This window comes from Microbacterium sp. S1037 (genome assembly GCF_048381605.1).
Classification (GTDB): domain Bacteria; phylum Actinomycetota; class Actinomycetes; order Actinomycetales; family Microbacteriaceae; genus Microbacterium; species Microbacterium testaceum_B.
Window position 1 is genome coordinate 2,014,748 of sequence record NZ_JBLWIG010000001.1, and the last position, 348,663, is coordinate 2,363,410.

Here is a 348,663-nt window from a genome sequence, read left to right on the forward strand (position 1 = left end):
CCTGTCGCTCCGCGACGGCTCCACGATCCCTCAGCTCGGCATCGGCACCTACAAGGTGCCCGCGGATCTCACCGCGGGCCTCGTCGAGGGCGCGCTCGCCGCCGGCTACCGCCACGTCGACACGGCCGCCCTGTACGGCAACGAGACCGAGGTGGGGGAGGGCCTGCGCGCTTCGGGTCTCGATCGCGACGAGGTCTTCGTGACGACGAAGGTGTGGAACGACGACCAGGGCTTCGACGAGACGTTGCGCGCGTTCGACGAGAGCGCCGCCCGCCTCGGCCTGGACCGGGTCGACCTGTACCTCATCCACTGGCCGATCCCCAGTGCCGACCGCTACGTCGAGACGTGGAAGGCGCTGGTGCGCCTGCAGCAGGAAGGACGCGCGATCTCGATCGGCGTGAGCAATTTCGCGATCCCGCATCTCGAGCGCCTGCGCGACGAGACCGGGCTGCTGCCGTCGGTCAACCAGGTCGAGCTGCACCCCCGGTTCCCGCAGAACGAGCTGGTGGATTGGGATGCCGAGAACGGGATCGTCACCGAATCCTGGGCCCCTCTCGCCCGTGGCGGACTACTCGACGAGCCCGTGCTCGCGCGGATCGCCGCGCGCTACGGCAAGACCCCCGCGCAGGTCGTCGTGCGCTGGCACCTCGACCGCGGACTCGTGGTGTTCCCGAAGTCGGTGTCGCTCGGCCGCATCCGCGAGAACGGTGAGGTGTTCGACTTCACCCTCGACGCCGACGACCACGCCGCGATCGCGACGCTGGAGACGGGCGAGCGCACCGGGCGCGACCCCTCGCTCGACTGAGCCCGCTCAGGTGTCGAGCCGCGCGTAGCGGGCGCGGAAGATCGTGAAGATGCCGTAGGCGAGGAAGCCCAGGCCCACGAGGACCGCGAGCAGCGGCCCCGCGGGCAGTGCCATGAGAACCGACACGGCGCCGTCCAGGCCCCCCGCCGTATCGGGTTCCACGCGGATGGCAGCGATCGTCACCAGCACGCCGACCACGCCGAGCGCGACGCCCTTGGCGACGAATCCCACGGCGCCCAGGGCGCTGAGGGCGTGTCCCGCCGCGCCGTCGGGGATCCTCACCTTGTCGTGGAACGAGCGTCGGACGCCCATCCACACGAAGCCGACACCGACTCCGGCGACGATGAGCCCGGCCGTCCCGAGCACGAATCCGCCGATCGGCAGCGTGAGGACGCTCTGACTCAGATCTTCGGTGGTCTGTTCCGCGCGGGGTCGGGCGCCGAGCGCGACCGCCGCTGAGATCACCCCGATCACCACGAAGACGATGCCCTGCGGTGCCTCCGCCGCGATCCGCGCGACCCGCTTGCGGCCGGACAGCCCGCGCGGCGCGACGGCCTGCAGCAGGTGCCAGCCGCCCAGCGCGACCAGTCCGACGGCGAGGCCCCAGAGGGTTACGGCGCCGAGCGGCAGAGCGGCCACCGCCCGGAAAGCCCCCGTCTGGTCGGTGTCCTCGGCCGCGCCGAAGCCGACGGCGAGCACGAGCCCGCCGACGAGGAGGTGCAGGATGCCATTGGCCACATAGCCCGCGCGGGCGGCGATGCGCAGTGCGGGGTTCGCCTCGGCCTCGCGAGCGGCGGATCGGGCGGAAGACGGCATCCCGGAACCGTATGCGCTCCGGCGTCGGAATGACAGCCGGTTGCGCACGACTCTCCTGCGCTGTGTCCGAGGGGTGGGGGCGCGATCGGGTCCGGGGCGCTGTTTATCATGGCCTGATGCCCGCTTCCCGCCGACCGCTCGTGCGCCGGTGGAACGCCCTCCCCGCGCTCACGCGCAACGCACCTCCGCGCGTTCTCCTCATCGTCGGAGCCGTGGTGGTGCTGCTCGGCGCGCTCATCGTCTCGCGGCCCCTCACCTCGATCGTGCTGCTCGGGGTCTACGTCGGCGCGAGCGCCGTGGTCATGGGCGTGTTCGAACTGTTCGGCCGGTCGACGAGGTGGTGGGCGCGGGCCGTCGCCGTGGCCTGGATCGTGGCGGGCGTCGCCGTCCTGGTGTGGTTGGGGCGTAGTCTCGAGCTGTTGCCGTCGGTCCTCGCCGTCCTCCTGGTGATCGGTGGGTTGGCCTCGGTCGGCCGCGCCGTCACGGGCGGTGCCGTCAGCGTCCGGGTGCTGTCGCTCGCGTGGGGGATCGCGCAGATCGCTTTCGGGGTGCTGTCGTTCACGTGGCCGGATGTGACCGTGCTGGTGCTCGCCGTCGTGTTCGGTGTGCGCACCATCGTGTTCGGTGTCGGGGTCTTCGCGCGTGGGGTGGGTGGCATCCGTCGTCGTCGTCCGCGAGCGACGCCGTTCGACGCCGACCGGGCCGTCCGTCGGCGGCGGCGGCGCGCCCGCTGGACCGCCGTCGGACGCTACGCGCTCTCGCTCGTCCTCGTCGCGACAGCCGCGGGCGGGTGGTGGCTCAACGACTGGCTGCACGAGGGCGCCCCCGTGGTCGACGCGTTCTACAACCCGCCCGCCGAGGTGCCGAGCGGCCACGGGCGGTTGATCCGTTCCGCCGCTTCGCCCTGGCGTGCCCCGCAGAACGGCGACGTCACGCGGATCCTGTACACGACCCGGGATGCCGTGAGCCGCCCCGCCGTGGCGAGCGCCATGGTCATCACCCCCAAGGACCCTCCGCCGGGGCCGCGTCCCGTCATCATCTGGAACCACGGCACGACGGGGGTCGCGCAGGGGTGCGCACCGAGCCTCCGTGACTCGACGGCCACCCGCTGGGCGATCCCCGCTCTCGAGCAGGCGTTGAAGGCCGGATGGGTCGTTGTCGCCTCGGACTTCTCGGGCCAGGGCGCCCCCGGCGCCTATCCGTACCTCATCGGCAAGGGCGAGGCCCGCTCGTCGCTCGACGCGGTGCTGGCTGCGGCCGAGCTCCGCAGCGACCTCACCCTCTCGCCCGACACGGTCGTGTGGGGACACTCCCAGGGCGGGCACGCGGCCCTGTGGACCACCGCGATCGCCGACGATTACGCGCCCGGCATCGACGTCCTCGGGACGGCGGTCGTCGCACCGGTCGCCGACCCGCCCGCTCTCGCGCGCGAACTGCTCTCCGGACCGCCGAACGCGATGCTCTCGGTCATCACGTCCTGGGTGCTGGTGCCGTACTCCGAGACCTACGCCGACGTCCACCTCGACGACTACATCGCCGAGGGTTCGCGTTCGATCGTCCTCGAGATGACGCAGCGGTGCCCGACGGAGCCCGGTGTGGTCGTGTCGGTCCTGACGGCCCTGGGCGTCTCGGAGGACCGCCCGCTGTACAGCGCCGACCTCACCGACGGCGCCCTCGGACGGCGCCTCGAAGAGAACGCGATGACCGAACCGCTCGGCACGCCGATGCTCGTGGCGTGGGGCGCCGACGACGAGGTCATCCCACCGAAGCTCCAGCGCGAGTACATCGACAAGCTCTGCGCCGAGGGGCAGCCCGTGCGGTGGGCGAGTTACGCGGGCTACGACCACCTGCGTCCGATCCTGCCGAAGTCGCGCTTCCTGCCCGTGCTCTACGACTGGACCAAGAACCTCATCGAACGCAAGCCCCAGGTCGTCGACGGGTGCGGGCTGCGGTGACCCGCAATACGGCGTGCGGGTGAAGATCATGTGTCGGGGCCATTGCCGTCTTGGCAGGGTGGCGCAGGACTGATTACGGTCGTTAGGTGCCCGACAAAAGCTCAGAGCTCCGCCCGACTCACCCGCTCGCCGTCGCGCCCGTCGTCGCCCCCGCGGCGTCGGTGGACGGCTTCACGAAGCAGTTCCTCCAGAATCTGAACTTCGACCAGGGCGTGACACTGTCGACCTCCGACGTCAACGATCAGTACCTCGCCCTCGCCTACACGGTGCGCGACTACCTGATGGCGCGCTGGTTCGACGACCGGGCGAAGCAGAAGACCCAGCAGGCGAAGACCGTCTGCTACCTGTCGGCGGAGTACCTGCTCGGGCGCCAGCTCGACAACAACCTCCTCGCCGCACGCCTCACCGACATCGCGACCGAGGCGCTCGCGCAGTGCGGGATCGACATCGACGCCGTGCGCGCCGTCGAGATCGAGCCGGGTCTCGGCAACGGCGGCCTGGGCCGCCTCGCCGCCTGCTTCATCGACTCTCTCGCGACCATGAGCGTTCCCACCATCGGGTACGGCATCCGCTACGAGTACGGCATCTTCCGCCAGAGCTTCGCGGACGGCCAGCAGATCGAGCAGCCCGACGCATGGACGCGTATGGGTTCGCCGTGGGACTTCGCCCACCCCGAAGCCGCGCAGACCATCTCGTTCGCCGGTCACACCGAGACCTACGACGACGAGGGCGTCACGCGCAGCCGGTGGATTCCCGAGTGGAACGTGCTCGCCGTGCCGTACAACATGATGGTCCCCGGCTACCACAACGGCCGCGTGAACACCCTGCGCCTGTGGCGCGCGGTCGCCACGAACGCCTTCGACCTCCACACCTTCAACTCGGGCGACTACGTCGAGTCCGTGCGCGCGCAGACCTTCGCCGAGAACATCTCCAAGGTGCTCTACCCCGAGGACTCCACGCCCCAGGGGAAGGAGCTGCGTCTGCAGCAGCAGTACTTCTTCGTCGCGGCATCCATCGCCGACTTCATCGAGAACGTCCTGCCCGACGACTTCGACCTCGAGAAGCTCCCCGAGCGCGTGATCTTCCAGCTCAACGACACCCACCCCGTGATCGGTGTGCCCGAGCTCATGCGCGTGCTCGTCGACGAGAAGAAGCTCGAGTGGGATGCCGCGTGGGCCATCACCCAGAAGTGCTTCGCCTACACGTGCCACACGCTGCTGCCCGAGGCCCTCGAGGTCTGGCCGGTCGACCTGCTCGGGCGTCTGCTGCCCCGGCATCTCGAAATCATCTACCGCATCAACGACGACTTCCTGCTCGAGGTGCGCGAGCGTTTCGGCGACGACGAGATGCTCATCCGCAACATGTCGATCATCGGCGAGCACCCCTCGCGCTCTGTCCGCATGGCGTACCTCGCCACGGTGGCGGGGTCCAAGGTCAACGGCGTCGCCGAGCTGCACTCGCAGCTGCTTCGCGACAACGTGCTCAAGGACTTCGCCCAGATGTGGCCCGACAAGTTCACCAACGTCACCAACGGCGTCACGCCCCGCCGCTTCCTGCGTCTCGCGAATCCCGAGCTGTCGGCGCTCATCACCGAGGCGCTCGGCGCCGGCTGGACCGTCGACCTCGAGCGCCTGCGGGGCCTGGAGGCCCTCGCCGACGACGCCGACTTCCGCGAGCGCTTCGCGGCCGTGAAGGCGTCGAACAAGCGGCGCCTGAGCCGTGTGCTCGAGGCGCGCGGCGAAGCCCCGCTCGACGACGGTCACCTGCTCGACGTCATGATCAAGCGCCTGCACGAGTACAAGCGTCAGACGCTGAAGGTGCTGCACATCGTCAGCACCTACGAGGGCATCGTCTCGGGGCGCCTGGATGTGGATGCCGTGCAGCCGCGCACCTTCCTCTTCGGCGCCAAGGCGGCTCCCGGCTACGGCATGGCCAAGCGCATCATCCACCTCATCAACGCCGTCGGTGACGTCGTGAGCGCCGACGAACGCGTGCAGGGCAAGCTGAAGGTGCTGTACCCGGCGAACTACAACGTGACCCTCGCCGAGAGCATCATCCCGGCCGCCGACCTGTCGGAGCAGATCTCGCTCGCCGGCAAGGAGGCATCGGGCACCGGCAACATGAAGCTCGCCCTCAACGGCGCGCTCACCATCGGCACCGACGACGGTGCGAACGTCGAGATCCGCAAGCTGGTCGGCGACGACAACTTCTTCCTCTTCGGCATGAGCGAGCCCGAGGTCGAGGCGCTGTGGGCCGAGGGGTATCGTCCCGCCGACTTCTATCAGGAAGACGGCGAGCTCCGCCGTGCGATCGACCTGATCGCCTCGGGCGCGTTCTCGGACGGCGACCGGTCGGTGTTCGAGCCGCTCGTGTCGAACCTCCTGTACGACGACCGGTTCATGGCGCTCGCCGACTTCCGCTCGTACCTCGACGCGCAGGACCGGGTCGACGCGGCCTACGCCGACCAGGACGCGTGGGTCCGCTCCGCGATCCTCAACGTCGCGCGCAGCGGATACTTCTCGTCCGACCGGGCGATGCGCGACTACCTCGACCGCATCTGGCACGCGACGCCGATCAGCTGAGGGGTTCCGGATGCCGGTTCTGGACGCCGGTTCCGGCGAGCGGCATCCGTTCTCTGGCAGGAAGCGGGCGGTCTCTGACCGTCGCGCGCCTGCCCTCGATCGCGCGGGCGCGGCAGAGTGGGGGTCCACCCGAACCCGGAGGCCCCGTGCACCTCGTCGACATCCCCGTGCCCGACACCCTCGCCGCTCGCGGGGCTCTCGCCCTGGCGGAGCAGTACCAGACACCCGCGATCACCGCCCATGCGCTGCGCTCGTGGCTGTGGGCCGAGGCGTTCGCCCGAATCGACGGGATCACCGGGATCGACCATGAGCTGCTCTACGTCGCCGCGGTGCTGCACGACATCGGCACGGTGACGGAGTTCGACAACCACACGATCTCGTACGAGCACGCGGGCGGCCACGTCGGCGTCGCCCTCACCGCCGGGGCCGGCTGGCCGCGGGAGCGCCGACAGCGCGTTCTCGACGTCGTCGTGCGGCACAACTGGCCGAGCGTGGATCCGTCGATGGATGCCGAGGGCTACCTCCTCGAGACGGCGACCGCGCTCGACATTTCAGGCGCGCGGCCGGATGCTCTTCCCGCCGCGTTCATCGCCGAGGTGCTCGTCGCCTACCCGCGGGGTGCCCTCGCCGAGGAGTTCGGCGCGTGCGTGCTCGATCAGGCGACGCGCAAGCCCGACACGGCGGCTCGGCGCCTGGTCGACGGGGGAGTGGTGGCCAAGCTCGCGGCGAATCCGCTCGAACGGCTGGGGGAGGCGGCCGAGGCCGAGCGAAATTCCTGAGAAAACGAGCGTCCGTGGCGGCTCGCGGCCTGTTTCCGCGACCCGCCGGACGTTCGGCGTCAGAATCTCAGGAGTTTCGCACCGTGCCGCGTGGCGTGCCGCGCGCCGCACCCGGGAAACGCCTGTGCAACCTGCGGGCGATCGTGCTCGGGTCGCCGAGTCGGTGGCATCCCGGGTATCGTAGGGGGGTTGTCGGCGCCGGTCGTGCCGACGAAAGCTGAACAACGGAGGGCCTTGTGGACATCGATCTCGCACTTCTGAAGACGATCGAACGCGAGAAGGAGATCCCCTTCGACGAACTCGCGCGCATCATCGAGCAGGCGATCCTCACCGCCTACGCCAAGCACATCTCGCCCAGCGGCGAGATCCCCGCGGGCGCGCGCGCCTCGCTCGACCGCAAGACCGGTCACGTGGGCATCTTCACGCCCGTCACCGACGACGAGGGCGCCGTCATCGGCGAAGAGGAGCAGGCTCCCGACGACTTCGGCCGCATCGCCGCCTTCGCCGCGAAGCAGGTCATCAGCCAGCGTCTGCGCGACATCGCCGACGACGCCGTTCTGGGTGAGTTCCGCGGCAAAGAGGGCGACATCGTCGCGGGTGTCGTGCAGCAGGGCCCCAACCCCCGCATGGTGCACGTCGATCTCGGCACGGTCGAGGCGATCCTCCCGCCCGAGGAGCAGGTGCCCGGTGAGACCTACGCGCACGGTTCGCGGCTGCGCGTCTACGTGACGAGCGTCGCCAAGGGCAACAAGGGTCCGCAGATCACGGTCTCGCGCACCCACCCCGGGCTGGTCCGCAAGCTCTTCGCCCTCGAAGTGCCCGAGATCGCCGCCGGCCTGGTCGAGATCGTGTCGCTGGCCCGCGAAGCCGGTCACCGCTCGAAGATCGCCGTCAAGGCGAACGACCCCACGGTCAACGCCAAGGGCGCCTGCATCGGCGAGCTCGGCCGCCGTGTGCGCGCGGTCACCGAAGAGCTCGCCGGCGAGAAGATCGACATCATCGACTACGACGCCGAGCTCCCTCGCTTCGTCGCGAACGCGCTGTCGCCGGCCAAGGTCACCTCGTCGTTCGTCCTCGACGCGTCGACCAAGGCCGTACGCGCGCTCGTTCCCGACTACCAGCTGTCGCTGGCGATCGGCAAGGAAGGGCAGAACGCGCGTCTCGCCGCCAAGCTCACCGGCGCCAAGATCGACATCCAGCCCGACAGCATCCTCGAAGACAACTGAGCCGCCGTCGCTGCGCTGACGGCGAGGTGTACGATGGAACCTGTACGAACGTGCGTCGGATGCCGCGCACGCGCCCCCCGATCTTCGCTTCTGCGTGTGGTCGCGGACGGGTCGGTCCTCGTCAGAGACGAGCGAGCGGTCCTGCCCGGGCGGGGAGCGTGGGTGCACGAGACGGACGACTGCGTGGGAAAAGCTCTCACACGTCGCGCCTTCGTACGAGCATTGCGTGTGTCAGGCCCGCTTGACACGCAGACCTTCGAATCAACCCTCCAGCGAAAAGGCTGAACGGCTATGGACACGAAGTGAACGGCTCGAAATGAGACCCGTCCGCAACTAACGGTCTGCCCTGTCCGGGGTAGGCCCCAGACAGGAGAATTGTGGCAAAACCACGCGTGCACGAGATCGCTTCCGAGCTCGGCGTCGACAGCAAGGTCGCGCTTGCGAAGCTGAAGGAGCTCGGCGAGTTCGTCAAGAGCCCTTCATCCACCATCGAGCCCCCCGTGGCTCGTAAGCTCCGCGCCGCCCTGGCGGCCGAGGGCTCTTCCGGCTCCGCGGATGCCAAGCCCGCCGCTCCCGCGGCGCGCCCCGGCTCCGGCGCTCGCCCCGGCCCCGCGCGTCCCGCGGCGACCCCCGGCGCGCGTCCCTCGGGCCCCACCCCCGGACCCGCGAAGCCCGCAGCTCCGGCCGCTCCCGCGGCATCGGCTCCCGCTGCGTCCGCCCCCGCGGCATCCACTCCCGCGCCCTCGGCCCCGGCCGAGAAGACCGCGGCTCCCGCAGCGAAGACGCCGTCCTCGCCGCCGAGCCCCGGCTCCACCGCGCCGAAGCCCGGCCCCGCCGGCAACACCCCCCAGGCTCCGCGCCCGGGTGGCGGTGCCCCGCGCCCCGGCAACAACCCCTTCGCCTCCTCGCAGGGCATGGGCCAGCGTCCCGCCGGCCCCCGTCCGGGCAACAACCCCTTCGCCTCGGCGCAGGGCATGGGCCAGCGCCCGACCCCGGGCAACATCCCGCGTCCGCAGGCTCCGCGTCCCGGTGCCCCGCGTCCCGGCGCTCCGCGTCCCGGTGGCGCCGGTCGCCCCGGTGGCGGCGGTCGTCCCGGCGCTCCGTTCCAGCAGCGTCCCGGCGGCCCCGGCCGTCCCGGCGGTGCCGGCGGCGGCTTCCAGCGCCCCGGTGGCGGTGCTCCCGCCGGTGGGTTCGCCGGTCGTCCCGGTGGCGGCGGTGGCCGTGGCCGTGGTCCCGGCGGTGGCACCGCGGGTGCCTTCGGCAAGGGCGGCGGTAAGTCCAAGCAGCGTAAGTCGCGTCGGGCGAAGCGGCAGGAATTCGAGATGCGGTCGGCGCCGGTCGTCGGCGGCGTCAACGTCTCGAAGGGTAACGGCGAGATCATCCGCCTGCGTCGCGGTGCGTCCATCGCCGACTTCGCGGACAAGCTCGAGGCTCTGCGCGGCTACACCGTGCAGCCCGGCACGCTCGTGACCATCCTGTTCAACCTGGGCGAGATGGCCACCGCGACCGAGTCGCTCGACGAGGCCACCTTCGAGGTCCTCGGTGCCGAGCTCGGCTACAAGATCCAGATGGTCTCGCCCGAGGACGAAGACAAAGAGCTCCTCGAGGGCTTCGGTCTCGACCTCGACGCCGAACTGGAGGCCGAGAGCGAGGACGACCTCGAGATCCGTCCTCCCGTGGTCACCGTCATGGGCCACGTCGACCACGGTAAGACGCGACTGCTCGACGCCATTCGCCAGACCAACGTGGTCGCGGGCGAGGCCGGCGGCATCACGCAGCACATCGGTGCGTACCAGATCTGGACCGAGCACGAGGGCATCGAGCGCGCGATCACCTTCATCGACACCCCGGGTCACGAGGCGTTCACCGCCATGCGTGCCCGTGGTGCGCAGGTGACCGACATCGCGATCCTCGTGGTCGCCGCCGACGACGGCATCATGCCCCAGACGGTCGAGGCGCTGAACCACGCCCAGGCGGCGAACGTGCCGATCGTGGTCGCGGTCAACAAGGTCGACAAGCCGGATGCCAACCCCGCCAAGGTGCGCCAGCAGCTCACCGAGTACGGCCTGGTCGCCGAGGAGTACGGCGGCGACGTCATGTTCGTCGACGTGTCGGCCCGACAGGGCACGAACATCCAGGAGCTCCTGGACGCCGTGCTGCTCACCGCCGACGCCGGGCTCGACCTCACGGCCAACCCGAACAAGGCGGCCCGCGGTGTCGCGATCGAAGCGAAGCTCGACAAGGGCCGCGGTTCGGTCGCCACGGTGCTCATCCAGTCCGGAACGCTGCGCGTCGGCGACGCGATCGTCGCCGGCACGGCCTATGGCCGCGTCCGCGCGATGATGGACGAGAACGGCGAAGCGGTCGAAGAGGCCTACCCGTCGCGTCCCGTGCAGGTGCAGGGTCTCAACTCGGTTCCCCGCGCCGGCGACGTCTTCATCGTCACCGAGGAAGACCGCACCGCGCGCCAGATCGCCGAGAAGCGCGAAGCCGCCGAGCGCAACGCCCAGCTGGCCAAGGCCCGCAAGCGCATCTCGCTCGAGGACTTCACCCGTGCTCTCGAAGAGGGCAAGGTCGAGTCGCTCAACCTCATCATCAAGGGTGACGTGTCGGGTGCCGTCGAGGCCCTCGAAGAGTCGCTGCTCAAGATCGAGGTCGACGACAGCGTCCAGCTGCGCATCATCCACCGCGGTGTGGGTGCGATCACCGAGTCGGACATCAACCTGGCCACGATCGACAACGCGATCGTGATCGGCTTCAACGTCCGTCCCGACACGAAGGCCCGTGAGCGTGCCGCCCGCGAGGGTGTCGACGTGCGGTTCTACTCCGTCATCTACAACGCGATCGACGACGTCGAGCAGTCGCTCAAGGGCCTGCTCAAGCCGGAGTTCGAAGAGGTGCAGTCGGGTGTCGCCGAGATCCGCGAGGTGTTCCGCTCCTCGAAGTTCGGCAACATCGCCGGTGTCATCGTGCGGTCGGGAACGATCACGCGCAACGCCAAGGCTCGTGTCATCCGCGACGGTGTCGTGCTGGCCGACGGCCTGCAGATCGAGTCGCTGCGTCGCTTCAAGGACGACGTCACCGAGGTGCGCACGGACTTCGAGGCCGGTATCGGTCTGGGCAAGTTCAACGACATCCAGGTCGGTGACGAGATCGAAACGACGGAACTCGTCGAGAAGCCGCGAGGCTGATTCGCTGGGCGGGCGTCGCGTCTTCGGGCGCGGCTCCCGCTTCGGCCTGCGGGGGGTGTGTGCTTCCCCGAGCAGAGCGGGGCCCCTACCCGATGCTCGGGGAAGCACACACCCCCTCCGGCCTACGCTGGGTGCGGCTCCCTCCGCGGGAGGCCCACCCGGCGGATGAGCCGCGGGGCGCTCGACTCGCGGCGGTACAGGGAAAGAAGGAGAAGGACGTGGCAGGGGAACGACAGGCCCGGGTGGCCGACCGCATCCGCGTGGTGCTCGCGGAGCGCCTCGAGAAGGGGCTGCGCGACCCGCGGCTCGGATTCGTGACGATCACCGACGTGCGCGTCACGGGCGATCTCCAGCACGCGTCGGTGTTCTACACCGTCATGGGCGACGAGGCGCACCGCAACGACACCGCGGCGGCGCTGAAGTCGGCGACCGGCATGCTGCGCAGCGAGGTCGGCAAGAACCTCAACACGCGACTCACCCCGACGCTCGAGTTCATCCTCGATGCGATCCCCGAGAACGCCGACCACATCTCCGCGCTGCTGCGCGAGGCGCGCGAGCGTGACGAGTCCGTCGCGGGCCTGGCCGCATCCGCCAGCTACGCCGGGGAAGCCGACCCATACGTGAAGCCGCGCGAGCACGACGACCTCGACGACGAGGATGAGGACGACGAGCAGGACGAGGAAGACCGCGACGACGGGGCCTGAACCCGCTGAGACGACGGCCGGATGTCACACCCCGAGGGGGTGGCATCCGGCCGTCGTCGTTCGAGGGGTGACCTCCGTCTCACGGGGGAGGTGTCGGGAGAGCCCTCGTCCTACGGTCGAGGTATGCACGTACAGAATCGACCCGATTGGCCGGCGATCGCCGTGTTCGCGGTGACCTCGCTGGTTCTGTCCTGGCTGGTCGCCCTTCCCCTCTGGTTGGGAGGGCGGGGGCTTCACGATCTTTTCTTCGGGCTGGTCGCGGCGGCGATGATGTTCACTCCCGCGCTGGCCACGGTCGCTGCCCTCCTCGTGCAGCGGCGCACGCGCGGGCGCCGAGGGGCGCGCGTGGTCCTGCGCGAACTCGGCATGTGGCCGCTGCGCCCGGCGGCACGGACGATCTGGATGTGCGTGGCGGTCATCTTCGCTGCTCCCGTCCTCGTGGCGCTCGGGCTCTTCGTGATGTCGGTGACCGGCATCCTGACTCTCGATCTGGTGGGCTTCTCGGGGTTCGCCCAGACGCTCCAGGAAGCCGTCCCGGCGGGGACGCCCCTCCCGCCGATGGGCGTGCTGGTCGTGGTGCAGCTGGCGATGATCCCGCTCGGGGCGCTGTTCAACGCCCCGCTGGCCTTCGGCGAGGAACTCGGCTGGCGCGGCTGGCTGCTGCCCGCCCTGCGCCCGCTCGGAACCTGGCCCGCGCTTCTGATCTCGGGGGCGTTCTGGGGACTGTGGCACGCGCCGCTGATCCTGCTCGGCTACAACTTCGCCGAGCCGAACGCCTTCGGCGTGCTGCTGATGATCGTCGGCTGCGTCTTGTTCGGGGTCCTGCTCGGGTGGACGCGTCTGCGCACCGCATCGGTGTGGCCGGCGGTGTTCGCGCACGGGGCCTTCAACGCCTCGGCGGGAATGGTGGCGCTGTTCCTCGCCGCGGGCGCGCCCACGCCCCCGTTGATGGTGATGTCGCCCCTCGGCGTGGTCATGTGGGGTGTCTTCGCCGTCGTCATCGCCGTCCTGGTGGTGTTGGGGCAGTTCCGTCCCGCGCGCCTGGCAGCCGAGCTGGGTCCCGACCGCCGGCGGGCGCCGGCGGAGGTTCCGTCGACGGCATCCTGAGTCGCCGGGTCGTGCAGGGCCGTGCCATGCCGTGCCGTCAGGCGGAGTCGGGAGACGACACGCCGCGGGGCGGGGCCCGGTCACGGCGTGTCGGCGACGGACTCCGCGCGACGGTACAGCGGGGCCGCGGCCCTGCCCCCGCGGCTGTGGTCGGACATTCGGGCAGAGCGGCCGGACGTCAGCGCGGCCGGACGTCAGCGCGGCAGGTGGAGCAGGTCGTCCTCGGCCTCGACGAGACCGTCCGAGATCAGCGAGTCGATCGCGCGGTCGCGTTGGGTCGCGTCCGGCCAGTCGGGCAGCACCGCGAACAGCGGCACGGGAGTCGGCGCCGCCTCCCGCAGGGTCTTGAGCACCGCTCCGCGCGCCTGCCGGTCGCTGCCCTCGTAGGTGGCCTGCTTACGGCGGCGGTCCTCGGACGCGGGGTAGCCGGCCGCGCGCCACGCGCACTGCGCGGCCAGCGGGCAGGCATCGCACTTCGGCGATCGGGCCGTGCAGATGATCGCCCCGAGCTCCATCGCGGCGGCGTTCACGATCGCCGCTTCCGCGATGTCGGCGGGGAGTTCGGCATCCATGCGCTCGAGATCGCGCCGGTGCGGCGGGCCCGGTTGCGCGCGACCTTCGACGGCGCGGGCGAGCACACGCCGGGTGTTGGTGTCGACGACCGGATGCCGATCGCCGTAGGCGAAGACCGCGACAGCGCGCGCGGTGTAATCGCCGATTCCGGTCAGCGCGAGGAGCGCGTCGACGTCGCGCGGAACGACGCCGTCATGGCGATCGCGGATCTCGACGGCCGCGCGGTGCAGCCACAGCGCACGCCGGGGGTAGCCGAGGTTCGACCACCGGGTCACCGCTTCCGCGGGCGGGGAGGCGGCGAGATCGGACGGCGTGGGCCACCGCTCGAGCCACGCCTCGAGGTGCGGGATGACGCGGTTCACCGGTGTCTGCTGCAGCATGAACTCGCTGACGAGGGTGCCCCACGCGCCGAACCCCTCGCGGCGCCACGGGAGGTCGCGCGCCGCGTCGCGGTACCACGCGATGAGCGGGGCGGCGAGTCCTGGCATCCGTCCAGCCTACGGGCGCGCGTGCGTCTCGGTCGGTGCGCATAAACGGCATCCACGCACAGAAACACGGGGAGAGCGCGTTTCTGTGCGCGGATCGCGTTTATGCGTGCGATCCCGGCGGCCGGGCGGATCGGTGTCGGTGGTCGAAAGTAGGCTGGGAGCATGTCGTCGCCCGAGAATCCCGTCCAGACTCTGCAGCGGAGCCTGCGCGACCTGATGCGGCAGAACGCCCGCGCGGGCCGCGTCGTGGTGGCCGTCGACGGACTGGATGCCGACCAGACGCGGGCTTTCGCCGACGGGTTCGCCGCGGTGCTCGGCGAAGACGGCACACCCGTCGAGCGTGCGAGCGTCGGGGACTCCGAGCCCGACGTCCGCGAGAGCATCGTCGCGCCGTTCCGCGCGGGCGAGGGCGACGCCGCCCTCGTGGTCGACGGACGTTTCCTCCACGCGCCCGAGCGCCGGGGACTGTGGAACTACTCGGTCTGGCTCGAGAGCAACCCGCCGATCGGCTCGCCGCGCCCCGAGCTCCCCGACGCCGAGAAGCACTACCTCGCGACCGCGCGGCCGAAGGCGGCCGCGTCGGCGATCGTCGAGAACTCCGACCCCGCTCACCCCGTGCAGGTCTTCGGGGACTTCTGCTGATGGTGCGTCCCGGCATCCTCCTGGTCGACAAACCCGGGGGCATCACCAGCCATGACGTCGTGTCGCGCGCCCGACGCGCGCTCGGCACTCGCAAGATCGGGCACGCCGGCACCCTCGACCCCATGGCGACGGGGCTGCTCGTGCTCGGTGTCGAGGGCGCGACCCGGCTGCTGAGGTACATCGTCGGCGCCGACAAGACGTACGAGGCGACGATCCTGCTGGGTGTTTCGACCGACAGCGACGACGCCGACGGGGTCGAGACGTCACGGACGGATGCCACGACCGTCACCGACGACGCGATCGCCGCGGGCATCGCCGACCTCACCGGCGACATCGAGCAGGTGCCGAGCACCGTGTCGGCGATCAAGGTGGCGGGGCGCCGTGCCTACGACCTCGCCCGCGCGGGGGAGGAGGTCGAGCTGAAGGCGCGTCGCGTGACCGTGTCGCGCTTCGACGTCCATGCCGTTCGCCGGGGCGAGGGGGCCGTCGAGCTCGACGTCGTCGTCGACTGCACGAGCGGGACCTACATCCGCGCTCTCGCCCGCGACCTCGGCCGAGCCCTCGGCGTGGGTGGGCACCTCACCATGTTGCGCCGCACGCGCATCGGCGCGTTCGACGTCGCCGCCGCGGCATCCGTCGACGACATCGCCGAGGAGCGGCTCGTCAACCCGGCGACGGCCGCCTCGGTCGTCGTGGGCGCGATCGCCGTCGGCGAAGACGAGGCCCGCGACCTGCGTCACGGTAAGCGCATCGACGGCGGCGGTCGCCTGACGGGGGCCGTGGCCGCCGCGATCGACCCCGACGGGCGGCTCGTCGGCATCGTGGAGAAGCGGGGCGCGCAGCTGAAGAGCGTCATGAACATGCCCGAGGAGGTCGCCCGATGATCCTGTGGTTCACGCTCGCGCAGGTGGGTATCGCCGTCCTCGCCGGGATCGTCGCGATCGTCGCGGGGCTCATCGGCCGCCGCCCGGGCGACGTCACCGTCGGCTCGCTCGCTCTCATCGAACTGCTGCTCATCGTGCAGATCGTGGTCGCGATCATCGCGCCGTTGGCGGGAAACCCACCGTCCGGCAGCCTGCTCGAGTTCTGGACGTACCTCGTCTCGGCCGCCCTCGTGCCGGTTGCGGGCGCCGCGTGGGCGCTCATCGAACGCAGTCGGTGGAGCACCGTGATCATGGGCGTCGCCGCCCTGGCGGTCGCCGTGATGGTCTGGCGCATGCACGTGATCTGGACGGTGCAGCTGGCCTGAGGGGTGGATGCCGTGGCGAGCGGCTGCGCGCCGGTCCCTCTTCTTTCGACAGACTCAGGGGCCTGCGTCGAGGTGGCGGAGCTCGTCGAAGCCACCGAGTGCCCGGTGTCAGGGTGTCCGGCGGAGGCCACGCCGGGCGGCGACCGCGCGCGCCAACTAGAATCGTTGAGTCATGGCATCCACCACTCCCACCCGCACCCGGGGGATGACCGGCATCGGCCGTGTCCTCGTCGTCGTCTACGGCATCATGGCGCTCGCCGCCACCGGCCGTTCTTTCGTGCAGATCGTGCGCGAGTTCGATGACGCCCCGCTGGCGTACTCACTGTCGGCCCTTGCGGCGGTCGTGTACATCCTCGCGACGCTCGCGCTCATCTTCTCGGCGCGGCCGGCGTGGTACCGCGTGGCGTGGATCGCGATCGGCTTCGAACTTGTCGGCGTGCTCGTCGTGGGCACGCTGAGCCTCGTCGACCCCGCGCTGTTCCAGCATCCGACCGTGTGGTCGGTCTACGGCTACGGATACCTCTTCATTCCGCTCGTCCTGCCCTTCCTCGGGCTCTGGTGGCTGATGCGCCACCGCCGGACGGCGTCGTGATCGTCTTCCGCGACGCGGCCGAGGTCCCCGCGGATTTCGGACCGTCGGTCGTCGCGATCGGCAAGTTCGACGGCGTGCACACCGGTCACCGCGCGGTGATCGACCGCGCCCGCGTCGACGCCTCCGACGGCGCGAAGGTCGTCGCGGTGACGTTCGACCGCAATCCGCTCAGCGTGCTTCGGCCCGACCGCTGCCCGCCGGACGTGATCGGCCCGCACCAGAAGCTCGATCTGCTCGACCGGGCCGGAGTGGATGCCACGCTCCTGCTGACCTTCGACGAAGCCCTCGCCGCGATCCCCGCCGAGGAGTTCGCGCGCCGCGTGATCGTCGACGCCCTGCAGGCGCGGACGGTGCTCGTCGGGCGCGACTTCCGCTTCGGCGCGGGCGGTGCGGGCGACCCCGACCTCCTGACCCGCATGGGAGCGGAGCACGGCTTCCGCGTCGACGTGGTCGACGATGTGCGCGCGGTGCACGCCGATCGGCGCGTGTCGTCGACGTGGATTCGTGAGGCCCTCTCGGCGGGCGACGTCACGACGGCCGCGCGCCTGCTCGGCCGTGCCCCCTCCGTCTGGGGCGAGGTCGTGCACGGGCTCAAGCGCGGACGCGAACTCGGCTACCCGACGGCGAACCTCTCACCCGACCTCGAGGGGTTCGTCCCCGCCGACGGCGTCTACGCCGGGTGGCTCGTCGACGTCGAGGGCGGACGCCGCATCAGCTATCCCGCCGCCATCAGCGTCGGCACCAATCCCACCTTCGACGACGTGCATGCGCGCCAGGTCGAGGCGTACGTCCTCGACGAGACAGGCCTCGACCTCTACGGCCATCACGTCGAGGTGCGCTTCGTGGAGCGCGTCCGCGGGATGGTCGCGTTCGACGGCATCGACGCCCTGCTGGTGCAGATGGCCGACGACGTGGAGCGCACGCGGGCGATCCTGCGCTGACGCGGGGACGCGGGCGCGGGCAGGGCCGCGCGGGCGCAAGCGCGTCAGTCGCGACGCGACAGGTGATTCCGGATGCCGAGAAACGACGACGCGGCCCCGAGCAGCATCAGCACGGCGGTGAACACCGCGGCCCGGTGGAATCCGTCGAGATCGAGCGAGCCGCCGACGACGGCCGAGACCGCGGCGATCGCGAGCAGTCCCGCGACGCGCGACACGGCGTTGTTCACCGCGGAGGCGATACCGGAGCGCTCGGTCTCGATCGCGCCGAGGACCGCGGCGGTGAGCGGTGACACGGTCGCGGTGAGACCGAGACCGAACACGACGATGCCCGGAAGCACCTGCGTCCAGTAGTCGAAGTCCGTGCGCACGTTCAGCAGCAGGAGCGCTCCCGCCGCCATCACGAGCGGCCCGAACGTCATGAAGAGGCGCGGGCCGTACTTCCCGGCGAGGGCGCCCATCCGTGAGCTCAGCAGGATCATCAGAAGCGTGCTCGGGAGGGACGCGAGACCGGCGAGCGTCGCGGGCAGCCCCGCCCCCTGCTGCAGGTACACGCTGACGACGAAGCCGTTGAGCGACAGGGCGGCGTACACGAAGACTGTCGCGAGGTTCCCCGCCCAGAAATTGCGGGAGCGGAACAGGCCCAGCGGCATCATCGGCTGTCGAGCGAAGCGCTGGCGCACGAGGAACCCCGAGAACGACAGGATGCCGAGGGCGCCCGGCATCCAGATCACGGGGGAGGACCACCCGAGGTTCGGCTGCTCGATGAGCGCGAAGACGATCCCGCCCAGGCCTGCGGCGCAGAGCACCGCGCCGAGGATGTCGACGCGTGCGTCCGGGCGCCGGTGGTCGGCGTGACCGAGACGAAGGAGCAACCACAGCGTGACCGCGATCGGCACCACGTTCACGAGGAACACCAGCCGCCACGACAGCGTGTCGACGAAGAGACCGCCGATGAGGGGACCCGCGAGCATCGCGATCGTCGTGGCACCGGTCCAGATGCCGATCGCCCGGGCTTGTGCGGTGCCGCGGAACGTCGAGGTGATGAGCGCGAGAGAACTCGGCACGAGGAGAGCGCCGGCGACCCCCTGCAGGGCGCGCGCGACGATGAGGAACTCGGCGGTCGGTGCGGCCGCGATCGCGACGGAGGTGATACCGAACCCGATCAGGCCGATCCGCAGGACGACCACACGCCCCAGGACGTCGCTGAGCGAACCGGCGACCAGGATGAAGGCGCCGAGGGTCACGAGGTACGCGTCCACGACCCACTGCTGGGTGCTCAGCCCACCGCCGAGGTCGCGGGCGATCGCGGGGAGGGCGACGTTGACGACGGTGCCGTCGAGGAACGACACGAACGACGCGAGCACCGCGATCGTCAGAACGACCCGTTGCTGCTTCGTCATCGTGTCGCTCATCCGTCCAGCGTAGGGTCGCGCGCCGCGGGGGCGTCCGATTTTCGTCCCGATCCCGGAATACCCCCAGGGGGTATCCTGTTGTGTGGGTGAGAACCCCGGGAGGAACCATGGACGGATCGAGGGATGCCGCGACGTCGGGCACCGATGTCGCGGAGGCGGTGCTCGACATCGAGGGCATGACCTGTGCGAGCTGCGTCGCGCGGGTCGAGAAGCGTCTCGGACGCGTCGAGGGAGTGCGAGCGGCGGTCAATCTCGCGACGGAGACGGCGCGGGTGCAGTACCCGGCCGGGCTCGACACCACGGCGCTCGTCGAGGCCGTGCGCGCCGCGGGGTACGACGCCACCGTGCGGACGCGGGCCGCCTCCCGCGCGACCGTCGAGCCCGTGGCATCCGTTCCGGTGCCCGCGCCCGGCGGAGAGATCGACGCCGTGACGGCGCAGAGCCTCGATGCACCCGACCACGGCACCGGCGCGCTCCCGCACGATGCCCACGGCGCCGACGGCGCTGGTCCCGTCCACCACCACGGCCCGCACGACCACGGCGCGCCTGACCACGGCGCGCGTGACCACGGCGCCCTCGACCACGGCTCCGATCACGGGGGCCACGTCCACGACACCTCCGACGCGCCCGGGTCCACACCGCTGCGGACGCGTCTGCTCGCGTCGGCGGCGATGGCGATCCCGGTGGTCGCGCTGGGCATGGTGCCGGCGTGGCAGTTCCCCGGCTGGCAGTGGGTATCGCTCGTGTTGACCACGCCGGTGGTGCTGTGGGGCGGGTGGCCGTTCCACCGCGCGACCCTGCGGAATGCCCGCCACGCTGCCGCCACGATGGACACCCTCATCACGCTCGGTACCTTCGCCGCGTACCTGTGGAGCGTGTGGGCGCTCTTCTTCGGAAACGCCGGGCGGATCGGCATCCGTCACGAGGTCATGCTCTTCGGGCCGGTGCACGACGCCAGTGCGGTCGTCTACTTCGAGGTCGCCGCCGCGGTGACCGTGCTCCTGCTGCTCGGGCGCTTCATCGAGCAGCGCTCGACCCGCCGCGCGGGCGCGGCGCTGCGCTCCCTCCTCGACCTCGGCGCGCGCGAGGCCGAGCTGGTCGACGGACGCCGCGTGCCGATCGACGAGCTGCGCGTGGGTGACGTGTTCGTCGTACGCCCGGGTGCGGTGATCGCCACCGACGGAGTCGTCGTCGACGGCCGTGCCTCGGTCGACGAGAGCATGCTCACCGGTGAGTCGATGCCGGTCGAGGCGACCGCGGGATCCGCGGTGACCGGTGGCACGATCACCGCGGGCGGTCGACTGACGGTCCGGGCGACCGGGGTCGGCGAAGAGACACGGCTCGCCCGCATCGCGCGACTCGTCGAGGACGCGCAGCTCGGAAAGAGTCGCGTGCAGCGTCTGGCCGATCGCATCTCGGGCGTGTTCGTGCCGGTCGTCATCGTGCTCGCCGTGCTGACTCTCGTCGCCTGGATCATCGCGGGGCAGCCGCTCGCCGCCGGGTTCACGGCGGCCGTGGCCGTTCTCATCATCGCCTGCCCGTGCGCGCTGGGTCTCGCCACTCCCATCGCGATCCTCGTCGGCACGGGGCGGGGGGCGCAGCTGGGCGTCCTCGTCACCGGACCCGAGGCCCTCGAATCCGCCGAGCGCATCGACACGATCGTGCTCGACAAGACCGGCACGCTGACGAGCGGCCGGATGAGCGTCGCGAACGTCGTCGCCGCGGAGGGGGAGGATGCCACGGACGCGATCGCCCGCGCAGCCGCCGTCGAACGCGGCTCGGAGCACCCGGTGGCGGCGGCCATCGTCGCGGCCGCGGGAGCGGGGCAGACCGCGACCGATCTCGAGGCGATCGCCGGACGCGGTGTGATCGGCACGGTCGATGGTCTCCGCGTCTTCGCGGGGCGTGCCGCCTGGATCGTGGAACGCGGAGGGGCGCTGACCCCCGAGTTGGAGGCGGCGGTCGACGCGGCCGAGGAGCGGGGCACGGTCGTGGTCGTGGGGTGGGCGGGTGCCGACGGCGCCCTCCGTGCTCGCGCCGTGATCGAGATCGCCGACACCGTGCGTGCCGAGAGCGCCGAGGCGATCGCCCGTCTGCGCGAGATGGGTCTCGAGCCCGTGCTGCTGACGGGTGACAACGCGCGCATCGCGGCGTCCGTGGCGGCGGAGCTCGGGATCGAGCGTGTCCGCGCCGGAGTCCTCCCCGAGGGCAAGGTCGACGAGATCGCGGCTCTACGGGCCGAGGGGCGCACCGTTGCCATGGTGGGTGACGGGGTCAACGACGCCGCCGCCCTGGCATCCGCGGATCTCGGGATCGCCATGGGCGGCGGGACGGATGCCGCGCTCCACGCGAGCGACATCGCGCTGATGCGCGACGATCCGCGCGGGATCGTCACGGCGGTCGCGCTGAGTCGTCGCACGATGCGGATCATTCGCGGCAACCTGTTCTGGGCGTTCGCGTACAACGTCGCGGCGCTGCCGCTCGCCGCCCTGGGGCTCCTGAATCCGATGATCGCGGGAGCGGCGATGGCGTTCTCGAGCGTGTTCGTGGTGCTGAACAGCCTGCGGCTGCGTCGGGCGTCCTAGGGCGTGTCGCGGCCGGTCTCCTGCGGGTTCGGGGCGTGTTCTGCCGTTCGGGGCGGAGTATTTCGCGCCCCGAACGGCAGAACGCGCCCCAAACCAGGTCGCGGCCGGTACAGCTCACGCGAACGGCCGCTGCGGGCGCTAGAATGGTTTGGACCCCGTCACCCGCTGTCTCGCGAGCCGTTCCGGTGTAGACGCGTCGCGGGTCGCCGGTACCGCCGCTCAGGCGGCGTGCCGAGCGACGTTCCCCGGGGTCACCGATCCGCCGGCCTCGCGCCGGAACGTCCCGGACAGGTGTCCGGACGACACGCTCAGGAGGAGCATGCCGACCACGGCAACCGCGTCCCGAGGCTCGAGCCAGCGGCGCAGGAAGACCACGTCCTCGCGACGCGACGACGAAGCCCCCGTCATCCCGATCCTGGCGCGCAAGGTGCGCGAGGTCGAAGCGAAGGCCCAGCGGGGCAAGCTCGGCCCGACCAACCGGGTGAAGTTCCAGGTGATCGCCTTCCTCGTCCGCGAGGAACGCGCCCGCGTCAAGGCCGACACCGAGATCACCGACGCAGCCCGTGCCGAGCTGCTCAAGCGCCTCGACGGGGTCGCGACGATTCTCGCGAAGACCGCCGCGCGCGACACCTCGCTCATCCAGCTGCTCGAGGTCGATGCGGCCACCTCGCCCGTCGCCCGACGCATGCGCCGCGACTGGCTGCTGGAGTCCGGTGCGGAGCTGCCGCCCGATGAGCTGATCATCACCGACACCGCGCCCCAGGTGGCGCCCGTCGTGCCCGCGGCTCTCGCCGAGAAGCAGGTCATCCCGCCGTCCATCGAGGCGCGCCAGATGGCCAATCCCTTCCTCGCGCCCGACCTCACCCCGCGCTCGAACGGTGACGCCCCGCGTCGCCGGCTCGACGGCTGGGAGCTCATGGGTCCGCTCTACAAGGCCTTCGAGACCGGCGCCGGTGGGTCGGCCGCCAGCATGGACCTGCCGCCCGTCCCCGAGTTCGATCGCGTCTCTCCTCGCGGGCTCGAGGTCATGCCGCACCAGTCGCGCTTCCTCGAGGCCGTGCGCCTGGGACATCGTTCCTTCCTGCTCGCCGACGAGCCGGGCCTCGGCAAGACCGCCGAGTCGGTGCTCGCGGCATCCGTGGCCGACGCGTACCCGCTGCTGGTCGTGGTGCCCAACGTCGTGAAGATGAACTGGGCCCGCGAGGTGCAGCGCTGGACGCCCCAGCGTCGGGCGACCGTCATCTCGGGCGGCGGCGCCGACATCGACGCCTTCGCCGACGTCTTCATCGTCAACTACGAGATCCTCGACCGGCACCTTTCGTGGCTGTCGTCGATCGGCCTCAAGGGCGTCGTGGTCGACGAAGCGCACTTCATCAAGAACCTCACGTCGCAGCGCTCGCAGAACGTCCTGGCCCTGGCATCCCGTGTCCGTCAGCAGACACGTGACCCGCTGATGCTCGCCCTCACCGGTACGCCGCTCATCAACGACGTCGAGGACTTCGACGCGATCTGGCGCTTCCTCGGGTGGACCAACGGCGAGAAGCCCGGTCCCGAGCTGATGGAGAAACTGGATGCCACGGGTCTGACGCCCGCCGACAAGGCGTTCTACCCCGAGGCGCGCGAGGCCGTGATCTCGATGGGGATCGTCCGGCGCAAGAAGAAGGACGTCGCCGCCGACCTGCCCGACAAGCTCGTCGCGGACCTCCCCGTCGAGCTCGACGACGAGTACGGCCGTTCGATCCGACAGGCCGAGCGCGAACTCGGGGCCCGCCTCGCGGCGAAGTACCGCCGCATCCTCGAGGCGCGCGGTGACCGGGGCCTCGCTCCCGGCGAGATCGACGACGACATCGTCCGTCTCGTGGCGCACGGCGAACTCGAAGAGAGCAAGGCCGCCGGCTCCGGCAGCGAGAACGTCTTCACGATGGTCCGCCGCATCGGTCAGGCCAAGGCGCACCTCGCGGCCGACTACGCCGTGCAGCTGCAGCGCTCGGTCGGTAAGGTCGTGTTCTTCGCCAAGCACATCGACGTGATGGATGCCGCGGAGGCCCACTTCAAGGCATCCGGGTTGAAGGCGGTGTCGGTGCGGGGCGAGCAGACCTCGACCGCGCGCCAGGCAGCGATCGACGCGTTCAACAGCGACCCCGATGTCGGGATCGCGGTGTGTTCGCTGACCGCCGCCGGCGTCGGCCTGAACATGCAGGCAGCGTCCAACGTGGTGCTCGCCGAGCTGTCGTGGACCGCCGCCGAGCAGACGCAGGCGATCGACCGCGTGCACCGCATCGGCCAGGAGGAGCCCGTCACCGCGTGGCGCATCATCGCCGCCCACACGATCGACACCAAGATCGCCGAGCTCATCGATTCGAAGGAGGGCCTCGCGGCGCGCGCCCTCGACGGCCAGGCGATCGAGCCCGGTTCGAGCGATTCGGTTCAGCTGTCGGCGCTCATGCACTTGCTGCGTCAGGCGCTCGGCGCGGCCTGAGCCCGCTTCGACGGACGCCCCGGGGTTTCGGCTCCGGGGCGTTCGCTTGTTCGGCGTGGCCCGCAATCGCGCGGCTGACCACGCGTGCGGGTCCATCGAAGCCCGCCTCGCTCTCCGACACCCTCGCTAAGGTCGGCGGATGACCCTCAGTATCGACACCCTGCTCGCGGGACCACGCGGACGCCGGCTGTGTCTGGAAGTTCTGCGGCTCGTCCCCGACGGGCCGGAGGCACGCGATGCGGCCTGGGCCGTTTCGTGGGCCGCGCAGGCGCTCGACGAGAACTCGGGAAGGATGGTCTCGATAGCGGGAGACGCCGCGTCGTTCACCGAACCGGAGGTGTCACCCGCCGAAGCCGCCGCCGCACTGGCGCGGGTCCCGATCCCCGAGCTCAGCGAGGCGTTCCTTTTCACGGCCCTGTCTCTCGCTGTCGACCTCGCCACGTACTGGCAGCCGCCCTTCGGCGAGGACGTCCTGGCGGCGACCGAGGACCTGCGGCCGGTGCTCGAGCGGGTCGCATCGGCGGTCGCCGGAGCGCCCGTGATCGAGTGGTGGGGGAGCGGGGTCGAGCTAGACACGCAGGCGATGGTGCGCTGGGAGAACTCTCCCGCCTCGACGAGGTCGCCCGAAGAGTTGTCGGCCCAGTGGCGAAACGAGCAGGTCGCAGAAGAGACCTCCTTCGCCCGACAGATCGGCGACGTCCGTCTCTCGGGGTCGTGGTGGTCGACGCCCTCGTTCGCTCTTCCACGTTCCACACGTGCGCGCGGGACAGCGGGGCCGGTCGGTCTCACGCTCGTCGAAGACTCCTGGGGGTGGACCTCCGCACGCGTTCGACCCATCGCCGCACCGGACGGTGATGTCATCGAGATAGACGGCCCCGAGTCGTGGGCGGCGCTGTGTCGGCGGCATCCGTTCCCGGTCACCGCGAGCCGGCGCAATGTGTGGGGATGGGCGACCGGGCGCGAGGGGATGTGGGTGCAGCCCGACTGGGCCGCGGTCGCCGGTGAAGCCGCGGGGGTGCACCTGAGCGTGAACGGGTACCTCTCCACGGCCGGTCGGGTCATCGACCTCGGTGACCTCGGCGCGAGCACCGTTGCCGGGTGGGGGCCCGACGAGACGTTCTGGTTCTCACCGGTCGAGCACTCGGCGCCGGAGCAGGAGTGGGTTCGCGATGGTGACACCTGGACCCGCGCGTGACGTTGGCCCTGGGCCGGCTCGAACAGGTCGGTCGGGTCGGGGTGTCGGCATCCGGACCGCCGTGTGGCACCGTTCCCGCCCGCGGCGATAGGGTCGAAGACGGCAATGGCGCCTCCCTCCACCCGAACCACAGCACCAGAGGACTCTGCCCATGAAGATCGGCATCCTGACCAGCGGCGGCGACTGCCCCGGTCTCAACGCGGTCATCCGTGGCGTCGTGCTGAAGGGCACGACCAACTACGACATCGAGTTCGTCGGTATCCGTGACGGATGGCGAGGCGTGGTCGACGGCGACTTCTTCCCGCTGACCCGTCACGAGGTGAAGGGTCTGTCCAAGGTCGGCGGCACGATCCTCGGCACGAGCCGCACCAACCCGTACGAGGGCGTGCGCGGCGGTGCCGAGAACATCTCCAAGACGATGTACGGGCACCGGCTCGACGGCATCCTGGCCATCGGTGGCGAGGGGACCCTCGCCGCGGCCGACCGCCTGTCGAAGGACGGCATCAACGTCCTCGGCGTGCCGAAGACGATCGACAACGACCTGCGCGCGACCGACTACTCGTTCGGTTTCGACACCGCCGTCAACATCGCGACGGATGCCATGGACCGCCTCCGCACCACCGGCGACTCGCACCAGCGGTGCATGGTGGCCGAGGTCATGGGGCGCCACGTCGGCTGGATCGCGCTGCACGCCGGTATCGCGGCGGGCGCCCACGTGATCTGCATCCCCGAGGTGCCGATGTCGATCGAAGAGATCGTCGAACAGGTCACCCGCGCGCAGGACCGCGGCCGCGCGCCGCTCGTCGTCGTGTCGGAGGGCTTCAAGCTCAAGGGAATGGACGAGGCGTTCAGCGACAAGGGGCTCGACGCCTTCAACCGCCCGCGCCTCGGCGGCATCGGCGAGCTGCTCGCCCCCGAGATCGAGCGTCTCACCGGAATCGAGACCCGCTCGACGGTGCTCGGCCACATTCAGCGCGGCGGCTCGCCCTCGGCGTTCGACCGCGTGCTCGCGACGCGCCTCGGCCTGCACGCCGCCGACGCCCTGCACGAAGGCGCCTGGGGCCAGATGGTCGCGATGCGCGGCACCGACATCGTGCGCGTGCCCTTCGCCGACGCGCTCGGCGAGCTCAACAGCGTCCCGCTCTACCGCTACGAAGAGGCCGCGGCGCTGTTCGGCTGAGCCTTTCGTCTCGACGCCCCGTCCCGCTTCGCGCGGGGCGGGGCGTCGTCGTTGGTGCTGGATGCGCGCCGCGGTAGGTGTGCGTGGCGGGCCGCGTTAGGTGTGCGTGGCGGTGTGCAGGTGCGGCGTTGGGTAAGCGTGAGGAGGCGCAGCGGGCACGCGCGGCGTCCCTATGACCCTCGTCCCACTTATGACGGTGTCTGTCCCACTTGTGGTCGGTCAGTGCGCCTCCAACCGGCAATAAGTGGGACACGCTTGGTTCGGCCTAAGAGGGGCGCCTCCTTCACAAGAGCGGATCAGGCGAGCGGGCTGTGGAGAACGCCGCCGCGCGGCTCGACGGCCGGGAATATGGAGCATGACTCGACGCAGCCCCCTACCGGACGGTCTGCCCGATCGATTCCACGTCGCGGAAGCACTCGGAAAGGGGGCGAGCAGGACCCGCCTCCGCGCCTCCGATCTCGTGACCCCCTTCCACGGTGTGCGTTCGCGGTCCCTCGGCGACGACGACAGCATCCTCGAGCGGTGCCGGGCGTACGCGCCCCGACTCGGAGAGGGGCAGTTCTTCAGCCACGAAACGGTGTTCGTCCTCCGGGGTCTGAGCACACCCGAGTGGCCGTATACGCCGCGGCTGCATGTATCAGCGCATCGCCCCGCGCGCGAGCCTCGCACCCGCGGTGTCGTGGGTCACAGGTTGCAGACACGGGAACCTGCCATCGAAGCGGGACCCGAGGGGATCCCTATCGAGAACGCCGTGCGCGCGTGGCGGCAGTGCGGTCGACTCTGGCCGCTCGACGACTTGGTCGCGGGCGCTGACGCACTCCTGGCCGGCCGTCAGCCGCTCGCCTCTGCCGCCGACCTGGATGCCGAGATCACTCTCATGGGAGATGTCCGGGGCGGCATCTTGCGGCGGGCGCTGAATCTGGCTCGCCCGGGCGTGAGGTCACCCCGCGAGACCCGCCTGCGCCTGGTCCTCGTGCGCCACGGATTGCCGGAACCGAACGTCAACATCGACATCTTTTCGACACGCGGGGATTTCGTCGCGGAGATCGACCTTGCCTACGAGTTGTGGCGTGTCGCCGTCGAGTACGACGGGCGGGTGCATGCCGAGGATCCACGGCAGTTCGCTCGCGACGCGGACCGCTGGGCAGCGATCCGAGATGCGGGTTGGGATCATGTGCGCGTCCTGAGCCATCACCTGCGCGGGGACGGTTCCGCCGCCGTCGATCTCGTGCGCGCCGCGTTGCTCCGGGCGGGGTGGCGTCCCGGCCAGTGACCCCTTGTCCCACTTATGGCTGGTTGAGACGTCGATAACCAGCCATAAGTGGGACATGCACCGACAAAAGTGGGACACACAACCCGCCAGCCGCCGCCGCGGCTGCCCGTCGTCGACCTAATCCGCGAGCCCCAGCACGTCCAGCAGCCACGCCAGCTCGAACGCGCGCTCGCGCCACGCGTTGTAGCGGCCGCTGACGCCGCCGTGGCCGGCGACCATCTCGCACTTCAGCAGGGCGTCGGCGCCGACCTCGCGCAGGCGCTGCACCCACTTCGCGGGCTCGACGTACAGCACGCGCGTGTCGTTGAGCGACGTGACGGCGAGGATCCGCGGGTACTCGACCCCCTCGCGCACGTTCTCGTACGGCGAGTACGACTTCATGTAGGCGTACACGTCGGCGTCGTGCAGGGGGTCGCCCCACTCGTCCCACTCGATGACCGTGAGGGGGAGCGACGGGTCGAGGATCGTGGTCAGCGCATCCACGAACGGCACGTCGGCGAGGATCCCGGCGAAGAGCTCCGGCGCGAGGTTCGCGACGGCACCCATGAGCAGACCGCCGGCGCTGCCGCCCTCGGCGACGATGCGGTCGGGGCTCGTGTACCCCTCGGACACCAGATGGCGCCCCGCGGCCACGAAGTCGGTGAACGTGTTGCGCTTGGCGAGGAGCTTGCCGTCCTCGTACCACTGGCGCCCCATCTCTCCGCCGCCGCGCACGTGCGCGACCGCGAAGATCACGCCACGGTCGAGCAGCGACAGGCGCGGCACCGAGAAGCCGGGCTCGATCGAGTGCTCGTACGAGCCGTAGCCGTAGAGGTGCACCGGTCGTGGTGCCGAGCCGGGCTCGCCGAACGAGCGCTTCCAGACGAGCGACACGGGCACTCGCGTGCCGTCCTCCGCAGGCGCCCAGACGCGAGCCTGCCCGTAGTCGGCGGGGTCGAAGCCGCCGAGGACCGGCTGCCGCTTGCGCAGGAGCAGCTCGCCGGTCGCGATGACGTAGTCGTACACGGTGCCGGGGGTCACGAACGAGCCGTAGCCCAGCCGCAGGACGGGCGGTGCCCACTCGGGGTTGCCGCCGGTTCCGACGCTGTAGAGCGGTTCGTCGAACGCGATCTCGTCGACGGCTCCGTCGGCGTACGAGAGCAGGCCGAGGCGGGCGAGACCGTCGCGCCGGTAGGCGATGACCCCCCAGTCGCGGAAGGTGTCGACACCGAGCAGGCGCTGGCCCACGCGATGCGGGACCACGATCTCGCGCGCTCCCTCGGGATCGGATGCCGAGACCCGGACCAGCTCGAAATCGAGAGCTCCATCGTTGTGGAGGATGTAGAGCACGTCCTCGCCGTCGACGACCGCGTGGTCGACCGAGTACTCGACGCCCTCGCGCCGCGGCCAGACGACACGGGCCTCGCCGCGCAGGTCGTCGGCGTCGATCAGGCGGTCCTCCGAGGTGATCGACGAGCCGACGCCGATGACGAGGTACCGGTCGCTGCGCGTGAAGTCGGCGCCGACCCAGTACCGCTCGTCGGGCTCGTGGAACAGCTTCGCGTCGGTTTCCACCGCCGTGCCGATCTCGTGCAGCCAGACGGTGTCGGGGCGCCACGCGTCGTCGACGGTGGTGTAGACGATGAAGCGGCCGTCGGGGGAGAAGGTGGCCCCCGAGAAGGTGCCGGGGATCTCGTCGGGGAGCGTCTCGCCCGTCGTCAGATCGCGCACGCGCACGGTGTACCGCTCGTCGCCGGCGACGTCGATGCCGTACAGCATGCGCGTTCCGTCGTTCGAGATCTCGAAACTGCCGAGCGAGAAGAAGTCGGTTCCCTCGGCCTCGACGTTGCCGTCGAAGAGCACCTGCTCGCCGGGTACGGGCTCGTCGGGCGAGAGCTGCGGCGGGGTCCAGTCGTCGGGCGAGGTCAGGGGAGCGCGGCACTGGATGCCGTACTGGGCACCCGCCACGGTGCGTCCGTAGTACCACCAGTCGCCGCGGCGCACCGGGACGGACAGGTCGGTTTCGAGCGTACGCCCCTTGATCTCACCGAAGATCTCGTCGCGGAGGGATGCCAGGTGCGCGGTGCGAGCGTCGGTGTAGGCGTTCTCGGCCTCGAGGTGGGCCACGACCTCGGCGTCGTCTTTCGCGCGCAGCCACTCGTAGGGATCGTCGAACGTGTCACCATGGTGCGAGCGGGGGACGGGACGACGGGCGGCGACGGGCGGAACGGACGAAACGTCGATATCGGTCACCCCTTTACGGTAGTCGGCCGTGCCGACACTCCGGCTGGGCGTTCCCCAGCCGGGAAGAACCTGCGGATGCCACGGCCTCGGGCCACCCGGTTTGACCGTCGTGGTCGCCGGTGACATGATTTCCACGCGACCTCGGTGAACGGGTGTCGAACTCCAGGTGAACTCTTCGTTCGTCGCGCCGATCCCGTCGGCATCCCTTCTTCCTCCTCACGGAAAGCGAACGGTGGAGAGCGCAGCCCTCGTCATCGTGCTGGTCATCGGCCTGGCACTGTTCTTCGATTTCACCAACGGATTCCACGACACCGCGAACGCGATGGCCACGCCCATCGCCACCGGTGCGCTGAAGCCGAAGGTCGCCGTGCTCCTCGCGGCCTGTCTGAACCTGGTCGGAGCGTTCCTCTCGACCGAGGTGGCCAAGACCATCTCCGGAGGCATGATCCGCGAGGATCAACTCTCGCCCGAGATCTTCCCGCCGATCATCTTCGCGGGGCTCATCGGCGCGATCACCTGGAACATGCTGACGTGGCTGCTGGGCTTGCCGTCCAGCTCGTCGCACGCGCTGTTCGGCGGCCTCATCGGCGCGACCCTCGTGGGCGTCGGCGTCTCGGCCATCGACACCGGCGTCGTGCTCAGCAAGGTCATCCTCCCCGCCCTCATCGCGCCGTTGACGGCGGGCATCATCGCCTTCACGGTCACGAAGATCGCCTACGGCGTCACCCGGCGGTACGACACGAAGGCCGACGGTCGCGACGGCTTCCGCTGGGGTCAGATCTTCACGTCATCGCTCGTGGCGCTCGCGCACGGCACCAACGACGCGCAGAAGACGATGGGTGTGATCACGCTCGCGCTCATCACCGTGGGGTGGCAGTCGGCATCCGATCCCGATCCGCACATCTGGGTCGTGTTCGCGTGCGCCATCACGATCGCCCTCGGCACGTACATGGGCGGCTGGCGCATCATCCGAACCCTGGGCAAGGGACTCACCGACGTCAAGCCGGCCCAGGGCTTCTCGGCAGAGACGTCGACGGCGGCGACCATCCTGGCGTCCAGTGCCCTCGGCTTCGCCCTCTCGACCACGCAGGTCGCGTCCGGCTCGGTCATCGGCTCGGGCCTCGGGCGCCGGGGATCGACGGTGCGCTGGAACACCGTCGGCCGCATCATGATCGGCTGGGTCCTGACGCTCCCCGCCGCGGGTGCCGTGGGCGCCGCGGCCGCGCTCATCGTGGTGTGGCTGGGTGGCTGGGGTGTCGCGGTCGACGCGGTGATCGCCGTCGCGATCATCCTCGGCGTCTTCCTTCGCTCGCGCCGCGACTCGGTCACCTCGGCCAACGCGATGAGCGAGGTCGCCGACTCGGGCGCCGCCGTCAAGGTGCCGCGCAAGCCCGGCCCGACGCGTCGCCAACGCCGTCTCGAGCGCTCCGGGAAGGACGACGCGTGACCATCGACTGGGAAGCCTTCCTCCACGTCTTCGTCGCCGCCATCATCGGCGCCTCGATCGTCGTGACCTTCTACGCCCTCGGGCTGCGCCTGCTCGTGCGCGGCGGGCGCCCGCCCCTGGTCGCGCCGGTCGAGTTCACGGATGCCATCACCGTCCTCACCGACAAGCAGCGGCGCCGCGCCGAGAAGGCGGCGGCCAAGGCGGCGGCGCGCAATCCGCTCAGCGACGGGCAGAAGCGGGTCGCGCTCATCGGTGCGTACCTGTGCTTCGGGGTGTGCGCGGTGGCCGTCCTCGGTGCCCTTCTGCTGATCCTCTTCAACCACTGACGGTGCGCGCGCGGATCGCGTGTCGGAGGCCTCTTCTAGGCTGAGCCCATGGCATCCGTGCAGTTCGGTCAGCACGCGCCCGCGCGGCGTGTGATCCTCCACCTCAGCGACACCCATCTGCTGGGCGGCGATCGCCTGCTCGGCGAGCGGTACGACACCGCCGCGAACCTGCGACGGACCCTGGATGCCGCCGAGGCCACCGGCGTCCGTCCCGATGCCGTCGTGTTCACGGGTGACCTCACCGACCTCGGCGAGCCGGAGGCGTATCGGGCGCTGCGCGCGGCGGTCGAGCCGTGGGCCGAGCGCCTCGGAGCGCCGGTCATCTGGGTCGCGGGAAACCACGATGAGCGCCCCGCGCTGCGCGCCGGTCTCCTCGACGGAGAGCCGTCCCTCGATCCGGTGACCGGTGTGTGGGACCTCGACGGACTCCGCATCATCGCGCTGGACTCGACCGTGCCGGGCTGGCACCACGGCGATCTCGATGCCGCGCAGCTCGAGTGGCTGCGCGAGGAGCTCGCGACGCCCGCACCCCTCGGCACGATCCTCGCCCTGCACCACCCGCCGCTGCCGACGCACATCCCCTTCTTCGACATCCTGGAGCTCCGCGACCAACCCCGACTCGCGGCGGCGATCGCGGGCAGCGACGTCCGCGCGATCCTCGCGGGGCACCTGCACTACTCGACGTCGGGGACGTTCGCGGGCGTGCCCGTGAGCGTCGCGGCCGCGTCCTGCTACACGATGGATCTCGCCCGCCCGGCCGACGAGGTCAACGGCATGGACGCCGGTCAGTCCTTCCACCTCGTGCACGTCTGGGACGACACGATCACCCACGCCGTCGTCCCGGTGGTCGACGCCGACACGTCGGGCTACTTCACCCCCGCGTGGGTCGACGAGATGGCGGCTCTCACGCCCGAGGGGCGGCTCGAGGCCTTCTCGCGCAAGCGCTGAGCGCCGCGCCCGCCGCCACGCCGCGCGGGCATCGCCGAGCGCCGCGCCCTGCCACCGCTGTCCACCGAGCCGACCGCTTCGCCCGCCGCGGCCGAGCGCCGCCCCCGCAACCGACACCGCGGACGGTTCGAGGATGCCGACAGGCCGCCGTGTCCACGGGCGCTCCTGGTCGTGGTGGTTAGGCTCGTGGCATCCCCTTTCACGTGACCCCACAAGGACGACACATGACTCTGGACGCAAAGACGCGTACCCGCACCGAGACCGACTCCCTGGGAACCCTCGAGATCCCCCTCGACGCGTACTGGGGCATCCACACCGCCCGCGCGCTGGAGAACTTCCCGATCGCCAAGCGGCCGATCTCGGTGTACCCCGACCTGGTCCGCGCCCTCGCGATGGTCAAGCAGGCCTCGGCCCGCGCCAACCGCGAGATCGGTGTGCTCGACCCGGCGAAGGCCGACCTCATCGATCGCGCCGCGCAGCGGGTGATCGACGGCGAGTTCCACGACGAGTTCGCGGTGGGCGTCATCCAGGGCGGTGCCGGCACCTCGACGAACATGAACGCGAACGAGGTCATCACCAACATCGCGCTCGAGATGGCGGGCCGTGAGAAGGGCGACTACGCGTTCCTCTCGCCGATCGACGACACCAACCGCAGTCAGTCGACGAACGACGTGTACCCGACCGCGATCAAGATCGGGCTCGCCCTGACCTTGAAGAGCCTGCTCGAGGAGCTCGCGCTCCTCCGCCAGTCGTTCCTCGCCAAGGCCGACGAGTTCCACGACGTTCTCAAGGTCGGTCGCACCCAGCTCCAGGATGCCGTGCCGATGACGCTGGGGCAGGAGTTCCACGGCTTCGCCACGACGCTCGGCGAGGACTACAGCCGCCTGACCGAGAACGCCTACCTGCTCTACGAGATCAACATGGGGGCCACGGCCATCGGCACGGGCATCACCGCTCACGCCGGCTACGGCAAGGCCGTCCTCCGGCACCTGCGCGAGATCACGGGCCTCGATCTCGAGACCGCGACCGACCTCGTCGAGTCGACGAGCGACACGGGCGCGTTCATGTCGTTCTCGTCGTCGCTGAAGCGCAACGCGATCAAGCTGTCGAAGATCTGCAACGACCTGCGCCTGCTCTCGAGCGGTCCGCAGGCCGGCCTCGCCGAGATCAACCTCCCGCCGCGCCAGGCGGGCTCGAGCATCATGCCCGGCAAGGTCAACCCCGTCATCCCCGAGGTCGTCAACCAGGTCGCCTTCTCGGTTGTCGGTGCCGACATGACCGTGACGATGGCGGTCGAGGGCGGTCAGCTGCAGCTCAACGCCTTCGAGCCGGTCATCGCGCACTCGATCTACCAGTCGATCACGTGGATGCGCCAGGCGATGTGGACGCTCCGCGTCAACTGCGTCGACGGCATCACGGCGAACCGCGAGCGCTTGGGTGCGATGGTCGGCTCCTCGGTCGGCGTCGTCACCGCCCTCACGCCGTTCATCGGTTACGCGGCGGCCGCGGCCCTGGCCAAGACGGCGCTGCTCACGCACCGCAACGTCGCCGACCTCGTCGTCGAGGCGGGGCTCATGTCGCGCGAGGAAGTCACCAAGCAGCTCTCGCCCGCGCGCTTGTCAGGCCTGCACCCGATCACGCAGGCGATCCCGGTCCAGCGCGCCGCGGACAGCGTCGTCGAGGAGTGAGCGAACGCGAGAGGGGCGGGACCGCCAGGTCCCGCCCCTCTCGCGTTCGGTGTCGTCAGTCGAGGATGCGGCAGTGCGTCGTCAGCTCGCCGATCCCGTCGATGCCGACCGTGACGGTCGAGCGGTCGCGGAGGAAGATCTGCGGGTCGCGCGAGTAGCCCGCGCCCCCGGGGCTGCCGGTGGAGATAAGGGTTCCGGGTAGGAGCGTCGCCGACTCCGACAGCTTGTGGATGAGCGTCGCGACCGACCGCACCATCTGGCCGGTGCTGGCATCCTGAACCGTGTGGCCGTCGACGACGGTCCAGATGTGCAGGTCCTGCGGGTCGGGGATCTCGTCGGCGGTGACGACGAACGGCCCCGTCGGGGTGAAACCGTCGAACGACTTGCAGCGCGACCACTGGGCTTCCGAGAACTGGATGTTGCGCGCCGTGATGTCGTTGACCACGGTGTAGCCCCACACGTGATCGAGGGCGTCGGCCTCGGCGACGTCGCGGCCCGGGCGTCCGATGATCACGCCGAGCTCGGCCTCGTAGTCGACCGCCTCGCTGAGTGCGCGGGGCCACGACGTCGTCGCCTCGTGCGCGGTGAGCGAGTTCGGCCACAGCACGAAGACCGTCGGGCCGGCGTCGGTCTTGAGCCCCAGCTCGCCCGAGTGCGCGGCGTAGTTCAGGCCGACCGCGAGGATCGACGGGGGAGCGAGGACCGCCGACGCGAAGGAGACGCCGGACAGCGGATGCCGCGGCGCCGAGGTCGCGGCATCCCGAACCGCATCGAGAAGCTCGTCGCCGCCCGCGATGAGCTCCTCAAGGGTGCGGGGAGCACCGTCGAAGAACTCGTCGACGAAGGAGAACTCTTCGGCGTGGACGCTGACCAGTCGAGGGGACTCCGCCCCTTCCGGGGAACGGACGTGGGCGAAACGCATGCCTCCACGCTACCGGGCGCCTCGCGTCGACCGGCTCCACAACCCTCGGATCGTGCGAGCGGGTGGCCCCTAGGCTGTGTCGCATGAGCTACCCCTCGCCGCTCTCCCAGCCCTCGCCCGGGCAACCGGCCCGCATTTCGACGACCCCGCCCGTCGCCGTCTCGGCTGCTCCGCCGCGGGTGCGGGGAGGGGGAGTGGCGCTGTGGATCGTGGCGGCGCTGCTCGTCCCGGTGCTGGCCCTCCTGGTGCTGTACTTCACACGGTTCCTCGGGCCCGCGGCATCCTTCATCGGGCTCGTTCTCGCCGTCATCCCCTTCGTCGTCGTGTGGTTCGTCGTGCGCTACATCGACCGGTGGGAGCCCGAGCCGCGGCGCCTGCTGATCTTCGCCGTCGCGTGGGGTGCGGTGGCGTCGGTGGCGATCGCGCTGGGTGTCGACCTGCTGGTGACGCTGGTCACGGGGGGACTACCGGATGCCGTCAGCTCGGTCGTTCAGGCGCCGATCGTCGAAGAGGTCGCCAAGGGCCTCGGCCTGCTGCTCCTGTACGCCTTCGCGCGCCGTTTCTTCGACGGCCCCGTCGACGGGATCGTGTACGGCGCCCTCATCGGCGCGGGATTCGCCCTGACCGAGAACGTGCAGTATTTCGCCATCGGCTACCTCGAGGGCGGGCCGGGGGAGGTCGCGACGACGTTCTTCCTCCGCGCGGTCCTGTCGCCGTTCGCCCACGTCATGTTCACCAGCCTCACGGGCTTCGCCTTCGGGCTGGCTGCGCGGCGGTCGCTGCGGACGGGCCAGGCGCTCGGCTACGCCGTCCCCGGGCTGATCGGGGCGATCGTCCTGCACGCGGTGTGGAACGGATCGGCGACGTTCTTCAACTTCTTCGAGGTGTACGCCACGCTGCAGGTTCCCCTGTTCGTGGCGTTCATCGTCGGCATCCTGCTGCTCCGTCGCGAAGAATCCCGGCTCACCCGCGTCCGGCTCGGCGAGTACGCCGACGCGGGATGGTTCACCCCGCAAGAGGTCGAGATGCTCGCCACGGCTCCCGGTCGCCGCTCGGCGGTGGCCTGGGCGCGCACGCTGCGCGGCGACCGCTCCGGCATCATGAAGAATTTCATCGTGGATGCCACGGCGCTCGCCGCCGCGCGACAGCGGGCGCTCTCGGGCCGCGACCCGCACGCCGTCGCGACCGAGCGTCAGTTGCTGGAGCGCACGACGGCGGCGCGCGCGGCGTTGCTCGCGCCGTGACTCTCGGGGCGTCGCTCGCGCCGTGACGCGCGCGGTGTCGCTCGCGCCGGGATCGCGCGGCGTCGCTCGCGCCGTGGCGCCGGCCGCGTTGCTCCCGCCGCGACGCGCGCGGGGTCTTGACAGCGCCTCGACGCCGGAGCACCATCGATGTAGGCCAACTCAGCGCCCGGGAGACACGCAGGCATCGCCGCGGCACCGGGCGCTGAGTCTTTGTCCAGGGGCTTTTCGAAGGGGCCGGGCGTGCTTGGATGGACCCATGACTGATCGCACCAAGCCGGAGTTCGACGCTCCCAGCGGCCCCGCCCCCTCCGACCTCGTCATCCGCGACATCATCGTCGGCGACGGCGACGAGGCCAAGCCCGGCGACACCGTCACCGTGCACTACGCCGGTGTCGAGTACGAGTCGGGCGAAGAGTTCGACTCGTCGTGGGGCCGGGGCGAAAGCATCCAGTTCCCCCTCCGCGGCCTGATTCAGGGCTGGCAGGACGGCATCCCGGGCATGAAGGTCGGCGGACGCCGCGAGCTCGTGATCCCCCCGCACCTCGCCTACGGTCCCGCCGGCGGCCACTTCCTCGGTGGCAAGACCCTCATCTTCATCATCGACCTCCTCAAGGTCGGCTGACGACATCCGATGTTCACGAACCCGAGGGGGCTGCGGCACTCTCGGGTTCGTCTTTTTTCACGATCGTGGAATACATTCTTGTGAATGGGAGTTTGACCTCCCCAGGACGCCGATTCGGCTCCCCAGACCTCTAGGAGTGACATGACCGACACCACCACGCTCGAGATCCCCGGTTACAAGGCGGGCACCTGGGTGCTCGACCCCTCGCACAGCGAGGTGACCTTCACCGTCCGTCACATGATGATCTCCAAGGTGCGCGGCACCTTCGGCATGAAGAGCGCCACCCTCGTCGCCCCCGAGAACCCGCTCGAGGCCACCGTCGAGGCGTCCGTCGACGTCACCTCGGTCGACACCAAGGACGAGGGCCGCGACCAGCACCTGCGTTCGGCCGAGTTCTTCGACACCGAGACCTACCCGACGATGGACTTCCGCTCCACCGGCGTCCGCGTCGAGGACGGCGATTTCCTCGTCGACGGTGAGCTCACCATCCGCGGCGTCAGCAAGCCCGCCACCTTCTCCATCGACTTCGGCGGCTTCGGCACCGACCCGTGGGGCAACTACAAGGCCGGCGCGACCGCCAAGACGGTCATCAACCGTGAGGACTTCGGCCTCACCTGGAACGCCGCCCTCGAGACCGGCGGTGTCCTCGTCGGCAAGGACGTCACCATCGAGCTCGACCTGCAGTTCGCCCTGCAGGCGTGATCTCCTCGAAGGTCCCGGATGCCATGGCATCCGGGACCTTCGTCGTTTCCGGCCGCGCCGGGTGAGTCACACTTCGGAGCGGCGCGAGAGGCGCAGCCGCTGCTGCACGAGCAGGATGCCGAGGAACACGACCGCCGCGCCCACCGGCTCGTTCCACGAGATGCGCTCGCCGAGGATCAGGATGCCGAGCGCCACCCCGACCACCGGGGTGATGTACGTGACGGTCGAGGCGCGGGTCGGACCCCACGCCCGCAGGGTGTTCTGGTTCCAGACGTAGGCGATTCCCGTGCCGAGCACGCCGAGAGCGATGATGCTGCCCACGACCGGGAGCGTGAGCTGCATCGGTTCGGCGAGGATCAGAGGCGACAACAGCACCATGAACGCCGCTGCGGGCCCGATGTAGCCGAACGCGAACGCGATGCCCGAGAGGCCGGTGTCGCCGAGGAAGCGGCGCATGTACGCCAGGCTGAAGCCGTAGCAGGCCGTCGCGCCGAGGAGGGCGAGCTGTGCGATCGTGCTGCCGCCCACATCGGCGATCGCTCCGGGCGCGATGATGACGACGACGCCGAGGATACCGATCGCGATCCCGACGAGTTGGCCGACCTTGAGGCTTTCGACGCGGAACACCGCCCACGCCATGATCGCGGTCATGATCGGCGTGGTCGCGTTGAAGATACTGGCCAGTCCGGACGACACGTGCTGCTCCGCCCACGCGAACAGCAGGAACGGCACGACGCAGAAGCTGAGCGAGAGCACGCTCAGGTGGCCCCAGATGCGGCGGTCCCGCGGGAGGCGCTCACGACGGATCGCGACGATCGCCGCCAGCGCCAGGGCGCCGAAGAGCAGGCGACCGCCCGCGACCTGCGCCGGGGTCATACCGGTGAGAGCGATCGCGATGAAGAGGAAGCTCGAGCCCCACACGATGCCGGTGAGCACGAACTGCACCGCGATCGATACGGGGGACGGGGAGGAAGAGGATGCCACGATCCCGACGATAGGGCCGAGGTGCGACACCGCGCGGCGTGGGGGAGTGCGACGGCGGAAATCCGCCGAGGTTCGGCAGCCGTGACGTCGGGTGCGGGCGCCGGGTGCCGGGCCTCGCTGGTCCCATCCATAAACGCGATCAGCGCACAGAAACACGAGCACACCGTGTTTCCGCGCGCGGATGGCGTTTATGCGGGGTCAGGCGGGCTCAGGGCTGGGGGTCGAGCGCGTCGTACTGCCGGAACCGCGGTGAGAAGCGGACGAGCGTGCCGACGAGCGCGAGGATCAGGATGCCGCCGAACAGCGGCGGCACCCAGAGAGCGGTCAGGGTCGCGAGGGTCCCGGCGTAGAGCGCTCCGACGCGGGGGCCACCGGCCACCACGACGATGAAGATGCCCTGGAGGCGTCCGCGCATGGCATCCGGGACCGCCGCCTGCATCATCGTCGAGCGGTAGATCGCGCTGACGTTGTCGGCCGCGCCCGAGATGGCGAGCGTGACCGCCGCAAGAACGATCAGCGCGACCGCGGCGTGGGTCTCGTCGACGACATCGGGACGGAGCCATCCGAGGCTCGCGGCGACGAGAACCAGGCCGAAGAGTCCGATGGACAGGCCGTAGACCTGGATGGCCCGCTCGATCCCGAGGCCCTGGCGGCGCACGCGCCCGATAGGGCCGGAGAAGAGACTGGAGAGGAAGGCGCCCGCGGCGACCGCCGCGGTGAGGACTCCGGTGGTGATGGCTCCGCCGCCGAGGAGCACGGCACCGATCGCGGGGAAGAGGGTGACGGGCTGGCCGAACGTCATCGCCGTGATGTCGAGGATGTACTGCAGGCGGATGTTCGGGGCGCGGCGGAGGAAGCGGGCGCCGTCGCGGAGCGACTCGAGCCCCGGTCGAACCACCTCGCCTTCGGGGCGCAGACGTGGCAACGACCACAGTCCGAGAAACAGCGACGTCATCAGCAGCACGTCGAGCGAGTAGGTCCAGGCATAACCCGCGACCGCGACGAGCACACCGGCCAGCGCGGGGCCGGCCATGACCATGATCCCGACGGTGACGCCCTGAAGGGCTGCAGCCGCCGGTAGCAGCTCGCGGGGGATCAGCCGTGGGGTGATCGCCGACTTGGTCGCCATGACGATGGAGTTCGCCGCGGAGTTCACGACGCTCAGGACGAACAGCCACCCGACCGTCTCGAGGCCCGTCCAGGCGAGGGCCGCCAGCAGCGCGGTCGAGACGAACGTGACCACGGCCGCGAGGAGCGCCACGGCGCGCCGGTCGAACGCGTCGGCGAGCATGCCGCCGTAAAGTCCGGCGAGGATCATCGGGAGCAGCCCCGCCACAGCGATCATCGACACGGCGAAGGTGCTCTGCGTCAGCTCGAAGACGTGCAGCATGACCGCCACGACCGTGAGCTGCCCGCCGAGGCCGGCGAGGGTCGATCCGATCCACAGGCGCGCGAACGCGGGTGACGTCGTCAGCGGGCGCAGGTCGATGAACGCGCTGCGGCGCGCGGTCACGCGTCGACCTCGACACGTTTGATGCGCGCCGTGTGTCCTCGCAGGATCTCGATGTCGCGGGGAGCGACGCCGAAGTGCGCGGCGAGCACCTTCACAACACCCGCGTTCGCTGCCCCGTCGACCGCGCGCTCGCGAACGTGCACCACGAGACCCTCGGCGGTGTCTTCGACGAGAGGGCCGCGTCGACTGCCGGGCTTGACGCGGACCGTGAGCTGCACGGATCGAGGCTACGCCAGGCCGCGGACATCGGGATGCCGGTGCCTAGCGAGCGCGGTGCGGTTCATTCGCATGACCCGTGGGGCAGGTGGTGAACCCGGGGCGTTTCCAGGCGACATCAGCCGCGGCTGTCATGCAGATGAACCACGCTGGTCCGCCGCGGTGGCCGAGTGTTCGTGCCGAATCCGGATGCTGGTAGACTCATGCGGTTGCCGTTCGATCGGCCGCGGATAAAGAGAGCCCACGCATCAGGCGTCGGGCGCCGCGCAACGAAGAGGAAGGGGATCACCTATGGCACTGGAAGCAGACGTCAAGAAGGCGATCATCGAAGAGTACGCGACGCACCCCGGTGACACCGGATCCCCCGAGGTGCAGGTCGCGATGCTGACGCAGCGCATCAAGGACCTCACCGAGCACCTCAAGGCACACAAGCACGACCACCACTCGCGCCGTGGCCTGTTCCTGCTCGTCGGTCAGCGCCGCCGCCTGCTGGGTTACCTGCAGGAGGTCGACATCAACCGTTACCGCTCGCTCATCGAGCGTCTCGGTCTGCGTCGCTAATCGCACCAGCGTTCAATCGCGCAAAACATTCTTGGAAGGCCGCCCCACGGTGTGGGGCGGCCTTCGTCATTCCCGGATGCCGTGGGGTAGCTCCCCGTCACGCATAAACGCGATCCGCTCGCATAAACGCGCTGTGCACGTGTTTCTGTGAGTGGATCGCGTTTATGCGTGCGTCCGGGGCCGGGGCCGGGGCCGGGGCCGGGGCCGGGGCCGGAGTCGGTCCGGACCGCGGCGCGACGGGCGGCGGGGCCGAGTGCCGGGCGCCGCAGCGGCGCGCCGGACGTCGGCGCCGCGGGCTCAGGACGCGGCGCGAGCGGCCAACAGATCCGCGTGCCAGCGCTCGGCCACGTCCGGGTGCGCGCGCAGGCGCGACTTGAGGGCGTTTTCGCCGTACGTCGCGTGGATGGGGTTCGTCGGGTCGTCCGTGACGCCGCGGACCTCGGATGCCAACTCCTCGGGCAGCTCGATGATCGGCAGGCGCGCATCGAGCGCCGGGTTGAAGAAGAACGGCACCGAGATGCGCTCGTCCGGGAACTTCGGTGAGATCACGCGGTGGTTCGTCGCCGTCAGATAGCCCTGGGTGGCGTACTCGAGCAGCTCGCCGATGTTGACAACGAAGGCGCCGGGAACCGGGGGAGCGTCGACCCACTCACCGTCGCGCTCGACCTGGAGGCCACCCTTGCCGGGCTCGACCCAGAGCAGGGTCAGCACGCCCGAATCCTTGTGGGCGCCGACGCCTTGCTGGGGGGTCGGGTCGTCCTTGCCGGGGTAGCGGACGATCTTGATCAGGGTCTGCGGGTCGCCGAAGTGGCGGTCGAAGTACTGCTCCTCCGCGCCCAGGGCCAGCGCCCACGCCCGAAGGAGCTTGCGGGCGACGCCGGTGAGGTGGTCGTGCCATTCGGTGACGACCTCCTTGAGCTCGGGCTGCGCCGCGGGCCAGAGGTTCGGGCCGATCAGGCGGTTGTAACCGGGCCCGTCGGGGTCGTCGATCGCATCACGCTCGGGACCGATGTCGATCTGCTCGCGCCAGTCGACGCGACCCTGCGTGCGCTCGCCGCCGACCCGCGTGTAGCCGCGGAAGTGGGGGCTCGTGACGTTCTCGATCGCGAGCTTCTCGGCCTCGGGCAGGTTGAAGAAGTCCTTCGCCGCCTGCAGGAGCTTCGCCTCCAGCTCGGGGCTGACTCCGGTGCCCGTCAGGTAGAAGAACCCGACGTCGTGGGTCGCGGCACGCAGCTCATCCCGGAAGCGGGCGGCGGCATCCGGTCCCTGGTCGAGGAGCGAGAGGTCGAGCACGGGGAGATTCAGGTCGGACATGCGACGAGGCTAGGTCGATCCGCGCGGCGTCGGGCGAATGTTGCCGATGGTTACCGTTCGCACCGGATGCGACACCCACGGGGATCGCCGAACAGGATGCCGCCCCCTCGGTGCCGTGAAAAGACGGGCGTGGAGCGTATGTGACGTCCGCCATCGCAAACCCCGCCGATCGGCGGGGTGCGAACGGGCCGTCGTATTGCGTATCGTGTCCAGGTCAGGTGAGGCTGCCCTTACCTTCCCGCAGTGCCGCGGCGCCCACCCCGAAACCGAAAGTCGGAATCCCGCCCGTGCTCGCAAGCTTCTTCGCCACGTTCCTCATCGGCCTCCGTGAAGGCCTCGAAGCGGCACTCGTCGTCGGCATCCTCGTCGCGTACCTCACTCGCCTGGACCGTCGTGACGCTCTGCCCAAGCTGTGGACTGGTGTCGGCCTCGCGATCGCCCTGGCGCTCACCGTCGGCGCGATCTTCACCTTCGGTGCGTACATGCTCACTTTCGAGGCCCAGGAGCTCCTCGGCGGGGGGCTGTCGTTGCTCGCCGTCGCGATGGTCACCTGGATGATCTTCTGGATGCAGAAAGCCGGGCGCACGCTGAAGGCGGGCCTCGAGGGTGGCGTCGACAAGGCCCTGCGCGGCGGGGTGTGGGCGCTCGTCGCCATCGGATTCGTCTCGGTCGCTCGCGAGGGGGTCGAGACGACGCTGCTGCTGTGGTCGATGGTCCAGTCGTTCGGCGACACGCCCTTCGCCCTGCTCGGCGCGCTGCTCGGACTGGTCGCCGCGGTCGTCCTCGGCTGGCTCATCGCGCGCGGCATGCTCCGGCTCGACCTCGGTCGCTTCTTCACCTGGACCGGCGGCTTCCTCGTCGTCGTCGCGGCGGGAGTGCTCGCTTACGCGTTCCACGACCTGCAGGAGGCGGGGGCCCTCCCGGGCCCGTTCGGCGCGGGCGCCCCGATCGACCCCGCGACCGGGCTCGTCGCCACCGGTTGGGCCGGCTTCCCGTTCGGCTGGGCGTTCGACGTCTCGGATGCCATCTCCCCGGGCGGTCCGCTCGCCGCGCTGCTGCAGGCCACCGTCGGCTTCATGCCCGCGATGACGTGGCTGCAGGTGATCGCCTGGGTGGTCTACATCGCCGTGGTCGTGCCCCTCTTCGTGCGCGGCGTGCGAGCCAACCGGCGCCCGAAGGCGACCGCGAGCCCGGTAGCCGCAACCCCCGCGTCGCACTCCGCCGACGCCCCCGCGGCCCACGCCGCCCCGCAGCTCTCCGACGCCGCTCGCGTGCCCGACGCCGCGGCATCCGTCACCCATCCGAATGGAGCATCATGACCCCGACTCGCCTCCTCGCGGCTGCGGCCGTGGCCGGCGCGGCCGCCCTCGTCCTCTCCGGCTGCGTCGCCAAGACCGACGCGGCCGCCTCCGGAGCCCTCACGGTCACCTCGACCGACGACGGCTGCGCGGTCTCGTCCGCCTCGGCGCCCAGCGGCACCGTCGCGTTCGACGTGAGCAACAAGAGCGACCAGGTCACGGAGTTCTACCTGCTGGCATCCGACGGTCTCCGCATCGTGGGTGAGGTCGAGAACATCGCCCCCGGCGCGTCGCGCAATCTCACCGTCGTCGCTCAGCCCGGCGACTACTACACGCTGTGCAAGCCCGGCATGGTCGGCGACGGCGTCGGCAAGGCGAGCTTCTCCGTCACGGGCGACGCCGTCGCCGTCGAGGGCCCGGATGCCGAGCAGAAGCAGCAGGCGGTCGACCTCTACGCCGCGTTCGTCAAGGACCAGGTCGGTCAGCTGCTCCCCGCCGTGAAGACCTTCACGGCCGCGTACGAGTCGGGAGACGACGCCGCGGCGAAGGAGCAGTTCCCCCGCGTGCGCGCGTACTACGAGCGCATCGAGCCGATCGCCGAGGCGCTCGGCGACCTCGACCCGCGCATCGACTACCGCGAGGTCGACGCGGTGGCCGAGGGGCTGGATTGGACCGGGTTCCACCGCATCGAGAAGGACCTCTGGGTCCCCGCGCAGGACGCGTTGAACGCCGACGGTGCGACGCCCGCCTGGAAGGACTGGACCCCGTCGACCCCCGACGAGCGCAAGACGCACGGCGACAAGCTCGTCTCGGACGTCCAGGAGCTGTACGACTACGTCCACGGCGACGAGTTCACGCAGGCCCTCGACGCGCAGGGCGTCGCGGGCATCTCGAACGGCGCGATCGCGCTGCTCGACGAGGTCGCGAGCGGCAAGATCAGCGGTGAAGAGGACTGGTGGTCGGGGACCGACCTCTACGACTTCGCGGCGAACGTCGAGGGGTCGAAGATGGCCTTCTCGCTCGTGCGCGACTTCGCCGAGTCGAAGGGCGACAAGGGCGCTGAGCTCGTCGCCCGCATCGACAAGGGATACGCCGACCTCGAGGCTGCTCTCGCGGCACACGGTTCGGCCGACGCGGGCTTCGTCCCTTACTCGCAGCTGACCGAGGCGGACAAGCGCCAGTTCACCGACCTCATCAACGCCCTGGCCGAGCCGCTCTCGCAGCTGACGGTCACGGTGCTGGAGTGAGCGTGAGCGACGAAGAACAGAACACGGCTGCCGTCGGACCTTCGGGTCCGGCGGCGTCCGCGCGTCCGGCGGCCGCGGACGCCGCCGCGGAGCCGGAAAAGGGTGTGTCCCGCCGCGACCTGATCGGCCTCGCCATCGGGGCGAGCGCGACCAGCCTCGTCGTCGGCGCGGGCGCGGGCCTCGTCGGGGGTGCGGCGTACGGCCAGGACCAGGCGCGACGGATCATGGATGCCGCGGCCCCGGCGTCCGGCATTCATCAGCCGGGAATCACCACCCCGGTGCAGGAGCACCTGCACTTCGCGGCCTACGACATGATGGCGCGCACCACGCGCGACGATCTGGCCGAGCTGCTGTCGGACTGGACGTATGCCGCGAACCGCATGATGCAGGGCCTCGACGTGAGCGCCACCGGCGCGCTCGGGGGATCGCCCGACGCGCCGCCGGACGACACGGGCGAGGCCGTCGGGCTGCCGGCGAGCAACCTCACCATCACCTTCGGGTTCGGACCCTCGCTCTTCGACGCCCGGTTCGGGCTGGAGGGGCAACGGCCGGCAGGGCTCGAACGGCTGCCTGCGTTCTTGAACGACGACCTCGACCCGCTGCGCTCGGACGGCGACCTGTGCATCCAGGCGTGCGCGGACGACCCGCAGGTCGCCGTCCACGCGATCCGAAACCTGAGCCGCATCGCTTTCGGTCGCGCGACGATCCGCTGGTCGCAGCTGGGGTTCGGGCGGACGTCGAAGACCACGGCGTCCCAGACGACCCCGCGAAACCTCTTCGGTTTCAAGGACGGCACGGCGAACATCCTCGCCGACGACACGGCCGCGCTGGAGGAGAACGTCTGGGTCTCGGCATCCGAGGGTCCGGCGTGGCTCGCGGGCGGGTCGTACCTCGTCGCGCGACGCATCGCGATGCTGATCGAGACGTGGGACCGCACGCGTCTGGCGGAGCAGGATCGCGTGGTCGGTCGCGACAAGGGCGCGGGTGCACCGCTCTCGGGCGGCGACGAGTTCACCGCTCCCGACTTCTCGGCGGTCGGTCCGACCGGGAAACCGGCGATCGACCCCCGCAGCCACGTCAGCCTCGCGCACCCCGACAACAACGGGGGCATCCGGATCCTGCGCCGCGGCTACAACTTCGTCGACGGCACGACCGATCTCGGTCGGCTCAACGCCGGGCTGTTCTTCCTGTCGTTCCAGAAGAGCCCCGATCGGTTCGTCACGCTGCAGAAGGCCCTGTCGACGGATGCCATGGGCGAGTACATCCGCCACGTCGGCTCGGGGCTGTGGGCCGTGCCCCCGGCTCCGGCCGCGGGCGCGTCGATCGGGGCGGGGCTGCTCGGCGCCTGACCTCACCGTGCGGCCGTCCGACCTCACGCGCGGAGGTGGCTGAGCGTGTCGAAGCCACCGGTGCCGGCGTCGGGGGTCGCTACCCCGACGCGCGCCCCGCGCCGAGCTCGCGGTCGCGGAAGAGCCATGGCATCCGAGGCTCCACCAGGGGGCGCGTGAGACGCCGGACCGGGCGGCTCGACAGGGCCACCGCGATGACCACGCTCGCGACGGCGATCACCACGATCCACAGCCACGACGGCTCGAGTCCCCGCAGCACGCCCGACTGGCGGAACGGATAGAGCACGAACGTGTGCAGCAGGTAGACGTACATCGTGTGGCGACCGAGGTGCGTCCACCGGGTCTCGCCTCGCGGGACGAGCAGCAGGAACGCCGTCATCAGGATGAGCGCCAGGGCGATGATCGCCAGCCGGATGCCGCCGGCCCACCACTGGGGGGCGTCGAGGTCGACATACGGGTCGACGAAGAAGAACCACGTGCCCAGACGCACGTCGCGCCACGTGTCGACGAACACGAGAGCGAGCACACCGGCGCCGGCGAGCACCGCGCCGGCGGCGACGCGCAGCCAGACAGGTCGGGTGGCGAGCAGCCCCGCGCGCGCGACGACGTCGTGCTCGCGCAGCCACCACCCGAGGGTGAAGAACGGCAGGAGGCCGAGGAGGCGCGACATCGAGAACGTCGAGTCGATGCTCGGCAGGTATCCGGCGACGACCGAGATCGCCAGCGCCCACACGACCGGCGCGCGGAGTAGGGCGAGGTACGGCAGGACGAGCCGGAACAGCGCGAGGGCGAGCAGGAACCAGAGCGTCCACGACGGCTGCGCGGGGTCGAGGTTCGTTCTCCCCGTCACGAGGAACTGCGTGATCGTCCACAGCGTCTCGAAGATCAGGTACGGCGCGATCAGGTCGGTGAACAGTCGCGCCATCCGCGCACGGCTCGGCTCGGCCGACGACGAGAAGTAGCCCGCGACGAGCGCGAACAGTGGCATGTGGAACGCGTAGACGAGCAGGTACAGCGCCTCCGCGGCATCCGAGTCGTAAGTCAGGCGTTGGATCGCGTGGCCGAACACGACCAGCACGATCGCGGCGAATCGGGCGTTGTCCCAGAACGGGGTGCGGGTCTTCGCGTGAGGTCGTGTCATGGCATCCGTCATCCCCGGCGACGATAATCGCGACGTGATCGAGGGTCCACGGGGGTGGATGCGGGATGCCGATGAGGTACGGCGGAATAAACCTGGGCGTGGTGCGTTCCACAATGTATATTCAGATGCATACAAATAGGAGGCGCATCATGAGTGCGAGCAGCAACTGGCCCGGCATGCAGTTCGGTGTCATGACGGTGAGCGACATCACCCAGGACCCCACCACGGGCAAGACGCCGAGCGAGGCTCAGCGCATCAAGGACACCCTCACGATCGCCAAGCACACCGAAGAGGTGGGCCTTGACGTCTTCGCCCTCGGCGAGCACCACAACCCGCCGTTCTGGTCGTCGTCGCCGACCACGACGCTCGCGTACATCGCCGCCCAGACCGAGCGCCTCATCCTCACGACCTCGACGACGCTCATCACCACGAACGACCCGGTGAAGATCGCCGAGGACTTCGCGATGCTGCAGCACGTGTCGGGCGGCCGCGCCGACCTCATGCTCGGCCGCGGCAACACCGGCCCGGTCTACCCCTGGTTCGGTAAGGACATCCGTCAGGGCCTGCCGCTGACCATCGAGAACTACGACCTGCTGCACAAGCTGTGGCGCGAAGACGTCGTCGACTGGGAGGGCAAGTTCCGCACGCCGCTGCAGGGCTTCACCTCGACGCCGCGCCCGCTCGACGGCGTGCCCCCCTTCGTCTGGCACGGCTCGATCCGCACGCCCGAGATTGCCGAGCAGGCCGCGTACTACGGCAACGGCTTCTTCGCGAACAACATCTTCTGGCCCAAGGAGCACTACCAGCGCCTCATCACGCTGTACCGCGAGCGCTTCGCCCACTACGGTCACGGCACGCCGCAGCAGGCGATCGTCGGCCTCGGTGGTCAGGTGTTCATGCGCGCGAACTCGCAGGACGCGGTGCGGGAGTTCCGTCCGTACTTCGACAACGCGCCGGTCTACGGCCACGGTCCGAGCCTCGAAGACTTCAGCGAGATGACCCCGCTGACCGTCGGCTCGCCGCAGCAGGTCATCGACCGCTACGCCGCGATGCGTGAGACCTTCGGCGACTACCAGCGCCAGCTGTTCCTCATCGACCACGCGGGTCTTCCCACGAAGACGGTGCTCGAGCAGCTCGACATCCTCGGTTCCGAGGTCGTGCCCGTGCTGCGCAAGGAGCTGCAGAAGAACCGTCCCGCCGAGGTGCCCGACGCCCCCACGCACGCGAACCAGGTTGAGAAGATCTACGCCGGTGCCGCCCCGCGCCAGGCCGTGCCCGGTGCGAACCGGGGCGACAACCTCACCGCGGGCAGCCCGTACCAGGACGCCCCGGCCAAGGCGGGCAGCGCCTTCGGCGCCGCCGCGACGAAGGTCGGTGCCTGACATGGCCGCCCGCCGCATCGCGGTCGTGACCGCGGGACTGTCGACCCCGTCGTCGACGCGCATGCTCGGTGACCGGCTTGCGCATGCCGCCCTGGCGGAGCTGCGCGAGCGCGGGATCGACGCCACCAGCGACGTGTTCGAGCTGCGCGACTACGCGCACGACCTCACCGACAACCTGCTCACCGGCTTCGCTCCGGCGCCGCTCGAGCAGATGATCAACACGGTCGTGTCGGCCGACGGCATCATCGCCGTCACGCCCATCTTCTCGACGAGCTACTCGGGCCTGTTCAAGTCGTTCATCGACGTGCTCGACCCGCAGGCGCTCACCGGCACCCCGGTGCTGATCGGTGCGAACGCGGGCACCGCGCGGCACTCGCTCGCGATCGACTACGCGATCCGCCCGCTGTTCACCTACCTGCACGCCAACCCCGTGCCGACCGGGGTGTTCGCGGCTTCCAGCGACTGGGGTGCGAACGCCGACGAGGTCGCCCCGCTCGGTTCGCGCGTCGAGCGCGGCGCGCGCGAATTCGCGGACGCCATCGCCGCGCGCGAGCCGGTCCGCGACGCCGACCCGTTCGATCCCTCGTCGTACCTCGGCGCCGGCAAGTCGTTCGGTCACCTGCTGGGTGGTCTGTCGGGGGAGTGACCCCGTTTCGACGCCCCGCCGCCCCTTCGGGTGACGGGGCGTCGTGCTGTGCGTGCGTGGCGGTGCCGACGTGCGACGGAATCGGACCGGTGCAACGGAATCGGAGCGCTGGGGCGCTGGCATCCGATTCCAAAGCGGGTGTCCGAATCCGCGGTGCCTAGCCCGGCGCCTCTAAGGTGGGGGGCGACGAGAGGGAGCCGAATGGATGCCGCGCAGTGGGACGAGCGTTATCGCGCCTCCGCCGGGGGAGTCTGGGCGGCCGAGCCTCCCGCCGCCGTGCGGGAGATCCTCGCGGACCTTGCGCCCGCGACGGCGATCGACGTGGCAACGGGTGACGGACGCACCGCCGTGTGGCTCGCCGAGCGAGGCTGGAGCTGCACCGGCATCGATTTCTCGGGCGAGGGGCTCGCGCTCGCCGCGGCCCGCCCCGGTGGCGACGCCGTGACCTGGGTGCGCGCCGACGTGCACGAGTGGGAGCCCGCGGCCTCCGTTGATCTCGTCGTGTCGTGCTACCTGCACCTGGCTGACAGCGCGGCCGCTGTCGCGCGAATGGCGGGGTGGGTGAAGCCCGGGGGAGCACTCGTGGTCATCGGGCACGACGTCGAGAACATCGCCGCGGGCGGCCACGGACCGTCGGACCCCGCGATCCTGTACACACCCGAGCTGCTGAGTGGCGCACTCGACGAGGGGTTCCGCATCGAACGGTGCGAGCGCATCACCCGGACGAGTGCGGATGCCGAGCTGCGCGGCGGGCACGCGGCCGCCGCGATCGACACGCTTCTGCACGCGGTGCGCGTGCGCTGATCGCTCGCGCCGCGCGCGGCGCCCGCGCTCACAGCACGATGTCGTCGAGGCTCCGGAGCTCCCGCGCGGCCACCGGGCTCAGGCCGCGCCGCACGAATGTATCGGCCCCCGCGAGCGGGCCCACGTCGATCCGCGCCTCGGCCGCAATGTCGGCAATCGGTGCCTGGAACGTGCGGAAGGCTCCGAGCGGCGGCACCGTGAGACCCCGCCGCGTGTCGACGAGCTCGGTCTGATCGAGGACGAATCCCGCCGCGGCGAGAGAGCCTCGATTGCGCCACGCGGCGATCTTCCAGAACCGCAGCGGAACACGGATGCCGCGATACGGCGGGTCCGTCTCGCCGAGGACCGGGGCGGTGAACACCGCGAGGCGTTGGTCGGTCGTCTCCGCGTAGGAGAGCACGTGGTCCTCGAGCCCCAGCCACAGCTCCTTCGACTGGTTGAAGCCGGCCGCCTGCGGGGCGGCGTTCGTGTAGAAGAACGTGGCCTCGGTGGCATCCCGAGCCTCGTCCGCCGAGCCCCAGCCGGGATCGCGACGACGCACGAGGTGCCCGCGGTCGAGATCGTTGCGGCTGTAGATCTCGGGGCCGGCCTGCGCGTCGGCGGCCACGCGCGGATCGAGGCGCCACTCGCCCGTGCGCGGCTGCTCGCGGAGGGAAGCGCCGTCGATCACCACCCCGGTGACGGCCGCGAAGCGGCGCGCCTCGTCGAGCAGCACCGAGAAGCGCGGATAGTCGAGTCGCGTCGTCGGCGCGACCGGCACAGGCAGGGGGAGAGGGATGCCGAGGAAGTCCGGGTCGTAGCCGTCGCTCATGGTTCCATCGTGCCGGGGACCTCCGACATCGCGACAGACTGACATCGCGACAGACTGGTGCGATGGAACAGCTCGTGAAGACCCGCGCCGACGCTCCCGCAGGCTTCTTCGCCGCGGAGGCCGCGGGACTCCGGTGGCTCGCCGCGGCCGAGGGCGCGCGCATCGCGCGGGTTCTCGACGTCGGTGACGACCGCATCGCCCTCGAGCGCATCGCGGAGGCCGCGCCCGCCGCTGAAGCCGCCGAGGCCTTCGGCGCGGCGCTCGCCGCGACGCACGCGGCCGGAGCCGACGCGTTCGGCTCACCGCCGCCCGGGTGCGAGGGCGACATCTTCATCGGTCGGCGTTCGCAGCCCGCGCGTCCGACGGCGACCTGGGGTGCGTTCTACGCGCGCCAGCGCGTCGAGCCGTTCGTGCCGATCGCGGTCGCGGCCGGGAACCTCTCGGCATCCGGAGCCGAGGTCGTCCGCCGCGCGTGCGAGGCGATCGCGGCGGGCGCCTTCGACGACGACGAGCCGCCCGCGCGCCTGCACGGCGACCTGTGGGCGGGAAACGTGCTGTGGTCGCCCGAGGGTGTCGTGCTCATCGACCCGGCGGCGCATGGCGGCCACCGCGAGACCGACCTGGCGATGCTCGCGCTGTTCGGCTGCCCGTTCCTCGAGCGGATCCTCGGGGCCTACGACGCCGCTCGACCGCTGCGCGACGGGTGGCGCGAGCGCGTCCCCCTCCACCAGCTCCACCCGCTCGCCGTGCACGCGGCGGGTCACGGTCCGTCGTACGGTCGCGCGCTGGTCGAGGCGGCGGAGCAGACGCTCGCCCTCGTGTGAGGCGTCGGGTTCCCGGCATCCGGCTTCTCGCGTGGAGTACACAGAATCGGACGGATGCCACGGAATCGGCCCGACGGCCAACAGCGCTCCGAATCCGTAGCGTCGATCCGATTCCGTGAAGCGGTCAGCCCCGGCGCCCGCGCGTCACGCCCGCGCCGCGGCCCGCCTCTTCGCCCGCCGCGCCAGCACGAAATCGATGCCCACGCCGATCCCTACCGCCACGACGATCGAGACGATGACCGCGACGACCGGTCCGCCCGGCACGACCGTCGCGACCACCGCACCGATCACCGCCTGATACGCCGCCCACGCCAGGGCGGCCAGCGCCGCGACCCCGAGGTACCGCACCGGGTTCACCCGCGCTGCGCCGGCCGCGAGGTTGACGGCGAGACGGGCGAACGGCACGAATCGCGCGGTGAACAGCACCACGGCGGCGTTTCGTTCCAGCCGCGCCCGCGCCCAGTCGAGGGCGGCTCCCACGCGGGGTCCGCGCATCCACGCCCAGCGTTCCACCCCGACCGTCCGCCCCACGAGGTAGCACCCGGCGTCCCCGGCGAACGCGGCCGCTCCCGCGACCAGGATCACGCCGGCCAGCGGGGGCGTCCCGTGCGAGACGGCCAGAGCGCCGAAGGCGGTGACCGCCGCCTCACCCGGGATCACCACCAGGAACGCGTCGGCGAACACGAGAGCCGCCATGCCGAGCAGGGCCCAGGGGCTCGCCGCGATCGCCTGCAACCAGCCGTCGATCCCATCCATTCGGTCACTCTCCGCCGTCGATCAAGACGCCCCGCCCACGCGCCGGTGACTCGCTGCGGAGCATTCGGTGAACATCGCGAACGTCGGGCGCGAAGCGCTCCCGCGACGCCGCGATGCGCCTCACCCTGGTCTCGTGAGAGTCGCGCTGCTGGCCGAGTCCTTCCTTCCGCACATGAACGGGGTCACCGGTTCCGTTCTGCACGTCCTCCGCCATCTCTCCGAGACGGGGCACGAGACGCTGGTGATCGCTCCGAAGTCCGGCGACGTCACCGCTGATCTGCACGGCGCCCGCACCGAGCTCCTGCGGTCCGTCCCGCTGCCGTCGTATCCCGAGGTCCGCGTGGTGTTCGCGCGCGCGGCTCGCCTGGGCGCGCTGCTGCGTGACTTCGAGCCCGACGTCGTGCACCTGGCATCCCCGTTCGTCCTCGGGTGGCAGGGGCTCGCCGCGGCCGACGCGCTGCGCATCCCCACCGTCGCCGTCTACCAGACCGACGTCGTGGCCTACGCGCAGAAGTACGGCCTCCCGCAGGCCACGGCGCTCGTCGAGGGGCACGTCACGCGCCTGCACCGCCGCGCGACGCTCACGCTCGCTCCGTCTTCGGCGTCGATGCGACAGCTCGAGAGTCTCGGCGTCGACCGCCTGCGGCGATGGGGCAGGGGAGTGGATGCCGCGCGCTTCGCGCCCACCCACCGCGACGACGCGTGGCGGACCGAGGTCGCACCGAACGGCGAACGCATCATCGGGTACGTCGGTCGTCTCGCGCCCGAGAAGCAGGTCGACGATCTGAGGGCTCTCGCCGACCTGCCGAACACGCGCCTGGTGATCGTCGGCGACGGCCCCGCGCGATCTTCGCTGCGCGAGGCGATTCCGGATGCCGTCTTCACCGGTCACCTGTCGGGCGAGATGCTCGCACGGGTGATGGCGGGCTTCGACGTGTTCGTCCACCCGGGGGAGAGCGAGACGTTCGGGCAGACGATCCAGGAGGCTCTCGCGAGCGGCGTCCCCGTGGTGGCGACGGGCGTCGGCGGGCCTCTGGACCTCGTCCGCTCGAGCGTCGACGGGTGGCTGTACCGCCCGGGGGATCTCGACGATCTCCGCGCGCGCGTGTCCGATCTCGTCGGCGACGACGCGAAGCGCCAAGCGTTCGCGCGCGCGGCGCGGGAGGCGGTCGCGGGGCGCACCTGGTCGGCTCTGACGAAGGACCTCGTCGGGCACTACCGCGAAGCGCGCGAGCTCCGCGCGATCGACGACAACCTGCTCGTGCGCGGAGCCCGACGACCGGCTGCGGCCGTGGCATCCCGAACCAGGGGTCGGTGGACGCGCTTCGTCGCCTTGGGGGACTCGTTGACCGAGGGGCTCTGCGACCAGTCGCGGATGCCGTCGGGGGAGTACCGCGGATGGGCGGACCGGCTCGCCGAACTGCTCGCCGGGACGAGCGAGGACGGACCGTTCCGCTACGCCAACCTCGCCGTGCGCAGTCGTCGCGTCCGGCACCTGATCGACGAGCAGGTGCCCGCGGCTCTGGCGATGAAGCCCGACCTGGTGTCGATCCTGATCGGGGCGAACGATCTCGTCGGCCCGCACCCGGTGATCCCCGCGATCGTCGCCGAGGTCGAGTCGGCCGTCCGCGCCGTGCGGCGAACGGGCGCGGACGTCCTCCTGGTCACGACCTTCCTGCCGCATCGCGCGGCCGCGCGGTTGTTCGCTCGGCGCTTCTCGACCTACAACGTCGAGCTCCGCCGCATCGCCACCGAGCAGGGGGCGATCCTGCTCGATCTCGAGGCCGTGGCCGAACTCGGCGAGCTTCCGCTCTGGGCCGATGACCTCGTGCACCTGCGGTCGGCGGGGCACCGCCTCGTGGCCTACCGCGCGGCCGAGGCGCTCGGAGTGCCGGACGCGCGCGCCCTGCTCGGCCTCGACGAGGCCCTCCACGCCGACGACGAGCCCGCGCGCGGAGGGTGGGTCACGCGCGATGCCCTGCCCTGGGTGTGGCGGCGCGTTCGCGGGCGCACGGCCGGTGACGGCCTGTCGGCGAAGCACTCCGGATACGTCGAGCTCCCGACGCGGGGCGACCGGGAGCGCGCGCGGACGTCGTAGGACGTTCGGTGGCTCCGATGGGCTTCAGTACCAGCCGGTCTGCTCGGAGTGCCCCCACGCCCCGCACGGCGTCCCGTACCGAGCGCTGATGTACGACAGGCCCCACGCGATCTGGGTCGCCGCGTTCGTCCGCCAATCGGGGCCCGCGGACGCCATCTTCTCGCCCGGGAGGGCCTGAGGGATGCCATAGGCACCGCTCCACGGATTCAGGGCGTCGGCGCGCCAACCGGACTCGCGATTCCACAGCGACACGAGGCAGGAGAACTGGTCGTCTCCCCAGCCGTAGCCGTTGATCACTCCTCGCGCGTAGTCACGTGCTTGGCCGGGGCTCATGATCGGGCCGGCCGGGGCCGTCGGGGGAGGAGTGGTGCCGCCGCCGCTTCCGCCGCCGTTGTTCCCACCGCCTCCGCTTCCGCCGCCGGTGTTGCCGCCGCTTCCGCTTCCGCCGCCGCCGTTCCCACCGCCGCCGCTACCGCCGCCATTGTTGTTGCCGCCCCCGCCGGTGCTGCCGCCGCCATTGTTGTTGCCGCCCCCGCCGGTGTTGCCACCGCTTCCGCTCCCGCCACCGGTGCTGCCGCCGCCGTTCCCGCCGGGCTCCTGCGCGTCCTTCTCGGCTTTCTCGCGCAGCCGCGCTTGGCGTTCCTGTTCGGCCGTTGTCCTGCGCAGCTCCGCGAGTCGTGCGTAGAGGGCATCCAGCTGTGCCTGCGTCGCCGTGACCGTCTGCGCCTCGGCGTCGGCCTGCGTCTGTGCGGCTGCCGCTTCGGTGGCGGACTGCGCCGCGAGGCGCGCGGCCTCGGCCTGCGCCGCCTCCGCCTGCGCGCGTAGCGAGGTCGCGACATCGGCCGCGCTCCGCGCTTCTCCCGCGTCGCGCGTGGTCAGCGTCGTGACGCGATCGAGGATGCCCAGGCGATCCAACAGCGAATCCGGGTCCGCGCTCGTGAGCAGCTGCGCGACCAGCGGGCCGTTGCCCGTGGTGCGGTACAGGCGTGAGGCGCTGGCTCCGGCGCGGGCGTGGGCCGAGGCCATCGCGGCGTCGGCGGCCGAGCTCTGCGCCGCGAGGGCGGCGGCGCGCTCGGCGGTGGACTGCGCGAGCAGGCGCGTGCGCTCTGCTTCGGCGGAGGCGTCCAGCGCGCGACGGGATGCCTCCGCGGCGGACGCCTCGGCGGCGTCGAGCTCTTTCTTCACTTCGATGACGGCGGGGTCGCTGTCGTCGGCCGCGGCGGCCAGAACCCGCGCGGAGGACGGTGAGACCGCCCAGGCCGGCATCGGGGTGATCGCCGCGCCGATCAGCGCGCACGCGAGGAGCGTGTGACTGGTGCGACGGATGAGGCCCATGAGGCCACTGTATTCGCCGCACCGTGTCGGAACCACCTGGAGTCCTGCGGCGCTGCTAGGCTCTTTTGGGGTGCCGTCTTGGCATCCGCTCAATTCCATATGAGCACACGGAGCAGGCCGGCAGACGCTGGTCCCCTGTGGTGGACTCCCCGTCGCGATCGCCGGGTGGTTTTCTACTGGTGGCCAGTCGCCGGGAATTCCGGGCCGATGAGTCGGCGCGCCCTTTCTGCCTGTTCCTGCTCCTTCGCATGTCAGCTCGTCGCCCACACGGGGCGGCGAGCCTAAACAAAGAAGGAGGGACCTCTTGGAAGGTCCAGAAATCACCGCCGCCGAAGCCGTTCTCGATAACGGCCGGTTCGGCACCCGCACCATTCGCTTCGAGACCGGTCGCCTCGCTCAGCAGGCCCAGGGCGCCGTCGCCGCCTACCTCGACGAAGAGACCATGCTCCTGTCGGCCACCAGCGCCGGCAAGCACCCGCGTGAAGGCTTCGACTTCTTCCCGCTGACCGTCGACGTGGAAGAGCGTTCGTACGCCGCGGGCAAGATCCCCGGCTCGTTCTTCCGTCGCGAGGGTCGCCCCTCGACCGAGGCCATCCTCGTGTGCCGCCTCATCGACCGCCCGCTGCGTCCGTCGTTCGTCGACGGCCTCCGCAACGAGGTCCAGATCGTCGTCACCGTGCTCTCGATCGCACCGGGCGAGTTCTACGACGCCCTCGCCATCAACGCGGCATCCATGTCGACCCAGATCTCGGGTCTGCCGTTCTCCGGCCCCATCGCCGGTGTGCGCCTCGCGCTCATCCCCGGCCACGGCGAGCACGCCGACCAGTGGGTCGCGTTCCCCAAGGCCGAGCAGCTCGAGGACGCCGTCTTCGACCTCATCGTCGCGGGCCGTGTGCTCGACGACGGCGACGTCGCCATCATGATGGTGGAGGCCGAGGCCACCGAGGGCAGCTGGAACCTCATCAAGGGCGGCGCGACCAAGCCGAACGAGCAGGTCGTCGCCGAGGGCCTCGAGGCCGCGAAGCCGTTCCTGCGTCAGCTCGTCGACGCGCAGAACGAGGTCGCGCGCACCGCTGCCAAGGAGATCCAGGCCTACCCGGTCTTCCCCGCGTACAGCTCCGAGGTCTACGACTTCGTCGCCGGCCGCTCGTACGACGACCTCGTGGGCGTCTACCAGATCGCCGACAAGCAGGAGCGTCAGAACGCCGACGACGCCGTCAAGGACCGCGTCAAGGGCGAGCTCATCGCCGCCGTCGAGGCGGGCGAGCTTCCCGCCGGTGCGCCGCTGGAGTTCTCGGCCGCGTACAAGTCGGTCACCAAGAAGATCGTGCGCGGTCGCATCCTCAGCGAGGGCGTCCGCATCGACGGCCGTGGCCTCGCCGACATCCGTCCGCTCGACGCCGAGGTGCAGGTCATCCCGCGCGTCCACGGCTCGGCGATCTTCCAGCGCGGCGAGACCCAGATCCTGGGTGTCACGACGCTCAACATGCTGAAGATGGAGCAGCAGATCGACTCGCTCTCGCCCATCACGAGCAAGCGCTACCTGCACCACTACAACTTCCCGCCTTACTCGACCGGTGAGACCGGCCGCGTCGGCAGCCCGAAGCGTCGCGAGATCGGCCACGGCTTCCTGGCCGAGCGCGCGCTCGTTCCGGTGCTCCCCAGCCGCGAGGAGTTCCCCTACGCGATCCGTCAGGTGTCCGAGGCCCTCGGCTCCAACGGCTCGACGTCGATGGGCTCGGTCTGCGCCTCGACCCTGTCGCTGCTGAACGCGGGTGTGCCCCTTCGCGCCCCCGTCGCCGGTATCGCCATGGGCCTGGTCACCGACGAGGTCGATGGCCAGACGCGCTACGCCGCCCTGACCGACATCCTCGGTGCCGAAGACGCCCTCGGCGACATGGACTTCAAGGTCGCGGGCACCTCCGAGTTCATCACCGCGATCCAGCTCGACACCAAGCTCGACGGCATCCCGTCGTCGGTGCTGGCGGCCGCGCTCACCCAGGCCAAGGAGGCTCGTCTGACGATCCTCAACGTCCTGAACGCCGCGATCGACGCGCCCGACGAGATGGCGCCCACCGCGCCCCGCGTCATCAGCGTGCAGATCCCGGTCGACAAGATCGGTGAGCTCATCGGGCCCAAGGGCAAGACGATCAACTCCATCCAGGACGAGACCGGCGCCCAAATCTCGATCGAGGACGACGGCACCGTGTACATCGGCGCGACCGACGGCCCGTCGGCCGAGGCTGCTCGCGCCCAGGTGAACGCGATCGCCAACCCGACCAACCCCGAGGTGGGCGAGCAGTTCCTCGGAACCGTCGTGAAGATCGCGACCTTCGGTGCGTTCGTCTCGCTGCTTCCCGGCAAGGACGGCCTGCTGCACGTCAGCGAGGTCCGCAAGCTCGCCGGCGGCAAGCGCGTCGAGAACGTCGAGGACGTGCTCTCGGTCGGTCGCAAGATCCTCGTGCGCATCACGAAGATCGACGACCGCGGCAAGCTCTCGCTCGAGCCCGTGCTCGACGAGGAGGCCACCACGCCCGAGCCTGCCGACACGCAGAGCTCGGCCGCGGCGAGCGAGGGCCCCGAGGCTCCCGCCGAAGGCTGATCGACTCCTCTGACGGATGCCCGTCCCGCTTTCGCGGGGCGGGCATCCGCGCGTTCTGGCGAAGCGTTACCCAATGTTTATCGGAGCGGCGGGTGAATACGCGGCCTCCTCCTGGTGAGGCTTTACCCTCGAAGTACGCGTCGGGGGGCGTGGACGCCGTCGTACGGCGATCCCCCGACGCTTCGAGGGGGATCCCATCATGAGCGGCTCGGGCGTAGAGAACGTCCCGTCCGCGCGCCTTCGGCGCGACCGGCCGCCGCACCCCTCCGCTCCGGTCACCCTTCAGGGTCCGGGCCTCGGCTCGCACGTGCGGGTTCCGCTCGGCGAAACCGGCTTCGAGGTGTTCCCGCTGTTCCTGGGTGGCGGCGAGTTCGGGTGGAACGTCGACGCGAAGGCCAGCCACGACATCCTCGACGCGTATGCCGAGCTGGGCGGAAACGCCCTGCACACGGCCGACAGCTACGCCGCCGGGCGGAGCGAGTTCATCATCGGTGAATGGATGCGCACCCGTCGCATGCGCGACGACGTCGTCCTCTCGGTGCGCGTCGGCCGCCACCCCGACAACCCCGGGCTGGACTCGGTCAACCTCGTGCGAGCCGTCGAGGGTTCGCTGCAGCGCCTCGGCACCGATCGCATCGATGTCCTCTCGCTCGACGCTGCCCGCGGCGACGCCGCAATGCTCGAGGACACGCTCGCCACGAGTGAATGGTTGGTCGAGTCCGGCAAGGTGCGGGCGATCGGCGCGCACGGCTACACGGCCGCGCAGCTCGTCGAGGCGCGCATCCTCTCGTCGGCCGGGTATCCCCGCATCACGGTCCTCGACGTGCCGTACAACGTGCTGCGCCGCGACCAGTTCGACGGTGATCTCCGCCTCATCGCCGCCGCGCAGGGGATCGCCGTCACCCCCTCTCATCCCCTCGCGCACGGCTTCCTCGCGGGAGAGACGCGCACGCGCGACCAGCAGTCCCGGTCGGTCCGCGGGTCCCAGCTCGCGATGCACCTCAACCGCCGAGGCTCGAAAGTGCTTCGAGCTCTGGATGCCGTGGGCACCGAGCTCGGCATCCCCGATGCCGCGGTGGCCCTCGCCTGGCTCCTCGCGCAGAAGATCGTGGTCGCCCCGATCGTGAACGCCTTCGCCACGCGCCACGTCGTGGAGTGCATGCGCGCGGTGGGCGTGCGCCTCAGTCGCGCGCAGCTGTCCGACATCGCCCGCGCCGCCGAGTGACCGGCGCCCGATCGGGCGCACCTTCCGGGGCGTGACGTAGGGTGGAAGGTGTGCGGCGGGGGGCCGTAGGACTGACGACGAGGTGAGCTGAGTGACGCACTACATCTACCTGGTGCGCCACGGCGAGCATCAGGATGCCGAGCACGGCCTCGCCGACGGACCCCTGTCCCCGCGTGGTCAGCGTCAGGCTGCTCTGATCGCGGATCGTCTGTCGGGGCTCCCTCTCGACGCCGTGTGGCACTCGCCCCTGGAGCGCGCCGCGCAGACCGCGCACGCCGTGGCCGAACGTCTCCCGTCCGTCTCGCCTGAGCCGTCGGCTCTGCTCTTCGACTGCGTGCCCACGGGCATGACGCCCGAAACCCCGGCCGCCTACGAGCCGTTCTTCGGTTCCGTCACCGAGGCCGAGATCGAGGCCGGTCGCGCGCAGATGGCCGATGCCACGGCCGAGTTCCTGGCCCGCAGGACCGGCGAGGTGCACGAGTTGCTCATCACGCACAATTTCGTGATCTCGTGGTTCGTGCGCGAGGTGCTGCAGGCGCCCGATTGGCGATGGATGACCATCAACCAGGCGAACTGCGGTCTCACGGTGATCGCGCAGAAGAAGGGCCGTCCGTGGACGCTCCTCTCGCACAACGACCTGGCGCACCTGCCGGTCGAGCTTCGCACCGGACTCGTCGACCCGCTCCCGGTCTGACCCGCTCCCGGTCTGACCTCGACCTCAGGGGCGCCGCGCGAGGACGAAGCCCTGGGCGTGCTTCTCGCTGCCTCTCGCCGCGCGTTCGGCCACCGCGGTGACCTCGAACCCCGCCGCCGTCAAGGCGTCGGCGATCGCCGTCGGCTCGTGCAGGATCGCGGTCAGCGCGATGTCGTGGCCGTACGCGCGCTCGACCCGTCGTTCCCCGGTGCCGGACTGGAAGCCGACGAGAAGGACACCGCCCGGACCCAGTACGCGACGGGCCTCCCCGAAGATCCTCGCGACGTCGTCGGCGTCGCTGTGGATGATGGCGTACCAGCACAGGATGCCGCGGACACCGGCATCCGGAAACGGCAGAGCCGTCAGCTCGGCGACCTCGATCGGCACGGTGGGGTGCGCCGCGCGCGTGTGCGACACCATGGCGGGGGAGAGGTCGACGCCCGCCAGCGGCGACACGCCGAGCGCCGCGAGGTGGGTGAGCATTCGCCCGGTCCCGCACCCCGCGTCCACGACGACTCCCTCACCGGTCGGGAGGTCGGCGACGAACTGGGTGATGATTCCGAGATCGAGGGCTGCTTCCGCGCGGGTGTCGGGGAGAAGGTCGGCGTAGCTGTCGGCGATGACGTCGTAGAAGCGTCGGGTGCGGTCGGTGTCGCTCACTCGGCCATCATGCCGGGTCCCGGGCGTGGGACCGCGGTCCTGGGATGCGCCCTTGCGGTACCGGGCGCCAGGAGTGTGGGTGTCGAGCACCTGAGCGCGCGGCGCGCCTGTGGACAACGCGGCGACCTGGTCCGCCGCGCCGCCTAGGGTGGAACCATGACGACGCGCGTGGCCATCGTGGGCGGAACCGGCAAGCTGGGCGGGGTGATCCGCGAGGTCGTGGACGCCGAGGACGGGTACGAGGTGTCGGCCGTGCTCACGTCGAAGTCCGACATGAGCGAGCTCGACGGAGCCGACCTCGTCATCGACGCATCGACCCCCGCGGTGTCGATCGACATCGTCCGCGCGGCGATCGAGCGCGGCATCAACGTGCTCGTGGGCACCTCGGGTTGGTCGAACGAGCGCATCGCCCTCGTCCGCCCTCTCGTGGATGCCAGTGGCACCGGAGTCGTCTTCATCCCCAACTTCTCGCTGGGTTCGGTCATCGGAACAGCGTTGGCCGCTGCCGCTGCGCCGTTCTTCCCCTCGATCGAGATCATCGAAGCCCACCGCGAGACGAAGGTGGATTCCCCCAGCGGCACCGCGGTGCGCACCGCCGAGCTCATCGCGGCGGCCCGCGCCGAGGTCGGCCCCGTCGAGTCCCCGCACGTCGACCAGCGTGCTCGCGGTCAGCGGGTGGCATCCGTCCCCATCCACTCGCTGCGTCGCCCGGGAGTGATCGCCCGTCAAGAGACGGTGCTGTCCGGCCCCGGTGAGTCGCTCACGATCGTGCACGACACGATCGACCCGGCAACCGCCTACGCTCCGGGTATCCGCATCGCGCTCGCCGCGGCCCGTGAGGCGACGGGCGTCGTGATCGGTCTCGACAGCTTCATCGACATCGGCGTGCGCACGCGACCTGTTCCCGCCGAGGCGCCCATCGCCGACGGCGACGTCTCGGGCCAGGTGGCGGGCGCGACGAGCGCATGAGGGTTCGCCTCGCCGTCGCCCTGATGACGGTGTTGCTCCTGCTCTACGTCTTCCTCGCCGGGCAGCGCGCGATCGTCCTGCTGGTAAGCGGAGAGCCGATCGGCGTGACGATGGGCGTGGCTCTGATCGTGCTGCCGCTCCTCGCCCTGTGGGCCATCGGCCGTGAGCTGTGGTTCGGCGTGCGAGCGCAACGGCTGGGGGAGCGGTTGGATGCCGAGGGCGGACTCCCCGACGAAGACCTTCCGGTGCGCCCCAGCGGGCGCATCGAGCGCGAAGACGGCGACGCGCTCTTCCCGCGGTATCGCGCCGATGTGGAAGCGCATCCCGACGACTGGCGAGCGCGATACCGTCTCGGCCTCGCTTACGACGCCGCGGGTGACCGTCGTCGGGCCCGTGAGGCGATCCGCACGGCGATCCGGCTCGAGAGCGCGGAGCGCCGCGCGGTCTGAGGCACGTCGATCAGTTCGGCGCCGGAACGGCGGAGGCCACGGCCTCTTCGACCGTGCGGTGCGTGAAGGTGAAGCCGCTGTCCTCGAGGACCCGAGGACGCACGTCGGCGTCGGTCAGGAGCAGCGCCTCCGTCGCGTCCGAGCCCAGCGCGAGCCTGACGCCCCAGATCGGGGCGCGCAGCACGTAGGGGCGGTTCATACGGCGTGCCAGAGCGAAGCCCAGGTCGTTCGCCGTCGCCCGTGTCGGCCCCGTGAGATTGACCGGTCCGTCGATGTCGGAGTCGATGACGTGCCGGATGGCGCGCACCTCGTCGTCGAGCGTGATCCAGGGCCACACCTGAGTTCCGCGGCCGATGGGGCCCGCCGCGCCGAGCTTCGTCAGAAGCAGCAACGGCTTGAGGACACCCTGCTCATGGACGATCGGAGCCGTGCGGAGCAGGGCGACCCGTGCGCGGCTGCCGGCGTCGCGCGCGGCGGCCTCCCAGTCGATGCAGATGTCGACGAGGAAGCCCTCTCCGCGCGGGGACTCCTCGGTGAGAAGTGCTCCCGGCTGCGACCCGTAGAAGCCCGTCGCACTCGCGTTGATGAGGGCGGGAGCGTCGTCGCCGAGCGCACGGATCGCCGTGGCGAGGGTGCGCGTCGGGGTGATGCGCGACCACAGCAGCGTGCTCTTGTAGGACGGCGTCCAGGGGAAATGACCGATCGAGGCGCCGTTGAGGCAGACCACGGCATCGGATCCGGCGAGGACATCGGGGTCCAGGGGAGCGGAATCCTGCAACCACTGAACCTCGTGTGCGGCGCGGGGCTCGTGCCGGACGAGCGAGGTCACCTCGACGCCGTCAGCGCGGAGAGAGTCCGCGAGAGCGTTGCCGATGAGGCCCGACGCGCCGGTGAGGACGACGCGTCGGGCCGGAGTCTCAGGCAAGCGTCGCCTCGAGGGTGATGTCGATGCCGGCGAGCGCCTGCGACACGGGGCAGTTCGCCTTGGCGTCGTTGGCGATCTTCTCGAACGTCGCGGCGTCGAGGCCGGGGACGACGGCGTTCACGTTCAGGTGGCTGCCGGTGATGCCGGTGCCCGGCTTGAAGGTGACGGACGCGGTCGCGTCGACCGACTCCGGCGGGGTGCCGTTCTCGGCCAGCGCGTTCGACAGCGCCATGCTGAAGCACGCGGAGTGCGCTCCGGCGAGGAGTTCTTCGGGCGTGGTGACCGAGTTCGAACCCTCGCTGCGCGCCTTCCAGTTGACGTCGAACGTGCCGATGCCCGACGAGGTGAAGGTGACCTCACCCGATCCCTCGAACAGGCTGCCCTTCCAGGCGGTGGCGGCTTCGCTCGTGACGGCCATGGGAACCTCCGTGGTGTCTGCGCGGTTCGCGACCGCGACATGATGCCCGCGGTCAGGGTGACCGCGACGCGGCCAGCCTAACGAGGGCGACCGACACCGTTCAGGTCTTGACAGCCCATCCCTAGCGAACCGATCACGCGGATGCCGGACCCCGACGCCCCACGAGCCCCGCCCTCTGCAGCACGAGGTAGAGCTGGCATCCGAGGCACAGTCCGAAGACGGCGTTGAGGAAGGCGGCGACGAAAGCCATAGCGGCGGCGATCGGGAGCGCCCACGGCACGCCCGCGAGGTGGAGGATCAGTCCGACCGCCGTGACGAAGAGGCCGACCCCCTGCGCGAAGCGCGGCGGTCGAGGGTCTTCGAACTCGGTGGGCGGCGCGAGTCGCGGCTGCACGACCTTGCGGTAGAGGACGCCCCACGGCGCGGTCCGCGGCGAGGCCACGCCCCAGACGAAGAGGAGCGCGACGACGAGGATCAGGAGGAAGCCCGGATCGGTGGCGCGGATCACGGGCGAGACCTGCGGCAGAGCCCAGCCTCCGGGCGTGAAAGTCTCTCCCGCGAGAGGCTGATAGGCGAACCACCCGAAGCTCGCTTCGCGCGACGTCGAGACGCCGAGCAGACTCAGCAGCGTGCCGACGAGGAGGAGCACGGCGGTGATGGATGCCGCGAAGCGCGGTCCTCGGGCATCGATGCGGGCGGGTTCAGCCATGGGCGTTTTCCTTGGTGAGGAGGTCGAGTTCGCGTTCGACGTCGGCGCGTGCCGGCGGACCCCCGAAACGGCGGACGGTCTGCCCCGACGCGTCGACGAGGAGGGTCGTCGGTGTCTGCAGGACGCGGAACCGCTTCGCGAGATCCGGGCGGTGGGTCAGATCGACGTCGATGTGGCGCACTCCCGACCGATCGTCCGCCACAGCGGAGAGCATGCGGTGCACACCGGGGCAGCGGGTGCACATCTCGGTGCTGAACTGCACCAGGGTGGCCGCCTCGCCGAGGGGGCCCGCCTCGAGCACGCGAGGATCGATCGTTTCGCCCGAGTCCACCGTGCGCGCACGCCCCTGCCCACGACGCCACACAAGGCCCAGCACGACGGTAGCCGCGAGCAGAGCGGCGACGATCACGAGAGCGAGAGTGAGGTCCACGAGCGACAACGCTAGCCGCCGTATCCGACGTCGGGGCCGATGAGTCGCAACGTGACGCCGCCACCTCTCGTTCCCAGCCGAAGCGGGCCGCGAACCGTCCACACGACCGCCCCGTCGACGCCGGTAGGGAACGCATCGCGGGTATCGTGAGGGCCGTGACCGCCGACATCCCCACCCCGTACGAAGACCTGCTGCGCGACGTGCTCGAGACGGGCACGCACAAGTCGGATCGCACCGGCACCGGCACCACGAGCGTCTTCGGTCGTCAGATCCGATTCGACCTCGCCGAGGGTTTCCCGCTCATCACGACAAAGCGCGTCCACCTCAAGTCGATCGTGTATGAGCTGCTGTGGTTCCTGCGCGGAGAATCCAACGTCGGGTGGCTGAAAGACAACGGCGTCACCATCTGGGACGAGTGGGCCGACGCCGACGGGGAGCTCGGACCGGTCTACGGGGTGCAGTGGCGTTCCTGGCCGACCGCCGACGGGGGGACGATCGACCAGATCGCCCAGGTGATCGAGCAGATCCGCCGCGATCCCGACTCGCGGCGCCTGATCGTCTCGGCGTGGAACCCCGCCGACATCCCCGAGATGGCGCTCGCCCCGTGCCACGCGCTCTTCCAGTTCTACGTCGCCGACGGCAAGCTGTCGTGCCAGCTCTACCAGCGCAGCGCCGACATGTTCCTCGGCGTCCCCTTCAACATCGCCTCCTACGCGCTCCTGACGCTGATGGTCGCGCAGCAGACCGGTCTCGAGCCCGGGGAGTTCGTCTGGACCGGGGGCGATTGCCACGTGTACGACAACCATCGGGAGCAGGTCCGGGAGCAGCTCACGCGCGAGCCGTACCCGTACCCGACGCTGCGCTTCGGCCGGACCCCCGAGTCGATCTTCGACTACACCTACGACGACATCGTCGTCGACGACTACCAGCACCACCCGGCCATCCGCGGGGCCGTCGCGGTATGACCTCCGTCGGGCTCGTCTGGGCCGAGGCCCACGGCGGTGTCATCGGTGCCGACGGCGGAATGCCCTGGCACGTCCCCGAAGACCTCGCACACTTCCGCACCGTGACCGGGTCGTCCGACGTCATCATGGGACGGCGCACGTGGGAGTCGCTCCCACCGCGCTTCCGCCCCCTGCCCGGACGACGCAACATCGTCGTGACGCGATCCGACACCTGGGGCGCCGAAGAGGCTGAGAAGGCGTCCTCCCTCGACGAGGCGCTCGCCCTCGCCGGGAGCGACGAGGTCTGGGTCATCGGCGGCGGGCGACTCTACGCCGAGGCCATCGATCGCGCCGACGTCGTCGAGGTGACCCGTCTCGACGTCTCCGTCGACGGTGACACCTTTGCGCCGTCGATCGGGGGCTGGCGTCGCGCCGCCGCGGACCCCGAAGACGGGTGGCACCTCTCGCAGGGCGGCATCCGCTATCGCTTCGAGACGTATCGTCGACCGGAGGCCTGACATGCCCACCGCCCTCATCACGGGAGCTAGCTCCGGACTCGGGGCGGAGTTCGCCCGCCAGCTCGCGGGGCGCGGAGCGGACCTGGTTCTCGTGGCGCGCGACCGGACCGCTCTGGAGGAGATCGCGGCCGAGATCAGCGGCCGTCTCGACGTCCGCGTCGAGGTTCTCGTCGCCGACCTCCTCGACGCCGACGCGCTCGCCGCGGTCGGGGACCGCCTGGCCGACGGCGTCGACGTGCTCGTCAACAACGCGGGTTTCGGCCTCGACCTCGCTTTCGAGGAGAACCCCGTCGACGACGAGGTGCGGCATCTACGCCTTCACGTCGAGGCTGCGTTGCGTCTCACGCACGCGGCTCTCGGCCCCATGCTGGCGCGGGGGAGGGGGCGCATCGTCAACGTCGCGTCGGTCGCCGGCTTCGTACCGCGCGGAACCTACGGCGCGGTGAAGGGATGGCTCATCTCGTTCAGCCGGTGGGCGAACGTCGTGTACCGGCCGCGGGGCGTCACGGTCACCGCCGTGTGCCCGGGCTTCGTCCACACGAACTTCCACGAGCGACTCGGCCTGCCGCCGGGACAAGAAGGGGTCGCCCCCGGCCTCTGGCTCGATGCTCAGACGGTCGTGCGCGAGGGGTTGCGAGGCGTGGCCCGCGGTCGCGCGGTGTCGATTCCCTCCTGGCGCTACAAGGTCATCGTCGCGGCGTCACGACTGCTGCCCGACTCGGTGGTCGTGCGCGCGGCGGCCCGCGGCCGCTGACTGCACGTCAGCGGAAGCGCCCCAGCCGAATGCCGGCGAAAGCGAGCGCCGCGATCGTCTCGCCGTCCGTGATCTCGCCGTCGGCGACGAGCGTCAGCGCCTCCGCGAACGGAACCCATCGCACCGCGTCGATGCCTTCCTCGTGCTGCGAGGCAGCGGCATCCGTCATCGAGAGCCCCCGCGCGAGGTAGACGTGCTCGAGCGCGTCCGCGATGCCGTTGAGCGCGTTCATCCGCCCCAGATACTGCCAGTCGGATGCCGTGACCCCGGTCTCTTCGAGCAGTTCACGCTGAGCGGCGACGAGCGGATCCTCTCCGTCGGACCCTCCCGCCGGCACCTCGATCGAACGGCCCGTCGTGTAACGCTCGAGCTCCACCAGGCAGATCCGATCCTCGTCGTCGAGCGCGATGACGAAGACGGCGGGGTGCTGCATCCGGACCACGCCGTAGATGCCGTCGCCGTGCGGGCCGGTGACCTGGTCTTCGCGCACGTGGATCCAGGGGTTCTCGTAGACGGTGCGCGTCGCGCGGGTGGTCCAGCTCATCCCGCCACCCTAGGCTCCGGGGCCGTCACACATTGTTCACCGGTGCCACGAGGCGGACCCCGTCGAACCGATACCCTGGGAGCATGACGCACTCCGGCAATCCCTTCGGTCAGGTGCTCGTCGCGCTCATCACCCCGATGACCGCCGACGGCGAAGTCGATTGGCCCGCCACCGAGAAGCACATCGACGACGTCATCAACGCGGGAGCCGACGGCATTGTCGTCACCGGCACCACGGGTGAGACCTCGACCCTCACCGATCCCGAGAAGCTGCGTCTGGTGGAGGTCGGCAAGAGCGTCTCGGCCGGCCGCGCGAAGATCATCACCGGCGGCGGCTCGAACGAGACAGCGCACGCGATCGAGCTCTACAAGGCCAGCGAGAAGGCCGGCGCCGACGGGATCATGATCGTCACGCCGTACTACAACAAGCCCACGCAGGCCGGCATCCTGACGCACTTCCGCCTCGTCGCCGATGCGACCGACCTGCCGGTCATCCTCTACGACATCCCCGGCCGCACGGGTGTGCCCATCAAGTACGAGACGATCCTCCGCCTCGCGAAGCACCCGAACATCCTCGCCATCAAAGACGCCAAGGGCGACTTCAGCGAGGTCAGCCGTGTGCTGAATCAGACCGACCTCATGTACTTCTCGGGTGACGATGCCAACGTCCTCCCGCACCTCGCGATCGGGGCGAGCGGCCTCATCGGCGTGACGGCGAACATCACCGCGACGCCCTACCGGACGATCGTGGATGCGGTGAACGCCGGCGATCTGGCATCCGCCACCGCCGCCCATCAGAGCCTCGAACCGCTCGTCCGCGCCGTCATGACGCACGTGCCCGGAACGGTCGCGGCGAAGTACATCCTGCACGGTCTCGGTCGGATCGGCAGCCCCCGCGTCCGCCTGCCCCTCGTCGGGCCGGAAGAGTGGGAGGCCGCGGTCATCGAAGACGAGCTGGCGCTCGTGAAGAACGTGGCCGGCGCCGACTTCTCCAACTTCCGCCCCGACCGCAACGCGGCCGCCGGCGGTGCCCTGCCGAAGGTGCACGGCACGACGCGATAGACATCGGCGTCCGCCGATCCGCGGCTGGGGACGTGACAAGAAGGATGCCGCCGGCCGGCATCCGAAAAGAAGAGGGATGCCACGCGGTGGCATCCGAGGAGGCACATATGCCCACGACCGTTTACGACCCGCCGGCGCTCGCGCCCGGCACACTCCGCGTCTTCCCCCTCGGCGGCCTCGGCGAGGTCGGACGAAACATGACGGTGTTCGAATACGAGGGCAAACTCCTCGTCGTCGACTGCGGCGTGCTGTTCCCCGAGGAGCACCAGCCCGGCGTCGACCTGATCCTGCCGGATTTCGAGCCCATCAAGCACCGACTGGACGACGTCGTCGGCGTCGTGCTCACGCACGGCCACGAAGACCACATCGGCGCGGTCCCGTACCTGCTGAAGCTGAAGGCCGACATCCCCCTCATCGGCTCGGGACTCACGCTCGCCCTAATCGAGGCGAAGCTCAAGGAGCACCGCATCCGCCCGTTCACGCTGACGGTGGAGGAGGGCCAGCGCGAACAGGTGGGTCCCTTCGACCTCGAATTCATCGCGGTGAACCACTCGATCCCGGATGCCTTGGCCGTCGCGATTCGCACGCCCGCGGGCCTCGTGCTGGCGACCGGCGACTTCAAGATGGACCAGCTGCCGCTCGACGGCCGTATCACCGACCTGCGCGCGTTCGCCCGCCTGGGTGAGGAAGGAGTCGACCTCTTCCTGGTCGACTCCACCAATGCCGACGTGCCCGGGTTCACTCCCACCGAGCGCGGCATCGGCCCCGTGCTCGACCAGGTGATCGCCAAGGCTCCCCGGCGCGTCGTCGTGGCCAGCTTCTCGAGCCACGTGCACCGTGTGCAGCAGGTGCTCGACGCCGCGCACGCCAACGGGCGTCGCGTGGCGCTCCTCGGGCGCAGCATGGTGCGCAACATGGGCATCGCCGCCGATCTGGGATATCTGAACGTGCCCGACGGCGTGCTGATCGACTACAAGAAGGCGCGCGACCTTCCCGACGACAGGATCGTCTACATGTCGACCGGTTCGCAGGGCGAGCCGATGGCGGTGCTCAGCCGCATGGCCAACCTCGACCACGCGATCGAACCGGGCGAGGGCGACACGATCATCCTGGCATCCAGTCAGATCCCCGGAAACGAGAACGCGATCTACCGCGTGATCGACGGCCTCACCAAGCTCGGTGCGACCGTGGTGCACAAGGGCAACGCCAAGGTGCACGTGTCGGGTCACGCCGCCGCGGGCGAGCTGCTGTACTGCTACAACATCCTTCAGCCCAAGAACGTGCTGCCCGTGCACGGCGAGTACCGGCACCTGATGGCCAACGCGAAGCTGGCCCAGGAGACCGGGATCCCCGAGCAGAACACGATCCTCGGCGAGAACGGGACGGTCGTCGACCTGCGCGACGGCGTCGCGACGGTCGTCGGACAACTCGACATCGGTTTCGTCTACGTGGACGGGTCGTCGGTGGGTGCCATCACGGATGCCGACCTCAAGGACCGTCGCATCCTCGGTGAAGAGGGCTTCATCTCGGTGATCGTCGTCGTCGACTCGGCAACGGGCAAGATCGTGTCCGGACCCGACATCCACGCGCGCGGCGTCGCCGAGAACGACTCGGTTTTCGAGAGTGTCAAGCCCAAGATCGCGGCGGCCCTCACCGAGGCCGCGCAGTCGGGCGTGCGCGACAATCACGCCCTGTCGCAGGTCGTGCGCCGCACCATCGGTCGTTGGGTGAACCAGTCGTTGCGTCGGCGCCCCATGATCGTGCCGCTCGTCATCGAGGCCTGATCCCCTCCGGAGCGTCACGGGTTCGCCCGTGGCGCTCCGTCGTTCCCCGCTATCATGCGGGCATGCCCGCTCTCCCGATCCGCGCGGCGCTCCCGTCCGATGGCGCCTTCCTCGCCGACATGACGGTCGAGGCTGCGACCTGGCGCGCCGGCGCGGTGCGCCCGCGCCACGAGATCCTGAGCAGCGCCGAGCACCGCCGGTATATCGCGGGGTGGCTACGACCCGGCGATGCCGGTTTCGTCGCCGAATCACCGGGAGGCGAACCCATCGGAGCCGCGTGGTACCGCATGCTGCCGCGCGACGAGCCCGGGTTCGGCTGGGTCGGAACCGGTGTGCCCGAGCTCATCATCGGCGTGCGCCCGGTCTGGCGCGCGCACGGGGTCGGACGCGCTCTCCTCCAGCGGCTCGTCGACTACGCGCGAGCGCAGGGGTACGCCCGCATCAGCCTCAGCGTCGAGCGCGACAACTACGCCGTCTCGCTGTATCGGTCCGAGGGATTCGCCGTGGTGCGCAAAGGAATCGGGCGTGACGTCATGGTGAAGCGACTGCGCTGAAGCCCGCGTCGGTACGCCCGAATGTCGGTGGTCCCGCCTACCGTGGAACCATGGCTCGTACCTCGTCCCCCTCCGGCGGTCGCGCCCCCGCGAAAGGGACGCCGCGATCCAAAGCCGCGGCGCCCGCGGCCAAGCGATCGGCGCCCGCGCCGAAACGCTATGTCGATGAGCCCGAGAAGCCGTCCATCGTCGTGCGCGCCTGGATGGCGGTCGCCCACGGCGTGGGAGGGATGTTCCGCGCCTTCGGCCTCGAGAACCTCGAGCGCGATCAGCGGCGCGATGGTTTCCCGTTCTTCCTGGTGGTGCTCGCCGCGCTGGGCGCGGTGGTCGAGTGGTTCTTCATCGGCAACGACATCGCCGCGCTCGTCAGCGCCTACAGCTTCGGGGCGCTGGTCGGTCGGGTGGCGTTCGTCCTGCCCGTGCTGCTCCTGCTTCTGGCCGGGTGGCTGTTCCGCCATCCCGCGTCCGTCCACGACAACGGACGCGTCGGGATCGGCTGGGCTCTGTTCATCATCACCGTCGCCGGCTTCTGCCACGTCGCGGGCGGGCGACCGGCCCCGAACGAGGGGCTGCCCGTGCTCAGCCTCGCGGGCGGGCTCGCGGGATGGATCGTGGGAGAGCCGCTCGCGCTCCTCCTGACCGACGTCGGCGCGTACATCGCCCTGTCGCTGCTCGCGATCCTCAGCACCCTGATCCTCACGAAGACCCCGCCGAACCGGATCGGTCGTCGCCTGGGCGACCTCTATGCCTGGATGTTCGGGGTCGAGCGCGTCGAGGAGTCCGACGCCACGACCAAGGTCATGCCCGCGAGCGACGACGTCGACGAAGAGCCGGTCGAGAAGTCGCTGCCCTGGTGGCGTCGGAACAAGTCCGGTCGCGAAGAAGACGTCGACGGCTCGCTCGGGTCCGACGACCTCACCGAGCTGCTCACCCCCGGAACGCCGCAGGGGGGCTTTGAGTCTCCCGTCGTCGCGCCCGAGCAGGTCACCGCACCCGTGCGCCCCCTGTCGCCGCCGGTTCCCGCTCCCGATGCGCTCACCGAGGTCTTCGACGCCGCCGCTCTCGCGAAGGCGGCGAGCGGTCGTGGGCTCCACGACGATTCGCCCATCGACGACGTCCCCGACGACGACATGCCCGGCATCTCGGGACTCGGGGGCGACAACGCCGGTGCCCCACCGTCGGCCAACTACCGACTCCCTGCCGTCACCGCCCTTGCTACCGGAACGCCCCCCAAGGCCCGTTCCGCTGCCAACGACGCCGTCGTGAAGGCGATCGAGAGCGTCATGGAGCAGTTCAAGGTCGACGCGCGGGTGACCGGCTTCTCGCGTGGTCCGACCGTGACGCAGTACGAGATCGAGGTCGGTCCGGGTGTCAAGGTCGAACGCATCACGGCGCTGACCAACAACATCGCCTACGCGGTCGCCTCCAACGAGGTGCGCATCCTCGCGCCGATCCCCGGCAAGAGCGCGATCGGTGTCGAGATCCCCAACGCGGATCGCGAGATCGTGACGCTCGGCGACATCCTGCGCTCCGATGCGGCGACCTCGTCGACCCACCCCATGACGATCGGCGTCGGCAAGGACGTCGGTGGTGGCTTCGTCGTCGCGAACCTCGCGAAGATGCCCCACCTTCTCGTCGCGGGCTCCACCGGCTCGGGAAAGTCGAGCTTCGTCAACTCGATGATCACGAGCCTGCTCATGCGGGCGAAGCCGTCGGACGTGCGCATGGTGCTCATCGACCCGAAGCGCGTTGAGCTCACCTCCTACGCCGGTGTTCCGCACCTCATCACCCCGATCATCACGAACCCCAAGAAGGCCGCCGAGGCTCTCCAGTGGGTCGTGAAAGAGATGGACATGCGGTACGACGACCTCGCGTCGTTCGGATTCCGCCACATCGACGACTTCAACAAGGCGGTCGTCGCCGGCGAGATCCAGCTGCCCGCGGGGAGCGAGCGCGTTCTCAAGCCCTACCCCTACCTGCTGGTCGTCGTCGACGAGCTCGCCGACCTCATGATGGTCGCGCCGCGCGACGTCGAGGACTCGATCGTCCGCATCACCCAGCTCGCCCGAGCCAGCGGCATCCACCTCGTCCTCGCGACCCAGCGTCCCTCCGTCGACGTCGTGACGGGCCTCATCAAGGCCAACGTGCCCTCGCGACTCGCGTTCGCGGTGACCAGCGTCACCGACTCCCGCGTCATCCTCGATCAGCCCGGCGCGGATCGTCTCATCGGTCAGGGTGACGGACTCTTCCTGCCGATGGGGGCGTCGAAGGCGCTGCGCGTGCAGGGAGCGTGGGTCAGCGAGCAGGAGATCGAGAAGGTCGTCGCTCACGTCACCCAGCAGGCTCGCCCCGAGTATCGCTCCGACGTCCAGGCGGCGGCCGAGAAGAAGGAGATCGACGCCGATATCGGCGACGACCTCGAACTCCTGCTCGCGGCGGCCGAACTCGTCGTCTCGACCCAGTTCGGCTCGACGTCGATGCTCCAACGAAAGCTCCGCGTCGGATTCGCGAAAGCGGGTCGACTGATGGACCTTCTCGAGTCGCGCGAGATCGTCGGGCCGTCCGAAGGATCGAAGGCCCGCGACGTCCTCGTGACGAACGAGCAGCTCCCCGCGGTTCTCGCGCGTCTGCGAGGCGACGAGGCCCCCGAACCCGCGGCCTCCGACGATCGCTACGGATCCGACCCGATCGAAGCCCAGTTCGAGGGCGTCCCGGTGGCCGACGACGATGAGGGGTCGGAAGACGCCTGGCAGCTGACGGGCCGCGACTGATGGCCGTTCACCCGCAGCTGCCGAACGCGATCACGATCGCGCGCATCCTGTGCGCACCGGTCTTCCTGTGGATGCTTCTCGCCGACGGCGGGGCGGGCGGAGCGCTGCGCTGGGCGGCCGGCATCGTCTTCATCGTCGCGATCGCCACGGACGGGATCGACGGGTACATCGCCCGCAAGTACGACATCGTCAGCGACCTCGGCAAGCTCCTCGACCCGATCGCCGACAAGGCGCTGACGGGCGTGGCGTTCGTGGGACTCTCGATCCTCGGAGAGCTGGACTGGTGGGTCACCATCGTCGTCCTCGTTCGCGAGGTGGGAATCACCGTCTACCGGTTCATGGTGGTCAGCGACCACGTGCTCGCCGCCGCCTGGATGGGCAAGCTCAAGACCGTCGCGCAGGCCGTCGCGCTCTCGATCGCTCTCCTTCCCTTCGCCGGCCTCTCGGATGCCGCAGCCTGGCAGTCCACTGTCTGGTGGGCCGGAGTGGTGACGATGACGGTCGCGGTGATCCTGACGATCGCCTCCGGGATCGACTACGTCGTGACGGAGGTTCGAGCAGCGCGCACAGCACGGAGGTCGCGATGAGCCACGGCATCCCCGAGGACTTCGACGAGACGCTGATCACGGATCCGCGGGAGAGCGCTGCGTTGCTGCTCGAGCGTCTCGCCGAGCTCGGCTGGACCATCGCGGTCGCCGAGTCACTCACGGGTGGGCTCGTCGTGTCGTCACTCGTCGACGTCCCTGGGGCGTCGCGTGTGGTGCGCGGGGGAGTCGTGGCGTACGCGACTGACGTGAAGCAGAGCGTTCTCGGGGTCGATGCGGCGCTTCTCGACGCGCACGGCGCCGTGCATCCTCGCGTCGCCCGGCAGATGGCGCGCGGCGTCCGAGACGTCCTGGGGCGCGACGGGGTGCCGGCCGACGTCGGCGTGGCGACGACCGGAGTGGCAGGTCCCGATACTCAGGACGGCCACGTGGTGGGCACGGTTCACATCGGCGTCTCGACCCCGCTGGGGACCAGCGTCGACTCCCTCGTCATCGCGGGGGATCGGGATCGGATCCGTCGAGAAGCCGCCCGAATCGCGGTGCGGCGGACGCTCGCGGCCCTCTGACCGCGCCGAGCGGGAACAAATAATGACAGAGATGGGTTTTGATGAGCGATTCCCATCCACTGCCCAGCGCGCGGCATTAGGGTGACCACATGGTGTTGTACGGTTGTCCACTCCGGACAGCGTCGGAATCAGCAGTGAGGAGGGGCCCGAAATGATCCTGGTTCGTCAAGAGATCGGCGAAGTCCTGCGTGACCTCCGCCAGCAGAAGGGGCGTACCCTCCGCCAGGTCGCCAGCCGCGCGAGCGTGGCCCTCGGCTACCTCAGCGAGGTGGAGCGCGGCCAGAAGGAAGCATCGAGCGAGATCCTCGCGTCGGTCGCCGAAGCACTCGATGTTCCCATCTCGTCGATCATGCGCGAGGTCGGCGACCGTCTCTCGGTGCTCGAGGGCCTTCAGACCTTCCCCGACATCGTTCCCGACGACCTCGTGGCCGAGGTCGAGCCCGAGCTGTCGCTGCGCTGACCGGCTTCGGCCGACCGCATGCGTCGTAGCGAATTTGACCGCGCCGTCGCCGATGAGTTCGGCGCGCGCGGTGGCCCCCTGATGACCGATCTCGTGCTGTCTGCGGTCGGCGGCCGCACGCCCGCGGAGGCGCTCGCAGCGGGCGTCGACCCGCGTGAGGTGTGGCTCGCCCTCTGCGCCGAGACGGACGTGCCGCCTGAGCGGAGATACGGCGTCGGTCGTCTCGACCCCCGTCGACGTTAGTGGCGAGGGTCGGGCGGCCGCGGGGCGCGCCTGCCGCGAGAGTGCAGCCGCTTCCGCCGGCGGGGGCGGTTTCGGTACTCGCGTTCCGCGTTTCGGCGTGTCATCGAATTTTCGTTCGATAGGAGCGTAGGCTCCTTCACATCGGAGTGATCGGCCGATCCATCCCCATCGAGGGGTTCTCGCGACACCAATGTCGGAGGCCCTCTCTAACGTGGACGACGTCGAACGACACTCTGAACGCCTTGTCGGGCATCCTCACCGTCGGTGCGGAGCGCGACAGCCTATAGGCGACGGAACGCGAGCAGAAAGAAGACGTCATGCCCTCACCCGCAGAGCGCGAAAAGGCCCTCGAGTCGGCCCTTGCGCAGATCGACCGGCAGTTCGGAAAGGGCTCGGTCATGCGACTGGGCAGCGACGACCGCGCCCCGATCGAGACCATCCCCACCGGTTCCGTCGCCCTCGACGTGGCCCTCGGCATCGGCGGTCTTCCCCGCGGCCGCATCATCGAGATCTACGGACCCGAGTCGTCCGGTAAGACCACCCTCACCCTTCACGCCATCGCCAACGCTCAGCGCGCCGGCGGTATCGCCGCGTTCATCGACGCCGAGCACGCCCTCGACCCCGAGTACGCGAAGAAGCTCGGTGTCGACATCGACGCCCTGCTCGTGTCGCAGCCCGACACCGGTGAGCAAGCGCTCGAGATCGCCGACATGCTGATCCGGTCGGGCGCGATCGACCTCGTCGTGATCGACTCGGTCGCCGCCCTCGTGCCCGAGGCCGAGATCAAAGGCGAGATGGGTGACTCGCACGTCGGTCTGCAGGCGCGTCTGATGTCGCAGGCGCTGCGCAAGCTGACCGGTGGGCTCAACACGACCAAGACCACGGCCATCTTCATCAACCAGCTGCGCGAGAAGATCGGTGTTTTCTTCGGTTCTCCCGAGACGACGGCCGGAGGTAAGGCGCTCAAGTTCTACGCGTCGGTCCGACTCGACATCCGTCGTATCGAGACGCTGAAGGACGGCACGGAAGCTGTGGGTAACCGCACGCGCGTCAAGGTTGTGAAGAACAAGATGGCGCCGCCGTTCAAGCAGGCGGAGTTCGACATCCTGTACGGCGTGGGAATCTCGCGCGAGGGCAGCCTGATCGACTTCGGTGTCGAGCACGGCATCGTGAAGAAGTCGGGTGCTTGGTACACCTACGAGGGCGAGCAGCTCGGCCAGGGTAAAGAGAACGCGCGCAACTTCCTCATCAAGAACGCCGACGTCGCGGCCGAGATCGAGTCGAAGATCAAGAACAAGCTCGGCATCGGCGGCGCCCCGGCGGCGTCGGCGGAGCCCGCAGCCGACGAGCTCGCGGCCCGCCGCCCGGCCTGATGGTCGACGGTCAGCGCCCGGGTCGCCGCGGCGGACTCTCGTCCGTCGACGGTGGCCCGGGCCCGACGGCCGGTGGTTCCAGCTCGGACGGCGCGGCCTACGCGGCCGGCGGCCTTGGTGCCCCTGAGGATCACGGGGACGAGTCTCTCGCGCCCGTGATCCCGCTCTTCGGGGGCAGCCGTTCAGCCGCTCACCCGGCGGGAGGCCACGCGAGTTCGAGCTCCGCTCCCGCGCGGGACACCGATTCGCGATTCGGTCGTCGTTTTGCGGGCCATCCGATCGAGCCCGACGTCGACCGTGTCGACAGCGGAGGACGCGACGATCCGCAGGACGATGACGTACGCGACCGGGCCGAGGCGCTCCTCCTGCGCAAACTGCGATCTCGGTCGCTGTCGATCTCGGAGGCCCGGACCGCCATCCGTGAAGTACCGGGCACCGACGAGGTCGTGATCACCGAGCTGATCGAGCGTTTCATCGACCTCGGCTACCTCAACGACGCGGTGTTCGCCGAGCAGCTCGTGCTCTCGGCTGTCGAGCGTCGAGGCGAGGGCCGTCGGGCGGTGGCGACCACGCTGATGAAGCGCGGAATCCCTCGTGACATCGCGGACGCTGCCATCGCGGAGATGCCCGACGACGACGCGGAGCGCGCTCTCGACTTCGCGCGGAGCAAGGCGCGAAGCGTCGGCGGCAAAGACGATGATGCCGCGCTCCGTCGGCTCGCCGGCCAGCTCGCGCGCCGAGGTTACCCGTCATCGGTGGCGCTGAGCGCGGCGCGCCAAGCGCTGCGCGAAGTCGGTGTGGGGCGTTCGCGATCGTCTCGACCGACCTCGGGGGTTCGCTTCACTCCCGACGAGTAGGCGCCCCGCGGCGCCGCTCACCCACGGTTCTTCCGGCAACGGGAGCCGGGACGAGGAGTTGTGAGGTGGAGCCGAGACGGGAACCCGGACGGAGAGCCAAGACGGGGAGCCGCGAAGGACGCGGCAACCAGCTCGGGTCCACGAGAGGTCGACCGCGCCGTCTCACGCGCGGGACTGCTGGTTCTCCCACTGCGCCACGAGACGCCCCAGCTCGCCGCGGGTGGCGGCGCCGATCTTCGTCCGCGCTTGGTACACGTGCGATTCGATTGTTCGCACCGACAGGTAGAGAATCGCGGCGATCTCGCGGTTCGTGTGCCCCTGCTCGACGAGCAGAGCGATCTCGCGCTCTCGCCGCGTCAAGTCGCGAAGCGGCGAGGGGGCCGCGGACAGGGCCGGGACGGGGAACCTCGAGATCGTCCCGAGCGCGGCGCCGTGGCCGCCCTCCTCCGCGGACCAGAAGCGGTGCAGGCGCAGCCCTTCCGTGACGTCGTGCACCTCTCCGCTCTCCCACGCGTCGAGCCGACGGGTCAGGTCGATGGCGAGGGGGAGATCCGTCGTCGTCACGAGCGTTCGAAGCTCAGTGCTCTCCGACGTCGTGATGTCGCCCAGCACGAGCAGTCGGAACAGATCGCGCATCCGGACCGGCGGCACCTCGCGCGCGGCCGACAAGCCCGCCGCGACTCGTGCGGGGGTACGCGCATCGTCCGCGCGCCCTTCGGCCATGAGCACCGTGGTCTCCACTGCCGCGCGAGCGTGGCGCACGTGCAGCTCGTCGCCCGTCTCGATCCGTGACAGCAGCGCGCGCCCCTCACTGACGCGTCCGCTCGCGGCGAGGGCCTCAGCGAGACCGAGCTCGGCGAGATCTGCGTCGGGTCCCGAGAGTGAGCCGGCGGACTTCGTGCGAACCGACTCCCATTCACGCAGGCCGTCGGCCGGTCGGCCGAAGTTCGTATCGGCGATGGATGCCGCGACCCCGGCGATCAGGAGGGCGGCGACGTCGTGTTCCCGTGCGGCTTCCGTCCGTTCACCGGCCAGACGGGCGTAGACCGGCCCGCCGTCGGCTCCGGCGAGCTGATGGCTCGCAAGCATGACGAGGATCGCGCTGAGCCGATGCGTCGCGCTCACATCCGAGGGTCGCTGGCGCGCGTCGAGAATGCGCAGGACGTCGTCGAAGTGCTGTCGCGCTCGACGCCATCGGCCGCGGAACGTCTCCGCCATGCCGGCGCTCAGCAGCGCTCGCAGGTGGGTGGCGCTCCGTTCGGGCGACAGAGCGAGGGCCTTCTCGGCGGAGTGCGCGGCGCGAGACCACTCGAAGTCCGCTCCCGCGCGCGATGAGTCGTCGAGGTACCGTTCGATCTCGGCATCCGCATCGCCCCTCGTCGCGGCGTACAGCGGCACCGCGAGTCCCCGGTCCGCGACGACGATCCGGAGGCGCGCGAGACGTCCCCGCCCCTCCTCATCGAGATCGTCGGGATCGATGTCGTCGATCGCGTCCGCATCCGTTCCCGTTCCGAGCAGGGCGACGGCGAAGGCGGCCTCCAAGCGCAGCTCGGGGGAGTCGAGCGATCGGAGTCCCCGTGCCGCGTGCGCGGCGGCGTGTGCGGCGTCACCGCGATCGTTCGCGTCGCGCGCGGCATCGAGCGCGATCCGCGCGCGTAGCGCGGGCGATCGCGTCACCTCCGTCACGGCGGCGTCGTCACCGCGGTGCCAGCGTTCGGCGATCGACACGGCCAGGGGGGCGCACCACCATTCGGCCTCGTCATCGAGCATGCGGGATCCGGCTGCCGCGACGAGCGCATCGATGCGCCCTGTACCCAGTTGTCGCTCCGCTTCGCGCGCGATCGCCTCATTCGCGGTCAATCGTCGGGCCGGACTCCGGTCCGAGTGCACCAGTCCTGCGGTGATGAGAGCTTCGAGCCTCGTCGGGGACACGAACCGCGTGGCGACCGAGAACTCGACGTGAGGCAGCCGATTGAGGAATGCGAGGCACTCCTGGTCGCCCTCGGCGAGATCTCCGGTGTGAAGCTTCAGGGCGACGGACAGACGGCTGTGAGGCGGGGTGTCGCGGATGGCGGCGAAGGGGTCCCGACCCCCGGCGACCGCGCCCACCGCTTCGGCGACGAGTTCGCGGAGCAGCGTTCGAGACCCGTCCGCGCGCCAGAGGATGGCGCCGCAGATCGTGGCATCCAGAGTCGAGGCTCCCGGCAGCACCGCGAGCAGCTGCTCGCTGTCGGTCGGGGTGAGTTCCGAGAGGTCCAGACGCTCGGCGAGCCCGTCGAGCCACAGACTCAGCATGGTCTGACCGACACCCGTGGCATCGAGGTCGACACGTCGAGCCCGGGCGCGGGGGATGAGGAGCGTCGCGAGCAGGGTGACACGACCGTCCGCTACGCAGCGGGCGAGGAATCGCGCGGAGTCGACGTCGAGAGTGTGCACATCGTCCACGAGGACGACGACGCCGCCGTCCGGCACACGCCCACGTCTCAGCTCGACGATGCGTGGGTCGCCGACGGCGTCGAGCGCGCCGAAGGGCACGTCCGAGAGCACGGTCGAGGGGCGGACGACGGCGGCGGCGACTCCGTGCGCGGCGAGGTCGCCGGCGACCGCACGCAAGAGGTGGCTGCGGCCGCTTCCGCGCGCACCGGCCACGATGACCGACGTCCCCGCGAGCAGAGATCCAGCCAGGGCCGTCGCGTCGCGGTCAGCCCCGATGAGGGGCTCGGACCACGTCCACGATCGGCCTTCCCGCACGACTTCTCCTTCAGGGCGCGTCCGCGCACACGCGGACGGACGCGAGGCGACCCGCGTCGAGCCCACGCTATCGAGGCACCGTTTTCCCGTCCGTCCCGCGAACGCAGAGTTGCGCCCGATTCGCGAGGCAGGCGGTCACGGCTGTGGGGGAGTCGCGGCGCTTAGACTTGCTCCCATCATGACCACCCCCGTTTCGACCCCGACGCTGATCGCGCCGTCCCCCGCCGCGCAGGGCAGCGACGGACCGCGCACTTACGAAGTCCGCACCTTCGGCTGCCAGATGAACGTGCACGACTCCGAGCGCCTCTCCGGCTCGCTCGAGAGCGCCGGCTACGTCAGGGCCGAAGCCGGATCAGAAGCCGACGTGGTCGTCATCAACACCTGCGCCGTTCGTGACAACGCGGCGGGCAAGCTGTACGGCACGCTGGGCCATTTGAAGTCGCGCAAGGACGCCCACGCGGGCATGCAGATCGCCGTCGGCGGGTGCCTCGCTCAGATGGACAAGGACGCCGTGCAGCAGAAGGCCCCCTGGGTCGACGTCGTGTTCGGCACCCACAACATGGGGTCGCTCCCCGGCATGCTCGAGCGTGCACGTCACAACGGCGAAGCCGAGCTCGAGATCCTCGAGTCCCTCGAGATCTTCCCCTCCACCCTCCCCACCAAGCGCGACTCCGTCCACAGCGGCTGGGTCTCGATCTCGGTCGGGTGCAACAACACCTGCACGTTCTGCATCGTGCCGAGCCTGCGCGGCAAAGAGAAGGACCGCCGCCCCGGTGACATCCTGAACGAGATCCGCCTGCTCGTCGACGACGGTGCGATCGAGGTCACGCTGCTCGGCCAGAACGTGAACTCCTACGGCGTCGAATTCGGCGACCGCCTCGCGTTCGGCAAGCTCTTGCGCGCAGCGGGCGAGATCGCGGGGCTCGAGCGCATCCGCTTCACGAGCCCTCACCCGGCTGCCTTCACCGACGACGTCATCGCCGCGATGGCCGAGACCCCGGCGGTGATGCCGCAGCTGCACATGCCCCTGCAGTCCGGTTCCGACCGCATCCTCAAAGCGATGCGCCGGTCGTACCGCAGCGAGAAATTCCTCGGCATCCTGGACCGCGTGCGGGAGCGCATCCCGCACGCCGCGATCACCACCGACATCATCGTGGGTTTCCCCGGCGAGACCGAAGAAGACTTCCAAGAGACCCTGCGGGTCGTCGAGGCGGCGCGCTTCTCCAGCGCATTCACCTTCCAGTACTCGATCCGCGAGGGCACACCGGCGGCGACCATGGCCGACCAGGTGCCGAAGGCCGTCGTGCAGGAGCGCTACGAGCGTCTCATCGCCCTGCAGGATCGCATCAGCGCCGAAGAGAACCAGAAGCAGCTCGGCCGCACCCTCGAGGTGCTCGTCTCGACGGGCGAGGGGAAGAAGGACGCCGAGACGCACCGCCTGACCGGCCGCGCCGAAGACAATCGGCTCGTGCACTTCGAGCTGCCCGCGGGCTCGCCCGTTCCTCGTCCCGGCGACGTCGTGTCGGTCACGGTGACGCACGCCGCGCCCTTCCACCTCCTCGCCGACGCACCCGACGGCGCCCCGCTGATGATCCGTCGCACGCGTGCCGGCGATGCGTGGGACCGTTCGCAGGCCGAGTCGTGCGGGGTGCCGACGCCCGCGGGCGAAAGCGGAGCCCCGCGCGCGGTGTCACTGGGTCTTCCCACCCTTCGCGTCGGCGTGTGACCGCCCCGGCCCTGTGGGCCGTCGTCGGTGCCACAGGGACCGGCAAGACGGGGCTCTCTCTCGATCTCGCGGAGGCGCTCGCGGCCCGCGGCCGTCCGGCCGAGATCGTCAACGCCGACGCGATGCAGCTGTATCGCGGCATGGACATCGGTACCGCGAAGCTTCCGCAGGCGGAGCGCCGTGGCATCCCGCATCATCTCTTCGACGCTCTCGCGGTGACCGACGAGGCCGCGGTGGCGTGGTACCAGGATGCCGCGCGCGCGGCGGTCCGCGAGATTCACGCCCGTGGTGCCGACGCGATCCTCGTGGGGGGATCGGGCCTGTACGTCTCGGGGGTGCTGTGGGACTTCCGCTTCCCCCCGCGCGACGAGGCCCTCCGCGCCGCGCTCGAGGACGAGCTGGAACGTCACGGCTCCGGAGCCCTCTATGCGCGCTTGCGCGAAGCGGATCCGGTCGCCGCCGAGCGCATCGATCCCCGCAACGGACGCCGTGTCGTGCGTGCGCTCGAGGTCCTCGCGCAGGGCGGCGAGACGCACGGCGGCGCCCTCCCCGAGGCACCGGAGTTCTGGCATCCGGAGACCCGCATCGTCGCCACGTCGATCGACCGCGAGGAACTCGTCCCGCTTCTCGACGCCCGTGTCGAGCAGATGTGGGCTGCGGGTCTCGTCGACGAGGTCGAGGCCTTGCGGGCGGAAGGCCTCGAGCGGGGAGTCACCGCCGGGCGCGCGATCGGTTATGCCCAGGCCCTCGCTCAGCTGCGCGGTGACCTCACCCGCGACGAGGCGATCGCCGAGACGCAGGCGCTCACCCGCCGATATGCCCGACGCCAGGTCTCGTGGTTCCGCCGGTACGCCGACGCGCGGTGGGTCGACGCCCGAACCGTTGATGCCACGGCCTTGGCCGCTGAACGAGAGGAACGATCGTGACCGTCGAGATCCGGGTGTTCGACATCGCCGACGAGGACGCCGTCGTCGCGCTGTGGGAGGAAGCCGGTCTGACCCGGCCGTGGAACGATCCGCGCGCCGACATCCGGCGCAAGCTCACCGTCCAGCCCGAGCTCTTCCTCGTCGCGGTCGACGGGGACTCCGTCGTGGGGAGCGTCATGGCCGGGTACGACGGGCATCGCGGATGGCTGTACTACCTCGCCACGGCCGGCACGCACCGGGGTCAGGGCCTCGGGGCGGCGCTGGTCGCCGAGGCGGAGCGTCTGCTGGAGGCGATGGGGTGCCCGAAGGTGCAGCTCATGGTGCGGCCCGACAACACCGGAGCCCGGGGGTTCTACGACGCCCTCGGGTACGAGCCCTTCGACACCTGGGCCACGGGCAAACGGCTCATCGTCGATGGCCCGGGCGGTCCGCCCGCGCCGACGGCGTGACTCTGCCGCGTCCCAGAGAGCCGCGTCCCTAGACTGGAGTCATGTCGACCATCGCGTTCACCAAGGGCCACGGCACGGGCAACGACTTCGTGATCATCTCCGACCCCGACGGCGAACTCGAGCTGCGCGACGAGCAGGTCGCGGTACTGTGCGACCGCCACTTCGGCATCGGAGCCGACGGTTTGCTGCGTGTCGTCCGCGCGGCAGCGATCGACGAGGGCGCCGAGGCGGTGGTATCCGGAGTCGAGTGGTTCATGGACTACCGCAACGCGGACGGGTCCAAGGCAGAGATGTGCGGCAACGGCACGCGCGTCTTCGCCCGGTACTTGAGCGACACGGGGCTCGCGAGCCTCGACGGGGGACTGCGCATCGGCACCCGCGCGGGGGTCAAGACCCTCACGCGCAGCGAACGCGGTTACGAGGTCGACCTCGGCGCCTTCGCGATCGAGGCCGACGACACCCTCGTCCGTGCGAAGGGACTTCCCGTCGCGCGTCCGGGTGTCGGCATCGATGTCGGCAACCCGCACGTGGTGGTGGCGGTGGCATCTGATGCCGAGCTCGAAGCGTTGGACCTCACCTACCAGCCCGTCCTCGACCCCGCACCGCGCCACGGAGCGAACGTCGAGTTCGTCGTTCCGGCCGATCCGCTCGTTCAGGAGGGCGTCGGAGCGATCCGCCTTCGCGTGTTCGAGCGAGGAGTGGGCGAGACGCTGAGCTGCGGCACCGGGGTCGCCGCGGCCGCGCTCGCCGTGCGGCACTGGGCAGGCGCTGCCGCGCCCGATGTCTGGACGGTCGACACTCCGGGCGGCACCCTGGGCGTTCGGGTGGCCGGGGGGCACGTGTTCCTCTCGGGCCCCGCGTCACTGGTGTTCACGGGTGAGGTCGCGCTGGCCTGAGCGCAGCGTGCGGGCGTTCCGCGCTCGCGGAGACCACGTGGCGGCACCGCGTTGCGGCACCGCGTCGCGAGACCGCGTCGCGAGACCGCGCGAGGTCTCGGGCCGTGGCCGATCGCCTCGGCATCCGGTCGCGCCGACAGACGCCGTGTCAGGCGATGACGTCGATCGGCTCGCTCGGCGGCGAACCGTGGCGACGCACGCGCAGCACGCGGAAGCCACGTCCGGTGGCCGCGCGGTGCACGCTGTAGCCCGGCGCGAAGGTCGCGGCGAGCCAGCGCTGCAGCGAGTCCGAGCCCAGGTTGCGCTGCACGACGAACCACCCGTCCGACCGCTCGGACAGGCGCGGAATCCAGTGTTCGAGCATGTTGTGCAGCTCGCTCTTGCCCACGCGGATCGGCGGATTCGAGCGGATGGTGCGGAACGAGACGTCCTCGGGAACATCCTCGGGACGCACGGCGTTGACGTTCGTGAGGCCGAGTGACTCGGCATTACGCCTCACGAGATCGAGAGCACGCTCGTTGACGTCGACCGCCCACACGGTCGCGTGCGGTGACGCGAGCGCGAGCGACAGCGAGATCGGACCCCACCCGCACCCCAGGTCGAGGAAGTGCCCACCGGCGGGAGGGGGCGGCGTGTTGGCGAGGAGCACCGAGGTCCCGGCATCCACATGGTCGGGACTGAAGACTCCGCCTGCCGTGACGACCTCGAGGTCACGACCGGCAAGCGTCACACGGAGGCGGCGGAGCTGTTCGGGACTCGACGGCGACGCGCTGAAATAGTGCTCGCTGCCCATTCTGACAGAGTAACGGACCCGGCTCCCCGACGCCGGGGACGACTAAAGTGCGAGAACGAGCGGGAGAGCCCGCCCACGAAAGGAACACATGACCGAACAGACCACACCCCCGAACACGGACGCGGCCCCGGTGGACCCGGTGGACCGCGTGCTGTCGCGCGCCGAAGCGCACCGCGGGGTCCGGGTCTTCGGTGCAGCACAGGCCCTCCAGGACGCCGCAACGGCGTACGGGGGCAACACCGACGGCGATCAATGGGATCGCGAGGAGCGCGCCGCGCTGCGTCGCGTTCCCGGTCTGTCGACCGAGCTCGAGGACGTCACCGAGGTCGAGTACCGCCAGTTGCGGCTCGAGAACGTCGTCCTCGTCGGTGTGCACCCGCAGGGGTATCAGGCGGATGCCGAGAACTCCCTCCGCGAACTGGCCGCGCTCGCCGAGACGGCCGGCGCGGTCGTGCTCGACGGTGTGCTCCAGCGTCGACCGCATCCCGATCCGGCGACGTACGTCGGTCGGGGAAAGGCCGAGGAGCTGCGCGACATCGTCGCCGCGGTGGGCGCCGACACCGTCATCGCCGACACCGAACTGGCGCCCAGTCAGCGCCGTGCGCTCGAAGACGTGGTGAAGGTCAAGGTCATCGACCGAACGACGGTGATCCTCGACATCTTCAGCCAGCACGCGAAGAGCCGCGAGGGTAAGGCCCAGGTCGAGCTCGCTCAGCTCGAGTACCTGCTTCCGCGTCTGCGCGGATGGGGTGAGTCGATGTCGCGGCAGGCCGGTGGACAGGTCGGCGCGGGCGGCGCGGGCATGGGATCGCGCGGTCCGGGTGAGACGAAGATCGAGCTCGATCGCCGTCGCATCCGCACCAAGATGGCGCTGCTGCGCAAGCAACTGCGCGACTTCGCCCCCGCGCGGGCAGCCAAGCGTGCCGAGCGCAAGCGCCACACGATTCCGTCCGTCGCCATCGCCGGGTACACCAACGCCGGCAAGTCGAGCCTGCTCAACCGCCTCACGAGCGCCGGCGTCCTCGTCGAGAACGCGCTGTTCGCCACCCTGGATGCCACGGTCCGCCGCTCCGAGACGACCGACGGTCGCGTGTACACGCTGACCGACACGGTCGGTTTCGTGCGCAACCTGCCGCACCAGCTCGTCGAGGCCTTCCGCTCGACGCTGGAGGAGGTGGGCGACGCCGACGTGATCCTGCATGTCGTGGACGCGTCACACCCCGACCCGGCCGCGCAGCTCGCGACGGTCCGTGACGTGATGGGCGACGTCGAGGCCGACTTCGGCCACGAGATCGTCGTGTTCAACAAGGCCGACCTCGTCAGCGACGATGATCGCCTCGTGCTGCGCGGGCTCGCCCCGAGAGCGCACTTCGTCTCGTCGCGCACGGGAGAGGGCATCGATGAGCTTCGCGCCGCGATCGAGGAGGCGCTTCCGCTTCCCGCCGTCGAGGTGCAGGCCGTCGTTCCGTACGACCGCGGCGACCTCGTGTCGGCGGTCCACGAGAGCGGCTTGATCGTGGCGCAGGAGCACCGTGAGACCGGAACCTTCCTGCACGCGCACGTGGGTGCGCGACTGGCGGCCGAACTCGAGCCGTACGCGGCGTGATCCCGGGACCCCCGCGCTTCGGCGCGGGGGTCCCGGCCCTCACGGGGCCTCTCGACGGTGGAGCATCGGCGCAGCGCGCGCTCGCGGGACGTGCCACGCTTCGAAGGTGTCATCGCCCGACCCGCTGCTCTTCGCGGTCGAGTCGCGCGCGCGTGAGGAGGGCTTCGAGCTCGCCCCGGCGCAACGCGCGGTTCTCGGACAGATGGCGCGCGCTCTCGCCGGGGGCGCCGCGCGCGGGGTCTACGTGTACGGCCCCCCGGGTCGAGGAAAGTCCTGGCTCGCCGACGCGCTCTTCGCCGCTCTCCCGGACGGCCGCGCCACGCGGGTGCACTTCCACGGCTTCTTCGACGACCTTCACCGCCGGATCCAGGCGCACCGGAGCGAGCCGGATGCCACGACCCGGGCGCTCGATGACGTCATCGGCGGGAGTCGAGCGGTGTTCTTCGATGAGCTCCACGTCCACGATCCGGGCGATGCCCGTCTGCTCACGCGTCTCCTCGAGCGCATCGCGGAGCGCGGCTGCGCGCTCGTAGCGACGTCGAACTACGCGCCGCGAGACCTGCTGCCCGACCCCGTCTGGCATCACCTCTTCGTTCCCGGCATCGCCCTTCTCGAGGCTCATCTCGACGTGGTGCGTCTCGACGGGGCCGTGGACTATCGCACGCGAGAGTCGGACCACACGTCAGGATTTCGAGCCGGCGTGTGGTCCACGGCTTCGCCCCCGGTTGCTCTGACCGCCCCGAAGCGGCTGTCGGTGCGCGATCGCGTGTTCACCGTCACGTCGGCCGCTGAGCGCTCGTTGATCGCGACGTTCCCCCAGCTGTGCGACTCGCCCGTGACACCCGCGGAGTATCGGCACTGGAGCGCGGTCCATCGGCACTGGACGCTCACCGACGTGCCACCGTTGGACGAGGTCGGCCCCGCCGCCCAGCAGCGGTTCATGAACCTCATCGACGTCCTCGTGGACGCCGACGTGCGCCTCGACGTGCACTCCGCGGTCGACCTCGAGGCGTTCCTGTCGCGTGCCGCGGGACGACCCGACGCGTTCCGCATGGCCAGTCGCCTGCGCCTACTGCGCCGCGGCTGAACCTCGCCGCCACGTCGAGGTGCGGTGCCTGGCGGGGATGCCGGCAAGTTCCGGTGGCTTCAGCCGAGATCGAGTACGGGGACCCCCGGTGTCTCGAAACCGAACACGGCGCCCAGGAACCCGAGTTCGCGCTCGAGCGAGTCGATCACGGTCTCCGCGCGGCGGAAACCGTGTCCCTCGCCCTCGTAGAGCACGTAGGCGTGCGGCACGCCGTGGGCCGCCAGGGCGTCACGGATCGCCTCGGCCTGCGAGGGAGGGACGACCCGGTCTTCCGAGCCCTGCAGGATGAGCAGGGGAACGCGGAACCGCTCGGGATGAGTGAGCGGGGATCGTTCGATGTAGACGTGCTCGGCGTCGGGGAGGGCGCCGATGAGCCCGTCGAGGTAGCGCGCCTCGAAATCGTGGGTGTCTTCCGCCAGCGCGCGTGCGTCGCCCACGCCGTAGCGGGAGATGCCGGCCGAGAACACATCGGTGTTCGTCACCGCGGCGAGCACGGTCCAGCCCCCCGCCGAGCCTCCGGCGATCGCGAGGCGATCGGGGTCGGCGAGTCCCGCGTCGGCGAGAGCGGACGCTGCGGCCGCGACGTCATCGACATCGACGACGCCCCACTGCCCCTTCAGTCGATCCCGGTAGGCGCGGCCGTAGCCGGTGGAACCGCCGTAGTTCACGTCGAGGACGCCGATCCCACGGCTGGTGAAGAACGCCGTCTTCGCCGAAGGGGCCGGTCCGACGTGCGAGGTGGGACCACCATGGACGAGAACGACGTACGGCGGCCGCTCGTCGTCCGGGGCGGTGACCTGGGGATTGGTCGGCGCGTAGGCGAAGGCGTGCACGGTGCCGTGCGGCCCCTCGGTTTCGAGGGCGCGGGCCGTCGGCATCCATTCGTCTCCCCATGAGCCTGCTCCGCCCGTGACGAGGTCGACGCTGCCGGCGGCGAGGTCGACGAGCCAGAGGCCCGAGCGGCCGCCCGCGTCGGCTCCCGACACCAGCACCCGCGTACCGCGTGCGTCGTCGACCGCGGCGCCCGCGACGGCGGGGACCTCCAGCGGACGGACCCCGGACGGGGCGATCTCGACGACCTCGTCGCCGCCGTCGGTCCGCACGGCGACGATGCGTCCGTCGTCGGTGACGCCGAACCAGCGCGTCCCGAGCACCCAGAGCCCACCGCCGGTGTCGGCGTCGGCGGGGGCGACCGCCTGCGCGTCGCCGTCGAGGGGGTGGCGGAACAGGTTCCACCGACCGTCGGGGTCGTCGGCGTAGAGCAGCTCGTCGTCGCCGATCCAGACCGGTTGCAGGGGAGCGCGATTCGCGCCGCCGGCGATGTCGCGCACCGTGCCCGTATCGAGGTCGGCGACGCGGATGATCGTGGCGTCCCACGGCATGTCGGGGTGGTTCCACGCGACCCAGGCGAGGTGTCGTCCGTCGGGCGACAGCGCGGGCTGGGCGAGGAAGTCGCTCCCGGCGGCGAGGACCTCGCCGGAACCCTCGCCGTCGACGGCGATGCGGACGATCGCCCGCGCGGGGACGCGGTCGGAACCGTGGGTCTCGCGGACGGCGAGGAGGACGCCGTGCTCGAACCCGAGGCCGCCGTGACGCACGGCCTCGTCGGCGGGGGTGAGGGGGCGCGCCGTGCCGCCTGGTCGGAGCGCGTAGACGCGCTGGTCGGTCTTCTCGACGTAGAACAGCTCACCGTCGTCGGACGCCGTCCACGCGCCTCCGCCGTATTCGTGCACCGCGGAGCGGGCGTTGGCGGGAGCGGGGAGCACGGTCTCGACGGTTCCGTCGACGCGACGCCGTTTCACCGCGACGCGACCCGCTTCGGCGGGCACGGACTCACCCCACCACACCTCGTCGCCCACGAGCCGTGCGCCGTCGATACGCGGCGAGGACTGCGCCACCGACTCGGGTGTGATCGGTGAGGGCCAGGAACCGTAGGGGAGGGTGTCTGCCATGGATCCACTCTAAGGAGGGGCGCCGACACCCGCCTCGCCCGTGCTCACTGCGAGACGGTGCGCTTCTGCACGCCCAGACTTCCCACCCAGTCACGGATGACCTGGCGTTGCGCATCGTCGCACGTGTAGCCGTAGCCCACGCTCACCTCCCAGTAGGAGGAGCTGTCGATGGGCACCACGTGGTCCAACGTCCACCCGTCGAGGAAGGTCAGCGCGTAGCAGTCCGCCATCGTCTCCGCATTGCCGCCGAAGGCGGTGAGTGCGGATGCCGTGGCCTCGGGGTTGGTGAACTGCAGCACGTGCGAGTACTCGTGGTACGCGACTCCGGTGCGCATCCAGTCCGTCAGTGTCGAGGTGTCGCGGGTGTCGCTGCTGACGTGGACGACGAAGGGATCCGCGCTCGAGACGCAGGCCATCGCCTCGAGGCCGCACGGGCGGTTGCTCTCGTCATATGTCATGGTCACCCACCCGTGACCGAGCGAGTCGAGCGCGGCTTCCCACGGGCTCCCCGTCGCGTTCGTGGAGGCCATGGAGCGCGCGGCCTCCACGCGGTTGGCCAGCTTCGTCGTGAACATCTTGACGTCGGTGATGTCACGTTCCATCGTCACGACACTTTCCCGGTGCACCCAGGCGCTGTGGGCGAACCCCTCGACCTCGCTCCAGGGCACGAGCGACGCGTACGGGAGGCCCACGAGCGGATCGATTGTCGCATAGAGCTCCTGCATGGCCGCGCCGAACTGCTCCTTGCGATCGAGCTGCGCCCGCTGCTCCTCGAGCTCACGCTGCTGGTCGGTTATCTGCTGCTGTTGATCCATGATCTGCTTTTGGGATGCAGCGAGTTGCGCGCTGAGCCAGAAGAACCCCGCACTTGCGGCGACGACGAGCAGTGCGAGGCCCGAACCGAGGATGACGGTGCTGCGGCGGGGCCGCGATCGCGGGGCGGGCGCGTGGTCATCGCCGGGAGCGCGCGTCTCGGTGGGTGCCGGCTCGGCGGGGCCGAGGGCGGTGGGTGCCGCGGTGTCGCCCTCGGCGGAAGAAGGATCGCCAGGGGCGGGGTTGGTAGACACGGGGCTCGCTTCCGATTGCGCTTTCGGTCATGGTAACGGCCGGATGCGGCCATCCGTGGTCGTCGCAAGATCGCCGGGCGTCGACGTCGGATGCTCAGCTGCTCGGCCCGGCCGGGCTCAACGGGGCGCCCGTCCGGTTCGTGCGCCGTGCGACGATGACGCCGACCGCGAGGAGGAGGACCCCCGCGGCGAAGACCACGCCAGACGACCCGACGAGTGACGTCAACAGTTGGCGGACGATGGCGGCGACGCCCGCGGGATCGAGACCGCTGGCGGCGGCGGTGCGGGCGACGACGTCGGGCGCCGCAGCCGCACCGATCAGAAGGATTCCGGAACCGACGGCGATCGCCAGTCCGGTGCCGATGATCGCACGTCCTCTTCGCTGTCCGACGAGGGCTCCGCCCGCGAGGAGGACCACCGCCAAGGCGGGTAGCAGCACGCCCGCCGCGGTGGCGATGACGTAGCCGGCGCGCAACACGCGCAACGGCGCGCCGTCGCCGACGATGACCACGCGATCGACACTCGGGATGAGAGCCGCCACGGGGGAGCCCTGCAGACTCAGTTCGTCGGTGATCGCCGACACCACCCCGCCGACCTGTATCCCGAGGCCGTCCGGAGTCAGCACGATGATGCCGCCGCCGTCCGACGTCGCTCCGAACACGAGAGCGCGGTGGGAGGTGCGCACCACCGCGGCCCAGACGCTCGAGAAGCGGTCCGAGCGGACCACTTCCGTCACGGCGCGCTCCGTGAGCGAACGCGCCGCCGCCGCGGTCGGGCGGCCGAGAAGCTCCAGCGCCCGCGCCGCGGTCGGTGGCACCGCGGCGTCTGACGCGGACGCGTCCAGTGATCCGGTGATGGCGCTCGTCGCTTCGTCGATCACGAGGCTCTGCACTCGTGGGTCGGCGGCAAGGGGGGTGAGCGTCGCCGCGAAGGCATCCTCGTCGACGAGCTGAAGTCGCGCCCACGCCGCGACGAGGGCCAGGGGCACCGCGAGGACCGCGAAAGCCAGCAGAACGACGGATGCCACGGCACGGATCCTCAGCCGGGCCTTCGGCGTGGCGCTGCCGAGGCTCGGCGCGAGGGAGAGGTGTCCGTCAGGCATGGCGTCATTGTCGTGGGTCGGGCCGTGCCACGGAGACATCACGGCGCGCCGGACTCGCCACCGGGCCGCGCCGCCAGAGGGCGTCAGACCGCGCGCAGCACCGCCACGACGCGGCCGAGGACGACGGCTTCGTCGCCCAGGATCGGCTCGAACGCGCTGTTGCGGGGGAGCAGCCAGGTGTGACCGTCGCGGCGGCGGAAGGTCTTGACCGTCGCCTCGCCGTCGAGCATCGCCGCGACGATCTCGCCGTTCTCGGCGGTCGCCTGAGAGCGCACGACCACCCAGTCGCCGTCGCAGATCGCGGCATCGATCATCGAGTCGCCCGACACCTTGAGCATGAACAGCTCGCCCTTGCCGACGAGCTGGCGGGGGAGGGGGAAGATCTCCTCGACCTGCTGGTCGGCCGTGATCGGGACCCCGGCGGCGATGCGTCCGACGAGGGGGACGAGGGCCGCGTCACCCAGCGCCGGGGCGGTGTCGGCCGGGTTCTCGGCGGCGGCGCCCGGCAGGTCGATGAGCACCTCCATCGCGCGCGTCTTGCCCGGATCGCGGCGCAGGTAGCCGCTGAGTTCGAGCTGATTCAGCTGGTGGGTGACGCTCGAGAGCGACTTCAGTCCGACCGCGTCGCCGATCTCGCGCATGCTCGGCGGGTAGCCGTGCCGCGCGATGGAGCGCTGGATCACCTCGAGGATCGCGAGCTGCTTGTCGCTGAGGTTCTTGCGCCGCCGGGTCTGCGGTCGTTCGCGGCCGGCGGCGGTCGTCGCGTCGGTCATCTGAGCTCCCCTCGCGCCGCGCGTTCTGCGGCGGAAATTCGAATGTCGGAGGTTGGTGATGAGGTCTCCGTGTCGAAACCGTATCCGGTTGACGACCCGAATGACACGGAGCCTCACGCGTGTCGCGTTCGATTCGTCTCCGATCACAGCCGGTGTTGACACTCGAAAGTATCGAAGATAGATTCGGAATACAGATTCGCACCACCGCCCTCCCGGCCGAGGGTGGGGTGCGAATCTCTCCCCACCAAGGAGCACACCATGAGCAGCATCACCCCCACCGCCCCCACCACTCGCCTGCGTCTGACCGCACGTGGTCGTCGCGTCGTGGCGTTCCTCGCCGCGCTGCCCGTGGTGGTCGCTCTCGCCATCGCCGTCGTCGGCGGCGGGTCCGCGCTCGCGTCGAGCGAGAGCGGCGCTCCGAGCGGCTCGTTCGCCGAGATCACCGTGATGAGCGGCGAGACCCTCTGGTCGATCGCCGAAGACGTGGCTCCCCAGGCGGATCCCCGCGACGTCGTGGCGCAGATCTCGCGCCTGAACGCCCTCGACGGCGGAGCGGTCTCGGCGGGCCAGCGCATCGCCATCCCCACCGAATACCTCGCCGCGCCCTGAGGCGTCGGCTGATCGTCGCGGCGGCCTACCATTGGTGAGGTGACTGTGCGCCTCGACGACCTCCCTCTCCGCGATGACCTCCGCGGGATGACGCCCTACGGCGCTCCGCAAGCCGCTCTGCCTGTGGCCCTCAACGTGAACGAGAACACGCACCCCGTTCCGGCGGAAGTGGCCGACGACATCCTGGATGCCGTCGCCCGGGCGCTGCGCGACGTCAACCGGTATCCCGACCGGGAGTTCACCGGCCTCCGTGAGGCTTTCGCCGGCTACCTCGGTCACGGCCTGACGCCCGAACAGATCTGGGCGGCCAACGGATCGAACGAGGTGCTTCAACACATCCTGCAGGCGTTCGGCGGGCCCGGACGGACGGCCATGGGCTTCGCGCCGACCTACTCGATGTACCCGATCCTCACGCGCGCAACCGGGGCGCGCTGGATCGCGGGAGACCGCGCGCACGACTTCACGCTCAGCCCCGAGTCGGCCGCAGCCCAGGTGCGAGAGCAGCGTCCCGACATCGTGTTCCTGTGCGCGCCGAACAACCCCACGGGGACGCCGCTTCGACTCGACGTCGTCGAGGCGGTCTACGACGCGACCGACGGGATCGTCATCGTCGATGAGGCCTACCAGGAGTTCGCGCCCCGCGACGAGCCGTCCGCTGTCACCCTGCTGCCCGGTCGTCCTCGACTCGTCATCTCGCGCACCATGAGCAAGGCCTTCGCCTTCGCCGGTGCGCGAGTGGGCTACCTCGCCGCCGACCCGGCGTTCGTCGACGCCCTGCGCCTCGTGCGGCTCCCGTACCACCTGAGTGCTCTCACCCAGGCTGCGGCGACTGCGGCGCTCGGCCACGCCGACACCATGCTGTCGATGGTCGACGAGATCGTCGCTCAACGCGATCGGATCTCGGCCACGGTGTCGGCTCTCGGCTACTCGGCGCACGAGTCGTGGACCAACTTCGTGCTCTTCGGGGGTGTCGCCGACCCCGCCGCCACCTGGAAGGCGTTGTACGACCGCGGCGTCCTCATCCGCGACGTCGGTATCGCGCACCACCTGCGCGTGACGGCGGGCACGGCCGACGAGACGACCGCGTTCCTCGATGCCCTCGCCTCGGTAGGATCGCGGTCATGACCGGCCCCGCCACGCCCCGCACCGCTTCTCTCACGCGAGAGACGAGCGAGTCGCACATCGAGCTCGAGCTCGACCTCGACGGACGCGGTGCCAGTGACATCCAGACCACGGTTCCGTTCTTCGATCACATGCTGACGGCGTTCGCCAAGCACTCGCTGACCGACCTCCGCGTGCGCGCCACCGGCGACACGCACATCGACGCACACCACACCGTCGAAGACACCTCGATCGTGCTCGGGCAGGCGATCCGTCAGGCGCTCGGCGACAAGTCGGGCATCGCACGCTACGGCGACGCCTTGGTCCCCCTGGACGAGGCGCTCGCCCAGGCGGTCGTCGACATCAGTGGCCGCCCCTACCTCGTGCACACGGGCGAGCCCGCGGGCTTCGAGCACCACCTGATCGGTGGTCACTTCACCGGCTCGCTCGTTCGGCACTCGTTCGAGGCGATCTCGATCCACGCGGGTCTGACGGTGCACGTGCGCGTCCTCGGGGGGCGCGACCCGCACCACATCGCCGAGGCCGAGTACAAGGCGCTCGCGCGGGCGTTCCGCCAGGCGAAGGCGCTCGACCCGCTGGTCGACGGCATTCCGAGCACCAAGGGCGCACTGTGACGTCCAGGCCGCTCGTCGCTGTCCTCGACTACGGTTCCGGCAACGTCCACTCCGCTGTCAAAGCGCTGATCGAGGCCGGTGCCGATGCGCGACTGACCTCCGACCGCTCGCTGTTGCTCGACGCCGACGGCTTGCTCGTCCCGGGTGTCGGCGCGTACAGCGCGGTGATGGGTGCCCTGAACGAGAGCCGCGGCGGAGAGATCATCGACCGGCGTCTCGCCGGCGGTCGGCCGGTTCTCGGCATCTGCGTGGGCATGCAGGTCATGTTCGAGCGCGGCATCGAGCGCGGGGCCGACACGGAGGGTCTGGGGGAGTGGCCCGGTACCGTCGCCGAGCTCGAGGCTCCGGTGCTCCCGCACATGGGCTGGAACACCGTGGCATCCGGAGCCGGTTCGCGCCTGTTCGACGGGATCGAGAACGAGCGCTTCTACTTCGTGCACTCCTACGCGGCGCAGGAGTGGTCGCTCGAGGTCACCCCGCCGTTCCCCGAGCCCGTCCTGACCTGGTGCACCTACGGGGCGCCGTTCCTCGCGGCGGTCGAGAACGGGCCGCTGTCGGCGACGCAGTTCCATCCCGAGAAGTCGGGCGAAGCCGGCATCCGGCTCCTCGCCAATTGGATCGACGGGCTGCGCACGACTACTGTGTGACCTCGTGCCCAGGCTCGGCGAGATGCGCCGACGGGTCCGAGGAGCCATGAACGATTTCGCGTCCACGCCCGAACTTGTGCTGCTTCCGGCGGTCGATGTCGCCGACGGAAAGGCCGTCCGCCTCACCCAGGGAGAGGCCGGCACCGAGACCAGTTACGGCGACCCCGTCGACGCCGCGGCGGACTTCGCTCGCCAGGGCGCGCAGTGGATCCACCTCGTCGACCTCGACGCGGCTTTCGGTCGAGGCAGCAACGCGAACGTGATGCGCAAGGTCATCAAGCAGGTCAAGGGCGTGCAGGTCGAGCTCTCCGGCGGCATCCGCGACGACCGCTCGCTCGAGGCGGCACTCGAGAGCGGCGCGAGCCGCATCAACCTCGGCACCGCGGCGCTCGAGAACCCCGAGTGGGCAGCCGACGTCATCAACCGCTACGGCGAAGCGATCGCCGTCGGTCTCGACGTCCGCGGGACCACGCTCGCGGCGCGCGGGTGGACCCGCGACGGCGGCGACCTCTGGACCGTCCTCGACCGCCTCGAGGACGCCGGCTGCAGCCGCTACGTGGTCACCGACGTCACCAAGGACGGCACGCTCCGCGGCCCCAACATCGAGCTGCTGCGCGAGATGACGCAGCGCACGCCGAAGCCGATCGTCGCTTCGGGCGGCGTATCGAGCCTCGACGACATCGCGGCGCTCCGCGAACTCGTGCCGCTGGGCGTCGAGGGTGCGATCGTCGGCAAGGCGCTCTACGCGGGCCAGTTCACGCTGGCCGAGGCACTGGATGTCGCCGGACACTGACGATCCGCACGGCGCCCACGCGCACGGTTCTCAGGCGCACGGCGCGCACGGTGCCCACGCGGACTCGGCCGGCGTCCCCTGGGAGGGGCGCAGCTTTCAGGCCAACCCCCACTCGGGCGACGACGGCTCCGCCGATCCCGCGTTGCTGGCGGCCCTGCTCGCGTTCCGCACGGGGGACGGCGATGCACGCGCGGTGGTCGACGCGTACCGCGAAGCGCGCCTCCTGATCCCCCTCGTCGCTGAGAAGGGCGATCACGGCGTCGGGCCGCACGGACTCGAGGTCGACAAGACCCAAGAGCTGTCGATCGTGACGGTGGCCGCCCCCGACGGTCGCAAAGTGCTGCCCGTGTTCACGTCCGTCGCGGCTCTTCAGGCATGGGATGCCACGGCCCGCCCCGTCCCCGCGGACGGCCGCCGCACGGCCCTGGCCGCGGCGTCCGAGGACACCGAGCTCATCGTGATCGACCCGGCCTCCGAGACGGAGTTCGTCCTGCGCCGCCCCGCGGTCTGGGCCATCGCCCAGGGCGAGCCGTGGGAGCCGGCGCACACGTCGCCGACGATCTTCACCGGGCTGCAGGAGAGCATCTCGGGGGAGCTCGCCGTGCTCGATCTCGCGGTCGAGTCGGGCGATCCGACGGGCCGCCTGCGCGGGCCCGAGCTGGTCGTGCACCTGCAGTTGATGTCGGGCCTCGAGCAGGAAGAGCTGGACGCCGTGCTGGCGCGCATCGCGCGCCGCTGGTCCGCCGACGATCGCATCGCCGTGCTCGTCGATTCTTTGACGGTGAAGCTGCACCGCAGCTCCGACGCCTGACCCGCACAGCACTCCGACGGCGTGGGGGTCGCCCTCAGCGGTCCCGGTCCCTTCGACAGGCTCAGGGACCTCGGCTCCGGCAGACCACCCCACGGTCCACCGAGCCGCCCCTCCTCCCGCGGGTGTCAGGGAGGAGGTGCCCCGCGGTGCCTTAGGGCGAAGGGGTGCTCCCCTATACCCTCGCGGGTGTCACGGAGGAACTGTCCTGCGGTGGCGCAGAGCGAAGGGATGCCATTCCGTACCTCGCGGGTGTCACGGAGGAGTCGTCCTGCGGCACAGGCGAAGGGCTGCCCCCCTATACCCCCCGCGGGTGTCACGGAGGAACTGTCCTGCGGTGGCGCAGGGCGAAGGGATGCCATTCTCCCGAGGCAATCGGGGTAGGGGCCCTGCTCTTGCCTCGGGAGGATGGCATCCCGGAGTCCGGTACCTCCGCAGAACGAGCGACCTACGTGACGGGACCTGTCCACTTCTCGCCCGGCCCCTTACCGATCGGGTCCTGAATGGTCGACGCCTCGCGGAACGCGAGCTGCAGCGACCGCAGCCCGTCGCGCAGGGAGCGCGCGTGCATGTCGCTGATCTCGGGGGCGCCGGCGGTGATGAGGCCGGCGAGGGCGTTGATGAGCTTGCGGGCCTCGTCGAGGTCGAGCTGCTGCTTCGGATCGTCGGCCAGGCCGGTCTTCACGGCGGCGGCACTCATGAGGTGGACGGCGGCGGTCGTGATGACCTCGACGGCGGGGACGTCGGCGATGTCGCGGGTGGCCGAGGATGCGGCGCGCTCCTGTTCCTCCCAGCGGGCGAGACGCTCGTCCTCGGCTCCGTGGCGGTGCGCGGAGTGGTCGTCGGCGAGCTGGTCGGAGGGGATCGTGTCCACGTGAATCTCTCTGCTAGACTATGGCGGGCTTCGGAGTGTCTCACTCCGTACGAAAGAGGATCACATCCCACCCGCGCTTGCCGCTCCAGGCTACCGGGTTCCCGCACTCCGCTCCGTTTCGCACGGGGTCGTCTGGGTGCAGAAGCCGGTGCTGACAGCACCGTGCCGGGTGGCGTGTGTACTCCTCTTCGCCCGCGATTCGATCGGATCGCGGCGGCCACCACCCGCACACAAGAGGAGTTCCGCATCAGCGATCCCCGCACCAACGAGCGCATCCGAGTCCCGGAGGTCCGTCTCGTCGGACCCAACGGCGAGCAGGTCGGCATCGTCCGAATCGAAGCTGCGCTGCGCCTGGCCCAGGAAGCGGACCTCGACCTGGTCGAGGTTGCGCCGAGCTCGAAGCCTCCCGTGGTCAAGATCATGGATTACGGCAAGTTCAAGTACGAGGCCGCGCAGAAGGCCAAGGAAACGCGTCGTAACCAGGCCAACACGGTCCTCAAAGAGGTCCGGTTCCGCCTCAAGATCGAGGCTCACGACTACATCACCAAGCTCAAGCGCGCCGAGGGCTTCCTCCAGGCGGGCGACAAGGTGAAGGCGATGATCCTGTTCCGCGGTCGCGAGCAGTCGCGTCCCGAGCAGGGTGTGCGCCTGCTCCGCAAGTTCGCGGAAGATGTCGCCGAGTTCGGCACCGTCGAGTCCAACCCCACGATCGACGGCCGCAACATGGTGATGGTGGTCGCCCCGCACAAGAACAAGTCCGAGGTCAAGACCGAGCAGAACGCGCAGCGCGCGGCGAACCGCGAGGCGGCGCGCAGCGCTTCCCGTGGCGAGGCGGCCCCGGAAGAAACGCCCAGCTCGGCCCCCGCCGAGTAAAGCTCCCCAGACTCCCGCTCCGTCGGGAACACCAACGAAGGAAGACAGATGCCGAAGCAGAAGACCCACTCGGGCGCCAAGAAGCGCTTCAAGCTGACCGGTAGCGGCAAGCTCATGAAGCAGCAGGCCGGCATGCGCCACAACCTCGAAGGCAAGGCCTCGAAGCGCACCCGCCGCCTGAACCAGGAGCAGGTCCTGGCCGCCGGTGACTCGAAGGTCGCCAAGAAGCTCCTCGGTCTCTGAGCGCCGACGCACGTTAGGAAGAAACAGAAATGGCTAGAGTCAAGCGGGCAGTAAACGCCCACAAGAAGCGTCGCGTCATCCTCGAGCGCGCCTCCGGTTACCGCGGTCAGCGTTCGCGCCTGTACCGCAAGGCCAAGGAGCAGGTCACCCACTCCCTGGTCTACGCGTACCGTGACCGTCGCAAGCGCAAGGGCGACTTCCGTCGCCTGTGGATCCAGCGCATCAACGCTGCGTCGCGCCAGAACGGCCTCACGTACAACCGCTTCATCCAGGGCCTCGGCCTCGCGGGTGTCCAGGTCGACCGTCGTATGCTCGCCGAGCTCGCCGTGAACGAGCCCGCCGTGTTCGCCTCGCTGGTCCAGACCGCGAAGGCGGCGCTGCCCAGTGACGTCAACGCTCCGAAGACCGCGTAAGACGCGTCCTCGTACCGAACGGGCGTCCTCTCCGGAGGGCGCCCGTTCGTCGTTTCCGCGCGGCTTCCGGGGTCTATGCCGCCCACGCCATACACTGAGGACGTGCTCGAGAACCCCCGTTCGCCGCGGGTGCGCGCCGTGGCCAAGCTCAGCAAGCGCGCCGCCCGTCAAGAGACCGGCCTCTTCCTCCTCGAGGGTCCGCAGGCCGCGCGCGAAGCCCTCGCGTGGGCGCCCGAGACGGTGCTCGAGCTCTACGCGACCCCGACGGCTCTCGAGAAGCACACGGATGTGCGCGATGCCGCCGAGCGAGCGGGCGTCGACCTGCAGTACACGACCGAGGCGGTCCTGGATGCCATGGCCGACACGGTCACGCCCCAGGGCATCGTCGCGGTGGCTCGGCAGACTCCGACGGCCCTGAGGGACGTGCTCGCGGGCAACCCGCGCCTCATCGCGATCTGCGAGGAGGTGCGCGACCCCGGCAACCTCGGCACGATCATCCGTGCCGCCGACGCCGCGGGTGCCGACGCCGTCGTCCTCACCGGGCGCACGGTCGATCCGTACAACCCGAAGGTCGTGCGCTCGACCACCGGGTCGCTGTTCCACCTTCCTGTCGCGGTCGACCTCGATCTCGCCGACGTCGTCGCGCGAGCGCACGAGGCCGGGTTGCGCGTGGTCGCCGCCGATGTCGACGGCGACGATTTCCTGGCATCCCGAGACCTCCTGTCGGAGCCGACGGCCTGGCTCTTCGGCAACGAGGCGCGGGGGCTGGACGAGACGGCGCTCGCTCATGCCGACCTGTCGTTGCGCCTGCCGATCTACGGCCGCGCCGAGTCGCTGAACCTCGCGACGGCCGCGAGCGTGTGTCTGTACGAGACGGCTTTCGCGCAGCGCGCGCGGTGAGGCCGCTGTTACAGAACGGTTAAGGCGCGCGTTCCGAGGTGGTCGCCGGCTCGTCGCTCTCATAGGGTGAACGCATGGCATCCGTTCCCCCGGCGGGCTCCGAGCCCCTCGTCGTCGTCTCCGATGTGCAGAAGCACTACGGCCAGTTCCAGGCGCTGAAAGACATCAATCTCACCGTCGACCGCGGTGAGGTCGTCGTCGTCATCGGTCCGTCCGGATCGGGCAAGTCGACGCTCTGCCGCACGATCAACCGCCTCGAGACGATCACGAGCGGGTCCATCACCATCGACGGCGCGCGCCTGCCCGAGGAGGGCAAGGGGCTCGCGAAGCTGCGTGCCGATGTCGGCATGGTGTTCCAGTCATTCAACCTGTTCGCCCACCTGACGATCCTCGAGAACGTCACTCTCGGCCCCATCAAGGTCCGCAAGCTCAAGAAGGCGGATGCCGAGAAAGAGGCGCGCGCGCTGCTGGAGCGCGTGGGCGTCGGTCACCAGGCGGACAAGCTCCCGGCCCAGCTCTCCGGTGGACAGCAGCAGCGCGTCGCGATCGCCCGTGCGCTCGCGATGAAGCCGAAGGTCATGCTGTTCGACGAGCCGACCTCGGCCCTCGACCCCGAGATGATCAACGAGGTGCTCGACGTCATGGTCGGTCTCGCCAAGGAGGGCATGACCATGATCGTGGTCACGCACGAGATGGGGTTCGCGCGCAAGGCCGCGAACCGCGTCGTCTTCATGGCCGACGGGCAGATCGTGGAGCAGGCGGCTCCCGAGCAGTTCTTCACGAACCCGCAGTCCGATCGCGCGAAGGACTTCCTCTCGAAGCTCATCACGCACTGATCGGAAGAGGCGACGAACAAGGAGGTTCTCTCGCCCCACTCGTGTCCCATTCCCCCCGGCCGACCCGAACGCGCCGTCACCGACCCCTTTCCGCACAGCACACGTAACCAAGGAGACATCACATGCGTAAAACTCGTACTCTCACAGGCCTCGGCGTCCTCGCCGCGAGCCTGCTGGCCCTGACGGCTTGCAACAGCGGCACCCCCGGCTCGCCCGATGCGGGATCCGACGGCGGCAGCAGCGACGCCCCGGTCTACGGCGCGGTCGCCACCGACGTCACCATCGAGAACAGCCCGACGTTCGACAAGATCAAGGCGGCCGACAAGGTCGTCATCGGCGTCAAGGAAGACCAGCCCGGCCTCGGCTACCTTGACCCCGTCACGGGCGAGCGCAAGGGCTTCGACGTCGACATCGCGCGGTGGATCGCTGCGTCGCTCGGCTACGACCCCGCTGACAGCTCCAAGGTCGAGTACAAGGCCATCGCCTCGGCGAACCGCGAGCAGGCGATCATCAACGGCGACATCGACTACTACGTCGGCACCTACTCGATCACCGACAAGCGCAAGGAGCAGATCGCGTTCGCCGGTCCCTACTTCCTGACCGGACAGGGCCTGCTCGTCGCCGCCGACAACGACACCATCACCGGCAAGGACTCGCTGACCGCCGACACCACGGTCTGCTCGGTCACCGGTTCGACGCCGATCCAGCGCATCCGCGAAGAGACACCCGCCAAGGTCGTCGAGTTCGACACGTACTCGCAGTGCGTCGAGAAGCTGAAGAACGGCGAGGTCGACGCGGTGACGACCGACGAGGCCATCCTCCTCGGCTACGCCGCTCAGGACCCCGACAACCTCAAGATCGCGGGCGAGCCCTTCAGCGAGGAGCGCTACGGCGTCGGCCTCGCCAAGGGCGACACCGCTTTCCAGGAGTTCGTGAACACCATGTTCACCGACGGCGGCTCCACCTGGGAGGCCATCTTCGAGAAGAACCTCGGCGCCTCGGGCGTCAAGGGCGAGCAGCCGGCGGTCGACCCCGTCAGCTGAGCCCCTCGTGCGGGCGGCGAGCGATCGCCGCCCGCACCCCCTCCGCTCGATCGAACGACGAAAGAACAGAACGGACACCCTTCGGTGAATCAGATCTTCGACTACCCCGACCTGTGGGCGCAGGCGCTGTGGGGGACCGTCGTGCTCTTCCTGGGCGGCGGTCTGATCGCTCTCGTCTTGGGCTTCATCGTCGGGGCGATGCGCGTGTCGCCGATTCCGATCGCGCGCGCGGTGGGTGCGGTCTACGTGAATTGGATCCGCAACACCCCGCTGACGCTCGTCCTGTTCTTCTTCGCGTTCTGCGTCCCGCTGCTCATCGACGTCCCGCGCGGGAGCTTCCTCACTCTCGCCGTCTGCGGCCTCGGCATCTACACGGCGACGTACGTCGCCGAGACGATCCGCTCCGGCATCAACACCGTCCCCGTCGGACAGGCCGAAGCCGCCCGCGCCCTCGGCCTGGGCTTCGGCCAGGTCATGTCGCTCGTCGTCCTCCCGCAGGCGACGCGCTCGGTCATCCCGCCGATGATGAGCGTCTTCATCGCCCTGTTGAAGAACACCACCGTCGCCTCGGGCTTCTCGGTGGTCAACCTCGGCAACATCCGCGCGGTCATGAGTGAGAACGGTGAGAACCAGCTCATGACGATCATCCTGGTGATGGCGGTGTTCGTCCTCCTGGTGCTCGTGCTCTCGGCCCTGCAGCGCGCCGCCGAGAAGAAGTGGAAGGTCGCCCGATGAGCTCCTCCGTCCTCTACGACCTGCCGGGCCCTCGTGCCCGAATGCGCAATCGCATCCTCGGCGCGGTCACGCTTCTGCTCGTCGTCGCCGTCATCGGCTTCGTCGTCTGGCGCTTCCTCGACACCGGCCAGTTCTCGGCCACCAAGTGGAACGTCTTCACCTATACGGCCATCTGGGTGCGTTTCGGCGAGGCGACGCTCGCGACCCTCGCGGCCTTCGCGGCTGCGGCCGTCGGCGCCGTCGTCCTCGGGTTCATTCTGGCGATCGGCCGCATGTCGGACCACGCATGGGTGCGGATGCCGGTCGGTTGGATCGTCGAGTTGCTCCGCGCCGTCCCGGTGCTGATCTTCATGCTCCTGCTGTACTACGGCCTGCCGGTGATCGGCCTGAAGGTATCGCCGTACTGGGCCGTCGTCATCGCGCTCATCGCCTACAACGGCTCGGTGCTCTCCGAGGTCATTCGCGCGGGCGTCGAGTCCCTCCCGCGCGGACAGAGCGAGGCCGGTTATGCCATCGGTCTGCGCAAGGCCGGGGTCATGCGCCTCGTCCTGCTGCCCCAGGCCATTCGCGCGATGCTGCCCGTGATCATCGCTCAGCTGGTCGTGACGTTGAAGGACACCGCTCTCGGCTTCATCATCACCTACCCCGAGCTCCTCTATTTCGCGCGCCAGCTGGGGTCGAACGGTGAGTACGGATCGCCGCTGATCCCCGCAGCGATGGTCGCGAGCGTCATCTACGTCGCCATGTGCCTCGCGCTGTCGTACATCGCCCACCGCGTCGAGATCGGTCTGCGTCGTTCGCCCAAGGCGTCTCAGGTCGCGGGTGCGGAGCCTCCCGGACAGACCGGAACCGACACCGAGTTGATCGTCGCCCAGCGCGGCCTCGGCAAGTACGACGCCTCCGGCCTCTGATCGCGGCGGGGCTCGGCGCGTAGTCGGGCTCTGATCGCGGCCGGGTTCGGCGCGTAGCCGGGTTCGGTGCGCGCAGTCGGGTTCCGAGCACGGCCGAGGCCTGCGCGCAGCCGGGCTGTGATCCCGACGGGCGGGGGAGTGTCCCCGCCCGTCGGTAGACTCTCATCTCGTGTCCGACGCACCCGAGATCACCCCCGAGGCCGTCGCCTCCGCCGTCGATGCCGCGCTCGCGGCCATCGCCGCGGCCGCGACCACGGCCGACCTGAAAACCGCCCGCGCAGCTCACACCGGTGAGCAGTCCGCCCTCGCGCGGCTGAACGCCCAGATGCGCCACGTCGCCCCCGACCAGAAGGCCGCGTTCGGCAAGCTCGTCGGCCAGGCCCGCGGCCAGGTCAACCAGGCGCTCGCCGCCCGCGAGACCGCGCTCGCCGAGGCCGAGACGGCCGCGAAGCTCGAGGCCGAGCGCATCGACGTCACGGCCCTGCCGCAGCGCGCGCGCGTCGGTGCTCGGCATCCGATCTCGCTCCTGCAGGAGCAGGTCTCCGACATCTTCGTCGGCATGGGGTGGGAGATCGCCGAGGGTCCCGAGCTCGAGCACGAGTGGTTCAACTTCGACGCGCTGAACGTCGACCCCGACCACCCAGCCCGCACGATGCAGGACACCTTCTACGTCGACCCCGTTGCGCGACACCTCGTCTTGCGCACCCAGACGTCACCCGTGCAGATGCGCTCGATGCTGGAGCGCGAGATTCCGATCTACGTGCTGTCCCCGGGCCGCGTCTACCGCACCGACGAGTTCGACGCGACGCACCTGCCGGTGTTCACGCAGTTCGAGGGGCTCGTCATCGACAAGGGCATCACGATGGCCCACCTCAAGGGCACCCTCGACCACGCCGCGCGCGTGCTGTTCGGGCCCGAGGCCAAGACGCGCTTCCGCGCGAACTTCTTCCCCTTCACCGAGCCGAGCGCCGAGCTCGACCTGTGGCATCCCACCTTCAAGGGCGGGGCGCGCTGGATCGAGTGGGGCGGCTGCGGCATGGTGAACCCCAACGTCCTGCGCGCCGCGGGGATCGACCCCGAGGAGTACTCGGGCTTCGCCTTCGGCATGGGCATCGAGCGCACGCTCATGTTCCGCAGCGACGTGCAAGACATGCGCGACATGGCCGAGGGCGATGTCCGCTTCAGCGAGCAGTTCGGAATGGTGGTCTGATGCGCGTCCCGCTCTCCTGGTTGCGCGAGTACGTCGACGTGCCCGCGGACGCCACGGCCGACGATGTCCTCGCGGCTCTGGTGTCCGTCGGCTTCGAAGAAGAAGACGTTCACCGCTTCGAGCTCTCCGGCCCGATCGTCGTCGGCGAGGTGATCGAGTTCACGCCCGAGCCGCAGTCGAACGGCAAGACCATCCGCTGGTGCCAGGTCGACGTGGGCGACGAGCACGGCGGGGTGCGCGGCATCGTCTGCGGCGCCGGCAACTTCTTCCCCGGCGACAAGGTCGTGGTGACCCTTCCCGGCTCGGTGCTGCCCGGGCCGTTCCCGATCGCCGCCCGCAAGACGTACGGCCACGTGTCCGACGGCATGATCGCCTCGGCGAAGGAGCTGGGGCTCGGCAGCGAGCACAGCGGCATCCTGCGTCTGGTCGACCTCGGGATCGACGCGCCGGTGGGGACGGATGCCATCGCCCTGCTGGGTCTGGACGATATTGCCGTCGAGATCAATGTGACGCCCGACCGCGGGTACGCGCTGTCGCTGCGCGGGGTGGCGCGCGAGTACTCGCACGCCACCGGCGCGGACTTCCGCGACCCGGGTACGGGGCACGACGACGCCGTCGCGCGGACGCCCTCGGGCTTCCCGATCGCGGTGGACGACCGCGCGCCGATCCGCGGACGTCAGGGCGCGACCGAGTTCGTCGCCCGCATCGTGCGCGATGTCGACCCCTCGCGTCCGACGCCGCCGTGGATGATCACGCGCCTGTCGCTCGCCGGCATCCGCTCGCTCGGTGTGCTGATCGACATCACGAACTACGTCATGCTCGAGCTCGGCCAGCCGATCCACGGCTACGACCTCGACCGTCTGCAGGGCGGCATCACGGTGCGCCGCGCTGAGGAGGGCGAGAAGCTCGAGACGCTCGACGGGCAGGTGCGCACCCTCAGCGCGGAAGACCTCCTCATCACCGACGAGTCGGGACCGATCGGTCTCGCCGGCGTCATGGGTGGCGGCCCGACCGAGATGAGCGACGCGACCCGCAACGTGCTCATCGAGGCGGCGACGTTCGACCAGGTCTCGATCGCCCGGACCGCGCGTCGGCACAAGCTGCCCTCGGAGGCCTCGCGCCGCTTCGAGCGCGGTGTCGACCCGCTGGTCCCGTACGTCGCGGCCGAGCGCGTGGCGTCGCTGATGGTCGAGCTCGCCGGCGGCACGCTCGACACCGAGCTCGGGGGAGCGCTCGGCGCGCCCTACCGCCGTGACCCGATCACCCTTCCCGCGGGCTTCGTGTCGGGCCTGATCGGTGTCGAGTACACCGACGACGAGATCGTGTCGGCCCTGCGTCTCATCGGATGCACCGTCGACGAGCGCGACGGCGGCTGGTCGGTGACCGCCCCCTCGTGGCGCCACGACCTCTCCGACAAGTGGACGCTCGCTGAGGAGGTGGCGCGCATCGAGGGGTACGACCGCATCCCCTCGGTGCTGCCCACGCCGCCCTCGGGTCGCGGCCTGACGTCCGCGCAGCAGGGGCGCCGCCGCGTGGCGAACGCCCTCGCGGCCGCCGGCTTCGTCGAGACGCCGTCGTTCCCCTTCACGACCGAGGATCAGAACGCCCTGCACGGCTCGCCCTCGGGCGAGAAGCTGCCGAGCGTCAAGCTCGCGAACCCGCTCGACGGCCTCGCGCCGTTCCTGCGCCGTTCGCTCGTCCCGGCGATGCTGCAGGTCGCGCACCGCAACGTCTCGCGCGGCATCGTCGACCTGGCACTGTTCGAGATCGGCACGGTGTTCCTCCCGAAGCCCGGGGTGCAGTACGGCACCCCGTCGGTCCCGCCGCTCGCGGTTCGTCCGGACGCCGCCACACTGACGGCTCTGGATGCCTCGATCCCGCCGCAGCGTCGGCACGTCGCCGTCCTGCTCACGGGACACACCGTCGCGAAGCAGCCCGGCCAGGTGGCCGTCGCTGCCGACCTCGCCGACGCCGTCGACGCCGTCCGCGTGCTGGCGGGTGCGGCCGGGCTCGACATCGAGCTGGTCCAGGCGCAGCGCGCGGCCCTGCACCCCGGGCGCACCGCGCGCGTGCTCGCCGGCGGTGTCGACATCGGCTACGTCGGAGAGGTCCTGCCCGCGGTCTCGGCTGACGCCGACCTGCCGGGACGTGTGCTCGTCGCCGAGCTCGACCTCGACGCGATGCTCGACCTCGCTCAGTCGCGTGTCGTGGCGGCCTCCCTGTCGGGCTTCCCGGCGGCGACGCAGGACGTGTCGCTCGTGGTCCCCGTCGACGTCGCGGCCGGCGCCGTCCGTGCCGCGCTGCTCGAGGGGGGCGCTCCGCTCCTCGAGGGCACGCGTCTCGTCGACGACTACCGCGGTCCCGGCCTGGCCGAGGGGACGAAGAGTCTGACCTTCGCTCTGCGTTTCCGTGCTGACGATCGCACCCTCACCGCGGCGGAGGCCACCGAGGCCAAGCTCGCGGGGGTCGCGGTGGCCGCTGAGCGTTTCGGGGCGACGATCCGCGACTGACAGACGTCGAGAACGACGACGGGGGCGGGGTGACCGCGGCGGAGGCCGTGGCATCCCGCCTCTCGCGTCGGCGCCCGTCTTTTCGGGCGTCGAGGCGCGCTTATGCTGAACGGTGCGCAGGTCCGCCTGCGACGTGGGCCTGCCCTCACCGCCGGTATAAGGGGGCAGTCGGAAGCAACCAGCGATGAGGGCAGGACTCACAGCATATCCCCCTCTTGTCCCCCAAATGGGGGACAAGAGGGGGATTGCATGCCGTTCTCCCAGCCGAGCCCGCGCAGACCCGCGTCCGGACGTGATTTGCCCTGGCCCCGACCGGGCCGATACCCTCGCCAGATGTCGTCGATCGCCGCGTTCAGCTCGGAGCTCTCCGTGAGCACCGCTGCGCTGCGCCGACGTCGGGTCGCACGCCGAGTTTCGGCGACCTCGTAGTCCGCCGGTTGTCGGGCTTGCGGGCGTCGCCGCCCCGGTACGCGCTGAATTTCAGCACCCGCCCCGACTCCTAAGGTAGATACATGACCCTCTCGGTCGCCGTCTCCGGCGCTTCCGGCTATGCGGGCGGCGAGATCCTCCGCCTCCTCGCCGATCATCCCGATGTCGAGATCCGCACCGTCACCGCGCACTCCAGCGCGGGTCAGCCGCTTCTCGCCCACCAGCCCCACCTCCGGTCGCTCGCGCACCTCGAGCTGCAGGCGACGACCCCCGAGATCCTCGCGGGCCATGACGTCGTCTTCCTCGCGCTGCCGCACGGCCAGTCCGCGCAGTACACCGACGCCCTCGCGGACACCCCGCTCGTGATCGACGCGGGGGCCGACCACCGCCTCACCTCGTCGGACGATTGGGCCGCGTTCTACGGCGGCACGCACGCCGAGCCCTGGGCGTACGGCGTGCCGGAGCTGCCCGTCGAGGGCGGTAAGCAGCGCGACAACCTGCGCGGCGTGACGCGTATCGCGGCCCCGGGCTGCAACGCGTCCACCGTGGCGCTCTCGCTCGCGCCGGGCGTCGCCGCGGGTGTCATCGACCCGGGCGACATCGTCTCGGTCCTCGCCGTCGGGCCGAGCGGAGCGGGCAAGGCGGCGAAGACGAACCTCCTCGCGAGCGAGATCCTCGGCACCGCCAACCCCTATGCGGTGGGCGGGACGCACCGGCACATCCCCGAGATCCGGCAGGCGCTGGCGGCGGCCGGGGCGCCGGCCGACGGCATCCGGATCTCGTTCACCCCCGTGCTCGTGCCGATGGCGCGGGGCATCCTCGCGACCTCTTCGGCGCCGATCCGGGAGGGGGCGACGGATGCCGAGATCCGCACGGCCTGGGAGGAGGCGTACGCCGACGAGCCCTTCGTCGAGCTCCTCCCCGCCGGCGTCTTCCCACGGACGGCCGACGTGCTCGGCGCCAACGTCGCCTCGATCGGTCTCGCGATCGATCGTGCGGCGAACCGCGTGATCTCGGTCGCCGCGGTCGACAATCTCGTCAAGGGCACGGCCGGAGCCGCCGTCCAGTCCATGAACATCGCCCTGGGTCTCGCCGAGACCACCGCCCTTCCCCTGAACGGAGTCGCCCCGTGAGCGTGACCGTCCCCGCCGGATTCGAGGCGGCCGGAGTCGCCGTCGGCCTGAAGTCGACGCACGCGCGCGACGTCGCCGTCGTGGTCAACCGCGGCCCCCTCAAGGTGGGCGCCGCCGTCTTCACCTCGAACCGGGCGAAGGCGAACCCCATCCTGTGGTCCGAGCAGGTGGTGAAGGACGGCGTCGTCGAGGCCATCGTGCTCAACTCGGGCGGGGCGAACTGCTTCACCGGGTCGTTCGGCTTCCAGACCACGCACCAGACCGCCGAGCGCGCGGCCGAGCTGCTCGGTGTCGGCGCGGGCGATGTGCTCGTGTGCTCGACCGGCCTCATCGGCACGGGCGACGAGGTCTTCCGCGCGAAGGTGCTCGCGGGAGTCGACCAGGGGATCGCGACGCTGTCGCCCGAGGGCGGCGAGGACGCGTCGCTCGCGATCATGACCACCGACTCGAAGCCCAAGCGGGCCGTGCACGTGGGCGCGGGATGGTCGATCGGCGCGATGGCGAAGGGCGCCGGGATGCTGGCGCCGGGCCTGGCGACCATGCTCGTCGTGATCACGACCGACGTCGTCCTCGACGCGGCCGAGGCGGACGCGGCGCTGCGCGCCGCGACGCGCGTGAGTTTCGATCGGCTCGACTCGGACGGCTGCATGTCGACCAACGACCAGGTCACCCTGATGGCGAGCGGGGCCAGTGGCATCCGGGTTCCCGCCGAGGAGTTCGCCGAGGCGCTCACCGCGGTGTGCGACGATCTCGCGGCACAGCTGCAGGGCGACGCCGAGGGCGCCAGCCATGACATCACCATCCGGGTCGTGAACGCCGCGAGCGAGGACGACGCCGTCGTGGTGGGTCGCTCGATCGCCCGGAACAACCTCTTCAAGGCCGCGATCTTCGGCAACGACCCGAACTGGGGTCGGGTGCTCGCCGCGATCGGGACGACCGACGCCGCCTTCGACCCGTACGACGTCGACGTCTGGATGAACGGCGTGCGCGTGTGCACCGCCGGTGGTCCGGACCGTCCGCGTGAGGACGTCGACCTGACACCCCGCGCGACCGACCTCGTCGTCGACCTGCGCGTCGGCGAGGCCGCGGCCACGATCCGCACCAACGACCTCACGCACGATTACGTCCACGAGAACAGCGCCTACTCCTCATGACCCACGTCGACCTCCAAGACACCGATCCCGCCGAAGCCAGCGACCGGGCGGTCACGCTCGTCGAATCGCTGCCGTGGGTGCGCAAGTACCGCGACCAGGTCGTGGTGGTGAAGTACGGCGGCAACGCGATGGTGAGCGACGAGCTGCAGGACGCCTTCGCCGCCGACATCGCGTACCTGCGCTACGTGGGCGTCAAGCCCGTCGTCGTGCACGGTGGTGGCCCGCAGATCTCGTCGATGCTGAACCGTCTCGAGATCCCGAGCGAGTTCCGCGGCGGTTACCGCGTGACCTCGACCGAGGCCATCGGCGTCGTGCGGATGGTGCTCACCGGGCAGATCAATCCGCAGCTCGTGGCGAAGGTCAACGCGCACGGACCTCTCGCGACCGGTCTCAGCGGAGAGGACGCCGGCCTGTTCGGCGGTCGTCGCCGCGGCGTGGTCGTGGACGGGGTCGAGCACGACCTGGGTCGCGTCGGCGACGTCGTCACGGTCGACCCGCAGCCCGTGCTCGACCACCTGGCCGCGGGCCGCGTGCCGATCGTCTCGAGCATCGCGCCCGATCTCGACCACCCCGGCAACTCGCTGAACGTGAACGCGGATGCCGCGGCCGCGGCGCTCGCGGTCGCGTTGAACGCGAAGAAGCTCGTCGTCCTCACCGACGTGCCCGGGCTCTACGCCGACTGGCCGAACCGCGACTCGCTCGTGTCGCACCTCACCTCGACGGAGCTGCGCGCGATGGTGCCGAAGCTCGAGTCGGGCATGATCCCGAAGATGCAGGCGTGCCTCGACGCCGTCGACGGGGGAGTGCCCACCGCGGCCATCATCGACGGACGCGTGCCGCACTCGGTGCTCGTCGAACTGTTCACCAGCAAGGGAATCGGAACGGAGGTGGTCGCATGACCACGGCAACCTGGCAGGAAGACGCCGGACGCGACCTCGTCCGGAGCTTCGGCGACCGCATGGCGATGTTCGTGCGCGGCGAGGGCGCCTACCTCTGGGACGCCGACGGGACGAAGTACCTCGACTTCCTCGCCGGTATCGCGGTCAACGCCCTCGGGCACGCGCACCCGGTGTTCGTCGAGGCGATCACCGCGCAGGCGTCGACCCTCGCGCACGTCTCGAACTACTTCGCCACGCCGCCGCAGCTCGCGATGGCCGCGCGCCTGAAGCGGCTCGCCGGCACGGGGGAGTCGGGCCGCGTGTACTTCGGCAACTCCGGTGCCGAGGCCAACGAGGCGGCGTTCAAGCTCGCGCGTCTGCACGGCCGCGGCACCGACCGCACGCGCATCCTGACGCTCAAGGGCGGCTTCCACGGCCGCACGATGGGCTCGCTCGCCCTCACTGGCAAGCCCGCCCTGCAGGCCGACTTCCTGCCGATGGTCCCCGGCGTCGAGCACATCGACGCCACGATCGAGGCCCTCGAGGCCGCGGTCGACGAGCGCGTCGCCGCCCTGCTGGTCGAGCCGATCCAGGGCGAAGCCGGCGTCGTCGAGCTCCCCGAGGGGTACCTGCAGGCCGCGCGCGAGATCACCGCGCGCCACGGCGCGCTGCTGATCATCGACGAGATCCAGACCGGTGCCGGGCGCACCGGCGCCTGGTTCGGGTTCCAGCACGCCGGCATCGTGCCCGACGCGATCACCGTCGCGAAGGGCATCGGCGGCGGTTTCCCGATCGGGGCGCTCATCACGTTCGGTGCGGCCAGCGACCTGTTCTTCCCCGGCACGCACGGCTCGACCTTCGGCGGCAACGCCCTGGGCACCGCGGTCGGGGGAGCGGTGCTGCAGGAGATCGAGGCATCCGGTCTCGTCGAGAACGCCGCCCGCCGCGAGGGAGAGATCCGCGACGGTATCGCCGCGCTCGGCTCGCCGCTCGTCGCGGGCGTCCGCGGCCGGGGCCTGCTGCTCGGCATCGGCCTCACGAGCCCCGTCGCCAAGGCCGTGGTCGCCGCAGCCCAGCAGCACGGGCTGGTCGTGAACGCCGCCAACGACGACACCATCCGCATCGCGCCGCCCCTCACGATCGGGGATGCCGAGATCGCGCAGTTCCTCGAGCTGTTCGCGGCCGCGCTCTCCACCGTGTCCGATGCCCTGATCCTCGAAGGAGCCTCCGCGTGACCCGCCACCTGCTGCGCGACGACGACCTGACCCCGGCCGAACAGGCCGAGATCCTCGACCTCGCGATCGAGCTGAAGAACGACCGCTGGGCGCAGAAGCCGCTCGCGGGCCCGCAGACCGTCGCGGTGATCTTCGACAAGTCCTCGACCCGCACCCGCGTCTCGTTCGCCGTCGGCATCGCCGACCTCGGCGGGTCGCCGCTGATCATCTCGACCGCGAACAGCCAGCTCGGCGGCAAGGAGACGCCCTCCGACACGGCCCGGGTGCTGGAGCGTCAGGTCGCCGCGATCGTGTGGCGCACCTACGCGCAGTCGGGGCTCGAAGAGATGGCGCGCGGGACGCGCGTTCCGGTCGTCAACGCGCTCAGCGACGACTTCCACCCCTGCCAGCTCCTCGCCGACCTGCTCACGATCCGCGAGCACAAGGGCGAGCTGAAGGGGCTGACGCTGTCGTTCTTCGGCGACGGGCAGAGCAACATGGCCCACTCGTACGTGCTCGCGGGCGTCACCGCCGGCATGCACGTCCGCGTCGCGGCTCCCGCGGACTACGCGCCGCGCGCCGACGTGATCGCGGATGCCGAGCGGATCGCCGCCGAGACCGGCGGATCGATCACCCTCAGCGACGACCCCGAGGCCGCGGCATCCGGGGCCGACGTCATCGTCACCGACACGTGGGTGTCGATGGGCAAGGAAGAGGAGAAGCTCGCACGCATCCGCGACCTGGGCGGATTCAAGGTCACGAGCGAGCTCATGGCCCTCGCCGACGACGAGGCGATCTTCATCCACTGCCTTCCCGCCGACCGCGGCTACGAGGTCGACGCCGAGGTCATCGACGGCCCCCAGAGCGTCGTGTGGGACGAGGCCGAGAACCGGCTCCACGCCCAGAAGGCGCTGTTGGTGTGGCTTCTGCGCCAGAACTGACGTCCCGGCCACGCCGGCTCTGGACCCGCTTCGACGGGCCGGGCCGGCTGGCCGGCGTCGACCTCGCCCGGGGCCTCGCGGTCGTGGGCATGCTGGCCGCGCATCTGCTCGACACTGAGGACTTCGTCGCCGGAGACCCCTCGTCGTGGCTCGACATCGTCAACGGGCGCTCCTCGATCCTGTTCGCGGTCCTCGCGGGCGTGTCGATCTCGCTCGTCACCGGCGGGACGAAGCCGGTCGAGGGCTATCGCCGCACGCGCGCCTCGGCGCGGCTGGCGATGCGGGGCGCGCTGCTGTGGGTCATCGGCATCCTGCTCGTGATGACCGGCGTGCCGGTCTACGTGATCCTGCCCGCGTACGCCCTGCTGTTCGTGCTGTCACTGCCGTTCCTCGGGATGCGCTCTCGGGCGCTCTTCCTCACCGCGGGAGCGCTGGCGCTCGTGATGCCGTGGATCCAGCCGGTGCTCGACGCCGCGCCGATCTGGTCGGGTCGCGGGGGTGACGAGCTGGCTGCCGCTCTCGGGTGGCACTACCCCTTCCCCGTGTGGATCGCCTTCCTGCTCGCCGGGATGGGCCTCGGGCGCCTCGATCTCCGGCTGCTGCCCGAGCAGGCGCTGATCGTGCTCGCGGGCTCCGCGCTCACGCTGGCGGGATACGGGCTCGCCCTCGCGACGGCGCCCCTCGTGGCGGGGAACGCCTATCTCTCGACGGTCCTGACCACCGAGGACCACTCGGCGGGGCTCGGCGAGGTCATCGGCTCGGGCGGCTTCGCGATCGCGGCGATCGGCCTTTGCCTGCTGCTGTGCCGCACGCCGCTGCGCTGGGTCGCGGTCCCGCTCCGCGCCGTCGGCTCGATGCCGCTGACCGCCTACGTCGTGCAGCTGCTGGTGTGGGCCGTCGTCGCTCTGGCCGTGCTCGGCGACACCTCGGATCTGTGGGGGATCCGCGCGCTCGAGCTCTTCGGGCCGTTGACCCTCGGTCTGATCGTCGGGTGCACCGTGTGGGTGGTGACCGTCGGCCGAGGACCGCTCGAGGCACTCGTCGACGCGATCGTGCGTCTCGTCGTGGGACGGGATGCCGCGGTGCCGAGCGAGCGCTGAGAGTCGGGCCTCGCTGGGCGGGGTCGGTGCTGTCGGGTGTCGGGGAGGCGCGGGGCGTGCCGTGGGCCGGTGGCCGGTGGCGGTGGCGGTGCCGAACTCCGGAGAATTTGGGGGTTCGGCCGGTTTTCCGGCTCCGAGGCGGCGGCAACCGCTGGTTGTTCCGGAGTTCGGCACGCGCGGCGGGCCGCCCCACGTCACGGCGACGGCGCTGTCGGCCGCCGTCGGTAGGCTGGGGGCATGAGCAGCGAGACCGGGCAGGCGACGAACGAGGGAGCCCTCTGGGGCGCCCGTTTCTCGGGCGGACCCTCTCCCGAGCTGGCGGCACTCAGCCGTTCGACGCACTTCGACTGGGACCTCGCCCTCTACGACATCGCCGGCTCGCACGCGCACGCCGCGGCCCTGGAGGCCGCCGGATACCTCGACGCGGCCGAGGCCGCGGCCATGCACGCGGGACTCGACGAACTCGCCGCGCGCGTGAAGGACGGCACGCTGGTCGCCGCTCCCGGCGACGAAGACGTCCACGGCGCTCTCGAGCGCGTGCTCATCGAGACCGTGGGGCCCGCGCTCGGCGGCAAGCTGCGCGCCGGCCGCAGCCGCAACGACCAGATCGCGACGCTCGTGCGTCTCTATCTGCTCGACCACGCGCGCACCCTGACCCGCGAGGTTCTGCGCCTGATCGACGCGCTCGTCGCCCAGGCCGAGGCGAACGCCGGAGCCATCATGCCCGGGCGCACACACCTCCAGCACGCGCAGCCCGTCCTCCTCGCGCACCACCTGCAGGCCTACGGCTGGGCGTTCACGCGCGGCATCGAACGCCTGCGCGACTGGTCGGTGCGGGCCTCGGTCTCGCCCTACGGCGGGGGAGCGCTCGCCGGAGCGACCCTGGGGCTCGACCCCCAGCTCGTCGCCGATCGCCTCGGTCTCGCGCGTCCGGCCGAGAACTCGCTCGACGGCACCGCCTCGCGCGACGTCGTGGCCGAGTTCGCGTTCGTCACCGCGATGATCGGCGTCGACCTCTCGCGTCTGGCCGAAGACGTGATCCTCTGGAACACCCGCGAGTTCGGCTTCGTCACGCTCGACGACTCCTACTCCACGGGCTCGAGCATCATGCCGCAGAAGAAGAACCCCGACATCGCCGAGCTCGCGCGCGGCAAGGCCGGCCGTCTGATCGGCAACCTCTCCGGTCTGCTCGCCACGCTGAAGGGTCTGCCGCTGGCGTACAACCGCGACCTGCAGGAAGACAAAGAGCCGGTCTTCGACTCGGTGCGCACGCTCGAGCTCGTGCTGCCGGCGTTCTCGGGCATGATCGCGACGCTCCGCTTCCACACCGACCGCATGGCGCAGCTCGCCCCGCAGGGCTTCTCACTCGCCACCGACGTGGCCGAGTGGCTCGTCCGTCAGGGCGTGGCGTTCCGCGACGCGCACGAGATCTCGGGCGCACTGGTGCGCGCGTGCGAGGAGCGCGAGATCGGTCTCGAAGACGCCGACGACGCCCTGTTGGCATCCGTCTCTCCGTCGCTCACGCCCGCGGTGCGCGAGGTACTGACCATCGAGGGATCGGTCTCGAGCCGGACCGGTGTCGGCGGCACGGCCCCCGAGCGGGTGCGCGAGCAGCGCGAGGAGCTGGTGTCGCGGGCTCAGTCGGCCGCGCGCACGCTGATCGGCTGATATCAGTAATTTGCTTATCAAATTAGTTTGATAAGCGATAGGCTTATGGCATGACCATCGCCGTCATCGCCGACATCGTCGCTTCTCGACAGCTCGCCGACCGGGCCGCCGCCCAGAAGCGCCTCGCCGAGACCGTCGACCGCGTGCAGCGAGACCATGCCGTGGCCGCCGTTCCGCTCTCGGCGGTCGTCGGCGACGAACTGCAGGGGGAGTTCTCCACGCTGCCCGCCGCGATGAGCTGGCTCCTGCTGTTCCGGCTCGCCCTGCCCGACGAGGTCGACTGCCGCTTCGGGATCGGTATCGGGGAGGTGCGGCCCATCGCGCTCGACGATCGCACGATCCCCGAGGGGCCCGCATGGTGGGCGGCGCGAGCCGCGATCGAACACGTCGAGCATCTGCAACAGCGCGCCGCGCCGCTCGCGCGCACGTGGATCGAGCTCGGCGAGGAGGAGGATGCCTCCATGGCCGACGCCCTCGCCCTCGCCAACGCGTACGCCCTCAGTCGCGATCAGCTCGTCTCGGCCATGAGCGAGCGGGCGCGCCGGCTCACGTACGGCCGCTGTCTCGGCCGGTCGCAGCGCCGGCTCGCCGAGAGCGAGGGCATCACGCAATCGGCGGTGTCGCAGACTCTCAGCACCGCGGGTTCCGCCGCGATCGTCGAGGGGTTCGCGGCTCTGTCGTCGGGGGTGCGCGCGTGATCGCGGCGGGGCTCCTCCTGCTCGCCGTCGGTGCGGTCGACCTGCTGCGCCAGATGGTCCGCACGCGGCGTTGGCTCGCGTTCACGCTCGCGGCGGTCGCACTGGTGGTGGTGTCGGCGGGACTGGATGCCGTGATCGCGGGGCTCCTCGCCGTCGCGGTCGCCGCCATCTGGACGTGGGTCATGCCCGAACGCGGTCCCGCTCGCGCGGGGTTGTGGCCCGTCGCCCTGCTCGGGCTGACGGCGGCGGCGTGCGTCGTGATCGCCCGTGGTCGCCCGCGCCCGGGGCCCCTCGGGGAGCTCTGGGCCACCTATCGACCGACCGACACCGTGTCGGTCGACGTCATCCTGCTCGTGATCGGCTGCCTCGTCTTCTTGCTCGAGTCGGGCAACGCCGTGGTGCGCATCGCGCTGCGCTCCGAGATGGGGGAGCGCGAAGCCGTGCAGACCCCTCCGTCGGACGCCGCGGGGTCGCCGTCGGTCGCCGACGGCGCCGCGAACGCGCCCCGCCGAGCGGACGATCCCCCGGCAGACGCGCTCCGCGTCGCCGACCGGCCCCGCCGCGCCGGAAGCGACGCGCTTCCCGCCGCGACCGAGCCCGGTGACCCGGTCTCCACGCCCAGCCCCGTGCTCAAGGGTGGTCGCCTCATCGGCCCGCTCGAGCGCATCCTCGTCTTCGTGCTGACCCTCGCCGGCGCGTACACCCTGATCGCCGCGGTGTTCGCCGCGAAGGGCATCGTCCGCTTCCCCGAGATCTCGGCCGACGGGAAGAGCGGCAACCGCGCCGAGTACTTCCTCATAGGCAGCCTGGTCAGCTGGGTGACCGCCCTCGCGGCCGCCTTCCTCGTGTGGTGGGGGGTCAATGCGGGCTGACGATCTCCGCCACCGCGGGCACGAGCCGTTGTGATCGACGCGGGCCCCGCGCCCTGGCATCCGGGGTCCGATACCCCCGCTGGTAGCCTGAACGGGTGTCTGCACCGATCGACGCGGCGCCCGTGAGCGCCCTCCAGCCCGCCAACGACCCGACTTTCGACAACGTCTGGGACGAGCTGGTCTATCGCGGACTCATCCACGTGTCGACCGACGAGACCGAGCTGCGCGAGCTCCTCGGCGGCGACCCGATCGTCTTCTACTGCGGCTTCGATCCGACCGCGCCGAGCCTGCACCTGGGCAACCTCGTGCAGCTGCTCACCATGCGTCGCCTGCAGCTCGCCGGACACCGCCCGCTCGGGCTCGTCGGCGGCTCGACCGGCCTGGTCGGCGACCCGCGCCCGACGGCCGAGCGCACGCTCAACACGCGCGAGACCGTGGCCGAGTGGGTGTCGCGCCTGCGCGCCCAGGTCGAGCGCTTCTTGAGCTTCGAGGGCGACAGCGCGGCCCGCATGGTCAACAACCTCGACTGGACGGCGCCGCTCAGCGCGATCGACTTCCTGCGCGAGATCGGCAAGCACTTCCGCGTCGGCACGATGCTGAAGAAAGACGCCGTCAGCGCGCGCCTGAACTCCGAGGCCGGTATCAGCTACACCGAGTTCAGCTACCAGATCCTGCAGGGACTCGACTACCTCGAGCTGTACCGCCAGTACGGCTGCGTGCTGCAGACCGGCGGCAGCGACCAGTGGGGGAACCTCACCAGCGGCACCGACCTGGTCCGCAAGGTCGAGGGCGCGTCGGTCCACGCGATCGGCACCCCGCTCATCACCAACAGCGACGGCACGAAGTTCGGCAAGAGCGAGGGCAACGCCATCTGGCTGGATGCCGACATGTGCAGCCCGTGGGCGATGTACCAGTTCTGGCTCAACACCGACGACCGCGACGTGATCGAGCGCCTCAAGGTGTTCACGTTCCTCACGCGCGCCGAGATCGAGGAGTACGAGGCGCTCGTCGAGGCCGAGCCGTTCCGCCGCGCGGCGCAGAAGCGCCTCGCGCGCGAGGTCGTCACGACCGTGCACGGCCCGGAGGCGACCGAGGCTGTCATCGCCGCGACCGAGGCGTTGTTCGGCCAGGGCGACGTGACCGCGCTGGATGCCGCCGTGCTCCGCACCGCGCTCGAGGAGCTGCCGCACGCCACCGTCGCCGCGGGATCCACCGTCGTCGAGGCGCTCACCGCCACGGGCCTGTCATCGAGCCTCAGCGACGCGCGCCGCGCGATCGCCCAGGGCGGAGTGACGCTCGACGGCGAGAAGGTGACCGGCGACGAGGCGATCGTCCAGGGCACCCTCCCCGGCGGCGTCTCGGTGCTGCGCCGCGGAAAGAAGACGCTCGCGGGACTCTTCCTCAGCTGACATGCCGTTCACCGTCAGCCACGCGGTCGTCGCCCTGCCCTTCGTGCGGACACCGCTGGTGCCGGCGGCGATCGCGATCGGCGCGATGACCCCCGACCTTCCGCTGTTCCTGCGCGGAATCGTGCCCCCGTACTCGGTGACCCACGATCTCGCGTGGCTGCCGGTGACGGTCGTCATGGCGTTCGCGCTGCTCCTGGTGTGGCGGTGCGTGCTGCGTCCCGCGACGCGGGAGCTGCTGCCGCGGCGCGTCGCCGAGCGCCTGCCCGAGGGATGGGATGCCGGTGCCCCCGCGGCCGCGCGCGAGACCGTCGGCGGGGGAGTCAGCGGCATCCTGTGGCTCGTCGTCTCGCTCGCGCTCGGGGCGGTCACGCACGTCGCGTGGGACTTCTTCACGCACGAGGGGCGAGCGGGCGACGCCCTGTTCCCCGCGCTCGAGCAGCAGTGGGGGCCGCTCCTGGGCGTGAAATGGCTGCAGTACGGCTCGGGGGCGTTCGGGCTGGCCGGGCTGGCGGTCTTCGGGTTGTGGTGGCTGTCGAAGCGCGCGGCGGTGCCCGTGCGGCGTGTGGTTCCGGATGCCGTCCGCGCGGCGTGGTGGCTCTCGCTTCCGGTCGCGCTGGTCGGGGCGAGCGTCGTGGCGCTCGCGGTCGAGGGAGGGTTCGGCGCGGAGTACACCCCGACCCACCTGATCTACGGCGTGCTCGTGAAGGTCGCCGCCGTGTGGGGTATCGCGACCGTGCTGCTCGCCGTTCTCGTGCAGGTGCGGCGTGCGCGGCTCGCGCGGACGGCACGCGGCTGACCCGCGGCGCGCGGTGCGCGGCCCGGGGTGCGCGGCTCACGGCGCGGGATGGGCGAGACTGCACGCGGCTGACAAGTCCACTGCAGCCTGCAGTGGGGATGTCAGCGCGTTGCAGTCTCGCGGAGCCTGGAGCCTGGAGCCCGGCTCCTGCCCGCGGGTCACGCGGGCCGCGGGGCGGGCGGCGGCTAGACTCGACGACGTTATGACGAAGGCGGGAGACTCGGTGTCGGCGAGCACGAAGGGCAGCAAGACGGGCGAAGACGAGGTCATCCTCGGCCCCACCGGTCGTCCCTACCAGGGGTTTCCCACCCCGCCGGCTCTCGACAGCCACGGTCCCGCGCGCATCATCGCGCTGTGCAACCAGAAGGGCGGCGTCGGCAAGACGACGACGACCATCAACCTCGCCGCCTCGCTCGCCGGCTACGGCCGCCGCGTGCTCGCGATCGACTTCGACCCCCAGGGCGCGCTGTCGGCGGGTCTCGGCATCCAGACCCATGACGTGCCGACGATCTACGACCTGCTGCTCGACACCAAGCGCGACCCGCGCGAGGTCATCGTGCGGACGCGTGTCGAGGGTCTCGACGTGCTGCCGGCCAACATCGACCTCTCGGCCGCCGAGGTGCATCTCGTCAACGAGGTCGCCCGCGAGACGATCCTCGCGCGCGTGCTACGCAAGGTCGCGGCCGACTACGACGTCATCCTCATCGACTGCCAGCCCTCGCTGGGCCTGCTCACCGTGAACGCGCTCACCGCCGCGCACGGCGTGCTCATCCCGCTCGAGTGCGAGTTCTTCGCCCTCCGCGGTGTCGCCCTGCTGGTCGAGACCATCGACAAGGTGCGCGACCGCCTGAACCCGGCGATCCAGCTCGACGGCGTGCTGGCCACGATGTACGACCCCCGCACGCTGCACTCGCGCGAGGTGCTCGAGCGTGTCGTCGAGGCGTTCGGCGACGACGTCCTCGAGACGGTCATCGGCCGCACGGTGAAGTTCCCGGATGCCTCGGTCTCGGGCATGCCGATCACGGAGTTCGCGCCCGAGCACGCCGCCGCCCAGGCCTACCTGCGGTTGGCGCGGGAGCTGGTCGCGCGTGGCGCCGTCGCCTGACGACACCCCCGTCGCGCCGGCATCCGCCCCCGGTGGCTTCGACGAGCTCAGCCACCTCTCCCGCGAGACTGGTGATCCCGCGACCGAGATCCCTGAGCCCGTCGAAGGGACCGACGCCGCCGGCTTCCGCGTCACCCTCCCCGTCTTCGACGGACCGTTCGACCTGCTCTTGACCCTCATCTCGCGCGCCGAGCTCGACATCACCGAGGTCGCCCTCAGCCGCGTGACCGACGAGTTCATCGCATACCTCCGCGACCTCGGTCCCGAGCAGGATCTCGATGAGGCATCCGAGTTCCTCGTCGTCGCGGCCACGCTGCTCGACATGAAGATCGTCGGTCTGCTGCCGCAGGGCGAACTCGTGGATGCCGAGTCCGTGGCGCTGCTCGAAGCGCGCGACCTGCTGTTCGCCCGCCTCCTCCAGTACCGGGCGTTCAAAGAGGTGTCGGCGTGGTTCGCGCGGTGCCTGCAGCGCGAGGATCGCCGGCACACCCGCGACGTGCGGCTCGACGAGAAGTACCGCGCAGCCGTGCCGGAGCTCGTGTGGACGCTCAGCCTCGACGACTTCGCTGCTCTCGCCGTCGTCGCGATGGCGCCCAAGCAGATCCCCACCGTCGGGCTCGACCACCTGCACGCGCCGCTCGTGAGCATCCGCGAGCAGGCCGCGATCGTCGTGACGCTGCTCCGTTCGGCGGGCACCCTGAACTTCCGCGATCTCGTCGCAGGCGTCACCGAGACCGGCGTCGTCGTCGCGCGGTTCCTCTCGATCCTCGAGCTGTACCGCCACGCGGCGCTGTCGTTCGAGCAGCTCGAGCCGCTCGGGGAGCTGACCCTGCGCTGGACCGCCGAGAGGTGGTCGGAAGAGAACCTCGCCGCCCTGGGAGCCGACTATGACCGCTGACCCCACGCGCCCGACCGACACGGGTGCGCAGAGCGCCCCGCCCGCGCCGACGAACACGGCCGCGCAGACCGCCGAGCCGGCTCCGCGGCCGAGCGATCCGGCATCCGTCGCCCGACGTCTGGAGGCGATCCTGCTCGTCGTCGACGAGCCGCAGAGCCTCGTGAGCCTGGCCGCGGCCGTCGGCGCCCCGGTGCCCGCCGTTCGTCAGGCGGTCGAGGGGCTGGTCGCCGACTACGACGGCGAGACCGGTGGGCCGGTCCGCGGCTTCGAGCTGCGCGAGGTCGGCGGCGGATGGCGGCTGTACGTGCGCGAGGAGTACGACGACGTCGTGGGCGAGTTCGTGAACACCCAGGCGCCCTCGCGGCTGTCGCAGGCGGCGCTCGAGACCCTGGCCGTCATCGCGTACAAGCAGCCCGTGACGCGCGGGCAGGTGGCATCCATCCGTGCTGTCAACGTGGACTCGGTCGTCCGGACGCTGCTCGCCCGCGGGCTCATCACCGAGGTGTTCACCGACCCCGACACGGGGGCGATCCACTATGGGACGACCGACCAGCTGCTGGTCAATCTGGGCATCAACTCGCTCGACGAGCTGCCCCACATCTCGCCGTTGCTCGACGACGGCGCCGACGGATTCGACGGAGAGGTTTTGAGATGAGTGACGCTTGGACAGGCTCAGCGACCGGGGGCTCGCGCTCGGCGAGCGGGGGCGAAGAGGGTGTCCGCCTGCAGAAGGTGCTGGCCAATGCGGGCGTGGCCTCGCGCCGCGTCTCGGAGGAGATGATCGTCGCGGGCCGCGTGCGCGTGAACGGAGTGGTCGTGACGGAGCTCGGCTCGCGCATCGATCCCGAGGTCGACCTCGTCGACGTCGACGGCACGGCGATTCAGCTCGACGCATCGAAGCGCTACGTCATCCTGAACAAGCCGACGGGCGTCGTCAGCTCGATGAGCGACGACCGCGGGCGCCCTGATCTGCGTCGCTACACGAAGGACTGGGACGAGCGCCTGTTCAACGTCGGACGACTGGATGCCGACACCTCGGGCCTTCTCGTCCTGACCAACGACGGCGACCTCGCCCACGTGCTCGCACACCCCTCGTTCGGCGTGACGAAGGTGTACATCGCGAAGGTCGAGGGGCAGGTGCTGCCCCAGACGATCCAGCGACTGATCAAAGGCGTCGAGCTCGAGGACGGACGGATCGCGGCCGACAAGGCGCGCCTTCTCGACGCGTCGCGCGGCGAGAGCCTTGTCGAACTCACGCTGCACTCGGGCAAGAACCGCATCGTCCGGCGGATGATGGCCGAGGTCGGCCACCCCGTCGTCGAGCTGGTGCGTCGGCAGTTCGGGCCCTTGCACCTGGGAACACTCCCGGTGGGCAAGGCGCGCGAGTTGACTACAGTAGAACGCGGCGCCCTGCTCACGCTGTCCCGTCGGGACGGCGACACTCCCGCGGAGTGAGCCTCCGGGGCGTCTCGCGGTGCGAGGGGCGCCGCCCAGGGCAGGAGACCCGATGAGCGAACCGAACGGAACGTCCGCGCGCGCGGCCGGTCCTTTGGCGACCCGCACGAGCGGCACCGTCCGCGTCGTCGGCTCGGGCCTGCTGGGTGCGAGCATCGGCCACGCGCTCACCGCGCGCGGGGTCGACGTCGTGCTCGTCGACGCCTCTCCCTCGCAGCTGCGCCTCGCGATCGACTACGGCGCGGGCCGCGCCGAGCGCCCCGACGACCAGCCGTCGCTGATCGTGGTCGCCACGCCGCCCGACGTGATCGCCGATGTCGTGCAGCGTGAGCTGGAGGCGTTCCCGGATGCCGTCGTCACCGACGTCGCGAGCGTGAAGCTCGAGCCGCTGCGCACCCTCCGCGAGCGCGGCGTCGACCTCACGCATTACATCGGCTCGCACCCCATGGCCGGACGCGAGCGCGGGGGAGCGATCTCGGCCCGCGCCGACATCTTCATCGGCCGCCCGTGGGTCGTGTGCCGGGATGCCGAGACCTCCGCCCATGACCTGTCGCTCGTCGAGGGGCTCGCGCTCGACCTCGGCGCGACGCTCATCGAGATGACGCCCGAGGAGCACGACGAGTCCGTCGCGCTCATGTCGCACGTGCCCCAGCTGGTCGCGAGCCTCCTCGCCGGTCGTTTCGTCGAGGCCCCCGACGGATCCCTGCGCCTCGCGGGCCAGGGCGTGCGCGACACGACGCGCATCGCGGCATCCGCTCCCGAACTGTGGGTGCAGATCCTCGGCGCGAACGCGGCGCCCGTGGTCGAGGTGCTCGACCAGCTCGCCGCCGACCTGTCCGAGGTCGCCGAGGCGCTGCGCGACCCCGACGTGCCCGGCGCGCGGCGCGCGATCGCCGACACCATCCGCCGCGGCAATGAGGGCGTGGAGCGCCTGCCCGGCAAGCACGGTCAGAACCGCCGTTTCGATACTTTCGTCGTCATGGTCGACGACACCTCCGGCCAGCTGGGTCGCCTCTTCGGCGAACTCGGCGACCTCGACGTCAACGTCGAAGACCTACGCCTCGAGCACTCGCCCGGAGCCCCGTTCGGTCTGGCGGAGATCAGCGTCGTCCCCGACGCTGTCCGCCGGGCGGTCGACGGGCTCCAGCAGCGCGGTTGGCGGATTGCGAGCACCACCCATGACTGAACCCCTCCTCAAGCCCGCCTTCGGCGCCCCCGTCGAGGGCTCGTCGGCAGGAACCCCCGTCGTCGTCGCGATCGACGGACCCGCCGGCAGCGGAAAGTCGAGCGTGTCGAAGGCTGCCGCCACGCGCCTCGGCTACGGCTTCCTCGACACCGGCGCTGCTTACCGCGCCCTCGCGTGGCACGCTCTCGAGCACGGTGTCGACACTTCCGACGCCACCGCGGTGCTCGAAGTCTTCGGCGATTTCGACTACGCGATCTCGCTCGACACGGCCGACCGCTGGGTGCGCGTCGGCCCCGTCGACGTGACCGCCGCGATCCGCGAGCCCCGGGTCACCGACGCCGTGAGCGGGGTCGCGCGCGTCGCCCCCGTGCGGCACGCGGTGACCGAGCTGTTCCGTCGGCTCGTGGCATCCGCTGCTCTTCCGGGCGTCGTGGTCGAGGGACGTGACATCACGACCGTCGTCTTCCCCGATGCGCCGGTGCGGATCCTTCTGACCGCGGCGCCCGAGGTGCGCGCCGCGCGGCGCAGCGCAGAACTCACGACACAGGATGCCGCGGCCGTCGCTGCCGCGCTGCACAAGCGAGACGCGGCCGACTCCACGGTCGTCGACTTCCTCACCGCCGCTGAAGGTGTCGAGGTCGTCGACTCGACCCACCTCGATTTCGAACAGACCGTCGATGCCGTGCTGAGCGTCGTCGACTCCACGATGGGAGCCCGCGATGGGCGTTGAAGACGAGTACGAAGGCGGGCCCGACCAGCTCGCCGAGAAGATGGCCGAGCTGGACGAGGTCCTCGCTGAACAGCGGGCCGAGGCGCTGCGCGCGGGCCTCGAGGACTTCGACCTCGACGAGGACGACGCGGCGCTCCTCGCCGGTCTCGCCTCGGGCGAGGGAGCGATCGAGTTCCTGCCGGCGCTGCCGGTGGTCGCGATCGTCGGTCGCCCCAACGTCGGCAAGTCGGCGCTGGTGAACCGCATCCTCGGGCGCCGCGAGGCCGTGGTCGAGGACACCCCCGGGGTCACGCGCGACCGCGTCACGTACAAGGCCGAGTGGCTCGACCGCCGCTTCTCGCTCGTCGACACCGGCGGGTGGGAGCCCGACGCGAAGGGCATCGACCGTTCGGTCGCCGCGCAGGCCGAGGTCGCGATCGACCTCGCCGACGTCGTGCTCTTCGTCGTGGACGCCACGGTGGGGGCGACCTCGACCGACGAGCACGTCGTGAAGCTGCTGCGCAAGAGCAAGAAGCCCGTCTTCCTCATCGCCAACAAAGTCGACGACGCCCGCCAGGAGCCCGAGGCCACGGCCCTGTGGAACCTGGGTCTCGGCGAGCCGCACCCCGTGTCGGCGATCCACGGTCGCGGTGTCGCCGACCTGCTCGACGAGCTCATGAAGGTGCTTCCCGACGTCTCGGCCGTCGCGAAGTACGAGATCGGCGGGCCGCGCCGCGTCGCGATCCTCGGTCGCCCCAACGTCGGCAAGTCGTCGCTGCTCAACAAGGCCGCGGGCGAGGAACGCGTCGTCGTGAACGAGCTCGCGGGCACCACGCGTGACCCCGTGGACGAAGTCGTCGAGCTCGGCGGCAAGCTCTGGACGCTCGTCGACACCGCCGGCATCCGTCGCCGTGTGCACCTGTCGCAGGGCGCCGACTTCTACGCGTCGCTGCGCACCTCGACGGCGCTGGAGAAGTCCGAGGTCGCCGTCGTCGTGCTCGACGTGTCGCAGCCGATCAGCGTGCAAGACCTCAACATCATCGACCTCGTGCTCGAGTCCGGGCGCGCGCTCGTGCTGGCGTTCAACAAGTGGGACCGTCTGAACGACGACGACATGGAGAACCAGGACCGTCGTCGCTACCTCGAGCGCGAGATCGAGCAAGACCTGGCGCACGTCGCGTGGGCTCCGCGCGTGAACATCTCGGCCCGCACCGGCCGTCACCTCGACAAGCTCGTGCCGGCGCTGGAGACGGCGCTGGAGTCGTGGGACACCCGCATCCCCACCGGCAAGTTCAACGCGTTCCTGTCGGAGCTCGTCGCCGAGCACCCGCACCCCTTGCGCGGTGGCAAGCAGCCCCGCATCCTGTTCGGCACGCAGGCGGCGACGCGTCCGCCGACATTCGTGCTCTTCACGACCGGGTTCCTCGACCCGGGCTACCGCCGGTTCATCCAGCGGCGCCTGCGCGAGATCTACGGCTTCGAGGGCACGCCGATCGTTCTGAACATGCGTATCCGCGAGAAGCGCCAGCGCTGAGTCGCCTCGAGAGCGCCCCGGTCACCGTCGTGGTGGCCGGGGCGTTTCGTCGTTGTTCGCGAAACAATCACGCGTTTCCTCACAGAAACCTCCCAGGAATGGATACGCTGCATCAGCGGTGGGCTACAGGGTCCGCCCGCGTGCGGCACGTCGGCCGCTGACAAGGGGGATCTCCATGACCAATCTGCAGGCCGAACCGGCACTCGATCAGCCGTACTACGGAGCGCCGTTCGGTGCGGCCGTGCGCCGCATCTTCAAGAAGTACGCGACGTTCACGGGCCGTGCGAGCCGGAGCGAGTACTGGTGGTGGATCCTCGCGAACGGCCTCGTCGTCCTCGTGCTCAACGTGCTCGCGGCCGTGACGGGCGGGGTCACCACGGGCCCGTACGGCGAGGTTCAGCTCGCCGGTGGGATCGGTGTGATCTTCGTCGTGCTGTCGGTGATCTGGGGCCTGGCCACGATCGTCCCGCACATCGCGGTTCTCGTGCGCCGCCTGCACGACACCAACCGCAGCGGCTTCTGGGCGTTCATCTACTTCGTGCCGCTCGTCGGGCCGATCATCCTCTTCGTCTTCACGCTGCTGGGCTCGAAGCCCGAGGGTGCGCGCTTCGACCGCTGACATCCTTCTTTCGCGTGCCCCGGCCCCGATTGCGGGGGTCGGGGCACGCGGCCGTTCGGGTGCCGTAGGGCCCGTGGTGCGGGGCGGGCCGTCGGGTGGAGTCGGGGGCGTTGTGGTGGCGGTGCGGGGTGGGCCGTCAGGCGGAGTCGGTGGGTGACACGCCGTTTTCCGGTGACGTGGGGTCGGCGTGTCGGCATCCGGATCCGCGTGACGGCCCGGGGGTGGCGCCGCACGGGATTGCGGCGCCATGAGTCATCGGGACGACCCGCGTCCGTCGAGGTGTGCCAGGCTGGACGGGATGACGATCGAGCCCCCTGCCGCCGGTGAGCCGCGGCGTCCGCACGGTCCCCGCGATCCCGGGGATGCGTGGGTCGTCGCGCCGACGGGGGAGAGGTACTGGGGGCGTTTCGGGGCCGCCGGTCTGCTCGCCCTCGACGCCGAGCGGGGCGTGCTGCTGCAGCACCGCGTGTCGTGGAGCCACTTCGGTGACACGTGGGCGCTCCCGGGCGGTGCGCGTCACGAGAACGAGTCGGCGCGCGACGGTGCCCTGCGCGAGTCGGGCGAAGAGGCCGGCGTGCCCGAGGACGCCGTGCAGGCGCGCTTCGAGAGCGTCCTCGATCTCGGTATCTGGACCTACACGACCCTCGTCGCCGACGTCACCTCGCCCTTCGAACCCGTGATCAGCGACCCCGAGAGCGTGGCGCTCGAGTGGGTGCCGGTCGACGAGGTCGAGTCTCGGCCCCTCCACCCGGGCTTCGCCGCGGCGTGGCCGGCCCTGCGCTCCGCGCTGTCGGTGCGTCCCGCGGTGGTGGTCGATGTCGCGAATGTCATGGGCTCGGTACCCGACGGCTGGTGGAAAGACCGCGCCGGCGCGGCCGGGCGACTGCTGACCCGCCTCTCGGCACTCGCGTCGAAGGGAATGGATGCCGAGGCCCTCGGCCTTTCCGCCACGCGCTGGTTCCCGTTCGTTGCGGCGGTGCTGGAGGGCGAGGCGCGTGCGACGGACGTCGACCACGATCTGGTCGCGGTGTGGCGGGCCAGCGGGTCGGGCGATGACGAGATCGTGCGCGTGACGTCGAAGCTCGTCGGATCGTGGGACCCGGTGATCGTGGTGACGAGCGACCGCGGGCTGACGGAACGCGTGGAGGCTCTGGGGGCATCGGTGCGTGGGACGCGGTGGTTGCTGGATCAGTTGGGCTGACGGACCCACGGGTCTCTTGGGGTTCTCGGGCTGGCCCTGTGGTCCTCGGCCCCGGTGCCTTCGTTCGGGAGTTCGGGAGCTCGGGGCGTCGGGGCGTCCGGGCGTGACCAGCGGAGGACAGGGGACCGGCGGAGGATGATCTCGCGCGGTTCGTCCTCCGCTCATCCCTCGCCCTCCGCTCGTCACCGGCGGGTGCGTGACTCCGGGGCGGTGAGCATCTCAGTCGAGGTCGCGGCCGCGAAGCTTTTCGATGTCGCGGCGGTCGCGCTTGGTCGGGCGTCCCGCGCCGCGGTCGCGAACCGGGACGAACGGCATGCTCTCGCGCGGCGGTGGCGGGGGAGTGCGGTCGTCGAGCGCCTCGGCGACGAGGGCGGCACCGACGCGCTTCGCGATCGTCTTCTTGACGACGAGGATGCGGTCGAACCCCTGGATCCGGACGCGCAACTCGTCGCCGGGTCGGACCGGCTGCGCGGCCTTGGCGCGTTCGCCGTTGACGCGGACGTGCCCCGCGCGGCACGCGGTGGTCGCCGCCGAGCGGGTCTTGTAGACCCGAACCGCCCACAGCCAGGCGTCGACGCGCGCGGTGGTCGTGGCATCCGTCATGTCAGGTCTTTCGTCGGCGAACCTCCATCGTAGGACGGGCCGTCAGTCGTGCAGGGTGAGCGCGACGAGGGCGCGGTCGGGTTTGGGGCGATCCACGACGTCGAAGCCGGCGGCCTCGAAGACCGAGACGGTGCCGCGGAAGAGCTGGTTCGACGACCTCTTCGCGGCGGCGGGGTCGAGTGGGTACCCCTCGATGACGCGCGCCCCGCCGTCGCGGGCGGCGGCGACGGCGGCATCCAGGAGCTGGCCGGTGAGCCCCCTGCCGCGGTGTTCTTCGCGGACGACGAAGCACGAGACCGCCCACACGTCGTCGGCGTCGAGCGGCTCGGTGGTGGAGGCGGTGACGTCGCGCGTGCGGGCGAGGCGCGGTTGGGCGGTGCGGGGTCCTACGCGCACCCAACCCGCGGGTTCGCCGTCGACATACGCGATGAGTCCGGGCGGGCGGCCGTCGCTGAACTCGGCGCGGAAGAGCTCGGTGCGTTCGGCGACGGATGCCTCTCTCCACGGGCCGTTGGGGAGGAGCCACCACTGGCACTGGCATTCCGGGCCGTCGCCGCTGTCGAGGGCGACCTCGGCGTCGTCGAAGCGGTCACCGGTCGCGGGGAGGATCTCGATGCTCATGCGGCGACGGTAGCGAGGGGGTCCGACACCGGCAAGGGATTGTTCGTGTCGCCCGGTCCCGCGGCTGGCGCGCGCGTCCGAGGTGGTTCGTTCTCGCATCACCGGGCCCTGCGCACACGCCCGGGCTGCGGCCGGTTCGCGGCACGGTCGCGGAGCGGCTAATATAGGGGAGTTGCCCGCTCGCGGGCGACGGGATGTGGCGCAGCTTGGTAGCGCACTTGACTGGGGGTCAAGGGGTCGCAGGTTCAAATCCTGTCATCCCGACAGTCGAGGCCCGAACTTCCGCAGGATTGCGGGGGTTCGGGCCTCTTGTCGTTTCCGTGCCTTTCCGGCCGGACAGGCTTTTCGTCGGCGCGTCGGCGTGGCGATGGTCTGAGGGTCGGGGCGCGGGAACATTGCGCCTGAAACGAAGCCGCGGCTAACTTGGGGCGGGTGCCAGAGCGGGTTTCGGAACGAGTACGGAGGCTCCTCGTGGAGCAGCCGAGCATCGACGTGCGCTTCACGGCTGCCATCGCCCCGGAGAGCTTCCACCACGCGGTTCGGCCGAGCGGTGCGGTGCTGTTCCTTCACCCGGTTCACCGAGACCTCGTGGAGCAGCTGCGCGGCGGGTGACCGAGGGTCGCGGGTCCGCGCTCAGCCGCACCGCGCCACGCCGACCCACAGGATCGTGATGGTCGTGACGCTGCGCGAGTCCGAGCTCGTCGCGCCCCACGTCGGGGTGAGGTTGGTGCGCACGCGGACCACCGAGGTTCTGCCGAACGAGAACGGGGTGTTCGCTCGGAGCTGGACGGAGCGGGCGTCCGGGCCGAGGGTGGCGATGGAGCCGCGGCCGTCGACGAGGATCTCGAAGTTGTCGGGTGTCTCGGCGTTGTAGGTCCACCCGATGGTGACGGAGCCGTCGAGGTTGTTCCGACAGGTCAGATCCGAGGGTGCTTCGGCCGTCGCCGCGCGGACGGAGCCGAGCGTCTGCGTGCGATCCGAGAAGGATGCCGCCCGAGCCGGTGAGGCTGCGGCGACGGCGGCAATCGTGAACGCCGCGACGAACGCCATCGTGCGGGATCGGCTGCGGCGGGTCTCGGCATCCTGTGACCGGGCGCTCTCGCGAGGCTCGGGGCGCGGCTCAGGGGGGTCGCCCGCGCCTCGAGCGATCGGGGGACTGAGCGCGATCGCGATCACGGCGACCAGACCGAGGACCGTCGCGGCGAGACCGACGGCGTCGCCGTCGCGGGCCTGCTGGATGGGGATGCCGATCCAGGGGACCCTGAGGGCTCCGATGCCGAGGACGTCGGATCGGAGCACGGGCGACGAGTCGGCCTCGGGGTTGGCGTCGCCTTTGGTGATCAGCTCGGCACCCTCGACGGCGAAGAGGCGGTGGAGACGGAGCCGACCGGGGTGGTCCGGGTCGTTGACGAGGACGACCTGACCGGGACGAAGCTCAGCGGGATCGAGGGGCCCGACTGACCACGAGGCGGCCTTCCGCGGAGGCGCACCCGCGCCGCTCCACCCCGACCCGCAGAACTGTCTCAGACCTCGTCTCGGCCCCCGGCCTTGACTACGACGCGGCGTCATCGTTTTGCCTGAGGGGGTACGAATTCCTCGCAGAGACAGGTGCCCTCATGACCGCACACCATTCCCGTTCGTCGTCGCCATTCTCCGGATACCTTCAGGGGCTCCGATCGAGGCCGCAGGCGTGGCGGACGATCGCCGCTGTCGTCGGGGGTCTTCTGGTCATGCTCGTCGTGCTGGGAGGACTTGCCATTCCCGCCGGCATGGCGGTGGACAGGTGGATCGGGGTCGCGCCGTTCGACCCGTCTCGACCGACATTCACGATCGGGTTCTGGGTCGCCGGCAACCTTCTGCTCGCTCTGCTGATCCCCGCCAGCATGCTGCTGCAGAAGCTCATTTACGGTGCGGCGTGGGGCACGTTGTCGTCCGTGTCCGGGCGGTTCCGCTGGTCAGTGATGGCACGGGCCGCGGCGGTGGTCGTGCCCGTATGGGGTGCGTACGCGGCGATCATCCAGCCGGTACTGGGCACCGGACAGCCCGTGTGGAGCGCTTCCCATCTTCTTCTCGGTCTGGTCGCCATCGTGACGATCCCCCTTCAGTCGGCGGGGGAGGAGTATCTGTTTCGCGGGCTGATCTTCCGCGCCGTCGGCGCGCGGTTCGTTCGCCCCGTGGTCGCATTCCTCGTCGCGACGACGATCACCGCCGTCCAGTTCGGCGTGATTCACGGATCGGCTGATCCCTGGGCCGTTGCGTATTACATCGTCATCGGGATCAGCTTCGCGGTTCTCGCCGAGCGCACCGGGGGATTGGAGGTTCCTGTGCTCATCCACGCGGTCAACAACACGCTGCTGCTGGTGCCGGTCATTCTCGCGGGCGAGCTTGCATCCGTTTCGACCCCGTCCGGCCCGATCCTCATCGTGCCCGTGCTCCTGGTCGTCACCCTCACTCTCGTACTCTGGAGGATCACCCCGTGGCTCCAGGCACGGGTACCTCGGCGGACGGAGGCGATGACGTGAGAAGCCGCGATCTCGCTCGACTCGCGGGCGTTTCGGTACGAACATTGCGCCACTACCATCAGATCGGGGTGCTCCCCGAGCCGCCTCGGTCGGCGAACGGCTACCGCAGCTACGCGGCATCCGATCTCATCCGGGTTCTGCGGGTCAGGCGTCTCACCGATCTGGGAATGCCGCTTTCGCGGATCGATCCCCTCATGGACATCGACGCCGAGCTCGCTTTGTTGGATGACGACTACGCCCGGCAGATCGAGCATCTCCGACGACGTCGCGAAGCGATCCGCGCCCTGCGCCAGCGAGACACCCCCGTCGACACCCCCGCCTTCGCGCGGGAGTATCTCGCGGTGGTGGGTGGGCGGCGTGAGCTCCCGACGCCGTCGGTGGAGATCGAGCGGGACGCGGCTCTCCTCCTCGAGTCGATCCTCGACCCGGCGTCGATATCACGACTCACTGCGCTTCGTCAGGATGAGATCGAGCGATTGGCGGACGTGTCGGCCGCTCTTCTCGACCTCGACGAGGATGCCTCTCGCGAGCACCTCGACACGGTCGTGGACGCGCTCGTATCCGTGCTCCGCCAGGTGACGCCTCTGCTCTTGGCCTCACGGCCCACTCCGGATGTCGCGCGATCGTTCGACGTCTACGTCGACGACCAGCTTCCGCCCGTCCAGCGCGAGACGGTACGCCGCGCGGTGAGGCGATTGCGGGACTGAGGAGAGCGGTGATCGAGGCGACGAGCTATGCGGGTCGACGACCGCACGCTCGAAGCCGGTGTGGCGCGTCCTGGTCTCGCGGCCTCAGGCGCACCGCGCCACGCCGACCCACAGGATCGTGATGGTCGTGACGCTGCGCGAGTCCGAGCTCGTCGCGCCCCACGTCGGGGTGAGGTTGGTGCGCACGCGGACCACCGAGGTTCTGCCGAACGAGAACGGGGTGTTCGCTCGGAGTTGGACGGAGCGGGCGTCCGGGCCGAGGGTGGCGATCGAGCCGCGGCCGTCGACGATGATCTCGAAGTTGACGGGCGTCTCGGCGTCGTAGGCCCAGCCGATGGTCACCGAGCCGTCCAGATTGTTCTGACATGTGAGGTCCGACGGCGCTTCGGCTGTCGCCGCGCGGACGGAGCCCAGGGTCTGGGTGCGGTCGGAGAAGGCGGCCGCGTGCGCGGGCGAGACTGCGGCGACCGCGGCGACCGTGAACGCCGCGATGAAGGCCACCGTCCGCGATCCGGCACGGCGGGTCCCGGCATCCGGTGACCGTTCGCTGTCGCGCACCTCGGGGCGCGGCGCGGGGGGATCGTCGTCGTTCCGTGCGGTCGGACGAGCGAGAGCGAGCACGATGACGGCGACGAGCCCCAGGACCGTCGAGGCGAGGGCGACAGCGTCACCGTCGCGAGCCTGCTGGATCGGGATGCCGATCCAGGGAACGCGGAGGACTCCGATGCCGAGAACGTCGGAGCGGAGCACCGGCGACGAGTCGGCTTCGGGGTTGGCGTCGCCTTTCGTCGTGAGTTCTGCGCCCTCGACGGCGTACAGACGGTGGAGGCGGAGCCGCCCGGGGCGGTCCGGATCGTGGACGAGGGCGACCTGACCGGGGCGCAGTTCGGCGGGGTCGATGGGGCGGCTGACGACGAGGTCGCCGGTCTGAATGACCGGTTCCATCGAGCCGGTCATGACCGTGGTCGTCTGCCATCCGATCGCGAGCGGCGCGACCGCCCAGAATGTCATGCCGAAGACGACGGCGAGGGCGGCCCGTGCGGCGATGACAGCGCAGAAGCGGAGCCAAGCCCATAACGGGCGGGCGGGATCCGTGACGGATGACCCGCCCGCGCCGTCTCTGGAGCGACTCCTCAGCTCACTGATTTTGCGCTTCCCAGGTGAAGTTGACGTTCGCGGTGGCGCCCATGATCGACGAGGGGGCGTTCGCCGAGACCGAGTACGTGATCTGGAACGTGCGTGTCTCGGGGGAGTCGCCGCCCGCGGGAGCCCAGTTCCCCACACCGCTGCCGTAGTCCGTGGCGTCGTTCACGAACGAGGTGAGCGTGTTGTCGTAGACGGACGCGCCGGAGGAGATCGGCGAGAAGCCGTTGCAGCTGCCGTTGCCGCCGCCGGTACCCTGGGTGACCGTCAGATTCAGCCAGTCGCCGATCCCCTGGCTCTGGGAGGCATCCGTCGCGTACAGCTTGACCGCGGCCGGCAGGGTGCCGGTGGAGGTGACGGCGACACAGGTGGTGCCCGTCGACCCTGGCTTCAGGTTCGTCGCGTCGAACGCCGCGCTGTTGGGCGAGCTGTTGGTGAGGCCGACCGAACCGGCCGACCAGTTGTTCGACGGGTTCGAGGTCGTCGCCGAGAAGGCGGAGTACGACGCGGTGGAGACCAGCGCTCCCGCGGCGATGAGCGAGAGGGGGATCACGGCGATCGTGGCGATCTTGCCGAGGCGGCGCGAGGGCGTGGCGGGGATTTTTCGCATGACGAAGACTCCTTGAACGGGGAGGGCGAGTGGGATGAAGGACGTACGGCAGGCGGGGTGATTCTTCAAACACGGGCGGCCGAGGCTGCCGGGAACTGCTCTCTGAGCACTTCAAAAAGTGCCTAGCTGGACTATAAGTACGGCAAACTAGTTACTCAAAATATGAGACAGAGTGTGGACTATTCTTGGTCCATGGGGTATGAGCAGAATCCCGCGAGGGAATCGCTCCCCTCCGCGAGTCCGGACGAGATCGTCGCAGCGTGGTACCGGATGCAGGTGCAGAACGCCCATCTCCTTCAGCGTCTGGCGCTGGAGCACGAACTCAATCCGATCGATCTCCGGGCTCTGAAGTTCCTCGGCATGGATGACGCACCACGAACGCCCAAGGACCTCGCCCGTTTCCTCCAGGCCGGCAGTAGCCTCGCGAGCGCCGTGATCGAACGGTTGGAGTTGCGACACTTCGTCCGACGCGAACCGAACCCCCGGGATCGTCGCAGCACCCTTCTGCAGCTCGAAGACGGGGGTCGTGCCGTGGTGGATCAGCTGCGCCGCTTGTACGGCCGAGCGCTGTCGGGATTGTTCGGCCACCCCGACCAGGACGCGATCCTCACCGCCACGCAGCAGATCGAAGAGGGGCTGCGCGAAGCCGCCTCGTACTGACCGCACCGCTCGTCGGCGCGTCAGCTGTACGAGCGCACGAGCACCAGCGCCCGCTCCGCGACCCCGGCCTCGCGCACGGCGAGCGCATCGATCACGGCACTCATCCGGTCGACGCGCTGCCGCCACTCCGGGCCCCGCTGCTCGCGGCGGGGCAGGGCCTCGAGGGCCTGCACCTCGCGCCAGGCGGTGAACAGGACCGTCTCGTAGAGCTGCTGATCCGCCTCGGCCGCTCGTCCCCGGTGACCGTCGGCCGTGCCCAGGACGGCGACGGCATCCAGTCTCGACAGGTCGAGGCCCATCGCGAGCGCGTTGAGCTTGGCGCGCAGCTCGCGCAGCTGAGCGCGCGTCCGGCGGGATCCGGCGCCGCGCAGGAGCAGCTGGGCGAGCGACCACACGATCATCGCGAGCGTCTGGACGCCGGTCCACGTCGCGAGCGCGACGACCCAGAACAGCGTCGCGGGGGAGAGGGAGCTGACGCGGAGGTCGTTGTACTCCAACTGGCGGCCGAGTTTGATCATCTCGGATGCCACGACCCACCCCGCGGGATTCGCCCAGTCCTCGCCGGGTTCGTTCGTGAAGCGGGGCTCCGTCGCGAGGAAGTCGTAGGCTCCGAGTCGGCTCTCCGTCCCGGTGCTGAGCGTTCCCGTCAGGGGTAGGCCGACGCCGTACGAGCCGTCGTCCCGGATCCAGAAGGGGAGGATCGCGTGTCCCGCTCGCACGTCGCCGGTCGCCGGGTCGAGCGTTCCCGGCACGGCGGCCTCGACCTCCGTCTTGATGCGCGCGTAGGCCTCCAGCACCTCGAAGTAGTCGAGCTTCACGCCTCCCTCGACCTCGGGGTTCGAGCGAACCGTGACGTAGTCGTCGATCGGGAGCAGGGGAACGACCAGGTCGATCCGCTCCGGAAGCAGTGCGTCGTCGTCGCTGCGCTGTGCCGTGCGCTCCATGGCATCCCGAACGAAATCCAGCGACAGCGTCTCGATGTTGGGGGCTTCGCGTTCGGCATCCTCGGGGTTGTTGTAGGTCGGCAGGAGGGTGGGGTCGCCGACGACCTCCAGGCTGGCGAGGGGGACGTCGCCGGTCAGCTCGCGTCCGTAGGTGGCATCGCTGCGTTCCATGGCGGACATCGCCACGAAGCCGGCGATGAGGGCGGCCACCAGGGGGATCCCGGCGATCGTGAGAGGGGTGAAGTCCGGTGCGAGCTTGTCGACCCGGATGCCGGATCCCGATCTCCGCGGGGGAGTGGTGCCGCTTCTCGCGGCGTCGAGAGCGTCCGCGATGAGCAGGATCCGTTCGGCGTGATGCGCCGGCGGGAGGCCCTTGCGCGGGGTCAGGTCGAGAGAGGAGCGGAGCTCGTCGAGCGTCTCGGCTGCGCCTCCCGTGGCGATGCGCGCCCGGTCCTCGAGGCGTCGATCCAGCGCCCCGGCGGCGATGTGCGAGGTCGTGCCGCGCGGGATCTTCTTCTCGAGACGGTTCTCGATCCTCGCCAGCGTGACGGAGAGGCGGCGTTCGGCTTCGCGCCACCTGGTCATCAGGTCGATGTGGCGCACGACGACCTCGGGGCCGTTGTCGTCGCCGAACGTCGTGTCGGCCTCGCGGACGAGAGCGAGGAGGTCGCGCCGCTGGCGGCCGAGGCTCTCGATCTCCTTCTCGGAGAGGAGCTCCGGGCGGGCGAGGACATCGTCGACCGCGAGTGTGGAGGTCAGGGCGATCCGTCCGAGGATCGTGCCGCCGGCGGCGTGCCCGACACGCAGCGACGAGGCAGCGACGAGTGCATCGGCGCGACGGCGGAGAGCCGCCGTGCGCTTCGCGAACTCCGCGAGATCCAGCGGCGTCTCGGGAGCGCCGCGCTCGTGCACGCGGGTCCACGGGTCGAGCAGCTCGCGCGTGAGGACCTGCTCCTCGTGGGCGAGCTTCAGGCTCTCCTTGCGGATCGCCGCCCAGTCCTTGCGGAGCTTCTCCTTGACGTCCTTCGCGACGTTCCGGGCGCGAGCGTCGGCACCGCGATCGAGTTCGGCGCCGGCGATGTCGACGTGCGCCTCGAGGATGTCGAGTTCGAGGACGACGCGGGCGAGCTCGAGCCGCGCCCGCGAGAAGGTGCGCCGCCGGTTGCGCTCTCGTGCGAGATAGCGCGCCCAGAGCACCATCATGAACAGTCCGACGAGCAGCGGAAGTGCAGCGAGGGAGACCCAGAGCACCGGCGACCGGGGGCCGCCGTCGAACGCCCGCGACGCCGCCGTGAGTGCTGCGCCGACGACGGCGCCCGGGCCCTGGCCCTGCGTCAGGTTGTTGAGGAAGGCCTCGCGGATGTCGACGGCCGCCGAGTAGTTCGGGTTCCAGTCATCTCCCTCGAGGCGTTTCGCCACCGAGGCGCGAGAGACATCGGGCAGGACGAGGTCGGGATCGTCGGGATCGATCCCCACCGACACCATGACGTCGGCGCCGCGAGGGAGCTCGCCGTTCTCGTACTCGTCCCACGTGAGCTCGCGCTCGACGACCAGCACCGTGAACGGCTCGTAGCTCAGAGCGCGGCCCCGGGCCGCGGCATCCACGGTCTCCTGGGTGATCCCGTACGGGAGATCACCCTCGACGAGGAAGGTGATCGGCTTGTCGGGCTGGGCGAGGATGTGCGCCTGCGCGACCTGGGCGAGCCCCGCTGACAGCGCGGCGAGGGCGACCGCGACGACGGGCACCATCCATTTCGAGCGGTACAGGGCGTTCTTGCGTCGACCTTTGTCCCCCATATGTCGATGCTATGCGGAGCTCCAAACCGGTACCGGGGTTGGCGCGTCCGCTCAGAAGCCGATCACCGTGGCCCCCTCGCGCGAGTAACGCAGGAAGGCGTCGCGCGCGATCACGAGCCCCAGCCCGCGCGCGCGCAGTGCGTCTTCGAGGCCGTCGGCCCGCGCGAGCGTGATGCACGCGCCCACGGGGATTCCGGCGGCGAGCAGTTCGTCGATCTGCTCGTTGAAGCGGCGGTCGAGGTCGGTGTCGGTGCGCCCGAGGCGACGCTGAGCGGCGCCGAACACGAAGACCTCGAGGGGCGGATCGTCGGGGCGCGCGGTCTCGGCCATGCGGCGGGGGAGCCGGCTGCCGATCAGGAGCGAGTCGGGGTCGTCGTGGAAGAGGTGGACGACGGTCATCACGATCCGACCACCTCCCGCGACGCCGCCACCGCGTTCGCGGCGCGGACCACGGCGTCCACCGAGGCGGTGAGCACGGAGCCGTTCCGCCCCGCGACCCACGCGGGGCCGTCGGGGCCGCGGTACTCGAGAAGCGTGAGGGCCTCGGCATCCGCTCCCGCCCGCAGCGAGCTCTGGTGAAGCGACAGGATCTCGAGCGCGATGCCGCCGCGGTCCAGAGCGCCGACGAGCGCGTCGACCGGCCCCGTCTCGGAGGAGCCTCGATGCTCGATGTCGTCGACCTCGACCGCCACCTCTGCGCCCGCATCGACCCGCAGCGACGTCACCCGCACGGCGTCGTCGGGGCCGGACAGGTACGCCTCGGCGAAGATCGCCCAGATGTCGTCGGCCCTGGCCTCGTCGCCCGTGCGGTCGGTGTGCCGCTGCACCTGGCGGGACAGGTCGATCTGCAGGCGGCGGGGGAGCTCCAGACCGTACGCCGTCTCGAGCAGGTACGCGATACCGCCCTTGCCGGACTGGGAGTTGACGCGGATCACGGCGTCGTAGGTGCGACCGATGTCCGCCGGGTCGATCGGCAGGTAGGGCACGCGCCACGCGATCTCGCGCTCGTCGCGACCCTCGGCGAGGGCCCGGTCGCGGTGTTCGGCGAAGCCCTTGCGGATGGCATCCTGATGCGTTCCGCTGAAGGCGGTGTGCACGAGGTCTCCGACATACGGATGCCGGGGCGAGAGCTCGAGTCTGTTGCAGTGCTCCACGACCCGGCGGATTCCGTCGATGTCGGAGAAGTCGATCATCGGATCCACGCCCTGCGCGTGCAGGTTCAGCGCGAGGGTCGCGAGGTCGACGTTGCCGGTGCGCTCGCCGTTGCCGAAGATGCAGCCCTCCACCCGCTGTGCGCCGGCGAGCACGGCCAGTTCGGCGCACGCGACGCCCGTGCCGCGGTCGTTGTGCGGATGCACGGAGAGGATCACGGCATCCCGACGGGCGAGGTGGGTGTGCATGTACTCGATCTGGTCGGCGTACACGTTCGGGGTGGCGATCTCGACCGTGGCCGGCAGATTCAGGATGACGGGACGCTCGGGCGTGGCATCCCACAGCTCCGTCATCGCGTCGCAGATCTCGAGGACGTAGTCGGGCTCGGTCAGGTTGAACACCTCGGGCGAGAACTCGAACCGCACGTTCGGGAGGTGCCCCGCGAGCTCCCAGACGTCGCGGCCCCCGGCGAGGATGAGCTCGCGCAGCTCGTCGCGGTCCTTGCCGAGCACGATCTCGCGCCAGGTCGGAGCCGTCGCGGTGTACAGGTGAATGACGACGTCGTTCCGGATGCCGCTGATCGAGGCGACCGTGCGTTCGATGAGGTCGCGGCGCGCCGGGGTGAAGACGACGATCGTGACGTCGTTAGGGGCGATGTCGCTCTCGGCGATGAGTCGGACGAAGTCGAAGTCGGTCTGCGAGGCGGAGGGGTAGCCCACCTCGATCTCGGTGTAGCCCATCCGGACCATGAGATCGAAGAAGAGGCGCTTGCGCTCGGGGTCCATGGGTTCGGCGAGCGCCTGGTTGCCGTCGCGCAGGTCGACGGGGACCCAGAGCGGTGCCTTGGTGATGCGGCGCGTCGGCCATCGCCGTTCGGCGTCGGCCAGGGGCACGTCGACGCGCGAGAAGACGTCGGTGTAGCGGTGAGAGGGCATGCGCGAGGGGCGCTGCCTGTTCCAGGTGGTCATGTTTCTCGGTTCCTCGGGGTGTCGCGGGGGCGACCGGCGCAGCGTGCGGCTCCACGACGGGGAGCCGGTCTGGTCAGGCCCCGTCGTGGCGACGAAGAAGGAGGAATCCGCGGAAGGACATGGGGGAGACGCTAGCATAAGTCCTCAGACAAGTTGAGGAGTCAGGATGCCGGACCTGAAACGCGTACCCCTGGCCGACCAGGCCGCCGACGTGCTGCTGGAGCGCATCCGGGCGGGGGAGTGGGCGCTGGGCGCCAAACTCCCCGGTGAGACGACCCTCGCGCCGCAGTTGGGCGTCGGCCGTTCCACCGTGCGCGAGGCGATCCGGCAGCTCGCGGGTCGAGGCGTGCTCGACTCACGGCACGGATCGGGCGTGTACGTCACCGCCGTCGACGTCCCGGAGGACTGGGAGCACGTGCTCCGTCGCGCCGACATCGTCACCGTGCTCGAGGCGCGCACGGCGATCGAGGTCGAGGCGGCCGCGCTCGCGGCCGTGCGCCGGACCCCGTCCGACCTGCGATCCATCAAACGCGCGTTGGCGGAGCGCACGGCACCGGGGCAGAGCGTCGAGGAGCACGTGGATGCCGACATGGTGCTGCACCGCGCGATCGTCGTCGCGGCGCACAACGACGTTCTCACCGAGATGTTCGACGGCTTCGTCCCGCGCGTGCGCCGAGCGATGGTCGACATGCTGCGCCTGCGCCCCGTCGCGGACGAGGGCCGTGACCACGACGCCCACGCCGACGTCGTCGCGGCGATCGGCGAGCGCCGGGCCGAGATCGCCGCCGCTGCGACGCGCGCGCACCTCGACGCGTTGAAGGCGGGATTCGCCTGACGCGCGGATCGCCGGGCGCGGGCCCTCACGCGGCGCTGGCGATCGCGCGATCCGCCCCGCGCGCGCACCGGACCCGCGGCGCTGTCATTCCGAGAGAGCGAAGTTGCCCCGGATGATCCTCGCCGGGTCGTAGGCGTCCTTCACGGCACGAAGACGTCGCACGGACTCCTCCGGGAGCGCCGACGACAGGCTCCCCGACGAGCTCAGGAACGAGATCGGCGTGCGCCCGCTGGTCGGAAGGGATGCCACGAGGTTCGCCTGCGCGCCCCTGATCGCCTCCGCCCCCTCGGGCGAGAACGGTAGGCCGAGCATGAAGAGGGCGAAGGGTTCTGTGAGCGCACCGTGCGGGCTGTCGCTCGGGCGCGCGAGCGCGCCGCCGAGGTGACGGAGTTGCACGGTCATGAGCGGGGCGATCGGCACGCGGAGGAATGCATCCAGCGCGGCGTCGTCGAGATGGGTGAGCAACTCCCCCCGGGAGATGCCGGGGCTCGGGGTGGTCGGTTCCGCGGTGATCTCGCCGACTGTGGCCACGCTCATTGCCGCACGCGTGTCGACCAGCGGTAGGGGGATGGCGTCGACGGGCGACATCGCCGCCCGGGCGTCTCGCTCGGGTCCGAGGAAGGTGGCGTCGATCGCGATGAGCGGCTCGCCGCCGGGGTAGTGCAGCTGAGAAAACCACACGGTCAACGCGTCGGGAGCGCTCTGCGTGATCGTCCGGAACGCCTCCGCCGCCGCGCGCGCGTGCACTGCGGGCCACAGCATCCGACCCCCGAACATCAGGGGAGCGGGACGCAGCCGCACCTCCAGGGCGGCGACGATGGCGATCTCGCCTCCGCCGCCGCGCAGCGCCCAGAGCAGATCGGGTTCGGACTCGTCGACATGGCGCATCGTCCCGTCGGCCAGCACGACGTCGGCCCCGAGAATGCTGTCGGCGATCCATCCGTACGCACGCCCGAACCAGCTCAGCCCCCCGCCGAGGGCAGCCCCCGCGACCGAGACGACGGGTGAGCTGCCCGGGAGGGCCGTCAGCGCGTGGGCGGCTGCGGCCTCCTGGAGAACGCCGAAGCGGACACCCGCCCCCACGCGCGCGGTCTGTGCGACAGGGTCGATATCGATCGCGTCGAGGTCGGCGGTGCGCAACAGGATTGCCCCGCCCACGCGTCCCGTCGCGCCGTGGCCGGAGGGCTGGGTGGCGATGGCGACCCCATGGTCCGCCGCGAAGCGGACGAGCGCCGCGACGTCGTCGGCGTCCGCGGCCTCGACCACGGCGAGCGGAGCCTGCTCGATCGCGAGGTTCCAGGGGCGACGCGCCTCGTCGAACGCGGGGTCCTGCGGGAGGAGGACGCGCCCGCGCACGACCTCGCGTACACGCTCGAGGGGGATGTTCGAGACACCGGGCATGTGATCTCCTTCGCTCGGGTGCAGAGCCTCGCCGGGTCGTCGCGGCGCGGCGCGCGACGACAGGCCCGCGAGGTCGGGCTCGCGGTTCGCGCGTCCGGGTGAAGACGCGCGGTGACGACATCTTCACCGAGAACGACCCCCGGGCACCCGCTGATTGCGGAGCGACCGTAACGGGCGCGGGGCGACCGGGCGCGGCGATCAGCCGGCGGGCTGCAGCGACGCGACGAAATCGAGCTTGTCGAGCACCGGATCCGGGAGGAGGAAGGGGTAGAGGTCGTCTTTGCCCATCGACCGGTTGACCATGTTGAGGGCGCTCGCGAGCGGCATCCAGACATCCGTCACCAGCGTGCGGAAGGGGACGGATGCCGAGGCGTCGACGCGCGAGAGACCGTTGACGGCGGCCGTCTCGACCGTGTCGGTGATGTGGAGGTAGTGCGCCCAGGTCTCGGCGAAGTCCTCGTAGGGGTGCATGGTGGCGTACGTGGAGATGTAGCGCTCGGGCCAGTCGGCCGGGGGACCCTCGGAGTAGTGGCGGTCGATCTCGGCCTGGTAGTCGGCGGTCTCGTCGCCGAACAGCGCGCGCGCCTCGCTGAGGCGGTCGGTGTCCTCGACGAGGATCCACTCGAAGTAGTGCCCGCTCTCGTGGCGGAAGTGGCCGAGCATCGTGCGGTACGCCTCGCCCAACTGCTCCTGCACCCGGACGCGGTAGGCGTCGTCGCTCTCGGCGAGGTCGATCGTGATGACCCCGTCCGCGTGGCCGATCGTGACGTCCTCGGCGACGCTCGACAGCAGGTCGAAGCAGAGGCCGCGTTCGGGGTCCTCGGCCTTGCCCACGACGGGGAAGCCGAGACGGTCGAGCTCGACGAGCAGCCAGCGCTTCGCACGTTCGGCGACGGGGTACTGCGAGAGCCCTTTCGCGTCGGCGTCGTTCGGGCGCACGCGGGTGAGATCGCAGGCCGAGCACTGCCCTCCCTCGACCGGCGCGAGCCATGTGCAGCCCGACAGGTTCAGGTTGCGGCACACGTGCCAGCCTCGTCCCTCCGCGTCGACGTACCGACCCTTCTTGTCGACGGGAACGATCTCGGCCTCGTCGCGCGAGAAGCCGAGCGGGGTGTGGCATGACACGCAGACCGAGTTCTCGAACCAGAGGGCGTTCCCACACACGCGGCATCGGAAGGATTTCACCGGTCGAGCCTGACACGGGCGCTCGGTGTCGGGGACGGGGTTGCGCGGTCTTCCTAGAATCGTGAGGTCGCCCACCGGAAGGACTCCCGTGACCCCCACCCCGGCCGGATCCCTCGCGCGGCGGGTGCTGTGGCATCCGTTCCCGTGGGCGGTCGTCTGCTTCGCGGGGGCGGTGGCGCTGTTCGGTCTCGCGCAGGAGTTCTGGGGCTTCCTGCTCTCGCTCGTTGCGGGATGGGCGCTGGCGCAGACGCTTCTGCACGCGCTCGCGTTCGTGCGGACCCGCGCGGTGTCGGTGGCGGCGCACCTCGCGCTGGGGATCGCGGCCGGGTTCGCGGTCTTCCTGATCGTGCAGCCGGGGGACTGGCCCGTGGCGGTACCGCTGACCGTGCGCTCGACCGTTTCGTTCGCGATAGCGCCCTTCGCGGGCTGGATCTGGCTCTCGTTGGTCGGGCGAGTGACCGCGGCCGTCCAGACGACCTCGGACAAGAGGGCCGCCCAGCTGATCGAGCCCGCGTGGGAGCGCTGCGGCAGCGAGTGGACGCTCCGGCTCCCCGTGGTGCCGCTCCGACGCTCGACGTACCTCGCGGTCGGCGCGGTGCTCGGCGTGCTGGCGGCCGGCGCGATAACGACGTTCGTGCTCGTCTTCGCCGACCTCGCCCAGAGGATGGGGCCGATGGCGATTCTCCTGGTGCTCGGGTGGGCGGTCGGTTTTCCCGTGTACCTCGTCGTCGGTGCTCTCGCGCGAGCGCGCACGACCACGGTGGAGCTGTGCCTCAGCGCGGAGCGCGTGCGGGTCCGGACCCTCGACGGCGTCACGCTGATGGATGCCGGGACCGATGGCATCCGGAGCCTGACCGTGTCGTCGCGCAACCCGCCGACGCGGATCGTCATGCGCCCGGTTGAGGGGCCGGGACTCGTGCTGCTGGTCGGCATGGCGCGCCGACCGAGAGGGACGGCGCCGACCGTCCCCGAGATCCCGCGACGCCTACGCCACGCGCTGGAGGGGGCGGGGTTGACGGTGTCGGCGGGGAAGCGGGCGCGAGCGGGCGAGACGACCCTCGAGCGCACACCCGGATAATGGCGGAATGACCACCGCCCGGATCGTCATCCTCTTCGCCGTCGCCGCCCTGGCCGAGATCGGCGGGGCGTGGCTCATCTGGCAGGCCGTGCGCGAGAACCGGGGCTGGTGGTTCGCGCTGCTGGGCATCGTCGCTCTCGGCGCCTACGGGTTCTTCGCGGCGCTCCAGCCCGACGCGAACTTCGGGCGGGTGCTCGCCGCGTACGGGGGAGTCTTCATCGCCGGCTCGCTCGCGTGGGGGGTCGTCGTCGACGGCTTCCGTCCCACGACCTGGGACTACGTCGGCTCGGCGATCGCCCTCGTCGGTGCGGCGATCATCATGTTCGCCCCGGGCCAGTCGACGGCGGGAGAGATCTCGTGACGGATGCCGTGACCCCGGCTCTCCACGACAGACGGGCGGCGCACCCGGAGGTCCGCCGCCCGCTTCGCCGTCACTCGTAGCGCAGCGACTCCACGGGATCGGCCCGAGCGGCCCGCGCCGCCGGCAGCGTCCCCGCGAGGAACGCGATCCCCATCACCGCGAGGGTCGTCACGAGGATCGACACCGGGTCGAACGCGATTAGCTGCAGCCCCGGCAGGTCGCTGAACAGGCTCGCCGCGAGCTGCGCGCTCACCGCCGTGCCGACACCGATCGCGATGACCGCGCCGAGAGCGCTGCCGAGCAGGCCGATGAAGATCGCCTCGAGGCTGAAGAGCGAGAAGATCCGCCCGCTGCCCATTCCCATCGCCTTCATGAGGCCGATCTCCCGCGTGCGTTCCTGCACCGACATGAGCAGGGTGTTCACGATGCCGAAGCTCGCCGCCAGCAGCGCGATGATCGCGAACGCGTTGAGCACCAGGACGATGCCGTTGATCACCGACTCGAACGTGCCGAGCTGATCGGCGACGGTCGTGCCCGTGTAGCCGGCGTCGCTCAGCGCCGCCTTCACCTGATCGATGTCCGCGGGCGTCGCCGCCGCCGACACCGTCACGCTCGCCGAGGCGTACCGGTCGAGCTGGTCGGCGGGGACCCCGGTGTTCTGCAGCGTGAACAGCTCCTTCTCGAGGGCCGTGTTCGTGGTGAGCGAGGTCGTGCCGCCGAACGCGTCCTCGGTCACGCCGGTCACGGTCGCCTCGACGAGATGCTGTGTGCGCACCGGGTCGGTCACCGCGATCGTCACGGTCGCCCCGACTGCGTCCGCGGCGTCCGCGAAGCCGAGGGGCGTCACCAGTGCCGAGGGGAGGGCGACCTGCAGCGCGTCGGAGCCGTCGTCGGGTGCGGACCCGTCGGCGATCCGCGGGGTCTGGCCGGCGACGAGGCTGCCGACCTGTGCCACGTACGGGTCGCCGCCCGCTGCCTCGACGTAGTCGATCGACACCGACGTCACGGGGACGACCTTCTCGACGCCCGCGATTCCGCCGATCGTCGTGATGTCCTGGTCGGTGAGCGCGGTCACCTCCGTCGTGCCGCCGGGGCGCCCCCCGGGTTGCGACGCCGAGGCGACGGCATCCGGATCGTATTTCTGCGGCCCGGTCGAGGTCGCCGTGGTGGTCTTCGTCACGGCCAGCACGTCGGAGGCGCCCATCGAGGCGACGGTGCTGTCGATGAACGCGTTGATGCCCGTGCCCAGACCGTTCGTGATGGTGAGGGTGAAGGCGCCGACGAAGATCGCGAGCACCGTGAGGATCGTGCGCGTCTTCGAGCGGAACGTGTTCGCGACGGCGGTGGAGACGAGGTCGACGGTTCTCATGCGGCACTCCGTTCGTCGGCGACGATCAGGCCGTCGCGGATCTGCACCCGCCGATCGCAGCGCGCGGCGAGGTCTTCGTCGTGCGTGACGACGATGAGCGTGATGCCGTGCTCACGGTTCAGGCGGAAGAGGATGTCCTCGACGACGGCGCCGGTGGCCGTGTCGAGGTTGCCGGTGGGCTCGTCGGCGAAGATCACCTGGGGATCGTTCACGAGAGCCCGCGCGATCACCGCGCGCTGCTTCTGCCCGCCCGAGAGCGCGGTGGCCTTGTTGCGTGCCTTGTCGGCCATGTCGAGTTCGGCGAGCGCCGCCTTTCCGCGTCGGGAACGCTCGGCGCGGCCTACGCCCGCGATCTTCAGAGGTAGCACGACGTTGTCGAACACCGAGGCGCTGGGGGTGAGGAAGAACTGCTGGAACACGAACCCGAACGTCTGGTTGCGCGTGCGGTTGAGTCGACGGCCGCGCAGGGTCGTGGCATCCACTCCGTCCAGGCGCACGGTGCCCCGGGTCGGAGCGTCCATGAGGGCGAGCACGTGCATGAGCGTCGATTTGCCGGATCCGCTCTTGCCGACGATGGCGATGCTCTCGCCGCGACGGATGTCGAGGCTCACGCCGCGGAGGGCGTCGAAGCGCGCGGAGCCGCGTCCGTAGGACTTGTGCAGATCGGTGACCGAGAGGAGCGGGGGAGGAGGATCGGATGCCATGCCCTCACCCTCGCTCGCGGGTGGGGCGCTGCGCGTCCCACCGGTGGGGTGACCGTCTACCCCGCGTGGGGGATTCGCGGATGCCCCCGTCGGGCGATGGCCCGGGGCGTCCGGACGCGCGAGACTGGAGCGGTGCGGGCCGACGAGACGAGCGATGCGGTGCCGCGCTGGCCGTGGGCCGGTCGCCCGTGGTTGATCGACGCGTTCGTCGTCGTGCTCGTCGCCGGCCCGGCGTTCGCGCCCCTTCCCTTCGCCGAGATGCGGCCCTCGAGCCCGCTCGCGTACGCCCTCGTGCTGTCGCCCGCGCTCGCCCTGCCCTTCCGCCGTCGGTGGCCGCGGACGGTGCTCGCCGTGTGCGTCGCCGCGTGGGCCGCCGCCCTGACGCTCGGCACGCTCTCTCCCGGCGGCGCGGTGGCCATGGTCGTCGCGACCTACGGCGTGGCGCACCGCACCCCGCGTCGCTCGTCGATCATCGCGACGGCCGCCGCCGTGGTCGCGGTGCTCTCGACCGGCGTGATCGTCTCGCTCGTGTCGGGCATGGACACCCGTGTGCTCCAGGTGGCGCTGTCGCTCTCGCTCGCCGGAGCCGTGGGCGATGCGGCGCGCTCGCGCCGCGCGTACGTCGAAGCCGTCGTCGAGAGGGCGCGCCGTGCCGAGGAGACGCGCGAGTCCGAGGCGCGGCGCCGCGTCACCGAGGAACGCCTGCGCATCGCCCGCGACCTGCACGACGCCGTCGCGCACCGGATCTCGGTGATCAGTCTGAACGCCGGCGTCGCCACCTCGATGCTCGAGACGCGCCCCGACCGCGCGCGCGAGGCCCTCGCCACGATCCGCACCGCCTCACGCGACGTGCTCGGCGAGATCGGCACGATGATGAGCGTCCTGCGCGCCCCCGACGACGCTCCCGTCCGCATCCAGCCGGGGCTCGCGCGAGTGCCCGAGATCGTCGAGTCGGTGCGCGTCGCCGGGTGGGACGTCGTGGTGCGCGACGAGATCGGGACGGATGCCGAGGCCGCCGGCATCCCGCTCGGCGTCGACATCGTGGCCTATCGCGTCGTGCAGGAGGGACTCACGAACGCGCTCAAGCACGGCACCACCCGCCGCGCGCACGTGCTGCTGCGTCGCGACGGTGACGAGCTGGAGATCGTCGTGACGAATCCGGTCGAGCGGGTGCCCGGCGTCGGCGACCGCGACCTTCCCCCGTCGGGCTTCGGACTCGTGGGGCTGCGCGAGCGCGTCGACGCGGTGCGCGGCACCCTCGACGCGGGGCTCGCTCCCGGCGGGTACCGGCTCGCCGCGCGGCTGCCGTTGCCCGCGCGCCCGGGAGCGCCCGCCGGGGGGCCGGCCCCGGCCGCGCGGTCGCCCGAGTCCTCGCCGGAGCGGGCGTCATGACGACCGTGATCGTCGTCGACGACCAGGCGCTCATCCGCACGGCGGTGCGGGACCTGCTGGATGCGGCCGAGGGGATCTCGGTCGTCGGCGAGGCCGCGGACGGCGACGCCGGGGTCGATCTCGCGCGCAGGCTCCGCCCCGACGTCGTGGTGTCGGACATCCGGATGCCGCGCCGCGACGGCATCGAGCTGACCGCGCTCGTCTGCGCCGATCCGGCGCTCGCCGAGACCCGGGTGCTGATCCTCACGACCTTCGAGGAAGACGACTACGTCGTCGCCGCGCTGCGCGCCGGGGCGAGCGGCTTCATCGGCAAGGGCGCCGAACCCGACGACATCGTGCGAGCCGTGCTGTCGGTCCACCAGGGCGGGGCGCTGCTCTCACCCGCCGCGACGCGCGCGCTGATCGAGAAGTACGTGCGGGCCACGGGGTCATCGGACGTGCCGGCTCCCGTCTCGCTGGAGGGCCTCACCGACCGCGAGCGCGAGGTGCTGCTGCACGTCGCGCGCGGGCGCTCCAACGACGAGATCGCCGCGCACCTGTACATCTCTCCGCACACCGCGAAGACGCACGTGAAGAACACGATGCTGAAGCTGGGCGCGCACGACCGCGCCCAGCTCGTCATCGCGGCCTACGAGAGCGGGCTGCTCGCGCCGGGACGGTGACGGCTCGGCCCGCGGAGCGCGAGACTGGCCCTATGACCATTCCCTCCGGTGATCCGACGAACCGTCTGTCCGCCGTCCTGGCGGCCATCGACGCCGACCATCCGCTCAAGACGCCGCTGCACTACAACGTGGGGCACGTCGCCCCGCGCCTCGACCGCCTCGAAGCGAAGCTCGCGTACACCGCGGAGTACATCGCCTTCCTCGAGCAGCGGATCGCCGCGTTGGAGGCGCGTCTCGACGCGGGCTCTGAGGGCTGACCCCCCCACGCCCCTCACGCGTGGAAGCGCGCCCCCTTCGTGATCCGGTCGACGGCGTTGCGCGGTCCCCGGAGCGCGATCCCCACGAGGTCGAGGTCGGCCGCGGCCACCGCCGCGACGGCCGCGCGATTCGCCGCGTCGTGCGAGGTCGAGAACAGCTCGCGCGTGTACACGGCCAGGGCGACGTCGTCGCGCGCCGCGGCCTTCGCTCGCGCGCGGGCGAGGGTCTCGGCATCCGCGGTCATCACCATGACGGGCTGACGGAGCATCGGCGAGTAGGTCGTGCCGTCGGCGTCGCGGTACGGCTCGCCGACGAGGTCGGGCGCGCTCGTGGCGATGCCGCTCATCACGAAGGCCGTGACGTTGAGCTCTTGCCAGGGGGCGAGGTCGTCGGCGAGCACGACGACCACCTTCGTGTCGAACAGCGGAGCGGGAGAGGCATCGGTCATGCCTCCAGCCTCGGCCTCCGGTGTCGGGGGTGTCTTGTACGTTTCTTGCATGGGTGATCGGGTGCGGGCGTGGCATCCCGACGTCCCGATGCTGCGCGAGGTGTATCACGCGAGCTTTGCGCACAGCTACCCGCCGCACACGCACGACGACTGGGCTGTGATGCTCGTCGATCGCGGTGCAGTGACCTACTCCCTCGACCGCGCCGAGCATCAGGCGACGCCGACGGCGCTGACCCTGCTGCCGCCCGGGATCGCGCACGACGGTCGTCCGTCGGTCGACGGCTCGGGCTACCGCAAGCAGGTGCTGTATCTCCGGGGCGACTGGCTCGACGCCGGTGTCGCCGCGCGGATAGCGGATCGCCCGACGCTCACGAACGCCCCGGCGCAGACCGCCGCGCGGCGCGTGCACGCGGCGCTCGCCCACCCGGGCGACGAGATGGCCGCCGAGCACTGGCTGCTCGCCGTCCGCGACACCGTGCTCGCGCACGCCGGCTCATCGGCGTCGGCACGCCGAGACACGCCGCTCGCCCGACGGCTTCGCGCGATGCTCGACGACCGCTACACCGAGTCGTTCACGATCGCCGAGGCCGCCGCAGAGCTCGGCGCGCACCCCAGCCACCTCGTCCGGGTGTTCTCGGCCACGTACGGCATCGCGCCGCACCGCTACCTCGTCGGGCGCCGGGTCGACGCCGCCCGTCGTCTGCTGGGGGAGGGATGCCGTCCTGCCGACGTCGCGGCCCGCACCGGCTTCCACGACCAGGCGCACCTCGCGCGGCACTTCCGCCGCGTGTGGGGGGTGACGCCGGGCGCGATCCGCGCGGCCTAGACGCGGCGCGCGTCCGCCGCCTCGGTCAACCCCGCCATCCACGACGCCATGCGGTCCTGGCCCGCGCTCGTGTCGAGCTCGTCGCGCAGTTCGGGGTGCTCTCTCCAGAACCGGAGCACGACGTACACGAGCCACGCGTGCGACGCGAGCGAATCGACCGGGACGCGGTGTTCGTCCACCAACCCGTCGGCGCCCGCGGCGCGGAGCTTCAGCTCGGGCACCGTGTTCCCGCGCCGTGCGTCGACGAGTCCGCCCGGTACGACGTCGACGATCGCGTCCCACGGCCAGGAGCGGTCGTCGTCGCCGCGATCGAACGAGTACAGCGTGACGCCGGAGCGGCCCACCACCAGGCCGCGCGGACGCCGCGCGAACCACCGCGCACGCCCGCGCACCGCGAGTGAGTTCGCGCCGGCGAGAGCGACGATCGCCGCGGCCAGCGTCAGCGGCACGAGGAACACGAGAACGAGCAGCGACTGACCGCTTTCCACGATGCAGCGGACGATCAGGATGCCGCACGCCACCGTCGTCACCAGACCGCCCCCGAGCAGCCACAGGCACGACCACAGCGAAGGGGCGCGCTGTCGGAAGAACGACACCCACGAGTCGGCGGGTCTTGTCTCGGCGCGCGTGAGCGCGAGCGCGTTCACGAACTCGGGCAGCGCGCGCTCGCCGCCCGCACGCTCGCCCCCGACCGCGACCACCGCGAGGAACCCGAGGAGCACCAGCGCGACGATCGTCCCGAGGACGGTCTGCTCGCCGACGACGGCGCCCCACAGCGCAGCCGAGAGCGCGAGGCAGCACACGACGAGCACGCTGGTGAGGAGCCGCGACCGCGGCCGCGCCGGGTGAACGTTCCAGCCGGGCGGCAGGGGGTACGGGGCCAACGTGACGCTCATGGATCCATCTCAGCATCCATCCGTGGCCCTCGATGGACCCGTCTCCCCGTTCCCGGACGGGCGTAGCGTGAGGGGTACCGCACGCTCGTCGAAAGGACTCCCCGTGACCACCGTCGCTGAGAACATCGTCGCCTCCCTCCGCCGCCACAACATCGAACGGGTCTACGGCCTTCCGGGCGATTCGTTGAACGGCTTCACGGACGCCATCCGCCGAGACGGCGTGATCCGGTGGCAGCACGTGCGGCACGAGGAGGGGGCGGCTTTCGCGGCCGCGGCCGAGGCCGAGTTGACCGGCGAGCTCACGGTGTGCGCGGGCAGCTGCGGGCCGGGGAACCTTCACCTCATCAACGGTCTCTACGACGCCAACCGCTCGCGGGTTCCGGTCCTGGCGATCGCCGCGCACATCCCGACGGCCGAGATCGGCACGAACTACTTCCAGGAGACGCACCCGCAGGAGTTGTTCCGCGAGTGCTCCGTCTACGTCGAGTACGTCGCCGACCCCGTGCAGATGCCGCGCCTGCTCGAGATCGCGATGCGCGAGGCGATCGAGAAGCGCGGGGTCGCGGTGCTCGTCATCCCCGGAGACGTGCTGCTGGCGAAGGCCAAGAACGAGCGGGTCGTCGCGATCGAGCGCGCGACCCCTCGCATCCTTCCCTCCGACGAGGAGCTTCGACGCACGGCCGAGATGCTCAACGCCGCCCGGAAGGTCACGATCCTCGCGGGTGCGGGCGTCGCCGGGGCGCACGACGAGGTCGTCGAACTCGCCGAGCGTCTGCAGGCGCCCGTCGTGCACGCCCTGCGCGGCAAGGAGCACATCGAATGGGAGAACCCCTACGACGTCGGGATGACCGGACTCCTCGGCTTCTCATCGGGCTACCGCGCGATGGAAGACGCCGACGTGGTGCTGATGCTCGGCACCGACTTCCCGTACCCGCAGTTCTACCCGCAGCACGCCACGCACATCCAGGTCGACATCCGGGGTGCGCAGCTGGGCCGGCGGCATCCGGTCGACATCGGTCTGGTCGGCACCGTCCGCGACACGGTCCAGGCGCTGCTGCCGCTGCTGACCGAGGGGAAGTCCTCGCGGCACGCCGACGACGCGCGCGAGCACTACCGCAAGACACGCGCGAAGCTCGACGACCTCGCCGTGTCGACGGGTCGCGGAAAGCCGCTGCACCCGCAGTTCGTCGCGCGGACGCTCGACCGCCTCGCCGCCGACGACGCCGTCTTCATCCCCGACGTCGGCTCGCCCGTGGTGTGGGCCGCGCGCTACCTCACGATGACGCGCGAACGTCGTCTCATCGGGTCGTTCTCGCACGGCACGATGGCCAACGCGGTCTCGCACGCGATCGGAGCGCAGTCGGCGTTCCCCGACCGGCAGGTCATCGCCCTCGCCGGTGACGGCGGCCTCGCGATGCTCCTCGGCGAGCTCATCACGATCGTGCAGAACGACCTGCCGGTGAAGGTCGTCGTCTTCGACAACTCCTCGTTGAACTTCGTCGAGCTCGAGATGAAGGCCGCGGGCTTCGTCACCTTCGGCACCGACCTGAAGAACCCCGACTTCGCCGCGGTCGCCGAGGCGATCGGACTGAAGGGCTTCCGCGTGGACGACGCGGACGACCTCGAGGGTGCGTTGTCCGCGGCCCTCGCGTACGACGGGCCGGCGCTGGTCTCGGTGAAGACCGCGCGGCAGGAGCTGTCGATGCCGCCGTCCGTGACGCTCGAGCAGGCGAAGGGCTTCACCCTCTACGCGATCCGCACGGTGCTCTCGGGACGCGGCGACGAGCTGATCGATCTCGCCGCGACGAACTTCCGGCAGCTGTTCTGAGCGGCGCGCACGTCGCGAGAACAGGGGAGCGCACGAGAACGGGGCGGTGCAGCGCGCGTCGGCACTACGGCGGGATCAGCATCGGCATCATGCGCGACCCGAGCCTCATCGAGCAGGACTACCACGATCTCGGCTGGACGATCGACGACCGTCGGCTCGCTGCCGACGACGCGTGGGCGCTCACGGCGGGCGGACAGTACGATCCGGCCGCGCAGGTCAACATCACGAGTGTGCAGGTCGTGCGCGACCGCACCGTCGTGGTCATCACCAGTGGGGGAGTCGCGCTGCAGGATGTCCCCGAACTCGCCGCCCTCACCCAGGGGTGGGTCGTCGGCGCCGGACTGTCGGTGCTGGACCTGATGCGCTGACGCGAGGTCGGCACCGGACGCCGTGGTTCCGCGCGGACACACAGACGGCGGGACCGAGCGTCCCGCTCGGACTCAGCGGAGACAGAACGAACCGTCAGGCGATTCACAGTATGGTGGGCGGAGTCGGCGAACCCGACGCGTTTTCCCGCCGACCGTGAGGCCCATCGCATGCCGCGACTCCGAAGCCGCTGGCTCGTCCTCCTGCTGTCGACGATCGTGGCGACCACGCTCCTCGGCTCCGCGACATCCGCCGCGATGGCCGCCGAGTCCTCCCCGTCGCTGAGGGCGGAGCTGTCCGACACCGACGGCGCATCGGGGGATCCGGTCGCACTCGACCTCGGAGTGGCCGGGGCGACCGACCTCTACGCCGCGACGGTGCGCGTCACCTACGACGCCGACCGTGTCGTTCTCGACCCCGCCGCGGTGACGTCGGACTTCCCGGGCATGTTCAGCGTGTCGGGCGTCGAGGGAGCGATCGACTTCACCGTGACGCGTCTGGGAACCTCGAGCGGCCGAGCGGGCGACCTTTCCCTGGGGTCGTTGGGCTTCGTGGCGAAAGCACCGGGAGAGGCGCTCCTCCGCATCGACGAGGTCACGATCATCGACTCCGCCCTGGTCGGCACGACGCTCGCGCCCGCCATCGGCCTGAGCTACACGGTCGCTCCCTCGTCGTCGGCGCCGGAGCCGTCCACGCCGGGCGGGCAGGCCGAGCCGCCCGCGATCTCGGTGACGGGGCAGGGTTCGAGCGCACCGCGCGGCGGAGACACGACGTTCCGCGGCTCGGCCCCGCAGTCGTCCGCGGCCCCGACCGCGACATCGCCGAGGATCACGGCGTCATCGCTCACCCCGCAGGTCGGCGAGACCATCACCCTGACCGCTCGCGGGATGACCCCGGGTTCCGCGTATCGGGTCGGATTGGATTCCGAGTCGACGCTCCTGGGCGAGGTGACGGCAGACGAGACCGGATCGTTCGCCCTCGAGGCGACGATCCCCGCGACCGCCCCCGCCGGGGAGCACGAGATCATCGTCCTCTCGCGGGGGCTCGCGGTGACGTCGCTCCCGATCACGATCCGCGCGGCGGACGAAGCGGAATCTGCCCCGCGGAGTTCGGCCAGCCCCTCCGTCGGAGCCGCCGGTGTCACGAACGAGGCGGCCGCCGACGCCGCGCCGGTATCCGCGGACTCGACCGCCGCGCTGGTGTGGGCGCTCATCGCGGTTGTCGTCCTGCTCGGGGCGGCCGCGATCGTGCTGATGAGGCGACGGCTCCGTCGCGCCGCGCGCAATCACGGGGGTCAAGCATGAACCCGACCCGCTCCGACCGGGGGAGAGGAACACCCGTGAGAAGGACGATGATCGCGACGGCGACGACCGCCGTCACCGCGGCGGCGCTGGTGTTCGGGACGGTCGCGCCGGCGCACGCCGACATCGACTCCGTGAGCTATCCGGCCCCCGCCTACCAGCGCGGCGAACTCACCGGCGACGCGAAGGTCGACCGCGACGACCTGACCGTGTTGATGACCGCCGTCGGGCGGAAGGTCGGTGATCCCGGATGGGATGCCGTCGCCGCCGCGGACGCGGATCAGGACGGCGCGATCACGGTGACCGACGTCGCCGCGCTCTCGAAGCAGTTCGTCTACGACGACGACCCCTTCGAGCTGCTGGAGACCGACGTCGTCGCGATCCAGAAGGCGATGACGGCCGGGACGCTCACCTCCCAGGAGCTGACGGCGCAGTACCTGCGCCGCATCGCCGCCTACGACCGCACGGCCGGGCTCGACCCCCGCGACCCGGACGCGGCGCTCGAGTCCATCATCGCGACGAACCCGACGGCCATGGCCGAGGCTGCGGCTCTCGACGCGGAGCGGGCAGCGACCGGGCCGCGCAGCATCCTGCACGGCATCCCGGTCATCGCGAAGGACAACATCAACCTGGCGGGTCTCGCCACCACCGCGGGTTGCGCGTGCCTCGCCGACAACGTGACCTCGACGGACGCCGAGGCCATCTCGCGGCTGAAGGCGATGGGGGCGATCGTGATCGCGAAGGCCAACCTGTCGGAGTTCGCGATGTCGACCGTCGTGTCGAACAGCTCGTACGGCAACACCAAGAACGCCTACGGCTTCGATCTCCCCCCGGGCGGGTCGAGCGGCGGCACCGGCGCATCGGTCTCTGCCAACCTCGGAGCGGTGGGGCTCGGCACCGACACCGGCGGCTCGGTACGCGTCCCCTCTTCGTACAACGCCCTGGTCGGCATCCGTCCGACCGTCGGCCTCGTCAGTCGCGAGGGTGTCCTTCCCCTCGACGAGTACCGCGACACCATCGGTCCCATGACACGGACGGTCTCGGATGCCGCGCTGACGCTCGACGCGCTGGCGGAGGCCGCGCCCGGCGAGCACGCGATCGCTCCGGAGGCGTTCCGCAAGCCCGCCTCGTACGCGAGCAGCCTCGATCCGAATGCTCTTCAGGGCGTCCGCGTCGGCTACCTCGTGGACCGTGGACCCACGGACGCGCAGACCGGGGACTTCCAGCTCGTCGCCGCGGCGCGCGCCGACCTGGAGGCCGCGGGAGCCACGGTGGTCGACATCGCCTCGTTCGACCCGGTCGGTGGCGGGCGGATGGAGGACATCCACGGGAGCAAGACCTTCACCCACGGAGTCGACGTGTACCTCGACACCTACTACCGGCCCGGCTACACGTTCGCCGACCTGGCGCAGAAGGTCGCCGATGCCGAAGCGGCGGGGCACCCGCTCTCGAGCTGGCCGGCGGAGGTCGTGCGCGAGTTCGCCTCGACGACCACGGAGCAGCGCGAGGCGGCCTACGGCCCCTTCCGCGCGGGGCAGAAGGCGGTCCAGGAGCGGATCGACCAGCTCATGCGGGAGAACGACCTCGACGCCCTCATCTATCCGAGCACGGGCGCCCCCGACCTCCTCTCGGGCTTCAACAATCTCATCAGCGCGGCCAGCGGCTACCCGGCGATCTCGGTTCCCATGGGGGCCACCGACGTCGACCTGCCGGAGGGGACGATCCTGGGGATCCACCGGGGTTTCGAGTTCCTGGGCGCGCCCTATGCCGAGGACCGCCTGATCGGCTTCGCGTACGCCTACGAGCAGCAGACCCACCACAGGCAGGCGCCCTCGCTGTTCCCCGATCTGCCGACCGAGCCCTGACCCGAGTGCCGACCCTCTGCCGTGACGCGGGCGTTCCTCTGCGCGTGCCGGTGGCGCGGTTGCGCTGTGCGAAACTCCTGAGAAACCGGCTCGCGGGGGGCGACAAGGGGCTGCTTGTCCGCTCGGGAACGCGAAAACTCAGGAGTTTCGCGCAGCCCGCCGCGCTTCAGTCCACGAGCGCCCCGCCCTCGCGCCAGTATCCGAGGAAGGCGACGCGCTCGCGCGGCACGCCGAGCTCGCGGACCAGCACGCGCCGCGAGGCGGTGACCACGCCGGATTCCCCGGCGAGCCACGCGACGTCGACGTCGGGCGTGGCCCAGGCACGGACGACGGCCTCGGTCTCGCCGCGCCCGACGACCCGCACGTCGACCTGGCGGCTCAGGCCCGCGACGGTGACGTCGTCGGCGTGATCGCCGATCTCGACGATCGCGATCCCGCGAGCGGCGGGCGGCAATGACGCCGCGATGCCCCGCACGGCGGGGATCGCCGTCTCGTCCGCGACGAGCAGGAACGATGTGTACTCCGCGGGCGGTTGCCAATGGATGCCGTACCCCGTCCATCCGTTGCGGACATCGGGGCCCGTGATCACGAGCGTGTCGCCCACGCGCGCGCCGCGCGCCCAGCGCGATGCCGGACCGTCGGGGGCGTGCAGGTAGATGTCCACGTCGATCTCGCCGACCTCGGGGCGGATCGCGGCGGGCGTGTAGGTGCGCAGGACGTTGCGTTCGTCCGGCGGCAGTGCCTTCCACCGCGTGTACCAGTCCGAGGGGTGCGGGGTGGGGTCGTCGAGGAGGCCGAAGTCGGCGAGGCCTCCGCCCGGGAGGGGCAGCACGAGCTTGATGCGTTGGTCGAGGCCCCACGGCGCGAAGTTCTGCAGCGCGTCGCCCGAGAAGGTGAGCCGCAGGAAGTTCGGGGAGAGCATCTCGCGTCGGGACACGGTGACGGGGAATGCGCTGTATTCCCACGGACGGCTCGCGCTCGGCGGGGTCTCGGCCCCCGCCGTCGACGACTCGTCGGGTCCCGCCGCGGCGCCGGCCGCCGGCATCCGTTCCCCGCTCACGCGTCGAGTCCCGTCGCCGCCGTCGTGGCCCGTGCGGCGAACGCCCCGCCGCGCAGCGGCACCACCAGCGGGCCGCCCGTCACCGGGTCGTCGATCACGACGTTCGGCAGGCCGTAGACCTCCTCGACGCGTCGGCTCGTGATGACCTCGCGCGGAGCGCCCTCGGCGACGATGCGGCCGTCGCGCATCGCGACGATGTGGCTCGCGTACCGCGCGGCGTGGTTCAGGTCGTGCAGAACGGCCACGACCGTACGACCGTGCGCGTTCAACTCGGCGAACAGCTCCATGAGCTCGACCTGGTGCGCGACGTCGAGGTAGGTCGTCGGTTCGTCGAGCAGCAGCAGGTCGGTCTGCTGCGCGAGCACCATCGCGACCCAGACGCGCTGACGCTGCCCACCCGAGAGTGCATCGACGGGGCGGGCCGACAGATCGGTCGTGCCCGTGGCATCCAGAGCCTCCTTCACCGCTGCCTCGTCGGCGCTCGACCACTGTCGCAGCAGCGACTGGTGCGGGTAGCGGCCGCGGCCGACGAGGTCGGCGACCGTGATGCCGTCGGGGGCGAGCGCGCTCTGCGGGAGGAGGCCGAGACGGCGCGCGACCTCTTTCGCGGGGTAGCTCGAGATGTCGCGCCCGTCGAGGACGACGGTCCCGGCGGCGGGGGAGAGGAGGCGCGAGAGCCCGCGCAGCAGCGTCGACTTGCCGCACGCGTTCGGGCCGATGATCACCGTGAACGACCCGGGCGGGATGGCGACGGTCAGCTCGGGCACGACGGTGGTGCCGTCGTACGCGAGCGAGACGGAGCGGGCTTCGAGGCGGGAGGGGTCAGACACGGCGGCGGATCTCCGTAACGATCATGACGATGAGGTACGCGCCGCCGACCGAGACGGTGACGACGCCCACGGGGAGGGTCACCGGCAGCACGTGCTGCGCGATGGCATCCGAGCCCAGCAGCAGCAGGGCGCCGACGAGGGCCGACAGCGTGAGCGACAGCGACGGCGTGCGGGCGAGTCGCCGCGCGATCTGCGGGGCGGCGAGGGCGACGAAGGCGACGGGTCCCGCGACAGCGGTCGCCGCGGCCACGAGCACCACACCGGCGAGCAGCGCGAGGCTGCGCACCAGGTGGGGGCGCACGCCGGACGCGGCGGCCATGTCGTCGCCCAGCTCCAACTGACGGAGCGCGGGCACCAGCGCGAAGGCCGCGATCGCGAACGGCGCCGCGCACAGCAGCACCCCACCGAGCGCATCGCCGGTGACGCCGTTGAGCGAGCCGTGCCCCCACGCCGACGCGAACATCGCCGTCTCGAGCTCGATCTGCAGGAGCATCCACGTGTTGAGCGAGGCGAGCATGGCCGAGACGCCGATTCCCACCACGATCAGCCGGAACCCCTGAACACCACCGCGGTACGACAGGAACCAGATGACGGCGGATGCCACGAGACAGCCGATCAGCGCGCCCGCCGCCCGCGCCGGCCACGACGTCGAGACGAGCACGAGCGTCAGCAGCATGCCGGTGAAGGCACCGTTGGACAGTCCCAGGATGTCGGGGCTCGCGAGCGGATTGCGCGTGACCGTCTGGAACAGGGCCCCGGCGATCGCGAGGAGGGCGCCCAGGGTGACGGCGGCGAGGACGCGGGGGAGGCGCCAGCTCACGACCACGGTGGTGTCGAGGGCGTCTCCCGCTCCGAGGAGCGCGCGGACGACGGCATCCGGAGCCACGGGATACGTGCCCCAGCCGAGCGAGAGCACCGCGAGCACGATGACGGCGACGAGCACCGCGACACCGACGACGATGCTCCGCAGCCGCACCGGCAGCGCGCCGAGGACCACCCGGCGGTACCCCACGTCGACGGCCGTCACAGCGCGCTCGCTCTCCGTCGGCGCGCGAGCGCGATGAGCACGGGAGCGCCGACGAACGCGGTGACGATCCCGGCGGGCACCTCGGCCGGGGCGATGATCACGCGGCCGAGCACGTCGGCGAGCAGCACGACGATCGGTGCCGCGAGAGCGCTGAGGGGGAGGATGCGGCGCTGGTCGGGCCCGACGATCCACCGCACGACGTGCGGCACCATGAGCCCGACGAACGACAGGGGTCCGACCAGGGCGGTCGCCGCTCCCGCGAGCACGGTGATCGCGGCGATGGATGCCACCCGCACGGCGCCGACGGGAATGCCCTGGGCGCGGGCGAGGTCGTCGCCGAGAGCGAGCGCGTTGAGCGCGCGGCCGAGCACGAACGCCATCGCGAGCCCTACCGCGATGAAAGGGACCACGGGGAGGACGACGTCGAGACCGCGTCCGAGGAGCGATCCGGCGTTCCACCCGCGCATGAGGTCGAAGGCGTCGGGGTTGCTCAGCATCATGCCCGAGGTGATGCCCGAGAGCACCGCACCGACCGCGACCCCCGCGAGGGTCAGACGGATCGGATCGGCCGGTCCGCGCCCCGACGAGCCGACGAGCGCGACGGCGACCGTGACGACCAGCGCCCCGAGGAACGCGGGCCAGACGAGCAGGAGAGAGCTCTGGATGCCGAACAGTGCCACCGTCAGGGCGACGGCGAACGCGGCTCCCGCGTTGACGCCGAGGATGCCGGGGTCGGCGAGCGGGTTGCGCGAGAACGCCTGCATGAGGGCTCCGGCGACGCCCAGGGCGGCCCCGGCGACGATGCCGGCGATGGTGCGGGGCACGCGGAGTCCCTGCACCACGAAGTCGGTGTCGGGGGTGCCGGCGCCGGTGAGCGACGCCCACACCGCGTGCCAGGGCAGGGGGTTCGCGCCGATCATCAGCGACAGCGCGATCGCGACGGCGAGGACCGCCGCCAGCACGACGGTGCCGACGGCGGTCCGACCGATCCGTGGGGATCGGGGTGCCGTGTCCGGCACCCGCGGGGAGACGACCGAGGTCATTTCCCCGATGCGAGGAAGGTCTCGATGTCGTCGAGCACCGACTGCGCGCCCTTCGGTCCGACGCCCGCGACCCACGTGCTCGTGTCGACGAGCGTGACGACGGGGAACGCCGCGGCGTTCTGCGCGATCGCCGCGGGGACGGTCGACGGGTCGTTCACATCGGTCGTGGTGACGAAGACGGCGTCCGCGGTCGCGCTCGCGATGTTCTCGGGAGAGATGTCGGCCTGCAAGCCGTCCTCCCACTCGTGGTCGGGGATCGTGTAGCCGACGCACTCGAGCAGGCTCCCGGCGAACGAGACCGGGCCGTAGAGGCTCAGCGTCGTCTCGTCGCGCGGGCGGATCATCTCGGCCGTCTTCCCGGCGAGGTCGTGCGCGCCCTTGATCTCGTCGCAGCGCTGGTCGACGGCATCCACGGCCTTCGTCACGTCGTCCTCGCGGCCGAGCGCCTCGCCGATCAGGGCGGCGTTGTCGCGCCACGGGTCGGCCTGCGTGGCGATGAACACCGTCGGTGCGATCGCGCTGAGCTGGTCGTACAGCCCGGAGTGGCGGGACTCGGTGCCGAGGATGAGGTCGGGCTTGAGCGCGGCGATGGCCTCGAGGTCGGGCTCGCTCACCGTGCCGACGGGCGTGACGCCCTCGACGCCGAGGTAGCTCGGCACGCCGTTGACCATGTTCGCCACGGCCGCCCCGACGGGGGTGATCCCGACCGCGACCGCGGTATCGAGTTCGAGCGGCTCGAGCGTGACGACGCGCTGCGGCGCCGTGCTCACCGCGGTCGTGCCGCGCGCGTGCGTCACCTCGTGGGTCGAGGCCGCGCTCTCGGGGGGCGAGGCGGACGCCCCGCCGGCGCAGCCGGAGAGGGCGAGAGCGAGACCCGCGGCGGCGGCGAGGAGGGCGAACCGTCGAGGAGAGTGGTGAGCGGGCATGGCGAGATGGCCTTTCGGGTGGGGGATGCCGTCGATGACTTAGGCAAGGGTTACCTTACCGAAGTCGTACCATCGCCCCGCCACCTCGCCCCGCGCTCGGGCGTGTCCCCGGGGGCTACGCCCGCGGTGCCTCGCGCAGCATCTGCTTCAGCTCGGCGATCTCTCCGCGGAGCGCCTCGACCTGTGTCTCGGTGGCGGCCGACGCCTCCTCCGCCTCGACCGAGACGCGCTGCACGATCCACGAGGCGAGGGTCGCCGTGACCACGCCGATAAGCGCGATCCCGCCGACCATGAGGCCGACGGCGACGATGCGCCCGGTCACCGTGACGGGGTAGTAGTCGCCGTAGCCCACGGTCGTGATGGTCTCGAACGCCCACCACACGGCGTCGCCGAAGGTCGAGATGGGGCCGCCGCTGCTCTGCTCGGCGTCGTACACGGCCAGCGCCGCGACGAACACCGTCAGGGCAGTCGCGCCGATCGTGAACATCGCGACCCGGCCTCGCAGCATCGTGCCGGTGTTGCGCTGGATGAGCGCGATGATCGTGAAGAACCGCATGAGCCGGAGCGGCCGGAACATCGGCAGGGCGACGATCGCGAGGTCGAGCAGATGCCGCCAGAACCACGTCCACCGACGCTCGGCGATCGCGAGCCGCACGACGTAGTCCAAGAGGAAGAGCGCCCACGTCGTCTTGAGCACGACCTCGGCCACCGTCTCGACGACGCCCTCCGGTGTGGCGAGGATCTGGGCCGCGTACGCGGCGAGGAAGAGGAGCGCCGCGATGACCAGCGGCCACTCCACCTTCCTCTCCCAGCGGGCGAGTCGTTCTCCATACATGGAGCGATTATGGCGGGAACACGGATGCCGTGCGCGAGGGCGATCGGCGAGATCGCGGGGCGCACGGCATCCGGTGCTCAGTGGACGATGACCGGCTTCACCGTCCGCCCGTGGTGCATGTCGTCGATCGCCCGGGCGATGTCGTCGAGGGGGTACTGCTGCTCGAGCTTCTCCAGCGGGAGGCGCCCCTCGGCGTGCAGCGCGACGAGTCGCGGGATGAGCTCGCGCGGGTCGGCGTCGCCCATCGTGACGCCGCGGAGGATCTTGCCGGTCAGGATGCCCTGGATGTCGACGGGGATCTCGGTTCCCGGAGGCGGAGCCCCGCACACGAGCACCGTGCCGCGCGCGGCGGCGGCATCGAGGGCGGTCCGGGCGACCCCCGGGTGCCCGGTGGTGTCGAAGCTCAGGGTGACGCCGCGGCCACCGGTCAGCTCGGCCAGACGTGCGGCGACGTCTTCGTGTACGGCGTCGATGGTGTCGGTCGCCCCGAGCTCGCGCGCGAGGTCGAGGCGCGAGGACACGCGGTCGATTGCGATGAGACGCGCGGGCTCGCGGAGCGCCGCCGCCATCACCGCGGAGAGGCCGACCGCCCCGGCTCCGTAGACTGCCACGACATCCGCGGGTCCCGGATCGAGCACGTTCCACATCGATCCGAAGCCGGTGAGCACGCCGCAGCCGAGCGGGGCCAGCGCCGCGAGGTCGGCGTCGTCGGCGACCCGCACCAGCGAGCGCTCGTCGGCGATCGCGTGGGTGCCGAACGACGACTGCCCGAAGAAGTGCGCGGCGACCGGCTCCCCGTCGCGCGTGACCCCGCCCGAGTCGCCGTCGCGGAGACCGCCGAGCAGGTTCCGCGGCAGCCACGTCTCGCAGTACGCCGGGTGGGCGCCGACGCAGGCGTCGCACGCGCCGCACGAGGTGAAGCTCAAGAGCACGGCATCCCCGGCACTCACCCCGCGCACGCCCGGCCCGACGCGCTCGACGCGCCCGGCCCCCTCATGCCCGATGATCCCGGGGGTGGGGAACGGGATGCCACCGGCCAGCACCCCGAGATCGGTGTGGCAGAGCCCGGTCGCGGTGAGCCGCACGAGCACTTCGCCGTGCCCGGGCTCGGCGTACTCGACGTCGGCGACCGAGATCGTCCGCGTCGCGGGAGCGGCGCCGTCTCGGCTCTCTTCGACGATGGCCGCGCGTCCCGCGGTCATTGCGCGCCGCCCAGGTCGAACACGATCGAGTGGGCCTTCTGGTACGACTGCAGCGCCTCCGGGCCGCCCTCGCGTCCCCAGCCCGAAGCCTTCACCCCGCCGAAGGGCACGGCCGGGTCGAGGATCGCCCAGCCGTTCACCCAGGTGATGCCGGCGCGCAGGCGCGCGGCGATCCGGTGGGCGCGGGCGAGATCACCGGTCTGGATGCCGCTCGCCAGGCCGTACCGCGTGCCGTTCGCGAGCGCGACGGCCTCGTCCTCGGTGTCGAAGGGCTGCACGGTGAGGACCGGGCCGAACACCTCGTCCACGACGACCTCGGCCTCGGGATCGAGGTCGGCGAGGACCGTGGGCGCGTAGTAGAACCCGCCGTCTCGCTCGACCGCGTGGCCGCCCGTCACGACCCGCGCACCCGCGGCGCGCGCCCGGTCGACCATCGCCGCGACCTTGTCGAGCTGCGTGCGGCTCGCGACCGGGCCGATCACGGTCGCCGGGTCGTCGATGTCGCCGAAGGGCACGTGCGGGACGGCGTCTTTCAGGATGCCGAGCACGACACCGTAGATGGGACGTTCGACCAGCAGCCGGGGCCCGGCCATGCAGAACTGCCCCGCATTGAACACGAACGCCGAGATCACGGTGTGGATCGCGCGGTCGAGGTCGGCGTCGGCGAAGAGGATGTTCGCCGCGTTCCCGCCGAGCTCGGCGGTGAACGGCTTGAGCGACCGACCGGCGAGGGCCGCCGCGTGCGCGCCGATCTCGGTCGAGCCGGTGAACGCGACCTTGTCGACGTCGGGGTGCGAGACGAGGTGGTCGCCGAGCGTCGACCCGGGACCCGTGACGACGTTGAAGACGCCGTCGGGGACTCCGGCGTCACGCAGCAGCTCCGCCATGAGCAGGGCGGTGAGCGGGGTGTCGCTCGCGGGCTTGTGCACGACGGTGTTCCCCGCCACGAGCGCGGGGGCGATCTTCGTGCTCGACAGGATCAGCGGGAAGTTGAACGGCGTGATCGCGGCGACCACGCCGAGCGGCTCGGTACGCACGTACGCGTGGGCGTCGGCGGTGATCTCGCGCACGTCGCCGTCGAGGCGATGGCCGAGAGCGGCGTAGTACTCGTACAACTCGGCGGCGTTGTTCACGTCGACGACGCGGGCGAAGGTGATGGGCTTGCCGACGTCGAGGCTCTCGGCGTGCGCGAGCTCTTCGCTGCGCTCCCGCATGAGCGCGTAGGCCCGCTGGAGGATGCGGGCGCGTTCGCGGCTCGACATCCGCGGCCAGGGGCCCTCGTCGAACGCCCGGCGGGCCGCGGCGACGGCGGCGTCGACGTCGGCGGTCGTGCCGCGCGCGACGTCGGTGATCTTCTCGCCGGTGGACGGGGCGATGACGTCCATGCGGCCGCCGTCCGCGGCATCCGTCCACCGACCGTCGATGAAGAGACGGCCGGGTGCGGTCGTGACCGTGAGGCTCATCGCGCCACCTCCGCGGGGGTGACGATGTCGGCCAGGACGCCCGCGAACCACACGGGGTCGTCCTCGAACGGCGTGTGGCCGGTGTCGACGCGCACGACCTGGGCGCCGCTGCGCGCGACGAGGTGCTCCTGGAAGGCGGGCGGCACGAGCTCGTCGCGTTCGGTGAGCACGTACGTCGTCGGCTTCGCGCGCCATGCGACCTTCGTCACCGGCGAGGTGAACGCCGTGAGCGACTGGGGCCGGAACGTGTCGGCGAGCTGTTCCGCCAGGGCTGCGGGAACGTCCGGGGGCAGGTCGGCCGCGATCATCGCGACGCGCTCCTCGCGCGAGCGGCCCATCGAGACCATGCCGTCGGCGATTCCCCAGAAGTCCGGGATGCCGCCGCCGACCGCCTGTTGGAGGGTCTCGCCCTCGTCCAGGGCGAAGGCGGCGACGTAGACGATGCGCTCGACCGCCGGGTGGTCGCCGGCCTGGGTGGTGGGGATCCCGCCATAGGAATGCGCGATCAGGGTGACGGGGCCGTCCATCGCGTCGAGGGCGGCCGTGACCGCGGCCGCGTCGGCGTATAGGTCGGCCGTGCTGCCGATGCTCGGCAGGGCCACCGTGTCGACGGCGAAGCCGCGGGCGCTCAGCTCGGCGGCGAGACGGTCGAACACCCACGGCCCGGCCCAGGCGCCGTGGACCAGAAGGATGCGGGGAGGGGAAGGGGTCATGCGTACGCTCCTCGGACGGGGACGACCTCGGCGTCGTCTTCGCCAGTGTCCGCCGCCCTCGGAGGGGGCGGTATCCGTAGGACTACGGAACGCGGGGACGGGCCCGTGTCCGGAAGCGCGGCCGAGCTCCTCGGTCGCTGGCGGCCGGAGTCATGGCACGCTCACCAGCGTCGACCGGTACCAGGCCGCGATCTGCGCGCGCGACGTGAAGCCGAGCTTGCCGAGGATCCGTTGCACATGCGTGTCGACCGTCCGCACGCTGAGCACGAGCCGTTCGGCGATCTCGCGGTTGCTGAGGCCCTCGTGCACCCCCGCGGCGACCTCGCTCTCGCGGGCGCTCAGGCCCGCGGCCGGCCGTCCGGGAGCTCCGGCGAACGCGGCCGCCTCGGCGGGGGACAGGCGTTCGCCGACCGCCGAGAGCCGCTGGAAGGCCTCTTCGCCGAGCCGCTGGCGCACGACCGCGACGCAGCGGTCGTGCTGCGCGAGCATCTGGGGCCCGTGCACCGCGATACCCGAGTCGATGCGGCGCCACCAGGCCCGCGCGGCCCCCAGAAGGACGGCCGTGCGTTCGGTGGGGGACCGCGCGGCGTCGATCCAGCTCAGCAGCTCCAACACGAGGCAGTCGCCGACGGGATCGTCGATGCCCTCTTCGAGGGCGAGGGCCTCGCGCGCGTGGCGCTCAGCCTGGTCGAGCTCTCCGTCGGCGTAGAGGGCGAGGCCCATCGCCCACAGCGAGAGCGATCGGATCCATCGCTCGCCGATCTCGGTTGCGTGTCGCAGCGCCTCCCGCGCGGGACCGAGGGTGTCGTGAACCTCGCCCTGCACGAGGGCCACGGTCAGCTGGAACTGCGCGAGCAGGGCTTCCTCGGGGCGGCCGAGCGAGCGGGCGAGGCGGATCGACCGGCTCAGCTCCTCGCGCGCGAGATCGCCCTCGCCCGCGAACAGCGCGCGGGTCCCGCTCCAGCGGCGCAGCTCCACCTCGCACTGCTCCTGGTCGGCCCGAGACAGCGAGGGGAGGAGTGAGCGTGCCTCGTCGAGGTGCGTTCGCGCTTCGTCGAGCGCCCCCTGGAGAACGCAGATCCAGGTCGCCACGAGCAGCGCGGGTGTCCGTCGTTCCGCGGAGCCACCGGTCAACCGCAGGAGCCGGCGGCTCCATCGGCGCCCCTCCGAGAGGAATCCCCCCACCGCCCAGTGGTAGCGGAGGTCGGAGAACAGCTCGAGCGCGATGTCGGTGTCGCTCGCCGCGGCCGTGCGCAGGGCGGCATCCAGTTCGGCGCGGTCGGCGCGTTGACCGGCCAGGATGCGCCGCTGAGCCGGCCCGTACCAGTGCGTGCGCGCGAGACGTGCGAGTCCGCGGTAGTACTCGAGGTGTCGCCGCACGAGATCGTGTTGTTCCCCCGACTCCTCGGCGCGGTCGCGCCCGTAGCCGCGGATCGTCTCGAGGAGGTGGAACCGGCCGGTTTCACGGTCGGCTTCGACGAGCGACTGGTCGATCAACTGCTCGAGGGTCTCGACGGTCGCGGTTTCGTCGCCGCCGGCGACGGCCGCCGCCGCGGGGAGGTCGAAGGGGCCCGCGAACACGCTCAGCGCCGCCCAGAGCGCGCGCTCGGGCGGTGTGCACAGCTCGTGGCTCCAGTCCACGACCGCGCGGAGGGTCCGTTGACGGGAGACCGGGGCCCGGGACCCCGCTCGCAACAGGGTGAAACGCTGCGACAGGCGACGGGCGAGGTCCGCGACCGAGAGGGTCCGCAGGCGCCCGGCAGCGAGTTCGATCGCGAGCGGCAGCCCGTCGAGGGCGTGGCAGAGCTGGGCGGCGACGGCCTGGTCGGCGGGGGACAGCTCGAACCCCGCGTCCGCGGCGCGGGCGCGCGCGACCAGAAGCTCCACGGCCTCGGCGGGCTCGTCGCCGGCGGTCTCCGTCCCGAGTGGGGGCACGGGGAAGACCTGTTCCCCGTCCACGTCGAGGCGGCGTCGGCTGGTGGCCACGACCGTCAGGGACGGCAGGGCGTCGAGCAGCTCGTCGACCACGGAGGCGGCGGCGTCGATGACGTGCTCGCAGTTGTCGAGGACGAGGAGGGCGGTCTCGTCGCTCAGCACGTCGACCACGAACTCGAGCGGTTCGCGGGCCGACAGGTCGCCGTAGGGGAGCGACTGCGCGATCGCGGCGACCACGCGTCGTGGATCGCTCACGGCGTCGAGACCGACGAAGTAGACGTTCGTCGACGTGCGTCGCGCGTGGGCGTTGGCGAGTCGCACCGCGAGACGCGTCTTCCCCACACCGCCGACGCCGGTGAGCGTGATGAGGCGGCTGCGTTCGAGCGCGTCGGCGAGGGCGTCCAATTCGCGCCGACGCCCGACGAATTCGCTGCGCGGCTCTCTGATCACGGGGGAGCTTCCTTGCGTCCGGGAGTTCTCATTATCGGTCGGCGGTCGATTCACCGGAATGCTTTCCGCGCGGATTACGTGATTTCACGGATAGACGGGACCGTCGTCGTCCCCCGAACAATGGCGCCGGGCCCATCGGGTCCTCGTTTCAACGATGTGTTCAATGACGAACCAGGAGAAGTCCATGCGCAGAACCGTCCCCGTGGTCGCCACAGCCGCTCTCGTCCTCGCCCTCACCGCCTGTTCGGGAGGGGGCTCCACCACCTCGGGCAACGGGTCCGGACCCGTCAAGATCGGCATGGTCGTGCCGCTGACCGGCTTCCTCTCGGCCCTCGGCCAGGGTGACAAGGAAGCGGCCGAGCGCGTCGTCGCCGACCTCAACGCCGCCGGCGGCATCGACGGACGACAGGTCGAGCTGACGGTCGTCGACGACAAGGCCGACGTGACCGAATCGGTCAAGCAGTTCAACCAGTTGGCATCCGATCCCTCGTACTCGGCGATGCTCGCGAGCAGCTTCGTCTCGGCCGCGACCGCCGTGGGCAGCACCGCGCAGTCGGCCAAGATCCCCACGATCGCCCTCGGGCCGGTCGACGCATTCGCCGACGGCAGCAACCCGTACGCGTTCACCTCGCCGCCCATCCCGGCGGTGTACGCGCGGGCGCTCGTGGACTACTGGGTCAGTCAGGGGGTGAAGACCCTCGCGATCGGCTACACCGGCGGCGACCTCTACGGCACGAACGGCGACAAGGCGACGGCGGAGTACGCGAAGGAAGCCGGCATCGACGTCGTGCTCGACGAGTCGTACGACCAGACCGCGACCGACTTCACCCCGCTCATCACGAAGGTCGTCTCGGCGAAGCCCGACGCGTTCGTCGTCTGGGGTGCGGGCCCCGCTCCCGTGATCATCACGAAGCAGATCGCGGGCAAGGGCATCGCAACGTACTTCACCGGCGCCGAGGCATCGGACCTGTACCTCCAGCCCGCGGGAGACGCCGCCGAAGGCGTGAAGGCCGCGGCGACCATCGCCCTGGGCGGCGACGCGTTGCCCGAGGGCGCGTACAAGACCAAGGTCATGGCGGTCGCGAAGCCCTGGATGGATGCCAACAACGGGGCGTACCCGCCCGAGTTCGCGTTCGGCGGGGCATCGGGTGTCGAGCTCCTCGCCGCCGCGATCGACGCGGCCGACTCGACCGATCGGCAGAAGATCCGCGACGCTCTCGAGAAGACCGACCTGCTGACCTCGAACGGGCGCTACACGTACAGCCCCACCGACCACATGGGACTCGACGCGACCTCGCTCGCGATCTTCGAAGCGAAGGACGGCACCTGGGTCCCGACCGAAGCCGCGACGAAGCAGTTCGCGACCGAGCTCCCGCAGTGAGCACGCCCGAACCCGCCGGGATCGGCTTCGTGGCGCACGCGGATGTCGAGAACCGCCCCGCCGAGAACCGCCCCGCCGAGAACTCCTCCGCCGGACTCGAGCTGGCGGGCCTCTCCCGCCGCTTCGGCGGGGTCTACGCCAACCGCGACATCTCGTTCCGGGTCGCGCCGGGCGAGCTGCGTGGCGTGATCGGACCGAACGGGGCCGGCAAGTCCACCCTGTTCGGTCTGATCAGCGGACACGTCCGCGCTCAGGAGGGCGTCATCCGCCTCGACGGTCAGCGCATCGATCGCCTGCCTCCGCACCGCCGCGCCCGGCGCGGTGTCGCGATCGTCTTCCAGGGCGCGCGCCTGTTCCCGGGCATGACCGTGCTCGAGAACGTCGCCGTCGGAGCGCACGCCCGCACCCGTTCGGGGGCTCTCGACGCCGCCGTCCGCTCGCCCCGTCACCGCCGCGAGGAGAGGGAGATCAGGGCGGATGCCGAGGAGGCCCTCGCCCGCGTCGGACTCGCCGACTGGGCGGGTCGGGGTGCCGAGCAGCTTCCGCTCGGGCAGCAGCGCCGGCTGCAGGTCGCGCGAGCCCTGACCGCGCGCCCCCGAGTGCTCCTCCTGGACGAGCCGGCGTCGGGCCTGCGCGCGGACGAGCGCGACGACCTGCGCGGTCTCATCCGCGAGCTGCACGACGACGGCACGACGATCCTCCTCATCGAGCACGACGTGGCGATGGTGACGGCCCTGGCCGACCGCATCGCCGTGCTCGATCTCGGTCGGCTCATCGCCGACGGGACGCCCGAGGAGATCCGCCGCGATCCCGCGGTGATCGCCGCGTATCTCGGAAGCGAGGCCGCCGCATGATGCTCGAGGTCGACGACCTGGTCGTGCGTTACGGCTCGGCGACGGCCCTCGACGGCGTCTCGCTGCGGGTCGACCCGGGCGAGCTCGTCGCGCTGGTCGGACCGAACGGTGCCGGTAAGACCTCGCTCGTCAACGCCGTCAGCCAGCTCGTGCGTCCGGCGTCCGGAACCGTCCGGGTCGGCGGAACGGTCGCCCAGGTACCCGAGGGACGTCAGATGTTCGGAGACCTCAGCGTCGACGACAACCTGCGCCTCGGCGCCTGGCGGCGGCGATCTCGGCGGACGGATGCCGTGTACGAGCTGCTGCCCGACCTGCAGCGCCTCCGTCGTCAGCGCGCGGACACGCTCTCGGGCGGTCAGCAGCAGATGGTCGCCGTGGGGCGGGCACTCATGGCCGAACCCGACCTGCTCGTCGTCGACGAACTGTCGCTCGGGCTCGCGCCGCTGATCGCGGCCGACCTCGTGCGCCACCTCGCCGCCCTGAATGCCGATCGCGGAACCGCCGTGCTGCTCATCGAGCAGGAGGTGGGGCTCGCGTTCGGTCTGTGCTCTCGCGCGTATGTGCTGGATGCCGGTCGCATCGTCGCCGAGGGGCCGACGGCTCAGCTCGCCGCCGCGCCCGAGGTGCGCGCCGCCTATCTCGGCGGTTTCGACGAACAGGAACCGACCGTGAACCACTCGGCGACCGTCGGGAACGGCGACGGGGTCGACCTCACGCCTTCTTCCCGCCCGATCACCCGTCAGGACGGTCTCTCATGAGCGATCTCGCCACCTACCTGCTCAGCGGTCTCGCCCTCGCGGGATCGTTCGCTCTCGTCGGCAGCGGCATCGTCGTCGTCTACCGCGTGACCCACGTGCTGAACTTCGCCCAGGGGTCGTTCGTCGTGTTCGGCGCGTTCCTCTCGCAGACGTTCCGGCAGCTCGGGCTCCCGCCCGGACTCTCCGAGCTCGCGGCGGTGGTCGTCGTCGGTCTCATCGGTTTCGTCGTGGGAGCCGTCGCGATCGGCAAGCCCGGCACGCACCCGATGACGTCGCTACTGATCACGCTCGGGATGTCGCTGGTCGCCGCCGCGGTCATCATCGCCGTCTGGGGGCAGAACCCCGTCTCGCCGGCGGGGATCTCGGGCACCGTCCGGTTGTTCGGTGCCGAGATCGAGACGCAGCGGCTGCTGACCCTCGCGGTGGCCGTCGTGACGCTCGCCGCGATGAGCCTGCTGTTCACGCGCACCGACATCGGCCGCGCGCTCACGGCCGCGGCATCCAATCCCCGGGCGGCCCGACTCGTCGGGATCGACACGCGCGTGATGGGCCTGCTGTCGTTCACGATCGCGGGAGTGCTCGGCGGTCTCGCCGGGGTGCTGATCGCGCCCACCACGGCGGTGTCGGTGACCTCCGACCTCCCGTTCGTGCTCAGCGCGCTCGCCGCCGCCGTGTTCGGGGGACTCCGGAGCCCGTGGATGACGTTCGTCGGCGCCCTCGTCCTGGGGGTGACCGGGCAGCTCGTCGCGGGCTACGCGAACGGCTCGTACCAGACCCAGATCGCGCTCATCATGATGCTCGTCATCATGATCGCGCGGTCGCGTTCCTTCACCGCCGAGGAGGCGAAATGACCCGCATCGTCATCGCATTGGCCGCGGTCGCCGCCGCCATTGCTCCGCTGCTGCTGACCGACCAGACGTTCTTCGTGCAGACCGCGCTGACCGCTCTCGTCGTCACGGGGCTGTCCCTGTTCATGGGTTACGCCGGTCAGGCCTCGCTCGGTCAGGGGGCCTTCGTCGCCGTGGGCGGACTCACCGTCGCGGTCGGGACCGTGACCCTCGGCATCCCGCCCCTCGTCGCGCTCGTCGCCGCTCCCGTCCTCGGGGCGCTCGTGGCCACTCTCGTGGGCTGGCCGCTGCTGCGGCTGCGCGGGCACTACCTCGCGTTCGGCTCGCTCGCGGTGCTGTTGATCATCCAGACGGTCATGGCCACCGCACCGCTGTTCGGCGCGGGCGTCGGGATCTTCGGCATCCCTCCGCTCTCTGTCGCCGGTCTCGTCGTGACCGATCAACGGGTGTACTCGTACGTCGCGCTGGCCGCGCTCGCCGCGGCACTGCTGGTCTGCCACAACCTCGTGCGGTCGCGCTTCGGTCGGGGGATCCGTGCGCTGGCCGGGAGCGAATCCGCCGCCGCGTCGAGCGGGGTGCCGATCCTGCGGAGCAAGCTCACGGTGTTCGCCGTGGCGGGCGGGTTCGCGGGGTTCGCGGGGGCCCTGGGGGCGTTCTTCACCCCGTACGTCAGCCAGGACACCTACCCGCCGTTCGTCTCGTTCGGCTACGTCGTGATGGCGGTCGTGGGCGGGCTCGGCTCCGTCTGGGGCGGGGTCGTGGGAACCCTCGCGCTCAGTCTGTGGCTGCAGGTGCTGAGCGCGTTGAGCGCGACGCCCGGGATGCCGGCGGCGGCCGGGCCGATCCTGCAGTACGCCGGGTACGGGATCGTGCTGGTGGTCTTCCTGCTGTTCGTGCCGCGGGGGATCGTGCCGACGCTCGCGGGACTGCGGGGCCGGCGACGGATGCGTGCGGCGCCGGCGATGGCGGTGGCGGGGAGCTGAGGGGGGCGGATACGGGCGCGCGCGGGGGAACGGTTTCGGGCGGTGCCGACGTACGTGGGGGTGCGGTGGCGCGGCGTCGCGGGGTCCCGCGCGCCCGCGCGCCTCGCGCATAAACACGATGAGCGCTCAGAAACACGAGCACAGCGCGTTTATGTGTGCGAATCGTGTTTATGGCCACGCTTTCGCGCGCTCTCGACGATCGGCGCGCCGAGGGTGGGATCGGCGCCGTCGGCTCGCCCGCGCTCGGCTCGGCGCCGCCCGCCCGCGCCTGGCCAGCGCCGCCCACCCCGCCCGCCCGCGCTTGTCCAGCGCCGCCCAACCCGCCCGCGCCCGGTCAGCCACAGCGGCGTAGGCGCGTAAGTCGCCGCCCGGCCCCTTCGCTCAGTCGCTGGCCCTCTCGATCCCGCGCGTGCGGATCTCTTCGAGGTCGAGGTTGGCGAGGATCTTCCGCGCGACGAGGTCGTCGATCGTCCCCTCACGTCTCAGCCGCAGGAGAACCTCCCGCTTGCGGTCGAGGATCGCCAGGCGCAGCCGGGTCGCCTCCTTGTGCCGGATGAGCGGGGAGCGTTGGGTGACGTCGATGTCGTCGCTCACGGCGATCATCTCGAGCCCGCCGACGGTGCGTCGCCCTTCGTCGTCGGTGCCGGCGGGAGGAACCGGCCCCATCGTCGACGAGGCCGAACCGCCGCCGTCGCCGTCATCGACCGACGAATCGAGAGAGGCGTCGAGCTCGGCCAGATCGCGCTCCTCGATCGCGCGCTGGCGGGCGACGGCGCGGGCGTTGGCGAGCTCGAGGCGCTCGTATCCCTCGCGGCGAGCGCGGTCACGCACCCGATCGCTGATGCCGTGCTCAACGGCGAGGTCGTCGAGCGCGGCGAGCGCCGCTCCCGAGATCGCGCGTTCGGCGAGCTCGTACTCCTCGATCGCGGCGTCGTCGTTCGGGAGCTTCGCCCAGCGGATGACGACGGGAAGAAGGGGCCCCTGCACCAGGAGCGTCAGGACGATGACCCCCGCCGTGACGAACACGACCGCGTCGCGCCCGGCGACCGGCGCACCGCTCTCGGTCGTGATCGGTACCGACAGCGCGATCGCGAGTGAGACGGCTCCGCGGAACCCGGCGACGGTGCTGACCAGCCGGGAACGGTGTCGGAGCGATCGCGTCGACCCGGCCGCGGGCCGGGAGAACGGACTGAACAGCCACTGGAACAGGTAGCGCACGAGGAAGAGCGCGATCCAGGCCGCCACCGTGATCAGCGACAGGATCCCGATCTCGGAGGGCGAGATCTCGTGCAGGACGAGCTGGACCTCGAGGCCGATCAGCACGAACAGCGCACCGTTGAGCAGGTAGACGCCGAAGGGCCACGTGGCATCCGCGGCTCGACGAGACATCGCCGTGGTGATCCGGGGCGAGACCCAGGCCACGATGAGTCCCGCGAAGACGACCGCGAGCACCCCGGACGCGTCGATCAGCTCCGCGACGAGGAACGACACGAACGGCACGAGCAGCATCGTCAGGTTGATGGTGAGAGTGGACTGCATGCGGCGCAGGGCGAAGTAGGCGAGAGCGGCGACCGCGATGCCCGCAGCCGCGCCGCCGAGGTACGACAGCAGCACCATTCCGGTGATCGACCACGGGGTGACCTGCCCGCCCAGCAGCAGCGACACCGCGATCGCGTACAGGACGAGGGCCGTGCCGTCGTTGGTGAGGCTCTCGGCCTTGAGCTTCATGAAGGTCTTCTGGGGGAGCAGACGCCCGAGGGCGGCGACCGCCGTCGCGTCGGGCGGTGCGACCGCCGCGCCGATGACGAGCGCGGCCTCCCACGGCACGCCCATCCAGGTCGCGACGCCCGCGACGGCGAAAGCGGATGCCACGACCAGCAGCGTGCTCATCGGGATGATGTACCGCAACGATCGGCGAACCGAGCGCAGCGACGTGGTCCACGCCTCGCGGAACAGCATGACCGGGAGGAAGAGCAGCAGCACCGTCTCGGGCGGGAGCTCGATCGCGCGCAACTCGGGGACGAACCCCAGCGCGAGCCCGATGACCAGGAGGACGAGCGGCGTCGCCACCCGCAGACGCGGCGCGAGGATCGTGCCCACCAGCATCGCGAGTCCGAGCAGGACCGTGACCTCGAGTCCTTGCATTGTTACCGCCTTCCGCCGTGCCCCTCAGCACACAGCGTAGAGAGGGGCCAGGACATTCCCGCGAGCTTTTGCGCCAGCTGCGGAGAGGACCCCGTCGAGGCCTCCTGTGCAGAACAGGAAGGGGTCTCCGGCGCAGAACGGGAAAGACTCCCGTGTGCAGAACGGGAGGGGGCGGACGGGCCCGAAGGTCCCGTCCGCCCCGGTGTCACCGAGCGGAGCGCGCTCGGCGTCGGATCGCGACGAGACACCCCGCGGCGACCGCTCCTCCGCCGAGGAGCGTCAGCAGCAGCGCCGAGGTTGCGTCGCTTCCCGTCCGCGGCAGCTGCCCGGCGGCGTTCGGCGCGGGGGACGCGCTCGACGTCGGCTCGGGCGACGCGGTCGGTTCCGGCGTCGGTTCCGGCGTCGGTTCCGGCGTCGGCGTCGGGGTGGGGGTGGGCTCGGGCGTCGGTGTCGGTGTGGGGGTCGGCGCGGGCAGAGCCGCCAGCGTCGCCTCCGCATCGATGAGACCGCTGCCGATGAGATTCTCATCGACCACCCCGGTGTAACCGATGGGCCCGTTCATCGGACGACCGCTGCTCACGAGAGCCTCGCGAATGATCTCGGGCGAGGTGCCCTTGCCCGCACGCTGCACCGCGAGCGCGGCGACGCCGGCGGCGTTCGGCGCGGCAGACGACGTTCCGCTGAACCGGAAGATCCCGGGGGGATTTCCGTCGGGGACGAAGAACGACGTGCGCACCGCATCGACCGCGACGACGTCGGGCTTGGAGATCACCTGCGGCTCGGGCAGGCGCGCGGCGGGGGTCGCGTCGCTGCGCACCGGCTCGAACAGGTAGGTGGCCGGTCCGGGGCTCGAGTACGGCTCCAGGTTGTCGGGCGTCAGCACCGACGAGGCGCCGACGGCGATGGCGGAGGGGTCGGCGGCGTGGCCGTAGGCGGCCGGTCCGACGGTCACTCCGGTGGGCCAGTCCCCGTACTGCAGGCCGAACACGCCGCCGCTGTCGAGAGCGAACACGATCTTCGTCCGCATGTCGGGCGCGCTGGCGACGGTGCGCACCAGCGCGATGCGGTAGTCGGCCGTGACGAAGTCGCCCGAGGCGGCACCGGTCGACACGGTGGTCATCGAGAACGCGGTGTTCTCGTCGACGAGGCCGAAGGTGCTGACGTGCTCACCCGCCGCGTTGAAGACCACGGCGAAGGCACCTGTCTCGATGCCGTTCTCCGGGTTCGACCACTGCGTGTACAGCGGGAAGGTCGGGCCCGCGGCGATCGTCGCCCCGAGCAGTGCGTTCGCCTCGCCGTCGGGGTCGAAGTTCATGCAGTCGACCCCGGTCGTCTTCGGCGGCAGAGTGTCCATCACGACCTGGGGGCACGGCATCCCGGTGAACGAGTCCGATTCCCAGGCGCCGGTCTGCTGTCCTGCCGCGGGACCGCTGCGCCCGATCGCGCCGTAGTTGAAGACGGCGCTGAGGTAGGTCACGCCCTCATCGACGACCTCGGCCACAGCCGAGGCGAGCACACCGCGCTGGTACATCGGCTCGTACCCGAAGAGCACGTCGTCGACGATCACGTCGGCGCCGGCGTCTTTGAGCGCGCGCACCGCGTCCGCCATCGTGGCGGGGGTGGGGCCGTCGTTGTGGAAGAGCAGGGTGGCGCCGGGGGCGATGGCGTGGACATTCTGCAGCATCGCGCGACCCTCGTCGGTCGAGGGGGCGGGGGCGTCGGCGAGCACGCGCACCGGGGTGGAGTACCCGCAGGGGTTGCCCGTCCCAGGCAGGGAGCCGATGTTCACGTCCTCCTGCGGGGTGGTGGCGGCACCGGCCGCCATGTCGAAGGAGTCGGAGATGACCCCGACCGTGATGCCCGTGCCGTCGACGCCGAAGGCGCGTCGCGCGGCGTCCGAGCGCAGCACCGGGTCGGCCTCGGCGGGGATCTCGCGACATGACCGCGCGCCGTCGCCCGTGGTTGCCACGCGCGTGGACGTCGCCGCGCTCGTCGAGCCCGAGGTCGCGGGACGAAGGGCCGGGCTGACCGAGACCACCCCGGGCAGCGCAGCCAGCTGTGCGAACGACGACGGCGGCGCCTGCACGACGATGGTCGGGAGCGACCGCGTCACCGCGACGACCGTACCGAGGGCGGCGACGGCGTCGACGGCGGTGTTCTGCGCTGCCGCGTCGGAGAAACGCGCGGACACGGTGACCTTGCCGTCGACGACCTCGAGACCGCCGGCGACGTTCACACCGACGCCCGCGACCGCACGCACGGCTTCGGATGACTGGAGGTCGACACCGGATGCCGCAAGGTCTCGCAACGGCGCGGCGAGAACGTTCGTCGAGCCCCATGCGGGAATGACCTGCGGGGGAGCGGGGTCGGCCGGAGTCGCGGCCGTCGCGGGCAGGGCCAGAAAGAGTGCCGCCGCCGAACCGAGTGCGATTCCGCGCACCGCGAAGCGTTTCCAACGTGTCATGAAATGTGTTCTCCCCGCGGGCGTCCGATTCTGCCCTCAGCGCTCACATTAGGGGTTCTTAGTGAACTTTCAGATTCGCCGTCCGCCGTCCGGCACTGATGCGACCGACGGCGCGGCTCCCGCGCCACGCCGCATCCCGTCAACGCCGCGCGCGCACCCGCCGCCGCACGACCGCCACGACACCCGCGGCGACCGCCCCGGCGCCTAGCATCGCGAGGGCAAGCGCCGACGATGCGTCGCTGCCGGTGCGGGGGAGCTGCCCGCCGCCCGCCGGGGCGGGTGAGGCGGTCGGCGTCGGCGTGGTCGTGGTCGTGGGAACCGGCGTGGGCTCGGGCGTCGGCGTCGGCTCGGGTGTCGGGGTCGGCGTGGGGGTCGGCGGCGCGACCGCGGCCAGCGCGGCGACCGCGTCGATGAGTCCGCTGCCGATCACGTTCGCGTCGACGGGCCCCGTGTACCCGGGAGGGCCGTCGATCGGACGCCCGCTCCCGCTCAGCGCGGAGCGCGCGCTCTCCGCCGTCGCGTCGGGGCCGGCGACGGCGCGGACCAGAGCGGCGACGCCGGCCGCGGTGGGCGCCGCCGACGATGTCCCCGAGAAGCGGTAGATGCCCGGGGGATTCCCCTCCGCCGTGAAGAAGCTGGTTCGCACGCCGTCGACCGAGACGATGTCGGGCTTCGACGTGACCTGGGGGACCGGCAGGCGTTCCGACGGCTTCCCGTCGGCCGTGACCGGGGCGAACAGGTAGGTCGCGGGGCCGACGCTCGAGAAGTTGCGGAGGAGTCCCGGAGCCTGGACATCGGCGGCTCCCACGGATATCGCCGCAGGATCGGTGGAGTGGCCGAAGACCACCGGACCGACCGTCACACCGGCGGGCCACGTCGGGTACTGCAGCTCGAGTACCCCCGACCGCCGGATCGGAAGCGTGAGCTTCGTTCGGACATCCTTCTGCTTGTCCGTGCGTACGAGGGCGAACCGGTAGTCGCTGGTCTTGTAGTCCTCGTCCTTTGCACCGGTCTCCCAGTACGCGATGGCGGCGGGCATGCCTTCCTCGAATCGCGCGCCGACCGCGATCACCTTTCCCTCGCCGTCGAGGACGACGGGGAGCACCGCGACATCCACGGCGTAGGCGGGGACCGCCCAGTGCGTCACGGCACGGGCGTGCGCGCCGAAGGTACGGATCTTCACCCGGAGTTCCGCATTGGCCTCCCCGTCGGGCGCGAAGTTCATGCAGTCCACTTCGTCGGCCGCGCTCTTCGTCGCGTCGATCACGGCCTGAGGGCACGGCATCCCGGTGAAGGTCTCCGACTCCCACGAGGACGTGAAGGTTCCGGCCGAGGTACCGCCGGCCTCGCCGGTCGACGCATAGTTTCCCGCGGCGCTCAGGTAGGTCGCACCGTCTGCGACGACGTCGGCCACGGCGTCGGCCACGATGCCCCGCTGGTAGACCGTCTCCCCGAACATGGCGACGTCATCGACGATGACGTCGGCACCGTTCGCGCGCAGATCGCGGATGGCATCGGCGAAGGTCGCCTGCGTGGTTCCGGCCGCAGTGAACATCAGGCGGGCGCCCGGGGCGATGCCGTGCACGTTCTGCAGCATCGCGCGACCCTCGTCCTCGTTGTCGTCATCGCCCTCCGTGAGGACCGTGACCGCTGTCGTGTAGCCGCAGGGGTTGCCCGGTCCGGGCAACGATCCGAGGGCGATGTCCTGCGCGGGAGTGGTGGCCGCATCGCTGGAGCGGTCGAACGAGTCGGAGATGACGCCGACGGTCACGCCGGCGCCGTCGACGCCGAACCGTTGACGTGCCTCGTCGGAGCGCAGCACCGGATCGGCGTCGACGGGGACCTGCCGGCAGGATCCGCCGGCGGCCGCGGAGGCGGCCGCATCGTTCGCCGACGCGTCCGCGCGGGGCACGGCGGTCGTGCCGTCGGGCTCATCACCGCCGATGTCGGGGCGAAGGGCCGGGTCGACCGCGACGGCCCCCGGCAGCGCGGCGAGTGCCGGGAACGCCGACGGGGGCGCCTGCACGACGATGGTGGGCAGGGAGCGGGTGACGGCGGTGACGGTGCCGAGGGCCGAGACGGCGTCGACCGCGGCGCGCTGCGCCTCGGCGTCTCGAAAGCGGATCGACACGGTCACGGCATCCCCTGTCACGGTGAGACCGCCGGGGATGTCGACCGCGAATCCGGTCACATCGAGCACCTCGGGGGATGCCGAGGGATCGACCCCCGATTCCACCAGAGCCTCCAGCGGTGTGGAGAGGACCGCGACCGTCTCGGGTTCGGAGGGGTACGGGGTCGGAGTCGCCGCCGTCGCGGGCAGCGCGGCGAAGAACACGGCGGCGGATCCGATGGCGATCCCGCGCAGGGCGATTCGTTTCCAGCTCGTCATGAAAGGTGTTCTCCCCCGGGACGTTCGGCGACGTCCACAGCCCTCACAGTAGAGGCTCTCAGGGAACATCCAGCGAGAGCGACGCCCCGTACGCCCGCCACGCCTCGCCGAGTCGTTGCAGGCCGGCCTCGAGCACGTGCGCATCCGGGGTCACCGGGAGGCGGATGTGGTCGTCGGCATCCATATCCGAGGTGAACTGCGCCGACCCCGCGACCGAGACCCCGAACCCGGCAGCGTGCCGGGCGAAGGCCGTCGCGGACCCCGCGGGCAGTTGCGCCCAGATGCACAGGCCGCCCCGCGGAGGTCGCCACCGCCAGTCGGGCAGGTGGGTCTGGAGCAGTCGCCCCGCCGTGACGGCGGCTTCGCGGTGCACCGTCGCGACGTCGCGCCGCAGGGCGGGGGCTTCAGCGAGCAGGTCGAGGGCGAGCATCTGCGCGGGAACACTGGTGGAGAGATCGGTGCTCTGGCGAAGGCCGCGCAGTCGCCGGACGAGCACCGGATCTCCGCGCAGCCACCCGACCCGCAGCCCCTCCCACGCCCACTTCGACAGGGACTCGACGACGACGATCGGCGCATCGGGCCGGAGGGCTGCGAGCGACGGCGGCGTCATCCCGTCGAACGACACGTGGGCGAGCACCCGGTCTTCGACCACGGTCACGCCGTGATCGGCGGCGAGATCGGCGATCCGCTGACGGACGGCCGGGCTCGTCTGCATCCCGGTCGGGTTGTGGTTGTGGGGGTTCAGGGCGATGAGCACGGGGCGACGCACCACGATCGCCATCTCGAGCGCCTCGACGTCGATCCCGTCGGGAGTGAGCCGGATGCCGTGCACGTGGCCGCCGCGTCGGCGCACGGCATCCGTGAGTCCGGGCCAGGCGACCTCCTCGGTCAGCACGGTGTCGCCGGGGGAGACGACCTCGTCGACGAGCAGGCTGAGGGCCTGTTGTCCCCCGTGCGTCACGAGCACCTGCGCCGGCGTCGTCGGGGTTCCGTCCTCGGTCATCGCGAGGGCCATCGCGGCGCGAAGATCCGGGAGACCCGCGGGGTCTGCCTCGACCGTGGTGGCGTCGAGCACGGGTCGATGACGCTGGACGATGTCGACCGCACGCGGCGAGATCGCGGGCACCGCACGCAGCAGGTTGATACTCGACGGCAGGGTCGCGTAGAGCGCCTCACCGCGCCCGGCTGCTTGGCGCGCGGCCAGGGGAGCCGCGCCGGCGACGCGCGTTCCGCTGCCCTGGCGGCGGTCGAGGATGCCCTCGTCGTACAGGCGCGCATAGGCGCTCACCACCGTTCCGCGTGAGACGGCGACGGTGGCGGCGAGTGTCCGCTCGGACGGAAGGCGGTCGCCGCCGCGCAGCTCACCCTCGCGGACCAGGCAAGCGATCGCCTCGGCGAGGCTGGCGCTCAGGGTCGCGTCGGTCGTCGCCCAGCGCCCGAGCCGTGCCGCGAGGCGCTCCGCCGAGACAATGGCTGTGCGATGGTCCACCAGGCCGGAAGTGGCTCTGTCAACGAGGGTCATGAACACCGATTGTGGGCCAATGACCCGATCCGACTCTCCCGAATTCGCATTTGTCAGTCCACTCACCCCTGATTGGACCATTGCCCGCCTGCTCGATTGGATCGCCGCGTCGGACGATCGGTGCCACGACGAGCGTCTCCTCGGGATCCTGGATGCCGTGGACCGCGCGCTGCACCCCTCTTCGACTCTCGCGGCGACTCGTGTCGTCGTATACGTGCGGGCGCTTGCCGCGCGGGTGTCGGCGGACCCGAGCGTGGGGGAGCGGGTGCTGGGCGAGGTGATCGTGGTTCGCGAGGTGTCTGCCTTGGCCGAGGCTCTCGTTCCCGCGTGAGGTGCTGCCGGTTCGCGACGTCGAGACGTTCGCGCTGGCTGGGTCTCTGGTTCGCGCGTGAGGTTCGCGCGTGACGTGAGCGCGGCCCGGCAGCCTAGGTCGCCGCAGGCGGGGTGCTGCGCTTCGGCAGGATCCGCGTGAACAGCACGAAGAAGAACGCCCAGAGCAGGACGCCGACCCCGAGGAACACCCCGATGACGGCGAGGTAGTGCCACGGGGTGTCGAGCGCGAACCATCCGCTCAAGAGCAGCGCGGGCAGCACGGTCACGCCCATGATCACGAAGTGGACGAGCGTTTGCTTCCGCATGCTCCAGGTCTCGATCTGGTAGATCACGGATGCCCCCGACACAGCGGCCGCGATCACGCCGACCGCGAGCGTCGCGCGTCCGTCGTCGGACTTCCCCTGGGCGAAGAGAGCGATGCCGATCGCGGTCATGATGACGAGGGGGATGCCCGCTCGAAGGAGCACAGCGCCGAGCAGCTTCATGGGGACAGCTTAGGGAAGGGGGATCCGGCCTCGGGGCGGGAGCGTCGAGCGGGGAGGTATCACCGGCGTGGTGCGTGGTTCGTGGTGGGTGGTGCGTGGACATCGGGTCCGTCGGAGAGCCTTGAGCGAGCCCTGTTCCGAGCATCGGAGCCGATGTCGGACCCCCTCGCTAGCGTTGCATCATGGACACCACGGCACCCGCGAACGACCGGCCGAGCTCGGTCGTCTCGTCGTGGGGCGTGCCCTGGCCGAACGACGACGACCTGCTCGCCGACGCTCACTCGGCGTGGGCGATCGAACGGGGTCTCCTCGACTTGGATCCCTTTCCCGATGTGGTCCTGCCGGCCGACTCGGATGACCTCGACGGACGCGAACGCGGATCGGATGCGGGGCGGGCGGACCTCAGTCCCACCGAGCTCCTCGACGAGCTGGCGCGCCAGGTCCGCGAACGCCACCGCGCCACGGCGGCCGAGTACCGTCTGATCGCCTCGCTCTTGCGCGCTGCGCTGACCGACCCCGTTCCGTGGGTCGGTCCCGACCCGACGCTCGACCTCGAGTGGAGCGACCCCCGGCGACGCACGGTCGCCGCTGTGCGCCGCGACCGCCGCGACATGGCGGAGCGTGCTGCCGTCGCCGAGATCGCGACGCGTCTGCGACTGTCAGAGCAGACCGTCCGCACGCGCGCGACACACGCGGACGTGCTGCAGACGCGGTGCCCCGAGGTCTGGAGCGCCTTCTTGGACGGCCTGCTCTCCGAGCGGCACGCCGTCGAGGCTGCCCGGTTGGCGACGTCGTTGCCCGCAGACCCTCGCGACGCGTCGTCGACCGGTGCCGATGGGCCGGTTCCGGATGCCGAGGGCCCGGGCGACCTGTCGGGCGACGGCGACGGTGTTTCCGGCGACGGATTTCCTGGCGAGGGTGTTCCCGCTGGCGGAGATCGCGCTGACGGAAGTGCCGGTGGCGGAAGTGCCGGTGACGGGGTCCTCGACGGCGTCGCGGTGCTGCCCGACGAGACCGCGGACGCGTCCGACGGCACCACGTCGACCCCTCCCGAGCATCACGAATCGTGGCGCGCCTTCGATGAGGGCGCTCTCGATCGCGCCCTGCGGCTTCCGCCCGCGCGCTTCACCGTCGCGGCTCGGGCGCTGCGCGAACGCGTGCACAGCGAGTCGATCGAGGCCCGTCATCGCCGCGCGGCTCGCGATCGCGGGGTGTGGGTGAGTCCCGAGCTCGACGGCATGGCGACCTTGACTGCCCTGCTCCCGGCGGATCGGGCCTACGACGCTCTGACGCGTGTCGACCGGATCGCGCGCCATCTTCGCGTCGCGCCCGACGAAGAACGCACCCTCGCGCAGCTGCGTGCCGATGCCGTCGCGGACCTGCTCACCTCGACCACGCCTCTGCCCATGAGGGCCTCGGCGAGCGGTCGCGCTCCGGCTGGCGGGCGCGCTCCGGCCGATTCATGCGGGCCGATCTCCGCGGGTGACCGGCCCGCGGACGGCCGTCCGCCTGTCGCGGATCCTCGCTCCGTCTCCCGCGTGTCGACACAAGGCGACCTTCACCCCACCTCCGCCCGCGAGTCGCCGACAGAGCCACCGACGCTGACGCAGCCACCGACGCTGACACAGCCACCGACGCCGACGCAGCCACCGACGGCGACACAGACACCGACGGCGACACGGCCACCGACGGCGACACAGACACCGACGCCGACACAGCCACCGACGCTGGCGCAGCCACCCACGCTGGCGCAGCCACCGACGCTGGCGCAGCCACCGACGCTGACGCAGCCACCGACGGCGCGCCCGGATCGCCGGCCCTCCGTCGTGCTCACCGTCCCCGCATTGACGCTCCTCGGCGCGGGAAGCGAGCCCGCGACCCTCGACGGCTACGGCCCCATCGACCTCGATACGGCTCGTCGCCTCGCCGGCGAGGCGAGCTCGTGGGTACGCGTTCTCACGCACCCGCTCACCGGCACGCCCCTTGCGCTGGATCGCACGACCTACCGTGTGTCGACCGCGCTGCGAAGGTGGCTGGGTGTCGCCGCCCCGACGTGTGTCTTTCCCGGCTGCGCACGGTCCGCGCGCGACTGCGACCTCGATCACCTGACCGCGTGGAGCGAGGGTGGCGAGACCGCCGACGAGAATCTCGCCCCCGAGTGTCGGCATCACCACCGGCTGCGACACGAGTCTCGGTGGGAGCCGTCCCGCGATCCCGACACGGGCGAGATGCGGTGGACGTCTCCGCTGGGAGCCGAGGTCGCCGAGGATCCGCCCCCTTTCTAGGACAGGCACTCTCGCCCGCGGCGCCGGGTCGGTCGTGGTGCGCATCGAAACCGTCGAGAACCGGGTGGTCATCTCGGGTCGGCTCCGCTCGGTCGCCGCCTCGCAGTCGCTCCCGGTACGGGTCACGCTCGCCCCGTCGACACCGAGCCCGGTGCGCGCCGCGCACATCGAGATCGTCGAGAACCTGCGCTCGCCTCCCAGGCACCCGTTCGTCCCGCTGCACGAGAACCGGTGTCGGTGCGCGCTCGGCGGACCCGCGAGGAGCAGCCTCACCCCGGGGCCCTCCTGGCTACGATCTCGTCTATGAACTCACGCCCCGACCCCGACGGCGTGACCCACCCCGGCAGGCTCTCCGGCGCGCATCCCAGCAAGCATCCCGGCGCGCACCCCAGCGCCAACCCCGAAGCGCACCCCGACGCGCACCCCAGCGGGCTCTCGAGCCGGACCCGGCTGCTCATCACTCTGCTCGCCGTCTTCATCGGCATCCCGGCTGTCCTGTTCGCGTGGATCGGCGGCGTCCTCCTCGCCGACGCGTGGGAGCTCGAGATGTCGTCGACCCAGGTGCTCGCGTGGATCCTGGCTGCGCTCGCCGGCGTCGTCGTGTGGCCCGTCGCCCTCCGACGCCTCCGGCGAGAGCTGTGGAACCGTCAGTACGGGGCCGAGGTTCCCGCGCCGGGAAGCGGACACCTCGAACGTGCCGCGGCGTCGCGGCCCAGAGACTCGCGCGCGCTGCCCGCACCGAGCACCGGGGAGGCGATCGTCCGCTCCGCCATCGTGGTTCTCGGCGCCATCGGGATCATCGCCCTGAGCGGTCCCCTCGACATCGTGGCGGCCGTGTCATCGGCCGGCGCGACCGTCGCGATCGGTCCGCGCGAGAACGGGCTGCTCCTCCAGCTCGTCGCGGTGATCGTCATCCTCGCGCTCGCAGCCCCGTCGTTCCTGCTCACCCAGCGCGCCCTACGACGAATGGCCGCCGACGACCCGCGTCGCGCAGCCGTGGAGGACCGGCAGAACTGGCACTTCGCGGCCGCGACGGCGTGGGTGGTCTCGCTGCTCGTGGGGTATCTGCTGTCTCTCGCGGCCCTCATCACGATGTGAGAGCCGCGCGGTGACGAACCCGGGTGCCCGAGTCTTCAGACCGGCGATCACCGGGAGGTTCGCCTTCGAGTCCGAGACTCCGGCCGCCAGTGCGTCACCCCTCGAGCGTCGCACCGGGTCGGCGATCCCTCGAGCGTCACACCGGGTCAGCGACCCCTCGAGCGTCACACCGGGTCAGCGACCCCTCGAGCGTCGCACCGAGTCGGCGACCCCTCGGCCGTCACACCGAGTCCGCGACCCCCACCTTCGCCTTCGCCCACGAACGCCCCCGCGTGTCCTTGAGGATGTCGTACTCGACGTCGACGTGCGGCTCGATCGCGCTGTACTTGTCGTTGGGTGCGCCGATGACGAGCTGGAACCCGAGTCCGCGCCACGCGCCGATCGCGCGCTTGGTGAAGTGCGCGTCGGCCTTGATGAGCGCCTCGTCGAGGAACACCGGCGCGTACCGCGGCCGCTCGGCACCGGCATCCCCGAGCTGATAGCGCAGAGCCGCGCCGACGATGAACGCGATGAGCTCTTGCGACTCCCCACCGGATTTCTCGCCGATGTGGTCGTACAGCGCGACGTGCTCGCCCGTGTCGGCGCGGAAGCGCTCGGCGCTGACGCGCACGTGATTGCGCACGTCGACGAGGTCGGCGAAATCGGGAGCCGTGGGCCGGATGCGATTGATCAGTCGCGCCATCCGTCCGTACACGGCCTCGCGCTCCTCGTCCGACGACGCGGCGTCGATCGCGGCCCGCACGTCGCGCAGCTCGCGACGGAACCGGCGCCGCACCTCTGACTGGTTCTCGCGCGGCACGATCTGCAGCCGGTGCTCGTCGTCGTAGAACGGCAGGTCCTGCATGATGTCGTTGATCGGCGCGATGCGCTCGCGAATCTCGCGCAGGGCGCGCGTCAGCGCCGAGTCGAGGTTCGTGAGGTCATTGCCCGACAGGCGCAGCAGCGAGTCGCGCCACTCCGCCTCGAGCTCGTGCAGGCCGCTCGCCTCGAGGTCGGCGAGGATCCGCTCGAAATCGCCGAGCGACTCGTCGGGGTCGGCGAGCAGGTTCGGACTCGGCCACCGGTCGGTGAACGCGATGAGAGTGCGCCGGAGGCTCTCGCGCTGATCGCCCCAGGTCTCTTGGGCCGCACGCTGCTCCTCGAGCAAGCGTTTCGAGGCGGACTCCAGCGCGGCGTCGAAGCGCGCGAGCAGTTGCGACGGCGAGGCATCGTTCGACGGGGCGACGAACAACCCGTCGAGGTACGCGGCTTCGTCCGCCGACAGCTCCATCTCGGCGTCCTCGGCGCGTTCGAGCCGCTCATGAGCGCTGTCCACGTCGTCCGTGACCTCCGCCCACCGCGCAGCGAGCGCCTGCTGCTCGGTCTTTGCTCCGCCGATCTCCTCCCGCAGTCGCGCGACGCGCGCCTTCGCGCCCGAGATCTGCTCCTGCAGCTCGGCGATGCGCGGGTTTCCGGCGGTGATCTCGACGATCGTCTCGTTCCAGCGCTCCAGATCGCGCTCGACGGATGCCACGTCCACCTGGTCCCACGACAGATCGGCGATCCTCTCGAGAGCGCTCCGCCGCTCGTCGAACGCGTCGAGCGCGGCGGCGGCCTCGTCGACCGCGGCTTTCGCCGACGCGAGGTCACGACGTACGGCGACGATCTGCTCGCCCAGCTCGGTGAGGCGCACGCGGCTCGAGAACCCGAGGATGCTGTGCCGAGAAGACCCACCGTGAGCCCCGCGCGCGCCCTGGCTCGTCTGCCCCGCGATGGTCAACGCCATGCGATGCCCGGACAGCTCGGAGGCGCTGTCCACGCACACGAACGCGAACTGCTGTTCGAGCCGATCCTGCAGCCAGCCGGTGAAGGGGGAGCGGCGGTACTCCAGGCGCCCGGGGAGCGTCGCGGGGTCGAGACCCGTGCGCTCCGGCGTCCCGGTCGACACGCCCTCGAACCGCAGACGCTCCGAGAGGCGCACGCCGTCGATCGCGGAGCGGAAGGATGCCAGGTGCGCGGCATCCACGAGAAGAGTCGTCGCGAACCCGCCGAGGGCGAGCGTGAACGCCCCGCGCCACGGCTCGAACTCGGTGCGGACGTCGACGAGCTCGGCGACGAAGGGCAGTTCGGCCGCGGTGAGACCCGCCGCCTCCGCCAGCGCTTCGCGCGCCTCGTGCAGTCGCGGGGGGATGTTGTCGTCGCGGGTCTGCGTGCGCCGGTGCTCGGCCTCGAGCACCGCGAGCTTCTGGCGAGCGTCCGTGTGCGCGCTGCTGGCGGCGACGAATGCCTCGCGCACAGCGCTCTTGGCATCCGCGTCTCCGAGGGTGCGGCGCGCTTCGTCGACGAGGGCGGTGAACTGCTTCTCGGTCGTGACCTCGACCGACAGCACGGCGAGCGCCGCCTCGAAACGTTCGCGATCGCGCTGCATCCCGGCGAGGCGTCGCTCGAGTCCCCGGAGCTCGCGCTGTGCGACGTCCAGCCGGTCGCCGCCGGCGGCGCGGAGGACGTCGCCGAGTCCCTCGCGCTCGGCCTCGGCCGCGTCGGCCAGCGCCTGCCGCTCGCGGACGAGGGCGTCGGTCGCGTGCGTGCGCTCGCGCAGCTCGTCCTCGACCGCGCCGAGGAGGTCGACCCGCCGCTGCGCCCGCCACAGCGACGCGCGCGACTCGGGGTCGCTGAACCGCCCGAGCGCCTCGATGAGCCGCAACCGCTCCGCCGCCTCGTCGATGCGCGTCTTCATCCCGCGGATCGGCTGCAGCGCGCGCACCTGCTGGCGTGCCTCGAGCATGCGGGTGCGCGTCGACTCGAGCCCATCGAAGTGCGACACGACCGCCTCGGCGACCGCGAGCGTCTCGGGCTCCTCGAGCACCATGCGCTTGTACAGGTCGTCGACGGTGGTGATCTGCTGCCCCGCCTGGATCCGCGCGAGCAGACTCATCGCCTTCGTCCCCGCACCCGCCGCGCCGATCCCGAGCACCGCGTGCAGGCGGGCCGAGAACTCGCGGTCGGTCGCGAGGGTGTCGAGACCCGTCGCGCGCACCGCGGCATCCGACAGGTGGCTCTGGGCCGCCCGCTCGAGCTGACGCAGGTCGAAAGCGCCGTGCACGGTCGCGCGCACCTTCACGGCGTCGTCGAGCGTCCGCGCCGCCGCCGGGATGTACCACGCGCGCACCGCCGTGAACCGGGCGCCGTCGTGGTCGGCCCACGTCATCGCGATCGCGGTCCACGTGTCGACGCCGTCACCGCGCAACACTCGCACCTTCGTGCCCTCGTCGGTGCGCGACTCGTCGAGCTTGCCGCGGCCGTACGACAGGATGTTGCGCTGTTCCTGCCCGCGCGGACGCCCCACGACCGCGCCGTTGGAGGCGCCGTTGAAGGGGGTCGTGTGCGGCATCATGAGCGCGACGTACGCGTCCATGAGCGTCGACTTGCCCGAGCCGGACCCGCCGCACAGCAGCGTCGCGGTCGGCGCGAAGCGCACGCGGTGCGTGCCGTCGTAGCCGCCCCAGTTGATCAGCTGCAGGTCTTCGGCGACCCACTGCTGACCGCGGGACGCGGCCGGGATGAGTCCGAAGAGGGTCTCGAGCATGGTCACGGGAGGAGCTCTTTCTCGGGGGTTTCGGATGCCAGGACCTCGGCGGGTGCGTCCCGGGTCTGCTCGTCCAGCCAGGTCTGCAGCTCTCTCAGCGTCTCCGCGCTGAGCACGATCTCGATGAGGGGACCGATGCGATACCGCCCCTCGGACTCCTCCTCGATGATCCCCTCGCGATCCAGGCGCGCGATCGCCGTGCGCACCGCGCGCTGCTGGCTCGCGCGGGTGCCGTCGGTCTCGCTGAAGTACGTGAGCACGGTCTGTTCGACCTCTTCGACATCGACGCGGGCGGATGCCGTGCCCGCGGTCGTCTCGCGCTGGAAGACCGTCCGCAGGTAGACGAGCACGAGCGTCTCGGCGCGCGAATAGGCCTCGTCCTTGAGCAGGATCGGTACGTCGACCTCGTCGCTTCGCACCTGCTCCTTGTACGCCACGCCGCGCGCGTGGTCGACGACGAGCCGCACGAACAGGTCGTTCAGGCGCGACTCGATCATCTGCTGGTGCTCGAGCAGCAGCTTCCACTCGGCGGGCGAGCTCTCGGCGAGCAGGAACCGGCGCTGCAGGATCCGCACGAGCACGCGCCGCACGTCGGCGTCGAGCGTGCCCCGGTCGCCGGCGAAGAGCGCGTCGGGGTCGTTCTCCATCGCCACCGGGGCGATGAACGCCGGGCTCTCGGCATCGATGCTCGGGGTCTGCACGTCAGTCATCGGCTCCCTGTTCTGAAAGATTTCCTGCTCTCACCGAGCCGAAAGCGAACCGCCTCGTCGTTCCGTCGGGCCGAACCGCCTCGACGACCGACACCTCGTCGGTCTCCACGAGACCGCGCCGGTGCACGATCTCGAGCAGGCCCACGAGGTCGACGGGGCGGCGGGTCTCGGCATCCGCCCCCGCGAAAGCGTCGGCGAGGTCGAAGCCGTCGCCCAGGCGCGCGACGTACTCCTCGAGCTCGGCGTAGTGCGGCCCACCCCACGCGCGCGTGTCGGCGTCGACGAACTCGACGTCAGGAGTCTCGGATGCCAGGGGCTCGGGCGCTCCGGGAGGCCGGACGTCGCTGATCGACTGGCGCAGATGCCCGACGTCGGCGAGCGGGAGCGTCCGGACCGGCTCGACGCGGCCGGGGGAGCGGGTCTGACTCCAGCGGTGCAGCCCCGCCATCACGCCGCGCAGCAGGTCGTCGACCTGGCGGTCACGGATCGGGTCGTGGGTGCGCACCTGCGCGGTGATGACGTGCGAGGCGCGACGCTGCGCCGTGAGCACCTCCTGCACACCCGCCTCGACGCGGCGGGCGATGGCATCCAGTTCTCCGCGCTGTTCCGGGGTCATGAGCCGCGAGAAGGGCTGCGCGAGAACGGCGTGGAGCTGGTCGGTGAGGTCGTCGATGTTCTCGGGGTCGCCGATCAGGCGGAGCGCCCCCTGGAACGCGCGGCCCTCGGGGGTCGCCTGCATCACCTGCCGGCCGCGTTCGAGGTACTCGCGCAGCACCTCACCGGTCGGGCGCACGTCGCGGCGGAGCTCCGCGACGACGTCGCGCTGCATCGCGGCGATCGACTCCGCGACGCGCGAGAAGTCCGCGGGGAGCTCGCGCGCGAGATGGATGACGTTCTCGGCTTCTTCGAGCAGATGGTCGTCGTCGAGCGGTTCGATGATGCCCTCGTCGAGGGCCGCGATCTCGGCATCCAGGGCCGCCCGCTCCTCGAGCAGGGCCTCGCGGCGGCGAGCGGGATCGCTCTCGGCGTCGCGGGCGAGCCGCTCGACCGCGTCGAGAAGGGTTCGCACGCGCGATCGCGAGACGCGGGCACGGCCCCCACCGGCCCTGCCGGCGATCTCGAGCGCGCCGACCGCGTGCGCCGAGAGGCGGTAGACCTCGACGTCGTCCTCGATCTGCAGCCCCAGCCACCCCACGCGCACCCACCCGCGACAGATGTCGCGCGCCGACCCGGCGGGGATGCGGCGGTCGTCGTCGGTGTCGTATCCCGCGGCGCGCAGCTCGTCGATGGCCTCGGCGACCTCGACGTGCGCGTCGGCGACGGCGACGGCCGGACGATCGGGGGTGAAGACGACCGACAGGACGGCGACGACGAACGGCGCGAAACGCCCGTGCAAGAGGTCGAGCGTCGGGTTCTTGAACGCCGTCACCGAGCGCAGGTACGCGGCTTCGGTGCGGGTGGTGGTCACTGAGGGGAGTCTACCGGCGCGGAGACTCGCGACCGATCCCGCCGGCGAGAGCTCACGTCGCCCCGCCCCCGCAGGAATACAGCGCGACGCTCCCCGGCTTGCTCGACCCGTGCGCGGTGTCTCCCGCCTTGCCCGGGTCGCCCAGCTGCCACGCCTTGATCTCGTGGCATCCGGGCTCGGTCGCCACCTCGCGCACCGGGTCGGTCTTCGACGCCCCCGACGACACGGCGAACAGGTGGACGCGCCCCGACCGCTCCATCGACTGGAGAGCGGATGCCGTGAACACGGGAACACGACCGGAGTATCCGCCGTCGGTCAGAACGCTGGCGCCCGTGGCGTCGATGATCTGCGCCGACACGGACCAGCTGTCGCTCACGAGGAGCGGGGCGCCGTCGGCGCCGCCGCCGTCCGCGCGCGCGGCGGCCGCGAGCTGCGCCACCCCCGAGGAGATCTGCGGGGTGCCGCCCCAGAACGCCGGCGGCGAGATCGTGAACGGCTCCGTGGCGTGCTCGGAGCGCGGGGCGATCCCGACGTACGCGTCCCCGCCGCTGCCGTCGCGGTTCGCGTCGAGCACCTGCAGGCTCGCCGCGACCGGGGCGCAGAGGAGAGCCAGGGCGAGGACGGCGGGGAGTGCGCGCGCGAGCGTCGGACGCGTGCGACGCGGCCACGCTCCGACCACGCCCAGCACCACGCCCGCGACGAGGACGACGCCCGCGCCCGTCGCGAAGGCCTCGGGGAGCTGCGCCTCGCGGGCGAGCACGCCCCACCACGCGCCCTGCGCGGCGAGGAGTGCCGGAAGCACCAGTCGATCCCGGCGCCGCGCCGAGCGGAGCAGGCGGCCGCCCTCGCTCCACGCCATCGCGGTCAGCAGCACGAGCGGCACGCCGAGGGCCGCGACGTAGGCCGTGTGGGGCACCTTGGTGGCCGACAGGACCACCGCCGAGGTGGCCAGCCACAGACCCGCGACGACGGCGAGGGCGAAGCGCGCTCGATCCGCGGGGCGCGTGCGCCGCGGCCAGAACCGCCAGAGAGCGAGAGCAAGACCGACCAGCGCCGCGGGATACAGCCAGCCGATCTGCGTCACCAGCGGCATCTCGAGCAGCTTCGTGGGAGACGACCCCACGTCGGCGGCGGCGCCCGCGTGCGAGCCGAACGCGCGACCGAGCGCGCTGAGACCCTCGCCGAGCCCACCCCCGGACGGGCCGCCGACCGAGCCGGGCACGGCACCCGGAACGAAGCGGTCGAGGCCGTTGTAGCCGAAGACCATCGCGAAGACGTCGTTGTCGGTCGAACCGTCGATGTAGGGGCGCGCTCCGGCCGGGGTGAGGGCGATCGCGGCGATCCATGCGATGGACGCCACCACGCTCGCGCCGACCAGCGCCGAGGCGCGGGCCAGTCCGCGCCGGATCGTGGGCGTCGCGATGACGGTCCCCACCACGAGAGCGGGGAGGACGAACCAGGCCGACATCATCTTGGCCTGGAACCCCACCCCGACGAAGACCGCCGCCATCACGAGCGGCCACCACCGCGCGGTGAGCACCGCGCGCTGCCACCACACCAGGGCCACCGCGAGCGCCATCGTGAGCAGGCCGTCCTCCATCGGGTGGCCGAACATCGACACGAAGATCGGCGTCGACGCGGCCGCGAGAGCGGCGACGAGTCCCGCGCCCGTCCCGCCCCCGCGCAGGCCCACCACCGCGCAGGCCATCACGGTGACGAGACCCTCGATCACCTGGGGGAGAGCGACCGCCGAGGTCGACATGCCGAAGAGGTGGATCGCGATGGCCTGGGGCACGGCGAAGCCCGCGAGCTTGTCGAGGGTGACGGTCCCTGCCGGATCGAAAGCGCCGAACAGCAGGGCGCGCCACGACTCCGACATCGATCGGGCCGCGGCCTCGTAGAAGGCGAAGTCGCCGCCGCGGGCGAGGTTCCAGGTCATCAGCAGGGCGCTGCCGGCGAGGATCGCGGCCAGCACGCCCTTCGCCCAGAGGGGTTCGCGCCACCAGCGCGCGAGCGGGAGGGGTTCGGTCACGCCCCACAGCATCGCCCCGCGTATCCGTGCCGTCATAGCAGCGGGCTATGAGCTCGCCGTGATGTGGGGGAGGGATCGCGAGGCTTACGTGAGCAAGCCCGTCTCAGCGGCTCGCGCTGGGAACCTCGACCGGCATCGCGGACAGCGCGCGCAGTCGCGTCAGCTCGGCGAGCGGATCGTCGTGGTCGTCGACGCGGAGGTCGACGACGGTGTCCTCCGGCGAGGCGACGACGAGAGCGCTGCTCTGGCGACCGCGCGCGTCCCCGCCCGCGCGCTCCCCGGCGCGGAGCACCTCGATCAGGCGGTCCGCGAGCTCGGCGTCGGCCTCTCCGCTCCCGCGGCTCCACGCCTCGGCCATCGCCTCGAGCACCTCGGGCCCGGTCAGCAGGTTGCCGACGAACACGGCATCCGTCGTCGTCACCTGTCCCGCCCACGCCGTGATCGACTCACCCGACCAAGCCGCCCCCGGCGCGTCCCACGCGAGAGCCGCGACCTGCCGCAGGGCGTGTCCGTCATCCCAGGAGGGGACGGATGCCACGGCTTCGACGGCCGTGCGCCCCTCTCTCATCGCGGTCAGCAGGCGCCCTCGCAGGGAGCGATTCGTCCAGGCCTGGCTGGCCGCGACCCCGACGGCCGGATCCACGGCGACCACCGACGCCCCCACGGCGAGGGAGCGACTGGCCGTCGCGGCACCGATCAGGCCGCGACGGGTGTCACGGGCGAGGACGGTGAAGGTCATGGGCGCTCCCGAGGGTCGACGAAGGGCGGGCGGTCGGGTCGGAGCGGCTTTGTGAAGATCGTGTTTCGAGGCCGCCCCGGGCTTGTGCCCGCCCCCATGCTTGCACATACTGATCGAAACATCATCTAAATGATGACCCGCCCACCCGATTGGCAATCACATGACATCGCGCACCACTCTCGGCATCGCCGGCGCGCTCGCCGCGGTCCTCGCCCTCGCCGGTTGTTCCGCGGGCCAGAGCGTCGACCTCGGCGACTCCGGTTCCGCATCCGGTCAGACCCTCGTCGCCGCGATCGGTGGCGAGCCCGACCAGCTCGACCCCCAGAAGACGACGTCGTACTTCGCGTTCGAGGTGCTCGAGAACGTCTACGACACGCTCGTCCAGCCCGACGCCAACCTCGAGATGCAGCCCGCACTCGCCGAGAGCTGGGAGACGAGCGACGACCAGCTCACCTGGACGTTCACCCTGCGCGACGGCGTGAAATTCCAGGACGGGTCGGACCTCACCAGCGAAGACGTCGTGTACTCGTACCGCCGCATCATCGACGAGAAGCTCGCCAACGCGTGGAAGTTCTCGACCGTCAGCGACGTCAGCGCCCCCGACGACAAGACGGTCGTGATCACCGTCTCGCAGCCCACCCCGAACCTGCTTTCGAACCTCGGCGGCTTCAAGGGCATGGCGATCGTCGAGAAGAGCAACGTCGAATCCGGCGACATCACCACGAAGCCCGTCGGAACCGGACCGTTCTCGGTCAGCGACTACGTCGCCGGCGACCACATCACCCTGAAGGCCAACCCGGACTACTGGGGTGGCGCGCCCCAGCTCGGGGGAGTGGAGTACCGCTTCATCTCCGAGCCCGCCACCGCCCTGGCATCCCTCAAGGCCGGTGACATCGACTGGACCGACGTCGTGCCCCCGCAGCAGGTCGAGCAGCTCTCGAGCGACAGCTCGGTCACCCTCGGCCAGACGCCGTCGAGCGACTACTGGTACCTCGCGCTCAACGAGGCCAAGGCCCCGTGGAACGACGTCCGGGTGCGCCAGGCGATCGCCTACGCCATCGACCGGGATGCCATCGTCCAGGCCGTCAGCTACGGCACCGCCGAGAAGAACCAGCTCGCCATCCCGAAGCAGAGCTTCTGGTACACCGAGTACGACGAGTACTCCACCGACATCGACAAGGCGAAGGCGCTGATGGCGGAGGCCGGCTTCACCGGAGGCACCCTCGACCTGCTCGCCACCAGCGACTACCCCGAGACGGTCACGGCCGCACAGATCATCGCCGCGAACCTCGAGCCGCTCGGCATCCAGGTCTCGATCCGCCAGCCCGACTTCTCGACCTGGCTCGACGAGCAGAACTCCGGCAACTTCGACATGCTCATGATGGGCTGGCTCGGCAACATCGACCCCGACGACTTCTACTACTCGCAGCACCACACCGGCGGTGCCAGCAACGCGCAGAAGTTCTCGGACCCCGAGGTCGACGAACTGCTCGACGCGGGCCGCGTCGAGACCGACAAGGACAAGCGCAAGGACCTCTACGCGCAGGCCGCGACGATCATCGCCGACAAGGCCAGCTACATCTACCTCTACAACCCCTCGGTGACGCAGCTGTGGTCGCCGAAGGTGTCGGGGTACGAGACCCGCGCCGACCGGGCGATCCGCTTCGCCGGCACGAGCATCGACAAGTGATGCGCGCCGCGGGGGTGCCGGATGCCGGTGCCCCCGCGGTCACGCCCCAGACCGCCGTCGCCGCCCGGCGCCGAGCAAGGAGGTTTTCATGAGGGTCGCCCCCGCTCAGATGGCGCGCTTCCTCGGCGCACGTCTGCTCTCGTCGGCCATCGTGCTGCTCGGCGTCCTCATCGTCGTGTTCGCGCTCGTGCACCTCGTTCCCGGCGACCCCGTGCGTCTCGCCCTCGGCACCCGCTACACGCCGGAGGCGTACGAGGCGCTCCGTGCCGCCTCGGGCTTGGACCGTTCGCTCCCCGAGCAGTTCTTCTCCTATCTCGCGCACGCCGTCACGGGCGACCTCGGTGTGAGCTTCCGCAACGGGCAGCCCGTGACGACGACGCTCCTGCAGCGCCTCCCGGCGACGATCTCCCTCGCGCTCGTCGGGCTCGTCGTCGCCCTGATCATCTCGATCCCCGCGGGGATCTCCTCCGCGCTCCGCGAGGGGCGCGTGAGCGACGTCATCGTGCGCCTCAGCAGCCAGTTCGGCGTCTCGATCCCCGACTTCTGGCTCGGGATGCTGCTCATCTCGCTGTTCTCCGTGACGCTGGGCCTGCTCCCCGCCAGCGGCTACGTCGCTTTCGCCGACGACCCGGCCGGGTGGCTCCGGCAGGTGACCCTCCCGGGCGTCACCGTCGGCCTCGTCGCGGGCGCCATCATGACGCGCTACATCCGCGCGGCCGTGATCGACGTCGCCTCCTCGGGCTACATCCGCACCGCGGTCTCGAAGGGACTCCCGCGTCGGGTCGTCGTCTCGCGCCACATCGTGCGGGGCGCGCTCGTGCCGGTCCTCACGATCGCCGGCATCCAGCTCGCGACGATCCTCGGCGGCGTCATCGTGGTCGAGGTGGTCTTCGCGTGGCCCGGTCTCGGCCGGCTCGTGTACGACGCCGTCGCCGCGCGCGACTACCCGCTCATCCAGGGTGCGGTGCTCCTCGTCGCCGTCATGTTCATCGTCGTCAACCTGATCGTGGACGTGCTCTACGCCGTCGTCGACCCGAGGATCCGAGCCGCATGAGTGTCACCGAACCCCCCGTCGCCGCCGTCGCGCGCCCGCGCGTCCGGTCGTGGCGCCTCCTCGCCTCCAACCCGCTCACGGTGGCCGCCGCGGTCGTGCTCACCGTCGTGGTCGCGGCCTCCGTGCTCGCGCCCTGGATCGCGCCGTACGGCGTCAACCAGATCGACGTGGCGAACGCCCTTACCCCGCCCAGCGCGGCCCACTGGTTCGGCACCGACGAGCTCGGCCGCGACGTCTTCTCGCGCGTGCTGCTCGCGGGGTCCACCTCGCTCACGATCGCGGCGATCGCGGTGGTCATCGCTCTCGTCCTCGGCCTCGCACTCGGTGTCGTGGCCGGGTACGCGGGCGGCTGGATCGACGCCACGCTCATGCGCGTGGTCGACGTCATGTTCGCCTTCCCCGTGCTGCTGCTCGCCCTCGCGATCATCGCGATCTTCGAGCCGGGCATGCTGACGACGACCATCGCGATCGGGGTCGTCTACACGCCGATCTTCGCCCGCGTCGCCCGCGCGAGCACGCTGTCGCTGCGGACCTCGCCGTTCGTCCAGGTGTCGCGCACGATGGGCACCCCGGCCCCCGTCATCCTCCTCCGGCACGTGCTGCCGAACATCGGCGGCCCGATCGTGGTGCAGACCTCGCTCTCCCTGGCCTTCGCGATCCTGTCCGAGGCCGCCCTGTCGTTCCTCGGGCTCGGCATCCAGCCGCCGGCGCCGTCGTGGGGAGGGATGCTGTTCACCGCGCAGGGCTTCCTCTCGCAGGCGTGGTGGATGAGCGTGTTCCCGGGCGCGGCGATCTTCGTGACGGCCCTGGCCTTCAACCTGCTCGGCGACGGGCTGCGCGACGGCCTCGATCCGCGCCAGCGCACGATCATCGAGGCGCGCCACGGCGAACGACGACGCAGAAGACTCGCTCTCGCCGACCCGGCCCCGACCACCGAGGAGATCCCGCGATGACTGTTCTGAGTGTGCGCGATCTGCGGGTCGCGATCGGCGAGACACACACCGCTCAGGGGGGCTCGCGATGACCGTTCTCAGCGTCCGCGACCTCCGCGTGTCGATCGGCGAGAACCCCATCGTCCGGGGACTCGACTTCTCGGTCGAGCGCGAGCAGACGCTCGGCATCGTCGGCGAGTCGGGCTCGGGCAAGTCCATGACCGTCCTCGCCGCGACCGGGCTCATCGACGCCCCGGGGCGCCGCGTGTCCGGCTCGAGCATTCTGCGAACGAGTCCGGATGCCCCAGGCGTCGAACTCGTCGGAGCGACCGACCGCACCCTCCGGTCGGTGCACGGCGACGCCGTCGGCTTCGTCTTCCAAGACCCCTCGACGTCGTTGAACCCCTTCCTCACCGCGGGGCGGCAGATCGCGGAGTCCCTCGAGGCGCATCGCGGACTCACCCGGCGGGCCGCGCACACCCGGGCGATCTCGCTGCTCGAGGCCGTCGGCATCCCGGATCCGGCCTCACGGGTCGAGGCCTACCCGCACCAGTTCTCGGGCGGGCAACGCCAGCGCGTGATGATCGCGATCGCTCTCGCGTGCGACCCCGCGCTGCTGGTCGCCGACGAGCCCACGACGGCTCTCGACGTGACCACGCAGGCGCAGATCATCGACCTCGTGCAGCAGCTGCAGCGCGACCGGGGCACTGCGGTCGTGTGGATCAGTCACGACCTCGGGGTGATCGGACAGGTCGCCGACGACGTGATCGTGCTGCGCCACGGCGAGGCCGTCGAGCAGCGCCCCCTCGCCGACGTGTACGCCGACCCGCAGCACGCATACACGAGAGAGCTGCTCGCGGCACGACCCCGCGTCGTCGCCGGTGCGGGACCCGCGCCCGAGCCCGCCGCGGCGCCCCTGCTCGAGGTCGATGGTCTCGACGTGCGCTTCGCGGTGCAGACCCCCGCGGGCCGCCGCACGGTTCACGCGGTCGACGACGTCTCGTTCACCGTGCGCCGCGGGACGACCCTCGCGCTCGTGGGCGAGTCGGGCTCGGGCAAGTCGACGATCGCGAACGCTCTCACCGGACTCGTCGCCCCCCACGCGGGGACGGCGACCCTGGCGGATGCCACCGGCGAGGGCGTGCGCGACGCGCTGCGCGCCCCGCGTCGCGAGCGTCGGCGCATCGCGATGGTCTTCCAGGACCCCTTCGCCTCGATCGATCCGCGCCGCACGATCGCCGACGCGATCGCGGAACCCCTGCGTGTGCATCGCCTCGGCGGGCGCACGGCCGCGTCCCGTGCCGCGCGCGTTCGAGAGCTGCTCGAGCTCGTCGACCTCGATCCCGCCTTCGCGACGCGCTTCCCGCACGAGCTCTCCGGCGGCCAGCGTCAGCGCGTGTCCATCGCGCGAGCGCTCGCGCTCGAACCGGAGCTGGTCATCCTCGACGAGGCGACGGCATCGCTCGACGTGTCGGTGCAGGCGCGCGTGCTCGCGCTCCTGCGGCGGCTGCAGGTCGAGCAGGGACTCACGTATCTCTTCATCGCGCACGACCTCGCGATCGTGCAGCAGATGAGTCACGACGTCGTGGTGCTGCGCGGTGGCCGCGTCGTCGAGGCGGCTCCGGCGCCGGAGCTCTTCGCGAACCCCCGCGAGGACTACACGCGCGCTCTCCTTGCCGCCGTGCCGCCCGACGGCCCGAGGGTGCGCGCGTGACGCGCGGGAGACCCGAGGGTACGGCGCCGATCAGCCCTGATCTCGATACGCTGACACGGTCATGACCAGAGCCACGGATGCCGATGAGCAGCGCACCGTCGAGACCCTCGGGGCCGCGGTGCGCGACGCCCGCAAGCGCCTCGGCCTGAGCGTCCAGGCGCTGTCCGAGAAGGCCGGCGTGAGCTTCGGTCTGGTCAGCCAGCTCGAGCGCGGACTCGGCAACCCGTCGCTGCAGTCGCTGCAACGGCTCGCCGGGGCCCTCGGCATCCCGGTCGCTCAGCTTCTCGACGAACCGGCCGTGCCGCTGGCCGTGGTCACCCGCGCGAAGCGTCACATCATGCCGGTCGCCGTCGACGCCCCGGCCTCGCAGCGCGCCGTCCGCGAGCTCCTGACGCCGCGCGGGGAGTCGATGCTGCAGCTGATCCGCTCGACGCTGCCCGTCGGGTTCTCGAACGAGGCGAGTCCGTTCCGCCACATCGGCACCGAGACGGTCACGGTCGAGTCCGGCGTGCTGGTGGTCTGTCAGGCCGACCGCCGGGTCGAGCTCCACGCGGGCGACACCGTCACCTACGGCTGTTCCGAGCCGCACTGGTGGGCGAACGGCCACGACGCCGAGACCGTGGTGCTGGGCGCGGTCACGCCGTTCGAGCGGTGAGCGCTCCCGGGCGTGCGAAACTCCTGAGAAATCGTGCGCGCTGCCCTCTCCACGGGCTCCGGCGCACTGCTCAGGCACAGAACTCAGGAGTTTGGCCCGCCCGCGGGCACCCGGAACGCGAAGCGATCGCCCGGCGACAGCACGTGCTCGTCGTCGCACCGGTATCCCCGCAGCCACGGCACCCCCTCGATGACGCGCAGGTAGAAGCCCTTGGGATAGTCGTGGTCGGCGCGCAGCACGGGGGAGGCGACGTTCACGGAACTCGTCGGTGCGCGGCCGGTGCTCAGGATGCTGTCGGGAGCGCTCGCCTGATCGAGGGTGGCCAGGCGCAGGTATGGCGCGGTGACCGGCGGACAGAGCCCGAGCCCGTGCCGGGCGGCTGCGTCGAAGACCCGCGGTAGGGTCGCGCCGTCGGGAAATCCCAGGTCGGCCACGGATCTCTCGACCACCGTGACCGTCTCGCGCGCGGGGTCGTCGAAGACCGCATCAGCGAGGAGCACGTCGGCGAAGGGGTTTCGATGGATGCCGTGGGCGTCGAGCCGCTCGATCAGGTCGCCGCGGCTCAGCCCGCCGACGTCGATGGTCCACGTGGTCCGGTCGGAGCCGTCGATCAAGCGCATCGATGCAGCGTACCCGCGGGCGCAGGCCCGCGGCGGGTCGCCGGCCCCTCGCCCGCGTCCCGCGCTCCGGAACCGACTCTCCGGTCGACCGTCCCGCGGCGCGCAGGGCGCCCCGGGCGGGCAGGATGTCCGGAGCGCGGAACATGCGTCGGCCGCGACACCCCGTGTGAGGGATGCCGCGGCCGACGCGGTTGTCAGACTCTCGCTCTCAGATCTCCGAACGCGGACCGGGAAGCGTCTTGTTGACCCCGGTGACCGGCTGGTTCTCGTCGAACGAGGCGATCGGACGACGGAAGCCGCGCGTGAGGATCACGAGGTACACGACGCCGAGAGCGGTCCAGATGAGGCCGCCGATGAGGGCATGCATGTCCAGGTTCACCCACAGGAGGGCCGTCAGCAGCAGACCGATGCCGGGCATCACGATGTAGCGGACGATGTCGCCGGGCGTCTTACGCAGTCCCTTGCGGATCGCGAACCACGCGATGACCGAGATGTTCACGAACGAGAACGCGACCAGGGCGCCGTAGTTGATGTACGCCGCGATCTGCTCGAGCGTGAACGCGATCGCCAGCAGGCTCACCACGCCGACGATGACGATCGAGACGGTCGGGGTGTGCGTCTTGGGGTTGATGAACCCGAAGATCCGGCGGGGGAGCACGTTGTTGCGGCCCATCACCATGAGCATGCGCGAGACCGAGGCGTGCGAGGCCAGCCACGACGCGAGCGTCGCCGCGAACCCGGCCGCGGTCAGCACGGCCTGCAGCACGGGTCCACCGACCTGCACGCCGATCTCGGGCAGGGTGCTGTCCTCGATCGCCTCCTGCGGGAAGGCCGTCGAGTCGGGGAAGCGCAGCTGGGTGAAGTACGCCGCGACGAGGAAGATGACGCCGCCCGCGATGAGGGTGAGCAGGATCGCCCGGGGCATGATCTTCGGGGTCTTGGCCTCCTCGGAGTACATCGACACCGCGTCGAAGCCGATGAACGAGAAGCAGACGACGGTCGCTCCGGCCAGGACCGCGCCGAACTGCACCTCGCTGTGGGCGAAGGGGGCGAGCGACACCGCGGTGCCGGCCCCGGCGCCGCCGACGAGCTGCACGAACACCATGACGACGAAAACCGTCATCACGAGGATCGAGAACACGAGCAGGACCATGTTGACGTTCGAGGTGCCGCGCATCGTCAGGTAGATGACGCCGGTGACGCCGGCGGTGAACACGACGACCCAGATCCAGCCGGGGATGTCGGGGAACAGCGCCTCCATGTAACTGCGCAGGATCAGCGCGTTCACCATGGGCAGCAGCATGTAGTCGATGAGCGCGGTCCAACCGACGACGAAGCCGACGCCGGGGTGGATCGACTCGCGCGCGTAGGTGTACGCGGATCCGGCGCTCGGGATGACGCGGACCATCTTCCCGTAGCTGATCGCGGTGAACACGAGCACGATGAGCGCCACCGCGTACGCGGCGGGGACGACGTTGTTCGTCTTCTCGGCGACGAGACCGAAGGTGTCGAAGACGACGGTCGGGGTCATGTAGCCCAGGCCCAGGCCGACGATCGACCAGAGACCGAGGGTGCGGGCGAGCTTCGCGCCCGAGTTCGCGGGTGCCGTCGCAGCACCGAGGTTGTCGTTCGTGGCTCCTCCAAGAGGGTGCGGGTCACGACGCGGTCGTGACCGGAGATGGTGTCGGGTACAGCATCGGGAGCACCGCTCGGGGTGGGAGCGGGGGTGGCGGCGAGGGTGGTGCCGGGGAAGCGTGTGTCGGTGTCATCGGTGGTGTGCGGCGGGGTGCTGCCGCCAGGGCGGGTGGGATGCCGACAGGGGTGGCGTCGGCATCCCTGTCGGGGTCAGAGGCGGTTCGACGCCTCGGTGAGGACCGAACGGAGGATCTGTTCGATCTCGGTGAACTCGGCGGGGCCGAGGGTCAGGGGAGGGGCGAGCTGGATGACGGGGTCACCCCGGTCGTCCGCGCGGCAGTAGAGGCCCGCGTCGAACAGGGCCTTCGACAGGAAGCCGCGCAGCAACCGCTCGGACTCGTCGTCGTCGAAGGTCTCTTTCGTCGCCTTGTCCTTGACGAGTTCGATGCCGAAGAAATAGCCGTCGCCGCGCACGTCGCCCACGATCGGCAGGTCGAGGAGCTGCTCGAGCGTGGAGCGGAACAGCGGCGAGTTCGTGCGGACGTTCTCCAGCAGTCCCTCCTCCTCGAACACGTCGAGGTTCTCGAGCGCGACGGCGGCCGAGACGGGGTGTCCGCCGAACGTGTAGCCGTGCGGGAACGAGGCGTCGCCGTGGGCGAAGGGCTCGTAGATCCGGTCGCTGATGATCGTGCCGCCGAGAGGGGAGTATCCGCTGGTCACGGCCTTGGCGAACGTGATCATGTCGGGCTGGTAGTCGTAGGCCGAGGCACCGAAGTAGTGGCCGAGGCGACCGAAGGCGCAGATGACCTCGTCGGACACGAGCAGCACGTCGTACTTGTCGCAGATCTCGCGCACCCGCTGGAAGTAGCCGGCCGGGGCGGGGAAACATCCGCCCGCGTTCTGCACGGGCTCGAGGAAGACCGCGGCGACGGTCTCGGGCCCTTCGAACTGGATCATCTGCTCGATGCGGTCCGCGGCCCACAGGCCGAACTCCTCGGGGGTCCCGCCCCCGAAACCCGATTCCTCGGCGCGGTAGTAGTTCGTGTTCGGCACCCGGAAGCCGCCGGGGGTGACGGGCTCGAACATGTGCTTCATCACCGGCAGTCCGGTGATCGCGAGGGCGCCCTGCGTGGTGCCGTGGTAGGCGATCGCGCGCGAGATGACCTTGTGCTTGGTGGGCTTGCCCTGCGTCTTCCAGTACTGCTTGGCGAGCTTGAACGCCGTCTCGACCGCCTCGCCGCCGCCTGTGGAGAAGAAGACATGGTTGAGGTCGCCCGGGGCGAGGTTCGCCAGTCGCTCGGCGAGCTCGATCGCCGCGGGGTGCGCGTACGACCAGAGCGGGAAGAACGCGAGCTCCTCGGCCTGCTTCGCCGCCGCTTGCGCGATGCGGCGTCGGCCGTGGCCGGCGTTGACGACGAACAGGCCCGCGAGCCCGTCGATGTAGCGCTTGCCGGTGGAGTCGAAGATGTGGTGACCCTCGCCCTTGACGATGATCGGCACGCCGGGCCCGTCGGTCATCACCGACTGACGGGAGAAGTGCATCCAGAGGTGGTCGCGGGCCTTCGCCTGAAGGGCCGCGTCGTGGTCGGTGTCGAGCAGGGTCATCGTGTCCCCCAGTTGTAGAGCTGTCGGTGGAGCTTGAGATAGACGAACGTCTCGGTCGAGACGACGTCGGGGAGGGCGCGAACGCGATCGTTGAGCAGGTCGATGAGGTCGTCGTCGCTCTCGCAGACGACCTCGACGAGCAGGTCGAACGACCCGGCGGTGGAGACCACGTAGGTCACGCCCGGGAGTTCCGCCATCTCGGCCGCGACGACCCGTGTGTCTCCCGACACCCGGACGCCGATCATCGCCTGACGCGCGAAGCCGAGCTGGAGCGGGTCGGTGACGGCGACGATCTGCAGGATGCCGGCATCCTGCAGCTTCTGCACGCGCTGACGCGTGGCCGTCTCGCTGAGACCGACGGCCTTGCCGATCTCGGCGTACGACCGCCGACCGTCTTCCTGCAACTGCTCGACGATCGCCTTCGACACGCGGTCGAGCGTGACGGGACGATCGGTGACGGAACTCATGATGGGCGACGGTATCAGCCGATCAATCGGGACATCAATGATGAATTCGGAATTTAAAGCGCCGAAACACAGCGGAAACCGTCGTCGCTTGACCTGGAGTGCGCTCCAGCTCGAAGGATGGGCATATGTCAGCAAAGAAGACGGTGGATCAGATCATTCTCGGGACGATGGCCTTCGGGACGACGGTCGACCGGGACGGAGCGTTCGCGATCATGGATCGGTTCGTCGCCCGCGGCGGACGATGGCTCGACACCGCGAACTGCTACGCGTTCTGGATGGACCCCTCGGGCCTCGGCGGTGCGAGCGAGCGGACGATCGGAGAGTGGCTGCGGTCGAGGAGCGGGGTCCGTGGCGAGGTGAGGATCGCGACGAAGGTGCGGCAGGACCCGCTGGTCGCGCATCGCTGGCCCGAGTCCGCGGAGGGGCTGTCCGCCTCCGCCGTGGTCGATGGGTTCTCCCGCAGTCTGGAACGGCTGGGTGTCGAGAGGGTCGACCTCCTGTGGGCGCACGCCGAGGACAGGGACGTGCCGTTGGCCGAGACCGTCGGCGCGTTCGGCGACCTCGTCGGTCGCGGTGTCGTCGCCCGGATCGGGGCGGCGAACCATCCCGCCTGGCGGATCGAGCAGGCGCGCTCCATCGCGCGGTCGACCGGCGTCGAGCCCTGGTCGGCGCTGCAGCTCCGGCACTCGCTCGTCCAGCCACGGCCGGGTGCCGCCCTGCCCGATGCGGGCCACCGGCTCCTCGCGGCCGACGACCTGGACTACGCGCGCGCCGAGGGACTCGAGGTGTGGGCATACACCCCTCTGCTCCACGGCGGCTACGCGCGCGCTGACAGGCCGTTCCCTCCCGCGTACGAGCACCCCGGGACGACGGAGGTGCTGAGGGTCCTCGACGAGGTGGTGGCCGAGACCGGGGCGACGCGCCACCAGGTCGTCCTCGCCTGGTTGCTGCACCAGGGAATCCGTCCGCTCATCGGCGTGAGCAATCCCTCGCAGCTGGACGAGGCGCTGGACGCGACGCAGGTCACGCTCCAGGATGATCAGATGGCACGCTTCGCCGCCGCGCGGTGAACCGTCCCCGAGGAGACCCATGACCAGTACCTGGACGCCCGCGGAGGCCGCGGTGAGAACCGGACTCTCTCTCGACACCCTGCGGTACTACGAGCGCGAGGGCCTCATCGGTCCGGTGGCGAGAACCACGGGCGGGCACCGGTCGTACTCGGAGGACGATCTCTTCTGGATCGGACTGATCGGCTGTCTCCGTGACGCCGGCCTCGGTATCGCCGATCTCCGCGAGTTCACCGTTCTGCTGCGTGAGGGCGGGAGCGGCGACCGGATCACCTTCCTCTCCGGGCACCGAGCCGAACTCAGTGGTCGGGTCGAACGCCTGCAGACGGCGATCGCCGTTCTCGACGAGAAGATCGCGCACTACACCAGGGACGCGGCGCGCGGCTGAGCGCCGCGTCCCTGGCGCTACGCGAGGCTCGCCATCACGTGCTTGAGGCGCGTGTAGTCCTCGAAGCCGTAGATCGACAGGTCCTTGCCGTACCCGGAGTGCTTGAACCCGCCGTGCGGCATGTCCGAGACGAACGGGATGTGCGCGTTGATCCAGACGCACCCGAAGTCGAGGTCGCGGCTGAGACGCAGCGAGCGGCCGTTGTCGCGCGTCCAGACCGAGGCGGCGAGGGCGTACGGCACGCCGTTCGCGAGCTCGAGAGCCTCCTCCTCGGTCTCGAACGACTGCACCGCGAGGACGGGCCCGAAGACCTCCTGCTGCACCAGCTCATCGTCCTGGCGGAGTCCGGTGACGACCGTCGGCGCGAAGAAGCACCCGGTGCCGCCGACGCGCGTGCCGCCGGTCGCGACCTGCGCGTGCGCGGGGAGTCGATCGATGAATCCCTCCACGCGCGCCAGCTGGTCGGGGTTGTTCACCGGCCCGAAGAACGCGTCCGGATCGTCCGGGGCTCCGACGCGGACGTTCTGCTCCACGTACGCGACGAGGCGCTCCACGAACGCATCGTGCAACGACGAATGCACGAGCAGGCGCGTGGCCGCCGTGCAGTCCTGACCTGCGTTGAAGAACGCGGCCTCGGCAATCCCGGATGCCGCGGCCTCGAGGTCCGCGTCGGCGAAGACGATCGCGGGCGCCTTGCCGCCGAGCTCGAGGTGCACGCGCTTGAGGCCCTGTGCCGCCGAGGCCGCGACCTGCATCCCGGCGCGGACGGACCCGGTGATCGCGACGAGCTGCGGCGTCGGATGCTCGACGAGCGCCCGACCGGTGTCGCGGTCACCGAGGACGACGTTGAAGACGCCCGGGGGCAGGAACTCCGCGGCGATCTCGGCGAGCAGCACCGTGGTCTGCGGGGTCGTCTCGCTGGGCTTGAGCACCACGGTGTTGCCCGCGGCGATCGCGGGGCCGATCTTCCACACCGCCATGTTCAGCGGGTAGTTCCACGGCGTCACCTGCGCCACGACGCCGATGGGCTCGCGACGCACGTACGAGGTGAACCCCTCCGCGTACTCCGCCGCGGCGCGACCGTTCAGCTCGCGCGCCGCCCCGGCGAAGAACCGCAGCTGATCGACCGACTGCACGATCTCGTCGGCGACGAGCGTGGCGCGCGGCTTCCCCGTGTCCTCCGACTCGAGGTCGGCGAACTCCTCCGCCCGCGCTTCGAGCGCGTCCGCGAGACGGAACAGCGCGAGCTGGCGCTCCGCCGGCGTCGCGCGCTTCCACGCCGGGAACGCGGCCGCGGCGGCCGCGACGGCGGCATCCACTTCGGCATCCGTCGAGACGGGTGCCTGCGCGTACACCTCGCCCGTCACGGGGCTGACGAGGTCGAGCAGGGTGCCCTCGGAGGCGACCGACGCGCCGGCGACGACGTTGTGGAGCACTCTCACGATGCCGCTGCCTCGTCGGCGACCGTGAGCGCCTCGTCGATGATGTCGAGACCGCGGACCAGCTCCTCCTCCGTGATGACGAGGGGAGGGGCGACGTGCACGCGGTTGAAGTGCGTGAAGGGCCAGAGACCCGCCTTCTTGCACGCCGCCGCGAACGCCGTCATCGGGGCGGCCGCCGGTCCCGCCGCGTTGAAGGGGACGAGCGGCTCGCGCGTCTCGCGATCGCGCACGAGCTCGATCGCCCAGAACAGTCCGCGTCCGCGCACCTCTCCGACGGACGGATGCCTCTCGGCCATCGCCCGCAACCGAGGCTCGACGACGCGCTCGCCGAGGTCGCGCACGCGCTCGAGGATCCCGTCGCGTTCGAACACCTCGAACGTGGCAACGCCGGGCGCGCACGCGAGCGGGTGGCCCGAGTAGGTGAGGCCGCCGGGGAACGCCACGGTGTCGAAGTGCGCGGCGATCGCGTCGGAGATGACGACGCCACCGAGCGGGACGTAGCCCGAGTTCACGCCCTTGGCGAAGGTGATGAGGTCGGGCACCACGTCGAACGCGTCGACCGCGAACCACTCGCCGATGCGCCCGAAGCCGACCATGACCTCGTCGGCGATGTAGACGATGCCGTACTTGTCGCACAGGGCGCGCACCCCGGGGAGGTAGCCCGGCGGCGGCACGAGCACGCCGTTCGTGCCGACGACGGTCTCGAGGATGATCGCGCCGATCGTCGACGCGCCCTCGAGGATGATCGTCTGCTCGAGGTGCTCGAGCGCGCGGGCGGTCTCCTCCTCCTCGGATGCCGAGTGGAAGGCCGACCGGTACGCGTACGGACCGAAGAAGTGCACGACCGAGGCGTCGGCCGGCTCGTTCGCCCAGCGGCGCGGGTCGCCCGTGAGAGTGATCGCGGTCGAGGTGTTGCCGTGGTAACTGCGGTACATCGCGAGCACCTTGCGCTTCCCCGTGACCAGGCGCGCCATGCGGACCGCGTTCTCGTTGGCATCCGCCCCGCCGTTGGTGAAGAAGACCTTCGACATGCCCTCGGGGGCGACCTCGGCGATGCGCCGGGCGAGTTCGCCGCGCACGTCATTGGCCATCGCGGGCTGGATGGTCGCGAGCTCGCCCGCCTGCCGCTGGATCGCCGCGACGAGGTCGGGATGCTGGTGCCCGAGGTTGAGGTTCACCAGCTGCGACGAGAAGTCGAGGTAGCTGTTGCCGGCGTAGTCCCAGAACGTCGCCCCCTCGCCGCCGGCGACCGGCAGCGGGTCGATGAGCGCCTGGGCGCTCCACGAGTGGAAGACGTGGCCGCGGTCGTTCGCGCGGACGCGGGCGTCAGTGTCGAGATCGGGCGAAGTGAGGGTCATGACTGTACCTTTCCGCACTCAGTGGTTGCTCGGGAAGCCGAGGCTGATCTGGCTCTCGCTCGGGTCGGGCCAGCGGGTGGTGACGACCTTGCTGCGCGTGTAGAAGTGGATCGACTCGGGGCCGTAGATGTGCGAGTCGCCGAAGAGCGAGTTGCGCCAGCCGCCGAACGAGAACGCGCCGACCGGCACGGGGATCGGGACGTTGACGCCGACCATGCCCACCTCGATGTCGAACTCGAACTGGCGTGCCGTGCCGCCGTCGCGCGTGAAGACGGCGGTGCCGTTGGCGAAGGGGCTGGAGTTGATGAGCTCCACGGCCTCGTCGTACGTCTTGACGCGCACGACCGAGAGCACGGGTCCGAAGATCTCGTCGTCGTACACCTTCATGCCCGGCGCGACACGGTCCACGAGCGAGACGCCGATGAAGAAGCCGTCGCCCTCGAACTCCTGCGTCGTGCCGTCGACGACGACCTCGGCGCCCTCGGCCGCCGCTCCCGTGACGTACGAGGCGACCTTGTCGCGGTGCTCGCGCGTGATGAGCGGACCCATCTCGCTCGCGGCATCCGTTCCGGGACCGATCTTCAGGCCCTCGATGCGGGATGCCACCTTCTCGACGAGCGCGTCGGCGACCTCGTCGCCCACCGCCACGAGCACCGATACGGCCATGCAGCGCTCGCCGGCGGAGCCGTAGGCGGCCGAGACGGCGGCGTCGGCGGCCGAGTCGAGGTCCGCGTCGGGCATGACCACCATGTGGTTCTTCGCGCCGCCGAGCGCCTGCACGCGCTTGCCGTTCTCGGCGGCGCGCGAGTAGATGGACTTCGCGATCGGGGTCGAGCCGACGAAGCTGACCGCGCGGACGTCGGGGGAGTCCAGCAGCGCGTCGACGGCGACCTTGTCGCCGTGCACGACGTTCAGCACGCCGGCGGGAAGCCCGGCCTCCTCGAACAGCTTCGCGAGGAACAGGGAGGCCGACGGGTCCTTCTCGCTGGGCTTCAGGACGACCGTGTTCCCGCACGCGATGGCGGATGCCGTCATCCACAGCGGGACCATGACGGGGAAGTTGAACGGGGTGATGGCCGCGACGACACCCACGGGCTGCTTGACGGAGTGCACGTCGACGCCGCGGCTGACCTGCTCGGCGTGCTCGCCCTTCAGCAGGTGCACGAGGCCGGCGGCGAACTCGACGTTCTCGATGCCGCGGCTGATCTCGCCCTTGGCATCCGAGAGCACCTTGCCGTGCTCGGCGGTGATGATCGCCGCGAGCTCGTCGGTGCGCTCGACGAGGAGGTGGCGCAGACGGAAGAAGACGTCGGCGCGCTTGATCAGGCTCGTCGCCCGCCACGCGGGGAGCGCCGCCTTCGCGGCCGCGATGGCCTCGTCGACCTCGGCGGTGGTGGCGAACGCGACGTGCGCCTGCACCTCGCCGGTCGCGGGGTCGAAGACGTCTCCCGTCCGTGCGTCGGTGCCCTGCGCGGCTCCGGCGATGTGGTGGCGGATCAGGGTCATGCGTGTCCTCCTCGGCTGAGCGATCCCGGACACTCCGACCGGGCGCGCACTAGGGTGTGTGACATTGATTCTTCGGGTGTCCGGGAGGGAACGCACGTGTCTGATCGTCGCGAATCCGAGAACCACCGGACAGATCGTCCGGTGGTCGAGGACTCCGGTCTCCCGACCCTCGCCGAGGCTCTGGACATGCCGGGTCTCGCCCAGGGGATGCCGGAGGTGCTGGCCGGCGAAGAGGCCCTGGGCTCACGGATCCGCTGGGTGCACGTCTCGGACAGCCCCGGGGTCGGTCGCCTGCTGGACGGGGGAGAGCTGCTGCTCACGACGGCCTCCGCGTGGCCCGAGCACCCCGACGACCTGCGCGCCCTCGTCGCGGATTTCGCGGCGGCGGGGCTGGTGGGCATCGTGATCGAGCTGGGGGCGCACTACCGCTACGTGCCGGCGGTCGTCGTGGATGCGGCGCGTTCCGCCGGTCTCGTCCTCATCGCCCTGCACCGAGAGGTCAAGTTCGTCGCCGTCACCGAGCAGGTGCACCGACGGATCATCGACGATCAGACGGCGGCCCTCCGCGCTCGCGACGAGGTGCGGAGCCTCTTCACCGAACTCGCCCTCCGCGGTGCGCCGGCCGATTACGTGGTGGAGCGCCTCGCGCGCACCCTGCGCGCTCCGGTGATCCTCGAGTCGCTCGCGCACGAGGTGGTCGTCGCCGACCTCGCGGGTGCCGACCACGTCGTTCTCGAGGGGTGGCAGGAACGCTCGCGGCTGTCCGGACGCGTTCCCGACGATTCGCGCACCGTCGTTCCCGTGCAGGCGCGCGGCACGCGCTGGGGCTCGCTCGTCGCCCTGGCGGGTCCCGCCCATCCGGCCGGGCGCCTTGCGGTGCTCGAGCAGGGGGCCACCGCCCTCGCTCTGGGGCGGCTCGCCGACCCCGCGGGCGAGGACTGGGTGCACCTCGGGCGTCGCCGCCTCGTCGACGATCTCGTCGCCGACCGCTACGGTTCCCTCCCCGAGGCCGCGGTGCGTCTCTCGGCCGCCGGGCTGCTGTCGGAGGGGATGGCGATGCTGGGCCTCGCCGTGAGCGGGGCCGGCGCAGCCACCATCGAAGCCGCGGCGGCCGAGGTCGGCGCGCGCGCCCTCTGCGGCACCCCGCGCCGCGCCGACGAGCCCGCCGCGGGATGGATGCCGGTGCTCCTGGCCCTGCCGTTCACGACCACCTTCGCGGGCGCGACGGTCGACCGCTTCCTCGCGGCACTGCGCACCGGCGGTCGGGTGCGCCTGGTCGTGGGACCGCGGGTCGATCCGGCCGCCCCCGAGGACATGCTCGTGCGCACGCTCGATTCGGCGCACGAGGCTCTCGACCTCGCCGAGTCGGGGGAGATGGGCGAGTCGGGCGTGATGTGGGTGCGGCGGCATCCGCTTCGACGATTCGTGGCGGCGCTGCGGGGCGACCACCGCCTGCTCGCCCACGCCGAGTCGATGCTCGCGCCCGTCCTCGACCTTCCCGCAGCGCGACGGGACGACCTCCTCGATGCCCTCGCCGCGGTGGTGGCCCATCCCGGCAATCGCACGGCGGCGGCGACCGCGGCGCACGTGTCGCGATCGGTCTTCTACCAGCGTCTCGACGCCCTCGAGGAGATCCTCGGAGTGCGCCTCGACGACGGTGAGGTGCTCGCCGCCCTCCACCTCGCCGTGGCCGTGCATCGCGCGCACGCCTCGTGACCCTCGGGACGACATAGGATGTGCCGGAAAGGCGGGGGCCAAGGGTGCGGAAGACGACCATGCGGTGGCGGCGCGCGGGAGCGCGACTCGCCGCCGTCGCGGCGGCGGCGACGATGATGATCGCGGGCGCCGTCGTGCCGTCGGCGACCGCGGCGTCGGTGCCGGGTTGGCTGTCGACGAAGGGGTCGACGATCGTCACGGCATCCGGTTCGCCCTACGTGATCAAGGCGACGGCGTGGTTCGGGATGGAGACGTCCAATTGCGCCCCGCACGGGCTCTGGTCGATCTCGCTCGACGAGGGACTGGATGCCATCGCCGCCATGGGCTTCAACACCATCCGGCTGCCCTTCTCGAACGAGTGCCTCGCGGCGAAGAGCTCGAACTCCATCAACGCGGCGGTCAATCCCGGACTGATCTCGCTGTCGCCGCTGAAGCTCATGGACACCGTCATCGCCCGGGCGAAGGCGCACGGCCTGTCGGTGATCCTCGATCGTCACCGCCCCGACTCGGGCGCGCAGAGCGAGCTCTGGTACACCTCTCAGTACAGCGAGAAGCGCTGGATCGACGACTGGAAGATGCTCGCGGCGCGCTACAAGAACGAGCCCGCCGTGATCGGTGCCGACCTGCACAACGAGCCGCACGGCCCTGCCTGCTGGAACTGCGGTGACGCCTCACGCGACTGGCGTGCCGCGGCCACGCGGGCCGGCAACGCCGTCCTGTCGGTCAACCCGAAGCTGCTGATCATCGTGGAGGGCGTCGAGAACCAGGGCGACGGCACGGCGACCTGGTGGGGCGGCGGTCTCAAGGACGTCCGCTCGGCCCCGGTCACGCTCTCGGTGAAGAACCGCGTCGTGTACTCCCCGCACGACTACCCGGCCACGGTGCACCAGCAGCCGTGGTTCTCGGCACCGAACTACCCCGACAATCTCGAGGGGATCTGGGATGCCAACTGGGGTTACCTCGTGCGCCAGAACATCGCGCCGGTGCTGCTCGGTGAGTTCGGCACGAAACTCGAGACCGAGAGCGATCGGGCCTGGCTGAAGACCCTCGTCGCTTATCTCGCCAAGACGAAGATGAGCTACGCCTACTGGTCGTTCAACCCGAACAGCGGCGACACCGGCGGCCTCGTCACCGACGACTGGCGGACGTGGCAGACGGCCAAGCTCGCCGCGCTCCGGCCCATTCTGACCCCGTCGCCCGCGTCCACCCCGAAACCGACGTCGACGCCGAAGCCGACGGTCACCCCGAAGCCGACGTCGACCCCGAAGCCGACGGTCACGCCGAAGCCGACGTCGACCCCGAAGCCGACCGCGACGCCGAAGCCCACGGCCACGCCGAAGCCCACGACCACGCCGAAGCCGACCTCGAGCCCCCGGCCTCCGGCATCCGCCTCGCCCCGGCCGGCAGGCATCACGGCGTCGTGGATCCCGCAGAGCGCGTGGGGCGAGGGCTACGTCGCCGAGGTCGAGGTGACCGCGACGGGCCCCGTCTCGCGCTGGCAGGTCTCGTTCGAGGCTCCCGGGACGACCTCGGTGTCGAACGCCTGGGGCATGAGCTGCCGCCTCTCCGGCACGACGGTCACGTGCCAGAGTGCCGACTGGGCGTCGACGCTCGCGCCGGGGCAGACGGTGCGCGTCGGGCTTCAGGCCGTGGCGACGAAAGCGCCGTCCTCACCGAAGCTGTCGGTCGCCGCGTCGTGACCCGCCCCGTTCCGCGGCGCGTCGCGCGCGGACGGGCGCGCGGGGAGGCGCGCGGACAGGCGCACGGAGACGGGGACACCGGCTCACCCGTCGCGGCCCGATACACGTCTGGCTCATAGGTGCGCTGAAGCAACCGTGAGTGAACGCCTGCCTACCATCCCGGCATGACCGCCACCCTCGACTCGCCCTCCGCCCCGCCCCGCGAGGCCGAGGCTCCACCCGCCCCTCGCCGGCGGACCTGGATGTGGGGTCTGATCGGGGTCGGCACCCTGGCACTGATCCTCAGCGGATGGCAGGTCTGGGCGGGCGCACCGTCCGAGTACTACGCGTCGATCGCGCTGTCGATGAGCCGGTCGTGGTCGAACTTCTTCTTCGGCGCCGTGGACCCCGCGGGCACGGTCACCCTCGACAAGATCCCCGGCTCGTTCTGGATCCCCGCGCTGTTCGTGCGGGTCTTCGGGTACTCGGCGTGGACGGTCATCTTGCCCAACGCGCTCGCCGCCACGGCCGCCGCGCTCATCACCGCCGTCACGGCCCGACGCCTCGCGGGGATCCGCGCGGGTCTTCTCGCCGGGGCGATCGTCGCCGTCACCCCGATCCTCGTCGCCGTCTCGCGGTCCAACCAGCCGGAGTCGTTCTTCGTCTTCGGCCTGTCGTTGACGGCGTGGGCGTCGGTGCGGGCGGTCCAGACGAAGAGCGTCGGGTGGCTCGTCGCGGCGGGAGCCTTCATCGGCCTGTCTTTCCAGTTCTACATGCTCGAGGCGTGGGCGGTCTGGCCCGCGCTCGCGGCGGCCTACCTCTGCACCCGTCAGGCGTGGGGGCGGCGTCTCGTGCACCTCGCCGTCGCGGGAGCGGTGAGCCTCGCGACGTCGCTCTGGTGGGTGGCGATCGTCTCGCTCATCCCCTCCGGCAGCCGGCCCTACATCGGCAGCACGATCGGCGACAACCCGTGGGAGATGGTCTTCGGGTACAACGGTCTGGGGCGCTTCGGCGCGACGGCCGACAGCACGACCTACGAGTCCTTCACGCCGCCCTTCTCCGGCGACCCGGGCATCCTGCGCCTGTTCAACGCGCAGTTGGCCGGGCAGATCGCCTGGTTGATCCCGGCAGCGCTGATCGGCATCGTCGTGCTCTGGATCCTCCGTTTCCCGCGGCCGCTCACCGTGCTGCTGACGGTCTGGACGCTCACCTTCGCGGCGATGTTCTCGACCGTGGCCGGGATGCACCAGTTCTACACGGCGGCTCTCGCGATCCCGCTCGCCCTCGTCGTCGCCGTCGCGCTCACCGCCGCACATCGAGCGGGCACGGTCTGGCCGCAGATCGCGATCGTCGGTGTCGCGGGGCTCACCGCGGTGATCGTCGGCTTCTCGTACGGCGGCTACAGCATCCCCGTGTCGCTGGCTCAGGCCGCGGCCGCCGCCGTGGCGATCGCGCTGCTCCTCTCGCGCCACCGCGCGCGCATGATGACCACGGTCGCGATGGTCGTGGGGCTCCTGCTCACGCCGACCGTGTGGTCCGCGGTCACCATCGCGCACCCGAGTTCGATCAACCCCGTCGCCGGCGGCGTGTCCGAGATGTCGGCCGGCGGCTTCGGCGGCGCGGGTCGGGGCCCCGGCGGACAGGGAACAGGCGCCCGCACCGACGGCGGCTCGTTCCCGGGCGGCGCGCAGGCCGGTGGGCAGGGCGGTGGCCAGGGCGGTGGCCAGGCCGGCGGTCAGGGCACCGCGCAGGGCGGCGGTCAGGCCGGTCCCCGCTCCGGCTTCGCGCCGGGTGGCTCGGGGACGGTTCCGGGGAGCGGACGAAACGGCACGACGCCGGGCGCCGGCGGCCGGCAGGGCATGGCCCAAAGCGCCGACAGCGAGCTCGTCGCCTGGCTGGAGGCGCACGACACGGGATCGACCTACGTCGCGGCCACCTTCGGCGCCCAGCAGGCGGCATCCCTCATCCTCGCGACCGACGGGGCGTCGATCCTTCCGATCGGTGGGTTCAACGGCAGCGACGACGTCCCGACGCTCGACAGGTTCATCTCGCTCGTCCAGTCCGGCGAAATCCGGTACGTCATCGGCGGCGAGGACCGCGGGGCGGGCGGCGGCGCGGCGGGATTCGGGGGGACGGGCTTCGGCGGAACGGGAGGCGGCGGAGGCGCGGCCGGATCCGGCGGCTCCTCGAGCCCCGAGACGGCCTCGGCGCAGATCCGCCAGTGGGTCGAGCAGAACTGCACGGTCGACGCGTCCGCGCCCGGCACGGTGTACGACTGCGGGTGATGAGCCCTCGGCGCGGCGGGGCTCAGGCCCAGCTCTCGCGCGAGAGGAACTCCACCCCGGCCTCGCGGAAGGTCCGCGCCCCCGGCGCGTTCACGTGGTGACGGCCGGGAATGTCGGCGAACTCGCCGTGCGGCAGGAGCGAGGCGAGATGCTGCGACTGATCGTGGATCGGATCCTCGGTCCCCGTCGCGATGAGCACCGGCTGCTGCGGCGGCGACGCGGGGTCGGGATCGGTCTCGCCGAGCCGCATGCCCTCCGCGATCGCGACGAGGGCCCGCAGGTCGTTGCCGGGTACGCGCTCGGCGAGCGAGACGTAGCGCAGGGTCGTGGCATCCTCCACCGGCGTGCCGTGGTCCAGGAACGCGCGAGCCTGGTCGACCTTCAACCGGGCCAGCGGACGACCGTCCGGGATGCCGCCCAGCACCGCGCGCTCGACGTGCTCGGGCGCGTCGACGGCCAGCTGCCACCCCACCCGGCCGCCGAGTGAATAGCCCAGGTAGCGCACAGAATCGAGCAGGTAGGTGTCGAGGACCGCGACGAGGTCGCTCACGAGCGTCGGCATCGTGTACGACGCGGCGTCGTGCGGCTTGTCGCTCGCACCGTGGCCGCGCTGATCCACGGCGACGACCCGGAACCCGGCGCGCAAGAGGTCTCGCACCCACCCCGTGTTGACCCAGTTGTCGCGCGTGCTCGACCCGAAGCCGTGGACGCACAGGACGGCGTCCACGTCGGGGTCGCCCCACGTGTACGTCGCCAGGCGGACGTTGTCGCCGACGATGACGAACTGCGGCGCGGGGACCTCGGTGAGCGCGGGCACGGCATCCATTCCTCCGATCCTGGCAGATGAGCCGGATCCCGCTGCAGTAATGGTCATAGTGGTCTCATGGGGTATACGCGCGCCGAGCTGGAGTCGTTCCGGGATGCCACGATCCCCGACCTCGTCGAGCCCGGGGTCCGGCTGCTCTTCGTCGGAATCAACCCCGGCCTGTGGACGGCGGCGACCGGAACACCCTTCTCGCGGCCGGGCAATCGCTTCTGGCCGGCGCTCGTCGAGGCGGGGATCCTGCCGCGCCTCCCGCGGTACGCGGAGCCGCTGAGCGACGCGGACCGGAGCATGATCCTCGGCGCCGGGCTCGGCGTGTCGAACCTCGTCGCCCGGGCGACGGCGCGCGCCGACGAGCTCTCGCGCGAGGAACTGCGAGCCGGGGCGGCGGCGCTGACGGAGCGCGTCGCCGCGTGGCGTCCGCGCGCGATCGCCGTGGTCGGGCTGACGGCGTACCGCGAGGGCTTCCCGCACCCGAAAGCCGTCGCGGGGCGGCAGGACGACGAGATCGCCGGGGTCCCCACGTGGGTCCTGCCCAATCCGAGCGGCCTGAACGCCCACGACACGGTCGCGACCCTCGCGCGCGCGTACGCCGAGCCGGCGCGGGCGGCCGGGATTCTCCTGTGATCCTGCCCTCATCCGCTGTGCGCGCGACCGGAAGCCACGTCGCACTCCTTCTGCACAGGGGAGAAGGCCGAGCCGGCGTCGGAGCTTCCCCGTAGGGTGACCAGCGACGGAAGGAGCACCACGTGATCGTGCGTTTCGAGGGCGATGTCTACCGGTGGGAGGCCCGCACCGACAGCGACTGGTACTTCGTGGCCCTTCCGCCCGAGCTGAGCGACGACATCCGCGAGACGCAGACCTTCCGCCGAGGCTTCGGCGGTGTCCGCGTCGACGCGACGATCGGCGGCTCGGTCTTCCGCACGTCGATCTTCCCCCAGGCCGGCGGGGTCTACGTTCTTCCCCTCAAACGCGCCGTGCGCGACGCCGAGGGCATCTCTCCCGGCGACATCGTCGTCGTCGACCTTCTCGTGCTCGACGCCTGAGGCCCCGGATGCCATGGCCTCTGGCTGCCGCTCTGTCGGTGTTCGCGGGTCTCAGCGTGGTGCTCGCGATGGTCGACGTACAGACCCGACGCCTCCCCGACGCGATCCTGGTGCCGGGCGGCGCCGCGGTGGTGGTGTTGCTGGGCGGCGCCGCGTTCGCGATCGGCGAGCCCGGTCGGCTCGCGGGGATCGCGGCCGGAACCCTCAGCGCATTCGCGGGGTGTCTCGCGGTGCACCTCGCGCGGCCGGCGGCGTTCGGCGGGGGAGACGTCAAGCTGGCGGCCCTCTGCGGGGCGGTGCTCGGGTGGCAGGGCCTCGAGGCCGTGGCATCCGGAATCGCGCTCGCCTTCCTCGCGGGCGGGATCGGTGCCGCGGGCGTCCTGCTCGCCGGGGCGCGAGGCGGGTCGATCGCGTTCGGGCCGTTCCTGCTGTTCGGCGCGTGGTGGCGGGTGATCACGGGGCCGTGACGGCGACGATCGGCGGGCCGGAGCGAGTTCTGTCGGCGCCGGGCGCGGCGGTCAACCCCCGATGAGCAGGGTGGTTCGCCTCGATACGCTGAGGCCATGGCCGACCTCATCCGTCGCGTCACCGCGTGGGCTCTGTCGCTCCGCCTCGTGCGCGCCTTCCTCGTCTACTCGGGCGCGCGGGGGCCCACGCTCGCCGACAGCGTCACCTACCGGACCCTCTTCAGCCTGTTCGCCGCGGTGCTGCTCGGCTTCTCCGCCGCCGCGGTCTGGCTTTCGGGCAACCCCGAGGGCCTCGCCGCGCTCGAGCGGTCGGTGAACAACGTCGTGCCCGGGCTGGTCGGCACCGACGGGCTGCTCGACGTCAGCGAGATCAAAGCGCCGACGGAGTTCACCATCGCGGGCGTGATCGCGACGATCGGTCTGCTCGGCGCGGCGATCGGTGCGATCGGCTCCCTGCGGACGGCCCTCCGCCAGATCGCGGGAGTGACCACCGACGACACGCTCCCCGTCCTCGTCATCGTGCGCAATCTCGCCGTCGCCGTCGGCATCGGTATCGCGCTCGTGGGGGCCGCCCTCGTGACGTTCCTCGCGACGGCCGGTCTCACCTTCGTGCGCGGTCTCCTCGGCATCTCCGCGGACTCGTGGGTCACCGCCGTGCTGACGTGGGCGCTCTCGACGATCGTCGTCCTGGCGCTCGACACCGCCGCGGTGGCAGTCGCGTTCGCTGCGCTGTCGGGTGTGAAGACCCGTCGCCGCACGCTGTGGCGCGGTGCGCTGCTCGGAGGTGTCGGCCTGGTCGTGCTGCAGCAGCTGTCGGGCCTGTTCGTCGGTGGGGCGGGCAACAACCCGCTGCTGACCACGTTCGCCTCGCTCATCGCGCTCCTGCTGTGGCTCAACCTGTCGAGCCAGGTCATCCTCATCGCCGGAGCCTGGATCACGGTCGCGACCGAAGAAGACCACGACCGGGTGCGCGCGAAGTACGGCGCGACCACGTTGATCCAGTTCCGCGTCCGCCGTGCCGAGAAAGCGGTGCGGGCCGCCACGGGCGAGCTGGAGGCCGCCCGCGAGGCGGAAGCCAAGGAGCGCGAGACGCTCGCGAAGAACGACCCCGCCGCGGCGGATCGTGAGGACGACGCCGAGCGGGCGGCATCCCGTGGCTGAGTCCGCTGCCGCGCGGGTCGCGGCCTACACCGCCGACGCCGTCCGCGCCGCCGAGGCGCCGCTTCTGGCCGAGGGGCGTCCCCTCATGCGCTGGGCGGCTCGGGCTCTCGCCGACGTCGCAATCGCCGAGCTCCGCGTCGCCCCGGGTGCGGTCCTCGTTCTCGCGGGCGCGGGAGACAACGGGGGCGATGCGCTCTTCGCCGCCGCCGATCTGGTCGCCGCGGCCGACCGCGTCGACGTCGTCCTCGTCCGCGACCGCGTCCACCGCGAAGCCCTCGACGCGGCGGTGGCCGCGGGTGCACGCGTCGTCTCCGTGTCGGAGGCCTCCACCCACGTGGATGAGTACGCCCTCGTCCTCGACGGCATCCTCGGCATCGGACGCCTCGCCGACCGTCGGCTCCGGGGGAGCGCCCGTGCCCTCGTCGAGCGCCTCCTAGCGCTTCCCGACCGGCCGCGCGTCGTCGCCGTCGACGTGCCGAGCGGCCTCGACCCCGACGACGGGACCGCGGATGCCATCGTCCTCCCCGCCGATGTCACGGTCACCTTCGGTGCCCTCAAGGCCGGCCTCGTGCGCGGGCGCGGGCCCGGGCTCGCCGGGCGCGTGCACCTCGTCGACCTCGGACTCGAGCCCTACCTGCGGCGCGCGCACCCCGCCGTGACAGCCTCGATCGAGGTGGTCCGGGAGGATCCCCGCACGCGCGCCTGACGTCACGCGCCACGACGAGACGACCTCCCGCGCGCCGGGGACGCGACCTCAGCGCGCGTAGCGCTCCACGAACGTGCGGAGCAGGCGCGAGGGAGCGTGGACGGGAACGCGCCGCACCGCCGCGAGCGTGAGGTCGAGCTCGTCGGCGGCGAAGTAGCCGAACGCCGCGTACGCGTGGATGCGCGTGACGATCCCGTCGACGTCCAGCTCGGGGTGGAACTGCGTCGCGTAGACGTTCTCGCCCACCCGGAACATCTGCACCGGGCACGTCGGTGACGACGCCAGCAGGGTCGCTCGCGGCGGCAGCGTCGTGATCGCCTCCTTGTGGCCGACGAACGCCGCGAAGGTGCGGGGCATCCCGACGGCAAGGGGATCCGCGCGACCGGCATCGGTCAAGGTCACGTCGACCACGCTGATCGGCTCCGAGAAGGTGCCGTCGATCTCGGCATCCAGGTAGGTTCCCAGCGTCCCCACGCCGTAGCACGCACCCAGGAAGGGGAGGTCGCGCGCGACCACGTCGTCGACGAGCGCGCCCATCTCGGACTCGACCCGACGTTGGACCGCGGACTTCTTCTCGAGAGGGTCCGACGCGTTGAACGGGCTGCCGCCGACGAGGATGCCCGAGATCTCATCGAGGTCGAGGTCCGGCATGGCGTCCCGCTCCAGCCGGACGCGCAGCAGCCGCTCGGGCGGGAGGCCGGTGTAGCGCAGGAAGAGGGCGTACTCCTCGTCGGCCGGGCGGTCTTCGGCGCGGGTGGCGAGCAGGACGAACGGTCGCTCCCCGGGCAGGTCCGTCGTCGTCACCCGAGCGATTCTAGGCCAGCCCTGTCAAGGCGCCCGGCGGTGTCGGAGGGGCGGTCTACGCTGACGATATGGCTATTGCACGACTGACCGGGGGCCCGCTCGACGGGCAGGTGCTTCCGCTCGAAAACGAGTCCGACGACACGCTGATCATGCCCTACAGCGAGGGTCAGCTGGTCTACCGCCGCGAGGGCGGCCTCGAGCACACGGGCGAGTCCGACGGCCCGACCCAGGCCGTCTTCGCCTTCGTCGAAGAGACCGAAGACATCAACCCCGACGCCGACGGGCGCGACGATTGAGCGCAGGCTCCCACGGGGCCTCGAGCGTCGAGGTCGAGTCGAAGTACGACGTCGACGAGACCACGCCGCTCCCCGACTGGTCGGCCCTCCCGGGGGTCGTCCGTGTCGGTGAACCCGAGCCACGCGACCTCGACGCGCGGTACCTCGATACCCCCGCGGCCGACCTCGCTCGCGCAGGCGTCGCGGTGCGCCGCCGTTTCGGTGGTCCCGACGCCGGGTGGCACGTGAAGGGTCCCGCGCAGGCCGGGGGGCGCACCGAGACGCAGTGGCCCCTCGAGGCCGACGTCGATCCCGACGCCGAGCCGGCCGTGCCTCCGGCGGTTCAGGATGCCGTCGCCTCGATCGCCGCGCCGCCGTTCACGCCGCTCGCGCGGGTGCGGAATCACCGCACGGCGTATGCGCTCCTCGACGCCGACGGGGGAGAGGTCGCCGAATTCGTCGACGATCGCGTCCGCGCGACGGACGAGCGTCGTGGCGTCGAATCCGCGTGGCGTGAGTGGGAGGTCGAGCTCGGCCCCGCCGGTCCCGCCGATGGCGAGGCCCGCGCGGGGTTCTTCGCCGCGGTCGACGCGGCGGTGTTCGCCGCGGGCGGTCGCCCCGCGGCATCCGGGTCCAAGTTGGCCCGCACGCTCGGCCACTGAGAACCCGAGCCCCCATCCGGGGCAACGAAAACGAAAAGGCCCGCCGGGAGAACCGGACGGGCCTTTTCGTGTCGGCGATCAGAGGTTGATCATGTGCCCCACGAGGCCGTGGAACGCCTCCTGCAGACCCTCCGACAGCGTCGGGTGGGTGTGCACGTTGCGGGCCGCCTCGAGAGCGGTGAGGTCCCACTTCTGCGCGAGGGTCAGCTCGGGCAGGAGCTCGGAGACATCCGGACCGATCAGGTGGCCGCCGATGAGCTCGAGCGTCTCGGCGTCGGCGATGAGCTTGACGAAGCCCACGGGCTCGCCGAGGCCGTTCGCCTTGCCGTTGGCCGAGAAGGGGAACTTCGCGACCTTGATGTCGTGGCCGGCGTCGCGCGCTTGCTGCTCCGTGAGGCCGAACGAGGCGACCTGCGGGTTGCAGAAGGTGGCGCGCGGCATGTTGCGGTAGTCGCCGAGGGTCTGGGTCTCAGCGCCCGCGATGGTCTCCGCGGCCACGACGCCCTGCGCTTCGGCCACGTGGGCGAGCTGCAGCTTCGCGGTGACGTCGCCGATCGAGTAGATGTGCGGCACGTTCGTGCGCATGTGGTCGTCGATGTCGATCGCGCCGCGCTCGGTGAGCTTCACACCGGTGTTCTCGAGGCCGAAGCCCTCGACCTTGGGGGCGAAACCGATCGACATGAGCACGCGGTCGGCGTCGATCGAGCCCTGGGAGCCGTCCTTCGCGGTGTACGCGACGGTGACCTTGTCGCCGTGGTCGGTGACCGACTCGACCTTGGTCGAGGTGAGGATGTCGACGCCGTAGCCCTTGTACTGCTTCTGGATCTCTTTCGAGACCTCGGCGTCCTCGTTGGGCAGGGCGCGGTCGAGGAACTCGATTATCGTGACCTTCACGCCGTAGTTCGTCATGACGTAGGCGAACTCCATGCCGATCGCGCCGGCGCCGACGATGACGATCGAGGAGGGGAGCTCGCGGTTGAGGATCTGCTCCTCGTAGGTCACGACGTTCTCGCTCAGGGTGACGCCGGGAAGGAGGCGGACGGTAGAACCCGTGGCGATGATGACGTTGTCGAAGGTGACCTGCTCCTTGGAGCCGTCGGTCAGGGTCACATCGAGCGTGTGGTCGTCGGCGAAGTATCCGCGGCCCTCGTACTCGGTGACCTTGTTCTTCTTCATCAGGTAGTGGATGCCCTTGACGTGGCCGGCCGCCACCGACCGGGAACGGTCGAACGCCTTGCCGAAGTCGAAGTGCACGTCGCCCGAGATGCCGAACAGGTCGGCCTTGGCGTGGAAGGTGTGCGCGAGGTCGGCGTTGCGCAGCAGCGCCTTCGAGGGGATGCAGCCCACGTTGAGGCAGACACCGCCCCAGTACTTCTCTTCGACGATCGCGACCGACAGGCCGAGCTGCGCTCCGCGCACTGCAGCCACGTACCCGCCGGGACCCGCACCAAGAATGACCAGATCGTAATGAGGCATGAGGAAATCCTATCGTCCGGCGGTGCCCGTGGAACCGCCTCCCGACGACCCGCTCCGCCCCCTCGCGACGAAGAGCCACACGATCGCTCCGGCGACGATCACGAGCGCCACCACGAGGAGGATCCACGGCAGGGGAGACGCGCTCGAGGCGGTCTCGGACGGTGTCGCCGTGGCATCCGGGGTCGTCGCCGTCGGGGTCGTGGTCGCCGGTGCGGTCGGGGTCGCGGTGGGCGTCGACGCGGTCGCCGTCGGTGTCGGGGTCGGGGTCGCCCCGTTCACGGTGAACGAGAAGGTGCCGTCGATCGGGTGGCCGTCGCTCGAGACGACGCGCCACTTCACGGTGACGGCACCGGATGCCGAGCCCGTCAGCGTCTGCGTCACGTCGGTGCCCGAGACGACCGGCGTCCCCTCCGTCAGCGAGGCGCCGGTGGCGTCGGTGACCTCGACGACGGCCGTGCCCTGCTCGGTGAGGATGTCTGCGCTGTAGGTGAACGTGATCTGTTCCGGAAGTGCGTCGAGCACCGCGTCAGCGGGCGGGTCCGTCGACACCAGTTCGTCGTGCGCGAACGCGGGGCTCGCTGGGAGCACGAGAAGGGCGACGAGAGCGACCAGCAGGCTCGCGACGAAGGCGGACACGCGACGGCGGGGTGCGGAGGAAGTCACCCTTCGACCCTAACGACAGAGGAAGGCACGGGGCTCGAGCGCGTTCCCCGGACGCGAAGGAGGTGAGGGGGACGACGAGAGGTCGGCGAGGTGAAAGAATTGGTGTTGTTCGACTGTCCACGCTTCGCCTCGATGCGCATCGTTCCACGGTGCGTCAGGGTGGAGCGGGGCAACGGACTCGACACGGCGGACGTGTGATCGGTAGGTTCGAGTGTCCCGTCGGGCGATCGGCGCAACCCGAACAGCGATGCTCGGCGTCGAGACAACAGCACAGACGAAGCCCCCACCACGACCGCGCGAGGTCGGTTCGACCGTTCACGTCGGATCGATCGGTGATGGTGAAGAAGAAGGAGAAGCCGTGGACGAGACACGCAGATTCGAGCGCGACGACATCCGTCGCGCGGCCGACGCCCCCGCGTCGGAGCGGTCGCACGACACGACGCAGACGTTCGGCCACGACGCCGATCTGTCCTTCGTCCCCTTCGGTGCCGACCTCAACGAGGCCGAACTGGAGGCGATCGACGCCCTGCCGTCGCGCGTCGCCCTCCTCATCGTCCGCTCGGGTCCGACGACCGGTGCGCGCTACCTGCTCGACACCGACGTCACGACGGTCGGGCGTCACCCCGAGGCCGACATCTTCTTCGACGACGTCACGGTCTCGCGCCGTCACGCCGAGATCACGCGTTCGGGCACCTCGTTCGAGATCGTCGACCAGCGGTCGCTGAACGGCAGCTACGTCAACGGTGAGCGCGTCGACCGCTCGGTGCTCGCCAACGGTGCCGAGGTGCGCATCGGCAAGTTCCGTCTCAACTTCTTCGTCTCGCCCGTCGATCTGCCGCCGGCAGACAACTGATGGCGGCAGCCCCCGCCCGCGGTCGTCCGGCGGCCTCGGGGCTGCTGAGCATCGGCCAGGTGCTGGCGCGCCTCACGCCGGACTTCCCCGCGCTCACCTCGAGCAAGCTTCGCTTCCTCGAGGTGCAGGGCATCGTGTCGCCGACGCGGACCGAGTCGGGCTATCGCAAGTTCTCCGCGGCCGACCTCGAGCGGCTTCGCATGGCGTTGACGCTCCAGCGCGACCACTACCTCCCGCTCGCGGTGATCCGCGACTACCTGGCCGATCTCGACGCCGGGCGAAACCCGGCTCCGCCGACGTCGATGCCGTCGATGACCGCGACGCCCCGTCGCTATCGCCGTGACGAGCTCCTCGCCACGACCGGAGCCGGCCCGCAGCTTCTCAACGACGCGATCAGCACCGGCGTGATCACGGCTGCCGAGTCGTATCCCGAGCAGACGGTCTCACTCCTGCGCACGCTCGTCGCGCTCGACCGCCACGGCATCGAGCCGCGCCACGTGCGCTCTCTCCGCCAGAGCGCCGAGCGCGAGGCCGCCCTGGTCGAGTCCGCGCTGTCCGCGCTCCTGCGACGCCCCGATGCGGCATCCCGGGCCCGAGCCAGCGAACTCGCGCCCGAACTCGCCGCGCGTCTCGACGAGGTGCGAAGCCTCTTCGTGCGCGACGCCATCGACCGGATGCTGTCCTGAGCGCGACACGCCGAAGCGCTCCGACCGGATGTCATTGCCGCGGGCGCATGGCTGATCTAGCGTGGGGATATCGAGCCGATGAGGAGGGACGCGAGCATGACCGCTGGCGACACAGTCGGTGAACCCCGGTTCGCCACCGAGCTCCTCTTCACCGACGGTCTGCCCGAGATGGACGACGACACCGGCTACCGCGGAGCGGTGGCCGCACGCGCCGCCGGCATCACGTACCGTCAGCTCGATTACTGGGCTCGCACCGAACTCGTGGTCCCCACCGTCCGCGGAGCGAGCGGTTCCGGATCGCAGCGTCTCTACGGCTTCCGCGACATCCTCGTGCTCAAGCTCGTCAAGCGCCTCCTCGACACCGGCATCTCGCTCCAGCAGATCCGTACGGCCGTCGACCAGCTCCGCGCCGCGGGTATCCGCGACCTCGCCGGAACGACACTGATGAGCGACGGCGCCTCGGTGTACCTGTGCACCTCCAACGACGAGGTCATCGACCTCGTGAGCCGCGGCCAGGGTGTCTTCGGCATCGCCGTCGGCAAGGTCCTGCGCGAGGTCGAGTCGACGCTCGTCGACTTCGAGGCCGCATCCGCCGACGCGGTCGACGAACTCGCCGCGCGTCGCGCCGCACGCACGGCCTGACCCCGACGCTTCTCGAACCCCGGGTGCCGTGGCATCCGGGGTTCTTTCGTCGGGCCGGTCCGGTCATGCCCCGGTTCCGGGCCCGTCGGTCCACGCCTCGGCATCGGTCCGGGGTGCGGCGTAGGCGCGCGGGGGCGGGAGTGTGCCGTCATGCGGAGCTCGTGTTCGACACGCCGGTTCGGGATGCCGGGTGCCCGGCGTGTCGGCCGGGTACTCCGCGTGACGGTACGGGTGGCGCGGGTGTCGGCCGCGCGCTGCACCGGGGCCGGGGGTGTCGCCGTGGCTCGGGGCGGGGTCGGGCGTGTGCCGTCATGCGGAGCTCGTGTTCGACACGCCGGTTCGGGATGCCGGGTGTCCGGCGTGTCGGCCGGGTTCTCCGCGTGACGGTACGGGAACGGGCTCGCGCGAGTTCACGCCGCCCGGCGACGAGCACTCGGCCGGGGAGGGGCGGGCTCAGGCCGAGGGAGCGTCGCCCTCGACCGGGATGCGACCCGTACGGACGATCCGGTCCAGCAGCGCGTCGAAATCGGCGGCGAGCTCCTGCGCCGAGTCTCCGGGCCACACGTGGAGCGGCTTCGCGGCACCCTGTGCCTGCTGCAGCGACGTGCGCTCGGGCAGCTGGGGGTTCAGGACGAGCGGGCCGAACATGTCGCGCAGCTCCTTGATGCGGAACTGGTGCTCGATCGACTGCGGGCGCACGCGGTTGACGACGACGCCGAGCGGCTGGAGGCGGGGGGAGAGCCCGCGACGGATCTCTTCGATCGCGCGCAGGGCGCGGTCGGCGGCGGCGACGGAGAACAGGCCCGGCTCGGTCACGACGATGACGCGGTCGCTCGCCGCCCACGCGGTACGCGTGAGGGCATTGAGCGAGGGGGCGCAGTCGATGAGGACGAGGTCGTACTCGCTCTCGATGGTCGCGAGGGCCTCCTCGAGCTTCCACACGTCGCGGACGCTCGGGTGCGGGCCGTCGAAGTTGATCGCCGAGGGGCTGCCGATGAGGACGTCGATCGTGCCCGGGTGGACCTTCGCCCACCCGCTGGTGGTGATGGCCTGGCGGACGACCTTCTCTTTCGGGTTCGCCAGGACGTCGGCGATGTTGAGCCGGCCGGCGACCGAGATGTCCATGCCGGTCGACACGTCGGACTGGGGGTCGAGGTCGACGACAAGAGTGCGAACGCCACGTGCGAAGGCGGCGGATGCCAGCCCGAGCGTCACGGTCGTCTTGCCGACCCCGCCTTTCAAAGAGCTGACGGAGAGTACGTGCACGAGGGTCTACGTTACCGTCCCCTAGGCTGTGAGCACATTCAGCTCTCCCAGCTTGACGTGAGGTGCGCATGTTCTCGAAGATCCTGGTCGCCAATCGCGGGGAGATCGCGATCCGCGCGTTCCGTGCCGCCTACGAGGTCGGTGCGCGCACGGTCGCGGTCTATCCGTACGAGGATCGCGCCTCGCTGCACCGGCTGAAGGCCGACGAGGCGTACCAGATTGGCGAGCGGGGTCACCCCGTCCGCGCGTACCTCGACGTCGACGAGATCATCCGGGTCGCTCGGGAGTGCGGAGCGGATGCCATCTACCCCGGCTACGGCTTCCTGTCCGAGAACCCGGAGCTCGCCGAGAAGGCGGCCGCGCACGGCATCACGTTCATCGGCCCGCCGGCGGAGGTGCTCTCGATGGCGGGCAACAAGGTCACCGCGAAGGAGCACGCGATCGCCGCGGGCGTGCCGGTGCTCCGGTCGACGCCGGCCTCCGACGACATCGACGCGCTGCTGGCGCAGGCCGACGAGATCGGCTTCCCGCTCTTCGCGAAGGCCGTCGCCGGTGGGGGAGGTCGCGGCATGCGTCGCGTCGAGACGCTCGGCGAACTCGCCCCGGCCCTCGCCGAGGCGATGCGCGAGGCGCAGAGCGCGTTCGGCGACCCGCGGATGTTCCTCGAGCAGGCCGTGCAGCGCCCGCGTCACGTCGAGGTGCAGATCCTCGCGGATGCCACGGGCGAGACGGTCCACCTGTTCGAGCGCGACTGCTCGGTGCAGCGGCGCCACCAGAAGGTCATCGAGATCGCGCCGGCTCCGAACCTCGACGACGCGGTCCGTCAGGATCTGCACCGCTACGCGGTCGCCTTCGCGCGGTCGATCGGCTACCAGAACGCGGGAACGGTCGAGTTCCTCCTCGAGACCGCGGGACCCCGAGCGGGAGAGGTCGTCTTCATCGAGATGAACCCCCGCATCCAGGTCGAGCACACGGTCACCGAGGAGGTCACCGACGTCGACCTCGTGCAGTCGCAGATGCGCATCGCCGCGGGGGCGACGCTCGCCGACCTGCACCTCGAGCAGGGCGACATCCACCTGCGTGGCGCCGCCCTCCAGTGCCGCATCACGACCGAGGACCCGACGCAGGGCTTCCGCCCCGACACGGGCAAGATCACCACGTACCGCTCACCGGGCGGTGCCGGCATCCGCCTCGACGGTGGCACCACGGCGGCGGGTTCGCAGGTGAGCCCCCACTTCGACTCGATGCTGTCGAAGCTGTCGTGCCGTGGCCGCGACTTCCCCGCGGCGGTCGCCCGCGCCCGCCGCGCGCTGGCGGAGTTCCGGATCCGCGGCGTCTCGACCAACATCCCCTTCCTCCAGGCCGTCCTCGACGATCCGGCCTTCGTCGCCGGCGACCTCAGCACCTCGTTCATCGACGAGCGTCCCGAGCTGCTGCGTGGGCGCGAGTCGAAGGACCGCGGGACCAAGATCCTGTCGTGGCTCGTCGACACGACCGTCAACCGCCCGAACGGCGAGAACCCGCTCTCCGTCGACCCGGGAGCCAAGCTCCCCGCGGTCGACCTCGTGGCCCCGGCCCCCGCGGGATCGCGCCAGCGCCTGCAGGAACTCGGTCCCGCGGGCTTCGCGAAGGCCCTGCGCGAGCAGACTGCCCTCGCCGTCACCGAGACCACGTTCCGCGACGCCCACCAGTCGCTGCTCGCGACCCGCGTCCGCACCCGCGATCTCGTCCGCGTGGCGCCGTACGTCGCCCGCATGACCCCGGGTCTGCTCTCGGTCGAGGCGTGGGGAGGCGCGACCTACGACGTCGCCCTCCGCTTCCTGGGCGAAGACCCGTGGGAGCGGCTCGACGCGCTGCGCGAAGCGCTGCCGAACGTCGCGATCCAGATGCTCCTCCGCGGGCGCAACACGGTCGGCTACACCCCGTACCCGACGGAGGTGACGGATGCCTTCGTCGCCGAGGCTGCGGCATCCGGAGTCGACATCTTCCGGATCTTCGACGCCCTGAACGACGTCTCGCAGATGCGTCCCGCGATCGACGCGGTGCTGAACACCGGCACCGCGGTCGCCGAGGTGGCGGTCTGCTACACCGGTGACCTGCTCGACCCGGCCGAGAAGCTGTACACGCTCGACTACTACCTGGGTCTGGCCGAGCAGATCGTCGATGCGGGAGCCCACATCCTCGCGATCAAGGACATGGCGGGCCTGCTCCGCCCGGCTGCGGCCGCGAAGCTCGTGTCGGCGTTGCGCGAGCGCTTCGACCTGCCGGTCCACGTGCACACGCACGACACCGCCGGAGGACAGCTCGCGACCCTGCTGGCCGCCTCGGCGGCGGGCGCGGATGCCGTCGACGCGGCCGCCGCGCCCATGGCGGGCACCACGAGCCAACCGTCGCTGTCCGCCCTCGTCGCAGCCCTCGCCCACACCGAGCGGGACACCGGTCTCGACCTGTCCGCGGTCAGCGACCTCGAGCCGTACTGGGAGGCCGTCCGCCACCTGTACCGTCCGTTCGAGTCGGGCCTCGCGGGGCCCACCGGTCGCGTGTACCGTCACGAGATCCCGGGCGGGCAGCTGTCGAATCTGCGGCAGCAGGCGATCGCCCTCGGCTTGGCCGACGACTTCGAACTCATCGAGGACATGTACGCGGCCGCCGACCGCATCCTCGGCCGCGTGCCCAAAGTCACCCCGTCGTCGAAGGTGGTGGGCGACCTCGCCCTGCATCTCGCGGCGGTCAAGGCCGACCCGGCGGACTTCGAGCAGAACCCGCAGAAGTACGACGTGCCCGACTCGGTCGTGTCCTTCATGGCGGGGGAGTTGGGCGATCTTCCCGGTGGCTGGCCCGAGCCGTTCCGCTCGAAGGTGCTCGCCGGGCGAGACGCGAAGATCGGGGTGACCCCGCTCACCGATGACGACGCGACGGCCCTGGCGGGGGAGTCCGCGGACCGGCGTGCACGACTGAACCGGCTCCTGTTCCCGGGGCCCACCCGGACGTTCGAGGAAACCCGCGACGCCTACGGCGACCTCAGCGTGCTCGACACCGCCGACTACCTCTACGGGCTGCGCGCGGGCGGCGAGCACACGGTCGAGATCGAACGCGGCGTCCAGCTGTTCGTGGGGCTCGAGGCGGTGGGTGAGGCCGACGACAAGGGCATGCGCACCGTCATGACCACCCTGAACGGACAGCTCCGCCCCGTGTTCGTCCGCGACCGATCGATCGACGTCGAGGCCCGCCAGGCCGAGAAGGCCGACACCTCCAAGCCCGGTCAGGTCGCCGCCCCGTTCTCGGGCGTCGTGACGCTCAAAGCGGCCCCGGGCGACCGGGTCGCGGCCGGTCAGGCCGTGGCATCCATCGAGGCGATGAAGATGGAGGCGGCGATCACGTCACCCGTCGACGGGGTCGTCGAGCGGGTTGCGATCGCTAGCACACAGCAGGTGGAAGCGGGAGACCTTTTGCTGGTAATCCGCCCCGCGCAGTAACCTGGGAGGGGGCGCTTTCGCGCCCTCTTCCCGTTTGGAGACTGCAGTGACCCCCGACCGCACCGACGCGAACCCCGACGAGAACGCCGAGCACGGCGTGCTCGACGAGAGCGGGAATCTCGACACAGCCAGCATCACCATCCTCGGAGGACACATCGCGCAGGTCAGTGTCGACCTGCCCGTGACCTCCCACGATGACGACATCGACGACGACGTGGTCGAAGACGAGGTGCCGGTCGACGAAGCCGAGATCCGGATGTTCGAGAACATCGGCTCCCCGTTCACTCTCGACAGCGGGGCCGAGGCGCCCGCTCTCACCCACGTTCCCGAGCCGCAGGTCGACCCGCCGTCGTCCGCGCACGACGACCCGCACGTGGAGCACCTCCCGACCGGCGACATCATCCTCGAACCCCACGACGAGGTGGATGCCGAGAACGAGGGCGACCTCGAGGTGCACGATGCCGAGATCGTCGGGGAGGTGCCGACGGACGAGCCCGGCGAGTCCGTCGCGTCCGCCCCGCACGACGAGGTGTTCGTTCCGGCGTTCGACGCTGAGCGCGTCGAACCGCAGGTGATCCTGTCGACCGACGAGTTCGATCCGCCGCCCGACCCGCAGCAGCTCGTGCTGTCGACCGACGTGTTCGAGACGGAGGACGCGGGATCTCAGCCCGAGGGGGAGTTCGCCCCGGAGGGCGCCGCCGCCGAAGACCTCGCCTCGGACGACCTGTCCGTCGCTGACCTCGCCGTCGAGGATGCCACCGTCGAAGAAGTCGCCGACGATCTCGACGCCGAGGACGCCCCCGAGGAGGAGTTCGTCGCTCGGGAGCTCGCGGAGCAGGAGCTGGCCGAGTCGGAGGCTCCGGAGGCGGAGAACTCCGGCAGCACGGAGACAGGTCACGCGGAGACCGCTGACTCCGTGCCCGCGGAGCGCGAGCCGGCGGGGGTGGAGCTCGCGGAGGCGGAGTCCATCGAGGCCGCTCAGGCTGATGGCTCCCACGCCGAGGACGAGGACGACCTCGAGCCCGAGCACCTCGAGCCCGAGCACCTTGAGCCCGAGCACCTCGAGCCCGAGCACCTCGAGCCCGAGCGCGAGCACCTCGAACCCGAGCACTCGGATCTCGATCAGGTCGAGCCGGAGCAGGGTGCGCGCGAGCACGCCGACGCGGAGGTCGTCGATGTCGAGCCCGCGGGAGATGAGTTCGGGAACGGCGATTCCGAGACCGGCGAGTTCGAGAACGCCGAGTTCGAGAACGCCGAGTCCGAGACCGACGAACCCGCCACGGATGCGCCCGCCACGGATGAGCCCGAACGGAATGAGGTCGACGTGAGCGAGTCCGACGCGAGCCCCACCGAGACGAACGCGGCCCCGAAGGCCGATGCGGCGCAAGCGGTCGCGGCCGGCTCCCCGGAGCCCGACGATCTCGACGCCGAGCAGGCTTCCGTTGCTGCCCCGAGCGCGGAGACCACGCCCGCCGCGGCTCCGGCCACCGGCGCGATCCCGACGACCGGCGCGGTCCCGACCACGACCGGCTCCGTTCCCCGCACCCGTGCGGAGCGCGCCGCGACGGGAGCGATCGGCACCGTGCCCCTGACGCGCCGTGAGATCCACCAGGCGGGCGAAGCAGCCCGCGTCGATCGCGCGCACGCGGCCGAGCGCGTCCGGACCCCGGGCTCCGACCTGACGCTCGCGTCGAAGCGGCTGAGCTCCATCGACGACGCGCGCGAGAGCCCCGATCTGCTCACCGCCGACCGTCTGCTCGACCCGCGCCAGGTCGCCCGGCCCGAGCCCGAAGGGCTGTGGCAGCAACTCGTGTACTCGATGTCCGGCCACCGCATCAACCTCGGTGACGGCCGCCGCGCCCGCCAGCGCAAAGAGCTCGACCGTCGCATCGCCGCGCCCCTCGCCGGAGGTGCCCGTTTCGTGCCGGTCCTCTCCCGCAAGGGCGGCGTGGGCAAGACCACGGTCACCTCGCTCCTGGGGATGGCCCTCGCCGATGCACGCGACGACCGCGTCATCGCCGTCGATGCGAACCCCGATCGTGGAACGCTCGCGGATCGCGTGGGCCGGCCGAACGGCCGCACGGTGCGCGATCTCGTGCGCGCGCACGACGAGGTCGACGGCTACCACGACGTGTCGTCTATCGTGGCGCGGGATGCCACGCGCCTCGACGTCCTGGCATCCGATTCCGATCCCCGTGTGTCCGAGGCCTTCAGCGACGACGACTACCGTCAGGTCGCCGACGTCGCCGCGCACTACTACTCGATCGTGCTGACCGACACCGGCACGGGCATCGTCCACTCGGTGATGGAGGCGACGCTCGAGCGCGCGGACTCCCTCGTGGTCGTGGCGGGACTCTCGGTCGACGAGGCGCGGCTGGCGTCCGAGACCCTGACGTGGCTCGAGACCAACGGCTACGCGGACCGTGTGCGCTCGGCCATCGTCGTCCTGAACTCCGCGCGACCCGGCACGCCACTCGTGCGCGAGAGCGAGCTCGAAGCGCACTTCCGCACGCGCGTGCAGACGGTGATCCGGATGCCGTACGACCCCCGGATCGCGGCCGGCAGTGCCATCTCGTTCCGCGATCTTCAGCCCGAGACCCGTCTGGCGGCCCGCGAACTGGCCGCGGCCGTCGTGGAGGGCCTGCGCGCCCCGGTGGCGGCAGCATGACCGTTCGGCCCATCCGCCTGTTCGGCGACCCGGTCCTGCGCGCGCCCAGTGCGACGATCGAGACGATCGACGACGGCATCCATGCGCTCGTCCGCGACCTCCTCGACACCGTCGAGCCTCCCGGGCGTGCCGGAGTCGCCGCCCCGCAGATCGGTGTGGGGCTGCGCGCGTTCAGCTACAACATCGACGGCGACATCGGTTACGTGCTGAATCCCGTGCTTGTCGAGACCCGCGGCGAGCCGCAGCTCGTGGGGGAGGGGTGCCTCTCCGTCCCTGGGCTCTGGCACGAGGCGACGCGCTACCCGTGGGCGAAGGTCGTCGGCATCGATCTCGACGGCAACGAGGTCGTGCTCGAGGGCGAGGGCTTGCTCGCGCAGGCGCTCCAGCACGAGACCGACCACCTCGACGGCATGCTGTACCTCTCGCGTCTCCCGGCCGAGACGCGGCGTGAGGCCATGCGCCAGATCCGCGAGAGCGACTGGTTCTGACGCGCGCCCATCACGGGAGCCGGATGCGCGTCGAAACGCGTCTACTCCCGGCGGATGACACGGAAACGGCCCGGTTCCTCGTGAGGAGCCGGGCCGCTTCGCGTTCGCGTCAGGGCAGCGAGACGTTGGTGGTGTTGATCGGCACCGCGTAGATGTCTTCGATGGCGTCGGCGTAGTCCTTCACGATGACATTGCGCTTTATGCTCATCTTCGGCGTGAGATGCCCGCTGGCCTCGGTCCACTCGGTGGGCAGGATCGTGAACTTGCGGATCGACTCCGCGCGCGAGACGCGCGTGTTCGCACGGTCGATCGCGCCCTGCACCTCGGCGCGCACCTTCTCGTTGGTCGCCGCGTCCGCGAGCGACATGTCGGCGGGCAGCCCGTTGTTCGCGAGCCACGTGGGCAGCATCTCGGGGTCGAGCGTCACGAGGGCCGAGATGAACGGCTTGTGGTCGCCGACGACCACGACCTGACCCACGATCGGGTTGGCGCGGATGGGGTCCTCGAGGGCCGCGGGGGCGACGTTCTTGCCCCCGGCGGTGACGATGATCTCTTTCTTTCGCCCGGTGATGGCGAGGAAGCCGTCACTGTCGAACGCGCCGATGTCGCCCGTCTTGAACCATTCGCCGTCGAACGCCTCGGCCGTGGCTTCGGGGTTCTGCCAGTACTCGCGGAACACGTTCACCCCGCGCACCTGGATCTCGCCGTCGTCGGCGAGACGGATGCCGACACCAGGGAGGACGGGCCCGACGGTGCCGATCTTCGACTTGGTGGCGAGGTTGACGGTCGCCGGCGCCGTCGTCTCGGTGAGGCCGTAGCCCTCGAGGATCACCACGCCGAGGCTGCGGAAGAAGTGGCCGAGGCGCGGACCCAGGGGAGCGGACCCCGAGACGGCGTACACGACGCGTCCGCCCATGGCATCCCGGAGCTTCGAATAGACGAGCTTGTCGAACAGGGCGAACTTGATCTTCAGCAGCAGCGGGATGGGCTTGCCGTCCTGTAGACGCTGCGAGTGCTCGATCGCCGCGTCGGCGGCGGCTCGGAAGATCTTGCCCTTGCCGCCGGCCTCGGCCTTCTGCTCGGCGGAGTTGTAGACCTTCTCGAACACGCGGGGCACGGCCAGAAGGAACGTCGGCTTGAACGACCCGAGCGCGGGGAGCAATTGCTTGGTGTCGGGCTGATGCCCGGTCTTGACCCCCGCGTGCACGTTCAGCAGCGAGATGAAGCGGGCGAACACGTGCGCCGTCGTGATGAACAGCAGGGTCGAGGCGCCGGGCGTCTCGACGACTTCGTGCAGGGCCTTCGCCGAGTTGCGAGCGAGCTCGACGAAGTTGCTGTGCACGAGGACGCAGCCCTTGGGCCGGCCGGTCGATCCCGAGGTGTAGATCAGGGTCGCCACATCGGAAGCCTTGGCGAGGTGGCGGCGCCGCTCGATCTCTTCATCGGTGATGTGGGTGCCGTTCGCCACCAGGGCGTCGAGGGCTCCCGTGTGCATCTCCCAGACCTCGCGGACCAGGGGGAGATCGCTGCGCACCTCGTCGAGCCGCGCGGCGTGCTCGGACGACTCCACGACGACGGCGATCGCTCCCGAGTCCGAGACGATCCACGAGATCTGCGACGGCGAGCTCGTCTCGTAGACCGGCACCATGATCGCTCCGGCGTAGAACAGCGCGAAGTCGACGAGTGTCCAGTCATATGTGGTGCGCGCGATGAACGCCACCTTCTCGCCGGGCTGGATTCCCGCCGCGACGAACCCCTTGGCCAGCGCGATCACCTGCCGCTCGAATTCGGAGGCGGTGATGTCGCGCCACCCCTGTGCATCGGGGACGGCGAACAGCGGCCGGTCGGGGGTCGCCCGGACACGGTCGGCCAGCAGGTCGGACGCGTTGGCATCGGGGTCTGCTTCGACGACGGGGGGAAGGTCGAACTGGATCACGGCAACTCCTTCGGTACCGGAAAAATGTCGATCGGTGCATCGAGTCTATCCGGACGACATCACCGCTCCGTGGCGGACGCCCCGTCCGGCAGGCGTCCCCCGGGGTGGCTAGACTTCTCCGGGCCGCGCCGGGTGGCAGGCCGGAGGGGAGCACGGTGCAGAACGTCGGCATCGACATCGGAGGCACGAAGATCGCGGGCGGCGTCGTCGCAGAAGACGGCACGATCGTCGAGAAGCTCCGCGTGGACACCCCCATCGATCCCGCCGCGTTGGTGGATGCCGTCGTCGACATGGCCGATCACCTGCGCCGGACCCACGAGATCCACGCGATCGGCGTCGCGGCTGCCGGTTTCATCAGCTCGGACCGCAGCACCGTCATCTACGCCCCGAACATCGACTGGCGCAACGAACCGCTGCGCGCCCGCCTCGAGGATCGCCTGCACGCGCCCGTCACCATCGAGAACGACGCCAACGCGGCCGGCTGGGGCGAGTATCGCTTCGGGGCCGGTCGCGGCGTCCGCGACATGGTCATGCTGACCATGGGCACCGGCGTCGGCGGCGCTGTCGTCACCGACGGCGAACTGTTCCGCGGCGGTCACGGCATCGGTGCCGAGCTCGGTCACATGCGCTTCATGCGCGGCGGTCACCCGTGCGGATGCGGACAGAACGGATGCCTCGAGCAGTACGCGTCCGGCCGCGCCCTGCAGCGCGAAGCGAACGCCATCGCCGACGAGGGCGGTGTCGGCGCTGCCCTGGCCGCCGTACGCGACGAGAAGGGGGCGATCCCCGGTACCGCCATCTCGCGGTTGGTGCTCGCGGGCGACCCCGGGGCGCTCGAAGCCCTGCGCCGCGTCGCCACCGCGCTCGGCGAGGCCTGCGGAGGATTCCAGGCCGTGCTCGATCCGGAACTGTTCGTGATCGGCGGCGGCGTGGCGCAGCTCGGGGAAGATCTTCTCGCACCCGTGAAGCTCGCGTACGAGACCTCGCTCCCGGGGTACGGTGAACGTCCGGTGGCCGAGTTCACGATCGCGCGACTGGGCAATGACGCCGGCCTCATCGGCGTCGCAGACCTGGCGGGCAAGGAGCGCTGACGATGTTCTACTGGCTCATGAAGTACGTCGTGATCGGACCGGTCATCAAGGCCGTGTTCCGTCCGTGGCTCGTGGGTCGGCGGAACATCCCGCGCGAGGGCGCGGCGATCCTGGCGAGCAACCACCTGTCGTTCTCCGACTCGATCTTCCTGCCCCTGATGATCGACCGGCGGATGGCGTTCCTGGCCAAGAGCGACTACTTCACGGGCAAGGGGCTGAAGGGCTGGGCCACGCGCCTGTTCTTCACGGCCACCGGCCAACTGCCGATCGATCGTTCCGGGGGCAAAGCATCCGAGGCGTCGCTGAACACGGGCCTCGGGGTCCTCGGTCGCGGGGAGCTCCTGGGCATCTATCCCGAGGGGACGCGCAGCCCCGACGGCACGCTTTACCGCGGCCGCACGGGTATCGCGCGCATGGCGCTCGAAGCGCGGGTCCCGGTCATCCCGGTGGTCATGGTCGACACCGGTGCGGTCATGCCGATCGGCCAGCGACTGCCGCGCGTGGGACGCGTGGGCATCATCATCGGAGAGCCCCTCGACTTCTCTCGATTCGACGGCATGGAGGGTGACCGCTACATCCTGCGGTCCGTCACCGACGAGATCATGGTGGCCCTTCAGCGCCTCGGCGAGCAGCGTTACGAGGACGTCTACGCCTCGACGGTGAAGGACCGTCTGGCCACTGCCCGGGCGGCGGAGGCGCCCGCGTCGCGCCACTAGACTTCAGGGGTGAATCAGCAGCTCCACGACCTCGACCACTGGCGGACCTTGCCCATCAAGCAGCAGCCGCAGTGGTATGACGAGGGCGCGGTGGCCGCGGCATCCGCAGAATTGGCGACCCTCCCGCCGCTGGTCTTCGCCGGCGAGGTCGACATCCTGCGCGATCGTCTCGCTCGTGCCGCCGCCGGTCAGGCCTTCCTTCTGCAGGGCGGTGACTGCGCCGAGACGTTCGCCGGCGCGACCGCCGAGCAGATCCGCAACCGCATCAAGACGGTTCTCCAGATGGCCGTCGTGTTGACCTATGGCGCGTCGATGCCCGTGGTGAAGATGGGTCGCATGGCGGGCCAGTTCGCGAAGCCCCGTTCGAGCGACGTCGAGACCCGCGGGGGAGTCACGCTCCCCGCCTACCGCGGCGACATCGTCAACGGGTACGACTTCACCGAGGAGTCGCGCAAGGCCGATCCCGCCCGCCTCCTCAAGGGCTACCACACGGCCGCGTCGACGCTGAACCTCATCCGCGCCTTCACGCAGGGTGGCTTCGCCGACCTGCGCGAGGTGCACAGCTGGAACAAGGGCTTCGCCTCGACCCCCGCCAATCAGGCGTACGAGAGCATGGCGACCGAGATCGACCGGGCGATCAAGTTCATGGAGGCGGCCGGCGCCGACTTCGACGAGCTGACGCGCGTCGAGTTCTACACCGGCCACGAGGGTCTGCTCATGGACTACGAGCGCCCCATGACCCGCATCGACTCGCGCACCGGCCTGCCCTACAACACCTCGTCGCACTTCCAGTGGATCGGTGAGCGCACCCGCGAGCTCGACGGCGCGCACGTCGACTACTTCTCGAAAATCCGCAACCCCATCGGCGTGAAGCTCGGACCCACCACGACTGCCGAGACGGCGCTCGCGCTGATCGACAAGCTCGACCCCGAGCGCGAGCCCGGTCGCCTGACGTTCATCACGCGCATGGGCGCCGGCAAGATCCGCGACGCGCTGCCCCCACTGCTCGAGGCCGTCCGCGACTCGGGCGCCACGCCGCTCTGGGTCACCGACCCGATGCACGGCAACGGCATCACGACGCCCACCGGGTACAAGACGCGTCGCTTCGACGACGTCGTCGACGAGGTGCGCGGCTTCTTCGAGGCCCACCGCGCCGTGGGAACCCACCCCGGCGGCATCCACGTCGAGCTCACCGGCGACGACGTCACCGAGTGCCTGGGCGGGTCGGAGCAGATCGACGAGGCCACCCTCGCGACGCGCTACGAGAGCCTGTGCGACCCCCGTCTGAACCACCGTCAGAGCCTCGAGCTCGCGTTCCTCGTGGCCGAGGAGCTCGAGAAGCGCTGAGGCCGTTCGCCCGTCCGACGCCCCCGATCCGTTGCGGTCGGGGGCGTCGTGGTTCGCGGGCGGGTCCTTTCGACAGGCTCGGGGACCTGCGACGGGCTCAGGGACCGTCAGCGGTCTCCGGGACTCCGGACACCCGCGCGGCGCGCGGTGGCTGAGCTCGTCGAAGCCATGCCCCGACCCGTGAAGCCGTCCTACAGGGTCGGCGTCAACGTCACCGTGCTGCCCTGCGGCGCGGTCGTGCCCGCCTTGGGGTTGCTCGAGCGCACCTTGTAGATGTCCCAGTACTTGAACCCCAGCGGGAGCGTGCCGTCGTCGATGCCCGCATTCACCTCGAAGCCGAGGTTCTCGAGCGTCGACACTGCCTCGCGGATCGTCATACCGACGATGTTCTCGGGGATCATGACGGGCTTCGGCCCGATCGAGACGCGGAGCGTGACGGTGTCGCCGGGGCGCCAGTTGCCGCCTCCGTCGCGATCGCCGATCGCGATCACGGTGCCCGAGGCGACGGAGTTGCTGTACTCCTCGCTCGTCGTGGTCTTCAGGCCGACCGACTGGAGCTTGCTCTCGGCGTCGGCGGTCTTGAGGCCCGCGACGTCCGGGACCGGCCCGAGCGATGTCGTCAGCGACGCGGCGTCGCCCTCGTAGATCGTGCAGCCCCCGGTGCAGTCGATCGCGTCGCCGCCGGAGCGGGGAGTGATGGATGCCGACAGCACGGTGTCTGGTCCCGCGTCGGTGAACTCTTGCGCGACGCTCGTCACATCCACGTAGACGCTCTCCAGGATCCCCTGGACCTCGTCGAGGCTCTTGCCCTGCAGCTCGGGGATCTGGTGGGTGGCGGGTCCGGCCGAGACGAAGACCGTGACGACCGTGTCCTTGTCGAGGCGCGACCCCGCCGTCGGGTCGGAGCCGACCGTCGTCCCCGCCGGGATCTCCCGGTCGTTGACGTCCTGGGACTGCGCGAGCAACTGGTTCTGCGCGAGGAGGGCCTCGGCATCCGCATAGCTCCGTTGAGAGACGTCGGGCACCTCGACGAGTGAGCCGGGCCCCGAGCCGAAGTACCACCCGGCGGTCGCGGACCCGCCCGCGAGAACGAGGACGAGCAGCAGCAACCAGATGCCCCGAGCGGTCCGCCGGCGCGTCTTCGCGCGCAACCGGGTCGCGTTGTCGGCGTCTTCGGTCGGCGCGTCGGGGATCGTGGCGGTCTGGGGGAGCACCTTCGTCAGCTCGCGCGACTCGGCCGCCGTGGCCGGGCCGACCGTTCCCACCGAAACGGCGCGCGCCACCTGGGGGGCGAGGCCGAGTTCTTTCTCGACCTCCCGCAGGCGTTGGAGCATCACGCCCGCGTCGACGGGACGATCGTCGGGCTCGCGTTCGGTCGACCAGAGCACGAGCTCGTCGAGCTGCTCGGGGACGGCGGGGTTCTTCGCGCTCGGACGCGGGACCGAGTCGGTCGCGTGCTGGTAGGCGATCTGCATCGGCTGCTCGCCCTTATAGGGCTGCTCGCCGGCGAGCATCTCGTACAGCATGATGCCGAGCGAGTAGATGTCGCTGCGGGCGTCGGCGGTGCCGCGCGTCACCAGCTCGGGCGCGAGGTACGCGATCGTCCCCATCAGCTGCGCGCCGCTGGCGGTGTTGGCGGTGGTCGCACGGGCGAGGCCGAAGTCGCCGATCTTGATGCGCCCGTCCTCGGCCAGGAGCACGTTCTCGGGTTTGACGTCGCGGTGGACGATGCCGGCGCGGTGCGCGGCCGCGAGGCCCGACAGGATGGCATCCATGATCGTCAGGGTCTGATCGACCGTCAGGCGTTTGTGCTCGCGCAGGAGCTCGCGCAAAGTGATGCCGGGCAGGTACTCCATGACCAGGTAGGCCATCTCGCCGTCCTGCCCCTGGTCGAACACGTTCACCACGTGCGGGTCGCTGAGTCTCGCGGCAGAGCGGGCCTCCTGGATGAACCGGCTCTGGAAGACGGTGTCGTCGCTGAGGTGCCCGTGCATGACCTTCAGCGCCACGCGGCGTTCGAGCCGGAGGTCGGTCGCCACGTACACGGTCGCCATACCGCCGCGCGCAATGCGCGCGCGAACCCGGTACCGGCCGTCGACGAGACGGCCGATCAGCGGGTCGGCCTGCTGACTCGTGCTCACGTGTCGAGTCTACGGAGCGCCCCCTGGGAGCCCGGGGAGCGGCTCACCCCTACCTCAGCCCAGAACGGCGAGCCACGTGGTCGCGGGCTGCTCCCACTGGGCGTATCGGTCGGGGTAGGCCGAGATCTGCACCGCCTGCGCGGCGTCGGCGTACGGCAGATCCTCCCACCCGGTGATGTCGAGGAGCCCGCGCGTGTCGGAGCCGTTCGGGTCTGCCGGTCCGCCGTAGAAAACGCGGATGGATCTCTCCCGATCGAGGATCTGCTCGGGCGTGCCCCAGCCCGTGCTCGGGCGCTGCTGGAACAGCCCGAGGGAATCGCGATCGCCCCAGTCGAGGTTTCGCAGCCACGACTCCTGCATCGCTGTGCCGAGGGCGATCAGGATGCCACGGTCGGACACGCCGAGCTCGCGCCCGATGCGGATGATGAGCCGGGCATTCTCGGACTGTTCCGCATCGAGACCGGGCGCGAGCACCGGACCCACGGATGCCGGACCGGGTGCGGTCGCGGAGGGGATTTGCAGCACTTCTCCGGGGAAGATGATCGAGTCGCGCGTGAGCCCGTTGGCGGACAGGACGGCATCGGTCGAGACTCCGTGCGCGGACGCGATCGCCGAGACGGTGTCGCCGGCGGTCACTTCGTACGTGACCTGGACGGGCTCAGGCGCGGGAGCGGCGGGTGGGGGTGCGGCGGGTGGAGATACGGCGACGCCGAGCGCGAGCACCTGGCCGGGGCGGATGACGCTGTCGGCGGCGAGACCGTTGGCCGCTTGGAGGGCCGCGACGTCGAGGCCGTACCGCTGCGCGATGTCCCAGACGGTGTCTCCGGGTTCGACGGTGTGCGTCGCGGGCGTGCTCGTGGCCACGGCGAGCACCGGGATCTGTCCGAGGGGTGCGGGAGCCGGGGGGAGCGCCGCGAGAGGCGCCGGCGGTGCCGCGTGGGCTGTGCCCTCGCCGGTGAGGGCGAGGGCAATCGTGCCGACGACCGCTGCGGGCCAGATCACGGTGGCGCGCGCGGGCAGCGTGGGGGAGGGGAGTCGTCGCATGGTGGGGGATTCCGTTCTTCCGACTGCCCAAAACGCTCGCACGGCCTGGGAAGGATGTCAACGCGTGAGGTCGGTGTGACGGATGTGACGAAGACGGTGCCGGATGACGGAGGGGATGACGGATGGTCGCCGTGCCGTCGCCGATGAGAGGATGGGGCCGTGAGCGATACACCCCGTTACGAAACCGCGTGGCTGACCATCCCCGATCTCGTCGAGGTGCTGGGCGAGTCGCACGGACGCGTCCGTCGTCTGCTCGACGAGCACTACCTCGTCGGTTCGCGTCGCGACGGCGTGCTGCGCATCCCCTCGGTCTTCGTCGTCGACGGCCGTCCCCTGCCGGCGCTGCGGGGGACGATCATCGTCCTGCACGATGCCGGTTTCGACGAGGACGAGACCATCGACTGGCTGCTCACGCCCGAAGACACCATCGGCGTCGCCCCGATCGAAGCGCTCCTGGCGGGGCGTAAGAGCGAGGTGCGACGGGTCGCAGCGACCCTCGCCTGATTCCGCCCGCCCCCGGGCTTCCGCCCGCCGCCGGGCTTCCACCCATCGTCGATCGGCGGCGGGTCAGGACGAGCGCTGCGTGGCGGCGCGGGCGAGGTCGCGCAGCTCGCCGACCGCGGCGTCGCCGAGCCGGGCGCCGGCCAGGGCCCGGTCTGCGCGCCGTGAGTAGTCGGCGATCAGTTCCTCGGTGCGGGCGAGCGCGCCCGTGTCGACGATCGTGTTCTGCAGGGCGCTGATCTGCGCCGCATCCAGCTCGGCATCGCCGAGAAGCTCGTCGACGGTGCGCCGGGCCGGCGCGGGCAGTACCTCGCGGGCGAAAGCGACGAGCACAGTCCGCTTCCCCTCTCGGAGGTCGTCCCCGACGGGCTTGCCCGTCACGGCCGTGTCACCGAAGACCCCGAGCACGTCGTCGCGCAGCTGGAAAGCCATCCCGACGTCGTGCCCGAAGCGTCCGAGCGCATCGAGCTGCTCGTCGTCCGCGCCGGCGAAGGCGGCGCCGATCTCGAGCGGCTTCTGGATGCTGTACCGCGCCGACTTGTAGGACGCCACGCGCAGCGCGCGTTCGGCGTGCTCCTCGTCGGGATACACGGCGTACGCCGACTCCTCCGCGACGTCGAGGAACTGACCGATCGTGACGTCGCGGCGCATGTCCGCGTAGAACCGTCGCGTCGCCGCCGCCGTGGGCTGATCGGCGAGGGCCTCCTCGAGCAGGTCGTCGCTCCACGCCACCAGCAGGTCGCCGAGCAGCACCGCTCCCGAGCGTCCGAACATCGCGGCGTCGCCGGTCCATCCCGCCGCCGCATGCGCGGCTTCGAGCGCGCGGTGCGCGGCGGGCTGTCCGCGCCGCGTGTCGGAGTTGTCGATGATGTCGTCGTGGACGAGCGCCGCCGCCTGGAAGATCTCGAGGGCCGCCGCGACCGAGACCGCCGCGGGGGTGAGGCTCGTGTCGCGCGCCCCCGACGACTCGATGACGGCGCGCCAGCCGGTGAGGCAGAACCGTGCCCTCAGGCGCTTGCCGCCGCGCAGCGATGCGGCGCCGGCGCGGCTCATCGTTTCCGCCTCCGGCCCCAGCGAGGAGGCGTACGATAGCTGGTCAGAAAGGAACTTGTCGAGTCGCTGGGAAACAGCTTCGATCGGTTCCGGGGAGGTCACCACGGGCCTAGCCTAGTGATCCACGCCCCGCGTAGAATCGTCCGTACTTAGCAACAGAGGGGGATGCATGCCACTCTCCGAACAGGAGCAGCGTCTGCTAGACGAGATGGAGCGCCATCTCATGAGTCACGACGCCGATGTCGTCACTGCCCCCGGACGCGCCCTCAGTTACCGCAACATCGTCTACGGGTCCATCCTCGTGCTGGCCGGCCTCGGTGCTCTCGTCGCGGGCGTCTCGATCGGTTTCAATACGGGGTTCCTCGGTATCGCGATCGGTGTCCTCGGGTTCATCCTCATGGTCAGCGGGGTCGTCCTCGCGGTCACGCCGATGAAGGGCTCCCACCGCGCGGCCTCAGCGTCTCCCTCCGCGACCCGCGCCCCGCGCGCATCCGGCGCCTCCTTCATGGATCGCATGAACGATCGGTGGGACCGCCGCAACGAGGAGCGCTAAGCCCTCTCGTCCTCGATAAGCACCGGCTCTTCGGAGCCGGTGCTTTTTCGTGCGCCCGGCAGGTTTCGTGCGCCCTGCAGGTTCTGCCGGCTGCGGTCCTGGCATCCCCCATAAACGCTGTTCGCTCGCATAAACGCGATCTCCTCGTGTTTCTGTGCGCGAACAGCGTTTATGCGTCGCGAGGAGCGCGGCCCGACGCCTCCCGCGGCCCCGCGGCGTCACTGCCGCGAGTGATCGGCGACGTTGCGCCGCGATCGCCCCGGCCGGCGTCACGGGCTTCCGTCTCCATGCGCCGCGCCGCTGTCGCGGCATCCCTCCCTTTTCCTCCACCCGCGTCGTCGAATCGCGGCCGCGCGGGCGGCTTCCGCGCCGTTCCGCGGTTGCACGCGCCCTGCGCGCGTTGCGAGCGGACTGTACACGAGGGGGAGTTCGCCCAGAAGAGGGCGCGAATCGATAGCCAAGTGGAGGGCAGTGGAGTAAAGTGGGGGAAACTTCGCAGGCCGGACGAAGGGGGTGGACACCCGAATGCTGCTCGGTACGCACACCCCCAAGCTCGACGACAAGGGCCGGGTCATCCTGCCGGCGAAGTTCCGTGACGATCTCGGCGCCGGAGTGGTGATCACCCGGGGGCAGGACCGCTGCCTCTACGTGTTCAGCACCGAGGAGTTCGAGCGCGTGCACGAGCGGATCCGCGAGGCTCCGCTGAGCAACAAGCAGGCCCGCGACTTCCTGCGCATGTTCCTCTCGGGGGCCAGCGCCGAGAAGCCCGACAGCCAGAACCGCATCACCGTGCCCCCGGCTCTCCGCGCCTATGCCGGTCTCGGTCGCGAACTGGTCGTCACGGGCGTCGGCGCCCACGCCGAGATCTGGGACGCCGAGGCGTGGAACTCCTACGCCGAGAGCAACGAAGAGACGTACGCCGAGATGGAGCAGGAGGTGATCCCGGGACTCTTCTGATCCTCGGCTGTGACTCCCAGCCGCATGCCCTGACGCACTTCCCCGGCGCCAGGTCGATGCGGATGGGGATCAGAGCCGAGGAGAACCCCCGACATCTCATGGACATCCGCGACATCCACACCCCCGTCCTCCTCGATCGGTGCGCCGAGCTGCTGGCTCCGGCCCTCCAGCGACCGGATGCCGTCTTCGTCGACGGCACGCTGGGCATGGGCGGGCACTCCGAGGCGTTCCTCGAGCGTTTCCCGACCGCGCGCCTCATCGGCCTGGACCGCGACACGGACGCCCTGCGCATCGCGGGGGAGCGTCTGGCGCGCTTCGGCGACCGTGTCACCCTCGTCCACACCGTGTACGACGGGATCGCGGAGGCCGTGGCATCCGCGGGTGTCGACAAGGTCGACGGCATCCTGTTCGACCTCGGCGTGTCCTCGCTCCAGCTCGACGAGGCCTCGCGCGGCTTCGCCTACGCGCAGGACGCCCCGCTCGACATGCGCATGGACCAGACGACGGGCGTCACGGCGGCCGAGGTGCTCGCGACCTACGGCGAGGGCGATCTGCGCCGGATCTTCGAGCGCTACGGCGAGGAGAAGCTCGCCGGACGCTACGCGCGCGCCATCATCGCCGCGCGCGCGAACGCCCCGCTCGAGCGGTCGGGTCAGCTGGTCGACGTGCTGCAGGCGGCCACGCCCGCCGCCGTCCTGCGCGAGCGCCACCCGGCCAAGCGTGTCTTCCAGGCCCTGCGCATCGAGGTCAACGCCGAGCTGTCGGTGCTCGAGCGCACCATCCCCGCCGCCCTGAAGGTGCTGGGCGTGGGCGGGCGCATCGTCGTGCTGTCGTACCAGTCGCTCGAGGACCGGCTGGTCAAGCGCGTGTTCGCCGAGGCCACGGCATCCACGGCTCCCCGTGGTCTTCCGGTCGAGCTTCCCGAGCACGCGCCCAAGTTCCGCCTCCTCGTGCGCGGAGCCGAACTCGCCAGTGACGAAGAACGCGCGGCCAACCCCCGCGCCACCCCCGTGCGTCTGCGTGCGGCCGAGCGAATCCAGGAGGACGCATGAGCGCACCCCAGGCCATCGATCTGCGGGCTGTCCACACCGGACTCGAGCCGGAGTTCCCGACGCCGATCCGCGAGCCCCGTCGCCTGCAGGCCGTTCCCGCGCCGGCGCGTCGCCGCGCGCCGCGTCGTGCCTTCGGCGTCATCGCCGTCGCCGGGGCGGTACTCATCGCGCTCGTGCAGATGGGGCTGTCGATCCTCACCACGCAGAGCTCCTTCGAGATCGCCTCGCTCACGCAGCAGCAGCGCGACCTGACCTACCAGAAGCAGATCCTCAACGACGACGTGGCCGGTCTCAGCTCGCCGCAGTACCTCGCGGCGAACGCGGCCGCCCTCGGAATGGTCATCGACGAGTCGCCGACCTACCTCCGTCTCAGCGACGGCGCCGTGATCGGGTCGGGGAAGCCCGCCGAGAACGTGTCGTCCGTCGACGCGCTCGGCCGCGGGTCGGTGCGCAACGCCCTCATCTCGGGCGTTCCGCTCGCCACCAAGCCGCAGACTCCGGCGGAGCCGGCCGCGAACGCGCCCGCCGAGGCGACGCCGGGCGCGGCGACCCCCGATCAGACGGCTCCGCCCGCTGGTTCTGCGACACCCCCGCCGATCAGCGACGGTCTGCCGACGCCCGCGACACGATAAGCACATGACGACTTCCCTCACCCGTTCTCCGCGGCGACGCACGGTGATCGCCCTGGGCGTCGTCCTGGTGGTGCTGATCGCCTTCGTCGTCCGTCTCGTCGACATCCAGGTCGTGAACGCCCGCGAACACGTGGACGACTCGCTGGCCATGGGCATGCAGGACTCGCGCACGATCTACGGCTCCCGCGGATCGATCGTCGATGAGAACGGCGTGACCCTCGCGGCGAGCGTGAATCGCTACGACGTCGACATCGACCCCAAGCTCGCGGCCCAGGGACTGACCGACCGCGACGACTCCGGGAACGTCGAGGTCACCCAGACCTGGAGCCAGATCGCGGCGCAGATCGCGGGGATCACGGGTCAGGACCCGGCCGACGTCGAGAAGATCGTGACCGACGCTGTCGCGGCGAACCCCGACTCCCGCTGGGCGAATGTGGCGAAGCGCGTCTCGACCGAGCAGTACCGCGCTCTCGCGGCGCTGGGTCTGCCGTTCCTCAGCTTCCCGCCGCAGGCGGGGCGCATCTACCCCGACGGCGCCGTCGCCGGAAACCTCGTCGGCTTCGTCGGCAGCGACGGCGAACCGCTCGCGGGGCTCGAATCCGCGGACAACGCGTGCCTCGCCTCGCAGAACGGCAAGGTCGTCTTCCAGCAGGGCCGTGACGGCAACGTGCTGCCCGGGACCGAGGTCGAGACCGAGCCGGCCGTCGACGGCGGAACCCTCAAGCTCACGATCGACCGCGACCTGCAGTGGTACCTCAGCCAGCTGATCGCCGAGCAGGTGCAGAACACCGGCTCGCTGCGCGGCACGATCACGGTGGTCGAGGCCAAGACCGGCAAGATCCGCGCCCTAGCCGAATACCCGACGGTCGACCCCAACGACCCGACGTCGACGCCGGCGGACGACCGCGGGAGTGCGGCCTTCGGCAACCCGAACGAACCCGGATCGACGATGAAGGCGATCACCGCGGCCATCGGCCTGGACTCGGGCGCTTTCACCGCGGACACGACGGTCACCGCGTCCGGAAGCGAGACGCTCCCCGGTGATGCGCGCGTGTCCGACTCGTTCTCGCACGGCGCGAACAACTACACGCTGACGGGCGTCCTCATCGACTCGTCGAACGTCGGCATCTCGAAGTTCGGCGAGATGATCCCGCTCGACACCCGCGTCTCGTACCTCGAGAAGTTCGGGCTCACCCAGCAGACGGGGGTCGACTTCCCAGGCGAGTCGTCCGGCATCATGCGCGACCCCTCGCAGTGGGACAAGCAGACCTTCTACAACACGACGTTCGGCCAGGGCATCTCGGTGACGGTGCCGCAGCTCGCGGGCGCCTACCAGACGATCGCGAACGGGGGCGTGCGGATGCCGCTCTCTCTCGTCGAGGGCTGCACCGCCGCCGACGGTACGGTCACCGACGTCCCCGACGCGCAGGGCACGCGCGTGGTCTCCGAGGCCGCCGCGCGGCAGGTCTCGCTCATGCTCGAGAACGTCGCCACGCAGGGCACGCTCGCCAAGCAGGTCGAGATCCCCGGCTACCGTGTCGCGATCAAGACGGGTACCGGTGAGAAGACCGACCCGCAGACCGGCGCCTACAAGGGCGACGCGTACTTCACCACGATGATCGGTTTCGCCCCCGCGGACGACCCCCAGTACGTCGTCGAGGTCAACCTGGACGAGCCGCGGACGGTAAAATCGTCCGCGGCAACCGCCCCCGCGTTCCAGAAGGCCCTCACGCAGGTTCTCAAGACCTATCGCGTGATCCCGTCCGGAACCACGACCCCCGAACTGCCCAAGTTCGGCTGAGACGCCGCCGACGCCGGTCTCGTCTCGGTAACGAATGCGACACGGAAAGGGCGTTCGCACAGCAATGATCTCCACGAGCCTCTCCCATCTCGCCGACGCCATCGGTGGGCGTCTCGTCCTCCGCGCGGGCGACACTCCCGACACCCTCGTCGCGGGTCTCGTCGACACCGACTCGCGTCTCATCGAGCCGGGCGACATCTTCGTCGCCAAACCCGGCGAGACCACCGACGGGCACCTCTTCGTCGGCACCGCGGTCGACCGCGGGGCGGTCCTCGCGATCGTCGAGCGGGAGGTCGACGACGAGGTGACCCAGATCGTCGTCCCGGATGCCGTGGCCGCGCTGTCCGACCTCGCCCGCGACGTGGTGGCCCGGGTCCGGCGGAACGGCGATCTGCGCATCATCGGGATCACCGGCTCGAACGGCAAGACCACGACGAAGAACCTCCTCGCCCGAATCCTGAGCGACGAGGGCGAGACCGTGTCGCCGCGCGCGTCATTCAACAACGAGGTCGGCGCGCCGCTCACGATGCTTCGCGTGACCGAGAAGACCCGCTACCTCGTGAGCGAGTTCGGTGCCAGCGCGCCGGGAGCCATCGCGCACCTGGCCGGTCTCGTCACCCCCGATGTCGGCGTCGTCCTCATGGTGGGCATGGCGCACGCCGGCGGATTCGGCGGGATCGAGTCCACCTTCCACGCCAAGAGCGAGCTCGTGCACGCCACGCGAGAGGGCGGGCTCGCCGTGCTCAACGTCGACGATCCGCGCGTCGCCGCGATGGAGCCGTTCGCGCGCGACCGCGGGCAGGACGTCCGCTGGTTCGGCCGGGGGGAGCGCGCGGCCGTCCGCGCCGTCGACGTCGAGGTCTCGGCATCCGGGACCCGCGCCGATCTGATCGTCGACGGAGAGCCGCACACCCTCACCCTGCGCGTTCTCGGGGAGCACCACGTCATGAACGCCCTCGCCGCGCTGGCGACCGCCACCGCGCTCGGCGTGCCCGCTGCCGACGCGATCGCGCGGCTCGAGACCGTCGAGATCGCCGAGCGCTGGCGCATGCAGCCGCTGGGCTCCGACCGCGTCCGCATCATCAACGACGCCTACAACGCCAGCCCCGACTCGATGGCTGCGGCGCTTCGCACCCTCGCGCAGATCACCGGCCCCGGGGAGCGGACGGTCGCCGTCCTGGGCGCGATGAGCGAGCTGGGGGAGTACGCCGATGAAGAGCACGACCGCGTCGGCCTGCTGGCGGTGCGCCTTCGCATCCAACGCATCGTCGTGATCGGGCCCGAGGCGCGGCGCATGTACCTCGAGGCGATCGCCCAGGGATCGTGGGATGGCGAGGCGGTCTTCTTCGCCGATGCCGACGCCGCGTACGACTACCTGTCCACCGAACTCCGTGACGGTGACCGGGTGCTCGTGAAGTCGTCGAACTCCGCCGGCCTGCGCTTCCTCGGCGACCGTCTGGGAGAGTTGTTCGCGTGAGATCACTACTGACATCGGCGGGGATCTCGCTGGCCTTCACCCTGTTCCTCACGCCGGTCTTCCTGCGATGGTTCCGGCGGTGGGGCTGGGGCCAGGTGATCCGTACCCCCGAGAACGTGCACAACCCCTCCCACGGGGCCAAGCGCGGAACGCCCACGATGGGCGGCACGATCTTCATCCTGGGCACGATCATCGGGTACTTCATCGGCTCCTACGCCGGAAACAACCCTCCGACGATCTCCGGACTCCTGGTCCTGTGGCTCATGCTCGGCTTCGGCGTCGTGGGCTTCATCGACGACTACATGAAGGTGCGCCTGCAGAACAGCCTCGGACTGTCGGGGTGGCGCAAGATCGCGGGCCAGGTCATCGTGACGGTACCGTTCGCCGTCGTCGCGCTGAACTTCCCCAACGCCTTCGGTCAGACGCCGGCGTCGGGGTACATCTCGATCTTCCGCGACATCCAGGTCCTGTCGCTGTTCGCGCTCGGCCCGATCGTCGGGTGGCTGCTGTACCTCGCGTGGATCTCGCTCATCGGCACCGCGGCATCCAATTCGGTCAACGTCGCCGACGGACTCGACGGGCTCGCCGCGGGCTCCGGCATCTTCGTGATCGGCGCCTACAGCCTGATGGCGTTCTGGCAGAACAAGCAGATGTGCGCGGACGTCCTCGATCCCACGGTGCAGGCCGGATGCTATGCGGTGCGCGATCCGTTCGATCTGGCGATCGTGTCGGCGTCGTTCGTCGGCGCGCTCGTCGGGTTCCTCTGGTGGAACGCCCCGAAGGCCAAGGTCTTCATGGGCGACTGCGGATCGATGGCCATCGGCGGCGTGGTCGCGGCCATGGCGATCCTCACCCGCACCGAACTGCTGCTGATCCTCATCGCCGGCGTTTACGTGATCGCCTCCGGGTCCGTCATCCTGCAGCGCGCGTACTTCAAGATCACGCGGGGTAAACGTCTGTTCCTCATGAGCCCTCTGCACCACCACCTCGAGATGAGGGGATGGCCCGAGGTGACCATCGTCGTGCGCATGTGGATCATCGCGGGTCTGCTCGCGGTGTCCGGCGTCGGCTTCTTCTACGTCGAATGGCTCTCCCGCGTATGAGCGATCTCTCCACCCTCACGAGCTGGTACGCCGATTGGAACGGCCTGCGCGTCGCGGTGCTCGGTCTGTCGGTCACCGGGTTCTCCGCCGCCGACACGCTCGCCGAGCTCGGCGCCGAGGTTCTCGTCGTCACCGAGAAGGCCGACGAGGAGTACGCGCGCCTGCTGCCGGTCATCGGGGCACGGCTCCACGTCGGACCGCTCGCGGAACCGCCGGCCGAACTGGTCGACTTCGCGCCCGAGGTCGTGCTCGCGTCCCCGGGGTTCTCCCCATCGCACCCCGTCATCCGGTGGGCGATCGCGAACGCCGTCCCGCTCTGGGGAGACGTCGAGCTCGCGTGGCGGGTGCGTGACAAGGTCGTGCGTCCCGACGGCTCGCCGGCCGACTGGATCCTCATCACCGGCACGAACGGCAAGACCACCACGACGCGCCTCACCGCGGAGATGCTCGTCGCGGGCGGACTGCGCGCCGCCCCGGTGGGCAACATCGGGACCCCCGTGCTCGACGCCGTCCGCGACCCGAACGGCTTCGACGCCCTCGTCGTCGAACTGTCGAGCCACCAGCTCTGGTACCTCAACCGGCAGACCGGGCCCGAGGCTCTGTCCCCGCATGCCGCGGTCTGCCTCAACCTCGCCGACGACCACCTCGAGTGGCACGGCAGCGCCGAGGCCTATCGTGACGCGAAGGCGGGCGTCTATGCCCGGACGCGCGTGGCGTGCGTCTACAACAAGGCCGACGTCGCCACGCGCGAGATGGTCGAGGACGCCGAGGTCGAGGAGGGGGCTCGAGCGATCGGCTTCGACCTGGGCGTGCCCGGGCCGAGCGACTTCGGTGTGGTCGACGGCATCCTGGTCGATCGGGCGTTCCTCGAGGAGCGTGCCACGTCCGCCCTCGAGCTGACGACGGTGGCCGACCTGGCCGAGGTCGGGCTCGCCGCGCCGCACGTGGTGGCGAACATCCTCGCCGCGAGCGCCCTCGCTCGCTCGCTCGGCGTGTCACCGGCCGACATCCACGACGCTCTCGAGCGCTTCCGCCTCGACCCGCATCGCATCCAGGTCGTCGCCGCGCACGCGGGTGTCACGTGGGTCGACGACTCCAAGGCGACCAACCCGCACGCGGCGTCGTCGTCGCTCGCCGCGTACCCCGGCGCGGTGTGGATCGTGGGCGGCCTGCTGAAGGGCGTCGATCTCAGCGATCTCGTCCGTTCGCGCGGTGTTCGCGCCCGAGCGGCGATCGTCATCGGCACGGAGCGGGCGGCCGTCGTGACGGCGTTCGAGCGACACGCCCCCGAGGTGCCGGTTTTCGAGGTCGACCACACCGAGACTGAGGACGTCATGACACGCGTCGTCGAACTGGCGGCGGGCGTCGCCCAGGACGGAGACACCGTGCTCCTCGCCCCGGCGGCGGCGTCCTTCGATCAGTTCGCGTCGTACTCCGACCGCGGTGAGCGATTCGCCGACGCGGTGCGGGCATGGCTCGCGAACGAAGACGGAACGACCCGACAGCTCTGAGGGGGATGCGAGTGACCACGACGGCCCCGCCGCCCCGGCAGACACCCGACGAGCCCTCCACCCCCGGCCTCGCCGCACGGGTCTCCCTGGGCCGAGCTTTCCGCCCGGTCTCGACCGAGTTCCTGCTGATCACCTCGGCTGCCCTCCTGCTCACGGGTTTCGGGCTCGTGATGGTGCTGTCGGCGACCTCGGCTCTCGACGGCGGACAGAACCCCTTCGATCACGTCCTGAAACAGGGCGTCTTCGCCGTGGTCGGCATCCCGCTGATGTTCGCCCTGAGCCGCGCACCGATGGCGTTCTGGAAGAAGATCGCCTGGCCGGTCCTGATCTTCGCGACGCTGTTCCAGCTCCTCGTCTACGTGCCCGGCCTCGGCATCGAGTCGTACGGAAACCGCAACTGGGTGCAGATCGCCGGGTTCCAGTTCCAGCCCGCCGAGTTCCTGAAGCTCGCGCTCGCCCTGTGGATGGGCGCGGTGCTCTACCGCAAACGCCGTCTGCTGACCGCGTGGAAGCACGTGTTCATCCCCGTCGTGCCGGTGGCCGTCCTCGTCATCGGGACCGTGCTGGGGGGGAAAGACCTCGGCACGGTGATGATCCTCGTCCTCGTGGTGCTCGGCGCCCTGTTCTTCGCCGGGATCAAGCTCCGCATGTTCATCGTCCCCGCGGTGCTGTCGGTGGGGGTGGTCCTCGCCTCGGCGGTCGGCAGCGAGAACCGCATGGCGCGCATCACGAGCCTGTTCAACCCCGACGACGCCTCCTGCTACTACACCTCCTGCTACCAGTCCCTGCACGGGATCTGGGGTCTCGCGAGCGGAGGGCTCCTGGGGCTCGGCCTCGGCAACTCGAAAGAGAAGTACGACTGGCTCCCGGCGGCCGCGAACGACTACATCTTCGCGATCATCGGCGAAGAGCTCGGTTTGATCGGATGCCTCGTGGTCCTGCTGCTGTTCGCGCTGTTCGCGGTCGGTGCGTTCCACATCATCCGTCGCACCGATGACACCTTCGTGCGGATCGTCGCCGGCGCGATCACCCTCTGGATCGTCGGGCAGGCGCTCGTGAACATCGGCGTCGTCCTGCGCATCTTCCCGGTGCTCGGCGTCCCGCTGCCGTTCATGTCGCAGGGCGGCACGTCGCTTCTGTCGGTGCTCATCGCGTGCGGTGTCCTGCTGTCGTGCGCGCGGACGTTGCCCGACCGCCGCTCCGAGACGCCCGCGGCCCCCGCGCGCGCAGCCCGACGCCGCTGACGTTTAGGCTCGAACGAGTGACGACCACTCTTCTGGCCGGCGGCGGCACCGCCGGGCACGTGAACCCCCTGCTCGCCGTCGCGGACGGTCTGCGCGCTCGCGACGCCTCCGACGAGGTCCTCGTCCTCGGGACGCGCGAGGGCCTCGAGGCTCGTCTCGTGCCGTTGCGCGGCTACGAGCTCCTGTTCGTCGACAAGGTTCCCTTCCCTCGGCGTCCGAACGCCGCCGCGGCGCGCTTTCCCGGTCGGTTCCTCCGTGCCGTCGCCGAGGTCCGGCGGATGATCCGCGAGCGCCGGGTCGACGTGGTCGTGGGCTTCGGGGGATACGCCGCCGCCCCCGCGTACGTGGCGGCGCGCCGTGAGCGTGTTCCCTTCGTCGTCCACGAGGCCAACGCCAAGCCTGGGCTTGCGAACGTCCTGGGCGCCCGCGGCGCCTCCGGGGTGGGGGTGGCGTTCGAGGGCACGCCCCTGCGCGGTTCGCGGGTCGTCGGCATGCCGTTGCGGCGCGAGATCGTCGACCTCGACGCTCACGCTCTCCGCGACGAGGCGGCTCGTCATTTCGATCTGGATGCCACCCGCCCCACGCTCCTCGTCTTCGGCGGCTCGCTCGGGGCGCTGCGCCTGAACACGGCGTTCGGCGGAGCCTGGCGCGACGTGCTCGACGCGGGCTGGCAGCTCCTGCACGTGACGGGGCAGAACTCCGACCTGCCCGACCCCGGCGCCGCCGGGTACGCGGTCGTCCGCTACGTCGATCGGATGGACCTGGCCTTCGCCCTCGCGGACTTCATCGTTTCGCGATCGGGTGCCGCGACCGTCAGCGAGATCAATGCGCTGGGCATTCCGGCGGTGTACGTGCCGTACGCCGTGGGCAACGGCGAGCAGAGCTTGAACGCCGCCGCAGCCGTGCGTGCGGGGGCGGCTCGCCTGATCCCCGACGTCGAGTTCACCCCCGATCGCGTCCGTTCCGAGATCGTGCCGCTGCTGCGCGATGACGCGGCACGCGACGCCATGCGCATCGCAGCCGCCCGCGCCGGTACTCGCGCCGGCACCGAGAACGTCATCGCGATGATCGACGAGGCCCTGAGGCGCTGACGGGCGCGCCGGGGCTCGCACGCAGGATCCGCGACGTAAACTCGCAGACGCCATGATCAGACCCGACCTGAGCCTCCCCATCCCCGAGACCATCACCTCCGCGCACTTCATCGGCGTCGGCGGTTCGGGCATGTCCGGGCTCGCCCGCATGTTCCTCGACCGCGGCATCCGGGTCTCCGGTTCCGACCGCGCCGACAGCGCCGCGCTGCGGGATCTCGCCGCTCGCGGCGCGACCGTGTACGTCGGTCACGATGCCGCGCACCTGGGAGACGCGGACACGGTCGTGCACACGGGTGCCATCTGGCCCGAGAATCCCGAGTTCGTCACCGCCAAGGAGCGCGGGCTGCACGTCATCCACCGCTCGCAGGCGCTGCACTGGCTCATCGGCGGCCGCCGCCTCGTCTCGGTCGCCGGCGCGCACGGCAAGACGACCTCGACCGGCATGATCGTCACGGCGCTGCGCGCGCTCGAGGTCGACCCCACCTTCGTCAACGGCGGCGTGATCGCCGACCTCGGTGCCTCGAGCGGCACGGGCTCCGACGACCTCGTCGTCATCGAGGCGGACGAGTCCGACGGCACCTTCGAGCTCTATGACACCGCCGTCGCACTCATCACGAACGTCGACCCCGATCACCTCGACCACTACGGCTCGCGCGACGCGTTCGACGCCGCGTTCGCCCGATTCGCGGATGCCGCGAGCGAAGCCGTCGTGATCTCCTCCGACGACGCGGGCGCCCGCGCCGTGCGGGAGCGCATCACGCACGCGAACGTCGTGACCTTCGGCGAGGACTCGGCCGCCGACGTCCGGCTGAGCGGCATCCGGACCGACGGTCCCGTCGCCTTCACGCTGACCGCCGACGGCGAGAGCGTCGACGTGCAGCTGCGGGTCCCGGGGGCGCACAACGCCGTCAACGCGGCCGGTGCCGTCGCGGTCCTGCGCGTGCTCGGGCACTCGCTCGCCGATGCCGCCCGCGCGGTCGAGGGCTTCGGCGGGACGGTCCGACGCTTCGAGCTGCACGGCGTCGCGCAGGGCGTCAGCGTGTACGACGACTACGCGCACCACCCCACGGAGGTCGCCGCAGCTCTCTCGGCCGCACGTACGGTCGTGGGTGAGGGACGCATCATCGCGATCCAGCAGCCGCACACGTATTCGCGCACGCAGGAGATGTACCGCGAATTCGCGGAGGTCCTCGAGACCCACGCCGACCACACGGTCATGCTCGACGTCTACGGCGCGCGTGAGGATCCGGTGCCCGGAGTCACCGGCGAGCTCGTCAGCGGGGCGTTCGCCGATCCCGAGCACGTGCACTACGTCCCCGACTGGCAGGCGGCCGCCGACTACACGGCCCGCATCGCCCGGCCCGGAGATTACGTCATCACCCTGGGCTGCGGGAACGTGTACCAGATCATCCCGCAGGTGCTCGAGGCGCTCTCGCGCACCGAGGCCGCGGCGGTCTGAGCGTGGAGCGGCCCTCGCCCCTGCCCTCGCCGCCGGAGCGGCGCGCCCGCCCGGCCGAGGTGCCCACGGCGCGCGTCGAGCCGCCCCTGCCCGACGCGGACGGGGCGACCGCGCCCGTCGTCCCGCTGATCGCCCCGACCGGGCGAGGCGACGAGAAGATCCCGGATGCCGCGCCCCCGGCGGAGGAGACCGGGACCGGCCTGCGCGATGTCTGGCGCGCCTCGCGCGCACGGCGCCGCGCGCTGCGCGCCGAGGTCCGCCGGTTCACGGTGCGTCAGCGTCGTCGTCGACGGATCTGGATCGGGGTCGGCGTCTCCGTCGCGGTGATGGTCGTGGCGACCGTGGGGGCCGCCTACAGCCCGTTGTTCGCCCTCGAGCGCGTCGACGTGGTGGGAACGTCGCAGCTCGACGCGGCCGCGGTCACCGAAGCGCTCAGCGATCAGGTCGGCACTCCGCTCGCCCTCATCGACGACAGCGAGATCAAGGCCGCCCTGGTGCGCTTCCCCCTGGTGGAGTCGTACACGCTCGAGGCGCAGCCCCCGCACGACCTCGTCGTCCGCATCGTGGAGCGCACGCCCATCGGCGTCGTGCAGACCGCGGCCGGCTTCACGGTGGTCGACGCGGCGGGCGTCGTCCTCTCCACGACCCCCCAGGCGCCCGCGGGGCAGCCGGTGCTCGACATTCCGGCGGGCACGTCGTCCGAGCCGTTCCGCGCGGCCGGACGCGTCATGCGCGCGCTGCCCGACGGCATCCGTTCGCAGGTCACCGCGGTGTCCGCGACGACACCGGACGACGTGACCCTCACCCTCGGTGCGACCGGCACCCGCGTGATGTGGGGGAGCGCCGACCGCTCGCCCGAGAAGGCCCGTGTTCTCGACCTGCTGATGCAGAAGAGCCCGCCCGACAGCACCCGCGAGTACGACGTGACCTCGCCCGAGGCCGGCGTCATCCGCTGATCTCGGGAGCGATCCTCGGACACGCCGCGTGTCGACCGGGCGGCGACCACAACGCCGCCTACTTTCAAGTCAAGGAATTGCATACCGGGCAATTCTTTAACCCTCAACATGAGGTTTAGAGTTTCGGGTTCGGGGACAAACGGAGGCCGGCATGAGCCACAACCAGAACTACCTCGCCGTGATCAAGGTCGTCGGTGTGGGCGGGGGCGGCGTCAACGCCGTCAACCGCATGATCGAGCTCGGCCTGCGCGGCGTGGAGTTCATCGCGATCAACACCGACGCGCAGGCGCTGCTCATGAGCGACGCCGACGTCAAGCTCGACGTCGGCCGCGAGCTGACGCGCGGCCTGGGCGCGGGTGCGGATCCCGAGGTGGGCCGTCGCGCCGCCGAGGACCACGCCGAAGAGATCGAGGAGGCGCTCCGCGGTGCCGACATGGTCTTCGTCACGGCGGGCGAGGGCGGTGGCACCGGAACCGGTGGCGCTCCCGTCGTCGCCAAGATCGCCAAGTCGATCGGCGCCCTCACCATCGGTGTCGTGACCAAGCCCTTCTCGTTCGAGGGCCGTCGCCGCCAGAGCCAGGCGGAGGGTGGTGTCCAGCGCCTGAAGGAAGAGGTCGACACCCTCATCGTCGTCCCCAACGACCGTCTCCTCGAGATCAGCGACCGCGGCATCTCGATGATCGAGGCCTTCGCCACGGCCGACCAGGTACTGCTCGCCGGTGTCCAGGGCATCACCGACCTCATCACGACCCCGGGTCTGATCAACCTCGACTTCGCCGACGTCAAGAGCGTCATGCAGGGAGCGGGGTCGGCCCTCATGGGCATCGGCTCGGCGCGGGGGGCGGATCGCGCCATCAAGGCCGCCGAGCTCGCCGTCGAATCGCCCCTGCTCGAGGCGTCGATCGAAGGGGCGCACGGCGTCCTGCTGTCGATCCAGGGCGGATCGAACCTCGGCATCTTCGAGATCAACGACGCCGCGCAGCTCGTCAAGGAAGCGGCGCACCCCGAGGCGAACATCATCTTCGGTACGGTCATCGACGACACGCTCGGCGACGAGGTCCGCGTCACGGTCATCGCCGCCGGCTTCGACGGGGGAGAACCGTCGCTGCGCATCGACGCGGTGGGTGCCCAGCGCTCCGTCTCGGCACCCGTCGTCCCCGTCATCCCCGCCGACGACGTGGCGCGCGACCTGCACGCGGCCGAGGAGCAGAAGGCTTCGACCGAGCGCGCCCCCGAGCGCAAGCCCGAGCCCGCGCCCGTCGCGGCCCACGTCCCCGAGTCGTCGTACGACGGTGGATTCGCCGACGACGACCTCGACGTGCCGGACTTCCTCAAGTAAGCACGAGTGAGCAGTGCAGCGGGTCCGGTCTTCGCCGGGCCCGCTGCGTCGTGAAGGAGACCCATGTCCAGCGCCCTCGCCGATCGTCTCGCCGACGTCGATGCACGCATCGCGGATGCCGCCCGCGCGGCGGGCCGCGATCTCGCCGGCATCACGCGCATCGTCGTGACGAAATTCCACCCGGCCTCGCTCGTTCGCGACCTTCACGCGCTGGGCGTCCGCGACGTCGGCGAGAATCGACAGCAGGAGCTGACGGCCAAACGCGATGAGCTGGCGAGCCTTCTCGACCTCCGCTGGCACTTCATCGGGCAGGCCCAGACGAACAAGGCGCGGGCCGTCCGCGCCGCGGCCGACGTGGTCCACTCCGTCGATCGTTCGCGTATCGCCGATGCTCTGGATGCCGTGGGCTCGGGTGATCCGCTCGACGTGCTGCTGCAGGTGAACCTGACGGACGACACCGGGCGCGGGGGAGTCGCTCCGGCTGAGGTGGAGGCCCTTGCCGCCCACGTCGCGGGACTGGCGTCGCTGCGCGTCCGGGGTGTGATGGCGGTGGCCCCGCTCGACGAGGACCCCGCTCACGCCTTCGAGCGTCTTCGTCGGAGCGCGGACGTCGTGCGCACGGTCGTCCCGGAAGCGACGTGGATCTCGGCGGGGATGACCGGCGACTTCCCCGAAGCGATCGCAATGGGCGCGACACACCTGCGGATCGGGTCCGCAATCACGGGTCCGAGGCCCGTGCGCGGATAGCCTCGACACAGACGAGCGAACGGAGGATGCGATGTCGAACCCGCTCAAGAAGACGATGGTTTACCTGGGACTCGCCGACGAGGAGGAGACCTATGACGAGCCTGCGCCGCAGCCGGCCGCGCGCAAGCAGCAGCCGCAGCAGACCGCGCCGATCGAGAAGGCTGCTCCCGTGACCCCCCTGCATCGGCCCGCCGTGGTGCGCCAGCCCGCTGCCGGTCCGGTCAGCGAGATCCTGACGGTGCACCCCAAGCAGTACCGCGACGCGCAGACGATCGCCGAGAACTTCCGCGAGGGGATCCCGGTCATCATCAACCTGTCGCAGATGAGCGACGCCGACGCGCGCCGTCTGATCGACTTCGCGAGCGGTCTGTCGCTCGGTCTCTACGGACGCATCGAACGGGTCACGAGCAAGGTCTTCCTGCTCTCGCCCGAGAACATCGCCGTCTCCGGAGACGGGGCGATCGCGCAGGCCGACCCCGAGGTCGCGCCCTTCGCGCCTCAGTAAGCGATCGTGGCCGTCCTGAGCCTGGTCGGCTCGATTCTCAGTGCGCTCCTCTTCATCTACATCGTGCTGCTGCTCGCGCGCCTCGTGCTCGAGTACATCCCGATGTTCAACCGGGAGTGGCGCCCTCGCGGCGCCGTTCTCGTGATCGCCGAGATCGTGTACACGGTGACCGATCCTCCGATCAGACTGATCCGTCGCTTCATCCCGCCCCTGCGCATCGGGGGGATCGCGTTCGATTTCGGATTCGCGATCACCATGTTCCTGTGCTTCCTACTGCTGAGCGTCACGCGGTCCCTCTCGGCCTTGTGACCTCGATCGCCGCCGCCTTCGACACCGGTCGAGGGCGGCGGCTATGCTGTTCCGAAGCGGTACGCCCCGGTGCGACACCCCCAACAGTTCCAACTCAGAGCTCTCGAAAGAGGAAACACCATGGCACTGACCCCCGATGACGTCGTCACCAAGCAGTTCCAGCACGTGCGATTCAAGGAGGGCTTCGACCCCGATGAGGTCGACGACTTCCTCGACGAGATCGTCGTCGAGTGGCGCAAGACGATCGCCGAGAACGAAGAGCTGAAGGCGAAGCTCGCCGCGTTCGAGTCCGGCGAGGCGGCCCCGGTGGCCGCGGCCCCCGCGGCCGAGGCGCCCAAGGTCGAAGAGCCGGTCGTCGCCGAGGCGCCCGCAGTGGCTCCTGAGGCCCCCGCGGTCGAGGCCGACGCGGCTCCCGCCGCGCAGAGCGCCGGCATCATCGAGCTGGCTCAGCGCCTGCACGACGAGCACGTCGCCGAGGGCAAGGCCCAGCGCGACCAGCTCATCAGCGAGGCACAGGCGCAGGCGGCGTCCATCGTCGCCGAGGCCGAGCAGAAGGGCCGCGAAGAGCGCGCCCGTCTCGAGAAGGAGCGCGTCACCCTCGAGGGTCGCATCACCGAGCTGCGCAACTTCGAGCGCGACTACCGCTCGCAGCTCCGCTCCTACATCGAGGGTCAGCTCCGCGACCTCGACACCACCGCGTCGTCCTCGGGCTCGACGCCCGTGTCGGCGATCGGTCTGTAGGCCGACTCTTTGCGCAGTCGACCTCCCCTGCGTTCGGCGGCGGCCAGCATCCTCATCGCGATCCTCGCGGTGGTGGTGCTGGCCGCCGACCAGTTGGCGAAGATGATCGCCATCGAGAACCTCCCTCCCGAGCGCGTCGTCCCCGTCATCGGCGAGGCGCTCCAGCTGTACCTCGTGCGAAACCCCGGGGCGGCTTTCTCGCTCGGCGAGGGCGTCACGTGGATCTTCACGATCGCCCTGGCGGTCGTGGCGTGCGTCATCCTCTTCCTCGCGGTCACGCGGGTCCGTTCGCGGCTGTGGGCGGTCGTGCTGGGTCTCCTGCTCGGCGGCGTGCTGGGCAACCTGAGCGACCGGCTCTTCCGCGAACCCGGCTTCCCCGTCGGTCACGTCGTTGACTTCATCTCGACCCCGTGGATGATGCCGGCGATCTACAACGTCGCCGATGTGTTCATCGTCTCGATGATGATCTCCGTCGCGCTGCTGGTGCTCTTCGGCCTCCGTCTCGACGGAACGCGCGAGACGCGGGCATCCCGCGCGGCCGATACCGCCGCGCCCGACGACAGCGTCGACGCCGCGACCGACCCCGGTTCTCGCTGACATGGAGTCGCGACACCTCCCCGTTCCCGACGGGCTCGATGGAACGCGCGTCGACCAGGCGCTGGCCAAGATGCTCGGCTTCTCGCGGACTTTTGCTGCCGAGATCGCCGACGCGGGCGGGGTGAGCATCGACGGGCGCTCCGTCGCTCGCTCCGACCGGCTCCGTGGCGGCGGGTGGTTGAGCGTCGAGTGGGAACCGAAGCGCGAGCCCGAAATCGTGCCCGTCGAAGTCGCCGACCTCGGCATCGTCTGGGACGACGATGACATCGTCGTCGTCGACAAGCCCGCGGGCGTGGCGGCTCATCCCTCCGTCGGGTGGGAGGGGCCGACCGTGCTCGGAGCCCTCGCCGCGGCGGGGTTCCGTATCGCCACGAGCGGGCCGGCCGAGCGCCGCGGCGTGGTCCACCGGCTCGACGCCGGGACGAGCGGTCTGATGGTCGTGGCCAAGACCGAACGCGCCTACACGCTCTTGAAGAGCGCGTTCAAGGAGCGCGAGGTCGACAAGATCTATCACGCGGTCGTTCAGGGGCACCCCGACCCGCTGTCGGGAACCATCGACGCGCCGATCGGGCGTCATCCGCACCACTCGTGGAAGTTCGCGGTCGTTCCCGACGGGAAAGACTCGGTGACCCACTACGAGACGCTCGAGGCGTTCCCTCGCGCGTCGCTCCTCGAGATCCACCTCGAGACCGGGCGCACGCATCAGATCCGTGTGCACATGGCGGCTCATCGGCATCCCTGTGTCGGCGACCCCCTGTACGGCGCCGATCCCACGCTCTCCGCCCGTCTGGGACTCGAGCGTCAGTGGCTGCACGCCCACCGGCTCGCCTTCACCCACCCCGCGACGGGGGAGTGGGTCAGCTTCGAGTCGGCGTACCCCGCCGACCTCGCGCACGCGCTCGAGATCCTTCGCGACGGATTCTGACTCCGGTCACGCGGGCGAGGCGTTCTGCTCGAATCGCGCCGGCCCGTCGGTGAGTCCCGCGCGGACGCGAGCGCGCATCTCGTCATCCAGAAGCTCGTCGAGGCCGGCGATCGGATGCCATCCGACCTCGGTCATCTCGCCGTCGACGGGCTCGGGCTCACCCGACAGCCACGTGCAGGCGAAGACGAGATCGAGGTAGTCGCTCTGGTCGCCGTTGGCGTACGTCACGCGGGGTATCTGATGCACCCAGGCGAGTCGGTCGGCGCGAATACGAACACCGGCTTCCTCCGCGGCCTCGCGGACAGCGGCATCCGCGGGCTCTTCTCCGGGGTCGACGATCCCGGTGATCGGGGTCAGGCGGCCGTTGTCACTGCGCCGTCCGAGCAGGACGACGTCGTCGCGCACGACCACGGCGGTCACGCCGACCAGCGGCAAGGGGCGGGTGCCGACGAGGCGGCGAAGCTCGAGGACGAAGTCTGGCGTGGGCACGCGCCCACCGTAGCCGAGTCGATTCGACCTCGGCCGTGAGCATGGGCGTGAGCGTCCCGTCCGCGACGCGCGGGTGGCACCTGAGGGTCCGCTCTGAACTTCCGGACGCGATGTCGGAGGCCGAACGTAGACTCGTCACGTGGCAGCAGACTCCTTCGTTCACCTTCACGTGCACAGCGAGTATTCGATGCTCGACGGAGCCGCGCGCATCGGTCCGATGGTGCAGGAGGCCGTCAAACAGGGCATGCCCGCGATCGCCGTCACCGACCACGGCAACACCTTCGCCGCGTTCGAGTTCTACAAGACCGCGAAAGACGCGGGCATCAAGCCGATCATCGGTATCGAGGCTTACGTCACGCCGGGAACACACCGCTCCGACAAGACGCGTGTGCGCTGGGGCACGCCCGAGCAACAGAGCGACGACGTCTCGGGTTCGGGCGCCTATACGCACATGACCCTCCTGTCCGAGACGACCGAGGGCATGCACAATCTCTTCCGGCTCTCTTCCAAGGCGAGCATGGAGGGCTACTACTTCAAGCCGCGCATGGACCGCGAGCTGCTGCAGACCTACAGCAAGGGACTAATCGCGACGACCGGGTGTCCGTCCGGCGAGGTGCAGACGCGTCTCCGCCTGGGGCAGTACGAGGCGGCCCGTGCCGCGGCGGCAGAGTTCCAAGACATCTTCGGCAAAGACAACTACTTCGCCGAGATCATGGACCACGGGTTGTCGATCGAGCGCCGGGTCATGGGCGACCTGCTGAAGATCTCGAAAGACCTCGGCATCCCCCTGGTCGGTACCAACGACCTTCACTACACGCACCAGCACGACGCGACGAGCCATGCCGCTCTCCTCTGCGTGCAGTCGGGGTCGACGCTCGACGACCCCAAGCGTTTCAAGTTCGACGGCGACGGCTACTACGTCAAGTCGCCCGCCGAGATGCGCCAGGTCTTCCGCGACCACCCCGAGGCGTGCGACAGCACGCTGCTCATCGCGGAGCGGTGCAATGTGGAGTTCGACACCTCGGCCAACTACATGCCGCGCTTCCCCGTGCCGCCGGGTGAGACCGAGGGCAGCTGGATGATCAAAGAGGTCGAGAACGGCCTGCAAGACCGCTACCCGGGCGGCATCCCCGACGCGGTGCGCAAGCAGGCCGAGTACGAGACCGACGTCATCCTGCAGATGGGGTTCCCCGGGTACTTCCTCGTCGTCGCCGACTTCATCAACTGGGCCAAGAACAACGGCATCCGCGTCGGTCCCGGTCGTGGTTCGGGTGCCGGCTCGATGGTCGCGTACGCGATGAAGATCACCGACCTCGATCCGCTGCAGCACGGCCTCATCTTCGAGCGGTTCCTCAACCCCGACCGCGTCTCGATGCCCGACTTCGACGTCGACTTCGACGACCGTCGCCGTGGCGAGGTCATCCAGTACGTGACCGAGAAGTACGGCGACGAGCGCGTCGCGCAGATCGTCACGTACGGCACGATCAAGGCCAAGCAGGCGCTGAAGGACGCCGGGCGCGTTCTCGGTTTCCCTTTCAGCATGGGCGACAAGCTCACGAAGGCCATGCCCCCCGCCGTGATGGGCAAAGACATGCCGCTCGACGGCATGTTCAACCCCGAGCACCCGCGCTACAAAGAGGCGAGCGAGTTCCGCACGCTCATCGAGACCGACGCCGAGGCCAAGACCGTGTTCGACACGGCCCTCGGGCTCGAGAACCTCAAGCGTCAGTGGGGCGTGCACGCGGCCGGCGTGATCATGTCGAGCGAGCCGCTCATCGACATCATCCCGATCATGCGCCGCGAGCAGGACGGCCAGATCGTCACGCAGTTCGACTACCCCGCGTGCGAGTCGCTCGGCCTGATCAAGATGGACTTCCTGGGGCTGCGCAACCTCACGATCATCAACGACGCCCTCGACAACATCGAGGCGAACCGGGGCCATCCGCTCGTGCTCGAAGACCTCGCTCTCGACGACGCGGCGTCCTACGAGCTCCTCGCCCGCGGCGACACGCTGGGCGTCTTCCAGCTCGACGGCGGCCCGATGAGGTCGCTGCTGCGCTTGATGCGGCCCGACAACTTCGAGGACATCTCGGCGGTGCTCGCTCTGTACCGCCCCGGTCCCATGGGCGTGAACTCGCACATCAACTACGCGCTGCGAAAGAACAAGCAGCAGGAGATCGAGCCCATCCATCCCGAGCTCGAAGAGCCGTTGGCCGACATCCTCGACACCACCTACGGCCTGATCGTCTACCAGGAGCAGGTGATGGCCGTCGCCCAGCGCGTTGCCGGGTACACGCTCGGTCAGGCCGACCTCCTGCGCCGCGCGATGGGCAAGAAGAAGAAGAGCGAGCTCGACAAGCAGAAAGAGATCTTCTTCGGCGGAATGACCGAGCGCGGCTACGGCGAGGTCGCGCAGCAGACGCTGTGGAAAGTGCTCGAGTCGTTCGCCGACTACGCGTTCAACAAGGCGCACACGGCTGCCTACGGGCTGGTGTCGTACTGGACGGCGTACCTCAAGGCGCACTATCCGGCCGAGTACATGGCCGCGCTGCTGACGAGCGTCGGCGACTCCAAAGACAAGATGGCCGTCTACCTCAACGAGTGCCGCCGCATGGGCATCAAGGTGCTGCCCCCCGACGTCAACGAGTCGATCCGCTTCTTCGCCGCCGTCGGCGAAGACATCCGCTTCGGCCTCGGAGCGGTGCGCAACGTCGGTGCCAACGTCGTCGACGGGATCGTCGCCGCTCGACAGGAGGCGAAGTACACCTCGTTCCACGACTTCCTGGCCAAGGTGCCGATGCACGTGGCCAACAAGCGCACGGTCGAGTCGCTGATCAAGGCCGGAGCCTTCGACACCCTCGGTTCGACGCGTCGAGCGCTGCTCGAGATCCACGAGGACGCGTGCGAGGGCGCGGTCGGAGACAAGAGGCGCGAAGCCAACGGCGAGGTGGGTTTCGACTTCGACTCGCTGTGGGACGAGCCGCAGCAGGTGTCGAAGGTGCCGGAACGCCCCGAGTGGACGAAGAAGGACAAGCTCGCGTTCGAGCGGGAGATGCTGGGGCTCTACGTCTCGGACCATCCTCTGGCGGGCCTCGAGGTCCCGCTCGCGAAGCACGCGTCGACCTCGATCCACGACCTGCTTTCGTCGGAGGACGTGCAGGACGGGGATCAGGTGACGGTCGCGGGTCTGCTGACAAGCGTGCAGCACCGTGTGGCCAAACAGAGCGGAAATCCCTACGGCATGGTGACCGTCGAAGATTTCAACGGCGAGGTCACCGTGATGTTCATGGGCAAGACCTACGCCGAGTTCGCTCCGATCCTGCAGGGTGACTCGATCCTCGTCGTGCGCGGCCGCGTGTCCCGCCGCGACGACGGGCTGAACCTGCACGCGCAGTCCGCCTTCGCCCCCGACCTCGAGGGGATGGACGCGGCGAGCGGCCTGACGCTCGTCGTCCCGGAGCAGCGCGCCAACGAAGCCCTGATCGGGGAGCTCGCACAGACGCTGCAGCGGCATGCGGGCGATACCGAGGTGCTTCTCAAGCTTCACAAAGGTGGGACGGCGAAGGTCTTCGAGGTGCCTTTGCCCGTTCGCGTGACCGCCGATCTCTTCGGTGAGTTGAAGGGACTGCTCGGGCCGAACTGCCTGGGCTGACACGCGCGAGGTCGCGCACCGGTGTCCGAGGGGCACCGGCGCGACACGCTCGAAAACCGTACGGGGCACTCTCGTGCCCTCGGAAAGGAAGATCGTGACCGACCGCACTGACGAATCCGTCGCGCACATGAGCCCCTCGGGCGACGAACCGCAATCGGCCGTTGCCCCTGAGGTGTCCGGTCCGCGCCTCGCGCGCTCGTCCATGGCATCCCCCTCCTCCGCCGTCGACGAGGGCGAGACCGACACGCCCGTATCCGATGGGCCCGCCGGGGACGTCCCCGGCGCGAACGAGCGCGCGGAGTCGCGTGACGTCGGCGACGAGGACGCCGACCTGGGCGACGACACCGGCCGCGGCGACACGGGCCACGGCGATGCCTCCGGACAGGTGTCGGCGCGTTCGCACGTCAACACGCACAACGTGTCACTTCCGTCCACGTCCTCCACGTCCACCGTCGCACGCGGTGCGGTGTCGTACGCGGTGGGCCCTTTCTCGGTCCGCGAGGTCTCGCTCCTGGGGATCTGGGCCGTCGCGTTCCTCGTGTCGTTCTTCCCCGACAACAACGTCACCGGAGCCGCTCGACTGCTCGTCGGAGGCAGCAACGTCTGGCTCTCGGGACTCTGGTGGATTCCCGCGGTCGCGTTGCCGACGATCGCCGTCGGACTGCTCGTCCTCCGTCGGTTGTCGCCGCAGGGGATCCGCCGTGTCGGCTCCCTCGGGATCGACCAGTTCGCGTCCGTCGCCTTCTCCGTGGCGGCGTTCGTGTGGGTGGCGTGGCTCTGGGAGACGGTGTCGATCGCGATCGACACCGGCGGCTGGGTTCGTTCCTGGGTCGTGTGGGTCGAGGCCGTGCTGATGCTCGCCGGTGTCGTGCTGACCGTCGCCGCTCCGTTCCTTCCTCCCTTCGCCGGTGACTTCGCCGATCGCGAGGAGGTGCCCGCGCACCGCAACGCGCGCCCCGTTCGTCCCGTCGTCCCGCGCCCGGCCACGGCGCGCCCGGCTCGCCGTTCGACCGTTCGTCGGGCGACCGACGCCGCGTCGGCCCCGCACGTGGAGGCCGCTGCCAGCCCCGGCGATTACGTGCGATCGACTGAAGGGCCCCGCCCGGCGCCGAACGACCCGCCCACCTCGGTCCTGCCGGCCGTGGACCACTCCCACGAGGGAGAGGATGCCGCGGTCGCTCCGGATCACGCGAACCCGTCCGACGATCACCCGACCGATGTGATCACCGGTATCCACCACTCGCCCGCCGAATCCGCGCACCCGGCGACGCAGGCTTTCTGGGCCCTCGCGCCCGTCGATCGCGAGGTCGTGGACGATTACGGCACGCCGATCTTCCGCATCGGACCGTCCGCGTGGGCACTCGTGATCGAGGATCGCGGCGAGACGTTCGTGATCCGCCACGACGACGGCCGGATCGGCTACCTGCACGACGTGTCCGGCATCACCCGCGGCTGAAGCCTGACGACAGTCTGGGAGCGCCCCTTCCCGCGGAAGGGGGCTCCCGGGCGGCCGGTAGCCTGGTCTCATGCTCCGTACCATCGATCTCCGTGGCCGTGTGCTCTCGCCCGCCGAGCTCCTCGCGGTCGTTCCGCGCGCCGACAGCGCGCGTGACGAAGCCCTCGTCATCGCGGCCCGCATCGTCGACGACGTCGCCGTGCGCGGTGAGGAGGCCCTGCGCGAGCAGGCGGCGCAGTTCGACTACGTGACCGACCACGCGATCGCCGTCCCCGCCTCGCACCTCGACGAAGCGCTCGACTCCCTCGATCCGGGCGTGCGCGCGGCGCTCGAAGAGGCGATCACGCGCGTGCGCGCGGCCTCGGCGGCTCAGGTCCCTGCCCCCGTGGTCACCGAGCTCGGCCCCGGGGCACGCGTCACCCAGCGCTGGCAGCCCGTGCGCCGCGTCGGGCTGTACGTCCCGGGCGGCAAGGCGGTCTACCCCTCGAGCGTCGTGATGAACACCGTCCCGGCCCAGGTGGCGGGCGTCCGAGAGATCGCTCTGGCCTCCCCGCCGCAGCGCGAGTTCGGGGGCCGTGTGCACCCCGTGATCCTCGCGGCGGCCCGTCTGCTCGGCGTCACCGAGGTCTACGCGATGGGTGGTGCCGGAGCGATCGGCGCCTTCGCCTCCGGTGTGGCCAGCCTCGGCCTCGACCCGGTCGACGTCGTCACCGGTCCCGGGAACAACTTCGTCGCCTCGGCCAAGCGCGCCGTCGCCGGACGCGTGGGCACCGACTCCGAGGCCGGCGCGACCGAGATCCTGGTGGTCGCCGACTCCGGCGCGGACGCCGTGCTCGTGGCGGCCGACCTCGTGAGCCAGGCCGAGCACGACGAGCAGGCCTCGGCCGTGCTGGTCACCGACTCGACCGCTCTCGCCGACGCCGTCCGCGCGGCCCTTCCCGAGCGCGTCGCCGCGACCCGGCACAGCGAGCGCGTCGCCGCCGCGTTCGAGGGGCCGCAGTCCGCGGTCGTGCTCGTCGACGACCTCGCGCAGGCGACCGCCTTCAGCAACGCGTATGCCCCGGAGCACCTCGAACTCCACCTCGCCGATCCCCGGCCGCAGGACTTCGTCAACGCCGGTGCGGTGTTCGTCGGCCCCTACACCCCGGTCAGCCTGGGTGACTACCTGGCGGGAAGCAACCACGTGCTTCCGACGGGTGGCCAGTCGCGCTACGGCGCGGGGCTGTCGGCCGCGACGTTCCTCCGCCCGCAGCAGGTGATCGAGTACGACCGCGAAGCCCTCCGCTCGGTGCACGACGCGATCGTCACCCTCGCGGAGGCCGAGGCTCTGCCCGCGCACGGCGAGGCCGTCACGGCCCGTTTCCCCGCATAGATCGGCGAGAGCATGCACTGTCCTTTCTGTCGGAACCCCGATTCCCGCGTCATCGACTCGCGCACGAGCGACGACGGTCTCAGCATCCGCCGTCGTCGGCAGTGCCCGAAGTGCGGCGGGCGCTTCTCGACCGTCGAGACCGCGAGCCTCAACGTCATCAAGCGCTCGGGGGTCGTCGAGCCGTTCAGCCGCGAAAAGGTGATGTCGGGCGTGCGCAAGGCGTGCCAGGGACGACCCGTCACCGACGCCGACCTCGCCGTGCTCGCGCAGCAGGTCGAGGAGGCCATTCGGCAGACCGGGTCGTCGCAGATCGACGCGAACGAGATCGGGCTGTCGATCCTCGGTCCACTCCGCGAGCTCGACGAGGTCGCCTACCTCCGGTTCGCGAGCGTCTACCAGGCGTTCGAGTCTCTCGAGGACTTCGACGTCGCGATCGCGCAGCTGCGCGCCGACCACGCCCACCGTCAGGTGTCTGCGAGCAGTACCACGGACGACGTCCAGTAGCCTGGCGGGGATGTATCCCCTTCTCTTCCGCACGGTCCTCACGCGTCTCGACCCCGAGTTCGCCCATCACCTCGCTGCGCTCGTCATCCGTGTCGCGGGCGTCGAGCCCGTGGCATCCGTCGTCCGTCGTGTGACCGCGCCGGCGTCCGACCAGGGGGTCGATGCGCTCGGACTTCGCTTCGACTCGCCGTTCGGCGTGGCGGCGGGGTTCGACAAGAACGTCACCCTGGTCCGCGGGCTCGGTGCGCTCGGCTTCGGGCACGTCGAGGTGGGGACGGTCACGGCGCTCGCCCAGCCGGGCAACCCGAAGCCGCGTCTGTTCCGCCTCGTGGCCGATCGCGCGGTCATCAACCGCATGGGGTTCAACAACGACGGAGCCGTCGCGGCCGCAGCGAAGCTCCGGCGACTCCGACGGGCGCGCCGGCGCCCCGTGATCGGCGTCAACATCGGCAAGAGCCGCGTCGTGGCCGTCGAAGACGCGACCACCGACTACGTGCGCAGCGCGCGCCTGCTCGCGCCGCTGGCCGATTACCTCGTCGTCAACGTCTCATCGCCCAACACCCCGGGGCTGCGCGGTCTGCAGGCCGTCGAAACGCTGCGGCCGTTGCTGACGGCGGTTCGGGATGCCGCGGGCTCGACGCCTCTCCTCGTGAAGATCGCCCCCGATCTCGATGACGACGAGGTGCAGGACATCGCCCGACTTGCGGTCGACGCGGGTCTGGCCGGCCTCATCGCGACGAACACGACGATCGCGCGGACCGGACTCTCGACGGATGCCGCCACGGTCGAGGCCGCGGGAGCGGGTGGCCTCTCGGGCGCCCCGTTGAAGGCGCGCGCCGCCGAGGTGCTGCGCCTGGTGCGAGCGGCCGTCCCCGCCGAGTTCGTCGTGATCTCGGCCGGGGGAGTGGAGACCGCCGAAGACGTGCGCGAGCGCCTCGCGGCCGGCGCGAACCTCGTCCAGGGCTACACGGGCTTCCTCTATCGGGGTCCGCTGTGGGGTCGGCAGATCAACCGCGGTCTCGCGCGCCACCGCTGACCGTCGATCTCGCTCCGGCTTCCGAGGTCGCGGCGGGAACGACGTCGCGGCGGGAACGACGAAGCGGCGCGCCCGAGGGCACGCCGCTTCGTGAAGAACTCCGCGCGTCAGACGGGGTACTGCCCGCGCTTGACCTGGGCCTTGGGCAGGCGCATGAAGCGCATCTGCACGGTGCGCATCGCCGCGTACCATCCGAGGCCCTTCTCGAGCTTGCTCTCGCCGAACTTGTCCTTCGCGGCGCGCTTCACGCGGATCGACGTGATGATCATGTCGCCGATGACGAAGAGGATGAAGATCCAGAGGGCGACGAACGCCCAGTACTGGAAGAACTGCACCGGAAGCACCGTCAGCAGGATGACGATGAGCATGAACGGCATGACGCCCTCGCCGAGGTGCCAGCCGGCATCCACGAAGTCACGGGCGAACCGACGCTGCGGACCCTTGTCGCGGACGGGGAGGTAGCGCTCCTCGCCGGCGGCCATGCCGACACGGGCCTTCTCGCGCTGAGCGGCCAGCTCGGCGCGGGCGCGAGCCTTGGCCTCTTTGGTGTCGGGGACGAGCGGGCGCTTGCGCGCGGCTTCCTGCTCGGCCCGCGAGGGCGTCGCGCGGCCCTTGCCCGAACCGATCTCCGTCGGGTCGACGGGGGTGTCGTTGGGGGCGGGGGCGGGGGACTTTGCCACGGAAAACCTCGAGAGCTCGCTGATCGGGAGATTTAAGATTACCCGCATGACCCCCGATGTGTCCTTGCAGAATGCCGTGCGCGACGCCGCGACCGCCGGCATCCCTTCCGCCCTCGCCGATCTGGGAGCCCTCGTGCGCATCCCCTCGATCGCCTGGCCGGCTTTCGATCAGTCCGCCCTCGAGAAGAGCGCGGATGCCGTGGCCGACCTGTTCCGCGGAACGGGCATGTTCGATCGGGTCGAGGTGAAGCGTGCCGCGATCCCGGGCACCGACGAACTCGGCCAGCCCGCGGTGCTCGCCTCTCGTCCGGCGAGGAACGGCCGCCCGACGGTGCTGCTGTACGCGCACCACGACGTGCAGCCCCCCGGTGACGACGCGCTGTGGGATTCGCCGCCCTTCGAACCGACCGTGCGCGACGGACGTCTGTATGGTCGAGGCGCGGCGGACGACAAGGCCGGCGTCATGGCCCACGTCGCCGCCATCCGCGCGCTGGCCGAGGTGGTCGGCGACGACCTCGACCTCGGGATCGCCGTCTTCATCGAGGGCGAGGAGGAGTACGGGTCCCGCTCCTTCGCCCAGTTCCTGGCCGACAACGCCGACGTGCTGCGCTCCGACGTCATCGTCGTCGCCGACTCGGGCAACTGGGACGACCGCACGCCCGGCCTCACCGTGTCGCTTCGCGGCAATGCCCGTTTCACGCTGACGGTGCGGACCCTGGAGCACGCCTCCCACTCGGGGATGCTCGGCGGAGCGGTCCCGGATGCCATGCTCGCCACCGTGAAGCTCCTGGCGACGCTTTGGGACGACGACGGTGCCGTCGCGGTCGAGGGCCTCCACGTCCGCGAGGCGGAGACCCCGGCGTACGACGAGTCCACGCTTCGCGCGGAGTCGGGCCTGCTCGAGGGAGTCAGCCCCATCGGGCGCGACTCGATCCTGAGCCGCATCTGGAACAAGCCCTCGGTGACGATCACCGGATGGGATGCCACGCCCGTGGCGTCGGCGTCGAACACGCTGTCACCCGAGACGAGCGTCGTGATCAGCGCTCGCGTCGCTCCCGGCCAGAGCGCCGAGGACGCGTACGCCGCGATTGAAGCGCACCTCCGCGCCCATGCGCCGTTCGGAGCCCACCTGGAGTTCAGCGACGTCGACTGCGGCGACGCGTTCCTCGTCGACACGAGCGGCTGGGCGGTCGAGGACGCCCGCGCGTCGTTCGCCGAGGGGTACGGCGTCGAGTCCGTCGACGTCGGGATCGGGGGCTCGATCCCCTTCATCGCCGACCTCGTCCGAGAGTTCCCCGCGGCGCAGATCCTCGTCACGGGGGTGGAGGATCCTCACGCCCGGGCGCACAGCCCCAACGAGTCGTTGCACCTGGACACGTTCCGCAACGCGGTGGTGTCGGAAGCTCTCCTGCTGACGCGCCTGAACGCGCGTACCGTCTGAACGAGGCCGCGGGGGCGCGACGGGCGTAGAATCGTCTCGTCCCCGCGACCGATCAACCGAAGGGCATCGCCATGACCGACACCACACTGTCGTCCGCCGCCGACACCCGCGAGCACGGCGTGGGCCTGACCGCGGCCGCCTCCGACAAGGTCAAGAGCCTGCTGTCGCAGGAAGGCCGCGACGACCTGCGTCTCCGTGTCGCCGTGCAGCCGGGCGGTTGCTCCGGCCTCATCTACCAGCTCTACTTCGACGAGCGTTACCTCGACGGCGACAAGGTCGTCGACTTCGACGGCGTCGAGGTCATCGTCGACGACATGAGCGTGCCGTATCTCGACGGCGCGAGCATCGACTTCAAGGACACGATCTCGGAGCAGGGCTTCACGATCGACAACCCCAACGCGCAGGGCTCCTGCGCGTGCGGCGACAGCTTCCACTGAGCTCGGCGCGCCGTCCGCGAGCGTCTTTCGAGGACCCCCGGAACCACGGATCACACCGTGGAATCCGGGGGTTCTCGATGTCTCGGCACTGGACGAATGGCCTGAGAACGGTGAGAGGTTGCCGTAGACTGTCAAAGCTTCATCCACGACCCGGAAAGGTGCACTGTGCCCTCCAAACGTCGCCTCCGCTGGGCTGCGCTTCCCCTCGGGATCGCGTCCGTCGCGCTTCTGTCCGGTTGCACCACGACCCAGCTGCACGGTTTCCTCCCCGGCTTCGTCGATGACGGCACGCCTGCCACCAACCACACCGACATGGTCGCCGGTCTGTGGGTCAACTCCTGGATCGTGCTGCTCGCAGTCGGCGTGATCACGTGGGGTCTCATGCTCTGGGCGGTCATCGCCTACCGCCGCCGCAAGGGGCAGTCGGGCCTCCCGGTGCAGTTGCGCTACAACATGCCGGTCGAGATCTTCTACACGATCGTCCCGCTGATCCTCGTCGTCGGCTTCTTCGCCTTCACGGCGCGTGACCAGAACACGCTCGAGACGCAGTACGAAGACCCCGACGTCTCGATCACCGCGTACGGCAAGCAGTGGGCCTGGGACTTCCAGTACAACGGCACGAAGGAAGACAACTCCGACGCCGTGTACTCGATGGGCGTCCAGGCGACGGCCACGGCCGACGGCTACGACCTCGAGGACGTGCCGACGCTCTACCTCCCGGTCAACAAGAAGGTCAAGATCGACCTCCGGTCGCGCGACGTGATCCACTCGTTCTGGATCATCGACTTCCTGTACAAGAAGGACATGTACATCGGCCGCGACAACGAGTGGTCGTTCACTCCGACCCGCGAGGGCACGTACGAAGGCAAGTGCGCCGAGCTCTGCGGCGAGTACCACTCCGCCATGCTCTTCAACGTCAAGGTCGTCAGCGACGCGGAGTACGAGGACTACCTTCAGTCGCTCCGCAGCGCCGGTGACGTCGGCGACATCAGTGATCTGTCGCGCCTGCAGAACCTCACGACGGCCGGCGCCGAAGGGAACAAGTGATCATGGCCACGACGCTTCCGCTTCAGGAGAAGGGCACTTCCCGCCCGACGACCCTCCCTCCGCGTCAAGCCGCTCTGCTCAGCACCTCGCGTGTCGAACAGAAGGGCAACCTGGTCGTCAAGTGGATCACCTCCACCGACCACAAGACCATCGGGTACATGTACCTGATCGCCTCGGTGATCTTCTTCATGCTCGGTGGCGTGATGGCGCTGATCATCCGTGCAGAGCTCTTCGAGCCCGGCATGCAGATCATCCCGACCAAAGAGCAGTACAACCAGCTGTTCACCATGCACGGCACGATCATGCTGCTCATGTTCGCGACGCCGCTGTTCGCGGGCTTCGCGAACGCGCTGCTGCCGCTGCAGATCGGTGCGCCCGACGTGGCGTTCCCGCGCCTGAACGCCTTCGCCTTCTGGCTGTTCCTCTTCGGATCGACGATCGCCGTCTCCGGCTTCCTCACCCCGCAGGGTGCGGCCGGGTTCGGTTGGTTCGCCTATCAGCCGCTCGCCAACGCGAGTTTCTCGCCGGGTGTCGGCGGCAACCTCTGGATGCTGGGCCTCGGCATCAGCGGTTTCGGCACGATCCTCGGTGCGGTGAACTTCATCACCACGATCCTCACGATGCGCGCCCCCGGTATGACCATGTGGCGCATGCCGATCTTCTCGTGGAACACCCTCATCACGAGCATCCTGATCCTCCTCGCCTTCCCGGTGCTCGCCGCGGCCATCTTCGCCGCCGCCGCCGACCGCGTGCTGGGTGCTCACATCTACAGCCCTGAGAACGGTGGCGTGCTCCTCTGGCAGCACCTCTTCTGGTTCTTCGGTCACCCCGAGGTGTACATCATCGCGCTGCCGTTCTTCGGTATCGTCTCCGAGATCTTCCCGGTGTTCAGCCGCAAGCCGATCTTCGGTTACAAGACCCTCGTTTACGCGACGATCGCGATCGCCGCCCTGTCGGTGGCCGTGTGGGCGCACCACATGTACGTCACGGGTGGAGTGCTCCTGCCGTTCTTCGCCCTGATGACAATGCTCATCGCGGTGCCGACCGGCGTGAAGATCTTCAACTGGATCGGCACGCTCTGGCGGGGATCCGTCACGTTCGAAACGCCGATGGTGTTCGCACTCGGCTTCCTCGTGTCGTTCGTCTTCGGCGGCCTGACCGGTGTCATCCTCGCGTCGCCCCCGCTCGACTTCCACCTGTCCGACTCGTACTTCGTCGTGGCGCACTTCCACTACGTCGTCTTCGGCACGGTCGTCTTCGCGATGTTCGCGGGCTTCTACTTCTGGTGGCCCAAGTGGACCGGCAAGATGCTGAACGAGCGTCTCGGTATGGTGCACTTCTGGATGCTGTTCATCGGCTTCCACATGACCTTCCTCATCCAGCACTGGCTGGGCGTCGACGGCATGGTGCGTCGCTACGCGGACTACGCCGCGGCCGACGGATGGACCTGGGAGAACCAGCTCTCGACCATCGGCTCGATGATCCTCGGTGCGTCGATGATCCCGTTCCTGCTGAACGTCTGGATCACGGCCCGCAAGGCTCCTCGTGTGACGGTCGACGACCCGTGGGGTTATGGTGCTTCGCTCGAGTGGGCGACGTCCTGCCCGCCGCCGCGTCACAACTTCACCTCGATCCCGCGCATCCGTAGCGAGCGCCCCGCCTTCGACCTGAACCACCCCGAGGCCGGTATCCCGGTCGGCGTGGGCCCGGCGAAGGACGCCCCCGACACGCCCGTCGTCGACGCGGCCGCTGGAGAGGTCAAGTAAACGATGCGTACCAATGTCGGACTCTGGTGGCTCCTCGCGGGCTTCGGATTCTTCATCGCCGCGGTCTACACGGTCTGGAGCCTCATCCAGCACGGTGGTGTCGAGTGGGTAGGAACCGTGGCCCTCGTCTTCCTCGGCCTCATGTCGTCGATGATCGCCTTCTACGTGGGTCGTGTGCTCAAGGCGCAGAACGGCGAGCTCCCCGAAGACACGCTGACCGCTGACATCGATGACGGCGACCCCGAGATGGGCGAGTTCAGCCCGTGGTCGTGGTGGCCCATCGTGCTCGCCGCGTCGGCGGCGATCGCTGTGATCGGCCTCGCGGTAGGGAGCTGGATGGTTCCCATCGGGTTCATGGTCTTTGTGGTTGCGATCGTGGGCTGGGTGTACGAGTACTACCGCGGGTACTTCGCCCGCTGATCCTGTGCCCCTTCGGCTGAATACGGCCGCCGTCTCCGACGCCGGCGCCCATCGTCCCACCAACCAGGACGCCGCGTTCGTGGCGTCCTGGGGTGCGGCGGTGGCAGACGGCGTCGGCGGTGGCCCTTCGGGCGATCTCGCCTCGGCCGCGCTCATTCATCGCCTGGTGGCGACGCGGGGGAGTGCGATCGACGCGGACGGTCTCCTCGTCCGTATACGCGAGGCGAACTGGGATATTCGCGCCCACGTCGAACGTGACCCGGCGCTCCGCGGCATGGCGACGACCTTCACGGGCGTGTTCCTCGGCGCCGATGGTCAGCTGCTCCTCGCCCACACCGGTGATTCCCGTGCCTATCTGCTGCGCGACGGCGAGTTCACCCGTGAGACACGCGACGACTCCTACGTGCAGGCATTGGTCGACCACGGGATCATCCCGCCCGAGGCCGCAGCCGCTCATCCTCGCCGCAACATCATCACCGCCTCGCTGGGCGGAGCCGAGGGCGACGTCGTATCGGTCGCCGAGCGGCCGCCGGTGGTCGGCGATCGCTGGGTTCTCTGCAGCGACGGGCTCACCGATTACGTGCCCGAGGCGGACGTCGCGCGTCTGATCGCGGAAGCCGATGATCCCCGCTCCGCAGCCGCCGCCGCCGTGGCGCTCGCGCTCGAGGCGGGCACGCGCGACAACGTGACGGTCGTCGTCTGCGATGTCGTCGATGACGAGCAGCCCATTGTGAGCGAGCCGGTGTTCTCGGGGTCTGCGGCGCGGTGGTTCGCCGAGGACGTCGAGACGGCCTGAGAGTCTACTCGCTTCACAGCTCTGACGACGGTCTGTCGCTCCGAGGGCCCGAGCCGCCGGTTCGATCGCTCGTCGGCTACGGCCGGGCCGACCTGCTCGGCGCCGAGAAGTTCGGCGCTGACGATGTCAGATGAGGGACGTAACCCGTCGCCGCTCGAGCAGTCTCATCGTCTGGCGCTCGTCGACCTCGACGTCGCCGTCTTCGTTCCATCCGTGATTCTCGGAGAATTCGGCGGCGCGCTCGTTCCCGTCCAGGACCCAGAGATCGGCGCAGGCGTACCCGTCCTCGCGGAGTGCCTGTTGGGCGGCTGAGATCAACGCATGCCCAACCCCGATCGCGAATGCGGACGGGTGCACGTAGAGCCTTCAGCGCTTGCCCTCGTCCGACGCTCCTTCGTCGCGCCCGGGTCCGAAGGACGCCCACCCGACGATGTCGCCATCGCGGTCCGCGACGATCGTGCGGCCCGTCGCGTTCGGGTCGTTGATGATCTGCAGCCACCCGTTTGCGCGCGATTCGACGGACAGCCCATCGAGCACGTGGTCCGGCATCACACCGCGGTAGGCGGTCTGCCAGGAGGCGACATGGACGATCGCGATCCCGCCAGCATCGTCAACCGTGGCCGGCCGGATGTCCGCAGATCGTGCCACGCTTCGCGTTCCTCTCTCTTCCGCGTTCGCGGAGCGTCCCCCGACGGTACCGTGCTGGCCCCCTATCGGGTGGAGCGCGAGCGTCGGCGCCCGGCACCCTCTCAGTTCGAGCGTACGACCATGACCGTGGGGTCGAAGACCCGCTCGCAGGGCCCCTCATCGTTCTCGAAGGGTTGGCCCTCACGGACCCAATACTCGTAGCCCCCGATCATCTCGCGAACGGTGTAGCCGAGTGACGCGAACGCGAGCGCGCCCTTCTGGCCCGCGTTGCATCCGGGGCTCCAGCAGTACACGACGACGGGCATGTCGAGCGGAATCTCCAAGGGCGCGCGGTCGGCGATGTCACGGTAGGGGAGGTGCACGGCGCCGGTAATGCGGCCCTGCTGCCATGCATCGTCGCCTCGGACGTCGACGAGGACGAAACGATCTCCGGCCTTCTGCGCCGCGTATACGTCGGAGGGGTCGGTCTCCGCGGCGAGCCGGGCGGCGAAATACTCCTGAATGCTGGTCATACGCACACGGTACGACGGCGAGCCCGCACGCCGAGAGGGGCGGGATGCCACTCACCCGTGGCATCCTGCCAATGCACTCACCCGCGGGCACCGCCTCCGTCCTCCGAGGTGCGTCAGACGCTCGTCCGCAGCTGGCCCGCGTGGGGAACGGTGCCGGAGAATGACGAAACCCCGGTGCCGAAGCACCGGGGTTTCGTGGGGGAGATTACTCGCTTTTGTCGTCGTGAGGGCGGTTCTTCTCCTCGAGACCCTTCGGAGCGGGGAGCTCGACTTCGGCGCGCTCACCGATCGCCATGTGCGGACGACCATCCTCGTCGGCCCGGGCGTTCGCACCCGCGATCTCGTCGGCCTCTTCGTGATCGATGTGGTCGAGCTCGTGGTGCTGGTGTGCCACCGCCGCGTCGACCTCGGCCTGAGTCAGCGGAGCGAGACGGTCCTCGAAGAACCAGCGCGAGACGCCGGCACGGAAGTTCGAGTACCAGGGGATCTCGCCCTTGTCGTTGGGCCGGACCACGAGCGGCTCGTAGGTCTCGTTGTCGATCAGCTTCCAGCGCTCGTACTCGTCGACGGGCTGGTGGACCTCGATGTACTCGCCGCCGGGGAGACGGACGATGCGACCCGACTCGTACCCGTGCAGCGCGATCTCGCGGTCCTTCTTCTGCAGAGCGATGCAGATGCGCTTGGTGACGAAGTAGGCCAGGATCGGGCCGAGGATGAGCAGCGCCTGAAGCGCGTGGATGACGCCTTCCATCGTGAGGTGGAAGTGCGTGGCCATGATGTCGGACGAAGCCGCCGCCCACATGACCGCGTAGAACGTGACGCCGGCGGCGCCGATGGCCGTACGGGTCGCCGCGTTGCGGGGGCGCTGTGCGATGTGGTGCTCGCGGGTGTCGCCGGTGATCCACGCCTCGATGAAGGGGTAGACGAGCACGAGGACGATGAACAGTCCCAGCACGCCGACGGGGATGATGATGTTCCACGACCACGTGTGGTCCCAGAGCACGAACTCGAGGTGCGGCGGGATGAGGCGCAGCATGCCGTCCGCGAAGCCGATGTACCAGTCGGGCTGCGTACCGGCCGAGACGGGGGAGGGGTCGTACGGACCGTAGTTCCAGATCGGGTTGATCGTCACGAGCGCGGCGATCAGGACGATCACACCGAACGTGATGAAGAAGAATCCACCCATCTTCGACGCGTACACCGGGAGCATCGGGTAGCCCACGACGTTGCTGTTCGAGCGGGCGGGGCCGGCGAACTGCGTGTGCTTGTTGATGATCATCAGCATGAGGTGCACCGCCAGCAGCGCGACCAGGATGGCCGGCAGCAGCAGGATGTGCAGCGTGTACAGGCGGCCGACGATCGCGGTACCGGGGAACTCGCCGCCGAACAGCAGGAACGAGGTCCAGGTGCCGATGATCGGGAGGCCCTTGATCATGCCGTCGATGATGCGGAGGCCGTTACCCGAGAGCAGGTCGTCGGGGAGGGAGTAGCCCGTGAAGCCCTCGGCCATCGCGAGGATGAAGAGGATGAAGCCGACGACCCAGTTGAGCTCGCGCGGCTTGCGGAACGCACCGGTGAAGAAGACGCGCAGCATGTGCACGCCGATGCCGGCCACGAACACCAGGGCGGCCCAGTGGTGGATCTGACGGACCAGGAGTCCACCGCGCAGGTCGAACGAGATGTGCAGCGCGGACTCCATCGCCGCGGACATCGCGATACCGCGCATGGGCTCGTAGGCGCCGTTGTAGTGCGTCTCGACCATCGACGCCTGGAAGAAGAACGTCAGGAAGGTGCCGGACAGCAGCACGACCACGAAGCTCCACAGGGCGATCTCGCCCAGCATGAAGGACCAGTGGTCGGGGAAGATCTTGCGGCCGAGCTCTTTGACGATGCCCGACATGCTCGTGCGCTCGTCGAGGTAGTTCGCCGCAGCGCCGACGAAACGGCCGCCGAGCGGCTTACCGTCGCGTCCCCCCGGCTGCGGGCCGGACGAGACGGCGGGTTCGGTCGTGACGTTCTCGGTGGGATGAGTACCGATGCTCATTTGCGCTCCCAGAAGCTGGGGCCGACGGGCTCGTGGAAGTCACTCTTCGCGACGAGGTAACCCTCGGCGTCGACGGTGATGGGGAGCTGCGGCAGGGGACGGGCGGCCGGGCCGAAGATGACGGCCGCACCGTTGGCGACGTCGAACTGCGACTGGTGGCAAGGGCACAGGAGGTGGTGGGTCTGCTGCTCGTAGAGCGCCACGGGGCAGCCGACGTGCGTGCAGACCTTCGAGTACGCGACGATGCCGTCGTACGTCCAGTCCATCTTGTTGGTCTCGGGGTTCAGCTGCTCGGGCTGCAGACGCATCAGCAGCACGATGGCCTTGGCCTTCTCTTCGAGGTAGCCCTCGTCGTGGCCGAGGCCCGCGAGCTCTTCCGGGATCACGTGGAAGGCCGAGCCGAGGGTGACGTCGGCTGCACGGATCGGGCGACCGGAGGGGTCGTGCGACAGGCGCGAGCCCTCCTTCCACATGGTGTGGCTGAGCAGCTTCACCGGGTCTTCGTCCTGAGGTGCGAGACCACGGAACAGGGTGATGCCCGGGATGATCGAGGCAGCGAGAGCAGCGAACAGCGAGTTGCGGATGATCTCGCGGCGACCGAAGCCGGAGTCCTCGTTCGCCTCGACGAAGACGTTGACGGCACCCTCGCGGGTCTCGTCACGGCCGCGCGTGGCGTGGCGATCCTCGATGTACTCCTTGTCGGACATGACCGACTTGCCCCAGTGAATGGTGCCGATACCGATCGACAGCAGGGCGAAGCCGATGCCGAGTCCGATGAAGAGGTTGTTGTACCGGATGTCGATCAGCGCGCCCGACTCGATCGGGAAGATCATGTAGGCGATGCTCGCCCAGATGCTCGCGGCGACCGAGAAGTAGAACAGCGTGTAGACCGTGCGGACCGCCCGCTTCATCGCCTGCGGGTCTTGATCGGTCATGCGGTGGCGGTGTCCGGGAAGACCCGGGTTCTCCACGGGGTCGGGAACCGCGACGGCGAGCCCGGCGGAGGGCTTCCATGAAGCCCTCTCGTGCTCGAGTGCGTCTTCCTCGTGTGCCATGGTGCTCCTCGTGCGTTTACGTAATGTCGATGACGACGGTCAGTTGGACTTGGCCGTGATCCACACGGTGAGCGCGATGAGCGCCCCGATTCCGAAGATCCAGATGAACAGACCCTCGGAGACCGGACCGAGCGAACCGAGCGAGAATCCGCCGGGGGACTCGGACTTCTGAAGGAACATCAGGTACGAGATGACGTCGCGCTTGTCTTCGGGGGTGAGGTTGAGGTCGTTGAAGACCGGCATGTTCTGCGGGCCGGTGACCATGGCCGCGTACATGTTGACGGGCGTCACGGTGTGCAGATCCGGGGCCCACTTGCCCTCGGTCAGCGCACCGCCGGCGCCGGCGACGTTGTGGCACATCGCGCAGTTGATGCGGAACAGCTCGGCACCGTGGGAGAGGTCGCCCTCGCCGTCGGTGATGTCGGCGCTCGGGTAGGTCGGGCCGGGGGCCGACGACTGCACGAACGCGGCGATCGCGTCGATCTGCTCTTCGGTGAACTGCACGGGCTTCTGGGGGGCCTGCGGGCCCTGGGCCTGAAGCGGCATGCGTCCGGTGGACACCTGGAAGTGCACCGACAGCTCGCCCACGCCGAACAGGGAGGGACCCTGCTGGCTGCCCTCGAGGTCGAGGCCGTGACAGGTCGCGCAGTTCGCCTGGAAGAGCTTCTTGCCCTCTTCGACCGCGGTCGCGGAGGAAGCGCTGCTCGTCGGGGTGTCGGTCGCGGCCATCGCGGCGGACGCACCGGCGTACACGCCACCGGTGAGGAGGAGGCCGATGCCGATCAGCGCGGCGGCGGCCAGGGGACTGCGGCGCCCGGAGGCGCGGCGCGGCTTCTTCTCTCGTGCCATGTGAGGTACTGCTCTCTTACTTCAGGAAGTAGATGACGAAGAACAGGGCGATCCAGACGACGTCGACGAAGTGCCAGTAGTAGGACACGACGATCGAGGTGGTCATCTCTTTACGCCCGAAGTTCTTCACGGCGTAGGCACGGCCGATGACGAGGAGGAAGGCGATGAGCCCGCCCGTCACGTGCAGGGCGTGGAAGCCGGTGGTCAGGTAGAAGGCCGAGGCGTAGGGGTTGGCGCTGATGGGCATGCCTTCGGCAACCAGCGTCGCGTACTCCCACACCTGGCCCGACACGAAGACGGCGCCGAGGATGAACGTGAGGTAGAACCACTCCACCATTCCCCACTGGACGAAGCGGAACGGCTTGCCGGAGCGGTACGGCTGGTACCGCTCGGCAGCGAACACGCCCATCTGGCACGTGACCGAGGACAGCACGAGGATGATCGTGTTGACGGTCGCGAAGGGGACGTTGAGCAGCTCGGTCTCCTGCGCCCAGAGGGACGCGGAGGTGCTGCGCAGAGTGAAGTAGATGGCGAAGAGGCCGGCGAAGAACATGACCTCGCTGCCCAGCCACACGATGGTGCCCACGGCGACCGGGTCGGGCCGCTTCACGGCACGCACGGCCTGGGAATACGTCGCTGAGGTCGTCACCGTTCCATTATGCGCGATCCGACGGGCCGATATTCCCATCTCGAGCTGGAGATATTCCACGGTCGAGACTTAGGGAAACCTAAGAATCCACGGGGAATCCCCGGTGTGACGGGACTTCTGCCGCGTCTCGCACGGCTCGGAGAGCGGCAGAGCGGTGTGGAAGGATCATGGCATGGCGGAACGCTTCTCCTGGCCCGATGTCCTCACGTCTCTCCTCGACGGGCGCGACCTCAGCGTGTCGGAATCCACGTGGGCCATGCGGCGTGTCATGGCGGGCGAGGCGACCCCGTCGCAGCTCGCCGGGTTCCTTATCGCGCTGCGCGCCAAGGGCGAGACGGTCGAAGAGATCGTGGGCTTCCGTGACGCCATCCTCGAGGCGGCTGTCCCGCTCCCGGTGCGCGCCGAAGTCCTCGACATCGTGGGGACCGGCGGAGACCGCTTCGGCACCGTCAACGTCTCGACGATGGCGGCAGTGGTGGCGGCGGCATCCGGAGTCCCCGTGGTCAAGCACGGCAATCGCGCCGCGAGCTCGGCATCCGGATCCTCCGACGTCCTGTCGTCGCTCGGTATCGCTCTCACTCTCGATCCGGCCCACGTCGCCGAGACCCTCGATCGCACGGGGATCACCTTCGCGTTCGCCGCGGCGTTCCATCCCGGATTCCGTCACGCGGGGCCGACCCGGTCGGAGCTCGGCGTGCCGACGGTGTTCAACTTCCTCGGCCCGCTGTGCAACCCGGCCCGTGCGGAGGCGAACGCGGTCGGCGTCGCCCACCTCGATCGGGTCCCGCTCATCACCGGCGTCTTCCGCACACGCGGGGCGACGGCGCTCGTGTTCCGCGGCGACGACGGTCTCGACGAGCTGACGACCACCGGACACAGCCGGCTCTGGGAGATCAGCAGAGGCGATGTCCACGAGCACGACCTGGATCCTCGGGATCTCGGCATCCCGCTCGTCGAGATCGATGCCCTGCTCGGCGGCTCGCCCGATCACAACGCCGAGGTGGTGCGGCGCACGCTCGCCGGCGAGACCGGGGCGGTGCGCGACATCGTCCTCCTGAACGCCGCGGCCGGACTCGTGTCGTACCGGTTGTTCCAGGATGCCGCGCAGGTGCAGCGTCCGATCCTCGAGCGTCTGGCCGAGGCGATGGCGGATGCCGCTGCGGCGATCGACGACGGGCGGGCCTCAGCGAAGCTCGAGGCCTGGATCTCGACGACGCGGGAGCTCGCGGAATAACGCATGCGGCCGCTGGACGCGCTGAACGAGATCGCGTACCTGCTCGAGAGGGAGCGTGCGTCGCGGTACAAGTCGAAGGCGTTCCGGACCGCGGCGTCGGCGATCGATGGCCTCAGCGACGCGGAGCTGCGCGACCCGGGGCTCCGGCGGAGGCCCGGGATCGGCGACTCCACGTTCGCGGTCATCCAGCAGGCTCTGGCCGGGGAGGTTCCCGAGCGCCTCGCGGCGCTGCGGGCGACCGCGGGTGCCGTCGGTGGTGAAGAACTCCGTGCCGCGCTGCGGGGCGACCTGCACAGCCACAGTGAGTGGTCGGACGGGGTGACGCCGATCGAGGCGATGGTGGAGGCGGGTCGCGCGCTCGGACACGAGTACCTGGCCCTGACCGACCACTCACCGCGCCTGACCGTCGCGAATGGGCTGTCTCCCGAGCGACTACGCCGACAGCTCGAGGTCGTGCGGGGGATGAGTGGCGGGGGATTCACGCTGCTGTCGGGAATCGAGGTCGACATCCTCGACGACGGTGACCTCGACCAGGAGGATGCGCTTCTGCGCGAGCTCGATGTGGTCGTGGCATCCGCTCATTCCAAGCTCCGCATGGAGCGCGAGCCCATGACGCGTCGGCTCGTCGCGGCGGCGAGCGATCCTCGGGTGGACGTGCTCGGTCATGTGACGGGGCGTCTCGTCGAGGGCGCACGCGGGACGCGCCCGCCGTCGGAGTTCGACGCTCGCGCCGTCTTCGCCGCGTGTGCGGACTCGGGCGTGGCGGTCGAGGTCAACTCGCGTCCGGAGCGTCAGGACCCGCCGGACGAGCTGATCGCGATCGCCCTGGACGAGGGATGCCTGTTCTCGATCGACTCAGACGCGCACGCGCCCGGGCAGTTGTCGCTGCTCGACTACGGTGCTGCGCGCGCCGAGGCCGCGGGGGTGCCTCACGACCGCATCGTCACGACGTGGCCGCTCGAGCGGTTGCGGTCGTGGCTCGAGCGGGAGAGATGACCGCGCCGGCGCGCATAAACGCGATCGGCGCACAGAAACGCGCTGTCCTCGTGTTTTCGTGAGTGAATCGCGTTTATGCGGGGCTTCGCGGCACGCGGGGCGTCGTCACGCCGGCAGAGCCGCCAGGGCGCGCGTCATCGACGAGCCGAGGTTCCATCGCTCGGCGAGGGCCTCGGCGGCTGCGGTGCGCTCGTCGTCGCGCGGGCGAAGGGCGTCGTCGATGACCCCGAGGTCGAGGTCGCGCACGACGCGCACCACCGTGGGTGCCACGGCCAGGTAGTCGGCCGCCGCGAGGATCTTGGCGCGCTGCGCCGGCGTCCCGCCCGTGCCGGCTTCGGCGGCTGCGGCGATGCCCGCGAGGTCGGTGTGGGCGGTGAGCAGGGCGGCGGCCGACTTCTCGCCGATGCCGGCGACGCCGGGCAGCCCGTCCGAGGGGTCGCCCCGCAGGACCGCGAAGTCAGCGTACTGGGCCGCGTGGATGCCGTACTTCGCGAACACCGCTGCGTCGTCGACGACCTCGAGGTTGCTCATGCCGCGGGCGGTGTACACGATGCGGACGCCGCGCTCGTCGTCGATGAGCTGGAAGAGGTCGCGGTCGCCGGTCACGATGTCGACCGGCACCTGCGCGGTAGTGGCGAGCGTGCCGATGACGTCGTCGGCCTCGTGCTCGGCCGCTCCCACCACGGGGATGCCGAGAACGGCGAGCGCTTCGCGGATGAGGGGGATCTGGGCGACGAGAGGATCGGGAGCCTCTTCTCGATCGGGACCCGAGGCGACCGCCTCGACGACACGGTGCGCCTTGTAGCTCGGGAGGAGGTCGACGCGCCACGCGGGTCGCCAGTCGTCGTCCCAGCACGCCACGACGTGGGTGGGGCGATAGGTCGAGACGAGCTTCGCGATCATGTCGAGAAGTCCCCGTACCGCGTTGACCGAGGTGCCGTCGGAGGCGCGGACCTTGTCGGGCACCCCGTAGAACGCGCGGAAGTACAGGGACGCGGTGTCGAGGAGCATCAGGCGATCGGTCACGGCGTTCATCCTGACACGGGGTGGCCTCAGCCGCCGGTCGCCGTCCACGTGATGATGTCACCGGAGTAGAGCCCGACCTCGACGCTGCCCTCGTCGGCCTCGGCGATGGAGCCGTCGTGAACGACGTAGAAGGTGACGGTGGCGCCGGGAGCGACGTCGGTGATGTCGTACCGGCTGGGGTACAGGTCGGTCACCGCCGGATCGTAGGCCGCGTCCGCGTAGGTGCCGTCGGAGAGGCGGTAGCTCGTCGAGAACCGCAGCTGCCACGCGTCGGAGTCGATGGTCTCATCGGTGAGGTTGGTGATCTCGACCGGGGTCGCGACGAGTGAACCGGATGCCGAGAACGTCTCGGAGGTGATGTCGATCGGCGCGAGGGTGCGAATCGACCACACGTCGTCGCCGGTGTCGGAGTCGATGACGGTCTGGGCCGTGCCCCACGCCAGTTCGGACTCGGATCCGCGGCCGGGCGGGAGGGCGAGCCGCTGCGCGAGCGTGTACGTGTCGGTCTCGGGATCGGGAGCGGAGTCGACACCCGAGCCCGCGGAGGTGAAACCGGACACCACCGCGGCGATCAGGGCGATGAAGACGCCGAAGCCGACGATCACGATCGCGATCACCGCGGGCACGCGGGCACCGCCGCGGCGCGCCAGGTGCACGATCGCGAGCACGAGTGCGGTGACCAGCAGCAGCCAGGCGAGCGGCGAGGCCGTGAACGCGGCGATCGCTCCCACGCACGCGAGCACGAGCGCCGTGATGCCGAGGCCGCGCCGCGGGGGTCGCGCTCCGGCCGGGGAGGCGGAACCGTTCGGGGGAGAGCCCGGGCTCGGCCACGGGGCCGGGGCGCCGGGCGCGGCGGGGCCGATCGTGGGAGGGACGGTGACGGGAGCGCCGGGGCCGTAACCGGCGGACGCCGGACCGTACGCGGCGAACCGCGGTCGCCCACCGTTCGCGGTCTGATTCGTCATGTCGCCTCCCCGGTCCATCGTATGAAGGCCGCGGGAGTCGCGGCGACCCCTGTGGAAAGTCCGTGCGCCGACTCGACCTAGAGTGGCGGGATGTCGTTCGGCTCCCCCCGCGTGCGCCCGTCGTCGACCTCGGCCTGCCCGTGCGGGGGAGGTGAGTTCGGCCGGTGCTGCGGTCCGATCCTCGACGGAGCCGCGGCACCGTCGGCGGAGCGGCTGATGCGCTCCCGCTACACCGCCTACGTCGTCGGTGATCTCACGCATCTCGTGCGGTCGTGGCATCCGCGAACCCGTCCCGACGACCTCGATCTCGACAGTGACACCGTCTGGGAGGGGCTCTCGATCGACGAAGCGGACGAGCGCGACGACACCGCCGTCGTCGTGTTCCACGCCGCGTGGCGCCGCGGTGTCGAACGGCAGGTGATGTCCGAGCGCAGCCGGTTCGTCCGCCGGGGTGGGCGATGGGTGTACGTGGACGGCGACGTCGAATGAGGCCGTCAACCCCGCGGCGGCGTGTCGGGGGCCGCGCGTAGGGTCGAGAACCGCCCACCCGATGAGAGGAGCCGCATGATCCCGGAAAGATTGCGCGACCTGCTCGAGGAGCCGTACTACGGCGCCCTCGGCACGGTCCGACCCGACGGCACGGTACAGGTGAACCCGATGTGGTTCGAGTTCGACGGCGAGCACATCCTGTTCACGCACACGGTGACGCGGCAGAAGTACCGCAACCTGCAGCACAACCCCTCGATGAGCTTCATGGTCTACGACCCGGCGCAGCCGTACCGCTACATCGAGGTGCGCGGCCGTCTGGTCGATGAGGAAGCCGACCCGGAAGGCCTCTTCTACGTGCGGCTCGGGCAGCGCTACGGCAATCCCGAACAGCAGGCGCCGGACGACAAGGCGCACCGGGTGATCCTGAAGATGTCGGTCGAGAAGGTCGGAGGACAGTGACATGGAACGCATCGTGATCATCGGCGGCCACGGCAAGGTCGCCCTGCACCTGGCCGGGCTGCTGTCGGAGCGCGGCGACGAGGCGGTGTCGATCATCCGCAACCCCGCTCAATCGGCGGATGTCGAGAGAGCGGGGGGAACGCCGCTCGTCCTCGATGTCGAGAGCGCCGACGTCGACGCTCTCGCGGAGGCCTTCGCCGGGGCCGACGCGGTCGTCTGGTCGGCGGGTGCCGGGGGCGGAGACGCCGACCGGACCTACGCTGTCGATCGGGATGCCGCTCAGCGCGCTGTCGACGCGGCCGGGGCTGCCGGAGTCCGGCGCTTCGTCATGGTGTCGTGGATCGGCTCCGTGCCCGATCACGGCATCTCGCCCGACGACGCGTTCTTCGCCTACGCGGATGCCAAGCTCGCCGCCGACGACTACCTGCGCGCGAGCGATCTGGATTGGACGATCCTCGGGCCCGGCACGCTGACGCTCGACCCGCCCACCGGACGTATCACCACGGCGCCACAGGGATCCGCCGAGGTCGGGCGTGCGGATGTCGCCGCGGTCGCCGCGGCCGTCCTCGTGCAGTCCGCGACCATCGGTCGCTTCATCCGGTTCGGTGCGGGCGACACGCTCATCGCCGAGGCGATCGTCCAGGATCCCTCCGCCGACACCGAGGTCGGTTCGGAGTAGCGGTCAGTCGTCTTCCCCGTCGGTGTCGTCGTCGATCACGATGACGCCGTCGGGGATGGGCTCGCTCAGCAGTGGTTCCGCGGCGAGCGTGAGGTCGATGGTGGCGCGCAGCAGTCCGCCCGCCGTGGCGGAGCGCAGCAGCTCGATCTGGTCGAGCTCGCCCAGGGGAGCGATCGCCGCGAGCTGCCATGCCCGCTCGAGCGGCTCCTCGGACAGTTCGACCTCGGGGTCCCACCGGCTCCCGCCGAACTGGACCGCCCGCCCGAGCACGCGCCGCACGATGCGCTCGGCCTCGTCGAGCAGGGGAGCGAGGGCGTCGTTCCACTCGAGGTCGGGGAGGCGGCGGAGGTCGGCGCGCGGGTAGGGGTCGTCATCGAGCCACGCGACGATCTCGAAGCGTTCCGTGCCGCGGGCGACGATCTGGAGCTGGTCGGCCTCGGGCAGGACATGGCTCAACCGGGCCATCGTGCCGATCGCGAATCGCTGGTCGCCGCCGCCGGTCTCGGTGCCGCGCTCGATGAGCACGACGCCGAATGCCGGGTCGGACTCGTCGAGGAGCCGGCCGAGCATGACGAGGTAGCGCTCCTCGAAGATCCGCAACGCCAGGGGAGTGTGCGGAAAGAGGACGGCCCCGAGAGGGAACATCGCGGTACCCATCACCCCAGTCAACCAGGGCTCGAGAGCGTTGGGGTCGCCGGCGGCGAACTCGCCGATCAGCTTTCGTCGTCGCGCAAGGTCTCGTGCACGCGATGCAGGTCCATGAGGAGCGACCCCACCAGAACCCAGTGCGCGGCCGAGGGGGCGCGGATCTGCAGCGGCCGGGTGAGGGCCGGTTCCTCGGCCGCGATCGGAAGGTCGGCGCCCGTATCGACGGCGAAGGAGCGACGGACGTCGTGCGCCGCGCGATGCAGCTGCTCGGCGATGGCGCGGACCGAGGGTTCCTCGGCGATCGTCGCGTCGTAGCCGTCGTAGACGGCCCGGGTCATGCCGATCGTCTGCGTCACGACGGGCGTGAAGCGGTCCAGAAGGCCTTGCATCGCCAACAGATCCCTCCGGTGGCGACTGCTCCGGGGGTTGAGAGAGAGCGAGTCGGCGCCGTCCTCGATTGCGGCGGCCGCGGCATCCCGAACGGGGCGCAGCAGGCGCGCTTCGAGAAGGAGTTCCTCGAGGGATGCCGGTGTCTGGGGCGCTTCGAGCGCTTTCGCGAGACGCTCCAGGGCCGCCGCGAGCTCACGGCCGAGGACCTCGAGCTTCTCTCGCGCCGGCGGGACGAGCACCGGGGGGACCAGGGCGACGTTCACGATGATGCCGACCACCGCGCCGATCAGTGTCTCGAGCACGCGGTCGAGGGCGTAGTTCGGCGTCGCCGTCCCCAGGGCCAGGACGAGGATGGCGCTGATCGCGACCTGATTGGTCGCCCCGGGCGACATGCGCAGCGCCCAGGCGATCACCAGCGCCACGCCGGCCGAGAGGAGGATCACCCAGGTCGGGCTGCCGAGCGCGATGCCGAGGAGCGAGGCGATCACCACGCCGACGACGACGCCGACACTGCGTTCGACGGCACGGGTGAGCGACTGATTGATGCTCGGCTGCACCACGAGGAGGGCGGCGATCGCGGCGAAGATCGGCGGGGGCCCCTGCACCAGCCATCCCGCGACGAGCCACGCGGCGACGGTGGCGATCGCGGATTTCGCCACCTGGAGGAACGGCACCCGGCGTTTCGTCCGGAACGACAGGCTCTCGCGCATGAGTCGGGAGGGGATCGAGAGCACGGTCACTCCGGTCGGGCCACGATGGCCGGGGCGTTTTCGGCGACCCACCCCATGAGGGGAAGAACGTACGTCATGAGGTCGCGGCCGCGGTCGGTCAGTCCGTACTCCACCCGCGGCGGAACCTCGGGGTAGGCCGTGCGCACCACCAGCCCGTCCGCCTCGAGCGTCTTCAGCGTGCTCGCGAGCATCTTCTCGCTGATCCCCGAGACGTTCCGGCGGAGCACGCCCCACCGCTGCGTCCCGTCCGACAGGGCCATGAGCACGAGGATGCCCCATTTGCCCATGACGTGGTCGAGGACGACGCGCGTCGGGCAGCCGTCGGAGAAGACTTCCGGGTGTTCTGCGCGGATATCCGCAAGACTGACGCTCACGTGAGTACCTAACCAGAAAGTGGGTACCGACATTCCGGAATGTGCAGGGTGGGAGTGCGTTGTGGTCGACGTACCGACCGAAAGGACACTCCCATGACCCTCCTCGTCACCGCCGCCTCCGGCCACCTCGGCCGCCTCGTCGTCGACGCTCTGCTCGAGCGCGGCGTCGCGGCATCCGACATCGTCGCCGGTGTCCGCACCCCCGCCAAGGCGAGCGATCTCGCCGAGCGCGGCATCCGCGTCGTCGAGTTCGACTACGCGCGCCCCGAGACCCTCGCCCCGGCCTTCGACGGCGTGGACCGCGTCCTCCTGATCTCGGGCACCGACGCCGACCGCGTCGCGGGTCACGGCAACGTCGTGGAGGCTGCGCGCGCCGCGGGCGTCGAGCGCCTCGTCTACACGAGCTCTCCGCGCAACGATGTCGTCGACTACGCGCTCGGCGCCGACCACAAGGCCACCGAGGCGCTCATCACCGCTTCGGGGCTGGATGCCACGATCCTGCGGAACAACTGGTACACCGAGAACTACCTCGACACCGTGGCTCGCGCCGCTGAGACCGGCGAGATCGTCGCGGCGGTCGGCGATGCCCGTGTGGCCAGCGCGAGCCGTCGCGACTACGCCGAGGCTGCCGCGATCGCTCTGACCGGCGACGAGCTGCGCGGGCAGACCCTCGAGCTGTCGGGCGACGTCGCCTGGAACTACGACGAGCTCGCAGAGGCGGCGTCGGAGGTCGTGGGTCGTCCCGTGACCTACACGGCGGTGACCGTCGAGCAGCTCACCGCGGGCCTCGAAGCGGCGGGACTGGATGCCGGAACGGCGGCGTTCGTCGCGGGTATGGATCTCGCCATCGCGCGTGGCGCCCTCGAGCAGGCCGACGGGACCCTGTCGCGCGTCATCGGTCGCCCGACCACGCCGCTCGTCGACGGCCTTCGCGCGGGCCTCGCCGCGCGCTGACCGAACCGCGTGGGGTGCCGTAATCATCGGCACCTCACGCCGGATCGGAGGAATGGATCCGTGCGGTCAGGTGGCGTTGCCGCATCGCGAGGAACAGCGGGAACGTGAAGGCGAACGCCGTGAGGCCGGAGAGCACGACGTAGATCCACGCGAATCGCATCCCGATGCGGCGCGCCTCGACGATGATGAAGACGCTCCCGGCCACCGCCACGACGAGCAGATCGACCGTGATCGACGACACCGCGGGCCCGCTCGAAACGAGGTCGCCGAGGAAGTCCCTCATCTGCACGATCGCGAGGGCGTTGAAGGTCCACGTGCCCGCGAGGCCCGCGAGGGCCAGGACGAGGAACAGCACAGCGGTCGGAGTCCAGTGACGTCGAAGCTCGCTCATGGCCCCGATCCTGCCGCAGAGCCGATGTCGGCGGTGGGGGCTAGCGTCGAGGGATGGATGCCGCACGGGCCGAGCGGATGCTCGATGAACGGCGGCGCGAGGTCGACCACCGGCTCTCGCGCTTGCGCGAAGACGAGGCGAGCCTTCGACACGACCGAGCGGATGCCACGGCCGACGACGAGCACGACCCCGAGGGTTCGACGCTGTCGGGCGAGTGGGCGCAGGTCGACGCTCTGCGCCGGGGCGCCGAGGCGGAGCGGCTCGAGATCGACGCGGCTCGGGAGCGCGTGGCATCCGGGACCTTCGGACTCTGCGAGGTCTGTGGTCGGCCGATCGCCGACGCACGGTTGGAAGCGCGGCCGTTCGCCCGGCGATGCATCGCGTGCGCGACGTGACGCGCGCGGGCGGAACGTAGGCTGGAGGGATGGAACCGGTCCTCATCGCGCTGCTGTTCGCCAACGCCGTGTTCAACGTCGTCGTGTGGCCGCGGTTCTACCTGCGGGTCGCGAAGGACCCGCGCGCGAAGAACGCCGCGGGCAGGGCGACGCCGTTCCTGATCGTGCACACCGTGCTCATCGGTCTGGCGCTCGTGTTGGCCCTGGCGTCGCTGATCGCGGCGATCGCCGCGCTCGTCTCCTGACGCTTCGGTAGAATGGGCCGGCGGGTTCGCCCGCCGCACGCAGTGCACCTACCTACCGGCTCGGCAAGGCGGCACGTTCCCTCGCCCCCGGAGACCGCTCTATGACTCTGCCCGCCACCACCCACCGGTCGCTGATCCACCACACGGGCCTGTCGTACTTCCCCGTGGCGTTCGTGGCGCGTCTTCCCTTCGCGATGATGACGGTGGGCGTCCTCGCCCTGGTCGTCGCCGTGCGCGGCTCGGTGGCCCTTGGCGGGCTCACGTCCGCCGCCGTCGGGCTCGGTGTCGTCGTCGCGGGACCCGTCCTGGGCGATCTCGCCGACCGTTTCGGGCAGCGGCGCGTGCTGGTGCCGGTGGGCCTGGCCAACGGCATCCTGCTCTCGCTCTTCCCGCTGGTGGTCGCCGCCTCGGACTCGGACGCGCTGCTTCTGGCGTCGGCCGCGGCGATCGGGCTCACCGGTCCGCAGACCGCGGCGATGTCGCGCAGTCGCGTCATGGCGCTCATCGGCGAGCGCGTCGATCCGACGCGGCGCGAGCGCACGTTCTCACGCGCGATGGCGTACGAATCGGCCGCGGACGAGACGGCGTTCGTCATCGGCCCCTTCGTGGTGGGGCTGCTGGCCGCACTGATCGCGCCGTGGGCGCCGATCGCAGGCGCGGCGGTGCTGAGCTTCGTCTTCGTCACGGCGTTCGCCCTGCACCCGACCGGCCGCGCGGTGCCCGAGCGGTCCGAGCGCGCGGCGATGGCACCGGCGCGAGAGCTCCTGCATCCGCGGCTCCTCGTGCTGGTGGCCTCGGTGTTCGGCGTGGGCTTGTTCTTCGGCTCGACGCTCACCTCACTCACGGCGTTCATGGAAGCCCAGGGGGCGCCGGAGGCCGGCGCCCTGCTGTACGGCGTGATGGGCGTCGGGTCGGCGGTGCTCGCCCTCGCCGTCGCGGTGCTTCCCGCGCGCTTCTCGCTGCGCTGGCGTCTCGTCGCCTTCGCGAGCATCCTCACCGCCTCGGCGGGCGCGTACACCGTCGGCGGCTCCGTCCCCACCGTCACCCTCGTGCTGTGCCTCATGGGGATCGGTGTCGGTCCCTCGCTCGTCACGCTCTTCAGCCTCGCCGGGCACCGCGCCCCGCGCGGACGTACGGCCTCGACGATGACCGTCCTCGCCTCGGCGCTGACGCTCGCACAGGCACTCTCGTCGGCGGTGACCGGTGCGGTCGCCGAGCAGGTCTCGGTGGAGACGGCGATGCTCTTCCCGGCGGTGGCCGCCCTCCTGGTGCTGGCCATGGCCTGGGTGAACGCCTCGCGCAGCTCGCGGTGGGACCGGCCGTCGCTCTGAGCCTCACGCCGGCAGCGGGTAGCGCCGCCGCAGCAGGAGCCGCTGTCCGAGCGTCCACACCGTCGTCACGGTGAGATACAGCGCCGCCGCCAGGGGGACGAACAGCGCCACGACCGCTGTGGTGAACTGCAACACCCCGACCATCCCGGTCATCCATGCCGGACCGGACGGATCGGTCGCCGGGCGCAGGAGCCGTCGGGTGAGTTCGGCGACGCCGGCGATCACGACGACGATGCCGGCGAACACGGCCAGGGTCGTGGCATCCGTCGTTCCCGAGGTCAAGGCGCCGATGAGGCTGCGCCCCAGCGGGACCCCGAGCAGGTCGTGGGTGAGGAGCGTGTTGGCGTGCCCGCCCACCGTGGGGTGGAGGAACACCGCGTAGAGGATCCCGACGATCGGCGCCTGCGCGAGCAGCGGGAGGCAGCCGGCGGCGGGGGAGGTGTTCTCGTCGCGATACAGCTGCATCGTCTCGCGTTGGAGGCGTTCGGGGTTCTTGCGCCACCGCTCCTGCAGCACGCGCAGACGGGGCGCCAGACGGGCGCGCGTCTGCTCGGCGCGGGCCTGTGAGATCCCCACCGGGATGAGGATGAGTCGCACGACGAGGGTGACGGCCACCACGGCGAGAGCGGCGGCGAGACCCCCGGCCAGGGGCGTGAGAGCGTCGGTGAGGGCGAGCAGGCCCTGGGTGGTGAGATCGAGGAGAAAGGCGAGTGGGGGCAGAGCAAAGAGGTCCATGAGGGTTCCGTTCGTGGCGGCGATCGAGGGATCGGTGATCGAGGGATCGGTGATCGAGGGATCACTGCGCCACCGCCCCTCCGGAACGGATGCCACGGCCACCGTCACAGGACGGCGGGGGCGGGGGCTAGGCGGCGCGGGCCACGAATCCCGGCGCTCGAGGGCGGGGGTGCCCCGCTGCGTCGGGGTCGCTCTGCGTGAGCGGAGCGGAGGGATCGATCGGCCGCGGAGCGCGCGGCGTTGCGCCGGCGAGCAGAGCCGGCAGGACGACGAGGACGATCGCGACGGTGACGACGACGGCCGCGGCGAGGACCACGGCGAGCAGGGGAGCCCCGGTGCCGGGCGTGAGAGCGAGCTCGGCGGTCGCGAGGAGCAGGTTCAGCAGGGCGATCAGCGATGCGATCACGCGCGGCCTCCTCTCGACGTCTCTCCCACGCTAGCAGGGGCCGCTCGCTACGCTGGGGCCATGACCACCCTCGTTCTGACCATCGTCGGTGACGACCGCGCGGGCCTGGTGTCGTCCGTCGCCGACATCGTCGACGCCCACGGCGGCAACTGGGAGAACAGCGAGCTCGCGGAACTCGCGGGAGCCTTCGCCGGCATCGTCGAGGTGTCGGTCGCCGCCGATCGGGCCGATGCCCTCCGCGGCGCCCTCGAGGGGCTGGCGGGTACCCTCGCGGTCACGGTTCACCTCGGTTCACCCGAAGGAACGGCATCCGCTCCGCACAGTGTCACCCTCGACGTCATCGGCAACGACCGCTCGGGCATCGTGCGTGAGATCACGTCGGCCCTCAGTGCGCGCGGAGTGAGCATCGAGCGCATGTCGACGCAGACGACGGATGCCGCGATGGCGGGCGGCCGTCTGTTCGAGGCGTCCATCACGGTGACGCTCGTCGCGGGCGTCGAGGTCGACGACCTGGTCACCGAGCTGGAGCGCCTCGCGGCGGAGATCCAGGTCGACGTGTCGCTCGCGGACTGAGTCCCGCGTCCGCGCGCGGCTCCGCGCCTCAGGCGGCCCGGCGGCGACGTGACGCCAGCCGCGCGATCGCGCGCCAGCCCACGAGGAAGAGCGCGAGCGTGATCGCCGCGACGATCACGAAGGCGACAGCGACGCCCTGACCGCTCACCGCGCGCAGCACCATGCCGACGGCGACGGTCACCACCCAGACGATGAGTCCCGTGCGCACCGGAGCGAGGGGAGCGCGCCACCCGCGGCTGATCAACCACCCGAGGCCCAACGCGACGACGAACGGCCACGCCGTGGTCGCCAGCCCCGATCCGGCGGGGCCGAGGACGTCACCGTCGTGGGTCGCGCGCCCGATCGCGGCGAAGACGACGACGAAGACGAGGTCGACGAGCAGGACGAGCGCGGGGTGGATGCGGGAGGAGGTCACGGCATCCATTGTCCTCGTCCGGGCGCGGCATATCGTCCGCGTATCGGAAGGCGCAGACGCGCCGGCAACACCGCGGCGTGTGGGCTGGAAGCTCGATCACCCAGGAGACTCCATGCCGAACGCCCCGGTCCTCACCCCCGCCCGTGTCCTCGTCGCCGCCGCAGCGCTCACCGTCGTCGGGACGCTCACGCTCGCGCCGCGGGCGCTCATCCGTCCGTTCCAGGAGAGGGCGATCGACGCGTTCTTCCTCGTGACCGAGCGGTGGGGCGGCTTCGGCCTGGCGTACGACAGCGATGTCGTGATGAACGTGGCTCTGTTCGTGCCGCTCGGGATCGCGGTGGCGGCGCTGCTTCCCCTGCGGTTCGCGCCCGCCGCCGTGCTCTTCGGGGCCGCCGTCTCACTCGCGGTCGAGACTGCTCAGTCGTTCATCCCCGGTCGGGTGCCCGACGCCGACGACGTTCTTCACAACACCATCGGCGCGGGCGTGGGCACGGTGATCGTGATCGTCTCGCGGTTGGTGACGCTCGCGGCCGTCCGCGCGGGGGAGATGGCAGCGCGCGGGTGAGGAGCCTCGCGCCGACCGGGTCACCGCTCGTGAACAGCGGTCGGCCGGGGCAGGCGCACGCGCGCGTGCAGTCCGCCGCCCTCGCGCGGCCAGAGCTCGAGCGAGCCCTCGTGCACGCGCACGATCGCGACGGCGATGGCGAGACCGAGGCCCGTGCCGCCGTCCGCGGGGCGGGCACGCCCGGCCGCACGGACGAAGGGCTCGGGGAGCGTGGCCACCGTTTCACGGGACAGCACGGCGCCGGTGTTCGCGACGTCGATCACGACGCTGCGCGCGTCCGTCCGCACGGCGATCTGCACCTCGCGCGCAAGCTCGCCGTCGGGTGTGCTGTGGACGATCGCGTTGTGCACCAGATTCGTGAGCATCTGGCGGGCGAGCGTCTCGTCCGCGATCGCGACGGCGGGCGACGCGATGCGCGTGGTGAGCCGCGCGGATGTCCTCGTCGCGAGCGGAGCGAGCTCCCCGCACACCTCGGCGGCGAGGGTGTCGATCTCGACCTCGGTGCGCCCCACCACGCCGCCGTTCGAGGCGCGCGAGAGGGCGAGGATCGCCTCCGTCAGCCGGATCGCCCGCTCGTTCGTGTCGTCGAGGCGGGCGAGCAGCCGCTCGACGTCGACGCCCTCGGGATCAGCTTTCGCGACCTCGAGCATCGTGCGCATCGTCGCGTGCGGGGTGCGCAGCTCGTGCGAGGCGTTCGCCGCGAAACGCCGCTGCTCCTGCACGGTTTCGGCGATGCGCGCGAGCATCGCGTCGAAGGTGTCGGCGAGGTCGGTCAGCTCGTCCCGCGGGCCGGGGAGATCCACGCGACGGTCCAGGCTTCCATCGCGCACCGCCCGTGCGGCGTCGGTGATGCGGGTCAGCGGCCGGAGCATGAGACCCGCGACGATCCAGCCCCCGCCCAGGCCGATGACGGCGAGCCCGGCGACGGTGAACCACGCGTACTTCACGAAGACGTCGGCGAGGTCGCGGCGCGCGGGGGTGAAGAGGCCGCTCGTGGCGTAAAGGGTGCCCTCGGGCAGGAACCGCAGGACGAGGAAGCCCACCGTGAACAGGGCGATCCCGACGATCACGACGAAGACCGCGTAGCTGAGCGTCAGTTTGATGCGGACCGACAGTCCGGTCGGACGTTCACGCATCCGCGGGACCGATGCGGTACCCGACGCCGGCGACGGTCTGGATCAGCCACGGCTCGCCGAGGCGCTTTCGGAGCGTCGAGATCGTGATGCGCACGGCATTGGTGAAGGGGTCTGCGTTTTCGTCCCACGCGCGCTCGAGCAGGACCTCGGCGCTGACCACGCCGCCGCCCGCGGACATGAGTACCTCGAGCACGGCGAACTGCTTGCGGGTCAGCGAGACGTATCGGCCGTCGCGGTACACCTCGCGCCGGAACGGATCGAGACGGATGCCGTCGAGCTCGAGGATCGGGGGAGCCCCGGTCGCGGGCCGGCGCGCAAGCGCACGCAGTCGCAGCACGAGCTCTCTCAAGACGAACGGCTTCGTCAGGTAGTCGTCGGCACCGCTCTCGAAGCCGGAGGCCTTGTCGTCGAGGCGGTCGGCGGCGGTGAGCATGAGCACGCGGGGAGCGGCCGGCTGGACCGCGAGGTGGCGAGCGATCTCGTCGCCGTTGGGTCCGGGGATGTCGCGATCCAGGACGACGACGTCGTACGCGGTGTAGCCGAGTTGCTCGAGCGCGGAGTCACCGTCGCCGGCGATGTCCGCCGCGATCGCCTCCAGGCGGAGTCCGTCGCGGATCGCCTCGGCGAGATAGGGCTCGTCCTCGACGATCAGCACGCGCATCCCGTCATCGTAGGCGGGCCGGTGTATCGCGAGCGTATGTAGCGTGGAGTGATGGCGATCCGACTGCTGCTCGTGGCCGATACGCACGTGCCGAAGAGAGCCCGGACGATTCCGGATGCCGTGCGGCGAGCGGCATCCGAGGTCGATCTGATCGTTCATGCGGGGGATTGGGTGACCGAGGCGGTGCTGGACGAGTTCCTCGCCCTCGGGCCCGTGCTGGGGGTGTGGGGGAACAACGACGGTGCCGACCTGCGCGCTCGGCTGCCCGAGATCGCGCGCGCCGAGATCGAGGGGGTCCGCGTCGCCGTGGTCCACGAGACCGGTGCCGCGACCGGTCGGGAGAGACGGATGGACGCCGCGTTCCCGGACACCGACCTGCTCGTGTTCGGGCACAGCCACATCCCATGGGACACGACGACCCCGGCGGGTCTGCGTCTGCTGAACCCCGGATCGCCGACGGACCGCCGACGACAGCCGCGGTGCACGATGATGACACTCACGCTGGCCGAGGGGACGATCCGCGATCTCGCCCTGCACGAGGTCGTTCGCGACTGACGGCGTATCGTCCGCGTATGCGTCGCGCGATACGGCATGGCAACGGCCGGCGCACTGGACTGCTGCCATGGCCGTCCCCTCGCACCCCCTGTCCCGTCAACGCCGGCTCGTCTCCCTGTTCGCGGTGGCCGGCGTCGTCGTCCTGCTGCTCGCAGCCGTCGTCACCCTGGCGGTGACGCTGACCTTCTCGTCCTTCGCGACGGCCGTCCGGCCCGCGGGGATCTTCGTCCCGACCGAGGCGGACGGGCTCATCGCGGCCGATACGCCATTGACCGTCGACGACGACACCCATCCCGCCCTGCAGCGGTTGGATCCCGCCCTCCTCGAGGCGTTGCGTTCCGCACAGGTCGCGGCCGAGGCCGATGGCATCCGGTTCGACATCACCAGCGGGTGGCGCAGCGTCGACCTCCAACGTCGCCTCCTCGCCGACGCGGTGCGCACGTACGGCAGCGAAGATCTGGCGCGTGAGTACGTGGCGACTCCGGAGACCTCGAGCCACGTGACCGGTCGGGCGGTCGACATCGGAACGCTCGACGCCCAGTTGTGGATCATGGAGCACGGCCGCGAGTGGGGACTGTGCCAGACGTACGCGAACGAGAGGTGGCACTTCGAACGTGCGACCGAGCCCGGGGGCGAATGCCCCGTGCAGAAGCTCGACGCCCGCGGCTGAGAGAGACGACAAGGGCGTCGCAACCGGCCTTCCGGTGCGACGCCCTTCTCTGTGAGTGTCTCTGTGGGTGTCTCTGTGCGTGTCCTGCGCTCGCGGGCTCAGACGCGGCGGGCCGCCGAGGTCAGCGGGCACTCGAACGGGTCGCGGGCGGCGAGGCCCACGCGGTTCAGGTACTGGATCACGATGCCGTAGGACTGCAGCAGCGTCGTCTCGACGTAGGGCACGCCGAGGGTCTGGCAGTGCTCGATGACGATCTCTCGCGCGCGGCTCAGGTGCGGCCGCGGCATGTTCGGGAACAGGTGGTGCTCGATCTGGTAGTTCAGCCCGCCCATGAGCCAGGTGGCCCACCAGCCGCCCGAGATGTTACGCGAGGTCCGCACCTGCTTGCTGAAGAAGTCGAGCTTCGCGCCGGGAGCGATCACCGCCATGCCCTTGTGGTTGGGCGCGAACGAGGCGCCCATGTACACGCCGAACACCGCGAGCTGGACACCGAGGAACGCGAAGGCCATGCCGAGGGGGAGGAACACGAAGACCGGGGCCACGAAGACCGTGAAGCGCAGGGCGATGAGTCCCAGCTCGGTCCAGCGACCCTTGACCTCGCCGCGCGAGACCAGGTGGCGGATGGCCAGCACGTGCAGGTTGAGGCCCTCCAGCGTCAGCAGGGGGAAGAAGAGCCAGCCCTGCCGCTGGGTGATCCAGCGCTGGATGCCGCGGGCCTTGGCCGCGTCCTCGTCGAGGAACGAGATGGTGTCGATCTCGATGTCGGGGTCTTTGCCGACGCGGTTGGGGTTGGCGTGGTGACGGGTGTGCTTCGAGGCCCACCACGACTGGCTCATGCCAACGACGCCGTTGCCGATCCACAGCGCCAGACGATCGTTCGCGGGGCCCGAGGCGAAGATCTGACGGTGGTTCGCCTCGTGGGCGAGGAACGCCACCTGCGTGAACAGGATGCCGAGGGCTGCGGCGATCAGCAGCTGGAACCAGCTGTCGCCGAGGAGCACGAATCCGGCGATGCAGCCGGCGAAGGCCAGGACGAGGGCGGAGCCGACGAGAGCGTAGAACACGCGGGTGCGGACGAGGAGTCCGCTCTCGCGAACGACCTGGGACAGCTCTGTGTAGGCCTTCGCGATCGGGGGGAATTCGGTGGTGCCGGAGTAGGTCTGACGAACGGGGCCGAGACGGGACTCGACGATGGTGGAGGCGATGAACTGCTCCTCGTTTGAGGTGACCGGAGTCGGGATCCCGGGAGGCATCCTCGGGTTCGGCCAACCCTACGTGCCGACGTATGAGGGCTCCGGTATACGTCCACATGTGCAGGAGCCTCACGGGGAATACACATCTGCCGGACCCTCTCCGTTCACCTGCGAGCACAACGAAAGCCGGGCCGCCGCACGTGCGGCAGACCCGGCCTTCGGGTGTTGCGGAGCTTAGAGGGGGCGGATGTTCGCCGCCTGCATGCCCTTGGGGCCCTGCTCGGCGTCGAATTCGACCTTCTGCGCTTCCGTCAGCTCCTTGAAGCCGTTGCCCTGGATCGCGCTGAAGTGCGCGAACAGGTCGGCGGAGCCGTCATCGGGAGCGATGAAGCCGTAGCCCTTTTCGGAGTTGAACCATTTCACGGTGCCAGTGGCCATCGTGTTCTTCCTTTATTCATGTTGGGCCGCATAAGCGACCGTGGGCGCCGTTCCGACGAACGCGGAGCGGACGGGGACGCCGCGACACCGAGGTGGTGCCGCGTACGCGATGCCCGTCGACAGCGGCCTGAGCCGCCCCGACGGACGTGTGAATGCCGAGGTTCTCGCCGAGCGGACCCTGGGCTTCAAAGCCCGAGGTGGCCGCGCCGACGAAACCGGCATAGTCGGATCCGGCCGTCGCGACGAAGACGTCGAGATCGGCCTGGCGCCACGACAGTGGCGAAGGGTGAAGCGAAGACACAGAAACTTTCCGCGGGAGGCAGGCGATGACCGATGTCATCGAGCGTGCCGTGCGACGATGTAAGGAGGGACCACGGTGGTGAACGGCTCGGTGCCGTCCGCCCGACATCTCATCGATGAGGCGGGCGTCCATGAAGCAAATCCCAGAATTGATGATTCAACGGTAGCACGGATGCCCACGGGACGCCCGGGAGATTTTCGCGGACGTCGCCGGACGGTGGACTGGGGGCATGGCATCCGGGATCGACGACTCCACCGACGATGAACGCTGGCTCGTGATCGACGGTCGTCGATGGCGCCGCACGGATCCGGCGTTGCCGGCAGACCTCGCCGATCGGCTGAGATCCCACCTCGGACGCGCCCGCTCCGCGGTGCGGACGACGAAACGTGCGGGGGATGCCGACGGAACGGCCCAGGCCCGCCGCCGCGTCGGACTGGCCAAGGCGGGGCTCGGTGAGCGGGGCCCGCGGTGGTGGGAGGACGACGTGGTCGCCCGCATCGAGCGCGCCCGCGCCGCGATCGAGGAGCTCGACCGGCTCGCCCCGCCGAGAGCAGACCTCGGGCCCGACGTCAACGCGTAGCGCTCGTCGCGGCGACCCGGTGGGCTGGGGGTTCGTCAGAAAGAGGGAGTGTCATGACATCCACCGACACCGAGCTGGACACGCTCAACGACCTACTGAAGAAGTTCCGCTTCGCCATGGTCACCACGCGGGCCGAGGACGGCGCGCTCCACGCTCACCCGTTGACCGTCCAGGAGCGGGAGTCCGACGGCGACCTGTGGTTCATCGTCGGTACGCACGCCTCGGCCGTCGAGCATGTGCGGCGGGACCCGAAGGTCGGACTGTCGTTCAGCTCGGACAGCACGTGGCTGTCGCTCGCCGGTCACGCCGAGGTCGTCGACGACCTCGCGAAGCTCAAGGAGCTGTGGTCGACGACGGTCGAGGCGTGGTTCCCGGACGGCCCCGAGTCCCCGGGGGTCACGCTGCTGAAGGTCTCCGCGCTGACCGGCGAGTACTGGGGGAGTGCAGGAGGGCGCCTCGCGACGGCGATCGCCCTGGTCACGTCGAAAGTGACCGGTGAGCGCCCGAAGGGCGGCGAGAACGAGAAGTTCGATCTGACCGACTGATGCGACGAAGGGCCCCGCGCGCGGGGCCCTTCGTGTGCGTCATCCTCCGGAGGGGTTGTCGACGGGCTCGCCGTCGTCGTCGGTCGTGTCGGGAATCTCTGGCGCGTCGGCGGTCTCGAGCTCGTCGGGCTCGTCGGCGGTGTCGTTCGTACGGTCCGGTGTCGTGTCCATCGGGCGACCCGATCACGGACTCCCGCGATTGCGTGCGGGCCTTGCGCGTGCTCCCCGTGTGTGTCAGCGCTGCGGGCGTCAGCGCCGGGCGGGAGCGCTTGTGTGAGCGCCCCGCGTGCCAGCGCAAGCCCCCGAGCGCGGGCGGTGCGATTTGCAACGATGACGCCATGTCACGACCCGAGGTGCGCTCCAAGCCGTGCGCTTACTGCGGACGCCCGTTCACCGATCGCAAGCGGTGGAGCGGACGTGACCAGTGGGACGAGGTCCTCTACTGCTCGCGTGGGTGTCGCGCCAACGCCGCGAGACAGAGGCGGCGCGCGTGAGGGCCGCACTGATCCTCGCGACGCAGCAGTTCGCCGAGCACCCCGCCTACGCCGACGACGATGTCGAGGAGTTCTTCTTCATCGAGTCGGCGCCCCGCTTCCGCAAGCTCCCGTACCACCGGCACAAGATCGTGCTGTTGATCTCGGCGATGCGGCACACCGCCGCCCGGCTCGAGGCCGAGGGGCGGACGGTGCGTCGGATCACCCTCGCCGACGACCTCGGCTTCAAGGCGGGTCTGGAACACCTGCTGCGGGAGCACCGCGTCACCGAGTTGACGTGGATGAGCGATCCGAATCGCCCGGTCGACGAACGGATCTCCCGCATCTGCGCCGATCACGACGTCGAGACCGACGTCCTCCCGGACGGGCTCTTCCTCACCCCCGAAGAAGAGGTCGACGGGTGGTTCGCCGAGCATCCGACCCCGCTCATGGAGGACTTCTACCACTGGCAGCGCCGGCGCACCGGCATCCTGATGGACGGGGGCAAGCCCGCGGGCCGGCGCTGGAACTTCGACGCCGACAACCGCAAGGCCCTGCCGAAGAAAGGTGTGGAGATCCCGCCCCTGCCTCAGCTCGAAGCCGACGACATCACGCGCACGGTCATCGCCGAGGTCGACGAGCTGTTCCCCGAGCACCCGGGAAAGGCGGAGGAGTTCTGGCTTCCGGTCACCCCCGAGGACTCGCGCGACTGGCTCGACGTCTTCGTCGCCGAGCGGCTGCACGACTTCGGGCGCTACGAGGACGCGATGAAGGCCGACGAGCCGTTCCTCTTCCACGCGATCATCTCGCCGATGCTGAACATCGGGCTGCTCACCGTCGAGGAGGTGGTCGCCGCCGCGACCCGCACGGATGCCCCTTTGGCATCCGTCGAGGGGTTCATCCGTCAGGTGATCGGGTGGCGCGAATACATGCGCGGGATGTACCGGGCGCACCCGAAGCTCGAGCACGTCAACGCGCTGCATCTCGAGAAGCGGATCCAGAAGTACTGGTACTCCGGAGAACGGATGCCGAGCGACCTGCCCATCCCGGTGCGCACCGTGCTGGAGCGGGTGCACCGCTGGGGCTACGCGCATCACATCGAGCGACTGATGGTGCTGGGCAACTGGTTCCTGCTGCAGGGGTACGCGCCGCGTCAGGTGAACGCGTGGTTCCTGGCGCTGTTCGTCGACGCGTACGACTGGGTGATGGTGCCGAACGTCATGGGCATGAGCCAGTTCGCCGACGGCGGCTTCGTGGCCACCAAGCCCTACGTCTCGGGTGGGGCCTATCTGCAGAAGATGGGCTCGTGGTGGCCGTCGGCTCAGGATGCCAAGGAGTCGGTGTTCACCGACGCGTACTGGGAGTTCCTCGAGCGTCACGAGGACGTGCTGGCGGGCAACCACCGGCTGGGGCTGGCCCTGGCGCAGATGCGGAAGCGGCGGGACGCGCGGGCGTAGCCGTGGTCTCCGCGCGGCGCGGGCGAAACTCCTGAGAAAACCGCTCCGTCGTGGTGGCGCGCTCGGCTGAGACCGCGACGCCGCGGAGAAGTCAGGAGTTTCGCCCGCGAGGCGTCAGCTCTTCAGCTTGTTCAGCGCCGACCCCTTGTGAGCCGCGGTCGACCCCGACTTCTCCGACTTCACGATGTAGGCCGGGTCGTCGTCGGATGCGGTGAACTTCTGGCCGTCGTGTTGGAAGTCCTTCGTCTTCTTCTCGACGACTTCGCCCTGCGTGCGCCCCTGCGGGGTGTCCCAGCTGACGCGGTCGCCCTTCGACAGATCCTTCGACATGTGCGGTTCCTCTCGTTCGGTCCCGCCATGCTCCCGACCCGGCCGGCCGGGGATCGGGGGATTGACAGGCTCTGGCCCCTACGTGGTCCGAGGACGAACCGCAATGCCTCGGCGATGTCGGAGCCCGTGCGTAGCGTCGTCCCTGGGCCTTTCGTTTCCCGGCCCACGACGTGAGGAGAGCCATGACCGAGCCGACCACCACGAACGGCGGCGCCCCCGTCGCCAGCGACGAGCACTCGCAGAGCGTCGGAGCCGACGGCTCCATCGCCCTGACCGACCACTATCTGATCGAGAAGCTCGCGCAGTTCAATCGCGAGCGGGTTCCCGAGCGCGTCGTGCACGCGAAGGGCGGCGGGGCGTTCGGCACGTTCCGCACCACCGGCGACGTCTCGGCGTACACGCGCGCGGCGCTGTTCCAGCCGGGCGTCGAGACCGAGATGCTCGCGCGGTTCTCGTCCGTCGCGGGCGAGCAGGGCAGCCCCGACACGTGGCGCGACCCCCGCGGATTCTCGCTGAAGTTCTACACGACCGAGGGCAACTACGACCTCGTCGGCAACAACACCCCCGTCTTCTTCGTCAAGGACGGCATCAAGTTCCCCGACTTCATCCGCTCGCAGAAGCGCTTGCCCGGTAGCCACCTGCGCGACAACACGATGCAGTGGGACTTCTGGACGCTGTCGCCCGAGAGCGCCCACCAGGTGACCTGGCTCATGGGCGACCGTGGCATCCCGGCCTCCTGGCGCCACATGAACGGCTACGGCTCGCACACCTACCAGTGGATCAACGCCGACGGCGAGCGCTTCTGGGTGAAGTACCACTTCCACACCGACTTCGGTCACAAGACCCTCACGCAGGACGAGGCCGACCAGATCGCGGGTCAGGACGCCGACTTCCACATCCGCGACCTGTACGCGGCGATCGAGCGGGGCGAGTTCCCGACGTGGACGCTCAAGGTGCAGATCATGCCCTACGACGATGCGAAGACCTACCGCTTCAATCCCTTCGACCTGACCAAGGTGTGGCCGCACAGCGACTACCCCGAAATCGAGGTCGGCACGATGGAGCTCAACCGCAACCCGGGCAACTACTTCGCCGAGATCGAGCAGGCCGCGTTCGAACCGTCGAACTTCGTGCCCGGCATCGACGGCAGCCCCGACAAGATGCTGCAGGCGCGCATCTTCAGCTACGCCGACGCGCACCGCTACCGCGTGGGCACGAACTACCAGCAGCTGCCGGTCAACCGTCCGCACACCGAGGTGCACTCGTACTCGAAGGAGGGCGCGATGCGCTACGAGTACAACCCGCCCGAGGTGCCCGTCTACGCTCCCAACTCGGCGGGTGGCCCCGCGGCCGATCCTCGTCGTGCCGGTGACGGCGGATGGCAGAGCGACGGCGAGCTCGTGCGGTCGGCGGCGACCCTGCACCCCGAAGACGACGACTGGGGACAGGCCGGTGCTCTGGTGCGCGAGGTGATGTCAGCCGAGGAGCGCGATCGTCTCGTCGAGACCATCACCGGACACGTGGGCGGCGTGACGCGCAAGGACGTCCGCGATCGTGCCGTGCAGTACTGGAAGAACGTGGATGCCGAGATCGGCTCTCGCGTGGAAGACGGGCTTCCGCCGCTCGAGGACACGACCTCTCCCGGCGAGCAGCTCAGCGAGCCGAATCCGGACGGCGACCTCGTGGGCCGCGACGTCGCGGGCAAGATCTGACGGCTGCCCCACGGGGCGGGGAGTGCCGGTTCCGGCACGCCCGCCTCGTCGGGGCCGGTTCCGGCACGCCCGCCCCGTGGGGGCACTTCGGCGGGGAACGCATCCGTCTCGGCGGGGAACGCGTCGCGGGTCTACAGCCGCGCGCGGTCGGTTCGGGTCAGGCGGAACCGGGATGCCAGCACCCCGGCCACGAGTGCTCCCGCGCCGCCGGCCATCATGTCGCCGATCGTGTCGTCGTAAGTCACGAAGATGGCATCCGTGATGAAGCGATAGCCGAACCACTCGACCATCTCCCACGCGGCGCTCAACGCGAGCCCGGTGATCGTCGCGATGACGATCGGGACGCGGCGGCGGCCCGTGGGGGCGACCACGCGCGCATCCTCGAGGAGAACCAGCGCGACAGCCGCGAGCACGCCCGTGCACGCGAGGTGCACGACGAGGTCCCAGCCCGTCCAGGCGCGGTACAGGTCGATGACGTTGCTGCCCGCGGCCACGAACACCGTGACGCAGGTGATGAGGTCGAGACCCGAGCGCAGCCCGATCATCCGCGACAGCATGACCGCGGGCAGCGACATCGACAGCACCGCGAAATCGGTGAACGGCAAGGTGAACAGGGACACGATGACGGCGACGATCGCGACCGCCCGCACGAGGTCGGCCAGCCAGTCGGTCACGCTGCGCGGGGGACGTTGGAGGTTCGCGTACATGGCCCGGATCATCGCGGGCCCCCCGACGGGTGGTTGCGCAGGACGGCCTCCACGGGCAGATGGTCGCTCGGCCACTGCGTGCCCGTCGGGCGGGGGTCGATGCCGACCGCACGGACGCCCACGTCGGGGGTGACCAGGAGCGCGTCGATGCGCCGTGCGCCGACACGAGGGGCCGCGTAGTTGTTGAACGTTCCCCACTCGGCGGTCCGGCGCGCCGGGGCGTACGACCAGGTGTCCACCAGGAGGCCGTCGGCGAACATGCCCGCGAGCTCGGCCGAGCGGATGTGCGCGTTGACGTCGGCGGTGAAGACGAGAGGGAGTTCGCGCCGTGCAACGAGGTCGTGCAGCCAGGTCGCCGAGCGGCGCCGTGCCCGCCGAGAGAAGGCGTCGAAGTGCGTGTTGACGAACGTGAATCGCGCGTCCGTCGCCCGATCGCGCAGTCGGGCGACGACCGCGACGCGGGGGATCGTATTGCCCCAGCCCGTCGACCCCGGGACGTCGGGGGTGTCCGACAGCATGACCTGCTCCCAGTCCTCGACCTCGATCCGGTCCCGGTCGTAGAACAGGGGAGTCCCCTCGCCCTCGCGATTCTTCCCGCGTCCGAGTCCGATCCGCCCGTACTGCGACCCGAGGGAGGCCTGCACCCAGGAGGCCTGATCGGGCATCGCCTCCTGCGATCCGAGCAGATGCGGCCGACGGGCGCCGAGGAAGGTGCGCAGGCGCTGCTTGCGCATCGGCCACCGATCGGCGGGCGGCCAGGTGATCCGGTCGAAGCGTCGTCGGATGTTGAAGCTCATCACGTGCAGGTCCGGCGCCGTGACGTCGGGGAAGAGGATGCCGGCCATCAGCGCCCGGCCCCGATCCGGGCGGCGCGGCGTCGCGCTCGCGCCACCCGTGCCCACCGCACGGGCGGGACATCCGCGGGCCAGTGCGCGAAGACGGTCCCCGCCCCGCGACGGAAGCAGCGCGCGAACCGCCGCGGCTCCACCGTGCGGGAAGAGACGCGCATGTGCCGCCCCGGCACGTACCGGATGCGGTGGTCGACTCCCAGGTGATAGGCGAGGTCGAGGTCATCGTGCAGTTCGGGGTCGAGGTGGACGCGGTCGCGCACCGCCTCCCACGCCGCGCGGCGGAACGCCATGTTCGACCCCCACAGCGGCGTGTGCCCGAGCGCGGGGAACGCGAACGTGTTGTACGTGCCGAGGAACACGCGGGCCATCAGCACACGCCGGGAAGCGGGACCGTCATGGAACACCGCACCGCCGGTCACGGCATCCACCTCCGGATCGGCGAGGGCTTGGACCATGCTTGCGATCCAGGTGGGAGCAGGAAGGCTGTCGGCATCGAGACGCAGGATGAGCTCCCCGCGCGCGGCGTCGTATCCGGTCGAGGCCGCGGCGGGAATGCCGCGCTCGCCGCAGAACACCACGCGAGCTCCGGTGGCGCGCGCGATGTCGGCGCTGTCATCGGTCGAGCCGTTGTCGACGACCACGATCTCGTCGGCCGCGAGGGTCTGCGCGGCCAACGCCCGCAGGCATCGCCAGAGGTGCGGCCCGTCGTTCCGCACCGGGATGACGACCGACACGCCGACGACCGGATGAGGGGGTCTTTCGGGCACGACGAACTCCAGACGACGAGTGATCCTCCACGCTAGGCGATCGCTTCCCCGACGCTCGGAGGCTTGACGCTTTCGTACGCTGGAGACATGGCATCCGTCCTCAACGTCTCGGCGTATCTGTTCACGCGCATCGACGACCCCGCCGCCCTCCGCGTCACGCTGCGCGAGCGGGCGCTCGCGGCGGCTCTGCGCGGAACGATCCTTCTCGCCGAAGAGGGCATCAACCTCTTCCTCGCGGGAGAGACCGACGCCCTGCGCGGCTTCGTGGAGGAACTGCGCGTCGACCCGCGCTTCGCCGCGCTCGAAACGAAGGACAGTTGGTCGGATGCCGTGCCCTTCGGCAAGCTCCTGGTGAAGGTGAAGCGCGAGATCATCCGCATGGACCGGCCCGAGGTGCGCCCTCAGGACGGCCGGGCTCCCGCCGTGAGTCCCGACACCCTGCGCCGCTGGCTCGATCGCGGCACCGACGACGAGGGACGCGAGGTCGTGCTCGTCGACACCCGCAACGCTTTCGAGGTCGATTACGGCACCTTCGCCGGCGCGAAGGACTGGCGCATCGAGCGGTTCACGCAGTTCCCGGATGCCGCGAGCTCTCACCGAGATGAACTCGCCGGGAAGACGGTCGTGAGTTTCTGCACGGGCGGTATCCGCTGCGAGAAGGCCGCGCTCTACCTTCGCGGCGAAGGCGTCGACGCGTACCAGCTCGACGGGGGGATCCTGGGGTGGTTCGCGGCCCAGGGCGACGCGCACTGGCAGGGTGACTGTTTCGTGTTCGACGGGCGCGAAGCGCTCGACGCGGGGCTCGCGCCGGCGCGATCGGTCTGAGCGCTCCCCGCGCGACTTGTCCCAAGCAAGCTCCTCGGTTCGGTTCGTTGTTCGCCGAGTGCACGCGGAGCCGCTCTGCGATCCGAGAAAAATACCTGGCTAAAGGACTTTTCTAGCCAGATTCTCGTCGCGCGCGAAAATTCTCCACTTGTCTCTTCTGGAGATACAGGTCCGAGAGCAAGATTGCTTTCACCACCCCGAGCCGCCGGCCCCGAGCGCGATCTCACCCAGACTCTCGCCCGCTTGCGCCATGCCCACATCCCTCAGAGAAGAGGACCGATGTCGACCCTTGCGTTCCCTCCGTTGGATCGAAGCTCGACCGCGCCGATCTGGTTCCAGATCATGCGGGCGATCGAAAGCCGCATCTCGGACGGCACCTGGATGGCGGGCGATCGCCTGCCCAGCGAGAGCGAGCTCTGCGCGCATTTCGCCGCGTCGCGGACGTCCGTCCGAGAGGCGTTGTCGCGGCTCGAATCCGCCCACATGATCTCCCGTCGCCAGGGCAGTAAGGGGGCCTTCGTCGAGGGAGCCCAAGGCCCGTCCGCCTGGACCCTCCCCTCCGCTCCGAGCCTGCTGGGCGAATACAGCGAGGACGGACGGAGCACGCTGACCTCGCAGATCCTCCGAGCCGGTGTGGAGATCCTTCCCTCGTGGGCCGCCGCCGTCGTCGGTCCCCGCGCGGAGATCGGCGGAGCGGGATTCGTCTTGGAGCGTGTCCGCGCGGTCGGAACCCGCACAGCCGTGCACGTCATCAACTACATGCCCGCGCGCTTCGCGGGACTGCTCGCCGATCTGCGGGATCCCCGCGCGAGCCTGTACGCCACCATCACCCGCGTGGCGGGCGTGCGGATCGCACGGATGCATCGCTCGATCGAGGCCGTGTCGGCGGATCGGACGCTCGCGTCGATCCTGGAAGTCGAAGCGGGCCACCCCATCGTCGTGGTGGAGGCCGTGGCCTACGACGACAACGGGGAACCGATCGACTTCTCCCGCGCTTCCGTACGGACCGACCGCCTGCGCGTGAGCGTCGACACCGGCTTCGACGCCGCAGGGATCAGCAGTCAGAGCGCGTCCGGGCGTTACCCCGTCCCCCTCGAGGGCAGCCGCCCCCTTGACCCGTCTTCCCGTTGACCCCCTGCCCGGAGATCCCCATGACAAGTCCTCGCATCCTCGCGCTCGGTGACAGCTACATGCCCGCCGACATCTTCGCCCGCGCCTTCGCCGCCCGTGGCATGACAATCGACACGGCCACCGTGTCCGACGTCACCGCATCAGGGGACACTTCCGCAGTGCGGGAGTTTGAGGGCGACCCCGCCGAGGTCGCCCATCTCGCCCAGGGGTATGACGTCGTCGTCTTCCACGCCGCCCCCTTCACCGCGGAGGTGTTCGCCGCGCTGCCGGGTCTCCGGCTCATCGGCTGCGCGCGCGGGGGTCCCGTCAACGTCGATCTCGCGGCTGCCGCGGCCCACGGAGTCCGTGTGACGACCACCCCCGGGAAAAACGCCGACGCGGTCGCCGATCTCACGGTCGGCTTCCTCATCTCTCTCGCGCGCAACGTCCCGGCCTCGCTCCGCGACGTCGACGAGCGCGTGGCGACCGGACGACCGCTGGCGGAGTCGACCTTTGAAGGTGCCCGATGGTTCGGCCGCGAGATCGCGTCGCTCACCGTCGGACTCGTCGGATTCGGTAACGTCGCGCGCCTCGTCGCCGCGCGCGTCCGCGCCCTCGGTGCGACGGTGCTGGCATACGACCCGTTCGTCGATCCTGCGACCGTGTCGGACGTGCGCATCGTCGCCGATCTCGACGAGCTCCTCGCCGTGAGCGACGTCGTGAGCATCCACGCCCGCGCCACCGCGCAGAACCGACACCTCATCGGCTCCACGCAGATCGCCCGGATGCCCCGTGGCTCCCTTCTCATCAACACCGCGCGGGAGTCGCTCGTCGATGAGGACGCTCTCCTGGACGCCCTTCGAGACGGTCACCTCGCCGGCGCTGCCCTCGATGTGAACGAGCCCGACGGTCCGTGGCGCGATCTCGTCGCGCAGCCGCATCTCATCCTGACTCCTCACCTGGCGGGGGCCACCCACGAGACGCTTCGCCGTGGGGCCGAGATGCTCGCAGACGAGGTCACCGCCTACACCGAAGGCCGAAAGCTGCGGTGGGAGCGATGACCTCGGACGGACCCGTCTACCTCGCGATCGACGCCGGAACCGGATCCGCGCGGGCGCTCGCCTTCGACGACGACGGGACTCTTGTCGCCCGCGCCGCGCGCGAGTGGACCCACCGGGCCGTTCCCGGCTTCCCGGGCGGCACCGATTTCGACGCTGGCCAGGGGTGGAGCCTCATCGCCTCCGCGATCCGTGACGTCGTCGCGCAACTGGACGGCCGCCGCGTCGCCGCCGTCGCGGCATCCAGCATGCGCGAGGGCTTCGTCCTCTACGACGGTGAGGGTTCGGAGCTCTGGGCGTGCCCCAACACCGACGGCCGCGCCCGCGCCGAGGCCGACGAACTCGTGGCAGAGGGTGTCGCCGACGAGATCTACCGCGTGGCCGGGGACTGGGTGTCGATCACCGCCCCCGCGCGGCTGCGTTGGATCGCCCGTCACGCCCCCGACGTCCTCGCGCGCACACGGCACCTCGGCATGCTCAGTGACTGGGTGGTCACCCGCCTGACGGGAGAGTTCGTCACCGACCCCACGTGCGGTTCCAGCTCGGCCCTCTTCGACCTGCGCGCTCGGTCCTGGTCGCACGACCTCGCCGCGGCCGTCGGCGTCTCCGACGGCATCCTCCCTCCGGTCGTCGAATGCGGGCTGCCCGTCGGGCGCGTCACCTCGACCGCTGCCGCGGCGACCGGTCTCGCCGTCGGAACACCGGTGATGAGCGGGGGAGCGGACACCCAGCTCGCCCTCCACGGCATCGCGGCGCGTCCTGGACGGCCCACGATCGTCGCGGGAACCTTCTGGCAGACCACGGCCGTCGTCACCGAGCCCGTCATCGACCCCTCGCGACGGCTGCGCACCCTGTGTCATGTGTCGCCCGACACCTGGATGGTCGAAGGGATCGGCTTCCTGTCGGGTCTCGCCATGCGGTGGTTCCGTGACGTGTTCTGCGGCGACGCCGTGGCCGCCACGCGCGACGGCGGGTCGGCGTTCACCCTCATGGAGCGGTGGGCCGAGGAGGTTCCGCCCGGCTCGAACGGTGTCGTCGCCGCCATGGCGAACGTCATGCAGGCCGACGCGTGGCACCATGCGCCGCCCGCGTTCGTCGGGTTCGACATCAACGACACCGCCGCGTCGTCGCGCGGAGCCTTCGTGCGTTCGATCGAGGAGGCCGCGGCCATCGTGGCAGCTGCCCACCTCGGCATCCTCTCGGATCTCACGGGCGGTCGAGCCGTCGACGACGGTTCCGTCACCTTCACCGGCGGCAGCAGCGCCGGAGCTCTGTGGCCGCGCATCATCGCGGGGGTGTGCGGGCTCGACACCCTGGTCACGGTGGCGCCTGAGGCCACCGCGTACGGGGCCGCTCGCCTCGCCGCTGCCGGCATCGGGGGCGACCTCCCCCCGATGGGTGACACCGACCGCCGCGTCGTGGCCACCGCCGACGAACGCGCCGTCTACACCCGGGTGGTCGAACGGTGGCACCGGGTCTACCGGAGCGTGATGACCGTGGCCGGCCCCGACGTCCCTCCGCTGTTCACCCCGCCCGGCGCCGCGCGAGCGGCATCCGTCTCCCCTTCCGCCGACGTCTTCGCCTGAGACGTCGACGCTTCGTCCCTCATCACACAAGGAGAACCTCATGGCAGACCTCGACGGCAACGTCTCGGCCAAGAACTTCCACCCCGACGTCCCCGCGCAGCGCTTCACGCATGAGATCCGCGGCGCCGCCAATCTCGACTGGGGCATGCAGAACCGGTTGGCCCGTATCCTCGACCCTCGGACGGGCCGAACGGTCATGCTGGCCTTCGACCATGGATACTTCCAGGGACCCACGTCTGGCCTCGAACGCATCGACGTGAACATCGCTCCCCTGGGCGAGCACGCGGACGCTCTCATGTGCACACGCGGTGCGCTGCGCACGTCGATCCCGCCGGCGACGCGGGCGGGGCTCGTTCTGCGGGCATCCGGCGGTCCCTCCGTCCTGAAAGAGTTGTCCGACGAGAACATCGCCCTGGCGATGGACGACGCGGTCCGGGTCAACGCCGACGCCGTCGCCGTCCAGGTGTTCGTCGGGGGAGAGCACGAGACCCGCAGCATCCGCAATCTCACGACTCTCGTCGATGAGGGGTATCGCGCCGGGATCCCCGTGCTGGGCGTCACCGCCGTCGGCAAGGAACTCACCCGTGATGCGCGTTACCTCGGGCTCGCCGTCCGCATCATCGCCGAGCTGGGCGCGCAGCTCGTGAAGACCTACTACTGCGAGGAGGGCTTCGAGGAGGTCGTGGCCGGTTGCCCCGTGCCGGTCATCATGGCCGGCGGCAAGAAACTGCCCGAGCTCGACGCCCTCACCATGGCCAGCCGCGCGGTGCGAGCGGGGGCCGCGGGGGTGGACATGGGTCGCAACATCTTCCAGAGCGCGAACCCCGCCGCCATGATGACCGCCGTCCGTGCCGTCGTGCACGACGATCTCGACGCCGCCGACGCGCACGAGCTCTACCGCTCGATGACCGAGACGGCGGTGCCGGCGTGAGTGCCGACCTCGTGCGGGTCAGCGACGCTGACCTCCGCTTCGGAGAGTGGGGGCCGGGCTACCTGTCCCAGACTCCGGAGGCCGCATTCGGTGTCGTCGTACTCCGTCCCGGTGACGCCTTCGCGAATCACCTGCACCGGGAGCACACGGAGTCGTTCGTGGTGATCGACGGTGCCGCCGAGGTCTGGCTCGATCGCGCGGATCCCGTCACCATCTCCGCGGGCGACGTCCTGCACGCGCGCCCGGGGCAGGAGCACTTCCTTCGCAACCCCTTCGACACGGTCTTCCGCGCCGTCTTCGTCAAGGCCCCCTGGGTCGACGGAGACAAAGTTGACGCACCGTGGACCCCCGCAGCCTGACATCCCGCACCTCCAACCTCGAAAGGACCATCCTGTGAGCACGCAACGTCGCTTCCTCACCCCGCGCTCCGGCGCATCCTTCCGCCCCCGCGCCCTCATCGGCGTCGGCGCAGTCTCCCTCCTCGCCCTCTCGCTGACCGCCTGCGGCGGGTCCTCGGACGCGGGGGGTGGCACCGAATCCAAAGCCCTCAAGGTACTCATCGCCGCTCCGCAGGAAGGGGCCGGGAAGATCCTCGAGCAGGAGTTCGAGGCCGAGACGGGCACCGACATCCAGGTCGAGGTCGTGCCCTACGACCAGATCCAGACGAAGGCGATCCTCGACGCCCAATCGGGTACCAACAACTACGACGTGATCCAGTACTGGTACACCTCCGTCGGGGCCCTGGCCGAATCCGGAGCCCTCGCCGACATCACGTCGTGGGTGGACGACGACAGCGACATCGACTCCGCAGACTTCATCCAGAGCATCTTCGGTCCGTACACGCAGTACGACGGCAAGACCTACGGACTGCCCATCGACGGCGACACCCACGTGCTCTTCTACAACAAGGAGATCTTCGAACGCAACGGCGTCCAGGTGCCCACGACGTGGGACGAGTACGTACAGGTCGCCCAGAAGATCACGGATGCCGAGAAGGGCAACGGCGTATACGGGTCGGCCCTCCTCGGAGCCAAGAGCGCCTTCAACATCGGTTCGACGTTCTTCAACCGTCTCGCGACCATGTCGCCGGACAAGATCGATCCGCAGATGCCGCAGCTGAACACCCCGGCAGCCGTCGAGGCAGCTCAGGCGATGCTCGACGCGGCTCCCGCCGCGCTGCCGAGCCCCCTCGAGATCGGCTTCGAGCAGGCTCTGCCGCAATTCCTCTCGGGCAACGTCGGCATGATCGAGTTCTGGACCGACCTCGGTGTCTTCGCGCAGGACCCCGAGCAGTCGAAGATCGTCGACAAGTGGGGCGTCGCGCCGCTCCCGGTGGGCCCGCAGGGCTCGGTCTCGGGAGCGCTCAACGCCGGATGGGCCATGGGGATCAGCCCCAACGCGCCCGACCAGGATCTCGCCAAGCAGTTCGTCGCCTTCGCCTCGTCGAAGAAGATGAACGAGCAGCTGATCACCACGACCGGTTCGGGCGTGGACCCGATCCGCACCTCGACGCTGGAGAGCTCCGCCTACACCGCGTTCGCCCCCGAGGTGGCGCAGGTCGCCGCGGAGGTGCTGCCGAACGCGCAATCGTGGCCGACCTCGCCGCAGGCGCCGCAGATGATCCAGACGCTCAGCGACAATCTCGCGCTCATGCTCCAGGGAAGCCTCACGGCCGAGCAGGCGATGTCGCAGACCTGGGACACCTGGCAGTCGCTGGCCGGCTGATCCGTCCCGTCCCTCCGATCGGAGACACCATGTCGAACACCGCCGCGCCGAGAACCACGCGCCGTCCGGCGTCACGAATCGGACGTCTGCTCCTGACGCCCTCTCTCGTCGCCGTCGCCCTCGTCGCGTTGTACCCGCTGGTCTACATCGTGGCCGCGTCGTTCTCGAAGTCGTCGCTGGGTCGGCCGTTCGCCGGGTGGGTCGGCGTGGACAACTTCGTGTCACTGCTGGGGGACGGGGTCACCCTCCCGTCCCTCGTCAGATCACTCGCCTTCGCCGTCCCCTCGGCCGTTCTCGCCCTGGTGGCGGGCGCCGTCGTCGCCCTGTCGCTGGATGCGGCTGTGCGCGGGGGACGGGTGATCCGCGTCCTGCTCCTGCTCCCGCTGATGACACCGCCCGTCATGGCCGGTGTCATCTGGAAGCTCATGCTCGCGCCCACCGGCGGCCTCGTGAACAACGTGGGACAGCTCGTCGCTCCGGGTTCGTCACCGTTCCCTTTCCTGGGGTCGAGCCCGGCCGCGATGATCAGCGTCACCCTGGTCGACGCGTGGCAATGGACACCGTTCTGCGTTCTGCTGGTGTTCGCCGCCCTTCAGACCCTGCCGGGGGAGGTGTATGAGGCGGCGCAGGTGGACGGGGCGGGCGTCGTCGCGACGTTCTGCCGCATCACTCTGCCGCTGATGATCCCCAGCCTCCTGACCGTCCTGCTGTTGAAGCTGGTGGTGTCGTTCAAAGTGTTCGACCTCGTGTTCATCATGACCGGCGGCGGCCCTGGTTTCGACACGACCGTGAGCAGCTTCGAGATCTACCGCACCGCACTCCAGACGTTCGACGTCGGAGCGGCGGCCGCTCAGACCGTCGCCTTCCTCGTCCTCGTGACGGTCGTCATCCTCCCGCTGAACGCCGTGCGCCAGCGCCTGAACCGAGAAGGGTGAGCTCCGTGACCGCCATGCTCCACCTCGACACCACCGCCGACTCCGATACCGGCGCCACCCGCACCCTCGTCCTTCCGAAGCGCCGCCGCCGCCCCCGGACGCGGGCCGTGAGCGTCAGCCGGCCCGGTCGAGCCCCGCGCTCGGTCCTGGCCGTCAAATGGGCCGTCATCGTCGTTGCGATCACGCTGGCCCTTCTCCCCGTGCTCTACATGGTCGGGATGTCGTTCAAGAGCCCCGACGACATCCTGTCGACGCGGATCCTTCCGTCTCGCCTCGCTGTCGAGAACTGGGTGTCTGCGTTTCAGAACTGGCCGATCCTCACCTATCTGCGCAACTCGATCGGCACCGGGGCGATCGCGGTGGCGGTGTCGCTCCTGGTCGCCGTACCGGCGAACTACGCCGTCGCCCGACTGCGAGTCGGCGGCGACAGGGCGCTCGCCTTCATCGTGTCGGCGTACGTCGCTCCTCCCGTGGTCGCGATCATCCCGCTCTTCGTCCTCGTGCGCACCGCCGGTCTGATGGATTCCGTGGTGGGGCTCGGGATCGTGCAGGGACTGCTCCTCACCCCCGTCGCGGTGTGGTTGCTCGACGGCTTCTTCCGCGCCGTTCCGCGCGAGATCGACGAGGCCGCGCAAATCGACGGATGCGGTCCGATACGAACGCTGTGGGCGGTGATCCTCCCGCTCGTCGCGCCGGGACTCGTCGCGGTGTCGATCATCGTGTTCATCCTCGTCTACAACGACTTCCTCATTCCCCTGCTCCTCACGCAGAGCGCCGAGTCTCAGACGCTGCCCGTCGGGATCGCTCTCATGCAGGGTGGTCGAGAGGTCATGTTCGGACAGACGGCGGCTGCGAGTCTCGCCGGACTGCTGCCGGTGTACCTTCTCGCCCTCTTCCTCCAGAAGTGGCTGATCGGGGGCCTGACCCAGGGCAGCGTGAAGTGAAGCGGTAGGCGATCCTCCACGGGTAGCCTCGGGAGATGCTCTGGGACCAGCACGCGTGCGTCGAGCTCGTCGAGACCGCCGACATCGGCGACCTGCGTCGCTATCGCGATGCCGGAGGCGGCTTCGTGTCGCTCAACGTCGGCTACGCCCCGCACGGGCCTGAGCTCACGGCATCCCTTCTGCGTTCCTTTCGCGCACAGGTGGACGCGATCGAGGGCGTCGAGCTGGCCTCGACGGTCGCGGACATCGACCGCATCGCCGCCCGCGGCGACACCGCCGTCGCCTTCGACCTCGAGGATTGCGCGCCTCTCGGAGGAGATCTGGATGCCGTCGGCCTGCTCGTCGCGCAGGGCGTGCGGACGCTCGGGCCGACGTACAACCACGCCAACCGCGCCGGCGGGGGCTGTCTCGACGCGACCGACGACGGACTCACCCCCTGGGGACGAGATCTCGTGGCCGAGATGAACCGGCGCGGGATGGTGCCGGACGGCTCGCACGTCGGCGCCCGCACGACGCTCGACATGTGCGCCGCATCGACCCGGCCCGTGGTGTTCAGCCACTCGAACATGCGCGCGGTGTGGGATCACCCTCGCAACATCACCGACGATCAAGCGCGAGCGGTCGCCGACACCGGGGGAGTCGTCGGCATCACCGGTGTCGGCATCTTCCTCGGACCCAACACGCCCACGCTGGATGCCATGGTTCGGCACCTCGAATGCGCCGTCGAGGTCGTCGGCATCCGGCACGTCGGGGTCAGCACCGACTTCTCGTTCGACTGGCCCACGTTCCGCGACACCGTCGCCGCGTCTCCCGAGCTGTACGACGACAGCTACACGCGGTGGGGACCCATGGAATGGATGCCGCCCGAGACCTTCGTCGGCCTCGGCCCCGCGCTCGCCGCGAGAGGATGGACCGACGCCGACGCCGCCGCCGTGCTCGGCGGGAATTTCCGCCGTGTGGCGGCCGAGAGCTGGGAGCCCCTGCAATGACCGATCTCCGAGACGGGGCCGTTCTGCGCCCCGCCCGTGCGGGCGACGAAGAGGGCATCCTCGCGTGCATCCAGGCGCTCGCCGACTACGAGAGAGAACCGGATGCCGTGGACAACACGGCCGAGATGATCCGCGCCACGCTGTTCGGCGACGATCCCCGCGCGTTCGCGTTCGTCGTGGAGCGGGAGGGGGAGATCCGCGCGGTCGCCATCTGGTTCCTCACGTACTCGACATGGACCGGCCGTCACGGTATCTGGCTCGAAGACCTCTACGTGCACGAGCAGTACCGGTCGTCCGGCTACGGCGTGGCCCTGTTGGCCGCGCTCGCCGCCGAATGCATCGACAAGGACTACTCGCGCCTGGAGTGGACGGTGCTCGACTGGAACGAGCCTGCGATCGGCTTCTATCGCGCGCTCGGCGCCGAGGCGATGGACGAGTGGACGACGAGGCGCGTGACCGGCGACGCCCTGACCGCGCTCGCCGCCCGCGGCGGGAGCCGCTAGTCCGCGACGATCTCGACCTTGAAACCGGCCGTGTTCTCGAGCCACCCCGCGTAGTGCTGCGGGCCGCCGGCGTGCGGATAGCGGTCGACGTACAGCGGTCCCCACCCGTGCGCGGGGGCGTCGGTCATCAGCCGGTCGACCTCGGCCGGTGCTCCGCCCTCGAACGCGAGATGATTCACGCCGGGTCGGCGGCGGTCGTGTGGGGCGTCGATCGTGTTCGGGGTCGTCGTCACCGAGATGTACGCGCCGCCCGCGGTGAAGGTCGAGCCTCCCGGCCACTCGGCCTCGGTGGTCCATCCGAGGCGGGTGAGGAGCCAGATCCAGTCGGTCAGGTCGTCGGGGTGGGCGATCCAGATGTCGAGGTGGTGGAGGCCGGGCATTCGTCCAGTCTGCCGGGAGTCCGCTCAGCGCGCGAGGTCGGCGAGCACCGCTTCCGCCGCGCGCTGGCCCGAGACCAGGGCGCCCTGGATCGACGCGGTGTCTCGGTGATCGCCGGCGATGTAGCGCCCGTCACCCAGCCGAACGGGCCGGCGCAGGCGCAGCGGCGGGTCCTGCACGGGGAGAGCGTGGGCGATGTCGTCGCGCCGGAGGAGTCGCCACGGTCGGGTGTCGGTCTCCCAGATCTCGGCGAGCTGGCTCCGGATGCCATCCTCCGTCGCCGCAGAGGGCATCACGCAGGTCGCCTGGACGAGGTGCTGTTCCCGCGGAGCGTAGGTCGGGGCGGTGTTCGTCATGATCGCGGTGTTCACGATCGGGCCGCGTCGTCGCCCGTCGATGCGGAGCGCAGCGTCCTCGCTCGGTGCGTCGTCGGTGGCGAACCACCACGTCTGCAGCCCCCGGGGCCGGGGGAGCGGGACGTCGAGCGCCGGGTCGAGCCCGGTCGCGATCACCACGGCGCGGGCGGTGACGGCATCCCGTCCCTCGATGCCCACGTGCCAACCGGACGCCCGGGGCCGGGTGGAAACCACCCGATGACCGACCCGGATGCCGGCCCCGGCGCGGCGCGCCGTGTCGGCGAGCTGCGCGGGAAGAGCGCCGATCCCCGCGGCGGGGACCCCCGGACGGCCGATGGCGAAGCTCCGGACGAGCAGCCGCACGAACGCGTCGGAGGTCTCCTGCCGGTCGTCTGCGAGCACGCCGGCGAGAAACGGCTCGAGCACGCTCTCGCGGAGGGGGCCGCGTAGACCCGCGCGATCCCACGCTTCTTCGAGCGTGCGGTCGGTGCCGTCCTTCGCCGCGCGGGCCGAGACCACGGTCGGCGCCGCCCAACGGGCGAGCGCGGCGAGATCGGCGGGCCGCACGAGCCCGCTGGCCAGCGTCTCGGGGAGAGAGAAGGGGTGTCGCACGGGATGGGCCAGACGGACGACCCGGTCCTCGAGCCGCACGCTGACCGCGACGGGGAAGCGCCGGAGCGCGAGCGCGTCGACATCGACCCACCGACGGATGGACGGGTACGCCGGATTGAGCACGTGGAAGCCGAGGTCGAGGCGGAAGCCGTCCACGATGTCGGTCCGCTCACGTCCGCCGACGGTCTCGCCCGCCTCGAGGACCACGACATCGCGGCCGGCGTGGGCGAGGCGGGTCGCGCAGCGCAGCCCCGCGAGCCCCGCGCCGATGACGATGACGTCGTACGCGCTCATGGGGCGAGCCTAGGCATCGCCCTGCCGGCGGATGCGGGGGTTGCGCGCGTCAGGGCCGGGGCGCGATGGCCGCGGCGACGCGGTCGAGCGCACCCGGCACGAGGGAGAAGTACGCCCAGGTGCCGCGCTTTTCGCGGGTCAGGATGCCGGCATCCACCAGCACCTTGGTGTGGTGAGACACCGTCGGCTGCGACAGGCCGAGCGGCTCCTGCAGGTCGCACGCGCACGTGGCGCCAGCATCCTGAGCGGCGATGATCGACACGATCCGCAGGCGGGCGGGATCGGCCAGCGCCTTGAGCGTCTTCGCGAGGGTCTCCGCCTCTGCCGGTGCCATCGCGGCATCGCCCGACGACACGCAGCACGGGGCGTCGAGCAGGGGCAGGGCGGTACCGGGAGTCATGGCATCCATCATTCTCAGAATATCGAGGAACGTCAATATTGACGTGCGTCGATGTTCTGCGTCATGCTGTTCCCGTTCGTCCCGACCCGAAGGAAAAGCAATGTCCGACACCGCCACGATCCTCTTCGTCTGCGTGCACAATGCCGGGCGCTCGCAGATGGCCGCCGGCTACGCCCGAGCCCTCGGGGGCGAGCGGGTGCGCGTGCTCTCCGGTGGCAGCGCCCCAGGTGACGCCCTCAATCCGATGGCTGTCGCGGCAATGGCTGAGGAGGGCATCGATATCAGCGCGGAAGTGCCGCAGCTCCTGCTCACCGACGACGTGCGTGCGTCCGACGCGGTCATCACGATGGGCTGCGGAGACGCGTGCCCGATCTTCCCCGGCAAGCGCTACGAGGACTGGGAACTGACCGATCCGGCGGGCAAGGGCCTCGACGAAGTTCGCCCGATCCGTGACGACATCAAGGCGCGTGTCACCACGCTGCTGCGTGAGCTGGGGGTCGAGGCGTGAGCCTCACCCTCACGGTCCCGCCGCGGCCGGAGGTCGACCGTCGCGCGGGCCTTCCGATCGCGGTCATCGGTGCGGGCCCGGTCGGCCTCGCCGCGGCCTCCCACCTCATCGAGCGCGGGCTCCCGGTCGTCGTCTTCGAGGCGGGCGACACCGTCGGCGCGGCCGTCCGCGAATGGGGTCACACCCGACTGTTCTCGCCGTGGCGCTACGTCGTCGACTCGGCAGCGCAGCGGCTGCTCGAGGCCGAGGGGTGGACCGCTCCGGATGCCGAGGGCCTGCCCACCGGGGACGAGCTGATCGACCTCTACCTCCAGCCGCTCGCTCGCACCGCCGCCCTGGCATCCGTCGTCCGATACGGGGCGCGCGTCGAGGCCGTTTCCCGCCAGGGGATGGACCGCACGCGCTCGGCCGGCCGGGCGGCCGCCCCCTTCGTCCTTCGACTGCGCACGGCGGAGGGGACCACGGATGTCATGGCCCGGGCCGTCATCGACACCTCGGGCACGACGAACTCGCCGCGCTCACTGCTGTCGTCCGGCTTCGCCCCGGAGGGCGACCTCGGCGACCGGGTGACGACAGCGCTCCCCGACGTGGGGCGGCGGGACCGCGCGCGCTTCGCCGGTCGTCGGGTGCTCGTCGTCGGCGCGGGCCACTCGGCGGCCAACACCCTCATCGCCCTCGCCGCGCTCGCCGAGGAAGAGCCGACGACACGCGTTTCGTGGGCTGTCCGCAACGAGGGAACCGCGCGCCTCGCCGCCGACGCGGCCGACGACCTCGCCGCCCGCGGGCGCCTCGGTGCGGCGGTCCACGGCCTGGTGACCGCGGGCCGTGTCGAGCAGATCGCCTCGTTCGAGATCGATGATGTTCGGCTGTCCGACGCCGGAGTTCGCGTGAGCGGTCGACGCGCAGGCGAGGCGTTCGCGGTCGCGGTGGACGTGATCGTCAATGCCACCGGATTTCGCCCCGACCTGTCGATGCTGGCCGAGATCCGCCTCGGTCTCGACGAGATCGTGGAGGCGCCGCGTGCCCTCGCCCCGCTCATCGACCCGAACGTGCACTCGTGCGGGTCGGTGCCGCCGCACGGCGTCGCCGAGCTCACCCACCCCGAGCCCGACTTCTACCTCGCGGGCATGAAGTCGTACGGTCGAGCGCCCACATTCCTGCTGCTCACCGGGTACGAGCAAGTGCGATCGATAGCCGCCGAGCTCGCAGGTGACCGGGTGGCGGCGCGGCAGGTCGATCTCGTGCTGCCCGAGACGGGCGTGTGCACGACCGACGCGGGGTCCTGCTGCGCGTGAGCACGACGGTGCGCCCGTTGGCCGAGGCGGATTGGCCGGAGGTGCATCGCATCTACGCGGAGGGCATCGCGACCGGTCACGCCACGTTCGAAGCGGCACCCCCGGCGACCTGGGTCGACTTCGCGACGGGAAAGCTCGACGCGCACCGCTTCGTCGCGGTCATCGACGGTCGAATCACGGGCTGGGCGGCTGTGTCGGCCGTGTCGTCACGGCCGGTCTACCGCGGGGTCGTCGAGCACTCCGTCTATGTCGAGGCCGACGGTCGAGGACAGGGAATCGGGCATGCACTGCTCGACGCGGTCATCGATTCGACCGAGGCCGACGGTATCTGGACGATCCAGGCGTCGATCTTTCCTGAGAACACCGCGTCGCTCGCTCTTCACGCCCGCCACGGCTTCCGCACGGTCGGAACGCGCGAGCGGATCGGTCGAGACGTGGCCGGCCGCTGGCGCGACACCGTGCTCATCGAGAGGCGCAGCCACCGGGTATGACAAGGGCCCGGATGCCATGGCATCCGGGCCCCGGAAACGCTTACGCGGAGGCTTCCTCGCGCTTGGGCAGCACCCAGCCGGGGCGCACGAAGTGGCACGTGTACCCGTTCGGGATCCGCACGAGGTAGTCCTGGTGCTCGGGTTCGGCCTCCCAGAAGGGAGCCTCGGGCTCGATCGTCGTGACGACCTTGGCGGGCCAGATGCCGGATGCGTCGACGTCGGCGATCGTGTCGCGCGCGACCTTCTCCTGCTCGGGGGAGAGCGGGAAGATGGCCGAGCGGTAGCTCGTGCCGATGTCGTTGCCCTGACGGTTCAGCGTCGAGGGGTCGTGGATCTGGAAGAAGAACGCCAGGATGTCGCGGTACGACGTCCGGGTCGGGTCGAAGACGATCTCGACGGCCTCCGCGTGACCGGGGTGGTTGCGGTAGGTGGCGTGGTCGTTCTGTCCGCCGGTGTAGCCGACGCGCGTGTCGAGCACGCCGGGCTGACGGCGGATCAGGTCTTCGACGCCCCAGAAGCAGCCGCCGGCGAGGACGGCGGTCTCGGTGCCGGGGCGGCGGGTGATCTCGCCGGTGTCGGTGGGTCCGCTGGTCATGGTGTGGCTCCTTTTGCGGTTGCGGAAAGAGAAGAGGTTCATCAGGCGCGGCTCCCCGGGAAAAGCGCACGGTAGGCGCCGTATCCCTGCGCCTCGAGCTCGGCGACGGGCACGAATCGGAGGGCGGCCGAGTTCATGCAGTATCTCAGCCCGCCGGCCTGTCGAGGGCCGTCGTCGAAGAGGTGGCCCAGGTGGCTGTCGGCCCCCGCCGAGCGCACCTCGGTGCGCGTCATCCACAGACTCCGATCCGTCTTGGTCACGACGGCGGCATCGTCGATCGGCTTGGTGAAGCTCGGCCAGCCCGAGCCGCTCTCGAACTTGTCGGTCGAGGAGAACAGCGGCTGTCCTGATACGACATCGACGTAGATGCCGTCCTCGTGGTTGTCCCAGTACTCGTTGCGGAACGGCGGCTCGGTGGCGTCGTCCTGCGTGACGGCGAACTGGCGGTCGGTGAGGCGGCCCAGCGCCTCCGACGTCTTCCGGTACTCCGTGCTCACGGTTCGTATCCTCTCGTCTCGACGCTCCGAAGCGGGCGTCACAGGAGAGAACGCGGCGCCCGCGCTTTTTGGTCCCGCGGGGCTGGGAGCGGGCTGTGAGTTCTCAGGAGTCCCGGATGCCGAGGGCAAGCCCCGCTGTTCTCATCGGCGTGCGCATTAGCGTTCAGCTCATCGACCAGGAGGTACGCATGACCCGCACCATCGTCATCACCGGCGCCAGCGACGGCATCGGTGCCGCGTCCGCGAAGCAGCTGAACGATCTCGGCGAAGAGGTGGTGGTCGTCGGCCGTAATCCCGAGAAGACCGCCCGCGTCGCGCGGACTCTCGGTGTCGATTCCTTCGTCGCGGACTTCAGCGACCTGTCGCAGGTGCGCGAGCTCGCGGCATCCCTTCTCGAGCGATACCCGCGCATCGACGTGCTGGCGAACAACGCCGGGGGAGTGTTCGGCCGGCGTACCCTCACGGCCGACGGGTACGAGACGACGTTCCAGGTGAACCACCTCGCTCCGTTCCTGCTCACGAACCTGCTGCGGGAGCGCCTCATCGAATCCGGCGCCTCGGTGATCCAGACCTCGAGCGCCGCGGCCAAGCTCTTCCCGCGCTTCGATCTGAACGATCTGCAGGGAGCGAATCACTTCTCCTCCACGACGGCCTACGGCAACGCGAAGCTCGCGAACGTTCTCTTCACGAAGGAGCTCAACCGACGCTTCGGCGATCGGGGGCTGTCCGCGGTGGCCTTCCACCCCGGCGTGATCGCCTCGAACTTCGGATCGACGAGCGACGGGCCGTGGAAGTTCCTGTACGGCGGCCCGCTCGCTCAGCGCCTGATGACCTCGACCGCGGTCGGCGGTGCACGGCTCACCTGGCTCGCCCTGGGCAAGCCCGGGGTCGACTGGCAACCGGGCGGGTTCTACGCGAACAACAAGCCGGCGCGGACCAACCGTCTCGCGGACGATCCGGCGGTCGCGAAGGCGCTCTGGGAGCGCAGCGCCGTGCTGGCGGGTGTCGACGACTGACCGCGGGCCGAAAAAGCTTGGTCTTTCCTTTGGATCGACCATGGAGGTGACCACCACGCGGTTTTCTTGGAGCCGTCTGGGGAGCGCCTGGGCATCGTGAGGGCATGACCGCAGCACCCGCCCTCTCCGCCCCGCCCGTGGCAGCCATGCGCCGCGCTCGCTCCTCCCCGCGGAGCGCGGCGCGCACCCGATCGCTCTGGAACCTCGCGGCGATCGTCGTCGTCTGGGCGACGAGTCTCATCGTCGTGGCCGTCTGGATCGCGGGCGGAGAGATCCAGTCGTTGCTCGGCGGGGGAGCGGACTCGCTCAACGCCCTCGGTCGCGCCGCGGGGCTGGCATCCGCGAACCTCCTCTTCTACCAGGTGCTGCTCATGGCCCGTGTGCCGCTGTTCGAGCGCGGGTTCGGGCGCGACGGCATCACCCGCATGCACCGGATCGTCGGCTTCTGGTCGTTCGCCCTGTTCACGGCGCACATCGGCTTGCAGATCCTCGGCTACGCGGTCGCCGCGGACGTCAATCCGATCGAGCAGGCGTGGCAGTTCATCTGGGACTACCCGGGAATGCTCCTGGCGACCGCGGGTACCGCGCTGTTGCTGCTCGTCGTGGTGACCTCGGTGCGCAAGGCCCGAAAACGACTCCGATACGAGTCGTGGCACCTCCTCCACCTCTACGGCTATCTCGGGGTGGGCCTCGCTGTCCCGCACATGCTGTGGACCGGCGCCGACTTCATCGTCTCCCGCTCGGCCACGGTGTATTGGTGGGCCATGTGGGCGGTGACGATGGCCGCGGTGATCGTGTTCCGGCTCGGGGTTCCGCTCGCGCGGTCGCTTCGCCATGGCATCCGGGTCAGTGCCGTCGAGCCCGATGGCCGCAGCGGCGTCTCGGTGCGCATGACCGGACGCCGAATCGATGCGCTGAAGGCACGCGGCGGGCAGTTCTTCGTCTGGCGCTTCCTGGACGGTCCGGGCTGGTCGCGTGGACACCCCTTCTCGCTCGCCGCGGACCCGTCGGGTGGAGAACTCGTGATCTCGGCTCGCTTCGTGGGCGACGGCACTCACCGACTCGCTGCTCTGCGCCCGGGCACGCGGGTTCTCATCGAGGGTCCCTACGGCACGATGACAGCCGATGAGCGTCGCGGCGGACACCTGCTGATGATCGGTGCCGGTGCGGGAGTGGCGCCCCTCGTCGCGATCCTGGATGAGGCCGACTGGCAGCCGGGCGGCGCGACGCTCCTCGTCCGCGACCACGCGGCCGCCGACGCCCTGCGCACCGATGCCATCGACCGCCTCGTGCGGGAGCGGGGGCTGCGCCACGCGCCTCTTCCCGGCCCCCGCGCCCACACGACCTCGTCGTGGCTGCCGGCCTCGCACGCGCGATGGGCGGGTGCCGATCTCGTCCGCTACGTGTCGCCGCGACCCGCGGACAACGACGTGTTCCTCTGCGGACCCCCGACCTGGATGGATGCCGTGCGCGCAGACCTCCGCCGCGCCGGCGTCGCCGCCGACCGCATCCACCTGGAAGCCTTCACCGTCTGAGGAGACCGCTCATGAAGAAGATCGTCTACGCCCTCATGGCGACCGTCACCGGCCTCGTCCTGTTGTTCAGCTACCGCACCTCGCTGGTCCCCGAGTCGGCGAGCGCTCTCGCGGAGACCTCCTCCACGGGGGTGACCTCCGGCGCGAACGCGGCCCCGGGAGGCGCGACGGTCACGCCGAGCCCCTCGGCATCCGGCTCCGCCGCGAGCGGGTCGTCGGGCTCGAGTGGGTCGTCCGGGTCGAGCGGGTCGTCGGGGTCGACCGCGCAGACGTCGTCGAGCGGCCTCGCCGATGGCACGTACACCGGTCAGACGGCCAGCACGCGCTTCGGTCCCGTTCAGGTGCAGATCACCGTGTCGGGAGGGGCGATCACCGACGTCCAGGTGCCGCAGTACCCCTCTGAGAACGGACGCGACCAGCAGATCAACTCGCGCGCGCTGCCGATCCTCGTGAAAGAGACCGTGCAGGCGCAGAGCGCCCAGGTCGACATGGTCTCGGGCGCCACGTACACGAGCACCGGGTACCGCACCTCCCTGCAGTCCGCGCTCGACCGGGCCCGCGCATGACCGGCGCGTTCACGGTCGTCGAGCCCGTGATGGGGACCGTCGCCTCGATCACCGTCCTCGGCGAGCGCACCGTGGCCGTGGAGCACGCGATCGCCGCGTGCGTGGCGCGTCTTCGCGACGACGAGCGGGTGTTCTCGACCTACCGCGACGACTCCGACATCTCGCGGTTGCGCGACGACGCCCTCGAGCTCGGCGATCTCGATCCGCGGGTGACCGAGGTGGCGGAGCTGTGTCGTGATCTGCGCGAGCGCAGCGGCGGGCGCTTCGACGCGCACTGGCGCGGTTGGTTCGACCCGACCGGCATCGTCAAGGGATGGTCGACGGATGCCGCGGCCCGGGCCTTCGACGATCTCCTCGCCCGCGGCGGGATCGAGGCCGTCGGCGTCAACGTGGGCGGTGACATGCGTCTGCGCACCGCTCCGACGAGCGATCACGTCTGGCGCATCGGCGTCGCGCACCCGACCCACGAGGGCGAGCTGCTGGCCACCGTCCGAGTCGTCGACGGGGCCGTGGCCACCTCGGGGACGTCCGAGCGCGGCGCCCACCTCATCGACCCGCGCACGGGCGTGCATCTCTCCGGTCCCGTGAGTGCGACGGTCATCGCCGACGACCTCACCACCGCCGATGCATGGGCGACCGTCGCGGCCATCGCCGGGATCGACGATCTCGACTGGATGCCGGTCGCACCCGTGGCATCCGGTCTCGTCTGGGAGCACGGACGCACCCGGCGCTTCGCTGGTCGGATGGAGGTGTCGGCGTTCCGGGACGCGCTGCTCGACTGAGTCGGTGCGCGCGTGGGCGACGTTGAGCCCGACGCCCTCAGCGGGCGCGGGGCAGGCGCAGGGCGAACACCGTTCCCGACGGCGAGGTGCGCTCGACCTCGACGCTCCCGCCGTACCGGGTCGCCGCCTCGCGAACCAGGGAGAGTCCGAGCCCGAAGCCGCGCCGCCGACCCGACTCGGCCCCACGGGCGAACCGTTCGAAGATGCGGGGCAGATCGTCATCCCGGATGCCGCTGCCTTCGTCCTCCACGCGGACGACGACGTCGTGCTCATCGGCATCGGCGCTGATCGTCACCTCGGAGTCCACCGGCGCGTGCCCGATGGCATTGTCGAGCAGGGCGGTGCACATGCGCACCACGGTGACCGCGGGCACCGCGACGGTCGCGTCGGTCAGCCGCGTCGGCTGCAGACGCACTCCGGCCTCGGCGGCGAGAGAGGCGAGGGTCGCGGTCGCCACCCGCACGCTGTCGTCGACTCGCGCGGTGCCCGTGCGGACCTCGCCTTCGGCGGTCAGGAGCATGTCGGCCAGCACGTCGTCCATGATCTGCGCGTCGCGCCGCAGCTGGTCGAGGGAGTCATCGGGCGATTCGCCGCGCCGTAGGCGTCGCTGCACGATCTGGATGCGGCTGGTCAGCGCGGTCAGGGGCGTGCGCAGCTCGTGGCTCGCGTCCGAGACGAACGCGCGCTGCCGACGAAGAGCCTCGTCCAGCGGACGCACCGACCAGCGGGCCGCGGCCCATCCCACGAGACCGAGCACCACGACGCCGACCAGACCCAGGCCGACCACCCAGGGCAGCACGTCATCGAGGTCGACGACGAACCGATCGCCCAGGGGCGCGCCACCCGGGCCGTGCCGACCCCCGCCCTCGGTGCGGGCCTGCGCGATCAGAACGATGACCAGGATGCCGACTCCCACGGCGATCGCGACCGCCGAGGCTCCCGCGACGAGCGTGCCGACCCGCAGGGCGGCGCGGCGTACGACGCGGCGATCGTCGTCGACGCTCACCGCGCGGCCCCCGCTCGATAGCCACGCCCGCGCACGGTCTCGACGAGGTCGGTCGCGGTCTTGCGGCGCAGGTAGTGCACGTAGGTGTCGACGGTGGTCACGGCATCCGGAGACGAGAACACCGCGCGGGCGATCTCTTCGCGCGAGAAGACGTGGTCGGGGCTGCGGCTCAACAGCTCGAGAACGGCGTTCTCGGTCGAGGTGAGGGCGACGCGCTCGCCGAAGGGGCCGTAGACCACGGCCGTGTCGGGGAGGTGAGTCCACTCGGCGACCGCTCGGCGGCGCCCTTCGGCTCGGAACGCGCGCCGCAGGGCCCGCAGGCGCGCCAGCAGCTCCTCGAAGTCGAACGGCTTGAGCAGGTAGTCGTTCGCTCCCGCATCGAGCCCTTCGACGCGGTCGGCGACGGCTCCGAGTGCGGTGAGCATGAGGACGGGGGTGGTGATGTGGGCGGTTCGGAGGTCGCGCACGATCTCGGCTCCGTCGCGGCCGGGCAGGCGCCGATCGAGGAGGATCACCTCGAAGCTGTCGCGCAGCGCCCGGTCTCGGCCGGCCACGCCGTCGTTCTCGTGCACGACGTCGTAGATCTCGCCGAGCACCTCGATCGTCATCGCGGCGATCTCGGCGTCGTCCTCGACGTAGAGCAGACGCGGCCTCGGCTCGGCGGTCTCGCTCACCGCACCCCCGCGTGGGGCGGGCTCACGTCCCACCCGAACCGCTCGAGCGCGGCGAACAGCCGTCGAGCCTGAGCCCACGCCACCGCGCCCGACACGTCGGAGTAGATGTCGATCGCGAACGGCGGGGGATCGGCGAACTTCGGAATCTCGACCTCGGCCCACGCGTGCGGGGCGAGCCAGACGCGCGGGCTCGTCGTGCCGGCACCTTCCACACCTCCGTCGGCGGCGAAGGCGATCGTGTCGAGAGCGTCGATCTTGGTGATCGGCATGTTCACGACGAGCGTCACGGCGTGCAGGTGTTCCGGCATCGCGATCCTCCCGCCCTCATCCTCACACGAGTACCACAGCAGTGGGGCGATCGTCAGCGTCCGGGGCTCCAACGTTCATAGGCGGCGCACAGGATCGGTGAGGGGCCCGAGAGGGTCCACCGGCGATCCTCGATCCATCGACCCCGCCCCGACCGATGGAGGACACCATGAGCAGGATCCCCGAAACCGAGATGACCCCCGACGGCCCCGCCTACGAGGGCCGACTCCTCGACCGCGCCGACGAACCCGTCGTCGACCAGGGGGCGCCCTTCGACATCCGCACCCTCGTCTCTCGCCGCGGCATCCTGGGTCTCGTCGTGCTCGGCGCGGGCACCGCGACGCTCGCCGCGTGCGCCCCGGCCGCGTCCAGCGCCACCCCCACGAAGACCGCGACGGCAACCGCGTCGGCCAGCCCCACGGCGACCGCCTCCGCCACGCCGACCGCCGGCGCGTCGAGCGTCGCGGCGGCCCTGCCCGCCGGGGAGATCCCCGACGAGACCGCCGGCCCCTACCCCGGCGACGGGTCCAACGGTGCCGACGTCCTGGAGCAGTCCGGGATCATCCGCAGCGATCTGCGCTCGAGCCTCGACGGCGGCGCGACCGCGTCGGGCACTCCCATGACCCTGAACCTGACGATCTTCGACGACGCCAACGGCGATACCCCGATGACCGGTGCGGCTGTGTACGTGTGGCACTGCGACACCGAGGGCAATTACTCGATGTACTCGTCCGGCATCGAGAACGAGACGTACCTCCGCGGCGTCCAGATCGTCGGCGACGACGGCGTCGTGTCGTTCACCTCGATCTTCCCCGGCTGCTACGACGGCCGGTGGCCGCACATCCACTTCGAGGTCTACCCGAGCGCCGACTCCATTACCGACGCGTCCAACGCGATCGCCACCTCTCAGGTCGCCCTGCCCAAGGACACCTGCGACGTCGTCTACGCCGACACGACCCTGTACCCGTCGTCCGCGTCCAACATGTCCCGCGTCTCGCTCGACAGCGACAACGTCTTCGGCGACGACGGCGGAGTCCTCCAGCTCGCCACCACCTCCGGCGACAACGCCTCGGGCTGGACGGTCTCCCTCGGCGTCCGCGTCGACACCACCACCATCCCGACCGCGGGCGCCGCCCCCGGCGGAGCGCCCGGCGGGCGCTGACGCGAACCGAAAGGAAACCCTCCTCATGCTGCAGAACCTCACCGGATGGCACGCCCTCATCGTGCTGGCGGTCATCGTCCTCATCTTCGGAGCCGCCAAGCTGCCGGCGCTCGCCCGCAGCCTCGGCCAGTCCGTGCGCATCCTCAAGACCGAGGTCGGCGAATCCCGGACCGAGGCGTCCGCCGCCCCCGCCGATCGCGCCGCCGCCGCGGCTGATCGCGTCGACGACCGCATCCCGCTGACGACGGCCGTGCCCGTCTCCTCCCCGCCGAGCACGACATGACCGCCGTCGCCCCCGCTGTCGCGCCGAGGCGACCCGAGGCGCCGCGGTCGGCCCCCATGCCCGTCGCCGCCCACCTCCACGAGGCGACACGGCGCGCGGTGTGGGCGGCGGTGGCCGTCGCGATCTGCGCCGTCGTCGGCTGGTTCCTGTACGAACCGGTCATGGATCTGGTCCGTGCCCCGATCGCGCAGATCGCGGCCGATCGCAACGCGAGTCTCAACTTCGACAGCGTCACCGGAGCCTTCGATCTGCGCCTGCGGGTGTCCCTGGTCGCGGGCTTCGTGCTGTCGAGCCCGGTGTGGCTGTACCAGCTGTTCGCCTTCGTGCTCCCCGGTCTCACCCGGCGGGAGCGCAGGTACGTCCTGGGCTCGGTGGGAGCCGCGGCTCCTCTCTTCGCCGCGGGATGCGCGACCGGCCTGCTGCTCTTCCCCCACATGGTGTCGGTGCTCGCGGGGTTTGCCTCGAGCGAGGACTCCACGATCCTCGACGCGAGCGCCTACATCGACTTCATCCTGAAGATCGTCGTGGCCACGGGTGTCGCCTTCGTGCTGCCGGTCGTCCTGGTCGTGCTCAACCTCGCCGGAATGGTCTCCGCCCGCACCCTCGCGCGTAGCTGGCGGTACGTGGTCGTCGCCATCGTCTTGTTCAGCGCCCTCGCGACGCCGTCGGCCGATGTGATGTCGATGTTCTTGATCGCGGTCCCCATGACCGCTCTCTTCGCCGCGGCGCTCGCCATCGCTGCCCTGCACGATCGCTCCCTCGCCCGGTCAGCGACGGCCTCGATCCCGGAGGAGACACCGTGTTCGGTCTGACGTTCGAGAAGCTCCTGGTCGTGGGACTCATCGCCGCGGTCGTGATCGGCCCGCACCGGCTCCCCGGGGTCGTCGCGCGCCTCGCGTCGCTCGTGCGGGGGCTCCGCCGGACGGTGGATGCCGCCCGCGAGCGCGCCGCGATCGAGCTCGGAGTCCCCACCGATGCGACGGAATGGCGCGCGCTCGACCCACGGCGATACGACCCGCGGCGGATCATCTCCGAGGCTCTCGCGGCGCCGCCGGTCGCGGCATCCGTCCCCACCGACGCGGGCGGGGGAGAGTCCGCGCCGGTCCGGCCCGAGTCGGTCGCGAAGACGGTACAGGACACCGCGGATCCTTCCTCGGGTCCCGTCACGGCACCGCCGAGTGTGCCGACGCGCCGCATCCGGGTCGGAACCTCGGCGCACCCGCGGTGGATCGAGGTCCCCCTCGAGCCTTCCCCCGACGCGGACACTGCAGACCCCGCGGCGGACCGGGCCCCGGGCTCGGCGGAGGACCGCGCCGCGGACTCCGTTGCGGCCACCGGTGCGGAGGACGCGACCACGCGCATCCCCGTCACGGCATAGCCTCGACGCATGTCCTCGCCCCGCGCCCAGCTCGAAGCCCTCCTCGCGCGGGGGCCCGGTGACCTCTCGCCCGCCCTCCGGGCGCTGCCCGTCGAGGGCGAGGCGCGAGCCGCCGCGGTGCTCATCCTGTTCGGTGTCCTCGACGGCATCCCGAGCCTCCGCGAGGCGGCGCACGTGCCGAGCGACCTGGACGTCCTCCTTCTGGCGCGCGCCTCCACCCTGCGGGCGCACCCGGGCCAGGTCGCGTTCCCGGGCGGCCGTGTCGATCCCGGGGACGCGGATGCCGTGGCCGCGGCGTTGCGCGAAGCCCGCGAGGAGACGGGTCTCGATCCCGACGGGGTCGATGTGCTGGGGACGCTCCCGGCCGTGCCGCTGGCGTTCTCGCGGCACGAGGTGACCCCGGTGATCGGGTGGTGGTCGCGCCCGACACCGGTTCGCGCGGTCGACAGGGCTGAGTCGGCCGAGGTGTTCCGCGCCCCCGTGGCGGATCTGCTCGATCCTCGCCGTCGAGGGTCGACGGTCATCCGACGCGAGGGTCGGGTGTGGCGGGGGCCGGCGTTCGCGCTCGAGGCGGCCGGTGGGCCGCAGACGGTCTGGGGCTTCACCGCGATGGTGCTGGACGGGCTGTTCGATCTGCTCGGCTGGACCGAACCGTGGGATGCCGCTCGCGAGATCGCGCTGCCCGAGCAGACGCCGACGTCTCCTCCCCAGCCCGCGGATCTTTAGCGTCTTCCCCGGGCTTCGTCATCCGCGATGTGCACGGGCGCGGGGATCGCTAGCGTGGACACCGTGACTGCGCCTATCGACCCCACCACCACCGCCGCCTGGTCCCGCCTCTCCGCGTTGCGCGACTCGTTCCAGCCCGACCTCCGCGGCTGGTTCTCCGCCGACGCCGACCGGGTCCGCGACCTCACCCGCACGGTCGGCGACCTGCACGTCGACCTCTCGAAGAACCTCGTGACCCCCGAGGTGCTCGACGCCCTCATCGACCTCGCCGGCGAGACCGGCGTGCGCGAACGCTTCGCCGAGATGCTGCGCGGTGCCCACCTGAACACCAGCGAGGACCGCGCGGTCCTGCACACGGCGCTCCGCCGACCCGCCGGCGCCGAGCCGGCGCTGGTCGTCGACGGGCAGCAGGTCGACCACGATGTGCACGAGGTGCTCGATCGTCTCAGCGCCTTCGCTGACCGCGTGCGCTCGGGGGAGTGGCGCGGCGTGACCGGCAAGAAGGTCACGACCGTCGTCAACATCGGCATCGGCGGCAGCGACCTCGGACCCGTCATGGTCTACGAGGCACTCCTTCCTTACGCCGACGCCGGCATCCGTGCGCGCTTCGTGTCGAACATCGACCCCACCGACATCGCCCAGAAGACCGCCGACCCCGACCCCGAGACGACGCTTTTCATCGTCGCCTCCAAGACCTTCACCACGCTCGAGACGCTGACGAACGCTCGGCTCGCCCGCGATTGGCTGTGGGAGAAGCTCGCCGCGGCGGGGGCGATCGACGACACCGACGCCGCACGCACCGACGCCGTGGCGCACCACTTCGTCGCCGTTTCGACCGCGCTCGACAAGGTGGCGGCCTTCGGGATCGACCCCGCGAACGCCTTTGGATTCTGGGACTGGGTCGGCGGCCGCTACTCCGTCGACTCCGCGATCGGTCTGTCGCTGGCGATCACACTCGGCCCCGACGCCTTCCGCGAGCTGCTCGCCGGTTTCCACACCGTCGACGAGCACGTGGCATCCACCCCGGTCGAGCAGAACGTGCCCGTCCTCATGGGGCTGCTCAACGTCTGGTACACGAACTTCCTCGGCGCGCAGTCGCACGCCGTGCTGCCGTACGCACAGCAGCTGCACCGTTTCGCCGCGTACCTCCAGCAGCTCACGATGGAGTCGAACGGCAAGTCCGTGCGCTGGGACGGCACCCCGGTGACCACCGACACCGGCGAAGTGTTCTGGGGAGAGCCCGGTACCAACGGCCAGCACGCGTTCTACCAGCTGATCCACCAGGGCACGCGTCTCATCCCCGCCGACTTCATCGCCTTCGTCAACCCGGCCTACCCCCTGGCCGACGACGGCCGCGATGTGCACGGCCTGTTCCTCGCGAACTTCCTCGCCCAGACCAAGGCCTTGGCGTTCGGAAAGACGGCTGAAGAGGTCGAGGCCGAGGGGACGACGGGTGCCCTCGTCGCCGCTCGGACCTTCCCGGGCAACCGGCCGACCACGTCGATCTTCGCGCCCTCGCTCACGCCTGCCGTTCTCGGTCAGTTGATCGCCCTATACGAGCACATCACCTTCACGCAGGGCACTATCTGGGGCATCAACTCGTTCGACCAGTGGGGTGTGGAGTTGGGCAAGCAGCTCGCCCTGCAGATCGCCCCGGCGATCGAGGGCGACGACGACGCCCTCGCGGCTCAGGACGCTTCGACGGCCGCGCTCCTCGCGTACTACCGCGACCACCGCGCCTGAGAAATCGGGCTGATCCGCGATTTTTTTCGTCGCGGATCAGCCCGCCTTCCCCGCGTCGCGGGGGCCCGAGACGCGTCACTGACGAGCCGTTCAACCCTCACTCGAAGGTTTGTGGAGAAATACCCGGTCAGGGCCGTGAAATTTTCGGAGCCTCGCACGCGATCCGAGAAGCCTCGCGACGTCTCGACCCTCAACGAGGCGCGGTCTCTCGCGCCTGCCCCCTCCCACGACCCTCCCAGGTAACGAAGAGATAACGCTCAGAACAGCCACCCACACTCGGGGACTTGTGTCGACCCGACGGCACACATCCGCGCTCCACCCGAGAGCGCGCCCCCGACGAAAGTGCTCTCTTGCTGCGTTCCGACCTCAAGCTCGTTCCCGTCCATCGCGCCCGTCGCACGCTCGCCACCGCGGCGACCTGCGCGGGCCTCGCCCTCGGCATGATCGCCACCACCGGTCTCGCCGTCGCGGCACCCCTCTCCATGCCGGACGCTTCGGCGTCCGCGTTCAGTGCCCCCGCGGCGACGGCCTCGCCCGCGACCGTGCCGCTGGCGACGCTCGGCTCGACGCCGACGCTGCAGGCGGTCTCGGCATCGGCCGACACCGCCGCTGCCGACGCGCAGTCGGCGCTCTCCGGTGCCGCGTCCGTGCAGGCCGACATCGCGACGGCGGGTCTGCCGCTGTCGGTCGGCGACACGAGCGTCGACACCGCCGCGCTGAACGATGCGGTCGATCGTCTGTCGACCTCGGATCTGCTTCCCACGGTGCTCCTGCCGGCGCTCAGTCAGAACGCCGAGGTCGAGACGCAGCGCGTGAACGATCGCGTCGCCGTTCTGCGCGGCAGTCTGAACGACGCGGTCGCGGCCAAGGCGGCGGCGGATGCCGCGGCTGAGGCGCAGCGCCAGGCGGAGGCGGCGGCTGCCGCCGAAGCCCAGCGGAAGGCGGATGAGGCCGCGGCCCTCGCGCGCGTCAACACGCCCGACGGTGCCAAGGAGTACGCCGCCCAGCTCGCCGCGCAGCAGTACGGCTGGGGCGACGACCAGTTCTCCTGCCTCTCCTCGCTGTGGACCAAGGAGTCGGGCTGGAACTACCAGGCCTACAACCCCAGCGGTGCGACGGGTATCCCGCAGTCGCTCCCCGGTGACAAGATGGCGACCTTCGGCGACGACTGGCAGACCAACGCCGCGACGCAGATCAAGTGGGGTCTGGACTACATCTCCCGCGGATACGGCACGCCGTGCGCCGCGTGGGGTCACTCGCAGGCGACCAACTGGTACTGAGAAAAAGCTCCGTGGTCGACCTCGACCGCTCCATAACGATATATCGTTATGTATCGCTGACTCAGATCGGGTCCGCGCGAAGGAGGTCGTCATGAGTGGTTCATTCCTGGGAGACGCGTTCGGCGGGCGCGGCGGCAGCGGTACCCCCGGCTGGCCGATGTCCAACATCCTCGAGGCCATGGAACAGCTGCGGGCGCAGTTCGAGCAGAAGACGAGCAGCGCCCCTCGCATGAACAAGGGAGACGTGCGCTCCGCCGTCCTCTCCCTTCTCCTCGAGCAGCCGATGCACGGCTACCAGATCATCCGCGAGATCGAGGAGCGCAGCGGCGGCTCGTGGAAGCCCAGCCCGGGCTCCGTGTACCCGACCCTGCAGTTGCTGACCGATGAAGGACTCGTCCGCGCCGAGGAGTCCAACGGTCGCAAGACGTATTCGCTCACCGAAGAGGGCCGCGCCGCGGCCGGTGACGAGACAACGGAGCGCAGCGCCCCCTGGGAGTCCGCGGGATCCCGTGACGGCGGTCGTATGACCGCTCTGCCGAAGGCGGGCGTCGAGCTCGCCCAGGCTGCCGCTCAGGTGGCCCGCACGGGTGACAAGGAGCAGGTCGCGCAGGCCGTCGAGATCCTCGACGACGCCCGTCGCAAGCTCTACTCCATCCTCGCCCAGGGCTGAGGTTGCCCGTACTCGGCGCGTGCCCTCGGCACGTCGGCATCCAGGAGTCCCGTTGACCGACGACGCCCTCATGCGCGCGCGCTACCGGCGCATCACGCGCTTCGCCGCACGCTACCTCGTCCAGGCGTGGTGGTACGAGCTGTTCCTTCCGCGTTTCGGCCTCGGGTGGATCTCCGCCCGGGGCCGGACCCGGCGGCTCCTGCGGATCGCCCAGCGCTTCCACGTCCTCGCCGTCGATCTCGGCGGACTGATGATCAAGGTCGGGCAGTTCATGTCGTCGCGCCTCGACGTGCTCCCGCCGATCATCACGAAAGAACTCGAGGGCCTGCAGGACGAGGTGCCCGCCGTGCCGTTCGCCGAGATGCGCGAGCGCATCGAAGAAGAGCTCGGGATGCCACTGACCCGCGCCTTCGCCTTCGTCGATGAGCGTCCGCTCGCGGCTGCATCGCTCGGGCAGGCGCACCGGGCGACGCTCACCGACGCGATGGCGGACGAGAGCGGGCTCCGCGACGTCGTCGTCAAGGTCCAGCGCCCCGGGATCGACCGCATCGTCGACGTCGACCTCCGCGCCCTCCGCAAGGTCGGGCGGTGGCTCAGCAAGGTCTCGATCGTGTCGGATCGCGTCGACATGCCGGCCCTCGTCGAGGAGTTCGCGGTCACGAGCCTCGAAGAGATCGACTACCTCCACGAGGCGGCGAACTCCGAGCGTTTCGCCGCCGATTTCGCTCGGAACCCCGGCGTCGCCGTTCCCGTCGTGGCGTGGGAACGCACGACACGACGCGTGCTGACCCTCGAGGACGTCTCGGCGATCAAGATCAACGACGTCGAGGCGCTCCGTGCCGCCGGCATCGACCCCTCGGAAGTGGCCGCACGCTTCGCGTCGGTGATGTTCGACCAGCTCTTCGAAGACGGGTTCTTCCACGCCGACCCGCATCCCGGCAACGTGTTCGTGACCCCGCTGTCGACTCCGGACTCCGATGCGGCCCCCGGCGCCCCGGCGTGGCGATTCACGTTCATCGACTTCGGCATGATGGGCGAGGTCCCGCCCGGACTCCGGCGCGGTCTCCGGCGCGTCCTGATCGCCGCGGCCTCGCGCGACGGCAAGGGCCTGGTCGACGGCATCCGTGACATCGGCGTCCTCCTTCCCTCCGCCGACACCGTGCAGCTCGAGCGGGCGATGACCCAGCTGTTCTCCCGCTTCGGCGGCATGGGCTTCGCCGAGCTGCAAGAGGTCGACCCGCGGGAGTTCCGCGCTTTCGCCGTCGAGTTCGGCGACGTGGTGCGCACGCTCCCGTTCCAGCTGCCCGAGAACTTCCTCTTGATCGTCCGCGCGATGTCGCTCACGAGCGGCATGTGCAGCGCTCTCGACCCTGCTTTCAACATCTGGGATGCCGTCGAGCCCTACGCGCAACGCCTCATCCGTGAAGAGAGCGGCAACACCGCCCAAGCGCTCGTGCGCGAGGTCGGAGCGGTCGCCGCCGTGACGGCGCGCCTCCCGCGCCGTCTCGACACGTTGATCTCGCGGTTCGAAGAGGGGGCCGTCTCGGTGCAGACACCGCGCATCGAGCGCCGGTTGCGCGATCTCGAGCGGATGATCCGCCGCGTCGTCTCCGCGGTCCTGTTCACCGGGCTCTTGATCGGCGGCATCCTGCTGCAGTCCGACCAGGGCTTCTGGGGCACGATCCTCGTTATCGCCTCTCTCGCGCCGCTGTCGCATGCTCTCCTCGCGGGGATCATCGCTCGCCGCAACGGCGCCTGACGGAGCGGTCGTCCTCTTTAGACTGTCCGGGTGCGCCCCGACCCTGCACGCCCGCTCGCGGGGTGGACCTTCGACGGAACGCTTCGTGCCTACCAGGCGGCGGCGTTGCGGCGGGTCGACGTCGACGCGGGGGAGCCGCTGCACCTCGTCGCACCGCCCGGGTCCGGCAAGACCCTCGTGGGGCTGTTGCTGGCCGCTCGTCGGGGCAAGAAGACGGTGGTCTTCGCGCCGACGCTCGCGATCAGAGACCAATGGGTCACCGCGGCGCGAGCTCTCGCGCACGACGACGCGGCGGTCTCGGGCGATCCGACCGCTCCGGCCGACCTCACCGCGCTGACCTACCAGTCGATCAGCGTGCTCGACTCCGCCTCGCCGTTCGCTGATCTTGCGCGGGGCAGGTGGCTCGAGGAGCTCGAGGCCGACGACCGGTCGCCCGACGCCGCGATCGTCTGGCTCGACGCGCTGGCCGAGAGCAATCCCGCCGCGTACCGGCGAGGCATCCGCGCCCGTGCCCGGGCGGTCCGCCGGACGCTGTCGCGACAGGATGCCACCGTCCTCACGGCCGCGCTCCATCCCAACGCGCGCGACCTCATTGATCGCCTCGTGGCGGGCGGGGTCGAGACGATCGTGCTCGACGAGTGCCACCATCTCCTCGACCACTGGGCGCTCGTCGTCGCAGCCCTGATCGCGCGGCTCCGGGCCGCCGGCCACGAACCGCTGGTGATCGGTCTCACCGCGACTCTGCCGACTCCCGACGACGCCGACGAATACGACAACTACATCTCGCTGCTCGGCGAGGTCGATCTCGAGGTGCCCGTGCCGGCGGTGGTTCGCGAGGGCGACCTCGCCCCGTACCGCGAGCTCGTCCATGTCGTCGAGCCCACCGCCGAGGAGCGGCTGTTCTTGAGCGCCCACGCCGAGGCTCTCGGGGTCGCCCTGCGCACGAGCTTCGCCGTCGGTTCCGGACGCGCGAGTCTGCTCGGCATCCTGCAACCGGCGGTCGACGGCGCGCGCGTCGACGACATCGACGGCGGGCTCGCCGCGGCGTTCGCCGCTGATTTCGCGGGCGCCGAGGCGGCCGCCGCGATGCTCTTCCTCGTCGCCCCGGACGACCCGGTGACGGCGCACCTGCCGGAGTTCGCGCGTCGCCCGCCGACCACCGATGAGACGCTGCGTCTCCTCGGCCGTTTCGCCCTCGACCAGGTGCTTCCCGACCCCGCTCGCGCGCAGGAATGGCAGCGTCTGCGTGCGCTCCTCGCCGACTTCGGGTACGCCCTCACCGACAAGGGCGTGCGTCGCACGCGCGATCCCATCGATTCGGTTCTGACGTCGTCACTCGCCAAGGACCAGGGGGCATGCGACATCATCGCCGCCGAGCATGCCGTCATGGGCGAGCGTCTCTGCGCTCTCGTCGTGACGGACTTCGCGCGACACGGCAACGTGCACGGCGGCCTGCTCGGCGCCGCGGGAGCCGTGCGGACCTTCTCGGTGCTCGCGGCCGATGCCGCCACCGCAGCGCTTCCGGCGATGCTCGTGACCTCGTCCACCGTGCGCCTCTCGCGCCGTCACGCGCCCGCTGTCCTGCCCGCTCTCGTCTCCCAGTTCGGCGTCGAGGTGACGGCGGTCCCCGTGGACGACGATCCGTCCGTGCTCGAGGTGCGCGGCATCGCCGGGGCGGGCATCGTCAGCGCCGCCGCCCGGCTGCTGTCCGCGGGAAGGCTTCAGGTCGTCGTCGGGACGCGCGGGCTGTTCGGCGAGGGCTGGGACTGCCCCCGCGTGAACACCCTCGTCGACCTCACCGCCGCGGCCGGCGACGCGGCGATGCAGCAGCTGCGGGGCCGCACTCTGCGCCTTGACCCGTCGTGGGCTGAGAAGACCGCGCACAACTGGACGGTGACCGCGCTCATCCCGACCCATCTGTCTGTCGAGGCGCAACCGGATGCCACCCGCCTCCGCCGCAAGCACGCGAGGCTCTGGGGGGTCGATGTCGATGACCCGGCGCGGGTGGTCCGTGGCCTGAGCGGTGCTCTCGACCACGCTCGACGACGAGCCTTGACCGACGTCCTGGCGAAGGTCCCGGGAGCCTCCCCGGCGGCGATCGGCAGCCTTCGCTCGATCCCGTCGCGCGCCGACACCCGCGACCTCTGGCGGATCGGCGACCCCTATGACGACATCGAAGAAGAGACGTTCGTCGTCGAGCACCGACCAGGCTTCGCGCTGTTCCCGACCTCGGTGTCGGCCACGCGAACCGCAGCCACGGCGTTCCTCGGCACGGTCGGCGCGACAGGCGCTGCGGTGTCCGGGGCCATCGCGCTCGTCCCCGATGCGGCGCCGCCATTCGTGGGCGCCGCGCTTCTGGCCGGTGGGCTTGCGGCGATACCCCTGGGCGGCGCCTGGAGACAGGGGCGACGTCGCGTTCACGACCCCGCCGCGACAGTGCAGCGCATGGCCGAGGTGCTGTGGGCGGCGCTCGGCGACGCCGGTCGCGTCGCTGTGGGGGAGGGCGCGCCCCTGGTCGTCCCCTCCGATCCCCTCGCCGCCGTTCAGCGTTTTGACGTGTCCATCCCGCACGCAGATCCTGCGGATCGCGCCGCATTCGGACAAGCGCTGATCGAGCTGTGTGCGCCCGTGCGCGCGCCGCGGTTCGTTCTCGAGATCGATCGCGGTGGCCGGTCGGCTCCGGTTCGCGCTGCGCTCGGACTCACGGGTGGGCTTCGTCCGCGTCGATTCCTCGCGGTGCCGGCGGATGTCGGCCGCCGGCGTGAGGTCGCCCACCGCTTCGCTCAGGAGTGGCAGCGCCGCATCGGCCCGGCGACCCTGCACGAGGTCGGACTTACGACGAGAGACCCCGTGATCAGCGAAGCGCGCCGCGCCGGAGCGTTCTCCGGCGCGGCGCGCTCGATGGTGCGGTGGAGCTGAGGCTCAGTACCAACCGGTCGACTGCGAGTGGTCCCACGCGCCGCACGGGCTGCCGTATCGACCCGAGATGTACCCGAGACCCCAGGCGATCTGGGTGCCGGCGTTGGTCTGCCAGTCGGCACCGGCAGAGCTCATCTTGCTTCCGGGAAGAGCCTGCGGGATGCCATAGGCACCGCTTCCGGCGTTGTAGGCCTGGTAGTTCCATCCCGACTCGCGGTTCCAGAGCGAGACGAGGCACGAGAACTGGTCATCGCCCCATCCGTAGCCGGACAGCATGCCGCGCGCGGTGGCCTGCGCTCCCGCCGGGCTGTTGTCTCCCGAGCCACCGCCCGACGACGGTGCGGGTGTCCAGTCGCCGCCGCCGGAAGAACTGCCCGACGAAGTGTTCGCGGCCGCCTCCGCGTCGGCCTTCGCCTGGGCGGCCGCTGCCGCCTCGGCCTCCTGGCGCGCCTTCTCCGCGGCCTCTTCCTCCTGCTTCTTCGCGATCGCCGCGTCCAGGCTGCCGCGAAGAGCGCTGACGCGCTGGTCGACGGCCGTCGCCTCAGTCTTCACGTCGCCGGTCACGCCGGGGAGGAAGGTCGACGGCAGCACCTGCGCCGCGGTCAGGTGATCCGCGGCCGCCTGGAGTGCGGTGGTGTCGACGGTGGCGGGCTGGCCGATGTCCAGTCCGGATGCCGCGATGTCGTTCTGGACCGTCGTCGCGGCTTGCAGCGAGGCTGCCGCGGTCTGCTCGGCGGCTCGGGCGTCCGCGCGATCGGGGTCCGACGTCGTGCCGGGCGCGACAGGGGCGCTGTAGGAGGCGAGCTGCATGCTCGAGGCCGAGAGGAGCGAGGATCCCGCGTTGGCCTGAGCGAGGGGAGCGGTCCCGGTGAGGGTCACCGTCGCCGCGAGTCCCAGAGCCACGACCCCTGCGGTGATCGCGGGGCGGCGAGTGGAGCGGCGGGCCGCCAATCGGCGGGCGCGGCGGTTGTGTGTGGGCGTCGAATCAGAACTCATAAAACCGGTTTCGTATCGCGAGGACGGCGGAAAACAGCACGTCCTGCCCGTGATCGACGGGCACGGAACGGGGAGCCTGGCACGGCAGTCTGGACGCAAGCTGGGCGAGAACACCCCGACGGACCCTGTTCGAGAGGCCCTATCGGCACGACCGAGCGTCCCGCGGACTGTGGTCTCGTCGATATCCGGGGCCGCGGATGCGTTAGGCTTGAGTGTCACTCGTCTGGCTACCCCGCACCGCGGGTGTGAGCGGGTGGCATCGCACGAAACAATCCGCTTCGCTTCGGCTCGTGGTTCTCGTTCGCCCTCCGGCGAGTGGTGCCCGGCCGGTTCGACCTCATCCGGGGCCGTGCCGCAGGAGCCGAAGCCCGACACCACACCCAACTAGGACAACCCACTACATGACTACCGCAACGACCGCCCCGGCTACCAAGCAGGTCGCGATCAACGACATCGGCTCCGCCGAAGACTTCTTGGCCGCGGTCGAGAAGACCCTCAAGTTCTTCAACGACGGCGACCTCATCGAGGGCACCGTGGTGAAGATCGACCGCGACGAGGTCCTCCTCGACGTCGGTTACAAGACCGAGGGTGTCATCCCCTCCCGCGAGCTTTCGATCAAGCACGACGTCGACCCCAACGAGGTCGTCAACGTCGGCGATCACGTCGAGGCCCTCGTTCTCCAGAAGGAGGACAAGGAAGGTCGCCTCATCCTGTCCAAGAAGCGTGCGCAGTACGAGCGCGCGTGGGGCGACGTCGAGAAGATCAAGGAGAACGACGGTGTCGTCACCGGCTCCGTGATCGAGGTCGTCAAGGGTGGCCTCATCGTCGACATCGGCCTCCGCGGCTTCCTCCCGGCCTCGCTCATCGAGCTGCGCCGGGTCCGCGACCTCACGCCGTACCTCGGCCAGGAGATCGAGGCGAAGATCCTCGAGCTCGACAAGAACCGCAACAACGTCGTTCTGTCGCGCCGCGCCCTGCTCGAGCAGACGCAGTCCGAGTCGCGTACCACGTTCCTCAACAACCTCCACAAGGGCCAGGTCCGCAAGGGCACGGTCTCGTCGATCGTCAACTTCGGTGCGTTCGTCGACCTGGGCGGCGTAGACGGTCTCGTGCACGTCTCCGAGCTCTCCTGGAAGCACATCGAGCACGCCTCCGAGGTCGTCGAGGTGGGCCAGGAGGTCACCGTCGAGATCCTCGAGGTCGACCTCGACCGTGAGCGCGTGTCGCTCTCGCTCAAGGCCACCCAGGAAGACCCGTGGCAGGTGTTCGCCCGTACCCACGCGATCGGTCAGATCGCTCCGGGCAAGGTCACCAAGCTCGTTCCGTTCGGTGCCTTCGTCCGCGTGGCGGATGGCATCGAGGGCCTCGTGCACATCTCCGAGCTGTCCGGCAAGCACGTCGAGCTCGCCGAGCAGGTCGTGTCGGTCGGCGAAGAGGTCTTCGTCAAGATCATCGACATCGACCTCGAGCGTCGTCGCATCTCGCTGTCGCTGAAGCAGGCCAACGAGTCCGTCGACCCCAACGGCACCGAGTTCGACCCGGCGCTGTACGGCATGGCAACCGAATACGACGAGCGTGGCGAGTACAAGTACCCCGAGGGCTTCGACCCCGAGTCGGGTGCCTGGCTCGAGGGCTTCGACGCTCAGCGCGAGCAGTGGGAGCAGGAGTACGCCGCGGCCCAGGGTCGCTGGGAGGCCCACAAGGCTGCCGTCGCCAAGGCCCTCGAGGCCGAGGCTGCGAACCCCACCGACACCGGTTCGTTCGGTGGCTCGTTCTCGTCGGAGTCGCCCGCTCAGGGCACCCTCGCCGACGACGAGTCGCTGGCTGCGCTTCGCGAGAAGCTCTCCGGTCGCTGATCGGTTCCTCATCGAAGGCCGGTACCCCTCGGGGTGCCGGCCTTCGGTCGTTCCTGCGCAACCCCTGGAGATCCCCGTGGACGTCGGGGCAGGATCGTCGCATGGCAAATCGACTCCCGCTCCTGATCGCCCTCGCCGGTTCGGCCGTGCTGTTCCTGTCCATCGCGTTCGTCTTCGCTCTGGTCATCGGTGCCATGTTCTTCGGTGGCATCGAGTTCACCGGCGGACACACGGATGCCACGGCCTCGCTGGCATCGATCCCGTCGCTTATCTGACCCTCCGGGGTCACAGCTCGGGCTGTGCGGCCCGAACTCGCGAGAACCGCGGATTTCCGCGGTTTCGGGGGTGCGACACGCCCGGGCGGTGGTGTGGATTGGACGAGTGCGCGGGATCCGCGT

Annotated in this window: 334 protein-coding genes, 1 tRNA gene and 1 pseudogene (1 of these 336 running past the window's edge); 224 read left to right on the top strand and 112 right to left on the bottom strand. The window is 70.4% G+C overall.

The annotated features are described in order from the left end of the window. On the top strand, nt 1-805 hold the 3' portion of the coding sequence (locus ACMW4R_RS09110; protein ID WP_418299712.1) for an aldo/keto reductase. It extends 17 nt beyond the left edge of the window; 805 of the gene's 822 nt are visible here — the last part of the coding sequence; its start codon lies off the left edge, out of view; it ends in the stop codon at nt 803-805. 6 nt (nt 806-811) lie between these two features. Here ACMW4R_RS09110 and ACMW4R_RS09115 read toward each other — a convergent pair whose 3' ends face one another. Then, the gene (locus ACMW4R_RS09115; RefSeq protein ID WP_418299713.1) at nt 812-1,621 is read right to left on the bottom strand and encodes a DUF1206 domain-containing protein; all 810 of its coding nucleotides are present in this window, start codon (nt 1,619-1,621) and stop codon (nt 812-814) included. A gap of 116 nt (nt 1,622-1,737) precedes the next feature. On the opposite strand from ACMW4R_RS09115, the gene ACMW4R_RS09120 reads away from it, so the two are divergent. From ACMW4R_RS09120 to ACMW4R_RS09155, 8 genes are all read left to right on the top strand, one after another. Further along, complete coding sequence (locus ACMW4R_RS09120; RefSeq protein ID WP_058629432.1) at nt 1,738-3,576, top strand: alpha/beta fold hydrolase; 1,839 nt, start codon at nt 1,738-1,740, stop codon at nt 3,574-3,576. Nucleotides 3,577-3,662: 86 nt separating this feature from the next. Continuing rightward, the gene (locus ACMW4R_RS09125; RefSeq protein ID WP_363337382.1) at nt 3,663-6,158 is read left to right on the top strand and encodes a glycogen/starch/alpha-glucan phosphorylase; all 2,496 of its coding nucleotides are present in this window, start codon (nt 3,663-3,665) and stop codon (nt 6,156-6,158) included. Between the two features lie 146 nt (nt 6,159-6,304). Beyond that, entirely contained in the window at nt 6,305-6,937 is a 633-nt protein-coding gene (locus tag ACMW4R_RS09130) for an HD domain-containing protein (RefSeq protein ID WP_058597056.1), read from the top strand. A 236-nt stretch (nt 6,938-7,173) separates the two neighbouring features. Then, nucleotides 7,174-8,163: a transcription termination factor NusA gene (gene nusA, locus ACMW4R_RS09135; RefSeq protein WP_058629429.1), complete on the top strand. Its 990-nt coding sequence runs from the start codon at nt 7,174-7,176 to the stop codon at nt 8,161-8,163. Between the two features lie 33 nt (nt 8,164-8,196). Beyond that, nucleotides 8,197-8,448, top strand: a complete 252-nt coding sequence (locus ACMW4R_RS09140) for a YlxR family protein (RefSeq protein WP_081319165.1) — start codon at nt 8,197-8,199, stop codon at nt 8,446-8,448. A 92-nt stretch (nt 8,449-8,540) separates the two neighbouring features. After that, nucleotides 8,541-11,354, top strand: a complete 2,814-nt coding sequence (gene infB / locus ACMW4R_RS09145; protein WP_418299714.1) for a translation initiation factor IF-2 — start codon at nt 8,541-8,543, stop codon at nt 11,352-11,354. Nucleotides 11,355-11,572: 218 nt separating this feature from the next. Continuing rightward, nucleotides 11,573-12,058, top strand: coding sequence for a 30S ribosome-binding factor RbfA (gene rbfA, locus ACMW4R_RS09150; RefSeq protein ID WP_418299715.1), 486 nt, complete (start codon nt 11,573-11,575; stop codon nt 12,056-12,058). A 123-nt stretch (nt 12,059-12,181) separates the two neighbouring features. Continuing rightward, nucleotides 12,182-13,165, top strand: coding sequence for a lysostaphin resistance A-like protein (locus ACMW4R_RS09155; protein WP_418299716.1), 984 nt, complete (start codon nt 12,182-12,184; stop codon nt 13,163-13,165). A gap of 194 nt (nt 13,166-13,359) precedes the next feature. Here the strand turns inward: ACMW4R_RS09155 and ACMW4R_RS09160 are convergent, their stop codons facing one another. Further along, nucleotides 13,360-14,226: an A/G-specific adenine glycosylase gene (locus tag ACMW4R_RS09160; protein ID WP_418299717.1), complete on the bottom strand. Its 867-nt coding sequence runs from the start codon at nt 14,224-14,226 to the stop codon at nt 13,360-13,362. 162 nt (nt 14,227-14,388) lie between these two features. Here ACMW4R_RS09160 and ACMW4R_RS09165 point away from each other — a divergent pair, with 162 nt between their 5' ends. The 5 genes from ACMW4R_RS09165 to ACMW4R_RS09185 all read left to right on the top strand — a co-directional run bounded on the left by ACMW4R_RS09165 (nt 14,389) and on the right by ACMW4R_RS09185 (nt 17,650). Continuing rightward, nucleotides 14,389-14,868 (top strand): hypothetical protein, encoded by a 480-nt coding sequence (locus tag ACMW4R_RS09165; protein ID WP_418299718.1) that lies wholly within the window; start codon nt 14,389-14,391, stop codon nt 14,866-14,868. Next, on the top strand, nt 14,868-15,752 hold the full coding sequence (truB, locus tag ACMW4R_RS09170; protein WP_418299719.1) for a tRNA pseudouridine(55) synthase TruB: 885 nt from the start codon (nt 14,868-14,870) through the stop codon (nt 15,750-15,752). Before ACMW4R_RS09165 ends, truB begins: the two co-directional genes overlap by 1 nt. After that, nucleotides 15,749-16,117, top strand: coding sequence for a hypothetical protein (locus ACMW4R_RS09175; protein ID WP_418299720.1), 369 nt, complete (start codon nt 15,749-15,751; stop codon nt 16,115-16,117). The genes truB and ACMW4R_RS09175 overlap by 4 nt, the downstream gene beginning before the upstream one ends. Nucleotides 16,118-16,289: 172 nt before the next feature. Continuing rightward, nucleotides 16,290-16,709 (top strand): hypothetical protein, encoded by a 420-nt coding sequence (locus tag ACMW4R_RS09180; protein WP_058597694.1) that lies wholly within the window; start codon nt 16,290-16,292, stop codon nt 16,707-16,709. Beyond that, nucleotides 16,706-17,650 carry a bifunctional riboflavin kinase/FAD synthetase gene (locus tag ACMW4R_RS09185; RefSeq protein ID WP_058597695.1) on the top strand — a complete coding sequence of 315 codons (945 nt, stop codon included), beginning with the start codon at nt 16,706-16,708 and terminating at the stop codon, nt 17,648-17,650. Before ACMW4R_RS09180 ends, ACMW4R_RS09185 begins: the two co-directional genes overlap by 4 nt. A 44-nt stretch (nt 17,651-17,694) precedes the next feature. On the opposite strand, the gene ACMW4R_RS09190 is transcribed toward ACMW4R_RS09185, so the two are convergent. Then, nucleotides 17,695-19,062, bottom strand: coding sequence for an MFS transporter (locus tag ACMW4R_RS09190; protein ID WP_418299721.1), 1,368 nt, complete (start codon nt 19,060-19,062; stop codon nt 17,695-17,697). Between the two features lie 107 nt (nt 19,063-19,169). Between ACMW4R_RS09190 and ACMW4R_RS09195 the strand changes: the two genes are divergently transcribed. The 5 genes from ACMW4R_RS09195 (at nt 19,170) to ACMW4R_RS09215 (ending at nt 27,774) form a co-directional block, all read left to right on the top strand. Next, nucleotides 19,170-21,647 carry a heavy metal translocating P-type ATPase gene (locus ACMW4R_RS09195; protein WP_418299722.1) on the top strand — a complete coding sequence of 826 codons (2,478 nt, stop codon included), beginning with the start codon at nt 19,170-19,172 and terminating at the stop codon, nt 21,645-21,647. A gap of 319 nt (nt 21,648-21,966) precedes the next feature. Continuing rightward, entirely contained in the window at nt 21,967-24,126 is a 2,160-nt protein-coding gene (locus ACMW4R_RS09200; RefSeq protein ID WP_058597698.1) for a DEAD/DEAH box helicase, read from the top strand. A gap of 139 nt (nt 24,127-24,265) precedes the next feature. Then, nucleotides 24,266-25,321, top strand: a complete 1,056-nt coding sequence (locus tag ACMW4R_RS09205) for a hypothetical protein (RefSeq protein WP_418299723.1) — start codon at nt 24,266-24,268, stop codon at nt 25,319-25,321. Between the two features lie 151 nt (nt 25,322-25,472). After that, the gene (locus ACMW4R_RS09210) at nt 25,473-26,501 is read left to right on the top strand and encodes a 6-phosphofructokinase (protein WP_418299724.1); all 1,029 of its coding nucleotides are present in this window, start codon (nt 25,473-25,475) and stop codon (nt 26,499-26,501) included. A gap of 751 nt (nt 26,502-27,252) precedes the next feature. Beyond that, nucleotides 27,253-27,774: a hypothetical protein gene (locus tag ACMW4R_RS09215; protein ID WP_058597702.1), complete on the top strand. Its 522-nt coding sequence runs from the start codon at nt 27,253-27,255 to the stop codon at nt 27,772-27,774. Between the two features lie 117 nt (nt 27,775-27,891). Here the strand turns inward: ACMW4R_RS09215 and ACMW4R_RS09220 are convergent, their stop codons facing one another. Next, entirely contained in the window at nt 27,892-30,006 is a 2,115-nt protein-coding gene (locus tag ACMW4R_RS09220) for a S9 family peptidase (protein WP_418299725.1), read from the bottom strand. A gap of 223 nt (nt 30,007-30,229) precedes the next feature. Here ACMW4R_RS09220 and ACMW4R_RS09225 point away from each other — a divergent pair, with 223 nt between their 5' ends. From ACMW4R_RS09225 to ACMW4R_RS09240, 4 genes are all read left to right on the top strand, one after another. Beyond that, the gene (locus tag ACMW4R_RS09225; protein ID WP_418299726.1) at nt 30,230-31,444 is read left to right on the top strand and encodes an inorganic phosphate transporter; all 1,215 of its coding nucleotides are present in this window, start codon (nt 30,230-30,232) and stop codon (nt 31,442-31,444) included. Beyond that, a complete protein-coding gene (locus ACMW4R_RS09230; protein ID WP_418299727.1) occupies nt 31,441-31,770 on the top strand; it encodes a peptidase in 330 nt (109 codons plus the stop codon). Before ACMW4R_RS09225 ends, ACMW4R_RS09230 begins: the two co-directional genes overlap by 4 nt. A 48-nt stretch (nt 31,771-31,818) precedes the next feature. Then, complete coding sequence (locus ACMW4R_RS09235) at nt 31,819-32,718, top strand: phosphodiesterase (protein WP_418299728.1); 900 nt, start codon at nt 31,819-31,821, stop codon at nt 32,716-32,718. A 224-nt stretch (nt 32,719-32,942) separates the two neighbouring features. Further along, a complete protein-coding gene (locus ACMW4R_RS09240) occupies nt 32,943-34,406 on the top strand; it encodes an aspartate ammonia-lyase (RefSeq protein ID WP_058614033.1) in 1,464 nt (487 codons plus the stop codon). A 55-nt stretch (nt 34,407-34,461) separates the two neighbouring features. Here ACMW4R_RS09240 and ACMW4R_RS09245 read toward each other — a convergent pair whose 3' ends face one another. Continuing rightward, a complete protein-coding gene (locus ACMW4R_RS09245) occupies nt 34,462-35,328 on the bottom strand; it encodes a fumarylacetoacetate hydrolase family protein (RefSeq protein WP_418299729.1) in 867 nt (288 codons plus the stop codon). 83 nt (nt 35,329-35,411) lie between these two features. Here ACMW4R_RS09245 and ACMW4R_RS09250 point away from each other — a divergent pair, with 83 nt between their 5' ends. From ACMW4R_RS09250 to ACMW4R_RS09260, 3 genes are all read left to right on the top strand, one after another. Beyond that, nucleotides 35,412-36,572 (top strand): PrsW family intramembrane metalloprotease, encoded by a 1,161-nt coding sequence (locus tag ACMW4R_RS09250; RefSeq protein ID WP_058598100.1) that lies wholly within the window; start codon nt 35,412-35,414, stop codon nt 36,570-36,572. Nucleotides 36,573-36,828: 256 nt separating this feature from the next. Then, nucleotides 36,829-37,194 carry an FKBP-type peptidyl-prolyl cis-trans isomerase gene (locus tag ACMW4R_RS09255; RefSeq protein ID WP_013583439.1) on the top strand — a complete coding sequence of 122 codons (366 nt, stop codon included), beginning with the start codon at nt 36,829-36,831 and terminating at the stop codon, nt 37,192-37,194. A 141-nt stretch (nt 37,195-37,335) separates the two neighbouring features. Further along, nucleotides 37,336-37,896 (top strand): YceI family protein, encoded by a 561-nt coding sequence (locus ACMW4R_RS09260; RefSeq protein ID WP_058598101.1) that lies wholly within the window; start codon nt 37,336-37,338, stop codon nt 37,894-37,896. Nucleotides 37,897-37,962: 66 nt separating this feature from the next. On the opposite strand, the gene ACMW4R_RS09265 is transcribed toward ACMW4R_RS09260, so the two are convergent. From ACMW4R_RS09265 to ACMW4R_RS09275, 3 genes are all read right to left on the bottom strand, one after another. Further along, nucleotides 37,963-38,880: a DMT family transporter gene (locus ACMW4R_RS09265; protein WP_418299730.1), complete on the bottom strand. Its 918-nt coding sequence runs from the start codon at nt 38,878-38,880 to the stop codon at nt 37,963-37,965. A 208-nt stretch (nt 38,881-39,088) separates the two neighbouring features. Beyond that, nucleotides 39,089-40,393, bottom strand: coding sequence for an MFS transporter (locus tag ACMW4R_RS09270; protein WP_418299731.1), 1,305 nt, complete (start codon nt 40,391-40,393; stop codon nt 39,089-39,091). Then, nucleotides 40,390-40,611, bottom strand: a complete 222-nt coding sequence (locus tag ACMW4R_RS09275) for a DUF167 domain-containing protein (RefSeq protein WP_058598103.1) — start codon at nt 40,609-40,611, stop codon at nt 40,390-40,392. Before ACMW4R_RS09275 ends, ACMW4R_RS09270 begins: the two co-directional genes overlap by 4 nt. Before the next feature lie 289 nt (nt 40,612-40,900). Here ACMW4R_RS09275 and rpsO point away from each other — a divergent pair, with 289 nt between their 5' ends. Continuing rightward, a complete protein-coding gene (gene rpsO / locus ACMW4R_RS09280) occupies nt 40,901-41,170 on the top strand; it encodes a 30S ribosomal protein S15 (protein ID WP_058598104.1) in 270 nt (89 codons plus the stop codon). Between the two features lie 297 nt (nt 41,171-41,467). Here the strand turns inward: rpsO and ACMW4R_RS09285 are convergent, their stop codons facing one another. After that, nucleotides 41,468-42,484 carry an isopenicillin N synthase family dioxygenase gene (locus tag ACMW4R_RS09285; RefSeq protein ID WP_418299732.1) on the bottom strand — a complete coding sequence of 339 codons (1,017 nt, stop codon included), beginning with the start codon at nt 42,482-42,484 and terminating at the stop codon, nt 41,468-41,470. 287 nt (nt 42,485-42,771) lie between these two features. On the opposite strand from ACMW4R_RS09285, the gene efeU reads away from it, so the two are divergent. Genes efeU through efeB form a run of 3 tightly spaced genes read left to right on the top strand, consistent with a single transcriptional unit; the run spans nt 42,772 to nt 46,378 of the window. Next, a complete protein-coding gene (gene efeU / locus ACMW4R_RS09290; RefSeq protein ID WP_058628341.1) occupies nt 42,772-43,803 on the top strand; it encodes an iron uptake transporter permease EfeU in 1,032 nt (343 codons plus the stop codon). Beyond that, a complete protein-coding gene (gene efeO / locus ACMW4R_RS09295; protein WP_418299733.1) occupies nt 43,800-45,029 on the top strand; it encodes an iron uptake system protein EfeO in 1,230 nt (409 codons plus the stop codon). Before efeU ends, efeO begins: the two co-directional genes overlap by 4 nt. A 2-nt stretch (nt 45,030-45,031) precedes the next feature. Then, on the top strand, nt 45,032-46,378 hold the full coding sequence (gene efeB, locus ACMW4R_RS09300; protein WP_418299734.1) for an iron uptake transporter deferrochelatase/peroxidase subunit: 1,347 nt from the start codon (nt 45,032-45,034) through the stop codon (nt 46,376-46,378). Between the two features lie 79 nt (nt 46,379-46,457). Here efeB and ACMW4R_RS09305 read toward each other — a convergent pair whose 3' ends face one another. Continuing rightward, entirely contained in the window at nt 46,458-47,519 is a 1,062-nt protein-coding gene (locus ACMW4R_RS09305; protein WP_418299735.1) for an acyltransferase family protein, read from the bottom strand. 149 nt (nt 47,520-47,668) lie between these two features. On the opposite strand from ACMW4R_RS09305, the gene ACMW4R_RS09310 reads away from it, so the two are divergent. The 3 genes from ACMW4R_RS09310 (at nt 47,669) to ACMW4R_RS09320 (ending at nt 50,351) form a co-directional block, all read left to right on the top strand. Beyond that, nucleotides 47,669-48,901, top strand: coding sequence for an LLM class flavin-dependent oxidoreductase (locus tag ACMW4R_RS09310; RefSeq protein WP_418299736.1), 1,233 nt, complete (start codon nt 47,669-47,671; stop codon nt 48,899-48,901). A 1-nt stretch (nt 48,902) separates the two neighbouring features. Further along, a complete protein-coding gene (locus ACMW4R_RS09315; RefSeq protein WP_058594943.1) occupies nt 48,903-49,547 on the top strand; it encodes a CE1759 family FMN reductase in 645 nt (214 codons plus the stop codon). A 201-nt stretch (nt 49,548-49,748) separates the two neighbouring features. Continuing rightward, nucleotides 49,749-50,351 carry a class I SAM-dependent methyltransferase gene (locus tag ACMW4R_RS09320; RefSeq protein WP_418299737.1) on the top strand — a complete coding sequence of 201 codons (603 nt, stop codon included), beginning with the start codon at nt 49,749-49,751 and terminating at the stop codon, nt 50,349-50,351. Nucleotides 50,352-50,379: 28 nt separating this feature from the next. On the opposite strand, the gene ACMW4R_RS09325 is transcribed toward ACMW4R_RS09320, so the two are convergent. After that, on the bottom strand, nt 50,380-51,162 hold the full coding sequence (locus ACMW4R_RS09325) for a DNA/RNA non-specific endonuclease (protein ID WP_058613338.1): 783 nt from the start codon (nt 51,160-51,162) through the stop codon (nt 50,380-50,382). A gap of 62 nt (nt 51,163-51,224) precedes the next feature. Here ACMW4R_RS09325 and ACMW4R_RS09330 point away from each other — a divergent pair, with 62 nt between their 5' ends. Continuing rightward, nucleotides 51,225-51,986, top strand: coding sequence for a fructosamine kinase family protein (locus ACMW4R_RS09330; protein ID WP_058594940.1), 762 nt, complete (start codon nt 51,225-51,227; stop codon nt 51,984-51,986). Nucleotides 51,987-52,130: 144 nt separating this feature from the next. Here the strand turns inward: ACMW4R_RS09330 and ACMW4R_RS09335 are convergent, their stop codons facing one another. After that, the gene (locus ACMW4R_RS09335; protein WP_418299738.1) at nt 52,131-52,742 is read right to left on the bottom strand and encodes a DedA family protein; all 612 of its coding nucleotides are present in this window, start codon (nt 52,740-52,742) and stop codon (nt 52,131-52,133) included. A gap of 133 nt (nt 52,743-52,875) precedes the next feature. Between ACMW4R_RS09335 and ACMW4R_RS09340 the strand changes: the two genes are divergently transcribed. Then, nucleotides 52,876-54,840 (top strand): glycosyltransferase, encoded by a 1,965-nt coding sequence (locus ACMW4R_RS09340; protein ID WP_418299739.1) that lies wholly within the window; start codon nt 52,876-52,878, stop codon nt 54,838-54,840. A 24-nt stretch (nt 54,841-54,864) separates the two neighbouring features. On the opposite strand, the gene ACMW4R_RS09345 is transcribed toward ACMW4R_RS09340, so the two are convergent. After that, nucleotides 54,865-56,175 carry a hypothetical protein gene (locus ACMW4R_RS09345; protein WP_418299740.1) on the bottom strand — a complete coding sequence of 437 codons (1,311 nt, stop codon included), beginning with the start codon at nt 56,173-56,175 and terminating at the stop codon, nt 54,865-54,867. Between the two features lie 304 nt (nt 56,176-56,479). Between ACMW4R_RS09345 and ACMW4R_RS09350 the strand changes: the two genes are divergently transcribed. From ACMW4R_RS09350 to ACMW4R_RS09360, 3 genes are all read left to right on the top strand, one after another. Then, nucleotides 56,480-58,777 carry a polyribonucleotide nucleotidyltransferase gene (locus ACMW4R_RS09350; protein WP_058594937.1) on the top strand — a complete coding sequence of 766 codons (2,298 nt, stop codon included), beginning with the start codon at nt 56,480-56,482 and terminating at the stop codon, nt 58,775-58,777. Between the two features lie 199 nt (nt 58,778-58,976). Continuing rightward, complete coding sequence (locus ACMW4R_RS09355; RefSeq protein WP_418299741.1) at nt 58,977-60,002, top strand: aldo/keto reductase; 1,026 nt, start codon at nt 58,977-58,979, stop codon at nt 60,000-60,002. A 91-nt stretch (nt 60,003-60,093) separates the two neighbouring features. Continuing rightward, complete coding sequence (locus ACMW4R_RS09360; RefSeq protein WP_058594935.1) at nt 60,094-60,696, top strand: histidine phosphatase family protein; 603 nt, start codon at nt 60,094-60,096, stop codon at nt 60,694-60,696. 24 nt (nt 60,697-60,720) lie between these two features. Here ACMW4R_RS09360 and ACMW4R_RS09365 read toward each other — a convergent pair whose 3' ends face one another. Continuing rightward, complete coding sequence (locus tag ACMW4R_RS09365; RefSeq protein ID WP_418299742.1) at nt 60,721-61,356, bottom strand: class I SAM-dependent DNA methyltransferase; 636 nt, start codon at nt 61,354-61,356, stop codon at nt 60,721-60,723. A gap of 156 nt (nt 61,357-61,512) precedes the next feature. On the opposite strand from ACMW4R_RS09365, the gene dapB reads away from it, so the two are divergent. After that, nucleotides 61,513-62,325, top strand: coding sequence for a 4-hydroxy-tetrahydrodipicolinate reductase (dapB, locus tag ACMW4R_RS09370; RefSeq protein ID WP_418299743.1), 813 nt, complete (start codon nt 61,513-61,515; stop codon nt 62,323-62,325). Beyond that, on the top strand, nt 62,322-62,774 hold the full coding sequence (locus ACMW4R_RS09375; protein WP_058626584.1) for a hypothetical protein: 453 nt from the start codon (nt 62,322-62,324) through the stop codon (nt 62,772-62,774). The genes dapB and ACMW4R_RS09375 overlap by 4 nt, the downstream gene beginning before the upstream one ends. Before the next feature lie 10 nt (nt 62,775-62,784). Here ACMW4R_RS09375 and ACMW4R_RS09380 read toward each other — a convergent pair whose 3' ends face one another. The 4 genes from ACMW4R_RS09380 to ACMW4R_RS09395 form a co-directional block, all read right to left on the bottom strand. Next, nucleotides 62,785-63,699 carry a TIGR01777 family oxidoreductase gene (locus ACMW4R_RS09380; RefSeq protein WP_418299744.1) on the bottom strand — a complete coding sequence of 305 codons (915 nt, stop codon included), beginning with the start codon at nt 63,697-63,699 and terminating at the stop codon, nt 62,785-62,787. After that, a complete protein-coding gene (locus tag ACMW4R_RS09385; RefSeq protein WP_058594930.1) occupies nt 63,692-64,117 on the bottom strand; it encodes an OsmC family peroxiredoxin in 426 nt (141 codons plus the stop codon). The genes ACMW4R_RS09380 and ACMW4R_RS09385 overlap by 8 nt, the downstream gene beginning before the upstream one ends. 133 nt (nt 64,118-64,250) lie before the next feature. Further along, a complete protein-coding gene (locus ACMW4R_RS09390) occupies nt 64,251-64,826 on the bottom strand; it encodes a DUF4395 domain-containing protein (RefSeq protein ID WP_418299745.1) in 576 nt (191 codons plus the stop codon). Then, a complete protein-coding gene (locus ACMW4R_RS09395; RefSeq protein ID WP_418299746.1) occupies nt 64,819-65,256 on the bottom strand; it encodes a TlpA family protein disulfide reductase in 438 nt (145 codons plus the stop codon). Before ACMW4R_RS09395 ends, ACMW4R_RS09390 begins: the two co-directional genes overlap by 8 nt. 155 nt (nt 65,257-65,411) lie before the next feature. On the opposite strand from ACMW4R_RS09395, the gene ACMW4R_RS09400 reads away from it, so the two are divergent. From ACMW4R_RS09400 to ACMW4R_RS09410, 3 genes are read left to right on the top strand one after another with little or no spacing between them, the layout of a single operon-like run. Further along, on the top strand, nt 65,412-66,221 hold the full coding sequence (locus tag ACMW4R_RS09400) for a thymidylate synthase (protein WP_418299747.1): 810 nt from the start codon (nt 65,412-65,414) through the stop codon (nt 66,219-66,221). Next, entirely contained in the window at nt 66,218-66,718 is a 501-nt protein-coding gene (locus ACMW4R_RS09405; RefSeq protein ID WP_418299748.1) for a dihydrofolate reductase, read from the top strand. Before ACMW4R_RS09400 ends, ACMW4R_RS09405 begins: the two co-directional genes overlap by 4 nt. Nucleotide 66,719: 1 nt before the next feature. Further along, a complete protein-coding gene (locus tag ACMW4R_RS09410) occupies nt 66,720-67,472 on the top strand; it encodes an SDR family NAD(P)-dependent oxidoreductase (protein ID WP_418299749.1) in 753 nt (250 codons plus the stop codon). 7 nt (nt 67,473-67,479) lie between these two features. Here the strand turns inward: ACMW4R_RS09410 and ACMW4R_RS09415 are convergent, their stop codons facing one another. Next, nucleotides 67,480-68,016, bottom strand: a complete 537-nt coding sequence (locus ACMW4R_RS09415; RefSeq protein ID WP_058594925.1) for an NUDIX domain-containing protein — start codon at nt 68,014-68,016, stop codon at nt 67,480-67,482. An 83-nt stretch (nt 68,017-68,099) separates the two neighbouring features. Here ACMW4R_RS09415 and dapA point away from each other — a divergent pair, with 83 nt between their 5' ends. The 10 genes from dapA to ACMW4R_RS09465 all read left to right on the top strand — a co-directional run bounded on the left by dapA (nt 68,100) and on the right by ACMW4R_RS09465 (nt 78,230). Then, complete coding sequence (dapA, locus tag ACMW4R_RS09420) at nt 68,100-69,077, top strand: 4-hydroxy-tetrahydrodipicolinate synthase (protein ID WP_058613324.1); 978 nt, start codon at nt 68,100-68,102, stop codon at nt 69,075-69,077. Between the two features lie 107 nt (nt 69,078-69,184). Then, nucleotides 69,185-70,861, top strand: a complete 1,677-nt coding sequence (locus ACMW4R_RS09425) for a ribonuclease J (RefSeq protein ID WP_418299750.1) — start codon at nt 69,185-69,187, stop codon at nt 70,859-70,861. Nucleotides 70,862-70,923: 62 nt separating this feature from the next. Next, a complete protein-coding gene (locus tag ACMW4R_RS09430) occupies nt 70,924-71,415 on the top strand; it encodes a GNAT family N-acetyltransferase (protein WP_058594922.1) in 492 nt (163 codons plus the stop codon). Nucleotides 71,416-71,465: 50 nt separating this feature from the next. Next, on the top strand, nt 71,466-74,186 hold the full coding sequence (locus ACMW4R_RS09435) for a DNA translocase FtsK (RefSeq protein WP_418299751.1): 2,721 nt from the start codon (nt 71,466-71,468) through the stop codon (nt 74,184-74,186). After that, entirely contained in the window at nt 74,186-74,773 is a 588-nt protein-coding gene (pgsA, locus tag ACMW4R_RS09440) for a CDP-diacylglycerol--glycerol-3-phosphate 3-phosphatidyltransferase (protein ID WP_058613321.1), read from the top strand. Before ACMW4R_RS09435 ends, pgsA begins: the two co-directional genes overlap by 1 nt. Continuing rightward, a complete protein-coding gene (locus ACMW4R_RS09445; protein WP_058594919.1) occupies nt 74,770-75,297 on the top strand; it encodes a CinA family protein in 528 nt (175 codons plus the stop codon). Before pgsA ends, ACMW4R_RS09445 begins: the two co-directional genes overlap by 4 nt. Before the next feature lie 151 nt (nt 75,298-75,448). Then, nucleotides 75,449-75,757 (top strand): helix-turn-helix domain-containing protein, encoded by a 309-nt coding sequence (locus tag ACMW4R_RS09450; protein ID WP_058594918.1) that lies wholly within the window; start codon nt 75,449-75,451, stop codon nt 75,755-75,757. A gap of 18 nt (nt 75,758-75,775) precedes the next feature. Beyond that, entirely contained in the window at nt 75,776-76,000 is a 225-nt protein-coding gene (locus tag ACMW4R_RS09455) for a DUF3046 domain-containing protein (protein WP_058594917.1), read from the top strand. 317 nt (nt 76,001-76,317) lie between these two features. Beyond that, a complete protein-coding gene (gene recA / locus ACMW4R_RS09460; protein WP_058594916.1) occupies nt 76,318-77,373 on the top strand; it encodes a recombinase RecA in 1,056 nt (351 codons plus the stop codon). Nucleotides 77,374-77,528: 155 nt separating this feature from the next. Continuing rightward, on the top strand, nt 77,529-78,230 hold the full coding sequence (locus ACMW4R_RS09465) for a regulatory protein RecX (RefSeq protein WP_418299752.1): 702 nt from the start codon (nt 77,529-77,531) through the stop codon (nt 78,228-78,230). A gap of 162 nt (nt 78,231-78,392) precedes the next feature. On the opposite strand, the gene ACMW4R_RS09470 is transcribed toward ACMW4R_RS09465, so the two are convergent. Beyond that, nucleotides 78,393-80,981 carry a LuxR C-terminal-related transcriptional regulator gene (locus ACMW4R_RS09470; protein ID WP_418299753.1) on the bottom strand — a complete coding sequence of 863 codons (2,589 nt, stop codon included), beginning with the start codon at nt 80,979-80,981 and terminating at the stop codon, nt 78,393-78,395. Nucleotides 80,982-81,159: 178 nt separating this feature from the next. On the opposite strand from ACMW4R_RS09470, the gene miaB reads away from it, so the two are divergent. Genes miaB through dapF form a run of 4 tightly spaced genes read left to right on the top strand, consistent with a single transcriptional unit; the run spans nt 81,160 to nt 84,978 of the window. Then, entirely contained in the window at nt 81,160-82,707 is a 1,548-nt protein-coding gene (gene miaB / locus ACMW4R_RS09475; protein ID WP_418299754.1) for a tRNA (N6-isopentenyl adenosine(37)-C2)-methylthiotransferase MiaB, read from the top strand. Then, a complete protein-coding gene (gene miaA, locus ACMW4R_RS09480; protein WP_418299755.1) occupies nt 82,704-83,633 on the top strand; it encodes a tRNA (adenosine(37)-N6)-dimethylallyltransferase MiaA in 930 nt (309 codons plus the stop codon). The genes miaB and miaA overlap by 4 nt, the downstream gene beginning before the upstream one ends. After that, nucleotides 83,630-84,082, top strand: a complete 453-nt coding sequence (locus ACMW4R_RS09485) for a GNAT family acetyltransferase (RefSeq protein WP_058594912.1) — start codon at nt 83,630-83,632, stop codon at nt 84,080-84,082. Before miaA ends, ACMW4R_RS09485 begins: the two co-directional genes overlap by 4 nt. Before the next feature lie 41 nt (nt 84,083-84,123). Then, nucleotides 84,124-84,978: a diaminopimelate epimerase gene (dapF, locus tag ACMW4R_RS09490; protein WP_058628639.1), complete on the top strand. Its 855-nt coding sequence runs from the start codon at nt 84,124-84,126 to the stop codon at nt 84,976-84,978. Nucleotides 84,979-85,126: 148 nt separating this feature from the next. On the opposite strand, the gene ACMW4R_RS09495 is transcribed toward dapF, so the two are convergent. Further along, nucleotides 85,127-85,771: a class I SAM-dependent methyltransferase gene (locus ACMW4R_RS09495; protein WP_418299756.1), complete on the bottom strand. Its 645-nt coding sequence runs from the start codon at nt 85,769-85,771 to the stop codon at nt 85,127-85,129. A gap of 88 nt (nt 85,772-85,859) precedes the next feature. On the opposite strand from ACMW4R_RS09495, the gene hflX reads away from it, so the two are divergent. Further along, a complete protein-coding gene (gene hflX, locus ACMW4R_RS09500) occupies nt 85,860-87,377 on the top strand; it encodes a GTPase HflX (RefSeq protein ID WP_058594909.1) in 1,518 nt (505 codons plus the stop codon). A 106-nt stretch (nt 87,378-87,483) separates the two neighbouring features. Then, nucleotides 87,484-88,464 carry a cell division protein ZapE gene (zapE, locus tag ACMW4R_RS09505; protein ID WP_418299757.1) on the top strand — a complete coding sequence of 327 codons (981 nt, stop codon included), beginning with the start codon at nt 87,484-87,486 and terminating at the stop codon, nt 88,462-88,464. A 59-nt stretch (nt 88,465-88,523) separates the two neighbouring features. Here zapE and ACMW4R_RS09510 read toward each other — a convergent pair whose 3' ends face one another. The 4 genes from ACMW4R_RS09510 to lexA all read right to left on the bottom strand — a co-directional run bounded on the left by ACMW4R_RS09510 (nt 88,524) and on the right by lexA (nt 93,358). Beyond that, a complete protein-coding gene (locus ACMW4R_RS09510; RefSeq protein WP_418299758.1) occupies nt 88,524-90,416 on the bottom strand; it encodes a S9 family peptidase in 1,893 nt (630 codons plus the stop codon). A 44-nt stretch (nt 90,417-90,460) separates the two neighbouring features. Next, a complete protein-coding gene (locus ACMW4R_RS09515; RefSeq protein WP_418299759.1) occupies nt 90,461-91,483 on the bottom strand; it encodes a hypothetical protein in 1,023 nt (340 codons plus the stop codon). 94 nt (nt 91,484-91,577) lie between these two features. Next, nucleotides 91,578-92,585, bottom strand: coding sequence for a hypothetical protein (locus ACMW4R_RS09520; RefSeq protein WP_418299760.1), 1,008 nt, complete (start codon nt 92,583-92,585; stop codon nt 91,578-91,580). Nucleotides 92,586-92,668: 83 nt separating this feature from the next. After that, nucleotides 92,669-93,358, bottom strand: a complete 690-nt coding sequence (gene lexA, locus ACMW4R_RS09525) for a transcriptional repressor LexA (RefSeq protein WP_013583385.1) — start codon at nt 93,356-93,358, stop codon at nt 92,669-92,671. 258 nt (nt 93,359-93,616) lie between these two features. On the opposite strand from lexA, the gene ACMW4R_RS09530 reads away from it, so the two are divergent. From ACMW4R_RS09530 to ACMW4R_RS09555, 6 genes are read left to right on the top strand one after another with little or no spacing between them, the layout of a single operon-like run. Continuing rightward, complete coding sequence (locus ACMW4R_RS09530) at nt 93,617-93,967, top strand: LysM peptidoglycan-binding domain-containing protein (protein WP_058615275.1); 351 nt, start codon at nt 93,617-93,619, stop codon at nt 93,965-93,967. A 39-nt stretch (nt 93,968-94,006) separates the two neighbouring features. Beyond that, the gene (locus tag ACMW4R_RS09535) at nt 94,007-95,092 is read left to right on the top strand and encodes a histidinol-phosphate transaminase (protein WP_418299761.1); all 1,086 of its coding nucleotides are present in this window, start codon (nt 94,007-94,009) and stop codon (nt 95,090-95,092) included. Next, complete coding sequence (gene hisB / locus ACMW4R_RS09540; RefSeq protein ID WP_058594902.1) at nt 95,089-95,703, top strand: imidazoleglycerol-phosphate dehydratase HisB; 615 nt, start codon at nt 95,089-95,091, stop codon at nt 95,701-95,703. The genes ACMW4R_RS09535 and hisB overlap by 4 nt, the downstream gene beginning before the upstream one ends. Then, nucleotides 95,700-96,350 carry an imidazole glycerol phosphate synthase subunit HisH gene (gene hisH / locus ACMW4R_RS09545; RefSeq protein WP_058615274.1) on the top strand — a complete coding sequence of 217 codons (651 nt, stop codon included), beginning with the start codon at nt 95,700-95,702 and terminating at the stop codon, nt 96,348-96,350. Before hisB ends, hisH begins: the two co-directional genes overlap by 4 nt. Before the next feature lie 46 nt (nt 96,351-96,396). After that, complete coding sequence (gene priA / locus ACMW4R_RS09550) at nt 96,397-97,143, top strand: bifunctional 1-(5-phosphoribosyl)-5-((5-phosphoribosylamino)methylideneamino)imidazole-4-carboxamide isomerase/phosphoribosylanthranilate isomerase PriA (RefSeq protein ID WP_058615273.1); 747 nt, start codon at nt 96,397-96,399, stop codon at nt 97,141-97,143. Continuing rightward, nucleotides 97,127-97,954, top strand: a complete 828-nt coding sequence (locus tag ACMW4R_RS09555; protein ID WP_418299762.1) for an SseB family protein — start codon at nt 97,127-97,129, stop codon at nt 97,952-97,954. Before priA ends, ACMW4R_RS09555 begins: the two co-directional genes overlap by 17 nt. Before the next feature lie 445 nt (nt 97,955-98,399). Here the strand turns inward: ACMW4R_RS09555 and ACMW4R_RS09560 are convergent, their stop codons facing one another. After that, nucleotides 98,400-98,825 (bottom strand): DUF1844 domain-containing protein, encoded by a 426-nt coding sequence (locus ACMW4R_RS09560; protein ID WP_418299763.1) that lies wholly within the window; start codon nt 98,823-98,825, stop codon nt 98,400-98,402. A 207-nt stretch (nt 98,826-99,032) separates the two neighbouring features. Between ACMW4R_RS09560 and infC the strand changes: the two genes are divergently transcribed. The 30 genes from infC to ACMW4R_RS09710 all read left to right on the top strand — a co-directional run bounded on the left by infC (nt 99,033) and on the right by ACMW4R_RS09710 (nt 129,498). Continuing rightward, complete coding sequence (infC, locus tag ACMW4R_RS09565; RefSeq protein WP_081319072.1) at nt 99,033-99,698, top strand: translation initiation factor IF-3; 666 nt, start codon at nt 99,033-99,035, stop codon at nt 99,696-99,698. 48 nt (nt 99,699-99,746) lie between these two features. After that, nucleotides 99,747-99,941, top strand: coding sequence for a 50S ribosomal protein L35 (gene rpmI / locus ACMW4R_RS09570; protein WP_058232311.1), 195 nt, complete (start codon nt 99,747-99,749; stop codon nt 99,939-99,941). 29 nt (nt 99,942-99,970) lie between these two features. Further along, nucleotides 99,971-100,354: a 50S ribosomal protein L20 gene (gene rplT, locus ACMW4R_RS09575; protein WP_013583374.1), complete on the top strand. Its 384-nt coding sequence runs from the start codon at nt 99,971-99,973 to the stop codon at nt 100,352-100,354. Between the two features lie 102 nt (nt 100,355-100,456). Continuing rightward, nucleotides 100,457-101,254, top strand: a complete 798-nt coding sequence (locus ACMW4R_RS09580; RefSeq protein ID WP_058594897.1) for a TrmH family RNA methyltransferase — start codon at nt 100,457-100,459, stop codon at nt 101,252-101,254. 74 nt (nt 101,255-101,328) lie between these two features. Next, entirely contained in the window at nt 101,329-102,090 is a 762-nt protein-coding gene (locus ACMW4R_RS09585) for an amino acid ABC transporter ATP-binding protein (RefSeq protein ID WP_058594896.1), read from the top strand. A 122-nt stretch (nt 102,091-102,212) separates the two neighbouring features. After that, on the top strand, nt 102,213-103,133 hold the full coding sequence (locus ACMW4R_RS09590; RefSeq protein WP_058614972.1) for a glutamate ABC transporter substrate-binding protein: 921 nt from the start codon (nt 102,213-102,215) through the stop codon (nt 103,131-103,133). 84 nt (nt 103,134-103,217) lie between these two features. Further along, the gene (locus ACMW4R_RS09595) at nt 103,218-103,868 is read left to right on the top strand and encodes an amino acid ABC transporter permease (protein WP_058594894.1); all 651 of its coding nucleotides are present in this window, start codon (nt 103,218-103,220) and stop codon (nt 103,866-103,868) included. Further along, complete coding sequence (locus tag ACMW4R_RS09600) at nt 103,865-104,779, top strand: amino acid ABC transporter permease (protein WP_058628648.1); 915 nt, start codon at nt 103,865-103,867, stop codon at nt 104,777-104,779. The genes ACMW4R_RS09595 and ACMW4R_RS09600 overlap by 4 nt, the downstream gene beginning before the upstream one ends. A 169-nt stretch (nt 104,780-104,948) precedes the next feature. Then, the gene (gene pheS, locus ACMW4R_RS09605; RefSeq protein WP_058614974.1) at nt 104,949-105,989 is read left to right on the top strand and encodes a phenylalanine--tRNA ligase subunit alpha; all 1,041 of its coding nucleotides are present in this window, start codon (nt 104,949-104,951) and stop codon (nt 105,987-105,989) included. Further along, complete coding sequence (gene pheT / locus ACMW4R_RS09610) at nt 105,989-108,499, top strand: phenylalanine--tRNA ligase subunit beta (RefSeq protein WP_418299764.1); 2,511 nt, start codon at nt 105,989-105,991, stop codon at nt 108,497-108,499. The genes pheS and pheT overlap by 1 nt, the downstream gene beginning before the upstream one ends. Nucleotides 108,500-109,011: 512 nt before the next feature. Then, a complete protein-coding gene (gene argC, locus ACMW4R_RS09615; protein ID WP_418299765.1) occupies nt 109,012-110,061 on the top strand; it encodes an N-acetyl-gamma-glutamyl-phosphate reductase in 1,050 nt (349 codons plus the stop codon). Continuing rightward, on the top strand, nt 110,058-111,215 hold the full coding sequence (gene argJ, locus ACMW4R_RS09620; RefSeq protein ID WP_058628651.1) for a bifunctional glutamate N-acetyltransferase/amino-acid acetyltransferase ArgJ: 1,158 nt from the start codon (nt 110,058-110,060) through the stop codon (nt 111,213-111,215). Before argC ends, argJ begins: the two co-directional genes overlap by 4 nt. Beyond that, nucleotides 111,212-112,114: an acetylglutamate kinase gene (gene argB, locus ACMW4R_RS09625; protein ID WP_058594888.1), complete on the top strand. Its 903-nt coding sequence runs from the start codon at nt 111,212-111,214 to the stop codon at nt 112,112-112,114. Before argJ ends, argB begins: the two co-directional genes overlap by 4 nt. Beyond that, nucleotides 112,111-113,328, top strand: a complete 1,218-nt coding sequence (locus ACMW4R_RS09630) for an acetylornithine transaminase (protein WP_058594887.1) — start codon at nt 112,111-112,113, stop codon at nt 113,326-113,328. The genes argB and ACMW4R_RS09630 overlap by 4 nt, the downstream gene beginning before the upstream one ends. After that, entirely contained in the window at nt 113,325-114,248 is a 924-nt protein-coding gene (argF, locus tag ACMW4R_RS09635; protein ID WP_418299766.1) for an ornithine carbamoyltransferase, read from the top strand. Before ACMW4R_RS09630 ends, argF begins: the two co-directional genes overlap by 4 nt. After that, on the top strand, nt 114,227-115,348 hold the full coding sequence (locus tag ACMW4R_RS09640; RefSeq protein WP_418299767.1) for a heparan-alpha-glucosaminide N-acetyltransferase domain-containing protein: 1,122 nt from the start codon (nt 114,227-114,229) through the stop codon (nt 115,346-115,348). The genes argF and ACMW4R_RS09640 overlap by 22 nt, the downstream gene beginning before the upstream one ends. Before the next feature lie 237 nt (nt 115,349-115,585). Then, a complete protein-coding gene (argH, locus tag ACMW4R_RS09645; RefSeq protein WP_418299768.1) occupies nt 115,586-117,016 on the top strand; it encodes an argininosuccinate lyase in 1,431 nt (476 codons plus the stop codon). 50 nt (nt 117,017-117,066) lie between these two features. Further along, nucleotides 117,067-117,714 (top strand): SatD family protein, encoded by a 648-nt coding sequence (locus ACMW4R_RS09650; RefSeq protein ID WP_418299769.1) that lies wholly within the window; start codon nt 117,067-117,069, stop codon nt 117,712-117,714. Next, nucleotides 117,711-118,586, top strand: coding sequence for a hypothetical protein (locus tag ACMW4R_RS09655; protein ID WP_418299770.1), 876 nt, complete (start codon nt 117,711-117,713; stop codon nt 118,584-118,586). Before ACMW4R_RS09650 ends, ACMW4R_RS09655 begins: the two co-directional genes overlap by 4 nt. A 95-nt stretch (nt 118,587-118,681) precedes the next feature. Beyond that, nucleotides 118,682-119,995 carry a tyrosine--tRNA ligase gene (tyrS, locus tag ACMW4R_RS09660; RefSeq protein ID WP_058614980.1) on the top strand — a complete coding sequence of 438 codons (1,314 nt, stop codon included), beginning with the start codon at nt 118,682-118,684 and terminating at the stop codon, nt 119,993-119,995. A gap of 1 nt (nt 119,996) precedes the next feature. Further along, nucleotides 119,997-120,791: a DUF4184 family protein gene (locus ACMW4R_RS09665; protein WP_418299771.1), complete on the top strand. Its 795-nt coding sequence runs from the start codon at nt 119,997-119,999 to the stop codon at nt 120,789-120,791. Nucleotides 120,792-120,993: 202 nt separating this feature from the next. Beyond that, nucleotides 120,994-121,896: a ParA family protein gene (locus tag ACMW4R_RS09670; RefSeq protein ID WP_058626612.1), complete on the top strand. Its 903-nt coding sequence runs from the start codon at nt 120,994-120,996 to the stop codon at nt 121,894-121,896. Further along, nucleotides 121,880-122,794: a segregation and condensation protein A gene (locus tag ACMW4R_RS09675; RefSeq protein ID WP_418299772.1), complete on the top strand. Its 915-nt coding sequence runs from the start codon at nt 121,880-121,882 to the stop codon at nt 122,792-122,794. Before ACMW4R_RS09670 ends, ACMW4R_RS09675 begins: the two co-directional genes overlap by 17 nt. Then, complete coding sequence (scpB, locus tag ACMW4R_RS09680; RefSeq protein ID WP_418299773.1) at nt 122,784-123,449, top strand: SMC-Scp complex subunit ScpB; 666 nt, start codon at nt 122,784-122,786, stop codon at nt 123,447-123,449. The genes ACMW4R_RS09675 and scpB overlap by 11 nt, the downstream gene beginning before the upstream one ends. Next, nucleotides 123,446-124,249, top strand: coding sequence for a pseudouridine synthase (locus ACMW4R_RS09685; RefSeq protein ID WP_418299774.1), 804 nt, complete (start codon nt 123,446-123,448; stop codon nt 124,247-124,249). Before scpB ends, ACMW4R_RS09685 begins: the two co-directional genes overlap by 4 nt. Before the next feature lie 52 nt (nt 124,250-124,301). Continuing rightward, complete coding sequence (locus ACMW4R_RS09690) at nt 124,302-125,435, top strand: prephenate dehydrogenase (RefSeq protein ID WP_058628656.1); 1,134 nt, start codon at nt 124,302-124,304, stop codon at nt 125,433-125,435. Beyond that, nucleotides 125,428-126,165, top strand: coding sequence for a (d)CMP kinase (gene cmk, locus ACMW4R_RS09695; RefSeq protein WP_418299775.1), 738 nt, complete (start codon nt 125,428-125,430; stop codon nt 126,163-126,165). The genes ACMW4R_RS09690 and cmk overlap by 8 nt, the downstream gene beginning before the upstream one ends. Then, nucleotides 126,155-127,678, top strand: coding sequence for a ribosome biogenesis GTPase Der (gene der / locus ACMW4R_RS09700; protein WP_058594874.1), 1,524 nt, complete (start codon nt 126,155-126,157; stop codon nt 127,676-127,678). The genes cmk and der overlap by 11 nt, the downstream gene beginning before the upstream one ends. 175 nt (nt 127,679-127,853) lie before the next feature. After that, the gene (locus ACMW4R_RS09705; RefSeq protein ID WP_058594873.1) at nt 127,854-128,297 is read left to right on the top strand and encodes a DUF805 domain-containing protein; all 444 of its coding nucleotides are present in this window, start codon (nt 127,854-127,856) and stop codon (nt 128,295-128,297) included. A gap of 298 nt (nt 128,298-128,595) precedes the next feature. Then, nucleotides 128,596-129,498 carry an NUDIX domain-containing protein gene (locus tag ACMW4R_RS09710; protein ID WP_418299776.1) on the top strand — a complete coding sequence of 301 codons (903 nt, stop codon included), beginning with the start codon at nt 128,596-128,598 and terminating at the stop codon, nt 129,496-129,498. A 219-nt stretch (nt 129,499-129,717) separates the two neighbouring features. On the opposite strand, the gene ACMW4R_RS09715 is transcribed toward ACMW4R_RS09710, so the two are convergent. Both ACMW4R_RS09715 and ACMW4R_RS09720 read right to left on the bottom strand, forming a co-directional pair. Further along, a complete protein-coding gene (locus ACMW4R_RS09715) occupies nt 129,718-130,101 on the bottom strand; it encodes an RNA-binding S4 domain-containing protein (RefSeq protein WP_058594871.1) in 384 nt (127 codons plus the stop codon). A 42-nt stretch (nt 130,102-130,143) separates the two neighbouring features. Further along, on the bottom strand, nt 130,144-130,722 hold the full coding sequence (locus ACMW4R_RS09720) for a GNAT family N-acetyltransferase (protein WP_058594870.1): 579 nt from the start codon (nt 130,720-130,722) through the stop codon (nt 130,144-130,146). Between the two features lie 190 nt (nt 130,723-130,912). Here ACMW4R_RS09720 and ACMW4R_RS09725 point away from each other — a divergent pair. Beyond that, a tRNA-Pro gene (locus tag ACMW4R_RS09725) sits at nt 130,913-130,986 on the top strand. Nucleotides 130,987-131,193: 207 nt separating this feature from the next. Beyond that, the gene (locus ACMW4R_RS09730) at nt 131,194-131,334 is read left to right on the top strand and encodes a chemotaxis protein CheY (RefSeq protein ID WP_241490475.1); all 141 of its coding nucleotides are present in this window, start codon (nt 131,194-131,196) and stop codon (nt 131,332-131,334) included. Nucleotides 131,335-131,355: 21 nt separating this feature from the next. On the opposite strand, the gene ACMW4R_RS09735 is transcribed toward ACMW4R_RS09730, so the two are convergent. Further along, nucleotides 131,356-132,291 (bottom strand): hypothetical protein, encoded by a 936-nt coding sequence (locus ACMW4R_RS09735; RefSeq protein WP_418299777.1) that lies wholly within the window; start codon nt 132,289-132,291, stop codon nt 131,356-131,358. A 47-nt stretch (nt 132,292-132,338) separates the two neighbouring features. On the opposite strand from ACMW4R_RS09735, the gene ACMW4R_RS09740 reads away from it, so the two are divergent. Next, nucleotides 132,339-133,244, top strand: a complete 906-nt coding sequence (locus tag ACMW4R_RS09740) for a CPBP family intramembrane glutamic endopeptidase (RefSeq protein ID WP_081318435.1) — start codon at nt 132,339-132,341, stop codon at nt 133,242-133,244. Further along, entirely contained in the window at nt 133,241-133,951 is a 711-nt protein-coding gene (locus ACMW4R_RS09745; RefSeq protein WP_193751269.1) for a MerR family transcriptional regulator, read from the top strand. The genes ACMW4R_RS09740 and ACMW4R_RS09745 overlap by 4 nt, the downstream gene beginning before the upstream one ends. An 84-nt stretch (nt 133,952-134,035) precedes the next feature. Here the strand turns inward: ACMW4R_RS09745 and ACMW4R_RS09750 are convergent, their stop codons facing one another. Then, nucleotides 134,036-134,962: a signal peptidase I gene (locus ACMW4R_RS09750; RefSeq protein ID WP_418299778.1), complete on the bottom strand. Its 927-nt coding sequence runs from the start codon at nt 134,960-134,962 to the stop codon at nt 134,036-134,038. Nucleotides 134,963-135,089: 127 nt separating this feature from the next. Next, complete coding sequence (locus ACMW4R_RS09755) at nt 135,090-135,704, bottom strand: hypothetical protein (protein ID WP_058614554.1); 615 nt, start codon at nt 135,702-135,704, stop codon at nt 135,090-135,092. Between the two features lie 192 nt (nt 135,705-135,896). On the opposite strand from ACMW4R_RS09755, the gene ACMW4R_RS09760 reads away from it, so the two are divergent. Beyond that, a complete protein-coding gene (locus tag ACMW4R_RS09760; RefSeq protein WP_418299779.1) occupies nt 135,897-136,364 on the top strand; it encodes a MarR family winged helix-turn-helix transcriptional regulator in 468 nt (155 codons plus the stop codon). A gap of 20 nt (nt 136,365-136,384) precedes the next feature. On the opposite strand, the gene ACMW4R_RS09765 is transcribed toward ACMW4R_RS09760, so the two are convergent. From ACMW4R_RS09765 to ACMW4R_RS09775, 3 genes are read right to left on the bottom strand one after another with little or no spacing between them, the layout of a single operon-like run. Beyond that, nucleotides 136,385-139,105, bottom strand: a complete 2,721-nt coding sequence (locus ACMW4R_RS09765; RefSeq protein ID WP_418299780.1) for a hypothetical protein — start codon at nt 139,103-139,105, stop codon at nt 136,385-136,387. Nucleotides 139,106-139,156: 51 nt separating this feature from the next. Beyond that, nucleotides 139,157-139,504: a hypothetical protein gene (locus ACMW4R_RS09770; RefSeq protein WP_058627013.1), complete on the bottom strand. Its 348-nt coding sequence runs from the start codon at nt 139,502-139,504 to the stop codon at nt 139,157-139,159. Beyond that, nucleotides 139,504-141,225, bottom strand: a complete 1,722-nt coding sequence (locus ACMW4R_RS09775) for a 2-isopropylmalate synthase (protein ID WP_418299781.1) — start codon at nt 141,223-141,225, stop codon at nt 139,504-139,506. Before ACMW4R_RS09775 ends, ACMW4R_RS09770 begins: the two co-directional genes overlap by 1 nt. 166 nt (nt 141,226-141,391) lie before the next feature. On the opposite strand from ACMW4R_RS09775, the gene ACMW4R_RS09780 reads away from it, so the two are divergent. Next, complete coding sequence (locus tag ACMW4R_RS09780; protein WP_418299782.1) at nt 141,392-142,060, top strand: FadR/GntR family transcriptional regulator; 669 nt, start codon at nt 141,392-141,394, stop codon at nt 142,058-142,060. Nucleotides 142,061-142,144: 84 nt separating this feature from the next. On the opposite strand, the gene ACMW4R_RS09785 is transcribed toward ACMW4R_RS09780, so the two are convergent. Next, nucleotides 142,145-143,461: an FAD-binding oxidoreductase gene (locus tag ACMW4R_RS09785; protein ID WP_418299783.1), complete on the bottom strand. Its 1,317-nt coding sequence runs from the start codon at nt 143,459-143,461 to the stop codon at nt 142,145-142,147. Nucleotides 143,462-143,659: 198 nt separating this feature from the next. Continuing rightward, nucleotides 143,660-144,646, bottom strand: a complete 987-nt coding sequence (locus ACMW4R_RS09790) for a zinc-binding metallopeptidase family protein (RefSeq protein ID WP_418299784.1) — start codon at nt 144,644-144,646, stop codon at nt 143,660-143,662. Between the two features lie 88 nt (nt 144,647-144,734). Between ACMW4R_RS09790 and ACMW4R_RS09795 the strand changes: the two genes are divergently transcribed. Further along, nucleotides 144,735-145,724, top strand: a complete 990-nt coding sequence (locus tag ACMW4R_RS09795) for a hypothetical protein (protein ID WP_418299785.1) — start codon at nt 144,735-144,737, stop codon at nt 145,722-145,724. Nucleotides 145,725-145,731: 7 nt separating this feature from the next. Then, on the top strand, nt 145,732-146,085 hold the full coding sequence (locus ACMW4R_RS09800) for a YnfA family protein (RefSeq protein ID WP_058594855.1): 354 nt from the start codon (nt 145,732-145,734) through the stop codon (nt 146,083-146,085). A gap of 70 nt (nt 146,086-146,155) precedes the next feature. Here ACMW4R_RS09800 and ACMW4R_RS09805 read toward each other — a convergent pair whose 3' ends face one another. Then, nucleotides 146,156-147,454, bottom strand: coding sequence for an ABC transporter permease (locus ACMW4R_RS09805; RefSeq protein ID WP_418299786.1), 1,299 nt, complete (start codon nt 147,452-147,454; stop codon nt 146,156-146,158). Next, on the bottom strand, nt 147,451-148,158 hold the full coding sequence (locus tag ACMW4R_RS09810; protein ID WP_418299787.1) for an ABC transporter ATP-binding protein: 708 nt from the start codon (nt 148,156-148,158) through the stop codon (nt 147,451-147,453). Before ACMW4R_RS09810 ends, ACMW4R_RS09805 begins: the two co-directional genes overlap by 4 nt. 132 nt (nt 148,159-148,290) lie before the next feature. Here ACMW4R_RS09810 and ACMW4R_RS09815 point away from each other — a divergent pair, with 132 nt between their 5' ends. From ACMW4R_RS09815 to ACMW4R_RS09825, 3 genes are read left to right on the top strand one after another with little or no spacing between them, the layout of a single operon-like run. Beyond that, the gene (locus ACMW4R_RS09815) at nt 148,291-149,550 is read left to right on the top strand and encodes a sensor histidine kinase (protein ID WP_418299788.1); all 1,260 of its coding nucleotides are present in this window, start codon (nt 148,291-148,293) and stop codon (nt 149,548-149,550) included. Then, nucleotides 149,547-150,212: a response regulator transcription factor gene (locus ACMW4R_RS09820; RefSeq protein ID WP_058614563.1), complete on the top strand. Its 666-nt coding sequence runs from the start codon at nt 149,547-149,549 to the stop codon at nt 150,210-150,212. Before ACMW4R_RS09815 ends, ACMW4R_RS09820 begins: the two co-directional genes overlap by 4 nt. Before the next feature lie 32 nt (nt 150,213-150,244). After that, nucleotides 150,245-150,469 (top strand): hypothetical protein, encoded by a 225-nt coding sequence (locus ACMW4R_RS09825; RefSeq protein ID WP_058627021.1) that lies wholly within the window; start codon nt 150,245-150,247, stop codon nt 150,467-150,469. Nucleotides 150,470-150,483: 14 nt separating this feature from the next. Here the strand turns inward: ACMW4R_RS09825 and ACMW4R_RS09830 are convergent, their stop codons facing one another. Continuing rightward, nucleotides 150,484-150,918 (bottom strand): DUF2000 family protein, encoded by a 435-nt coding sequence (locus ACMW4R_RS09830; RefSeq protein ID WP_058614564.1) that lies wholly within the window; start codon nt 150,916-150,918, stop codon nt 150,484-150,486. Nucleotides 150,919-150,967: 49 nt separating this feature from the next. Here ACMW4R_RS09830 and ACMW4R_RS09835 point away from each other — a divergent pair, with 49 nt between their 5' ends. Continuing rightward, nucleotides 150,968-151,744 carry a helix-turn-helix transcriptional regulator gene (locus ACMW4R_RS09835; RefSeq protein WP_058629086.1) on the top strand — a complete coding sequence of 259 codons (777 nt, stop codon included), beginning with the start codon at nt 150,968-150,970 and terminating at the stop codon, nt 151,742-151,744. On the opposite strand, the gene ACMW4R_RS09840 is transcribed toward ACMW4R_RS09835, so the two are convergent. Next, nucleotides 151,741-152,640 (bottom strand): hypothetical protein, encoded by a 900-nt coding sequence (locus tag ACMW4R_RS09840; RefSeq protein ID WP_418299789.1) that lies wholly within the window; start codon nt 152,638-152,640, stop codon nt 151,741-151,743. The two genes, ACMW4R_RS09835 and ACMW4R_RS09840, sit on opposite strands and share 4 nt — an antisense overlap. A 103-nt stretch (nt 152,641-152,743) precedes the next feature. Between ACMW4R_RS09840 and poxB the strand changes: the two genes are divergently transcribed. The 4 genes from poxB to ACMW4R_RS09860 all read left to right on the top strand — a co-directional run bounded on the left by poxB (nt 152,744) and on the right by ACMW4R_RS09860 (nt 158,000). Beyond that, the gene (poxB, locus tag ACMW4R_RS09845) at nt 152,744-154,468 is read left to right on the top strand and encodes a ubiquinone-dependent pyruvate dehydrogenase (RefSeq protein ID WP_418299790.1); all 1,725 of its coding nucleotides are present in this window, start codon (nt 152,744-152,746) and stop codon (nt 154,466-154,468) included. A gap of 89 nt (nt 154,469-154,557) precedes the next feature. Then, nucleotides 154,558-154,836: a hypothetical protein gene (locus ACMW4R_RS09850; protein WP_418299791.1), complete on the top strand. Its 279-nt coding sequence runs from the start codon at nt 154,558-154,560 to the stop codon at nt 154,834-154,836. A gap of 168 nt (nt 154,837-155,004) precedes the next feature. After that, on the top strand, nt 155,005-156,138 hold the full coding sequence (locus ACMW4R_RS09855) for a cohesin domain-containing protein (protein ID WP_058627027.1): 1,134 nt from the start codon (nt 155,005-155,007) through the stop codon (nt 156,136-156,138). A gap of 35 nt (nt 156,139-156,173) precedes the next feature. After that, nucleotides 156,174-158,000: an amidase family protein gene (locus ACMW4R_RS09860; protein ID WP_418299792.1), complete on the top strand. Its 1,827-nt coding sequence runs from the start codon at nt 156,174-156,176 to the stop codon at nt 157,998-158,000. A 166-nt stretch (nt 158,001-158,166) separates the two neighbouring features. On the opposite strand, the gene ACMW4R_RS09865 is transcribed toward ACMW4R_RS09860, so the two are convergent. From ACMW4R_RS09865 to ACMW4R_RS09910, 10 genes are all read right to left on the bottom strand, one after another. After that, complete coding sequence (locus ACMW4R_RS09865) at nt 158,167-159,060, bottom strand: siderophore-interacting protein (protein ID WP_418299793.1); 894 nt, start codon at nt 159,058-159,060, stop codon at nt 158,167-158,169. Beyond that, complete coding sequence (locus tag ACMW4R_RS09870; protein ID WP_418299794.1) at nt 159,057-159,890, bottom strand: ABC transporter ATP-binding protein; 834 nt, start codon at nt 159,888-159,890, stop codon at nt 159,057-159,059. Before ACMW4R_RS09870 ends, ACMW4R_RS09865 begins: the two co-directional genes overlap by 4 nt. Further along, nucleotides 159,883-160,917 carry a FecCD family ABC transporter permease gene (locus ACMW4R_RS09875; protein WP_418299795.1) on the bottom strand — a complete coding sequence of 345 codons (1,035 nt, stop codon included), beginning with the start codon at nt 160,915-160,917 and terminating at the stop codon, nt 159,883-159,885. The genes ACMW4R_RS09870 and ACMW4R_RS09875 overlap by 8 nt, the downstream gene beginning before the upstream one ends. After that, nucleotides 160,914-161,960, bottom strand: a complete 1,047-nt coding sequence (locus ACMW4R_RS09880; protein WP_418299796.1) for a FecCD family ABC transporter permease — start codon at nt 161,958-161,960, stop codon at nt 160,914-160,916. Before ACMW4R_RS09880 ends, ACMW4R_RS09875 begins: the two co-directional genes overlap by 4 nt. Continuing rightward, the gene (locus ACMW4R_RS09885; protein ID WP_418299797.1) at nt 161,957-162,886 is read right to left on the bottom strand and encodes an ABC transporter substrate-binding protein; all 930 of its coding nucleotides are present in this window, start codon (nt 162,884-162,886) and stop codon (nt 161,957-161,959) included. Before ACMW4R_RS09885 ends, ACMW4R_RS09880 begins: the two co-directional genes overlap by 4 nt. A gap of 115 nt (nt 162,887-163,001) precedes the next feature. Beyond that, nucleotides 163,002-163,721: a potassium channel family protein gene (locus ACMW4R_RS09890; protein ID WP_058594840.1), complete on the bottom strand. Its 720-nt coding sequence runs from the start codon at nt 163,719-163,721 to the stop codon at nt 163,002-163,004. 77 nt (nt 163,722-163,798) lie between these two features. Then, nucleotides 163,799-164,923: an NAD(P)-dependent alcohol dehydrogenase gene (locus tag ACMW4R_RS09895; protein ID WP_058627032.1), complete on the bottom strand. Its 1,125-nt coding sequence runs from the start codon at nt 164,921-164,923 to the stop codon at nt 163,799-163,801. Then, nucleotides 164,920-166,386, bottom strand: coding sequence for an aldehyde dehydrogenase family protein (locus ACMW4R_RS09900; RefSeq protein WP_058627033.1), 1,467 nt, complete (start codon nt 166,384-166,386; stop codon nt 164,920-164,922). The genes ACMW4R_RS09895 and ACMW4R_RS09900 overlap by 4 nt, the downstream gene beginning before the upstream one ends. Continuing rightward, entirely contained in the window at nt 166,383-167,099 is a 717-nt protein-coding gene (locus ACMW4R_RS09905; protein WP_418299798.1) for an alpha/beta fold hydrolase, read from the bottom strand. Before ACMW4R_RS09905 ends, ACMW4R_RS09900 begins: the two co-directional genes overlap by 4 nt. A gap of 150 nt (nt 167,100-167,249) precedes the next feature. Then, a complete protein-coding gene (locus ACMW4R_RS09910; protein WP_418299799.1) occupies nt 167,250-169,484 on the bottom strand; it encodes an ATP-binding protein in 2,235 nt (744 codons plus the stop codon). Nucleotides 169,485-169,668: 184 nt separating this feature from the next. Between ACMW4R_RS09910 and ACMW4R_RS09915 the strand changes: the two genes are divergently transcribed. Genes ACMW4R_RS09915 through ACMW4R_RS09935 form a run of 5 tightly spaced genes read left to right on the top strand, consistent with a single transcriptional unit; the run spans nt 169,669 to nt 174,308 of the window. After that, nucleotides 169,669-170,865, top strand: coding sequence for an ABC transporter substrate-binding protein (locus ACMW4R_RS09915; protein ID WP_418299800.1), 1,197 nt, complete (start codon nt 169,669-169,671; stop codon nt 170,863-170,865). Next, nucleotides 170,862-171,719 (top strand): ABC transporter ATP-binding protein, encoded by an 858-nt coding sequence (locus ACMW4R_RS09920; protein WP_418299801.1) that lies wholly within the window; start codon nt 170,862-170,864, stop codon nt 171,717-171,719. The genes ACMW4R_RS09915 and ACMW4R_RS09920 overlap by 4 nt, the downstream gene beginning before the upstream one ends. Next, complete coding sequence (locus ACMW4R_RS09925; protein WP_241490483.1) at nt 171,716-172,477, top strand: ABC transporter ATP-binding protein; 762 nt, start codon at nt 171,716-171,718, stop codon at nt 172,475-172,477. The genes ACMW4R_RS09920 and ACMW4R_RS09925 overlap by 4 nt, the downstream gene beginning before the upstream one ends. Next, the gene (locus ACMW4R_RS09930) at nt 172,474-173,328 is read left to right on the top strand and encodes a branched-chain amino acid ABC transporter permease (RefSeq protein WP_058594834.1); all 855 of its coding nucleotides are present in this window, start codon (nt 172,474-172,476) and stop codon (nt 173,326-173,328) included. Before ACMW4R_RS09925 ends, ACMW4R_RS09930 begins: the two co-directional genes overlap by 4 nt. Continuing rightward, on the top strand, nt 173,325-174,308 hold the full coding sequence (locus ACMW4R_RS09935) for a branched-chain amino acid ABC transporter permease (RefSeq protein WP_418299802.1): 984 nt from the start codon (nt 173,325-173,327) through the stop codon (nt 174,306-174,308). The genes ACMW4R_RS09930 and ACMW4R_RS09935 overlap by 4 nt, the downstream gene beginning before the upstream one ends. A 381-nt stretch (nt 174,309-174,689) precedes the next feature. On the opposite strand, the gene ACMW4R_RS09940 is transcribed toward ACMW4R_RS09935, so the two are convergent. The 4 genes from ACMW4R_RS09940 to ACMW4R_RS09955 form a co-directional block, all read right to left on the bottom strand. After that, the gene (locus tag ACMW4R_RS09940) at nt 174,690-176,453 is read right to left on the bottom strand and encodes a Na+/H+ antiporter (RefSeq protein WP_058628176.1); all 1,764 of its coding nucleotides are present in this window, start codon (nt 176,451-176,453) and stop codon (nt 174,690-174,692) included. Nucleotides 176,454-176,658: 205 nt separating this feature from the next. Further along, nucleotides 176,659-178,917, bottom strand: coding sequence for a S8 family serine peptidase (locus tag ACMW4R_RS09945; protein WP_418299803.1), 2,259 nt, complete (start codon nt 178,915-178,917; stop codon nt 176,659-176,661). Nucleotides 178,918-179,056: 139 nt separating this feature from the next. Beyond that, entirely contained in the window at nt 179,057-181,306 is a 2,250-nt protein-coding gene (locus ACMW4R_RS09950; RefSeq protein ID WP_418299804.1) for a S8 family serine peptidase, read from the bottom strand. Nucleotides 181,307-181,364: 58 nt separating this feature from the next. Then, nucleotides 181,365-182,828, bottom strand: a complete 1,464-nt coding sequence (locus ACMW4R_RS09955) for a PLP-dependent aminotransferase family protein (RefSeq protein WP_418299805.1) — start codon at nt 182,826-182,828, stop codon at nt 181,365-181,367. A 19-nt stretch (nt 182,829-182,847) separates the two neighbouring features. Here ACMW4R_RS09955 and ACMW4R_RS09960 point away from each other — a divergent pair, with 19 nt between their 5' ends. Next, entirely contained in the window at nt 182,848-183,159 is a 312-nt protein-coding gene (locus ACMW4R_RS09960; protein WP_418299806.1) for a hypothetical protein, read from the top strand. A gap of 94 nt (nt 183,160-183,253) precedes the next feature. On the opposite strand, the gene ACMW4R_RS09965 is transcribed toward ACMW4R_RS09960, so the two are convergent. Next, a complete protein-coding gene (locus ACMW4R_RS09965; RefSeq protein WP_418299807.1) occupies nt 183,254-183,646 on the bottom strand; it encodes a DUF3021 domain-containing protein in 393 nt (130 codons plus the stop codon). Nucleotides 183,647-183,828: 182 nt separating this feature from the next. On the opposite strand from ACMW4R_RS09965, the gene ACMW4R_RS09970 reads away from it, so the two are divergent. Then, nucleotides 183,829-185,931: a DUF222 domain-containing protein gene (locus tag ACMW4R_RS09970; protein WP_418299808.1), complete on the top strand. Its 2,103-nt coding sequence runs from the start codon at nt 183,829-183,831 to the stop codon at nt 185,929-185,931. A 303-nt stretch (nt 185,932-186,234) separates the two neighbouring features. Beyond that, a complete protein-coding gene (locus ACMW4R_RS09975; protein ID WP_058628033.1) occupies nt 186,235-187,029 on the top strand; it encodes a hypothetical protein in 795 nt (264 codons plus the stop codon). A 220-nt stretch (nt 187,030-187,249) separates the two neighbouring features. Here the strand turns inward: ACMW4R_RS09975 and ACMW4R_RS09980 are convergent, their stop codons facing one another. The 5 genes from ACMW4R_RS09980 to ACMW4R_RS10000 form a co-directional block, all read right to left on the bottom strand. Then, nucleotides 187,250-190,600 carry an ATP-binding protein gene (locus ACMW4R_RS09980; protein WP_418299809.1) on the bottom strand — a complete coding sequence of 1,117 codons (3,351 nt, stop codon included), beginning with the start codon at nt 190,598-190,600 and terminating at the stop codon, nt 187,250-187,252. After that, nucleotides 190,597-191,304, bottom strand: a complete 708-nt coding sequence (locus ACMW4R_RS09985) for a DUF4194 domain-containing protein (RefSeq protein ID WP_058597785.1) — start codon at nt 191,302-191,304, stop codon at nt 190,597-190,599. The genes ACMW4R_RS09980 and ACMW4R_RS09985 overlap by 4 nt, the downstream gene beginning before the upstream one ends. Continuing rightward, a complete protein-coding gene (locus ACMW4R_RS09990; RefSeq protein ID WP_418299810.1) occupies nt 191,297-192,772 on the bottom strand; it encodes a DUF3375 domain-containing protein in 1,476 nt (491 codons plus the stop codon). The genes ACMW4R_RS09985 and ACMW4R_RS09990 overlap by 8 nt, the downstream gene beginning before the upstream one ends. A 52-nt stretch (nt 192,773-192,824) precedes the next feature. After that, a complete protein-coding gene (locus tag ACMW4R_RS09995; RefSeq protein ID WP_418299811.1) occupies nt 192,825-194,804 on the bottom strand; it encodes an ArnT family glycosyltransferase in 1,980 nt (659 codons plus the stop codon). A gap of 103 nt (nt 194,805-194,907) precedes the next feature. Continuing rightward, nucleotides 194,908-195,543 carry a DUF1028 domain-containing protein gene (locus ACMW4R_RS10000; RefSeq protein ID WP_418299812.1) on the bottom strand — a complete coding sequence of 212 codons (636 nt, stop codon included), beginning with the start codon at nt 195,541-195,543 and terminating at the stop codon, nt 194,908-194,910. Between the two features lie 160 nt (nt 195,544-195,703). Here ACMW4R_RS10000 and ACMW4R_RS10005 point away from each other — a divergent pair, with 160 nt between their 5' ends. From ACMW4R_RS10005 to ACMW4R_RS10025, 5 genes are all read left to right on the top strand, one after another. Then, nucleotides 195,704-197,233 carry an ABC transporter substrate-binding protein gene (locus ACMW4R_RS10005; RefSeq protein WP_058630249.1) on the top strand — a complete coding sequence of 510 codons (1,530 nt, stop codon included), beginning with the start codon at nt 195,704-195,706 and terminating at the stop codon, nt 197,231-197,233. An 88-nt stretch (nt 197,234-197,321) separates the two neighbouring features. Further along, nucleotides 197,322-198,287 carry an ABC transporter permease gene (locus tag ACMW4R_RS10010; protein WP_418299813.1) on the top strand — a complete coding sequence of 322 codons (966 nt, stop codon included), beginning with the start codon at nt 197,322-197,324 and terminating at the stop codon, nt 198,285-198,287. Continuing rightward, entirely contained in the window at nt 198,284-199,240 is a 957-nt protein-coding gene (locus ACMW4R_RS10015; protein WP_058627995.1) for an ABC transporter permease, read from the top strand. The genes ACMW4R_RS10010 and ACMW4R_RS10015 overlap by 4 nt, the downstream gene beginning before the upstream one ends. 67 nt (nt 199,241-199,307) lie before the next feature. Beyond that, nucleotides 199,308-200,933, top strand: coding sequence for a dipeptide ABC transporter ATP-binding protein (locus tag ACMW4R_RS10020; RefSeq protein WP_058615124.1), 1,626 nt, complete (start codon nt 199,308-199,310; stop codon nt 200,931-200,933). Nucleotides 200,934-200,994: 61 nt separating this feature from the next. Continuing rightward, nucleotides 200,995-201,588 (top strand): helix-turn-helix domain-containing protein, encoded by a 594-nt coding sequence (locus ACMW4R_RS10025; protein ID WP_058598183.1) that lies wholly within the window; start codon nt 200,995-200,997, stop codon nt 201,586-201,588. Between the two features lie 83 nt (nt 201,589-201,671). Here the strand turns inward: ACMW4R_RS10025 and ACMW4R_RS10030 are convergent, their stop codons facing one another. The 4 genes and pseudogenes from ACMW4R_RS10030 to ACMW4R_RS10045 all read right to left on the bottom strand — a co-directional run bounded on the left by ACMW4R_RS10030 (nt 201,672) and on the right by ACMW4R_RS10045 (nt 205,915). Then, complete coding sequence (locus ACMW4R_RS10030) at nt 201,672-202,208, bottom strand: hypothetical protein (protein WP_418299814.1); 537 nt, start codon at nt 202,206-202,208, stop codon at nt 201,672-201,674. A 208-nt stretch (nt 202,209-202,416) separates the two neighbouring features. Further along, nucleotides 202,417-203,772: pseudogene (locus ACMW4R_RS10035) on the bottom strand (APC family permease); the annotation flags it as partial. Nucleotides 203,773-204,053: 281 nt separating this feature from the next. Next, a complete protein-coding gene (locus ACMW4R_RS10040) occupies nt 204,054-205,448 on the bottom strand; it encodes an aspartate aminotransferase family protein (protein WP_363337142.1) in 1,395 nt (464 codons plus the stop codon). Continuing rightward, on the bottom strand, nt 205,445-205,915 hold the full coding sequence (locus ACMW4R_RS10045; RefSeq protein ID WP_058626630.1) for an Lrp/AsnC family transcriptional regulator: 471 nt from the start codon (nt 205,913-205,915) through the stop codon (nt 205,445-205,447). The genes ACMW4R_RS10040 and ACMW4R_RS10045 overlap by 4 nt, the downstream gene beginning before the upstream one ends. 125 nt (nt 205,916-206,040) lie before the next feature. On the opposite strand from ACMW4R_RS10045, the gene ACMW4R_RS10050 reads away from it, so the two are divergent. Both ACMW4R_RS10050 and ACMW4R_RS10055 read left to right on the top strand, forming a co-directional pair. Then, nucleotides 206,041-206,985 (top strand): aldo/keto reductase, encoded by a 945-nt coding sequence (locus ACMW4R_RS10050; RefSeq protein ID WP_418299815.1) that lies wholly within the window; start codon nt 206,041-206,043, stop codon nt 206,983-206,985. Between the two features lie 19 nt (nt 206,986-207,004). Further along, nucleotides 207,005-207,370 (top strand): MerR family transcriptional regulator, encoded by a 366-nt coding sequence (locus ACMW4R_RS10055; RefSeq protein WP_058596043.1) that lies wholly within the window; start codon nt 207,005-207,007, stop codon nt 207,368-207,370. A 17-nt stretch (nt 207,371-207,387) separates the two neighbouring features. Here the strand turns inward: ACMW4R_RS10055 and ACMW4R_RS10060 are convergent, their stop codons facing one another. Genes ACMW4R_RS10060 through ACMW4R_RS10070 form a run of 3 tightly spaced genes read right to left on the bottom strand, consistent with a single transcriptional unit; the run spans nt 207,388 to nt 211,676 of the window. Next, nucleotides 207,388-208,812 carry an aminobutyraldehyde dehydrogenase gene (locus tag ACMW4R_RS10060; RefSeq protein ID WP_081317284.1) on the bottom strand — a complete coding sequence of 475 codons (1,425 nt, stop codon included), beginning with the start codon at nt 208,810-208,812 and terminating at the stop codon, nt 207,388-207,390. Continuing rightward, nucleotides 208,809-210,170: an aspartate aminotransferase family protein gene (locus ACMW4R_RS10065; RefSeq protein WP_058596042.1), complete on the bottom strand. Its 1,362-nt coding sequence runs from the start codon at nt 210,168-210,170 to the stop codon at nt 208,809-208,811. The genes ACMW4R_RS10060 and ACMW4R_RS10065 overlap by 4 nt, the downstream gene beginning before the upstream one ends. Nucleotides 210,171-210,188: 18 nt before the next feature. Next, nucleotides 210,189-211,676, bottom strand: a complete 1,488-nt coding sequence (locus tag ACMW4R_RS10070; RefSeq protein WP_418299816.1) for a CoA-acylating methylmalonate-semialdehyde dehydrogenase — start codon at nt 211,674-211,676, stop codon at nt 210,189-210,191. A 96-nt stretch (nt 211,677-211,772) separates the two neighbouring features. On the opposite strand from ACMW4R_RS10070, the gene ACMW4R_RS10075 reads away from it, so the two are divergent. The 3 genes from ACMW4R_RS10075 to ACMW4R_RS10085 all read left to right on the top strand — a co-directional run bounded on the left by ACMW4R_RS10075 (nt 211,773) and on the right by ACMW4R_RS10085 (nt 217,356). Continuing rightward, nucleotides 211,773-213,392 (top strand): PucR family transcriptional regulator, encoded by a 1,620-nt coding sequence (locus ACMW4R_RS10075; protein WP_418299817.1) that lies wholly within the window; start codon nt 211,773-211,775, stop codon nt 213,390-213,392. A gap of 59 nt (nt 213,393-213,451) precedes the next feature. Further along, the gene (locus ACMW4R_RS10080; protein WP_418299900.1) at nt 213,452-215,092 is read left to right on the top strand and encodes a cellulase family glycosylhydrolase; all 1,641 of its coding nucleotides are present in this window, start codon (nt 213,452-213,454) and stop codon (nt 215,090-215,092) included. Between the two features lie 164 nt (nt 215,093-215,256). Continuing rightward, entirely contained in the window at nt 215,257-217,356 is a 2,100-nt protein-coding gene (locus ACMW4R_RS10085) for a glycosyltransferase family 39 protein (protein WP_418299818.1), read from the top strand. 22 nt (nt 217,357-217,378) lie between these two features. Here the strand turns inward: ACMW4R_RS10085 and ACMW4R_RS10090 are convergent, their stop codons facing one another. Then, nucleotides 217,379-218,182: an alpha/beta fold hydrolase gene (locus ACMW4R_RS10090; RefSeq protein WP_418299819.1), complete on the bottom strand. Its 804-nt coding sequence runs from the start codon at nt 218,180-218,182 to the stop codon at nt 217,379-217,381. 57 nt (nt 218,183-218,239) lie between these two features. Here ACMW4R_RS10090 and ACMW4R_RS10095 point away from each other — a divergent pair, with 57 nt between their 5' ends. From ACMW4R_RS10095 to ACMW4R_RS10115, 5 genes are all read left to right on the top strand, one after another. After that, nucleotides 218,240-218,806, top strand: a complete 567-nt coding sequence (locus ACMW4R_RS10095) for a mismatch-specific DNA-glycosylase (protein ID WP_418299820.1) — start codon at nt 218,240-218,242, stop codon at nt 218,804-218,806. A 122-nt stretch (nt 218,807-218,928) separates the two neighbouring features. Then, nucleotides 218,929-219,225 carry a DUF1905 domain-containing protein gene (locus tag ACMW4R_RS10100; RefSeq protein WP_058596037.1) on the top strand — a complete coding sequence of 99 codons (297 nt, stop codon included), beginning with the start codon at nt 218,929-218,931 and terminating at the stop codon, nt 219,223-219,225. Nucleotides 219,226-219,233: 8 nt separating this feature from the next. Further along, nucleotides 219,234-219,692 carry a prepilin peptidase gene (locus ACMW4R_RS10105; RefSeq protein ID WP_081317283.1) on the top strand — a complete coding sequence of 153 codons (459 nt, stop codon included), beginning with the start codon at nt 219,234-219,236 and terminating at the stop codon, nt 219,690-219,692. A 96-nt stretch (nt 219,693-219,788) separates the two neighbouring features. Beyond that, on the top strand, nt 219,789-220,853 hold the full coding sequence (locus tag ACMW4R_RS10110; protein ID WP_058626463.1) for a YhjD/YihY/BrkB family envelope integrity protein: 1,065 nt from the start codon (nt 219,789-219,791) through the stop codon (nt 220,851-220,853). Further along, on the top strand, nt 220,846-221,559 hold the full coding sequence (locus ACMW4R_RS10115; protein ID WP_418299821.1) for an NAD(P)H-hydrate epimerase: 714 nt from the start codon (nt 220,846-220,848) through the stop codon (nt 221,557-221,559). Before ACMW4R_RS10110 ends, ACMW4R_RS10115 begins: the two co-directional genes overlap by 8 nt. A gap of 48 nt (nt 221,560-221,607) precedes the next feature. Here ACMW4R_RS10115 and ACMW4R_RS10120 read toward each other — a convergent pair whose 3' ends face one another. Then, nucleotides 221,608-222,363 carry a glutamine amidotransferase gene (locus ACMW4R_RS10120; protein ID WP_418299822.1) on the bottom strand — a complete coding sequence of 252 codons (756 nt, stop codon included), beginning with the start codon at nt 222,361-222,363 and terminating at the stop codon, nt 221,608-221,610. A 68-nt stretch (nt 222,364-222,431) separates the two neighbouring features. Between ACMW4R_RS10120 and ACMW4R_RS10125 the strand changes: the two genes are divergently transcribed. After that, nucleotides 222,432-222,659 (top strand): hypothetical protein, encoded by a 228-nt coding sequence (locus tag ACMW4R_RS10125; protein WP_058613639.1) that lies wholly within the window; start codon nt 222,432-222,434, stop codon nt 222,657-222,659. Further along, nucleotides 222,656-223,300, top strand: a complete 645-nt coding sequence (locus ACMW4R_RS10130; RefSeq protein WP_418299823.1) for a CYTH domain-containing protein — start codon at nt 222,656-222,658, stop codon at nt 223,298-223,300. The genes ACMW4R_RS10125 and ACMW4R_RS10130 overlap by 4 nt, the downstream gene beginning before the upstream one ends. A gap of 78 nt (nt 223,301-223,378) precedes the next feature. Here ACMW4R_RS10130 and lpdA read toward each other — a convergent pair whose 3' ends face one another. Both lpdA and ACMW4R_RS10140 read right to left on the bottom strand, forming a co-directional pair. After that, nucleotides 223,379-224,776, bottom strand: coding sequence for a dihydrolipoyl dehydrogenase (gene lpdA, locus ACMW4R_RS10135; protein WP_363337116.1), 1,398 nt, complete (start codon nt 224,774-224,776; stop codon nt 223,379-223,381). 9 nt (nt 224,777-224,785) lie between these two features. Beyond that, entirely contained in the window at nt 224,786-225,439 is a 654-nt protein-coding gene (locus ACMW4R_RS10140) for a copper resistance CopC family protein (protein ID WP_418299824.1), read from the bottom strand. A 358-nt stretch (nt 225,440-225,797) separates the two neighbouring features. On the opposite strand from ACMW4R_RS10140, the gene ACMW4R_RS10145 reads away from it, so the two are divergent. The 3 genes from ACMW4R_RS10145 (at nt 225,798) to ACMW4R_RS10155 (ending at nt 227,620) form a co-directional block, all read left to right on the top strand. Then, nucleotides 225,798-226,292, top strand: coding sequence for an FHA domain-containing protein (locus ACMW4R_RS10145; RefSeq protein ID WP_058596047.1), 495 nt, complete (start codon nt 225,798-225,800; stop codon nt 226,290-226,292). Then, nucleotides 226,292-226,978, top strand: coding sequence for a MerR family transcriptional regulator (locus ACMW4R_RS10150; RefSeq protein ID WP_058596029.1), 687 nt, complete (start codon nt 226,292-226,294; stop codon nt 226,976-226,978). The genes ACMW4R_RS10145 and ACMW4R_RS10150 overlap by 1 nt, the downstream gene beginning before the upstream one ends. 96 nt (nt 226,979-227,074) lie before the next feature. Further along, complete coding sequence (locus ACMW4R_RS10155) at nt 227,075-227,620, top strand: MerR family transcriptional regulator (protein ID WP_058596028.1); 546 nt, start codon at nt 227,075-227,077, stop codon at nt 227,618-227,620. Nucleotides 227,621-228,073: 453 nt separating this feature from the next. Here the strand turns inward: ACMW4R_RS10155 and ACMW4R_RS10160 are convergent, their stop codons facing one another. Beyond that, the gene (locus ACMW4R_RS10160; protein ID WP_058596027.1) at nt 228,074-228,886 is read right to left on the bottom strand and encodes a ParA family protein; all 813 of its coding nucleotides are present in this window, start codon (nt 228,884-228,886) and stop codon (nt 228,074-228,076) included. Between the two features lie 68 nt (nt 228,887-228,954). Here ACMW4R_RS10160 and ACMW4R_RS10165 point away from each other — a divergent pair, with 68 nt between their 5' ends. From ACMW4R_RS10165 to ACMW4R_RS10175, 3 genes are read left to right on the top strand one after another with little or no spacing between them, the layout of a single operon-like run. After that, nucleotides 228,955-232,362, top strand: a complete 3,408-nt coding sequence (locus ACMW4R_RS10165; RefSeq protein ID WP_363337111.1) for a pyruvate carboxylase — start codon at nt 228,955-228,957, stop codon at nt 232,360-232,362. Nucleotides 232,363-232,408: 46 nt separating this feature from the next. Continuing rightward, on the top strand, nt 232,409-235,030 hold the full coding sequence (locus ACMW4R_RS10170; RefSeq protein WP_418299825.1) for a hypothetical protein: 2,622 nt from the start codon (nt 232,409-232,411) through the stop codon (nt 235,028-235,030). Beyond that, the gene (locus ACMW4R_RS10175) at nt 235,027-235,518 is read left to right on the top strand and encodes a peptide deformylase (protein ID WP_058596025.1); all 492 of its coding nucleotides are present in this window, start codon (nt 235,027-235,029) and stop codon (nt 235,516-235,518) included. The genes ACMW4R_RS10170 and ACMW4R_RS10175 overlap by 4 nt, the downstream gene beginning before the upstream one ends. Before the next feature lie 109 nt (nt 235,519-235,627). On the opposite strand, the gene ACMW4R_RS10180 is transcribed toward ACMW4R_RS10175, so the two are convergent. Beyond that, nucleotides 235,628-237,454, bottom strand: coding sequence for an AMP-dependent synthetase/ligase (locus ACMW4R_RS10180; RefSeq protein ID WP_058626457.1), 1,827 nt, complete (start codon nt 237,452-237,454; stop codon nt 235,628-235,630). A 155-nt stretch (nt 237,455-237,609) separates the two neighbouring features. On the opposite strand from ACMW4R_RS10180, the gene ACMW4R_RS10185 reads away from it, so the two are divergent. The 3 genes from ACMW4R_RS10185 to ACMW4R_RS10195 are packed head-to-tail and all read left to right on the top strand — an operon-like array spanning nt 237,610 to nt 240,608. After that, a complete protein-coding gene (locus tag ACMW4R_RS10185; RefSeq protein ID WP_418299826.1) occupies nt 237,610-238,545 on the top strand; it encodes an ROK family glucokinase in 936 nt (311 codons plus the stop codon). A 2-nt stretch (nt 238,546-238,547) separates the two neighbouring features. Beyond that, the gene (locus tag ACMW4R_RS10190) at nt 238,548-239,261 is read left to right on the top strand and encodes a lysophospholipid acyltransferase family protein (RefSeq protein ID WP_418299827.1); all 714 of its coding nucleotides are present in this window, start codon (nt 238,548-238,550) and stop codon (nt 239,259-239,261) included. 9 nt (nt 239,262-239,270) lie between these two features. Next, nucleotides 239,271-240,608, top strand: coding sequence for a class II 3-deoxy-7-phosphoheptulonate synthase (locus ACMW4R_RS10195; protein ID WP_058596021.1), 1,338 nt, complete (start codon nt 239,271-239,273; stop codon nt 240,606-240,608). A 191-nt stretch (nt 240,609-240,799) separates the two neighbouring features. On the opposite strand, the gene pknB is transcribed toward ACMW4R_RS10195, so the two are convergent. Together pknB and ACMW4R_RS10205 are read right to left on the bottom strand one after the other, a co-directional pair. Further along, complete coding sequence (gene pknB, locus ACMW4R_RS10200; protein WP_418299828.1) at nt 240,800-242,749, bottom strand: Stk1 family PASTA domain-containing Ser/Thr kinase; 1,950 nt, start codon at nt 242,747-242,749, stop codon at nt 240,800-240,802. Nucleotides 242,750-242,803: 54 nt separating this feature from the next. Further along, nucleotides 242,804-243,793, bottom strand: coding sequence for a LysM peptidoglycan-binding domain-containing protein (locus ACMW4R_RS10205; protein WP_418299829.1), 990 nt, complete (start codon nt 243,791-243,793; stop codon nt 242,804-242,806). A gap of 159 nt (nt 243,794-243,952) precedes the next feature. On the opposite strand from ACMW4R_RS10205, the gene ACMW4R_RS10210 reads away from it, so the two are divergent. Continuing rightward, the gene (locus ACMW4R_RS10210) at nt 243,953-244,297 is read left to right on the top strand and encodes an Rv2175c family DNA-binding protein (RefSeq protein WP_058596018.1); all 345 of its coding nucleotides are present in this window, start codon (nt 243,953-243,955) and stop codon (nt 244,295-244,297) included. 63 nt (nt 244,298-244,360) lie between these two features. On the opposite strand, the gene ACMW4R_RS10215 is transcribed toward ACMW4R_RS10210, so the two are convergent. Beyond that, the gene (locus ACMW4R_RS10215) at nt 244,361-245,452 is read right to left on the bottom strand and encodes a polyprenyl synthetase family protein (protein ID WP_418299830.1); all 1,092 of its coding nucleotides are present in this window, start codon (nt 245,450-245,452) and stop codon (nt 244,361-244,363) included. Between the two features lie 64 nt (nt 245,453-245,516). On the opposite strand from ACMW4R_RS10215, the gene ACMW4R_RS10220 reads away from it, so the two are divergent. The 19 genes from ACMW4R_RS10220 to ACMW4R_RS10310 all read left to right on the top strand — a co-directional run bounded on the left by ACMW4R_RS10220 (nt 245,517) and on the right by ACMW4R_RS10310 (nt 264,346). Further along, on the top strand, nt 245,517-245,900 hold the full coding sequence (locus ACMW4R_RS10220; protein WP_058596016.1) for a DUF3040 domain-containing protein: 384 nt from the start codon (nt 245,517-245,519) through the stop codon (nt 245,898-245,900). A gap of 525 nt (nt 245,901-246,425) precedes the next feature. Further along, a complete protein-coding gene (mraZ, locus tag ACMW4R_RS10225) occupies nt 246,426-246,857 on the top strand; it encodes a division/cell wall cluster transcriptional repressor MraZ (protein ID WP_058596015.1) in 432 nt (143 codons plus the stop codon). 98 nt (nt 246,858-246,955) lie between these two features. Next, nucleotides 246,956-247,909 carry a 16S rRNA (cytosine(1402)-N(4))-methyltransferase RsmH gene (gene rsmH, locus ACMW4R_RS10230; protein ID WP_058596014.1) on the top strand — a complete coding sequence of 318 codons (954 nt, stop codon included), beginning with the start codon at nt 246,956-246,958 and terminating at the stop codon, nt 247,907-247,909. After that, complete coding sequence (locus tag ACMW4R_RS10235) at nt 247,906-248,541, top strand: hypothetical protein (RefSeq protein ID WP_058596013.1); 636 nt, start codon at nt 247,906-247,908, stop codon at nt 248,539-248,541. The genes rsmH and ACMW4R_RS10235 overlap by 4 nt, the downstream gene beginning before the upstream one ends. 4 nt (nt 248,542-248,545) lie before the next feature. Then, entirely contained in the window at nt 248,546-250,342 is a 1,797-nt protein-coding gene (locus ACMW4R_RS10240) for a peptidoglycan D,D-transpeptidase FtsI family protein (RefSeq protein ID WP_058596012.1), read from the top strand. 64 nt (nt 250,343-250,406) lie between these two features. Further along, entirely contained in the window at nt 250,407-251,819 is a 1,413-nt protein-coding gene (locus tag ACMW4R_RS10245; protein ID WP_418299831.1) for a UDP-N-acetylmuramoyl-tripeptide--D-alanyl-D-alanine ligase, read from the top strand. Continuing rightward, nucleotides 251,816-252,922 carry a phospho-N-acetylmuramoyl-pentapeptide-transferase gene (mraY, locus tag ACMW4R_RS10250; protein WP_058596010.1) on the top strand — a complete coding sequence of 369 codons (1,107 nt, stop codon included), beginning with the start codon at nt 251,816-251,818 and terminating at the stop codon, nt 252,920-252,922. The genes ACMW4R_RS10245 and mraY overlap by 4 nt, the downstream gene beginning before the upstream one ends. Further along, nucleotides 252,919-254,433 (top strand): UDP-N-acetylmuramoyl-L-alanine--D-glutamate ligase, encoded by a 1,515-nt coding sequence (gene murD, locus ACMW4R_RS10255; protein WP_418299832.1) that lies wholly within the window; start codon nt 252,919-252,921, stop codon nt 254,431-254,433. Before mraY ends, murD begins: the two co-directional genes overlap by 4 nt. Nucleotides 254,434-254,438: 5 nt before the next feature. Further along, nucleotides 254,439-255,677 (top strand): putative lipid II flippase FtsW, encoded by a 1,239-nt coding sequence (ftsW, locus tag ACMW4R_RS10260; RefSeq protein WP_418299833.1) that lies wholly within the window; start codon nt 254,439-254,441, stop codon nt 255,675-255,677. A gap of 17 nt (nt 255,678-255,694) precedes the next feature. Next, on the top strand, nt 255,695-256,768 hold the full coding sequence (locus tag ACMW4R_RS10265; RefSeq protein ID WP_418299834.1) for a UDP-N-acetylglucosamine--N-acetylmuramyl-(pentapeptide) pyrophosphoryl-undecaprenol N-acetylglucosamine transferase: 1,074 nt from the start codon (nt 255,695-255,697) through the stop codon (nt 256,766-256,768). Between the two features lie 52 nt (nt 256,769-256,820). After that, the gene (gene murC / locus ACMW4R_RS10270) at nt 256,821-258,227 is read left to right on the top strand and encodes a UDP-N-acetylmuramate--L-alanine ligase (RefSeq protein WP_058596006.1); all 1,407 of its coding nucleotides are present in this window, start codon (nt 256,821-256,823) and stop codon (nt 258,225-258,227) included. A gap of 2 nt (nt 258,228-258,229) precedes the next feature. After that, on the top strand, nt 258,230-259,183 hold the full coding sequence (locus tag ACMW4R_RS10275) for an FtsQ-type POTRA domain-containing protein (protein ID WP_058626446.1): 954 nt from the start codon (nt 258,230-258,232) through the stop codon (nt 259,181-259,183). Between the two features lie 151 nt (nt 259,184-259,334). Then, nucleotides 259,335-260,522, top strand: coding sequence for a cell division protein FtsZ (ftsZ, locus tag ACMW4R_RS10280; protein WP_058596004.1), 1,188 nt, complete (start codon nt 259,335-259,337; stop codon nt 260,520-260,522). A 63-nt stretch (nt 260,523-260,585) separates the two neighbouring features. Beyond that, a complete protein-coding gene (locus ACMW4R_RS10285; RefSeq protein WP_418299835.1) occupies nt 260,586-261,269 on the top strand; it encodes a YggS family pyridoxal phosphate-dependent enzyme in 684 nt (227 codons plus the stop codon). Nucleotides 261,270-261,300: 31 nt separating this feature from the next. Further along, nucleotides 261,301-261,774 carry a cell division protein SepF gene (locus ACMW4R_RS10290; RefSeq protein ID WP_058596002.1) on the top strand — a complete coding sequence of 158 codons (474 nt, stop codon included), beginning with the start codon at nt 261,301-261,303 and terminating at the stop codon, nt 261,772-261,774. 6 nt (nt 261,775-261,780) lie between these two features. Continuing rightward, nucleotides 261,781-262,083 carry a YggT family protein gene (locus ACMW4R_RS10295; RefSeq protein WP_058596001.1) on the top strand — a complete coding sequence of 101 codons (303 nt, stop codon included), beginning with the start codon at nt 261,781-261,783 and terminating at the stop codon, nt 262,081-262,083. A 120-nt stretch (nt 262,084-262,203) separates the two neighbouring features. Next, complete coding sequence (locus ACMW4R_RS10300) at nt 262,204-262,824, top strand: DivIVA domain-containing protein (RefSeq protein WP_418299836.1); 621 nt, start codon at nt 262,204-262,206, stop codon at nt 262,822-262,824. Between the two features lie 9 nt (nt 262,825-262,833). Further along, nucleotides 262,834-263,421 carry a signal peptidase II gene (gene lspA, locus ACMW4R_RS10305; RefSeq protein ID WP_058614076.1) on the top strand — a complete coding sequence of 196 codons (588 nt, stop codon included), beginning with the start codon at nt 262,834-262,836 and terminating at the stop codon, nt 263,419-263,421. Nucleotide 263,422: 1 nt separating this feature from the next. Further along, nucleotides 263,423-264,346: an RluA family pseudouridine synthase gene (locus ACMW4R_RS10310; RefSeq protein ID WP_058595998.1), complete on the top strand. Its 924-nt coding sequence runs from the start codon at nt 263,423-263,425 to the stop codon at nt 264,344-264,346. Nucleotides 264,347-264,352: 6 nt separating this feature from the next. Here the strand turns inward: ACMW4R_RS10310 and ACMW4R_RS10315 are convergent, their stop codons facing one another. Further along, nucleotides 264,353-264,835, bottom strand: a complete 483-nt coding sequence (locus tag ACMW4R_RS10315) for an NUDIX domain-containing protein (protein ID WP_418299837.1) — start codon at nt 264,833-264,835, stop codon at nt 264,353-264,355. A gap of 187 nt (nt 264,836-265,022) precedes the next feature. Here ACMW4R_RS10315 and dnaE point away from each other — a divergent pair, with 187 nt between their 5' ends. The 5 genes from dnaE (at nt 265,023) to ACMW4R_RS10340 (ending at nt 272,855) form a co-directional block, all read left to right on the top strand. Further along, nucleotides 265,023-268,487 carry a DNA polymerase III subunit alpha gene (gene dnaE, locus ACMW4R_RS10320; RefSeq protein WP_058626465.1) on the top strand — a complete coding sequence of 1,155 codons (3,465 nt, stop codon included), beginning with the start codon at nt 265,023-265,025 and terminating at the stop codon, nt 268,485-268,487. Between the two features lie 94 nt (nt 268,488-268,581). Beyond that, complete coding sequence (locus ACMW4R_RS10325; RefSeq protein ID WP_418299838.1) at nt 268,582-269,943, top strand: hypothetical protein; 1,362 nt, start codon at nt 268,582-268,584, stop codon at nt 269,941-269,943. Nucleotides 269,944-270,013: 70 nt separating this feature from the next. After that, on the top strand, nt 270,014-271,315 hold the full coding sequence (hisD, locus tag ACMW4R_RS10330; RefSeq protein WP_418299839.1) for a histidinol dehydrogenase: 1,302 nt from the start codon (nt 270,014-270,016) through the stop codon (nt 271,313-271,315). Nucleotides 271,316-271,327: 12 nt separating this feature from the next. Continuing rightward, nucleotides 271,328-271,819 carry a transcriptional regulator NrdR gene (gene nrdR / locus ACMW4R_RS10335; protein ID WP_418299840.1) on the top strand — a complete coding sequence of 164 codons (492 nt, stop codon included), beginning with the start codon at nt 271,328-271,330 and terminating at the stop codon, nt 271,817-271,819. Nucleotides 271,820-271,829: 10 nt separating this feature from the next. Beyond that, the gene (locus ACMW4R_RS10340; RefSeq protein WP_418299841.1) at nt 271,830-272,855 is read left to right on the top strand and encodes a quinone-dependent dihydroorotate dehydrogenase; all 1,026 of its coding nucleotides are present in this window, start codon (nt 271,830-271,832) and stop codon (nt 272,853-272,855) included. 107 nt (nt 272,856-272,962) lie between these two features. Here the strand turns inward: ACMW4R_RS10340 and ACMW4R_RS10345 are convergent, their stop codons facing one another. After that, the gene (locus tag ACMW4R_RS10345; RefSeq protein ID WP_363337071.1) at nt 272,963-273,535 is read right to left on the bottom strand and encodes a DUF3043 domain-containing protein; all 573 of its coding nucleotides are present in this window, start codon (nt 273,533-273,535) and stop codon (nt 272,963-272,965) included. A gap of 46 nt (nt 273,536-273,581) precedes the next feature. Here ACMW4R_RS10345 and ACMW4R_RS10350 point away from each other — a divergent pair, with 46 nt between their 5' ends. From ACMW4R_RS10350 to ACMW4R_RS10375, 6 genes are all read left to right on the top strand, one after another. After that, nucleotides 273,582-274,976, top strand: a complete 1,395-nt coding sequence (locus ACMW4R_RS10350; protein WP_363337069.1) for a dipeptidase — start codon at nt 273,582-273,584, stop codon at nt 274,974-274,976. A 71-nt stretch (nt 274,977-275,047) separates the two neighbouring features. Next, nucleotides 275,048-275,413, top strand: a complete 366-nt coding sequence (gene erpA / locus ACMW4R_RS10355) for an iron-sulfur cluster insertion protein ErpA (protein ID WP_013583176.1) — start codon at nt 275,048-275,050, stop codon at nt 275,411-275,413. Between the two features lie 165 nt (nt 275,414-275,578). After that, nucleotides 275,579-276,460, top strand: a complete 882-nt coding sequence (gene coxB / locus ACMW4R_RS10360) for a cytochrome c oxidase subunit II (protein ID WP_418299842.1) — start codon at nt 275,579-275,581, stop codon at nt 276,458-276,460. A 2-nt stretch (nt 276,461-276,462) separates the two neighbouring features. Next, nucleotides 276,463-278,226 carry a cytochrome c oxidase subunit I gene (gene ctaD, locus ACMW4R_RS10365; RefSeq protein ID WP_043361752.1) on the top strand — a complete coding sequence of 588 codons (1,764 nt, stop codon included), beginning with the start codon at nt 276,463-276,465 and terminating at the stop codon, nt 278,224-278,226. Nucleotides 278,227-278,229: 3 nt separating this feature from the next. Beyond that, nucleotides 278,230-278,646, top strand: coding sequence for a cytochrome c oxidase subunit 4 (locus ACMW4R_RS10370; protein ID WP_013583173.1), 417 nt, complete (start codon nt 278,230-278,232; stop codon nt 278,644-278,646). 4 nt (nt 278,647-278,650) lie between these two features. Further along, nucleotides 278,651-279,442, top strand: a complete 792-nt coding sequence (locus ACMW4R_RS10375; protein ID WP_058595119.1) for a PP2C family protein-serine/threonine phosphatase — start codon at nt 278,651-278,653, stop codon at nt 279,440-279,442. Nucleotides 279,443-279,568: 126 nt separating this feature from the next. On the opposite strand, the gene ACMW4R_RS10380 is transcribed toward ACMW4R_RS10375, so the two are convergent. From ACMW4R_RS10380 to ACMW4R_RS10410, 7 genes are all read right to left on the bottom strand, one after another. After that, entirely contained in the window at nt 279,569-279,799 is a 231-nt protein-coding gene (locus ACMW4R_RS10380) for a GNAT family N-acetyltransferase (protein WP_058595118.1), read from the bottom strand. Between the two features lie 9 nt (nt 279,800-279,808). Then, nucleotides 279,809-280,090 (bottom strand): N-acetyltransferase family protein, encoded by a 282-nt coding sequence (locus tag ACMW4R_RS10385; protein WP_418299843.1) that lies wholly within the window; start codon nt 280,088-280,090, stop codon nt 279,809-279,811. A 101-nt stretch (nt 280,091-280,191) separates the two neighbouring features. After that, nucleotides 280,192-280,602, bottom strand: a complete 411-nt coding sequence (locus tag ACMW4R_RS10390) for a rhodanese-like domain-containing protein (protein WP_058595117.1) — start codon at nt 280,600-280,602, stop codon at nt 280,192-280,194. A 205-nt stretch (nt 280,603-280,807) separates the two neighbouring features. Next, on the bottom strand, nt 280,808-282,646 hold the full coding sequence (locus ACMW4R_RS10395) for a cytochrome b (RefSeq protein ID WP_058630076.1): 1,839 nt from the start codon (nt 282,644-282,646) through the stop codon (nt 280,808-280,810). Then, nucleotides 282,643-283,701 carry a ubiquinol-cytochrome c reductase iron-sulfur subunit gene (locus ACMW4R_RS10400; RefSeq protein ID WP_275796966.1) on the bottom strand — a complete coding sequence of 353 codons (1,059 nt, stop codon included), beginning with the start codon at nt 283,699-283,701 and terminating at the stop codon, nt 282,643-282,645. The genes ACMW4R_RS10395 and ACMW4R_RS10400 overlap by 4 nt, the downstream gene beginning before the upstream one ends. A 39-nt stretch (nt 283,702-283,740) precedes the next feature. Continuing rightward, entirely contained in the window at nt 283,741-284,550 is an 810-nt protein-coding gene (locus ACMW4R_RS10405) for a c-type cytochrome (protein WP_058595114.1), read from the bottom strand. Between the two features lie 16 nt (nt 284,551-284,566). Further along, complete coding sequence (locus ACMW4R_RS10410; RefSeq protein ID WP_058595122.1) at nt 284,567-285,238, bottom strand: cytochrome c oxidase subunit 3; 672 nt, start codon at nt 285,236-285,238, stop codon at nt 284,567-284,569. A gap of 133 nt (nt 285,239-285,371) precedes the next feature. Here ACMW4R_RS10410 and trpD point away from each other — a divergent pair, with 133 nt between their 5' ends. Both trpD and ACMW4R_RS10420 read left to right on the top strand, forming a co-directional pair. Then, complete coding sequence (trpD, locus tag ACMW4R_RS10415; RefSeq protein ID WP_058595113.1) at nt 285,372-286,433, top strand: anthranilate phosphoribosyltransferase; 1,062 nt, start codon at nt 285,372-285,374, stop codon at nt 286,431-286,433. Between the two features lie 3 nt (nt 286,434-286,436). Continuing rightward, entirely contained in the window at nt 286,437-287,429 is a 993-nt protein-coding gene (locus tag ACMW4R_RS10420; RefSeq protein WP_058627761.1) for a PHP domain-containing protein, read from the top strand. 105 nt (nt 287,430-287,534) lie between these two features. On the opposite strand, the gene ACMW4R_RS10425 is transcribed toward ACMW4R_RS10420, so the two are convergent. Beyond that, a complete protein-coding gene (locus ACMW4R_RS10425) occupies nt 287,535-288,455 on the bottom strand; it encodes a 5'-3' exonuclease (RefSeq protein ID WP_058630077.1) in 921 nt (306 codons plus the stop codon). Nucleotides 288,456-288,481: 26 nt separating this feature from the next. Next, nucleotides 288,482-289,420: a hypothetical protein gene (locus tag ACMW4R_RS10430; RefSeq protein WP_418299844.1), complete on the bottom strand. Its 939-nt coding sequence runs from the start codon at nt 289,418-289,420 to the stop codon at nt 288,482-288,484. A gap of 90 nt (nt 289,421-289,510) precedes the next feature. Between ACMW4R_RS10430 and ACMW4R_RS10435 the strand changes: the two genes are divergently transcribed. The 3 genes from ACMW4R_RS10435 (at nt 289,511) to ACMW4R_RS10445 (ending at nt 291,047) form a co-directional block, all read left to right on the top strand. Next, on the top strand, nt 289,511-289,909 hold the full coding sequence (locus tag ACMW4R_RS10435; RefSeq protein ID WP_058595110.1) for a YchJ family protein: 399 nt from the start codon (nt 289,511-289,513) through the stop codon (nt 289,907-289,909). 75 nt (nt 289,910-289,984) lie between these two features. Next, nucleotides 289,985-290,368, top strand: a complete 384-nt coding sequence (locus tag ACMW4R_RS10440; RefSeq protein WP_058595109.1) for a PPOX class F420-dependent oxidoreductase — start codon at nt 289,985-289,987, stop codon at nt 290,366-290,368. Between the two features lies 1 nt (nt 290,369). After that, nucleotides 290,370-291,047, top strand: coding sequence for an NAD(P)H-binding protein (locus ACMW4R_RS10445; RefSeq protein ID WP_418299845.1), 678 nt, complete (start codon nt 290,370-290,372; stop codon nt 291,045-291,047). A gap of 3 nt (nt 291,048-291,050) precedes the next feature. Here the strand turns inward: ACMW4R_RS10445 and ACMW4R_RS10450 are convergent, their stop codons facing one another. The 3 genes from ACMW4R_RS10450 to ACMW4R_RS10460 are packed head-to-tail and all read right to left on the bottom strand — an operon-like array spanning nt 291,051 to nt 293,190. Continuing rightward, nucleotides 291,051-291,704 (bottom strand): LON peptidase substrate-binding domain-containing protein, encoded by a 654-nt coding sequence (locus tag ACMW4R_RS10450; protein ID WP_058615319.1) that lies wholly within the window; start codon nt 291,702-291,704, stop codon nt 291,051-291,053. A 56-nt stretch (nt 291,705-291,760) separates the two neighbouring features. Continuing rightward, a complete protein-coding gene (locus tag ACMW4R_RS10455; RefSeq protein WP_418299846.1) occupies nt 291,761-292,819 on the bottom strand; it encodes an FUSC family protein in 1,059 nt (352 codons plus the stop codon). A 2-nt stretch (nt 292,820-292,821) separates the two neighbouring features. After that, nucleotides 292,822-293,190 carry a winged helix-turn-helix transcriptional regulator gene (locus tag ACMW4R_RS10460; protein WP_058597231.1) on the bottom strand — a complete coding sequence of 123 codons (369 nt, stop codon included), beginning with the start codon at nt 293,188-293,190 and terminating at the stop codon, nt 292,822-292,824. 93 nt (nt 293,191-293,283) lie between these two features. Between ACMW4R_RS10460 and ACMW4R_RS10465 the strand changes: the two genes are divergently transcribed. Beyond that, a complete protein-coding gene (locus tag ACMW4R_RS10465) occupies nt 293,284-294,144 on the top strand; it encodes an SDR family oxidoreductase (protein ID WP_058597230.1) in 861 nt (286 codons plus the stop codon). 34 nt (nt 294,145-294,178) lie between these two features. On the opposite strand, the gene ACMW4R_RS10470 is transcribed toward ACMW4R_RS10465, so the two are convergent. After that, the gene (locus ACMW4R_RS10470; protein WP_418299847.1) at nt 294,179-294,535 is read right to left on the bottom strand and encodes a DUF2834 domain-containing protein; all 357 of its coding nucleotides are present in this window, start codon (nt 294,533-294,535) and stop codon (nt 294,179-294,181) included. 53 nt (nt 294,536-294,588) lie between these two features. On the opposite strand from ACMW4R_RS10470, the gene ACMW4R_RS10475 reads away from it, so the two are divergent. The 3 genes from ACMW4R_RS10475 to ACMW4R_RS10485 all read left to right on the top strand — a co-directional run bounded on the left by ACMW4R_RS10475 (nt 294,589) and on the right by ACMW4R_RS10485 (nt 296,506). Beyond that, nucleotides 294,589-294,930 carry a TraR/DksA family transcriptional regulator gene (locus ACMW4R_RS10475; protein WP_418299848.1) on the top strand — a complete coding sequence of 114 codons (342 nt, stop codon included), beginning with the start codon at nt 294,589-294,591 and terminating at the stop codon, nt 294,928-294,930. Nucleotides 294,931-294,959: 29 nt separating this feature from the next. Further along, nucleotides 294,960-295,175 (top strand): SCO4848 family membrane protein, encoded by a 216-nt coding sequence (locus ACMW4R_RS10480; protein WP_418299849.1) that lies wholly within the window; start codon nt 294,960-294,962, stop codon nt 295,173-295,175. Between the two features lie 101 nt (nt 295,176-295,276). Further along, nucleotides 295,277-296,506: an MFS transporter gene (locus ACMW4R_RS10485; RefSeq protein ID WP_418299850.1), complete on the top strand. Its 1,230-nt coding sequence runs from the start codon at nt 295,277-295,279 to the stop codon at nt 296,504-296,506. 3 nt (nt 296,507-296,509) lie between these two features. Here the strand turns inward: ACMW4R_RS10485 and ACMW4R_RS10490 are convergent, their stop codons facing one another. Together ACMW4R_RS10490 and ACMW4R_RS10495 are read right to left on the bottom strand one after the other, a co-directional pair. Continuing rightward, the gene (locus ACMW4R_RS10490; RefSeq protein WP_418299901.1) at nt 296,510-297,241 is read right to left on the bottom strand and encodes a YidC/Oxa1 family membrane protein insertase; all 732 of its coding nucleotides are present in this window, start codon (nt 297,239-297,241) and stop codon (nt 296,510-296,512) included. A gap of 127 nt (nt 297,242-297,368) precedes the next feature. After that, nucleotides 297,369-297,647: a DUF6412 domain-containing protein gene (locus ACMW4R_RS10495; RefSeq protein WP_363337039.1), complete on the bottom strand. Its 279-nt coding sequence runs from the start codon at nt 297,645-297,647 to the stop codon at nt 297,369-297,371. A 60-nt stretch (nt 297,648-297,707) separates the two neighbouring features. On the opposite strand from ACMW4R_RS10495, the gene ACMW4R_RS10500 reads away from it, so the two are divergent. Next, nucleotides 297,708-298,220, top strand: coding sequence for a glycine cleavage system protein R (locus ACMW4R_RS10500; RefSeq protein ID WP_363337037.1), 513 nt, complete (start codon nt 297,708-297,710; stop codon nt 298,218-298,220). A gap of 28 nt (nt 298,221-298,248) precedes the next feature. On the opposite strand, the gene ACMW4R_RS10505 is transcribed toward ACMW4R_RS10500, so the two are convergent. Further along, nucleotides 298,249-298,644, bottom strand: coding sequence for a DUF3054 domain-containing protein (locus tag ACMW4R_RS10505; protein ID WP_058626863.1), 396 nt, complete (start codon nt 298,642-298,644; stop codon nt 298,249-298,251). Nucleotides 298,645-298,747: 103 nt separating this feature from the next. Here ACMW4R_RS10505 and ACMW4R_RS10510 point away from each other — a divergent pair, with 103 nt between their 5' ends. Beyond that, nucleotides 298,748-299,200 carry a VanZ family protein gene (locus ACMW4R_RS10510; protein ID WP_418299851.1) on the top strand — a complete coding sequence of 151 codons (453 nt, stop codon included), beginning with the start codon at nt 298,748-298,750 and terminating at the stop codon, nt 299,198-299,200. Nucleotides 299,201-299,220: 20 nt separating this feature from the next. Here ACMW4R_RS10510 and ACMW4R_RS10515 read toward each other — a convergent pair whose 3' ends face one another. Next, nucleotides 299,221-300,336, bottom strand: a complete 1,116-nt coding sequence (locus ACMW4R_RS10515; RefSeq protein ID WP_058628745.1) for a sensor histidine kinase — start codon at nt 300,334-300,336, stop codon at nt 299,221-299,223. Then, the gene (locus ACMW4R_RS10520) at nt 300,329-300,997 is read right to left on the bottom strand and encodes a response regulator transcription factor (RefSeq protein WP_418299852.1); all 669 of its coding nucleotides are present in this window, start codon (nt 300,995-300,997) and stop codon (nt 300,329-300,331) included. The genes ACMW4R_RS10515 and ACMW4R_RS10520 overlap by 8 nt, the downstream gene beginning before the upstream one ends. A 51-nt stretch (nt 300,998-301,048) precedes the next feature. Here ACMW4R_RS10520 and ACMW4R_RS10525 point away from each other — a divergent pair, with 51 nt between their 5' ends. Together ACMW4R_RS10525 and ACMW4R_RS10530 are read left to right on the top strand one after the other, a co-directional pair. Further along, nucleotides 301,049-301,552: a metallophosphoesterase family protein gene (locus tag ACMW4R_RS10525; protein WP_418299853.1), complete on the top strand. Its 504-nt coding sequence runs from the start codon at nt 301,049-301,051 to the stop codon at nt 301,550-301,552. A gap of 67 nt (nt 301,553-301,619) precedes the next feature. Next, nucleotides 301,620-302,222 carry a M15 family metallopeptidase gene (locus tag ACMW4R_RS10530; protein ID WP_418299854.1) on the top strand — a complete coding sequence of 201 codons (603 nt, stop codon included), beginning with the start codon at nt 301,620-301,622 and terminating at the stop codon, nt 302,220-302,222. A 98-nt stretch (nt 302,223-302,320) separates the two neighbouring features. Here the strand turns inward: ACMW4R_RS10530 and ACMW4R_RS10535 are convergent, their stop codons facing one another. Continuing rightward, nucleotides 302,321-303,475, bottom strand: coding sequence for a fatty acid desaturase family protein (locus ACMW4R_RS10535; RefSeq protein ID WP_058626865.1), 1,155 nt, complete (start codon nt 303,473-303,475; stop codon nt 302,321-302,323). A gap of 174 nt (nt 303,476-303,649) precedes the next feature. Then, nucleotides 303,650-303,853: a cold-shock protein gene (locus ACMW4R_RS10540; protein ID WP_013583139.1), complete on the bottom strand. Its 204-nt coding sequence runs from the start codon at nt 303,851-303,853 to the stop codon at nt 303,650-303,652. Nucleotides 303,854-304,383: 530 nt separating this feature from the next. On the opposite strand from ACMW4R_RS10540, the gene ACMW4R_RS10545 reads away from it, so the two are divergent. Continuing rightward, the gene (locus ACMW4R_RS10545) at nt 304,384-304,734 is read left to right on the top strand and encodes a hypothetical protein (protein WP_058596694.1); all 351 of its coding nucleotides are present in this window, start codon (nt 304,384-304,386) and stop codon (nt 304,732-304,734) included. Nucleotides 304,735-304,787: 53 nt separating this feature from the next. Then, a complete protein-coding gene (locus ACMW4R_RS10550; protein WP_058596693.1) occupies nt 304,788-305,279 on the top strand; it encodes a pyridoxamine 5'-phosphate oxidase family protein in 492 nt (163 codons plus the stop codon). A 39-nt stretch (nt 305,280-305,318) separates the two neighbouring features. Here the strand turns inward: ACMW4R_RS10550 and ACMW4R_RS10555 are convergent, their stop codons facing one another. Next, nucleotides 305,319-305,450, bottom strand: coding sequence for a hypothetical protein (locus ACMW4R_RS10555; protein WP_275044576.1), 132 nt, complete (start codon nt 305,448-305,450; stop codon nt 305,319-305,321). Between the two features lie 167 nt (nt 305,451-305,617). On the opposite strand from ACMW4R_RS10555, the gene ACMW4R_RS10560 reads away from it, so the two are divergent. Together ACMW4R_RS10560 and ACMW4R_RS10565 are read left to right on the top strand one after the other, a co-directional pair. Further along, nucleotides 305,618-305,773: a DUF2256 domain-containing protein gene (locus ACMW4R_RS10560; RefSeq protein ID WP_081317363.1), complete on the top strand. Its 156-nt coding sequence runs from the start codon at nt 305,618-305,620 to the stop codon at nt 305,771-305,773. Continuing rightward, nucleotides 305,770-307,209, top strand: a complete 1,440-nt coding sequence (locus ACMW4R_RS10565) for a cryptochrome/photolyase family protein (protein ID WP_418299855.1) — start codon at nt 305,770-305,772, stop codon at nt 307,207-307,209. The genes ACMW4R_RS10560 and ACMW4R_RS10565 overlap by 4 nt, the downstream gene beginning before the upstream one ends. Nucleotides 307,210-307,323: 114 nt before the next feature. On the opposite strand, the gene ACMW4R_RS10570 is transcribed toward ACMW4R_RS10565, so the two are convergent. Continuing rightward, a complete protein-coding gene (locus ACMW4R_RS10570; protein ID WP_058613150.1) occupies nt 307,324-307,539 on the bottom strand; it encodes a DUF2945 domain-containing protein in 216 nt (71 codons plus the stop codon). A gap of 182 nt (nt 307,540-307,721) precedes the next feature. Here ACMW4R_RS10570 and ACMW4R_RS10575 point away from each other — a divergent pair, with 182 nt between their 5' ends. Further along, nucleotides 307,722-309,251, top strand: a complete 1,530-nt coding sequence (locus ACMW4R_RS10575) for a catalase (protein ID WP_418299856.1) — start codon at nt 307,722-307,724, stop codon at nt 309,249-309,251. 131 nt (nt 309,252-309,382) lie between these two features. On the opposite strand, the gene ACMW4R_RS10580 is transcribed toward ACMW4R_RS10575, so the two are convergent. Genes ACMW4R_RS10580 through ACMW4R_RS10590 form a run of 3 tightly spaced genes read right to left on the bottom strand, consistent with a single transcriptional unit; the run spans nt 309,383 to nt 311,576 of the window. Next, nucleotides 309,383-309,958: a hypothetical protein gene (locus ACMW4R_RS10580; protein ID WP_418299857.1), complete on the bottom strand. Its 576-nt coding sequence runs from the start codon at nt 309,956-309,958 to the stop codon at nt 309,383-309,385. A gap of 8 nt (nt 309,959-309,966) precedes the next feature. Continuing rightward, the gene (locus ACMW4R_RS10585; RefSeq protein ID WP_418299858.1) at nt 309,967-310,803 is read right to left on the bottom strand and encodes an endonuclease/exonuclease/phosphatase family protein; all 837 of its coding nucleotides are present in this window, start codon (nt 310,801-310,803) and stop codon (nt 309,967-309,969) included. After that, entirely contained in the window at nt 310,803-311,576 is a 774-nt protein-coding gene (locus tag ACMW4R_RS10590) for a glycosyltransferase family 2 protein (protein WP_058596687.1), read from the bottom strand. Before ACMW4R_RS10590 ends, ACMW4R_RS10585 begins: the two co-directional genes overlap by 1 nt. Nucleotides 311,577-311,663: 87 nt before the next feature. On the opposite strand from ACMW4R_RS10590, the gene ACMW4R_RS10595 reads away from it, so the two are divergent. The 11 genes from ACMW4R_RS10595 (at nt 311,664) to ACMW4R_RS10645 (ending at nt 322,182) form a co-directional block, all read left to right on the top strand. Continuing rightward, complete coding sequence (locus tag ACMW4R_RS10595; RefSeq protein ID WP_418299859.1) at nt 311,664-312,401, top strand: sulfurtransferase; 738 nt, start codon at nt 311,664-311,666, stop codon at nt 312,399-312,401. Between the two features lie 279 nt (nt 312,402-312,680). Further along, nucleotides 312,681-313,532, top strand: coding sequence for a GntR family transcriptional regulator (locus ACMW4R_RS10600; RefSeq protein ID WP_418299860.1), 852 nt, complete (start codon nt 312,681-312,683; stop codon nt 313,530-313,532). A gap of 20 nt (nt 313,533-313,552) precedes the next feature. Continuing rightward, a complete protein-coding gene (locus ACMW4R_RS10605; RefSeq protein ID WP_418299861.1) occupies nt 313,553-314,572 on the top strand; it encodes an NAD(P)-dependent oxidoreductase in 1,020 nt (339 codons plus the stop codon). Then, on the top strand, nt 314,569-316,155 hold the full coding sequence (locus tag ACMW4R_RS10610; RefSeq protein WP_418299862.1) for an FGGY family carbohydrate kinase: 1,587 nt from the start codon (nt 314,569-314,571) through the stop codon (nt 316,153-316,155). Before ACMW4R_RS10605 ends, ACMW4R_RS10610 begins: the two co-directional genes overlap by 4 nt. 40 nt (nt 316,156-316,195) lie before the next feature. After that, on the top strand, nt 316,196-317,086 hold the full coding sequence (lsrF, locus tag ACMW4R_RS10615) for a 3-hydroxy-5-phosphonooxypentane-2,4-dione thiolase (protein ID WP_418299863.1): 891 nt from the start codon (nt 316,196-316,198) through the stop codon (nt 317,084-317,086). Beyond that, the gene (locus tag ACMW4R_RS10620; RefSeq protein WP_418299864.1) at nt 317,083-317,445 is read left to right on the top strand and encodes a cupin domain-containing protein; all 363 of its coding nucleotides are present in this window, start codon (nt 317,083-317,085) and stop codon (nt 317,443-317,445) included. The genes lsrF and ACMW4R_RS10620 overlap by 4 nt, the downstream gene beginning before the upstream one ends. Before the next feature lie 34 nt (nt 317,446-317,479). Beyond that, a complete protein-coding gene (locus ACMW4R_RS10625) occupies nt 317,480-318,811 on the top strand; it encodes an ABC transporter substrate-binding protein (protein WP_418299865.1) in 1,332 nt (443 codons plus the stop codon). A 29-nt stretch (nt 318,812-318,840) separates the two neighbouring features. Further along, nucleotides 318,841-319,746 carry a carbohydrate ABC transporter permease gene (locus ACMW4R_RS10630; protein WP_418299866.1) on the top strand — a complete coding sequence of 302 codons (906 nt, stop codon included), beginning with the start codon at nt 318,841-318,843 and terminating at the stop codon, nt 319,744-319,746. Between the two features lie 14 nt (nt 319,747-319,760). Further along, entirely contained in the window at nt 319,761-320,690 is a 930-nt protein-coding gene (locus tag ACMW4R_RS10635; protein WP_418299902.1) for a carbohydrate ABC transporter permease, read from the top strand. Between the two features lie 35 nt (nt 320,691-320,725). Further along, nucleotides 320,726-321,679 carry a dipeptidase gene (locus ACMW4R_RS10640; protein ID WP_058613144.1) on the top strand — a complete coding sequence of 318 codons (954 nt, stop codon included), beginning with the start codon at nt 320,726-320,728 and terminating at the stop codon, nt 321,677-321,679. Next, nucleotides 321,676-322,182, top strand: coding sequence for a GNAT family N-acetyltransferase (locus ACMW4R_RS10645; RefSeq protein ID WP_058613143.1), 507 nt, complete (start codon nt 321,676-321,678; stop codon nt 322,180-322,182). The genes ACMW4R_RS10640 and ACMW4R_RS10645 overlap by 4 nt, the downstream gene beginning before the upstream one ends. On the opposite strand, the gene ACMW4R_RS10650 is transcribed toward ACMW4R_RS10645, so the two are convergent. The 3 genes from ACMW4R_RS10650 to ACMW4R_RS10660 are packed head-to-tail and all read right to left on the bottom strand — an operon-like array spanning nt 322,179 to nt 324,222. Beyond that, the gene (locus ACMW4R_RS10650) at nt 322,179-322,562 is read right to left on the bottom strand and encodes a hypothetical protein (protein WP_058613142.1); all 384 of its coding nucleotides are present in this window, start codon (nt 322,560-322,562) and stop codon (nt 322,179-322,181) included. The genes ACMW4R_RS10645 and ACMW4R_RS10650 overlap by 4 nt on opposite strands. A gap of 24 nt (nt 322,563-322,586) precedes the next feature. Continuing rightward, a complete protein-coding gene (locus tag ACMW4R_RS10655; protein WP_418299867.1) occupies nt 322,587-323,822 on the bottom strand; it encodes an NAD(P)/FAD-dependent oxidoreductase in 1,236 nt (411 codons plus the stop codon). A 49-nt stretch (nt 323,823-323,871) separates the two neighbouring features. Then, nucleotides 323,872-324,222 (bottom strand): ArsR/SmtB family transcription factor, encoded by a 351-nt coding sequence (locus ACMW4R_RS10660; RefSeq protein WP_058596707.1) that lies wholly within the window; start codon nt 324,220-324,222, stop codon nt 323,872-323,874. A gap of 100 nt (nt 324,223-324,322) precedes the next feature. Here ACMW4R_RS10660 and ACMW4R_RS10665 point away from each other — a divergent pair, with 100 nt between their 5' ends. From ACMW4R_RS10665 to ACMW4R_RS10675, 3 genes are read left to right on the top strand one after another with little or no spacing between them, the layout of a single operon-like run. Then, on the top strand, nt 324,323-324,730 hold the full coding sequence (locus tag ACMW4R_RS10665) for an arsenate reductase ArsC (RefSeq protein WP_058613140.1): 408 nt from the start codon (nt 324,323-324,325) through the stop codon (nt 324,728-324,730). Then, nucleotides 324,727-326,025, top strand: coding sequence for an FAD-dependent oxidoreductase (locus ACMW4R_RS10670; protein ID WP_058613139.1), 1,299 nt, complete (start codon nt 324,727-324,729; stop codon nt 326,023-326,025). Before ACMW4R_RS10665 ends, ACMW4R_RS10670 begins: the two co-directional genes overlap by 4 nt. Beyond that, nucleotides 325,992-326,516, top strand: coding sequence for a GNAT family N-acetyltransferase (locus ACMW4R_RS10675; protein ID WP_241493655.1), 525 nt, complete (start codon nt 325,992-325,994; stop codon nt 326,514-326,516). The genes ACMW4R_RS10670 and ACMW4R_RS10675 overlap by 34 nt, the downstream gene beginning before the upstream one ends. Nucleotides 326,517-326,556: 40 nt before the next feature. On the opposite strand, the gene msrA is transcribed toward ACMW4R_RS10675, so the two are convergent. Both msrA and msrB read right to left on the bottom strand, forming a co-directional pair. Next, a complete protein-coding gene (gene msrA, locus ACMW4R_RS10680; protein WP_058596679.1) occupies nt 326,557-327,111 on the bottom strand; it encodes a peptide-methionine (S)-S-oxide reductase MsrA in 555 nt (184 codons plus the stop codon). A gap of 41 nt (nt 327,112-327,152) precedes the next feature. Continuing rightward, nucleotides 327,153-327,608 (bottom strand): peptide-methionine (R)-S-oxide reductase MsrB, encoded by a 456-nt coding sequence (gene msrB / locus ACMW4R_RS10685; protein ID WP_058596678.1) that lies wholly within the window; start codon nt 327,606-327,608, stop codon nt 327,153-327,155. A 188-nt stretch (nt 327,609-327,796) separates the two neighbouring features. On the opposite strand from msrB, the gene ACMW4R_RS10690 reads away from it, so the two are divergent. The 4 genes from ACMW4R_RS10690 to ACMW4R_RS10705 all read left to right on the top strand — a co-directional run bounded on the left by ACMW4R_RS10690 (nt 327,797) and on the right by ACMW4R_RS10705 (nt 331,507). Continuing rightward, entirely contained in the window at nt 327,797-328,624 is an 828-nt protein-coding gene (locus ACMW4R_RS10690; protein ID WP_058613138.1) for an SDR family NAD(P)-dependent oxidoreductase, read from the top strand. 104 nt (nt 328,625-328,728) lie between these two features. Beyond that, nucleotides 328,729-330,159 (top strand): ferric reductase-like transmembrane domain-containing protein, encoded by a 1,431-nt coding sequence (locus ACMW4R_RS10695; RefSeq protein WP_418299868.1) that lies wholly within the window; start codon nt 328,729-328,731, stop codon nt 330,157-330,159. 11 nt (nt 330,160-330,170) lie between these two features. Next, the gene (locus ACMW4R_RS10700; protein WP_058613136.1) at nt 330,171-330,725 is read left to right on the top strand and encodes an FMN-binding protein; all 555 of its coding nucleotides are present in this window, start codon (nt 330,171-330,173) and stop codon (nt 330,723-330,725) included. After that, nucleotides 330,722-331,507 (top strand): FAD:protein FMN transferase, encoded by a 786-nt coding sequence (locus ACMW4R_RS10705; RefSeq protein ID WP_058613135.1) that lies wholly within the window; start codon nt 330,722-330,724, stop codon nt 331,505-331,507. Before ACMW4R_RS10700 ends, ACMW4R_RS10705 begins: the two co-directional genes overlap by 4 nt. Nucleotides 331,508-331,544: 37 nt before the next feature. On the opposite strand, the gene ACMW4R_RS10710 is transcribed toward ACMW4R_RS10705, so the two are convergent. Genes ACMW4R_RS10710 through ACMW4R_RS10720 form a run of 3 tightly spaced genes read right to left on the bottom strand, consistent with a single transcriptional unit; the run spans nt 331,545 to nt 333,495 of the window. After that, nucleotides 331,545-332,513: a sensor histidine kinase gene (locus tag ACMW4R_RS10710; protein ID WP_058613134.1), complete on the bottom strand. Its 969-nt coding sequence runs from the start codon at nt 332,511-332,513 to the stop codon at nt 331,545-331,547. Next, nucleotides 332,510-333,187, bottom strand: coding sequence for a response regulator transcription factor (locus tag ACMW4R_RS10715; RefSeq protein WP_058596672.1), 678 nt, complete (start codon nt 333,185-333,187; stop codon nt 332,510-332,512). Before ACMW4R_RS10715 ends, ACMW4R_RS10710 begins: the two co-directional genes overlap by 4 nt. Then, nucleotides 333,184-333,495, bottom strand: a complete 312-nt coding sequence (locus tag ACMW4R_RS10720) for a hypothetical protein (protein WP_058628729.1) — start codon at nt 333,493-333,495, stop codon at nt 333,184-333,186. Before ACMW4R_RS10720 ends, ACMW4R_RS10715 begins: the two co-directional genes overlap by 4 nt. A gap of 167 nt (nt 333,496-333,662) precedes the next feature. Here ACMW4R_RS10720 and ACMW4R_RS10725 point away from each other — a divergent pair, with 167 nt between their 5' ends. The 10 genes from ACMW4R_RS10725 to ACMW4R_RS10770 all read left to right on the top strand — a co-directional run bounded on the left by ACMW4R_RS10725 (nt 333,663) and on the right by ACMW4R_RS10770 (nt 345,413). Next, a complete protein-coding gene (locus tag ACMW4R_RS10725) occupies nt 333,663-334,655 on the top strand; it encodes a 3,4-dioxygenase subunit beta (protein ID WP_418299869.1) in 993 nt (330 codons plus the stop codon). Between the two features lie 25 nt (nt 334,656-334,680). Next, nucleotides 334,681-334,938: a twin-arginine translocase TatA/TatE family subunit gene (locus tag ACMW4R_RS10730; protein ID WP_418299870.1), complete on the top strand. Its 258-nt coding sequence runs from the start codon at nt 334,681-334,683 to the stop codon at nt 334,936-334,938. Further along, nucleotides 334,935-335,750, top strand: coding sequence for a twin-arginine translocase subunit TatC (gene tatC, locus ACMW4R_RS10735; protein WP_418299871.1), 816 nt, complete (start codon nt 334,935-334,937; stop codon nt 335,748-335,750). The genes ACMW4R_RS10730 and tatC overlap by 4 nt, the downstream gene beginning before the upstream one ends. Then, the gene (locus ACMW4R_RS10740) at nt 335,738-336,316 is read left to right on the top strand and encodes a hypothetical protein (RefSeq protein WP_418299872.1); all 579 of its coding nucleotides are present in this window, start codon (nt 335,738-335,740) and stop codon (nt 336,314-336,316) included. Before tatC ends, ACMW4R_RS10740 begins: the two co-directional genes overlap by 13 nt. A gap of 9 nt (nt 336,317-336,325) precedes the next feature. Continuing rightward, nucleotides 336,326-337,042, top strand: coding sequence for an NUDIX hydrolase (locus ACMW4R_RS10745; RefSeq protein ID WP_418299873.1), 717 nt, complete (start codon nt 336,326-336,328; stop codon nt 337,040-337,042). A gap of 27 nt (nt 337,043-337,069) precedes the next feature. Further along, complete coding sequence (pgi, locus tag ACMW4R_RS10750) at nt 337,070-338,785, top strand: glucose-6-phosphate isomerase (RefSeq protein WP_418299874.1); 1,716 nt, start codon at nt 337,070-337,072, stop codon at nt 338,783-338,785. A 350-nt stretch (nt 338,786-339,135) separates the two neighbouring features. Then, nucleotides 339,136-340,065 carry a hypothetical protein gene (locus ACMW4R_RS10755; RefSeq protein ID WP_058626882.1) on the top strand — a complete coding sequence of 310 codons (930 nt, stop codon included), beginning with the start codon at nt 339,136-339,138 and terminating at the stop codon, nt 340,063-340,065. Nucleotides 340,066-340,156: 91 nt separating this feature from the next. Further along, nucleotides 340,157-340,735 (top strand): PadR family transcriptional regulator, encoded by a 579-nt coding sequence (locus ACMW4R_RS10760; RefSeq protein WP_058596665.1) that lies wholly within the window; start codon nt 340,157-340,159, stop codon nt 340,733-340,735. A gap of 70 nt (nt 340,736-340,805) precedes the next feature. Continuing rightward, a complete protein-coding gene (locus ACMW4R_RS10765; RefSeq protein WP_058596703.1) occupies nt 340,806-342,494 on the top strand; it encodes an ABC1 kinase family protein in 1,689 nt (562 codons plus the stop codon). A gap of 30 nt (nt 342,495-342,524) precedes the next feature. Next, entirely contained in the window at nt 342,525-345,413 is a 2,889-nt protein-coding gene (locus tag ACMW4R_RS10770) for a DEAD/DEAH box helicase family protein (protein ID WP_418299875.1), read from the top strand. Nucleotides 345,414-345,416: 3 nt separating this feature from the next. Here the strand turns inward: ACMW4R_RS10770 and ACMW4R_RS10775 are convergent, their stop codons facing one another. Then, entirely contained in the window at nt 345,417-346,409 is a 993-nt protein-coding gene (locus ACMW4R_RS10775; protein WP_081317358.1) for a 16S rRNA pseudouridylate synthase, read from the bottom strand. A 401-nt stretch (nt 346,410-346,810) separates the two neighbouring features. Here ACMW4R_RS10775 and rpsA point away from each other — a divergent pair, with 401 nt between their 5' ends. Both rpsA and ACMW4R_RS10785 read left to right on the top strand, forming a co-directional pair. Continuing rightward, nucleotides 346,811-348,265: a 30S ribosomal protein S1 gene (gene rpsA / locus ACMW4R_RS10780; RefSeq protein WP_058596663.1), complete on the top strand. Its 1,455-nt coding sequence runs from the start codon at nt 346,811-346,813 to the stop codon at nt 348,263-348,265. A gap of 101 nt (nt 348,266-348,366) precedes the next feature. Continuing rightward, complete coding sequence (locus tag ACMW4R_RS10785) at nt 348,367-348,540, top strand: hypothetical protein (protein ID WP_193751236.1); 174 nt, start codon at nt 348,367-348,369, stop codon at nt 348,538-348,540. Nucleotides 348,541-348,663 lie beyond the last annotated feature (123 nt).

Bases quoted from the DNA above. Each gene is read 5' to 3' on its own strand.
- ACMW4R_RS10405 (WP_058595114.1), bottom strand. From the start codon at position 284,550: ATGGCACGAGAGAAGAAGCCGCGCCGCGCCTCCGGGCGCCGCAGTCCC.
- trpD (WP_058595113.1), top strand. From the start codon at position 285,372: ATGGCGGAACGCTTCTCCTGGCCCGATGTCCTCACGTCTCTCCTCGAC.
- ACMW4R_RS10635 (WP_418299902.1), top strand. From the start codon at position 319,761: ATGCTCCACCTCGACACCACCGCCGACTCCGATACCGGCGCCACCCGC.
- msrA (WP_058596679.1), bottom strand. From the start codon at position 327,111: ATGACCAGCGGACCCACCGACACCGGCGAGATCACCCGCCGCCCCGGC.
- ACMW4R_RS09810 (WP_418299787.1), bottom strand. From the start codon at position 148,158: ATGGCATCCGATCCTCCTCCCCCGCTCCTCTCGGTCACCGATCTGCAC.
- ACMW4R_RS09935 (WP_418299802.1), top strand. From the start codon at position 173,325: ATGACCCGCATCGTCATCGCATTGGCCGCGGTCGCCGCCGCCATTGCT.
- tatC (WP_418299871.1), top strand. From the start codon at position 334,935: ATGACCGCCGTCGCCCCCGCTGTCGCGCCGAGGCGACCCGAGGCGCCG.
- ACMW4R_RS10150 (WP_058596029.1), top strand. From the start codon at position 226,292: ATGGCGGCAGCCCCCGCCCGCGGTCGTCCGGCGGCCTCGGGGCTGCTG.
- ACMW4R_RS09155 (WP_418299716.1), top strand. From the start codon at position 12,182: ATGCACGTACAGAATCGACCCGATTGGCCGGCGATCGCCGTGTTCGCG.
- ACMW4R_RS10440 (WP_058595109.1), top strand. From the start codon at position 289,985: ATGATCCCGGAAAGATTGCGCGACCTGCTCGAGGAGCCGTACTACGGC.
- ACMW4R_RS09750 (WP_418299778.1), bottom strand. From the start codon at position 134,962: ATGACATTCTGGGCGGTCGCGCCGCTCGCGATCGGATGGCAGACGACC.
- ACMW4R_RS10655 (WP_418299867.1), bottom strand. From the start codon at position 323,822: ATGAGCGCGTACGACGTCATCGTCATCGGCGCGGGGCTCGCGGGGCTG.
- recA (WP_058594916.1), top strand. From the start codon at position 76,318: ATGCCCTCACCCGCAGAGCGCGAAAAGGCCCTCGAGTCGGCCCTTGCG.
- ACMW4R_RS09390 (WP_418299745.1), bottom strand. From the start codon at position 64,826: ATGGCTGAACCCGCCCGCATCGATGCCCGAGGACCGCGCTTCGCGGCA.
- ACMW4R_RS10575 (WP_418299856.1), top strand. From the start codon at position 307,722: ATGACCGAGCCGACCACCACGAACGGCGGCGCCCCCGTCGCCAGCGAC.
- ACMW4R_RS10760 (WP_058596665.1), top strand. From the start codon at position 340,157: ATGAGTGGTTCATTCCTGGGAGACGCGTTCGGCGGGCGCGGCGGCAGC.
- ACMW4R_RS10700 (WP_058613136.1), top strand. From the start codon at position 330,171: ATGAAGAAGATCGTCTACGCCCTCATGGCGACCGTCACCGGCCTCGTC.
- ACMW4R_RS10165 (WP_363337111.1), top strand. From the start codon at position 228,955: ATGTTCTCGAAGATCCTGGTCGCCAATCGCGGGGAGATCGCGATCCGC.
- ACMW4R_RS10470 (WP_418299847.1), bottom strand. From the start codon at position 294,535: ATGAGCGAGCTTCGACGTCACTGGACTCCGACCGCTGTGCTGTTCCTC.
- ACMW4R_RS10450 (WP_058615319.1), bottom strand. From the start codon at position 291,704: ATGGGTACCGCGATGTTCCCTCTCGGGGCCGTCCTCTTTCCGCACACT.
- ACMW4R_RS10550 (WP_058596693.1), top strand. From the start codon at position 304,788: ATGACATCCACCGACACCGAGCTGGACACGCTCAACGACCTACTGAAG.
- ACMW4R_RS10775 (WP_081317358.1), bottom strand. From the start codon at position 346,409: ATGAGTTCTGATTCGACGCCCACACACAACCGCCGCGCCCGCCGATTG.
- ACMW4R_RS10580 (WP_418299857.1), bottom strand. From the start codon at position 309,958: ATGTACGCGAACCTCCAACGTCCCCCGCGCAGCGTGACCGACTGGCTG.
- ACMW4R_RS09710 (WP_418299776.1), top strand. From the start codon at position 128,596: ATGACGATCGAGCCCCCTGCCGCCGGTGAGCCGCGGCGTCCGCACGGT.
- ACMW4R_RS09495 (WP_418299756.1), bottom strand. From the start codon at position 85,771: ATGGGCAGCGAGCACTATTTCAGCGCGTCGCCGTCGAGTCCCGAACAG.
- ACMW4R_RS09930 (WP_058594834.1), top strand. From the start codon at position 172,474: ATGAGCGATCTCGCCACCTACCTGCTCAGCGGTCTCGCCCTCGCGGGA.
- ACMW4R_RS09315 (WP_058594943.1), top strand. From the start codon at position 48,903: ATGGCCGCCCGCCGCATCGCGGTCGTGACCGCGGGACTGTCGACCCCG.
- ACMW4R_RS09740 (WP_081318435.1), top strand. From the start codon at position 132,339: ATGACCGCACACCATTCCCGTTCGTCGTCGCCATTCTCCGGATACCTT.
- ACMW4R_RS09510 (WP_418299758.1), bottom strand. From the start codon at position 90,416: ATGGCAGACACCCTCCCCTACGGTTCCTGGCCCTCACCGATCACACCC.
- ACMW4R_RS09175 (WP_418299720.1), top strand. From the start codon at position 15,749: ATGATCCTGTGGTTCACGCTCGCGCAGGTGGGTATCGCCGTCCTCGCC.
- ACMW4R_RS09905 (WP_418299798.1), bottom strand. From the start codon at position 167,099: ATGACCCCTTCCCCTCCCCGCATCCTTCTGGTCCACGGCGCCTGGGCC.
- ACMW4R_RS10220 (WP_058596016.1), top strand. From the start codon at position 245,517: ATGCCACTCTCCGAACAGGAGCAGCGTCTGCTAGACGAGATGGAGCGC.
- der (WP_058594874.1), top strand. From the start codon at position 126,155: ATGGGCGTTGAAGACGAGTACGAAGGCGGGCCCGACCAGCTCGCCGAG.
- ACMW4R_RS09235 (WP_418299728.1), top strand. From the start codon at position 31,819: ATGGCATCCGTGCAGTTCGGTCAGCACGCGCCCGCGCGGCGTGTGATC.
- rsmH (WP_058596014.1), top strand. From the start codon at position 246,956: ATGGACATCCGCGACATCCACACCCCCGTCCTCCTCGATCGGTGCGCC.
- erpA (WP_013583176.1), top strand. From the start codon at position 275,048: ATGACCGACACCACACTGTCGTCCGCCGCCGACACCCGCGAGCACGGC.
- efeO (WP_418299733.1), top strand. From the start codon at position 43,800: ATGACCCCGACTCGCCTCCTCGCGGCTGCGGCCGTGGCCGGCGCGGCC.
- ACMW4R_RS09375 (WP_058626584.1), top strand. From the start codon at position 62,322: ATGAGGGTTCGCCTCGCCGTCGCCCTGATGACGGTGTTGCTCCTGCTC.
- ACMW4R_RS09890 (WP_058594840.1), bottom strand. From the start codon at position 163,721: ATGTATGGAGAACGACTCGCCCGCTGGGAGAGGAAGGTGGAGTGGCCG.
- ACMW4R_RS10410 (WP_058595122.1), bottom strand. From the start codon at position 285,238: ATGGGAATATCGGCCCGTCGGATCGCGCATAATGGAACGGTGACGACC.
- ACMW4R_RS10555 (WP_275044576.1), bottom strand. From the start codon at position 305,450: ATGGACACGACACCGGACCGTACGAACGACACCGCCGACGAGCCCGAC.
- ACMW4R_RS10050 (WP_418299815.1), top strand. From the start codon at position 206,041: ATGTCAGCAAAGAAGACGGTGGATCAGATCATTCTCGGGACGATGGCC.
- dapB (WP_418299743.1), top strand. From the start codon at position 61,513: ATGACGACGCGCGTGGCCATCGTGGGCGGAACCGGCAAGCTGGGCGGG.
- ACMW4R_RS09735 (WP_418299777.1), bottom strand. From the start codon at position 132,291: ATGACGCCGCGTCGTAGTCAAGGCCGGGGGCCGAGACGAGGTCTGAGA.
- ACMW4R_RS10725 (WP_418299869.1), top strand. From the start codon at position 333,663: ATGAGCAGGATCCCCGAAACCGAGATGACCCCCGACGGCCCCGCCTAC.
- priA (WP_058615273.1), top strand. From the start codon at position 96,397: ATGAACGATTTCGCGTCCACGCCCGAACTTGTGCTGCTTCCGGCGGTC.
- ACMW4R_RS10370 (WP_013583173.1), top strand. From the start codon at position 278,230: ATGCGTACCAATGTCGGACTCTGGTGGCTCCTCGCGGGCTTCGGATTC.
- mraZ (WP_058596015.1), top strand. From the start codon at position 246,426: ATGCTGCTCGGTACGCACACCCCCAAGCTCGACGACAAGGGCCGGGTC.
- ACMW4R_RS10175 (WP_058596025.1), top strand. From the start codon at position 235,027: ATGACCGTTCGGCCCATCCGCCTGTTCGGCGACCCGGTCCTGCGCGCG.
- ACMW4R_RS09435 (WP_418299751.1), top strand. From the start codon at position 71,466: ATGGCTCGTACCTCGTCCCCCTCCGGCGGTCGCGCCCCCGCGAAAGGG.
- ACMW4R_RS09855 (WP_058627027.1), top strand. From the start codon at position 155,005: ATGCCGCGACTCCGAAGCCGCTGGCTCGTCCTCCTGCTGTCGACGATC.
- ACMW4R_RS10125 (WP_058613639.1), top strand. From the start codon at position 222,432: ATGGCTATTGCACGACTGACCGGGGGCCCGCTCGACGGGCAGGTGCTT.
- ACMW4R_RS09405 (WP_418299748.1), top strand. From the start codon at position 66,218: ATGACCTCCGTCGGGCTCGTCTGGGCCGAGGCCCACGGCGGTGTCATC.
- ACMW4R_RS09410 (WP_418299749.1), top strand. From the start codon at position 66,720: ATGCCCACCGCCCTCATCACGGGAGCTAGCTCCGGACTCGGGGCGGAG.
- rpmI (WP_058232311.1), top strand. From the start codon at position 99,747: ATGCCGAAGCAGAAGACCCACTCGGGCGCCAAGAAGCGCTTCAAGCTG.
- ACMW4R_RS10765 (WP_058596703.1), top strand. From the start codon at position 340,806: ATGCGCGCGCGCTACCGGCGCATCACGCGCTTCGCCGCACGCTACCTC.
- ACMW4R_RS09115 (WP_418299713.1), bottom strand. From the start codon at position 1,621: ATGCCGTCTTCCGCCCGATCCGCCGCTCGCGAGGCCGAGGCGAACCCC.
- ACMW4R_RS09950 (WP_418299804.1), bottom strand. From the start codon at position 181,306: ATGACGAGCTGGAAACGAATCGCCCTGCGCGGGATCGCCATCGGATCC.
- ACMW4R_RS09720 (WP_058594870.1), bottom strand. From the start codon at position 130,722: ATGAGCATCGAGATCCTCCCCGCGACCGGTGACCGCTTCGACGACGCC.
- ACMW4R_RS10015 (WP_058627995.1), top strand. From the start codon at position 198,284: ATGAGTGTCACCGAACCCCCCGTCGCCGCCGTCGCGCGCCCGCGCGTC.
- ACMW4R_RS09630 (WP_058594887.1), top strand. From the start codon at position 112,111: ATGACCACGGCAACCTGGCAGGAAGACGCCGGACGCGACCTCGTCCGG.
- ACMW4R_RS10095 (WP_418299820.1), top strand. From the start codon at position 218,240: ATGGGGTATACGCGCGCCGAGCTGGAGTCGTTCCGGGATGCCACGATC.
- ACMW4R_RS10480 (WP_418299849.1), top strand. From the start codon at position 294,960: ATGGAACCGGTCCTCATCGCGCTGCTGTTCGCCAACGCCGTGTTCAAC.
- lsrF (WP_418299863.1), top strand. From the start codon at position 316,196: ATGGCAGACCTCGACGGCAACGTCTCGGCCAAGAACTTCCACCCCGAC.
- ACMW4R_RS10570 (WP_058613150.1), bottom strand. From the start codon at position 307,539: ATGTCGAAGGATCTGTCGAAGGGCGACCGCGTCAGCTGGGACACCCCG.
- ACMW4R_RS10055 (WP_058596043.1), top strand. From the start codon at position 207,005: ATGACCAGTACCTGGACGCCCGCGGAGGCCGCGGTGAGAACCGGACTC.
- nrdR (WP_418299840.1), top strand. From the start codon at position 271,328: ATGCACTGTCCTTTCTGTCGGAACCCCGATTCCCGCGTCATCGACTCG.
- ACMW4R_RS10400 (WP_275796966.1), bottom strand. From the start codon at position 283,701: ATGGCACACGAGGAAGACGCACTCGAGCACGAGAGGGCTTCATGGAAG.
- ACMW4R_RS09820 (WP_058614563.1), top strand. From the start codon at position 149,547: ATGACGACCGTGATCGTCGTCGACGACCAGGCGCTCATCCGCACGGCG.
- ACMW4R_RS09850 (WP_418299791.1), top strand. From the start codon at position 154,558: ATGCGCGACCCGAGCCTCATCGAGCAGGACTACCACGATCTCGGCTGG.
- ACMW4R_RS09255 (WP_013583439.1), top strand. From the start codon at position 36,829: ATGACTGATCGCACCAAGCCGGAGTTCGACGCTCCCAGCGGCCCCGCC.
- ACMW4R_RS10695 (WP_418299868.1), top strand. From the start codon at position 328,729: ATGACCGCAGCACCCGCCCTCTCCGCCCCGCCCGTGGCAGCCATGCGC.
- ACMW4R_RS09345 (WP_418299740.1), bottom strand. From the start codon at position 56,175: ATGGGCCTCATCCGTCGCACCAGTCACACGCTCCTCGCGTGCGCGCTG.
- ACMW4R_RS09190 (WP_418299721.1), bottom strand. From the start codon at position 19,062: ATGAGCGACACGATGACGAAGCAGCAACGGGTCGTTCTGACGATCGCG.
- ACMW4R_RS10395 (WP_058630076.1), bottom strand. From the start codon at position 282,646: ATGAGCATCGGTACTCATCCCACCGAGAACGTCACGACCGAACCCGCC.
- ACMW4R_RS09430 (WP_058594922.1), top strand. From the start codon at position 70,924: ATGCCCGCTCTCCCGATCCGCGCGGCGCTCCCGTCCGATGGCGCCTTC.
- ACMW4R_RS09590 (WP_058614972.1), top strand. From the start codon at position 102,213: ATGCGTAAAACTCGTACTCTCACAGGCCTCGGCGTCCTCGCCGCGAGC.
- argH (WP_418299768.1), top strand. From the start codon at position 115,586: ATGAGCAGCGAGACCGGGCAGGCGACGAACGAGGGAGCCCTCTGGGGC.
- ACMW4R_RS09160 (WP_418299717.1), bottom strand. From the start codon at position 14,226: ATGCCAGGACTCGCCGCCCCGCTCATCGCGTGGTACCGCGACGCGGCG.
- ACMW4R_RS09925 (WP_241490483.1), top strand. From the start codon at position 171,716: ATGATGCTCGAGGTCGACGACCTGGTCGTGCGTTACGGCTCGGCGACG.
- ACMW4R_RS10105 (WP_081317283.1), top strand. From the start codon at position 219,234: ATGCCATGGCCTCTGGCTGCCGCTCTGTCGGTGTTCGCGGGTCTCAGC.
- ACMW4R_RS10070 (WP_418299816.1), bottom strand. From the start codon at position 211,676: ATGACCCTGATCCGCCACCACATCGCCGGAGCCGCGCAGGGCACCGAC.
- ACMW4R_RS10645 (WP_058613143.1), top strand. From the start codon at position 321,676: ATGACCGATCTCCGAGACGGGGCCGTTCTGCGCCCCGCCCGTGCGGGC.
- ACMW4R_RS10045 (WP_058626630.1), bottom strand. From the start codon at position 205,915: ATGAGTTCCGTCACCGATCGTCCCGTCACGCTCGACCGCGTGTCGAAG.
- ACMW4R_RS09120 (WP_058629432.1), top strand. From the start codon at position 1,738: ATGCCCGCTTCCCGCCGACCGCTCGTGCGCCGGTGGAACGCCCTCCCC.
- ACMW4R_RS09830 (WP_058614564.1), bottom strand. From the start codon at position 150,918: ATGACCGATGCCTCTCCCGCTCCGCTGTTCGACACGAAGGTGGTCGTC.
- ftsZ (WP_058596004.1), top strand. From the start codon at position 259,335: ATGAGCCACAACCAGAACTACCTCGCCGTGATCAAGGTCGTCGGTGTG.
- ACMW4R_RS09205 (WP_418299723.1), top strand. From the start codon at position 24,266: ATGACCCTCAGTATCGACACCCTGCTCGCGGGACCACGCGGACGCCGG.
- ACMW4R_RS10475 (WP_418299848.1), top strand. From the start codon at position 294,589: ATGGATGCCGCACGGGCCGAGCGGATGCTCGATGAACGGCGGCGCGAG.
- ACMW4R_RS09140 (WP_081319165.1), top strand. From the start codon at position 8,197: ATGGAACCTGTACGAACGTGCGTCGGATGCCGCGCACGCGCCCCCCGA.
- ACMW4R_RS09320 (WP_418299737.1), top strand. From the start codon at position 49,749: ATGGATGCCGCGCAGTGGGACGAGCGTTATCGCGCCTCCGCCGGGGGA.
- ACMW4R_RS09915 (WP_418299800.1), top strand. From the start codon at position 169,669: ATGCGCAGAACCGTCCCCGTGGTCGCCACAGCCGCTCTCGTCCTCGCC.
- ACMW4R_RS09985 (WP_058597785.1), bottom strand. From the start codon at position 191,304: ATGACTGACGTGCAGACCCCGAGCATCGATGCCGAGAGCCCGGCGTTC.
- ACMW4R_RS09325 (WP_058613338.1), bottom strand. From the start codon at position 51,162: ATGAGCGACGGCTACGACCCGGACTTCCTCGGCATCCCTCTCCCCCTG.
- hflX (WP_058594909.1), top strand. From the start codon at position 85,860: ATGACCGAACAGACCACACCCCCGAACACGGACGCGGCCCCGGTGGAC.
- ACMW4R_RS10110 (WP_058626463.1), top strand. From the start codon at position 219,789: ATGGCCGACCTCATCCGTCGCGTCACCGCGTGGGCTCTGTCGCTCCGC.
- ACMW4R_RS09955 (WP_418299805.1), bottom strand. From the start codon at position 182,828: ATGACCCTCGTTGACAGAGCCACTTCCGGCCTGGTGGACCATCGCACA.
- ACMW4R_RS09775 (WP_418299781.1), bottom strand. From the start codon at position 141,225: ATGACCACCTGGAACAGGCAGCGCCCCTCGCGCATGCCCTCTCACCGC.
- ACMW4R_RS10285 (WP_418299835.1), top strand. From the start codon at position 260,586: ATGTCCAGCGCCCTCGCCGATCGTCTCGCCGACGTCGATGCACGCATC.
- ACMW4R_RS09970 (WP_418299808.1), top strand. From the start codon at position 183,829: ATGGACACCACGGCACCCGCGAACGACCGGCCGAGCTCGGTCGTCTCG.
- ACMW4R_RS09330 (WP_058594940.1), top strand. From the start codon at position 51,225: ATGGAACAGCTCGTGAAGACCCGCGCCGACGCTCCCGCAGGCTTCTTC.
- ACMW4R_RS09780 (WP_418299782.1), top strand. From the start codon at position 141,392: ATGCCGGACCTGAAACGCGTACCCCTGGCCGACCAGGCCGCCGACGTG.
- ACMW4R_RS10155 (WP_058596028.1), top strand. From the start codon at position 227,075: ATGACCGCTGGCGACACAGTCGGTGAACCCCGGTTCGCCACCGAGCTC.
- ACMW4R_RS10065 (WP_058596042.1), bottom strand. From the start codon at position 210,170: ATGACCCTCACTTCGCCCGATCTCGACACTGACGCCCGCGTCCGCGCG.
- ACMW4R_RS10585 (WP_418299858.1), bottom strand. From the start codon at position 310,803: ATGGCCGGCATCCTCTTCCCCGACGTCACGGCGCCGGACCTGCACGTG.
- ACMW4R_RS09670 (WP_058626612.1), top strand. From the start codon at position 120,994: ATGACGAAGGCGGGAGACTCGGTGTCGGCGAGCACGAAGGGCAGCAAG.
- ACMW4R_RS09755 (WP_058614554.1), bottom strand. From the start codon at position 135,704: ATGCGAAAAATCCCCGCCACGCCCTCGCGCCGCCTCGGCAAGATCGCC.
- dapA (WP_058613324.1), top strand. From the start codon at position 68,100: ATGACGCACTCCGGCAATCCCTTCGGTCAGGTGCTCGTCGCGCTCATC.
- ACMW4R_RS10040 (WP_363337142.1), bottom strand. From the start codon at position 205,448: ATGACCCTGCTCGACACCGACCACGACGCGGCCCTTCAGGCGAAGGCC.
- ACMW4R_RS09805 (WP_418299786.1), bottom strand. From the start codon at position 147,454: ATGAGAACCGTCGACCTCGTCTCCACCGCCGTCGCGAACACGTTCCGC.
- ACMW4R_RS10690 (WP_058613138.1), top strand. From the start codon at position 327,797: ATGACCCGCACCATCGTCATCACCGGCGCCAGCGACGGCATCGGTGCC.
- ACMW4R_RS09585 (WP_058594896.1), top strand. From the start codon at position 101,329: ATGGCATCCGTTCCCCCGGCGGGCTCCGAGCCCCTCGTCGTCGTCTCC.
- ACMW4R_RS09785 (WP_418299783.1), bottom strand. From the start codon at position 143,461: ATGCCCGGTGTCTCGAACATCCCCCTCGAGCGTGTACGCGAGGTCGTG.
- ACMW4R_RS09335 (WP_418299738.1), bottom strand. From the start codon at position 52,742: ATGGATGGGATCGACGGCTGGTTGCAGGCGATCGCGGCGAGCCCCTGG.
- ACMW4R_RS10530 (WP_418299854.1), top strand. From the start codon at position 301,620: ATGGCCGTCCCCTCGCACCCCCTGTCCCGTCAACGCCGGCTCGTCTCC.
- ACMW4R_RS09940 (WP_058628176.1), bottom strand. From the start codon at position 176,453: ATGCAAGGACTCGAGGTCACGGTCCTGCTCGGACTCGCGATGCTGGTG.
- ACMW4R_RS10640 (WP_058613144.1), top strand. From the start codon at position 320,726: ATGCTCTGGGACCAGCACGCGTGCGTCGAGCTCGTCGAGACCGCCGAC.
- rpsA (WP_058596663.1), top strand. From the start codon at position 346,811: ATGACTACCGCAACGACCGCCCCGGCTACCAAGCAGGTCGCGATCAAC.
- ACMW4R_RS10510 (WP_418299851.1), top strand. From the start codon at position 298,748: ATGCCGAACGCCCCGGTCCTCACCCCCGCCCGTGTCCTCGTCGCCGCC.
- ACMW4R_RS10730 (WP_418299870.1), top strand. From the start codon at position 334,681: ATGCTGCAGAACCTCACCGGATGGCACGCCCTCATCGTGCTGGCGGTC.
- ACMW4R_RS10705 (WP_058613135.1), top strand. From the start codon at position 330,722: ATGACCGGCGCGTTCACGGTCGTCGAGCCCGTGATGGGGACCGTCGCC.
- ACMW4R_RS09665 (WP_418299771.1), top strand. From the start codon at position 119,997: ATGCCGTTCACCGTCAGCCACGCGGTCGTCGCCCTGCCCTTCGTGCGG.
- lpdA (WP_363337116.1), bottom strand. From the start codon at position 224,776: ATGCCTCATTACGATCTGGTCATTCTTGGTGCGGGTCCCGGCGGGTAC.
- ACMW4R_RS10665 (WP_058613140.1), top strand. From the start codon at position 324,323: ATGTCCGACACCGCCACGATCCTCTTCGTCTGCGTGCACAATGCCGGG.
- hisB (WP_058594902.1), top strand. From the start codon at position 95,089: ATGACCGGCCCCGCCACGCCCCGCACCGCTTCTCTCACGCGAGAGACG.
- ACMW4R_RS09530 (WP_058615275.1), top strand. From the start codon at position 93,617: ATGAGCAGCATCACCCCCACCGCCCCCACCACTCGCCTGCGTCTGACC.
- ACMW4R_RS10245 (WP_418299831.1), top strand. From the start codon at position 250,407: ATGATCTCCACGAGCCTCTCCCATCTCGCCGACGCCATCGGTGGGCGT.
- ACMW4R_RS09835 (WP_058629086.1), top strand. From the start codon at position 150,968: ATGGGTGATCGGGTGCGGGCGTGGCATCCCGACGTCCCGATGCTGCGC.
- ACMW4R_RS09960 (WP_418299806.1), top strand. From the start codon at position 182,848: ATGACCCGATCCGACTCTCCCGAATTCGCATTTGTCAGTCCACTCACC.
- ACMW4R_RS10465 (WP_058597230.1), top strand. From the start codon at position 293,284: ATGACCCTCCTCGTCACCGCCGCCTCCGGCCACCTCGGCCGCCTCGTC.
- ACMW4R_RS10010 (WP_418299813.1), top strand. From the start codon at position 197,322: ATGAGGGTCGCCCCCGCTCAGATGGCGCGCTTCCTCGGCGCACGTCTG.
- ACMW4R_RS09800 (WP_058594855.1), top strand. From the start codon at position 145,732: ATGACCACCGCCCGGATCGTCATCCTCTTCGCCGTCGCCGCCCTGGCC.
- murC (WP_058596006.1), top strand. From the start codon at position 256,821: ATGATCAGACCCGACCTGAGCCTCCCCATCCCCGAGACCATCACCTCC.
- ACMW4R_RS10020 (WP_058615124.1), top strand. From the start codon at position 199,308: ATGACCGTTCTCAGCGTCCGCGACCTCCGCGTGTCGATCGGCGAGAAC.
- ACMW4R_RS10420 (WP_058627761.1), top strand. From the start codon at position 286,437: ATGCGGCCGCTGGACGCGCTGAACGAGATCGCGTACCTGCTCGAGAGG.
- ACMW4R_RS09355 (WP_418299741.1), top strand. From the start codon at position 58,977: ATGAGCGGCTCGGGCGTAGAGAACGTCCCGTCCGCGCGCCTTCGGCGC.
- ACMW4R_RS10430 (WP_418299844.1), bottom strand. From the start codon at position 289,420: ATGACGAATCAGACCGCGAACGGTGGGCGACCGCGGTTCGCCGCGTAC.
- ACMW4R_RS10030 (WP_418299814.1), bottom strand. From the start codon at position 202,208: ATGCGCTTGATCGACGGCTCCGACCGGACCACGTGGACCATCGACGTC.
- ACMW4R_RS09245 (WP_418299729.1), bottom strand. From the start codon at position 35,328: ATGCGTTTCGCCCACGTCCGTTCCCCGGAAGGGGCGGAGTCCCCTCGA.
- ACMW4R_RS09240 (WP_058614033.1), top strand. From the start codon at position 32,943: ATGACTCTGGACGCAAAGACGCGTACCCGCACCGAGACCGACTCCCTG.
- ftsW (WP_418299833.1), top strand. From the start codon at position 254,439: ATGCGAGTGACCACGACGGCCCCGCCGCCCCGGCAGACACCCGACGAG.
- ACMW4R_RS09425 (WP_418299750.1), top strand. From the start codon at position 69,185: ATGCCCACGACCGTTTACGACCCGCCGGCGCTCGCGCCCGGCACACTC.
- ACMW4R_RS10535 (WP_058626865.1), bottom strand. From the start codon at position 303,475: ATGCCTCCCGGGATCCCGACTCCGGTCACCTCAAACGAGGAGCAGTTC.
- ACMW4R_RS09600 (WP_058628648.1), top strand. From the start codon at position 103,865: ATGAGCTCCTCCGTCCTCTACGACCTGCCGGGCCCTCGTGCCCGAATG.
- ACMW4R_RS10340 (WP_418299841.1), top strand. From the start codon at position 271,830: ATGTATCCCCTTCTCTTCCGCACGGTCCTCACGCGTCTCGACCCCGAG.
- ACMW4R_RS10515 (WP_058628745.1), bottom strand. From the start codon at position 300,336: ATGCGTGAACGTCCGACCGGACTGTCGGTCCGCATCAAACTGACGCTC.
- ACMW4R_RS10505 (WP_058626863.1), bottom strand. From the start codon at position 298,644: ATGGATGCCGTGACCTCCTCCCGCATCCACCCCGCGCTCGTCCTGCTC.
- ACMW4R_RS09685 (WP_418299774.1), top strand. From the start codon at position 123,446: ATGAGTGACGCTTGGACAGGCTCAGCGACCGGGGGCTCGCGCTCGGCG.
- ACMW4R_RS10310 (WP_058595998.1), top strand. From the start codon at position 263,423: ATGGAGTCGCGACACCTCCCCGTTCCCGACGGGCTCGATGGAACGCGC.
- ACMW4R_RS09165 (WP_418299718.1), top strand. From the start codon at position 14,389: ATGTCGTCGCCCGAGAATCCCGTCCAGACTCTGCAGCGGAGCCTGCGC.
- miaB (WP_418299754.1), top strand. From the start codon at position 81,160: ATGACCACCCCCGTTTCGACCCCGACGCTGATCGCGCCGTCCCCCGCC.
- rplT (WP_013583374.1), top strand. From the start codon at position 99,971: ATGGCTAGAGTCAAGCGGGCAGTAAACGCCCACAAGAAGCGTCGCGTC.
- ACMW4R_RS09650 (WP_418299769.1), top strand. From the start codon at position 117,067: ATGACCATCGCCGTCATCGCCGACATCGTCGCTTCTCGACAGCTCGCC.
- ACMW4R_RS09200 (WP_058597698.1), top strand. From the start codon at position 21,967: ATGCCGACCACGGCAACCGCGTCCCGAGGCTCGAGCCAGCGGCGCAGG.
- argB (WP_058594888.1), top strand. From the start codon at position 111,212: ATGACCCACGTCGACCTCCAAGACACCGATCCCGCCGAAGCCAGCGAC.
- ACMW4R_RS10350 (WP_363337069.1), top strand. From the start codon at position 273,582: ATGACCCCCGATGTGTCCTTGCAGAATGCCGTGCGCGACGCCGCGACC.
- ACMW4R_RS09715 (WP_058594871.1), bottom strand. From the start codon at position 130,101: ATGACGGATGCCACGACCACCGCGCGCGTCGACGCCTGGCTGTGGGCG.
- cmk (WP_418299775.1), top strand. From the start codon at position 125,428: ATGACTGAACCCCTCCTCAAGCCCGCCTTCGGCGCCCCCGTCGAGGGC.
- ACMW4R_RS10490 (WP_418299901.1), bottom strand. From the start codon at position 297,241: ATGGACCTCTTTGCTCTGCCCCCACTCGCCTTTCTCCTCGATCTCACC.
- ctaD (WP_043361752.1), top strand. From the start codon at position 276,463: ATGGCCACGACGCTTCCGCTTCAGGAGAAGGGCACTTCCCGCCCGACG.
- ACMW4R_RS10005 (WP_058630249.1), top strand. From the start codon at position 195,704: ATGACATCGCGCACCACTCTCGGCATCGCCGGCGCGCTCGCCGCGGTC.
- ACMW4R_RS09945 (WP_418299803.1), bottom strand. From the start codon at position 178,917: ATGACACGTTGGAAACGCTTCGCGGTGCGCGGAATCGCACTCGGTTCG.
- hisD (WP_418299839.1), top strand. From the start codon at position 270,014: ATGCTCCGTACCATCGATCTCCGTGGCCGTGTGCTCTCGCCCGCCGAG.
- ACMW4R_RS09900 (WP_058627033.1), bottom strand. From the start codon at position 166,386: ATGAGCCTCACGGTCACGACCGCACCCGGCCGTCTCTTCATCGACGGT.
- ACMW4R_RS10745 (WP_418299873.1), top strand. From the start codon at position 336,326: ATGTCCTCGCCCCGCGCCCAGCTCGAAGCCCTCCTCGCGCGGGGGCCC.
- ACMW4R_RS09770 (WP_058627013.1), bottom strand. From the start codon at position 139,504: ATGACCGTCGTCCACCTCTTCCACGACGACCCCGACTCGCTCCTGATC.
- ACMW4R_RS09965 (WP_418299807.1), bottom strand. From the start codon at position 183,646: ATGAAGCTGCTCGGCGCTGTGCTCCTTCGAGCGGGCATCCCCCTCGTC.
- ACMW4R_RS09705 (WP_058594873.1), top strand. From the start codon at position 127,854: ATGACCAATCTGCAGGCCGAACCGGCACTCGATCAGCCGTACTACGGA.
- ACMW4R_RS10080 (WP_418299900.1), top strand. From the start codon at position 213,452: ATGCGGTGGCGGCGCGCGGGAGCGCGACTCGCCGCCGTCGCGGCGGCG.
- pgsA (WP_058613321.1), top strand. From the start codon at position 74,186: ATGGCCGTTCACCCGCAGCTGCCGAACGCGATCACGATCGCGCGCATC.
- ACMW4R_RS10025 (WP_058598183.1), top strand. From the start codon at position 200,995: ATGACCAGAGCCACGGATGCCGATGAGCAGCGCACCGTCGAGACCCTC.
- dapF (WP_058628639.1), top strand. From the start codon at position 84,124: ATGTCGACCATCGCGTTCACCAAGGGCCACGGCACGGGCAACGACTTC.
- ACMW4R_RS10435 (WP_058595110.1), top strand. From the start codon at position 289,511: ATGTCGTTCGGCTCCCCCCGCGTGCGCCCGTCGTCGACCTCGGCCTGC.
- ACMW4R_RS10520 (WP_418299852.1), bottom strand. From the start codon at position 300,997: ATGCGCGTGCTGATCGTCGAGGACGAGCCCTATCTCGCCGAGGCGATC.
- ACMW4R_RS09195 (WP_418299722.1), top strand. From the start codon at position 19,170: ATGGACGGATCGAGGGATGCCGCGACGTCGGGCACCGATGTCGCGGAG.
- ACMW4R_RS10000 (WP_418299812.1), bottom strand. From the start codon at position 195,543: ATGACCTTCACCGTCCTCGCCCGTGACACCCGTCGCGGCCTGATCGGT.
- ACMW4R_RS09450 (WP_058594918.1), top strand. From the start codon at position 75,449: ATGATCCTGGTTCGTCAAGAGATCGGCGAAGTCCTGCGTGACCTCCGC.
- ACMW4R_RS09250 (WP_058598100.1), top strand. From the start codon at position 35,412: ATGAGCTACCCCTCGCCGCTCTCCCAGCCCTCGCCCGGGCAACCGGCC.
- ACMW4R_RS10235 (WP_058596013.1), top strand. From the start codon at position 247,906: ATGAGCGCACCCCAGGCCATCGATCTGCGGGCTGTCCACACCGGACTC.
- lexA (WP_013583385.1), bottom strand. From the start codon at position 93,358: ATGACCGACGCGACGACCGCCGCCGGCCGCGAACGACCGCAGACCCGG.
- ACMW4R_RS10610 (WP_418299862.1), top strand. From the start codon at position 314,569: ATGACCTCGGACGGACCCGTCTACCTCGCGATCGACGCCGGAACCGGA.
- ACMW4R_RS09555 (WP_418299762.1), top strand. From the start codon at position 97,127: ATGTCGCCGGACACTGACGATCCGCACGGCGCCCACGCGCACGGTTCT.
- ACMW4R_RS10560 (WP_081317363.1), top strand. From the start codon at position 305,618: ATGTCACGACCCGAGGTGCGCTCCAAGCCGTGCGCTTACTGCGGACGC.
- ACMW4R_RS10545 (WP_058596694.1), top strand. From the start codon at position 304,384: ATGGCATCCGGGATCGACGACTCCACCGACGATGAACGCTGGCTCGTG.
- ACMW4R_RS10390 (WP_058595117.1), bottom strand. From the start codon at position 280,602: ATGACCAGCATTCAGGAGTATTTCGCCGCCCGGCTCGCCGCGGAGACC.
- ACMW4R_RS09260 (WP_058598101.1), top strand. From the start codon at position 37,336: ATGACCGACACCACCACGCTCGAGATCCCCGGTTACAAGGCGGGCACC.
- ACMW4R_RS10085 (WP_418299818.1), top strand. From the start codon at position 215,257: ATGACCGCCACCCTCGACTCGCCCTCCGCCCCGCCCCGCGAGGCCGAG.
- murD (WP_418299832.1), top strand. From the start codon at position 252,919: ATGAGCGATCTCTCCACCCTCACGAGCTGGTACGCCGATTGGAACGGC.
- truB (WP_418299719.1), top strand. From the start codon at position 14,868: ATGGTGCGTCCCGGCATCCTCCTGGTCGACAAACCCGGGGGCATCACC.
- rpsO (WP_058598104.1), top strand. From the start codon at position 40,901: ATGGCACTGGAAGCAGACGTCAAGAAGGCGATCATCGAAGAGTACGCG.
- ACMW4R_RS09455 (WP_058594917.1), top strand. From the start codon at position 75,776: ATGCGTCGTAGCGAATTTGACCGCGCCGTCGCCGATGAGTTCGGCGCG.
- ACMW4R_RS10650 (WP_058613142.1), bottom strand. From the start codon at position 322,562: ATGCCCGGCCTCCACCACCTCGACATCTGGATCGCCCACCCCGACGAC.
- ACMW4R_RS09285 (WP_418299732.1), bottom strand. From the start codon at position 42,484: ATGTCCGACCTGAATCTCCCCGTGCTCGACCTCTCGCTCCTCGACCAG.
- ACMW4R_RS10290 (WP_058596002.1), top strand. From the start codon at position 261,301: ATGTCGAACCCGCTCAAGAAGACGATGGTTTACCTGGGACTCGCCGAC.
- ACMW4R_RS10300 (WP_418299836.1), top strand. From the start codon at position 262,204: ATGGCACTGACCCCCGATGACGTCGTCACCAAGCAGTTCCAGCACGTG.
- ACMW4R_RS09180 (WP_058597694.1), top strand. From the start codon at position 16,290: ATGGCATCCACCACTCCCACCCGCACCCGGGGGATGACCGGCATCGGC.
- ACMW4R_RS09210 (WP_418299724.1), top strand. From the start codon at position 25,473: ATGAAGATCGGCATCCTGACCAGCGGCGGCGACTGCCCCGGTCTCAAC.
- scpB (WP_418299773.1), top strand. From the start codon at position 122,784: ATGACCGCTGACCCCACGCGCCCGACCGACACGGGTGCGCAGAGCGCC.
- ACMW4R_RS10090 (WP_418299819.1), bottom strand. From the start codon at position 218,182: ATGGATGCCGTGCCCGCGCTCACCGAGGTCCCCGCGCCGCAGTTCGTC.
- ACMW4R_RS10605 (WP_418299861.1), top strand. From the start codon at position 313,553: ATGACAAGTCCTCGCATCCTCGCGCTCGGTGACAGCTACATGCCCGCC.
- pgi (WP_418299874.1), top strand. From the start codon at position 337,070: ATGTGCACGGGCGCGGGGATCGCTAGCGTGGACACCGTGACTGCGCCT.
- ACMW4R_RS09840 (WP_418299789.1), bottom strand. From the start codon at position 152,640: ATGAGCGTCACGTTGGCCCCGTACCCCCTGCCGCCCGGCTGGAACGTT.
- ACMW4R_RS10485 (WP_418299850.1), top strand. From the start codon at position 295,277: ATGACTCTGCCCGCCACCACCCACCGGTCGCTGATCCACCACACGGGC.
- ACMW4R_RS09690 (WP_058628656.1), top strand. From the start codon at position 124,302: ATGAGCGAACCGAACGGAACGTCCGCGCGCGCGGCCGGTCCTTTGGCG.
- ACMW4R_RS09760 (WP_418299779.1), top strand. From the start codon at position 135,897: ATGGGGTATGAGCAGAATCCCGCGAGGGAATCGCTCCCCTCCGCGAGT.
- ACMW4R_RS10525 (WP_418299853.1), top strand. From the start codon at position 301,049: ATGGCGATCCGACTGCTGCTCGTGGCCGATACGCACGTGCCGAAGAGA.
- ACMW4R_RS09880 (WP_418299796.1), bottom strand. From the start codon at position 161,960: ATGACCTCGGTCGTCTCCCCGCGGGTGCCGGACACGGCACCCCGATCC.
- ACMW4R_RS09885 (WP_418299797.1), bottom strand. From the start codon at position 162,886: ATGCCCGCTCACCACTCTCCTCGACGGTTCGCCCTCCTCGCCGCCGCC.
- ACMW4R_RS10540 (WP_013583139.1), bottom strand. From the start codon at position 303,853: ATGGCCACTGGCACCGTGAAATGGTTCAACTCCGAAAAGGGCTACGGC.
- ACMW4R_RS09385 (WP_058594930.1), bottom strand. From the start codon at position 64,117: ATGGCCGTCACGAGCGAAGCCGCCACCGCCTGGAAGGGCAGCCTGTTC.
- ACMW4R_RS10500 (WP_363337037.1), top strand. From the start codon at position 297,708: ATGACCACCCTCGTTCTGACCATCGTCGGTGACGACCGCGCGGGCCTG.
- ACMW4R_RS09520 (WP_418299760.1), bottom strand. From the start codon at position 92,585: ATGCCTGACGGACACCTCTCCCTCGCGCCGAGCCTCGGCAGCGCCACG.
- ACMW4R_RS09310 (WP_418299736.1), top strand. From the start codon at position 47,669: ATGAGTGCGAGCAGCAACTGGCCCGGCATGCAGTTCGGTGTCATGACG.
- dnaE (WP_058626465.1), top strand. From the start codon at position 265,023: ATGCTCGACGGAGCCGCGCGCATCGGTCCGATGGTGCAGGAGGCCGTC.
- ACMW4R_RS09765 (WP_418299780.1), bottom strand. From the start codon at position 139,105: ATGGGGGACAAAGGTCGACGCAAGAACGCCCTGTACCGCTCGAAATGG.
- ACMW4R_RS10240 (WP_058596012.1), top strand. From the start codon at position 248,546: ATGACGACTTCCCTCACCCGTTCTCCGCGGCGACGCACGGTGATCGCC.
- pheT (WP_418299764.1), top strand. From the start codon at position 105,989: ATGCGCGTCCCGCTCTCCTGGTTGCGCGAGTACGTCGACGTGCCCGCG.
- ACMW4R_RS10595 (WP_418299859.1), top strand. From the start codon at position 311,664: ATGGCATCCGTCCTCAACGTCTCGGCGTATCTGTTCACGCGCATCGAC.
- ACMW4R_RS09445 (WP_058594919.1), top strand. From the start codon at position 74,770: ATGAGCCACGGCATCCCCGAGGACTTCGACGAGACGCTGATCACGGAT.
- ACMW4R_RS09895 (WP_058627032.1), bottom strand. From the start codon at position 164,923: ATGACCGCGGGACGCGCGGCCATCGTCGAAGAGAGCCGAGACGGCGCC.
- ACMW4R_RS09825 (WP_058627021.1), top strand. From the start codon at position 150,245: ATGACCATTCCCTCCGGTGATCCGACGAACCGTCTGTCCGCCGTCCTG.
- ACMW4R_RS10445 (WP_418299845.1), top strand. From the start codon at position 290,370: ATGGAACGCATCGTGATCATCGGCGGCCACGGCAAGGTCGCCCTGCAC.
- ACMW4R_RS10785 (WP_193751236.1), top strand. From the start codon at position 348,367: ATGGCAAATCGACTCCCGCTCCTGATCGCCCTCGCCGGTTCGGCCGTG.
- argC (WP_418299765.1), top strand. From the start codon at position 109,012: ATGACCCTCTCGGTCGCCGTCTCCGGCGCTTCCGGCTATGCGGGCGGC.
- ACMW4R_RS10660 (WP_058596707.1), bottom strand. From the start codon at position 324,222: ATGACTCCCGGTACCGCCCTGCCCCTGCTCGACGCCCCGTGCTGCGTG.
- ACMW4R_RS10205 (WP_418299829.1), bottom strand. From the start codon at position 243,793: ATGCGACGACTCCCCTCCCCCACGCTGCCCGCGCGCGCCACCGTGATC.
- ACMW4R_RS10720 (WP_058628729.1), bottom strand. From the start codon at position 333,495: ATGCCGGAACACCTGCACGCCGTGACGCTCGTCGTGAACATGCCGATC.
- ACMW4R_RS09305 (WP_418299735.1), bottom strand. From the start codon at position 47,519: ATGACACGACCTCACGCGAAGACCCGCACCCCGTTCTGGGACAACGCC.
- ACMW4R_RS09975 (WP_058628033.1), top strand. From the start codon at position 186,235: ATGAACTCACGCCCCGACCCCGACGGCGTGACCCACCCCGGCAGGCTC.
- ACMW4R_RS10600 (WP_418299860.1), top strand. From the start codon at position 312,681: ATGTCGACCCTTGCGTTCCCTCCGTTGGATCGAAGCTCGACCGCGCCG.
- ACMW4R_RS09415 (WP_058594925.1), bottom strand. From the start codon at position 68,016: ATGAGCTGGACCACCCGCGCGACGCGCACCGTCTACGAGAACCCCTGG.
- ACMW4R_RS10630 (WP_418299866.1), top strand. From the start codon at position 318,841: ATGTCGAACACCGCCGCGCCGAGAACCACGCGCCGTCCGGCGTCACGA.
- ACMW4R_RS10190 (WP_418299827.1), top strand. From the start codon at position 238,548: ATGTTCTACTGGCTCATGAAGTACGTCGTGATCGGACCGGTCATCAAG.